The organism is Bacillus sp. FSL M8-0266, assembly GCF_038613425.1.
Lineage (GTDB): Bacteria > Bacillota > Bacilli > Bacillales > Bacillaceae > Bacillus > Bacillus pumilus.
The window spans coordinates 576,716-1,038,088 of sequence record NZ_CP152015.1 but is presented as its reverse complement, the minus strand read 5'-3'; the positions used below and the strand labels follow the sequence as shown (position 1 = coordinate 1,038,088).

402 protein-coding genes, 21 tRNA genes, 6 rRNA genes, 8 pseudogenes, 2 CRISPR repeat arrays and 2 riboswitches (2 of these 441 only partly in view) are annotated in these 461,373 nt (G+C 41.7%); of the genes and pseudogenes, 132 read left to right on the top strand and 305 right to left on the bottom strand.

The annotated features are described in order from the left end of the window. Positions 1-143: the 5' portion of a hypothetical protein gene (locus MKY83_RS05030; RefSeq protein ID WP_223252843.1), read on the bottom strand. Its footprint begins 10 nt before the window's first position; 143 of the gene's 153 nt are visible here — the first part of the coding sequence; its start codon is at positions 141-143; its stop codon lies beyond the left edge, outside the window. 282 nt (positions 144-425) lie between these two features. Between MKY83_RS05030 and MKY83_RS05025 the strand changes: the two genes are divergently transcribed. Next, on the top strand, positions 426-1,613 hold the full coding sequence (locus MKY83_RS05025; RefSeq protein WP_065098926.1) for a M20 family metallopeptidase: 1,188 nt from the start codon (positions 426-428) through the stop codon (positions 1,611-1,613). 28 nt (positions 1,614-1,641) lie between these two features. On the opposite strand, the gene MKY83_RS05020 is transcribed toward MKY83_RS05025, so the two are convergent. From MKY83_RS05020 to MKY83_RS05010, 3 genes are read right to left on the bottom strand one after another with little or no spacing between them, the layout of a single operon-like run. Continuing rightward, on the bottom strand, positions 1,642-2,349 hold the full coding sequence (locus tag MKY83_RS05020; protein ID WP_065098927.1) for an EcsC family protein: 708 nt from the start codon (positions 2,347-2,349) through the stop codon (positions 1,642-1,644). Between the two features lie 53 nt (positions 2,350-2,402). Continuing rightward, a complete protein-coding gene (locus MKY83_RS05015) occupies positions 2,403-3,623 on the bottom strand; it encodes an ABC transporter permease (RefSeq protein ID WP_065098928.1) in 1,221 nt (406 codons plus the stop codon). Further along, complete coding sequence (locus MKY83_RS05010; RefSeq protein ID WP_003212171.1) at positions 3,616-4,356, bottom strand: ABC transporter ATP-binding protein; 741 nt, start codon at positions 4,354-4,356, stop codon at positions 3,616-3,618. The genes MKY83_RS05015 and MKY83_RS05010 overlap by 8 nt, the downstream gene beginning before the upstream one ends. A gap of 487 nt (positions 4,357-4,843) precedes the next feature. Between MKY83_RS05010 and MKY83_RS05005 the strand changes: the two genes are divergently transcribed. The 3 genes from MKY83_RS05005 to MKY83_RS04995 all read left to right on the top strand — a co-directional run bounded on the left by MKY83_RS05005 (position 4,844) and on the right by MKY83_RS04995 (position 7,155). Further along, positions 4,844-5,272 (top strand): HIT family protein, encoded by a 429-nt coding sequence (locus MKY83_RS05005; RefSeq protein ID WP_003212458.1) that lies wholly within the window; start codon positions 4,844-4,846, stop codon positions 5,270-5,272. A 159-nt stretch (positions 5,273-5,431) separates the two neighbouring features. Beyond that, positions 5,432-6,511, top strand: a complete 1,080-nt coding sequence (serC, locus tag MKY83_RS05000; RefSeq protein WP_185107610.1) for a 3-phosphoserine/phosphohydroxythreonine transaminase — start codon at positions 5,432-5,434, stop codon at positions 6,509-6,511. Between the two features lie 125 nt (positions 6,512-6,636). After that, complete coding sequence (locus tag MKY83_RS04995; RefSeq protein WP_003212065.1) at positions 6,637-7,155, top strand: tryptophan transporter; 519 nt, start codon at positions 6,637-6,639, stop codon at positions 7,153-7,155. A 49-nt stretch (positions 7,156-7,204) separates the two neighbouring features. On the opposite strand, the gene MKY83_RS04990 is transcribed toward MKY83_RS04995, so the two are convergent. Next, complete coding sequence (locus tag MKY83_RS04990) at positions 7,205-7,396, bottom strand: hypothetical protein (protein ID WP_003211362.1); 192 nt, start codon at positions 7,394-7,396, stop codon at positions 7,205-7,207. A gap of 128 nt (positions 7,397-7,524) precedes the next feature. Here MKY83_RS04990 and MKY83_RS04985 point away from each other — a divergent pair, with 128 nt between their 5' ends. Both MKY83_RS04985 and MKY83_RS04980 read left to right on the top strand, forming a co-directional pair. Then, complete coding sequence (locus MKY83_RS04985) at positions 7,525-7,881, top strand: YtxH domain-containing protein (RefSeq protein ID WP_007497160.1); 357 nt, start codon at positions 7,525-7,527, stop codon at positions 7,879-7,881. Between the two features lie 187 nt (positions 7,882-8,068). Next, positions 8,069-8,692 (top strand): HTH-type transcriptional regulator Hpr, encoded by a 624-nt coding sequence (locus MKY83_RS04980; protein ID WP_044140685.1) that lies wholly within the window; start codon positions 8,069-8,071, stop codon positions 8,690-8,692. Here MKY83_RS04980 and MKY83_RS04975 read toward each other — a convergent pair. Continuing rightward, positions 8,667-9,014 carry a YhaI family protein gene (locus MKY83_RS04975; RefSeq protein WP_044140684.1) on the bottom strand — a complete coding sequence of 116 codons (348 nt, stop codon included), beginning with the start codon at positions 9,012-9,014 and terminating at the stop codon, positions 8,667-8,669. The two genes, MKY83_RS04980 and MKY83_RS04975, sit on opposite strands and share 26 nt — an antisense overlap. Positions 9,015-9,247: 233 nt before the next feature. Here MKY83_RS04975 and MKY83_RS04970 point away from each other — a divergent pair, with 233 nt between their 5' ends. Together MKY83_RS04970 and MKY83_RS04965 are read left to right on the top strand one after the other, a co-directional pair. Then, complete coding sequence (locus tag MKY83_RS04970; protein ID WP_003210901.1) at positions 9,248-9,766, top strand: DUF3267 domain-containing protein; 519 nt, start codon at positions 9,248-9,250, stop codon at positions 9,764-9,766. 82 nt (positions 9,767-9,848) lie between these two features. After that, entirely contained in the window at positions 9,849-10,034 is a 186-nt protein-coding gene (locus tag MKY83_RS04965; protein WP_072368131.1) for a hypothetical protein, read from the top strand. 53 nt (positions 10,035-10,087) lie between these two features. Here MKY83_RS04965 and MKY83_RS04960 read toward each other — a convergent pair whose 3' ends face one another. Together MKY83_RS04960 and MKY83_RS04955 are read right to left on the bottom strand one after the other, a co-directional pair. Beyond that, positions 10,088-10,177 (bottom strand): YjcZ family sporulation protein, encoded by a 90-nt coding sequence (locus MKY83_RS04960; protein WP_017360317.1) that lies wholly within the window; start codon positions 10,175-10,177, stop codon positions 10,088-10,090. Between the two features lie 145 nt (positions 10,178-10,322). Next, positions 10,323-10,409: a YjcZ family sporulation protein gene (locus MKY83_RS04955; protein ID WP_008361129.1), complete on the bottom strand. Its 87-nt coding sequence runs from the start codon at positions 10,407-10,409 to the stop codon at positions 10,323-10,325. Positions 10,410-10,570: 161 nt separating this feature from the next. On the opposite strand from MKY83_RS04955, the gene MKY83_RS04950 reads away from it, so the two are divergent. Further along, complete coding sequence (locus MKY83_RS04950; RefSeq protein WP_044140682.1) at positions 10,571-11,473, top strand: peptidylprolyl isomerase; 903 nt, start codon at positions 10,571-10,573, stop codon at positions 11,471-11,473. Between the two features lie 53 nt (positions 11,474-11,526). On the opposite strand, the gene MKY83_RS04945 is transcribed toward MKY83_RS04950, so the two are convergent. From MKY83_RS04945 to MKY83_RS04930, 4 genes are all read right to left on the bottom strand, one after another. Further along, on the bottom strand, positions 11,527-11,757 hold the full coding sequence (locus MKY83_RS04945) for a sporulation YhaL family protein (protein WP_044140681.1): 231 nt from the start codon (positions 11,755-11,757) through the stop codon (positions 11,527-11,529). 116 nt (positions 11,758-11,873) lie between these two features. Beyond that, on the bottom strand, positions 11,874-12,818 hold the full coding sequence (gene yhaM, locus MKY83_RS04940; protein WP_065098931.1) for a 3'-5' exoribonuclease YhaM: 945 nt from the start codon (positions 12,816-12,818) through the stop codon (positions 11,874-11,876). 62 nt (positions 12,819-12,880) lie between these two features. Continuing rightward, on the bottom strand, positions 12,881-15,670 hold the full coding sequence (locus tag MKY83_RS04935; RefSeq protein WP_065098932.1) for an AAA family ATPase: 2,790 nt from the start codon (positions 15,668-15,670) through the stop codon (positions 12,881-12,883). A gap of 16 nt (positions 15,671-15,686) precedes the next feature. Beyond that, entirely contained in the window at positions 15,687-16,901 is a 1,215-nt protein-coding gene (locus MKY83_RS04930) for a DNA repair exonuclease (RefSeq protein ID WP_185107611.1), read from the bottom strand. 172 nt (positions 16,902-17,073) lie between these two features. On the opposite strand from MKY83_RS04930, the gene MKY83_RS04925 reads away from it, so the two are divergent. Then, entirely contained in the window at positions 17,074-17,262 is a 189-nt protein-coding gene (locus MKY83_RS04925) for a YhzD family protein (protein ID WP_065098934.1), read from the top strand. A 31-nt stretch (positions 17,263-17,293) separates the two neighbouring features. On the opposite strand, the gene MKY83_RS04920 is transcribed toward MKY83_RS04925, so the two are convergent. The 6 genes from MKY83_RS04920 to MKY83_RS04895 all read right to left on the bottom strand — a co-directional run bounded on the left by MKY83_RS04920 (position 17,294) and on the right by MKY83_RS04895 (position 24,135). After that, positions 17,294-18,064, bottom strand: a complete 771-nt coding sequence (locus MKY83_RS04920) for an enoyl-CoA hydratase (protein WP_185107613.1) — start codon at positions 18,062-18,064, stop codon at positions 17,294-17,296. A 177-nt stretch (positions 18,065-18,241) separates the two neighbouring features. Next, positions 18,242-19,516, bottom strand: coding sequence for a SidA/IucD/PvdA family monooxygenase (locus MKY83_RS04915; protein ID WP_185107615.1), 1,275 nt, complete (start codon positions 19,514-19,516; stop codon positions 18,242-18,244). Between the two features lie 75 nt (positions 19,517-19,591). Continuing rightward, positions 19,592-21,091: a coproporphyrinogen III oxidase gene (locus tag MKY83_RS04910; protein WP_342490544.1), complete on the bottom strand. Its 1,500-nt coding sequence runs from the start codon at positions 21,089-21,091 to the stop codon at positions 19,592-19,594. A gap of 114 nt (positions 21,092-21,205) precedes the next feature. After that, on the bottom strand, positions 21,206-22,072 hold the full coding sequence (locus tag MKY83_RS04905) for a Cof-type HAD-IIB family hydrolase (protein ID WP_065098937.1): 867 nt from the start codon (positions 22,070-22,072) through the stop codon (positions 21,206-21,208). A gap of 451 nt (positions 22,073-22,523) precedes the next feature. Further along, positions 22,524-22,880, bottom strand: a complete 357-nt coding sequence (locus MKY83_RS04900) for a YlbF family regulator (protein WP_012009440.1) — start codon at positions 22,878-22,880, stop codon at positions 22,524-22,526. Positions 22,881-23,001: 121 nt separating this feature from the next. Continuing rightward, on the bottom strand, positions 23,002-24,135 hold the full coding sequence (locus MKY83_RS04895) for a DUF445 family protein (protein ID WP_065098938.1): 1,134 nt from the start codon (positions 24,133-24,135) through the stop codon (positions 23,002-23,004). Between the two features lie 214 nt (positions 24,136-24,349). Here MKY83_RS04895 and MKY83_RS04890 point away from each other — a divergent pair, with 214 nt between their 5' ends. The 7 genes from MKY83_RS04890 to MKY83_RS04860 all read left to right on the top strand — a co-directional run bounded on the left by MKY83_RS04890 (position 24,350) and on the right by MKY83_RS04860 (position 30,616). Next, positions 24,350-25,453, top strand: coding sequence for a YheC/YheD family protein (locus MKY83_RS04890; protein ID WP_065098939.1), 1,104 nt, complete (start codon positions 24,350-24,352; stop codon positions 25,451-25,453). After that, complete coding sequence (locus MKY83_RS04885; RefSeq protein WP_342488240.1) at positions 25,410-26,768, top strand: YheC/YheD family protein; 1,359 nt, start codon at positions 25,410-25,412, stop codon at positions 26,766-26,768. Before MKY83_RS04890 ends, MKY83_RS04885 begins: the two co-directional genes overlap by 44 nt. Before the next feature lie 155 nt (positions 26,769-26,923). After that, positions 26,924-27,133, top strand: coding sequence for a YheE family protein (locus MKY83_RS04880; protein ID WP_003211787.1), 210 nt, complete (start codon positions 26,924-26,926; stop codon positions 27,131-27,133). A gap of 20 nt (positions 27,134-27,153) precedes the next feature. Beyond that, the gene (locus MKY83_RS04875; RefSeq protein ID WP_065098941.1) at positions 27,154-28,029 is read left to right on the top strand and encodes a helix-turn-helix domain-containing protein; all 876 of its coding nucleotides are present in this window, start codon (positions 27,154-27,156) and stop codon (positions 28,027-28,029) included. A gap of 139 nt (positions 28,030-28,168) precedes the next feature. Next, entirely contained in the window at positions 28,169-29,275 is a 1,107-nt protein-coding gene (gene ugpC / locus MKY83_RS04870) for a sn-glycerol-3-phosphate ABC transporter ATP-binding protein UgpC (RefSeq protein WP_065098942.1), read from the top strand. Positions 29,276-29,508: 233 nt separating this feature from the next. Next, positions 29,509-29,712, top strand: coding sequence for an alpha/beta-type small acid-soluble spore protein (locus MKY83_RS04865; protein WP_003210761.1), 204 nt, complete (start codon positions 29,509-29,511; stop codon positions 29,710-29,712). A 286-nt stretch (positions 29,713-29,998) separates the two neighbouring features. Then, on the top strand, positions 29,999-30,616 hold the full coding sequence (locus tag MKY83_RS04860) for an NAD(P)H-binding protein (RefSeq protein ID WP_044140667.1): 618 nt from the start codon (positions 29,999-30,001) through the stop codon (positions 30,614-30,616). A 104-nt stretch (positions 30,617-30,720) separates the two neighbouring features. Here MKY83_RS04860 and MKY83_RS04855 read toward each other — a convergent pair whose 3' ends face one another. Beyond that, positions 30,721-32,736, bottom strand: coding sequence for an ABC transporter ATP-binding protein (locus MKY83_RS04855; protein ID WP_065098943.1), 2,016 nt, complete (start codon positions 32,734-32,736; stop codon positions 30,721-30,723). Further along, entirely contained in the window at positions 32,733-34,490 is a 1,758-nt protein-coding gene (locus MKY83_RS04850) for an ABC transporter transmembrane domain-containing protein (protein WP_065098944.1), read from the bottom strand. Before MKY83_RS04850 ends, MKY83_RS04855 begins: the two co-directional genes overlap by 4 nt. A gap of 560 nt (positions 34,491-35,050) precedes the next feature. Between MKY83_RS04850 and MKY83_RS04845 the strand changes: the two genes are divergently transcribed. Continuing rightward, complete coding sequence (locus tag MKY83_RS04845) at positions 35,051-35,557, top strand: universal stress protein (RefSeq protein WP_003210990.1); 507 nt, start codon at positions 35,051-35,053, stop codon at positions 35,555-35,557. A gap of 46 nt (positions 35,558-35,603) precedes the next feature. Here the strand turns inward: MKY83_RS04845 and dat are convergent, their stop codons facing one another. Further along, the gene (gene dat / locus MKY83_RS04840; protein WP_065098945.1) at positions 35,604-36,461 is read right to left on the bottom strand and encodes a D-amino-acid transaminase; all 858 of its coding nucleotides are present in this window, start codon (positions 36,459-36,461) and stop codon (positions 35,604-35,606) included. Positions 36,462-36,757: 296 nt separating this feature from the next. On the opposite strand from dat, the gene MKY83_RS04835 reads away from it, so the two are divergent. Beyond that, positions 36,758-37,612 carry a polysaccharide deacetylase family protein gene (locus MKY83_RS04835; protein WP_065098946.1) on the top strand — a complete coding sequence of 285 codons (855 nt, stop codon included), beginning with the start codon at positions 36,758-36,760 and terminating at the stop codon, positions 37,610-37,612. Positions 37,613-37,655: 43 nt separating this feature from the next. Here the strand turns inward: MKY83_RS04835 and MKY83_RS04830 are convergent, their stop codons facing one another. The 3 genes from MKY83_RS04830 to MKY83_RS04820 form a co-directional block, all read right to left on the bottom strand. Then, entirely contained in the window at positions 37,656-38,402 is a 747-nt protein-coding gene (locus MKY83_RS04830) for an NAD-dependent protein deacylase (protein ID WP_081277206.1), read from the bottom strand. Between the two features lie 14 nt (positions 38,403-38,416). Next, positions 38,417-39,505: a mechanosensitive ion channel family protein gene (locus tag MKY83_RS04825; RefSeq protein ID WP_044140662.1), complete on the bottom strand. Its 1,089-nt coding sequence runs from the start codon at positions 39,503-39,505 to the stop codon at positions 38,417-38,419. Between the two features lie 164 nt (positions 39,506-39,669). After that, positions 39,670-39,771, bottom strand: coding sequence for a YhdX family protein (locus MKY83_RS04820; RefSeq protein WP_008359843.1), 102 nt, complete (start codon positions 39,769-39,771; stop codon positions 39,670-39,672). 307 nt (positions 39,772-40,078) lie between these two features. Here MKY83_RS04820 and MKY83_RS04815 point away from each other — a divergent pair, with 307 nt between their 5' ends. The 3 genes from MKY83_RS04815 to crcB (MKY83_RS04805) are packed head-to-tail and all read left to right on the top strand — an operon-like array spanning position 40,079 to position 41,562. Continuing rightward, a complete protein-coding gene (locus MKY83_RS04815) occupies positions 40,079-40,795 on the top strand; it encodes a glycerophosphodiester phosphodiesterase family protein (protein WP_044140661.1) in 717 nt (238 codons plus the stop codon). Positions 40,796-40,800: 5 nt separating this feature from the next. Continuing rightward, entirely contained in the window at positions 40,801-41,196 is a 396-nt protein-coding gene (crcB, locus tag MKY83_RS04810) for a fluoride efflux transporter CrcB (protein ID WP_044140660.1), read from the top strand. Next, on the top strand, positions 41,197-41,562 hold the full coding sequence (gene crcB / locus MKY83_RS04805) for a fluoride efflux transporter CrcB (protein WP_044140659.1): 366 nt from the start codon (positions 41,197-41,199) through the stop codon (positions 41,560-41,562). On the opposite strand, the gene MKY83_RS04800 is transcribed toward crcB (MKY83_RS04805), so the two are convergent. Both MKY83_RS04800 and MKY83_RS04795 read right to left on the bottom strand, forming a co-directional pair. Next, a complete protein-coding gene (locus tag MKY83_RS04800) occupies positions 41,559-41,951 on the bottom strand; it encodes a hypothetical protein (protein ID WP_044140658.1) in 393 nt (130 codons plus the stop codon). The genes crcB (MKY83_RS04805) and MKY83_RS04800 overlap by 4 nt on opposite strands. Positions 41,952-42,040: 89 nt before the next feature. After that, positions 42,041-43,423, bottom strand: a complete 1,383-nt coding sequence (locus tag MKY83_RS04795) for a hemolysin family protein (RefSeq protein WP_044140657.1) — start codon at positions 43,421-43,423, stop codon at positions 42,041-42,043. A gap of 334 nt (positions 43,424-43,757) precedes the next feature. On the opposite strand from MKY83_RS04795, the gene MKY83_RS04790 reads away from it, so the two are divergent. Together MKY83_RS04790 and MKY83_RS04785 are read left to right on the top strand one after the other, a co-directional pair. Continuing rightward, positions 43,758-44,198, top strand: coding sequence for a MerR family transcriptional regulator (locus MKY83_RS04790; RefSeq protein ID WP_034620022.1), 441 nt, complete (start codon positions 43,758-43,760; stop codon positions 44,196-44,198). 58 nt (positions 44,199-44,256) lie between these two features. Beyond that, on the top strand, positions 44,257-45,588 hold the full coding sequence (locus tag MKY83_RS04785; RefSeq protein ID WP_034620023.1) for a hemolysin family protein: 1,332 nt from the start codon (positions 44,257-44,259) through the stop codon (positions 45,586-45,588). Between the two features lie 39 nt (positions 45,589-45,627). Here the strand turns inward: MKY83_RS04785 and MKY83_RS04780 are convergent, their stop codons facing one another. Further along, complete coding sequence (locus MKY83_RS04780) at positions 45,628-46,230, bottom strand: 1-acyl-sn-glycerol-3-phosphate acyltransferase (RefSeq protein ID WP_003212102.1); 603 nt, start codon at positions 46,228-46,230, stop codon at positions 45,628-45,630. A gap of 372 nt (positions 46,231-46,602) precedes the next feature. On the opposite strand from MKY83_RS04780, the gene MKY83_RS04775 reads away from it, so the two are divergent. The 3 genes from MKY83_RS04775 to MKY83_RS04765 are packed head-to-tail and all read left to right on the top strand — an operon-like array spanning position 46,603 to position 48,423. Beyond that, positions 46,603-47,094: a sigma-70 family RNA polymerase sigma factor gene (locus MKY83_RS04775; RefSeq protein WP_003211938.1), complete on the top strand. Its 492-nt coding sequence runs from the start codon at positions 46,603-46,605 to the stop codon at positions 47,092-47,094. Next, a complete protein-coding gene (locus tag MKY83_RS04770) occupies positions 47,087-48,145 on the top strand; it encodes an anti-sigma factor (protein WP_185107619.1) in 1,059 nt (352 codons plus the stop codon). The genes MKY83_RS04775 and MKY83_RS04770 overlap by 8 nt, the downstream gene beginning before the upstream one ends. Beyond that, positions 48,133-48,423: a hypothetical protein gene (locus MKY83_RS04765; RefSeq protein ID WP_044140655.1), complete on the top strand. Its 291-nt coding sequence runs from the start codon at positions 48,133-48,135 to the stop codon at positions 48,421-48,423. Before MKY83_RS04770 ends, MKY83_RS04765 begins: the two co-directional genes overlap by 13 nt. 331 nt (positions 48,424-48,754) lie before the next feature. Here MKY83_RS04765 and MKY83_RS04760 read toward each other — a convergent pair whose 3' ends face one another. Then, a complete protein-coding gene (locus MKY83_RS04760; protein ID WP_065098947.1) occupies positions 48,755-49,588 on the bottom strand; it encodes a C40 family peptidase in 834 nt (277 codons plus the stop codon). 354 nt (positions 49,589-49,942) lie between these two features. On the opposite strand from MKY83_RS04760, the gene MKY83_RS04755 reads away from it, so the two are divergent. Continuing rightward, positions 49,943-51,307, top strand: coding sequence for an alkaline phosphatase (locus MKY83_RS04755; protein WP_185107621.1), 1,365 nt, complete (start codon positions 49,943-49,945; stop codon positions 51,305-51,307). Positions 51,308-51,551: 244 nt separating this feature from the next. Here MKY83_RS04755 and MKY83_RS04750 read toward each other — a convergent pair whose 3' ends face one another. Both MKY83_RS04750 and MKY83_RS04745 read right to left on the bottom strand, forming a co-directional pair. Then, positions 51,552-52,967 (bottom strand): SpoVR family protein, encoded by a 1,416-nt coding sequence (locus tag MKY83_RS04750; protein WP_106032296.1) that lies wholly within the window; start codon positions 52,965-52,967, stop codon positions 51,552-51,554. Positions 52,968-53,043: 76 nt separating this feature from the next. Then, on the bottom strand, positions 53,044-54,243 hold the full coding sequence (locus MKY83_RS04745) for a globin domain-containing protein (protein ID WP_185107623.1): 1,200 nt from the start codon (positions 54,241-54,243) through the stop codon (positions 53,044-53,046). A 183-nt stretch (positions 54,244-54,426) separates the two neighbouring features. Here MKY83_RS04745 and MKY83_RS04740 point away from each other — a divergent pair, with 183 nt between their 5' ends. Together MKY83_RS04740 and MKY83_RS04735 are read left to right on the top strand one after the other, a co-directional pair. Next, positions 54,427-54,858 (top strand): Rrf2 family transcriptional regulator, encoded by a 432-nt coding sequence (locus MKY83_RS04740; protein ID WP_050945422.1) that lies wholly within the window; start codon positions 54,427-54,429, stop codon positions 54,856-54,858. Between the two features lie 160 nt (positions 54,859-55,018). Next, positions 55,019-56,494 (top strand): catalase, encoded by a 1,476-nt coding sequence (locus MKY83_RS04735; RefSeq protein ID WP_003211348.1) that lies wholly within the window; start codon positions 55,019-55,021, stop codon positions 56,492-56,494. A 237-nt stretch (positions 56,495-56,731) separates the two neighbouring features. Here the strand turns inward: MKY83_RS04735 and MKY83_RS04730 are convergent, their stop codons facing one another. Next, positions 56,732-57,115 (bottom strand): YqzG/YhdC family protein, encoded by a 384-nt coding sequence (locus MKY83_RS04730; RefSeq protein ID WP_003211293.1) that lies wholly within the window; start codon positions 57,113-57,115, stop codon positions 56,732-56,734. A 128-nt stretch (positions 57,116-57,243) separates the two neighbouring features. Between MKY83_RS04730 and MKY83_RS04725 the strand changes: the two genes are divergently transcribed. Then, the gene (locus MKY83_RS04725) at positions 57,244-57,492 is read left to right on the top strand and encodes a YhdB family protein (protein ID WP_003211315.1); all 249 of its coding nucleotides are present in this window, start codon (positions 57,244-57,246) and stop codon (positions 57,490-57,492) included. A 35-nt stretch (positions 57,493-57,527) separates the two neighbouring features. Here MKY83_RS04725 and MKY83_RS04720 read toward each other — a convergent pair whose 3' ends face one another. The 15 genes from MKY83_RS04720 to MKY83_RS04650 form a co-directional block, all read right to left on the bottom strand. After that, entirely contained in the window at positions 57,528-58,412 is an 885-nt protein-coding gene (locus tag MKY83_RS04720; protein WP_065098950.1) for a GNAT family N-acetyltransferase, read from the bottom strand. A 251-nt stretch (positions 58,413-58,663) separates the two neighbouring features. Then, positions 58,664-59,314: a response regulator transcription factor gene (locus tag MKY83_RS04715; protein WP_003212112.1), complete on the bottom strand. Its 651-nt coding sequence runs from the start codon at positions 59,312-59,314 to the stop codon at positions 58,664-58,666. Beyond that, positions 59,311-60,456 (bottom strand): GAF domain-containing sensor histidine kinase, encoded by a 1,146-nt coding sequence (locus tag MKY83_RS04710; protein WP_342488219.1) that lies wholly within the window; start codon positions 60,454-60,456, stop codon positions 59,311-59,313. Before MKY83_RS04710 ends, MKY83_RS04715 begins: the two co-directional genes overlap by 4 nt. A 151-nt stretch (positions 60,457-60,607) precedes the next feature. Beyond that, positions 60,608-62,353, bottom strand: a complete 1,746-nt coding sequence (locus MKY83_RS04705) for a phospho-sugar mutase (RefSeq protein ID WP_342488218.1) — start codon at positions 62,351-62,353, stop codon at positions 60,608-60,610. Positions 62,354-62,666: 313 nt separating this feature from the next. After that, positions 62,667-64,328 carry a glycerol-3-phosphate dehydrogenase gene (gene glpD, locus MKY83_RS04700; protein WP_065098953.1) on the bottom strand — a complete coding sequence of 554 codons (1,662 nt, stop codon included), beginning with the start codon at positions 64,326-64,328 and terminating at the stop codon, positions 62,667-62,669. A 139-nt stretch (positions 64,329-64,467) separates the two neighbouring features. Beyond that, complete coding sequence (gene glpK / locus MKY83_RS04695; protein ID WP_065098954.1) at positions 64,468-65,964, bottom strand: glycerol kinase GlpK; 1,497 nt, start codon at positions 65,962-65,964, stop codon at positions 64,468-64,470. Positions 65,965-65,979: 15 nt separating this feature from the next. Continuing rightward, positions 65,980-66,795, bottom strand: coding sequence for an MIP/aquaporin family protein (locus MKY83_RS04690; protein WP_003211784.1), 816 nt, complete (start codon positions 66,793-66,795; stop codon positions 65,980-65,982). A 213-nt stretch (positions 66,796-67,008) separates the two neighbouring features. Next, positions 67,009-67,566, bottom strand: coding sequence for a glycerol-3-phosphate responsive antiterminator (locus tag MKY83_RS04685; RefSeq protein WP_003212480.1), 558 nt, complete (start codon positions 67,564-67,566; stop codon positions 67,009-67,011). A gap of 181 nt (positions 67,567-67,747) precedes the next feature. Beyond that, entirely contained in the window at positions 67,748-69,088 is a 1,341-nt protein-coding gene (locus MKY83_RS04680; protein ID WP_185107629.1) for an aspartate aminotransferase family protein, read from the bottom strand. Positions 69,089-69,343: 255 nt separating this feature from the next. Beyond that, positions 69,344-70,936: a PucR family transcriptional regulator gene (locus MKY83_RS04675; protein ID WP_185107630.1), complete on the bottom strand. Its 1,593-nt coding sequence runs from the start codon at positions 70,934-70,936 to the stop codon at positions 69,344-69,346. A 32-nt stretch (positions 70,937-70,968) separates the two neighbouring features. Further along, positions 70,969-71,886 (bottom strand): AEC family transporter, encoded by a 918-nt coding sequence (locus MKY83_RS04670; RefSeq protein ID WP_342488216.1) that lies wholly within the window; start codon positions 71,884-71,886, stop codon positions 70,969-70,971. An 87-nt stretch (positions 71,887-71,973) separates the two neighbouring features. Beyond that, positions 71,974-72,390: a VOC family protein gene (locus MKY83_RS04665; RefSeq protein ID WP_113768345.1), complete on the bottom strand. Its 417-nt coding sequence runs from the start codon at positions 72,388-72,390 to the stop codon at positions 71,974-71,976. A 128-nt stretch (positions 72,391-72,518) separates the two neighbouring features. Further along, positions 72,519-74,057 (bottom strand): bifunctional GNAT family N-acetyltransferase/carbon-nitrogen hydrolase family protein, encoded by a 1,539-nt coding sequence (locus MKY83_RS04660; protein ID WP_003211656.1) that lies wholly within the window; start codon positions 74,055-74,057, stop codon positions 72,519-72,521. 15 nt (positions 74,058-74,072) lie between these two features. Then, positions 74,073-74,738: an HAD family hydrolase gene (locus tag MKY83_RS04655; RefSeq protein WP_003211898.1), complete on the bottom strand. Its 666-nt coding sequence runs from the start codon at positions 74,736-74,738 to the stop codon at positions 74,073-74,075. 309 nt (positions 74,739-75,047) lie between these two features. Then, positions 75,048-75,398, bottom strand: a complete 351-nt coding sequence (locus MKY83_RS04650; RefSeq protein ID WP_003212251.1) for a DUF5365 family protein — start codon at positions 75,396-75,398, stop codon at positions 75,048-75,050. Between the two features lie 108 nt (positions 75,399-75,506). Here MKY83_RS04650 and MKY83_RS04645 point away from each other — a divergent pair, with 108 nt between their 5' ends. Continuing rightward, on the top strand, positions 75,507-76,415 hold the full coding sequence (locus MKY83_RS04645; RefSeq protein ID WP_106067157.1) for an RluA family pseudouridine synthase: 909 nt from the start codon (positions 75,507-75,509) through the stop codon (positions 76,413-76,415). 36 nt (positions 76,416-76,451) lie between these two features. Here MKY83_RS04645 and MKY83_RS04640 read toward each other — a convergent pair whose 3' ends face one another. The 3 genes from MKY83_RS04640 to MKY83_RS04630 form a co-directional block, all read right to left on the bottom strand. Next, the gene (locus MKY83_RS04640) at positions 76,452-77,018 is read right to left on the bottom strand and encodes a class D sortase (protein WP_342488215.1); all 567 of its coding nucleotides are present in this window, start codon (positions 77,016-77,018) and stop codon (positions 76,452-76,454) included. Positions 77,019-77,109: 91 nt separating this feature from the next. Further along, a complete protein-coding gene (locus MKY83_RS04635; RefSeq protein WP_342488214.1) occupies positions 77,110-80,013 on the bottom strand; it encodes a 5'-nucleotidase C-terminal domain-containing protein in 2,904 nt (967 codons plus the stop codon). A gap of 85 nt (positions 80,014-80,098) precedes the next feature. Further along, the gene (locus tag MKY83_RS04630; RefSeq protein ID WP_342488213.1) at positions 80,099-83,479 is read right to left on the bottom strand and encodes a CheR family methyltransferase; all 3,381 of its coding nucleotides are present in this window, start codon (positions 83,477-83,479) and stop codon (positions 80,099-80,101) included. Positions 83,480-83,623: 144 nt separating this feature from the next. On the opposite strand from MKY83_RS04630, the gene MKY83_RS04625 reads away from it, so the two are divergent. Beyond that, positions 83,624-84,268 (top strand): spore coat protein, encoded by a 645-nt coding sequence (locus tag MKY83_RS04625; RefSeq protein ID WP_106067153.1) that lies wholly within the window; start codon positions 83,624-83,626, stop codon positions 84,266-84,268. A gap of 30 nt (positions 84,269-84,298) precedes the next feature. Here the strand turns inward: MKY83_RS04625 and MKY83_RS04620 are convergent, their stop codons facing one another. Further along, positions 84,299-85,174, bottom strand: coding sequence for a hypothetical protein (locus MKY83_RS04620; protein WP_106067258.1), 876 nt, complete (start codon positions 85,172-85,174; stop codon positions 84,299-84,301). 156 nt (positions 85,175-85,330) lie between these two features. After that, positions 85,331-85,840 (bottom strand): YhcN/YlaJ family sporulation lipoprotein, encoded by a 510-nt coding sequence (locus MKY83_RS04615; protein ID WP_342488211.1) that lies wholly within the window; start codon positions 85,838-85,840, stop codon positions 85,331-85,333. 151 nt (positions 85,841-85,991) lie between these two features. On the opposite strand from MKY83_RS04615, the gene MKY83_RS04610 reads away from it, so the two are divergent. Then, complete coding sequence (locus MKY83_RS04610) at positions 85,992-86,390, top strand: spore coat protein (RefSeq protein WP_106067152.1); 399 nt, start codon at positions 85,992-85,994, stop codon at positions 86,388-86,390. Between the two features lie 34 nt (positions 86,391-86,424). On the opposite strand, the gene MKY83_RS04605 is transcribed toward MKY83_RS04610, so the two are convergent. Continuing rightward, positions 86,425-86,805, bottom strand: coding sequence for a hypothetical protein (locus MKY83_RS04605; protein WP_106067151.1), 381 nt, complete (start codon positions 86,803-86,805; stop codon positions 86,425-86,427). A gap of 98 nt (positions 86,806-86,903) precedes the next feature. On the opposite strand from MKY83_RS04605, the gene MKY83_RS04600 reads away from it, so the two are divergent. Next, the gene (locus tag MKY83_RS04600; RefSeq protein WP_106067150.1) at positions 86,904-87,989 is read left to right on the top strand and encodes a diguanylate cyclase; all 1,086 of its coding nucleotides are present in this window, start codon (positions 86,904-86,906) and stop codon (positions 87,987-87,989) included. A gap of 217 nt (positions 87,990-88,206) precedes the next feature. After that, positions 88,207-88,407, top strand: a complete 201-nt coding sequence (cspB, locus tag MKY83_RS04595) for a cold shock-like protein CspB (RefSeq protein WP_003212277.1) — start codon at positions 88,207-88,209, stop codon at positions 88,405-88,407. Positions 88,408-88,518: 111 nt separating this feature from the next. Here the strand turns inward: cspB and MKY83_RS04590 are convergent, their stop codons facing one another. From MKY83_RS04590 to queG, 9 genes are all read right to left on the bottom strand, one after another. Next, positions 88,519-88,878 carry a hypothetical protein gene (locus MKY83_RS04590; RefSeq protein WP_342488209.1) on the bottom strand — a complete coding sequence of 120 codons (360 nt, stop codon included), beginning with the start codon at positions 88,876-88,878 and terminating at the stop codon, positions 88,519-88,521. A 13-nt stretch (positions 88,879-88,891) separates the two neighbouring features. After that, complete coding sequence (locus MKY83_RS04585) at positions 88,892-89,416, bottom strand: flavodoxin family protein (RefSeq protein WP_044141622.1); 525 nt, start codon at positions 89,414-89,416, stop codon at positions 88,892-88,894. Between the two features lie 17 nt (positions 89,417-89,433). Beyond that, positions 89,434-91,053, bottom strand: a complete 1,620-nt coding sequence (locus MKY83_RS04580) for a DHA2 family efflux MFS transporter permease subunit (RefSeq protein ID WP_065098964.1) — start codon at positions 91,051-91,053, stop codon at positions 89,434-89,436. 39 nt (positions 91,054-91,092) lie between these two features. Next, entirely contained in the window at positions 91,093-91,725 is a 633-nt protein-coding gene (locus MKY83_RS04575; protein WP_034663794.1) for an HlyD family efflux transporter periplasmic adaptor subunit, read from the bottom strand. Between the two features lie 363 nt (positions 91,726-92,088). Then, positions 92,089-93,252 (bottom strand): sporulation protein YhbH, encoded by a 1,164-nt coding sequence (yhbH, locus tag MKY83_RS04570; RefSeq protein ID WP_044141624.1) that lies wholly within the window; start codon positions 93,250-93,252, stop codon positions 92,089-92,091. Positions 93,253-93,391: 139 nt separating this feature from the next. Continuing rightward, positions 93,392-95,287, bottom strand: coding sequence for a PrkA family serine protein kinase (locus MKY83_RS04565; protein ID WP_003211752.1), 1,896 nt, complete (start codon positions 95,285-95,287; stop codon positions 93,392-93,394). Positions 95,288-95,804: 517 nt separating this feature from the next. Next, positions 95,805-96,278 carry a tRNA (uridine(34)/cytosine(34)/5-carboxymethylaminomethyluridine(34)-2'-O)-methyltransferase TrmL gene (gene trmL, locus MKY83_RS04560; RefSeq protein ID WP_065097756.1) on the bottom strand — a complete coding sequence of 158 codons (474 nt, stop codon included), beginning with the start codon at positions 96,276-96,278 and terminating at the stop codon, positions 95,805-95,807. A gap of 43 nt (positions 96,279-96,321) precedes the next feature. After that, the gene (locus MKY83_RS04555) at positions 96,322-97,224 is read right to left on the bottom strand and encodes an amidase domain-containing protein (protein WP_126741985.1); all 903 of its coding nucleotides are present in this window, start codon (positions 97,222-97,224) and stop codon (positions 96,322-96,324) included. A gap of 60 nt (positions 97,225-97,284) precedes the next feature. Then, positions 97,285-98,433, bottom strand: coding sequence for a tRNA epoxyqueuosine(34) reductase QueG (gene queG, locus MKY83_RS04550; RefSeq protein WP_342488647.1), 1,149 nt, complete (start codon positions 98,431-98,433; stop codon positions 97,285-97,287). Positions 98,434-98,516: 83 nt separating this feature from the next. Between queG and MKY83_RS04545 the strand changes: the two genes are divergently transcribed. Further along, positions 98,517-99,113 (top strand): hypothetical protein, encoded by a 597-nt coding sequence (locus MKY83_RS04545; RefSeq protein WP_223252903.1) that lies wholly within the window; start codon positions 98,517-98,519, stop codon positions 99,111-99,113. A gap of 98 nt (positions 99,114-99,211) precedes the next feature. On the opposite strand, the gene MKY83_RS04540 is transcribed toward MKY83_RS04545, so the two are convergent. The 7 genes from MKY83_RS04540 to MKY83_RS04510 form a co-directional block, all read right to left on the bottom strand. Next, positions 99,212-99,285: transfer RNA gene (locus MKY83_RS04540), tRNA-Gly, on the bottom strand. A gap of 120 nt (positions 99,286-99,405) precedes the next feature. Next, entirely contained in the window at positions 99,406-100,062 is a 657-nt protein-coding gene (locus MKY83_RS04535; protein ID WP_065097754.1) for a hypothetical protein, read from the bottom strand. Between the two features lie 80 nt (positions 100,063-100,142). After that, positions 100,143-100,424 (bottom strand): hypothetical protein, encoded by a 282-nt coding sequence (locus MKY83_RS04530; RefSeq protein ID WP_044141628.1) that lies wholly within the window; start codon positions 100,422-100,424, stop codon positions 100,143-100,145. Next, complete coding sequence (locus MKY83_RS04525; protein ID WP_044141629.1) at positions 100,421-101,326, bottom strand: PqqD family protein; 906 nt, start codon at positions 101,324-101,326, stop codon at positions 100,421-100,423. Before MKY83_RS04525 ends, MKY83_RS04530 begins: the two co-directional genes overlap by 4 nt. Next, positions 101,310-102,776: a hypothetical protein gene (locus MKY83_RS04520; RefSeq protein WP_106067742.1), complete on the bottom strand. Its 1,467-nt coding sequence runs from the start codon at positions 102,774-102,776 to the stop codon at positions 101,310-101,312. Before MKY83_RS04520 ends, MKY83_RS04525 begins: the two co-directional genes overlap by 17 nt. Next, a complete protein-coding gene (locus tag MKY83_RS04515; protein ID WP_185108691.1) occupies positions 102,754-103,500 on the bottom strand; it encodes an ABC transporter ATP-binding protein in 747 nt (248 codons plus the stop codon). Before MKY83_RS04515 ends, MKY83_RS04520 begins: the two co-directional genes overlap by 23 nt. 115 nt (positions 103,501-103,615) lie before the next feature. After that, positions 103,616-103,828 carry a hypothetical protein gene (locus MKY83_RS04510; protein WP_003211695.1) on the bottom strand — a complete coding sequence of 71 codons (213 nt, stop codon included), beginning with the start codon at positions 103,826-103,828 and terminating at the stop codon, positions 103,616-103,618. 777 nt (positions 103,829-104,605) lie between these two features. Between MKY83_RS04510 and MKY83_RS04505 the strand changes: the two genes are divergently transcribed. Next, a complete protein-coding gene (locus tag MKY83_RS04505; RefSeq protein ID WP_065097752.1) occupies positions 104,606-105,901 on the top strand; it encodes a homocysteine synthase in 1,296 nt (431 codons plus the stop codon). 37 nt (positions 105,902-105,938) lie between these two features. Here the strand turns inward: MKY83_RS04505 and lepB are convergent, their stop codons facing one another. Further along, positions 105,939-106,508, bottom strand: coding sequence for a signal peptidase I (gene lepB / locus MKY83_RS04500; protein WP_044141633.1), 570 nt, complete (start codon positions 106,506-106,508; stop codon positions 105,939-105,941). A 155-nt stretch (positions 106,509-106,663) separates the two neighbouring features. Then, entirely contained in the window at positions 106,664-108,604 is a 1,941-nt protein-coding gene (locus MKY83_RS04495; RefSeq protein WP_065097751.1) for an LTA synthase family protein, read from the bottom strand. Positions 108,605-109,138: 534 nt separating this feature from the next. On the opposite strand from MKY83_RS04495, the gene MKY83_RS04490 reads away from it, so the two are divergent. From MKY83_RS04490 to MKY83_RS04465, 6 genes are all read left to right on the top strand, one after another. After that, the gene (locus tag MKY83_RS04490; RefSeq protein ID WP_065097750.1) at positions 109,139-109,939 is read left to right on the top strand and encodes a DUF2262 domain-containing protein; all 801 of its coding nucleotides are present in this window, start codon (positions 109,139-109,141) and stop codon (positions 109,937-109,939) included. A gap of 18 nt (positions 109,940-109,957) precedes the next feature. Continuing rightward, positions 109,958-110,257: a hypothetical protein gene (locus MKY83_RS04485; RefSeq protein WP_342488203.1), complete on the top strand. Its 300-nt coding sequence runs from the start codon at positions 109,958-109,960 to the stop codon at positions 110,255-110,257. Further along, positions 110,217-110,642, top strand: coding sequence for a DUF1963 domain-containing protein (locus MKY83_RS04480; protein WP_223252901.1), 426 nt, complete (start codon positions 110,217-110,219; stop codon positions 110,640-110,642). The genes MKY83_RS04485 and MKY83_RS04480 overlap by 41 nt, the downstream gene beginning before the upstream one ends. Positions 110,643-110,707: 65 nt before the next feature. Next, the gene (locus MKY83_RS04475) at positions 110,708-110,977 is read left to right on the top strand and encodes a hypothetical protein (protein WP_065097749.1); all 270 of its coding nucleotides are present in this window, start codon (positions 110,708-110,710) and stop codon (positions 110,975-110,977) included. A gap of 127 nt (positions 110,978-111,104) precedes the next feature. Next, a complete protein-coding gene (locus tag MKY83_RS04470) occupies positions 111,105-111,296 on the top strand; it encodes a hypothetical protein (RefSeq protein ID WP_065097748.1) in 192 nt (63 codons plus the stop codon). Positions 111,297-111,352: 56 nt separating this feature from the next. Then, the gene (locus MKY83_RS04465; protein WP_065097747.1) at positions 111,353-111,898 is read left to right on the top strand and encodes a histidine phosphatase family protein; all 546 of its coding nucleotides are present in this window, start codon (positions 111,353-111,355) and stop codon (positions 111,896-111,898) included. Positions 111,899-111,928: 30 nt separating this feature from the next. Here MKY83_RS04465 and MKY83_RS04460 read toward each other — a convergent pair. The 21 genes and pseudogenes from MKY83_RS04460 to MKY83_RS04360 all read right to left on the bottom strand — a co-directional run bounded on the left by MKY83_RS04460 (position 111,929) and on the right by MKY83_RS04360 (position 120,343). Then, positions 111,929-112,637: pseudogene (locus MKY83_RS04460) on the bottom strand (hypothetical protein). A gap of 101 nt (positions 112,638-112,738) precedes the next feature. Continuing rightward, positions 112,739-112,820: transfer RNA gene (locus MKY83_RS04455), tRNA-Leu, on the bottom strand. Between the two features lie 35 nt (positions 112,821-112,855). After that, a tRNA-Leu gene (locus tag MKY83_RS04450) sits at positions 112,856-112,944 on the bottom strand. Between the two features lie 14 nt (positions 112,945-112,958). Beyond that, positions 112,959-113,029, bottom strand: a tRNA-Cys gene (locus tag MKY83_RS04445). Between the two features lie 5 nt (positions 113,030-113,034). Continuing rightward, positions 113,035-113,109: transfer RNA gene (locus MKY83_RS04440), tRNA-Gly, on the bottom strand. Between the two features lie 7 nt (positions 113,110-113,116). Next, positions 113,117-113,188 (bottom strand) — tRNA-Gln (locus MKY83_RS04435). A gap of 9 nt (positions 113,189-113,197) precedes the next feature. Beyond that, a tRNA-His gene (locus MKY83_RS04430) sits at positions 113,198-113,273 on the bottom strand. 30 nt (positions 113,274-113,303) lie between these two features. Then, positions 113,304-113,377 (bottom strand) — tRNA-Trp (locus tag MKY83_RS04425). A gap of 13 nt (positions 113,378-113,390) precedes the next feature. Further along, positions 113,391-113,475 (bottom strand) — tRNA-Tyr (locus MKY83_RS04420). 15 nt (positions 113,476-113,490) lie between these two features. Next, positions 113,491-113,563 (bottom strand) — tRNA-Thr (locus tag MKY83_RS04415). Between the two features lie 6 nt (positions 113,564-113,569). Continuing rightward, positions 113,570-113,645, bottom strand: a tRNA-Phe gene (locus MKY83_RS04410). Positions 113,646-113,663: 18 nt separating this feature from the next. Then, positions 113,664-113,740, bottom strand: a tRNA-Asp gene (locus MKY83_RS04405). 48 nt (positions 113,741-113,788) lie between these two features. Continuing rightward, positions 113,789-113,865 (bottom strand) — tRNA-Met (locus tag MKY83_RS04400). A 15-nt stretch (positions 113,866-113,880) separates the two neighbouring features. Beyond that, positions 113,881-113,956, bottom strand: a tRNA-Val gene (locus MKY83_RS04395). A 32-nt stretch (positions 113,957-113,988) separates the two neighbouring features. After that, positions 113,989-114,063: transfer RNA gene (locus MKY83_RS04390), tRNA-Glu, on the bottom strand. A 17-nt stretch (positions 114,064-114,080) separates the two neighbouring features. Next, a tRNA-Ser gene (locus MKY83_RS04385) sits at positions 114,081-114,171 on the bottom strand. 4 nt (positions 114,172-114,175) lie between these two features. After that, positions 114,176-114,250: transfer RNA gene (locus MKY83_RS04380), tRNA-Asn, on the bottom strand. Between the two features lie 9 nt (positions 114,251-114,259). After that, positions 114,260-114,375: ribosomal RNA gene (rrf, locus tag MKY83_RS04375) — 5S ribosomal RNA — on the bottom strand. Positions 114,376-114,484: 109 nt separating this feature from the next. After that, a 23S ribosomal RNA gene (locus MKY83_RS04370) occupies positions 114,485-117,415 on the bottom strand. Positions 117,416-117,597: 182 nt separating this feature from the next. Beyond that, positions 117,598-119,146 (bottom strand): 16S ribosomal RNA (locus MKY83_RS04365). The 16S, 23S and 5S rRNA genes sit together here with 16 tRNA genes alongside, the layout of an rRNA operon. Positions 119,147-119,464: 318 nt before the next feature. Beyond that, positions 119,465-120,343: a nucleotidyltransferase-like protein gene (locus MKY83_RS04360; protein ID WP_065097424.1), complete on the bottom strand. Its 879-nt coding sequence runs from the start codon at positions 120,341-120,343 to the stop codon at positions 119,465-119,467. 189 nt (positions 120,344-120,532) lie between these two features. On the opposite strand from MKY83_RS04360, the gene MKY83_RS04355 reads away from it, so the two are divergent. Beyond that, positions 120,533-120,880, top strand: coding sequence for a YgzB family protein (locus MKY83_RS04355; RefSeq protein ID WP_003217804.1), 348 nt, complete (start codon positions 120,533-120,535; stop codon positions 120,878-120,880). A gap of 34 nt (positions 120,881-120,914) precedes the next feature. Here MKY83_RS04355 and perR read toward each other — a convergent pair whose 3' ends face one another. Then, entirely contained in the window at positions 120,915-121,352 is a 438-nt protein-coding gene (gene perR, locus MKY83_RS04350) for a peroxide-responsive transcriptional repressor PerR (protein ID WP_003217782.1), read from the bottom strand. A 157-nt stretch (positions 121,353-121,509) separates the two neighbouring features. After that, positions 121,510-121,977 (bottom strand): thioredoxin-dependent thiol peroxidase, encoded by a 468-nt coding sequence (bcp, locus tag MKY83_RS04345; RefSeq protein ID WP_065097425.1) that lies wholly within the window; start codon positions 121,975-121,977, stop codon positions 121,510-121,512. 128 nt (positions 121,978-122,105) lie between these two features. Between bcp and MKY83_RS04340 the strand changes: the two genes are divergently transcribed. Further along, positions 122,106-123,401 carry a glutamate-1-semialdehyde 2,1-aminomutase gene (locus tag MKY83_RS04340; protein ID WP_065097426.1) on the top strand — a complete coding sequence of 432 codons (1,296 nt, stop codon included), beginning with the start codon at positions 122,106-122,108 and terminating at the stop codon, positions 123,399-123,401. Between the two features lie 246 nt (positions 123,402-123,647). Then, positions 123,648-124,721, top strand: a complete 1,074-nt coding sequence (locus tag MKY83_RS04335) for an aromatic acid exporter family protein (protein ID WP_065097427.1) — start codon at positions 123,648-123,650, stop codon at positions 124,719-124,721. A 31-nt stretch (positions 124,722-124,752) separates the two neighbouring features. Here the strand turns inward: MKY83_RS04335 and MKY83_RS04330 are convergent, their stop codons facing one another. The 10 genes and pseudogenes from MKY83_RS04330 to fabL form a co-directional block, all read right to left on the bottom strand. Further along, positions 124,753-125,649 carry an ABC transporter permease gene (locus tag MKY83_RS04330; protein WP_065097428.1) on the bottom strand — a complete coding sequence of 299 codons (897 nt, stop codon included), beginning with the start codon at positions 125,647-125,649 and terminating at the stop codon, positions 124,753-124,755. 17 nt (positions 125,650-125,666) lie between these two features. Next, entirely contained in the window at positions 125,667-126,668 is a 1,002-nt protein-coding gene (locus tag MKY83_RS04325; protein WP_065097429.1) for an ABC transporter permease, read from the bottom strand. 60 nt (positions 126,669-126,728) lie between these two features. Continuing rightward, positions 126,729-128,315, bottom strand: a complete 1,587-nt coding sequence (locus tag MKY83_RS04320; protein WP_065097430.1) for an ABC transporter substrate-binding protein — start codon at positions 128,313-128,315, stop codon at positions 126,729-126,731. Next, positions 128,290-129,267: an ABC transporter ATP-binding protein gene (locus MKY83_RS04315; protein WP_342488202.1), complete on the bottom strand. Its 978-nt coding sequence runs from the start codon at positions 129,265-129,267 to the stop codon at positions 128,290-128,292. The genes MKY83_RS04320 and MKY83_RS04315 overlap by 26 nt, the downstream gene beginning before the upstream one ends. After that, positions 129,236-130,258, bottom strand: a complete 1,023-nt coding sequence (locus MKY83_RS04310) for an ABC transporter ATP-binding protein (RefSeq protein WP_342488201.1) — start codon at positions 130,256-130,258, stop codon at positions 129,236-129,238. Before MKY83_RS04310 ends, MKY83_RS04315 begins: the two co-directional genes overlap by 32 nt. Before the next feature lie 112 nt (positions 130,259-130,370). Continuing rightward, entirely contained in the window at positions 130,371-132,113 is a 1,743-nt protein-coding gene (locus tag MKY83_RS04305) for an ABC transporter ATP-binding protein (RefSeq protein WP_065097433.1), read from the bottom strand. A gap of 104 nt (positions 132,114-132,217) precedes the next feature. After that, positions 132,218-132,748, bottom strand: a complete 531-nt coding sequence (locus MKY83_RS04300) for a DUF402 domain-containing protein (protein WP_003217818.1) — start codon at positions 132,746-132,748, stop codon at positions 132,218-132,220. A gap of 147 nt (positions 132,749-132,895) precedes the next feature. Then, positions 132,896-133,156, bottom strand: a complete 261-nt coding sequence (locus MKY83_RS04295; protein WP_003217867.1) for a YgaB family protein — start codon at positions 133,154-133,156, stop codon at positions 132,896-132,898. A 382-nt stretch (positions 133,157-133,538) separates the two neighbouring features. Next, a pseudogene (locus MKY83_RS04290) lies at positions 133,539-133,685 on the bottom strand (gamma-type small acid-soluble spore protein); the annotation flags it as partial. Positions 133,686-133,759: 74 nt separating this feature from the next. Further along, entirely contained in the window at positions 133,760-134,512 is a 753-nt protein-coding gene (gene fabL, locus MKY83_RS04285) for an enoyl-[acyl-carrier-protein] reductase FabL (RefSeq protein WP_003217873.1), read from the bottom strand. 81 nt (positions 134,513-134,593) lie between these two features. Between fabL and MKY83_RS04280 the strand changes: the two genes are divergently transcribed. Further along, positions 134,594-134,818: a hypothetical protein gene (locus MKY83_RS04280; protein WP_044139672.1), complete on the top strand. Its 225-nt coding sequence runs from the start codon at positions 134,594-134,596 to the stop codon at positions 134,816-134,818. On the opposite strand, the gene mutY is transcribed toward MKY83_RS04280, so the two are convergent. Continuing rightward, complete coding sequence (gene mutY, locus MKY83_RS04275) at positions 134,805-135,905, bottom strand: A/G-specific adenine glycosylase (protein ID WP_106067534.1); 1,101 nt, start codon at positions 135,903-135,905, stop codon at positions 134,805-134,807. The two genes, MKY83_RS04280 and mutY, sit on opposite strands and share 14 nt — an antisense overlap. Positions 135,906-136,096: 191 nt before the next feature. On the opposite strand from mutY, the gene MKY83_RS04270 reads away from it, so the two are divergent. Then, positions 136,097-137,077, top strand: coding sequence for a metal-dependent hydrolase (locus MKY83_RS04270; protein WP_044139674.1), 981 nt, complete (start codon positions 136,097-136,099; stop codon positions 137,075-137,077). An 822-nt stretch (positions 137,078-137,899) separates the two neighbouring features. Continuing rightward, positions 137,900-138,195: a CRISPR direct-repeat array (repeat unit 20 nt; unit sequence ATTTCAATCCACGCACTCAT). Between the two features lie 648 nt (positions 138,196-138,843). On the opposite strand, the gene cmr6 is transcribed toward MKY83_RS04270, so the two are convergent. The 9 genes from cmr6 to MKY83_RS04225 form a co-directional block, all read right to left on the bottom strand. Further along, entirely contained in the window at positions 138,844-139,620 is a 777-nt protein-coding gene (gene cmr6 / locus MKY83_RS04265) for a type III-B CRISPR module RAMP protein Cmr6 (RefSeq protein ID WP_342488200.1), read from the bottom strand. After that, positions 139,617-139,985: a type III-B CRISPR module-associated protein Cmr5 gene (gene cmr5, locus MKY83_RS04260; protein WP_342488199.1), complete on the bottom strand. Its 369-nt coding sequence runs from the start codon at positions 139,983-139,985 to the stop codon at positions 139,617-139,619. Before cmr5 ends, cmr6 begins: the two co-directional genes overlap by 4 nt. After that, positions 139,982-140,851 carry a type III-B CRISPR module RAMP protein Cmr4 gene (gene cmr4 / locus MKY83_RS04255; RefSeq protein ID WP_342488198.1) on the bottom strand — a complete coding sequence of 290 codons (870 nt, stop codon included), beginning with the start codon at positions 140,849-140,851 and terminating at the stop codon, positions 139,982-139,984. The genes cmr5 and cmr4 overlap by 4 nt, the downstream gene beginning before the upstream one ends. Positions 140,852-140,864: 13 nt before the next feature. Beyond that, positions 140,865-142,097: a type III-B CRISPR module-associated protein Cmr3 gene (cmr3, locus tag MKY83_RS04250; protein WP_044139678.1), complete on the bottom strand. Its 1,233-nt coding sequence runs from the start codon at positions 142,095-142,097 to the stop codon at positions 140,865-140,867. After that, positions 142,090-143,916, bottom strand: a complete 1,827-nt coding sequence (cas10, locus tag MKY83_RS04245) for a type III-B CRISPR-associated protein Cas10/Cmr2 (RefSeq protein WP_342488197.1) — start codon at positions 143,914-143,916, stop codon at positions 142,090-142,092. Before cas10 ends, cmr3 begins: the two co-directional genes overlap by 8 nt. After that, positions 143,886-145,223, bottom strand: a complete 1,338-nt coding sequence (gene cmr1, locus MKY83_RS04240; RefSeq protein WP_342488196.1) for a type III-B CRISPR module RAMP protein Cmr1 — start codon at positions 145,221-145,223, stop codon at positions 143,886-143,888. The genes cas10 and cmr1 overlap by 31 nt, the downstream gene beginning before the upstream one ends. A 15-nt stretch (positions 145,224-145,238) precedes the next feature. After that, on the bottom strand, positions 145,239-146,129 hold the full coding sequence (locus tag MKY83_RS04235; protein WP_342488195.1) for a DUF6602 domain-containing protein: 891 nt from the start codon (positions 146,127-146,129) through the stop codon (positions 145,239-145,241). Positions 146,130-147,803: 1,674 nt separating this feature from the next. Beyond that, positions 147,804-148,086: a CRISPR direct-repeat array (repeat unit 19 nt; unit sequence CACTCATGTAGAGTGCGAC). 180 nt (positions 148,087-148,266) lie between these two features. Continuing rightward, complete coding sequence (gene rsoA / locus MKY83_RS04230; RefSeq protein ID WP_342488194.1) at positions 148,267-148,488, bottom strand: sigma-O factor regulator RsoA; 222 nt, start codon at positions 148,486-148,488, stop codon at positions 148,267-148,269. Further along, a complete protein-coding gene (locus MKY83_RS04225; protein WP_342488193.1) occupies positions 148,436-149,038 on the bottom strand; it encodes a sigma-70 family RNA polymerase sigma factor in 603 nt (200 codons plus the stop codon). Before MKY83_RS04225 ends, rsoA begins: the two co-directional genes overlap by 53 nt. A 166-nt stretch (positions 149,039-149,204) precedes the next feature. Between MKY83_RS04225 and MKY83_RS04220 the strand changes: the two genes are divergently transcribed. From MKY83_RS04220 to MKY83_RS04210, 3 genes are all read left to right on the top strand, one after another. After that, the gene (locus MKY83_RS04220; RefSeq protein ID WP_003217819.1) at positions 149,205-149,369 is read left to right on the top strand and encodes a YvrJ family protein; all 165 of its coding nucleotides are present in this window, start codon (positions 149,205-149,207) and stop codon (positions 149,367-149,369) included. Between the two features lie 94 nt (positions 149,370-149,463). Then, on the top strand, positions 149,464-150,627 hold the full coding sequence (locus tag MKY83_RS04215) for an oxalate decarboxylase family bicupin (RefSeq protein WP_342488192.1): 1,164 nt from the start codon (positions 149,464-149,466) through the stop codon (positions 150,625-150,627). 67 nt (positions 150,628-150,694) lie between these two features. Continuing rightward, complete coding sequence (locus tag MKY83_RS04210; RefSeq protein WP_268455037.1) at positions 150,695-151,117, top strand: regulatory YrvL family protein; 423 nt, start codon at positions 150,695-150,697, stop codon at positions 151,115-151,117. A gap of 2 nt (positions 151,118-151,119) precedes the next feature. Here the strand turns inward: MKY83_RS04210 and MKY83_RS04205 are convergent, their stop codons facing one another. Next, positions 151,120-151,587 (bottom strand): DinB family protein, encoded by a 468-nt coding sequence (locus MKY83_RS04205; RefSeq protein WP_342488191.1) that lies wholly within the window; start codon positions 151,585-151,587, stop codon positions 151,120-151,122. Between the two features lie 206 nt (positions 151,588-151,793). Between MKY83_RS04205 and MKY83_RS04200 the strand changes: the two genes are divergently transcribed. Beyond that, the gene (locus tag MKY83_RS04200) at positions 151,794-152,927 is read left to right on the top strand and encodes an NAD(P)/FAD-dependent oxidoreductase (RefSeq protein ID WP_342488190.1); all 1,134 of its coding nucleotides are present in this window, start codon (positions 151,794-151,796) and stop codon (positions 152,925-152,927) included. 22 nt (positions 152,928-152,949) lie between these two features. Here MKY83_RS04200 and MKY83_RS04195 read toward each other — a convergent pair whose 3' ends face one another. From MKY83_RS04195 to MKY83_RS04185, 3 genes are all read right to left on the bottom strand, one after another. Beyond that, a complete protein-coding gene (locus tag MKY83_RS04195; protein WP_342488189.1) occupies positions 152,950-155,541 on the bottom strand; it encodes a YfhO family protein in 2,592 nt (863 codons plus the stop codon). A gap of 87 nt (positions 155,542-155,628) precedes the next feature. Then, positions 155,629-156,612 carry a glycosyltransferase family 2 protein gene (locus tag MKY83_RS04190; RefSeq protein WP_003217835.1) on the bottom strand — a complete coding sequence of 328 codons (984 nt, stop codon included), beginning with the start codon at positions 156,610-156,612 and terminating at the stop codon, positions 155,629-155,631. Positions 156,613-156,901: 289 nt separating this feature from the next. Further along, complete coding sequence (locus MKY83_RS04185) at positions 156,902-157,174, bottom strand: YfhJ family protein (RefSeq protein WP_044139690.1); 273 nt, start codon at positions 157,172-157,174, stop codon at positions 156,902-156,904. 116 nt (positions 157,175-157,290) lie between these two features. On the opposite strand from MKY83_RS04185, the pseudogene MKY83_RS04180 reads away from it, so the two are divergent. Continuing rightward, positions 157,291-157,441, top strand: a pseudogene (locus MKY83_RS04180) (small, acid-soluble spore protein K). A 25-nt stretch (positions 157,442-157,466) separates the two neighbouring features. Next, a complete protein-coding gene (locus tag MKY83_RS04175) occupies positions 157,467-157,640 on the top strand; it encodes a YpzG family protein (protein WP_003217811.1) in 174 nt (57 codons plus the stop codon). A 165-nt stretch (positions 157,641-157,805) separates the two neighbouring features. Here MKY83_RS04175 and MKY83_RS04170 read toward each other — a convergent pair whose 3' ends face one another. Both MKY83_RS04170 and recX read right to left on the bottom strand, forming a co-directional pair. Continuing rightward, a complete protein-coding gene (locus tag MKY83_RS04170) occupies positions 157,806-158,120 on the bottom strand; it encodes a YfhH family protein (protein WP_106030246.1) in 315 nt (104 codons plus the stop codon). Positions 158,121-158,123: 3 nt separating this feature from the next. Next, on the bottom strand, positions 158,124-158,915 hold the full coding sequence (recX, locus tag MKY83_RS04165) for a recombination regulator RecX (RefSeq protein WP_106067546.1): 792 nt from the start codon (positions 158,913-158,915) through the stop codon (positions 158,124-158,126). Positions 158,916-159,009: 94 nt separating this feature from the next. On the opposite strand from recX, the gene MKY83_RS04160 reads away from it, so the two are divergent. The 3 genes from MKY83_RS04160 (at position 159,010) to MKY83_RS04150 (ending at position 160,286) form a co-directional block, all read left to right on the top strand. Then, a complete protein-coding gene (locus tag MKY83_RS04160) occupies positions 159,010-159,906 on the top strand; it encodes a TIGR01777 family oxidoreductase (protein WP_106067547.1) in 897 nt (298 codons plus the stop codon). 52 nt (positions 159,907-159,958) lie between these two features. Continuing rightward, the gene (locus tag MKY83_RS04155) at positions 159,959-160,069 is read left to right on the top strand and encodes a YfhE family protein (protein WP_017358836.1); all 111 of its coding nucleotides are present in this window, start codon (positions 159,959-159,961) and stop codon (positions 160,067-160,069) included. Between the two features lie 61 nt (positions 160,070-160,130). After that, positions 160,131-160,286, top strand: a complete 156-nt coding sequence (locus MKY83_RS04150) for a YfhD family protein (protein ID WP_003217852.1) — start codon at positions 160,131-160,133, stop codon at positions 160,284-160,286. Positions 160,287-160,325: 39 nt separating this feature from the next. Here the strand turns inward: MKY83_RS04150 and MKY83_RS04145 are convergent, their stop codons facing one another. After that, on the bottom strand, positions 160,326-160,913 hold the full coding sequence (locus tag MKY83_RS04145; RefSeq protein ID WP_185108759.1) for a nitroreductase: 588 nt from the start codon (positions 160,911-160,913) through the stop codon (positions 160,326-160,328). A gap of 274 nt (positions 160,914-161,187) precedes the next feature. Here MKY83_RS04145 and MKY83_RS04140 point away from each other — a divergent pair, with 274 nt between their 5' ends. Next, positions 161,188-162,444, top strand: a complete 1,257-nt coding sequence (locus MKY83_RS04140) for a transcriptional regulator (RefSeq protein WP_185108757.1) — start codon at positions 161,188-161,190, stop codon at positions 162,442-162,444. 36 nt (positions 162,445-162,480) lie between these two features. On the opposite strand, the gene MKY83_RS04135 is transcribed toward MKY83_RS04140, so the two are convergent. From MKY83_RS04135 to mprF, 3 genes are all read right to left on the bottom strand, one after another. Beyond that, positions 162,481-162,948, bottom strand: a complete 468-nt coding sequence (locus MKY83_RS04135; RefSeq protein ID WP_003217856.1) for a DUF393 domain-containing protein — start codon at positions 162,946-162,948, stop codon at positions 162,481-162,483. 336 nt (positions 162,949-163,284) lie between these two features. Beyond that, positions 163,285-163,833 (bottom strand): thioredoxin family protein, encoded by a 549-nt coding sequence (locus MKY83_RS04130; protein ID WP_003217810.1) that lies wholly within the window; start codon positions 163,831-163,833, stop codon positions 163,285-163,287. Between the two features lie 91 nt (positions 163,834-163,924). Beyond that, positions 163,925-166,495, bottom strand: coding sequence for a bifunctional lysylphosphatidylglycerol flippase/synthetase MprF (gene mprF / locus MKY83_RS04125; RefSeq protein ID WP_106067549.1), 2,571 nt, complete (start codon positions 166,493-166,495; stop codon positions 163,925-163,927). Positions 166,496-166,663: 168 nt separating this feature from the next. On the opposite strand from mprF, the gene MKY83_RS04120 reads away from it, so the two are divergent. Beyond that, positions 166,664-167,143 carry a MarR family transcriptional regulator gene (locus MKY83_RS04120; protein WP_008341672.1) on the top strand — a complete coding sequence of 160 codons (480 nt, stop codon included), beginning with the start codon at positions 166,664-166,666 and terminating at the stop codon, positions 167,141-167,143. A gap of 22 nt (positions 167,144-167,165) precedes the next feature. Here MKY83_RS04120 and MKY83_RS04115 read toward each other — a convergent pair whose 3' ends face one another. From MKY83_RS04115 to MKY83_RS04090, 6 genes are all read right to left on the bottom strand, one after another. Next, positions 167,166-167,450, bottom strand: a complete 285-nt coding sequence (locus MKY83_RS04115) for a hypothetical protein (RefSeq protein WP_106067550.1) — start codon at positions 167,448-167,450, stop codon at positions 167,166-167,168. 12 nt (positions 167,451-167,462) lie between these two features. Then, positions 167,463-167,990 carry a YfiT family bacillithiol transferase gene (locus MKY83_RS04110; RefSeq protein ID WP_044139700.1) on the bottom strand — a complete coding sequence of 176 codons (528 nt, stop codon included), beginning with the start codon at positions 167,988-167,990 and terminating at the stop codon, positions 167,463-167,465. Continuing rightward, positions 167,987-169,012: a zinc-binding alcohol dehydrogenase family protein gene (locus tag MKY83_RS04105; protein WP_106067552.1), complete on the bottom strand. Its 1,026-nt coding sequence runs from the start codon at positions 169,010-169,012 to the stop codon at positions 167,987-167,989. The genes MKY83_RS04110 and MKY83_RS04105 overlap by 4 nt, the downstream gene beginning before the upstream one ends. A gap of 158 nt (positions 169,013-169,170) precedes the next feature. Beyond that, positions 169,171-169,605, bottom strand: coding sequence for a hypothetical protein (locus tag MKY83_RS04100; RefSeq protein ID WP_342488188.1), 435 nt, complete (start codon positions 169,603-169,605; stop codon positions 169,171-169,173). A gap of 95 nt (positions 169,606-169,700) precedes the next feature. Continuing rightward, positions 169,701-170,447 (bottom strand): anti-sigma factor, encoded by a 747-nt coding sequence (locus MKY83_RS04095; protein ID WP_342488187.1) that lies wholly within the window; start codon positions 170,445-170,447, stop codon positions 169,701-169,703. After that, complete coding sequence (locus MKY83_RS04090; protein ID WP_342488186.1) at positions 170,444-171,010, bottom strand: sigma-70 family RNA polymerase sigma factor; 567 nt, start codon at positions 171,008-171,010, stop codon at positions 170,444-170,446. Before MKY83_RS04090 ends, MKY83_RS04095 begins: the two co-directional genes overlap by 4 nt. A 352-nt stretch (positions 171,011-171,362) precedes the next feature. On the opposite strand from MKY83_RS04090, the pseudogene MKY83_RS04085 reads away from it, so the two are divergent. Next, positions 171,363-171,683, top strand: a pseudogene (locus MKY83_RS04085) (YnfA family protein); the annotation flags it as partial. 84 nt (positions 171,684-171,767) lie between these two features. Here the strand turns inward: MKY83_RS04085 and MKY83_RS04080 are convergent. The 7 genes from MKY83_RS04080 to MKY83_RS04050 form a co-directional block, all read right to left on the bottom strand. After that, the gene (locus MKY83_RS04080; RefSeq protein WP_113768305.1) at positions 171,768-173,483 is read right to left on the bottom strand and encodes an ABC transporter ATP-binding protein; all 1,716 of its coding nucleotides are present in this window, start codon (positions 173,481-173,483) and stop codon (positions 171,768-171,770) included. Positions 173,484-173,495: 12 nt separating this feature from the next. Continuing rightward, on the bottom strand, positions 173,496-174,425 hold the full coding sequence (locus tag MKY83_RS04075; RefSeq protein WP_044139708.1) for an ABC transporter substrate-binding protein: 930 nt from the start codon (positions 174,423-174,425) through the stop codon (positions 173,496-173,498). 134 nt (positions 174,426-174,559) lie between these two features. Then, positions 174,560-176,143: an AraC family transcriptional regulator gene (locus MKY83_RS04070; RefSeq protein ID WP_065097465.1), complete on the bottom strand. Its 1,584-nt coding sequence runs from the start codon at positions 176,141-176,143 to the stop codon at positions 174,560-174,562. Positions 176,144-176,214: 71 nt separating this feature from the next. Next, entirely contained in the window at positions 176,215-177,258 is a 1,044-nt protein-coding gene (locus MKY83_RS04065; protein WP_065097466.1) for an NAD(P)/FAD-dependent oxidoreductase, read from the bottom strand. Between the two features lie 153 nt (positions 177,259-177,411). After that, positions 177,412-178,041, bottom strand: coding sequence for a rhamnogalacturonan acetylesterase (locus MKY83_RS04060; protein ID WP_003217853.1), 630 nt, complete (start codon positions 178,039-178,041; stop codon positions 177,412-177,414). Between the two features lie 150 nt (positions 178,042-178,191). Then, complete coding sequence (locus tag MKY83_RS04055) at positions 178,192-178,656, bottom strand: DUF6884 domain-containing protein (protein WP_065097467.1); 465 nt, start codon at positions 178,654-178,656, stop codon at positions 178,192-178,194. Next, entirely contained in the window at positions 178,653-179,201 is a 549-nt protein-coding gene (locus tag MKY83_RS04050; protein ID WP_126741117.1) for a VanZ family protein, read from the bottom strand. The genes MKY83_RS04055 and MKY83_RS04050 overlap by 4 nt, the downstream gene beginning before the upstream one ends. Positions 179,202-179,395: 194 nt before the next feature. Between MKY83_RS04050 and MKY83_RS04045 the strand changes: the two genes are divergently transcribed. From MKY83_RS04045 to MKY83_RS04035, 3 genes are all read left to right on the top strand, one after another. After that, positions 179,396-179,953 carry a TetR family transcriptional regulator gene (locus tag MKY83_RS04045; protein ID WP_065097478.1) on the top strand — a complete coding sequence of 186 codons (558 nt, stop codon included), beginning with the start codon at positions 179,396-179,398 and terminating at the stop codon, positions 179,951-179,953. Between the two features lie 80 nt (positions 179,954-180,033). Next, complete coding sequence (locus MKY83_RS04040; protein ID WP_003217798.1) at positions 180,034-180,378, top strand: SMR family transporter; 345 nt, start codon at positions 180,034-180,036, stop codon at positions 180,376-180,378. After that, on the top strand, positions 180,379-180,693 hold the full coding sequence (locus tag MKY83_RS04035; RefSeq protein ID WP_003217878.1) for a multidrug efflux SMR transporter: 315 nt from the start codon (positions 180,379-180,381) through the stop codon (positions 180,691-180,693). It abuts the gene before it with no gap. Between the two features lie 53 nt (positions 180,694-180,746). Here MKY83_RS04035 and MKY83_RS04030 read toward each other — a convergent pair whose 3' ends face one another. From MKY83_RS04030 to MKY83_RS04020, 3 genes are read right to left on the bottom strand one after another with little or no spacing between them, the layout of a single operon-like run. Further along, entirely contained in the window at positions 180,747-181,073 is a 327-nt protein-coding gene (locus MKY83_RS04030) for a hypothetical protein (protein ID WP_044139713.1), read from the bottom strand. Next, positions 181,066-181,668, bottom strand: coding sequence for a class D sortase (locus MKY83_RS04025; RefSeq protein WP_044139755.1), 603 nt, complete (start codon positions 181,666-181,668; stop codon positions 181,066-181,068). The genes MKY83_RS04030 and MKY83_RS04025 overlap by 8 nt, the downstream gene beginning before the upstream one ends. A gap of 21 nt (positions 181,669-181,689) precedes the next feature. Continuing rightward, positions 181,690-187,836: a SpaA isopeptide-forming pilin-related protein gene (locus MKY83_RS04020; protein WP_342488185.1), complete on the bottom strand. Its 6,147-nt coding sequence runs from the start codon at positions 187,834-187,836 to the stop codon at positions 181,690-181,692. A gap of 710 nt (positions 187,837-188,546) precedes the next feature. Between MKY83_RS04020 and MKY83_RS04015 the strand changes: the two genes are divergently transcribed. Further along, complete coding sequence (locus tag MKY83_RS04015) at positions 188,547-190,055, top strand: helix-turn-helix domain-containing protein (RefSeq protein WP_342488184.1); 1,509 nt, start codon at positions 188,547-188,549, stop codon at positions 190,053-190,055. Positions 190,056-190,108: 53 nt separating this feature from the next. Here the strand turns inward: MKY83_RS04015 and MKY83_RS04010 are convergent, their stop codons facing one another. From MKY83_RS04010 to MKY83_RS03965, 10 genes are all read right to left on the bottom strand, one after another. Further along, positions 190,109-190,390, bottom strand: coding sequence for a hypothetical protein (locus tag MKY83_RS04010; protein ID WP_003217864.1), 282 nt, complete (start codon positions 190,388-190,390; stop codon positions 190,109-190,111). 312 nt (positions 190,391-190,702) lie between these two features. Further along, positions 190,703-191,992: a hypothetical protein gene (locus MKY83_RS04005; RefSeq protein ID WP_342488183.1), complete on the bottom strand. Its 1,290-nt coding sequence runs from the start codon at positions 191,990-191,992 to the stop codon at positions 190,703-190,705. A 17-nt stretch (positions 191,993-192,009) separates the two neighbouring features. Beyond that, positions 192,010-192,576 carry a hypothetical protein gene (locus tag MKY83_RS04000; RefSeq protein ID WP_106067567.1) on the bottom strand — a complete coding sequence of 189 codons (567 nt, stop codon included), beginning with the start codon at positions 192,574-192,576 and terminating at the stop codon, positions 192,010-192,012. Positions 192,577-192,741: 165 nt separating this feature from the next. Continuing rightward, positions 192,742-194,673, bottom strand: coding sequence for a threonine--tRNA ligase (thrS, locus tag MKY83_RS03995; protein WP_185108737.1), 1,932 nt, complete (start codon positions 194,671-194,673; stop codon positions 192,742-192,744). A 609-nt stretch (positions 194,674-195,282) separates the two neighbouring features. Beyond that, positions 195,283-196,467, bottom strand: coding sequence for a DUF1835 domain-containing protein (locus tag MKY83_RS03990; protein ID WP_342488182.1), 1,185 nt, complete (start codon positions 196,465-196,467; stop codon positions 195,283-195,285). Positions 196,468-196,747: 280 nt separating this feature from the next. Next, positions 196,748-197,578: a DNA alkylation repair protein gene (locus MKY83_RS03985; protein WP_342488181.1), complete on the bottom strand. Its 831-nt coding sequence runs from the start codon at positions 197,576-197,578 to the stop codon at positions 196,748-196,750. A gap of 137 nt (positions 197,579-197,715) precedes the next feature. Then, positions 197,716-198,903 carry an MFS transporter gene (locus MKY83_RS03980; RefSeq protein ID WP_278178247.1) on the bottom strand — a complete coding sequence of 396 codons (1,188 nt, stop codon included), beginning with the start codon at positions 198,901-198,903 and terminating at the stop codon, positions 197,716-197,718. Positions 198,904-198,929: 26 nt separating this feature from the next. Continuing rightward, on the bottom strand, positions 198,930-199,757 hold the full coding sequence (locus tag MKY83_RS03975) for a MerR family transcriptional regulator (protein WP_106067571.1): 828 nt from the start codon (positions 199,755-199,757) through the stop codon (positions 198,930-198,932). 138 nt (positions 199,758-199,895) lie between these two features. After that, the gene (locus MKY83_RS03970; protein WP_113768289.1) at positions 199,896-200,219 is read right to left on the bottom strand and encodes a carboxymuconolactone decarboxylase family protein; all 324 of its coding nucleotides are present in this window, start codon (positions 200,217-200,219) and stop codon (positions 199,896-199,898) included. A gap of 26 nt (positions 200,220-200,245) precedes the next feature. Then, positions 200,246-200,635 (bottom strand): tautomerase family protein, encoded by a 390-nt coding sequence (locus MKY83_RS03965; protein ID WP_113768288.1) that lies wholly within the window; start codon positions 200,633-200,635, stop codon positions 200,246-200,248. Between the two features lie 111 nt (positions 200,636-200,746). On the opposite strand from MKY83_RS03965, the gene MKY83_RS03960 reads away from it, so the two are divergent. Further along, positions 200,747-201,631, top strand: coding sequence for a LysR family transcriptional regulator (locus MKY83_RS03960; RefSeq protein WP_342488180.1), 885 nt, complete (start codon positions 200,747-200,749; stop codon positions 201,629-201,631). Between the two features lie 29 nt (positions 201,632-201,660). Here MKY83_RS03960 and MKY83_RS03955 read toward each other — a convergent pair whose 3' ends face one another. The 5 genes from MKY83_RS03955 to MKY83_RS03935 form a co-directional block, all read right to left on the bottom strand. After that, the gene (locus MKY83_RS03955) at positions 201,661-202,074 is read right to left on the bottom strand and encodes a DUF6508 domain-containing protein (protein WP_113768286.1); all 414 of its coding nucleotides are present in this window, start codon (positions 202,072-202,074) and stop codon (positions 201,661-201,663) included. A gap of 174 nt (positions 202,075-202,248) precedes the next feature. Beyond that, a complete protein-coding gene (locus tag MKY83_RS03950) occupies positions 202,249-204,108 on the bottom strand; it encodes an alpha/beta fold hydrolase (protein WP_342488179.1) in 1,860 nt (619 codons plus the stop codon). Between the two features lie 56 nt (positions 204,109-204,164). Further along, on the bottom strand, positions 204,165-204,731 hold the full coding sequence (locus MKY83_RS03945) for a TetR/AcrR family transcriptional regulator (protein WP_342488178.1): 567 nt from the start codon (positions 204,729-204,731) through the stop codon (positions 204,165-204,167). Positions 204,732-204,883: 152 nt separating this feature from the next. Then, positions 204,884-206,269, bottom strand: coding sequence for a 23S rRNA (uracil(1939)-C(5))-methyltransferase RlmD (gene rlmD / locus MKY83_RS03940; protein ID WP_268455084.1), 1,386 nt, complete (start codon positions 206,267-206,269; stop codon positions 204,884-204,886). Positions 206,270-206,367: 98 nt separating this feature from the next. Continuing rightward, positions 206,368-207,237, bottom strand: a complete 870-nt coding sequence (locus tag MKY83_RS03935) for a DNA-3-methyladenine glycosylase (protein WP_065097472.1) — start codon at positions 207,235-207,237, stop codon at positions 206,368-206,370. A gap of 432 nt (positions 207,238-207,669) precedes the next feature. Here MKY83_RS03935 and MKY83_RS03930 point away from each other — a divergent pair, with 432 nt between their 5' ends. The 3 genes from MKY83_RS03930 to MKY83_RS03920 all read left to right on the top strand — a co-directional run bounded on the left by MKY83_RS03930 (position 207,670) and on the right by MKY83_RS03920 (position 209,798). After that, complete coding sequence (locus MKY83_RS03930) at positions 207,670-208,182, top strand: hypothetical protein (protein ID WP_044139727.1); 513 nt, start codon at positions 207,670-207,672, stop codon at positions 208,180-208,182. Between the two features lie 132 nt (positions 208,183-208,314). After that, positions 208,315-209,274, top strand: a complete 960-nt coding sequence (gene corA / locus MKY83_RS03925; protein WP_106067576.1) for a magnesium/cobalt transporter CorA — start codon at positions 208,315-208,317, stop codon at positions 209,272-209,274. Positions 209,275-209,306: 32 nt separating this feature from the next. Next, positions 209,307-209,798 carry a DUF2716 domain-containing protein gene (locus tag MKY83_RS03920; protein ID WP_044139729.1) on the top strand — a complete coding sequence of 164 codons (492 nt, stop codon included), beginning with the start codon at positions 209,307-209,309 and terminating at the stop codon, positions 209,796-209,798. A gap of 34 nt (positions 209,799-209,832) precedes the next feature. On the opposite strand, the gene pdaA is transcribed toward MKY83_RS03920, so the two are convergent. Together pdaA and MKY83_RS03910 are read right to left on the bottom strand one after the other, a co-directional pair. Then, positions 209,833-210,624: a delta-lactam-biosynthetic de-N-acetylase gene (gene pdaA, locus MKY83_RS03915; protein WP_342488177.1), complete on the bottom strand. Its 792-nt coding sequence runs from the start codon at positions 210,622-210,624 to the stop codon at positions 209,833-209,835. A 101-nt stretch (positions 210,625-210,725) separates the two neighbouring features. Continuing rightward, the gene (locus MKY83_RS03910) at positions 210,726-210,917 is read right to left on the bottom strand and encodes an SE1561 family protein (RefSeq protein ID WP_044139757.1); all 192 of its coding nucleotides are present in this window, start codon (positions 210,915-210,917) and stop codon (positions 210,726-210,728) included. 146 nt (positions 210,918-211,063) lie between these two features. Between MKY83_RS03910 and yfkAB the strand changes: the two genes are divergently transcribed. From yfkAB to MKY83_RS03895, 3 genes are all read left to right on the top strand, one after another. After that, a complete protein-coding gene (gene yfkAB, locus MKY83_RS03905; RefSeq protein ID WP_050944782.1) occupies positions 211,064-212,185 on the top strand; it encodes a radical SAM/CxCxxxxC motif protein YfkAB in 1,122 nt (373 codons plus the stop codon). A gap of 7 nt (positions 212,186-212,192) precedes the next feature. Further along, positions 212,193-213,029, top strand: coding sequence for a mechanosensitive ion channel domain-containing protein (locus MKY83_RS03900; protein ID WP_003218032.1), 837 nt, complete (start codon positions 212,193-212,195; stop codon positions 213,027-213,029). A gap of 256 nt (positions 213,030-213,285) precedes the next feature. Then, the gene (locus tag MKY83_RS03895; RefSeq protein WP_044139732.1) at positions 213,286-214,005 is read left to right on the top strand and encodes a YebC/PmpR family DNA-binding transcriptional regulator; all 720 of its coding nucleotides are present in this window, start codon (positions 213,286-213,288) and stop codon (positions 214,003-214,005) included. A 353-nt stretch (positions 214,006-214,358) separates the two neighbouring features. Here the strand turns inward: MKY83_RS03895 and MKY83_RS03890 are convergent, their stop codons facing one another. From MKY83_RS03890 to MKY83_RS03880, 3 genes are all read right to left on the bottom strand, one after another. Then, the gene (locus tag MKY83_RS03890; RefSeq protein WP_342488645.1) at positions 214,359-215,120 is read right to left on the bottom strand and encodes a YfkD family protein; all 762 of its coding nucleotides are present in this window, start codon (positions 215,118-215,120) and stop codon (positions 214,359-214,361) included. Between the two features lie 88 nt (positions 215,121-215,208). Continuing rightward, entirely contained in the window at positions 215,209-216,276 is a 1,068-nt protein-coding gene (cax, locus tag MKY83_RS03885; RefSeq protein WP_342488176.1) for a calcium/proton exchanger, read from the bottom strand. A gap of 64 nt (positions 216,277-216,340) precedes the next feature. After that, positions 216,341-216,718, bottom strand: a complete 378-nt coding sequence (locus tag MKY83_RS03880) for an OsmC family protein (RefSeq protein ID WP_044139735.1) — start codon at positions 216,716-216,718, stop codon at positions 216,341-216,343. Between the two features lie 75 nt (positions 216,719-216,793). Between MKY83_RS03880 and MKY83_RS03875 the strand changes: the two genes are divergently transcribed. Together MKY83_RS03875 and MKY83_RS03870 are read left to right on the top strand one after the other, a co-directional pair. Next, entirely contained in the window at positions 216,794-217,957 is a 1,164-nt protein-coding gene (locus tag MKY83_RS03875) for an MFS transporter (RefSeq protein ID WP_003218010.1), read from the top strand. Positions 217,958-217,973: 16 nt separating this feature from the next. Next, the gene (locus MKY83_RS03870) at positions 217,974-218,474 is read left to right on the top strand and encodes a GNAT family N-acetyltransferase (protein WP_044139736.1); all 501 of its coding nucleotides are present in this window, start codon (positions 217,974-217,976) and stop codon (positions 218,472-218,474) included. 214 nt (positions 218,475-218,688) lie between these two features. Here MKY83_RS03870 and MKY83_RS03865 read toward each other — a convergent pair whose 3' ends face one another. The 3 genes and pseudogenes from MKY83_RS03865 to MKY83_RS03855 all read right to left on the bottom strand — a co-directional run bounded on the left by MKY83_RS03865 (position 218,689) and on the right by MKY83_RS03855 (position 220,350). Beyond that, on the bottom strand, positions 218,689-219,507 hold the full coding sequence (locus MKY83_RS03865) for a YhjD/YihY/BrkB family envelope integrity protein (protein WP_342488175.1): 819 nt from the start codon (positions 219,505-219,507) through the stop codon (positions 218,689-218,691). Between the two features lie 18 nt (positions 219,508-219,525). Beyond that, complete coding sequence (locus tag MKY83_RS03860) at positions 219,526-219,858, bottom strand: YtxH domain-containing protein (protein ID WP_003218013.1); 333 nt, start codon at positions 219,856-219,858, stop codon at positions 219,526-219,528. Positions 219,859-219,878: 20 nt separating this feature from the next. Further along, positions 219,879-220,350 (bottom strand): annotated as a pseudogene (locus MKY83_RS03855) (low molecular weight protein-tyrosine-phosphatase). Between the two features lie 174 nt (positions 220,351-220,524). On the opposite strand from MKY83_RS03855, the gene MKY83_RS03850 reads away from it, so the two are divergent. Both MKY83_RS03850 and MKY83_RS03845 read left to right on the top strand, forming a co-directional pair. Beyond that, positions 220,525-221,880 carry a sodium:alanine symporter family protein gene (locus MKY83_RS03850; RefSeq protein ID WP_044139738.1) on the top strand — a complete coding sequence of 452 codons (1,356 nt, stop codon included), beginning with the start codon at positions 220,525-220,527 and terminating at the stop codon, positions 221,878-221,880. Between the two features lie 77 nt (positions 221,881-221,957). Continuing rightward, on the top strand, positions 221,958-222,173 hold the full coding sequence (locus MKY83_RS03845; RefSeq protein WP_003214000.1) for a DUF1128 domain-containing protein: 216 nt from the start codon (positions 221,958-221,960) through the stop codon (positions 222,171-222,173). A 114-nt stretch (positions 222,174-222,287) separates the two neighbouring features. Here the strand turns inward: MKY83_RS03845 and MKY83_RS03840 are convergent, their stop codons facing one another. Then, positions 222,288-222,806 (bottom strand): type 1 glutamine amidotransferase domain-containing protein, encoded by a 519-nt coding sequence (locus tag MKY83_RS03840; RefSeq protein ID WP_003214211.1) that lies wholly within the window; start codon positions 222,804-222,806, stop codon positions 222,288-222,290. A 254-nt stretch (positions 222,807-223,060) separates the two neighbouring features. On the opposite strand from MKY83_RS03840, the gene MKY83_RS03835 reads away from it, so the two are divergent. Further along, positions 223,061-227,350: a multifunctional 2',3'-cyclic-nucleotide 2'-phosphodiesterase/3'-nucleotidase/5'-nucleotidase gene (locus tag MKY83_RS03835; protein ID WP_106067741.1), complete on the top strand. Its 4,290-nt coding sequence runs from the start codon at positions 223,061-223,063 to the stop codon at positions 227,348-227,350. A gap of 250 nt (positions 227,351-227,600) precedes the next feature. Here the strand turns inward: MKY83_RS03835 and MKY83_RS03830 are convergent. The 7 genes and pseudogenes from MKY83_RS03830 to MKY83_RS03800 all read right to left on the bottom strand — a co-directional run bounded on the left by MKY83_RS03830 (position 227,601) and on the right by MKY83_RS03800 (position 236,045). Continuing rightward, positions 227,601-227,981 (bottom strand): annotated as a pseudogene (locus tag MKY83_RS03830) (terpene synthase). 119 nt (positions 227,982-228,100) lie between these two features. Beyond that, positions 228,101-228,829: a trehalose operon repressor gene (gene treR, locus MKY83_RS03825; RefSeq protein WP_044139741.1), complete on the bottom strand. Its 729-nt coding sequence runs from the start codon at positions 228,827-228,829 to the stop codon at positions 228,101-228,103. A 19-nt stretch (positions 228,830-228,848) separates the two neighbouring features. Next, the gene (gene treC, locus MKY83_RS03820) at positions 228,849-230,549 is read right to left on the bottom strand and encodes an alpha,alpha-phosphotrehalase (RefSeq protein WP_342488174.1); all 1,701 of its coding nucleotides are present in this window, start codon (positions 230,547-230,549) and stop codon (positions 228,849-228,851) included. Between the two features lie 15 nt (positions 230,550-230,564). Then, positions 230,565-232,001 carry a PTS system trehalose-specific EIIBC component gene (treP, locus tag MKY83_RS03815; protein WP_106067738.1) on the bottom strand — a complete coding sequence of 479 codons (1,437 nt, stop codon included), beginning with the start codon at positions 231,999-232,001 and terminating at the stop codon, positions 230,565-230,567. A 164-nt stretch (positions 232,002-232,165) separates the two neighbouring features. Further along, positions 232,166-232,552 (bottom strand): DUF1992 domain-containing protein, encoded by a 387-nt coding sequence (locus MKY83_RS03810; RefSeq protein ID WP_034665171.1) that lies wholly within the window; start codon positions 232,550-232,552, stop codon positions 232,166-232,168. Positions 232,553-232,630: 78 nt separating this feature from the next. After that, on the bottom strand, positions 232,631-234,355 hold the full coding sequence (locus tag MKY83_RS03805; protein ID WP_003214104.1) for a methyl-accepting chemotaxis protein: 1,725 nt from the start codon (positions 234,353-234,355) through the stop codon (positions 232,631-232,633). Positions 234,356-234,386: 31 nt separating this feature from the next. Continuing rightward, positions 234,387-236,045, bottom strand: a complete 1,659-nt coding sequence (locus tag MKY83_RS03800) for a pyridoxal-dependent decarboxylase (protein ID WP_342488173.1) — start codon at positions 236,043-236,045, stop codon at positions 234,387-234,389. A gap of 578 nt (positions 236,046-236,623) precedes the next feature. On the opposite strand from MKY83_RS03800, the gene MKY83_RS03795 reads away from it, so the two are divergent. Both MKY83_RS03795 and MKY83_RS03790 read left to right on the top strand, forming a co-directional pair. Continuing rightward, positions 236,624-238,606, top strand: coding sequence for an LTA synthase family protein (locus MKY83_RS03795; RefSeq protein ID WP_044139745.1), 1,983 nt, complete (start codon positions 236,624-236,626; stop codon positions 238,604-238,606). A gap of 100 nt (positions 238,607-238,706) precedes the next feature. Continuing rightward, a complete protein-coding gene (locus MKY83_RS03790) occupies positions 238,707-239,300 on the top strand; it encodes a YjgB family protein (protein WP_044139746.1) in 594 nt (197 codons plus the stop codon). A gap of 46 nt (positions 239,301-239,346) precedes the next feature. On the opposite strand, the gene MKY83_RS03785 is transcribed toward MKY83_RS03790, so the two are convergent. Beyond that, the gene (locus MKY83_RS03785; RefSeq protein WP_106067734.1) at positions 239,347-239,850 is read right to left on the bottom strand and encodes a DoxX family protein; all 504 of its coding nucleotides are present in this window, start codon (positions 239,848-239,850) and stop codon (positions 239,347-239,349) included. Between the two features lie 194 nt (positions 239,851-240,044). Between MKY83_RS03785 and MKY83_RS03780 the strand changes: the two genes are divergently transcribed. Then, a complete protein-coding gene (locus MKY83_RS03780; RefSeq protein WP_003214429.1) occupies positions 240,045-240,803 on the top strand; it encodes a DUF817 domain-containing protein in 759 nt (252 codons plus the stop codon). An 18-nt stretch (positions 240,804-240,821) separates the two neighbouring features. Here the strand turns inward: MKY83_RS03780 and nagE are convergent, their stop codons facing one another. Continuing rightward, on the bottom strand, positions 240,822-242,186 hold the full coding sequence (nagE, locus tag MKY83_RS03775) for an N-acetylglucosamine-specific PTS transporter subunit IIBC (protein WP_342488172.1): 1,365 nt from the start codon (positions 242,184-242,186) through the stop codon (positions 240,822-240,824). A 187-nt stretch (positions 242,187-242,373) separates the two neighbouring features. Between nagE and map the strand changes: the two genes are divergently transcribed. From map to MKY83_RS03760, 3 genes are all read left to right on the top strand, one after another. Continuing rightward, positions 242,374-243,123, top strand: coding sequence for a type I methionyl aminopeptidase (map, locus tag MKY83_RS03770; protein WP_044139748.1), 750 nt, complete (start codon positions 242,374-242,376; stop codon positions 243,121-243,123). Positions 243,124-243,246: 123 nt separating this feature from the next. Next, the gene (locus tag MKY83_RS03765; RefSeq protein ID WP_003214360.1) at positions 243,247-243,408 is read left to right on the top strand and encodes a hypothetical protein; all 162 of its coding nucleotides are present in this window, start codon (positions 243,247-243,249) and stop codon (positions 243,406-243,408) included. Between the two features lie 134 nt (positions 243,409-243,542). Beyond that, entirely contained in the window at positions 243,543-243,680 is a 138-nt protein-coding gene (locus tag MKY83_RS03760; protein WP_003214303.1) for a YflJ family protein, read from the top strand. 44 nt (positions 243,681-243,724) lie between these two features. Here the strand turns inward: MKY83_RS03760 and MKY83_RS03755 are convergent, their stop codons facing one another. Continuing rightward, a complete protein-coding gene (locus tag MKY83_RS03755) occupies positions 243,725-244,375 on the bottom strand; it encodes an MOSC domain-containing protein (RefSeq protein ID WP_342488171.1) in 651 nt (216 codons plus the stop codon). Positions 244,376-244,497: 122 nt separating this feature from the next. On the opposite strand from MKY83_RS03755, the gene MKY83_RS03750 reads away from it, so the two are divergent. Then, positions 244,498-244,767, top strand: a complete 270-nt coding sequence (locus tag MKY83_RS03750) for an acylphosphatase (protein WP_044139758.1) — start codon at positions 244,498-244,500, stop codon at positions 244,765-244,767. 210 nt (positions 244,768-244,977) lie between these two features. Here MKY83_RS03750 and MKY83_RS03745 read toward each other — a convergent pair whose 3' ends face one another. Further along, positions 244,978-246,084 carry a nitric oxide synthase oxygenase gene (locus tag MKY83_RS03745; RefSeq protein WP_044139750.1) on the bottom strand — a complete coding sequence of 369 codons (1,107 nt, stop codon included), beginning with the start codon at positions 246,082-246,084 and terminating at the stop codon, positions 244,978-244,980. Between the two features lie 104 nt (positions 246,085-246,188). Further along, positions 246,189-246,746: a PadR family transcriptional regulator gene (locus MKY83_RS03740; RefSeq protein WP_319610628.1), complete on the bottom strand. Its 558-nt coding sequence runs from the start codon at positions 246,744-246,746 to the stop codon at positions 246,189-246,191. A 112-nt stretch (positions 246,747-246,858) separates the two neighbouring features. Here MKY83_RS03740 and MKY83_RS03735 point away from each other — a divergent pair, with 112 nt between their 5' ends. Beyond that, positions 246,859-247,344, top strand: a complete 486-nt coding sequence (locus MKY83_RS03735) for a phenolic acid decarboxylase (protein WP_025206914.1) — start codon at positions 246,859-246,861, stop codon at positions 247,342-247,344. A 144-nt stretch (positions 247,345-247,488) separates the two neighbouring features. On the opposite strand, the gene MKY83_RS03730 is transcribed toward MKY83_RS03735, so the two are convergent. The 13 genes from MKY83_RS03730 to MKY83_RS03670 all read right to left on the bottom strand — a co-directional run bounded on the left by MKY83_RS03730 (position 247,489) and on the right by MKY83_RS03670 (position 266,003). Then, positions 247,489-249,120 carry a M14 family metallocarboxypeptidase gene (locus MKY83_RS03730; protein ID WP_265209062.1) on the bottom strand — a complete coding sequence of 544 codons (1,632 nt, stop codon included), beginning with the start codon at positions 249,118-249,120 and terminating at the stop codon, positions 247,489-247,491. Between the two features lie 174 nt (positions 249,121-249,294). Then, positions 249,295-250,445 (bottom strand): IS3 family transposase gene (locus MKY83_RS03725; protein WP_342488170.1). Its coding sequence is split into 2 segments (ribosomal slippage): positions 249,295-250,172 and positions 250,172-250,445, totalling 1,152 coding nucleotides; the frame shifts between segments, so codons are not numbered across the junction. 115 nt (positions 250,446-250,560) lie between these two features. Continuing rightward, positions 250,561-251,859: a citrate:proton symporter gene (locus MKY83_RS03720; protein ID WP_342488169.1), complete on the bottom strand. Its 1,299-nt coding sequence runs from the start codon at positions 251,857-251,859 to the stop codon at positions 250,561-250,563. 191 nt (positions 251,860-252,050) lie between these two features. Then, a complete protein-coding gene (locus MKY83_RS03715; protein WP_044142228.1) occupies positions 252,051-253,031 on the bottom strand; it encodes a tripartite tricarboxylate transporter substrate-binding protein in 981 nt (326 codons plus the stop codon). 3 nt (positions 253,032-253,034) lie between these two features. Next, positions 253,035-253,733, bottom strand: a complete 699-nt coding sequence (locus tag MKY83_RS03710) for a response regulator (protein WP_126741147.1) — start codon at positions 253,731-253,733, stop codon at positions 253,035-253,037. A 3-nt stretch (positions 253,734-253,736) separates the two neighbouring features. Then, the gene (locus MKY83_RS03705; RefSeq protein ID WP_265208858.1) at positions 253,737-255,332 is read right to left on the bottom strand and encodes a sensor histidine kinase; all 1,596 of its coding nucleotides are present in this window, start codon (positions 255,330-255,332) and stop codon (positions 253,737-253,739) included. A 138-nt stretch (positions 255,333-255,470) separates the two neighbouring features. Then, a complete protein-coding gene (locus MKY83_RS03700) occupies positions 255,471-258,974 on the bottom strand; it encodes a collagen-like repeat preface domain-containing protein (RefSeq protein ID WP_342490543.1) in 3,504 nt (1,167 codons plus the stop codon). A gap of 112 nt (positions 258,975-259,086) precedes the next feature. Beyond that, positions 259,087-260,172 (bottom strand): bifunctional diaminohydroxyphosphoribosylaminopyrimidine deaminase/5-amino-6-(5-phosphoribosylamino)uracil reductase RibD, encoded by a 1,086-nt coding sequence (gene ribD / locus MKY83_RS03695; RefSeq protein WP_185108705.1) that lies wholly within the window; start codon positions 260,170-260,172, stop codon positions 259,087-259,089. Positions 260,173-260,448: 276 nt separating this feature from the next. Then, positions 260,449-262,206 carry a WD40 repeat domain-containing protein gene (locus MKY83_RS03690; RefSeq protein ID WP_106067759.1) on the bottom strand — a complete coding sequence of 586 codons (1,758 nt, stop codon included), beginning with the start codon at positions 262,204-262,206 and terminating at the stop codon, positions 260,449-260,451. A 4-nt stretch (positions 262,207-262,210) separates the two neighbouring features. Then, entirely contained in the window at positions 262,211-263,014 is an 804-nt protein-coding gene (locus MKY83_RS03685) for an SUMF1/EgtB/PvdO family nonheme iron enzyme (RefSeq protein ID WP_044141256.1), read from the bottom strand. 33 nt (positions 263,015-263,047) lie between these two features. After that, positions 263,048-263,773 (bottom strand): GTP cyclohydrolase II, encoded by a 726-nt coding sequence (locus tag MKY83_RS03680; protein ID WP_342488168.1) that lies wholly within the window; start codon positions 263,771-263,773, stop codon positions 263,048-263,050. A gap of 278 nt (positions 263,774-264,051) precedes the next feature. Next, positions 264,052-264,708, bottom strand: a complete 657-nt coding sequence (locus MKY83_RS03675; RefSeq protein ID WP_342488167.1) for a methyltransferase domain-containing protein — start codon at positions 264,706-264,708, stop codon at positions 264,052-264,054. Positions 264,709-265,655: 947 nt separating this feature from the next. After that, on the bottom strand, positions 265,656-266,003 hold the full coding sequence (locus MKY83_RS03670) for a general stress protein (RefSeq protein WP_044141254.1): 348 nt from the start codon (positions 266,001-266,003) through the stop codon (positions 265,656-265,658). A 221-nt stretch (positions 266,004-266,224) separates the two neighbouring features. On the opposite strand from MKY83_RS03670, the gene MKY83_RS03665 reads away from it, so the two are divergent. The 3 genes from MKY83_RS03665 (at position 266,225) to MKY83_RS03655 (ending at position 268,994) form a co-directional block, all read left to right on the top strand. Beyond that, positions 266,225-266,614, top strand: a complete 390-nt coding sequence (locus MKY83_RS03665) for a YfmB family protein (RefSeq protein WP_003214189.1) — start codon at positions 266,225-266,227, stop codon at positions 266,612-266,614. A gap of 108 nt (positions 266,615-266,722) precedes the next feature. Further along, a complete protein-coding gene (locus MKY83_RS03660) occupies positions 266,723-267,727 on the top strand; it encodes an NADP-dependent oxidoreductase (protein WP_185108703.1) in 1,005 nt (334 codons plus the stop codon). A gap of 116 nt (positions 267,728-267,843) precedes the next feature. Further along, positions 267,844-268,994, top strand: a protein-coding gene (locus MKY83_RS03655) for an IS3 family transposase (protein WP_340911867.1) whose coding sequence is annotated in 2 segments (ribosomal slippage) — positions 267,844-268,117 and positions 268,117-268,994 — 1,152 coding nt in all. Because the reading frame shifts where the segments join, the coding sequence is not laid out codon by codon here. A 77-nt stretch (positions 268,995-269,071) separates the two neighbouring features. Here the strand turns inward: MKY83_RS03655 and MKY83_RS03650 are convergent. The 3 genes from MKY83_RS03650 to MKY83_RS03640 all read right to left on the bottom strand — a co-directional run bounded on the left by MKY83_RS03650 (position 269,072) and on the right by MKY83_RS03640 (position 273,414). Continuing rightward, the gene (locus MKY83_RS03650; protein ID WP_185108943.1) at positions 269,072-271,498 is read right to left on the bottom strand and encodes an ABC transporter permease; all 2,427 of its coding nucleotides are present in this window, start codon (positions 271,496-271,498) and stop codon (positions 269,072-269,074) included. A gap of 203 nt (positions 271,499-271,701) precedes the next feature. Then, positions 271,702-272,139, bottom strand: coding sequence for a hypothetical protein (locus MKY83_RS03645; RefSeq protein WP_185108941.1), 438 nt, complete (start codon positions 272,137-272,139; stop codon positions 271,702-271,704). 144 nt (positions 272,140-272,283) lie between these two features. Continuing rightward, a complete protein-coding gene (locus MKY83_RS03640; protein WP_185108939.1) occupies positions 272,284-273,414 on the bottom strand; it encodes a DEAD/DEAH box helicase in 1,131 nt (376 codons plus the stop codon). Positions 273,415-273,566: 152 nt separating this feature from the next. On the opposite strand from MKY83_RS03640, the gene MKY83_RS03635 reads away from it, so the two are divergent. Beyond that, on the top strand, positions 273,567-275,120 hold the full coding sequence (locus MKY83_RS03635) for an ABC-F family ATP-binding cassette domain-containing protein (protein ID WP_044141251.1): 1,554 nt from the start codon (positions 273,567-273,569) through the stop codon (positions 275,118-275,120). 216 nt (positions 275,121-275,336) lie between these two features. Here the strand turns inward: MKY83_RS03635 and MKY83_RS03630 are convergent, their stop codons facing one another. The 3 genes from MKY83_RS03630 to MKY83_RS03620 all read right to left on the bottom strand — a co-directional run bounded on the left by MKY83_RS03630 (position 275,337) and on the right by MKY83_RS03620 (position 279,207). Further along, positions 275,337-276,527: an MFS transporter gene (locus MKY83_RS03630; RefSeq protein WP_044141249.1), complete on the bottom strand. Its 1,191-nt coding sequence runs from the start codon at positions 276,525-276,527 to the stop codon at positions 275,337-275,339. Positions 276,528-276,741: 214 nt separating this feature from the next. Further along, entirely contained in the window at positions 276,742-277,167 is a 426-nt protein-coding gene (locus MKY83_RS03625; RefSeq protein ID WP_044141247.1) for a MerR family transcriptional regulator, read from the bottom strand. Positions 277,168-277,323: 156 nt separating this feature from the next. After that, positions 277,324-279,207, bottom strand: coding sequence for an ABC-F family ATP-binding cassette domain-containing protein (locus MKY83_RS03620; RefSeq protein ID WP_044141594.1), 1,884 nt, complete (start codon positions 279,205-279,207; stop codon positions 277,324-277,326). 133 nt (positions 279,208-279,340) lie between these two features. Here MKY83_RS03620 and MKY83_RS03615 point away from each other — a divergent pair, with 133 nt between their 5' ends. Both MKY83_RS03615 and MKY83_RS03610 read left to right on the top strand, forming a co-directional pair. Then, on the top strand, positions 279,341-280,414 hold the full coding sequence (locus MKY83_RS03615) for a glycosyltransferase family 2 protein (RefSeq protein WP_265208851.1): 1,074 nt from the start codon (positions 279,341-279,343) through the stop codon (positions 280,412-280,414). A 180-nt stretch (positions 280,415-280,594) separates the two neighbouring features. Beyond that, on the top strand, positions 280,595-281,986 hold the full coding sequence (locus tag MKY83_RS03610; RefSeq protein ID WP_106066705.1) for an amino acid permease: 1,392 nt from the start codon (positions 280,595-280,597) through the stop codon (positions 281,984-281,986). A 38-nt stretch (positions 281,987-282,024) separates the two neighbouring features. Here the strand turns inward: MKY83_RS03610 and MKY83_RS03605 are convergent, their stop codons facing one another. Both MKY83_RS03605 and MKY83_RS03600 read right to left on the bottom strand, forming a co-directional pair. Continuing rightward, a complete protein-coding gene (locus MKY83_RS03605; protein ID WP_003214167.1) occupies positions 282,025-282,258 on the bottom strand; it encodes a hypothetical protein in 234 nt (77 codons plus the stop codon). A 6-nt stretch (positions 282,259-282,264) separates the two neighbouring features. Continuing rightward, a pseudogene (locus MKY83_RS03600) lies at positions 282,265-282,503 on the bottom strand (hypothetical protein). Between the two features lie 76 nt (positions 282,504-282,579). Between MKY83_RS03600 and MKY83_RS03595 the strand changes: the two are divergent. Next, complete coding sequence (locus MKY83_RS03595; RefSeq protein ID WP_235355610.1) at positions 282,580-282,768, top strand: hypothetical protein; 189 nt, start codon at positions 282,580-282,582, stop codon at positions 282,766-282,768. Between the two features lie 5 nt (positions 282,769-282,773). Here MKY83_RS03595 and MKY83_RS03590 read toward each other — a convergent pair whose 3' ends face one another. Continuing rightward, the gene (locus MKY83_RS03590) at positions 282,774-284,189 is read right to left on the bottom strand and encodes a DASS family sodium-coupled anion symporter (RefSeq protein WP_044141586.1); all 1,416 of its coding nucleotides are present in this window, start codon (positions 284,187-284,189) and stop codon (positions 282,774-282,776) included. A gap of 261 nt (positions 284,190-284,450) precedes the next feature. Here MKY83_RS03590 and MKY83_RS03585 point away from each other — a divergent pair, with 261 nt between their 5' ends. Together MKY83_RS03585 and MKY83_RS03580 are read left to right on the top strand one after the other, a co-directional pair. Further along, a complete protein-coding gene (locus MKY83_RS03585; RefSeq protein WP_044141585.1) occupies positions 284,451-286,490 on the top strand; it encodes a penicillin-binding transpeptidase domain-containing protein in 2,040 nt (679 codons plus the stop codon). A 134-nt stretch (positions 286,491-286,624) separates the two neighbouring features. Beyond that, positions 286,625-287,863, top strand: coding sequence for an MFS transporter (locus MKY83_RS03580; protein ID WP_106066702.1), 1,239 nt, complete (start codon positions 286,625-286,627; stop codon positions 287,861-287,863). Positions 287,864-287,899: 36 nt separating this feature from the next. Here MKY83_RS03580 and MKY83_RS03575 read toward each other — a convergent pair whose 3' ends face one another. From MKY83_RS03575 to rfbF, 5 genes are read right to left on the bottom strand one after another with little or no spacing between them, the layout of a single operon-like run. Beyond that, on the bottom strand, positions 287,900-288,829 hold the full coding sequence (locus MKY83_RS03575) for a putative nucleotide-diphospho-sugar transferase (protein WP_044141583.1): 930 nt from the start codon (positions 288,827-288,829) through the stop codon (positions 287,900-287,902). Continuing rightward, positions 288,830-290,020, bottom strand: a complete 1,191-nt coding sequence (locus MKY83_RS03570; protein ID WP_126741157.1) for a glycosyltransferase family 2 protein — start codon at positions 290,018-290,020, stop codon at positions 288,830-288,832. It abuts the gene before it with no gap. Then, on the bottom strand, positions 290,017-290,928 hold the full coding sequence (locus MKY83_RS03565) for a putative nucleotide-diphospho-sugar transferase (protein WP_185107522.1): 912 nt from the start codon (positions 290,926-290,928) through the stop codon (positions 290,017-290,019). The genes MKY83_RS03570 and MKY83_RS03565 overlap by 4 nt, the downstream gene beginning before the upstream one ends. Positions 290,929-290,940: 12 nt before the next feature. After that, entirely contained in the window at positions 290,941-291,912 is a 972-nt protein-coding gene (locus MKY83_RS03560) for a GDP-mannose 4,6-dehydratase (protein ID WP_041816148.1), read from the bottom strand. A gap of 4 nt (positions 291,913-291,916) precedes the next feature. After that, on the bottom strand, positions 291,917-292,681 hold the full coding sequence (gene rfbF, locus MKY83_RS03555) for a glucose-1-phosphate cytidylyltransferase (RefSeq protein ID WP_185107520.1): 765 nt from the start codon (positions 292,679-292,681) through the stop codon (positions 291,917-291,919). A gap of 356 nt (positions 292,682-293,037) precedes the next feature. On the opposite strand from rfbF, the gene MKY83_RS03550 reads away from it, so the two are divergent. After that, positions 293,038-293,187 (top strand): DUF1540 domain-containing protein, encoded by a 150-nt coding sequence (locus MKY83_RS03550; RefSeq protein ID WP_080773021.1) that lies wholly within the window; start codon positions 293,038-293,040, stop codon positions 293,185-293,187. 198 nt (positions 293,188-293,385) lie between these two features. Next, positions 293,386-294,465, top strand: coding sequence for a DUF3900 domain-containing protein (locus MKY83_RS03545; protein ID WP_012009211.1), 1,080 nt, complete (start codon positions 293,386-293,388; stop codon positions 294,463-294,465). A 64-nt stretch (positions 294,466-294,529) separates the two neighbouring features. Here MKY83_RS03545 and MKY83_RS03540 read toward each other — a convergent pair whose 3' ends face one another. Continuing rightward, entirely contained in the window at positions 294,530-295,729 is a 1,200-nt protein-coding gene (locus MKY83_RS03540; RefSeq protein WP_044141578.1) for an MFS transporter, read from the bottom strand. A 102-nt stretch (positions 295,730-295,831) separates the two neighbouring features. Here MKY83_RS03540 and MKY83_RS03535 point away from each other — a divergent pair, with 102 nt between their 5' ends. Next, positions 295,832-296,740 (top strand): LysR family transcriptional regulator, encoded by a 909-nt coding sequence (locus MKY83_RS03535; protein WP_044141577.1) that lies wholly within the window; start codon positions 295,832-295,834, stop codon positions 296,738-296,740. A gap of 32 nt (positions 296,741-296,772) precedes the next feature. Here MKY83_RS03535 and MKY83_RS03530 read toward each other — a convergent pair whose 3' ends face one another. After that, the gene (locus MKY83_RS03530) at positions 296,773-297,252 is read right to left on the bottom strand and encodes a YbaK/EbsC family protein (protein WP_044141576.1); all 480 of its coding nucleotides are present in this window, start codon (positions 297,250-297,252) and stop codon (positions 296,773-296,775) included. 145 nt (positions 297,253-297,397) lie between these two features. Between MKY83_RS03530 and MKY83_RS03525 the strand changes: the two genes are divergently transcribed. Continuing rightward, the gene (locus MKY83_RS03525; RefSeq protein WP_044141575.1) at positions 297,398-298,597 is read left to right on the top strand and encodes an MFS transporter; all 1,200 of its coding nucleotides are present in this window, start codon (positions 297,398-297,400) and stop codon (positions 298,595-298,597) included. 17 nt (positions 298,598-298,614) lie between these two features. Here MKY83_RS03525 and MKY83_RS03520 read toward each other — a convergent pair whose 3' ends face one another. Then, positions 298,615-299,346, bottom strand: coding sequence for a MurR/RpiR family transcriptional regulator (locus MKY83_RS03520; RefSeq protein ID WP_126741160.1), 732 nt, complete (start codon positions 299,344-299,346; stop codon positions 298,615-298,617). A gap of 199 nt (positions 299,347-299,545) precedes the next feature. Here MKY83_RS03520 and MKY83_RS03515 point away from each other — a divergent pair, with 199 nt between their 5' ends. Next, positions 299,546-300,874, top strand: coding sequence for a 6-phospho-beta-glucosidase (locus MKY83_RS03515; RefSeq protein ID WP_065099172.1), 1,329 nt, complete (start codon positions 299,546-299,548; stop codon positions 300,872-300,874). 33 nt (positions 300,875-300,907) lie between these two features. Here the strand turns inward: MKY83_RS03515 and MKY83_RS03510 are convergent, their stop codons facing one another. Next, entirely contained in the window at positions 300,908-301,555 is a 648-nt protein-coding gene (locus MKY83_RS03510; protein WP_044141612.1) for a DUF3885 domain-containing protein, read from the bottom strand. A 113-nt stretch (positions 301,556-301,668) separates the two neighbouring features. Between MKY83_RS03510 and MKY83_RS03505 the strand changes: the two genes are divergently transcribed. Then, positions 301,669-301,869 (top strand): hypothetical protein, encoded by a 201-nt coding sequence (locus MKY83_RS03505; protein WP_044141570.1) that lies wholly within the window; start codon positions 301,669-301,671, stop codon positions 301,867-301,869. Between the two features lie 10 nt (positions 301,870-301,879). Here MKY83_RS03505 and MKY83_RS03500 read toward each other — a convergent pair whose 3' ends face one another. Beyond that, positions 301,880-302,794 carry an NAD(P)/FAD-dependent oxidoreductase gene (locus MKY83_RS03500; RefSeq protein WP_044141569.1) on the bottom strand — a complete coding sequence of 305 codons (915 nt, stop codon included), beginning with the start codon at positions 302,792-302,794 and terminating at the stop codon, positions 301,880-301,882. Positions 302,795-302,858: 64 nt separating this feature from the next. After that, entirely contained in the window at positions 302,859-303,296 is a 438-nt protein-coding gene (locus MKY83_RS03495; protein WP_044141568.1) for an Rrf2 family transcriptional regulator, read from the bottom strand. Positions 303,297-303,479: 183 nt separating this feature from the next. Between MKY83_RS03495 and MKY83_RS03490 the strand changes: the two genes are divergently transcribed. Continuing rightward, positions 303,480-303,851 carry a hypothetical protein gene (locus MKY83_RS03490; protein ID WP_044141567.1) on the top strand — a complete coding sequence of 124 codons (372 nt, stop codon included), beginning with the start codon at positions 303,480-303,482 and terminating at the stop codon, positions 303,849-303,851. 71 nt (positions 303,852-303,922) lie between these two features. On the opposite strand, the gene MKY83_RS03485 is transcribed toward MKY83_RS03490, so the two are convergent. Both MKY83_RS03485 and MKY83_RS03480 read right to left on the bottom strand, forming a co-directional pair. Next, positions 303,923-304,777, bottom strand: coding sequence for an SMI1/KNR4 family protein (locus MKY83_RS03485; protein ID WP_044141566.1), 855 nt, complete (start codon positions 304,775-304,777; stop codon positions 303,923-303,925). Positions 304,778-304,884: 107 nt separating this feature from the next. Continuing rightward, positions 304,885-305,859: a tRNA-dihydrouridine synthase gene (locus tag MKY83_RS03480; RefSeq protein ID WP_342488165.1), complete on the bottom strand. Its 975-nt coding sequence runs from the start codon at positions 305,857-305,859 to the stop codon at positions 304,885-304,887. A 754-nt stretch (positions 305,860-306,613) separates the two neighbouring features. On the opposite strand from MKY83_RS03480, the gene MKY83_RS03475 reads away from it, so the two are divergent. Beyond that, positions 306,614-307,186, top strand: a complete 573-nt coding sequence (locus MKY83_RS03475; protein WP_185107516.1) for a hypothetical protein — start codon at positions 306,614-306,616, stop codon at positions 307,184-307,186. A 165-nt stretch (positions 307,187-307,351) separates the two neighbouring features. Here MKY83_RS03475 and rlmD (MKY83_RS03470) read toward each other — a convergent pair whose 3' ends face one another. Both rlmD (MKY83_RS03470) and MKY83_RS03465 read right to left on the bottom strand, forming a co-directional pair. After that, positions 307,352-308,788: a 23S rRNA (uracil(1939)-C(5))-methyltransferase RlmD gene (gene rlmD, locus MKY83_RS03470; protein ID WP_342488164.1), complete on the bottom strand. Its 1,437-nt coding sequence runs from the start codon at positions 308,786-308,788 to the stop codon at positions 307,352-307,354. Positions 308,789-308,791: 3 nt separating this feature from the next. Beyond that, entirely contained in the window at positions 308,792-309,700 is a 909-nt protein-coding gene (locus tag MKY83_RS03465; RefSeq protein ID WP_044141563.1) for a diacylglycerol kinase, read from the bottom strand. A 181-nt stretch (positions 309,701-309,881) separates the two neighbouring features. Here MKY83_RS03465 and MKY83_RS03460 point away from each other — a divergent pair, with 181 nt between their 5' ends. Next, positions 309,882-310,835, top strand: coding sequence for a nucleoside hydrolase (locus tag MKY83_RS03460; RefSeq protein WP_126741166.1), 954 nt, complete (start codon positions 309,882-309,884; stop codon positions 310,833-310,835). Between the two features lie 31 nt (positions 310,836-310,866). On the opposite strand, the gene MKY83_RS03455 is transcribed toward MKY83_RS03460, so the two are convergent. Continuing rightward, positions 310,867-314,085 (bottom strand): efflux RND transporter permease subunit, encoded by a 3,219-nt coding sequence (locus MKY83_RS03455; RefSeq protein ID WP_111912186.1) that lies wholly within the window; start codon positions 314,083-314,085, stop codon positions 310,867-310,869. A gap of 131 nt (positions 314,086-314,216) precedes the next feature. Between MKY83_RS03455 and MKY83_RS03450 the strand changes: the two genes are divergently transcribed. Continuing rightward, positions 314,217-315,062, top strand: coding sequence for a TetR/AcrR family transcriptional regulator (locus tag MKY83_RS03450; RefSeq protein ID WP_065099163.1), 846 nt, complete (start codon positions 314,217-314,219; stop codon positions 315,060-315,062). A gap of 188 nt (positions 315,063-315,250) precedes the next feature. On the opposite strand, the gene gatB is transcribed toward MKY83_RS03450, so the two are convergent. From gatB to gatC, 3 genes are read right to left on the bottom strand one after another with little or no spacing between them, the layout of a single operon-like run. Beyond that, complete coding sequence (gene gatB / locus MKY83_RS03445) at positions 315,251-316,681, bottom strand: Asp-tRNA(Asn)/Glu-tRNA(Gln) amidotransferase subunit GatB (protein WP_003214292.1); 1,431 nt, start codon at positions 316,679-316,681, stop codon at positions 315,251-315,253. Positions 316,682-316,694: 13 nt separating this feature from the next. Continuing rightward, positions 316,695-318,152, bottom strand: coding sequence for an Asp-tRNA(Asn)/Glu-tRNA(Gln) amidotransferase subunit GatA (gene gatA, locus MKY83_RS03440; RefSeq protein WP_278178147.1), 1,458 nt, complete (start codon positions 318,150-318,152; stop codon positions 316,695-316,697). A 14-nt stretch (positions 318,153-318,166) separates the two neighbouring features. Beyond that, on the bottom strand, positions 318,167-318,457 hold the full coding sequence (gene gatC, locus MKY83_RS03435; protein ID WP_003213898.1) for an Asp-tRNA(Asn)/Glu-tRNA(Gln) amidotransferase subunit GatC: 291 nt from the start codon (positions 318,455-318,457) through the stop codon (positions 318,167-318,169). A gap of 423 nt (positions 318,458-318,880) precedes the next feature. Between gatC and putP the strand changes: the two genes are divergently transcribed. The 3 genes from putP to MKY83_RS03420 all read left to right on the top strand — a co-directional run bounded on the left by putP (position 318,881) and on the right by MKY83_RS03420 (position 322,741). Further along, positions 318,881-320,362 carry a sodium/proline symporter PutP gene (gene putP / locus MKY83_RS03430; RefSeq protein ID WP_044141557.1) on the top strand — a complete coding sequence of 494 codons (1,482 nt, stop codon included), beginning with the start codon at positions 318,881-318,883 and terminating at the stop codon, positions 320,360-320,362. A 161-nt stretch (positions 320,363-320,523) separates the two neighbouring features. Next, entirely contained in the window at positions 320,524-321,222 is a 699-nt protein-coding gene (locus tag MKY83_RS03425; protein ID WP_170938431.1) for an MgtC/SapB family protein, read from the top strand. Between the two features lie 112 nt (positions 321,223-321,334). Then, positions 321,335-322,741, top strand: coding sequence for an alkaline phosphatase (locus MKY83_RS03420; RefSeq protein ID WP_342488163.1), 1,407 nt, complete (start codon positions 321,335-321,337; stop codon positions 322,739-322,741). A gap of 42 nt (positions 322,742-322,783) precedes the next feature. Here MKY83_RS03420 and MKY83_RS03415 read toward each other — a convergent pair whose 3' ends face one another. The 19 genes from MKY83_RS03415 to MKY83_RS03325 form a co-directional block, all read right to left on the bottom strand. Then, positions 322,784-323,791 (bottom strand): phosphotransferase enzyme family protein, encoded by a 1,008-nt coding sequence (locus tag MKY83_RS03415; RefSeq protein WP_044141556.1) that lies wholly within the window; start codon positions 323,789-323,791, stop codon positions 322,784-322,786. After that, positions 323,784-330,194: an HAD-IIIC family phosphatase gene (locus MKY83_RS03410; RefSeq protein ID WP_342488162.1), complete on the bottom strand. Its 6,411-nt coding sequence runs from the start codon at positions 330,192-330,194 to the stop codon at positions 323,784-323,786. Before MKY83_RS03410 ends, MKY83_RS03415 begins: the two co-directional genes overlap by 8 nt. After that, positions 330,187-337,419: an SDR family NAD(P)-dependent oxidoreductase gene (locus MKY83_RS03405; RefSeq protein WP_342488161.1), complete on the bottom strand. Its 7,233-nt coding sequence runs from the start codon at positions 337,417-337,419 to the stop codon at positions 330,187-330,189. Before MKY83_RS03405 ends, MKY83_RS03410 begins: the two co-directional genes overlap by 8 nt. A gap of 18 nt (positions 337,420-337,437) precedes the next feature. Beyond that, positions 337,438-341,943, bottom strand: coding sequence for a type I polyketide synthase (locus MKY83_RS03400; RefSeq protein WP_342488160.1), 4,506 nt, complete (start codon positions 341,941-341,943; stop codon positions 337,438-337,440). Then, positions 341,936-344,605, bottom strand: a complete 2,670-nt coding sequence (locus MKY83_RS03395) for a non-ribosomal peptide synthetase (RefSeq protein WP_342488159.1) — start codon at positions 344,603-344,605, stop codon at positions 341,936-341,938. Before MKY83_RS03395 ends, MKY83_RS03400 begins: the two co-directional genes overlap by 8 nt. A 20-nt stretch (positions 344,606-344,625) precedes the next feature. Then, the gene (locus MKY83_RS03390) at positions 344,626-353,715 is read right to left on the bottom strand and encodes an amino acid adenylation domain-containing protein (protein ID WP_342488158.1); all 9,090 of its coding nucleotides are present in this window, start codon (positions 353,713-353,715) and stop codon (positions 344,626-344,628) included. Between the two features lie 19 nt (positions 353,716-353,734). Then, a complete protein-coding gene (locus MKY83_RS03385) occupies positions 353,735-354,880 on the bottom strand; it encodes an acyl-CoA dehydrogenase family protein (RefSeq protein WP_340909299.1) in 1,146 nt (381 codons plus the stop codon). Continuing rightward, positions 354,864-355,136: an acyl carrier protein gene (locus MKY83_RS03380; protein WP_340909297.1), complete on the bottom strand. Its 273-nt coding sequence runs from the start codon at positions 355,134-355,136 to the stop codon at positions 354,864-354,866. The genes MKY83_RS03385 and MKY83_RS03380 overlap by 17 nt, the downstream gene beginning before the upstream one ends. 27 nt (positions 355,137-355,163) lie before the next feature. Further along, complete coding sequence (locus MKY83_RS03375) at positions 355,164-356,219, bottom strand: HAD-IIIC family phosphatase (protein WP_126741174.1); 1,056 nt, start codon at positions 356,217-356,219, stop codon at positions 355,164-355,166. Between the two features lie 14 nt (positions 356,220-356,233). Then, positions 356,234-357,091 (bottom strand): 3-hydroxyacyl-CoA dehydrogenase family protein, encoded by an 858-nt coding sequence (locus MKY83_RS03370; protein ID WP_111912170.1) that lies wholly within the window; start codon positions 357,089-357,091, stop codon positions 356,234-356,236. After that, complete coding sequence (locus MKY83_RS03365) at positions 357,088-357,798, bottom strand: alpha/beta fold hydrolase (protein ID WP_050945731.1); 711 nt, start codon at positions 357,796-357,798, stop codon at positions 357,088-357,090. Before MKY83_RS03365 ends, MKY83_RS03370 begins: the two co-directional genes overlap by 4 nt. Further along, entirely contained in the window at positions 357,795-358,775 is a 981-nt protein-coding gene (locus tag MKY83_RS03360) for a C39 family peptidase (RefSeq protein WP_278178123.1), read from the bottom strand. Before MKY83_RS03360 ends, MKY83_RS03365 begins: the two co-directional genes overlap by 4 nt. Then, positions 358,738-360,279, bottom strand: a complete 1,542-nt coding sequence (locus MKY83_RS03355; RefSeq protein ID WP_217012796.1) for a serine hydrolase domain-containing protein — start codon at positions 360,277-360,279, stop codon at positions 358,738-358,740. The genes MKY83_RS03360 and MKY83_RS03355 overlap by 38 nt, the downstream gene beginning before the upstream one ends. Then, entirely contained in the window at positions 360,276-364,745 is a 4,470-nt protein-coding gene (locus MKY83_RS03350) for an amino acid adenylation domain-containing protein (RefSeq protein WP_342488157.1), read from the bottom strand. Before MKY83_RS03350 ends, MKY83_RS03355 begins: the two co-directional genes overlap by 4 nt. 91 nt (positions 364,746-364,836) lie before the next feature. Further along, positions 364,837-366,036, bottom strand: coding sequence for an MFS transporter (locus MKY83_RS03345; protein ID WP_044141542.1), 1,200 nt, complete (start codon positions 366,034-366,036; stop codon positions 364,837-364,839). Positions 366,037-366,169: 133 nt separating this feature from the next. Then, positions 366,170-367,330, bottom strand: coding sequence for a CamS family sex pheromone protein (locus MKY83_RS03340; protein WP_223252862.1), 1,161 nt, complete (start codon positions 367,328-367,330; stop codon positions 366,170-366,172). 42 nt (positions 367,331-367,372) lie between these two features. Next, the gene (ligA, locus tag MKY83_RS03335; RefSeq protein WP_113768227.1) at positions 367,373-369,379 is read right to left on the bottom strand and encodes an NAD-dependent DNA ligase LigA; all 2,007 of its coding nucleotides are present in this window, start codon (positions 369,377-369,379) and stop codon (positions 367,373-367,375) included. Between the two features lie 44 nt (positions 369,380-369,423). After that, positions 369,424-371,646 (bottom strand): DNA helicase PcrA, encoded by a 2,223-nt coding sequence (gene pcrA, locus MKY83_RS03330; RefSeq protein ID WP_113768226.1) that lies wholly within the window; start codon positions 371,644-371,646, stop codon positions 369,424-369,426. A gap of 57 nt (positions 371,647-371,703) precedes the next feature. Then, the gene (locus tag MKY83_RS03325) at positions 371,704-372,396 is read right to left on the bottom strand and encodes a heptaprenylglyceryl phosphate synthase (RefSeq protein WP_041816135.1); all 693 of its coding nucleotides are present in this window, start codon (positions 372,394-372,396) and stop codon (positions 371,704-371,706) included. Positions 372,397-372,679: 283 nt separating this feature from the next. Here MKY83_RS03325 and MKY83_RS03320 point away from each other — a divergent pair, with 283 nt between their 5' ends. Continuing rightward, a complete protein-coding gene (locus tag MKY83_RS03320; RefSeq protein WP_342488156.1) occupies positions 372,680-373,093 on the top strand; it encodes a DUF2283 domain-containing protein in 414 nt (137 codons plus the stop codon). On the opposite strand, the gene MKY83_RS03315 is transcribed toward MKY83_RS03320, so the two are convergent. Beyond that, complete coding sequence (locus MKY83_RS03315; RefSeq protein ID WP_342488155.1) at positions 373,074-373,304, bottom strand: hypothetical protein; 231 nt, start codon at positions 373,302-373,304, stop codon at positions 373,074-373,076. The genes MKY83_RS03320 and MKY83_RS03315 overlap by 20 nt on opposite strands. Positions 373,305-373,443: 139 nt before the next feature. Here MKY83_RS03315 and MKY83_RS03310 point away from each other — a divergent pair, with 139 nt between their 5' ends. Both MKY83_RS03310 and MKY83_RS03305 read left to right on the top strand, forming a co-directional pair. Next, on the top strand, positions 373,444-375,024 hold the full coding sequence (locus MKY83_RS03310) for an FMN-binding glutamate synthase family protein (RefSeq protein WP_342488154.1): 1,581 nt from the start codon (positions 373,444-373,446) through the stop codon (positions 375,022-375,024). Positions 375,025-375,123: 99 nt separating this feature from the next. Further along, positions 375,124-375,617: pseudogene (locus MKY83_RS03305) on the top strand (DUF3916 domain-containing protein). Positions 375,618-375,888: 271 nt separating this feature from the next. Here MKY83_RS03305 and MKY83_RS03300 read toward each other — a convergent pair. From MKY83_RS03300 to MKY83_RS03290, 3 genes are all read right to left on the bottom strand, one after another. Beyond that, a complete protein-coding gene (locus MKY83_RS03300; protein WP_044141534.1) occupies positions 375,889-376,293 on the bottom strand; it encodes a VOC family protein in 405 nt (134 codons plus the stop codon). Positions 376,294-376,452: 159 nt separating this feature from the next. Continuing rightward, positions 376,453-376,767 (bottom strand): YerC/YecD family TrpR-related protein, encoded by a 315-nt coding sequence (locus tag MKY83_RS03295; RefSeq protein ID WP_003214053.1) that lies wholly within the window; start codon positions 376,765-376,767, stop codon positions 376,453-376,455. Between the two features lie 548 nt (positions 376,768-377,315). After that, positions 377,316-379,058 carry an adenine deaminase C-terminal domain-containing protein gene (locus MKY83_RS03290; protein WP_342488153.1) on the bottom strand — a complete coding sequence of 581 codons (1,743 nt, stop codon included), beginning with the start codon at positions 379,056-379,058 and terminating at the stop codon, positions 377,316-377,318. A 124-nt stretch (positions 379,059-379,182) separates the two neighbouring features. On the opposite strand from MKY83_RS03290, the gene MKY83_RS03285 reads away from it, so the two are divergent. After that, the gene (locus MKY83_RS03285; RefSeq protein WP_044141533.1) at positions 379,183-379,404 is read left to right on the top strand and encodes a DUF2892 domain-containing protein; all 222 of its coding nucleotides are present in this window, start codon (positions 379,183-379,185) and stop codon (positions 379,402-379,404) included. Positions 379,405-379,439: 35 nt separating this feature from the next. On the opposite strand, the gene MKY83_RS03280 is transcribed toward MKY83_RS03285, so the two are convergent. From MKY83_RS03280 to MKY83_RS03265, 4 genes are read right to left on the bottom strand one after another with little or no spacing between them, the layout of a single operon-like run. Further along, a complete protein-coding gene (locus MKY83_RS03280; protein WP_044141532.1) occupies positions 379,440-380,705 on the bottom strand; it encodes a peptidase in 1,266 nt (421 codons plus the stop codon). A 14-nt stretch (positions 380,706-380,719) separates the two neighbouring features. Then, positions 380,720-381,385, bottom strand: coding sequence for a 3-oxoacid CoA-transferase subunit B (locus tag MKY83_RS03275; protein WP_003213973.1), 666 nt, complete (start codon positions 381,383-381,385; stop codon positions 380,720-380,722). Beyond that, positions 381,361-382,047, bottom strand: coding sequence for a CoA transferase subunit A (locus MKY83_RS03270; protein WP_081277220.1), 687 nt, complete (start codon positions 382,045-382,047; stop codon positions 381,361-381,363). Before MKY83_RS03270 ends, MKY83_RS03275 begins: the two co-directional genes overlap by 25 nt. A 12-nt stretch (positions 382,048-382,059) precedes the next feature. Further along, positions 382,060-383,424, bottom strand: a complete 1,365-nt coding sequence (locus tag MKY83_RS03265) for an aspartate aminotransferase family protein (RefSeq protein ID WP_106067425.1) — start codon at positions 383,422-383,424, stop codon at positions 382,060-382,062. Positions 383,425-383,614: 190 nt separating this feature from the next. Here MKY83_RS03265 and MKY83_RS03260 point away from each other — a divergent pair, with 190 nt between their 5' ends. After that, entirely contained in the window at positions 383,615-385,273 is a 1,659-nt protein-coding gene (locus tag MKY83_RS03260) for a PucR family transcriptional regulator ligand-binding domain-containing protein (RefSeq protein WP_342488152.1), read from the top strand. Here the strand turns inward: MKY83_RS03260 and ablB are convergent. The 19 genes from ablB to MKY83_RS03165 form a co-directional block, all read right to left on the bottom strand. Further along, positions 385,268-386,113, bottom strand: a complete 846-nt coding sequence (gene ablB / locus MKY83_RS03255) for a putative beta-lysine N-acetyltransferase (RefSeq protein WP_342488151.1) — start codon at positions 386,111-386,113, stop codon at positions 385,268-385,270. The genes MKY83_RS03260 and ablB overlap by 6 nt on opposite strands. A 15-nt stretch (positions 386,114-386,128) precedes the next feature. Further along, positions 386,129-386,323, bottom strand: coding sequence for a hypothetical protein (locus tag MKY83_RS03250; RefSeq protein WP_106066658.1), 195 nt, complete (start codon positions 386,321-386,323; stop codon positions 386,129-386,131). A gap of 113 nt (positions 386,324-386,436) precedes the next feature. Next, positions 386,437-387,711, bottom strand: a complete 1,275-nt coding sequence (purD, locus tag MKY83_RS03245) for a phosphoribosylamine--glycine ligase (protein ID WP_342488150.1) — start codon at positions 387,709-387,711, stop codon at positions 386,437-386,439. 12 nt (positions 387,712-387,723) lie between these two features. After that, the gene (gene purH / locus MKY83_RS03240) at positions 387,724-389,262 is read right to left on the bottom strand and encodes a bifunctional phosphoribosylaminoimidazolecarboxamide formyltransferase/IMP cyclohydrolase (RefSeq protein WP_342488149.1); all 1,539 of its coding nucleotides are present in this window, start codon (positions 389,260-389,262) and stop codon (positions 387,724-387,726) included. Between the two features lie 15 nt (positions 389,263-389,277). Beyond that, positions 389,278-389,847 carry a phosphoribosylglycinamide formyltransferase gene (gene purN, locus MKY83_RS03235; RefSeq protein ID WP_342488148.1) on the bottom strand — a complete coding sequence of 190 codons (570 nt, stop codon included), beginning with the start codon at positions 389,845-389,847 and terminating at the stop codon, positions 389,278-389,280. Then, complete coding sequence (purM, locus tag MKY83_RS03230; protein WP_342488147.1) at positions 389,844-390,884, bottom strand: phosphoribosylformylglycinamidine cyclo-ligase; 1,041 nt, start codon at positions 390,882-390,884, stop codon at positions 389,844-389,846. Before purM ends, purN begins: the two co-directional genes overlap by 4 nt. Positions 390,885-390,979: 95 nt before the next feature. After that, positions 390,980-392,410, bottom strand: a complete 1,431-nt coding sequence (gene purF, locus MKY83_RS03225; RefSeq protein ID WP_111912232.1) for an amidophosphoribosyltransferase — start codon at positions 392,408-392,410, stop codon at positions 390,980-390,982. Next, the gene (gene purL, locus MKY83_RS03220; RefSeq protein ID WP_265208822.1) at positions 392,386-394,617 is read right to left on the bottom strand and encodes a phosphoribosylformylglycinamidine synthase subunit PurL; all 2,232 of its coding nucleotides are present in this window, start codon (positions 394,615-394,617) and stop codon (positions 392,386-392,388) included. The genes purF and purL overlap by 25 nt, the downstream gene beginning before the upstream one ends. After that, positions 394,601-395,284: a phosphoribosylformylglycinamidine synthase subunit PurQ gene (gene purQ / locus MKY83_RS03215; protein ID WP_065099147.1), complete on the bottom strand. Its 684-nt coding sequence runs from the start codon at positions 395,282-395,284 to the stop codon at positions 394,601-394,603. Before purQ ends, purL begins: the two co-directional genes overlap by 17 nt. Continuing rightward, complete coding sequence (gene purS, locus MKY83_RS03210) at positions 395,281-395,535, bottom strand: phosphoribosylformylglycinamidine synthase subunit PurS (RefSeq protein WP_003214349.1); 255 nt, start codon at positions 395,533-395,535, stop codon at positions 395,281-395,283. The genes purQ and purS overlap by 4 nt, the downstream gene beginning before the upstream one ends. Beyond that, entirely contained in the window at positions 395,528-396,250 is a 723-nt protein-coding gene (purC, locus tag MKY83_RS03205; RefSeq protein WP_044141517.1) for a phosphoribosylaminoimidazolesuccinocarboxamide synthase, read from the bottom strand. Before purC ends, purS begins: the two co-directional genes overlap by 8 nt. Before the next feature lie 72 nt (positions 396,251-396,322). Further along, positions 396,323-397,618, bottom strand: a complete 1,296-nt coding sequence (gene purB / locus MKY83_RS03200; RefSeq protein WP_044141516.1) for an adenylosuccinate lyase — start codon at positions 397,616-397,618, stop codon at positions 396,323-396,325. Further along, entirely contained in the window at positions 397,615-398,757 is a 1,143-nt protein-coding gene (gene purK, locus MKY83_RS03195) for a 5-(carboxyamino)imidazole ribonucleotide synthase (RefSeq protein ID WP_342488145.1), read from the bottom strand. Before purK ends, purB begins: the two co-directional genes overlap by 4 nt. Then, positions 398,750-399,238: a 5-(carboxyamino)imidazole ribonucleotide mutase gene (gene purE / locus MKY83_RS03190; protein ID WP_268507778.1), complete on the bottom strand. Its 489-nt coding sequence runs from the start codon at positions 399,236-399,238 to the stop codon at positions 398,750-398,752. The genes purK and purE overlap by 8 nt, the downstream gene beginning before the upstream one ends. 169 nt (positions 399,239-399,407) lie before the next feature. Beyond that, a riboswitch (purine riboswitch) is annotated at positions 399,408-399,509 on the bottom strand. A 79-nt stretch (positions 399,510-399,588) separates the two neighbouring features. Continuing rightward, a complete protein-coding gene (locus MKY83_RS03185) occupies positions 399,589-399,789 on the bottom strand; it encodes an NETI motif-containing protein (RefSeq protein WP_044141514.1) in 201 nt (66 codons plus the stop codon). Further along, positions 399,786-400,340, bottom strand: coding sequence for a DUF2179 domain-containing protein (locus MKY83_RS03180; protein ID WP_003214176.1), 555 nt, complete (start codon positions 400,338-400,340; stop codon positions 399,786-399,788). Before MKY83_RS03180 ends, MKY83_RS03185 begins: the two co-directional genes overlap by 4 nt. A 206-nt stretch (positions 400,341-400,546) precedes the next feature. Continuing rightward, positions 400,547-401,347, bottom strand: coding sequence for a hypothetical protein (locus MKY83_RS03175; RefSeq protein WP_342488142.1), 801 nt, complete (start codon positions 401,345-401,347; stop codon positions 400,547-400,549). 364 nt (positions 401,348-401,711) lie between these two features. Next, a complete protein-coding gene (locus MKY83_RS03170) occupies positions 401,712-403,037 on the bottom strand; it encodes an NCS2 family permease (protein ID WP_185107473.1) in 1,326 nt (441 codons plus the stop codon). A gap of 144 nt (positions 403,038-403,181) precedes the next feature. Continuing rightward, a riboswitch (purine riboswitch) is annotated at positions 403,182-403,283 on the bottom strand. Between the two features lie 115 nt (positions 403,284-403,398). Beyond that, positions 403,399-404,295, bottom strand: coding sequence for a LysR family transcriptional regulator (locus MKY83_RS03165; RefSeq protein WP_185107471.1), 897 nt, complete (start codon positions 404,293-404,295; stop codon positions 403,399-403,401). Between the two features lie 101 nt (positions 404,296-404,396). Here MKY83_RS03165 and MKY83_RS03160 point away from each other — a divergent pair, with 101 nt between their 5' ends. After that, positions 404,397-405,584 carry an MFS transporter gene (locus MKY83_RS03160; RefSeq protein ID WP_342488139.1) on the top strand — a complete coding sequence of 396 codons (1,188 nt, stop codon included), beginning with the start codon at positions 404,397-404,399 and terminating at the stop codon, positions 405,582-405,584. 19 nt (positions 405,585-405,603) lie between these two features. Here the strand turns inward: MKY83_RS03160 and MKY83_RS03155 are convergent, their stop codons facing one another. Both MKY83_RS03155 and MKY83_RS03150 read right to left on the bottom strand, forming a co-directional pair. Further along, positions 405,604-407,049, bottom strand: coding sequence for a DUF4179 domain-containing protein (locus MKY83_RS03155; protein ID WP_342488137.1), 1,446 nt, complete (start codon positions 407,047-407,049; stop codon positions 405,604-405,606). Further along, positions 407,018-407,563 carry an RNA polymerase sigma factor gene (locus MKY83_RS03150; protein ID WP_265208817.1) on the bottom strand — a complete coding sequence of 182 codons (546 nt, stop codon included), beginning with the start codon at positions 407,561-407,563 and terminating at the stop codon, positions 407,018-407,020. The genes MKY83_RS03155 and MKY83_RS03150 overlap by 32 nt, the downstream gene beginning before the upstream one ends. Positions 407,564-407,740: 177 nt before the next feature. On the opposite strand from MKY83_RS03150, the gene MKY83_RS03145 reads away from it, so the two are divergent. Together MKY83_RS03145 and MKY83_RS03140 are read left to right on the top strand one after the other, a co-directional pair. Next, entirely contained in the window at positions 407,741-407,926 is a 186-nt protein-coding gene (locus MKY83_RS03145; RefSeq protein WP_044335209.1) for a hypothetical protein, read from the top strand. A 4-nt stretch (positions 407,927-407,930) separates the two neighbouring features. Next, positions 407,931-408,485 (top strand): GNAT family protein, encoded by a 555-nt coding sequence (locus MKY83_RS03140; protein WP_342488132.1) that lies wholly within the window; start codon positions 407,931-407,933, stop codon positions 408,483-408,485. 65 nt (positions 408,486-408,550) lie between these two features. On the opposite strand, the gene MKY83_RS03135 is transcribed toward MKY83_RS03140, so the two are convergent. Then, the gene (locus MKY83_RS03135; RefSeq protein WP_342488131.1) at positions 408,551-411,205 is read right to left on the bottom strand and encodes an AAA domain-containing protein; all 2,655 of its coding nucleotides are present in this window, start codon (positions 411,203-411,205) and stop codon (positions 408,551-408,553) included. A gap of 209 nt (positions 411,206-411,414) precedes the next feature. Here MKY83_RS03135 and MKY83_RS03130 point away from each other — a divergent pair, with 209 nt between their 5' ends. From MKY83_RS03130 to MKY83_RS03120, 3 genes are all read left to right on the top strand, one after another. Next, entirely contained in the window at positions 411,415-411,867 is a 453-nt protein-coding gene (locus tag MKY83_RS03130; RefSeq protein WP_044141502.1) for a LytTR family DNA-binding domain-containing protein, read from the top strand. 5 nt (positions 411,868-411,872) lie between these two features. Further along, positions 411,873-412,280, top strand: a complete 408-nt coding sequence (locus MKY83_RS03125; protein ID WP_044141501.1) for a hypothetical protein — start codon at positions 411,873-411,875, stop codon at positions 412,278-412,280. A gap of 96 nt (positions 412,281-412,376) precedes the next feature. Then, complete coding sequence (locus MKY83_RS03120) at positions 412,377-413,108, top strand: CPBP family intramembrane glutamic endopeptidase (RefSeq protein WP_342488129.1); 732 nt, start codon at positions 412,377-412,379, stop codon at positions 413,106-413,108. 228 nt (positions 413,109-413,336) lie between these two features. Here MKY83_RS03120 and MKY83_RS03115 read toward each other — a convergent pair whose 3' ends face one another. From MKY83_RS03115 to MKY83_RS03070, 10 genes are all read right to left on the bottom strand, one after another. After that, positions 413,337-413,996 (bottom strand): hypothetical protein, encoded by a 660-nt coding sequence (locus tag MKY83_RS03115; protein WP_050945694.1) that lies wholly within the window; start codon positions 413,994-413,996, stop codon positions 413,337-413,339. Positions 413,997-414,186: 190 nt separating this feature from the next. Beyond that, positions 414,187-415,110, bottom strand: coding sequence for a CBASS oligonucleotide cyclase (locus MKY83_RS03110; RefSeq protein WP_044141499.1), 924 nt, complete (start codon positions 415,108-415,110; stop codon positions 414,187-414,189). Then, positions 415,111-416,082: a hypothetical protein gene (locus MKY83_RS03105; RefSeq protein ID WP_342488128.1), complete on the bottom strand. Its 972-nt coding sequence runs from the start codon at positions 416,080-416,082 to the stop codon at positions 415,111-415,113. It lies immediately after the preceding gene. Then, positions 416,054-416,617 carry a 7-cyano-7-deazaguanine synthase gene (locus MKY83_RS03100; RefSeq protein ID WP_044141498.1) on the bottom strand — a complete coding sequence of 188 codons (564 nt, stop codon included), beginning with the start codon at positions 416,615-416,617 and terminating at the stop codon, positions 416,054-416,056. The genes MKY83_RS03105 and MKY83_RS03100 overlap by 29 nt, the downstream gene beginning before the upstream one ends. After that, complete coding sequence (locus MKY83_RS03095; RefSeq protein ID WP_044141497.1) at positions 416,618-417,211, bottom strand: SLATT domain-containing protein; 594 nt, start codon at positions 417,209-417,211, stop codon at positions 416,618-416,620. A 536-nt stretch (positions 417,212-417,747) separates the two neighbouring features. Then, positions 417,748-419,289 carry a glutamine-hydrolyzing GMP synthase gene (guaA, locus tag MKY83_RS03090; protein WP_012009093.1) on the bottom strand — a complete coding sequence of 514 codons (1,542 nt, stop codon included), beginning with the start codon at positions 419,287-419,289 and terminating at the stop codon, positions 417,748-417,750. A gap of 186 nt (positions 419,290-419,475) precedes the next feature. Continuing rightward, on the bottom strand, positions 419,476-421,677 hold the full coding sequence (locus MKY83_RS03085) for a transglutaminaseTgpA domain-containing protein (RefSeq protein WP_065099128.1): 2,202 nt from the start codon (positions 421,675-421,677) through the stop codon (positions 419,476-419,478). 9 nt (positions 421,678-421,686) lie between these two features. Then, positions 421,687-422,772, bottom strand: coding sequence for a DUF58 domain-containing protein (locus tag MKY83_RS03080; RefSeq protein WP_223252858.1), 1,086 nt, complete (start codon positions 422,770-422,772; stop codon positions 421,687-421,689). Between the two features lie 101 nt (positions 422,773-422,873). After that, positions 422,874-423,836, bottom strand: coding sequence for a MoxR family ATPase (locus MKY83_RS03075; protein ID WP_003214081.1), 963 nt, complete (start codon positions 423,834-423,836; stop codon positions 422,874-422,876). Between the two features lie 103 nt (positions 423,837-423,939). Beyond that, entirely contained in the window at positions 423,940-424,839 is a 900-nt protein-coding gene (locus MKY83_RS03070) for a cation diffusion facilitator family transporter (protein WP_044141457.1), read from the bottom strand. Between the two features lie 481 nt (positions 424,840-425,320). On the opposite strand from MKY83_RS03070, the gene gabP reads away from it, so the two are divergent. The 3 genes from gabP to MKY83_RS03055 all read left to right on the top strand — a co-directional run bounded on the left by gabP (position 425,321) and on the right by MKY83_RS03055 (position 428,999). After that, positions 425,321-426,709, top strand: coding sequence for a GABA permease (gabP, locus tag MKY83_RS03065; protein WP_065099126.1), 1,389 nt, complete (start codon positions 425,321-425,323; stop codon positions 426,707-426,709). A gap of 97 nt (positions 426,710-426,806) precedes the next feature. Continuing rightward, entirely contained in the window at positions 426,807-428,336 is a 1,530-nt protein-coding gene (locus tag MKY83_RS03060; protein WP_065099125.1) for a multicopper oxidase family protein, read from the top strand. A 288-nt stretch (positions 428,337-428,624) separates the two neighbouring features. Continuing rightward, a complete protein-coding gene (locus tag MKY83_RS03055) occupies positions 428,625-428,999 on the top strand; it encodes a carboxymuconolactone decarboxylase family protein (protein ID WP_065099124.1) in 375 nt (124 codons plus the stop codon). Positions 429,000-429,215: 216 nt separating this feature from the next. Here MKY83_RS03055 and MKY83_RS03050 read toward each other — a convergent pair whose 3' ends face one another. Then, complete coding sequence (locus MKY83_RS03050) at positions 429,216-430,265, bottom strand: hypothetical protein (protein ID WP_065099123.1); 1,050 nt, start codon at positions 430,263-430,265, stop codon at positions 429,216-429,218. A 73-nt stretch (positions 430,266-430,338) separates the two neighbouring features. Beyond that, positions 430,339-430,707, bottom strand: coding sequence for a septal ring lytic transglycosylase RlpA family protein (locus MKY83_RS03045; protein ID WP_044141453.1), 369 nt, complete (start codon positions 430,705-430,707; stop codon positions 430,339-430,341). 212 nt (positions 430,708-430,919) lie between these two features. Here MKY83_RS03045 and MKY83_RS03040 point away from each other — a divergent pair, with 212 nt between their 5' ends. Together MKY83_RS03040 and MKY83_RS03035 are read left to right on the top strand one after the other, a co-directional pair. Next, on the top strand, positions 430,920-431,594 hold the full coding sequence (locus tag MKY83_RS03040) for a hypothetical protein (RefSeq protein WP_065099122.1): 675 nt from the start codon (positions 430,920-430,922) through the stop codon (positions 431,592-431,594). A gap of 319 nt (positions 431,595-431,913) precedes the next feature. Beyond that, entirely contained in the window at positions 431,914-432,381 is a 468-nt protein-coding gene (locus MKY83_RS03035; protein ID WP_065099121.1) for a hypothetical protein, read from the top strand. Between the two features lie 64 nt (positions 432,382-432,445). Here MKY83_RS03035 and MKY83_RS03030 read toward each other — a convergent pair whose 3' ends face one another. The 7 genes from MKY83_RS03030 to groES all read right to left on the bottom strand — a co-directional run bounded on the left by MKY83_RS03030 (position 432,446) and on the right by groES (position 437,002). Then, entirely contained in the window at positions 432,446-432,862 is a 417-nt protein-coding gene (locus tag MKY83_RS03030; protein ID WP_065099120.1) for a hypothetical protein, read from the bottom strand. A gap of 169 nt (positions 432,863-433,031) precedes the next feature. Continuing rightward, complete coding sequence (locus MKY83_RS03025; RefSeq protein WP_065099119.1) at positions 433,032-433,643, bottom strand: FMN-binding negative transcriptional regulator; 612 nt, start codon at positions 433,641-433,643, stop codon at positions 433,032-433,034. Positions 433,644-433,663: 20 nt separating this feature from the next. Then, a complete protein-coding gene (locus MKY83_RS03020; protein ID WP_065099118.1) occupies positions 433,664-434,182 on the bottom strand; it encodes a GNAT family N-acetyltransferase in 519 nt (172 codons plus the stop codon). A gap of 22 nt (positions 434,183-434,204) precedes the next feature. Then, positions 434,205-434,657, bottom strand: coding sequence for a MarR family transcriptional regulator (locus MKY83_RS03015; protein ID WP_044141446.1), 453 nt, complete (start codon positions 434,655-434,657; stop codon positions 434,205-434,207). A 116-nt stretch (positions 434,658-434,773) separates the two neighbouring features. Beyond that, a complete protein-coding gene (locus MKY83_RS03010) occupies positions 434,774-434,905 on the bottom strand; it encodes a hypothetical protein (RefSeq protein ID WP_258395145.1) in 132 nt (43 codons plus the stop codon). A 122-nt stretch (positions 434,906-435,027) separates the two neighbouring features. Next, positions 435,028-436,662 (bottom strand): chaperonin GroEL, encoded by a 1,635-nt coding sequence (gene groL / locus MKY83_RS03005; protein ID WP_065099117.1) that lies wholly within the window; start codon positions 436,660-436,662, stop codon positions 435,028-435,030. A 55-nt stretch (positions 436,663-436,717) separates the two neighbouring features. Beyond that, a complete protein-coding gene (groES, locus tag MKY83_RS03000) occupies positions 436,718-437,002 on the bottom strand; it encodes a co-chaperone GroES (RefSeq protein ID WP_342488125.1) in 285 nt (94 codons plus the stop codon). Between the two features lie 230 nt (positions 437,003-437,232). Between groES and MKY83_RS02995 the strand changes: the two genes are divergently transcribed. The 3 genes from MKY83_RS02995 to MKY83_RS02985 are packed head-to-tail and all read left to right on the top strand — an operon-like array spanning position 437,233 to position 438,841. Next, positions 437,233-437,967, top strand: coding sequence for a CPBP family intramembrane glutamic endopeptidase (locus MKY83_RS02995; protein WP_065099116.1), 735 nt, complete (start codon positions 437,233-437,235; stop codon positions 437,965-437,967). Continuing rightward, positions 437,964-438,158 (top strand): YdiK family protein, encoded by a 195-nt coding sequence (locus tag MKY83_RS02990; RefSeq protein ID WP_003213897.1) that lies wholly within the window; start codon positions 437,964-437,966, stop codon positions 438,156-438,158. The genes MKY83_RS02995 and MKY83_RS02990 overlap by 4 nt, the downstream gene beginning before the upstream one ends. A gap of 56 nt (positions 438,159-438,214) precedes the next feature. Then, complete coding sequence (locus tag MKY83_RS02985; RefSeq protein WP_065099115.1) at positions 438,215-438,841, top strand: NUDIX domain-containing protein; 627 nt, start codon at positions 438,215-438,217, stop codon at positions 438,839-438,841. 41 nt (positions 438,842-438,882) lie between these two features. Here the strand turns inward: MKY83_RS02985 and tatC are convergent, their stop codons facing one another. From tatC to moaC, 4 genes are read right to left on the bottom strand one after another with little or no spacing between them, the layout of a single operon-like run. Next, positions 438,883-439,641: a twin-arginine translocase subunit TatC gene (gene tatC / locus MKY83_RS02980; protein WP_095117754.1), complete on the bottom strand. Its 759-nt coding sequence runs from the start codon at positions 439,639-439,641 to the stop codon at positions 438,883-438,885. 6 nt (positions 439,642-439,647) lie between these two features. After that, on the bottom strand, positions 439,648-439,827 hold the full coding sequence (locus MKY83_RS02975) for a twin-arginine translocase TatA/TatE family subunit (protein ID WP_003214302.1): 180 nt from the start codon (positions 439,825-439,827) through the stop codon (positions 439,648-439,650). 27 nt (positions 439,828-439,854) lie between these two features. After that, entirely contained in the window at positions 439,855-440,508 is a 654-nt protein-coding gene (locus tag MKY83_RS02970) for a redox-sensing transcriptional repressor Rex (protein ID WP_003214118.1), read from the bottom strand. A 15-nt stretch (positions 440,509-440,523) separates the two neighbouring features. Continuing rightward, entirely contained in the window at positions 440,524-441,015 is a 492-nt protein-coding gene (gene moaC, locus MKY83_RS02965) for a cyclic pyranopterin monophosphate synthase MoaC (protein ID WP_003214058.1), read from the bottom strand. A 139-nt stretch (positions 441,016-441,154) separates the two neighbouring features. Between moaC and MKY83_RS02960 the strand changes: the two genes are divergently transcribed. Next, on the top strand, positions 441,155-443,077 hold the full coding sequence (locus MKY83_RS02960; RefSeq protein WP_065099114.1) for an ABC-F family ATP-binding cassette domain-containing protein: 1,923 nt from the start codon (positions 441,155-441,157) through the stop codon (positions 443,075-443,077). Positions 443,078-443,349: 272 nt separating this feature from the next. On the opposite strand, the gene tsaD is transcribed toward MKY83_RS02960, so the two are convergent. The 12 genes from tsaD to MKY83_RS02900 all read right to left on the bottom strand — a co-directional run bounded on the left by tsaD (position 443,350) and on the right by MKY83_RS02900 (position 452,597). After that, on the bottom strand, positions 443,350-444,378 hold the full coding sequence (tsaD, locus tag MKY83_RS02955) for a tRNA (adenosine(37)-N6)-threonylcarbamoyltransferase complex transferase subunit TsaD (RefSeq protein ID WP_065099113.1): 1,029 nt from the start codon (positions 444,376-444,378) through the stop codon (positions 443,350-443,352). Then, positions 444,371-444,799, bottom strand: a complete 429-nt coding sequence (rimI, locus tag MKY83_RS02950) for a ribosomal protein S18-alanine N-acetyltransferase (RefSeq protein WP_003214231.1) — start codon at positions 444,797-444,799, stop codon at positions 444,371-444,373. Before rimI ends, tsaD begins: the two co-directional genes overlap by 8 nt. A gap of 25 nt (positions 444,800-444,824) precedes the next feature. Continuing rightward, entirely contained in the window at positions 444,825-445,514 is a 690-nt protein-coding gene (gene tsaB, locus MKY83_RS02945) for a tRNA (adenosine(37)-N6)-threonylcarbamoyltransferase complex dimerization subunit type 1 TsaB (protein ID WP_065099112.1), read from the bottom strand. Then, a complete protein-coding gene (tsaE, locus tag MKY83_RS02940; RefSeq protein WP_081277219.1) occupies positions 445,495-445,971 on the bottom strand; it encodes a tRNA (adenosine(37)-N6)-threonylcarbamoyltransferase complex ATPase subunit type 1 TsaE in 477 nt (158 codons plus the stop codon). The genes tsaB and tsaE overlap by 20 nt, the downstream gene beginning before the upstream one ends. Positions 445,972-445,984: 13 nt before the next feature. Then, a complete protein-coding gene (gene thiL, locus MKY83_RS02935; RefSeq protein WP_065099110.1) occupies positions 445,985-446,962 on the bottom strand; it encodes a thiamine-phosphate kinase in 978 nt (325 codons plus the stop codon). A gap of 278 nt (positions 446,963-447,240) precedes the next feature. Beyond that, positions 447,241-447,317: transfer RNA gene (locus tag MKY83_RS02930), tRNA-Asp, on the bottom strand. 48 nt (positions 447,318-447,365) lie between these two features. After that, a tRNA-Met gene (locus MKY83_RS02925) sits at positions 447,366-447,442 on the bottom strand. An 18-nt stretch (positions 447,443-447,460) separates the two neighbouring features. Further along, a 5S ribosomal RNA gene (gene rrf, locus MKY83_RS02920) occupies positions 447,461-447,576 on the bottom strand. A 61-nt stretch (positions 447,577-447,637) separates the two neighbouring features. Beyond that, a 23S ribosomal RNA gene (locus MKY83_RS02915) occupies positions 447,638-450,568 on the bottom strand. A 182-nt stretch (positions 450,569-450,750) separates the two neighbouring features. Further along, positions 450,751-452,299 (bottom strand): 16S ribosomal RNA (locus MKY83_RS02910). Positions 452,300-452,435: 136 nt separating this feature from the next. Beyond that, positions 452,436-452,509: transfer RNA gene (locus MKY83_RS02905), tRNA-Gly, on the bottom strand. An 11-nt stretch (positions 452,510-452,520) separates the two neighbouring features. Continuing rightward, positions 452,521-452,597: transfer RNA gene (locus MKY83_RS02900), tRNA-Arg, on the bottom strand. Positions 452,598-452,966: 369 nt separating this feature from the next. Here MKY83_RS02900 and gltP point away from each other — a divergent pair. Beyond that, a complete protein-coding gene (gene gltP, locus MKY83_RS02895) occupies positions 452,967-454,217 on the top strand; it encodes a glutamate-aspartate/proton symporter GltP (protein WP_034666069.1) in 1,251 nt (416 codons plus the stop codon). Between the two features lie 192 nt (positions 454,218-454,409). Here gltP and MKY83_RS02890 read toward each other — a convergent pair whose 3' ends face one another. Together MKY83_RS02890 and MKY83_RS02885 are read right to left on the bottom strand one after the other, a co-directional pair. After that, positions 454,410-455,429: a S66 peptidase family protein gene (locus MKY83_RS02890; RefSeq protein WP_065097480.1), complete on the bottom strand. Its 1,020-nt coding sequence runs from the start codon at positions 455,427-455,429 to the stop codon at positions 454,410-454,412. Positions 455,430-455,502: 73 nt separating this feature from the next. Then, positions 455,503-456,378 carry a DMT family transporter gene (locus MKY83_RS02885; protein ID WP_185108433.1) on the bottom strand — a complete coding sequence of 292 codons (876 nt, stop codon included), beginning with the start codon at positions 456,376-456,378 and terminating at the stop codon, positions 455,503-455,505. Positions 456,379-456,674: 296 nt separating this feature from the next. Between MKY83_RS02885 and MKY83_RS02880 the strand changes: the two genes are divergently transcribed. Continuing rightward, entirely contained in the window at positions 456,675-457,400 is a 726-nt protein-coding gene (locus MKY83_RS02880) for an AzlC family ABC transporter permease (protein ID WP_044140617.1), read from the top strand. Then, on the top strand, positions 457,397-457,717 hold the full coding sequence (locus tag MKY83_RS02875) for an AzlD domain-containing protein (protein WP_044140616.1): 321 nt from the start codon (positions 457,397-457,399) through the stop codon (positions 457,715-457,717). The genes MKY83_RS02880 and MKY83_RS02875 overlap by 4 nt, the downstream gene beginning before the upstream one ends. A 36-nt stretch (positions 457,718-457,753) precedes the next feature. On the opposite strand, the gene MKY83_RS02870 is transcribed toward MKY83_RS02875, so the two are convergent. From MKY83_RS02870 to MKY83_RS02860, 3 genes are all read right to left on the bottom strand, one after another. Beyond that, positions 457,754-458,416: an O-methyltransferase gene (locus MKY83_RS02870; protein ID WP_044140615.1), complete on the bottom strand. Its 663-nt coding sequence runs from the start codon at positions 458,414-458,416 to the stop codon at positions 457,754-457,756. A gap of 149 nt (positions 458,417-458,565) precedes the next feature. Continuing rightward, positions 458,566-458,751 carry a CsbD family protein gene (locus tag MKY83_RS02865; protein WP_044140614.1) on the bottom strand — a complete coding sequence of 62 codons (186 nt, stop codon included), beginning with the start codon at positions 458,749-458,751 and terminating at the stop codon, positions 458,566-458,568. A 153-nt stretch (positions 458,752-458,904) separates the two neighbouring features. After that, the gene (locus MKY83_RS02860; protein WP_044140613.1) at positions 458,905-459,894 is read right to left on the bottom strand and encodes an aldo/keto reductase family protein; all 990 of its coding nucleotides are present in this window, start codon (positions 459,892-459,894) and stop codon (positions 458,905-458,907) included. 200 nt (positions 459,895-460,094) lie between these two features. Between MKY83_RS02860 and MKY83_RS02855 the strand changes: the two genes are divergently transcribed. After that, positions 460,095-460,988 carry a LysR substrate-binding domain-containing protein gene (locus tag MKY83_RS02855; RefSeq protein WP_265209093.1) on the top strand — a complete coding sequence of 298 codons (894 nt, stop codon included), beginning with the start codon at positions 460,095-460,097 and terminating at the stop codon, positions 460,986-460,988. Between the two features lie 122 nt (positions 460,989-461,110). Then, on the top strand, positions 461,111-461,373 hold the 5' portion of the coding sequence (locus MKY83_RS02850; RefSeq protein ID WP_113768743.1) for a GNAT family N-acetyltransferase. Its footprint extends 289 nt past the window's final position; the window shows 263 of its 552 coding nt (coding positions 1-263); the start codon lies at positions 461,111-461,113; its stop codon lies beyond the right edge, outside the window.

The following is a 461,373-nucleotide window of genomic DNA, read 5'->3' as shown; positions in this document are numbered from 1 at the left end:
GATGTCAGCTCGTACCGATGAATGATCGGCTGAATTACATATAAATTCAATAGGATCCATCCTAATAAGATCGGCCACTTCAACATAGGTGAAGCCCCTTTCAATTGAATGAGCATCACCAATAGCGGAATCAAACAGATCATGAAAAAACTCATTTTTGATACAATGGTTTCTTTGATTTGATGCCGACAGCTTGGACACATCATCATTTTCGTATGTGATAAATGAAACTTTTCAACGTAAGAAAACGTTTTCGAACAATTTGGACAGCTTCCCAATACAATTCCTCCCTTTCCCCGCTTCATAGCAACTTCGACTTTTATGTAAAATGACCTTTTGATGCGCAAACGACATCCTCTTCTGTTGAAAGATTCTAACAATTACCATACAATCAGTAAAAGAGCATGAAGGAGGTTTTCAAATCAATGACAATATCCACTTTACAAAAAAGCATCAATGAACATCTTGATGAACATTATGAGGAAATGGTTGAAATTAGACGCCATCTCCACATGAATCCTGAACTTTCTTTCCAGGAAGTAGAAACAGCCGCTTTCATCGCCAGCTACTATGACAGATTACATATACCAACACGTACACAGGTGGGCGGCCATGGTGTACTCGCCTTTATCGAAGGAGCTTCTTCGGGGCCGACGATTGCCCTCAGGGCTGATTTCGATGCACTTCCTATCCATGATGAAAAGGAAGTGCCTTACAAATCGACAAAGCCCGGTGTGATGCATGCCTGCGGACACGATGGGCACACAGCGACACTACTTGTCTTAGCGAAAATTTTGAATGAGCACCGTGATCAATTAAAAGGGAAAATCGTCCTCATTCATCAGCACGCAGAAGAATATGCGCCAGGCGGTGCAAAACCAATGATCGAAGACGGCTGCTTAGACGGTGTCGATGTCATATTCGGGACGCACCTTTGGTCTCCAGAGCCTTGTGGCACGGTTCTTTATAAAAGCGGGAACTTTATGGCAGCTGCCGACCGCTTCTCTATCCGAGTTCAGGGAAAAGGCGGACACGGTGCCCAACCTCACTTAACGAAAGATGCTGTACTCATCGGTTCACAAATCGTCGCAAACTTGCAGCAAGTCGTTGCCCGTAAAGTCAATCCAGTTGATTCTGCTGTTGTATCTGTTGGGGGTTTTGTGGCAGAGAATGCTTTTAACGTCATTGCAGATTCTGCAGTTTTAACTGGTACTGCACGATCCTTTGAAGAGAGTGCACGACACACCATCGAACGAGAAATTGAACAGGTCGTAAAAGGGGTGTGCGACATGCATGATGCAAGCTACACATATGAATATGTGAGAGGATACCCTGCTGTCAAAAATCATCCAAAGCCAACTGAATTTATTGCTGACATCGCAAAACAAACAGATGGTGTCACAGAAGTAATAGAAGCCGAAACCCAAATGGGCGGAGAAGATTTTGCTTACTACCTTCAGCATGTCCCTGGAACCTTCTTTTACACAGGCGCCATGCCGGAAAACAGCGAAGACACGTATCCTCATCACCACCCGAAGTTTGATATCAACGAAAAAGCAATGCCTATCGCAGCAAAGGTACTCGCCCGTGCTGTCCTTTCCTACGATGAATAAAAAAAGCCGCTGGCAAACAGCGGCTTTTCTATTTCATTTCTTTCAACACCCGTAAGTGAAACACATGACGAGCGACATCTCCGAGCTGTCCTGTCAGGTGATGATTTGCCACACCGCCAACAGCGGCTCCGACAATCGGCATTAATTGAAACAGCTTCACTAGGTCAATGTAATCTCGATACTCCTGCTGAAAGCTGTACCAATCCATTTTCTCACGGCTCGTTTCCCAATCATCAATGATGCTCATCATTTTTTGACGATGTGTACTGCCGGAAAAGGCGAGTTGAAATATACAGAGCAAAAAGAGTCTTTCCTCTTTTTGAGACAAATCAAAGCCATAAATACATGCCAGTTCATAAAGACATTTCATCTTGATGCTAAGCAACAGCGGAAAGTCTGCCATACCGAGCAAAATACCACCTGCACCTGTTCCAATTCCTTCGATCGCAGCTGCCTTTTGATAGTACTTCACTTTCTCCTTTGCCAGTTCATTTCGCTCAATGATGGATAATTGCTCATCAATGACTGAAAATGAAGTGAAGTGAGATCCTGATACGGTGGATTCAACCATTGTTTTGACCGCACTTGTGATGACTTGATGAAACCTGGCAGGGATTCGGCGGTTCACCTGCTGCTGAACTCCTTTTGAAAACCGTTCAACCTTTGAAGGTCTTCTTAAAAATCGTGTTTGAAAAAGAATGGCTTCTTCATATAACTCCCGTTCAGCTGCATTCATCCGGTCCCCTCCTTGATGTCATCATACGCTCGCTGTCAGAAACATATCTCTGCTTATCGCATCTTTTTTAATCGACTGAGTACGTAAGGCTTGAAGAGGACAAGCACAAATGCCAGTGAAATCAGAAGGGCAAGTCCACTTCCCTGCCATCCTCCTGCCGGTAGTACTGAACAGCTTAGCAATATCGATTGGATGATGAGCACGTTACGGACGAGAACAAAAAAGCTCCGATCCTTTTCTTGCTGAGCAACAGGATAAAGTGCCTGTAATGAAAGATGGGCAAAGTGCTTCGTTAACGGCACAAGCTGGACACCTGTGATGAACACGGTGAACAAGACAAGCAGCGCGCCCACCCAGCCTGCTGCACCTGTATACAAAATAATCAGCACAAACACGGCAGTTAGCCTAAACACGAGACCAAAATAGTCATTTGATCGTAAAAATGCCCTCACATACATGTAAGAAAAAGTTTTACGCTGGTCATACGGAACAAACTGCAAAAGCCAGTCCATATAGGCTCTTCTTTTCACCTGTTTCTTTAAATGAGGCACATCTGTAAATAAATTGGCCAAACGATAAAAACGCTGTTTTCGTTTTAATTCGTCAGAAATATGCAATTCCCATTGAAAAGTCTGCTTTTTGACTGCATTCGTTAAGTAAACGAGATAGACACCATAGATGAGATAAAAAACAATTGCGATTGCATATGATGCCTGTAAAACGGTATAGATTAAAATCATATTCAATAGAAAACGAAGGACTGCATCAAGCCATCTCATCTGTTTTCCTTGAAAATACGTCATTCTCCATTGAATCGCTGTATTCAGACCCTTGATCAAAATCATTTGCGCCAATATAAGCACATACATCTTGATGCCGCCTGAAGACACCGCCGAATAAAGCGGGAGTGCGACAATGGATACGGCAATGAGAGGAAACAGCTGAGAAATGAAGCTAAAGTTAAAAGCTTGTTTTAAATAAGGCTCCATCTTCCCTTCCAAAGGAAGCAAAAACACAAGATCTGCTTCTTTGATCAACGTCCGCACGTAAGAGCTTGTCAGCACCAATGAGAAAACAACTGCCATGACCCAGTAGGATGGAAAATGACCTGGAATTTGTTTGAGCCAGTTACTATACCAGCTCGCTCCGCCTGCAAGGAAAAAAATGAGCACAATGACAAGATGATCATTGAACATGTATTTTAAATATTTTCTTGTATCTTGTATGTGTTCCTCTAATCGGGATTTCCAAATGCTTTGCGTCGTTTTACTCATAGCTTTCTTCCTTTGTTAATTCCAAATAAAGATCATCGAGTGTCGCATCTCTCATATTGAACTGTTCTCTCAGCTCTGTCAGTGTTCCTTTCGCTCTAATTTCCCCTTCGTGCAAAATAATAAAGGAATCACAATAGCGTTCTGCTGTCGCCAAGATATGCGTTGACATCAGGACACTAGCGCCGTTTTTCTTTGCAGCATTCATCCGTTCAAGCAGTGCATTAATCGCAAGAGGATCGAGCCCTAAGAACGGTTCATCGATGATATACAGTTCTGGTTCAACAAGAAACGCACACATAATCATGACCTTCTGCTTCATTCCTTTTGAAAAATGAGCAGGGAACCACTTCAAACGTTTCTCCATTCGAAATTCTTTCAGCAATGACGGCAGCCGTTCATCTAATTGTTCTTTTGATAGTCCATAAGCCATCGCTGTCAGCTCTAAATGCTCTTTTAAAGTTAATTCTTCATATAATACAGGTGTTTCTGGAATAAATGTAAATTGCGAGCGATACGCCTCTTGATCATCTTGAAGGGTTCGTCCATTCAACTCAATGACACCTTTATGCGGTTTCATGAGTCCGATGATATGGCGAATGGTTGTGCTTTTCCCCGCCCCGTTTAAACCGATGAGACCGACGATTTGATTTCTTTCTAATTCAAATGAGATATTTTTTAGAACGGGATTCTTCGTATATCCACCCGTTACATCTTTTACAGTGAGAAGGGACATGAATTCGTTCCTTTCTTTCGTTTTTCCTTTATAGTAACAAAAACGAAAGGTAATTTGAAATGTTTACCTATAAACAAGTCATGAATAAAAAATAGGCATCTTGGTCATCATATTGTTTGTAGAAGAAATGAACTTGATGACCAATAAGTAAATGAGGTGTTTGTTAAAGGCAAAGAACCGCATGACAAGTTGGTTTTTCATCTAAAAACCTTAGCTTCTGTTTTGCTTCACTGATTCTTGATTTTTGTGTCCTATACAATATGTATACGACAAACCAAAACGTCAAATGAGGTGTTTACGGCAGAAATAGCAGGCATATGAATTCTTTATTTCAGTAAATAGAGAATTCAAAAGGCATATCGAATGAAAGCATCAGCATTTCTTCTGCAGGAGCAGGATGAGCGACCAAAGGAGTTCGCTTGTCCTGTTTTCTTTTTTGCTCATTTTTGTGATACGATGAAGGAAAATGATTGAGGAGTGACATGACGTGAGCGATTGTATTTTTTGCAAGATCATTGATGGAGACATTCCATGTGCAAAAGTATATGAAGACGAGCATGTATTGGCTTTTCTAGATATTAGCCAAGTAACAAAAGGGCATACCCTTGTAATCCCGAAAATACATAAAGAAAATATCTACGAAATGACACCAGAAGTGTCTAATCACTACTTCCAAGCGATTCCGAAAATTGCAAGAGCCATCAAACAGGAATTTGAACCCATTGGATTAAACCTTTTAAACAACAACGGCGAAAAAGCCGGACAATCTGTGTTCCATTACCACATGCATATCATTCCGCGTTACGGCAAAGGCGATGGCTTTGGTGCCGTATGGAAATCACATCAAGATCAATACACGTCAGAGGATTTAAAAGAGATTTCTTCTGCCATTCATACGCGGCTTACCTCATCTTAATAGATGAGGTTTTTCTCATTTCCACCCCTTTTTATCCCCTTCATTTCTTAATAGTAAGATATTTAGAACGATTCAAATTTTTTGTCCAATTGCTTCAAATTTGTGATAGGATGGTTTTATCTTTTGATCCATTAACGCGAGAAATAGGGAGAGATTGTGATGAAGCGAACGACGAATTTTAATGCTGGTCCGGCGGCACTGCCGCTAGAAGTGCTTGAAAAGGCACAGGAAGAACTTGTTGATTTTAAACAAACTGGAATGTCTGTGATGGAGCTGTCTCATCGCAGCGGTGAATATGAAGAAGTCCACAATAAAGCAAAAGCACTGTTGGTGGAACTGATGAACATTCCTGAAGATTACGAAGTCCTCTTTTTACAGGGCGGAGCTAGCCTTCAATTTGCGATGATTCCTATGAACTTCTTACATGAAGACGAAACGGCTCATTTCATTCAAACAGGCGCTTGGTCAGAAAAAGCATTATCAGAAGCAAAAGGGTTTGGTGAAACATCTGTGTTTGCTTCAAGTGAAGACGACAACTACTCGTATATTCCAGAAGTAGATGCCTCCGGTTTAACAGATGGCGCTTACTTACACATCACATCAAACAATACGATCTTCGGCACTCAGTGGAAAACGTTCCCTGGTACATCATTACCACTCATTGCGGATATGTCTAGTGATATTCTCAGCAAAAAAATCGATGTTTCTCAATTTGATCTCATTTATGCTGGGGCACAAAAAAACTTAGGGCCTTCTGGTATCACGATTGTGATCGCGCGCAAACGTTTATTAGAAAAAGAGAAAAGCAGCACACCGAAAATATTAAAATATTCAACACACGCAAAAGCTGGCTCTCTTTATCACACACCACCGACTTTTGCGATTTATATGCTGTCGCTTGTCCTTGAGCATGTCAAACAGGCTGGCGGCGTAGAAGCAGCGGAAAAACGCAATGAACAAAAAGCAGGCATTCTCTATGACAAAATTGATCAAAGCGGCGGTTTTTACAAAGGACACGCACGCACTGACAGCCGGTCGCATATGAATGTCACATTTACCCTTCGTGATGATGCGCTCACTGCTTCCTTTGTAGAGAAAGCAAAGCAGGAACAAATGGTTGGACTTGCCGGCCACCGTTCTGTCGGTGGATGCAGAGCATCTATTTACAATGCGGTATCGATTGAAGACTGCCAAAAGCTTGCGGACTTTATGAAAAAGTTCCAGCAAGAAAATGAGTGAAAAAGCTTTTCTATAGAGAAATAAATTTGGTATAATAACGAGAAATATAAAGTGATGACTCTTGCAATAAATGATGAGCCATATTATTGGAGAGTTCTAAGAGCTTAGCAGAGGAGAGCATAGAAATGAAAACAAAAGAATTAGTTATTATGTCATTGCTTGCAGCAATGGGAGCTGTTTTGCATACGATTTTCCCGCCCATCTTTTTCGGAATGAAACCTGATATGATGCTGGTCATGATGTTTTTAAGCATCATCCTTTTCCCAAAGGTACAGCATGTAGTGGTTATTGCCCTCGTAACAGGCGCCATTTCTGCATTAACAACGGGTTTCCCAGGCGGACAAATTCCAAATATGATTGATAAACCAGTGACAGCCTTTATCTTCTTAGCCCTTTTCTTATCTTGCATGAAGATAAAGAACAAAGTAGTGCTGACCGCTGTATTAACTGCGATTGGAACCATCGTATCCGGCGTGATTTTCCTATCTGCCGCATTACTGATCACTGGACTGCCAGCTGCATTACCGGCACTTCTTGTAGGCGTCGTCCTGCCAGCAGCCGTGATTAATACCATTGCCATGGTATTTGTCTTCCCAATTGCTCAGTCCATTCTTAGACGTGCAAGAATGATAGAAGTTGCTTAACGAATAATCGAACCTCTTCATAATAGATGAAGAGGTTTTTTTCATGCTTTTATAAAAGAAAAAGGGTCAGCAGCAAAATGAGGAGCGAAATTCCTGCACCTGCCGCACACACAAGTGCTTTTTGCTTTAATACATGTTTTGGCGGATAAGACCCTGCATACCCCAGCTGTCTTGCATAATGAATAGAACCACCTGTAAAAACGACACCGATACACGTAAAAACGAACAGAAAGACAGACAACCTTCTCCCCTCCCTTTTCTTCAAAAGTATGCTAAAATAAAGCAAGCTATGTATGGAAGTTCAATGAAGCTGATCGTCAGCTCAGAGAGAACATGCGAATGTGTAAAATTTGACTAGAGGTGATTTGAATGGCTAGTGGACGTTCTTTATTAACAGGATTATTTGTAGGCGGTCTCCTCGGAGGTGCGGCAGTGCTCCTGACGACTCCCTCTTCTGGCAGAGATGTGCGCGGAAAGATGAAAGACGGCTATGACAAATTTGAAGATACGCTGACAAGATTAAAAAGAGATGGACAAGCTTTAAAAGAACAAATTGTTGAAACAGCAAAAGAAAGCGCAGAGGTCATTAAAGAAGTCGGAACTGAATTACAAACATCGATTCAGCAATGGCGTGAAGAAATCAAACCTCACCAGCAGGACTTGCAAAAGGAAATTCAGGAAATTGAGGAAAAACTCAAGCAATTGGAGAAAACCTTACAAAACTAATATACTCAAGAAAAAATATTCGTTTACAAAAGTGTGCGGGGTGCGTATCCCGCACTTTTTTTGTTGAAAAAAGGTTATTTTGTCAATGTTTTTCATGAGTTTTAAAAATTCTTGAATTTTCAGCTTTATTAATCTTTATTTTATTGGCATAATAGAATTACAAGAAAAAGAGAAGTAGGTGAAATGGATGAATCATTCGGAACAGCCTTTCGATGTAAAAGAAGCACTTTTATTCAGTCAAAGAATGGCCCAATTGAGCAAAGCTCTTTGGAAATCCATTGAAAAGGACTGGCAGCAGTGGATCAAACCGTATAACCTAAATATCAATGAACATCATATTTTGTGGATTGCGTATCAATTAAAAGGAGCTTCAATATCAGAAATTGCAAAGTTTGGCGTCATGCATGTATCAACGGCGTTTAACTTCTCCAAGAAACTCGAGGAACGAGGATTTTTAAAATTTTCTAAAAAGTTAAACGATAAACGCAATACGTATATTGAGCTAACGCCAAAAGGCGAAGAGACATTCCATAAACTACTCGAAGATTATGACCCGGCACGAACTGGTATTGTCAAAGGCGCACAGCCGCTTCATGACATTTACGGAAAGTTCCCTGAGATTTTAGAAATGATGTGTATTATCCGAAACATCTATGGTGAGGACTTCATGGAGATTTTTGAGAAATCGTTTTCAAACATCGAGAAGGACTTTTTGAATGAGCGAGGAAAAGTCACGAAAAAACCTGAGGAACTTGAAGACTCAGCTGATGCAGCAGAAAAAGCGGCTAATAAAGCAAATCAAATTGTTTAATGATCTTTATAAATTCATTCATCAACGGCTGAAACAGCCCTTGATCATGCAATGCAAATATCGTCTCATGCACATCCAGCTTTTCAATTAACTGTCCTGCAAAAAGCGCAAGCATATCGTCAAACATGACGTAGCCTTGTGCTTTTTGCTTGTCCATTTCCTCTGAAAGCTCAGCACAAATACGCTCAATTTCCTGCGCCTCTTCTTTCGATACCCGCTGCCTAATCAATAATGCATAATATGGATAACGGCTCATATCGGTCGCCGTCAGCAAAAGTTCCATATAATATTCGAGCTGGCTCATTCGTTCCTCAATACTCATGTACGTTCCCTCTTTCTCTTAGTCTTTCTATTCTAGCCGAAATTACTCATTGACGAAAGAGACGAACCTCCCTCTTCTGTCTTTTTTTCTTGAAAAATCCAAAGTTTCCTCTCTTTATTCCATATGAACACAACATTTTATTTTTTTTCATGAAAACCATTGATTTTTATCTTCAGGAAGAGTAAATTATCTTGAGATATTCAATTAGTTTTTTAAGATTGGAAGGATGAAAAATGAATTGTTGGAAGACCATTAATCTTGAAAAGGATTATGGTTATACAAGACTGCTGATTTCAGCCATCAGCCTTGCTATACTTTTTTTCATTACGGCTTTTTTATGTTTTCAACTGACTCATCCTGAAACGAGACTAAGCAGTCACAACGCACCGCTTTTTGCTATGCTTTTACTTGTGACATTGCTTGTCCACCGTGTGGTTCACTTGATCCCAGTGATGAAAAACAAGAAAAAAATGACGCTATTTAAACGAAATTGCTGGCAACGTGTACCAAAGAACATCATGCTTTATTCACTTCTCAGTCCATTTTGTGTGATTTCACCGGTTTACTTTGTGTTAGGTGTGGCGTTTCCAATGTATGCACACTATTTTATCATCATCGCAAGTATTCATGCAGGCTATTGTTTGCCTGACTTTTTATTTGCATGGAAACTGCTCAAAGCACCTAAATCCTGCATCATCGATCAAGCCCAAGACGAGTTTGATATTTTAGTTGACCAAACATCCTCATCATGAGGTTTTTAAAGCCAACTTCTATCTTTTTCATAAAAAATTTGGTAATGTAGTATGGGAATAGCATAGAGAGGGGGGATCTCCGATAGTTTTATTTTACTTCATCGTCTTTGCCGCGTTTATTGTGTATTCAATAAACAGGCTTACTAATACATTATGCCTTGTCAGAGAGATTCCTGAAGAACGGCAAGATAAGGTGTTTCGCTTTATCAATGTATCGATACTGATCTTACTGATCTCATCATTTGTTGAAATTACCATATCTATTTAAGATCAAAGCAAAAGCTGCCAGTTTGAGGGCAGCTTTTTGTGTATATTGATTAATTAGCAAATCCAAGATGCACCGATAATGATCAATAAGATGAATAACACGACGACTAGTGCAAAACCGCCAGCGAAGACTTCTCCTCCCATGTAAAAACACCTCCTGCCAGTTCTTCCTCTGTTCTAAGCTCAGTGTATGCTATAAAATTGAAAACGTTTAGGCACCTGTCATCGTTTGAAAAAAGAACCGCCCGCACGCATGGCAGGACGGCTCCTTTCTGTCACGGCGATTTAATTAGTAAAGATATGCTGCACCAACGATGATCAGCAAAATGAATAGCACGACCAATAAAGCAAACCCATTAGAATATCCTGCTCCCATATAATTCAGCCTCCTTTTTGTGATCACTATATGTGTATGTAGCGCGCAAATTTTTGACTAGACGAATGCCCTTCCATTTGCATTTCTTTTTACAGCGTGTCACAATATGTTATGATACAAGCAATGATAAATAAATTGGAAAGATTAGGAGTGTTTTTTGAATGAAAAAAATGGCTTTAGCAGCTGTAACAGCAGTTAGTGTTTTAACTCTTGGCGCATGCAGTAGTGGTGATAAAGATGTCATCGCAACAACAAAATCAGGAGATGTCACAAAAGAAGAGCTTTATACGACTCTTAAGAAACAAGCAGGTGGAGATGCTTTAAATCTACTTGTTCAACAAAAGGTTCTTGCTGACAAATACAAAGTATCTGATAAAGAAATTGATAAGAAAATGGAAGAATATAAAAAGACACTTGGTGAAGATCGTTTAAAACAACTTCAAGATGAATTCGGAAAAGATTACATCAAAGATCAAGTGAAATATGAGCTGCTGACTCAAAAGGCTGCCAAAGCTAACATCAAAATCACTGATAAAGAAGTAAAAGCGTATTACGATGACCTAAAAGGGAAAATCCGCGCAAGCCACATTTTAGTAGCTGATAAGAAAACAGCTGACGAAGTGGAAAAGAAATTAGATAAAGGTGAAAAATGGGATGCTGTTGTGTCTGAATATTCAACTGATACCGCTTCAGCTGCACAAGGCGGAGATGTAGGCTGGTTCGCAAAAGAAGGTCAAATGGACGAGAACTTCAGTAAAGCTGCATTTAAACTAAAAGTGAATGAAATCAGCAAACCAGTGAAATCACAATTCGGCTACCATATCATTAAAAAGACCGAAGAACGCGGTAAATACGATGACATGAAAGCAGACTTGAAAAAAGAACTACTTAATCAAAAACAAGCAGACACAAATGAAATCCAAACCATCTTAAACAAATTGGTGAAAGATGCAGATGTGAAAGTAAAAGATAAAGAGCTTGAAAACACGTTCAAAGAAAAATCTGAACAACCTGCACAAGATCAACAACCTGCACAAAATCAACAATCTCAACAAAACCAGTAATCGCAAAAACCCCCTCTGCCGTGATTGGGCAGAGGGGGTTTTATATCACCTGATTAAGCAATCGAGTGATCTTCATGTGCCGCCGTATCCTGGGATCTTTTCATTTGCTGCCCCTGACGTCTGCGCTCTCTTTCTTGCTCCATTCGCTCGATAAAAATTTCTCCTTCCTTTTCAATAAAGGATTGATCAATCTCTTGCTCCTCTTTGGCCGTTGTCATTAATTTATACGCACAGAAAATAATGCCAATGATACATGCATACACCCACCATGGAAAAAACAACATTTTTTCATCGCCTCCTTTTTTTCAGAACAGCTCTCTCTTCCCTTGTGTTACATGCTTATGCAAAAAGAAGACAAGTTATGAAAAAAACGCCCGCAGAAGCGGACGTTTTGACATGGTTATTCGTGAAAGGTTGGTTTATAAAATGAACGATTCTCTAGCGCAAAAATACGTTCTGTATATTCTCCTGGCTTCACATGCTCAAGCGCACGATCCATCATATTCATCTTCGCATCTAAATTATCAATATAGTGGAGAATTTCGGCTTCCTTCACCATTGGTGGTTTCGGGCTGCCCCACTCTCCTTTTCCATGATGACTCAGTACTAAGTGCTGTAAAATCAGAATTTCTTCTGAGTCAATACCCAGCTCTTCTGCAGCTTTCGCAATTTCTGTCACCATAATCGAAATATGACCAATTAAATTCCCTTCCACCGTATAGGTGGTTGAGACTGGGCCTGAAAGCTCTTTGACTTTTCCTAAATCATGAAGAATGATGCCTGAATATAAAAGATCTCGATCTAATGATGGATATAAGTCAACAATCGATTTAGCCAAATGCAGCATGGACACTACATGATAAGCAAGACCAGAGACAAATTCGTGATGGTTTTTTGTTGCTGCTGGATAGTCAGCGAATTCCTGTCCATATTTTTTCAGCAAATGCCTTGTGACACGCTGTAAATTAGGGTTTTTCATATCAAAGATATATTGCATAATCGTATCCATCATATCATGTTTTGGAATAGGAGCTGTTTCGAGAAAATCATCAATTCGAATTTGCTCATTTTCAGCAACAGGGCGTATATTCCTAAGTTTCAGCTGATTCCTCCCGCGATAATGATGAATATCGCCTACTACCTTCACAATGGTTTGCGCGGCATAGGTTTGTTCATCATTCTGCTTCGCATCCCATAGTTTCGCCTCAATATCTCCACTTTGATCTTGAAGAATTAACGTTAAAAATGGTTTGCCATTACTCGCAATCCCTTTAGTAGATGATTTAATTAATAAATGCAGGTCAACTTGTTCGCCGACATCATAGGTCATGATCCCTTTAGCCATTCAATAAAAGCTCCTTCCATGTTTCTGCTCATATAAGTATAACATAAGTCATTATTTGTCAATCATTCAACTGCTAAACTCGTAACCTGTCCATCTTCTGCCGCTTGCTTCATATGCTCATGACAGGTGAAATAAAACAGCTGTGTTTCAAAACGTGTGAGCTCGTTCATCATCTCCAGCACTCTGCCTAGACGAACGTGATCGAAATGAACAAAGCTGTCATCCATCATAAACGGAAGCTGACAATCTTGCTGATGAGACAAAGCAAGCGCAAAACGAATCGCCAGATAGATCTGTTCACACGTTGCCTGTGAAAGTTCCTCTGGACGGAATATTCGTCCATCCATTCTTTTCACCATGAGCAAGTCATCTTCAGGTGAAAATAAAATCGCTTCATAACGATCATTTGTTAACGGTTGAATAAAACTAGAGGCTGTTTGAAGCAATGCAGGCAGCCTTGTTTCTTTATGCTCATTCAATTTTTCTCGTATGACGGAGCGGACAAGCTGAATGGCCGCCCATTTTTTTGCGAGGTGCTTCGCATGCTCCTGCTCTGCGGCAAGCTGATGAGTCAAATCAGACACCGTTCCAGAAGCTTCTATTTGCCGGATTTCCACCGCTAGTTCTGCTAAACGCTTTTCCATATTCTCCGCATTCAATTGAACGTCATGAAGGTGCTGCTTTGCTTCTGCACACTCCTCCTCAAGGAGAGGTAGTCCTTTGCGAACAATCCATTCCTCCTCATCAAAACAACCGCTTCTATGAAGCTCTTGATTCAGCTGCTGCAGCTCAGAAAGCCGTTCCCGGTATTCTTTCGATAGATGAGAAAGCACTTGGTAATCTTCTTTGGACTCTGCTTCTACTTGACGAAAAAGCTCGTCAGTTTGTTTTTCGTAATATTGAATTTCATCTTCTAGTGTCGAGAGCTGCTGCATCGCATGTTGAATGGATACATGTAATGTCTGGCGTTCTTTTTCTCTTTTCGCCTCATCTTTCAATATCTCTTGAAAGGCTGAAATATTCTCCTGAATAAATACTTCCTTTTTTTGACAAATACTACTTAATGCTGAAACCTTGCGCTCATAAACCGATTGCTTATCGGAGAGCACGTCTAATTCACGCTGAAGCTCCTCATATGCCGCTGTATTCATTTTTAATTGTTTGAGAATATGGAAGGCCTCGACTAGGAAAGAAAGCTCAGACGACAAGCCAAGCTGCCTCTTCTTTTCCTCTACTTGCTGCTGGACAGGCTCTAGCTCTAGCTCCCAGTCTTCATATTGCCGGATGATTCTTTCGTACAGCAGCTCCTTCTGCCTCATAAGTGTTTCAGTTGAAGCTGCCTGCACTTGAAAGGAATCTAAGGCGTCTTCGCCGCTTCTTTGTTTCATAGGGCTCATTTGACTGAATGAGTAAATGACAAAGAAGAGAAAAACAGAAAATCCCGCAAACAAGAACGTGATCCACCACTCTGTTAAAAAGAATAGAACAAACAGAAACACCACATCAAATGCGATCAAACCTCGGAATAATGACGTCAGGGAATAAACCGGTTTCTTTTTCGATCTTGTCTCCTTCGCATCATCTTCTGCTCCGTGCAGTCTCACTTGCTGTTCCTTTAATCCTTTTAGCGCGGCTTCTGCTTCGTCCAGCTCATGTCTTGCGTGATCAAATCGTTCATCTAACTGCGCCTTTCTGTCCATGAGACGAACGTATTGAGTGACAGACTCCTTTAATTCCCACTCAAATTCAAGCGAATCGTCGATTTGTTCGAGCTTTATCGGGCGCTCCCACTTTAGCTTTGCTACCGCTTCGTCGATTTTTTGTTTCAATGAATCACGGTTTGCTCGACACTCTGCTATACGCTTTTTCACAAGCTCAGCATTAGATGCTTCATCTACGACTCGTTTCATCTCCATTAAGGTATCCTTGTCATAAAGCGGTTGAACTTGTACGAGTGAGGTTTGCAAATGATCTAACTTCTGTTTCAGTGCAGTCAATTGAGCCTTTTTTGGGTGAAGGTGTGATTCTAGTTTATCCAGCTCATGCTCTGTTTCTGCTCTAAAACGTTTGACCCGGTCTGGAAAGCGGGCTAATTCCTTTTTCAACTCCACTTTTTTCTCAATCATGGGATACACTTGAATGGATTCAGTCAGTTTCTGAAGGTGTTCTTCTGCTTGCTTCATTTCATTTTGAAGCTTTTCGATCGTCTCCGTTAATTCAGATTGCTCCCGTTTCTTTTCGGTATAGCTGCCTTCTACCAATCTCGCTTGTTTCAGCTGACCTGTCAGCTCTTTTAAATGACCAAGCTGCTGGTTTAATTCAGGCTTGCGGCCATTTGGTTTAAACAGCTGCTCCTGCTGCTTTAGCAGCCTGCTATCCATCTTGTTGGCTGCATCTGAGCCAAATAAACTTGAGAAAAGTAGAAATTCGCCTATTTGATCCTGATTTAAGGCTTGGACATTTTGCAGTCCGAACACATCAAATGAATAGATTGATTGATATAATCTGCGATCCGTTCCCTTTAAAAGTGTCTGTAGAAAAGCCTCGTCTTTCACTTCACCATTCGGTAAAAACACCTGTGCTTGACCAACGCGGTCGGATGTTCTCTCAATGTGAATAACGCCTAACTCGTCATCTTCGCAAGTGAGGGAACCACCATAAAAAGAACCCTGTTTCGTCTTGTACATCTTGTTTTTTGGAAAACCAAATAACATCGATTCAATAAACGTTTTCAATGTCGTTTTCCCAGATTCATTCAGGCCGTAAACTAGCTGAAAACCGTCATCAGAAAAGTGAAAGGTCCGATTTGAAAATTTCCCAAAATGGGCGATATGGAGTGAACGTATTTTCATTGTGCCTCTCCTTTTCTCATAATTGCTTTAGCTGTTCTTTCAGCAGCCTTTGTGCTTCTTCTTTTATATCCACTTCATCCTCTATTGTGAGAGCTTTTCCTGACTTTCTATAAGTTGGGTGACGCTTGATCGGTGATAGAAGCTCTTCATATGCCTCAAACTGTGAAATTTCAGCAGTGAGTTCCTTTAAAAAAGAATCTTCTGGATAGGCGATTTCCTCATTTGTTCGGCAATCAATCGATATCACCCAAACGAATACATCTTCATCTTCTTCCTGTTCATGAAGAACGGTCATCAGCTCCTCAAGCAACTCAAGCTGCATATGCTCAAAGTAAGGAGGAGCCTCACCCATCAATTCAATTTTCACAAAATGAGGGACGCCATCCTTTTTCAGTTCACTGATTTTGTTATCCACAAGTATCACAAGATCCGTCATATGAACCGTCTCTGTGATGTCTATTGCAAGTGTCTCAAACATCACATCCGCACAGCTCATAAATTCCGCTGTCGCAGAATCCTCGGAGAGTTGAACAACGTAACAGCCTTTCTCTCCTGTTTCTTTTATATGTCTGCCCTGCATGTTACCAGGGTAAATAATCAACGGGTCTTCATGCAGAAGGGCTCTCTTATGTATATGTCCAAGCGCCCAATAATCGAAATCTCGGGAAACGAGCTGCTCAAGCTGAAAAGGTGCGTACGCGTCATGACCTTCTTGTCCAGCTAATGTACCGTGAAGCATTGCAATGTGAAAGGCAGCATCTGTCGTTTTGACGTAATGTGAGGTCATATTTTCATAGACAGCACGCTCTTTGTAGCTAAATCCATAAATACTTGCGACAAGCTGATCTCCTCTATAGTAGGATTGCTCACTTGGGGTACTGGTTGAAAAAACGTGCACATTCTCAGGCCACTCAACCGGTGTCCATTCACCGCCTAAATGATCATGATTACCATAAATAATAAAGACTTCAATCCCTTGAGTTTGCAGTCTTAGAAACTGATTTCTTAAAAACAGCTGTGCTTTCAGGCTGCGGTTGGATTCGTCAAATAAATCTCCACTCAGTAGCACAAAGTCTACTGCTCGACCAATGGCGAAATCAAACATATTCTTCGCACTTTGAAATGTACTTTCTTTGAGCCGCTTAAAGGGTAAGCTAGGGATATTCGACATTCCTGCAAATGGACTGTCTAAATGTAAATCTGCGGCATGAATAAAGGTGAGCTTAGTCAAACGTCTATCTCCTTGTCCGATACTGTCATTGTCCATATTTTATCATGCCATTTTTGCGAATGCACGTTCTATCACTCTCATTCTAAAAAACACATTTTTAAGGGCTAAAAAAGAGGTTTTATCTTATTCCTTGTTTAATTACATAGAAAAGTAGAGGAAAGGAAGATGAGGAATGGCGAAGACATACTTTTTAACTGTATTTGACCCATCGGGTGAGACTTTATTAAATGAAAAAATCACAACGGATAGTGATGAAAAGGCAAAGGAATTAGGTCGCCATCGCTTAATCGAACAGCAATACACGAAGCATTCTCATCGGCTCGTTGATGATGCAGGCAAGCTGCTTTTATTTGAACGTTAAAAAAGCCGGCATTCGCCGGCCTCACATCCGTTTATACATTCTGGAACACAGGTCGTCTTTTTTCTAAAAAGGCCTGAATGCCTTCCTTATGATCATGGCTTTGCCTCAGCCTTGCCTGTGCTGTCCTCTCTTTTTGAAGAACGGCTAGCAGCTCAGGTTCTGACTGCTGGAAATAGATTCGCTTTGTCTCGATAAATGCTTGAAGCGGCATGTTCATAAACGGCTTCACACATACCTTTTGATACGCATCGACTTCCTCTTGAAACACGCCGTCTGCAAGGCCCAGCTTTAGCGCTTCTTCAGCAGGAAGCTTTTGTCCGCTCCAAATCAATTGTTTCGCGGTTTGTTCACTGACTCTTTTTGTAAGGAAAAAGTGCCCTCCGCCATCTGGAATTAAGCCTACTCCATTAAAATTCATGGCGAGCTTTGCATCTTGATGCATAAACAAGTAGTCACAGCTTAAAGCAAAGCTAAAAGCAAGGCCTGCCGCTGACCCGTGGACAAGAGCAATCGTCACTTTTTTCATACCAGCTAGAGAAAGTGTAATCCCCTCGATCAAATCCATCACACGATGGAAATCTTCTTCACTTTCCTGCTTAAGCATCATGCCAATATCTCCGCCTGCTGAAAACCCTTTTCCCGCGCCCTTGATCACAACGACTTTTGCACTACTTTCCTCCGCTGCATCACATGCCTCTTTGAATTCAGCAAACATGTCCACATGAAATGAATTATAAGCCTCAGGCCTTTTGAAAACGATTTCAAAAATATCCCCGTCTAGCTGACAATTGATATATGTCATCACCCATCCCCCTTTTCTTTAAACACATGACTTACTTCCATTTCAACCCGAATAATCCCTTTTCCTCTGCATAAGAAATTTCAGGATCAGTCGATACCAAAATAAGCATAATTATTGAAACGAAAAATATATTTTTATATAGTAAAGGACCCTATGCTGGGGTCCCTTTTTCATCTCTTATTCAAATTGCTGAAAGGCTGTTTCTTGCTTGACTGGCGCTTCTTTGCCCCCACGAATGGTTTGAATCACTTTCTGGTTGCGGTAGATGGATAGTTTTAAATTGGTCGCCGCTGTTCCATGAGAGTGATCTAGGTGCGTGAATGTAAAGAAATGATGCGGACGCTTGTCTTTGAACACAAGCCTGAAGTCTTCTGTCACTTTAAAATGCTCTTCACTTTCCCATTCAATTAAAGGTTCATACGCACTAAACCATGCCGGAATATTCGGTTTGTACCCTGTAGCCAATACGACATGATCTACTGTTATACTCTTTTCTTTCTTTAGCTGCCACTGCTTTAGGTGCAGCTTCAGGGACTGATTCTCCTCCACCTGAATGGCTTCAAGCACGGTCATTGGCTGAATAATCACAGATGGCTCTTCACCTGAAACAGACCGATGATACAATTCCTGATAAATGCGTGAGAGCGTCGATGCATCTATCCCATTTCTTAATCCAGTCAGCCTAGGCAATGTGTTCATTCGTTCTTCATAAGGAAGCGAATGGAAATATTCAACGTACTTTGGTGTAAACAGCTCCTGACCAAGCTCAGCCGTCTCCAGCTCTCTAAATTCACTAGATCGCGTAAACCAAGATAGCTGCTGCCCTTTCTTCTGATACTGAAGCAGGTCTAAGAAGATTTCGGCTGCACTCTGCCCAGAGCCAATGACCGTCACCGCCTCAGCTTCATGAAGTTCTTTCTGCTGCTCTAAATACCGGCTGCTATGGGTCACATATGGCAGTGCAGCATCAGGCACATTGACAGGAATCATCGGTTTGCTCCCTGTTCCGAGCACGACATGCTTTGCCCGATACTCAGAAAGCGATCCATCCTTCAATCGCCGGACTTTCACAAGATAACCACCTTGGCAGTCCGTCACTTCCTCTACCTTCATCCCAAATTGACAGCTATCTAATTCACCTGCGACCCATGACAAATACTCATTGAATTCTCTTCGCGGAATGTCAAACTGTTCAAATGTATAAAACCGGTGAAGTCTATTTGATTCATGTAAATAATTTAAAAATGTATATCTGCTCCTTGGATTCGCCATCGTCACAAGATCAGCTAAAAAGGAGACTTGTAAATCCGTTCCTTTGATCAGCATACCAGGATGCCAAGCAAATTCAGTCTCCTGTTCAAAAAAACAGCATGAAACATCTTCATACTCCTCTAACAAAGCCGCCAAACCTAAATTGGCAGGTCCAATCCCAATTCCGATCACATCAATCATATGTACACCTGCTTTAACTTTTTATCACTTATATACCCTTTTACAAATGAAAAAAACACTGCGTCACCGCAGTGTTTAAACGTGAGGAACAAATAATGACTCAAGAAATTGAATTTTCTCTTCAGTATAGTGTTCATAACGGTCATTATATGATTTTGGATCTTTTGGATTGGCATATTGCGTAATTTTTCCTGAACGTGGATCAATGAACTTACTAGCAGCACCGCATCCAATCCCAATGATTGTCTGCACTTCTTCCATAATAATGATATTATACAAACTTTCCTGTCCATCTAATGAATACCCGACATTTTCAAGGTTCCCTAAGATGTTTTTTTGTCTATATAAATAATAAGGATGATAGTCATGTGCTTTCGTCCAAGCGACCGCTTCATCCATCATACGTGTGATTTCTTCTCGGTCAGCTACTTGATATTTGTCCTTATTGCGTGTCATCTCAGACGCTCTTTTAAAGGAGAGCGTATGCACAGTTAAAGATTCAGGCTTAAGTTCTTCAGTCTGCTGCAAGGAATGCTGGAATTCCTTGAGCCCTTCTCCTGGCAAACCAATAATTAAGTCCATATTAATATTATTCATGCCATACTGTCTTGATAAGTGATACTTTTCAATCGTTTCTTCTACACTATGGTGCCGGCCAATGGCTTTCAGTGTTTCATTCTCATACGATTGTGGATTGATACTAATCCGGTCAATATGATATCGGTTTAGCACCTCTAGCTTATCAGGCGAAATCGTATCAGGACGTCCTGCTTCGACAGTCACTTCCCGTATATGTTTCACATCAGGGAACGAGCGATACATTTCTTCATACAGCAAATCCATTTCTTCCGCAGTGATACTTGTCGGCGTACCTCCGCCAAAATAAACAGTCGTCACTTTGATCCCATGTTCTTTTAGCCAAGCATCAATTTTTTGCATCTCATAATGCAGACCAAACAAAAACGTTCCCACTCTTCCAGCTTGTCCTTTAATCGCATAAGCAGGAAACGTGCAATAAGCGCATTTTGTTGGGCAGAAAGGAATACCAATATAAATACTTACTTCCTGCTGAAGGTCATACAGATCCGGAATCGCTTGAAGCTGACGGTCAACAATCTCCTGCATCAAATCGATTTTTTCATCATGAATCAAATAATCACGCTTTAATGCAGCATGCGCATCTTCCTTTGTCATACCTTCTCTCAGCATCTTATGAAGTAATTTTGTAGGACGTATCCCTGTGAGAATACCCCACTTTTGCGTCATTCCTGTGTGCTCCTGAAGCAGATGTAAATAAACAGACAGCACTGTGTTTTTGATTTGCTTCCAGCGCTCCTTGTCATTCAAGCCCTCTGGGACGTCTCGCGAAAAACGACTAGTGATGTCTGACCCAGCGATATAGCCAGATGCTTCCACCGTTCCATTTTCTTCTTCCCAGCTAAACACCATGGTTAAGCCATCTTCCAATTCATCTGGATCAAACAGCACTTCACTATCTTCTTCAAATAAATTGGCTATATTGACAAGCGGGCGATGAAATCGTTCATCTGACAGCCCTTTAATTAAAATTCGCATCGTATCACCTTTATCTTCAAACTTGTTTCATTTTACAAAATCTATGTAGGAAAAGCAATGACTGGAACAGTTGAAGGCCCTGCCATTTCTTAATTGACAGGGCCTTCGTCTATATTATCGTTTAATATCGAATTGATGTAAAAATCCTTCTCTTTGCTGCATTCTAAAGTATTCTTTGATCATATAAGCGACTCCCTGTTCATCGTGCGAACGTGTCACCCAATCGGCTTTACGCTTAACAGTATGAGGTGCATTTCCCATCGCAACGCCTAAGCCAGCCAATTCGAGCATTGGGATATCATCTGTTCCCTGCCCAATGACCACCGTATCTTCTAAAGTCAAACCTAATGCTGAGGTCAATAGAGAAAGCCCCGCTTCTTTCGATACGCCTTTGCATACAATATTCATTTTCTCATCACTGATCCGAATAAGATCGACAGATGGAAAAGCTTGTTGAATGGTTCGGTGAATTTCAGGCTGAAGCTCTGCGGTTGAATATACTTCAATCACTGGTGTACTGACCGGTTCATCCATCAGCATATCACTTAGCGATTCAACAAATTGCACGGGATAGAAAATTGGATCAGACGGATGAATCAACGTCTTTCCCATCAGCTGTGACTGCGTTTTTTTCCGGTTGCCAATCGAGAATTTTTCATGCAGCAAGCGAACATTACAATCAAAGCTTTCAAGAATTTGTACAAGATTAAACGTTTTTTCTTCCGTTAGTTTCTTCACATGAAGCGGCTCATCGAGTTTATTCGCGATAAATGCACCACTATGCGTCACAAGGGTTGACGTTGGAATCTTCAACGCCTTGGCAATTTTTTGTGCGGAACGAAAATGCCGGTTGGTGACAAGCGTCACGTAAACCCCTTTTTTCTTCACGTATTCCACAGCTTCTTTTGTAGCGGAATGGATTTTTCCATTGGAACGAAGTAACGTTCCATCTATATTGAGTGCAAGTAATTTTTTTGACACTGAGGCATCCCCCTTCTTGATGACTGTACTTACGATGAGGATATGCCCTAGCTTGGTGCTTTAGAACATGCAGTTAAAAGAGCTCTGTGTGTTATGAATCTTTTGCAAATAAAAAAAGCCTACCCCTAGGCTTTTTTTTATGTATGGTTTGGATGCGTCACAATGAGGTGATGAAGCTCCCCATGATCCCCTTATCTTTCACACACCAAAGCATTGCTTATATCAGATCCCCTTATGCTTTGTGTTTCTCCCAGAAGCGCTTCTCTCTCGTTTGGCTAATCGCCATAAATCCCAAGTGAAACGCACCCAATTGTCCCATGAGAGCGCTCATTTGAAAGCACTTTCAATATAAGTATTATCGCAGAATTTATGAGCTTCGACAACCTTTTTTTGAAAAGTTAGACAGGGAACATGTGAAATAAAAAAAGGGCGAATATCATCGCCCTTTTCATTAATTTTCTTCTGGATTCCCATAAAGCTCTTCAAGAGGCTTCATGATCACTTTATTTAATTCTCCGATGAGAACACTCACACGTTGTTCTGCTTCCATCAACTGAGAGATTTTATCGTGCTGTTGAACAAGGGCTACTGTTTTTTGAGCTTGCTCCACTTCTTCTTGTGTGATCTCTTGACCAGTCATTTGTTTTTGTTGAAGGTTTACTTGAATGTCACGGAAGTTCTCGAACATTCTTTTAGAGGATTCATCCGCGTTTACCTCATCATAAAGATTTTTTAAAGTTGAATATTCTTCGCTATGACGCAGTGCTTTTTCAAGGTCATATGCAACATCATAAACATTTACAGACATGTTATGTCTCCTTTCTATCCGTTATCACCGATATGATCGGCGGACACCACTCCACTATAACAAACTATGGCTTTCGTTTCACATATATACAATGAATTCATCAAAATTTCTCTAGTCTGTCTTAAAATAACGTGACAAAGATTGCTTGGATTGCGCCAATTAATCCGCCTAAAAGACCGCCTAAGAATGTAATCATCTTGAGCTCCTTATTGGAAATACTGACGACAAGCTCTTCCATTTTTTCTAGCGGGAAAAGTTCAATTTGTTCACGAATGATGTCTTCAAATTGCAACTTTGCCAGCAGACCCTCTAAAACATTTGATGCCGCACTGATCCCCTTTTGAATCAGTACTGGTGCAACGTGTGTTTTAAGATCATCCGCTACAGCACTGACATATGACCCAACTGACCTGTCTAATATCAGCTTGGTTGAGAAATGAGAAAGCAATTGGTTTTTCACGCTAAATATAAGTTCCTTCACATTCCATCTTTCATCAAGCTCATGTAGAGAGAACTGCTTCACCTTGTCCCATTCTTGAACAAGCAAATCTGATAAAAACCTTTTTGTCTCTGCGTTTCTTAAAAATTTGATGATTTCAGGATGTACCCGATCAATTAAGCTTGAATTTCCTAGAAACATTTGGACCATACTGCCGAGCATTCCTCTTTCTTTTAAGAAATCATCAATCATATTACCGAGTCTTGATTTTCCTTCCTCACTTTCAAAATAATGAATCCCTCTCTTTAAAATATAATCTGCTGCATCTGGAATTTTTGAAGATATTTTGTTTTCCACATCTTGCGGAAGCAATTCAGATAAAGTTTGCTCATTATAATTTTCAAGTAGTGAATTGAGCTTATGATCAGACCACTCATGGATCCATTCATCTGCTTTGACGTCAGCCTGTGATACGCCGAAGCTTTCAAGCAAAGATAGCACTGTTATCTCCATTTCAGCGCCTTTGTCAATATATCGATGGACTGTATGTAAGATTTCTTGCTTTGCCTCCGATGATTCAAATCGCTTTTGAATACCTTCTGGCGTGAGCAAATGCTCCATCACCATGACACCAACTTGCTTGGCTACTTCGTCTCTTCTTTTCGGAATGAGCCCTGGTGTAAAAGGAAGCTGTTTCCCGAATAAGTAATACGGCTTATAAGGGCGAAAAAGCATTTTAATCGCAAGATGGTTTGTTGCTGCTCCAATGACTGCGCCTATCACAATCATAAAGATAAACGTTGTGAATATATTCAAAGTCGTCATCAACCTTTCAAATAACACCCGATGTTTATTGTTTTAACCTATACGTATTATAGTTGTTGTCAAGTTCCCAAGCAAATGAAGCATGCTGCTAGACATATGATCAATCGATCTGTCGTAATGATAAAGGAGCGCAATCTTTATGTAAAATCATAAAAAAGTGTTTTTCTGCTGGTAAAAAAAGAAGTTGAAAAGAAGGTGTTTTTTAATGACATCAACATTAGGTATTGTGACCCTTTCACCGAAGTATGAAGAGACATTCACACGTGGGCTAGCCAAAGCTGCCCCTGCTTATGGTTTAAAGGTTGTCCGTTTTACACCACTTGATTTAAAGCCGGCTTCAAATTTGATACAAGGTCAAACATATACGAATGGTCATGGATTCGTCGCAGCAGAATTTGAGATTCCTGACTTGATTTACGATCGATGCCTTTACAAGCATGACGCACAATCTAAAAAAGCAAAACCAATCATGGATTGGCTGAAAAAGTATCCGAAAACAGATTTTTTGAATACAGGTATTTCAAATAAAATGATGCTATTCGAGCAGCTCCGCCTTCTCCCTGCTTTACAGCCATATTTACCTGTCTGCTCATTATTAAAAAAGACATCAGACCTTCTCAGCATGTTAAGGAAAGACGGTTATTGTAAAATGCAGCCGCTCTCTCAACACCATGCAGCATCTACTTACTTCATTTTCTTAAAAGACAACACTTTCACTGTTCAGCTAAGTCCCGAGCAAGTCATCACATTTTCGCGTCCATCAGATATAGAGCGTTGGTGTAAAAAATATGTAGGCCGATATTTCCTTCAATTTTTTCAGACGAGTGATGAAAAAGACTTTTTATTCAATGAAATAAGGATTTTCCTGATGAAAGATTCACAAAATCAGTGGAATCGCATAGGAATTCACACAAAATCACCTACAGAAAATAGTCATTTAAGCATTACACAAAAATCAGCAGCCATGATAGGCTTTGATCACTATATAAACACCTTGCTTCCGCACATCAAAGAGCTTCTTTTAGATGATATTGCATCCATTCAAGCATCTCTGCCAGTATATATAGATAAAACCCTTTCCCCTTGCTTTGAATTCGCTGTAGACTTACTTCATACAAGTGAAGGCAGGCTTTTCATATCAAATATAAGATCAAAACCAGGGCGATCCGCTTTTTTAAAAGCTTATCCTGACAAGGAAAATCATTTGATTCGTACCATTCTTGCACATGCCCAATCGATGAAGTCTCAACCGAAGGAGGTATCTTATGAACAAAAATCGCTGCATCATCGCTCCTCATCCCACAAGTGAAAAAACAATTCATCTTCCCGTCCGTTTTAAACAGCAGGAGGCGATCTATTCTCTTGCTTTAGGTTCCCGTTTAATAGATGACTTCACCGTTTCCTATCATCAACATCCGAAGAAAATTTTATTATCAGAAGATCTATATAGAGATTTACGAATTCCTTATCAATCAAAAGCTGATGTGATCGCCATTTATCATACCCTGTTTTTAGGGCCACTGCTTGGTATTTTCACCGCAGGTTTTGAGCAAAGCACGCAGCCACTCGGAACGAGATCAGACTTTTTTATCAAACTGCTGCGCTCTTTCAAACAACATGCCGGTTTTGCCTATCTTTTTGGTACTCATTCTATTGATTGGGATAAAGGAATGGTAGAAGGATTGTTGTACCAACAGCAAACATGGGTTAAAAAACAGATGCCCCTGCCTTCAGTCATTTACGACCGTCTTCCAAGTAGAAAGACTGCTCAGTCAGCATTCATTCAAGAAACAAAACGCAAACTCACTCAAGACTATGATATTCCTTGGTTCAACCCTCATTTTTTTAACAAATGGGATATTCATGAACAACTGTTAACAGATGAAAAAACATGTCCTTTTCTTCCACATTCCATTCAATTGGACCCGGTGGACGCTCTAAATAAAATAGAAACACTCCTCCATCTACATCAGGTCATTTACTTAAAACCGTCAAACGGCAGTCACGGCGACGATATTTATCAATTAAACAAGAAGGCTCATGGAATCATTGTATGCTCAAATCAAGGAAGAGCTGTTCCATATGACTCATTAGAGGATTTCGTGACCAATCTCCGGAAAGATCACGCGGTTCAAGACTTTATGGCTCAACAAGGCATTGCACTTCTTCAAATAGACAATCAACCAATGGATTTCAGAGTCCATACCAATAAAAATAAGTACGGTCATTGGACAGTCACAGCAGCAGCAGCAAAAATTTCTGGCAATCACACCGTCACGACTCACCATTCACATGGTGGCTCCGTGAGAACACTTTATGATGTTTTTCCAGAAAAGAAGAAGCGTTTCAAAATCTTAGAGCAGCTTTCTTATACGGCCATCACGCTTAGTCAGGTAATTGATGAAAAAATGTCCGGTCATATTGGTGAAATCGGTTTTGATTTAGGTATTGATCAGACAGGAGCTATCTGGATGTTTGAAGCCAATTCTCGCCCTGGCCGCGAGGTTTTCCAGCATGTCTCATTGCGAAACTCAGAAAGGCTGATCGGCAAAAGAATCATGGATTACGCATCTTACCTTTCACAAACGACCTCAACAACTACAGACCATACAAACGTCTACTGAATGTTTTTCGTTTTAAAGTGAGGGTGCTATGAAATCTATGCTTTTCCTATGCTCTTTTCATCAGATGAGATACAATAAAATCAAGTTCAAGGTTGTTTCCGTATTGTCGTGTTTATTTATTGTTTCATCAATAAAAGCAAGGAGGCAATAATGATATGATTTCTCATTTTCAATGGAAACCTCTCTTTAAAAAAGCACAATTGCCAGGCTGGAAAATATCCTTTTTTCACAATGGTGCGCACTACGAAGGCATCTACCACAAAACAGGTGATATTGAATGGGGCTCTCAGCTTCCGCCCCATGAAGTCGAACCAACATTAAAAGAAGAAATCCACGAATTAATGCTATTCCATGTCTATGATTAAACTGTTTAAGGAGCTTCGCCATGTTAGAAAAATTAAAGCTTGTTTACGGAGAGCATATCATCAGCTCCCCTACAGATGATCATCAAATTCTTTGGTACCAAACAGACGAAGGCGAATTATTTGGAGTAGACAAATCAAAGCTTACAGCTAGAGAAACACTTCTCCTCAATACTTTCCTTACACCAATTGATCTTTCTCACACAAAGCAGACTGAGGATGAACAAAAATGGTACAGCTATCTTTTTGATAACAAACCACTAACTGTTCAGCACCCCGTCCGTGTATATTATTTTAAAATGTCACATCAAGCAGAACAAAGGCAGCAAATAAAAGAGGCTGTGGTCCACAGCCTCGAACAAACTCATTTCATTTGGACAGGCGCTCATACAGCGATGCTGATTCAAACAAACGCTACATCAGAAAATAGTCAATTAGAGCTACTATATGATTTGTCTCTAGCCATTACAAGTGACTTTTTAACAGACTCAGTCTTTTTACAAGGACAGCTCCATTTGCCAAATGAACATTTACAGAATAAATTGTTAAAAGAACAGCAGCTTGTCTTGGGCCATATGCAGCGAGCTAAGCCTAGGTCAGGGATTTGCACAATTTATCAATGTCTACCCTCACTCTTACGTTATGATGAATCCGCCCTCTCTCATGCTATTTCAGATGCTTTTAAAGAGGCGGTCCTTGATCGGGACGTTTACCGTACCCTCATGACTTATATGCAATGTAACTTAAATGCATCTAAGGCAGCAAAAGCTTTATATGTTCACAGAAACAGCCTTCAATATCGAATTGATAAATTTATTGAGCGAACAGGAATTGATATACGACATTTTCCAGAAGCATCTGCCGTCTATTTTATGATGAATCTTCTCGACCTTTCATAACATTCAGTGACATGAGCACCCTGCCCAAAAATGAAAATGAGATGTTGTGCACGTTGTCCATTTACAGACGCTTCCCCATTTTATACACTTTATTTACAAGTAAAGCGCTTTCAACAAGTAAATGGGGAGGTTATCATCTATGGCTGAAATGATGCTCAATCAAATTTATAAAGTGTATGATAACAAGGTAACAGCAGTAGACAACTTTAATCTACATATAGAAGATAAAGAATTTGTTGTATTTGTTGGTCCATCTGGGTGCGGAAAATCAACAACCCTTCGCATGATTGCAGGACTTGAAGAGATTTCACAAGGGGATTTTCTTTTAGACGGAAAACGGATGAATGATGTAGCACCAAAAGACCGGGATATCGCAATGGTTTTCCAAAACTATGCATTATACCCTCACATGAATGTATACGATAATATGGCTTTTGGATTAAAGTTGCGGAAGTTCCCGAAAACAGAAATTGATGAGCGGGTTCGAAATGCCGCTAAAATATTAGGCCTTGAGCAATATTTAGACAGGAAACCAAAAGCACTGTCTGGAGGTCAAAGACAGCGTGTTGCACTCGGGAGAGCAATTGTGCGTGATGCAAAGGTCTTTCTTTTGGATGAGCCGCTTTCTAATTTAGATGCAAAACTTCGCGTTCAAATGCGTGCTGAAATATCTAAGCTTCATCAGCGTCTGCAAACGACATTTATCTATGTCACACATGATCAGACTGAAGCTATGACAATGGCTACTCGTCTTGTCGTAATGAAAGATGGCTTTATTCAGCAGGTTGGAGCGCCGAAGGATGTATATGAAAATCCAGAGAATGTATTTGTAGGTGGATTCATTGGTTCTCCTGCGATGAATTTTTTTACAGGAAAGCTCTCTGACGGTGCCATTGCAGTTGGAAAAACGCATATACGTGTACCAGAAGGAAAGATGAAGGTATTACGCAGCCAAGGTTATATAGGAAAAGATATCATCCTTGGTATCAGACCAGAAGATTTTCATGATGAACCCGTGTTTATAGAAGCGTCTGAGGGCACAAAGATTGATGCTAACGTAGAAGTTGCTGAATTAATGGGAGCAGAAACGATGCTTTACTCTTCTCTCGATGGTCAGTCTTTTATTGCACGTGTTGATTCTCGTACCGAGGTTCAGGCCGGACAATCTATACCTCTTGCCATCGATATGAACAAAGCCCACTTCTTTGATTCGGATACGGAGCTCCGCATCCGTTCCGCTGAATAAAGAGATATATGCAGTGCCATCACTCATGATTGAGTGATGGCTTTTTTGCATGTTGAACAACATTTACCATGTTCTTTTCTCGTATGTTTTTTTCGAAAATCACCATAATACTTAGTACAAAGCAGTTACTGCATTGGGTTTCGCCAAGTGGCAAATGACTTGATCATTTCGCTGGTGCGATTCCAGCAAACCCAACCAAAAACCAAATCATATACAAAAAGGAGATTCACATCATGGCAAATTCTAATAGTTCAAATCAATTACTAGTTCCAGGAGCAGAGCAAGCAATCGATCAAATGAAATACGAAATCGCTTCTGAATTTGGCGTTAACCTTGGAGCAGAAACTACAGCTCGTGCTAACGGTTCAGTTGGTGGAGAAATCACAAAACGTCTTGTGTCTTACGCGCAACAACACATGGGTGGAACAAAAGCTTAATTTCATATCTGGATATTAGAAGGCACCTCTTAAGGTGTCTTCTTTTTTTATTATTCTCCCTCACCAATCTCCTTTCCAACTCATATCATGGAGTAGAAAGGAGCGGATCTTCATGGACATTATTTCCGGTATGAACTTTGAACTTCTACAATTCGTAGGTATCTCTCTATTATGTGAATATGCTCATAGTATTCGGTCCTTTCACCTTTATAAAAAAAGCATCACATAAAAGTTGTACCATTTTCGGTTCTTTTCACTTATAGTATGTAGTGGAGGGATCGAACAGATGAAAATAGCTCTTTTCGGTGCTCATGGACGTGTAGGACAAGCATTTCTTCGTTTCGTTCAAGTAGATGATCGTTACATAGTTCGTTCATTGATTCGGACAAACCGAGAAGAAATGCTTGCGGGTATGTTTCAAGTCACCGGCAATTCAAGAAATCGAGAAGATGTGCTTGAGACGATCAAAGGAGCAGATATTGTTGTGAGCTGTCTATCGACAGATGGTGATGATACATTATCTGTTTCAATGGAGCATATCGTAGAAGCCATGAAGCAATCAAATACATCAAGAATTATTACAATAGGTACAGCAGGTATTTTAAAGGCAAGGCAGCAGCCGGAACTTTACCGTTTTGAAACAAATGAATCAAGGCGGACCACTTCCCGAGCAGCTAAGGAGCATGCCAAAGCGTTTGAACTCCTTCAATCGACTGATTTAGATTGGACCATTATTTGTCCAACCTATTTACCAGACGGAGAAGTGACACGGTCATATCGCTATGAGAAAGATTTTCTCCCTATAGATGGAAAGAAAATTTCAGTTGAAGATACCGCACACTTTTTATATCAGCAGTTAAATTCGAAGGAATTTGTACATCAACGCGTCGGCATTGCCTACTAATGACGCATAACGAGTAAAGATCGAGGTCAAAAACGATTTCTCGACTTTTTTATGCAAATCAAAAGAGCCTCATTCAATATGAATAGGCTCTTTTTTGTGATTCATCAACTGTTTGCCACAGCACCCTTTTGCAGTTCGTACATTTGCGCATATAGCCCTTCTTGCTGCATGAGTTGATCATGACTACCCCGCTCGACAATTTCCCCTTTTTCTAAAACCAAAATCATATCGGCTTTCTTAATGGTGGATAATCGGTGAGCAATGACAAAAGTTGTTCGTCCTTCTTTGACGACATCAAGTGCTCGCTGAATGATCGCTTCTGTTTCTGTATCAATGTTTGCGGTGGCTTCATCTAAAATTAAGATCGCTGGATCGTACGCTAGTGCACGAGCAAATGAAATTAACTGACGTTCCCCTGAGGAAAGAGTACTTCCCTTTTCAACGACTGGTTCATCAAATCCTTCTGGCAGATGCTTCAATAACTCTACTGCGCCTACTTGTTTTAATGATGCTTCAATCGTTTCTCTTTTAATGTCTTCATTTCCTAAGCTGACATTAGATGCAATCGTTCCGGAAAATAAATACGGGTCTTGAAGCACAATGCCCATTTGTTTCCGCAACGTTTGCCGAGACTGGCGATAAATGCTTTCTCCATCAATGAGAATGTCTCCTTGCTGAATGTCATAAAAACGCAGCAGCAAGTTCATGATCGAGCTTTTCCCAGAACCAGTATGCCCCACAAGTGCAACCGTTTGGCCTTTTTTTGCCTCGAACGTAATGTTCTTTAATACATTATTTCCTTCATTATAAGCAAAGGTGACATCTTGGAACTGAACGTGTCCCTCCATTTTCTTTTGAACAGGTTCTTCCACTGTTGTTCCTGGCTCATCCAATAATCGGAAAACCCTTTCCGATGAAACCCTTGCTAATTCCAATCTCGAGAATTGGTTCACAATACCTGTAATCGGCTGAAATAATCGATTTAAATAATCGACAAACGCATAGAGCACACCAATTGACACAATGCCCGTCGGACTTAAGGACGCACCGCCAAAATACCAAATGAGTGCCACATAGGCTAAATTCCGAAGCAGGTTAACCAAGTTATGCGACAGAAGTGAATTTAAATGCAGCATCTTTCGCTGATATCGAAAGTGATTGTTGTTCAGCTCATCAAATTCCTCTTTCGTCACTTTTTCATGACGAAACGCTTGAATAATGGTCATCCCTTGAATGGCTTCATTTAGCTTGGCATTGATGTCACTAATGATCGAACGAATGCGGTGGTTGTACACTGATGCAAACTTTCTGTAGGTCATCGACCATAGGAAAATAATCGGTACCGCCACTAAACAAATGAGTGCCAGCTTCACATTTAATAAAAACATGGCAATATAAATTCCTATCATGTAAATCGCACTCGTCACGAAATTAGCGAGGACTGTCACATATAAATCACGAATGGTTTCTGTGTCATTGGTAATCCTCGCTACGACCTTTCCAGCAGGTAAATTATCAAAATACCGGATAGGCAGTGTTTGAATATGCTCAAATACATCCACCCTCATTTTTTGAATAATTCGGTTGGCTATTCGCTGTAACAGATAATGCTGCGCATATTGAAAGAAAATCGCAATAACGAGAAGCCCTAGATAAAATAGAACAAGCTGCACCAAACCACTGATTTCCGGCTCATAAAAAGAGAAAATTTCCTCTTTCGATAAACGCTGTACTTGATAGGTCTCGTGCTCGTTTCCATTTTCAATGGTAAGCTGATCTCCCGAGATCTTTCGGTTTCCATCAAAGCGAATCGGCTCATTCACAAAATAGTAACCGAATCCGACTTGCACCACATTGATTTGTTTTCCAGATTCCATACCACTGTCTAATCGATCGCTTCGTATATAGTTATTTCCCTGGTAATAAACGGTTTTGTCTGTTTTTTCATTGACCTCGACATAAGGCTTTTCTACACCTAAAATATGATCATCAATCATTTTCTTCCCAATAAATGGTCCTGTCAGTTCAGCACCTACTGCAATGATGAGAAAGATCAAGGCAACAGACAGTACTTTCTTATAAAGGAGTGCGTAGGCAAGGAGTCTTCTTCCTGTTGTCATGCCTCATCCCCTCCTTCCAGCTGGTTTGTCAGCTGCTGACGTAGAAATTGTTCTTTGTACCATCCATCTTGCTGAATGAGCTCTTCGTGAGTTCCCTTTTGGACGATGCGTCCTTCTTCCATGACAAGTATGAGATCTGCATGCTCAACAGCTGATAGACGATGAGTCGTAATAAACGTCGTTTTCCCATGACGATTTTGCCTTAAATTTTCTAAAATAGCGGTTTCTGTTTTTGCATCTACCGCAGAAAGCGAGTCATCCAGTATTAAAATGTCGGGATCTATTAATAAAGCGCGTGCAATGGAAATTCGCTGCTTTTGTCCACCTGACAGCGCCACACCTTTTTCTCCGACCATGGTTTCGAGACCCTCTGGCAACAGACGTAAATCTTTTTCGAAATAAGCATCTTTGATCGCTTGTGCTAATTCATTTTGTTTTGCGTCTCGATGACCAAAACGCATATTCTCTTCTACACTTTTAGAAAAAAGAATATGATCTTGCGGTACGTATCCGATCCATTGAAATAGCTGATCCAATTCGATTTCTTGGATTGGGACTCCTGATAGCAGGATTTGACCATCACCTGTTGGATACTGGCGCAGAAGCTGTTTTACGATAGTCGTTTTACCGCTTCCTGTTTTGCCTGTAATTCCGATCGTCTGCCCCTTTCGAACTCTAAAGGACACATCAATTAAATTATCTTTAGGGGAAGTTGGATACCTGAATGTCACTTGGTCAAACCGAATATCGCCAGGCTCTTGTAACGTTTTTGGCTGAGAAGCGTCTGTGACATCCGGCTTGTAGCTGAGTGTATGATTCAACCGGTCTAACGACGCATTTCCTCTTTGCATAATATTAATCAACTCGCCGATCGCAAACATTGGCCAGATCATCATCCCAAGATAGACGTTAAAAGCGACAAGCTCACCAATGGTTAAATCGCTTTGGAATACAAGATAGGCTCCGTAGCCAATTCCTATTAAGTAGCTGACACCGACAAGTAATTTCACTGTCGGCTCAAACAATGAATCAATGACCGCCACTCTCATATTTTTTTGAAATACATCATCAGTCATTTGACGAAAGCGTTCGACATCTTGCTTCTCCTGTACAAAAGACCGGATGACCCGGACGCCTGCGACTGATTCAAGGACGCGGTCGTTCATATCACCAAATGCATCTTGAGCAACTGTAAAGCGATCATGAATCTTGCTGCCATAATACGCAATCAAGAGCGCCATTAGCGGCATAGGGATAATCGCCATTAAAGTTAATTTCCAGCTAATCGTCAGCCCCATCGTAAAAAAGATCATCAGCATATAAGCAGTGGAATCCACCAATGTCAGAACGCCAAAACCTGTCGTTAAAGCTACAGCATTCAAATCGTTTGTACCTAATGCCATTAAGTTACCTGTTTTTTTCTTCTCATAAAAGGTAGGTGTCATCTTAAGTAAGTGGCGCATGAGTTTCCCACGCATTACACGCTCCATGACATTTGCGCCGCCAAATAACTGATACATCCAAAAATATGTCAGCGTATAGACGACGACACCTAGCAAGCAAAAAATAGTGACATAAAACATTATACTGGATGTTGTAAATTGACCAGAACGAATGTCATCAACTGCCTGCCCAAGATATCTTGGCGGCAGCATTTCAAGCACATTCACAATGAGCAGGAGTGTAATGGCGATCGTATAACGCCTCCACTCTTGTTTGAAGAACCAGCCTAATTTCGTAAATACTGAAAACATGTGTGTCTCTCCTTTTAAAGCTAGCCGCTTTCTAGATTTTCTTGGCTGTCACCTTGAATTGTTTTTTTGGTTTTTGTCATTTGTCTTGTTTTTGGCATGTTCACATGCTTTCACTCCTCTTCATTTACTTGTTGATCTTCATCCCTTTATTTCGAAATGCGAAATGAATACAACAAAAAAAGAGGCAACCAGCTATCTGGTACGCCTCTTTTCGTCATGTAAAAAGGCGCATGTTGACAAATACGCAACATACGCCTTGATTCATCCGATCAATTGGAACATACGAGTCCCTTTTCAATGACCAATGAAGGTGTAATTGTCACGTGAATCAACCCATTCATACAGTTTGATTTCATTCTTCCAATGATGTTGCACATGACATTTCCTCCTTTTGGCTCTTGAATCTTTTTTTATCTTATAGTGGCTGTCACCATTTTGTCAATAAATATTTTTCAATAAATGAAATTTTCTAACAAAAAGTTCACCGCCTTCATGTGTATCTTTTTCAGATAACGGGTATACCATGAGTGTAAAGACTCCTTTTGAAAGGAATGAGGACATTGTTTCAAGCTGATCGGATGGTCGTTGCGTTTGATGGACATGAAGACAGTAAGAAAGCATTAAAAAAGGCAATCGCTTTAGCCAAAACCTTGAATGCCAAGCTGACCGTTGCCTATGCACATGATGGCAAATCAAGCAGACAGGTGTTTGATGCACCGCGCCCAATGACTGGCGGAGCTTATATCGGCGGCGGCATGGCAGACCTTCAAACACCCCCTGTGTATGTACCTCATGATGAACAGCAAAGTCCTTTGATTTTTGAAGATCATACAGAAGAGGTCGTTGCAGAAGCAAGAATGCTTTTAAATGAGGAGCAGTTTGAAGCTGCCATTGAAATTGTTGAGGGGGAACCAGCGGAAGCGATTATCGAATATGCTGAAGACATTTCAGCAGACCTCATCGTCATGGGAGCCCGTGACCAAAGCAGATTGAAAAAAATGCTCTTTGGCAGTGTAAGTGAAAAGTTATCATCAAAATCAGATATACCTGTGCTTATTGTAAAATAAAAGAATCACAAAAGGCTGTAAACATTCGTTTACAGCCTCTTTTTATTTATGAAGAAATCGATGCTTCACTTTCCTGTTTAATTTTTTGTTGGAAGCCTTCCTGTACACGCTTTGTCAACTCTCCTGGAACGCCTTCACCTACTGGCTGACCATCAATTTCAACAATCGGAATGACCTCAGCCGTCGTCGAGCTGATGAAGATTTCCTGCGCGCGCAGCAGCTCTTCTTTACTTATACGCGTTTCTTCAACGCTACATCCCTCTTCATCACATACTTCAAGAAGCTTTCTACGGGTAATACCGTTTAGAATAAAATTGTTTGCGGGATGTGTGCGAATCACGCCATCAATGATGGCATATACATTCGAGGAAGTACCCTCTGTCACAAAACCGTCTCTAATCAGAATGGCTTCAAACGCACCAGCTTCAGATGCTTTCTGTTTTTCCATGACGTTATATAAAAGATTTAAGCTTTTAATATCACATCTTAACCAGCGAAGGTCCTCAGATAATATAGCCTTTGCACCAGCTGTCTGCTCATGAACAGGCTTTTTCACCTGGAACGTATATGCTGTAATTTGAGGAGTGAGAGAATTGCCATATTGATGTTTACGAGGTGCGACGCCCCGCGTGACTTGAATATACACACCGCCATCTGTTAATTGGTTATGGGCGACGAGCTGTTTTAACTTTTCTTCCATATCTGATACTGCACCTTGAAGATGAATGCCGATTTCTTTTGCACTCTTGAACAGACGCTCTGTATGCTCTTTTAATGTAAACAAATTCCCATTGTATACACGGATGACCTCATAGACGCCGTCACCAAATTGATAGCCTCTGTCTTCAATATCCACATGTGCATCCTTTTTTTCAATGAAATCGTCATTATACAATACTTTCATACGGAATCTCCCCTTCGCTTCGCATTAATGGTTGAATCTGATGCTATCTTAGCGGATAAATGGGTACGTTTCAATGATTATTCAGAATTATTTCACATCATGGTAAATAGTCAACTTTCTATTGTAACAAACATAGACTCATAACCAAAAAGATTCCAATTTTTTAGCATCTTCTATATTCATAGGCTCTTTTTTCCTGTATACTTACTCCATATGAACACGACAAAAAACAATGAAAAAAGACAGAATCTACTACATGATTCGACACAAATTTTTGATTTATTGGAGCGATTGAAATGCAACGGGTTACGAAAAAACAGACACCTTCAAACACGATGCTGCTCTCAAAGGCGATTGGTTTAGTGATTTTGTCACTGATCCTCTTTTTTATTTGGGATATATCTAAAACCAATATGCAGGCAGCAGATCAGCCGGCTAAAATGTCTGCGAGCAGTCAATTCCGAGACACAAGCACAAGTCTGAAAGCAAAAGATGATTCTACGAAAACATTAGATGCACATTTTAAGATCAACCCAAACAAACATGTAACGAATCAAACGATCTTTTTAACCTTCGATGATGGTCCGTCAGCGACATCAAACCAGCTTTTAGATGTGCTTAAGGCACATCAAGTAAAGGCCACATTCTTCATGCTTGGGCCACAGATTAAAGAACATCCGGCAGCTGTGAAAAGACTTCATCAAGAAGGTCATCAGTTAGGGCTTCATGGGATCACACATGATGTGAAACGCTTTTATCAAAAAAGTGATTCTCCCGTTAATGAGATGAAGGAAGATCAGCGCATTTTGGCTTCTGTCACAGGAGAGTATACACACCTTGTGAGAACACCTTATGGCAGCGCTCCAAATTTAACGGATCAGCAAAAAGCACGTTTAAAACAAAAAGGCTTTATCTACTGGGATTGGACAATTGACAGTCTTGACTGGAAATATAAAAGCTCTAAATATGTACCAGAGGTATTGAATCAGCTGCAAATGCTAGAGACAAAACATCCAAAAGAACCAAAAATCATCTTAATGCACGATCAGCCAGCGACAGCAAAATACTTAAACAGTTTGCTCACACAGCTAAAAGCGAAGGGCTATACATTTGAAGTCCTTGATGAAACAATGAAGCCGCTACAACAATAAAGTAAGACCCCGCTCCTTTTTTGGATGCGGGGTCTTTGATGATTTATAAAGCTTTCACGAGATCGCCAATTCGTTCATGAAAGACAAGATCAAACAGTGGATCGTATTCTGTTTCACTCAAATTCATCATCACCTTGAAGATGGAAGGATTTTGAGCGGCATCTTCTGGAATATATCTTGCTGGCGCTACTTCTAGGGAAGTCCCCATGACGAGCAGAAGGTCCGCTCGCTGAAGTGATTTCTCTACTTGATCAAAATGTTTGACCCTGTCTCCAAAAAGGACAACATCTGTTTTCAGCACTTGTCCACATGTCCGTCCGTCTAAGGAAATCTTTAGACATACAGGCGCTTCTTCTTGTAATAAATAAGGCAGTTCATATGTCGCTTGGCATGATGGGCAAGTAGCTGTTTGAATGGAGCCGTGAAGTTCATATACATGCTGGCTTCCTGCTTTTTTATGCAGGCCATCAATATTTTGGGTAAAAATCTCTACAAGTTTTCCTTGTTTCTCAAGGCTGGCTAAAAAGGTATGCCCGCTATTCGGCTCGTACTCCCCGCTCATTTTCATCTGAAACAATTCCTTGAATTTCGGCCAGAATTGATGAGGATTTGATAAAAAGTAGGATCGGCTCATCGCCTCCATGCGAGCGGTGTCTTCAGTCCATAAACCGCCTGTTGACCTAAAATCAGGAATACCTGATTCCGTGCTCATACCCGCACCTGAAAGTACCATTATATGTGAAGCCTGCGTTAATTTCTCTCTTAGCACTGCCACCTTTGTTTGATCCACTCATCCTTCCTCCTTTATTCACTCAGCTGTTTTTCACCTTTTTGTTTCATGTAAATGGTCTGTCCAGGGAAGGCAAATTCTACACCTTCTTCATGGAAGATATCCATAATACGGTAGTTAATGTCCTGTTTGATATTCAGGTTTTCAGCCCAGGCCGTCGTGTTTGTGTAAAAGTTAAAAAATAAATTCAAATAACTGTCTGCCAGTACATCGAGATTCACCATGATTGTCTCCTTGTGCACCCCATCATGTTCATGAAGCATTTGTTTGAGACGTTTGATACAATGATCCAGATTTTCCTTTTGTGTATTGTAGGATACACGTACGGAAAACGTAATTTGGCGTTTATTCATTCTCGTCCAGTTCGTAATTGGTTCCTTTGAAAGCGTAGAATTCGGAACTGTCACGACAGCTTCAGCAGGTGTTCTAAATTTTGTACTTCGAAATGTAATGTCCTCGACAGTCCCAAGAACACTTGGTGTCTCCACAAAGTCGCCCATTGTAAAAGGCTTCTCTGTAATGATGACGACCCCTCCAAAAAAGTTTGCCACCGTATCCTGTGCAGCAAGCGCAAAGGCTAGACCCCCTAGACCAAGACCTGCCACAAGTCCATTTACATCATAATTAAATTCCTGTGCAATGACACTAATACTTAGTGCAATAATAATAAAACGAAGCACCTTCGATAAAAACGGCGCTAAAATATCATCCATTTCTAATTCAAATTTCGAATTTACTTTTTGAAATAAGAAAGAAGAAGCTGCGGTTAAATTACAAAGCCCCCACGTCAGCATCAATATAATGGAGGATCTATATAATTTGACGATGACATCCATATGATGCTCAAAGTATGGTGCCTGTCTTAACGCAAAATATAACCCAAGTGCGACAAAAAACAGTCTGGCTGGCTTTTCGAATGCCACAACAATTTGGTTAATGACCTCCGTTTTAGACCGATTGGTCAGCCTAAAGAGAAGATGAAATAAGTACTTCGTAAATACTTTCCGAAGCAATAAAAAAAGCAATAAAATACAAAGGCTAATACCGATTTGGATCGCAACATCTACTGTAAAATATGTATCCATCCATTTTTGTGTAAACATGTTTGTCTCTCTCCTTTAAAACAATCCTCTCTAGTTTATAATATAACCTTCGTTTATGTCCTCTCATAAATGTCTGACCTCTAAATAAAAAGCCTCGGGACCAGTCCCGAGGCATGATGTTCAATTATGAAATTTTGGCTAGAGACATATCGACGGGCAGCAAACTACTTTTTCTTCTGAGCCTGATCAAGGAGAGTCGCTTTAAACATTTCAGCATCCGTTTCGACCTTAATACGTTCTTCCACTCTAATTCTCCCTTTACCCAATCATCTCGCCTCCTTTTCATCATTATAAAACATCAGAATTTTCAGTCAACATGACGAAAGCACTAATATTTTGGCGAACGCTGACGATTTGGACAAAATTGATCGAAGAAAAAATTGATGTACTTCAGATTTACTCAATCATGGCTTGGGATATTCCTGCAACTTATCACATTTGTATTATCATACTTTCTTAGCAATCCGCTTCACCATTACATACAGCTCTTCTTTCGTCCATATAGTAAAGAAGGAAAAACGGTAAAGCATTTGATATGATAAGACCAGAACTTAAGTCAGGGAGCTGGAGCATGTGTATATTATTGCGCATAGAGGGTCATCAAGCGCTGCCCCAGAAAATACAATTGCTGCATTTGATTTAGCTGTTCAGCAGGGTGCAGATTATATTGAATTAGATGTACAGCTCACATTGGACCAGCACGTCGTCGTGATCCATGATGATACAGTTGACCGAACGACGAACGGGGCCGGCTTAGTCAAAAGCTATACACTTGATCAGTTGAAAAAACTGGACGCAGGAAGCTGGTTTGACCAACAGTACACGAATGAACGAATGCCAACATTACAAGAGATTCTTGAAAGATACAGCCAGCGGATTGGGATATTGATCGAGATCAAACACCCAAAACGGCAGATAGGAATTGAAAAGGCAGTTGCCCGCATCATCAATCGGTTTGCCTATTCTCGTCATATCATGATTCAATCTTTTGATGATCATGCACTGCAAAGAATCAAAGCATTCGCCCCTTCTCTTCGAACAGCTTTGATTATAAAGCCCAATGCATTTAAACTGACGAAAAGAAAGTTAACGGCATACAGTTCGTTTGCAAATTGTCTTAATATGAAAAAAACGATGATCAACAGGTGGTGGATAGACCGCATCCACGCATTCGGGATGGATGTGTTTATATGGACTGTGAAAGATCAAAAAACAGCCGATCGAATCAAAAAATATCCCGTTGATGGTGTGGTGACGGATCACCCGCCATTTTTTCTAAAGGAGAAATGATGTAAATGAAAGCGTATCTTGCCGTATTTATTGGTGGACTGATTGGGACACTTTGCAGATATGAACTAAGCCAATCGATCGTCAGCCAAACATTCCCCTATGCAACGCTAATCGAAAACGTAACAGGCAGTCTGCTTCTTGGTTTTTCAACAGGATATTTTATGTTCCAGAAGGGAAAAAAATATCTTGCCGCTTTGATCGGAACAGGTTTTTGCGGAGGTTTTACGACAATGTCCACTTTTTCTAAAGAAACGATTCTTTTATTACAGACTGGGCAATTCACTTCAAGTGTGATTTACATCCTGCTCTCAGTCATTGCCGGAGTAGCCGCTGCCTTATGTGGTCTAATGCTAGCTCAGCAGCTCTTTCATCAAAATAAGCAGCAGAGAGGAGGCAGATAAATGATCGTTTTATATACAGCTATTGCCGGCGGGATTGGCAGCGCCCTTCGTTTTTTCATTAGCCAATCGATACAGAAAACTAAGTCTCATGCTCGTTTCCCGTACAGTATTATTCTCATCAACTTATTAGGTGCTGCCGGTTTAGGTATACTGACAGGTGCCGTGACTGCCAATCATCCGCTGCTTGTGATCATTGGAACAGGTTTTTTCGGTGGTTTCACAACATTCTCTACGTTTAGTGTAGAGTCTGCGACCATGCTAGAGCAGCGGCAAAACGGAAAACTTGCTGTCTACTTATTGACGACAATCATCGGGTCTTTCTGTCTCTTTGCTGCGTTCTATCAAATAGGACAACACCTTTTTTAAATATTGGTAATCGCAGCTAAGCTAATGAGCAGTTGATCCATAAGCTGGCGCTTCATTAAAAAGAGGGTTTTTTCACTATAGCCGATTTCCATCGCACATTTGGCCATACGCCAATCTCGAAAGTATTTGTAATCGATGAGCTGCTTCTCTATCTCATCCAGCTCTTTTAGTGCTGTTTCAATACAAGCAACGATGAGTTCATACTGATTTTTTTGCTGTTCTAACTTCTTCCGTGTCATGTGATCCAAATGATGCGTACTTCTTTTTTCAAGCTGTCTTTCGATATTTAAAATCGCAGCCTGGTAATTTTTGAAATTCTTCAAATGAAACTCAATTCGTTTCATTGAGGTTTTTTTCTCCGTGATACTTGCTGTTTCATACCAAAGCATGTCCATCCCCCTCTATCGAACGTTTGTTCTTATTATAACCCGAACGAACATTCGTAAAAAGAGACTAAATACCTAAAAAAACCTTGAGCTTATTTTTCGCTCAAGGTCATTTCATTTACTAACAGCGGCTCTTTTATATCAAGCCCTGTGCGTGCATTTCCTTTTTCTGATGATGTGACGCCTTTCTTCAGGTCGATCTTTTTCACATAGCGTCCATCCATCTCCAAGACCTTCATCCGAATATCATCAAGATAAATGGATTGTCCCTCTCGGATATCAATATTCTCATTTAAGATTAACCCGCCTATTGTATCAATTTCTTCATCATGATATGACATTTCAATCAAATCTTGAACTTCATCTAATCTGACTTTGCCATCTAAAACATAATGATGATCGGCTCTTTTTTGAATAACCGGCTGTTCATCTTCATCGAATTCATCTCGAATATCTCCAACAATCTCTTCTAAAATATCTTCTGTGGTGACAAGTCCAGACGTTCCGCCATATTCGTCGGTTAAAATCGCCATATGCATTCGATCTCGCTGCATCTTGACGAGAAGCTCCTGAATAGGAATCGTATCAATGACCTCAATCACTGGATATATATAATCTTGAATCTTCAGTTGATCTTTTTCTCCTTGATACACAAGATCTGCAAAGAGCTGCTTTTTGTTCAGCATGCCGATAACATGGTCTTTATCGCCTGAAAACACGGGAAAGCGTGTATACTTCTCCTGCGTCATGATGGAGAGGATATCATCTAGCGGCATATCTTCTGGAATGGCACAAATTTCTCTCCGCGGGACCATGATCTCTCTGGCAATTCGATTATCAAAGTCGAAAATTTTGTTCATATAATTATATTCTGATGGGTTGATTTCCCCATTTTTTAAGCTCTCAGATAATAAAATCTTTAATTCCTCTTCAGAATGGGAATGTTCTTTTTCAGACCCCATATCGATGCCCATCATTTTGGTTAGAACACGGGCTGACCCGTTTAACACATAAATGAAAGGGAACATCAGGATATAAAATGCATGCAGCGGGCCTGACAGCCAGAGCGTCATTTTTTCCGCCTTTTGAATCGCCAGTGTTTTTGGTGCAAGCTCACCGACGACTACATGCAAAAAGGTAATAATAGAGAACGCAAGTGTTGCTGAGATCAGGCTGATTGCTGAATCAGGAATGTTTGTCAAACCGAAACCTCGAACCAAAAGTTCTTTTACAGCTGGCTTACCAATCCACCCTAAACCAAGGGATGTCACTGTAATACCTAGCTGACAGGCTGACAAATATTCATCCAGCCTTGATGTCACCTTTTTCGCCACGATGGCCTTTTTAGACCCTTCGGCAACAAGCTGATCAATTCTTGAGCTTCTCGCCTTTACTATGGCAAATTCAGATGCAACAAAGAAAGCTGTTAAAGCAATCAAAACACCGACTATACTCAGATTAACAATATCGTCCATTTAACCTTGCTCTTTCTTAGAAGAACAAGGAGTCACCTCCTGATTGATGATGTTATGTTTTGCAAAACGGTTAACTGATTAAATAAGACTATATTGAGGGCCCCACTTAACCACCTCCGGTTCACGTATAAATCCGCTTCTCTACATATATATGAAACGGTCTTCATTTTATCTTACCATAAATAATCTGAAAATTCCTGTATCACTATGTTAAATTTGCCAGGTCAATCTAGACTAAGAAACCCTTCTTTACTCTTCATATCGGCAGGAAATATGAACAATTAACTTGTATTTCAGGCTAGAATTATATTAAACTATTTTCATAAACTATAACGTGACGGTTAGGAGGAGATGTTCAGATGGGGCTGAGAAAAAGTATCGTATTGGTGAACTAGCACAGATTGCACAGGTGACGAAACGTACTGTAGATTATTATACAAATCTAGGGTTGCTTGCGCCTGTTAGATCTTGCTCAAATTATCGTTATTACGATGAACATGCTTTAAAACGATTACAATTAATCGTTCTTTGCAAACAGCAGAGATTGGCTCTTTCTGACATCAAATCCAGATTAGATGAACAATTCCCTTCTCAAAAGGAAGATCCTGATGAACTTGTCCATTTAACCTCTGATATCGATCGGATGAACGAGCATATGGACCGCATTTTGGTACGTTGTAAGCAGCTTCAACCAGAACAACGTGAAAAATTAAAAGAACAGCTTACACCTGAGAAGATGACGGCTGTCCAATCATTTTTACTGCTGTTAAGTTAAAATTTTTACTAAACAGGAGGTGTTACCTTCGTTCTCAAAGTCAGAACGAAGGCCTTAATTGGACATAGTTAATTTACTTATAGTTGCTTTGCTTATAGCTTTAACCGCATTTTTCGTTGCATCAGAGTTTGCGATCATTCGCTTAAGAAGCTCAAGAATTGATCAGTTAATCGCAGAAGGTAATAAAACAGCAGTTGCTGTCAAGCATGTCACGACTCACCTTGATGAGTATCTGTCGGCCTGTCAGCTCGGTATTACCATTACCGCCCTTGGTATTGGTTGGTTAGGGGAAGAAACAATTGCGCACATGCTTGCTCCACTATTTGTAGAGCTGTCCATTCCTCAATCAGCTAGTTCTATTGTCACTTTTATTATTGCGTTTAGTATTATGACGTTTTTACACGTTGTGGTTGGAGAACTTGCACCAAAAACACTCGCCATTCAAAAGGCGGAGCAAGTATCTCTTCTTTTTGCTAGACCGCTCATGATTTTTTACAAAGTGATGTTCCCGTTTATCTGGGTATTAAATGGATCTGCTCGTTTGTTAACAAAAGCGTTCGGTCTTCAGCAAGTTTCTGAGCATGACATGGCGCACTCTGAAGAAGAATTGCGGATTATTTTATCAGAGAGCTATAAAAGCGGCGAAATTAACCAGTCTGAATTCAAATATGTAAATAAAATTTTTGAATTTGATGACCGTCTGGCGAAAGAAATTATGATTCCTCGTACCGAAGTTGTCAGCTTCCCTCATGATATTACCATTGAGGAAATGCTGAAAGTGACCAAGGTAGAGAAATATACACGTTATCCAATTGAAGATGGCGATAAAGATAATATGATTGGTGTTCTGAACATTAAAGAGGTTCTTACTGCTTGCATTAGCGGTGAGTGTTCTACAAGTGATACGATCGAAAAGTTTGTCAATCCAATTATTCATGTGATTGAAACCGTTCCTGTACATGATTTATTGCTCAAAATGCAGCGTGAACGTGTACACATGGCGATTTTATCAGATGAATACGGCGGTACAGCTGGTCTTGTGACTGTAGAAGACATCCTTGAAGAAATCGTCGGTGAAATTCGTGATGAATTCGATATGGATGAAATCAACGAAGTGCGTAAACTTGGAGAAGACCATTACATCTTTGATGGAAAGGTTCTAGTGGACCAAGTCAACCTGCTCTTAGGTACGCAGCTTGATAACGAAGAAGTCGATACGATCGGCGGCTGGTTCCTTACTCAGAAATATGAAGTTGAGAAAAATGACACCATTCGTGAACAAGGCTATGAATTTATCATTAATGAGGTCGATGGACACCATGTGGTATATATCGAAGTCAAAAAGTTAAATGAACAATTAGCAGAAGCCGCTGAAGAAGGCGCTTCTTAAGAAAAAAACGACCCTTGCCAAAGCAAGCGGTCGTTTTTCTTATGCCTTTTCCATTAATTGAGCTTCAAGTTCTTTAATTCTCGTGTTTAATACTTCCGTCATGGCACCTAATCGTTCTTTTGGCGGCAGATGCTCAAATTCTGACTGCTCAATCGGTTCACCAATAATTAAGCGCATTTTCCCCTTTTTGAAAAGACTTTTCGCATTGGACGGTCCTTTGTACGCTGCTGGAACGATTGGCGCTTTACCGAGCTGTGCAATAGTAACCGCACCTCTTTTTAAAGGTACATCCTCTGTTGTACGTGTTCCACTTGGAAAGATCCCGACGATCTTTCCCTCTTTTAATAATTTAATGGGCGTTTTAATACTGCTTGGCCCAGGATTCTCTCGATCAACTGGAAAGGCATGAATCTTTTTTAAAAATCCACCGATCCATTTGTTTGCAAACAATTCTTTTTTCGCCATATAGTGGATCTCAAACGGAAGAATTCCTGCGCCTAATGCAAGAACATCCACAAAACCCTCATGTGTACATGCAATGACAAATCCCCGATCCGTTGGCAGATTCTCTTTTTGATATACTTTGATTCCGCCTCGGAGAGTAAATACTACTTTAATGGTATAGCCTGAAAATTTATACATAGTGCACTTCCTTTGTTTAAAGAATGAAGGATTTGTTTCTATTATAACAAATTTTTTATTACCTGGTACTAAAATTTTCATGAAGCAGCCAAACCATCACATCATTTTTCTTTTTAAATCATCGTTCTTTCTGTATTCAGGTCTATGGTTTTAGGAGAGAATAGAAGAGGAATTGTGTCCAATTTTGTCGTTTTTTAAGGTTTTTTCCTGATTTGTTCAATTGAAAATGCTTTATAAATGGTGCAAATTTCGCTATGATAAGGAGAAATGATTTTGATTCGGCGAAAGAAATGAGTATTGTACGGTATTGAGAAGTTTCGTGCAACTTTATGCCTTTCTTATGCGTGTATAACATAGAGGGGAGAAAAATCAGTGACGATCGATGAAATTTATCAAATGTATATGAACGATGTTTACAGGTTTCTGCTCTCCATGACAAAAGACAAACATTTGGCAGAAGACTTATTGCAGGAAACCTTTATGCGTGCTTATATACATATTCATTCCTACGACCATAGCAAAGTGAAACCTTGGTTATTTCAGGTGGCACGAAATGCTTTTATTGATTATGTCAGGAAACATAAAAAAGAAGTGACCATATCGGATGATCTTATTGGCGGCCTTTTACAAACGTCTGTACAAAGCCCTGCTGAACAGGTTGAAATAAAAGAAGTCCTCAACATGTATTTAGAACAGCTTCCAGATAACTACAAGGAAGCGTTGACATTGTATTATTTAAAAGAACTGAATTACAAGGAAGCATCCAAGGTCATGAATATTACTGAAGCAAATTTTAAAAGTGTTTTATTTCGTGCAAGGCAGCGCCTAAAAGCACTTTACAACAGAGGTGTTAATGATGAATGAAGAGTTTAACAAGCGATGGGAACAATATAATAATGGTGAGATGAACGAGGAAGAAATGATAGCGTTTGAAGAAGAGCTTGAAGAAAACGAAAAACGCTTAAGTCAGGAACTGAACGACTCGGATTGGACCGATTTTTCCATCAGTCCTGAAAAGCAAAAAGCCATCTTGCAATACGGAAAAAGAAAGTCTTATTTACGTATTTCTGTACTTGCTGTCATCTCTACACTTATTATTTTACCGCTTTGTACATTAGGGAGTTATCTATACTACGGCGTTGGCGGAGCAGAGAGTAAAGGGAATCACTTCATGGAAACAGCCGCTGTAACAGTCGCTTTGACGAAACCAAACGTGGCGATTGATATGAAGGATTTAAAAGGCCAAGTCAAGCTTTTTGGAATGAACACCGAATTGAAGCTGCAAAAACAAATTGGCAATAAAACAGAAGCCATTGGCAGTGAACAAATCGAGATGTTTTTCGATAAATTAAAACAGCCAACCATCTCATATTATGGTGACAGCGCACGCGATACGGAGGATTTTTTTACCCATCCTTCTACTCAGGCAGATGCATCAAAAAAACAAACACTCACTACTTTAGACAAGCTTCCTGAAGGAACAGTCAGTGAAGTGTATGTCTCCTATGACAAAGCGTATACACCAATGGACGTTTATTCCTTTGCTAAAAAATATGATATGAAAGTGCTCTGGAATGCGATTAAAACAGAGGATTCATTAAGCGAGAATCAGCGGCCAATTGGCTTTCCTGGAAGAGACTCTGAATTCTTAAAAGAGCTTCAGCACACATCAAAAACAGAGGTAGATCAATTTAAAGATGCCCTTACTTATGTCAATCAGCACCCAACCTGGGCAAAAACAATCTCTGGCAGACCTGAACTGGATCTGTCAAACCGAATACGCTATATCAACCAAAATGGTGTCACGATTTATGGCTCTGTGATCACAGGTCCTTCGAAAGAAATCGAGAAATTTGTGAAGACAAAACGCATTAAAACGGCAAAAGTGAGCGAGGTGGAATTATGGAATTGGTAAGAATTTTTAAAGAGCATAATGTATTTGGCTGGATTTCTGTCGGTACTGCGATATTATCCCTGCTCATGCTGAACCTCGCCATTATCAGTAATGTGACATTTTATTCTTTTCAGATGCTCCCTTTTGCAATGGCCGCAGTTCCATTTGGCATTATTGAACTGTTCATTAAAAAAGGCCGTACGGGCCCTGGGTTTCTCGGTGTCGTACTGAATATCTTTGTCATTGTATGTGTCTATGCCATCGTATCAATCGATATCGATCTTCAATTAGGCTTTTAAGCCGCTCTCAACATGAAAAGCCCGTGTTACTTGACTAATGCCAAGTAGCACGGGCTTTTTTGAATATCGATTTATTTTCTTAAGTCTACAGCGCAAATAAAAAAGACTGCTTCATCAGCAGTCTCAGCGTGTAGACAAACCCTCGCATTCGGTGTCAGTCCTGCGTGCTGGTGCTCACGAATGTCGAATTCGCTCCGCGCCAGTACTCGTCCTTCCTAGACTGCAAAGGTTTTCTATCACGCTGAAAAGAAGACAAAGGGCTAAAATCAAGATCATTTTAGCCCTTTGTCAACAATCTGAGACTGCTTCATCAGCAGTCTCTTAAAATAAATTAGTTTACAAATGTTTTCGCTCCAAGGTAAATCGGCTTCCAGTAGCTTGAATTCATATCACTGATCGTCACACCATCGGAAGCAGCATGAATAAACTTGTTGTTCCCAATGTAGACACCCATGTGAGATGGACCCGATTTATATGTTGTAAAGAACACAAAATCGCCAACCTTTGGAGTTGATACGCTTTTCATTGATCCCCAAAAACCTTCAGTTGTTTGTCTTGAAATCTTTTTTTGTTTGTTAATGATATACCACATAAACCCGCTGCAATCAAAGCCCTTTGGTGTCGTTCCACCCCATCTATATGGTGTGCCATTGTGCGCTTTAGCATCCGCAACAAGCTTAGACGTGTTTAAAGAAGAAGCAGAAACTGTTTTTTCTTTAACAGGTGTTGTTTTCACTTTTTTAGACGTCTTTTTGACCTTTAGCTTTTGCCCAATTTTGATCAGGTTTGTTTTGAGTTTATTTAACGATTTCAGCTCTTTTACAGTCATGCCGTACTTTTTGCCGATTTTAGATAATGTATCACCTTTCACAACTTTATGAGTGGCTGTGGCTGACGCCGCTTTTACTTTTGTTGTTGTTTTTGATGTTTTCGTTATTTTTTTTGCGGCAGTACCATTTACTTTTAACGTTTGTCCAACAAATATCGTGTTAGATTTCAGCTTATTGTCTGATTTAATCTTGCTCACGCTTGTTTTGTATTTTTTCGCTAGAACAGAAAGAGAGTCACCTTTTTGAACTTTTACTGATTGTGCTGAGGCAGCTCCGGCAAATAATGTCGTCCCAAGTAAAACTGCACTTGCAGCTGTGATCAATTGTTTTTTCATTTGTTCCTCCTGTATGTATCTATCGAGATCCGAATTTTTATCTACTTACTATTATAAGGATCAAATACCAGAAGAAATAGTCTTGACTTCCTACGACATTATGCTTATTAATTCGGCAAAATTTATTTTTTTTTAGGGTTCTTTATATTTCATTTTCATTACACAATCATGACAAAATAAACGCATCTTGTCATGGATAAATGATACATTCATTTCTCTTTTTGGCTCATTCTATGTAAAGTGGGCCTTTACAATTTTAAAGGGAACTTTACGATCCTGTAAATGGGAATCCACAATTCTGCTCTACCATTGTAAACGTAAGAGCGATACATAAACATTGAGGAGGCAAAATGAATGAGTGTGTTGAAAAGCTCGAAAACGAAAATCGCTGCAGTGGCGGCAGCATCTGTGCTATCGATTGGCATTTTTTCAGGAATTGAATTTGGACAAGCTGACAAAGCAGAGGCTAAAAAGAAGCCAAAAAATGACGTGCAAAATGTGATCGTGCTGATCGGGGATGGCATGGGAACACCGTATCTTTCAACTTACCGTTCATTTAAGCATAACGGAGACCTTTCAAAGCAAACAGCGTTTGACCCTTACCTCACTGGCATGCACAAAACATACCCTAGCGACTCGAAAAGCAATATCACTGATTCTGCCGCAGCTGGTACAGCTATGGCAACTGGTAAAAAGACTTACAACAATGCGATCAGTGTCAATAAAAACGGTAAAAAATTAAAAACAGTTCTAGAAGAAGCAAAACGGAAGGGAAAATCTACGGGACTTGTCGTGACCTCTGAATTAACAAATGCCACCCCTGCTGCGTATGTGGCTCACGATGTATCGAGAAAAAACACAGCAGCCATCGCTGATGATTTCTTCGATGAAAAAATCGGTAAACAGCATACAGTCGATGTCATGCTTGGCGGAGGTCTCGTCGATTTTGTCCGAAAGGATCGTGATTTAACGAAGGAATTTAAACAAGCCGGATATGATTATGTCACCAATAAAGATGCCTTACAAAAAAACAAAAACCAAAAGGTGTTAGGCATTTTTGCTGATGGCGGTCTTGATAAAGCGATTGATCGTGATAAAAAGACCCCTTCCCTGCAAGACATGACATCTTCAGCCATTAAACAGCTGTCTAAAAACAAAAATGGATTTTTCCTTATGGTAGAAGGCAGTCAAATTGACTGGGCAGGACATGATCATGATATTGTGAGTGCCATGAGTGAAATGAAGGATTTTGAAAAAGCATTTGAAGAAGCGATTCGTTTTGCAAAAAAGGATAAAAATACGTTAGTCATCACCACTGCCGATCATTCAACTGGCGGACTTTCCTTTGGGGCAGACGGCTCAGGCAGCTGGGATTACAAACCGGTAAAAGCAGCGAAAAAGACCCCTGATTTTATCGCAAACAAAATCGTCAGTGGCATGCCTGTTGAATCAGCGCTGAAACAATATATCGATCTTGATTTCACAAAAGAAGAAATGGCCTCCATTCAAAAGGCCGCTGAAACAAAGGATGCTCTTAAAATTGATGATGCGATTGAAGAAGTGATCAACGTGAGATCACATACAGGCTGGACCACATCAGGTCATACGGGCGATGAAGTGCCATTCTTTGCGTATGGCCCAACAAGCCAAAAGCTAAAAGGTCTGATGGAAAACACCGATCAAGCAAAACACATTTTCAAACTGCTGAAAAACCAATAAAACTGGCAAAAAAGATGTCTGCTAAGAGACATCTTAGATTGTTGACAAAGTGCTAAAATGATGTTTATTTTAGCACTTTGTCTTCTTTTCAGCGTGATAGAAAACCTTTGCAGCCCTAGGAAGGGCGGCTACTTTTGCGGAGCGAATTGAACATTCGTGAGCACCAGCGCGCAGACCTGACAACGAATGCGAGGGTTTGTCTACACGCTGAGATGTCTGCTAAGAGACATCTTTTTTTGTTTTTTTATGCGAGATATTTTCTGTGGACTCCTTTTCCATCATACGAAAACATGACTTCTTTTCCTTCAAGAATGGATTCGATATGCACACTTCTTCCCCATAGCTGATGCAAATATGGGAGTACTTTTTCTAAGTATTTCAGATCTAGTTCAATGCCCTCATACCAATGTTTAATATAGAGTTCATTGTTTTTTAAATAGTCGCCATCCATCACGGTCAAATAAGGAAAGCCGCCATTGACCCTCATGCTGACTAGCTGATCACGAACAGCCTTCCATTCTTTATCGATGACTTTATAATCTCTCCCTTGTTTTTGAAACAAGTACAAATCTTCTCTCATCACAAGGTCTTTTGTTAAGTAATTTCGAATGAAGGAAATATCTGATTCAATCTCCCTTACTTCAAACATTTTGCTTCGGCCCGATCCTTCTGTCACCCCTGCTTTTTTTAATTCTTCACATGGGTTGTCATAGCGCTCTTCGATATCTTCAAAAATCTTCAAACCTAAATAGTAAGGATTGATGCCTGTTTTTGATGGCTGTACCACGCCAGCATTTAATTTGGCAAACTCGATCGATTCACTTGAATCTAAATCAAGCTCTCGCATTATCCGCTGATGCCAATACGATGCCCAGCCTTCATTCATAATCTTTGTTTCTAGCTGCGGCCAAAAATAGAGCATTTCCTCCCTCAGCATCGTGAGGACGTCGCGCTGCCACGGCTCTAACTCCCGGGAGTGCGCCTCAATAAAAAGTAAAATATCTTTTTCCGGCTTTGGGGGAAATGGCTTGGCGATTTTCTTTTTCTCACGTATTTTCGGCTCATCCATTCCCCACAAATCATCATACGGCGTCTGACGCTTTGGTTGGTCATCTTCATATTCTTCTTCATCGCCGATATTCCAGCTTAGTTTTGAACGAACAAGAGACGGATCAATATGCTCCTGAAGAGCCAATACGGCGTCTAAAAAGGATTCAACTTCTTTTGTTCCATGAAGATGCTCATATTCCTTGATCCGCTCTGCCGCTGCTGACATGCTTTCTACCATGTCTCGTTTTGTGTTTTGGAAACGGCAATTATTTTTGAAGAAATCACAGTGTGCCAGTACATGAGCCACAATTAATTTATTTTGAACAAGCGTGTTGTTATCAAGTAGAAAGGCGTAGCAAGGATTTGAATTGATGACTAGCTCATAAATTTTGCTTAATCCTAAATCATAATGAAGCTTCATTTTATGAAATTGTTTACCAAAGCTCCAGTGGCTGAATCGTGTTGGCATTCCGTATGCACCGAACGTATAAATAATTTCCGCGGGACAGATTTCATACCTCATCGGATAAAAATCTAGACCAAATCCTTCTGCAATTTCTGTAATTTCATCAATGGCTCTTTGTAAAAGACGTTTTTCTGATACGCTCAAGGAAACCATCCCTCCTCATCGGACTTATCCCTACTATATGAGCGCATCTAAAAAAACATGATGTTCCGCCATTCGTTTAGACGACTTCCATTTCTTTCGTGGATTGCCCGCCGAATGACTCGAAATGTATATTCTGTTCTGGAATTCCCAGCTCTTTTAGTATATAAATCATCTCCTGTGTAAACACCGGGGATCCGCATAGATAAAATTGGCCTTTCCCTTCTCCAACCACTGATTGAAGGAAAGGACGGTCAATGCGGGAAGCTGCCTTTTCAACAAGCTCACCCTTACCCGACTTCGCAAATTGTTCATTACATAAGATGATGCGGCCATGCGGAGCTGATGCTAGAACGCTTTCAAATTCATTTTCAAAAGCGGTGACATCCTCTAATCGATCTGCATGAATCATTGTAAATGGATGGCTGTTTTGCGCTGCTGTTTTCAATAAACCGATCATTGGCGTGACTCCAGAACCAGCACTAATGAAATAAACAGGCTCTTTTGTGGCTTCTTGCAAGCAGAATATTCCCTGCGGCATACTCACTTGAAGAACGTCTCCTTCTTCCATTTCATCATGCAAAAATGTAGACACATGACCATCGCGCTTCACTGTGATGCGGTAATAAGATGGATGATGCTGATCTGATAAGCTGTATTGTCTGCTACACATATAAGCCTCACCTGGCATATCTGCCTGAACCGTCATATATTGACCTGCTTCAAACATTGGCAGCTCTGATTCATCTTCTGGTACTAAGTAAAAGGAGATCAGCGCTGGAGATTCCTGTACCTTTTTCTTTATCACAAACGGCTTCACATCTGCCCATCCACCAGGTTGCTTTACATTCACCTCCATCATTTCTGCTTCAATCGTAATAAAAATATTTGCAATGATGTCATATGCGGCCTTCCAAGCTAAAAGCGTGTCATCTTTTTCCGTTAAACCAAACACTTCTTTCATCGCTTCAATCAGGTGATATCCGACGATTGGATATTGCTCTTTTTTGACCATCACACTGACATGTTTATGGGCAATCTGTTTGACCGCAGGAAGTAATTCTTCTAATCGATCGATGTGTAGTGCAGCTTGATATAGTGTCGCAGCAAGCGCCTCTGGCTGACTTCCGTTCATGAGGTTTGTTTGATTAAATTGATTGAGTAGCTCTGGATGCTGACGAATCATATTTTGATAAAAAACAGTCACAAGTTTGGTTCCCTCGGCTTTTAATAGAGGGGCTGATTGTTTAATAGCATTCATTTGATCTTTAGATAACATCGTCATTCCTTCTCCCTAAAGATGTATTTTAAATACATCTTTATCGTAACGGATGTCAGCTTATAAAAGCAATATTTATAATACATGTTTTGAATGTTGACACATTTAACACTTTCTCGAACAGTTTTTGTCTAAAATGTGTTACGATGATACAAAACTCTATAGGGTTTAGAGGTCGTCAAAATGAAACTAACGAATTATACAGATTTCTCATTAAGAGTACTCATTTATTTAGCATCAAGAGAGAACAATGAACTGTCAAATATTCAGCAGATCGCCGATGTTTATGGCATTTCTAAAAATCATCTGACAAAGGTGATTTATCATCTTGGAAAACGCGGCTATGTTGAAACGATCCGTGGAAGAAATGGCGGGATTAGGCTTGGGAAAAGCCCAGAAAGCATTAACATTGGAGAGGTTGTCCGTTATACAGAGGATGATTTAGTCATGGTTGAATGCTTTGATCCAAGGAAAAACAGCTGTATCATCTCCCCGATTTGTTCATTAAAGCATGTACTTCATGAAGCACTTACTGCTTACTTGCGCGTTCTTGACCAATACACATTAAAAGATTTAACACAAAACAAAGATGCTCTTAGAGAGCTCCTCCTTTAGACGAAAGAATTCTATTCTTTCGTCTTTTTCTTTACCTTCTTGTAATAATAATTAATTTAAAATTATTATAAATAGATATTGACTATCATGTTTGATTCAATATAATTAGGGTATATAGATTGCTAGAAACCATTTTTTTGTTTACAGGAGGAGAAAAAGAATGACAAATTCAAATCATAAAAATTTGACAACGAACCAAGGCGTACCTGTTGGCGATAATCAAAACTCAAGAACAGCTGGTCACCGCGGACCTACATTTCTTGATGATTACCATTTGATTGAAAAACTTGCACACTTCGATCGTGAACGTATTCCAGAGCGTGTCGTTCATGCGAGAGGCGCCGGCGCTTATGGTGTGTTTGAAGTTGAAAATAGTATGGAGAAACATACAAAAGCGGCTTTCTTAAGTGAAGAAGGAAAACAGACAGATGTTTTTGTTCGCTTCTCAACCGTTATTCATCCTAAAGGTTCACCTGAAACATTGCGTGATCCGCGCGGCTTTGCTGTCAAATTTTACACAGAAGAAGGCAACTATGATCTAGTTGGTAACAACTTGCCGATCTTCTTTATACGTGATGCATTGAAATTCCCTGATATGGTTCACTCTCTCAAGCCAGATCCTGTAACCAATATCCAAGATCCTGACCGTTATTGGGATTTTATGACCTTAACACCTGAATCCACTCATATGCTCACATGGCTCTTCTCTGATGAAGGAATCCCTGCGAACTATGCTGAAATGCGCGGTTCTGGTGTGCATACATTTAGATGGGTCAACAAATATGGAGAAACAAAATATGTGAAATATCACTGGAGACCTTCAGAAGGTATTCGCAATTTATCTATGGAAGAAGCAGCAGAAATCCAAGCGAATGATTTCCAGCATGCGACAAGAGACTTATATGACCGTATTGAAAATGGCAACTACCCAGCATGGGACTTATATGTCCAGCTGATGCCGCTGAGCGATTATGATGATCTTGATTATGATCCATGTGATCCAACAAAGACATGGAGCGAAGAAGATTACCCGCTTCAAAAAGTAGGACGCATGACTCTGAACCGCAATCCTGAGAACTTCTTTGCTGAAACAGAGCAAGTTGCTTTCACACCAAGTGCACTTGTTCCAGGAATTGAAGCATCTGAAGATAAATTGCTTCAAGGTCGTCTGTTCTCTTATCCAGATACGCAGCGTCATCGTCTTGGTGCCAACTATATGCGCATTCCGGTGAACTGTCCTTATGCACCTGTACACAATAATCAGCAGGATGGCTTTATGACAACGACTCGTCCAAGCGGTCATATTAACTATGAACCAAACCGTTACGATGATCAGCCAAAAGAAAATCCTCACTACAAGGAAAGTGAACAAGTTCTTCACGGTGATCGTATGGTGAGACAAAAAATTGAAAAACCAAACGACTTCAAACAAGCAGGGGAAAAATATCGAAGCTATTCTGAAGAAGAGAAACAAGCATTGATCAAAAATCTAACCGCTGACCTGAAAGACGTAAATGACAAAACAAAATTACTTGCGATCTGCAACTTCTATCGTGCAGATGAAGACTACGGACAACGATTAGCCGATTCACTTGGCGTGGATATCCGCTCATACCTTCAAGGAAGCATGAAATAATTGATCCGGAAATAGCACCTCTAATAAAGAGGTGCTTAGATTGTTGACAAAGTGCTAAAATGATGTTTATTTTAGCACTTTGTCTTCTTTTCAGCGCGATAGAAAACCTTTGAAGTCTAGGAAGGGCAGCTACTTTTGCGGAGCGAATTGAACATTCGTGAGCACCAGCGCGCAGACCTGACAACGAATGCGAGGGTTTGTCTACACGCTGGGCACCTCTAATAAAGAGCTGCTTTTTTATAGACGGAATACGTTAATACTAATCAAATGACCGGTCACCGGGTGAAAATAGATTTCTGCATGCGCAGCAAAAAGCGTTGAGCCTTCCTTCACGGTGACGCGAAAGACATCTTTTGTCTGATCTTCATTTACTTGTGTACGCCCGATATATTGATAATCGTTTAAAGCGGCGCCTTCATATTCCTCTTGCAACGCTGTGTACGCAAGTCTTTCCCAATTTTCAACAGGCTGCATCGCTGCATTTGTTGGAGGATGGATCATGAAACTGCCAAACAAAACCATTCCTGCTGCAAAAGGCACCCACCATTTCGGCTGCATGATATCATTGCTCTCACTTTCATGTATATTTTGTTTATGTTTTGCTGATCGATCCATTTTCATACATGAAGCATTTATTCAGCCTATAATTCCCGGTACACGATTGATGCGGACACCAACTTTTCCCCTGAAAATGTCGATATGTTCCGAGCAAACTAATGAGGACTTCTCAAGGGAAAGGAGAAGGTTTGATGAATGTGGCGGATTATGATAAAGCACTTTATTATACGCATCGCTCGCAATGGGATAATTTACTTATTCTTATGGTACGTACGCAAGATGACTTGCTCTCGAAACGTATTGAGCATTTCTTACACGCGTATCAATTTAACCGGAACGATGCTGATGTTGAAAAATGTTTATATGGGCTCCTGCAGTACATTGACCATGCTTCAGAGGCTGCTGCTTCTGAAGTTTATTCACAACCGGTGTACACATAAAGAAAAAGGCTGATGATCAGCCTTTTTACATACATTTAGCAGTGCGCAGTGATTGGAAGCATAAAGTGGTCTTTTACCCAATCTTGTTTTGTATAAACAAACAGCGCATCCTCGTCATTTGGTGCCTTCACCGCGTGTAAGCCGTCAATTGACGTATCAGGTGTAAAATAGAACAGCACTTTTTCCGTCGTTTCACTCACAATATATGCAACAACTTCCTCTATATTTTGTCGCTCGAGAGAAATGATATCAAATACATGTATGGTTTCATTTTCTTCATTCATCAGAACAATCGTATCCAACGCTTCAATATAGAAAATGGCATCCCGCCAAACGAATGTAAAATAAAACATCAATAAGCTGCCATGATCCTTAGCATCTAATTTCATTGAGCCTGTTTGGCGTTTCTCTGCGAACTGTTCAAGTAATGGCAGGTCATGTTCCAACGTCAGCTGCTTGAAACGCACGTTCTTTTTCATTTGAATAGCGCTTTTGCCGATATTTAAACTAAATTCACTTTCGTCATAACGAGTAAAGCCGAACCTTGGATAAAAATCCAGTACAGTTTCATTGGCAAAAAGAAAGATCAAATCACAATCATGTTCGTACGAATCCATAATATGCTGCAATAACTTTGTCGCTAATCCCTTGTGGCGGTAGGCTTGATCCGTCATCACCGTGCCAATTTGAACAGCTCGATACGTTTGGCCATCAATGATCAGCGACATGAGATAGACGGAAGCGTTTGAGATCACTTTCCCGTGATGGACAAAGGAATAAGGAATATATTTTTCATCCCAATACCCTCTTTTGTACCAGTCACTAAAATCCAAATCAAATGTCTTGATCGCTAACTGATTAAAACTTTCTTTCAATTTTTCATTATGGCGATAATCACTCACTAATTCATATGTCTCCATGCTCATTTCCTCCTTTTATCATTTCACCTTTAGTCAGCCGGTTTATCACCCCCTTCAAAATAAAAAAAGACTTGATGAGCATATACTCATTAAGTCTTTTTTCGTTTTACTCATAGAAATTAGACTGAACATGCTTCTCTTTTCACGCAAAAGGGCACGTCAAATAAACCAACAACCGTGCTCTTTTTATTCAATTCATTGAACTGAATGTGCGCTTAAAAGTTTTAGCATAACGACTAAATTCCCTTCTGTTATAGCAGCTCTTTAGGCTGACTTTTTTGATAATCCACTGCATACAGAGCCGCTTGGGTACGATCTGCCAGCTCTAGTTTTGATAATACATGAGATACGTGCGTTTTGACAGTTTTTTCAGAAATAAACAAGGATGAGGCAATTTCTTTATTGCTTTTCCCCTTTGCAATTTCGAATAAGACATCTCGCTCTCTATTGGTCAGCTCTTTCATTAACTCCCATTTTTGCTCTTTTGGCTCAGTCAAATGCTGCACAAGAAAATTGGTGATATGACCATCTAATTGATAGGTGCCCTTTTGTACGTCAATCATTGTCGTAAGAAGTTTTTCTGGCGCTACATCCTTGAGCTGATAGGCTTTTGCCCCTGCTTGAATGGCGGGAATAACATAATCTTTATCCGCATAGCTTGTCAGGATCACAATGCGGGTATCAGGCATTTCCAGCGTCATTTGTTTCGTTGCCTCAATGCCATTCATTACAGGCATCGATAAATCCATGAGAACGATATCAGGCCGCGTTTGTCTGACAATTTCTAATGCTTCTTCTCCATTAGAAGCCTCACCAACGATTTCGACGTCAGGCTGTGTCTGCAGGAAAAACACAAGCCCTTTTCTCACAATATGATGATCATCTGCAATGACAACTCTCATGACGACCCCTTCCTTTCTTGAGAAAATGGCACCTTCACTTGAATAGTGGTTCCTTTACCGAGCTCAGACTCTATACAAAATGTTCCACCAGCTCTTTTGATACGGTCAGACATCCCTTTCAGACCAAGTGAAGGGAGGCTCATTTGCTCGTCATACTGAAACCCTTTTCCATGGTCGATGATTTTCATCTCAAACGTGTCTTTTGATTGTTCAAGCTGGACCTTGACTTCCTCTACTTCCGCATGTTTTTGACAATTATTCAGCGCTTCTTGGCATACCCGAAACAACGTTTCATGCTGGGTATGATCCATCTCCATACAGCCTGATAACGATAATGTACAGCGTAATCCTAAAAGCTTTGCATACTCTTGAATCCCTGTTGTGAATCCTTTTTCAAGTCCTCTTGGCCTTAGCTGCCAAATGAGTGACCGCATTTCAACCAGTGCATCTTGTGACAAATGCTGAATAAAATCAATCATTTCCCCTAGATTCTGATCGTTTGTCATTTGACGGGCGGCTTTAGCAGTCAGGCTGACTGAAAATAGCATTTGGTTAACGGAATCATGTAAGTCCTGTGCAAGCCGGTTTCTTTCTTCCAAAAGAGCATGCTGATGTTCGTTTTGCACAAGCTTCATCCGTTGAATGGCGGTACCAATTTGAAGCGCAATGCTTTCAAGCAAGTTCAATTCTTCTTGCGTAAATGTGACTTTTCCTTTTGCCGCCACATTCAATAACCCGAACGTACGCTTACATGCTTTGAGGGGAACCGTCGCATGATGCGTAATTCCTTCAGTATCCCCAAGCTGCTTTTTCATCGCCGTTTCGATGCGTTTACAATTCATAATGTTTGTGGCTGATTGGAGTGAACCTTTTGTGTATCGATTGATGCAATAGCAATCGTTTTGGCACATGAGCTGCTTTTGATGCTTTGCCAGCGCTTCGGGTAAGGAGACCTCTGCCATCAGTTCATACGAGCCGTCTTTTTCTATAAAATAAATCCATGCGGAATGAAAGCCTGTGACATCCATCAGCATATGGAGCACTTCATGAAGCGTATCTTTCATTTCCGTGCCTTCATTTAGCTTTTCAGCAATTTCTTTTAACGTTTTTAATGTTTCAACCTTCTCTTGATATTCTCCCATACTGTTTACCCCCGGCATTTGCTGCCTTCTCTTTTCATTACGCTCATTATATCATGAGCATTCTGCCGGTTCTTTCTCTAAAAGGATGATTTTTTCTCATCCTTTTGATGGAGAAAAAGCCATCATGTATTCACACAATGGCCTTGTTTGTTTATTTAGCTGTTTCTTCCACAATTTCATAAACGACTTTCATCACTTCTTCTGACAAATGCTTCAGCTTTTCTTCGCTATCTGTTAACGATGTACCTTTGACAGCAATATAAAATTTCACTTTAGGCTCAGTTCCGGAAGGTCTTAAGCAGAACCACGAACCATCCTCAAGGAAATATTTCAGCACGTTTGATGCTGGAAGGTGAATGGTTTCTTCTTTCTTTTCGGCAATCAGATATCTTTGACTTGATTGGTAATCCTCGATGACAGTGATGCGCTGACCCGCGATAGCAGCTGGCGGATTTGTTCTAAAGGTATGAAGGATCGCTGAAATTTGCTCTGCTCCTTCTTTTCCTTTTAAGGTTAACGACTTTAACCCTTCCCGGTAAAATCCAAACTCCTTGAAAATATCAACAAGCGCATCATACAAGGACTTGCCTTGTTTTTTATAGAAAGCAGCGACTTCGACAGCTAACAGCGCTGCTTGCACGGCATCTTTATCTCGGGCAAAGTCACCGATCAAATAGCCATAGCTTTCTTCGTACCCGAATTGAAACGTGTATTCCCCGCTCTCTTCGAATTGCTTGATTTTTTCACCGATAAATTTAAAACCAGTAAGCGTGTCAATCGTATGGGCACCAAATGCTGAAGCAACAGCACGCCCGAGCTCACTTGTGACAATCGTTTTCATCACAACAGGACGAGGCGGCAGCTGACCAAGCTTTTGTTTTTCAGACAATAAATAATGGAGCAATAGGGCTCCTGTTTGGTTGCCTGTTAAGACGGTAAACTCTCCATCATGATCTCTGACCGCAATACCTAGCCTATCCGCATCTGGGTCTGTTGCAATGAGGATATCGGCATTCTGCTTTTCGCCAAGCTTGATGGCATACTCAAATGCTGCATGCTCCTCTGGATTTGGCGATGTCACTGTTGAAAATTGCGGATCTGGTCTTTCCTGTTCAGGCACAACGGTTACGTGCTGATAGCCTAAAGCTTGAAGCCCTTTTCGGACAGGCTGGTTGGCCGTACCATGAAGCGGTGTGAAAACGACTTTAACATCGACCTCACCTGCCAGCTCAGGGTGGACACTGATGGTTTTTAATTTTTCAATATAAGCATGATCGATTTCTGCTCCGATCATGTTGATCAGCCCTTTTTGTTTTAACGTTTCTTCTGAATCAACTGAAATCGACAGTTCATTTTCTATTGCATCTACTTCTTGAATGACTTGATCTGCTTGAAGTGGAGGCAGCTGTCCGCCGTCTTCTCCATATACTTTATAGCCATTATATTCTGGTGGATTATGACTTGCTGTTACGACAATCCCAGCAAATGCATTCAGCTCTCGTACAGCAAAGGAGAGCTCTGGTGTTGGACGCAGTTCGTCAAATACGTATGTTTGGATGCCCTGCGCGGCAAGAGTTTTGGCTGCTTCCATCGCAAATTCAGGCGATTTATGGCGTGAATCATATGCAATGGCGACGCCTCTTCTTTTTGCATCCTCTCCATGTTTCGCAATATACGCAGCAAGACCTGCAGATGCTTTACGAACCGTGTACACATTCATTCGGTTCGTGCCAGCACCAATCTCCCCGCGCATTCCTCCAGTGCCGAACTCAAGGTTTTTGTAGAAACAGTCTTCAAGTGCTTGTTGATTATCTTGATGTGCCTCCAGCCATTCCCTTAGCTCAGTATCCAGGTGCTTCTCATTGATCCATCGCTCATAATTCGTCTTCCAACTCATGGTCGTCCTCCCAGCTCTTATCATCAATAAAATAACCTCTACTGCTATTTTATATGGAATCAACCTTTATGTCATGCTATATCATTGAGAGATGAAGAAAATGCTGAACAAATAAAAAAGCCGATGCATGATCGGCTTCTACTTATTGCTGACAAAGGGCTAAAATGATCTTTATTTTAGTTCTTTGTCTTCCTTTCAGCGTAGTCTGAAAACCCTTGAAGTCTAGAAAGGACGAGCACCGGCGCACAGACCTGACAAAGAATGCGAGGGTTTGTCTACACGCTGAAAAGCCGATACATGATCGGCTTTTCTTTTATTCAGCATCAAGCGGTACAACTGCTTCATGGAATAGTTGATCTAATTCTGTTTGATGCTTCTGTTTTACTGCTTCATCCCAGTCAAAACGCTCTGCCATATAATCAACGACTGGCTGTGCATATTTTTTTGCCCAGTTGATATTAAATAGTAAGCTTCCTGTTCTTCTTAAGAAGAAATCAACAGGGGTAACAGCTAATTCTTCTTCGATTGCATAGACAAGCTCTGCGAGTACATACGCTGGAATGTTTCGTTTGTCTGCTTCACCTTGAAGCTGCTCTACACGCTTGAAGAGACTGCTGACGTTTGAGCCATATTTTTCGGCAAGTTTTTGAGCAATCGGTTCTGTTAAACCAACAGATGCACCTTCTGCTGTTTTCGCTTGGACAAAGGCAGCCATATTTTTAGATCCGCCTACATGACCGCCTGAAATTGGCATATGCTTTGTTTTACATGGCCCGAAGTCTTTGCCTGTTTCTTCTTTCAGTCCATCACGTACAAGATTCACAATGTGCTCAGCCATTTTGCGGTAGCCTGTTAATTTACCGCCAGCAATGGTGATTAAGCCTGAAGATGATGTCCATACTTCATCCTTACGAGAAATTTCTGAAGGGTCTTTGCCCTCTTCATGAATGAGTGGACGAAGACCAGCCCAGTTAGATTCAACATCTTTTTCTGTAATATTGAGACCAGGGAACATGTATTGAATCGCTTTGATGACATAATCACGATCTGCTTTTGTCATACGCGGATGTTCCAACTGCTTTTTGTACACTGTATCTGTTGTTCCAACGTACGTTTTTCCTTCTCTTGGAATCGCAAAGACCATCCGCTTATCAGGTGTGTCAAAGTAGATCGCTTGTTTTAATGGGAAGACTGATTGGTCGAATACTAAGTGAATACCTTTTGTATGCTGTAAGTGCTTCCCTTCTTTTGAGTGATCCTTGTCTCTTAGTTGATCGACCCATGGACCTGTCGCATTGACGATTTTCTTCGCATATACATCGTAGGTTTTCTCCGTCATGACATCTTCAATGACAACACCGACAACTTTGCCTTTATCATAAATAAATTCTTTTACTTTCGCATAGTTGACCGCTTCTGCTCCGAATTTCACAGCCTCTTTCATGACTTCGATTGTAAGGCGTGCATCGTCCGTACGGTATTCAACATAGTAGCCACCGCCTTTTAAGCCGTCCTTTTTCACAAGCGGTTCTTTTGCAAGTGTTTCCTTCGCGCTCAGCATGCTTCTGCGTTCGCTATGCTTGACGCCAGCTAAAAAGTCATACACTCTAAGCCCAATGGATGTTGAAAACTTACCGAATGTCCCGCCTTTATGCATCGGCAGAAGCATCCATTCTGGTGTTGTTACATGAGGACCGTTTTCGTATACAATGGCACGCTCTTTACCGACCTCTGCGACCATTTTTACTTCAAATTGTTTTAAATAACGAAGTCCACCGTGCACTAGTTTCGTTGAGCGGCTAGATGTACCTGCTGCGAAATCCTGCATTTCTGCAAGACCGACGCGCATTCCCCGTGAAGCCGCATCAAGTGCTGTACCCGCGCCTGTAATACCCCCACCAATGATAAACACATCATATGGTTTTTTTGTCATTTCCTGCAGCATTTGTTCTCTTTCTAAGCTAGAAAAAGTCATCTCTTGTTCCTCCCATGTTGTACGGTAAAGAAAAAGAGACCGCAAACACCCAAAGCGTATTTCTACACTTCGGTGCCTGCGGTCTCTCCAGTTCTCCAACCGTTCTATTAACTTAATTGAAGTATACCATACTTTTGGTTTATTTGAAAGCTTGAGCTGCTTTTACAGCCTTTTTCCACCCGCTGTATAACGAGTCACGGCTGCCTTCTTCCATCTTAGGATCAAAGCGCTTGTCAAGGTTCCATTGTTTTGCAATGTCTGAACGGTCGTTCCAGAAGCCAACTGCTATTCCCGCAAGATAGGCCGCACCGAGTGCCGTCGTTTCATTAATTTCTGGACGCTCTACAGGCACATCCAGTAAATCACTTTGGAAGCCCATTAAGAAATCATTTTTTACAGCTCCGCCATCCACACGCAATGTTTTTAATGAAATGTTTGAATCCTTTTCCATCGCATCTAACACATCTTTCGTTTGATAAGCAAGTGATTCTAACGTTGCACGGACAAAGTGCTCTTTAGAAGTACCGCGTGTTAACCCGAATACAGCGCCTCTGACATCACTATCCCAGTATGGTGTGCCTAGACCAACGAATGCCGGAACGACGTATACGCCATCTGTTGACTCAACGCGCTCTGCATAAGCTTCGCTGTCTTTCGAGTCTTTAAACATTCTGAGTCCATCACGCAGCCACTGAATCGCTGAGCCAGCAACGAAAATACTTCCTTCTAAAGCATATTCAACTTTGCCGTCAATGCCCCATGCAATCGTCGTTAATAAACCATGATCCGACTTAATGGCTTTTTCCCCTGTATTCATCAACATGAAACATCCTGTACCATATGTGTTCTTCGCCATTCCTTCTTCAAAGCAAGCCTGACCGAATAAAGCAGCCTGCTGATCTCCCGCCGCTCCTGCAATCGGAATATTTCTGCCAAAGAAGTGATAGTCTGTTGTTTCACCATAAATGTGTGAAGATGGTTTCACCTCTGGAAGCATAGAAGCCGGTACGCCAAGGATATCAAGTAATTCTTGATCCCATTTCAGATCGTAAATGTTGAACATTAATGTTCTTGACGCATTGGAGTAATCTGTGACGTGTGATTTACCGCCTGTCATCTTCCAAATAAGCCAAGTATCGATTGTGCCAAACAGTAAGTCGCCATTTTCTGCTTTCTCACGGGCACCTTCTACATTGTCTAATATCCATTTTACTTTTGTACCTGAGAAATAAGCATCGATGAGAAGACCTGTTTTATTTCTAAACGTTTCACTGTGTCCTTGCGCTTTTAACTCTTCACAAATGCCAGATGTTTGTCTTGACTGCCAAACAATTGCATTGTAAATAGGTGCGCCTGTATGTTTATCCCAAACAACCGCTGTCTCACGTTGGTTCGTAATTCCGATACCAGCGATTTGGTCTGCTTCAATTCCTGATTCAATTAAAGCAGTTGAAATGACCGATAGAACAGAGCTCCAAATTTCATTTGCATTGTGTTCTACCCAGCCTGGGTTCGGAAAATATTGATTAAATTCCTTCTGAGTTGTATGTGCAATTTTGCCTTCTTGATCAAATAAGATCGCTCTTGTGCTTGTTGTCCCTTGATCTAATGCAAGAATATATTTTTCTTTTGTCATGATGTTTTCCTCCCCTTACATACTTTCATTTACAGCATTTGTTTGGTTTTTCGTAGTGATATAGAGTCCTAACAATACCACAACTAAAATAACGCTTACAATCCAAAAGGCTGGTGTGACGTTCGCTTTAAAGGCTGCATTGTAGAAAACACCGCCAAATGCGCCGCCTAAAATTGGACCAACGACTGGCACCCAAGCATACTTCCAGTTCGATGGGCCTTTCCCTGGAATCGGCAAGATCGCATGTGCGATTCTCGGACCTAAATCACGTGCAGGGTTAATTGCATAACCAGTTGTTCCACCTAAAGAAAGACCAATTGCAACAATTAAGAAACCAACAATCAGCGGATTGACTCCGTCTGCAAATTTATTTGCACCAATCGCTAAGATTCCTAGAACCAATACAAATGTACCGATGACTTCACTAAGTACGTTTGCAAAAGTATGCGGAATCGCAGGACCAGTTGAGAATACGCCTAGCTTTGCACCTGGATCATCTGTTGCTTTCCAGTGCGGTAAGTAATGTAAAAAGACAATAGTAGCCCCTATTAGTGCACCAAGCATTTGACCAACAATATACATTGGAACATCAGCCCAAGGAAAACTTCCTTCTAGCGCAAGCCCAATTGTGAGTGCAGGGTTTAAATGCGCTCCGCTAATTCCACCAGTTGCATATGCTGCAATGGCTACTGCAAATCCCCATCCGAAAGCGATTACAATCCAGCCGGATTGATATGCGAGTGATTTCTTTAAATTAACTGCCGCACACACACCGCCCCCAAAAATAATGAGCAGCATTGTACCTACGACTTCTCCCCAAAATGGTGTCATGAAAAATTCCTCCTCTGGTTCAGTTGCCATCCCCTATGAATGTGTAGAAAAGATAAAGAAAAAGATCCACAACAAACATACTTTACATCAGGGTCATTTGTCACCTAGTAAAGCGTTGTTGTGGATCTCCGTTTCTCCATCACATGATATTAACTTAGTGCAATAGTATCAGAGGATGAAAACGTTGTCAATAAATATTCACATTTTATCTTTTCACTTTTGGAACGCTTTCCAAAGGGTGGTATTTGAGGTCGTCACAGCTGTAGCCCCTGCTTCAAGCGCTCTTTCTACATCTTCTTTTGTACGGATAAATCCGCCTGCAAAAATCGGGATCCCAGTTCGCTCGCGCACTTCTGTAATTAAATCTGGCACGACGCCCGGCAATACTTCAATAAAATCTGGACGATGTTTCCCAACGAACTCCATGCTTTTTTCCATGGCACTCGTATCAAGTAAAAACATTCGCTGAATGGCATATACCTTTTTTTGCTTGGCTTTTACTATGACAGAAGACCTAGTAGAAATTATTCCTGCTGGCTTCATTTCCTGACAAATAAATTCCGTTCCATACTCATCATGTTTAATCCCGTGAATGAGATCGACATGGACAAACATTTTTTTGTGATGAGCATTTGCCTCATTCATGATGCCCTTAAGCCGGCCTAAGTGAACATCAAGTAAAACACCATATGTAAATGGGCTTTTTAAAAATTCCTCAAATTGCTTCATATTGCGTACAGCAGGTAAAATGGGTTGATCATGAAAACTCATAAGCCGTCTCCTTCAAAAGTGTATTGGATCAGTCTTCTCCTAACAGTAATTGAAACTCTTCTATTTTTCAATACACCTAGTGTGCCCAATACCGATTTCATCTCACATCATCTTCATAGAACTAGCTCAAAATGATGGAAAGCAAACTTTTATTCCATAAAAAAAGCAGAGAAGTTCTCTGCTATAGCTGTGCCATGCTTTCTTTTAAGGTATTGATGATAAATGAGGCGTCATCATCTGTTATATTAAGCGGCGGTGCAAGCTGGGCAACGTTATTATAGCCCGCCACTGTATCCCCATTTTTCCCGATGATCAGTCCGCGTTTTTTACATTCAGCAATCAATTGACCGACGACATGTGGCTCAGCTGGCTTTTTGGATTGTTGATCCTGAACAAGCTCTATGCCAAACAGCAAGCCTTTTCCTCTGACATCTCCGACAAATGGGTGTTCTTTTAACTCTTGCAAACGTTCAAGCATATCCCGGCCGAGCGCATCGGACCGTTCAACTAATTGCTCGTTTTCCATAATCTCTAGGTTGGCAAGTGCCACCGCACAGGAAGCAGGGTGCCCGCCAAATGTATTCACATGACGCAGCCTGTCATACGTATCTTCTCCTGCATAGGCTTCATAGATTTCTCGTTTCACGCACGTTGCAGAAAGCGGTAAATAGCCGCTTGTGATCCCTTTTGCCATGGTGATAATATCCGGCTTTACTTCCTCATGCATAAAACCAAACCGCTTCCCTGTCCGGCCAAATCCGCAGATGACTTCATCTACAATGAGGAGCGCTCCATGAGCTTCACAGATGTCTTTGACCTTCTTCAAATACCCTTTTGGCGGCATTAGGATACCTCCGCCCGTAATGATCGGCTCCATAATGACCCCTGCTATCGTCTCACTTAGTTCCCACGTCATGGCCTGATCAATGGCCGCAGCACTTGCCAAATTCTCTTGATCCTCAGGATGACGATACACATCAGGCGGTGCGACATGAATAAAGCCCTGACCTAATGGTTCATATTTATATTTACGCTGCGCTTGACCGGTTGCAGCAAGAGCAGCTGCTGTATTGCCGTGATACGACCGGTACCGGGAGATGAACTTTGTCCTAGCACTCTCTCCTTTTTGCGCATGATATTGTTTGGCCATTTTAAATGCAGCTTCATTGGCTTCAGAACCGCTGTTAGAAAAGAAGATGACATAGTCCCCGCCAAGCCACTCATTTAGCTTTTCAGCCAGCTGAATCGCCGACACGTGGCTTTGTGTAAGCGGATAGTAAGGCATTGTCTTTAATTGCTTATACGCCGCTTCTGCAAGCTCTTTCCGGCCATATCCGGCATTTACACACCAAAGGCCTGACATCCCGTCTAAATAACGATTTCCATGAATATCTGTCACCCATGCGCCTTCTGCCTCGTGAATGACCATACTTTCATTTTCCTTGTTTGTTCCTTTCATTTGATGCCAGATCAACTGATCATCTTTTGCCTGAAGATTTTGAGCCTGCTCATGTATTTTCATCTTCCCGCCCCCATGTATCCGTTTTCATCATTAAAGAAGCTTAGACCAATTCAGCAGCACATTGCCTCTCCATTCATTATATGGATGAAACGTGAGGCATATGAAACTGGAACCAGGCCGCCCGTAAGAGAGAACCAATCGTTACTTTCATTATAAAAAAGGGGTCAGGCCGATTACATTAGACAGATCGTCAACTGATTGAGCACGAGCATAAGACATTTTTCTTGATGCCTTGGCAAAATGGAACACACTCCGCTAACGTCGATTTCCTTGCAGGAATTCATAAGCAAGAATCGCAAATTCAAGCGCCTGTCGTTTCGGCGCCTGCATCATATCCTCACCGAGCAAGGCATGCAGTTTATCCAGTCTATGATAAAGGGTTTGCCTAACAATATAAAGCTGGCTTGCGGTTTCTTTTTTAGAACCGTTTGTCTGTAAAAAGATATTCAGCGTTTGATAGAGTCTCCCGTTATTTTGATTATCGTATAAAATCACGGGCTCTAAATACTCTTTCACCATACATTCAAGCAGACCGCTTTCCTTCATCATAGGCATGAGACGGAGCATATGTAGATCTTGGTAAAATGGACTTTCCACCCGCTGAGGCATCACTTTTTTTAAATGTAGCACTTCTTTGGCTGCTTGAAAGCTTTTTCTCATGTGCTGAAACTTTTCACAATATTGCCCGATACCAAAATTGATCTCGTCCCCTCGGGGCTGCTCTCGGTCATACAATTGTTTGATGTCGTTTGCAGCCTTTTCTGCACGCTCTTTCCAGTCCTCTTTCTTTCTCGTGTTTAATAAAATAAACAAGGTTTGTTCTTGATACTCATATGCAATCAGATGGAAACCCGCACGCTGAAAAATGGAGCGGCAAGAGACAAGAAAGTAAAGGTTCCCTGCGATTTCTTCAATTTGATGATGCTTTTGAAAGAGCAAGACTACGCAGCCAGTTGGCTTTTTCATCCCTTCTGTTTCTTCAAGGTGCTCTATGATCTCTTGTTCTGTATGCTCTTCTTGAAACCATTTTTGCAGCCATTCAATTTCTTTTGTCTTCTTCAGCTCTTCTGAATAAAGCTCTCTTAATGTTTGCTGGGCTAGAGCATTCGCTCCTTTATCCATCACAAGCAGTTCGAATTCAGAGAGCATGTCCGCTTGATGAATGAGCACAAGATCTGCAAATGTTTGTTTGAGCGCAAGCACTTGTTTTTGTGTCACTTCGTATCCTTTTGGCACGGAAGCAAACTGCAAATAATTCATGACCAGTTCTTCCGTTTGTTTGGAAGAATCACATAAAATAATCGGCTCGCCCTGAACAGGGAGGAGTAAAAGAATCCCCCTTACGTGCTGATACACTTGATCCAAAATATCCATCTGCGGATGCGGGGTCAGTAAAAGCTCATTCAGCTTTGATGATAGTGCTTCTAAATCAGCCATCATTTGATACTGACGCTCGATCATCATCGTATGAAGATGCTGCGTGATGTTGACGAACTTCACTTCTTTTGTAAACAGAATAAGTGGAAAATCTCTTTCTTCTGCATAAGTCAGTAATTCTTCCGGCACTTCGAATCTTAGCGGAACAAATTCAATACACAAGCCGGCCGCCCCTGAATCAATCAGCTGTCGTAAAAACGCTTGAAACACATCCAGTTGATCATGGAAGCCTGCGGCTGTCGTTAATATCAGCTCGCCTCCATTTAATAAATCTTCTACATCAGGCACTTCTAACACATGTATCCATTTGACCTGCCGAAACAATCCTTTTTCCCCTGCTAACACTTTTGCATGCGCAAAATGCTTCGTTTTCAACACGTCACTCACTTGGAAATGAACATCTACATTCATTCATATGTCCCCCTTTGTTTGCCGCCTATCCCCTATCCCAGAGGGTGCATGGATAAAATCCATAATAAAACTGGTAATGTCACGATACTTAAGATTGTACTGAGAAATGTCGTGCTTGAAACAAACTCAGGCTTCGTTCGAAATTGTACAGCCATCAGCGTGGTATTTGCTGCTGTCGGCATGGCTGCCACTAAGATCATAATTTGTTTCACCATATCATCTACCGGTAAAATAAACGTAAAGCCAAATGCAATAAGTGGGGAGATAAACAGCTTCAGCAATACAGCATAAGAAATATTGCGATAATCCACTTGCTTAAAAGAGATCACAGCAAGCTGCATACCTAAAATAAGCATAATCGTCGGTATGGCAGCATTCCCTACAAGCTGAATACCCGTCATCAGCTCTTTAGGTAATGAAAGATCAATCAGCTGAAATAATAGACCGATGAGTGCCCCGTAAGCAACCGGCATACGCAGCACTTTTTTCAAGACGACCTTTCCATCTCCCGCATCCTCTCCGCCCTTTGCTGCATAATACATGCCGATTGTACTCATGACAAGCTGCTGCAGCACCATCAACACAATCGCAATATCCAAACCTGCGGCTCCGAAGACAAGCAGCACAACAGGCGTGCCATAGTTTCCATTGTTCATAAAAGCTGACGACAGAATCATGGCGCAATACGTTTCATTCGAATACCCATAAATACGAGATAAAATAAAAACACATAAAATAAGTGCAAGACAAAGCCCGACAACAAAAATGGATAAATACACATAGTCCATCGACACTTTGTTTTGATAAAAGGTTTCAAACGCAAGAAATGGTGACATTAAATATAAAGACATTGATGAGAGCGTATGTATGTCAAAACCAATCGCCTTCTGCCCGATATACCCGATCAGGAATATGCCGAACACTGGCAGTAAGACAAGTAAAAACTCCATGCTGCACCTACTTTTCTCTAGTTGAATTCCAGATTCCTTCTGCTCCTCATTATCATACCACTGATAAACAATAAAAAAGAAGCACCCTTATGAAAGGCCGCTTCTTTCCTCATCCATATAAAACACTTCCCACAAATGACCATCAAGATCCTGAAAGCTCCATCCATACATGAACTCATGATCCTGCTTCTCCTTAAACGGTGAACCACCTGCCGCCATTGCCTTCTCGACAAGCTCATCGACCTCTTCTCGTGAATGAACACGCATAGAGATAATCACCTCTGATGCCTTTTTTGCTTCCACTAATTGTTTCTCTGAGATGGATTGAAAATGCCTAAGAGATAACAGCATAACGGTGATCGTGTCATCAATGACCAAACAGGCCGCCTGATCATTCGTGAACTGCTGCTCAAAGTCAAAGCCCAGCTGCTCAAAAAAAGCGATAGATTCCTTCACATGATTTACCGGCAAATTGATATACAGATGTTTAGATTGTCGCCCCATGTTCCTCTCCTTTTTGAACACATAATCTCCTTTCAGTATATTCAGCTTTTTCTCCAGCATCCCTTTGTCAATTGAAAAAATCTGATGTCATCAAAAAGTAGCGCCTCAACAATAGGCGCTTCTTTTCATTATTTCTTATATTCAATATGGTACACGTCTCTTCTTCGGTCTTTCAGCTGACGTACGGTTCCATCTTGTCTTTGTCTTCTTAAAATTTCTAAATCGACATCACCTACGACGACCATCTCAATGTTTGGATTACACTCTCCTACAATCCCATCTCTTGCAAATTCAAAGTCTGATGGGGCAAATATAGCCGATTGCGCATATTGAACATCCATATTTTCGGTTTGCGGAAGGTTGCCAACTGTTCCCGAGATAACGGTATAAATCTGGTTTTCAACCGCTCTCGCCTGTGCACAGTAACGTACTCTTAAATAGCCTTGGCGGTCTTCTGTACAAAACGGAGTGAAAATAATTTTCGCTCCTTTGTCAGCTGCGATCCGTGCAAGCTCAGGAAATTCAATATCATAGCAAATTTGGATCGCAATTTTGCCGCAGTCCGTATCAAATACCCGGACCTGGTCACCAGCTGAAATCCCCCACCATTTTCTTTCATTCGGCGTGATATGAAGCTTATATTGCTTTTCAATCGTTCCATCACGTCTAAATAAATAGGCAATATTGTAGATTTTCCCTTCCTCCTCTACAAAGTGGGACCCGCCGATGATATTAATGTTATATTTCACAGAAAGGTCTGTGAACAAATTAATGTAGTCCTCGGTATATTCCGTGATTCGCTGCACAGCAAGACTTGGTGACCGCTCTTCTAAATAAGACATGAGCTGCGTCGTGAAAATTTCTGGGAATACCGCAAAGTCAGCTGATGCATCTGATGCGACATCCACATAATACTCCACCTGATTCATAAATTCTTCAAAGGAGTGAATTTGTTTCATTGCATATTGAATCACACAAATTCGAACAGGGAATGCCGATTTAAAATATCTTTTCGATTGCGGGCGATAATCGACATTGTTCCATTCCATTAACGTCGCATACGTGCTGGATGCTTTATCATCAGGCAAGTAATTCGGATTGATCCGCATGAGACTAAATTCATTTAACAGCTGAAAAGATAAAACGGGATCATAGATTTGGTGAATCGTGACCTGCTCTACATACTGGCGAGGCGTCATTTCCTCTTGGTATTTATGATAATTCGGAATGCGTCCGCCAATGATGATGCTTTTTAAATTTAATCTTCTTGCTAAGTCTTTTCTTGCTTCATACAAACGATGTCCAATTTTCATGCGGCGGTACTCAGGACTCACCATGACTTCGATTCCGTACATATTCATCCCATCAGGATTATGGTTTGTGATGTACCCATCATCTGTAATGTCCTGCCACGTGTGGCGATCATCGTATTCATCAAAGTTAATTAATAAACTTGAACAAGAGCCAATGATTTCCCCCTCGAATTCAGCACAAAACTGTCCTTCTGGGAAATGCTCAAGGTGGCTTTCAAGATGCTCCCGTTTCCAAGGATCCATGCCCGGAAAACATACCTCTTGTAAGGCAATGATTCGATCAATATCCTCTTCATGGATATTACGGATCACTATTCTTTTTTCAAACCGCGTTAAATCTAGTTTTTCTGCCATGATGTATTTGCCCCCTTACTGATCCTCTTTTTCAAGCTGATGGAATAGCTGGAGCAATTCGATTTCAGCCATGGATTCTAATCTGACATCATATTCTTCAAATTGCAGCGTGCTCGTCACTTTGTTTGGGACGATGACACATTTCATACCTGCCCGTTTGGCAGCTACTGATCCATTTACAGAATCCTCAAATGCCACACAATCTTTTGGCTCTACCCCTAAGCAGCGTGCGGTTTGCAAATAGAGCTCTGGATTTGGTTTCACTTCTTCCACATCATCTGACGTGCGGATACATTCAAAATAGTCGAAAAGACCAATCTGCTTCAGGTGATCAGACACCCATTTATAGTCTGAGCTGGAAGCAAGTCCAATCTTGATCCCCAGCTCCTTTGCTGCTTCTAAATAAGCTTCTACACCAGGTCTTGCTGATTCGTCCTTCATTCTTTTTTGAAAACGAGAACGCCGATCTGCTGTGAGTGTCTCATGATCCAGCGTCTTCCCTAGCTGCTTTTCCAAATATTCAAATGGCTTAAAGCCTGCCTGCGTACCAATGACCTTGCCCCATACGGAAAGAGGCAGATCTGACTCATGCTCCGCAAACATTTCTTGTAAAACCTCATATTCATGTGTTTCTGTATCTAAAATTAATCCGTCAAAATCAAATATAATCGCCTTTACCAACGAGGCCACTCCTTTTTTTACAAAAGTCTTAAAGATATACTCAATGCTATCATATCGTGAATAAAATTGACTTTCAAAGATGAATGTCTGCTAAAATGATTATGTATAAAAGGAGCCTGCACCGTTTTGTCAGGCTCCTACTCGTGTTCGGTTCATTCTGCAAGAGATCCAAGCGCTCCGATTCGTGGAGAAATAGGCGATGTTGAAAAAGAGCGGGTTTGGTATTACAGATCTTAAAGGTTTCTCCGTTCCCTTAAAAATAGTATGTGCGAGGTCCTTGTAAGTTAACAAGGAAGTTCACACCATCTTTTACGCATTTTGAAGGTGACGGCTGGCAAAATCGTCTAGATCAAACGGAAAAGAAAAGCCGCAGGCATTGACCTGCTCACGGTTTCGTTCGAATAGTTCACGATCTCGTTTGGTGAGATGACGTTTCGGTTTTACAATGATGGTATGTAATAGCTGAAGTCCCGATAAAATACGAAAAGCATCGTCCATCGTCCCGTTATATACGCCATCAATAAAGGTAAGGGAGCGATCTTTTTGACGCATATCCCGTTGCTGTCCATTGACAGCATGAGAAAGAAGATCTTCAACATCCTTTGATATTTCTTCAATTGCCTGCTCTTGCAGGTCTGTAGCAGCTTTCATTAATCTCACGTGACATCTACCTCTCTGTCGTTATTCTCCATTCAGAATAGCACAGAAAAAAAGGCTTTCGCCAAGGTAAGTGTTTCCTATATATACCCATAGAGAGGAACGGATATCATGATCATAAAAGGACACACGCTCTCACTCAAAGTAGATGAGCAGTATCATCACACTTCACTCAGTCATTTTTTAAAGACAGCCGTCTCTGCATCAAAACCGATTATTCATTTTTGGATGGAGCATCAAAAAGTTCGTTTAAATCAAAAGCCTGCCCATCACGCGGCTAAAGTCAGTCAAGGCGATCAGATCATCATTGATTTATTTGAAACAGAAGAAAGTGATGTAACACCAGAATACGGTGAATTAGAGGTACTCTTTGAGGACGAGCATTTATTAATTGTGCAAAAACCGGCCGGCCGGCCAACTCATCCGAATGAACAAGGACAAACAGGCACACTGGCAAATCTTGTGGCATTCCATTTTCAAGCAAATGGAGAAGAAAAGCGGGTAAGACATATCCACAGGCTAGATCAAGACACGAGCGGTACCGTCATTTTTGCAAAGCATAGGTTAGCCCATGCGGCTCTTGATCAAATGCTTTCTAAAAAAACAATCAAACGCACATACATCGCCATCGCAGAGGGACTTTTCAAAAAAAAGAAAGGCACCATCTATGCAGGGATCGGCCGTGACAAACACCATGCAGTCAGACGAAGAATCTCCCCTAATGGGCAAAAAGCTGTGACTCATTTTCAGGTCATGGATATGAATAAACGTCTGCAACTGACAGCCGTTAAACTTCAATTAGAAACGGGTAGAACGCATCAAATTCGTGTCCACCTGAGCAGTCTCGGGCATCCACTAGCTGGGGATACATTATATGACGGAGTTCGTGATTACATCAACAGGTGTGCTCTTCACGCCAAGCAAGTAGACATGAAACATCCTTTTACAGGTGAGCATCTGATCATCGAAGCACCTCTACGACCTGATATGGACCAGCTCATGAGTCAAATCATCCATTAACAAAAGAGCCTGCGTATGAAAGCAGGCTCTTTTTCTTTATTCAGACACTCTTTTTGCATAAATAATATACCGCTCTGGCGCATTGCCGACGAAATGAAAAGGATAGCATGTGGTTAATATCAGCTCTTCCTTTTCATTCTGCAACGTAATGATGGATGTATCATGCTGATCAACAATTTTCGTATGTGTGATTTCATATATAAATTCACCATACGGCACAGTGATTTTCAGCTGATCTCCAATATCCAGTTCGCCTGTCCTGCGAAACACCGTGTCACGATGGCCAGAAAGGACGATTTGTCCATTTTGATCAGGATAATAACTGCCTTTGTAGTGTCCTACTCCCTTTGCTAGGTCATCCGCATCCGTCCCTTCGACAATGGGAAGGTCTGCTTTTAATTTTGGAATCGTCAGGATGCCAGAGGCTCTCCCCATTTCAGGAGTAAACTGCTTCTTGGACATCCCTTGATCGTCCGCCACGACCTTCTTCGCTTCGTCTAATGATTGGGCGGTTTGAAGATGAGTAGAGGCGATTTGCCAAATTCCCCAGCCGAACAGCACAATCCCGGCTGTCATCACAGTCAGTGCAAGCCACTTTTTCATGCTTAAACTCCTTTGCCTGTTACGTTTCTCTTAGATGATACGCTTTTTAGCTTGCTGCTTTTTAGCTTGCTGCTTTTTAGCTTGCTGCTTTTTAGCTTGCTGCTTTTTCTTCTTGTTTTGCTTTTTGAATTCGTCCTTCTTTTTGATACACAATGGAAGCTCCCTCAAAGCTTTTCACAAAATCGACAGTGGCTTCTAAGTCTTCTGGGCCTGTTTCAGGGTTTTGCCCAAGCCTGCCTATTGGTGCATATTTACTGCCAGTTGCAGTTGCCATGAAGTTATTCACAGTGAGTGTATACGTTTGATCGAGAGCTACGGCTGAACCATCTGGCAGCTTCAAGTCGACTACTTTATATGTTACAGGATCATAGGAATATGAAAAGCCTGAAATGCTATAATCTGGTCCAAATTGCGGAGAAATTTGTGCTTCTATGATCTCTACTAAGTCTTTTCCCTTGATCTCTAGTTTGACTAAAACGTTGCCAAATGGCTGAATATTAAAGAGATCTCCCCATGTTATCGGCCCTTTTTCAAGGTTTTGCCTAATGCCGCCTCCATTCATCATGGCAAAGTCACTTTTCATTGAATATCTCATACCATCCGCAATCAAATTACCGAGCGGCGTGTCTCCATCATTTGAATAGCCGCCTTCCATTTTGACCCCGGCTTCTCCAACAACCTCACTAATAATCGGCTCCACTTCTTTCCCGTAATGAGCCAAGATGTCTGCTGCTTCCTTGTCCTTTTCTATATCAGATTGATCTACATACTGGATATTCGCACTTTTTTTGACGATATCCTTCGTTTTACGGTCAAGTGTCACATTAACTTCGCCAATCGCCTTCCCGTATTCAAAGGCTTGCACAATTAATTTTCCATTGACCTCTCCATTGACCACTTCGTGATTATGCCCTGCAAAGATGACGTCAATTTCATCATCACCTTCTTTGGCAAGCTTTACACTCTCCCCGGTGATCGTATCGCCATTTTGAGAGGCTGTCATATGAGCTAAAACCGCTATAGCTTTAACTCCTTTTTGTTTTAATTCCTTCGTGGCTTCATTCACAGCTTTGACTTCATCTGTAAACTGAATGTCTTTAATCCCTTCTGGCATGACCATTCCTGCGGCTGACTTGGTCACAACGCCGATAAATGCGACTGGGATTCCTTCGACATCGATGATTTCATAAGCCGGTAAAAGTGGTTTGCCAGTATCCTTGTATTCACAGTTCGCACAAACGAGCGGAAAGTTCTGTCCGTCATATCCCTTTGTGCCTTTAGGATGATCTCCGCCATTTAAGATACGCAATAGCTCGTCTACCCCTTCATCGAATTCATGGTTGCCGACCGTGCCGACATCAAAGCCAATGTTCTCCATGAGTTCAACGGTTGGTTCATCTTGCAGAAGAGAAGATATTGGAGAGCTCCCGCCAATCATATCTCCAGCATGGACCGTGATCGTATTTTTGTGCGCTGCTTGTTTTTGCTTCATATAGGCCGCGACATAATCCATCCGCCCATACATGCCTTTATTGCCATCATCTTTTAGATCCAACTCGTATTCTTGATCAATTTTACCGTGTAAATCATTCATACTTAAAATCGTTAATGGTACTTTGCCCGATTTCTTTGCCGGCTGATAACCAGCCTGCTCTGCTTCTTCTTTGGAAGCAAAAAAGATCCGTTTATCCACATCGGTTTCTTTCCATTTGTCAGGGGTCACGTAGGTTTTGACAGATGAATCACCAACATAGCGTGTCAGTCCTTTTTTCTGTTCACGTGCTCTAAATTCAAATGGCTGTTCCAGCAGAGGGTCCGCTTCGTTCCATATGCCCAGTCCTTTTTCCTTTGCTTCTTTTACTGCTTTTTGAAACGTATGATAGTCCTTTTCATCTCCAACTGGCCAGATGAAATAAGTAGGGGCATATCCTTTTTTCACAAGCTCTAGATTTGTATTTAACCCTTTTTTGGTTTTCACTTGAGCTAAAAGACGTCCATAGTTATCTTTCGCTTCAGGACCAATCTTTAATGTGACTTGGTCACCGCTTGAAAGTAGTGTTTTTAAATAGTCAGTCGCTTGCTGTCCAAAACGCAATTGGTTTTTGTCTAATTCGCTTTTTGGCTGATGATACGTTTCCGGCGTGTCCATATTCACAAAACGCACCTTTGTTGTACCTAGAACGGGCTTCTTTAGATGAATCGTATCTCCATCCACCACACGGTCAACCGTTGCTTTGTATTCTTTCTTCATCTTTGGCGGCTTTGGCTGACGTTTCAGCAGGTTGATATCATCCTTATGTCTTGGAAGCAACTGCAACGTATCATACCTGCTTAACACCCCTGTAAACTCGTACCATTTTCCTGTCTTTACTTTATCAATCGCATTCGTATCGACCATCACTCTCAAAGTGGTGCTGTGATATTTTTTATCAATGATCACTACATTGTATCCACCGCCAGCCGGCTGCGCTGGTTTTGTTTCTACATAACCTTTGACCTTCACTAATCTTCCTTCATGCTTACCTGCTTGTTCCGTTTCTAGCTGCTTCACAGACACTCGTTTCGCCTTTGGCAAGGTTTGGTTCACAGCATCTACCTTCAGACTGCCTTGATCTGGCACAATTTCAATCAGTCCTTTATAAGACGTAATTTTACCAGTCACTGTCACCTTCATCCCTGCTTTTAGTTCCGGGAAGTGATTGGGCTGCGCTGAATAAACATTGATTCCAGCTGATTTGTCTTGAATGTATGTGGACAGTTTCCCATTGCCTACAGCTGATTGATCTGCTGTCACAATTCCGCTCACTGTCACGGTCTCTCCTATGAGCTGACGGGCTTTTTTGATGTGCACAATCTTTTTTTGTTTCCACACCATTTCTTTCTTTTCAGATGCATTGACCTCGCTCCCTGCGGACATACCAGGCAATAAGGATTGCAAACTAAAGATCACCAAAACCAAACAACAAATCATTCGAATAGATAGCATTCGTTTCATTAGACCTCTCCCCTTTGCGCTTCATCTCTCATAGTGTACAAAGTAAATATTGATGTTGAATGGATTTCATGTAAAACTTGTCTTTTTAACTCATTGGAAAGGTAATAATTACTCGTGTCCCCTCAAAGTTTTTGCTTTCAAAACGAATGGTGCCGCCATGGCTTTCAATGATTTTAATGGTCATCATTAAACCAAGGCCTGTCCCCTTTTCTTTTGTTGTATAAAATGGTTCACCGAGTTTCCCTATTTCGTCCTCTGGTATTCCCTTTCCTTGGTCTTCAAATATCAACATCATTTGATGATCTTTCATGAGAGAGGTCACCTTGATGACGCCTGTCACACCATCCATCGCTTCTATTCCGTTTTTAAGGATGTTTAGGAAGACTTGTTTCAGTTCATTCGGAATGCCTTGAATGTTAGGGAGCGACGGAGACAGCTTTTTCTGAATGGAAACACCTTTTAAGACCGCCTGGGATTCAACGACCATGATCACTTCTTCGAGCAGAAGATTGACATGTACCGGTTCAAATTTCACCGATTTGCTTCTAGAAAGAACGAGGAATTCATTAATAATTGACTCGAGCCGATTAAACTCTGACATCATCACATCTGCATAATCTTTCTGATACTTTTTACTTTGAATCATCAGCTGTAAAAATCCTTTTAATGATGTCAGCGGGTTCCGTATCTCATGAGCGATGCCTGCTGCAAGCTGCCCTACTGCTGACAGCATCTCTGATTTCATCAGCATCTTCTCTGACTGCTTTTGATTGGTGATATCCTCTGAAATCCGCATGACGGTTGACTGCATTTTGTCAGGGTCATCGATTCGATGTAAAGAGACTCTCTCCCATCGTTCGCGTCCAGATAAATCTTGAAAGTACAGCTCACCTGTCCAGCTGCCCTCTCTTAAACAAACCTTCCATTGCTTCTCTAAATCATCACATTGACATAGCGAATGATAGACAGAAAAAATATCTTTGCCGATCAGGTCAAATTCATGCTGCTGGACAAACTGACAGAAACGCTGATTCACGCATTGGATGACTCCTTCCTCAGTTGCCACAACAATATGAATATGGCTGTTATCAAGTGCCGTCACCGCTAGATGAAGCGACTGCTTGATTTTCGTTACTTCAGTCATTTTAATCCAAGTCATCACTGCTCCTTCATGTTCTTCATCGAAGATGGGTGTGATGTGAACGGTGAATTGCTCGCCTTCGTTCGTTTCAATTTCACGTTCGATCGCGCGTCTATCCGAGATGACGGATTGGATATCATGATAGAGCGTTTCCTGCGTAAGCTTTTTAGCCATCGACCGAAAGGATTGCTGATGTCTGATTTTCGCAGAAGTAAATAAAGAGGCAGCTGTAGGAGTGTAATAGCGAATATTCATGTCCCTGTCCACAAACAACGTCGCAAGCTCCGGCTTGACAGAGGGTCTGTACAGTTCTTCTCTTGTCACCCTCAAGTTGTTTATGATATTTATATAATGCTCGTGTTTTTTCTCAAACTCCTCTAATTGCGTGTGTTTTGCTTTTAATTGAGCCCTTGCCTCCTGCTCCTTTTGTTTGACTTCATTGAGTTCATTTTCTAAATCGACAATACGCTGTTGATAGACTGAATTTTGATCTGACATCCCTATGTCCCTGCCGTTCTTTTGATTTTTTCCTCTCTCATTCATTCGAATGAGAATGACGTAAACTCCCTTAAAACGGCGGTCAAAACTTTTCACGGTAAAATTCGCATACTGCTTGCTGCCTTTTTCCGAAATGAGAACATGTTGAAACACAACCTCTGTCTCGTCTGTCCACACCTTTTGAAAGGTTTGACTGAGCATCTCTTTCATATAATCAGGTGTCACATATTCACATGATTGATCTGACACTTCTGTATGGTCTAAAAAAGAATACGCACCCTTTGATACTGCCAGAATTCTATCACTATCATTGATGATCATACATGCATCATAATCCTTGCTTACTTCTTGCATATATTGTTCGGCTCGCGCTTTCAACTCGATATCACGAGCGTCTGGTGTCCAAGGAACATGTGGTTTTGAAACGTTTGAATGGGTGTAAATGTTCCATTTTTCATTGAACAAATGAAACAAACGAGGGATATTGGGTACAGTTTCATTTGGCCCTAATATCAACATCCCTTGATCTTTTAAAGCATATTGGAATCGGGACAATACTCGTTTTTGCACTTCAGGCTGGAAGTACATCAGAACATTTCGGCAACTGATAAAATCGAGGTGGATAAAAGGTGAATCGATCAATAAATTGTGAGGTGCAAAAACAATATGTTTTCTAAGCGACTGCTTCACAATAAAAGCGTCACCTTTCCTTTCGAAATATCGCGCCCGCCATTTTTCCGGCATCCTTGCCATAGACTCTACTGAGTAAAGACCTTTACTAGCTGTTTGAATGGCTTTTCGGTTGATATCTGTTGCAAATACTTGAAGTTCAATGGTCACTTGTCTTCTCTTCATTTCTTCTAAAAATAAGATCGTAAAAGAATAGGCTTCCTCTCCTGTCGAACATCCAGCAATCCAAATACGGCATCGAGATTTCCCGTTTTTCACCGCATTTTCAATGATCGACGGAATGATCTGATGTTCACATACATGAAAAGCCTCCATATCTCTAAAAAAAGATGTCATGCCGCTTAGAAGCTGTACGTGCAGTAGGTCAAGCTCATCTGGTTCTCTTTCTAATAAGCAGTCGTACTCTGCTAATAATGAAATCCGTTTTTTTGCAATCCTCATTCGTTTTTGAATGACAGATAGCAGCCTTTTCTTTTGATAGGTTGAAAAGGCAATGCCTTTATACATTTCAAGACGATCAATAATTCTCAGTAATACAGGATCTGCCTCATCGATGTGCGGAACGTTAATGATATTGGCGATATATGCCGCAAGGGTGGAAGGGTCTTTGAATGTTTGTTGATACAAGGTGTCAAAACCACTTTCTACCTCGCTGCACGATAAAGCTGTACCGCCCTGCTCAACCAACTGAAGCAAGCCACTTCCCACACAATGACCTTTTTGAAAGTAAATCGCAAAAGCCTCTTCCTTTTGAACGCTGGCGAGAGACTGAAAAAGCAAATCCACAGAGCAAGCCATGCACGGAGGCAGCTGCTCTGATAGGTGCAGCCGCTGATCTTCTGTTAACGTCACAACCGCATGCTGTGGACAAAAATAAATCGTCTTCTTCATGACTTTCTCACCATGTTTAATCGTTTTTGCCCGGTAGCCAATCGGTAAAACAAGTGCTTCCAAATCAGTTATACAATCGCCCGTCACATGATTTTGCACAACAATAAAAGAGGCATTTAATTCATGAGGAAATGATTGAAAAAAAGCCTCAAGATGATGCTGTTCAAACGGCGAAACACCGATGCCAATCACTGGTGCCTGCACATGTTCGTCTTCTATCAAACGATTAATGATTTTGTCCTGCATCTGGTACCCCCATGTTCATTCGTCTGATACTTTTTTTCGACAAAAAGGAAGAAAACCCTCTAATTGTAAATAATGTTTTTTGCATGAAAGAAGGAAAACATCCTCACATTAAAACTGATTGTATAAACAGAAGGAGGAATCTCAATGCAAAACGATCAGCAGACAAACGTTCAAGGAAATGTCCAGCAGCCTCAATTCAATCATGGCGGGCATGAGTTATTTGATTTACATGAAGTATTAGCAGGGACCATTAATATTTTGGATCAATACATGATTTTTCGCCAATTCATCCAAGATCCCGCATTATCCGACATTTTAGATCGACAATATCAATTTGTATTGTCACAGTATAATGTCACGGTAGATTGTTTTTCTACTGGTCAAAAGCCTAGTGAAGAAACATCTACGTATATGATGAAAGAACAAACACAGGTGACATACGGAATAAAACCATCTCAGCCTAAGAAGCCAAATCAATCGTTGCAGGATGTAAAAGACACGGGAATTACAGGGCATATGCTAGGTCTCGTGAAATCACATGCTGGATTACTTTCAATGACTGCACTAGAGGTAACAAACCCTGTGGTGCGACGTGTGCTTGCAGCGCAAATTCCGAACTTTATTGAAATGGCGTATGAAATTTTCTTATATCAAAATAAACATAGCTATTATCAAGTTCCGCAGCTTACAGCTCAAGATATGCAGGCGATGACGTCTACATTTGCCCCAATGAAGGGCCAAGTTCAAATGCCGCCAAGCAAAGCCAATCAGCAAAAACCGCTTCATTAAACAAAAAAACGGCCGACCTATATCCTCAGGTCAGCCGTTTTTTCTTTGATAACTCAGTTTAAATTGCTCTTCAAAATCTGCCAGACGTTGTCCTGTCGCTTGTTCAAAGCCTTTAGCAAATAGACCTGTTTTCGCCGTTTCCTGCATGATCTCATGTATGATATCTCGTCCGTAAAGCTGCACCAGCTCATAGATCATATAGTAGCTTTGCACATAAACATCTGTCTCATACGTCATCCGGGAGTCCTGCCAATCTTGATCGGAATGAAGAGATTGAAAGGGAATGACGTCGAACCGTTCAGACGTGGCATTTAACACGTCATAGGCCGTCCATTCTGCTGTTCCCTCATGGAACCAAAGGGGAAAGATCACCGGAGACACTTCGTAAGAATGAACTTTTTCATAGAAAACAAAGTGAGCATATTCATGAATCAATAACGTGTTGAAAAAGTATAAAGGGAGTGTCTCTTTCTTCAATAATGCTTCCCTCTTATCTGGATATAACCCTATCATTTGATCATGATCGGAGTAAAAACCCGTAATATGCTTGATTCCTGCAAATTGTTCGATTGTCTCTTTATCATCAAAATAAATAATGTCTAAAGGTTTGTCAGTTTCAAATTGAAATACTGACGCTGTCCTCTTCTTTGCCTGATCCATAGCCTCAATTGTCAAATCAACAAAAGCGTCCTCTTCCTCTGCATAGTATATTCTAATATGTTCATAGACTTGCTTATTGAGTCCCTCCGTTAAAATCGTTTTAGGAGAAGACTGCTGCTCTAAATATTGTCCTGTCAGCTGAAACGCAACATAAATCAAGTACGCGGTGAAAGCATAAAAAATGAGACCTGCTGCTATCATTCCGCCTACAAGCTTTTTATGAATCAATGACGGCTTGGCTTTCATTTGCTCCCCACCTGAATTCATCCTGCAGCCTCTTTCTCTTTCTATGAAGAAACAAAGATCAACAAGAGGTGATATATTTTTTACTTTATGCAGTCAGGTGCGCAAGGTGCGGTTCCAAACAAAAAAGCCGCATATGACATACGGCTTTTGTCGTAGCTATTTTGATTCAGGGAAGATACGTCTGACCGTTTCAGTAAATTCATAGAAAAATCCTGAGATGGGCTCTCCGCTTCTAATACGTTTTCCGTACCCTTCCATACGATCGACAAAGTCTGGATTCGCAGATACATACACATTGTCGATTTGCTGATCCGTTGATTTGACTTTATCAGAAATTTTCTTTTTCAAATCTTCTGTCACATTACCACTTTTATCGCCTTCAAGCATAACAGCAACAAATGCATTCTTTCCTGTAACAAGTACGTTCGCTGTTTTTACTTCAGACATGTTGGCTACTAACTCTGACGCTTTATCTGCCACTTTGACCTTCTGAGGTGTTTGAACATCTGGCTGATCCTGCCTCATATTGTCATTCTTATATGTGACATTTTCATACTGTCGTTTCATTGTTCCTCTTCGCTCATCGCCCTGGTTGTTCATACCACATCCAGTGGTGATCAATGCTGGAACGAGTAGTAAAGATAGCATCCATTTCTTATTCATCATTTATTCCCTCCTTTTGCTCTTAGGTTTTTCATCCAGCCGGCTTTTTATGCATACATCCTCTCTTTCAGCGAAATGAATTCATAATTCAGCTTTGTTTGGTCATCCTAAACATGATGAAGAAGAATCATCACGATCAAATGGAGGGATTCGTTTGTTTAAAAAAAGAAAAGGCATGAGCACTGGCGCAATGATCGCAGCATCAACAGCTATCATTGCATTATTTTCCCCGGTTTTACGAAGAAGACTGAAAAGCATGACGCAAATGAATATGTCTTCAATGATGAAGGGAAAAAGTCAACAACACCATGATTCGTCTCGAAACGAGTCACACGCACAGAAAGAAGCAAAGGGAACTGCGGAAATCGGACAAATGATGAAGCAAGCATTCACTGCTGTACAGCCAAACCATACGAATCAGCACCAATCGACATCAAGAAACCATCAGCCAAGAGAGTCTTATGCACAGTCTCTCCATATTGATGAAAGTGTCATGAATGTGATGGATGATGAATCAATCCAGCAAGTGATCAATGACATCGAGCACAAATAAGAAAACAGGAGCCTTTATGAATAGAGGCTCCTGTTTATTCTCCTGAAAAATGTTCTTTCACCATCACAGAGAAGAAAGGTAAAAAGGTAATTTCAACTGTTGTGATAAAATCGCCATAAGCTTCTACTATGATTAAAAGCTCTTTCTCGTATTGCTTGTCTTTTTTTATCTCTACATGCTGCACGGTTTTAAAATCATAGATGCCTAAAACCGATCCATCTTTTTTTCGAACAGCTTTTAACGTAAATTCTTGACTTCCAAGGTACATCGTGACAACGAAACGCTCGTCTTGATTCTCAAATCGAAATGTCAAGCTTTGATATTCAATAGGCATCCCTTTCTCGAACCTTTCATCAGGCTCCGTTTCAAAAAAAGAGAGCCAGTCCGTTTCATCTGGGAAGCGTTTTCCTTGCATATGTTTCGATCCCCTTATAAGTGAAATTTTTATTAATTATCCTTTTTCCCCTTTTCTTTTGCAACAAATTTTAGTAATTTTAAAAAGGTGATTTAATTTTGCTAAGAGACCTCTTTATTAATTTAACAATTCTTGTCACTTTTCATTATTTATTTCTGCTTGTGTTTAAAGAGAATTTTCTTAAGAAAGAAGATACCCTGCTCAGACAACTATGCAAAGGCATTCTTTCTGGGTTACTCGGTGTCCTCTTAATGTTCTTCTCTATCAATTCAGGACCAGCCATCGTCGATTTAAGACATATCCCCCTTATTTTAACTGCCTTTTATGGAGGCATCGCCCAAACCATCATTGCAGCCTGTGTTGTAATCATTGGTCGATTATTAATCGAAGCCAACGTCGCTTCTTTCATCAATATTTTCTCCATGATGATCATCGCAACAGCTTCTTTTTTAATTGCTGAGCGCCATATGAATCAAGTTGTGAAAATGCTTTTGTCCATTACGTTAGGTAATGTGATTGCCACAAGCCTGTTTATCATGATCGTGCATGAGACATCATTTGAACTGCATTTTGCTTATTGGATGTTCTCATATATTGCTGGTTTGTTTAACTTTTACGTCATTGAGCATCAAACAAAAGCATATCAGCTATTGAATTTGTATAAATTCCAAGCTCATTATGACTTTTTAACAGGTGTTTTAAATAAACGGAAGTTCGATGAGGTCTTAAATGATGCTTTTTCGATGAAATTTAAGCAGCCTATCCATCAAATGTCCCTTATTTACTTAGACATCGATTACTTCAAATCCATTAATGACCAATATGGACATCATGAGGGAGATTTGGTTTTAAAAGAAATCGGAAAAAGGCTGATCAAAAACACAAGAAGCTCAGATTATATTGGCAGGATCGGCGGTGAGGAATTTGCCGTCCTTCTACCCAATTGTACAGTTGAAAAAACATGGCAGATTGCAGAACGCTTACGGAGAAAAATAGCAGATCAGCCGATTTATTTACAAAATGGCATGTCCATTCATATTACAATATCACTTGGGTGTGCGTATTACTCCACGAGAAGTCGAGACATCAAACAATTACCGATTATAGCTGATCAGGAGCTCTATAAAGCGAAGCAGTCTGGCCGAAATCAAGTGAGCTTCTCAGGGAGAAAAAGAGGCCAATGAATATAGGCTATTTCCTCAATTTGTTAGCGCTAATTATTTTTAAAAAAGTTTTTGGATAACAGTTGTTTTTTCCCGCAAACACTGGTAAAGTAAAGGTAATTATTTTTGTTCGTATCATCTTTAAGAAGAAAGTTTTGAAAGAGTTTTCGTCTTTGAAGTTTGTGTAAGAGCAAGAATAGTGAATTTAAGCGTTAAGATCGCTTTAGGAGGAAATTTCATGTTAGAAGGTAAAGTAAAATGGTTCAACTCTGAAAAAGGTTTCGGATTCATCGAAGTAGAAGGTCAAGACGATGTATTCGTTCACTTCTCTGCTATCCAAGGCGAAGGCTTCAAAACTTTAGAAGAAGGTCAAGCAGTTTCTTTCGAAATCGTTGAAGGTAACCGTGGACCACAAGCTGCTAACGTTAACAAAGCGTAATTTAAGAGCATCTGCTCTTTAGCACTTTATAGAGTGAAGGAAAACCGCCCGGCTTCTGCCGGCGGTTTTTTTGTGCCATATAAAAAGAGAACCTGACAAGAGGTTCTCTTTTTATTTGTCCTTCTGCTTTAGCTTCTGTAAAGCAGAACGATACATATCATCATTCATTTTAGTTTCTGGCTCTTCTTCTTTGACAGGTGGTTTTGGCTGCTTAAACTTTTGAAGCGCCTGTCTATAGAAATCATCACCAGACACTCGTTCATCCGTTTGAGAAGGCGTTGACGCTTCTTCTTCTACTTCAGGCTCTACAGGTCTCGCCGCAACTTCTGACTCGCTGCGGGGCACGTCAGGCTGATTGGGCACATCTTCATTGATCGCTTTCTTCTCGATCGAAGCGTGTCTGACATTGAATGCTACTAATCCGATAATGACTAGAACAGCAGCTACTAACGCTACAATAATCGTCGCCAAAAGAACCCTCTCCTTATCGCTTAAATGACGCAGTGACTGATGCTACACGTCTTCCTAATGCTTTCCCAAGTTCAATGCCTTCTGTCGAAATCACTTCATCAGAATCAATCGGACATGTCACACCTGCTCCATAGTAAGAGCCGTATAAAGCATTTTCTGGCACATTTCCAGGAAGGCCAACAACAAGCATCCCTTGGTGGAACATTGGTGTAATTAAATTATGCATCGTCATTTCTAAACCGCCGTGCGTTGTAGCAGTTGTACAGAAAACGGCACCGACTTTATCGATCAGTTTTCCTTCTGCCCATAAGTAGCCAAGACGGTCAATCCATGTCTTTAACCCAGAACTAATGGTCCCAAAGTGACCAGGGCAGCCCCAAATGATCGCATCCATTTGATCCAGCTTGCGAATATCCGCATCTTTCACATGATCGACGAATACTTCAGCGTGCTCTGTTTCACCTGCACCCGCTGCAATTGCTTCTGCCAGTGCTTTTGTATGGTCACCTTCACTATCGTATACGACATAAATTTTCATGTACGGTCCCTCCATACTTATCTTGCATCTTGGTTTGCTTCCTTAGGTGCTGGAAGCAGTGTCATTTCTTGTTTTTTATGCTGCTGGTCTTTTCGCTTTTTATCCTTACGTACATCACGCAGGAACAAGCTGAGAATGACACCAGCGGCACAGAATAACGTTACCCACATGTAAGCATCATTGATACCCATTACGTTTGAATCAACCTGTGCTTTCGTAAAGAGCTGGGTGGATACATATTTTTGAGCAGCTTCAGCTGTCATGCCCATATGGTGCATCACATTCGACACAGCCGCCTGGAATGAATTCATAAAGAACGGGTCCGCTGTATTTGTTTGATCCGCCATATTGGAATAATGGAATGTTGTCCGATTCGTATAAATCGTTGTGATCAAACTCGTACCGATCGAACCGCTTATTTGTCTTAATGTATTAGACATCGCTGTACCATGGCTGTTTAAGTGCTGTGGTAATTGGTTCATCCCAGCTGTCATCACAGGCATCATAAGGAGTGACATACCGAATGCACGAACTGCATACATGAGCACAATGTGACTATAAGATGTATCAATAGTCAGCCTTGTAAACTCGAATGTAGTGACAACGGTAATGAGCATCCCCACAATCGCAAGCGGACGAGGTCCAAATTTATCAAACAAAATCCCTGAAATCGGGGACATAATCAGCATCGCAAGTGCCCCTGGAAGCATTAATAGCCCGGATTGCAATGCCGTAAACCCAACGAGGTTCTGCAGATAAATCGGAAGTAAGAACATCCCGGTGTATAAGGCAACTGTAATAATAATATTAATGACACTTGATAATGAGAAAATGCTGTATTTAAACACTCGGAAATCAAGCATTGGATTATCAGCTTTCAGCTGTTGGAAAATAAAGAGAATGATCGCAATCGCACCAACAATAATCGTCGATAAGACGATCGGATCTGTCCAGCCATCACTTCCGGCTTCACTCACTCCGTATAGGAGCGAAGCAAAACCAACGATGGAAAGAACCGCACCAAGGCTGTCCAGCTTGATCTTTTTAGGCTCTACAATATTTCTAAACATAAAGAAAGCCGCGATAATGACAATTGCTCCAATTGGAACAAGTCCATAAAACATAATACGCCAAGAATAATGTTCAATAATGTAACCAGATAATGTTGGTCCTACCGCTGGAGCAAACATCATCGCAAGACCGAAAATCCCCATTCCTTTCCCTCTGTTTTCAGGTGGGAAAATAAAAAGGATTGTTGTCATCACGAGCGGCTGCAGGATACCGCCGCCGATTGCCTGAATCAAACGACCAATGAGCATGGTCGAAAAGTTCGGCGCAATCCCGCAAATAAAGGTCCCTAGTGTAAACGAGATCATGGCAACTAGGAATAAGCTGCGCTGTCCAAAGCGTGTGATTAAAAACGCAGATAACGGAATCAGCACACCGTTGACAAGCATATAACCTGTTGTAAGCCACTGAATCGTCGTTGCACTCACATTAAATTCAGTCATTAAATGGGGCATGGCTACGTTCAGAAGTGTTTGGTTCAAAATCGCAACGAACAAGCCGGCCATTAAAATGATCAGTAAAGACAAGGAGCCTGCTCCCTGTTTTGTTGCTGCAGGTTGATTTGCCATCTCAGACAACCTCCTTTCATTTTTTGATATCAATCATCATTAAGATGAAATTTTGACAGAAGCATTCATACCAGGAAGTACTTTGTCTGATGGATTTTTAATTGAAATTTTCACTGCTACTTTTTGTGTCACTTTTGTATAGTTACCACTTGAGTTTGTTGCTGGCAGCATGTTGAATGTTGAGTTTGTCGCATAACCAATTTGTTCAACTGTTCCTTCAAATGTTGTATCAGGATCACCATCTACCACGATGTCGACTTTGTCGCCTTTTTCAATGCTTTTAATATCTGTTTCTTTGATATTTGCTGTGATGTAAAGCTTGCTTAAATCAATCGTTTCACCAAGAACTGTACCAGGCTGCACTTGTTGATTGTTTTGTACTTCTTTTTTGACTAATGTGCCATCAGCTACTGATTTAATGTTTGTTTTTGTTTCTCCTTCAACTTTTGCGACTGTGCTGTCTTTTTGCACTTCGTCACCTTCATTGATATCCCAGCCTTTGATTTGTCCAGCTGCTGGTGCTGTGATTTGATACATGTCACCTGTCACTTTCGCCTCGTCAGTTTTGACAAAATTTGTGCTTTCGTAGTAGTAATAAGCACCTCCGGCAATAATGGCAAGAATTACAATAAGGCCAATAATATTCGTTAGCAATAAACGCCCTCTGTTCATGTTTTGTTTCTCCTTTCATGTATAAAAATATAGTGTCATCTGCTTTAGCAAACTTAGAATGCCCATCATCTGACAGAATATGAAGCAAGCTCATAAAACCGTTATATCTCCTTCATCTTCCCCGCATGAATAATGGTGTGCAGCCCATTTATACTTATTGTTCACTCATGAGCAAAGAGAAGAAAAAGAAGAAAAGACGATCGGCATCTTTTTTGAAAAACTTATATTTAACAAGATTAAATATTAATAAATGAAAATTGAAATGTCAAAGAGAAAGTTTTACTTTTTTTCTGGTGATCTCTTCCTTCTCCATACAAAAAACCCTTCAGCCCTTATGCTGAAAGGTTTTTTCAAATGTGCTATTTACGAAAGAACTTCTTCCTGCTGAAAAAATTTTTTTAGGGCAAGAAAAACGTCTGATTTTTGCTTCAAAATATAATGCTTAAATTTCTCATCCTGTATATGCTTATATGCTGACATTAATGTAGAATGCCGGTTGTATTGATTCACTTCACCATAGCAGAATAAGTTGGCTTTTTTCATAATTTCAGAAACAAGCTTCACGCATCGTGCATTGTCTGAGGTCAAATTGTCTCCATCAGAAAAATGAAAAGGATAAATATTATATCGCGACGGCGGATAACGTTCGTCTATGAGCTCTAGCGCTTTTCGATAGACAGAGGAGCAAATGGTTCCTCCGCTCTCCCCCCGCGAAAAGAAATGCTCTTCATCGACAACCTTCGCCTCCGTATGATGAGCAATAAATTCAATTTCAACCGTTTCATACTTTGTCCGTAAGAAACGTGTCATCCAAAAGAAAAAACTTCTCGCCATATATTTTTCCCAAAGTCCCATACTTCCGCTCGTATCCATCATCGCCAAAACGACGGCTTTCGACTCTGGTTTGGTCACTTCATTCCACGTCTTATATTTGATATCCTCTGGGTAGATTGGATAAAAGGAAGGACTGCCTGTCATTGCATTTCGTTTAAATGCTGACAGCATCGTTCGTTTTTTATGAATATTCCCTGTTAACCCGGTTTTGCGAATATCGTTAAACTCAATTTGCTCGACAATGATGTCGTCAAGCTCCTTTTGTTTAAGGTTTGGCAGCTCTAATTCCCGAAACAGCGCTTCCTCAAGATCCATTAATGAGACCTCAGCTTCGTAATAATCCTCTCCAGCCTGATCTCCTGCGCTCTGTCCCTTTCCTTGCCCTTGCTTACTGTCTGATCCATCACGTGCGACAATATCGCCTACCTCGCTGTCTCCATCGCCTTGACCCACATGCTTATTTTTATCGTAGTTGTACCGAATTTTATATTCATCTAACGAACGAATCGGAATTTTGACAACATCTTTTCCGTTAGACATGATAATGCTTTCTTCTGTGACAAGATCCGGCAAATTGTTTTTAATCGCTTCTTTGACCTTTTTCTGATGACGCTGCTGGTCGTCATAGCCTTTTCGATGGAGGGACCAGTCTTCCTGTGATACAATAAACTGACTTTTTTCTTGCCGGGACATCCATCCCCCTCCTCACCTGTTTGCACAATTCTTCTAACCACCGATTCCTTTATCTTATGCTGCTCGTCACCCAAGTTGACGATCATTTCTAAAAAAGACATTACCGGTGCAGGTGCGCCAATAATGCCTCCTTCATTTATTAACGATTAAGAAGACTGCCTACATATTTTAAAAGTTCATTTGCACTTGTTGAATTATAGCCATGTTCATCAATTAATCTAGCCACTACTTCATTCACTTTCTTCAGCTGCTGTTCATCCGGTGTCTTCGTTGACGTCGTGATTTTCACCACATCTTTTAAATCAGCAAACAGCTTCTTCTGAATTGCCTCACGCAATCTCTCATGAGAATTATAATCAAAGCGTTTGCCCTTTCTCGCATAAGCCGAAATACGAATCAGAATTTCTTCTCTAAATGCCTTTTTTGCATTTTCAGAAATTCCGATCTGCTCTTCAATTGAACGCATAAGCTTTTCATCAGGATTCATTTCTTCACCGGTTAACGGATCACGCAGTTTGTTTTTGTTGCAATATGCCTCGACATTATCTAAGTAATTATCCATGAGCGTTTTCGCAGACTCCTCATAGGAATACACAAATGCCTTTTGTACTTCCTTCTTCGCAATATCGTCGTACTCTTTTCGCGCAACAGAAATAAAATTCAAATAGCGCTCCCGGTCCTCGCTTGAGATAGATGGATGCTGATCGAGTCCTTCTTTTAACGAACGAAGGACATCCAGCGCATTGATCGACTCCATATTCTTCCGGATAATAGTGGAGGAAATGCGGTTAATCACATATCGCGGATCAATCCCGCTCATCCCTTCATCATGAAATTCCTTTTTCATCTCATCAATATCAGCAGATTGGAATCCCTCGACACTTTCTCCGTCATAAAGGCGCATTTTTTTCACCAAATCAATATCAGAACGCTTCGGCTCTTTGAGTCTTGTCAAAATGGAGAACATCGCTGCCACCTTCAGCGTATGCGGGGCAATATGCACATCAGAGACATCACTTTCTGAAATCATTTTATGATAAATGCGTTCCTCCTCTGTCACCTTCAAGTTATAAGGAATCGGCATCACAATAATTCTTGAATGCAAGGCCTCGTTCTTTTTATTTGAAATAAACGACCGGTACTCGGTTTCATTCGTATGAGCGACGATCAATTCATCTGCACTAATCAAGGCAAAACGGCCTGCTTTAAAATTTCCTTCCTGCGTTAATGACAGAAGATGCCATAGAAATTTCTCATCACACTTTAACATCTCCTGAAACTCCATCATCCCTCGGTTTGCTTTATTGAGTTCTCCATCAAAGCGGTAGGCCCTTGGATCTGACTCTGATCCAAATTCAGCAATAGTGGAAAAATCGATGCTTCCTGTTAAATCAGCAATGTCCTGAGATTTTGGATCAGACGGACTAAAGGTACCAATACCGGTCCGTTTATCCTCTGAGAAAAAGATCCGTTCAACCCTTACATCCTCAATTCGTCCACCATATTCCTCTTCCAGCCTCATCATATTCAGAGGGGACAAATTCCCCTGCACACGAATGCCATACTCTCTATAGAAATCCTCACGTAGATTTTGCGGAATAAGATGAAGCGGATCTTCATGCATCGGGCAGCCTTTGATCGCATAGACTGCGCCATGATCTGTCAGTGAATATTCTTCTAGTCCTCTTTTCAGCCTAGTAACAAGCGTAGATTTCCCCCCGCTCACTGGTCCCATCAATAACAAAATACGCTTCCTCACATCGAGCCGCTTGGCAGCAGGGTGAAAATATTCCTCCACTAATCTTTCCAATGATTCCTCTAATCCAAAAAGCTCCTGATCAAAAAATTTGTACGTTCTGACCCCATTCTCCTCTTCAATCCCGCTGTCTTTAATCATATGATAAACGCGAGAATGAGCAGATTGAGCGACAAGTGGATTTTCCTTTATAATGTCTAAATATTCGCCGAATGTGCCTTCCCATTTGAGACGCTGCTCTTCTTCTCTGTGCTGTTCAATTTTCTTTAAAATATCCATATGAACCTCCTCTTTCAAGATTGAAGCAAGTAATCAGATACTGTTTTACAATCTATGCGGAGGCGTCCTATTACATGCTTTCGTTCTTCAAAATGACGAATTGGCAAACTGAATTGACAACCATCCGCAAGACCCTTCATAATAAAGGAAAAACAGGAGAAAAATGATCTTCTTCTCCTGCTTTTCAAGGCGAACTTCACATCATATGAAATAGGCAGCGATAGTAACAAAGGGATAAGGGGGAGCTTATATGAGAACGGTCATTATGATGGGCGTCATCATTACGTTTTTAGTATCCATTTTCACAGCTGGCTACGAAGGCAAGCCTGGTAAATGAAGAAAAGGATGTTCCATAAGCGGAACATCCTTTTTCATTTAATTCGTTGTTTTTAGCACCTACATATTTACTGTCCTTTGATTTTTTTCAATATGTCAAAAAATAGACTAAACAAGTCATATTTTGTTCCTTATCTCATATAAAAAAGCCGAGATAGGCATCCCGGCTTTCATCATGACCTTATATCAGATCTCGATATTGCTGCTGGCGAAGTGCCTCATACACAAGAATTGCTGCCGTATTCGATAGATTCAGAGAACGAACATGTTCTGTCATCGGTAAACGAAGGCAGCGGTCCATATTCCGCTCGATCAAATCTTTCGGCAATCCACTTGTCTCTCTGCCAAAAACGAAGAAGTAATCTTCATCTAACTGAGAGTAATCAAATGTCGTATGCGGCTTTTGACCAAATTTTGTGATATAGAAGAATTGTCCCTTCGGATGTGCCGCAAACAATTCATCAAGTGAATCATGATAGACGACATTGGCATATTTCCAATAATCGAGTCCTGCACGCTTCAGCATTTTATCATCTGTCGAAAAACCAAGCGGACGAATCAGATGAAGGGTTGTATTTGTTGCTGCACATGTACGCGCAATATTTCCAGTATTAGCTGGAATCTCTGGTTGATATAAAACGACATGAAGTCCCAAAAAAGTTCACCTCTAATTTTCTTTTCCGCTCAACATTATACCATTAACTATCCTTCGCGGCATCGTCCAAAATGTGAAAAAACGTATAACGAATAGCAGGAGTATAGGCAGTCGAATCCTCATACGACCAATAACGCATACGGCTGTCATATGTCTGAGCATTCACAAGAGGCATTCCGCCTTTATCGTGATCGACGACAATGGTTGTATGATTATACCTGCCATCTCCCTCAAAATCGTAGCAAATGACATCACCAATTTGAAGCTCCTGTGCTTCTTTGAGTTTCTTTGCTCTTAAACCCGCTTTCGAATTCGCTAAATAATTTTTCATCGAATGAGCCACCGTCCAGCTATAGCTCCACGTGTGCGGCCGCACCCACCAGCCAGATCCGCGGTTCGGATACCCTCTCGTTGGCGCATTCCCTGCCTTCAAGCATTGTGAAATAAAATTCGTGCAGTTATCTTCGAAGTTTTTATAGGCGGGATTTCGTTTATTCCAATATGTCTCCGCATATTGTACGGCTGCCCGCCGGTCATAGTGAAAGGCTCTCCCAAACTGTTCTTCGGTCTGAAAGCGCTCATCCACCTGCTCTTCCATTTGACGTTCTTCAATCATCATTCGATCTTTGACAAGCATGTCGTTGTAAAGGAACGCTTCTCTTTTTTCTACCTGCTCCTCTAAATAAAAAGAATCGTCTACATCCTTGCATACATAAGTGAGATGAGCGAGATACTGCACATGCTGAGTCCCGTCATCCTGAATCGTTGAATCAAGAAGTGTTGCTTTCGCCTTCGCCTTGACAATCTCCACCTGTCTTCTAGCAAAAAGCTCTTTTTTCCGTTCGACTGCTTCCACATCAGACATGAGCTGCGGCTGTTTGATTGCACTCCCATTTAATAAATAACCAAGCCTGTCTTCTAATGTTTGCTCTAATAATTGTTTCACACAGACACCACCAAACTTTTTTAAAATCTCTGTTTGGTTCATTCTATGTTCACAGGGACGTTATTTAGTATTTAAAGGTGTCTGTAAAAACTCAATCCCTTTGACAATTTCCTGTTTCGCTTCCTCATCGCTTTCCCGCTCAAGGGCTTTTTCCAGCTCTGGGAGCAGCTCCTCATCGCCAATTTTCCCTATTGCCCAAGCAGCCGTGCCCCGAATAACAGGTCTTGGATCCTTGTGCATCAATTCAATCAACACGGGTAAGGCAGATGTATCTTTAAAGTGAGCAAGTGCCAAAATCGCGTTTCGCTGAATCGGCTTTTTCCCCCGCCATGAACCTGAAACATGACCGTATTTTTCCTTAAACTCACGATTACTGATCGTAAGAAGCGGCTTTAAGAGTGGCTTCGCAATTTCAGGGTCCGGCTCCATTTCATGATGAAGGTGAAAGTCCTTCCCTTTATTGATCGGGCAGACAATTTGGCACGTATCACACCCGTACAATCGATTTCCTATTTTCGAACGAAATTCGTCAGGCAAAAATCCTTTTGTTTGCGTTAAAAAGGAAATACACCGTTGAGAATTCAGCTGTCCTGGATTCACAAGTGCACCAGTTGGACACGAATCTACGCATTTATTACACGTTCCGCACTGGTCTTCAATTTTTTCATCCGGTTCAAATGGGACATTTGTGATCATTTCAGCCAAATACACGTAAGACCCAAACTCTGGCGTGATAATCATACAGTTCTTCGCACTAAAACCTATGCCAGCGCGTTCCGCTACTGCACGATCAGATAGTTCCCCTGTGTCCACCATTGATTTTGTCCGTATATCGACATGTTTACTCCGCAAGAATTCTTCGAGCATATCAAGCTTTTTTTTCAGCACAACATGATAATCTGTTCCCCAAGAAGCACGGCAAAAAATCCCTCTTCTTGCATCCTTTGTACTTCGAGGAGCATCTTTCATTTTGGAAGGATACGCGAGCGCTATCGCAACAATTGATTTGGCCTTCGGAAGCAGCAAAGAAGGGTTTGTTCGCTTCTCTATATCAGGCTCTTCAAAGCCTGACAAATACCCTAACGATTCATGTAAGATGAGGCGGTCTTTTAATGAATCAAATGTATCAGCACTTGCAAATCGGATTTTATCGACACCAATTTCTTTCGCATATTGAATCAATTCTTCTTTTAATTCTCCAACATGAATCACCTTGCAAACCTCCTTTCTTTGTTTCTTCTGTTGTTTTCAGTATAATACGAGTGTATCATGACCGATTGGAGTGAGTCACTGTGAAGATACATATGGAAATTTCTCATCCTGACAACCCGTCTATCCATGTTGGACAGATTGAATATTCGCATATTGAAGTTGGCACATCCCCTCAAATGTTAAAAGGCCGGCTCCGCCTGTTTCAAGAATCTTTATTTTTTGAATACGAAGATAAAGTATTAGAAGAAGTACCAGCAATCAAAGAATGGACGGACCTTTTAAAAGACGTTCCTTTCCTGCCAATTCTTGCTGATATCCAAAAGGAACGATTTATTGACTCGACCAATTCCGTACAGGATTTGTCGATCTTTTTCTCTTTAAAATATTTCTTGCCTATCTTAACATTCGATGCTGATCATATAGAAGAGCCGCTTTCACTAGCAAAACATGAGAGTGGTCACATTGAATGGCAGGACAACGCAGGACTTAAAGGATTATTTTCTCAACCAAGTAAAGCACACATTTCTCAAGACACAAAAAACATTTTGCAAATCATCCTGTTTCCGCCATCTATTTCCCGGGAAAAGAGTGAAGCTCTCATCCAATCCTTGACGAAGATGTTTGTACAAATACATGGTGGAGAAAGTAAATATGAACTTATTGAAAAAGCACTGTAGCTTGACAGTGCTTTTTCACATTATACTGACATAATAAAAAACGCAACACTTCGTTTATCTAAGAAACGAAATACTGCGTTATAAACAAAATTATGTATTGGAGCGGGTGATGAGAATCGAACTCACGACATCAGCTTGGAAGGCTGAGGTTTTACCACTAAACTACACCCGCATCAATAAGCAACGTCATCGCGTTGACTTTTATTATGTTACAACTTTCTTAACAATTCGTCAAGAGAATATGAAGATTTTTCGTCAAAAAACTTCATATTCTCCGTATATATTACGATAGTTATTTATCGAGCTGGATATAAAATAAGTAGGCATGTGACTTATTCTTCAGCGCTTGCTTTGGATTCTTCTCAATCTCTTCAAGCATCGGTGAATTTCCGTCTTTCCCCATTGCCGCTGTATACGCAATCAGTGCCTTTCCTCCAGAAGAGACTTTGACAGTTTCAGATTGTGCAGAAAAAACATAGTCACTTACTTTGAACGGAAAGCTTGCTGTCGCTTTTGTCATTCCCTCGTTCTTGTTGTCTGACCACATACTAAATTGTGATTCATATGTATCTTTCTCATGTTTTAATTGTAAGAGCACATTCATCGTTTGGTCTGTGCCATCCTGATGTAAAGTAAAGGTGGCAGATGATGCTTCCTTATTAGCTAATCGGCCATTTTTGTAATGACTCCCGATAAACGTAATACTCTTATCCTTCTTCGTTAATCCTTTTAATGTCAAAGCCACCATTTCATTAGTGGTTGATGCTTCTAGTAAGCTCTTTTCTTTTTTTGTCAGTTTCATTTGTTCGATGGTTACTTGCTTCTTAGTAGCAGGCTCCGTATTTATTGTTGATACCGTCTTCTCGGTTTGCGTGGTTTCTTCAGCCTTCTCACCGCATCCTGCTAATAGAAAAACAGTGAATATAAGAACACTCCATTTTTTTAACATTGAGATCCCCTTTGATGTTTTTTATTTTCTATTATACTAAAATTTGGTTTAATATACAAAAAAAGATTAGGAGAAATCTCCTAATCTTTCGCTTTTTTCTGCTTCATGGCTGATAAGATAGCCACAATGAGAAAACTCGCGGCAAAAATCACAATCATATAAATAAAAAAGTTTGGCTTGATTTGAAAAGTAAATGCGGATGAACCTTCCATCTCAAAAGCGAGACTGTTAAATAATAAAGCATCATTCGTTTTTGATTGAAATAAATGATAGAACAATACACCGATTGTCAGCATCGGAAAGCCTAAAAACCCCAGAAAACCACCAACAATAGCACCTTGTTTCATCGCCTGTACGTTCATGATCGTTGTCCTCCCATTCCCCCAAGCAATAGCTGCTTCATAATGGATTTACCATCCCCCATAAACGGAAGAAGATAGAGTAATTGAATAAAATATGTGATTGAAAAAATAAAGAATCCGGTCGAGATTGGATTTTCTTTTAGACATAATACGGTCACAATGATCCCTGCTGCTCCGATCACACCTGGGACAAGCGGCCCAAGCAGCGTAATCCATACCTGCTTCTTCTGAAACGGATCTAATACTGGTCTTACAAATTTCACAGACATCATATCACTCGCAAAAAAGCCTTGTGGACCATCCCTTCCCGCAAATTTTCGATGCGCATAGCCGTGTGCTGCCTCATGTAATGCGGTCCCCGTAATTAATCCAAAATATATAATTGTAAAATAAATCGCAATGGCTGCAATCGACCGGTCAGGAATGAATAAAAAAGCGATCCCTGCCATGACCATAAAAAGCATCCAGAAAAAGATGATTTTACGCGTCACCATGAGTAATGCTGTCCCAAAAATATGAAAGAACGAGTGACCAGTGCAATCAAATCGTTCCTTCATTTTCACTTGATACTGTTTGAAAAATTGACAGCAGGCTGTCACAATTCGATATGGTGATTGATAATGAATAGACAGTAAGTGGTGCTGATTCAACCCCATCATCAGTTGATAAAAGTCACGAGAAATCACAGACTCATCGACCTGAAACAAATCGGCGAGCTCTGCGGTAATACTCGCTTCTGTCCTTTTGCCATCTACTTTCGTTAACATATGATAGGCACTTTCATTAATCGGGAGTGTGCTTCCATACTGCGTATCCGTGAGATGTCTCTTTTGTAAGGTCACATACGGCGCGAGTGCCGGTACCCGCTCAATCTTTAGCTTATTGTTAAGAAGTTGAATCATGTGAATACCTCCATGAAAAACCTTTGTATATGGCAAAGATGAGCAGACCTTCAAATGCAGCTACAAGCAGCCACTGAAGCGTTTGACTCGACTCCCCTATGACATAGTTTCCAATAAAAACAATCGGAATCATGAGTAAAATAAGTGCTCCAAATGAAAAAATGCCTGTGTAGGGATTGTTCCGATCAAGCGGAAGTAAAATACCTACCACATAAAAGAGCGCAGTGGCATTGCATAAGACAGCGGCCCCAATCAATACGTTCCAAACCTGATCAGGAAGCGTCAACGTTGTCAGCATGAAGATTGCTATTTGCAGTACACCAACAAGCAAAAGCCCGATAAACTTATACAGAGCCACTTCCCACGATCTTAGGCCAAATGTTTTGTACATCCCCAGCATTCGTTTATCATTGCCAAATGAATTGAAGGCAGTTAATCCAGCAAGAGCGCAGAGAACAAAAAACGCTTCTTCTTCAAAGCGGAACCCAAACTGATAACGGACGAATAAGATCACAATGAGGAGTATGAGAAAGTTTAAAATGTTTTCTTCATTTCGCACCTGTGATTTCATTTCCTTTACAATAAGTGACCATTTTTTTGAAGAAGAGAACGGCAGTTTATTTAAAAAGGTTAACGCTTTTTTCTCTGCCATAATCGGCATCATCGCAAGAGAAAGAAATGCGCCGCCCGCCGATAAAAGGATGACTAGGATCAAAATTGCATAGTTTATCCCTTCAGGAGACATTCCTTGAGCCGCTAAGAAAAACGGTGCTGTAAAATACATCAAATGATAATCAAACTGTATATATGATTGCTGAATTTGATTGATATCAAAATGCGTCATTCCATACGCTACAACCAGTGCTAATAAAACAAAGATCGCTGCAAATTTTTGCAACGGTAATTTTAATTTCAGAACGATCAAATAGGTAATATTATAAATGAGTTGCAAAAGCATTAAGACAAAAAGCGATTGCAAAATCACCATCAAAAAGAACGTAAAGATAAAGAAAATACCTATTCCCTGGGCAATAAAATTAGGTAACAGCAGAATACCGATAAAAAATAAAACAAGCCCTGCCACCACTGTCACCATCGGAATAAAGTATCCGAGGCTTTTCTGAAAGGTAGAAAGCGGGAACCAACTGAGCTGCATAGAAAAACGGTCTTGCTCAGGCGTCCTGACTTTGATCAAAATGAATAACAGGCTTGTAAAGATGGATGCATTGATCGCCATTGACACAACGAGTAATCCAAGTGAACGTTCATCGCCATTTAAGAATGCCTTCATAAAGACACCCGTAAAACTGTATCCGATGATGGCGCCCATTGTCACTGCAAACAAAAAGAATAAGATCACAATGATCCGCTTCGTCTGAGTATCAAAGAGCTTATACATCTCCTGCTGCCACATTTTAAGCATCATTCTAGAAATGATTAATGATTTCATCAAAATGTGCACCCCTATCACTTAACATTGAAGCTTTCAGAAACACCTGTTCCAATGTGCTTGATTGATACTTCTCCTTTAAGGCTGAGACCGTTCCTTCATCCATTTTAATTCCCTTAGAAATAATGGCGATTTTATGGCACAGCTCTTCCGCTGAAAGCATATCATGCGTTGAAAGCATGATCGCACCATGGTGCTCGGTATAACGTTTCATCAGTTTCTTTGTGTTTATAACCGCTTCAATATCAAGTCCTCTAAAGGGCTCATCCATGATCACCAATTGACTATCAAGCATAAAGGCGGCAATCAGCTGTGTCTTTTTTTTCATACCATGTGAATAGGTTTCAATCGGTCTTGATAAAGCCGAGTCCATATCAAACAGTTCAATTAGTTGATTTCTTCTGTGAATTGTTTTACATTCATACATAGAAGAAACAAAATCTAAATATTCAGCACCAGTCAATGCTTCAGGGAGTAGCAGATCATCTGGAACATAGGCTACTTGTTTTTTAAAGGATGGTTCGTCATTTGTGACGTCCTGCAAGAGAATCGTTCCTTCTGTATGCTTAATGATACCGAGTATACAGTTAATCATCGTTGTTTTACCGGAACCATTCGGTCCAGCAACAGCAACGATTTGATGAGGGTCGATTTTTAAATGAAAATCTTTGACAGCAGTCACGTTATTTTTATACGTCTTGGTTAATTTCTCGATCGTAAACATATAACCTCCAAGTGTCTGCATATTCTTTAAAAACAGATCAGGCTAAACCGCCCGCCACAGACGGTTTAGCCCTGGTGTCATTTCATAGAAGTAAAAAGATGAATCCTAAGTATAGCTACTTACATTCAATTTGGACTTTTAAGCCACTTTCCCACTGAACGGCTCCTGTAAAGCTACCCTTGCCGTTTGCTAAACACCAAACTGCTGCTCCTAGAACAACTGTTGCTCCCAATCCAAGAAGGACAGCAACAAATACTAAGAACCAAGCTTGGTCCATAATAGCAGGTTCCATAGTGGAATAGTCAACTTGCGGCGCTGCATAAGTCATACTTTTCACCTCCCAGCTTATGATGATCGTATCATAGGCTTCACTCTCCAAACATCAACAGAAGATCCCATTTTTGACCGAACATACTTTCGGACAAAATGTGACTTTTTATTCAATTCTTCACTTTTAAGTGTAGGACCCCTATCTTATTATCTAGTTTTTTGCAATCCATAAGAACCACAAAACCCATATAATGTCAATTAAACCAGCTTTTTTCTTCTTTTTTTGAAATAGTCCTTATTTATCAATCCCTTTATATATTCTTTCTTTTTTGTGAAATAGAAAGAATTCCCCCGATATATCAGATAAAAAAGTCCTAATTATATGTCGTTATCACACCATTTATGAAATATTTACTGATAATTTCGACAAAAGAGTGAGCATATTTTCCTTCTTCTCTTGTCACTTAAAATATGTATATACAAGAAAGCCCCTTGGGAAAAAAGCCCTTTCCTTTCTTGAGTCACATCCAACATATGACTCGCTTCTTTCTATGGAAGAGCAACTTACTGCATAGGCATTCCTATGATTTCACTAGCTGGCAATGATTTATTACTTTCAAAAAAACTGATCCGCACTCTCTAATGAAACAATCCCTCTTTACATCAACATGTCCACACCTTTCCTCATTGAAATAAAAAAAGTCCATCAACTTTATTTATTATTTTTCAGATTTATCTAAAAAATGATTGACCAGACACGAAACAACATTTATAGTCTTATTAAATATTTCTTATCAAACTAGTTGGTTTTATTTAGTAAAAGGAGGATACACACATGTCAGAAGAACGTCCATTCCGTTTAGAAACAAAAGCCATTCACGCAGGTCAGGAGCTTGATTCAGCTACCTATTCAAGAGCCGTTCCTATTTACCAAACAAGCTCTTTCGGTTTTAGAGATAGCGAGCATGCGGCGAATTTATTCGGACTGCAGGAACCCGGAAATATTTATTCTCGCATTATGAACCCTACAAATGATGTCTTTGAAAAACGGATCGCTGAGCTTGAGGGCGGCATTGGTGCACTTGCTGTCTCTTCTGGACAAGCAGCGACCACTTATTCTATTTTAAACATTGCAGGAGCTGGTGACGAAATTGTCTCCTCCAGCAGCCTTTATGGAGGCACATACAATTTATTTGCCCATACACTCAAAAAACTCGGCATTACAGTGAAATTTGTTGATTCGTCCAATTTAGAAGAACTCGAAGCCGCAATTACAGACAAAACGAAGGCAGTATATGCAGAGAGCATTGGGAATCCTAAAGGCGACATTCTACATATTGAAGCCATCTCAGCCATTGCACACAAGCACCATATTCCGCTTATTGTGGACAATACGCTCGCAAGTCCCTATTTATTGAGACCGATCGAATTTGGTGCAGACATTGTCGTCCATTCCGCTACGAAATTCATTGGCGGTCATGGTACATCAATTGGCGGTGTCATTGTCGATAGCGGCAAGTTTCCTTGGGCCGACAGTGATAAGTTCAAAGGGCTGACTGAACCAGATCCAAGTTATCACGGTCTGACGTATACTGAAGCAATTGGAGAAGCGGCTTATATCACAAAAGCACGTGTGCAGCTCTTACGGGATTTAGGAGCAGCCTTGTCACCTTTCAACTCATTTTTACTTCTGCAAGGCCTAGAAACTTTGCATCTGCGTCTCGAGCGGCATAGTGAAAATGCATTAAAAACAGCGCAGTTCTTACAAGATCACCCTCTTGTAGATTGGGTAAGCTACCCAGGTCTTGAAAGCCATGAATCTCATGAGCTTGCTCAAACCTATTTGCCAAAAGGACAAGGCGCCATTCTCACATTTGGTATTAAAGGTGGACGAGAAGCTGGTAAAAAGCTCATTGATTCTGTTAAGCTGTTCTCACACCTTGCAAATGTGGGCGATTCTAAATCACTGATTATTCACCCTGCCAGCACAACGCATCAGCAATTAAGTGAAGCAGAACAAAAAGCGACAGGCGTCACACCAGAGCTCATTCGTTTATCTGTTGGAACAGAAGCGATTGAAGACATTATTGCAGATCTTGAACAGGCGATCACAAAAAGCCAGGCTGAATGAAAATAAAAAAAGCACACCTCTGTGTGCTTTTTCTATTTTATTCATTATTAAGTAGTCGAACGTCTTGGAAAGGATAAAACACAAATGATGTCGTTCCTTGAATATCACTCTTTGTAAAAAGACCTAAGCCATTGCGGCTGTCCATTGAGTTTTGACGATTGTCACCCATGACAAAATACTTGCCTTTTGGAACGGTAAGAGGGCCAAAATCAGGTGTCAGCAAGGTCCCATCTGCGGCTGCTTTCTTTTTGTTTGACGCTAAGTAAGGCTCCGCCACTTTTTGACCATTGACATATAGCTGGTCATTTTTCATTTCAATTTTATCACCAGGTAAACCAATTAATCTTTTGACATAATGAGTGCTGCGGTCTTCCCCATCAAGAACAATAATCTGTCCCCGTTTGTAATCGCCGAAATAATCAACCGTTTTATTCACAAAAACCCGCTCTGTATCTTGTAATGTTGGTTGCATAGAAGTCCCTTTTACAATGTACGGTGCGAATAAAAAGTTACGAATGATAAAAACAGCAATGAATGCAATTAAGATTGCTTTGAGCCAGCCCCATACTTCTGATTTCTTTTTTTGTGTTTTTGTATTTGTTGTCATAAGCTCCTCCTGAAATCCCCTAGGACGAAATGAGTTCCGCTAGCTGCACGCCAGCATCACGCTTGTATCACCCTAAATATAAACATATTTTGCCAACAAATCAAGCGATGAGAGAGAAAAAGGCAAGCACCCTTCTGTGCTTGCCCAAAACTCAGTTACTTAGTAGAAGAATCCTCTTCTTTTTCTTTTGATTTACCATAGAAATAATCAGATGGATTCACTGGTTTAAAATCAGACAGCTTATGGAATCGAAGAAGATCCCTATAAAGCACTTTATCTGAAAGGCTTAACTGATTATCGACACGGGCTTTAATCGCCTCTGTCTTTTTATTTTGTTTCACAACTTTACCTGTTTTTGTATCGTAGACAGTGTTATCTACAAGTGTATATTTTGGTGTCACATAGTTTCCGTTACGGAATGCAACAGTTTGATCATGCTTCTTAGAGAATAGATCTGTTCCAAAATTCACATACTCATTTGAATCAATACCTTGTAAGTGAAGAAGCGTAGGCATCACGTCTACTTCACCACCATACGTATGGTTCACGCCGCCCTGTTTGCCAGGAATACGAATCATGAGTGGTACACGCTGGTTTTGTGCATTTTGATAAGGTGTAATTTCTTTCCCTTGAATTTCACTCATTGCACGGTTATGGTTTTCAGAAATACCATTATGATCACCATATAATAAAATGACAGAGTCTTTATACATACCTGATTTTTTCAAGTCTTTAAAGAATTGCTCTAATGACTCATCTAGATATCTTGCTGTTTGGAAGTAGTTATCTACTGTTTTGTCACCAGTTGTTGCCTTAGCAATCGTCGCATCTTTTTCATCTAAATTAAATGGATAGTGATTAGTCAATGTCATTAAGTGTGCATAAAATGGTTTTTTCATTGATTCTAGCATCGGGATTGATTCTTTAAAGAATGGTTTATCCTTCAGACCCATATTCACAAGATTTTCTTCATCCATGTTGTAATGTGAAGCATCGAAGAATTGATCATATCCCATATGCTTATAAATCGTGTCACGGTTCCAGAAAGATTTGTAATCCCCGTGAAGCACTGCGCTCGTATAGCCTGCTTTTTGATCTAGGATGGCAGGGAGTGATTGGTAAGTATTTTCACCTTTTGTCACAAACGCTGCTCCCTCTGGCAAGCCGAACATACTATTATCCATCATTAGCTCAGCATCAGCTGTCTTTCCTTGACCTGTCTGATGGAAGAAGTTATCGAAATACGTAAACTCCTCTTTACCATGAGCCAGTTTGTTTAAAAACGGTGTCACTTCTTCTCCATTTAGTTTGTAGTCAATTAAGAAAGACTGGAAGCTTTCTAAATGGATTTTAATAATGTTTTTCCCTTTAGCTTTACCGAAATACTCTGCGTTTGGCTTTGCATAGTGAGAAGCTGTATAGTTTACAACATCCGTTAAATCTTCACTGCTCGCATTTGCTACCTGTGTTGCATTTTGTGCTGATTGTACTCCATCATAAATCGTATAATTATAAACACCTAAATATTTGACAACATACTTGTGATCAAATGTTCTTGTTAATAATTCTGGACGGTCCTTTTCAGCTAAATGAAGGTTTACAAAGAACAGTCCTACACCTGTAGCCACAATCAACAGTGCAAATGTCTTTTTCATTTGGAATTTCTTCACTTCTGGTCTCCAAATCACAATCGCAATCAAGATAATAATATCAAGGAAATACAAAAGGTCATGCGGCTTAATACTAGATAACACACCGCCAGTCATGCCTCCTCCAAGATTGCCTGCTTGCTTCATTGTGGAGAAAGTCAAAAAGTCATCAAAGAAACGGTAGTACGCTACATTCGCATATAAAAGTGCGGTCATAATAAAGTCAATGACAATTAAAACAATGGCAGATTTACGACCCTTCAAAAAGAGAGCCAGTCCCAAAAACACAATGGCTGAACTAAATGGATTTAATAAGAGAAGACCCTCTTGAAAAGAACCTTTCACTCCTAAATTAAAGTCCATTTTGTAGGCTGCGTACGATTTCGCCCAAAATAAAAGGACAGCCAATACAAAAAAGCTATATTTGTTCGCAAATATTTTTTTCATAAAACCTCTTCTTTCTTATTATCGTTCTGATATAAATGAAATCATAAAAAATTTACATTGATTTTGCAAATGTAAATCTTCTTCACCAAGCATTCCGATGCTCTGTTTCCGCCGGATATATGTGCTCCTTTAATATAACGAATGAGAAGCATCATAGGTTTCAAAAAAAAATACGAGTAAATAAAAGGAAAAATATCCATTTACATTTCATTTACACACACTTTGCAATTCAATAGATGAAGAAGGGTTTGTAAATCACTCAGTACTACTTTACTTTTTTCATCTATTCATGTCAAAGTAATTATAAAGAAAAGGAAGAATCACCTAGGCTTTTTGACTCATTTACCCAAATATATACAAAATTCGATACATAACATATTCGTATTTATTGTGACTCAACCTCCAGCCATCCATGTATTTTCTCTCCTTCTGACAATCTAAAAAAGTTTTAAGCAAAAAAAGCTTGATTTCTCCTCCTGATGTACGGTGTGATAAACATATAGATTTTCAACAAATCAGGCTGGAGGACATCACATGAAACATAACAAACAAATGAACGCATTTGAAGAACGATTTTCAGAAGAAATAGACCACATTGCTGTCACAGGACCTTCAGGAGTAGGTGCAGGAAAAGCCGGACAGGAATCTCTTTGGACCGCTTCTATTCCACTGATTGCATGGAAGGAAAAAGACCTCATCAAAACCGAAAACATAAGGCTCTGCTGGTTAACAGATGAAGAGGGATTAAGGGAAATGCAGGCACAATTACATAAAGAATCAATCATGACACTTCAGGTCCGAAAAGGTGAAGGTGAGTTCATGCTTGTATCACTCATCGATACAGATACACAGGATGAAGAGCTGCAAGAGATACTAGAAGAAGCCAAAAAACCTGTCTTTTATCATAATGACCTGCTGGGCACCTTTGAATTAGTGAAAGGACTAGACTTATTTGAAACAACGATCCAGTGGAGTAATCAAGAATGCCTGCTCTACTTCAACCTCGAAGAAGATGAAAAAGTAAACGACTCTCTTCCAACCGCTAGACAACTCATGAAAGAGCAGACTACATGGGATGCTTCTATTAAATCATTTGCAGCAAATCAGCTGCTTGAATTAGCTAAAGACTGGCAGGAGCAAGATGACTCCTCTGAAACACAAGAAGAGCTCACACTGGATCAATTTATGAGCCGCATCTCACTTGAAAGTCTGCATGCTTACCCAGATGGAGAGTTTGAAGTCTACTGTCATGACGGTGATTTATTTTGGGGACATGTCATCATTGTCTCAGGCAATATCAATGGCACGTTTCAAGATGCCCACATTGCAGGCTAAAGATTGGAGGGATAAGTAATGGAGATCAAGGCTTTTCATGAATTAAAACAACTAGGAAAAACACCCGTCGTGGCTAAGATTGGCGGCTTTCGTCCTGATCCAACAGCACACAGCTGGTTTGCCGGTCATTTCTTCATCCACCCCGATCAAGGCTGGCCGGCAGACCAAGATGGCGTCATGATTCCGATCTTACAAATTTATTTACCTGAAGTGCCAGGAGGATTGAACGAATTCAATGAATGTAAAATGAATCTTTCTCAACCAGAAAGCACTTCCGATGGATATCACAAAAAACGGAGAAGGCTGGAAGCTCATTGAATATGTAGATATGGAAGGATTAGAAGTAGTTGAAACTCCTGAAGAAGTGAGAGGACTCAAACCCTTTCAAATCCAATGGAACCAAAATGAGCAAGAAGACTACCCTTGCTGGGAAGAAGCGTGGTCATACGTCGATTTATCAGAAGTAAATGAAAGTGATGAAGCGACAGAACACTTCTTTGATCAATACACAAATTATTCATTCACAAAAATCGGTGGGTATGGTGCATATATTCAATCCCCACCTCATCATCAACTAGGCAAATTCATGCTGCAAATCGCCTCAGAAGAAAAACCTCGGTTCATGATTGGTGATAACGGCACGATGTATTTCTATTACGACAAAGACACAAAAGAATGGTCTATGCATTGGGATTGTTTTTAAAGTTTTATTGAATGAAACCTTTCCTCCTTCTAAGCGTAGGAAATAATATGGAAGGAGGAACCAACATGGGATTCATTTTAGATATCTTTTCACTTGCTGTATATATCCCTTTTCTACAGGTAGATGAAGAGGATATCTCTAGAAACGCAGCCCATCTCAAAAAACATAGCTGGTTTCATGAGTTATTAAATGATCCAGCTTACAGACATCTCATCATTTATCATCCAGATGTCCGCCAAGTCATTGGCAGATGTAACACAGATAAACTTCATCAGAAGCGATACAACTTAAAATGCAAACGTAAAGTGCTGAAAGCATTACGTCGTGCCAAGTAAATGGACAAAAGGGCCACGCTTTCCTGTGGCTCTTTTCATCGTTCTCTAAGAAAACATTTGACGCCTGGACAACTCTCCCCGTATATTATGTATAAATCCATCTTTTTCATAGAAAAGGGGGCTTTACATGCGCTTGTTTAAGTACTGGAGAAAAAAGCAGCCTAAACAACAGATCACCTCAGAAATGAAAGAAGAAAGCATCCCAATCAACTTCTCCACACTTCCCTTTGGCACAGACACCTTAGATGATTTTTTGTTCAATTTAGACCTGACCTCGAAGCTCACAGATCCCTATAAAGAAACAGATCCGAACAAATGAACCTATCCTCATCCAATACTGGATGATTTTTTTATACTCAATGAAAGGTGTGGCCCATGAAAACATATTATATCGTCAGACACTGCCAAGCCAATGGACAATCCGAGGATGCGTCTATAACGCCTCAAGGCATCGCACAATCTCAAGCACTAGCACAGTTTTTTAATGGCATTCACCTCAATCAGATCATCTCAAGTCCCTATAAGCGAGCGATCCAAACCACTGAGCCCCTTGCTCATACAAGACAACTCAGAGTGAAAATTGATCAGCGTCTTTCTGAACGTGTGCTAAGCCTCAAACCAATGGACGATTGGTTTGAGAAACTAAAGCTCAGTTTTACGGACTTACACCTGACTTGTGAAGGCGGAGAATCAAGCCTTGAAGCCATGAACCGCATTGTAGAAGTACTATACGAACAAATAAATTCAGGAAAAGATCGTACCCTATTCGTCACACATGGCAATATTATGAGCCTGCTTCTTAAACACGCCGATCCCACGATTGGATTCAAAGAGTGGGAGAAACTAAGCAATCCAGATGTCTATGTCCTGAAATATTTCAAACCAGATCATATAGAAATAGAGCGAATATGGCATAAATAAACGGCAGAATGAATTCTGCCGTTTCCTCATCTATTGTTGATAATAAAAAGCCTCTACCCACTCATACGGCTTCTTACGCTCCGCACACCATTTCATGAAGCCTCTTGTCTCCGTTTGCTGAAATTTCTTCCAGTCCGATAAAAGCTGATCATAATAGGCTACTTGTTTTTCAACATTGGTACGAATCCTCTTATCTTCGATCAGCATCATAACATCTTCAATGCCTTGAATTCGCTCTTGATCTTGATCTTTCTCATAGGTGCTTAAATAAAGATCTTCATGTATATGATGAAACGAATACCACAAAGCCGATAAATAGATTTCGCAAATTTGTACAATGACACGCTGTTCCTTGCTACCTCCAAGCCCTAGCCTTCAATAAATAGGGCAACCCTTCTCCCTGATGCACAAACAAGCCCTGCCAGCGATACGGTCTCACATCCATAGGATCAACCTTCTCCCACTCTTGCAGAACAGGCTGAATCACCCCAATTATCAATGGATACACAAGCAAATGATGACCATCCTCAAACCGTTCAATCTTCTCAAACAGCCAATCAACAAATGAACGCCGTGCTGCAAAATCGTTCTCCTTCATCTCTTCAACAAAAAACTGAAGAACCTTTAACGCATCTTTACGCAGACCCTGTTCTTTCTTCACACAGTACTGTCTAAAAAGCGGATAAGCATGTGATCCCTCGTCTTCAATGATGGTCTGTAATATCGTCTTCATTTGCAAGTTAACAACTCCGCCTTCAAACCACAAAAAAACGTTTCACCACGAGGGTGAAACGTTAGGTTGACGGTAAAAACCGATCATGAAACTTTTAATAGAATAGATACCGGTGGCCGGGGTCGAACCGGCACTCCGTGAGGAACACGATTTTGAGTCGTGCGCGTCTGCCAATTCCGCCACACCGGCATGATCATTAAAGAGCGCAACTTATGATAAAAACATGGTGCCGAGGGCCGGACTTGAACCGGCACGGTAGTCACCTACCGCAGGATTTTAAGTCCTGTGTGTCTGCCAATTCCACCACCCCGGCAGTCTTTTTCAAAAAGGCGACACCCGGATTTGAACCGGGGATAAAGGTTTTGCAGACCTCTGCCTTACCACTTGGCTATGCCGCCATTATTGGAGCGGAAGACGGGATTCGAACCCGCGACCCCCACCTTGGCAAGGTGGTGTTCTACCACTGAACTACTTCCGCAAATCAACTGGGCTAGCTGGATTCGAACCAACGCATGACGGAGTCAAAGTCCGTTGCCTTACCGCTTGGCTATAGCCCAATAATAAAATGGGGCGATTGATGGGAATCGAACCCACGAGTGCCAGAGCCACAATCTGGTGCGTTAACCACTTCGCCACAACCGCCATAGATGTTATGAATCATATTAAGAAAATTGGCAGGGGCAGTAGGAATCGAACCCACACCGGAGGTTTTGGAGACCTCTGTTCTACCTTTAAACTATGCCCCTATGAAAATAAAAATGGTGGAGGGGGGCGGATTCGAACCGCCGAACCCGGAGGGAGCGGATTTACAGTCCGCCGCGTTTAGCCACTTCGCTACCCCTCCACATTTGAAAAACAGTGCCGGCAAGAGGACTTGAACCCCCAACCTACTGATTACAAGTCAGTTGCTCTACCAATTGAGCTACACCGGCAAATAGTGGTGGCTCGGGACGGAATCGAACCGCCGACACACGGATTTTCAGTCCGTTGCTCTACCAACTGAGCTACCGAGCCAAGTATTCATTTTAAAAATGGCGGTCCGGACGGGACTCGAACCCGCGACCTCCTGCGTGACAGGCAGGCATTCTAACCAACTGAACTACCGGACCATTTTGGTTGTACTCAATGAGCAATCCCCATTGGTACATAAAATAATTTGGTTGCGGGGGCAGGATTTGAACCTGCGACCTTCGGGTTATGAGCCCGACGAGCTACCGAACTGCTCCACCCCGCGATGATATAAAAGATATGGTGGAGGATGACGGGCTCGAACCGCCGACCCTCTGCTTGTAAGGCAGATGCTCTCCCAGCTGAGCTAATCCTCCGAATAAAAAATACTGGTGTATATTCTATAAAATGGTGACCCGTACGGGATTCGAACCCGTGTTACCGCCGTGAAAGGGCGGTGTCTTAACCGCTTGACCAACGGGCCCTTTATTATGTAAATTGTGGCGGAGAGCAAGGGATTCGAACCCTTGAGACGGGGTTACCGCCTACACGATTTCCAATCGTGCTCCTTCGGCCACTCGGACAGCTCTCCAAATTGGCTCCGCAGGTAGGATTCGAACCTACGACCGATCGGTTAACAGCCGATAGCTCTACCACTGAGCTACTGCGGAATGAAGAAAGCCTGGCGATGTCCTACTCTCACAGGGGGAGACCCCCAACTACCATCGGCGCTGAAGAGCTTAACTTCCGTGTTCGGTATGGGAACGGGTGTGACCTCTTCGCCATCATCACCAGACAATTTAGTGACAAAAGATATTATACTATGTATTGAAAATAAATCAAGAGATATTTAAAAAATGTTCTCTCAAAACTAGATAACAATGTTCAAACTTCACATTAGAATATAGGTTAAGTCCTCGATCTATTAGTATCTGTCAGCTCCACGTGTCACCACGCTTCCACCTCAGACCTATCAACCTGATCATCTTTCAGGGATCTTACTTCCTTGCGGAATGGGAAATCTCATCTTGAGGGGGGCTTCATGCTTAGATGCTTTCAGCACTTATCCCGTCCGCACATAGCTACCCAGCGATGCCCTTGGCAGAACAACTGGTACACCAGCGGTGCGTCCATCCCGGTCCTCTCGTACTAAGGACAGCTCCTCTCAAATTTCCTGCGCCCGCGACGGATAGGGACCGAACTGTCTCACGACGTTCTGAACCCAGCTCGCGTACCGCTTTAATGGGCGAACAGCCCAACCCTTGGGACCGACTACAGCCCCAGGATGCGATGAGCCGACATCGAGGTGCCAAACCTCCCCGTCGATGTGGACTCTTGGGGGAGATAAGCCTGTTATCCCCGGGGTAGCTTTTATCCGTTGAGCGATGGCCCTTCCATGCGGAACCACCGGATCACTAAGCCCGACTTTCGTCCCTGCTCGACTTGTAGGTCTCGCAGTCAAGCTCCCTTGTGCCTTTACACTCTGCGAATGATTTCCAACCATTCTGAGGGAACCTTTGGGCGCCTCCGTTACATTTTAGGAGGCGACCGCCCCAGTCAAACTGCCCACCTGACACTGTCTCCCTGCCCGATAAGGGCAGCGGGTTAGAAGGTCAATACAGCCAGGGTAGTATCCCACCGATGCCTCCACCGAAGCTAGCGCTCCGGTTTCCAAGGCTCCTACCTATCCTGTACAAGCTGTACCAACATTCAATATCAGGCTGCAGTAAAGCTCCACGGGGTCTTTCCGTCCTGTCGCGGGTAACCTGCATCTTCACAGGTACTATAATTTCACCGAGTCTCTCGTTGAGACAGTGCCCAGATCGTTGCGCCTTTCGTGCGGGTCGGAACTTACCCGACAAGGAATTTCGCTACCTTAGGACCGTTATAGTTACGGCCGCCGTTTACTGGGGCTTCAATTCGCACCTTCGCTTACGCTAAGCGCTCCTCTTAACCTTCCAGCACCGGGCAGGCGTCAGCCCCTATACTTCGCCTTACGGCTTCGCAGAGACCTGTGTTTTTGCTAAACAGTCGCCTGGGCCTATTCACTGCGGCTTCTCGGGGCTTTAACACCCTAAGAAGCACCCCTTCTCCCGAAGTTACGGGGTCATTTTGCCGAGTTCCTTAACGAGAGTTCTCTCGATCACCTTAGGATTCTCTCCTCGCCTACCTGTGTCGGTTTGCGGTACGGGCACCTCTCACCTCGCTAGAGGCTTTTCTTGGCAGTGTGGAATCAGGAACTTCGCTACTAAATTTCGCTCGCCATCACAGCTCAGCCTTTACGGGAAACGGATTTGCCTATTTCCCAGCCTAACTGCTTGGACGCGGATATCCAATACCGCGCTTACCCTATCCTCCTGCGTCCCCCCATTGCTCAAATGGTGAGGAGGTGGTACAGGAATATCAACCTGTTGTCCATCGCCTACGCCTTTCGGCCTCGGCTTAGGTCCCGACTAACCCTGAGCGGACGAGCCTTCCTCAGGAAACCTTAGGCATTCGGTGGACGGGATTCTCACCCGTCTTTCGCTACTCATACCGGCATTCTCACTTCTAAGCGCTCCACCAGTCCTTCCGGTCTGACTTCACAGCACTTAGAACGCTCTCCTACCACTGTTCGTAAGAACAGTCCGCAGCTTCGGTGATACGTTTAGCCCCGGTACATTTTCGGCGCAGAGTCACTCGACCAGTGAGCTATTACGCACTCTTTAAATGGTGGCTGCTTCTAAGCCAACATCCTGGTTGTCTAAGCAACTCCACATCCTTTTCCACTTAACGTATACTTTGGGACCTTAGCTGGCGGTCTGGGCTGTTTCCCTTTCGACTACGGATCTTATCACTCGCAGTCTGACTCCCAAGGATAAGTCATCGGCATTCGGAGTTTGACTGAATTCGGTAACCCGGTAGGGGCCCCTAGTCCAATCAGTGCTCTACCTCCGAGACTCTTACCTTGAGGCTAGCCCTAAAGCTATTTCGGAGAGAACCAGCTATCTCCAGGTTCGATTGGCATTTCACCCCTACCCACACCTCATCCCCGCACTTTTCAACGTGCGTGGGTTCGGGCCTCCATTCAGTGTTACCTGAACTTCACCCTGGACATGGGTAGATCACCTGGTTTCGGGTCTACGACCACGTACTCATGCGCCCTATTCAGACTCGCTTTCGCTGCGGCTCCGCATCTTCTGCTTAACCTTGCACGGGATCGTAACTCGCCGGTTCATTCTACAAAAGGCACGCCATCACCCTTTAACGGGCTCTGACTACTTGTAGGCACACGGTTTCAGGATCTATTTCACTCCCCTTCCGGGGTGCTTTTCACCTTTCCCTCACGGTACTGGTTCACTATCGGTCACTAGGGAGTATTTAGCCTTGGGAGATGGTCCTCCCGGATTCCGACGGAATTTCACGTGTTCCGCCGTACTCAGGATCCACTCTGGAGAGAACAACATTTCAGTTACAGGGCTGTTACCTTCTTTGGCGGGCCTTTCCAGACCTCTTCGCTTATATCGTTCCTTTGTAACTCCGTATAGAGTGTCCTACAACCCCAAGAGGCAAGCCTCTTGGTTTGGGCTGTTCCCGTTTCGCTCGCCGCTACTCAGGGAATCGCATTTGCTTTCTCTTCCTCCGGGTACTTAGATGTTTCAGTTCCCCGGGTATGCCTTCTCATACTCTATGTATTCAAGTATGGATACTACTCCATTACGAGCAGTGGGTTTCCCCATTCGGAAATCTCCGGATCAAAGCTTGCTTACAGCTCCCCGAAGCATATCGGTGTTCGTCCCGTCCTTCATCGGCTCCTAGTGCCAAGGCATCCACCGTGCGCCCTTTCTAACTTAACCATTTCTTACTTTAGAAAGAATCACTATGTGTGATGAACTTTGCATTGCATTCAATGTGAATGTATTACTTATTGTTATCTAGTTTTCAAAGAACAATCCTGTCTCGCTAGAGACATGTTTTGAAGGAATGATCCTTCAAAACTAAACAAGACGAAAACGCACGCTGCTCCATATATCCTTAGAAAGGAGGTGATCCAGCCGCACCTTCCGATACGGCTACCTTGTTACGACTTCACCCCAATCATCTGTCCCACCTTCGGCGGCTGGCTCCATAAAGGTTACCTCACCGACTTCGGGTGTTACAAACTCTCGTGGTGTGACGGGCGGTGTGTACAAGGCCCGGGAACGTATTCACCGCGGCATGCTGATCCGCGATTACTAGCGATTCCAGCTTCACGCAGTCGAGTTGCAGACTGCGATCCGAACTGAGAACAGATTTATGGGATTGGCTAAACCTTGCGGTCTCGCAGCCCTTTGTTCTGTCCATTGTAGCACGTGTGTAGCCCAGGTCATAAGGGGCATGATGATTTGACGTCATCCCCACCTTCCTCCGGTTTGTCACCGGCAGTCACCTTAGAGTGCCCAACTAAATGCTGGCAACTAAGATCAAGGGTTGCGCTCGTTGCGGGACTTAACCCAACATCTCACGACACGAGCTGACGACAACCATGCACCACCTGTCACTCTGTCCCCGAAGGGAAAGCCCTATCTCTAGGGTTGTCAGAGGATGTCAAGACCTGGTAAGGTTCTTCGCGTTGCTTCGAATTAAACCACATGCTCCACCGCTTGTGCGGGCCCCCGTCAATTCCTTTGAGTTTCAGTCTTGCGACCGTACTCCCCAGGCGGAGTGCTTAATGCGTTAGCTGCAGCACTAAGGGGCGGAAACCCCCTAACACTTAGCACTCATCGTTTACGGCGTGGACTACCAGGGTATCTAATCCTGTTCGCTCCCCACGCTTTCGCTCCTCAGCGTCAGTTACAGACCAGAGAGTCGCCTTCGCCACTGGTGTTCCTCCACATCTCTACGCATTTCACCGCTACACGTGGAATTCCACTCTCCTCTTCTGCACTCAAGTTTCCCAGTTTCCAATGACCCTCCCCGGTTGAGCCGGGGGCTTTCACATCAGACTTAAGAAACCGCCTGCGAGCCCTTTACGCCCAATAATTCCGGACAACGCTTGCCACCTACGTATTACCGCGGCTGCTGGCACGTAGTTAGCCGTGGCTTTCTGGTTAGGTACCGTCAAGGTGCGAGCAGTTACTCTCGCACTTGTTCTTCCCTAACAACAGAGCTTTACGATCCGAAAACCTTCATCACTCACGCGGCGTTGCTCCGTCAGACTTTCGTCCATTGCGGAAGATTCCCTACTGCTGCCTCCCGTAGGAGTCTGGGCCGTGTCTCAGTCCCAGTGTGGCCGATCACCCTCTCAGGTCGGCTACGCATCGTCGCCTTGGTGAGCCATTACCCCACCAACTAGCTAATGCGCCGCGGGTCCATCTGTAAGTGACAGCCGAAACCGTCTTTCATCCTTGAACCATGCGGTTCAAGGAACTATCCGGTATTAGCTCCGGTTTCCCGGAGTTATCCCAGTCTTACAGGCAGGTTACCCACGTGTTACTCACCCGTCCGCCGCTAACATCCGGGAGCAAGCTCCCTTCTGTTCGCTCGACTTGCATGTATTAGGCACGCCGCCAGCGTTCGTCCTGAGCCAGGATCAAACTCTCCGAGGTATGCAGGATGCATATCACACATGCGTTGCTACACGATGTAGCGAACTTAGCATGTGATCATTTCCTGCCTCGTCAGCGTTTGACTGACTACCTATGATATATCATAGGATTTTTTTATAAAAACTCGAATTAACAGGTACGTTTTGTCTTGTTTAGTTTTCAAAGATCATCTTCATCGTCTCTCAGAGGCGACTTTCTCAATATAACATTTCCATGCTGTGTGCGTCAAGTGTTTTTTAGAATTTCTTTTTGTCAGCTTTTCTTTCAAAGCAACTTGGTTGCTCGTTAGCGACGTATAATAATATACCATCATAATATTCAGGCGTCAATATCTTTTTTCACAAAATATCCTCGATGATAGATTTTTTGTCCCTTTGTCTCAATCGGCTCCACTTGAACAATTCCTTTTTCCACAAAGAAATCAATCATGACGCTAAGGTCAGGCGTGAAATACTTGAGGTCAGGATGCGCGAGAAGCTCGCCAAAAAGCCATATATCTTGCTGTTCCATGACATGACGCAAATGAGCGGCGCCAATTTCTGCTTTTGAATGGATCAAAAAGTCATTTGCTAAAAATAAAAGTTCCAAACGCTTATGAAGGCTTTCGTGGCTTTCAATGAGTTCTGAATAAAGTTTATATACTTCCGGTTCCATATGACGCACCTGATTCCAAACTGTCACTTCTGGGTGGAAACCTTTATCGATCACTTCAATACGTGCCAAATGATGCAGAGCATGCACAATTGAATTATATGCATCAAGGAATTGATTTGACTCAAAAAATGCTTTTCCTTCTATATATCTGCGAATTAGCTTGCCGTATTCTAAGCCGATTTTAAGTTTGCGGTTTGAAAATGGGAATGTACTCAGGTCATCAATTAAATTGAAAATGTATTCATTTCGATCAAATAGGACTTTCCCATTCAAAATCCAATCAATGATTCGGCGGTTCGTGCCAAGGGTAATCCATTCCTTCAACTGCTCATCTGTGACAATATTTAAAGAAGCTGTTTGGTGATCGGATTCATAGTGCTTGATAAATAACGGCTCTTCCGCTTCTTTTACAATGACTAGAAGAGCTGCATCAAAGTTATCCGTCTCAGAAGATACCTTGTGTCTTCTTTCTACTATAATCACAGCCAATGTGTCTGGATGGCTTGCTCTCTCTTGATAAATAGGACGGAGAAGATTTTCCATAGTGATTCCTCCAATACTCGGGTGTAAAGTTCTTCTCTAATGCTATGTATTTCTCCTCATAGAATCAAAATTCCTTCAATTCAAGAAAAAAGATCATTGAATCATTATAAGCAATTTATTCACAAAACTCTATAACTAATTCAAACGGAAAGGTAAAATGTGCTATATTGGAGACAAGGGGGACTAGGGATGGCGAAATACTCCAGTAAGATTAATAAAATCAGAACATTTGCACTTAGTTTGGTTTTTGTTGGCTTTCTGATCATGTATATCGGTGTGTTCTTCAAGGAATCGATTTGGCTGTCGACTTTCTTTATGCTGCTCGGCGTCTTATCGATCGGATTGAGTACAGTGGTTTACTTTTGGATCGGTATGCTTTCTACGAAGGCAGTCCGTGTCGTATGTCCAGGCTGTGAGAAGGAAACAAAAGTGCTTGGGCGGGTGGACATGTGCATGCATTGCAGAGAGCCGCTTACACTCGATCCAGCATTAGAAGGCAAAGAGTTTGATGAATCCTACAATCGAAAAAAGTCATAAAAAAAGCTGACCATTTAACCGGTCAGCTTTTTCATTAATGATTTTCTTTTTTCGCACATTCTTGACAAGTCCCATAGATCTCCAAGCGATGATGACTGACTGTAAAGCCCGTCACATGGGATGCAAGCTGTTCAACTTCATCAAGGCCAGGATAATGAAAGTCCACTATTTTTCCGCAGTTTTCACAAATCGCATGGTAATGGTCAGATGTCGCAAAATCAAATCGGCTTGAGGAATCACCGTACGTTAATTCCTTTACTAATCCAGATTCCCGGAAGACTCGTAAATTGTTGTAAACCGTTGCGACACTCATATTTGGAAATTTCCCTTCAAGTGCTTTATATATATCGTCCGCGGTTGGGTGAGTCATAGAATTTACGAGAAACTCCAAGATGGCATGGCGCTGCGGAGTAATTCGAACACCGGTTTCTTTTAAAGCATCTAAAGCGTCTTTTAGTTCGTGAGCAGCCATTTCATCATGCACCTCTCTTCAAAAATATTCTTATATTATAATCTTTATAAATAGTGTACCCCCAGAGCCGAATCTTTGTCAATTACAATCCTCTTTTTTACCTATTCTTCTTCACAAAAAAGACCGGTGTGTCTGCCGGTCCTATCCTGTGATGATATTAAGCGTGAGCTTTCAGTTCCTCAAGCGCTTCTTCTACGTGGTCTTTTACCTTAACTTTTCTCCACTCTTTCACAAGCGTTCCTTCTTTATTAATAAGAAACGTTGAACGTTCGACGCCCATGTATTCTTTGCCAAAGTTCTTTTTCAGCTTCCATACTCCAAAGGCTTCAGACAATTTCTGTTCATCGTCTACAAGAAGTAAGAACGGTAAATCATGTTTTTCTTTAAACTTCTGATGCTTGTCCTGACTGTCTGGGCTTACGCCGATAATGACAGCATCTAATTCTGCAAAGCTTTGATGGCGATCGCGGAAATCACATGCTTCTGTAGTACAACCTGGTGTCATATCTTTTGGATAGAAATAAAGGACAATATGTTTTCCTTTAAAGTCAGAAAGCTTTACTTTCTCCCCGTTGTCACCGGTTAATTCAATTTCAGGTACTTGCTGGCCTACTTCGATTGTCATAACACAATCCCTCCAACCTATTTTTAAATAGCCTATCCAATTTTGAGAGGATATTCAACTAAGGACGCTTGCATCGGCATGTTAAAATAATGATAGACGACGTGATACGTTGAGATAGGAGGCTATTTATGAAATTCACAGAATCAGAAAAATTACATCAAGAGGCGCTGGAGCATATTGTTGGAGGTGTCAACAGCCCCTCTCGTTCATATAAGGCAGTAGGCGGCGGTTCACCCGTGGCTATGGAAAAAGGAGAAGGCGCTTATTTTTGGGATGTTGATGGAAATCGCTATATCGATTATCTAGCAGCATACGGCCCAATTATTACAGGACATGCCCACCCTCATATTACAAAAGCGATTACAAAAGCGGCTGAAACAGGTGTCCTTTACGGAACGCCAACGAAGCATGAAGTCACTTTTGCTAAAATGCTGAAGGAAGCCATGCCTGCTTTGGACAAAGTTCGCTTTGTCAATTCAGGTACTGAAGCTGTGATGACAACGATTCGTGTCGCACGTGCATATACAGGCAGAACAAAGATCATTAAGTTTGCTGGATGTTATCACGGTCACTCTGATCTTGTACTTGTGGCAGCTGGCTCTGGTCCTTCCACTTTAGGAACCCCTGATTCAGCGGGTGTTCCAAAGAGCATCGCCAATGAAGTGATTACCGTTCCATTTAATGATATTGACAGCTACAAAGAAGCATTGGATCGATGGGGCGATGAAGTCGCAGCTGTCCTTGTCGAGCCAATTGTCGGGAACTTCGGCATCGTGGAGCCTAAGGACGGTTTTCTGCAGCAGGTCAATGACCTCACTCATGAAAAGGGCGCACTTGTGATCTACGATGAAGTGATTACAGCTTTCCGCTTTATGTACGGAGGCGCACAGGACTTGCTTCAAGTAAAACCTGACCTCACTGCATTAGGAAAAATCATTGGCGGCGGACTTCCGATCGGTGCTTATGGCGGTAAAAAAGAAATTATGGAGCAAGTCGCTCCTCTTGGACCAGCCTATCAAGCTGGCACGATGGCAGGAAATCCCGCATCCATTCTTTCTGGTATTGCCTGCTTGGAAGTGTTAAAACAAGATGGTGTTTACGAGCGTCTTGATCAGCTTGGCGCTATGCTAGAAGAAGGCATTTTAGCCCATGCAAAAAAACATCAAGTAGATATTACAGTGAACCGCTTAAAAGGGGCTCTCACGATCTATTTCACAAAAGAAACCATTGTGAACTATGAACAGGCTGAAAATACGGATGGCGAAATGTTCGCCCGCTTCTTTAAATTAATGCTTTCGCAAGGGATTAACCTCGCTCCTTCTAAATATGAAGCTTGGTTCTTAACGATCGCACATACTGAAAAAGATATTTCTGAGACGCTGCAAGCAGTAGATCATGCGTTTGAACAGTTGAAACAATCATAATAGGGTCAAAAACAGGCGTAAAAAAATGCGCCTGTTTTTTTATTTATCAGCTCTTGTTTGTCAAAAGCGTGTGAATCTGTTACATTTCTTCTCAATACCTTCTTTTGATGTTTTCATGAACTTTCAAAAATCACTTGAATATTTCGGAAGACCGCTGTATATTACTTAGTTGTTCATCAAAATATTTATAATAAATGACGAGTGATCATCTATTATCTAAAAGAAAGGAATGCAGGGACAAAACCAATGAAACTTGGAGCCCGTATTTTAAAAACTGGTATTGCCATTGTACTCGCGCTTTACCTGGCAACATGGCTTGGGTTGCCAACGCCCGTCTTCGCGGGAATTGCAGCTGTATTTGCTATCCAGCCATCTATTTATCGATCTTTTTTAACGATTGTTGATCAAGTGCAAGCCAATATTATTGGAGCAGCACTTGCCATTACGTTCGGCCTGCTTTTTGGTACTGGACCAGTCATTATCGGTTTAACCGCCGTCATGGTCATTGCCATTAATTTAAAGCTGAAGATTGAACACACGATTCCAATTGCACTTGTAACCGTCATTGCGATTTTAGAAAGTGCAGGGGATCATTTCCTTTCCTTTGCCTTAATTCGAACAGCTACTGTGGTGTTAGGAGTTCTTTCTTCATTTTTAGTGAATTTAATCTTCCTGCCGCCAAAGTATGAAACAAAGCTTGTTCATCACATTATGGAAAATACGGAGGAGATTTTAAAATGGATCCGTCTGAGCTCCAGACAGTCTACTGATCATTCCATTTTAAAAGATGACATCGATCAAATAAAAGAACGCATGATCAAATTAGATCACATTTACTTGTTATACAAAGAGGAACGAAGCTATTTAAAGAAAACAACCTATGTAAAATCAAGAAAGCTCGTTTTGTTCAGACAGGCCATTATGACATCGAATCGTGCCCTTTACTTGCTGAAAAAGCTTCATAAATTAGAAAATGAAATTCTTTTGATGCCAGAGCATTTCAAGGAAAGCTTAACAGATGAAATTGATTACTTACTGTATTGGCATGAGCGCACCTTGATGAAATTCGTCGGTAAAATGAAACCGCAGGACGATGAATTTCAAAATGAATGCTCTCTTCGCCTTGAAACGTTAACGAAATCATTTATCCAGCATCAGCAAAACCAAGAAAACGACTTGCTCGATTACAATATGCTAAATGTCATGTCCAGCATCATCGAATACCGTGATGAACTAGAGCATTTAGATACATTGATTACAAGCTTCCAGACGTATCACCCAAAAGACAGTGAAATTGAGACAGAAGAAAAAGAAGCATAAACTGAGAAAAGACCAATTCCTAGAATTGGTCTTATTTGATTTTCTTCATTTTAGGATCCAGTGTGTCTCTTAATCCATCTCCCATCAGGTTAAAACCTAAAACTGTCAGCATGATCGCTACACCTGGGAAAATTAATGTCCAAGGGGCTTGAACGAGATAAGGTCTCGCATCGGCGAGCATCTTCCCCCACTCTGGGCTTGGTGCCTGTGCACCTAATCCTAAAAAACCTAAAGCCGCTGCCTCGATAATCGCTGTTCCGATCGCAAGCGTCGCCTGTACGATGACCGGCACCATACTGTTTGGCAGAATGTGACGCAGCACGATGCGGCGGTGTGACATCCCAATCGCCTTTGCTGCTAGCACGTATTCTTCTTGTTTAATACTCAGCACTTTTGAACGAACGAGTCGTCCAAAGGTTGGGACATTAATAATCGCAATGGCAATAAGGGCATTTTGTAAAGAGGGTCCTAAGATGGAGACGATCGCAATCGCTAGTAGAATACTAGGAAAAGCGAGTAAAATATCAAACACTCTCGAGATCACAGCATCTAGCACTCTTCCGCCATAGCCTGCAATTAATCCAAGCAGTGTGCCTAAAATGACAGATCCGAGAACCGAGAAAAAACCAACCCATAAGGAAATCCGCGTGCCCTGCACAACTCTTGAGAATATATCTCTGCCGAAATCATCTGTACCAAACCAGTGCGCAGCTGATGGCGCACTAAATCGCTCACCGAGAGATTGTTCATTGATTCCAAAAGGAGCAATGAGCGGTGCGAATATTGCTAAGATGAGAAATAAAAAGACAATCACACTGCCAATGACCGCCAGCTTGTGCTGAAAGAACAGCTTCATCGATTCAAGAATCAATGATTGAGAGCGTTCTTCTTTTGGCTTAGGTGGTTCAAGCTCTTTTTGCGCTTCCATGTGATCACTCTCCCTCCCTAATATTTAATCCTTGGATCAATGACCGCATACAAGATGTCCACAATGAAATTGATCAGGACAAATATGAGCGCAACGACGAGAATGCCTGTTTGAATGACTGGGTAATCACGATAGCTGATGGCGTCATATATATACCGCCCAATGCCCGGCCATGCAAAAATGGTCTCTGTTAAAATGGCTCCGCCTAGCAAGAGGCCTGTTTGAAGACCAATAATCGTCAAGATCGGAATAAGCGCATTTTTCAACCCATGCTGATAAATGATGAAAAATGAACGTACCCCTTTTGCTTTTGCTGTTCGAATAAAATCTGAATGAAGCACTTCCAGCATACTTGCCCTTGTTATCCTCGCAATAATCGCAGCAGGGATTGTAGCAAGTGCTGTACTTGGTAAGATCAAATGCTTGATGCTGTCAGTGAATTGATCAAACCGGCCTTGCAAAAGCGTGTCCAGCGTATGAATATAGGTGATTGATTCCACTGGATTTCTTACATTTTCACGTCCCGTTGTCGGTAAAATACCTAATTCAATCGAGAACAGCCACTGCCCCATTAAGCCTAACCAGAAAATCGGCATGGACACTCCAATGAGTGCAACAAACATCGCGACATAATCAAAGAAAGAATGTTTAAACCAAGCACTGATGATTCCAGCATTTACACCCACAACAATCGCCAACACCATGGCAAAAAAGGTCAATTCTAACGTCGCAAATAAGTACGGCTTCATTTCCTGGGCAATAGCCGCTCCTGTTCGTATCGAAGTCCCTAAATCTCCTTTTAAAAGGCCCAGCATGTAATGTCCGTATTGAACATACCAAGGCTGGTTTAAACCGAGCTGGATGGTTAACTGTTCTACCGCTTCTTTCGTTGCCCGCTGTCCTAAGATGACCTGTGCTGGGTTCCCTGGAATAAACCGTATAATTGAAAACACGACCAATGTCATTCCGATCAATACTGGGATGAGCATTCCTGCCCGCTTCATACAATAAGCAAACAAACAGCTTTCACCGCCTTTTCTTTGTTTGAATAAGGGAGATACAAGATCTCCCTTATTTGCTTATTCGAAATACACGTCAGTCAAAGCTTCTGAACCAGTTGGATGCGGCTGGTAGCCTTTTAAATCACTAGATGTTGCAAGCATTGGGATTGAATGCACCAATGGAATCCAAGGTGCTTCATCATGAATGATTTCTTGTGCTTTTTTATATAGCTCATTTCGTTTCTTTTGATCTGTGTCTGTTTGTGCTTCAATGAGGATGTCGTGCATTTTATCGTTTTCGAAGAATGTATAGTTGTTGCCGCCAATGCTGTCTTTGTCCAAAAGTGTGTAGATGAAATTATCAGGATCGCCATTGTCCCCTGTCCAGCCTAATAAGAACACATCAGCCTCCCCTTTACTTGCCTTATCTAAATAGGTCGCCCAGTCGTAAGTCACAATTTCTGCTTTGACTCCGACCTTTTCAAAGTTTGATTGAATGACTTCTGCTACCTTCATCCCATCTGGCATATATGGACGCGGTACAGGCATCGCCCAAAGCTTGATACGAAAGCCGTCAGGAAAGCCCGCTTCTTTTAAAAGTTCCTTCGCTTTTTCAGGATCATACGGATATGGATCAATGTCGTCATTGTAGCCTTCTAAAGCTGGCGGAAGAGGGTTTTTTGCTGGCTCGGCAAGTCCGCCATAAAATGACTTAATAATGGATTCTTTATCGACCGCGTAATTGAGCGCTTGACGAACGAGCTTGTTATCGAGCGGCTTCCTTGTGACGGTCAGTCCGATATAGCCTACATTCATTGATGGTCTTTCAATGAGCTGGAGTGCCTTATCAGTTTTAATGCCATCTAAATCTGACGGATTCACGCCATCCATCAAATCGATCTCGCCTGTTTTCAAAGCATTTAAACGAGCCGAGTTTTCTGGGATCGAGCGGAAGATGATTTGATTCAGTTTTGGTTTATCCTTCTGCCAGTAATCTTCGTTCTTTTCTAACACGATACGGTCGTTTTGTTTCCACTCTTTAAATTTGAATGGTCCTGTTCCCACTGGATTCTCACGAAAGGAATCGCCGCTTTTTTCAACAGCCGCAGGACTCGCGATGCCAAACGGTGACATGGCAATGTTTTTAAGGAATGTCGCCTGCGGGCGCTTTAGCTGAAATTCAACTTCATGCTCACCTTTGACGATGATGTCTTTAATCACATGGCCTTTATCTTTTTTATAGCCACCAAACATGCCGTAGTAAGGGAATTTTTCTGCATCGCCATTCATCCAACGATCAAAGTTGAATTTCACTGCTTCTGCGTTAAAGTCTGTGCCATCGTGAAATTTCACACCTTCTCTTAAGTAGAATGTGTATGATTTTCCGTCCTTTGCAACATCCCAGTCTGTTGCGAGACCTGGATGGATGGTCGTGTCTTTCTCACCATAATTCAGCAGCTTTTCAAACATATTCTCTGTGACCTTGAAGGTTTCGCCTTCTGTTGTTGTGATTGGATCAAGTGAAGTGGAGTCTCCTCCTCTGCCAAATACGAGGGTATCTTTTGTTGCTTTTTCTTCTGATGACGGTGCGGACGAGCATCCCCCCAAAAACAGTGCAAGCGCCAGCACAAAAATGAAACTACTGAACAACCATGTCTTCTTCATTGTGTTCCTCCTTTTGATATAAGTAACACGCCGCTGCGTGCCCCGGTTCCTCCTCATACAAAGCAGGTACTGCTTTTAAGCATTTCTCCCACCTTTTTGGACACCTTTTGTAGAAAGGACAGCCGCCGCTTGGTGTCATGGCAGACTCTTCTGCCGACACATCTTGCGTCTCTAGCACGTGATCCATATGTGGAATGGATTTCAGAAGCAGCGATGTATAAGGATGAAGCGGGCTGTGAAATACGTCTTCGGCAGGCCCCATCTCGACAATGCGGCCTGCATACATGACTGCGATTCGGTCGCTCATATACCTGACAACACCAAGATCGTGAGAAATAAATAGATACGTTAGAGAAAGTGTCTTTTGCAATTCAAGCATCAAATTCAAAATTTGCGCCTGAACGGATACATCTAAAGCTGAAACGGGTTCATCGGCAATGACAAGACTTGGATGGGTAATGAGTGCTCTAGCGATACCAATACGCTGCCTTTGTCCGCCGCTGAATTGGTGCGCATAACGTTCTCCGTAGGATGGGTCAAATCCGACAATATGCAGCATCTCTTTTACCCGCTTCCGTCTTTCTGCTTTCGTTCCATGTTGATGGACAATGAGCGGTTCCTCTAAAATATCTTTGATTTTCATTCGTGGATTTAATGAAGCGTATGGATCTTGAAAAATCATTTGAATGTCTTTTCTTAAAGAACGCATCTCTCTTTCTTTCAAAAGAGTGACCTCTTGCCCTTTCAGTTGAATAGAGCCTGACGTCGGTTCAGTCAATCTCATTAAGCTTTTGCCAAGTGTTGATTTCCCGCAGCCCGATTCACCAACAATGCCAAGCGTTTCCCCCTCCTTCACGTGAAAGGACACTTGATTTAAAGCCAGAGTCGAATGTTTGTGTTTAGAAAAAAAAGCGGCTGTGTCATACCGTTTTGTCAGTTGATTCACTTGCAAGAGTGGGTGACTCAGTGTCTTCTCCTCCTTCCATTAGAAAGCATGCCACGCGGTGATCCTGTTCAATGGATTGTAAAACTGGATCTTCTTCAAGACATTGCGCCATTTGATAAGGGCAGCGCGCGGCAAATTGACAGCCGGATCGAATGGTCCCAGGCTTCGGTACATGACCTGCAATAGAGATGAGCTTTTCTTTTTTCTCTTTAAACGATGGAACTGAGGCGAAAAGACCTTTTGTGTAGGGATGCAGAGGTTTTTGAAAAATACGGTCAACGGTTCCTTCTTCTACGATTCGACCGGCATACATAATCATGACTCGCTGGCATATTTGCCGCACGACGCCTAGATCATGGGTAATAAATAAGATCGCGGTGTCCATCTCTTCATTCAGCTTTTTGAGCAGGCGAAGGATTTGCGCTTGGATGGTCACATCAAGTGCAGTTGTTGGTTCATCTGCGATCATGAGCTTTGGGTGACAAAGCATCGCCATCGCAATCATCACACGCTGGCGCATGCCACCTGATAATTCATGCGGGTATTTTTTAAGCAACGATTCGGCTTGCTTCAATCCGACTGTCTGAAGCAGATCAACCGCCTTCGCTTTTGCTTCTTTTTGACCGATTGCTTGATGTGTGAAAAGGGCTTCCGTCATTTGTTTGCAGATGGTCATTAATGGGTTCAGAGAGGTCATTGGTTCTTGGAAGATCATCGAAATATCATTTCCTCTTATTTCTCGCCACTGTTTTTCTGAAAGCGACAGCAGGTTTTGCCCTTCGAATTGGATCTCTCCCGTTGTATCTGTTTGCTGGTTCAGTCCCATTAATGACATAGATGTGATGCTTTTCCCGCAGCCAGATTCGCCAACAATTCCCAAGGTTTCTCCTTTTTGAATCGAGAACGATATGTGATGGACGATGGGTACTTTTTGCTTTTTTTGCTGAAATGCAATGGACAGCTGTTTGACATCTAGCAGCACGTCTTGTTCTTTCACATATTCACCACCCCGTCATACTTTTTAAAATTGTATTGAGACAAGCTGGGAAATATGTCATGTTTTTGACAAGCATAAAAAAGCCTATCCGCTAGAATCGGATAGGCTTCTACTAATTTAATGTTTGAATGGTAAATAGATGGCGATAGTGGCTGTCTCGGTTCATTAATTCTTCATGTGTTCCTTTTTCCACAATCTCGCCTTGTTCCATGACGACAATGAGGTCAGCATGTGTAATTGTTGATAAGCGGTGCGCGACAATAAAGGTTGTGCGGTCCTTTGCTAGCTTTTGCATCGCTTCTTGAATGTAATGTTCACTTTCTAAATCTAGTGCAGACGTTGCTTCATCTAAAATCAACAGCGGTGGATTTTTAAGAAAGACCCTTGCAATGGAAATCCGCTGTTTTTGACCGCCTGACAGCTTCACGCCCCGTTCTCCTACCTTCGTGTCATATCCTTCAGGAAGAGACATAATAAAATCATGGGCATTTGCCGCTTTTGCAGCCGAAACGATTTTTTCAAAAGAGGCTTCTGGATCTCCAACCGCAATATTTTCTTTAATCGTGTCACTGAATAAGAATGTATCCTGCAGCACCATTCCGACTTGATTTCGAAGGCTTCTTGCTCTGTACTCTTTTATATCGATGCCGTCAATTTCAAGTGATCCGTTTGTCACATCATAAAACCTTGGAATTAAGCTGACGAGAGTCGACTTCCCTCCACCGCTCATTCCTACAAGCGCAACCGTTTGTCCTTTTTCTACTTTCAAGGAGATATTGCGGAGAATCTCTTCCTGCGTGTGTTCATAACGAAACGACACATTTTTAAATTCGACCTCTCCTTTTAAATGATCGGCTTCTTTCGCATTCGGCCGATCTGTTACCTCGTATGGCTCATCAATAAATTCAAAGATACGATCCATTGACGCTACTGACTGAGTTAAAGTCGTGGATGAGTTTATGAGGCGGCGAATCGGGTTGTACATCCGGTCAATATAACCGACAAAGGCGATCATGGTCCCGATCGAAAGTGATCCATTAATGACGGTGTAGCCAGCAAATGCAATGATCAATAGCGGTGCAATATCAGTGATGGTATTGACGACGGCAAATGTTTTAGCGTTCCAATTCGTGTGATTAATCGCTTTGTTTAAGAAATTTTTGTTTTCATCATGAAAATTTTCTTGTTCATATTCTTCAATGGCAAAGCTCCGAATGACTGGCATTCCTTGTACCCGCTCATGAAGATGCCCTTGCACTTCAGCCAGCGCCTGTGACCGCTCTTTTGTCAGCTTGCGGAGCCGTCCGTAAAAATACTTCACTGCAAACGCATATAACGGAAAAATAATGACAGACACGATGGTGAGCTTGATGTCCAGTGTACACATAATGGCGATCACGATCAGCACGGTCATCAAATCTAGCCAAATATTCATAAGACCTGTGATAACAAACTCTTTTGTCTGCTCCACATCATTGATGACTCTAGAAATGATTTCTCCTGTTCTCGTGTTGGCATAATAACGAAGGCTGAGCTTTTGAATATGCGAAAACAGCTTTTCTCGAATATCAAATAATACTTTACTGCCTGTCCACTGCGCATAGTATTGTCTATAATATTCAACAGGCGGCCTCATCACTAAAAATAATGCGAGCATGATTCCCATAATGATCAGTAGAGATGATGTCTTTTCTTCAGCCGACCCCGTGCCTTGAATGACATCATCAATGACATACTTTAAAAGCAGAGGCAATGTTAAGGGAATCGAGAACTTGATCATCCCGATGACCATTGTCAATGCAATCTGTTTTTTATACGGTGTAACAAAAGCCATGTAGCGTTTAATGACCCCCATGTAAATCTCCTTCCCAATCTATCAGTGCCTCCAGTGCCTCTTATCCGTACGCAATCAAAAACCTGTTAGCCTAAAAAGCCAAACAGGTTTTTTGATGCTCTTGCTTATTTTGTATAATGTAAAAAACGTTCATACCACATATCCACAAATTCAGGAGCAAACGGACCTTTCCGCTGGTGAATCCAATGCAATAATGTATTCAGATGCTCTCTTAAGATACTATCAATTTCCTTTGGATAATTCATCTGCCTCTTATGATCTGCATATTCATCCTCATCCAAAATATTATACGTCATGTCTGGAAAGACTTTGACATCTAAGTCGTAATCAATATACTTAATTGCTTCTTCATCTGTTGCAAAAGGAGAGCTGATGTTGCAGTAATAATATACCCCATCATCTCTAAGCATCCCAATCACATTAAACCATTGTTTTGCATGGAAATAGCAAATAGCCGGTTCTCTCGTCATCCAAGTACGGCCGTCGGATTCAGTCACCATTGTCCGGTCGTTTGCACCAATGATACACAATTCCGTTGCTTTCAGAATGGTGGTTTCATTCCAAATCCTGTGGATCAAGCCATTGTGTTTATAGCTTTGAATTTGGATGCTTTCTCCTTCCTTGGGATAGCCCATATTTTCTCCCCTACTTTCTATAACAAACAAACATAACAGTCCAAAGACCTAATTTCCCAACTAAACATGTCTCTATCATATTATACCGTTACATCATTAAAAAATGAAATGAAAAAGCCATTCAACCCAATTGAACGGCACACTGTCTTACATCACGGTTGAACTCTTTTCCATCTGCTTATATGAATTGATGACCTCTTCTGTCTGTTTTGTAAACAAGGTTTGGATTTTTTGCAGTTCCTTACGTTTTTGTTTGATTTGATCATGAATCCTGGTCCACTCTTCTTTTTTTTCATCTTGCAGCAATTGTTTTTCTGTTTCTAAGCATAGATCGAGTTCTCCCTGTACATTGAGTAGTTGATCCATGAGCTGCATTTGTTCTTTTACAAGCTGATCGAAATCAGACATCTAACTCCTCCCTTTTATTCCCATCCACTTTTTGTCTGTATACCACTTCTTGAAAGATTGCTGAAATCCTTTGACTGTTTATGTAGAGGCTTTACAGGTTTTGTCGGATGGTGGGAGAGGCAAAAAGAAAAGCACTTCATTCGTAGATGAAGTGCTTCAGCGTGCAGACAAACCCTCGCATTCGGTGTCAGGTCTGCGCTTCGGTGCTCACGAATGTCAAATTCGCTCCGCTCCGGTGCTCGTCCTTCCTAGACTTCAAAGGTTTTCATGTCACGCTGAAAAGAAGACAAAGGACTAAAATAAAGATCATTTTAGCCCTTTGTCAACAATCTGAAAGAAAAGCACTCCATTCGTAGATGAAGTGCTTTCTCTGTTTCAGTGATTAGCTGTTTTGTTGTTTGTTTTGCTCAGCTTTTTGGTTGTATTTTTTTACTTGCTGTGCGTCAGTCTCGCTAGCAAATTCAGTACCATATTGACCTTGAGCAGAAGCTTGGTTTTGTTTTTTCACTTGTTGTGCGTTTGTTTTGTTTTGTTGTTTATCCATCATTATCACCTCCACGCACATTAATTTGCGCAGAAGGTGTACTTCCTATTCATGATTTTTTAAACAAGCAAAGAACGTCCGCCATCCACAATAATCGTCTGTCCTCTAATCATGTCTGCCTTGCCTGATACAAGGAATTCGACGCTGTCGACCATGTCTTTAATTTCCACCATTCGGCCAGCTGGTGTATTTTTCTTGGCGTCTTCTAAAAGCTCTTCTCGGTTCGGGAAGTGCTTAAGTGCATCTGTATCGATCGCGCCGCCAGATACGGCATTCACGACGATATTTTTTTGTGACAGCTCAACAGATAGATAACGCGTCAACGCTTCTAATGCTGCTTTTGATACGCCGACTACTGTGTAATTTTCAAGGTAGCGGATGGAGCCTAGTGAGCTAATGCTGACGATATGTCCGCCGCCGTTTTTCTCCATTAATTTCGCCGCTTCTTGTCCGCAGAATAATAAAGCTTTCGCATTGATATTCATCGTCCAGTCCCAATGATTTTCTTCAAGGTCCATGATTGGACGCTGAACACCAGATGCCGCATTGTTCACAAATATATCTAAACGGCCAAAGGTTTCGTCGATTTGCTGAAACATATCTTTGATTTTCTCTGGCTGACCTACGTTGGCTTTGACAACCAATGTTTTCACACCCATCGCTTCAATTTCTTCCGCTGTTTCAAGTGCGGCTTTTTTGCTTCTCGCATAGTTAATGACAATGTCATATCCTTTTTCAGCTAGACGAAGGGCTACTTCTTTTCCTACACCTCTACTGCTGCCTGTAATTAATGCACATTTACGTTGACTCATTATGGTTCATCTCCTGATTTGAATAGTTTTCGTCCATTCGCTTCACACTAATAGGAAAGTTCCTATTAGGAGGTTACATTCATGTATGTCGGACGCGATTTAAGCCAGCTTGGCATGATGTCCAAGGATCAATGGAAAGATACTGAGCTTGCTTACTTTCATCATGCTTTCCAACAAATTTTACCTTATTTAAACGAAGAAGGGCAATCTAAGTATCGAGAAATCATTTCTGAAATTGAAAACCGCGGGGGTCTGCACCGAAATGAAGCCGATTATACCCATGGTACAACGGTTAAATATGACTAGGCTGTTCAAGTGCCATCTTCCATATTTTTTGATGTGAGACTGGCAAAGCATATGCCTTAAATTCTTCTGTTGTCACTTTTTTCAGCATCGTGTCATCAGATACAGATGTCACACGTCCAAAGAAAACAGAAATATTCCAGATGAGGTGGGTAAATACATGCTGAATGGTGCCTTCTAAATCACCAAGCTCTGCTTGTACACCTGCCTCCTCTTTTAAGAAATCCATTAGCTGCTCTTTTTCCGTTTTTCTTCCCTTTATGGTTTCCAAATTAGGGAATTCCCATAAATTCGCAAGCAGGCCTGTACTTGGCCGCTTATGAATATAAAGGTTGCCTGCGTCATCAAATAACACCGCTGCTGCCATTGATTTTGCAGTCGGTTTTTTCTTTTTGCTTTTCACTGGGAGCTCATGCTGAACGCCTTCCTCGAGTGCCGAGCAATGCATGTTTACAGGGCAAATGAGACATGCAGGGGATGTTGGGGTGCAAATGAGCGCACCTAGCTCCATCAACCCTTGATTGAATTCTGACGGCTTTTCCCGGGAAATGAGCTGATCCACCGCAAACTCGAAAATATTTCTCGTTTTTGGTTTTGCAATATCATCCCATATGGACAAAATACGGGAAATGACCCTCATAACGTTGCCGTCTACCGCAGGGTACGGCTTGTTATAGGCGATACTCAGTACTGCGCCGCTCGTATACGGACCTACACCTTTGAGCTTTGAAAATTGCTCTTTCGTATCAGGGACAACGCCCTCGTAGGATTCATAGACTTCTTTCACAGCTGCCTGTAAATTACGCACTCTTGAGTAGTAGCCAAGACCTTCCCATGCTTTCATGACTTTTTCTTCATCAGCTAAAGCAAGATCCTTCACCGTCGGGAATTGCTCCATAAACCGGTTGAAGTACGGAATGACCGTATCCACCCTCGTTTGCTGAAGCATCACTTCTGATACCCATACGCGGTATGGATCTTGATTTTCACGCCACGGAAGTGTTCGTTGTTCTTTTTCATACCAATCAATTAAATCATGCTGAAAGCCCGCAATATCTTTGCGGTCCAGCTTTTCTTGAATGTCTTTCATATCTATACTCCTTCTTATTGAACCAAGGGCTAACATTCTGAAAAGAACCTTATTTGTTGTATACTGTTTGTAGATACGTTAACATGTTACATTAAATCAGAACAAAGCAAAAGTGCTTTTGCACATAGTCTTGAAAGAAGGCGTATACTTTGTATGATTGTTCCTAAGCATGACAACTAGGAGGTAATCAATTGGATACTGGTACTCATGTAGTAATGGGCATTTCTCTTGGGGGACTTGCACTTTTAGATCCAGCCGTCAGCGCAGATCCACATATGGCACACGCCGTGATGATCGCGACCATCGCCGGCTCCCAAGCACCAGACATTGATACTGTGCTAAAACTAAAAAATAATGCGGTTTATATAAGAAATCACCGAGGATTTACACATTCCATTCCTGCTGTACTGTTTTGGTCATTGCTAATTCCGGCTGTGATTTTCCCATTTGTGCCGGGGGCGAATTTACTTCACCTTTGGCTATGGACACTATTAGCCGTTGTGCTTCATGTGTTTGTCGATATATTCAATGCATACGGCACGCAGGCCATTCGTCCATTTTCAAAGAAGTGGGTAGCGCTTGGGATTATTAACACGTTTGATCCGTTTATCTTTTTTACCCATCTTGTCGCCATTGTCGTTTGGGCGATTGGCGGGCATCCCGGTTATACGTTCATTACGCTGTATGCTGTGATTTTCTGTTATTATATCGTCAGGGTGATCATGCAGCTTCAGATTAAACATCAGCTGCGTGCACAATTCGATGAAATTGAAGACATTATTATTTCGCCTACAATGAAGTTCAGACAATGGCGCATTGCCGTGAAATGTAAATCCTCTTTCCATGTTGGGCGCAGTATGAATGGAGAGGTTGTCATTTTAGACACCTTTAACCGTGTGCCGGTCCCTGATACAGAGATTATGAAAATTGCCAAGCAAGACGAAAATATTTCAGCCTTCCTCTCCTTCTCCCCTGTCTACCGGTGGGAAGTGGATAAATACAAGGATCATTATGAGGTGCGGTTCATTGATTTGCGCTATCGCAGCAAAGGGCACTATCCTTTTGTCGCAATCTGCCATATCGACATGGACCACCAAATCAAAAATTCCTATACCGGCTGGATTTTCAGTGAAGAAAAACTGCAAAAAAAATTAAGACTCGGCTCTGTGTGAGCGAGTCTTTTTTTGTTGTGTAGGGCTTGGATTTAGGGGGAAGTACATTATTTTGAATTTATGTAATTCGCAGAAACAGTGATCTATGCACTTATGTTGAGTGCGACACCAGGCTTTCCTGTCTTTTCCCACCATTCACCATTTCAATCCACGCACTCATGTAGAGTGCGACAACAATCCAACGTATCAAGCCAAGATCGAGGAGATCATTTCAATCCACACACTCATGTAGAGTGCGACGAAATTGTTGTCTTTGGTATCCAAGGATTTGTAAAATTTCAATCCACGCACTCATGTAGAGTGCGACTGCGATTTCCGCCCTAATTATAACATTTTTTAGGGAATGATCGTCAAAACCCTTAAGTTTCTATATAGAACTTTGTTTTCACTCTTAAAAAATATACATTTTTTCTCATTTTTGTCGAATGAATAGGTGCGAATGTTCCAGAGATTTTATGTTCACCTCTCATTCGCACCGAATTTTTCTAGTCTGAAATCTATTTGAATCTTGATAATCATATTTATTATTTCAGCAACAACTTTGAATTTAATTAAATACATTACTACTGAGAGGCTGAGTTATGTTTTTCGTAATTATTAATCCACGCACTCACATAGAGTGCGACTAGAGATTACAAAGAAATATGGGCTTACAGTCGTATTTCAATTCACGCACTCATGTAGAGTGCGACTAAATTTATTACTCAGTGGGAATTTATAAAGGAATTTCAATCCACATACTCATATAGAGTGCGACATCCAACAATATTATTGCCAACTCTCCAGTCCAAAGACTCAGCAGTGGTTTGAAGACGACAAAATATTTCAATCCACGCATTCATGTAGAGTGCGACCATAGACCATTATTTATCACAGCCGTTAACAAAAATTTCAATCCACGTACTCATATAGAGTGCGACAAGTCAAGGCACTATTAGACATTATGTTTGACTTATTTCAATCCACGCACTCATATAGAGTGCGACAACACAAGGAGGAACGATCATGAAAAAAGGCGGTAATTTCAATCCACGCACTCATATAGAGTGCGACAGCAAGGTTTATCTCTATGGCAATTTAATGATTATTTCAATCCACGCACTCATGTAGAGTGCGACTGCGATTTTCGCCCTAATTATAACATTTTTTAGGGAATGATCGTCAAAACCCACAAGTTTCTATATAGAATTTTGTTTTCACCCTAAAATATACATTTTTTCTCATTTTTGTCGAATGAATAGGTGCGAATGTTTCAGGGATTTTATGTTCACCTCACATTCGCACCGACTTTTTCTTAGTATGAAATCTATTGAAACTTGTTAATCATAATTCTTTATATTTCAGCAACAATTGAATTCAATTAGATTCATGACTACTGAGGCAGGAGGCAGGAGGCAGGAGGCAGGAGGCAGAGTTATGTTTTCGCAATTATTAATCCATCCACTCATGTAGAGTGCGACCCTATCTGACACTAATAGTAATGAGCGGTTGTTTATTTCAATCCACGCACTCATGTAGAGTGTGACGCTTTTTATGTAGAAATCGGTTGGATTAACAAAATTTCAATCCACGCACTCATATAGAGTGCGACTGCGATTTCCGCCCTAATTATAACATTTTTTAGGGAATGATCATCAAAACCCTTAAGTTTCTATATAGAAGTTTGTTTTCACCCGTAAAATATATACATTTTTTCTCATTTTTGTCGAATAAAACGGTGCGAATGTTCCAAGGATTTTATGTTCACCTCACATTCGCACCTAGTCTTATGAAATGACGTTGTCCATTTTAAGTCTTCCATAACCCGCATTTGTTTTAGCGCCGATTCCTTCGTGTTCTAAAGCGCCTAGTAAGATGGTTTTGGCGAGTTCGAGCCATTCCGCTTCTTCTGGTAGATTCTTTTTTGTTTTCAATAGAAGTTGAAAGCGGCCGTTGACCACCGTTAAGAAATGAATCGGTGTTGGTGAGTCATCATCTCGAGGGGCTGGAACACTTCCCCCTTTGTTCATCTTATCTAGCTTGACGCTGTTGTAGTCTGAATGATGTGGTGTCATCACATCCACTTTGAATGCTTCTCCTACCGTCTCTGGCATCATGAGCGCATCATGAAATTCGATGATACCGGCACGTTCGTTTGTGCCAAACAATGTGTTGTAATCACTACCACCTTGTTTTAGTTCTTCAAAGTTTTCACCTAATACAGAGTGGGCATAATGAGAGGCTACGCCTTTTAAAGCTGTTCCTGGTAAATAAGGAATGCCGTATATCGGGTGTAATAACAATCCCGTTTCAAGTACACCCTCTCCTCCATGTCCAATGACTAACGGCGATATGGACTTGACTAGGCATGTGGGGTTCGTATCGGTATAATATTGCTCCACAAATTTTTCATACAATAAGCGATTTTCCCCCCACTGTTTTCGATGTAGACTAATCACATTTTCATAAAATGACTGCTTCTTCGCACTGTCCTTTATGATGTTCGACAATGTAGAACCACCAATCTCCCATTTGCTTTTGTTTAAGATTAATGACAGATTCATTGGATGTCCTCCACATTTTCCGCCCCTTGTTCCACCTTTAAAATAGATTCCGCATATCTTTTTAACCAAACAGATGCACTTAAAGCTTGTCTTGATTTGATTAAGTAATCTCGATTGGAAGCTGACCAATCCCCTTGTATATCTAGTGTTTCTTTTATATCCTGAACGAATTGTTGATAAACATTTCCTTTTTTTGATTTTGCCTCAAAAAATGTAATGGTGAGCCTTAATCCATTTGTTAAGATCATTGAGGCGAATCTGTGACAGAGTTGTCCATATTGATTTGAGAAATTCTCCTCATTCGTTTTGGCATTCATCACATGTTGATACGCTTTCTCAGCATAATGATGTTGAATGAGTTTCATGATCCCTCCCCTCCTGTCATGCGCCAGGATACTCTTCCTTTACCTACATTTGTGTTTCCACCTAATTGAAGATACATCTGTTTTTCTAGTTGATTTAAAAGTTGATGTCTAACGGATAAATCATTGCTTCCATCGACACGATCACACCACATGAGCCCATAAAATATGGCTTCTGCCGGTACATACTCTTCATACCAGAGAGCTCCTTTACTAACTGTTTGGGTTTCATGATCAATTCTAATACGAGGTGTCACTTCAGAATTCATGGTGACAATGTATTGAAAAACGTCATCACTTACAATCACAAATCGTTCTATCCAAAGAGTTTGTGATTGTTTATCCTCGAATAAAAGTTTGGCCATCTGTTCAGCAAAATCGGTTAGTTGTTGAGATTTTTTCGCTGCCCCTTGGAATTCACCTAGGTATAATTCGTCATTCTCTACTAATTTAGAATTCATGGTGACTAGCGTGCTTGATTCTTCTATGAGATCAGGGATATCCAGCGATACGCCTAATGCTTTTGCATCGCGGGCTAATCTTTTCAATATGAGTGGACTTGCCACATATCCAAATGTACCGTATCTACTCGCCACAGGGAATGAAAATAACCGGCCATCTGTCATGACGACTGCTCCTGCGCTTCCATCTTGATCTCCTTGTGTACCAAATACTTTTTGTACGAATGTGTCTTGTCCTTTCGCGCGATAATGTTCACGCTGCACGCCTTTGATACTGCTTCCAGGTATAATCGGCCATTCTGTTACTTTTTCTCGTTGAATGGGCATATCAATCACGCCAACTCCTTCACCCGCTCCAATATGAAGGGGGGATAAACAATGTATCCAAAACCAACGGCTTGCTTCCATCATCTCACTCCTCTTATTCATTCGGTTTCCATGTTCCCCAAAGTGCTAACCCGCAGCCATCTTCACGATCAAACGCTTCTTTGCGCCGGTTACGATCAGATACTGATTGAAGCCACATTTTTTCGGCCAGTTCTGCTGGATCTCCTTCTTCTACTGTAAAGAAGTAAACACTACCCGCGGGGACTAAGCGGCGGATTGCTTTTTCACGCCCTTTGTCTTTATTTGCTAAACTCCATCCAGAGATTGGCTGCCAATGCGGAACAGATGCCCAAACCAATTTCAGTCGTACATTTGTATCAAATAGTGGTTTTGACATAAGCTGTTCATCCAGCCATCCGGGCTGCCATCCTTTACTGAAATAAGCGGGTGTTGCCAATATCATGCGAACATACGGCTTGTTTTTGAGCGATTCTTTAATAGCTTCCGGACATGTCCAATCTTGTTGGTATACATGTGGCCTGTCTTCTATATGAGCCAGCCGACGTTCACCACCTATCGGGTGAATGCCTGAGAAAGGCTTTAATTCTTCTGACTCTTCAGTAGATAACTCTATTCCCGCCTCCAGTTTAAAGTCATCTGGGAATAAGAGCGATTCAGTTGAAAATAGATGCTGGTCTTTTGCTCTTTTACTGCCATTTTCCACCTCAATTTGTGTTCGTTCCTGACGCTGTAATGCAGGAATAAATGCCGGTGGTGTTTCCTTTTTGAAAGAATGATTTTCCTTCTGTATGTGTTGGTATTCAGTCAAGGCTTCCTTCACCTGACTCTCATCCACTGCGTCTGTCAGCCAGTTCACCATCCACTTTAGTGATACAAAAGCAGGCGGCGATTTCATTTTTTTACGAGCACCAGCTCCAACTGGCGGCCATAATGCCTCACTAAAACGGCCTGTTTTTCCTGTACCATAAAAGCCTTGGCCTTTCGACATCATTGGCTTTGGTCTTACTTGATTCATCCCATACTCATCATCGAATAACTCAAGGTCATTAGGCATTGGCACATATAAATGATCATGCCAGCGATATAAAGGACCTCGCACAAGAGATTTTGCATAATAAGAAAGTGGCGTCGTGTGTTTTATTGATTGTCGTTTCTTCGCTAGAGCTGTACGAAGTGTTCCTGCGACCACACTCGGCGGAACATCGTTTAGTGAACGCGCCCGTATACCTGGTACACTTTGAAATGGGCGTGCATCACGAATAAGCAGCGGATCAAGCGGTTGAATGTGAAACCATCTTTCAGGCATGTCCACTTACCTCCTCTAGTTGAAGAGCAATGATCATACATTCAGCGATTGTATGTAATTCTTCTAATGTATTCTTCTTCGGTATATACTTCGCAATCAATTGATCGATCCACTCTTTCGTTTCTTGCTCTGTTTTTGCTTCCGTTTTCTTTTTGAATGCAAGACGTCTTATCTCTAGTGGAATGAGTTCATCTAAAATTGCTGGCTGTTTTTTAAATGGAGACTGTTCGTATGTTTGATACAACTCTCGTAAGCCATATGCAAAGCCAGATGTGAAATAAGACTGTTTTAACCACGTCGTCATCTCTTGGATAGAGGCCACTGGATCTATTTGAAATGAGACTGAGATATTCATTGTGTCTCCTCCGCCTCGCTTTTGGAAATGAATCGCTAATGAATTTCGCTCTTGTTTTGCATATTGTTCAGCTTGACGTGCCATGCTTCTTACTTCTTCGAGAGGCTCAAGCATATGAACGATGGCGATGCCAATTGAAATCGAAGGAGGTGTTTCACTATGTTGATGAGCATTCATCGTTGATACAAATTCTCTTTGTAATTTCCCAGCTGCTTCTAAGCATTTGTGAACCGGTACATAAGCCATGACATCATCTCCACCGCCATAAATCAATGTACCTTCACATTCGGAAATAATCCCACTTGCCTTTGAAGCAAAAGTTGAGAGCGTTTTAGAAAATGCAATATGACTTTCTACATGCTGTATATTTCGCAGTTGGCTGCCCATCTTATCTCCATCCGCCATGAGAAAGGCATAGTAAGGTGAAGGTGCTGGTGGTTTGATCGGCTGGCCGTGATGCTTGCTGTATTCACCTTTGAAATATTTTTCGAGCAGCTGTGTGATATCATTTTTCGCTTCTGTTCGTGTGGTCCCGACAAGTCCACGTTGTTCAAGATAATCTTCTATTCTTCTTTCATAAAAAAGCGATGCCTCACTCAAATCAATAGGGGCTACTGTTAGATTCATATTCTCAAGATATGTTTCTACATCTTTTACATATTGTGTGGCTGCTTTCTTCATCTGTTCATTTTTTAGCAACATATTTTGATAGGGAGCAAAAGCTTTATCACATACAGATGGAAATGTCTTGCTCGGATGCTTATGTAAGGACAATCGTTTGATCACTGAAATCGCATCTAATGATTCATGTTCACCAATTCCCAATTCCGCTAGTTGCGCCACTTGCTGTGGTGTTTTTTGCTTTTGAAAAACAGATTCTCGTCCACCGTCAAGTGATGATTTTGGTTCACCGAATAACGCCCCTGGCTCATTTTGTTTAAAATCTCTTAAAGTCTTCCTTGCAGCCATTAAACCTTCGACTTCTTGAAGAGCCAAATGATACGGACTTGCGGACGCATTTGCCGCTTCCTCTTGAGTTTGCATCTCAGTCCACACAGCATAAAATTCCAATAAATCATCTACTTGTCGATTCCATGTGCCTATTTGAATATAAGGGTCCACAATCCCTCTTACAAAGTCTGCGTATTCCTTCCATTTGTCATATATTGCTTTTTTCACTTGTCTTGCAATGGATGAAGGCTGTTCGTGTGAGATTTTCCCCAATATTTTATTTGGTGCGTTGTTTGGTTCTGCGTTGTTTGGTTCCGCAGAGGATTCGTTGAACACAGGGAAAATAAGCGTTCCACCCAGTTCTTGAAATTTCTTCGCACCTGCTTTACTTAATTCAGATAGAAGAAAAGAGCCAAACCATAAATCACGCGTCCGCCGTGCTTGCGCAATAAATTCTTGAACAGGTCCTATAGAAAATAGCATTAATGTTTGTTTTTGTGATTCTTCTGACAAAATGTTTGCACCTCCTTGCTATGTAAAAAGGCTTGAATCGCCGATGAGTGCGTACGGCCACTCTCGTCTTGTAATGGGTTTTTTGAGTAGGTGGCTGTTGGGTAGATACTTTGTTCATCTGTCACATCGGGCAAAGGCTTTCCGTACCCTAAAAGCGATAAAGCTTCGATCTTTGGTTGCTGCAACACCATAATCATGCCCACCGATTCCTTTTGATTAATAGCTAACGGTTTTAAGATGAGTGGTGATGCCAAGCGATTTTTATTTCGCGGGACTAACGTCTTTGTATTAGGCTCCTTTTGAAACCACTTTCTTTTTGCTATTTCTTCTTTGCTTCGCTTCTTATCTTTTTTCGATTCCTTTTTAAAGTTAAAAACAATCGGCATACCAAATTGCGCCCTAGGAAAAGCGATATATCTCTTTGGTTTATTTGAAGGATACGGTAATTGATGATCAGGATGTGACATATTCGCTAGATGACGTATGGAATCTGCCTCAGGCCAATAACTTCTCCCAGCCTCCCCATTTTGGATATTATGTTTTTTACGAAATTCACTGTATGTATCCATTGTTCTCGTCCAGGATAAATGCGTTTGAGAAGCTTTATTTTGTAATCTAAAATCCCAGCTTAGCGTTGCCCATTCACGAGACACTTTGGGAATAGAGATAGCATATTGACATATCTTCTCTTTAAACCATTGATCAAATCGCTCCTTACTGACTTCTTGCTCTTTAGGAGAAAATGTTTCACAGTATAAACTCCCACAACCACGTCTCGTTCTTGCACCAAGTCCCCCAAAATTGATCCACGCCCATAGTGCAGCTTCAATTTCATTGCCTAACTTCTTTTTATCTTGTGAAGTCATTGAAGCATTCTCGGTCAAATACACATTCATTTTGAAATATCCCATCAACATTTTATTTGGTGTTTTTTGAAAAATATATGTTGGAGGGAATTTGATCTGTTTTTTTTCTTTAAATATTTCTTCAACGATTACTTTAATTAAGCTGCTTTTTTCTGTATGACCAAATATCTCTGCTTCTCGTTTAGATAATTCATTTGCATTCTTGCAAGCAGCTCCTCGGGTTGCACGCCACCAGAAACGAAGATGACCACGAATCGCACTTTCTCGAATCGGTCTGTCTTGATCAATTGAGTTTGATTGGGGCCCTCCCCCAAACATTGGCGTAACCAAATGAATAGTAAGCGGCTCTTTAAAAAGTCTTTGGTCTTCATGAATGTTCGTGTCAATCGCATGTTTCACATCATGCCAATTCGTTTTGGGTTTACTAGATTCCCTTGTCATGTCGCTCTCCTTTCTTCACTTTGTTATCTGTTTCTGAAATAGCTCGGCATATGCATAGTGAGGGAAAAACATGGGATTGTTAATGAGCATCAGCAATTGATTTAATTGGAAATTTAGTGTCAACAGATCGTATCCATCAATACGTAAACCGCTGAGTTTGTTCGAAATCACTTTGTCTTTACTATCACCTTTATTTTTCTCACTATTTTCTTTCTTTTCTTCATCCTCTTGTTCCCTAGATCTTTCTGGATCATAACAATTTAATTCATTAGCCCACCATCCTAGGTGTTCACCTTCATTAGGAGCTCTTAAATGAAATACACTCTTTTGTTTCATAAGTATAAAGTCAAATGCTTTGTCTAATATTGTAAACATCTTTGAAGATGAATTTGCTGTTTGCCTTTTTAAATTACTTGCTAAAATTAAAATAGGACGTGTTCGTTTCTGTGTATCATTTTCAACCATGACAACCCCTTGGGCGGCCATCCTAGCTATTCCTTTTGTTTTCGGTACTAATTTTTTTATATTGTCAGACCAAACTTTTAAATTATCAACATCGAAATTTGAACTTTTACATTCTATAGCAACCGCAACCGCCTCAATCGGTATAAATTTCAACGAATTGTGTTGGAACACATACGGCGTATACTGCTCATCAAAAACGGCAATATCGACTTCGTTAGAATGATTTCCATCTGAGTCGATAATGATGACACCTTGTGCTAATGAATATTTTTTAGGAATGATTTTCCGAAAAAACTCCATCCACATCACTTCTCTAGAATCCCCTGTCAGCCCACCATGATTAGAAGCAAAGTCCACTTCTTCTGATATCATGCTGTTTAATCTTTGATAATTCTCTAAGATCAGCTGCTCCACTTTACCGGTTCGCTCCGTTTCACCCAAACCATTTCCTCCTTCACCACTCATTACGAATGGATAATATTTGAATCTAAATAACTACTTTTCATTTCGACTTATTTTGAGATTTTTTAAGGTTTATTTAGGAAAAAGAAGAAGAAAAAAACATGACTGCAATGAGTCATGTTTTCACTATACAAATAACCAGTATATGGCTTTTGTATTTGAAAGAGGATGTTGTAAAAAGATGGTCTTTTAGGTGGTCATACCAGTTTAAGACACAATCATTTAAAATCGCGCACTCATGTAGAGTGCGTTGTTGAAGCAACAGGATTAGCAAAATTTCAATTCACGCACTCACATAGAGTGCGACGATGCGATCCGAAGAAAGGTCGGTGTTTTAGCATATTCAATCCACGCACTCACATAGAGTGCGACTGCGATTTTCGCCCTAATTGTAACATTTTTTAGGAAATGATAGGCAAAATCCACAAATTTCAATATAGGATTTTGTTTTCTTCTTCATAAAATATGCATTTTTTCTAATAAAAAGGTGCGAATGTCCTGGGGTTTTTATGTTCACCTCACATTCGCAACAAATTTTTCTTAATCCTATTTAATTAAAAGCTATTGCTCTAAAAGTACTTATACATTATTTCATCAACAGGTTTGAATTCATTTAAAAAGATGACTACTGAGCCAGAGTAACGTTTTTCACACTTAAATCAAGCGCAACTGTCAACATTTCTTCCAAGCTACCTCAATTCATACACTCATGTAGAGTGCGACTCGCTGGGTCGACCAAAAAGACAACGGCTATATATTTCAATCCACGCACTCATGTAGAGTGCGACTTGAAACAGTTAGAGGAAAATAAAAACAAACAGATTTCAATCCACGCACTCATGTAGAGTGCGACTGCGATTTCTGCCTTAATTATAACATTCTTTAGGGAATGATAGCCAAAACCCTCAATTTTCTATATGGAATTTTGTTTTCACCTCTAAATAATATACATTTTTTCTCATTTTTGTCGAATAAAAAGGTGCGAATGTCCCGGGGATTTTATGTTCACCTCACATTCGCACCGAATTTTTCTTAATCCTATTTAAATAAAAACTATTGCTCTTGAAAACATACTTATTTCACTGTTTCATCAACAGCTTTGAATTCATTAATAAAATTGGTGAGACAGAGTTATGTTTTTCACACCTATATCAAGCGCAATTGTCAATATATCTTTCAAACTACCTTCTGACAAGAATTTTATTCCTCACACTCATATAGAGTGCGACAGGGAGACTTGTTATCTCTGGAAAGCTATTCGAAATTTCAATCCACGCACTCATATAGAGTGCGACTGCGATTTCCGCCCTAATTATAACAGTTTTTAGGGAATCATAGCCAAAACCCTCAATTTTCTATATGGAATTTTATTTTCACCTCTTAAATAATATACATTTTTTCTCAATTTTGTCGAATGAAAAGGTGCGAATGCCCCAGGGATTTTATGTTCACCTCACATTCGCACCGAATCTTTCTTAATCCTATTTAATTAAAAACTACTACTGATGATAATCATACTTATTTCGCTGTTTCATCAACAGCTTTGAATTCATTAATAAAATGGCTGAGACAGATTTATGTTTTTCACACCTATATCAAGCGCAATGTCAATAAATCTTTCAAGCTACCTACTGACAAGAATTTTATTCCTCACACTCATATAGAGTGCGACCACCCCATATGCACGTGGGTCTCGTGCCGATCACATTTCAATCCACGCACTCATGTAGAGTGCGACACAAATTAGAAAGTCGATGATTTCTGGATACATATTTCAATCCACACACTCATGTAGAGTGCGACATTGACGTTGATCAAGTATGGTATTACCGTTTTAATTTCAATCCACGCACTCTTGTAGAGTGCGACCAAAAACATTTTAACAGAATGTTTGTTCGGTGTCATTTCAATCCACGCACTCATGTAGAGTGCGACAGCGATTTCTGCCCTAATTGTAACATTTTTTAGGAAATGATAGGCAAAATCCACAACTTTCAATAAAGAATTTTGTTTTCCCCTTTATAAAATATACATTTTTTATCAATTTTGTCGAATAAAAAGGTGCGAATGTCCCGGGGATTTTATGTTCACCTCACATTCGCACCATCAACTTCTCTTACAACTTCGTCATATATTCCACAATAAACTCCCAAAAGCCAGGTCCTTCTTGGTAAATCAGCCGGTCTATTTTTTCGATGAGTTTGATATAAAGTTCTTGTTCGAGGTCTTCTCTTTCTTGATATGCCGTGTTTTGTAGTTTCTTTTTGATCATGGGTGTGAAGGTTTCAATGAGTTCTTTCATTTCTCCATTCGTCATTTTTTCTTCGTTCACGGACATCTCCCCCTGTTTCTTCTTTTAGTTTGTTGAGCGCTTTTTTGTGGATGTTTGAGATGTTTTGTCTCGTTTCGCCTAGCCGATCAGCTATTTCTTTCATTGTTTGACCTTCAACATAAATATGGGTTAAGACCATTTTTTGTTTGTCTGTGAGCTGCTGGTAGGCCTTGTACAATGTTTGATCTTGCAGGTACTCTCCTAAGTCTTGCTGGTTGAAGAGCACGGCTTCATACGTATCTGTTTGAACAGGGTCTTTCACTTCTTGCGTATCAGGATGATCGAGTATGAGTGGAAAACGCTGCTGCTTTTTTTTGACTCGTTTGTCAAAGTCGACTGAAAAGATGCGTATCATTGTGGAAATATACTTGATGATGCGGATTTTCTGATAGAACTGTTTGAACTCGGAATCTAGTATTTTGGCATTTTCCTCGTTTGGCTCTTCCATGACTTGCCGGAGCAGCTGCTCGTTTTTCGGGTTGCTTAAAAACTGCTGAATGAGCGGGTGATCAATGATTTCCTTCCATTTTGCTTTCAATAACAGCCGATAATCCATGTGCATCCTCCCCTTTGTTCTCTCTACTTGCATTAAGTGGACAAAAGTTAAAAAAAGTAAACTTTGTGAAACGGGTCTAATGATTCATTTTCTCCCCCTTTGATTTCCTATTTCTTCTTTCATACCACTTATAGAGAAGACGAGTATCCGCTGGGAGGTGAGACAAATGGAGACCTTTTTTTCGGAGGAATGGCTGAAACAGCTCGGTCAGGCTGGCTTTCCTGCCATTTTGACGGTTTATTTGCTGACACGTTTTGAACGAAAGTTTGATGAATTAAGCAAACTCATCCAACGATTGGTCGCTGTTCAAAAAAATGATGAATCAGATTGACATCTTCTTGATTCGTTTCACCTTATGAAAACGAGGGCGAAATGAAAGGCCTTTTGTCATCTCACACAATACGATGTTGAAAGGGGATTTTATCATGAGTGAAAAGCAAAATGGTGTACCACAGCCGATTCGAGGAGAAAAAGGAGCAACGGTCAAAATTCCACGTAATCTCGAGCGAGACAGACAAAATCCAGATATGCTCACGCCGCCAGAAACCGATCATGGAACGGTTCCCAACTTGAAATATTCTTTTTCTGATACGCACAGCCGTTTAGAAAAAGGCGGCTATGCCCGCGAGGTAACGGTGCGTGAACTGCCCATTTCTAAAAGTCTTGCCTCTGTGAACATGCGGCTAAAGCCTGGTGCAATTCGCGAGTTGCACTGGCATAAGGAAGCGGAATGGGCGTACATGATTTATGGGGAAGCACGAATTACATCGGTTGATGCAGAGGGACGGAATTTTACAGAGGATGTGACTGAGGGGGATTTGTGGTACTTCCCTTCAGGCTTGCCGCATTCTATTCAAGCACTTGAACCGGGAGCTGAATTCTTGCTTGTGTTTGATGATGGTTCCTTCTCTGAAAATAGTACGTTCCAAGTGACTGATTGGCTTGCCCATACGCCAGAGGAAGTTGTGCTCCAAAACTTTGGAATGACAAAGGAGCAATTTGAGCAGCTGCCAGAGAAAGAGAAGTATATTTTCCAAAAAGGAATTCCTGGTTCCCTTGAGTGTGACAAGGTGAAAACAGAGCAAGGAGAAGTTCCGAATTCCTTTAAATATGAGCTGTTAAAACAAGAGCCGATTACGTCAAGCGGCGGACAAGTGTGGATTGCGGATTCTACCAATTTCAAAGCCTCTAAAACGATTGCCTCTGCTCTTGTGAAAGTTGATCCAGGTGCCATCCGTGAGCTGCACTGGCATCCAAATACGGATGAATGGCAATATTTCATTTCTGGAAAGGCACGAATGACGGTATTTGCTTCTGATGGACATGCGAGAACCTTTAACTATCAGGCGGGAGACGTTGGCTATGTGCCATTTGCGATGGGGCATTATGTAGAAAATACAGGCGACGAACCGCTTTATTTCTTAGAAATCTTTAAGAGTGATCATTATGCAGATATCTCACTCAATCAGTGGCTTGCAGTCACACCGAAACAGCTTGTTCTTGATCATTTAGATCAAGGCGAAGACTTCTTGAAATTGCTTGACACTGAAAAACATCCTGTCATCGCTGCACCTAAAAAAGAGGATTAATTCAACCCTCCTGCAAAAAGGCTGTCCTTTTTGCAGGTATCTTCATGTAAAGGAGTGTTGTTTACCCATGCAGCAATCTGTTCACGCTTTATGGCAAGGGCTGAAATGGCTGATGGCGACGTCGGCTATCTGTTACATATTTTTGTTGTTTTGTGTGCTGTTCTTTCATTTGACGGGTGCTTTTTATCAATCGATTTTATCGCTGCTACTGTTTATGGGCATCTATGTTGTACTCGGAATCTCTTTTGAACATCTGGAACACGTGCTCATGCGGTTTGTTCGAAAATGCCGGTCCAAAAAACGATCCATCGTTTTCTATGCCATCTTATTTCACCTTTTGTTTATTTGGGGTGCTGTCTATTTATCAGACGAATTGGTTGACGGCATTTTACTGTCTACTTCTGAAGAAATTCTCTTTGCGCTTAGTCTTTGGCTATTTCATTTTTTGTTTGATTATGCGACGTTTCCATTTGATAAGGAAGCTTCGTGAGGCTATCGTCTTTCTGTTGAGAGCGCTTGTTTGACCTGCTCCATATGATGAATATCATGCTTAATCAAACCTGGAAAATAACTTGATAACGTCAGCTCGGTTTGACCGATCAAAAAGGATGTATTCCAGCGAGATGCTTCGATTTTCTTCATTTCTTGAAGCAATTCTGTTCTGATAGCAATAAATCGCCCGATCGTCTCGCTTCTCTCTTCGTGTCTTGCCCTTTCGGCTGACTGTATATTCATTTCATGCACATCAGGTGCCTTACAAATCGCCCGATCGTTCCAAAATTCCTTTAGGCGATCATGTAAAATAAATTCATCCCACGGAACGAAATGAGCGATGATCTCAGCAATGCTCCATTTTCCATCAGCGATGGCGCTGCGCCATTCTTCGTCTGTTACATCCGCTAGTGACAGTACCCATTCAAGGGTGTGTTCATAGTGTTTTATCACGGTGTCTTTGTTCATGTTTTGTTATCCCCTTCATGTTTTTAAAAGAAGTTGATTAGAAATTGGTTAGTTTCATTCTTGCGAAATCATTTATAACATATTATCATATACTTTAATTACCAAATGAAGAGGGGGAATTGTGATACGCTGTCCTATATGAAAAAGCTTATTTTTTTGCACTAAAATAAACCGACTGGTCTGTTTATAGAAGAGGAGGGGAAATAATGAAATCTCAACATGTGATCATTATCGGCAGTGGTGTAGCAGGATTGGCTACTTCTTTATTTTTAAAAAAGGCTGGGATGGAAAGTACGATTTATGAAAGCAGGTCAGATGAAGAATTAGAAACAGGAGCAGGTTTTTTACTGTCTCCGAATGGGGTAAAGATTTTGGATGAAATCGGGTGTAAAAATGAAGTGATAGCAAATGCAACAGTGATAAAGAAGATCCAGCAAATAAACAGTGAAAATGAAGTAGAAGCGATCTTTCACAATTATAGTGAAAAATATTATGATGCCCCTTTACTGAACGTCATGAGAGACCAAATCATCAAATCACTTTTAAAAGAAGTTCACCGTCAAGGAATAGAAGTGAAATACAACAAAAAGTTAACCTCGATCAAACAGCTGCCTCATTCCGTACAGGTTCTTTTTGAAGATGAAACTGAGATAACAGGTGATATCGTAATAGGAGCAGATGGAACTTTTTCGAAAACAAGAGAGGCTGTTGCGTTTAATGCTAAATTAGACTATAGCGGTTTTTGGGGACTTCAAGGAGTATCGTTTGTGAAGGATTTTGTATTGGATGAGGCAACAAGTTATTTTTACAATGACGGAAACTTTCAATTCATTTTTGGAAAAGCGCATCCAACAAATAAAATGAATATTTTATGGCAAGCTTTCTCTCAGTGTCCTGAGAAGTTACCTACAAAACATTTTGAGAAAGCCAATAAAGAAACCATCAGACAGTTATTATATAAACAAATGGAACATTGGAACATTCCTAAACACCTTTCTGACATCATCGATCATACAGACATGTTCTTTCCAAGAAGTATCTATGAAATAAAGGATCTTCCTGTGTGGTCAAAAGGACGAGTTGTTCTTATAGGTGATGCTGTACATACAGCAAATCCTTTTGTTGGTCAAGGAGCATCGTATAGTCTAGAAGATGCCATGGTCATAGCAAAGATGCTAAGAGATCATGATTATCGAGATGCGTTCTATTATTATGAAAAGGATCGAAGAAAGAGGACAGAAGAATTGAATGCGCTATTTCAGCACATGGGTATTCAGAATGATATTGATAAAAAAATGAACGAATACAATATTGAATGGGATGAAGAAACATACGTATGAGATGAAAAATAAAAAACACCACTTATGATGAAAAGTGGTGTTTCTTGTGTTTTCTCCGTGCATATAGGATCGCACCAATCAAACTGACGAGTGAAATCAATGCAAGAATTCTGATATAAGGCGGATAGTAGGTTAGCACAATCTCGTTTTTCCCTTTTTCTATTGGAAAGCCAATAAAAGTGTAGTTGGCTTTTTCAATATCGGTTTTGTGTCCGTTCACCGTGAGCTCCCAGCCTTTTTCATATGGAACAGGCAGAATCATGTAGTCATCACTGCGCTTGTTATCATATGAAATCGAAAAGCGGTTGTTTTTAAGCTTTACTTGCTGGCTGCCATCATCCTGTTTTTCTTTTTCATATGCTTTCTCTAGGACGCGGTAAGGTTCTTGATACAGCTTCAGTTGATTGAGCTCGTATGTCCCTTTTGGTACTCGAATGGAGAGGATCTTTTCCGCTGGGACCCGAATCGTCACTTCATTGACACCTGTTTTGTAGATGGATGTATTGCTTTTTCGTGATGTGACATAGTCGTCAACGGATAACTGAAATCCTTCGTTACGGTCGGTGCGCTTCACATAAAAGCTCACATACACATCCCCCACGCGAGCGATGTCATCTGGCAGTGTGATATTCAGACCGCCCATTTCTCCGTATACATCAAGCACGCCATGTTCGTATACAGCTTGTTCCGTATGAATATTCGTATCTTTGACTCGATCTGCTGCGCGCTCGATTTCAGCGTTTCCTTTCTTGTCTAAAATGACGCCTTGCAGCATCGCATGCTCTTTATCAAGTGCTGAGGCATCCTTTAAGGATTGTTCTGAATAAACGGTGCTCGTTGTTCTTGCAAATGGCAGTGACCGCGTATTTTCATATACCTCATAATGCTCACTTTTCAAGATTGGCTTAAAATAAGCTGGCGGTGAGTAAGACATTGTGTTGTCTCTCATATAATACTTTCCGTAGGTCAGGCTGTATAAATTCGCCCTGTCCCCCATTGTTGCATACCGGCTGACACTTTCCCTCCCCATATCGATTTGCAGGTCATTCCAGTAGAAATTGAGCAAATGCTGATTCAATATACTTGAATACACACTCATGCCTTGAAAGCCTTCAAATAATGGGGTATTGTTTCGCACGCCATTCATCCAATCAATCCGGGCGAGCGGATCTTTTGAGCGGCTTTGAATTTGCTGGATCAGCTTCATTTGTTCATGGCCAGCATATGCCTCACTATTCAGATACGTATCTGATACGCTCTTAATATTGCTTCTTTCAGATAAGTATCCCTGCTGATACACGCCTGCTGTCAGTAGGCTAATGGCAATAAGCACAGCTGAAAAGAGACGAAGGTGCTGGCGTTTTTCCGCATGCATCCATAGGAAGAACAAGCTAATCACAAACAATCCTATGCCTGTAAACACAACGACATCCATGTTTCCCTTTGCTCGTTCTGAAAGGACGACAGCAAGAAGGAACACGATCCAAGCGCCTAAGACCGCACGCTTTTTCCACTTCCACTCGATTTGTGAGAAATGCTTGATCGTGATGGCAACGACCGCTCCAACTGTAAAGGCAAGAATGTATTCAAATCTGTACTGCGGTGCTGAAAAACCATTAAACACACTCGCTATCTTTGGACTGTAGTGAAAAACAATGAGCAGAGCGCTGATCGATGTAAACATGAAAAACCATCTGTTCCGGTAAAGCGGTACGAGAAACAGACAAATCAGAAAAATCACGGGTAATAAATACACCCTGCTCGTAAACAGCAGATGATCATGCAGCTCGAACCAAGGAATGACCTGTTCATACGGCGGTCTTATATTGTTAAGAAAGCCATAAACAGACGGGATAAAAAAGGCGGCACTGATCCCAAAGGATAACAGCGTAGAGATCGCAAGTGTCCAGAACACTTTCCACCCGCGCTCCTCACTTCGTAGCTTGATCATATATCTGAAGACAAGATATATCGCTAAAAAGATAAAGTGAATATAAGCAAAGTAAAAGTTGTTGATGAGCATCAGGCTGCACGCCAAAATAAACCAAGCCGGCTTACCCGTTTTGAATATCCGCTCAACCCCAAGTACAAGCAGCGGAAGCCACATCATGCTGTCGGTGAAAAATTCCCAAAACGTTTGATGCCGGAAATACACAATAGATAATCCATAAATTGCGGCACCTGTCAGTGCACCCAGTCTATTTTGAACCATTGAAAGAAGCACACGGTAAGCAATGAATAGAATGAGCGTCAGCTTGATTACACTCAGCCAAATCACGGCATTTGCCCAGAAATGAATGTCCGTTGACTGTATGAGATGGAGCGCATTCATCAGCCAGACGACAGCGACTGTCACCATAAAGACCGTCGACGTTGTGAAATAATACCCTAATTGCGTGTATGTACCGCCGCCTAGACCGAATTGATAGGAATAAAAGAAATTCCCTTTGACATATTCGTCGTAAAGCAGCTTTTTAAATGGGAGCATTTGCGAGATGCCATCCCCATCTCCTGTCATGTACCGGCCTTGCGTATATTCATATAAGAAAAAGGAGTGGCCTAATAATGCAAGAATGAGGCACATTCCAATGATTATCCATCTACGTTTCATCATCTAAATCCTTTCCACAAAAGATCCATTGTTCTTTGAAACAAAACAACCCAGCAAGCGATTCGTGCTTGCCGGTTATTTGACTCCACGTTATTTAAATAACTGTGTTAACACTCGGTCTTGTTCCTTTGAGCTTGTCTCTTGCTGCATGACATTTGATTCTTGGATCAAATAATGTGGCCTCTTTTTCGTTTCATAATAAATGCGGCCAATATATTCTCCAATCACACCTAGACTCAAAAGCTGGACACCTCCGAGGAAAAGCACAGCCGATATTAAAGTGAAATAACCAGGTACCATCACGCCCGTTCTGACGATTTGAATAAAGGTGGCAACGATGTAAATCAAAGAAAGGAATAAGATCAGTATGCCAGTATAAAAACAAATACGCAGCGGGCGGTTGTTAAAAGAAATGACGCCATCTATGCCGTAGTTAAACAACTTCTTTAATGACCATTTTGTATCACCATGCTGTCTTTCTACATTTTCATAATAGATGACCTTTTCTTCAAACCCAATCCAGCAAAAAAGCCCTTTTGAAAAACGATTTCCTTCTTTTAGCTGAAGCAATGCATCGATTGCTTGGCGCGAAATCAAACGGAAATCTCCGACGCCATCACGCAAGTCCACTTCGACTACCTTGTTCATCACTTTATAGTACATGGATGATAAGTAAGAGCGAAGCTTGCTGTCTCCTTTACGGTTCCGTTTGGCAATGACTTGATGGTAGCCTTCTTCATATCCTCTGACGAAGTCCTGAATCAAATACGTTGGGTGCTGCAGGTCGGCGTCCATGATGATCGCAGCTACTCCCTTCGCATATTCAAGTCCTGCAAGTATAGCGGCTTCCTTCCCAAAGTTACGTGAGAAGGAAATGTATTTGACCTTTGCACTTTTGCGAGAGAGCTCTCTCATGTATTGAAGTGTATTATCTTTGCTTCCATCATTCACAAAAATGATTTCAAAGTCATAATGAAAATCGCGAAACTCTTCCTCGAGTGCCTCAAAGATTCGTCTGATGTTTTCACCTTCATTGTAAGAAGGAATTATAACAGAGAGCAATTCTCGTTCCATATCGCACCTTCTCTTCACTTTTTTCACATAGTCTGATATGTTCATTATTCCTTTTTTGTCAGGAAACGAAACCCTTTTTTATTATCCATAAATTACATGTATCTTTAATCGTTCTATTATATCAGAGTTTTATTTCCAGTGATTTTCAGTAAGATGAATTTAATGTAATTTTAAGTTTAACCATTGTAAAAAGCCTGTAATTTCGATCACAGGCTGGGTATTGTCTCTTAAAATTGTTTACTCATTTATATATTTTCCTATTTCTTGAAAAAGATGAGGGGCACTTTTTTTAATGAAGCAGCCCTTTATTCTGCCCTTGTAGATGCTCGTTTGCCTTCGATTGTTTATTTTGGAATAAATGCAGCTGCGCACCGTAGCTCTCAATCCACTCTTGGACAATCCGTTCAGTTGTTTCCTGTCCTTTATACTTGTAGCCAGCCTTTGCATAGGTTGTTTCAAAATCACTCCAAAGCAGCTCTACCCATGTACGTGCTTCGTCATATGTCAGCATATTGTTTTTTTCCATGAGTTGTTCTGTTAGTCGCTCAAAGTATTGTTCCATGTCGGTTCCTCCTTCATCTAGCAGAAAGTGCCTTTTTAAAAAAACCTCTTTTTTCATATACTACCCTTACGTCTTCAAAAGACGCAAATGATTTGTATTGTTTGGAGGGAATCGATATGCGTAATAAAGCAAAAGGTTTTCCAAATCAAGTGAATCACAAATTTGAAGGCGAGCCAGGCGCCACAGATGCTTATGCGTCTAAAAGGCCGAATGGTGAGACGAATACACGTCCACAGGAAACGTATGAGGGCATCAGGGAAACGCTAATTTTTCCAAAGGGAGTGCTTGAGATATGAGTTCAAATGGGAAATCGTATATGGAAGACTTTGTTCAATTAAGGACAACCGCTTACCCTCAACCATGGGCGAATGCAAAGCATTCTGCCTCTCAGGTCAACGGAGAAACGCAGCAAACGCAGCACGACATCGTACTTCAGAACAACGTCCGTAAACAACGTTCGAAGTAAAGAAAAGGACTGATCTCTAGGATCAGTCCTTTGTCTTCTTTTCAGCGTGATAGAAAACCTTTGCAGCCCTAGGAAGGACGAGTACTGGCGCGGAGCAAATTTGACATTCGTGAGCACCAGCACGCAGGACTAGCGCCGAATGCGAGGGTTTGCCTACATGCTGGATCAGTCCTTTTTCGTAAGCATTGAAATTGGCAGTGCATCTTCTTTATTTGGAGCTGATACTCTGTGTCCCCACGCAAATACACCATTTAAATATTCCACGTAAAACTGCTCGTCTGTATCTTTGATTTGATAAGTCGTTTTCGTTTGAATCAAGGCTGGATCTAATAAGTAAGCTTTGGCCATATCGATTTTCCGTTCTAAGACGGCATATTCATTCACAATGCCAAGCTGCTCAGCCTTTCGTGCTTTTTCAGAAAGAGAGGCAATCTCCTGCTTCAATTCGTATTCCGTCATCTCACTATAACGTTTGTCCATCTGTCATTCCCCTTTGTCTAAAACGTGATCAATTGTGTCGAGATCAAAGCCTTTTCTGAATAAAAATTGCTTCACTTTCATCTTCTTTTCAAATGATCCGTCATATCCTACCTTGCGTTTTGCCTTCTCCATCATATAAAGGAGCGCTTCTTCTTCCTTTTCCTCTTCTTGTCCATCATAGGCTTCTTGAAGGGCTTTATCAATGATCCCAAACGAAAATCCTTTTCGCTGCAGCTGCAGCTTGATGCGCTGCTCGATCTCTTTTGCGGAACGATTTTTTTCTTTTCTCACAAGCTTCTGAACCTGCTTCACAGCTTCCTCCAGCTGTAAGTCATCAGGATATTGCGATAGTGCTTGTTCAATGTTGTCATCATCTATTCCTTTGAGCTTTAGCTCTTTTTTCAGGACGGACGGCCCTTTGCTGTTCGTTTTACGGTGGGTGCTGACATAGGCTTCCGCAAATTCAAGATCATTTACATACTTGTAATGCTTTAATTTGTGTATAATTTCACTAATAGCAGGTGCTGGGATTTCTTTTTTCGTCAAATAATCGGTTACTTCTTTCACCGATCTCATTCGGTAGGATAAATAATCGACGGCCTGTTGAAATCCTTTTTTCACAGCATCACCGAATTGAATGTCGATGATATCTGCTTCGTCCAGCTCTTTCCCTTTTTTCAAATCGTGCTGGACGAGCACATCTAGATCAACGCTAAAGGCGTATTTTTCATCTAGAAAAATGTTCACCCGCTCTGTATTGTTTTTCTGAGCAGAGATTTTTGTAATATAGGGCATCCTGTGATCACTCCTTTTTTAAAACAGTCAGGATGTTTCTTCTGATTCAAAATCGTGAAAGATATAAGTATGTATATGAGAGGAGAGATGTCAATTGAATATCGCCATCACCGGAGGAACCGGTTTTATCGGCCAGCACGTCACTAAAGTGCTGGCTGCTGAAGGACATCATCTATATATTTTAACAAGAAATCCAAAGGAATCCGAACAAAATCATTTACACTATGTGCAGTGGCTGACAGAAGGTGCTGCGCCTGAGCATGAATTGCCTGCGATTGATGTCTGGATTAACCTTGCTGGAAAATCCATTTTCACCCGCTGGACAGACAAGGCAAAAGAAGGCATCCTCTCTAGCCGTATTCAATCCACACAAGAAGTGAGACGCATTATAGAAGCGCAGGAATCGAAACCATCTGTGCTCATTCAAGCAAGTGCTGTCGGAATTTATGGCACGTCTCTAACAGGAGATTTTACAGAGGAATCACCTCCTGCGGATACTGATTTCTTAAGTCATACATCAAAGCGTTGGGAAGCTGAGGGGCAAAAAATTGATGCACTCGGCATTCGTACGGTCTACACACGCTTTGGCGTCGTATTAGGAGAAAAAGGTACACTGCCACTGATGACACTGCCATATAAACTATTTGCCGGCGGAACGATTGGCTCCGGCTCGCAATGGGTTTCATGGGTTCATGTCGAAGACGTGGCACATCTCATGGCTTATGCAATACACAATGACGACATCTCAGGTCCACTCAATGTCACATCACCGAATCCTGTTCAAATGAAGCAGCTCGGACAAACGATTGCGTCTGCCCTTCACCGCCCCCACTGGCTAAAGGTCCCGTCCTTTGTCATTCAAACGGCACTTGGCGAAATGTCATTACTTGTTTTAGAAGGACAGCGTGCGCTGCCGAAAAAGGCTTTGCTTTCTTCTTATGACTTTTTGCATCCTGAATTAAAAGAAGCGATTTTACATTCAGAGGAATAATTTTTGTCAAAAACACCCATCCTATTAGAAATGAGATGAGGGGGCGATTTTGATGAAGAAAAAAGAACACCAGCCAACTTCAAAGCTGAAGAAAACCCAGGAAGTCCTGTATCAGCAGGAATTCAAAAAAGCGGAAAGAGCAGCAGAAAAAAGAAACAAATAAGATGGATATTCCACTCCAACAAGCACATAACTAAAGTGATCTTGTAAAGGAGGGAAAGGCTTTGAAAAAAGACCAACACCAAAAAGCCAATCACGAACTTGCAGCACAAGAGTCGGATGGCGAATATGTTGAATTTTCCAAAGAACTTGCAGATCCGAATGACGTAAAAGCAATGGCACGTATGAAAGCAGCCGACCAGCGCGCCAAAAAACAATAAGTCAAAAAGCAGACCTTATTCAGCGGTCTGCTTTTTGACTTATTTGATTTCAGTAAGAAGACTTGATGCTTTCTGACGTGATTTTTCCTCAGGCACCTCTTCTGGATAACCAATATGAAGGATGGCAGCAAACCGCTCGTTTTCCTTTAGGCCCATGTCCTGTTGAAAGCCTTTGTCGTATAAGATGCGGCCGCTCTTCCAGACCATACCGATTCCTTGATCCCAAGCAAGCAGCTGGAAGTTTTGAATGAGCGCGCTCACAGCGGCAAAATCATCATTTCTCACGACTGGATTCTCGTCTTCCTTTAACACTACAAGTAAAAGGGCTGGGACTTTTGAAAAGTAATCTCTATATTGATTGATCTTTTCTTCCTTTGCATCTGGATTGTTGCGCTTGAAGAACGCAATGAAGCGATCAATAAATGTCGCTTTCGCTTCATCCGTCACCGCATATAGAAAGCGCCAAGGCTCCGTAATTTTATGATTCGGTGCATAGACCGCATCCTCTAATAACGGCTGAAGCTGCTCAATGGCCACCGGCGTTTCTTTAAATTTTCGAATGGATCGTCTATATCTGACAGCGTCTCGTACCGTTAACGCTTCTGTTTGTTGTTTGATTTCTGGCATATGTGTCATCCTTTCAATCAATCTTAATTGAAATTGATTCTCATTCACATTATAAACATCATTTCGAGCAGTTGCAAATGGTGTATCCCATCCCGTCTGCTAAAAAGTTGTTTGAGTTTTTCAAGTAATGTTACAATCATATTACGTTTTAAACAAATTTTGATAAAAAAGCCAATATGATGAAATGATTTCAGGTATATTCCCATTTTGTCTGATTCGGTTATTTTGTCAAAAGGCTTTCAACCCATGATTGGAAGGGAGGCTTCTGGATGGAATGAAAATCAATATCGGGCAAATCATTAAGCTCTACCGTTATAAACAAAATATGACCCAATCTGAATTGGCAGAAGGAATTTGTTCTGTCTCTCATTTAAGTAAAATCGAAAATGGCTCAAAGGAGGCCAATCAAGATACGATCAATCTACTGCTTGAACGACTTGGCATCAGTCAAGAAACGCTGTCACAAAAGGCGCGTCATCTGCTGTCACTCTTGGATGAGTTTCAAATGAATATGTATTTCTATGCACTCGATCAAGCTGAACAAAATGCAGAAATGATCATTCAGCACGAGGAACAGTTCTTTTCTCTGGATTTAGGCATTCAGTATCATTTGTCCTTATTTCAATTTTATTTATTATCGGACAAGCAGCCGCTTGCCTTAAAAACACACCGCGTGCTTAAAAAGTTTGAAAAAACCTTTATTGAAACGGAAAAAGAAATATTTGAATATCTAGATGGCATTCATCTCATTAAAAATGGTCAGCTTGAAGAAGGCATAAAGAAACTTGAGAGTTGCTTTTCTTACGCGTCTGTTGAACAAAGTGACCTCTATTATCACTATGCAAAAGCACTTGGAAACATGGGACTTCTTGGCGATGCGCTTGAAGCAACCCATCAAGCCATGGATTTATATAGACAAAAGAACAATTTCAAGCGGATCATTCACTGCACACTCATTCATGGCGTGATCTCACTGGAACTAAAAGCCTTTCAAACAGCGAAGAAATATTTAAAAGAAGTAATTTTGCACACGTCCCTTTATCCTGATGCCTATATTAAAATGACCGCTTATTTTTATTACGGTGTGCTCTTAAAACGTGCAGGCGATTTCTCTTCAGCTGTGCCTTATTTACTAGATTCACTCAATTACTTTAATCAAGAACAGATAGAAGACCGTTACTGTGAAACACTGTATGAAATTGCAACATTATATGCTGAATATGACCGCAAAAAGGCACTTCCCTACATACATGAGCTGTTAAAACAGCCTCGTATTCAGCCAAACTGTTTATATATGATCAAAATCTATAAATTAATGATTGAGGAAAACCCTCTTGATTTGAAAACCTATTTGATCGAAGCAGCCCTTCCTTACTTTAAACAAAATGAGCTGCACAGTGAGTACTTGTTTGCTCTTAGAACCTTGCTTTCCTATGCGGCTTCTGAGCTTGACGAACATGCGTTTATGTCCTACACGAGAACGCTGCTCCATCATCTTGCATCATATGTCCCCTATTACAAAAAAGCATGACCTTCTGCCGATCGAAGGTCATGCTTTTCCTATTCATTAAATGGTCTTCTGTTGATCTGTATCAGGACGGGTGACTTGTTTGACTGAATGAACATACCGTTTTCTCGCAAAGTAATCGTACGCATGCTGACCAAAACCTAACCAAATGCTGAGCACGATGAATGGGATCGTTCCCCATAATGCAGGGATATTGCAAGCAATTTTCAGCCATGTATAGATCCCTGAGTTTTTTTGGTTTTTGGCTAAGGAAATTGACACGATTCGCTTTTCTGCCTTTTCTTCACTTATTTTGTTCAGTTTGAGCAGCTGCGAGTGTCTAAAGGATTCAAAATGAATACGGTTCTTCCAATCGAGAGCTTTCAACAAGTCCATCGCTTTTGCACATGAAGGACTTTGCCCGTCATAAAACACAAGCAGCCTAAGTGATTTGATGGAACGCTGTTCTCTTTTTTTCGATTCAGCGAGCTTCTTTTTTTCTTGATCGAGATAAATGATTTTTTTCATAGATTGATCGCCAGCCCTTTTCCGTCATTTGTTTTTTAGTTCGTTCAAAGGAGATTACAACTAGATTACTATAGTTGCTGGGCCTCTTGTATTGGGAAAAAGCAAACCAACGTGCGTTATATGAGCCTTTAGATAAGGGCAAAATTAAGGTTTTCATGGCACATATGAGGTTTTTCAACTAAAAATGGTTGGGAAAATCGTGATGCGTTGCGGTTTTCTGCGGTTTTTTGTAGAATTCTGCGGTTTTTCTACATCTTTATGCGGTGTTTTGTAGGTGAGACGCAAAAACAAGATAAAAAAAGACTACTTCCCGTTGCGGCGAAGTAGTCTTTTGGTTTATATTTTTTCCAAAACTTCTACTATTTCTTTCTCAATATCTTTCCATAAGTAACGATCTGTCGTATAGTGATGTGCGGCTTCTTTCGCAAATACTTGAAAAGCTTCCTCAAAATCAGGGGCATCCTTGTCGGGTTTTTTCTCATCAACAAATCGCTGTGCTTCTGTTGAACGTGGTCCCCATTTACCTACTTCATTCCCATCCTGATCAATGATCACGATAATCGGAATCGATCTTGCGGTCCCGTTCGTTAAATACTGATCCATCAGATCTAGATGCTCGTCCCGAATGAAATAGCGCGCATCAATGAGTGCTTCACTTGCAATACGCATGAAAATTGGTACATTGACCATCGCATCTCCGCACCAATCCGCTGTGATGACAAGCGCTCTGAGCTTTTTCTTTTGCAGCTTTTGAAGCAGCTCTTTTTCTTTTTGATGAATTGCGTACTGGTTGTACACCGTGAGTAGATTTTCTCGGTTTTTCTCCATGTTGTGTACATATGTACGTTCAGTTAATCCCTTTTTAAACCATTCATTTAATGTCATATTTACATCCCCCTTACTCTTCAACTTTACCACTTTTGCTATTCTTTTGTCTAAAAAAACCTTCACCTAGTGAAAGGTAAAGGTTTTTGATCTATGGACGCCGGTTGCGATTTGGGTCCATCCCAATCAGCTTGGTGACAAGCACCATTGTGACAGGTAATGATGTATTCTTTTTATACGCTAAATATTTCCCGCGCCATTCAGGTTTATATTTCTGTTTAAACGACCGTAATCCGCTGAAGCTGTACATAAATCTGACGTTGTTGAAAATAACACTCGCCAAACGCTCCGTGAGGAAAGATTGATGAAATGTTCCTACATTTGATAAAGGCGCCATTCCCATGTTAAAGGATTTGTAGCCTTTTTCTTTCGCCCATTGAAAAAGGTGGATAAACAGCGCATCCATCATCCCGTTCGGTGCATCGTGCATATGACGCATTAGGTCGATGGAAATCTCCCCTTCTTGATACATCGGCATTAGTGATACAAAAGAAATGATCTCCCCTTGTTCATCCTTCAGAATCGCAATCGGTGCTTTTTGAAGATAATCTTCTTGAAAATAGCCGAGCGAAAATCCTTTTTCATTTTTCTTTCCGAGCCAGCTGTCAGAAATCCGTTTTAAAGTTGAGATAAGCTCACCTGAAAAAGGCGGTTCCAGCATTTCAAACGTATAGCCTTCTCGTTCAAACTTATTGGCCACAGCCCGTAAATTTGATTTTTTCTTACCGGAAAGAGAGAACGTTTCTAAATCGACCATGGCTTCTTCTCCAAGCTTAAAGAAATGAAAGCCTAAGTCATGGTAGAGCGCCATCCCTTCCCGTTCTACTTGATAAAAAGCAACGCGATAGCCTGCTTTTTCTGTCTGCTGTAGAAACTCTTCAAGTACAAGTGGATAGGACGATTTACGTCCAGATGGATCTCCAAGCACAATGACGCAGCGGCCAATGCGCCCAAATTGAAGCATCGCCTCTCCATCACTTGAGAAAAATAATTTTTTATCGCCTAAAAAGCCAAGATGACTGAGGGCATTTCCACCCTTTTCCTCTAAAAACGTTTTTAATTTTTCCTCATCTGCTATTTCTCCAATCGGAAATGCTCTTTTATTAAAAATCAATCTGCTAATGAAGAAAAAAAGCGGTACACCGATGAGCGCAATCATGCTTGTCATTGTGATATGCCGTTCATTATGCACCAGGTAATCCCTACTCAAGAAATGTCCAATTTTTGTCCAAATAAAGTTGCCGATGACATTATAGTTAAACAGCACGAGTAAATAACCAGCGGCAGCCGCCACAAACTGATACAAGGAATAAGGGGCCTGCTGCTTCACAAATTGATTTCGAAGAGAGAAAAATACAACCATGATGACTGGCAGAATAAAGATGAGACTCAGGTTAAATCCTTTTAACAAAGTAAACACAAAGCCGCCTGCTAGGGCGATCATCGTCAGCACATACGATCTTTTCGTTCGTTTATACACTTCAATGGACAAAATCATCAGGACGATGCCGAACATTAAAGAAAGACCATTAAATCCTGATAATAGAAAGCGTGGAATGCTCGTAATCACGCCTAATCGATCGACAGGAAGCACAACAGACGCCATGATGAGCAAGCCGCTTCCGAAAGTTAAAATTGATACTGATCCGTACAATAAACGGATTAATAAAGCACGGTGTAACACAATTAAGACGTTTGTTGTTTCTACGGCAGGTGCCATTCTCGGATTGCCTTCAAGACGTCTAAGCGTCGTTCCCGTTAAATCGTAAGCAGCTAGACAAAGCCCAAGGATAAACGGGAAGATCGAATACACGAAGCGGTACAAAACGAGCGCCGTCAGCACCATCTCTTTATCAAACCCAATGTACTGCATGCTCAGTAAAAAGATGAGGTCAAACGAACCAAATCCGCCCGGAACCATACTGATTAAACCGCCGATTGACGCAATCGCAAATACGCCTAATACAATCCGTACATCGACATTCATCCCCATAGAGACGACAGCCATGTACATGACGAGACCAGCTGCCAGCCATTCTAAAAACGATGCTCCGATATAAGCGTAAATCGGATGCTTCAGTCCGCTTTCACCGCTCTCAATCGAGCTTTTTCGTACGGATGCCATAATGATGTAAATAGGCACAATACAGGCAAAGATGATCACAAAGGCCCATAACCACGGCTCTTGGCTGATAATACTTTCAACAGGAAGCACCCTCACCAGGATCAGATCGCTGAAAATAGATAAGCCCAAAAGGACCGAGGAAGTCAAAAGGGCAATGCCTTTGAGCAGTTTTTTCGTATCGGTTATGTACTCCTTGTATAGAAGTGTTCTAAGCCCTGCTCCTGATAGACCGCCAAACCCAAGGACACTGTTAAAGGAGTTCGCAATCCAAGAAATGCGAATCGTTTTCCAGCCGCTGATGGGCATATTCAGGCTTTTTCGTAAAATAAAATCATATAAGGACATCGATAATACTGCGACAAGTCCAAGAAAAACAAGAATAAACAAGTCCATTCGATTCAAGCTGTCAATGATATAAAACGTTTTTTTAATGGAAAGGCCGCTCAGTTCCTTCTTGGCGACAAAAATTAAGACAAGGATAATCACGATCGGAAAAAGCATTTTTAAGATCGTCATACCCGTTTTTTTGTTCCACATGTTTTTCCCAACTTTCTAAGTTGCTTCATTTATTTCGACTGACCATTATTATACAACAAATACCACTTAATTCATGCAGTTTAACATTCAAAAGCTCGTCAAACCTTTCAATTAGAAGTAAAAATAAGTAATATAGAGAAAAGAGCCGCTTAAAGGAAGTGAACAAGCGTGGAATACAATATTCATGACACCACTGTATTAAAAGAAGAGATTCTATCTCCAGAGGAAAAAAAGACATGGGTGCTTTATATGAAAGTACTCACAGCTGCAGGTCTTGGAGATGTGTCAGAATGGATGAAGCTCGATATGAGTATGCCTCAAATGAAGGTACTCATGCTGCTCAATAACCATGGCTCTCTTAAAGTATCCGAAATTGCTGAAAAAATGGGGGCTTCTTTGTCCAATATGACAGGCTTGCTTGACCGTTTAGAACAGTCTAACTTTGTCGAGCGAAAGCATTCTGAGCGTGACCGGCGAATCATTGTCGTAGAACTGACAGAGGAAGCGAAAAATATTTTCAGAAGTATTTATCAAAAAGGACACGAAAAAATTAAAAATTCCCTGCAACGGCTCAATGACGAGGAAAAAGAAAAAGTCAATGAAGGGCTGGCTATTTTAGAAAAAGCACTGCGTCCTGAACGCGGCTAAACATGAAAAGGAAAAAAGACGGTCACTTGAGATCCGTCTTTTTTAGTTCTTCTTCTACTTGTTTATCTGAGAGGATGAAGGTTTTTTGAAGAACGACTCTGTCATCCCATAAAAGATAGGCTAAACCGATGATGAGAAAAATGATGCTGATCCACGTTCCGCCAGGCAGCAGTTGTTCAAGTTCCTCAAACGTTCTTTCTGAGCCTAAGCTGTTACTATAACGTATCTCGAAAAGCACATATTTCGCTACATAAAACAATGCCGCCATACAGATAAACATGGCGCCGACAATTCTTCTACCAGACATGTGTCTACTCCTTTAATTCCATTGATTTCTTTTGATTAATTCCGTGATATGGGCAAGATGATGCTTTGAGTGCCAGACATACATACCTGTTGCATCATATAAGGACACCGTTTGTTGATAGGCTGGGTGATAATAAGACGCAGTGAAGTCTTCCTCTGACATCCCTCGAAGTAATGTAACCCACCTGCGATGCAGACTGCTGATTAAGGGCAGCGATAGGCTGATGGGCGCTTTGCTATCTGGAAGCTCGGCGAATCCCGCCTGATCATATGGACGAATGTGCGGTATTTCTTCTGTGAGCGCAAGCTTGAATCGTAAGTATGCATTCAAATGGCTGTCTGCTACGTGATGAATGAGCTGACGGACGGTCCATCCTCCAGGCCGATAGGGTGTATCCAGCTGAGCATCTGTCAATTGATTGGTGACCGTTTCATATTCTTGAGGAATCGCAGCCAACTGATCAATCCATGCCACAAGCTGTTCTTTTGTTTTTTCTTCAGCCGGTTCATATAAGCCAATCGGATATTGTAATGACGTCATACACTCTCCCCTTTCTCAAATCCTTCTAGTACAAATTTGCCAATCATCTTTCCTTGCTCAAGTGTTTGATGTGCCTGCTTCAAATGAGCAGCATTAATCGGACTGAGAACCTTTGTTAATGTATGCGTCAATGTCCCCTGTTCAAATAACTCAGCCGCCTCTGTTAAAAGCTCATGCTGTTTGATCATGTCCGCTGTTTTGTACATAGGGCGTGTGAACATGAACTCCCATACAAATGCAGCACTTTTATTTTTGAGTAATTGAATGTCTAAGTTGTGCTGATTCTCGACAATGGTACAGATCGTGCCTTGCGGTTTTATGGCTTCTGCCATGCCTTTGAAGTGTCCGTCTGTATCATTTAGGCATAAAATGAAATCCACTTCGCCTATTTCTTTTTCCTGAAGCTGCGCAAGAAGCGGCTCATGATGATCAATGATATGATCAGCACCTAATGACAGACACCACTCTTTTGTTTCAGGTCTTGATGCGGTGGCGATCACAGTGACATTTGCTAATTTGGCTAGTTGGATGGCGATAGAACCTACTCCGCCTGCACCGCCGATGATGAGCAGTGTTGCCCCTTCTGCGTTTCGCTTCATATGCATTCGGTCAAATAACGCTTCATATGCCGTAATCGTCGTCAGAGGCATCGCAGCTGCTTCTGCAAAAGAAAGATTTGCAGGCTTTTTTGCCACAATCCGTTCATCCACAAGCTGATACTCACTATTTGAGCCTTGACGCGTGATATCTCCCGCATAGTACACGTGGTCACCCGGCTGAAATAATGTACACGCTTCGCCGACTTCAACAACCGTACCGCTTGCATCGTAGCCAAGAATTTTCAGTTTTTCTTCCTTCTGATCCTTCGGTGATCTCACCTTCGTATCAACTGGATTCACTGACACAGCCTCTACCTTCACCAGTATATCCTTGCCCGTTGCTTTAGGCTTTTCTACTTCCTGATCCATCAAGCTTTGCTCATGCTCGATCGGTAAGTACTCCAATAGTCCAACAGCTTTCACTCGTTCGCACTCCCTTTCTATATGCTTCTTTTCCACATTTTATCATAATTTTCTGATGTTTATGGATAGATCAAACGAGTGATTGCACATTAAGAACTCTTCAAAGCCTTTCTCTCCCTCGCTATATAAGAAGGACGTGCCTTTTGCAATGAAGGAACTTAGGAGAACCAGCTTTTGGATTTAAAGAATAGCTGAACGTAATAAAACTGGGTGTGTTGAAGGAAAACAATGATGAAGAAAAAAATAATGAAGAAGAGGTTAGACATATCTGCTATCCCCTGTATCCATTCGTTTATAAAAAACACCACAAAACTGATCATCATCAGCTGTTCAAGCCTTTGCACGATCTGGGTCAAGACATGTTCTCGTTTCGATAGATCACCAGACTGATGCTTTCTGATCTTTCTCGATTTATAAAACCAAATGATACTTTCCGCTAAGTTATGAGTGATAAAAAGTGCAATGAGCGTAATGAATAAAAGCGATGGGCGATAAAAGAATGGGATCAAAAATGGGATGACAAGAAAATAAATGGCAATACATGCGTGTCTCACTGATAAGAGAAATAGTTCTTTTTCTATGTATGGTTTCATCTGTTTCACCTCCATATGTACTACGCCTGATTTGCCAAAAAGTTCCCTCTGCCTATCAAAAAAGGATGCCCAAAGGCACCCTTCCTGAATCACATTTAAAATGCAGCGCTTAGTACGACAGGTCCTTGCGGCAGCTTGTTATCCTTTTTTGGTTCAAGGGTGACTGCCACGGTATCCCATGATTCACTCGCTTCTTTTTCTGATAATGCATAGGTGACGGTTCCTTCTCCTTTGTTATCTGTTTTAAAGGCACCGGCTGGCACCGGATGATCGCCTTTAATAAGCCATACTTGATAAACAGCAGATGAATCAAGCTGATCCTTTAATCCGTCTGCACTCACCACCAACTCTTTTTTGCCGTTATGCTCAATCACTGAGAAAGCACCCGTTGTTTTTGGTGATGCGGCTGATGCCAGTGATTTTGTCGCTACAACCCTGACAGGTTCTTCCGCCTGTTCTTTTCCATTCGATAAGAAATACACGTTTCCAGCTGCTGAAATGAGAAGCAGTGCGGCAACGAGCGGCAAGAGCCATTGATTTCGTTTCTTTTGTAGTGGTTTGATCTCGTTTTGTTCACGTACTGCCTTGAGCTCTTTCCTATGGCTATTCTTTTCTTCGGCCGTCTCTTCTTCAAACACCTGGGATAAAATACGGTCTTTCATCCCTGCCGGAGGTGTTTGGTCACCTGCTAGAAATGGAATGTCAGACATGAGCGATGTCAATTCTTCAAGCTCTTCTTTGCAAGCTGAGCAGTGCTTGAGGTGCTCTTCAAATTGTGCTTTTTCTTCTCCTTGGATATGCCCGTTGAAATAATCAATCACTTGATGTTTACACTGAGTCATGCCTCTTCCTCCTTTCCTCCGCGAGACAGTCTCGTCCGTAAGTGCTTCAATGACAATCGAATCCTTCCCTTCACCGTTCCAATGGGGATGCCTAGCTTTTCAGCAATACTTTTTTGTGTCATTCCTTTAAAATAGACATCTTCTATGATGGTTTGCTGTTCTTTTGACAATGTAGATACTGCTTCACGTATGATTTGTTTTTCCTCGTTCCATTCGACTTCCTTTGATACATCTTCTTGATGATCGGCTAAATATTCAATATGCTCATCTTCTAGTGCCGTTTCGTTCCGGTGCTTTCTTAGGAGATCAATGGCCGTGTTGCGTGACATCATGAATAACCACGAGGAGAATTTCCCTTTATCCGTATGGTATTCTCCTATGCCGCGCCAGAGCTTGATAAAGACTTCTTGAAGCACTTCCTCCGTAAGCTCACGGCTTCCAGTCATTTTATAAATAAACGAATATAACACACGTTCATAGCGATCATACAGCACTTCAAGCGAAGGCTTGTGACGATCAAATTTGATCTTGTGATACAGCTCAAAATCTTTCAGTGTATCCATGGTCATCTCCTTCCTTTTTCATGAGAAAGAGCATGCTGCATTCATCATGAAATCCTTCACGTATTGCTTATCACTCGATTTGCTGAAATAAGCCTACTTTGTACTTTACTCTTTTTTTAAAGAGAAAAAAAGAGCGCCGAAAAAGGAAGTATGCTCCTCATGAGAATGTACTTACTTTACGAAAAGCAAGGCCATTTGGATCCTATCTGAAAAGTCAAGAATCCATGTGTTTCCATTCTCTGTTCAGTTGATTCTAGCAAACTCTCGTCCCCCTCACAATGTAAATGAAGTAGAACGCATTTTTTCAACATGTCATAATAGAAGGTAACGAAATGAATTGGAGTGTCCTTACATGATGTTGACGATCATTCTTTTTTTATTAGCAGGAATAGCAGAAATTGGCGGCGGCTATCTTGTGTGGCTTTGGCTGCGTGAAGCCAAACCGGTCAGCTTTGGAATCGCCGGCAGCCTCATCCTCGTCGCTTATGGGGTCATTCCTACCTTCCAGCAGTTCCCGACTTTCGGACGGGTTTATGCGGCATATGGCGGTGTGTTTGTGGTTCTTGCTGTGTTTTGGGGCTGGTGGGTCGATCGAAAAACGCCTGATTTGTACGATTGGGTAGGCGCTCTTATTTGTTTAATAGGTGTGAGTATGATGCTCTTTGCCCCTAGAACTAGAGAAAAAGATTGCAATACATGTCATGAGAAAAAAGCCGGCGCTCTTTTGCCGGCTTTCACATTTCTCCTAATGAACTTTTTATGCACCGAATTGTGTTTCATAAAGGCGCTTATATAAGCCATTTTGCGTTAGTAATGTTTTGTGATTTCCTTGCTCTGCAATGCCACCTTTTGTCACAACAACAATTCGATCTGCATGTTGAATAGTTGCAAGGCGATGCGCAATGACTAGCGTCGTTCTACCTTCTGAAAGCTCTTCTAGTGATCGTTGGATCGAAGCCTCTGTTTCAGTATCTAGTGATGAGGTTGCTTCATCCAGTATTAAAATAGGGGGATTTTTCAGGAAAATACGTGCAATTGATACACGCTGCTTTTGTCCACCTGACAGCTTGACGCCTCTTTCACCAATCATTGTCTCAAGACCTTCGGGCAGGGATTCGACGAGTTCTTTTAGCTCTGCTTTTGAAACTGCCTGCCATATTTCATCCTCAGTTGCATCAAGCTTTCCATAAAGAATGTTCTCTCGAATGCTCCCATTAAATAAATAGACGTCTTGTTGGACTATTCCAATTTGTTGGCGCAGTGAAGACAGCTTCATCTGTCTACTATCAATGCCGTCTATCGTAATGGTTCCAGATTGCCATTCATAAAACCTTGGTAATAAACTGCATAGCGTGGATTTACCAGCACCGGAAGGACCTACTATGGCAACCGTTTCCCCTTGTTTGATCTCCAGATTAATATGCTCAAGGATCAAACTGTCCTTCTCATAACCAAAGCTGACATCATGAAATGTGATTTCACCTTTTAGCCCATCGACATGAATTGCATCAGGGACGTCCTTTTCGTCTGGGGCTTGATCTAAGAGCGAAACAAATCTCTTAAAGCCTGCGACTCCCTTTGGATACGTCTCAATCACTGAATTAATTTGTTGAATGGGTCCTAAAAAGATTCCAGACAGCAGGACGAATGAAATGAATTCACCATAGGTCATATTCTTTTGCATCACAAACCATGTCCCGCATACAAGGCCAAAGATGGTGACGCCCTTCATAAGCAGATGACTAATCGAAGCGTGTAATGCCATCATTTTGTATGTGGTTAATTTCGTTTGTTTAAACTGTTCATTGTGTTCAATAAAGCGATCAATCTCATGCGTTTCATTCCCAAATGCCTTCACTACTCGAATTCCGCTCACATTATTCTCAACCCTAGCATTGAATCGACCAATGCTTGAAAACATGTGATCAAAGGCAATCGACATTTTCTTCGTAAAATAAACCGAGAGCCATATTAAGAATGGAACAATGAGAAACGTGAGGACGGCAAGCTGCCAATTAATTGATAGCATCAGGGCAAATGCACCTGTAAGAGTCATCATTGCAATAAATAAATCTTCAGGACCGTGGTGAGCGATTTCACCAATATCCATTAAATCGTTTGTCATGCGTGAAACAAGCTTTCCTGTTTTCTTTTGATCAAAGAATCGAAAAGACATTTTTTGTACGTGGGTGAATAGCTGACTTCTCATATCTGTTTCAATATTGATACCTAGCTTATGTCCAAAATATGTCACCACATAATTCATCGCTGAGCTGACGACATAGACTGCCAGTAAAATTCCACTCCAGATGAGAATCATTTCCCAGTTTCTGTTTGGGAGCAGGTCATCTACAACCATACTGATCGCAAGTGGAAATGATAATTCAAGTAGTGCCGCTATGACGGCACAGGAAAAATCTAATATAAACAGCCCCATATATGGCTTATAATAGGAGAAAAATCGTTTTAACAAAAAGCAGCCCCCTTACTTCTGAGATAATTCTGTCAATATCTCAACGTATTTTTCTGCTTGATTGGCGATAGCTATTGGATCAAATGGCCAGAAATACGTAATATCCAAGTCGTGTACTTGATTCTTTTTCACTGCTTTTAAGCTTTTCCATATTGAATTGCTCTTATCGAATGTTCCTCCGTTGGCTTCATCAACAAATATATAGTCACCTGCATACTTTGGTAGCACTTCATATGAAATTTGTTCTAATCCTGACTTTCCATTTAAAATAGTGTCTGCAACCTCTTTTGGCGGCTGAAGCTGCAATTGTTCGTAAAGTGCTTGTCCACCTCGATAGATACCATTCCCATACACATAGACATCATTTCTAAATGCACCCAAGATTGACACTGTTTCGCCTTCTTTGATGACTGTTTTCACTTTCTTTCTAGCAGCTTCCATACGTTGATCAAATTTTTTCAAAAACGCTTTTCCTTCTTCTTCTTTATTCAAGATGCCGGCTAATGTAGTGATCTCTTCTTGTGAATCTTTAAATACACCGAACGGATAAACAATCGTTGGGGCAATCTTTCTGTAGACGTCAAGTACCTTTTCATCGTCTACAGCTGAAATGATGAGGTCTGGTTTTAAGCTTGCCACCTTTTCGGCGGAGCGTTCATCACTAATGTCTGCCACACCATCCACTTTGCCTTTGAGATGTATGTTTTTTAAATCTTGTGTTGTGGCACCAACCGGTTTTACCCCTAGTGCAACAGCACTACCCAAATACCCATCTACGAGAATACGCTTTGGATTTGCTGGAATCTCGACCTTGCCTTTCACTGTGTCAACCGTTTTTGTTTTTTCTTCGGCTTTTTTACTTTCTTCCTTTTGACCGCAGGCTGCTAGTGCGAATAACAACACTAAAGTCATTAAACTAAGAAATATGCCTTGTTTTTTCATACTTTTCTCCTCCATATCATGATGAATCATTGAGAATCATTATCATTTATTTGTCTCTCGTATTCTATCAACCGCTTGTCTATCGGTCTATGGATAATCGTCATAACTTGTTTATGGACAATTGTTAGAAACTCTTATTCTTTTATTAAAAATTGAGAGAATCGTTTCATGATTTCTATCGCTCGTTCCCCTTCACCAAATCTAAATTCTTCTAGTTTTAACAGGTAGAATGTATCATTTTGCACTGCGGGTAAATTACGCAGGACATCACTTTCCATCATACGTTTGTCCATATGTCTGTACCATCCATTTCGAACAGCCACAATAAAAAACATATGATCTGCTGCATAATCTGCTAAACGCTCAAGCGGAATCACAACATGTTTATCCGGTTTCAGCACCTCCTCTTGAATGGCTTCAGGGGGCTTCAACCCCAACGTTTTATATAGGTTGATTGCTCCTCTCGCATGAAAAGACCACATATACACCTTGTCATGTCCCCTTACTTCATATAAAGCAACCGTTTCCTTTTTTTTCAAAAATGGCGTCAAGCGAGCTCTTTCCTTCTGTGCTTGCTTCTCATAACGCTCCACCCATTGCTTTGCTTCTTCGCTCCTTCCGATGAGGCTACCTAAACAAAGTACCTCCTCTACAGGACTCAGGCGACTATATGGAAAAACAAGCACAGGAGCGAATTTCTCCATACGTTTCATCCATTCTATGTTTGTATAGAAATAATCAGGCATTAAAATGAGGTCTAAGTTCATGTCCTTCAAAACGTCGTCAGGTGTATGTTCATGAATGACGAAGACATCACTGAGTTGACCTTGAAGCAGATCTGAATAAAGAGCAATATCTTCTTCCATGCAAATTGGTTTCACTCCGAGCGCAAGCAGAGAGCCTACAAATTGAAAAGCGGCAATTCGTTTTGGTTGGCGACTCAGTCGATACTGACTAGGCGATCTGCCCGTTTTTTGACGAAACTTTCTGCTGAAATAGAGGCTATCAGTATAGCCTACTCTTTGTGCAATCGCCTGAACCTGTTCATCGGTTTTGAACAATAGCTTTTTTGCTTCATCTATTCGAATTTGTGCAATATAATCTGTAACACTCATCCCAACGCTTTTCTTAAAAAAAGTTGAGAAATAGCTTTCATTAAAGCCCATTTTATGTGCTAAGTCCTTACGGGTTAGTTCTTGTTGGTAATGCTCTGCAATGTATTGAAGAATCATTTGAATTGAATAATGATCAGCATGAGTTGTTTTCTCATTTTGTTGCTGAAATATTTGCAGTACTAGCTTTAGTAGCTTCACTTGGCTACTTTCTGAATAAGAGGGATCACTTAAACGTTTAATATGATGAAATAATACCGGTGAGCCCATCACCACTTGCCCGTTATCAGGCAGGGTATCATAATTGATTTTATAAATTAATTCATCATCAGCATCATTTGTGAGCATGTAATGTTCAAATGAAACAGCAAAAATTGTGACTTGCTGATTAGATAAAGAACGGATGACAACAGGGATGTGAGATCGTATAAACAGGCTATCCCCACCGTCAAGCTCGTACTCCATTCCTTCTAGCTGAATGACAACGGTATCATCAGCTGTTAAAACGCTTGGAGATTTTGTCTGCCATCTGTTCGTTTGTTTTGCTTTCAGACACATCTGAATTTTCTTTTTCACATGTAGCATCGTTTCCATTTGTGCGTTCATCTTCAGATACCTCCTTTCAGCCATAAAAAAGGTGATGCCGTTGCGGCACCACCCTTCTTGTTTTGTTTTTTTTAGCGATCCGCACCGGCTGCCAGCAATTCTTTGTTTTTTTCCTTAAAACGTTCATTATGAGAAGATACATACGCCACTTTCTCCGCATCTGGTTCGATATATAATTTCGCACTATTTAGTGCGTTCACACCATCTACAAACGTTCCTGCAATCAAGCGGACCTTGCTTTTATGTGTACATAAATCACCTACTGCATACACACCTGGTAAATTGGTCTCCATCTGCTCATTCACTTCAATGAGCCCCCATTCACCTTGCTTTAATCCCCATTCTGCAAGAACACTTAAATCGCCTTTCATGCCATGGTTGACAATGACTGCGTCTGTTTCAATACGTTCTTTTTCACCTGTTTCTAAATGCTGAACAGTGACAGCTTCGATTTCTTTTCCGTTACCATGTAGGTCAGTTAATTCATGTGGGGTTAAAATACGTGCACTTGAAGCTTTCATATTCGCCACGTTTTTTTCATGACCACCAAACATATCTCTGCGGTGTATAACAGTGACACTTTTCGCAATTGGCACAAGGGCATTTGCCCAATCCACCGCAGAATCGCCGCCCCCAGAGATGACGACTCTTTTTCCAGCGAAGGTTTTGAGCTCCTGAACCGTATAATAAAGGTTTGTTACTTCATAGCGATCTGCATTTTCAACCTCCAGCTTTCTTTGAACTGGAATACCATGCCCCATTGCCAGAATCAAGGTTTTGGTTAAATGACGATCACCATTTTCGGACGAAATCAATATATTTCCATCTTCTAAGCGATGAAAGTCTGTTATTTTTTGATTTAATGCAATGACAGGTTCAAATGTTTTGGCTTGCTGTTCAAGCTGTTTAATCAATTGCTCTCCTCTTGTCGGCACTAATCCGCCTACATCCCAAATGACCTTTTCAGGATACAGTAGGATTTTCCCGCCAAGGCTTTCGTTATACTCCAGTACCTTCGTCTTTAAATCCCGCATCCCACTATAAAAGGCGGTGTACATTCCTGCTGGACCGCCGCCAATAATGGTGACGTCAAACAATTCAAGCTGATCTGTCATTTGAGTCCCTCCAGTTTTTCATCGATTGATCTATTTATAAGTGATATTGATTCTCATTATCATATGTACCTATTGTAGTCTACTCTGGTGAAGGGAATCAATAGCTTTCTGCAAAAAAAGAACAGGACGAGCGCTTTCTCGTCCTGTCATCCATCACACAATCGTTAATCCAAGGTCTTTTAATTCAAGCGAAACAAGTCTTGCAATCGCATCTGCTCCTTCTTTTGTAAAGTGCGTGCGATCCTCTACGCCTGTTGACAGCATAAAGTAAGAAGTCGTTTTCTCTATGCCGGAAATTTGATAAAATTGAAGGCTTGCCGTATTTAAATCAACAAGAAGGACTTCTTCTTCATCAGCTAGTTCTTTCATAGCGGCACAGTAATCAGGGAAATCATTGATATATTCTCCGTCTTTTTCATGAAAGCGGCCGACTGGCGTTAATAAAAGAGGTGTAGCGCCTTTCGCTCTTGCTCCGTGAATATATTGAGACAAATAGCTTTTATACGTCGTGAAAGGGTCTGTATGCCGTTCAGGCTTCTCCGTTGAAGCATCATTGTGCCCCATTTGTGTAAGCAGCCAGTCCCCAGGCTGAATGTCAGCCAATATTTTATCAAGCCGTCCTTCTTCAATGAATGTTTTTGAGCTTCTTCCACCGATTGCGCGGTTGTCGACGCTCACGCCTTGCGCTGTATAGCGATGTAAAAACTCTCCCCATCCTCCTTGAACAGGACGATCCGGGTAAGATGCAACGGTTGAATCACCAGCTAAATAGATGGTTGTCATGTTCATACGCCCCCTTGTTCATATAGCCACTTTTATAAGCGATGCGGACATCCAAGTGGCTGCTGAAAAGATATGAAACAATCAGCATCGCTACTTCATTCATTCTCTTTTTAATGATCAAAACCCTGCTTACCGGTAGATGTGAATACGTTAAATATGCGGCGGAAGTTCTACTTTTGTCTCAACGGCTTGCTTTAATGCCTGAAGCATATAGCCAATTCCTTTATATGGAGCTAGCGGATAAATCGCTGTTTGATGAGGAAGTAATAAAGGATCGATCACCTTTCGATATTTCTTTCCACCTAGTATCACTAGTTCATCATATGCAGTGAGATGTTTTTCATGAAATTGCTCACTTAGTGCTTCTCTTGTCATCTGATCAGCATGCGGTGTACCAAAAGCCACATCATAATTTTCATGAATGATTTCATCTTCTTTTAAGAATCCATGCTTCGCTGATATGATCAGCCAGTCTGAAAAGAACGTTTGGGCATAGCTTTTCGTACGCTGATGCAGTGGACTTAAATAAACGAGGTTCGCCGGCTGGCTCCCTGCTTCTGGATGGACGTCCCAAATTTTCTTCGCCCCACATGGAATGATACATACTCGCTTCACTTGATTTTCTCCTTCCTTCGTCGATACATTCGATACAACATACAACCTAGCGCTGTGCCGAGTGTATTTAAGAGAATATCATCTATATCGCTGCTTCTTGTAATCATACCAGATTGCGAGAATACCCATTGAAGCACTTCAATCATGGTTGACAAGAAAAAGCCAGCAAGAATCGCCTTTTGCCAGCACATGGTTCGGAATGCTTGATAGAGAAAAAAACCAAGTGGCACAAATAACAAAATGTTCCCTGCCAAATTTAAAAAAACAAGATTGGGATAGCCGTGATGATAGGCATGGAGATTTTGATAAATGGACTGCAAAGGCATGAGGTTGACACTCACCTGATCCCTTGGTGCGGAAAAACGATTAGGAAAGACCGTCAAATACAATAAAACATTCGTATAAATAAACAGACAGGCAAGAACGATTTCTGTTCGTAAATAGATAAATCGTTTTTGCTTTTTCGCCTGTCTGTATCTCATATGTAAATAGAGCGGGACGAGCAAGAGAAAATAAGCAATGGAAAACATCGCACTGAATGTCATACGGAGAGCTGCCCCTTTCTCACATGATGCTTGACCATATTTACAGCTTATTCAGGCCTGCCCGCATCTATTCATCACTTATTCTCCTATTCAATAACGAGACACCCATATTGACAAATCGTCAGTTTTCCGCTAAACTGACTGACATTCAGTCATTTAAGGTCGGTGATGATGTGTCGAAACGAGAAAAGATTATGCTTGCTGCCATTGACGCGTTTAAAGAAAAAGGAATCGAAAAGACGACCATTTCGGATATTGTGAAAGTAGCAGGAGTGGCGCAAGGAACATACTATCTATATTTTCCTTCAAAGCTGTCTGTCATGCCTGCTATCGCAGAACATCTGATCTCGCAGATGGTCCCAGCTATTGAAAAGGAATTGACTCAGCATGCGGATGTCCTCGATCAAGCAGATGCGCTTGTTGAATTCATCTTCTCTTTTACAAGACAATACCGTGACGTCCTTGCTCTGACCTACTCAGGCTTAGCTGCCACGGAGCATTTAAAGGAATGGGAAGATATTTATGAGCCGATTTACAAATGGGTCGCTGCTTTTTTAGAAAAAGCTAAGCAGGACAAAAGAGTCCGTGCGAATTTGAACTGTCAATATGCAGCCAAATTCATTATCGGTTTACTTGAATCGTCTGCTGAACAAATGTACTTATTTACAGAAACAGATACAGAAGAGGTTCTGATTCAAAAGCTAGAGGTAAAGCAATTTCTTCTTTACGCACTTGGCATAGAGACACCTTAACTTAGTACAGCACTTGCTGTACGCTCTTTTTTGGTTTTAAAATGACGAATCGTCAGTTTTAAGTTTTAGGAGGAAATACGATGAAAAAAAGCTGGATGTATGTCGCACTCACTTGTTTATTCGAATTACTTTGGGTGTTTGGTTTAAATAGAGCTGATGCGGTGTGGGAGTGGGCGATCATTATCTGCCTGATCCCGGTTGATTTTTATTTTTTAATGAAAGCCTGCGAGAAGCTGCCGACAGGGACCGTGTACGCCGTGTTTGCCGGAGTTGGAACGATTGGTACGTCTTTGATGGATTACGCGCTGTTCGGCGGTTCGTTTTCATTAGAAAAGCTCTTATTTATGGGCATTTTAATTCTCGGCATTATTGGACTAAAAGTGTCTGATGGAGATGCACATGAACAGAAAGGAGAAGCGGTATAAATGGGTTGGTTTTTTGTACTATTAGCCTCTGCCTGCGAAATCGGCGGAACCATTGGTCTCAATATGTTTAGTAAAAAAAAGCAAATCACGACAGGCATTTTATTTGTCGGCGGATTTGCCTTATCCTTTTTGTTTTTATACGCCTCGTTCTCTTCCGTTCAAGTATCCGTTGCCTATACGGTCTGGATTGGACTTGGGACGGCGGGCTCTGTCTTGTTTAATATGATTCTATTTAAAGAGCCGAAAAACATGATTCGTATACTCAGCTTGCTGCTGATTGTGATTGGCGTCGTTGGGCTGAAGTTATTTGCGTAATTGAATAACAAAAAAGGAAGGGAGTCAAAGCCCCTTCCTTTTTCATTTCTCGTTTAATGGGTATCTTGCTGCTCGAGCAAGAGATCCATTGCGTAAATCGATTCGCCTTTTTCATCTAATAAAAAGTACACAATTAAAGGTTCTCCAAAAGCTGCTGTCTGCTGCGTGAACAAAACACAGGTGAATTTTTCGATACCAATTGGAAGCTTTTTTTTCAATATAGGATGAAGAATAGGCGAAGTCCGAATTGTATCTACATCAACATCCCAACGTTCGTTTTTTAATGTTGGATAATGCTCTGATAACATTTGGTGTAACATGTCGGTCGTCCACGCTGCTCTTCCATTGTACCCATCATCTATTATGTTGATGTTATACATCCGACGGTTGCTCACCCTTTGAAGCATTGATTCGTATTCCTTTTAAGACAAATCGTTTCTGACCATCAAGAGTACAAGTGATCAATGTCAGTTCATTTTCCCCACGATCCTTTAGTACATCAACATCCGTCGGTTCAATCGTAGCTGAGCTGACAATTTTGTATTCATATGTTTCAGCTTGATGATGTAAGACGACTTTTTCTCCTTTCGGCACCTCTGGCAGCTGCCTGAAAAGCCGATCACCTCTATACCCTCTATGCCCTGCAATCGTGAAATTCCCTTCACCTGGCATTTGATGAGATTTGATCTGAGTCAGTGCAATACCTAAATTTTCTTTTGATGTAACAGGAAGCACTTTTTCGTTTAAATCAATTGACGGGATCTCTAGCTCCATCACATCTCGAAGGTCTTCTTCTGACACAGTTAGATGTGGAATAGAAGAAAGGGCATCACTGTCATTTTCTTCAATCATCTTTAATGCCTGTTCCATTGCTGCTGTCTCTTGAGAAGTTCGCCACTCATATATAAAAGGAACGGAGATGAGCATTAGCCCCGCGACCACCAAAAAGCTGCCTAATAAGGTTCTTTTTTTCATCAATACACTCGTTCCTTCCTTTTACTGAATGGTTCTTCTTCTAAGAACAAGAAGAACAGTTCCAGAAACTACTAGTAAAATCCCTGCATACATCATATAACGCAGCCATTCTTCTCCAGTCTTTGGCAGTTCACCGTTTGAGTCATGAGGTGGATGTTGATCCCCTTTAGGTGAGGCTGGAGGATTCGTGTGGTCCTCTTCATTCTTCACTGGAGCATTTTTCACAATCATTGTCTTGATCTCCATTTCGCCCATTTGAATTGTAAAAGCGAGTGGTTTCTTTAAAGCTACATAACCATTTGGAGCTTTCGTCTCTGTGAGTGTATATTCACCAGGTTTAAGCCCTTTGACAATGGCTTCTCCGTCTTTTCCTGTTGTCACAGATTTTATGGTTTTCCCGGCTTTTGTACGAATGTCAAAGGCTGCACCTTTTAAAGTTCTATCTGTCTGCTGGTCTACCTTTATGATACGCAGACTTCCTAAGATCAAGTGATTCTTCGCTGTTAATTGAAGTGGCTTCTGCTGATTTTTCTCAATTGTAAACAGGATCGGCTTATGATCCAATTCATAGCCATGAGGTGCTTTCGTTTCAACGAATTGATATTCTCCCGGTTTTAGATCGTTGATGCGAAGCTTTCCTTTCTGGTCCGTTACAAGTGATTTCTTCAACGTTTTCCCTTCTTTACTCAGAAGAGCAAACTTTGCATTTTCGAGCGTATGTCCCTCATCATCCACTTTGGTCAGTTCCACTGCTCCCGGCGTCAGTTTGTTGATCATTTCTACTTTTGCTGGTTTGTCTTGACCTAAACGGATCGTAAATGAGACAGGTGTCTGATCCAATTCATAGCCGGCAATGCTTGCTGTTTCGACAAATTGATAGGTTCCTGGCTTCAGTTGATCGACTGTCAGTTGACCGTTTTTGTCTGTCTTTAAGTCTTTCTTCACACGCTGATCGTGCGCATCAATCAGGTCAAAGGTCACGCCAGCGAGCAACTGACCATCCTCCCCTTTTTTCTGAAGCTTCACAGCACTTGTCGTCCGAATATTTTCTTTTGTCACTTTTACCAGTTGATTTGGATTGAAATCAATCTTAAAGTCTACTGGTTCTGCATCAAGTTTATGTCCAAAAGGAGCCTTCGTTTCAACCAATTGGTAAGCGCCTGGTTTCAAATCGTTGACAGTGATGATGCCTTTCTCGTTGGTTGTTAAACCTGACATCAATTCTTTACCATCGTCATTGAAAAGTGTAAATTCTGCGCCTTTCAATCTTTCTTTTTCTTCCCCTATTTTTGTTAGTTCTACAGAACCTTTCTTGAGCTGATTGATGGCCTCCACTTGAATCAATTCTTTTTGACCTAATTCAACTTGAAAGACAAGTGGTTTCGCACTCAATTCATAGCCTTCAAGACTTTTTCTTTCAACAAATTGATAGGTTCCAGGTTTTAGACCTGTGAAGGTGATTTTTCCATCCTGATTGGTTGTAATCCCTTCTCCTCCTGCCACTATCTTTCCTTTGGCATCAGATAGATCAAAGACAACCCCTTCTAATGATTTCCCATCTTCGCCTTTTTTGTGTAACAGCACTCCGCCTGTTGTGCGGCCATTTTCTTTTGTCACACTGACCAGCTTCTGAGGGTTAAATGGAATAGCAAAAGTGACAGGTGTTTCGTCAAGCTCGTGACCGAATGGAGCCTTCGTTTCAACAAACTGATAGGTTCCAGGTTTAAGATCGTTGACGATGATTTCCCCGTTCTGATCAGTGACGAGACCTGTTTTCATCTCTTTTCCATTTGCATCTACAAGCTTGAATTCTGCTCCTTCAAGCACTTCATTCTTTTCACCAAGCTTCGTGAGCTGGACAGCTCCAGTTTTGAGATCATTGATCACTTTGATCTCTGCCGGTGTTTTTTGTGCGATTTCGATGGTAAACGGATAAGGTTTATTTTTCTTTTGATAACCATCAATACTCTCTGTCTCCGCGAGCTGATATTTGCCCGGTTTGAGGTTATCGACCAAAAGCTTCCCATCTTCATCTGTTGTCAAATCTTTACGTACAACTTCGTCATTTTGATCCGTGATTTCAAATCGAACACCTTGAAGCTTCTTACCATCTTCCCCTTCTTTCATCACTTCTAATGCACTTGTTTCATATAGGTTCTTTTGTGAAATGATGACTGGTTCTGTTGGATCGAGTGGTACTTCAAATTTGATTGGTGTTTCATCTAATACATAACCATCAGGTGCTTTTGTTTCAATGAGCTGATACGTACCCGGTCTTAGTTCGTTTATCGTGATCTTGCCATTTTCTCCTGTGACAAGCGAACCATTTAGCTCATGCCCGTCTTGATCTAAGAGCTTGAACTGTGCACCTTCTAGTCTCTCTCCGCCTTCACCTATTTTGCTCAATTCAGCAGAACCTTTGCTGATGTCATTTACTGCAGTTACAATCGTTGTTTCTGTTTGATTTTCTTTGATTGTGAACGGCCATTTTTGCTGATTTAATTGATAGCCTTTCGGTGCGTTTGTCTCAACAAAATAATAGGAACCTGGCTCAAGATGTTTGAAAAGGATTTCTCCTTTTTCGTCCGTTTTCAAATGGGTTTGGACGGTATCTCCAGATTCATTTTTCAGTTCAAATTCTGCATTCTCTAATACCGCACCCGTCTCTTTGTCTTTTTTCGTTAACTTAACATGCTGGCGGATTTCTTGGTTCTGCACCGTCATGCTATTTCCTGTTTTCGCTTGATCCCCTGATTCGTAGGGCTGATCAATCGTTACATTGATTGGTTCCTTCGTCTTAATATAACCATCAGGTGCTTTCTCTTCTGTCACGATATAGTCACCATACAGAAGACGATCAAATCGAAGAGCTCCTTCTTCATCTGTTGTCTTTGTTCCAATGACGATACCGCTCGCCGCATCTGTCAGAGAAAAGCTTGCTCCTTTTAGCGCTTTTCCACTACTCTCATCTACCTTATTAATGGTTAAAGCGCCAATCGCTCCTGTGCCATCTCCCATGCCAGCGGTGCGTTTGACCACAATTGAGGCTTCGGATTCCTTTTTGATTTCTTTTACATTTTCACCTCTAAACGTTACTTCGTTTTGAAGTGTACTTCCCACCTTATCTAAAATGAGAGATTGGTATTCTAAAATATATGGTCTCGTGATTTCTTCTTTAAATTTGATTTGAAAAGAATCTGGATCGAATTCAAGGTCTAGTTCATAATCCTTCCCTTTTTCCAGCTCTTCCTTTTTGGTCACTTGCCCCTTTTCATCTATTGTCGTTGAATAGAGATGAAATGAGTTTTCTATTATGGCTTGGTTACTGCTCGGATGGTCTATAATCGTCGCATCTTGGACTGTTGATTGACCAAAGTTGATATTCAGTTTCCAATCAATGACCTTCCCTTGTTGATTTCCTGATTTGCTCGTGTATTTCCCCCCATTTGGAATGGACACCACAGCATTCACGTCTGATTCTTTCGTCTTCCCATCATAAAGAGTCGCTTTATTTTCGTAGGTTTTCTGTACTAAATCCATTCCTTCAACACTTGTTTGATACGTGATTTTGTACGGGGAATCAATGGCTTTTTTGAAAATGACTTCGAAGCCTGATTCTCCTTTTTCATTTTCAAGGAATTTGATGTCATAATGTTCTTTCGCTAATACCTCTTTTTCTTCCGCTCCATTTTCCCCGCCTTGTAAATCAAGCGAGTAGATGGTGATTGAATCTTTAAGCAAACGCTGATTTCCTTGAATGAAATCCTCGATTTTCGCCTCTTCTAAATGTTTCAAGTTATAGTTCACACCGATATTCCATGTGATCTCTTTTTTCTTTGCATCATAGGTTCCGTTCTTGAACCCATTTGACTGTGTGTATGTGTCAGGCGTGAAGACAGATTGATTTTCCTTCGTCAAATCCTTGCCATCTTCATTTATCCATTCAAGCTTTACATGATTACGCAGGTTCTTTTGATCTTTATCTGCTCTTTTTTCATAATCAAAAGACGTTGTATATGTGACGGTATGTTCTGTCTTAATTTCTTTTGTAAATTGAATATCAAATCCATTTGCATGTTCAACTATTTGATAATCTGTGCCTTCTTCAAGCACTGTATTACCTGTCGTCACTTTTAAACTATCTTTTTGCAGCGTCAATCCTTCGTTTGTAAACGTATCTTTTAGTATTAGGTTGTTCATGGTTTGTTGATCTTTGTTGAAGGTGATACGCCATGGAATGGTCTTGTTCTTGTAATTCGGTGTTCCATGATTTTTCGTTAGGATTTGTTGGTCAATTCTTTGCTTCCCTTGTTTGCTCTCTTTGCCAGCTGTTACAGTATTGATAATCTCTTCTGCTTCAAAAATCCGCTCGGTTGCTTTTGTTTGATATGTGATGAGATAAGCCGATTGAATATCTTGATTGAATTGCAAGGTAAACCCGTTTTGTTCATCCTTTTTTTGAGGTTGAACCACATAATGTTCAAATGCTTTTGTTCCTGACTCTTTGCCATCCTGATCAATTGTGACTTCCTTGACTTGAATTGAATCAGAAATCAGCGCCTGTGTGCCATTAAAGAAGTCTTCTAACAAAGCATCCTTTTCAGCAATCTTTTTTTCGTTATAGTTATAACGAATTTCCCACGTAATTGTTTGTGTGACTGGATCGTAGTGGGCGGCTTTTTTATTTAAAGGACTGCCTCTTGTCACATTCACTGTTCCTTCTGCTGAACTAATCACTTTATCAGCAGAGACAAGGGATGCTTTATTACGAAACGCAGACTGATCTTGATTCGTAATGTCCGTTTCATACATTAAACGGTAAGCTAGATGCACGTCATCTTTAAATTCAATCGTGAAATCTTGACCATCTGCTGTTTGGCCGATTGTGTAGTGGTTTTCGTCAAGCAGCTGACCAAGCGATGTTTCACCATTTAGCTTTGTATCAACACGATAAAGCTTGATTGAATCTTTTTTTAACGCTTGACCTTCTTGAATCGGATCTAAAAGTCTCGCTTGTTTCAGATCGTCTAAGTCCATATTAAAATCGACTGTCCATTGAATGGTTTCAGCATTGTAAGATCGATTTGGTTCACCCTTTTTAGAGACGTTTGGACCATTTGGAATGTATTGAATCGGGATCGATATCGTATCTTTGCCTTCAATCGGGGTAATGACTACTTCTTTTTCTTCAGTAATGACTGTTTTTTGATCTAATTGCGTCCACACTTGAAGTGTTCCATGGATATTTGAAAATTGTTTGATAAAATCAGTGAATTCGATGGAGGCATTTCCGCTCTCATCTACAGAAAAATAACCAATGGTTGCCTGATTAAATTTCATCTCGAGACGATCGATTTTTTCATAAATCACTAATTCCTCTGGAACCTTGAAATGGAATTCATCCCCGCCATTATAACTATGACCATTTGGGATCGCCCACTCATAGTTAATGGAAATAAGCGAGTTGATGTCAGGCTTATCAATTGAATTTCCTTCTTGATCTTCAAAAATTAATTTCGCATCAGTGAGAAGATTTTCTTGTATCTGCATTTGTTTTGAAACACTTTGCAGCCCTACACGCTTAGATACGCTCACTTTGTTTTTTAGTAATTCATCTTCATCACTTTGTTTCGTTTGAGCGGCTTCTTGATTCTTATCGTTTTTTTCAGATGAGGTTGAGTCATCTTTTGGAAGGCTTTCTTCACGCTCTTTTTGCTTTGTTTTCTCTTTTGGCTCAGCTATACTGGTGACATCGATGTCTATTGATCCTTCTAAATTTGGATCAAGCTCAACATCTTCTTTAAATATGACCGTTACTTCATTTTGTTTTGAAACGGTATACTCACCAACAAGTATGTCACCCACAGTAATGGGTTCTTTCTGCTCCTTCTCTACCTGTATGGCTGAAGGAAGAGAGAGAACATAGGGATGTTGCTTTATTAGATCCATTCCTTTTATCGACCAATGGACAATTGCCTTTCTGACTTGCTGGTCTTCCATGCTTGATAACTTGTTTCCTTCGCTGTCAGCAAACTCAATATCTCCATAAATGTTTTCTTGGCTTTCTTTTGCTTGTGCCCCTGCTAAAGGCAAGATTCCTAATATAGTAGACTGTATGACTAACACCGCGATGAGAGCCAATGACAATATTCTTTTCAATACATCCACCCTTTTCTAAAATTAATTTTCAACAATGATAAAAAAATCATTTGTATACTGTCAGATCAATCACTCCGCTTCTGATCAAATATTTTCTACAAATTTGCACCTTAAGACCCTATGAATAAAATGAGTTGATCAATCATGAGCTTGAAAGGAAATCATGAGTAGTGGATATAATAACTGGATAGGGGTCTATAGAAATGGGGAATAGTGAGAGGATCGTGAAAAGAATAAATGTGAATTTTTCTATTTATACTGGAATGAACAATAAATAATGTGTACATGCATATATAAGCATGTACTCACATATGGTTCGTTCATATGAAACAAGCATGTATCATATGGTATGTATGGTGAGACAGTTCAGCATCATATAGATCGCATTCCTTTCTACTCCCTTTCATATGGTAATCAAAAAGCTGCTGCGTTTTATTCTTACATTTACCGTTTCAACAGCAAAAAAATAAACGAAATATCTAAAATGATCCATTTTTATAGGATTCATGGCTTACTTATCACCTTTTAAAAGAAAAATATGAAGAATCAGCGCATAACATTTGTTTTCGTCTTTTTTTTTTCTCTTTTATCATGAAAAGTGAAGACAAAACGATTTAGCCTAAACATTACAATCATTTCATGCCTATTTTGAGAATCAACTGTTCTTTAAGTGAACTTCATAATATAGAGGCAAGCCAAGGGAAGGAGTTAGTTGTTTGATGGAGCTCATTGATAATAAATCAAAGAGATGGATAAACATTTTAAAACTGCTTGTATCCAAAAATAAGTGGTGGAGCCTTCAAGAGATATCGAATGAACATATCGGTTCGGTTCGTGCCATTCAAAGCGATTTAGAACAAATGAAATCGTTCAAAACAGAGAACGGTGAGCCGTTAATCCACATAAAGCCAAGACAAGGCATATCCATTTGTTATACACAGACGATACGAGTGGACTACTATATCAAGGAAATTTTAAAAGATACGATTGAAATTCGATTGATTGATGGCATTTTTTTCGAACAAAACAGGTCTTTCTATGAATGGATGGACACGCTTAATATCAGTAGATCCACATTGTATAACACCATTCATAAAATCAATTCCATCCTTATCTCTTATGACATTGAATTGCGCCCAGATAGTATGCAGTTCCATGGAAATGAGAAGGAGATTCGTCAATTCTTTGTTGAATTTTTGTTTGAAGTGTATGGAAGCCGGCTTTGGCCATTCGATGATATTCAAAAGCAAGATGCAGTTGATTTATTACAAGAGCTATTTCAGGTGATCGAAGTCAATGTACCAGATGTGGCGATAGATAAATACTGCCTGTGGTTCGCCGTTTCCATTCACCGAATGAGGAAAAATTTCACAATAAGCCGTAAATATACGTACTCAATGAAAGAGGAAAAACAAACTTCTGCAGCCAAAGGGATCTATGATCAAATCAAAACATGGGAAGAGCATATTTGCCAAATGACCAAAGACGTATTTGATGTGACGCTGGATCATCATGAATTTGTCTTCTTGCTATTGATCGAACCAGCTATTGGACACTTTAAATCAATTGAAACTGTCGAAGAAAAATTGACGTTCTTCCAGTCACATACACCACGACTTTATGATGCCATTCATTCATTTATCAACCAATTGGAGTCGATTTTTCATCAAGAAATAGCGAATCGCAAGGTGATGACACTCGTTCTTCTCCAATATTATGTGTATTCCAATGAAATTACCGTGAGAGATGGATTCCTTTTCAAAAAGAAATCGAGCTATTTATCAGAGGTGAAAAAACAGTTTCCTTATTTCTATTCGAGGATTACTCATATCATCCAAGAGTTAAAAACAGACGATATCCTCGGTCCTTTTGTGAAAAATGAACGGGAATTGATTCGTATGATTACGTCGTCCTGGAGAGGGCTTGTTCAATTGGAAATGGAACGGAGAAACGTGTTGAACATATTTGTTATTTCAACATTAGGCTATTATCATAGTTTGTTTATTGCGGATTTAATTAAATTAAGCGTGCCTCCTCTCATTCACATTTTCACAAGTCCAGAGAATACATTAAATGATGTCACGATGGAGGAACTTGGGATCGATATGATTGTGACCGATACTGAGCTGCCTCTTCAATTCGGACAATCTACGCTACTGATCAGCTCTTTTCCAACAAAGAAAGAATTGGACAACTTGCACTCAAGATTGGTTGATATGATCGACTAATGTATATCAAAAAAAGCTGCTGAGGAGCTCTCAAGCAGCTTTTTGCTTCTGTATTAATGAAGCACTATTTGTTCATTCATCAAATCAATGGCATAAAGTGATTGCTCATATTCATCTAATAGAAGGTATACTTTGAGCGGTGCAGCCGTTTGATCTGTCTGCTGCGTGAATAGGACACAAGTGAATTTTTCGATCCCCTCTGGCAGCTTGCTTTTCAGAAAAGGATGAAGAATAGGAGAGATTCGAAGGGTATCAACATCTTTTAGCCAAAGTTCATCTTGTAACGCAGGATAATGGTCAACCAAAAACTGACGAAACACTTCCAATGTACTCAAGGTAGATATCCTCACTTTCTTCTATCATGGCTTCAAGCTTACCTAAACCAAACATGTTCAAAGTCATCCTATGATGTCAGCCCACCAAATGTCGTATACTACTAGAGACACGATTTCATTTTTTTCAAAAAGTATTGTAGATCAACTTTACTGTCATGAGTGTTTCATATGAATGACGTCTACTAAATTCCAACCGATGGACCTATGATCATATTCTTATCTGTTTCTTTCGTGATGAAACGACAACTTCCTGCTACAAAATTCCAAATTTCTTCAAAAAATTGGTGCAATGAGACAAAAAAGAACAGCTCCTCACTGTTCTTTCAAAGAAAACACTTCGCCGCTCTCTGCATCAACACCATCATGGCAATCGAGCTTTCCGCATAGAACATAATGTTTTTGCGCTTCGTCATAGACGTAAATAGGTGTAAGTTCAAGACGTTCTCTCAATTTTTCATAGGCTTCTTTCTGAGATACAGAAATTTCACTTGCCGCTTGAGAAGGGCTCAGTATCCCGCACACTTGAAACATTTCTTTTTTATCTATGTAATTAACGGCTTCAAACGAGGTGGCGTCAATGAAGACCTTGATCTTGTCCATAAACCCACTGCCTTCTTGCCCGTTCGTTTTTAATATCGCATCGATGTATCCATGATCTCGATGGAGTGTTTTCAGAACCCACTTCCCTGTATCCTTTGGATATTTTTGCGCCAAGAAGGTTCGGGCTGCTTTGATACACTCAGCTTGCTCTTCTTTTGATATCGGGAAGGTATCTGGTGACGGTTCCAATGAGAAAGCTTGTTCAGCTGAAATATTCTCATGAATATTCATTTCTTTTTTTTCAAAAGCATTATTTAACGGTTCATTCCACTCAATGATCTCATTCATGTGTATACAATGCGTTTCTTCACGACCAATTTCAAACGGAAGAGTTCCTGTTCCATCGTTCTTCACATAAATTTCTTCTAACGCATAAATAGATCGGATTCGATTGTGCTCAAAGGAAGGCCATTGAAACAGCTCCACTTGCTGCTTAGCTATGTTCTCCAGCTTATCAAGGGAAAGCGCATATTTCTCAGCTTTCAGTAATGTTTTGGCTAAAAATGGGCCGTGGTGTGTAAAGTACATGAGCTGTCCATGTTCATTCCATTTCACTTCGATTCTGCCTGAAGGTGTTACTTTCATACCATCTATTGCTTCTTCGAAAGAAAGTTCCCCTTTCTTCTTCTGATGCATATGAAAATGCTCACCATAGATCAATCCTGTTTCTTGTTCGATCCATTGAATGACATGAACTGGATAAGGTCTCTTAAACATGACCCCATGCTGCGCATAGGTTTTGTCCATGACAAAAATAACCGATTCGATCTGTCCTGTATTCAAATTGACTTCAATGACAGCTGTGCCGTCTGGGTTGACATCGTCGTCCGCAGGTTCAGCTTCATGAGAGGGGAACCATTCCATATTCAATGTATAAATCGTTTCATTGAACATGTTGACGTAACGATGAAAGCTGTGTCTTTTTAGATCATAAAGATCTAAGCCAAATTTCGACTTTGTCTGATCAATCAGTTGTTGAATGTTTGCATTCAATCGTTTCACCTCAAAATAATGATGTTTTATGGAAGAAGAAAAATGACGATAAAGATGAAGATGATGATTACAGTAAAGAACCCTAAAGCTATTGCCATTATGTTTGACTCTTTTGTGTAGCCTGTTAATTCACCTACAGTCGATCGGTCGATTTTTCTAAAGCGAAAAAGCATGCTTATATTAATAAGAGCTAGAGCCATAATCAATAAGAAAAGTAGAAACATAGGTTGGATATCAAAGAATGGGTTCGATACATCTTGGAAGCTAAGTGACTGAAAGAACATAAGCCCACTCATTATCAGTTTCCAAACATTATCCATCCTCTGTTCCTTCTCCCACTCTTTCCCTAATTTTTCTCTTTCATAAATAGCTATCTGCTCGAAAATTGGAATAAAGGACTTTGTTGATCCTTTTTTAATAAAACCATAAATGCTTTGAAGGAGCATTAAAATTCCTAAACAAAGAAAGAAATGTGTAAATCGAATTTCAACAATTTGAATCAACATATAAAAAGCGATGATTAAGATAACAGCTATTAAATTAGAGACAGCTATTTGTTTCGTCCTCATCTTTTTTAGTGCAGCTTGTTCCATGCAATACTCCTCTCCGTTTCAAAGGCTTCTGTGAACGCTCTATCTTTATTACGATTTTACCCGAAAAAATGTTTCAATATTTTCCCTTTCTATTGTCAATTCGGCTTTTTTCGCAAATGAAAAGACGCCCATCATTCAATGAACGTCTTATCCTTCTTCATGAAATCAGCACATCATTTCTTGAGCAACTGTTCTGTCTTTTATTTGTTGAGTTGCCAGATGTTTAAAGTCATCAATAGACAGCTGTCTAGATGTCTTTTCTCCATGCTGTCTGATATTCAGTGTTTTTTCTTGCATTTCTGTATCGCCAATGACAGCGATATAAGGGATTTTTTGCATTTGTGCTTCTCTCATTTTATAGCCGAGTTTTTCATCCCGTTCATCGATTGTGACTCTGATTCCAATCTTTCTTAATTGCTGCTGCACCTCAAGGCAGTGGTCGAGGTGAACCTTTGAGACAGGGATGATTTGTACTTGTACTGGTGCCAGCCATAACGGGAAGGCGCCTGCAAAATGCTCGGTGAGAATGCCAAGGAAGCGATCAAGAGAACCGAAAATGGCACTGTGAATCACAACTGGCCGTACCTTTTCATTCTTTTCATTGATATATGTTAAATCAAATTTCTCAGGCATTTGAAAATCCAGCTGGATTGTGGCGCACTGGTGGCTCCGCTGCAAGGCATCTTTAATATGAAAATCGATCTTCGGGCCATAAAATGCCCCATCTCCTTCATTTAACTGGTAATCGACCTTTAGCCGATCAAGCACATTCTTTAGCGCTGATTCAGAAATATCCCAAATGGCATCATCCCCTAGCGCTTTTTCTGGACGAGTGGATAGTTCCACAGAGTACTCAAAACCAAATGTCCGATACACATGATCAACTAATTGGAAAATCCGTTTGATTTCAGCTTCAATTTGATCTTCTCTCAAAAAAATATGGGCATCATCTTGGCAAAATGTCCTGACCCTGAACAATCCATTTAATGCTCCGCTAAATTCATGACGATGCACCTGACCAAACTCAGCCATTCTGATCGGGAGGTCTCTATATGAATATAAGTTATTTTTAAACATGAGCATATGTCCTGGACAATTCATCGGTTTTAAAGCAAAGCTTGTATGATCTACTTCTGAAAAATACATATTTTCATGATAATGATCCCAGTGCCCTGACTTTTCCCATAGCTCTTGGTTCATCATAAACGGTGTGCTCACTTCTTCATATTGCGCTTTGCTTCGTACTTCTCTTGAAAAAGCCATTAATTCATTTCTCACAAGCTGACCTTTTGGTAAATAAAACGGCATACCTGGCGCTTCTTCTGAAAACATGAACAGAGATAATTGTTTCCCTAATTTCCGGTGATCACGTTTGTTTGCTTCTTCTATGAAATGAAGATAATTAGCTAGTTGTTTTGGATGTTGAAATGCGACACCATACACTCGCTGCAATACATCTTGATGACTATCACCCCGCCAATAAGCCCCTGCAACACGTGTTAGCTTAAATGACTTTACGAACCCAGTAGAAGGTAAATGAGGCCCGCGGCATAAGTCGATAAATTCACCCTGCTGATACACTGTGATGGCTTCTCCAGATGGGAGACGTTTTAAAATATCCAGCTTATATGGATCATGCGCAAACATCGATTCAGCTTCTTTGTAGGAAATCTCCTTTCTTTGGATATGATGATTCTCGTTTATGATGTTTTCCATTTCTTTTTCAATAGCAGCCAAATCCTCTACACTTAATGTTTGATTCAGCTTCATGTCATAGTAAAATCCATTTTCGATAACAGGCCCGATTCCAAGTGTGACATTGTCGTATAACCTTTTCACAGCTTGGGCTAATACGTGTGCAGATGTATGGCGCAGCACTTCAAGGCCTTCTTTTGAATCGAGTGTGACAATAGACAGCCGAGCATCACTTTCCAGCTGATGACTGACATCGACCATTTGTTCATTGATCTTTCCTGCCACTGCTTTCTTCCTTAAGCTTGGGCTAATATAGGAGGCAATATCTGCGACAGTCGTACCTGCAGAGAACTCCTTGATCTTTCCATCTGGAAATAGAATCTTCACCATTTTTTCTCTCATGACTGACACACCTTTCATTTTTTGAAATAAAAAAACACACCCATCCCTCATAAAGGGACGAATGTGTAATCCGTGGTTCCACCCAAATTCCCATAACGCATATTCGCTTTATGGCTCTGGTGCCGTAACGTGGCATAGTCGGTATTGGATACTTCAATTTTCCCCAATACAGCTCAAAGGTGGTAAGACAACTTTTCTGCGTTAGGAAGATTTCAGCGTGACTTCCCTCTCTGGTAACCGATAAAAGCGGCTCATGTCCTTTTCAAAGCAATGATGATAGTTGAGTGAACAAAAAAACACACCCATCCCTCATAGAGGGACGAATGTGTAATCCGTGGTTCCACCCAAATTCCCATAACGCGTATTCGCTTTATGGCTCTGGTGCCGTAACGTGGCGTAGACGATATTGGATACTATGATTTCCCCAATACAGCTCAAAGGTGGTAAGACACTTTTCTGTGTTAGGAAGATTTCAGCGTGACTTCCCTCTCTGGTAACCAGTAAAAATGGCTCATGTCCTTTTCTTCGCTTTTAATTTCTCCATATCTTACATGAAGATGATGGATCATGTAAAGCTTTATTTTTTGCATCGCAATTGAAATTCATTCTTTAAATGAAATATTGCGTGTATTCACTTGGGCTGTATTCAATTTGAAACGCAGGGGATAAGGCTCGTTTCACTTCTTCAGTGATACGCTCTCCTTCTTGATTGAATTTCTTTTCCATGTCTGCACCATTTAGTACCAATTCATCTGTCTCTTCGTCAAACCAGCGGCCATACTGTATGTTCCAATTCCAGATTTTCGAGAAAAGTGTATCACTTATTGGTACATCGTCTTTTTCTAAATGACATTGACAATGCCCACAATGAAAAGGTTCATATCCATAATCTCCTTCAATTTTCACAAAAGGATGATCCTCATACTCTCGACAGCACACCCACTTTTTGAAGTTCTGACCGAATTCTGTCAGTTTAATTGAGTAATAACGCATAGAGGTGCGCCTTCCTATCATGTCAAAAATCCCTTGATCAATTAATGTCTTTAGCCGATACTCGATAAAATCATCACCGATATACTGTTCTAAATAACCGATGACTTCCCCAATTAAGCGTGGAGTTTTGATGTAATCCTCTTCTGGCTCGGACTGATGAACCCGCTTAGCCATTTTCACTAAATAAGCATCAAATTCATCTTCTGGTACGCTGATCGTTTGTCCTTTTTGCCATATTCGCAGCGTATGATTTTCTTTAGCAAATGAAAGCCATTCGATGAGTAATTGCGCTCTTTCTTCTTTTGTTACTGAGTGCATATGCTCTTTACTTTTGTACAAAACTTTCAATTTTTCAGTTGTGATTTCACCGACATGCCGAATATCCATTCTTCTTGTATTTGTATTGAACAGTTGATCAAATGCAGTCGTTGTATTGATGAGAGACAATTCAATGTTTTTCTCTTTTAATAAATAGATGGCATATCGTAAGCCAATTTGCTCATGTGCATTACTGCCTGTCCAGATGAAGATACTCGTACCATCTTTTATATCTTTTATTTGCTGAAGCATTCTATGCTGATCGGTGACCATGTCGTCAAAATGGCCAAATTCATTTGATATCACGTTACGTAGCCACTCTATACGTTTCTCCTGTCCTTCATGTTCATGCAAATGCAGAAGGGGTCCAATCGAATAAATGTCATGAAAAGCGATAATATCATTTACTTGATCTTGCTTCATTTCGCAGAATGCTTGTTTTAAACTACCGGCAGCTGCTGCCCCAAATACGATATGTATCATCAGTCGTCTCCCTTTATATTACAGTTTACTTCATCTTCACCTATTCATGGTTCCCTCGTCAATTCTATTGAGTCAATTTCATTCAAAAGTATGACAATGAGATGATCAGAGATCTTTACATAAGTGATAAAGGCAGAACCGCGGAAGCTAGACTTTTACGAAAAACGAAAAGCCCCTCGAAGTGGGGCCATTTGCGTACACCCCGCTCTTGAGGCTTTCTTTCTGATTGATTTGTTTATGTAAATATTCTTAAAAAAGGAATTTCAGTTCAAGCCCTTATTCACAGATTTCCCTTCACAATCGTTCTCTTGGCTTTCTTAACAATTCTGCTAGTCGCTTTTGTATCAGAATCCTTTGACCACTGTTCACAAAGGCTCACGACCCAATTGGGCTGTGTTTTACTCGCGTCATTGAGCCAGTTTCCTACAGAATCTTGAACATATGTAGATGGATCGGATTTGAGTAAATTTAGAATAGGCAGTGCCCTCTCTGGCTCCTGTTTTAATAACTCAATATGCTTTGTCCATACCCCTCTCGGACGGATTGCCTCTAAAGAGAACCGGCGAAGATTTTCATCCTCGCTTTTTGCCCATTCTGTTAAATGCTCTATACTTTGATCGAGCTGAAGACTTAGACTTTCTCTCACTGACATCCATGCAATTTCTCGAACACCAAAATGATGATCAGCTGCAAATGGCTGTATGTACGCAAGTTTCTCTTCCAGTGTTGATAAACTCTGTTTGTTCATATAAGCAGCCCAACAGCGAACGCTATCAGATACATGGTGAGCAAATACCTGTAGCACTTCCGTTTGTTTTTCTTCATTCTCTTCATATAGCACGTCATCTAACAATTGACCAATGAGCCGAATGGCTTTCATTCCTGATTCAGCTTTTTGTTTAGTGATCTCAGATGATACATCGTCTAAACGATGCTCTAAACCAACGGACGGCAAAACATGCTGTATTAGCGTCATATGATTGACAGCCAGCCATTCAGTTAAATTCACACTTTCGATCTCTCCCTGATTCAAAAGGGTCAAGACGTCATGAGGGATATCAGTCCCCTTTCGAGCGCCTTTTCGATTGATCATTTCCTCACTTATTGGCATTCTGTATTCTCTCCTTGTCTAGCGGATTGGATATTGACTCCTATTGTAGCAAATAAACAACTTCACTGGTGCATTCTTCAAATCAAAAAGGAACTACCCGAAATAAGTAGTTCCTTCCATACAAAATTGAATGTAAGTTAGCTTCCTTGCTCGATCATCTTCAAACTCTTACGCTGAGAAAACCGATCAAACGCTACCATTAGAATGGTCATGAGTAAAGCGAGAAAAACAGTGCCAGCACTGATCCAGCTTAGGTTTAATATAGATGTTTCGCTTAGCACAATCCCTCCTACACCAGAGCCTAAGGCAAATCCGAATTGAATAAATGATGTATTGACACTTAAGGCGATATCAGGAGATTTTGGTACAAGTGTGACAAGATATAACTGCTGAGCTGGTGATGTGCTCCATGTAGCGATCATCCATATCATGATGACAGCTACCATGACCACGAGATTACCTGTGACAAATGATAGCAGCAAGAGCATGATGATTTGCAAAATGATTCCTGAGAAAATCGTGAATATTGGGCCTTTTTTATCTGCCGCCATCCCTCCAAGGCTGGAACCCAAAAAGCTGCATATTCCTGCTAGTAACAAAATACCACTGATTTCTGTGATGCTAAGGTTTGCTGATGCTTGCAGGAAGGGCGTTAAATAGGTAAATAACGTGGAATATCCACCTACATAGAATAGCGTCACTGCCACCGCGAGTAATATTCGCTTATCTTTTAAAATCGATAACTGCATACGAAGCGTCACCGGTTCTTGTTCTTTCATAGAGGGAATCCGCCTATACACAACAATCAGCGGAATAAGCGTGATCAATCCAATGGCTGCGAATAATGCTTTCCATCCGATCATACTGCTTAAAAATGTCCCGATTGGAACGCCTAAAACCAAGGAGCTGCTGAGTCCCATTAAAATGATACCAATAGCAGTTCCTCTTTTTTCACGTTCTACAAGACGAGTCGCAACAGCCATTGCCACCACAATAGCCGTTCCCCCACTGATTCCTTGTAAAATCCTTGTCATCATCACCATTTCAAACGAATGGCTGACACTTGTGATGAAATTACTTAAAATAAAAATAATCAGCATCCATGACAGTATTTTTCTGCGGTCTATATTGATGGTCAGTGCAATGACAATCGGTGCGCCGATTGCCGCTGAGAGCGCTAAAGACGTGACCAATAATCCAGCGGCAGACGTCGTGACATGTAAATCATCTGCGACCATCTGGATAATGCCTGTAATGATATATTCGATTGTTCCGATTAAAAAGGCTGCTAATGCAAGTAAATAGACAACGGTTTTATTTTTCATCGTGACGTTTCTCCTTTGGGCAATGTTTACGATTTGATTTCATCTATAATAGGAATTTGAATTTCAATGAGTCTGCCTTCTTCATTTTCAGACAATGGGTAATAAATCTCTCGGCCCGGCTGGTCTTCTTTCACGCGGTATCCATTATTTTCGATCCATGTCGCCAGGTCAATACAAGCTGTTTGTGCGGATGGAGAATGTGAATGAAATAATAGTGTCGCCATGGTTTCTTCAGCGGGTAACGTACGTATCTTGATTCCTTGAGGAAGAGTGCCCCTTAACGCTTTGACGGAATACCCCACCTCAAACTCGAACTCACTTTCTTTTTCGAATGATTCCCTCCATAGCACTACTTGTGGTCCAGAGATCGATTCTTGTTGATGTTTAAGTAATAAATGATGAAACATTTGAAAGAATGAAGGAATTTCGTCAACAGATCCGTTGGATTGAAAAGACATGATGCGTTTGCTTTCAACGGATTTGATGATGACCTCCTGTTCTTTTTCAACACATCCCTCTCGTTTGATGAGGTGCATCCGCTCCTTAATACGCGCTAATTTCTGTTGTTCTCTCTCGATCAATTGCTGAATTTCACTTTCTTTCAGCAGAAACATGCCCTGAATTTGCTCTACTGAGATATCTTCACGAAGAAGCTGAGCCATTTGCTTTAACGTAAAGCCCAATTCCTTGTACAGAAAAATTCGGTTGACCTCAAGCAGCTGTTCAGCTGAGTAATAACGGTATCCTGAATCTTGATCAATCTGCTTAGGCTTTAATAAATCAATTTGGTCATAATATCTTAACGTTTTAACAGGCACTTTACTTAACATAGAAAAATCGCCGATCTTGAACATCCTGCATCTCCTCCGTTTTGTTGATCTGATCAAAGTATAAACCCTTCAGTTAAGGGGAAGGTCAACAGAAGATTTTAAAATAAAATTTACCGCATATAAAAAGCCCTATCTCAAATAGGGCTCATTGTTTGATGAACTTTATTCGTCCTCCAAAATATGTTTAGCCGCTTCTAGTGCTGAAGCTGCTTTAGGCCATCCGCTATAAAAACTAAGATGGGTGATGAGTTCAATCAATTCGTTCTTCGTTACACCATTTTCTTTGGCAAGATGTAAATGATATTCCAGCTGATTCAGGCTGCCCGCACTTACTAAGGCTGAGACTGTAATTAGACTGCGATCTCTTAGAGAAAGTTCCTCTCTCCTCCACAAATCTCCAAAGAGAACTTTTTCTGAATACTCAACAAATGCTGGAGCAAAATCTCCGAGAGTGAATTTTACAGTTGGCTTGATTGGTTGATGCATAGCTATTTCCCCTTTCATTCGTTCCGTTACTTGATCATCTGCGCAAGCCCTTCTCCAAAGGACCAATTCTCCAAGCCTGTCTCAATCAGCATAATGAATACATTTTCTTTACGTATATTGAGCTGGCAATACAACTGGTCAGCTACTTCCTTATATAAAGACTGCTTCTGTTCCTCGTTTCTTCCTGAACCACATGTAATTTGGATATATAAAAGACGATGATCCCTCTCATGACGAAGAAGATAATGGGGATCATAAAAAAATTCTTCTTTCTTATGTGAACTGAACACCTGAAAGTAGTCTTTTTTAGGAACTTGAAATTCTTTCATCAGAGCCTTCATGATCGTTTGGCTAACAGAAGCTAAGCTTTCTTGATCGTACGCCTTTTCCATATAACTGACTTTTACAAATGGCATGAATGTCATCTCCTTTTTTCTGTCTTACTTCATTTTACATCCCAATACTCATTTTATATAATTGAATAATATATAAAATTATATTCATATATCGAATGGAGATTATTAGAAATGGACTTAAAAGAGTTAAAAGCATTTCAAGCCGTGATTCAGGAAGGGACATTCTCAAAAGCCGCTCAAAAATTGAATTATGCACAGTCGACCATAACGAATCAGATCAAACGATTAGAAAAGGAGTTAGGATTTCAATTGTTTGTAAGAGGATGGGAGGCTGAATTAACCCCTTCAGGACAATTGTTTGCCAAAGAGATTGATCAGTTGATACTCCATTGGCACTTTGTATTAGAACAATCACAAAAACTCCAAAAAGAAGAAATCGGAACCTTGAATATAGGCGTCATAGAACCAATTGCTGCCACTATTCTGCCTTCCGTCCTTCAAATATTCAGGAGACATAAACCGAATATCACATGCCACTTTATCATCGGTAATACAGACTTTCTTCACAAGCTTCTGCTCAAGGGTGAGATTGATTTTGCCATTGCAGGGGAACCAGTGATGAATACACTTGCGTTTGAGGAGTTGTACAAGGAGGAAATGTCATTTATTATCGCAAAACAGCAGGCAGATCAAGTTGGAACGATTTCATTGATCAAGGATCTTTATCAACAGCCTTTGATCATAGGCGGGGAAAGCTGTTTATATCACATGAAGTTACAAAAGGAACTCTCAAGAATAAATGTGGAGCCGTTCACTTATACCATCAGCCAGATTTTAGCAATTCCATCATTTCTAAAGGAATTCCCCTCTGTCGGAGTCGTCCTTTCCTCTATCCCATTGTCAGACGAGTTTGTGCAAGTTCCAATTGAAATGGAGGACCCTTTTATCTCGATAGGAATCTTAACTCATAAGGAACCCCATCTTTCTCTGGAAAAGACCAAGCAGCTGCTGCTTGATCTATTTCGTCAAGAAGCGGAGCAATTCACATTCTCGTGATCTCGTTTCAGAAACAAAAAACCTAGATTTCATACATCTAGATTTTTCAATCTTTCAAGCCATTTTAAGATGGCTCCACTTTTAAAGGAATTGAATATGGTACCATCGCAAAACCGCTCAGCTCTCACCACTCCCATGATGAGAGCAAGCACACACTGCGCATTTAAACTAGAGATGTCCACATTTTCCATATCGTTCGGTCCACCTTCAATGCCATTTTCTTTGAGGATCTCTCTGTAGCGGGTAAGCTCCAGCTCTTGATGTTGTTCCGCAAAGTTATAGACATCTTCGATAAAGTGACGGACCGTTTCGGAATATTTCACAAAAGGCATTTGAATTGGATGTTCCGCTGTTCCATCATTTTCTTGATCGATCACCCATTCTCCAATATGATCTTCTTGAAGCATCGGTATGTATTTAGTCAACATCTTGAATTGACTCATTCTCATCCTCCTCTATTCTAATTATATGGTTTACTTTGTTTCTCGCGAATTCATCAAGTATTCTACTAGTGAAATTTTTTAGCCAAACTGGTCTACCCCCAGAACGAAAAATTGTGCTTACTTGTCATAAACATCTCATTTTTCGTTTTGAGTAGATGGTCTACCTCAAACCTTTTATTTATCCCATACTCTCATCTGCTTTATGACCAATGCTGCTGTTTCACTCGGATGGCTAAGTGGGAAATGATGACCATATGGAACAAAATCAACCTGACCAAGATGCGATGGGGCAGAATAGCCTTTGTCATAATCCCCCCAAATAACATGGAGATTATCCTTTGTGACCTCATTGAAATCACCTTGATCGGTTTTCTGTAGTAAGCTGTTAAGCTGAACCGTCGTATTTAATATTCTAGGAGACGTAAAACTATTTCTGACTTTTTCAATATAATGTTCAGGGATGCTCTCCGTATTTTCAAACAAACCATTACTTAATAAATAACGCTCTATCATAATAGTCGTTGCCCATTTCAATGTCCATTTGTTCATCAATTGTGGGACATTTAGCGATTTAGCATATTTCTTATCAACAGGTGGCTGAAGTAAAGTGATTGAATACTTCTTATCGATGTACTCTTGTACCAATGCCTCCAGAAGAATATACGCACCGAATGAATGGCCGATTAAATGTGCACCATTCGTCGCTTTCTCCAATACCTTTTTCACGACATTCAAATAGATATCTAGAAGATGTTTCTCTCGTTTAAAAGGAGAACGTCCCAAACCTGGAAGATCCAAGATCCATACAGGTTGACCCGTTTTTTCATGAAGCTCTTGTGCTAAAGGGAATAAATCCTCTCCATCACTTAATAAACCATGTAGTAAAATAAACGGTTTACCCTCTCCTTGTAATTGGTAAAGGGTCGTGTTATCACATAATGTTCGTTTAAATAAATGATCATCCTTACCGTTTGGATTCATCATTCGATAATCCAGATCAGCTACTACAGCAGGGAAAAATTTCATGACACTCGTCTTCTGAAACCAATCTTCTCCCATTATTTTTTTTACTGCAACATTTGAAAATGTTCGTTTTGTCATAAAGTTCAGTCCATCAGAAGGAATGTTTGTTATTTTACTTACGCCACTATTCATCATAGCTTTCATCAGTGGCATTGGGACAGAGATTTTTGGTGTCCTCATATTCATACTTTCTGACATCATACTTAATAATTCACCAATGTTCTGATCGTGCTGCCAGTCTTCGACAAGCGTATATGTTTGAATAGCTGGCTGCTCCAATCTGAAAACCTGCACAATAAACCTTGCAAACTCATCGTTTGAAATAAGTGGCAACCTATAGTCCTTACCTCCAGGAATCACCGGCATGAGCCCCCTTCGCATACTCTTCACAAGCAAACCTAATCCTGCGATTTGCTCTGTACTCCCCGTTTGACTACTACCGACTACAGTTGGCGGATTAATGACAGAAAGCGGATAACCTACTGCTGATGCCTGTTGACGAATATAAAGATCTGCTAAAAATTTTGTTCTCTCATATGGATTTTTTATTTTCAAATAGCTGTTTCCTTCTTTAAACACATCAATTGTAATCTTGCTATTTTGATCATCAAAGGGACTCATATAACCGACAACATGAATAAATTGCTGCAAGCCCTTCAATTGATGAATACTTTTTGCTAACTCACTCATATGTTTGGCGCCATTTAAAAAGACGGAAGCTGCCTTTTTACTTGTCGCTTGAATATCCATGGGGCCTCCTGCGTGAATGATCACATCCGTTTTCAACACCTTCTCCTTATCTTCAGTACTTAGACCCAAATCTACTTTCGTCAAATCACCTTCAACAAAGTGCATCACTGTCTCTTTTAAGATGCCTCTTTCTTGAAAAGTGCGTGTTGCTTTACTTTTCGACCTCACTAAAAGAAGAATGTTCACATCCTCATTGGCTAATTCTTTCACTAACTCCTTTCCAATAAAGCCCGTTCCACCAATTAATAATACTGTTCTCATATAAAATCCCCTCTTTAGTACTAATCAGTACTAATTTAATGTAAAAAAAAGCTTCTTTATCGAAGCAAGTTAAAAATATGATCGGCTGTTTTTGTGATGACAGTGGCATCCTTCAATGTTTCTGAAATAAATAACGCGCCTTCAAGATTGGTAATAAACAGTGATGCAACCTCATCAATATGAATCGTCGTTCTGAATTCTCCATTCTCTACTCCTTGTTTCAGTAATAGAGAAACCTTCTTTTGTAATCCTGTAAAAAACAAACCTATTTTTTCTTTTATTTGTGTGGCCTGTGTAGGACTTTGAATATAAAGAGTAATAAATGGACAGCTTCCTTTATAATCTCTCGATTGAACTCCTTGTGATAATTGCTTTAAAAACAGTTGGATACGTTCTTCAACTAAAAATTGGTTTTGAGATAGTACGTCATCAATTGCAGATTGATACATGTCAATCCAATAATCAACGACCCCTTCTAATAATTCTTCCTTATTAGAAAAGTGATAATACACATTAGACTTTGACACTTTGCTTACACGTACTAATTCATCCATGCTTGTATAAGCAAATCCTTTTTCTAAAAATAAAGTTGCAGCTACTTCAAGCACACGTTTTTGATTCATTAATTTTACTTTTTTCATAATTAGAACTATATAGTACTAATTTAAACATTGCAAGTGTTGATGTTCATTTAGAAAAAAGTCTGATGAAAGAAATGCCCGCAAAACAAAAAAGCTCGAAAATCTTATATTGATTTTCGAGCTTTTATTAAAGTCTATTTTTTCACGAGCGATACAACAGTCTCCACATGTGCCGTGTGCGGGAACATATCGACTGGCTGCATGTATTCGATCTTGTAGTCTTTTGACATATATTCGAGGTCTTTTGCTAGTGTTGACGGGTTGCAAGAGACGTAGACAAGACGTTTTGGTTTGATTTGTTTGACCGTGTCTAAGAAGGTGCTTTCGCAGCCTGTTCTTGGCGGGTCCACGACGATGACGTCAGGACGGAAGCCTTCTTTGACCCATTTTGGCAGCCAGTGTTCGGCTGTTCCGGTTACATAGGTCGCGTTTTTCATGCCGTGTTTTTTGGCATTTTTCTTGGCATCATCAATTGATTCTTTGATGACATCCATTCCTCGTACTTCTTTGGCGCCATCTGAAAGCCACATCCCAATCGTTCCAACGCCGCAATACGCATCGACAATTTTTTCTTTGCCAGTCAGTTTTGCCGCTTTTTTCGCTTCGTCGTAAAGCTTTAGCGTTTGCTTCGGATTCAATTGGAAGAAAGCACGTGCACTCAGTTCAAAGGAGACGTCTCCTAAAAATTCTTGAATGACCATGTTGCCAGCTAGGTGAGATGTCTTATGACCAAAGATGACCGACGTTTTTTCACCATTGATGTTGTGCATAATGGATGTCACTTCTGGCAGACGTTTTTGAATGGCTTCGGCAATTTCTTTTTTCTTTGGAAATTCAGGTTTTGATGTGACAAGAACGACTTGTACTTCACCTGTTTCAAAGCCAACTCGAACAACAATCGACCGCACGTCACCTTTTTTTGTCCGTTCATTGTAGACCGATACACCGAATTTCTCTAAAATTTTGCGGACAACGCCCGTTGTTTTGTTCGTTTTCGGGTGCTGCACGATACATTCCTTGATCGGTACAAGCTTATGAGAGTTCAGTCCGTAAAGCCCAGCAATGATGTCGCCGCTATGAGAACGCCCTACTTGGAACTGACTTTTATTCCGGTAGTGCCATGGATCTTCCATACCGATCGTTGGTCGAATATCCAGCGTTTCGACCGATAGCTTCGTGTGTCGTTCCATTGATTGAATGACAATATCACGTTTTTCCTTTAGCTGCTGCTCATACGCCAAATGCTGAAGCTGACATCCGCCGCACTCTTCGTATACTGGGCATGGCGGTTTCACTCGATGCTCGGAGCGCTTTCTAACTTTTCTAACCGTACCTTCTGCATATTTTGCTTGGACATTCGTTGCTTCCACAACCACTTCTTCGCCTGGAAGCGCACCTGGGACAAAGACCACTTGCTTTTTAAAATAACCGACCCCTTCACCATTAATGCCAAGGCGTTTAATGGTAAGCGGAAACTGCTGTCCCTTTTGCAAAAGGGCACCTTGCTGTTTTTCCTTCACTTCATTCTCTCCGTTCTATCTGAACCCTTGATAGGTTGTCTTCATTTTATTCCATCTCATTAGTATACCATGACTTGGACAAAGAGAGAAAATCCCTTTCATTTATCTGTCTCAATGCTTCTCCATAAATATAAAGAAGCGTAGCTTAAATAAGGAGTCCAATCCTTGCTTAATGCTGCCATCTCTTCTTTTGTCGGCTTTGCAGGCAGGTCAAAGTGCCGTTTGATGGCGTTTTGAATCCCGATATCTGCCATCGGAAAGAGATTCGGTCTTCCAAGTCCATTCATGAGCACATTTTGAACTGTCCAAGGTCCAATCCCTCTAATCGGAAGCAGACGTTCTTCCACCTCCAGATCAGTTAAATCGTGTAATTCTTCTAAAGAAAGAGAGCCACTCACAATTCGCTTTGAGACATCGATGACATATTCCGCTTTCCTCTGACTAAATTGGAGCTTTCTCAAATCCTCTGTTTCAAGTGAAGCGATGGCTTCTGGTAAAGGATCAAACCAAACCCCCTCTATTTGCTCGCCGTACGTATGAACAAACCGTTTCGTGAGTTCATAAGCAAACGCCAGATTGAGCTGCTGATGAATGATGCATTTCATCAAGCAATGATATAAGTGAAAATCCAGCATGAGCGGTGTCCCCTTATGACGCTCAAAAACGGGCGCTAAGTTGGTTTGAGAAAAATGCTCATGCACAGCGTCTAATTGATGCTCCATGCCAAATATCCGTTTCACCTCACATATGAGAGGTTCCTCAGGACCATTTCCTTTCACCCGAAACGTGGGCGCTTCTTTTGTTCCGGTGGCTTGAACGACGACAACGTATGGTTTTTGTTCTAATCTGATTGGTACTTTGATTTCTCTTTTATTCAAATCGACTGCTTTTAATGGATCATTTGATAAGCGTCTGAGCACTTGATCGAAGTGATATGGCGGTTCAACGGTCAGCTCTTTTTCCCACATGTTTTCCTCTTCCTTTCTGCAAACACGCAGATGCGATTGTTTCACTTTGCATGAATGATTCTCTATATTGAATACTTTCAAACATAAAGAGTACAAGAATTCATCAGTTATATCTTCCTTATTTACGGTCATTTTCCTGTTGGATGAAAGAACATTTTTAGTCGAATTCAGCTAAAATTCGACAGCACCCTTCAAGATTTTAGGCTCATTTTCCTTAAATTAGAAATAGAACCTCTGGGTGATATCTTCTATTCCAAAAATATTTGTATAATTATGACATATCAAGGAGGTGAACAAAGGAATTAGCTGATTAGGCAATCATTTGTTTTATCTTGCAGGAACATATTTTACCTCATTGATAACCGGCTTCACCTAGTTTCACATTTTACGAAAAAGAAGACCCAAAATTAAAAAACAAAGGAGATCCGACCAATGAAAAAAACCATTCTTTCTATTGCCCTTGCCACTGCTGTTTCTTCGACACTACCAGTATTCGCTGATGCTGCTGAGAAAAAAACATCAGCACCCGTCTCAACTACACTACAGCAAACTGTATTAAACAAAGCGGCTGAAGGAAAAGCTGGAACGACTGCTAGTCCTAATGTTAACGTCAACTTCGATGTTCTTGGAATTGCCAATGCAATTGTTAACGCAGTAAACGCAAATGCCAACCGTTCTGGATTCGTTAAAAGCGTGATGGAAAGCACATTCTATGCTGCTGGTGGCAGATATAATGTCATGGTCTTTAACCTAAGCCAAAATTATGAAGACCGCTTTAACGGCGTGAAAACTTTCGCTACTGCTAATCTTGGTAACGTTGTTTACGGTATTTGGGTATTTGAAAGTGGTACCTTTAAAAACAACGGCGATGGCGGCTGGGATAACTGGGCGTTCAGAGGCTGGTTCGATCGTCAAGATAAATTTGTTACGTTCCATCGTCCTTAATTCTCGGTTTTATCCATCAATCATACACGCACATTGGACCGATCTCAGTGATGAGATCGGCTTTTTTATGGAGAAACTGTATAAGTTCACTGGCGTTGCTTCATGATATAATGCAAGTCTGGAGGGGTGTATATGCTGAAAAAACTTGCAGTGACAAAGAACGGAGACTTGATTGAACATGCAACATTGCAGCAGCTTTCAAGCCCCGATATCGCCTGGTATTGGATTGATTTTCATGCGCCTACGGAAAAGGAAGCAGCGCTTTTAAAGGAATACTTTCAGTTCCATCCGCTTGCGATTGAGGATTGCTTCCATTATTTACAGCGGCCGAAGCTTGATTTTTATGAAGGGTATTTATTTTTTGTGCTTCATGCCCTGAATCAAAAGACGCTTCGATCTGAGGAAATCGATCTGTTTGTTGGTGAGAATTATATTGTGACCTTTCATTTGAAGGAAGCACCATACATTGATCGTGTCATTCGAAAGCTCAAAGAATCTGACAAAACCCGAAATAGCGGACCTGAGCATATTGCTTATATGCTGATTGATCAGCTTACCGATGATTATTTCCCAATCATTTATCAAATTGAGGACAGGCTGAATGAAATCGAGGATGAAGAAGGTCATAAAACATATGGAACGCTGATGAACGAAGTATTTGGAATTCGATCCGATTTGCTCAAGCTGCGACGAACGATTATCCCGATGAGGGACCTTTTATATCGTATTGTAAACACGCACATGATGAAAAGCGATACAAATCGTCAAGCATATTTTAATGATATTTATGATCACTTATTGAAATTAACAGAGATTGTCGAGTCGAACCGAGAAATGACAGCAGATTTAAGAGACAGCTATCAGACGCTGAATTCCAATCGAATGAATGCGATCATGATGACGCTGACCATAGTGTCGACCATTTTTATCCCATTGACCTTTATTGTTGGAGTGTACGGAATGAACTTTGATAACATGCCTGAATTACACTGGAAGTATGGCTATTTTGGCGTACTGATTTTCATGGGTGCGCTCGTCTCGGGTATGCTTTTGTGGTTTAAGCATAAAGGATGGTTCCGCATATTCAAATAATGTGTGGAGAGAATGGCTGAGGAGGCGGTTAGATGAAAAACTGGATTCCATTGTCTCATCAAGAACTAAAGCTCGTATGGGAGACGCTCTATCGAGATTTCAAATTTAATCCGAGCATCTCTCGTTTCCCTTCATTTCGCGTACCTTCTCCTTTCATTACATATGATATTTCTGCTTATTTTGAGGACTCTTCCCTTCTACATGCAGATGAAGACCTTGAAGAGAAAGCATTACTTGTTTTTCAGGAGCTTATCAGAACAGACGAATATATGCTGGCACTTGACTGGCAGCACGAATGCTACTGGATCACACCATACGGCTCATTTGAAAAAGATGAATTTGGAGAATGGACAGTGCCTGTGCTTCCTAACGGGGATTATTATTTCTTTTTATCAAAAGAGATGCATTGGGGCTTGCTAGGACATCCTTGGGAGCAAAGTATCACGATTTTCGGTGAGGGCTTGATTGACTCTTTCACGCGTCATCATCCGATTTTGTTTCAGCGTAAAATAAGAGAAGGATAAAGAAAAAGCTCGCAGGTCTTCTGCAAGCTTTTTTCTATAGCTGAGGCAGATGCCATACTTTTTCAAGCATGAGATCGTCTAGGCTTTTAAAGGAATAACCTTGTTTTTTCAGTGCCGTGATGGCATCATCCAATGCCTCGGCATTGTCTCTTGAGACGGTATGAAGTAAGTAAATGGCACCTGGATGCGCCTGCTTCATCATTTGATCGTAAGCATACTGTTTTCCTTTTTGATGATGAATATGCCAATCCACAAACGCCACTGACCAAAAAACGGTTTGGTAGCCTAGCTCTTTTGTTTCCTTCAGCACTCTTTCACTGAATACACCGCGCGGCGGACGAAGATAGAGGTTGTCTTGTTTTCCAGTGATTTTGTACACGGCTTCATTGACACGCCCCAGCTCTTCTTTGATTTCTTCCGTACTCTTTGTTGTTAAATCTGGATGGTGATAGGAATGGTTGCCGATGATATGACCTTCCTCTGCCATACGTTTGACGAGCTCAGGCTGATCCTTTACAAAATGCCCTGTCACAAAAAAGGTGCCTGGTACTCGATGTTTTTTCAGCACATCTAAGATCTTCGGCGTGTACCCATTTTCATAGCCATTGTCGAAGGTAAAATAAATCTCTTTCTTTTTCGTATTTCCTAAATAGAAGGCATCATACTTTTTTAAAAGAGCGTTCAGTTCTTTACCCGCATCTGCTGGCTTGTGTTCTTTGCTTTTCGCAAATCCCCAATGGACGGGCTTATTAGATACGGCTTCCGCTGCTGAGAGAGGCATGGATACAAAAAGCGCACATAAACAGATGAGCATGTATTTTTTCATTTACGTCACTTCCCGGTTTTTCTTCTATTGTGCAGAATAAGACCGAAACTCATACACTGATTCACCTGCCAATTTAAAGAAAAAAGCCCGCACTGTGCGAGCTATTCTTCCTTCCAATCACTTTTAAACCGTTCATATTTCGCTTCTAGGTCGTCAATCATCTGGATCAGTCTGTCTATATCCTCAACATCTGTTGATTCAGGATCTAATGAATCAATCACATTCATAAACATATCTAATCGGTTCTTTAAATAATCAACCTGCTGCTCTTTGCTGTCTGCTGCCTTGCCCATAGATACACTCCCTTTAGCATTTGTTTATAGCTTATCTTTTTTTCCCTTGTAAATCAATGAAACCCCACTTGCGTATAACGGTGATGGGGCTTAAAATTAACTGTTGGCGGGTCCACGTTTGCCCGAATGAAAAGGAGATAGATACCATGAACCAAAAAACAGCACTTCGTCCGATTACACCTGCATATGACCCTTGGGAAGCCTATCTCGATGTGCAGGATTACGGAGAGATGAAGCTGACAAATATTGAATTTACAACAACGACGTTGTGTAACATGAGATGTGAGCACTGCGCGGTCGGCTATACGTTGCAGCCAAAAGACCCGAATGCACTGCCGCTTGATTTACTGCTTCGCCGTTTAGATGAAGTTCCGCTACTGCGCTCCATCAGTATTACAGGCGGAGAGCCGATGCTTTCTCTCAAATCTGTGCGGGAATATGTCGTCCCTTTATTAAAGTATGCCCATGAACGCGGCGTCCGTACACAGATCAATTCAAACTTAACACTTGATTTGGCGCGATATGAAGAAATTATTCCATACTTAGATGTTCTTCACATCTCACATAACTGGGGAACTGTCGAAGAGTTTGCAACGGTCGGTTTTGCGATGATGGACAGAAAACCAACCTTTGAGCAGCGCGAGAAATTATTTAACCGCATGATTGAGAATAGCCGGGCACTTGTCAAAGCAGGTGTTACCGTATCTGCTGAAACCATGCTTAATAAACGCACACTTCCATATATTGAACACATCCACCGGCAAATTGTGGAGGAAATGAAATGCCAGCGCCACGAAGTTCACCCGATGTACCCAAGTGATTTTGCCAGCGCCCTTGAATCATTGACGCTACCGCAAATGCGTGATGCGATTCATCAACTGCTTGATATTCGTGATCAAGACACATGGATGCTGTTTGGCACCCTGCCATTTTATTCTTGCAGTACAGATGAAGAAGACCAGCGCCTTCTCAAACGATTGCGTCAGGAGAAGCATGTCACGGTACGAAATGACCCTGACGGACGCTCACGGTTGAATGTGAATATTTTTGATGGGAATATTATTGTGACGGACTTTGGTGATACACCGCCGCTTGGAAATATTGCGACCGATACATTGCAATCAGCTTATACTCGCTGGATGGACACAAAATTAGCAAAAGAGCTGAATTGTCATTGTCCAAGCGTACAATGCCTCGGTCCGAATGTTCTTGTGAAAAACAGCTATTATCAAGATGTTGATTTTACTTCTCGTACAGCCAGGGGGTAACCGATAGATGGACGATACATTTCTGACAGTGGTCAAGAACAAATACATTGAAATTCTAATTGTTGGACTTGTTCTTTGGCTTGCCGTCTTTATCATCAACAAAGCCCTTCAGATTTTCTTTAAACGAACGGAGTTTATTGAAGATAAGAAGAAGAAAACGATCGAGAGCTTGGTCAAATCTGTGACGAAGTACACAGCTTCAATTTGCTTTGTATTCTATGTCATTTCTCTCTTCTTTCATGATTTTGGAAAAATTCTTGCAGGTGCTGGTGTTGCTGGGATCGTCATCGGTTTTGGCGCCCAGACGCTAATTCGTGATATTTTAGCAGGCATCTTCCTGATCTATGAACGTCAGATTCATAAAGGGGATTATGTGACAGTGAATAACCTCTTTAATGGAACGATTGAAGAAATTGGTCTCCGTTCTTTGCAAATTAGAGAATGGAGCGGCAAGCTGTTAACCATTTCTAACGGAGACATCCGGCAAATTCAAAACTATAACATGCACTACATGCGGATTACGGAGTCTGTATTAATTAGTGCGAATCAAAACCCAGATACAGCCTTTCAAGCACTAGAAACGGCCTGTGACAATTTAAATCAAATGCATCATGATTTTCTTAAAAAAGATGAATTCCAGCATGCCATTGAACCGTTTCAAGTCCATGGCATTATGGGTCTGAACAAGCTGAACCGCGGGATTGAGATCACAGTGAAAGGAATGGTCGAAGACGAAAAATACTTCGATGCCGCCCTCGCTGTCCGAAAAGAAATGATCAAACAACTTCATCAGCATGATGTCAAATTGCTTGAAGATCTCGTTTATCCCCAGCCTGCAAAATAACCTCATTTGTGATGGGGTTATTTTTTATATCATTGGCCCTTATTTCTTTATTTATTAGGTGCGCCGAGCTGACTCGGGTTCTCGAAAAACATGAAACGCTTGAACAGCTTGGACACATCAGCTAAGAAATCTCTTCATTTCAGCCCTCTAACTTCTATCCTCTTGACTAATTCATGTATAATAGAAAACAGAATGATTTCATGCAGCATGGGGACCCTCATACTGTGTATTTTCTAAGTGAAAGAGAGTGAATAAGATGGGTCGTAAGTGGAACAACATTAAAGAAAAGAAAGCATCAAAGGATGCCAGTACAAGTCGTATTTACGCAAAATTCGGTCGTGAAATCTATGTGGCTGCCAAACAAGGTGAGCCAAACCCAGAATCAAACCAAGCACTTCGTTTTGTCCTAGAACGTGCAAAAACATATAGTGTCCCAAAACACATTGTAGACCGTGCCATTGAAAAAGCAAAAGGCGGTGCGGAAGAGAATTTCGATGAGCTGCGCTACGAAGGATTTGGTCCAAATGGATCAATGGTAATCGTTGATGCCCTTACCAATAACGTGAACCGTACAGCGTCAGATGTTCGTGCGGCATTCGGGAAAAACGGTGGAAACATGGGCGTAAGCGGCTCTGTTGCCTACATGTTTGACCAAACAGCTGTCATCGGTGTCGAAGGAAAAAGTGAAGAAGAAACGCTTGAGCTTTTAATGGAAGCAGACGTTGATGTACGTGACATCATGGAAGAAGATGAAACAGTGATTGTATACGCTGAACCAGATCAATTCCATCAAGTACAAGAAGCATTCAAACAAGCCGGCGCTCAAGAATTTACTGTTGCTGAAATTACAATGCTTCCTCAAAATGAAGTGACATTAGATGATGAATCTAAAGAACAATTCGAGAAACTAATCGATGTATTAGAAGAGCTTGAAGACGTGCAGCAGGTTTATCATAATGTGGATTTAGGGGAATAAAAATTTAAGCCATAGTCGAGGTTGGGTTCATTCAACTGCTGCTATGGCTTTTTTATTTTCTCAAAACATGTAATATATAAATAAAATGTTAATTTCTACAACTCTTTAAGGAGCTGAGCTTCATTTTTAAAACATGGTGGTTTTCTTATTATGGATTTATGATCATTCCTATTCTTGGGCTAAGTTTTATTTTCATCAACTTCATGATAGTAACAAAAATTATCTTCTTTCTCTTCATCGCATGGTATTTATATAACATCTTTGACTTTTACAAAAGTGAATTGAAAGGGAAAAATGATAAAACCAATTAGCAAAAAACAGTCATCTCCCCTTGATAAGAGGAGATGACTGTTTTAATTCATCCCTTGAAACCCAAACGTCAGGTGATCCTGAACAGGAATCCAAGCGCCGATTCCTTGTGAAGTCACGTTTTTCACGACGAGTTTGCGTTTATTTCCTTTAAGCACAAGGTATACTTCTCCGTATGTCACCTTCCCTTTTTCGTTAATCGCTGGTGCATAGGCATGAAGCGAAGCTGCTTTTTTCGGAGAGACATGGTACGATTGATCTCGTTTTGTTCCTGCGCCAATGACTGTGTCAAATGCAAGGGGCAGCTTTGTTTTTTGGATGGCTTTTTGCATCATCAATGTTTTCACATCTTCCGGGTTTGGTACCTTTGCTGTGAGCCCGCCGCTTACTTTCACTTGCTGCTTTTGAACGTATTTGCCAATGGCTGTTTTGTTGCCGCCTCTGTTATCAATATTGTTCGTATTCACTTTTTTGTATTCCCAGTTGGCGACCGTTTCGTTTGAATCGTAGCTCAGTGCCCATCTGCCAAGGAAAATGGTCGCGCGGTAACCAACAGCTAATGGCGTCCCTGAAATGCTGGATTCATTTAGCATTTTGATCAAATGGGTATTCTCAATAGGAACATTCGTTGTTTTAAACAATTCTGCTGTCAGCTCGCTCGGTTGGAGCAATGGCTGGTCCTGTGACGCATTCGGATACGTATTCTCCTTAGAAATACTGGCGACAGACGATGGCACCTTAAATGACTTCGCCGCCTCCGCTGGAAAGCTGTATAGAAAACTTAAGGATAAGAGAACAACAAACATGATGCGGGGCATCTTTTTCATATCATCACTCTTTCTCATTCATTTTTCCATAGTATTTTCCGCAAAGACGTCCCTTATCCACAAAAGATTATAAAAGGAAAAATCCAATCGCCATAATGAAATAGGCAGCAAGTAATGTGGCGCCTTCAAACCAATTGGTATCTCCGTCATTAGATAAAATGACTGTGAGTAACACAGCGGATGCCATCGCAATGAGCTCTGGTAAGGAGAAAATGAGTGGCATCTGCGTATTGAAAAAAAGCGAGCTAATGACAAGGATTGGTGCCACCATCATCGCAACCTGAAGTGTGGAACCAAAAGCAATTTCCACTGCGACATCCATTTTATTTTTATACGCCATGATGACAGCAGAGGCATGTTCTGCGGCATTGCCGACGATGGCCACAATAATGACTCCGATAAACAGCTCACTCCAGCCAAATTGTTCTCCCACTGTATCAAATGTATGGACGAGGCGCTCTGAAATGTACGCAACGGCCATCGTTGCAAGCAGCAAAATCAAAGTGGCAAACTTACCAGACCATTCAGGTATTTCTTCTTCCGTCTCCGCCTCTCCGTCCATGCTCTCCTGCTTGGCAACATAGACACCTCGGTGGCTGACCAATTTGAAATAGAGTGCTGCAACATAAAGCAAAATCATCACAATGCTAATGCCAATACTTAAAACAAATTGCTTCTCCTCAGCCATCTCCACCGAAAACACTTCTGGAATAACAAACGCCACAATAATGGCAAACATGAGCAAGCCCGAGTTGTGCCTTGCATCATGGACATTGAACACTTGGCGCTTATATTTTAAACCGCCAACGAAAAAAGACAGCCCCGCCACAAGCAGTAAGTTTCCGATCACTGATCCAGTTAACGACGCAAGGACGATGGCTGTCAGTCCTTGCTTTAATGCAAAAAACGAAATAATTAACTCCACCGCATTTCCAAATGTGGCATTTAAAAGCCCACCAATTCTTGGGCCCGCTATGATAGCTAGACTTTCTGTGGCTCTTCCCATAAAACTAGCAAGGCCAATAATGGCGATACAATACACAGTAAACATGATGACCTGCGGAAAATGAAGAAAACTGCCAATCACCGATAGCGGCACACCAATTGCGACAATCACAAGAAACAAACGATTCATACAGCCATTCTCCTTTACATATGTCTGACTGTTATTCTTTCGTGAGTGCCGGCTTCATATACATTTAGATTCTCTCGTGTGAGAAGGTGATTTCAATACTTCCTTTCACGGACTGCACCATCGCGCAATGCTTCAATGCAAGTGTAATGACTTTCTCTATTTGTTCAGCAGATGTACGGACGCCTTCAAATAAAATATGTAAATGAATACGGGAGATTTTGTTTACAGCGCCTGCTCTTGTCGTTTCAGGTGTAATCGTCAGTCCTTCACAGGATATTCGCTTTTTCCGGCATACATGAATGAGCATTTCTCCAAAACAGCCAGTAATAGCTGAGGTGAACAATTGAGAGGGTCTGTATCCCGTTTCTTCATTTGCTGATATATACAGCTCCCTTTCATCTATTCCCGCGATCCACCGGCCTGATTCGTATATCAGTTTCATTCCTTTTCCACCTTTCTATTGAAACCGCTATGGTTCCATTGTACGATGAAAATATGAACTTGTAAGGAGCTTCTTATGTCGAGAATTCACTTTATGATTTTAATTTTACTTGTATCTGTATCTGGTTTTTCGCAGGGAGCGTTATTGCCTGTCATTTCGATTATTTTTGAACATGCCGGGACTTCTCCTACGTTAAACGGACTGCATGCCACAGGCTTATATCTCGGCGTGCTGCTAGCATCTCCCTTTATGGAAGCGCCGCTTCGCCGATTTGGATTTAAGCCGTTAATTGTCATTGGAGGCGCCGCTGTCTTTTTAAGCTTGTTCAGCTTTGTGTTTTTTGAATCTTATGTTGTCTGGTTCTTCCTGCGGCTCATGATCGGGATTGGTGATCATATGCTGCATTTCTCTACACAGACTTGGGTGACCTATGCGTCGTCTTCAAGAAATCGCGGGCGAAATATTTCATTGTATGGGTTATCCTTTGGACTTGGTTTTGCCGCTGGACCTTTTTTAACACCACTCATCGAAATCAACCCATCTTTACCTTTCATTGTTTCTGGTGCTGTTAGTTTATGTATTTGGCTGCTTGTTTTTGTTTTGAAAAATACATATCCAGATACGGGCGAAGTGCAGACGTCAGAGCAGACAAACAGTTTGAAGCGCTTTAAGAAAGCCTTTCAATTTGGCTGGGTCGCCTTTATGATGCCGTTTTGCTATGGCTTTTTAGAAACGACACTCAATAGCAACTTCCCTGTGTATGCACTTAGAAGCGGGGTGACCGTAGATGCAGTGGCGTTTATTTTACCTGCTTTTGCCATTGGAAGTATTGTCTTTCAGCTGCCTCTCGGTATGCTTAGCGACCGGTTTGGCAGGCGCCGCATCATTTTATGTGTGACTCTCGTTGGGTCTTTCTTTTTTCTACTAGCAGGGATTTTCATTCAATCGGTTTTAGCTGTTGCGATTTGTTTCTTTATTGCCGGAATGGCTGTAGGCTCCACCTTCTCACTTGGCATCAGTTATATGACCGACTTATTGCCAAAACATCTGCTTCCTGCTGGAAATTTGATGTGCGGAATGGCATTTAGTGCGGGAAGTATTCTAGGGCCTGTTCTCGGTGGAATCTTTGTGCAAACGTTTGAAGGAATGAATTTACTTTACCTTGTCAGCATCGTGATATTGTTCGTATTTTTCTGCGTTCGATTTGGGCGAACGGCGGCAGTGGTGGAAAGTCATTAAAATGGAGGGTCGATCTTTGTTTTCATACGACGTCACGAATGAATTGACTTTAGCATCTCTACAATTAGATGATGCGGACACATTATTGGAGCTTATTCAAGAGAATCAGGCTCATTTAGGGGAATGGCTACCGTGGGTTCATCACTGCAAAAGCATAGAGGATGTCAAAACGTTTATTCAATCGACTCAAACCATCTACAATGAACAAAAAGGGTTGGAAGCTGGCATTAAGCTGAATGACCAATTGATCGGGGTGTTCCGCCTGACGTTTAATCAGAAAATAGGCAATATCGGTTATTGGATTCGTCAAGACGCACAAGGTCGAGGCATTGTGACAACGATCTTGAAATATATGACAGAAACATTTTCTTCAAAAGTCGATGGATTTGAAATTTTTTGTCCCGTAGGTCATGTTCGAAGTGAACGTGTAGCAATGAATGCCGGATTCGAGCTAGATCCTCACTATGAGTCAAAGCCTGATGCCGCTTTTATCCTTAAACGATATATACGATTGTGAATGAAAAACTCCCCTGCACACATGCAGAGGAGTTTTTTTCATTTAGTGATATCCATTTTGCCCGTTCGCACTGCCGCTTGTTTTGTGCTTAGGCTGATGGCCTTTGTTTTGTTTCGTATTGCTTCCGCCTTTTTTCGATTGTTTGGACATATGTGGTTTCCCCCATCCATTGAGTTTGAACTTGATCGTTCTTCTTTAGGATGCCCGGATTTCTTTATAGTTTGCCTGGTACGATTTTACGCTTATGTAAAAGCGCATTGAGCTCACCGCCAAGGATAATCATGATGCCGGTTAAATAAAACCAGATCATTAAAATAATGATTCCCCCAATGCTTCCGTACATCGCACTGTAGTTGGCAAACTCGCCTACGTAAAATGAAAATAGCATGCTGACCAAAATCCATCCAATCGATGCAAAAATGGCACCTGGCAGAACAAATTTTAATTTCAGCCTAATGTTTGGAGCAAAATAGTATAAGGCTGTAAAAACAATCAATAAAATCAGCGGGCTAATGATCCATCTCATTGCAGTCCATACGGTGAGAAAGGCGTCTGACTGCCCAACTAATTTAGCGACAAATAAACCGAGTTCTTTGCCAAAGACAGGTAGCATCAGGGCAAATATAATGGTCAAAACCATCGCGACCGTTAAGATGATCGATGTTAAACGTACGAGAATGAAGGAACGATTCTCCTCAACTTCGTAAGCATGGTTAAATGCTCTGACGACGGCATTAATGCCGTTAGATGCTGACCAAAGGGCGGCAATAATCCCGAACGACAATAACCCGCCGTTTCGATTATTCAGCGTCTGTTCGGCAATGGATTCAATCATCGAAAGCGCTCCTTCTGGCGCATAGCCAGAAATGACGCTTAGGACATCCTTTGACGTCAGCGGCAAATACCCGACCAGCGTCAGCACGAAGATGAGAAACGGAAATAATGAAAGCAAAAAGAAATAGGCAAGCTCAGCAGATTTTGCCGGTCCTTCATGCAACAAAAAGCGTTCAATTAACGCTTTAATAAAACCCATACGCCTCATCTCCAATGATCAATCTGTCTGTTTCGATTGAAAGTGATCCTTTGTTTCTTCAATAATTTCTAATACCCTTGGGGTTGTTTCCTTTAACTGATTGACCTGTTCATTTAAAAATGACAAATCATCTGAGACTGTTCGCATCAGCTGCTTCGTTTCTTCCATCTTTTCTTTCATGCAAGCCGATATTCTGCCTGGCTCCTCACGGTACTCATCAAGCTTTTGCTGGCAGTCATTCCATTTTTCTTTGAGTGCAATTCTTGTTGGCCGATGAAATAAAGTCAGCAATGCGCCGCAAGCTGCACCTAAGAGAGCTCCTCGGAGCACGATTTGATTTTTTTCTTCCATCTCGTCTGATCTCCTTTCAGTTAAAGGTGGTTCTCTTTCTTTACATACGTCAAAAAACGGTCAATTCCTGTTTCAATTAATTCATGGACTTCCTCAAAGTTCCCAGTGTAATAAGGATCTGGCACATCATCTCGATCGTCGTCTTCTACAAAATCAAGAAGACGGCCAATAAAGTGATGTTTCCCATAGCCGGCTATACTGCGAAGTGCCCCTACATTTTCAGCATCCATCGCAATGATATAGTCATATGTTGTGATGTCCTCATCCATGATTTGTCTTGCGGACATTCCTTCATAGCTGATGCCTTTTTCATCAAGCAGCTTTCGCGTTCCTTCATGCGGAGGACTGCCTTGATGCCAGCCGCCAATACCTGCTGAATCAATCACAAAGTACTCGCTAAGCCCCTCATCTTCTACTTTTTTTTCTAAATATGGCCTCTGCCATCGGTGACCTGCAAATATTGCCAAGACACACGAATAACACATGAATCATCCTTCATTCTCCTCCTATCTTTTCCCTAAGAGTTCTTTTCGAAAACCTTTTCTCTATCATATCAAGCCCTTTTTCTTTTGGAAACTTTGCAAGAAAAACTCTCATCGGCATTGACAAAATACACAAAAACAGGAGAAACTTTAGGAGAATTATACAAACAAAGGGGGATATTAGATGGGGATAATTGAGCAGTTTGTCACAACGATGAACAATTTTTTGTGGGGGCCTCCCCTGTTGATTTTAATTGTTGGTACTGGAATATACCTCACCTTTCGCGTTCTCTTCATTCAAATTAGATTACTTCCTTATTCTTTAAAGCTCGCTTTTTCAAAACAAGACAAAATATCAGAAGGGGATATTTCCCATTTCCAAGCGTTAATGACGGCTCTTGCTGCAACTGTCGGTACAGGAAATATCGTAGGTGTGGCCTCGGCTGTTATAGCGGGTGGTCCTGGTGCAGTATTCTGGATGTGGTTTGCTGCATTTTTCGGGATGGCCACCAAGTTTGCAGAAGCTGTTCTTGCTGTGAAATACAGGGTCAAAAACGAAAAAGGCGAAATGTCTGGCGGACCTATGTATTATTTAGAGCACGGGTTAAAGCAGAAATGGCTAGGGGTGCTATTTGCTGTTTTCGGTGCCAGTGCTGCCTTTGGGATCGGCAACCTGGTACAGTCTAATTCCATCTCAGGCGTTATGAATTCTACTTTTCAAATTCCAACATGGATAACAGGTATCATCATTACAGCTTTTACGGCACTTGTGATTTTAGGCGGAATTAAAAGCATTGGCCGGGTCACATCTATATTTGTACCGGTCATGGCTTTATTTTACGTCATTTGCGGTCTGATCATTCTTGTTATGAATGCTGATCTTGTTCCAGGCGCAGTCGGTCTTATTTTCTCAGATGCCTTTACCGGTCAAGCCGTGGCAGGTGGTGCAATTGGGACTGTCATTCGCTGGGGTGTGGCACGAGGAGTATTTTCCAATGAAGCAGGTCTTGGGTCAGCACCAATTGCTGCTGCGGCTGCGAAAACGGATATGCCTGCCCGTCAAGCTCTCGTCTCTATGACGCAAGTGTTTATCGATACAATCATTGTTTGTTCTATCACAGGCATTACCATTGTCATGGCAGATATGTATTTAACAGTGAAAAGTGATGCACTCACCTCGTTATCCTTTGCACATTTCCTCGGTCCAGTTGGCTCAACCATTGTGGCAATCGGTCTGCTCTTGTTTGCCTATTCCACCATCATTGGCTGGTCCTATTATGGCGAAAAATGCTTTACATATTTGGCGAAGGATTCGTACGTCATGTATTATCGCATCGTGTTTGTTATTGCTGTCTTTTTCGGTGCCGTGTTTAAAAATGACTTCGTCTGGGGTGTGGCAGATATGCTGAATGGACTGATGGCGATTCCAAACTTAATTGGGCTCATCGGTTTATCAGGGGTTGTCGTATTTGAATCCAAACGAATCATTGATAAGATTAAGCAGGAGAAAAAGGAGAAAAACATCTCCGTATCGTCTTAATAGCCCTTTTATTCTTTTGCTTTTCTGTTAAAATAGACATATTATTCAACACATATGCAGGAAAGGACGTGCCGCCCTTGTCAGAGCAAAAAGCGGCTGAAGTCAATCAGCTGATTGAAGACATTTCGCAAAAGTTAAATATGCTGAACATTGGAGTCATCAAAGCAGAAGACTTCAGTCCAGACAAGTACGAAGATATCGAATTTCTTCACCAAATGGTGATGAAAAAATCTTCATTCAGCCCAAGTGAAATGCAAGCCATCGCAAGCGAGCTAAAAAACTTAAGAAAATAATGGTGCAAAAGGAAACTGTTTTTATGGTCTACACGCAGTTTTCTTACATCATGCACACAAAAAGCCAGCACCCCGCAAGATGCTGGCTTTTTTATATCCTTTTACAACTGCGGTTTATTTCTCAAGCAGTTTTAATGATTCACGGTTAAAGGCTGGAATGTCATCAGGTGTACGGCTTGTCACAAGCTGATCCTGACAAACGACGACCTCTTCGTCTTTAAATTTAGCGCCTGCGTTTTCCATATCGACTTTGATGGATGTATACCCAGTCGCGCCTCTTCCTTCAAGCGCCTTCGCTGTAATGAGCAATTGCGGTCCGTGACAGATCGCAAATACTGGTTTTTTCTCATCCATAAATGCTTTAGTGAATTGGACGTAACGATCATCTGCACGCAGAATATCTGGTGAGAAACCGCCAGGAATGAGAAGTGCATCGAAGTCTTCAGGCTTCACGTTGTCAATAGACGCATCCACTCTCACTTCTGCCTCTCCTTGCTTCCCTTTCACTGTTTTTCCTTTTTCATTTTCAATGACTGTGATCTCATGACCTGCATCTTTAAAGGCTTTTGCAGGCTCGGTGAATTCAACATCCTCAAAGTAATCTGTTAATACAACTGCAATTTTCTTACCCATGTAGAAACCCTCCTGCTTGATTATCGTTTACACTACACACTATACCCGGGCATGTTGAAATCAAACATCCTATCCCTATCAGAAAACCCCTTATGATAAAAATAAGTATTTCGACTCATTCACATTCCCTCAACAAGGTAATTCGTATGATTTATGTTATCTTTACAATAATCTGCAAAAAATAACTACAAAAGTTAACGAAACATTTCTACAATAGGTATTGTGGTCAAAAAAATTAGAAAGGCGGAGATCAGGTGAAGAAGCAAGCACATAGGTCTAAACGAAGGAAAAACCTGTCTATTCTGCTCACTTCCATTATGATGATTAGTCTCATTCTCCCAGCAGTACCTACTCATGCAGAAACAGAAAACGGCAAAGCCGTAAAGGTCAGCATCTTAGCCACAACCGATGTTCATGCGAACATGATGAATTATGATTATTACAGCGACAAAGAAACAAATGAATTTGGTTTGGCAAAAACAGCCGAGCTCATTGACAAGCACCGATCACAAAACCCAAATACACTCCTTGTGGATAACGGAGACTTGATTCAAGGAACCCCTCTTGGAGAATACGTTTACAAACATGAGAAAGACAGCATCATCAATCAAACAAAGGTTCACCCTATTATTCATACACTCAACAAACTAAAATACGATGCAGGAACACTTGGCAATCATGAATTTAACTACGGATTATCCTTCCTTGACGGTACCATTGCGGGCGCAAACTTCCCTATTGTCAATGCGAACGTCAAAAAGCTAAATGGAGAACACCGTTTTACACCTTATGTGATCCAAGATAAAACCTTTAAAGATGCAAACGGAGCCTCACAAACTGTGAAAGTTGGTTACATAGGATTCGTCCCACCACAAATTATGACGTGGGATAAGAAGCATTTAGATGGACAAGTCCAAGTGCAGGACATCGTCGAATCTGCCAACGAAACCATTCCTGAAATGAAAGAGAAAGGCGCAGATGTCATTGTCGCTCTTGCTCATACAGGAATTGAAAAAACCGCTTCACCTAAAGGATCAGAAAATATGATCTTTGACCTTGCCACGAAAACAAAAGGCATCGATGCCATTGTATCAGGCCACCAGCATGGCACATTCCCAAGCGCTGAATATAACGGCGTCGACAAATTCAATGTCTCAAAAGGAACCATCAATGGCATCCCAGTCGTCATGTCAAAAAACTGGGGCAGCTACCTCGGGGTCATTGATTTAACACTAGAGCCTGACGGCAGCAACTGGAAGGTCACAGACGGAACAGGCAAGATCGAATCTGTTGCCGGAGTATCATCTCAAAACAGTACCGTAAAAGACGCCATTCAAACAACGCATCAAAACACACTTGATTACGTGAGAAAGCCTGTTGGCAAAACAGAAGCAGACATTAATAGCTTTTTTGCTCAAGTGATGGATGACCCTTCGATTCAAATTGTGACAGATGCCCAAAAATGGTATGCACAAGAAAAAATGAAGGACTCATCGTATAAAAATTTACCGATTTTATCTGCAGGTGCTCCGTTTAAAGCCGGCGGCCGAAACGGTGTAAACTATTATACAAATATCGCAAAAGGAGATTTAGCGATTAAGAATATCGGCGATCTCTACCTTTACGATAACACTGTGCAGATTGTGAAACTGAAAGGCAGTGAAGTGAAAGACTGGTTAGAAATGTCTGCCGGTCAGTTTAATCAGATCAAACCGAACGATGCAAAAGAACAGCCGATTTTAAACGAGGAATACCGCTCGTATAACTTTGATGTAATTGATGGCGTGACATATCAAGTCGATGTGACGCAGCCTGCTAAATACAGCACAACAGGCACACTTCTCAACGCCAATGCCAACCGCATCAAAAACCTGTCTTACAACGGGAAACCCGTCTCTGACAATCAAGAATTTTTAGTCGTAACAAATAACTATCGTGCTTCTGGCGGCGGAGGCTTCCCTCACCTGACGCAAGATAAAGTAGTGCTTGCCTCAGCAGATGAGAACCGTCAAGTACTGATGGATTATATTATCGAACAAAAAACGATCAACCCAATTGCAGATCAAAACTGGTCTATTGCACCGATCAAAGGCGCAACAGTCACTTTTGAATCTTCTCTTTTAGCCAAACCGTTTGCTAAAGAATCAAGCAGCGTAGACTTTATTCGTAACGCAAGTACAGATGGTCTTGGTGTGTACAAGCTAGCCTTTAAAGACGATGGCACAACAGAACCGCCTACATCAGACAACTGGAATTTAACAGTGATGCATACGAACGATACACACGCACACCTTGATGATGCGGCAAGACGCGCAACAAAGATCAAAGAAGTCCGTGCTGAAAACAAGAACAATATTCTATTAGACGCTGGAGATGTCTTCTCTGGTGACCTGTACTTCACAAAGTGGCAAGGGCTTGCCGATCTGAAATTGATGAACTTAATGAAATACGATGCCATGACGTTTGGTAATCATGAATTTGACAAAGGTCCTTCTGTACTCCGTCAATTCCTGACAGGTGATGCATCAGATGTCGATCCGAAAAACCGTCATCAATTTGAAAAGCCTCGATTCCCGATCGTGTCATCAAACGTGGATGTCTCGAAGGAAAAACAATTGAGTGACTTAATGAAAAAACCAGCCTTATTTAAAGCTGGTGAGAAAAAAGAAGCCGGGATTTACCCTTACATCCTGCTCGATGTAAACGGTGAAAAGGTGGCCGTATTCGGTTTAACGACTGAAGACACAGCCATTACATCCAGCAGCGGTCCTAACATTCAATTTAAAGATGCGTACAAGAAAGCAAAAGAAACAGTCAACACCATTCAAACAGAAGAAAAAACCAATAAAATCATAGCGTTAACACACATTGGCTACAACCGTGATCTTGAGCTCGCTCAAAAAGTCGATGGGATTGATTTAATCATTGGCGGTCACACGCACACACTTGTAGAAAAATTAAAGGTCATCAATAAAAAAGAACCTACGATTGTCGCTCAAGTGAAAGATTATGGACAATTTTTAGGAAAAGTAGACGTAGCCTTTGACAAAAAAGGTGTCATCCAGCCAAAAGAATCTTCTTTTGACCTGATTCCGATCGATGACTCTGTCAAAGAAGATGCAGAGGCAAAAGCGATCCTTGATGGATACAAAGCAGATATTCAAGATTTAAAAACAGAAAAAGTCGGCCATACAGATGTTCTTTTAGATGGTCAACGTGAGCATGTCCGTGCGAAAGAAACGAATCTTGGGAACTTTATCGCCGACGGCATGCTGCAGAAAGCGCAAGAATCTGCTGGAGCTGACCTTGCCATCACAAACGGCGGCGGTATTCGTGGAAGCATCGAAAAAGGTGATATCACTTTAGGTGATATTTTAACGGTGATGCCTTTTGGAAATACACTTTATGTCGCAGATTTAAAAGGCAGTCAAATTAAGAAAGCTCTCGAACAAGGGCTGTCAGGCATTGAGGAAGGCGGTGGCGCATTCCCTCATGTAGCTGGCATTGAATATACGTTTACGCTCAGTAAACCAGCTGGCAGCAGACTAATTGATGTGAAACTGAAAGATCAAAAAGGTCAACTGACAGACATTGATGATGAGAAAACATACCGCGTAGCCACAAACGCATTTGTTGGCACAGGTGGCGACGGCTACAGCGTCTTTACAGAAGCCTCTCACGGTGAAGACTTAGGGTATGTCGACTATGAAATTTTCAAAGAGCAAATTGAAAAGGCAGACGGTCAAATTTCGCCTGTTATCGATCACAGGGTGAAAGAAGTATACCTTCCTCGCGTGAAAGGAAAAGGCGCTTATGACATTCAAGATGATAAGAAATTCCAAACGTATGTACAGCATACAAACAAAGCATTGCTCTATCTAGACAAAGCAAGCAAAGCGAAAAACGTTCAATTGTCTCTATCAAAAGCACAAGTAGCCGAGCTGAAAAAAAGAGAGCAAGATCCAAACGTCACCATCTATCATGACAAAGTGGGGCTCGCATTACCGCTCTCGAATTTGTCCGAGACAAGCGCAGATATATGGATGACAAAGACGGATAAAGTGAAAAACGCATTAACGGATACGTATGATTTCCAAATCAAACAAGACAAGAAAAAGGTTTCGACCTTTAAAGACCCGGTCACACTATCCTTTACACTAGACGAGCCTCAAAAGGCGAAAAAACCTAGTGTATATTATGTGGATCGCAAGAAAAATCGTTACACCAAAACTAGTAATGGATCATTTGAAAACGGAGTCGTATCAGGTCAAACTGAGCACTTCAGCGAATACACGGTCCTTAACCAAAGCGGGGCAGCTGGAACAACTCCAGATCAAACTGGCGGAGACGGCGGAACAACAGCACCAGGCGGAGGGACAGGTACAGATCCAAACCAAGATGGAACAGGCCTTCCTGGCGGCACATTGCCGAATACTGCCACAATGATGTATACAGCTGTATTGATTGGCGTGCTCATGCTCGCTGCTGGCGGTATCCTATATTACTACCAGCGCAAGCGTACAAGAAAAAATGTATCATCCTAAAGGAAAAGGACAGAGCCTATGCTCTGTCCTCCAGATTGTTGACAAAGGGCTAAAATGATCTTGATTTTAGCCCTTTGTCTTCTTTTCAGCTTGATAGAAAACCTTTGAAGTCTAGGAAGGACGAGTACTGGCGCGGAGCGAATTTGACATTCGTGAGCACCAGCACGCAGGACTGACACCGAATGCAAGGGTTTGCCTACATGCTGAAGGACAGAGCCTATGCTCTGTCCTCTTTTCTTGGAATAAGACATCAATCTTGAGATAAATAGATCCAATTGCGGTCGTCGAATTCTTTTACATCATCTGACCCTATATGCCGAAGCATCCTATTAAAGAACATCATGTCATTTTCATCATCGACATCATATAAATCCTTTAAAACATAATCTCTCGTAATAAAATTCGTTAAGTCCGTATTATTTACTAAATCAGCAAAAAAACCTTTTACCATCGTTAAATCCTCTTCACTTAATTATTCATCATTGATAATGGAAATATGAAAAACATTCAAAATCGCTTGTATATCTTCTTCATCGATATAACATAATGGCTCTAGCTTTCTGTCTTCTGCCGTAAACGGTTTTCGCGTATCTTCAATGATGACATAACATAAAATCTGATGATCTTTCATCACGCTGAATATTTCTAAGTCTCTTCATTTTAGTGGTCTATTTAATCTCATCATCTTTCCTCCTGAAAATGGTGATCTATTCGTCGTCTACTTCTCCCAAAACCTGAAAAGGACAGAGCCTATGCTCTGTCCACTTTTTCTCTTCTTGCAAAATCGACGAATCTGAAGCGGTCTAATCGGTGACGGCTTTCTGTGTATTGAAATAAACTTGTATCTTCTAAGAACACGTAATTCTTCACAACGACGACATGGTCAAACCCGTTCAAATCAAGATACTTGGCGTCCTCTTCTGTACATGGCTCTACCACAAATTCCTTTTGGGCATAGCTGATTGATACACCGAGCTCTCCTTCAATATACTCGTAGATGGATCCTTCGCATATGTCCTTCGACAAGACCGACACATGCTTTTGCAAAAAGTAATCCTTGTCTAAAATCACTTCTTCTCCGCTAATATTACGAGATCGAATGACTTCCCAGACATCCTCCTGCCCATTAATTTTCAGCTGAGACTGAATATACTGATCCGGTTTGATTAAACCAAATTCGTGAACCGTCGTAACGGTCTTTCGGCCAAGCGTTTGGGAAAGTTCTTTAAAGCTGACAAGACCCGAGACTGGGAATTGCATTTTCTCTCGATTCAGCAAGACAGAGCCTTTGCCGCGGATTTTTTGGATATAGCCATTTTGCACAAGGATATTTAATGCCTTTCTTACCGTCTCACGGGATGTGTCATACATCAAGGACAGCTCATGCTCTGATGGCAAAATGCCTTTATCCTGCCATTCACCTTGTTCAATTCGTTTTGCGAGCTGATCATAAATCACTCGAAACTTATTCTCTTTCATTTTCCCTCCGCCCCATTTTCTAGCGTTTGGTTAAATGATAAACGATTGACTCGTATGGACGCAACGTAAATCCCTTCATATCTGCCGGTGCATCCTCATAATTGGATAACAGCACTTGCCCCTCCATCTCATCTACAGCCTGCATAAGCTCATCAGGAAGCGTAAAGTCCGTCTCTCCTGCATAAAAGTGATTGATCACAAGAAGCTTCTCCTCACCGCTTTCTCTCACATAAGCAAAAATCTTTGGATCTTCTGCTAAGAGTAAAGTGAAGCTTCCATATGTGATCACATCAAGTTCTTTACGCAGCCTGCAAAGGGCTTGATAATGATAGAAAATAGACGACTGGTCCTTTAACGAAGTTTCGACCGAAATGTCGTTATTGGCTGGCTCAATCCAAGGTGTCCCTTTTGAAAAACCTGCGTTCTTTTCTGAGGTCCACTGCATCGGTGTTCTCGCATTATCTCTTGACTTGACCTGTAAAATGGCGAGCGCTTCTTCCTTTGATTTCCCTTTTTCAAGCATAACTTCATACATATTGAGTGATTCGATATCGCGGTAAGATGAGATGTCCTCAAACTGAGGATTCTTCATGCCAATCTCTTCCCCTTGATAAATATATGGAGTCCCTTGCATGAGATGAATGGTGGTCGCCAGCATCTTCGCTGATTGCTGATGGTATGTTTCATCATCACCGTATCTTGAGACGATACGCGGCTGATCATGATTGCACCAGAAGAGCGCATTCCAGCCGCCGCCCTCATGCATTTTCGTCTGCCACTCAGACAGAATCGACTTCAATTCCTGAAAATCAAATGGTGCGAGGGCCCATTTTTCTCCGTTTGGATAATCGACCTTTAAATGATGGAAATTAAACGTCATATCCAGCTCCTGCCGATCCGGTCTTGTATACCGAATGCAGTCTGCAATATTCGTTGAAGACATTTCTCCAACTGTCATGCTGTCATATTTCGAAAAAACCTCTTGGTTCATTTCGTGCAGAAACTCATGAATTCTTGGACCATCCGTATAATACATTCGGCCGTCTCCTTGCACAGACTGCCCGGCGTCATCTAAGAAGCGTTGATCCTTTGAGATGTTGTTGATGACATCCAGCCTGAATCCATCAATTCCTTTTTCAAACCAAAAATGCATGATGTCATATACTTGCCTGCGCACCTCATCCTTTTCCCAATTGAGATCCGCTTGGGTGACATCGTATAAATGAAGATAATACTCTCCTGTTTCTTCATCTAGCTCCCATGCCGGACCGCCAAATTTTGACTGCCAATCATTCGGCGGTGATCCGTCCGCCTTGGGCTCCTTCCAAATATAATAATCTCGATAAGGATTATTCTTTGACTCGCGTGATGCTTGAAACCACTTATGGAAAATGGATGTATGATTGACGGCTAAATCCATGATGACTCGTATACCTCGATCATGGGCTTCTTTCAGCATGTGTTCAAAATCCGCCATTGTGCCGTACATGTCATGGATTTTTGTATAATCACTAATATCATAGCCGTTGTCATGCTGCGGGGACTCATACATTGGCGTGAGCCAAATACAGTCCACCCCAAGCTGTTTGATATAATCGAGCTTTTTTGTCACACCATTGATATCGCCTGTACCTGAGCCCGTTGTATCTAAAAAGCTCTTCGGATAAATTTGGTAGACCACCGCTTTTTTCCACCACGGTTCGTTTGTTTGTTGTTTCAATTTCCTTCACCACCACTAGTTAAGTTCTTGTGATACATCTTTCTTCTTTTTCAACTTTGCATACAAAAGGGTTCCGATGAATGGGGCGATGAGGACAATGACCATCCCTATCGCAAATGCGCCCCAATATTTCGGGATAATAGAGAAGATTCCTGGAATGCCTCCAACACCAACTGAGCTTGCCAGCACCCCTTGAGAGGCGATAAACATACCGGCTAAACCAGAGCTAATGAGTGCGAAAATAAATGGGAATCGGTAGCGCAAGTTGACGCCAAACATTGCTGGCTCGGTAATTCCTAAGTAAGCAGAAATACTTGATGTGAGTGAGAGACCTTTTTGCTTTTCATCTTTCAAAACAAACATCATCGCAAGTGCGGCTGATCCTTGTGCAATATTAGACAGTGCGAGCATTGGCCATAGAAACGTGCCGTGCAGTTTTGAATTAATCAATTGAATATCAACAGCAAGGAACGTATGATGCATTCCAGTAATGACTAACGCCGCATACAAACCGCCGTATAATAGACCACCTAGTGCTGCGAACTGCTGGAATACAGCGACAAGTCCAGATGTTAACACGTTGCCGATTGCAAATGTAATAGGTCCAATGACGATAAAGGATAAAAAGCCAATAACTAATAACGTAATCGGAGCAACCACTAATAGCTGAATGCTTTCAGGTGTCCGTTTTGTGATAAACAATTCGAGCTTCGCTAGTAAATACGAGGCGACGAGTATCGGAAGAACCTGTCCTTGATAGCCTACCTTTTGCACTTCAAGTCCAAACAAATTCCAGACTGGAATCTCACCGGACTTTTCAGCCGCTCCATAACCCCACGCATTTAATAAGTCCGGGTGTACGAGCATCAGCCCAAGAACCATCCCTAAAAGCGGATTTCCTCCAAACCGCTTCACGGCTGACCAGCCGATTAATGCGGGCAGGAATGTGAAGGCAGTGCCTGCAATCAAGTTGATCATATTCGCTAAATCAGCCCATGCCGGATACACATCAACAATCGATTTTTGATCAAAGAAAATATCAGGAGCTGTTAAAATATTATGAATCCCCAATAATAAGCCGGCTGTGACGATGGCAGGAAGAATCGGAATAAAAATATCCGCAAGCGTTTTCACAGCACGCTGTAATGGATTTAATTTTTGATCAGAGGCACGCTTCACATCCTCTTTTGTGGCTTCCCCAATCCCCGTCTGTTTCACCATTTCGGCATATACCCGATTGACGACCCCTTGGCCGATCACCACTTGGTATTGACCGTTCGCTGAGAAAGATCCCTTCACTTCTTCTATTTGTTCAAGTGCTTTCTCATCAACCTTTCCTTCATCCTTCAGCACAAAGCGCAGCCTTGTCACACAATGTGTCGCTTGATCAATATTTTCTTTGCCGCCGATGGCTTTCACAATCTGATCTGCTGCTGCCTGGTAATCAGCCATGCTATCCCCTCCGAGATCGTTTTTATAAGAAAAAAGAACCAAGAAAACTTGTATATACATGTTTGATTATTATTTTATATTTGTATATACATGTAGTCAATAACAAAATGTAGCGCTTTCATAAAAAAAGCCCCCTCAATGTGCTCAGGAGAGGCAGCGTGTCATCATCTTTTTTTATGCTCCGTTAATTTTTCGTAGACCCTGTTTTTATAAAAGGAGGAGGCTGGACGGGCAAAAGTTTGGCGCTTAGATGTGAGTTCATCCAGTCGTTTTTGTTTTTCTTCACATATGAGAGAAAGCTTTTTTCTTTCCTCTCCGTCTATACTGGAGTGAAGCAGCTCTTTGACGGTCATGAGTTCTTTTTTCAGTGCTGTTTCTTCCCCAGCAAAGCCAGCATTTTTCATCATCCGGTAGCCCATTCTTAATTCTTCAGGTACATGAGCAGCGTCATCTTTAGGCAGAGGTTTGCCAAAGCCAGATAATCCTTCAAAAGCCCCGTGATCCATCGCTTTTTTGATCCGTTCTTCTGATAATCTCTGCGCAAAATCCATGGCGTTCTCCTTTCGTCTGAAACGATTTGATTTATCATAGCAAAAAAGCTGACTCTCTCACAAGAGTCAGCTTTCTCGTTATTTATTGTCGATTTTGAAAGTAGAAACCATATGTGCTAAGTCCTCTGACATATCAGAGAGCTGTTCAATCGCACTTGAAATTTGCTGCATGCCAGCACTTTGCTGTTCTGTTGCTGCCGCTACTTCTTGAGAGCTGGCTGCATGTTCTTCTGACACAACAGAAATTTGTTCAATCGATGTAGAAATCGTTTGATATGCTCGTTCTACCTGCTTAATGGATTGAAGCAAATTGTTCGTTCTGCTTGCAAATTGAGACACTCCGTCGTAAATACCAGTAAAGTTCTGTGACGTGCCTTTCATTTGCTCACGTCCTTCTTCCACTGCTTTACTGCTTTCCTCTACGCTTTCAAGAACGCGCTGACTGTTTTCCTGTGTGCCGATGACAAGGTCTGAAACGGTTTTAGCCGCATCCGCTGATTGCTCAGCTAACTTGCGCACCTCATCTGCCACAACAGCAAACCCTTTTCCTTCTTCTCCAACACGTGCCGCTTCAATTGAAGCATTCAGTGCAAGCAGATTCGTTTGGGCTGAAATGTCCGTAATGATCGAGATGACACTTTCAATCTCCGTTGAATGAGATTGTAATTCTTCTGCTGCCTGCTTTGAGTTGGTCATCTTATCATGTAGCATATTCAGATGATCAAGCACATGGTTCACTAATTTTTGACCAGATTCTGACTGCTCTTGTACGTCAGATGAAACAGATTTCATTTCATCGACTTCTTTTGTGACGCCTTCGATTTGAGTATCGATCTCAGCAACGGATGTCGTACAATCCGTAATATTTGCGACAGAATCATTGATTCCTTCACTCATATTCGTCATAGCTTCTGATACTTGCTGCGCACTTTGACTCGATTCGGTCGTCACCGTACGAAGCTGTGATGACATTTTAGACACTTCACTAGATGAGTGAGAGATTTTCGAAATAAGCTCTTTGATCCGCCCCTGCATCTTTTGGAAGGATGCGGCAAGCTGGCCGATCTCATCTTTACTTTCAACCTCTACCATACCAGTTAAATCACCGTCAGCAATTCGGTTCGCTGATTCCATCAAGGAACGTGCTGGTTTCGCAATTCTTCTTCCCATAAAGAATGAGAAGAGTAATCCACCGATGAGCACAATGGCAGAGGCCACTGTGATATAGATCGTCAGCTTCTTCGTTGTTTCTGGCACAACTGACGCATCTAAATCAATTCCTAAAATACCCGTCAGCTCACCGCCTGAATCTTTAATTGGTAAAAAGACTGATTTATGTGTTCCAAATGAATCTTTGTAAATATCACTTTTGACTATTTTATCTTCAGAAAGAGCTTGTTTCATCTCATCTGAAAATACATAATCTTGATCAAAATCATTTTCTTCCCCGGTTAATATAATAATTCTTTCTTTGCCGCCTTTATTAGATAGCACGTATAAGTTCTCAAGCGTATGATCTTCTTGAAGCTCTGTGAATTTCTTTTTGACCTCCACATAAAGGGGATCATCTTTCCCACTAATACCAAGGACGTTCCCATCCAGATTATCGATCTCTTTCTTCGCTGTATCAACATCTGTTGTTAATCGATAATCAAATTGCTTTAATAACTGGGATGATAAATCCTGGCTGACTAGATAAAATGTTAGAACGAATAGTGCAACGGTTGCGAGTAATGTTACGACAACGACTGACATGATTTTAGAGGATATCGTGAGTCCTCCAAATTTCCTTTGTTTCGCCATTTTTTCCTACATCTCCACTCTCAGATTTGATTTAAGCATGTACATGTTCAAATTGTCCACAAACAGATGCGATCACATCTTTTAAATAAGATACGATATGTGGGATATGCTCTGGTAACGTATAAGGTGAGATGACAAAAAACTTACTAACACTTAGATAGAATTCTTGTCCTTCTTTTGCATTTACAAGTAAGAACTTCGTTGTATCACCAAAGAACATTTCGTCTCGTTTCTCTCCAAGCTTTTCAAACAGCATTTTGTTCAATTCATTGTTCCGCTCAATTTCCATTGCCGTCGCTTCGCCTGAAATTTCTTCTTGAAAGCGTGGTGAGCCGTCTAGGTAAATTCTAAATAATGTAGCCATTCCGACGTTGTCATCATTTACGACTTCTGCTTGCGGAATTTCTTGACTGAGTGCTTCTCTGAAGGCAAGGTTCACCTCTAAGAATTGACCGAGCAAGCGCTGGTAGCCTTCAACTCCAAACGTTAACAGCACACTCAGCATACTGATCGAGCTTCCCATTCTTGAGCATTCCAGCGTATAACCTGTATGGTATTCGCCGTAGCCTCTATGACCAACGTATGGTGTCTCTTGTTCTTCCAGATCTAAACGCTTTAGGTCTGCCGCGTTTTTCACTAAGAATAAACTAGATGTGTAAGGTGTTTGGCCGAGCTTTTGAAAGTCAAAGCACATCGTGTCAGCAAGAGAAAGATGCTGGAATTTCGCTTTGATTTCTTTTAGCATACGAAGAACACCGTCTGAGAATTGCAGCGGGTTTTCAGCTAGATCATACTCATTAAAGAAAGCAAAGAATCCGCCGAGCGCTGAATCTGCATGAATATGCGGCACCTTTAGACCATACTCCTCAGCAATGGCTTCTGCTGTTTCACGTACCCCTTTTACATCATCAATTGCAATGGCATCTGTTGTTCCGGTTGTTGCGACAATATAAACGGGAATTCCGCCATTTTGTGCAACACGTTCCATTTGACAACGCAAATCTTCCATATCCATCGAATGATCTTTATTCGTTTTAATTCTGATCAAGTTGTCTGTGCCAAGTCCTGTTGCTTCCATTGACTTAAATAAGCTGTAATGTGCCGCATCAGAACAAAACGCATAAAGGTTTTGTGGAACACCTTTTCGCAGTGACTCCGGCGCAACTTTTGCAATCGCTAAACGCAGTCCTGAGAAAATGGCTCCTTGACCTCCCCATGTTGTATATCCCCCGCTCACACTTGGATCATATCCGATGAGCTTAGACATCATTGAGACCACTCTGACCTCAGCCTCCGCTCCTGCTGGTCCATACACATCCCATAGGTTGTTTCCATTTACCAGCATCGCCGTCAGCATGCCTAGAATTCCTGGTGTACTTGCCATCGGCAAAATGTTCGTGAAGAAATACTTTGTGTGGTAAGGATGGTTATGTAAAAGCTTCAGTAATTCTTCATTCACAAGTTCCGCTTGTTGGCCGTTCAACGGAATTTGACTTGTTTCAGTGAGCTTTTGGTAAAAATCCTCCTCGCGATTCTTTTCACCCTTTAGGTGTGCACGGTTCGGATCTTTCAGGTGATCGACCCCTGAAACAATCTGCTCCATCAATTTGATGAGTGCTTTACGCTCTGCTGCATTTCCGTCCTCACTCGGAAACCAGTTCTGAACGAGGTTGTTTGCTCGTACAGTCATATACTATCAATCCTTTCAATGGAAGATTTCCTGTCAAAGTCTATATCGACCCCAATTCAAAAGTTTATAGTCTCGAAATGTCCACTTAAGTATATTTAGATAATTTGTTCATTCATCAAAACAAATAAAACCCTTACAAAACACATCGAAACCATTTTGTTGATGAAATAAAAAATATATCAATATATCTTATATCAGGAAATTTCATCCATACCCTTTCTCCATTCTTCTTCTCATTTTTTTTACTTAACCTGCATAAACATTAAGAAACACTGGAAATACTCTCTAAATCATCATTGTAGAAACCAAATTAATTCTTTAGACTCGTGCCTTTTTACCTGTTTTATTGATATAACAACTGGAAAATAGCTGAATTTTCTGTCAATAATAGGGTGAATTTCACAAAAAGTTTTTCGAAGAGTGAATATTTTCGTTTTCTTCCTTTTTATTGCTCGGACAGGCTGCTAGACACTCTTCGCCGGTTATCACTTTTCTATTTGATCATTTCATGGTATATTCTAATGGTTCGTTTTCTTTCGTTCCGCCTCTTCCGTGTATCGGAGAAAAGGAGTGTTTTTATGAAAACATTTATTCAAAAACGAGGCCTCGGCTTCTTTGTTATTGCAGTCATCTTACTGTGGCTCAAAACGTATTCAGCGTATTTAATTGAATTTAAACTTGGTATATCAAATGTGCTTCAGCATATTTTGCTTTTCGTGAATCCTATTAGCTCCAGCTTGTTCTTTCTTGGCTTTGCTTTATTGTTCAAGAAAAAATGGCAGCCTGCCGCTATCATTGTGATTCATTTTTTCATGTCTTTTTTACTATACGCAAACATCGTGTACTATCGATTCTTCAATGACTTTATCACGCTGCCTACCGTGATGCAGGCAGGAACGAATGGCGGACAATTAGGTGATAGTGCATTTTCACTCATGCGTTGGACTGATATGTTTTACTTTATGGATACCATCATTTTGATCGTACTCGCAGTCCGCATGAAAAAGAAGCAGCAAACAAGTACAGCTACTGTACCTGTTCAAAAGTCAAAATCGTTTAGACTCGTCCTTGTGTCCTCTGTTGTAATCTTTGTGATGAATTTAGTCGCTGCAGAGATTGATCGTCCAGAGCTTTTATCAAGAGCATTTGACCGCAATTATTTAGTGAAATATTTAGGTGCTTATAACTTTACTGTGTTTGATGCCATTCAAAATGTGAAATCAAACAGCCAGCGTGCTCTGGCAAATTCAAATGACGTCACAGATGTAGAGAACTATTTAAAAGCGAACAGCGCTGATCCTAACCCGGCTTATTACGGGAAAGCAAAAGGCATGAACGTGATTACGATTTCTCTTGAATCTCTGCAAAACTTTGTCATTGATTACAAAGTAAACGGAAAAGAAGTAACGCCATTCCTTAATTCATTGGCACACGACAACAAAACGTTTTACTTTGATAACTTCTTCCATCAAACAGGACAAGGAAAGACGTCTGATGCTGAATTTATGATGGATACTGGGCTATTCCCATTATCACAAGGCTCTGTTTTTATTAACAAAGCGCAAAACACGTATCAGGCACTTCCTGGCATTCTGAAGAAGGATCAATACACGTCAGCAGAATTCCACGGCAATACGAAAACCTTCTGGAACCGTAATGAAATGTTTAAGTCGTTTGGATATGACAGGTTTTACGATTCTGAGTATTACGATATGAACGAGCAAGATACGAAGAACTATGGGCTGAAAGACAAACCATTCTTCAAAGAATCTATGCCAATGCTTGAAAACTTGAAGCAGCCGTTTTATTCGAAATTCATTACGTTATCGAACCATTTCCCATTTGGAATGGATGAAGGGGATACCGATTTCGAACCTGGTGACTTCGGAGACTCTGTCGTCAATAACTATTTCCAATCGGCTCATTATTTAGATGAAGCGATTGAACAGTTCTTCAACGACCTGAAAAAGTCTGGACTCTATGACAATACAGTCGTCATTATGTACGGAGACCATTACGGCATTTCTGAAAACCACAATGAAGCGATGGAAAAAGTGACAGGACAAAAAATCGGAGATTATGAAAATGCGCAACTCATGCGCGTACCGCTCTTTATTCATGTACCAGGCGTAAAAGGCGGACAGATTCATAAATACTCTGGTGAAGTCGATGTCGCACCAACCCTTCTGCACCTGCTTGGTGATGATACGAAGAACTATTTAATGTCTGGTTCTGATATCTTATCGAAGAACTTCAAAGAGCTTGTGCCATTTAGAAATGGTGACTTCGTCTCTAAGGATTACACAAAAGTAGGCAATAACTATTACAGCAACAAAACAGGCGAGAAAATCGAGCCGACTGATAAGGCATCACAAGAAAATGAAACGGTGAAAAAGATGCTTGAGACATCTGATAAGATTGTCACCGAAGATTTACTCCGTTTCTACAAACCTAAAGGCTTTACACCGATTGATCGCAATCAATATGACTATACAAAGAAAGTACAGGATGAAGAAGATTCCTCTTCTGCCAAAGATAAATCCGGCACTTCATCAAAATAGCTTTCTCATTTTAAGAACCAGCCGACCCATGATCGGCTGGTTCTTTTTACGTTTGACCCCTATTGCACCGGGTATAGAAAGAAGAAGGAGGGATTTTAAAATGAAGAAAACAACCGCTTTTGTCATGACTGCTTCACTTTCACTCGCTACGTCCGCCCTCATTGGATTCAGTCCTGCAGTCTCAGCACACGCCATGACCAAAACAGCAGTCGAACAATCCGTTCCTCAAGGTCCGAAAACCGCACTAAACAACATTTATGAGCTGGCACATAAAGGACAAATGCCGTATTATGCAAAAGGTCTTAAAATTGGAGTTCAAACAAAGATGGATGTCCATCATAAACTAGGAAATCCATATCCAGAAACAGGTCAAAGCAGCTTTGATTTGTATCATGCTGAAATGGGGAATCCGGGATTTGCTTTTCATTATGATGCAAAAGGCAAAATTGACGAAATCCGTTATTTCGGTACAAATGTAGAAAAAGAAACGAATATCGGCGGAATGACCCCTTCCCTATTAAAGAAACAACTTGGACAAGCAGATTCGGTCAGCACCATTCCACAGACAAAAGAGAAAAAATACGTGTATCGTACTGGAGATTATGAGCTGGAATTTATCGTCGGCCATGACCCAGATATAAATCAGCAGAAGCTCACCGTCCTGCATATTAATCTGGTGAAAGCTGATTCCTAAATAAAAAAAGCATCCTTGAGCAGAAGCTAAGGATGCTTTTTCTTTATTATGAAGCCACTTCTAAATGCGGCTTTCTTTTCATTGTACGTTTCAAGACTGGACCTGCGACATAATCAAGCCCAAATTTGCCTGCATTTCCTTTCGCAGCCATGATGACGATGGCAATGAGCAGAAGAAGCGGGTTGACAGAGACGGTACCAGCTAGTAAGAAAGAGATATTCATCATGCTTCCGAAAAAGGCTGCAGTTGTTGTGAATAATCCAACAATTAATCCTAGACCTACTAAAATTTCTCCCCACATGACCATGGCACTGAATAGTCCAGCATTCGGCAAAGCGACATTTTCTAAAAACCATACATAGAACGGATACACGAGGTTTCCATCTTTGACAACAGGTTCAGCTATCGCAAATTGTAAATATCCTGATGCATCGAATCCGCCTGTTAGTTTTCCTATACCAGATGTGAGCCAAGTCCAACCGATATAAAGTCTTGCTGCCAAAAGGATAACCGCTGCCCATACATTCGTTTGTAAGAATTTTGTAAACATGATGATGCCTCCCTTTAATTTATGTGAATTTTTTCACATTTTATTTATGATCTTATTATACTACGTTAAAACTAGTTTGTGATCTTTTTCACATACGTATTCACAAATTGTTCATGAATATATAGTTCAGGTAACTTTTCCCTTGCTAAATCCGTCTTAGTCATTTCAGACAATGAAAAGAGGTTTCATTTTGTATGAAAACATTATTCCAGTTTGCTTACTTACAGGCGATGTCGTGTCTATTCCCCGTCATGATCTTTGCGGCGCTTGCCCTATCAAAGATAGTGACGATTCCTTTTCTACACCGGTATGATTTCATTCTACTACTTTGCCTTCTTGCCCAGATGCTCATGCTGACGCTTCGGCTGGAGACATTGAATGAATTGAAGGTGATCTGTCTATTTCACATAATAGGTATTGGTTTAGAAATGTATAAAGTTCATATGGGTTCTTGGTCCTATCCTGAAGAGGCTTATACGAAGGTCTTTGGGGTTCCACTCTATAGCGGATTTATGTATGCGAGTGTAGCAAGCTATATTTATCAGGCACTGTCCCGGCTTCACGTGCAGGTCAGTTCATGGCCCCATCCGTTTCTTTCAATTGGGATTAGCTTGTGTATTTATCTCAATTTTTTTACGCATCACTGGCTCTATGATCTCAGATGGTGGCTGACATTACTGCTTGTTGTCATATTTCGAAAAACGTCCGTCTCGTTTCAGGTTGGCTCTTCTACCTTTCGAATGCCGCTTGTCATCTCTTTCTTGCTGATTGGTTTCTTCATTTGGATTGCCGAAAATGTCACCACCTTTTTAGGGGCATGGCAATATCCAAATCAACAGCACGCTTGGTCTCTCGTACATCTTGGGAAAATCAGTTCTTGGTTTTTACTTGTTGTGATCAGTATTGTGCTCGTCATCGAACAGCGCAAACAAAAAAACGTTCAGCCCATTTGACCTGGCTGAACGCTTTTTTTAATCTCGATCGACTTCCTTGTGGAGATCATCTGCGACAAATTCTACATTCGTTCCAATGATGATTTGTACGGAGGTTTTCCCTGAAGTCAGTACCCCTTTGGCACCTGCTTTTTTCAATGTGCCTTCATTTAATAAATGTGTATCTTCTACTGTTAAACGCAGGCGGGTGGCACAATGATCAATGGCGGTGATATTGTCTTTGCCGCCAAGTCCCTCTAAAAGCATACTCGCACCTGCCGTCTGCGTATCATCGGCTGCAATATCTTCAATGTCTTCATCTTCTCTGCCCGGTGTTTTGAGCTTTAACAGTTTAATGAGGAAATAGAAAACGACAAAGTACACAATGCCATAAAGCACCCCAACCCCAAGCAGCATGAATGGTTTTTGTGCAATGCCAAAGCTTAAAACGTAATCAATCGCTCCTGCTGAAAAAGCGAAGCCGCTATGAATCCCGAGAATGTTCACAATAAAGAGCGAAAGACCCGTTAGTACAGCATGGACACCATATAAGAGTGGAGATAAAAACATAAATGAAAATTCAATTGGTTCAGTGATCCCTGTAATAAATGACGTAAGCGCCATCCCAATCATCAGGCCAGCCGTTGCTTTTCGCTTTTCAGGCTTTGCGGTCACAATCATGGCTAGACATGCCGCTGGCAGACCGAACATCATCACTGGGAAGAAACCAGTCATAAAGACACCCGCGCTTGGATCTCCTTTAAAGAATCGCGCTAGATCTCCTGTTGCCCCGCTGAATTCCCCGAATTGAAACCAAAATAAGTTATTCAGCACATGATGAAGCCCTAATGGAATGAGCAAGCGGTTAAAGAAACCAAACAGCCCTGCACCCGTTGCACCAAGACTTAAAATCCATTCCCCTAATCCATTGATCCCGCTTTGAATCGGAGGCCATACAAATCCGAAAACGGCTGCTAATAAAATGGTGAAAAGTGCGGTCATAATTGGCACAAGCCGTCTTCCGCTAAAGAAACCTAAGTATTCTGGCAGCTTCGTATCCTTGAAGCGATTGTACACATAACCTGCCAATAGCCCGCATAAAATACCGCCCAATACCCCCATATTGTTCGTTGAATTAATCGACGTTGTACCAGCTGATAAAATAAAATAAGAGATCGCACCTGATAATGCCGCTGCCCCGTTACCATCCTTTGCAATGCCGATCGCTATCCCCATTGCAAAAATTAAAGCCAAGTTTGCAAAAATGGCATTTCCAGCCGCATGAATAAACGGGATATCGAATACATCCTCCCGCCCAATAGCCAAAATAATCCCTGCTGCTGGAAGTACAGCGATTGGAAGCATAAAAGATTTGCCTAGCTTTTGAAAAAACTGAAACACCATTTGTCTTCTCCCCCTTTGTCATCATCATGACTAAACGTCCATGATGCTCATAAAAAATATATCATATGCACATCTAGTTATCTATACCAATTTGTCCACATTCATTTGAATTCTGCTCTTTACTCTTTTTGCGTAAAATGTGGTAAGCTATTGAATAGAATGAAGTTATAGAAAGCGGGAATGAACAGTGATTGTCAAACATGATCATGAGTTAGAAGCCTTAAAAAAAGTCGGCCGAATTGTCGCTTTGGCAAGAGAAGAAATGAAAAGCCAAGCGAAACCAGGCATGTCTACAAAAGAACTAGATTTGATTGGAAAAAAAATATTAGAAGAGCATGGGGCGAATTCAGCACCCGAAAAGGAATATGACTTCCCTGGGACGACTTGTATCAGCGTGAACGATGAAGTTGCTCACGGTATTCCAAGTGAAAAAACCATTTTACAAGAGGGCGACCTCATCAATATTGATATTTCAGCAGAGCTGGACGGCTATTATTCCGATACCGGTATTTCATTCGTATTAGGTACAGGTGATGCTCGTCTTGAAGCATTATGCCAGTGTGCAGAGGATGCTTTCCTCGAAGGATTAAAGCATGCAAAAGCCGGTAAAAGGCAAAACCAAATTGGCCGTGCGGTCTACAATACAGCAAAAGAACAAGGATTTACTGTCATTAAAAACCTGACAGGACATGGCATTGGGAAAAGTCTACATGAAGCACCTAACCATATTTTAAACTATTATGATCCTTTCGATAATGCTTTGTTTAAGAATGGCACCGTGATCGCCTTCGAACCTTTTATTTCAACAAATGCTGAATCGATTTATCAAACTGATGACGGCTGGACATTTAAAACACCAGATAAAAGCCTTGTCGCACAGATTGAACATACCATTGTCATCACAAAAGACGAACCGATTATATTAACGAAGCTATAAGCCAGCTGATCCCCTTCTTCATTGGAGGGGATCTTTTCGTTTCCCTTTCACGAATCTGTCACGACTAAACAAAAATGCCTGTGGTAAAATAGGCAAAGATATGCGAAAGGGGTCTTATTTGATATGTGGTTCATCATCATCGGCGTTATCTTTTTGATTGAAAGTATTATCTTAACGGTTGTAGGTATTAAGAAAAAACAATCCATGATGACTTATCTTGGTATTGTCATCATGATTATGACGGTCGGCATGATCATCGTTACCCTCAACCCGCCAAATTCATAAATGATTATTTCCAGCATATACATGGATCATAGGAAGATAGAATCAGTTTTCATTTATTCATACCTGCACACTTTTCACGTCCTTTTTTGTGATGTTACAATGCAGGCAGTTTCAATTGAAAGGAGTTTTCTATCATGCATTATGGTAGCAAAGGCTGGTATGTCGAAGAATTAAAGAAGCTTGGTGTGACCAAGCATGAAGGAAGAAAGCTTCAAAGCTTAAAAACATATTTCCTTGCAAATCTTCTTGAGCAAAAGAAACCTAGCTCATAAGCGCTTAAAAGCCGTACATCTCTTATGCTGATGTACGGCTTTTTTTAAATGGGCTGAATTCGTTTTTCTAAAGACTTCCTCACGACATCTGCTAAGGCATCTACTTTAAGAACGGCTTTTAGCCTCTCTGGACTTGTTTGACGATATTTGACCTCGTTCACTTCATGGACTGTAATGTGATGAGGTGCTTTTTCTACTAATACAAGAGAAGCATCAGCAGGCACTAAGCCTTCTTTCAGCACCCGTAAATAAAAGCCGGTATACCCCGTTTGCTGTACTTCCTTTACAAGCTTCATGTTACCATGCTTAAAAGATAGTTTCACACACGGCTGTCTTGGCTGGCTCACTTCAACAAGTGCTTCTCCAAGCTGAAATACATCGCCAATCCGCACTTCTGTTTCAACTAGTTGGTGCACGGTTACATTCTCGCCGAAGGCAGCTTCCTGTAACGGAACCCCTAAAAACTGCTCAAAATAAGCATAATGATCGTATGGAAAGACGCAGACGGCTTTATCATATCCTCCATGATGAACCAAATCACCTTGACCATCTCCCTCAAAATTGAACTTACTCAAATAGACAGGCTCATGAATTCGCTTTTTGTTGATGGCTGTTTTGATTTCTTTTCCGTTTGCATAGGTCGTGATGGGTTGTCCTACTTGGATTCCTACTATGTCGTATCTCTTCTGTCCCACGTTGACCATCTCCTTTGGTTGTCTCATGGCTATTATTTTACATCGTTAGACAATGAAATCATAGTCGATGCGTGAAGGTCAGTTACATGCTATGGTACGATGAGAAAAAAGGAGAGATGACATTGATTCATTATCATGCCATTGTCACAGGACGGGTGCAGGGAGTCGGTTTTCGCTATTTTGTACAAGGAGAAGCCGTCAATCGCGGGATGAAAGGCTGGGTACGCAACACAGATGAAGGGCATGTTGAGTTAAAGGTAGAGGGTGAGCAGCAGGAAGTGCTTGATTTCTTAAAGACTGTCCGGAAAGGAAGCCCTTTTTCAAAGGTTACAGATATACAGATGGAGCCGCTCACTGAGTTCGCTCATTATCAGGATTTTCGCATAAGGTAATAAAAGAGCTAGGCTTTTCTCAGATTGTTGACAAAGGGCTAAAATGATGTTTATTTTAGCTCTTTGTCTTCTTTTCAGCGTGATAGAAAACCTTTGCAGCCCTAGGAAGGACGAGCACTGGCGCAGAACGAATTGAACATTCGTGAGCACCAGCGCGCAGACCTGCGGGCGAATGCGAGGGTTTGTCTACACGCTGAAACCTAGCTCTCGCTAGGCTTTTTCTGTTCCATGATAGGGCTTTTCCTGATAAAAATAATTCGGCTTCACAATGGTATTGTCGTAATGCTTGTGGAAGATGTGGGTAGCAGCTGGTGATACCGGTGGAATCAGCCATGTCCAGTCCCCAGTCAGCTTGCGGTCAGCCTTTTCTTCCTGCTTTTCAAATTGTTTGAATTGATGTGCTGCTGTATGGTGATCAACAATGGTCACCCCTGCTTCTCGGTAAGAATGAAGAACCGCCACATTCAACTCAACAATCGCTTTGTCCTTCCAAAGCGACGCATTCTTTGTTGTGTCCAGTCCTAAAATCGAAGCGACTTTTTTCAGCATATTGTAGCGATTTTCATCGGCTAGGTTACGTGCGCCAATTTCTGTGCCCATATACCAGCCATTGAACGGTGCTGCATTGTAATGAATACCACCAATCTCCAATTTCATATCAGCAATAATCGGTACCGCATACCATTTCAGTCCTAAATCACGAAATCCTTCATACTCAGGATGGATGATCTCGACTTCTTGGACGATTTCTTTCGGAAGCTCATACAGAACGGGCGGCTGATCCTTTAGCTGAAACATGAGAGGCAGAATATCAAAGTGCGTGCCCTCCCCTTTCCAGCCATGGGCTTCACACAACTTAGTTAATTCAAGAGAAGCCTCGTCGCCGATGATGCCATACTCCGTCTCATAGCCTGCATAACGAACGAGCTGATGATTATAAATGACGACTTCCTTTTGCGAATGATTTTCTGGAGGAAAGATCGTAATGGATGGTTTGATTTTCCCATCATTTGTCGCATACTCAATATGATGAAAGAGTGCCTCTTTCACCTCTTCTTCTGTCTTCACGTGACGGCAGTCGTGAACATGCAGGGTTGACCAAAATAAACGGCCAATGCAGCGGTTGCTGTTGCGCCATGCCATTTTCGCCCCGTGCGCCAATTCCTCTTGTGTGTGAGTATACGTCCCTTTAGAGTTAATTTCTTGTTTTATTTCATGCAGACGTGCTGCTTTCTCTTCATTTGACTTGCCCAATTCTTCATAGCATACAGAAATAAAAGCTTCTGCTTCATTCCACAACGCTTCTTGATTACTCAAACATACTCGCCTCACTTTAATACGAATATATCCATTGTAGCGGTTTCTATTTATAAATTCACTAGTTTCAAACCATTTTTTATCATATCATCCGACCATTGTCCTTAGAGCGAGGATGAATCAATCCGTTTAAGGGTTTGCTCGAGCCAGCGGACATAGCCTTTTTCTCTTTCAATTGCCCTTGTCAGCACTAAATAATGCCCAAATTGCGCTGAATGAAGCGATTCAGCACTACGATCTTCCTCTATTAATGCGTGCAGCTTCTGCTTTAGCATGTCTACTTTCTTGGTGCGCTCTAGTAGTTGATGTGTAAACAGGTCAGCCGCTTCTTTTTTGTCCATGGAGGAGATGAAAAATGTTTTGAGCATGAATTCATCCTTTGTTGTTTCTGGGATCGGGTCTTTTGTCCTTAACCACTGATGCAATGCTGCTTGACCCGCCTCTGTGATTTGATAAACCTTCTTCTCCAGCTTCTTTCCTTGTATACGAACATCAAATTCAATAAACCCTTCTTCTGTGAGCCGTTTTAGCTCAGGGTAAATTTGGCTATGCTTCGCGCTCCAAAACTGTCCAAGGGAATCCTTAAAATGTTTGGTGATATCGTATCCAGTCAGCTCACACTGATCTAGTAAACCAAGAATGGCATATTTCAAAACTCTCATGATGTGCCTCCAACGTTTATTCTTTGACAATATTATACCACAGGCTTTAAAATAAACATGTAAATCACGACATGTTTGAAACAACATCATTCTAATGAAAGAAGGAATAAACATGGATCAATTCGTTGGACTTCATATGATTTATACGTATGAAAATGGCTGGGAATATGAGATTTACATTAAAAACGATCACACCATTGATTACCGCATTCATAGCGGAATGGTTGGAGGCCGCTGGGTCCGTGATCAAGAAGTGAATATTGTGAAGCTAACAAAAGGCGTTTACAAAGTTTCTTGGACAGAACCAACTGGGACAGACGTCTCTCTGAACTTTATGCCTGAAGAAAAACGCATGCATGGCGTCATTTTCTTCCCAAAATGGGTTCATGAACGTCCAGATATCACAGTTTGCTATCAAAATGACTACATCGATCTCATGAAAGAATCTCGTGAAAAGTACGAAACATATCCGAAATATGTTGTTCCAGAATTTGCGGACATTACGTATATCCATCATGCAGGTGTAAACGACGAAACCATTATCGCCGAAGCACCATATGAAGGCTTGACTGATGAAATAAGAGCAGGACGAAAATAAAAAAGCAGCACACACTGTGCCGCTTCTAGATTGTGGACAAAGGGCTAAAATGATGTTTATTTTAGCCCTTTGTCTTCTTTTCAGTGTGATAGAAAATCTTTGCAGTATAGGACACGCTGAGGGCTAAATCATTTTAGCCCTTTTTTATTTAATGCCTAACGTCCTTTTAGATAGCAAGAACCGGTACACTGGCAGTTCATCGCCTACTTTTGAAGCAATAAATCCAGATGACATATAGCTATCTTTTGATTCTGGCTCAAGGGCAAGTGACAACAAATTCGTTTGCGGCTGCGCCGTGAAATATACCTTTGTCCCTTTTGGTAGCTGACGTTTCTTTTGGGTGAGTTCTGTTTCAAGCTGAATATCTGTTTTGCTCTTTTCGTCTCGTTTTGTTACTTGATAGGCTTGTACCGGTACTTTTACACTGGCAGGCAATGTGATACTTTTTAACCCTAAGGTTTGAAGCTTCCGTTCTACCCCTTCATGTCCAGGTAAAACAAGATAAGCTGTCGGTCGTTCTCTCGATATGACAGGAATAGCATCGCTCGCACTGTGAAAGCGTACAGGGACATTGATGGTCTGTCCTTTTTCAATATCTACCATTTCAAGCGAATCATCCACCGGCGCTTTGAAATCATCTTGAATGACCACTTGATCGTCATCATTCGATTGGAGACCTTTTTTCACCAGCTTCAAACGCTCCGTCACCATTTGCTGCTTCACCTGCTTTGCATGTTTCACCGTTGTTTCAATGATTTTTTCATGAGTGGTGACTTGTGCTGCGACGCGGCGGGTAAAGTCCTCTCTTCCAATTCCAATCCCTCTGCTTTCTACAAGAAAGGATAGCGCTGGGGAGAGCGCCAGAGCATTTCGACCAATTCGTGCATCCGTTCCGCCTTCATAGAGATCGATCTTTCCATCCTTTCCTCTTGTGCTTGTATAATATAAATCATTTGAAAATCCTTGATTTGTTAGCGTTTCACGGACGCCGTTCACGTATAATTCATTTGACGTGAGCCGGATGCTTTCTGAAATATTCAAGTTCTTCCCTGATAAGATCAGTAAATCGTGATATTTGAGTGCACCCGCTGATCCGATATCATCAAACTGTTTTTGTCCCACATCGTATTCATGGGCATCAATGACCACTTCTGGTGCATACCGATTAAATTCTTGATGCAGGGCTGTGAGCTCTGGAGATTCTAATGTCATATGATCACGGTTTCCATCCATTCCGTTTGCAAGTCTGCGGTCAAACGCATAAGCACCATCAGGATTGATTCTCGGGACAATGATGATATTGACATGATTGAGTATACGCTCTCCTTCTTCACCAGCTAATCGTTTTGCGATGACGAGAGCAGATTCACCGGAGGCTGGTTCATTTCCGTGTATTTGTGCTTGAAGCCAGATCGTTGGCTTTTTTGAAAGTGGAGAAATATGATGATCCTTTGTAAAGTAGAGGGCTGGAATGGACCGTCCTTCAATGGATGTTCCAATCTGCTTCTGCGTAGCGTAAGGACTTTTGCGGACAATATCACGTAAGAATTGTTGAAGCTCTTCTTGTGTGGTGAAGGCTTCTCCTTTTTTCTGAAATGCGGGGGTATCGAACGTCTCGTCAGGCTCAGGGTATAGCTTCTTCACTGAGGCTGGCTGTTCATAACTCTTTCCATAATAAGGGGTGTCTGCATGAGCTGAATCTGGACTCACCATCGACAAACTTCCTGCTATGAGACATACTGCAGCAAAAAGAATCGTGCCTTTTCGTTTGGACATGCTATCCTCTCCCTTCGTTGATTTGCATTATAAAGAAAAAAACAGTAAAAGTGTCAGTATTTTTCAAAAATATATCTTTTGGAGGAACAGGCATGTTTTTTGTATAGGGCAAATGAATTGAGCCTGCTCGGCAAGGGACTGACCCCCGTTTTTGAGACAGGGATCAAAACACCTTTATACAGCCAATTGCCGATAGTTTATCGGTGATTGGTTGTTTAGTTTCGTTTGAATACGAATGTTGTTATAATAATAAATGTATTCTTTGACAGTGCGTTCTACGATGCTGGTCGTAGTGCGGTCAATCCTGTTAAGATAGAACGTTTCAGACTTTAGTGAGGAATGAAACGATTCGATGGAGGCATTATCAGCGGGCGTCCCTTTACGGGACATGCTCATGGTAATGCCTTTTATATGAACAGCTTTCTGATACTCGTAAGATGTATACACAGAACCTTGATCGCTATGTAACACGCAATTCTCAGGCAGTGCTGGGAGCTGATTAAGTGTGTTTAAGATAAAGTCTGTGTCCTGCTTATCACCAATCGTAAAAGCAATCACTTCTCCATTATATAAATCCAATATACTGGAAAGGTACAATTGTTTCTGTCCATAAGGCAAATACGTGATGTCCGTTACTAGTTTTTCAAGAGGGCGATCAGACTGAAAGTTCCGATCCAGTATATTACTGGCCACGGCATAGGGCTGCCCATTCTTCTTACGCTTTTTCATTTTAACCCGGCATTGCCACTGGTTTTTCTGCATGATACGTTGAACAGTTTTATGGTTAATACGCATTCTCCTTTTTAGTATAGCTGTGATTTTTCGATAACCATATCGATATTTGTGCTTTCGGCACAACGTGCCGACCTGTTTCTCTAGTTGTCTTTTAGAATGATTCTGAGTCAGATCCTTTTTCCATCTATAATACGAAGTACGTAAGATGCCTAAATGGACACAGATGTCCTGTACCGTCATCGTTTTGCACAATTCTTCTACCAGTTTGATTGACGTTTCCTTATCAACTTCCTTTCCAATTCGTTGTACTTTTTTAAAACTTCATTCTGTTGACTCAAAAAGCGATTTTCTGCCTGCAGTCTCTCTAATTCGGAAGAGTACTCGGGACCCTTTCCATAGGTATATTGTTTTCCAACAGGCTGTTCGAACCGGTGTGTATCCCCAGCCTTATGCCACCTCACCCATGTCTGAACCTGCGTCTTATTCTTGATATTCAATTTCTGCATGATCTCTTTCATAGGTACGCCTGCCAATCTCATTTCTACAGCCTTCTGTTTGACTTCAACCGGATAACTCACTCTTGTCCCCATAGAAAAAACACCTCCATGTTTTATTTCGGATCACAACGATCCATTTTCAAACTTGAAGGTGTTTTTTATTTGTCTCATCTTATGGGGTCAGTCCCGGTAGCAGACACTCTTTTATTTACCAAATGGAAATGGCCCCAATGAGTACCGACATGACCGTCATGGCGACAACTGCAAGCACAGCCCATTTCATGCCAAACTTCTGATGCTGATCCAGTGATACCCCAACAAGTCCAACAAGTAAATGAGTGGATGGAACAAGTGGGCTTAACATATGAATCGGCTGGCCAATAATAGAGGCTCTCGCGATTTCAATTTTATCAACACCGTATGCTGCCGCTGTTTCTGATAGGATCGGCAGGACCCCATAAAAGTATGCATCATTCGGCATAAAGAACGTAAATATCCCGCTCGTTAACGCAACAATGACTGGAATAAAGCCGCCAAGCTGCTCTGGAATGGCAGATACAATCGAAATCGCCATTTCATCGACCATTTTTGTGCCTGTTAAGATGCCTGTAAAAACCCCTGCCGCAAATATCATGGAAGCAATCCCTAAAACGTTGGTTGAATGAGCCGCAATCCGCTCACGCTGCTGTTCAAGGTTCGGATAGTTCACGATAATCGCCACACAGAATGCAAGAACAAATAATACCGTTAAGCTGACTTTTCCAGAGACGAGAAGGAGCACCAATAACAACGTAAGCGACAGGTTAAACCACCAAAGTTTCGGTCGCTTGATGTCATCCTGTAGTGCCGCTGCCATTTCATTTGCATGAATCGGCTGTTCGAGCTCAATGACACCAAGACGCTTTCTTTCAGACTTCCCAAGAAAGTATGCCACCACAATCATGCTCAAAACCCCTGCACCAATGACTGGAATCATCGGACCAAATAAAAGTGATGGATCAACACCAAGTGCACTCGCCGCTCTAGGTGTGGCTCCTCCCCATGGAATCGTATTCATAATCCCCATGCCAACTCCGGCAATCCCCGCTAAAATAATCGGCCGGATGCCAAGCAGCGTAAATAATGGAAGCATCGCTGTTGTTGTAATCATGTACGTTGTTGTCCCATCACCATCAAGTGCAACAAGCATGGTCAGGACAGCTGTTCCGACGACAATTTTTAATGGATCGCCTTTGACAATGTTTAAAATTTTCGCCACCATCGGATCAAATAAACCCGCATCAATCATAATGCCAAAGTACAAAATCGCAAACATGATCATGACCGCTGTCGGTGCAACTTGCTGCACACCTTTGACAACCATGTCTGAAATTTCAGTAAAATGAAAACCTGCAATAAGAGCAAAAGCAATTGGTGTTAATACCAATGCCGTTAAAACAGACATACGTTTCGTCATAATCAAAACCATAAATACAACCATCATAAGAAATCCTAAGATTGCTAGCACTTTGTTCACCCCTTATGTTGTATACGCTTTCATTAAATGTTGGTATCCCATTTCCAACCCTTTCTGTCATGATATCTGACGCCTCAATTGAAGTAAATATTATGAATTTTAATTCTTTTTCGGTCGATAAATGCTTTTTGTTCATTTTGTTCAAACCTTGGTTTTGATGAATTCCATGAAAAAAAGCGATCTCATTCGACCGCTTGTTCCCCTTGGATAAACTGCTCATATCGCCTTAATTGCTCTTCCATAAAGATCTTTGCCTCTTTACTGTTCATATAGCGACCTGTCCAGCCCTTTTGCTTTAATTGTTTTTTCCAGGACTTAGTCTGTGTCATTTTTTGAAGAAGCTGATCCCATTCACGAATCTCGTGCTGATTCATTTGTTTGGGTCCCATGACACCACGCCAATGAGAAAAGATGAGCGGGATTCCTTGCTCTTTCCAAGTAGGCACATCTTCAAATCCCTCTAAACGCTGATTGGTTGTGGTCGCTATGAGTTTTAGCCTCTTCTTTTCATAATCATGACGAACCTCTGTAATCGTTGTTGTTGCTGCATCCACCTCATGGTCAATGAGCGCCTGAAATAAATCATCTGCACTGTCAAACTTCAAAAATTGAATGCGGTATGGATCAATTCCTGCCATTTCTGCCGCTCGTGCGAATGAGATTTGATCATCATTTCCAAAGTCTGGGGCAAATCCAATTTTTAAGGAATCCGGTTTCTTCTTTAGTGTGTTTAATAGCTCCTTCCCATTTGAAAAGGGAGAATCCACTGGGACTGCGACGACCTGCCACTCTTCCGCAAGAATCGCAAGTGGCGTGACATCATTCATTGTCATGTTACTGCTGCCAAGCAAATTACGGCTTAACAATAAACTTGAATTCAAACTAATATAGTTGGTATCTCGCTCCAACATATATGTCCATCCTTTATCCACCGTTCCGCCTCTTTGATAAAGGATATTCACCGGCCGCTTCACCAGCTTTTCCTTCTCGAGCACTGATTTCATCACTTGAGCTGTTTGGTCAAATCCGCCGTCAGGGACACCAGACACCACGATAGATAATGGGCTGTGCTGCAGGAAAGAGTCACCTCCCTTTTTTTCATTAAAGGTGAGCGTCATACAAAGACATATTATGATCACGACAAGGCATATTGCTTTTTTCATCTTTTAAGACTCCGCTTGCTTTTTGGCAGGATAATATTTTCGCTCTGGTCTGCCAATGATTCCGTACGCAAGCTCTGCCCGGCATTCTCCTGTTGTCACGAGATACTCAACATACCGTCTCGCTGTTGTACGTGATGCCCCCATCTTTTCTCCTAGTTCTTCTGCTGTAATTCCATTATTCTCTGATGCCATCAATGTTTTCACCTTGTCCAAAGTCAGCGAATTGATGCCTGTAGGCAGGTCTCTGTCATCCTTTTCCTTCGGCTCTTCTTGCATCTGTCCAAAAAACAAATCAATCATCGTTTGATTGACTTCATCCTTGGAATTGATGATGTCTTTCTTCTCTTTATATTCGGTTAAAACTTGCGCAAACTTTTGTGCGGTCACTGGTTTGATTAAATAATGAACCACTCCGTATTGAAGGGCATCTCTTAAAAGTGTCGTTTCCGTAGCCGCAGTGATAATAATCACATCTATTTCTGGATAGCGTTCTCTTAAAAGCGGCAACAGGTTTGTGCCGAGCTCATCGGGCATATACACATCAAGCAAGATGAGGTCGACTTGTTCCTTTTGAAGCGCATCCCACATATCCTTTGCACTCTTTGCCTTTCCGGCGACTTGAAATCCTTCTATTTGTTGTATATAAGATGCATGAATGGCTGCGATTCGAAAATCATCCTCCGCAATGAGTACCTTCATCACAATCTATTCCCCCTTTGTGCCTTTCGGTATGTATGCAGTGAAGATGGCACCGCCTTCTTTTTGGTTCGTCACTTCAATCCAGCCCCCAAGTTCGTCCAATACTTCTTTCACATTCGCTAGTCCATAGCCTCGCCCTTCTCCCTTTGACGAATGACCCCTTGTAAAAATGTGTGACAATTCCTTATCATTGATGCCATCACCTGAATCAGAAACTTCTATAATAATATCAAATCCAATATCTGTGATAAACAGACCTACTTCTCGCTTCTCTTTGTTTAATACGGCCTCAAAGGCATTGTCTACAAGATTGCCAATGATGGTGATAAAGTGAGATAAACTTAAATGAGCGGGAAGCGGCTCCAATGAACTATTTTCATCAATCTGGAAATGAACCTTTTTCTCAGATGCCTTTCCTAATTTCCCTAGTAAAATAGCTTGAATTTTAGGAGAACGAATTTGCTTCATGAGTAAATCATGCTGACGATTTTGCAGCGTATATTCTTCCTTAATTAAGTCGATCGCTTCATCCACTTGTTTCAGCTCAAGCAAGCCTAAAATGGCGTACAGCTTATTTGAAAACTCATGTGTTTGCGCTCTAAGGTCTTCTGAATATTGGCTTACCTCTGTTAATGTATCCAGCAGCTTCGTCAGCTCTGTTTTCTCCCTGAAGCTCACAATTCCTCCGAACACTCTATTGTCCTGCTTAACTTTTTTCACGTTTAACACAAAGGTTTTATTATTGACGACTATTTCTATGTTAGGCTCAATCGTCTCTACCGTTAAATAGGATAGAAGATTAGCATTTGGCAAGACTTGGTCAATATGAAGGGGTCGCTTTGAAGAAACGCGCAGCATGTGTTCAGCTGACGTATTCATCATCGTCATCGCACCTTTGCGGTCAAACGCAATAATCCCCTCTTTAATAGCGAGCAGCATCGCTTCTCTTTCTCGGTATAATGATGCAATCTCATGTGGTTCAAGCCCCAATGTATCTTTTCGAATACTCCTTGTTAAAAAAATCGCTCCGAATAGGCCAGGCAAGAGCACAAGAAGGGCAGTATAACTCAACTTGAATAGTTGATGAGCTGTCGCTTGGTCGATTTCTCTTTTTAAAAATTCGACAGTAACTGTCCCAATAATTTCTTCATGCTGTCCTGTTTCTTTCATAATTGGCGCACTGCCTCTGACAACGGTTTCACCGTCAGAATCACCAGTCGATATGGAGGTTCCTCCAAACAGCAAAGTACTCCTTCCTTCCGATACACTGATGGTTTTACCTACATCCTCATGATTCGTATGAAAAAGGACCTTTCCTTTTTGATTGGTGATGAAGATAGCATGTCCTCTTACTTGCTCCTTCATTTGCTCAAGCACTGCCTGTTCTTCATTTTTCGATGCAGATGTGGCCACCGATGTTTTAATGGGCGGCATATATGAGATTGTTCTAGCGGTTTGCACCGCCAGCTGTTCTGCTTGCCGCTGCCTTTCTGAGGTCTGCAAAAAACCAAAACAAATGGTCAATAACGCAATGACAACAAGCAAAAGCCCGATAATTAATCCCAAAATTTTCGTTTGTAAAGTGACTTTCCTTTTGCCCATCCTCACCGCCACAACCCCTAATTCAATTAAATTCATCGAATAAACTCTAAGAAAATCATATCATTTTTTCTTGCGAAGTTAAGAGAAAATTCATGCAAACAAAAAAGGACGACTCAAATCGAGTCATCCCTGTTTCAATTACGTGATGGATAAGCCTGCACTCGCATAACCTGCCACGGTGTTAATTAAAGATAAGCCTGTTGCAGTCGCAGAGAATACAACCAGTAATCTTGTTTCTGCTGTAACTGGCACATTCAGACCAGTAGCAATGCCGTTTGAAATGGCACCAAGAGTTAAAATCCCCGTTAATGGTGGTGCCAACGTGACACTCGCTACTTGAGTGAAGCTGTTATTTGGTGTCGGCGAAGCAAATAATCTAGCTGTCACTGTAATACTCGTGCCGACTAAAGTCAATGCTGCCGTAGTACTAAAGTATCCGGCAAATGAAGTAATAGTACCATCTCTTGGTACAGAGATTGCCATATTTAAAAGCGTACCTGCTGCACCTGTTAAGTCGATGATACCACCAAGTATGCTAACGCCTGTTGCAGAGCTACCAAATCCGACCAAGCTAGATGTTCCAACAAGACCGCCTGCAATTGTAGTCAAGACAGCAGGGGTACCTGATGCAACTGGAATAATCGCACTCGCTCCGGTTACACCTGTGGCTCCGGTTGGGCCGGTGTCTCCCGTCGCTCCAGTTACGCCTGTGGCTCCCGTGACTCCGGTTGGACCGGTATCTCCTGTGACTCCTGTCGCTCCGGTTACACCTGTGGCTCCGGTTACGCCTGTGGCTCCCGTGGCTCCGGTTGGACCGGTATCTCCTGTCGCTCCTGTGACTCCTGTCACTCCTGTCACTCCGGTTACACCTGTGGCTCCCGTGACTCCGGTTGGACCGGTATCTCCTGTCGCTCCTGTGACTCCTGCTATTCCTGCGGTTCCCGTGGCTCCGGTTGGACCGGTATCTCCTGTCGCTCCTGTGACTCCTGCTATTCCTGTGGCTCCCGTGGCTCCGGTTGGACCGGTATCTCCTGTCGTTCCTGTGACTCCTGCTATTCCTGTGGCTCCGGTTGGACCGGTATCTCCTGTCGTTCCTGTGACTCCTGTCACTCCGGTTACACCTGTGGCTCCCGTGACTCCGGTTGGACCGGTATCTCCTGTGACTCCTGCTATTCCTGCGGTTCCCGTGGCTCCGGTTACGCCTGTGGCTCCAGTTGCTCCGGTGACTCCTGTTGCACCTGTGGCTCCGGTTGCACCTGGATCTCCTGTGGCTCCCGTGGCTCCTGCTGCTCCCGTGGCTCCGGTTACACCTGGATCTCCTGTGGCTCCCGTGGCTCCCGCTGCTCCTGTGGCTCCCGCTGCTCCTGTGGCTCCTGTGGCTCCTGTGGCTCCTGTGGCTCCGGTTACACCTGGATCTCCTGTGGCTCCCGTGGCTCCTGTGGCTCCCGCTGCTCCTGTGGCTCCTGTGGCTCCTGTGGCTCCGGTTACACCTGGATCTCCTGTGGCTCCCGTGGCTCCGGTTACACCTGGATCTCCTGTGGCTCCCGCTGCTCCTGTGGCTCCTGTGGCTCCCGTGGCTCCTGTCGCTCCTGTGACTCCTGCTATTCCTGCGGTTCCCGTGGCTCCGGTTGGACCGGTATCTCCTGTCGCTCCTGTGACTCCTGCTATTCCTGTGGCTCCCGTGGCTCCGGTTGGACCGGTATCTCCTGTCGTTCCTGTGACTCCTGCTATTCCTGTGGCTCCGGTTGGACCGGTATCTCCTGTCGTTCCTGTGACTCCTGTCACTCCGGTTACACCTGTGGCTCCCGTGACTCCGGTTGGACCGGTATCTCCTGTGACTCCTGCTATTCCTGCGGTTCCCGTGGCTCCGGTTGCACCGGTATCTCCGGTTACGCCTGTGGCTCCAGTTGCTCCGGTGACTCCTGTTGCACCTGTGGCTCCGGTTGCACCTGGATCTCCTGTGGCTCCCGCTGCTCCTGTGGCTCCTGTGGCTCCTGTGGCTCCGGTTACACCTGGATCTCCTGTGGCTCCCGTGGCTCCGGTTGGACCGGTATCTCCTGTCGCTCCTGTGACTCCTGTCACTCCTGTCACTCCGGTTACACCTGTGGCTCCCGTGACTCCGGTTGGACCGGTATCTCCTGTCGCTCCTGTGACTCCTGTCACTCCTGTCACTCCGGTTACACCTGTGGCTCCCGTGACTCCGGTTGGACCGGTATCTCCTGTCGCTCCTGTGACTCCTGCTATTCCTGCGGTTCCCGTGGCTCCGGTTGCACCGGTATCTCCTGTCGCTCCTGTGACTCCTGCTATTCCTGTGGCTCCCGTGGCTCCGGTTGGACCGGTATCTCCTGTCGTTCCTGTGACTCCTGCTATTCCTGCGGTTCCCGTGGCTCCGGTTGCACCGGTATCTCCTGTCGCTCCTGTGACTCCTGCTATTCCTGCGGTTCCCGTGGCTCCGGTTGGACCGGTATCTCCTGTCGTTCCTGTGACTCCTGTCACTCCAGTTACACCTGTGGCTCCCGTGACTCCGGTTGGACCGGTATCTCCTGTCGCTCCTGTGACTCCTGCTATTCCTGCGGTTCCCGTGGCTCCGGTTGCACCGGTATCTCCGGTTACGCCTGTGGCTCCAGTTGCTCCGGTGACTCCTGTTGCACCTGTGGCTCCGGTTGCACCTGGATCTCCTGTGGCTCCCGTGGCTCCTGCTGCTCCCGTGGCTCCGGTTGCACCTGTGGCTCCGGTTACACCTGGATCTCCTGTGGCTCCCGTGGCTCCGGTTGCACCTGTGGCTCCTGTGGCTCCTGTGGCTCCGGTTGCTCCTGTGGCTCCAGTTGCTCCGGTGACTCCTGTTGCACCTGTGGCTCCGGTTGCACCTGGATCTCCTGTGGCTCCCGTGGCTCCTGCTGCTCCCGTGGCTCCGGTTGCACCTGTGGCTCCGGTTACACCTGGATCTCCTGTGGCTCCCGTGGCTCCGGTTGCACCTGTGGCTCCTGTGGCTCCTGTGGCTCCGGTTGCTCCTGTGGCTCCCGTGGCTCCCGCTGCTCCTGTGGCTCCTGTGGCTCCGGTTGCTCCTGTGGCTCCGGTTACACCTGGATCTCCTGTGGCTCCGGTTGCACCTGGATCTCCTGTGGCTCCGGTTGCTCCTGTGGCTCCCGTGGCTCCGGGTGCACCTGTGGCTCCTGTGGCTCCTGTGGCTCCGGTTGCTCCTGTGGCTCCCGTGGCTCCCGCTGCTCCTGTGGCTCCTGTGGCTCCGGTTGCTCCTGTGGCTCCGGTTACACCTGGATCTCCTGTGGCTCCGGTTGCACCTGGATCTCCTGTGGCTCCCGTGGCTCCTGTGGCTCCCGCTGCTCCCGTGGCTCCGGTTGCACCTGTGGCTCCCGTGGCTCCTACTCCTGGTCCCGTTGGACCTGTTGGACCCGTTGGACCTGCTGGGCCTCTCCTTCCTCTCCCGCCTGGCGGACCTTGAATGACACAAACACAAGGGTCTTTTCCGCAGCAAGAATTTTTCACTGGTTTTCTTGTTTTTTCTTTCTTACAACTATCACATTCCCATCCATCATCCTTATACGCATCATACCAGCTTCCTTTTTGGTAATGGCCTTTAGAATGAAAGGGATAGGTTTTTCCACATTGTCTACACCTTTTCATAGAATCACCCCCATCCATTGTATTCATCCCCATGGTGAAAGGTGTATGTACATTTTTATTTTTATTTGGAAAAATTGAAAAGACCTTGCGCTCCATGCACAAGGTTTTCTCTTCATTGAAATCTCATCGTCATTTTTAAATCTTTTCCTACCATACTATATTCAATATCCGCTGGACGGATCGCCTCTTTTAGTTTTTTCACACCTTCTCCTTCGAAGAAAGTAGGCGCATGTTTTCCACCTATCAATAAAGGTGCCATATAAATAACAACTTCATTTACAAGTGACGCTTCTAAAAATGATGCACTCACGCTTCCTCCTGCCTCTACAAGTACCGACATCACAGAACGCTTCTTTAACATGTTTAACACTTCATGAATATCTGTCCGTTGTTCCCCGTTTGTGACAAATACTTCATACCCTTTTTGCACAAGCTGATCATACTTTTTTTGATCGTATATTCGTGAGGTACAAATTATGGTTTCTGCCATATGATCTGTTAAGCATTTGGAATGAAGCGGAATCCTTAATGTTGAATCTAAAATGACACGAATGGGCTGAGTGATGAATGAATCCTTCACAATTAAACCTGCATCATCTTGAATAATCGTTTCCACTCCTGTAAGTACCGCATCTGCTTCTTGACGTAAACGCTGCACTTCTGTTCTCGCTTCTGTTCCAGTGATCCATTTGCTTTCTTGATCAGCCGTTGCAATTTTCCCATCTATTGAAATAGCTGATTTTAATATGACGTAAGGAAGGTCTGATTGAATGAAATGAAAAAAAGGCACATTTAAGCGGTCCGCCTCCTGTTTACATATTCCTTCATCTACTTCGATCCCTGCTTGTTTCAACACGGTAATCCCTTTCCCTGCTACAAGCGGATTCGGATCTTGCGTCGCAATGACTACTCGTTTCACACCACTTTTGATAATCGCTTCTGTGCAAGGACCCGTTTTCCCATGATGCGAACAAGGTTCGAGCGTTACATACAGATGAGCTCCTTCTGCCTTTTCTCCTGCCATGTGCAGTGCATGAATTTCAGCATGAGGTTCGCCCGCCTTCATATGAGCACCCATTCCAACAATTTCACCTTGCTGTACAATGACTGCACCGACAAGCGGGTTTGGGGAGGTTTGCCCTTTCATTGCCTTTGCGTTGGCAATCGCCAGTTTCATATAAAACACATCGTCTTTCATGTGAGTCTCCTTTCTTCTCTTTCAAGGGAAAGAACTCCTTCAGGAAATGAAGGAGTTCTATTCTCATATTTTTTCCATCCGTTTCTTTTCAGAACGATCATAGTAAGGCAAGGAATAAAAAAGTTTATATGATGCTCGTTGTTTACAAAAACAGCATTTGCGACATTCATATTTATTAATGAGGAGCACATGCGGACAATTGAGTACAGTCAGGCCTTTTTTCATATGTTCCTTGCAAACACTTATCATGAGAATCCCCCGCTTACATTCTTTTTCTTAATGAGAGATTACTTCTTTTGGAAATTGTTCAAATAAGCGCAGTACTTCGGTATACGTGCCATCTTCTCGAATATGATAAATCCCACCATCATACGAGCTTGCGTATACATCATTGCCTAATTGTCTGATGGCACTAATTCCATTCTTGGCAATTCTAATTGGGCCGGTATTGACCCCAAGCTCTGGATTCCACACAACGATATAGCCCCAATAATCTCCGCTCACAATATAGCCAGAGTCTGTGACAGAGACCGATTTAATCGAATACTGGTGTTCATTATGCTGGTCTAAAATTCTTCCTGTATGCAAATCAAACAATCTCACATTCTTGTCACGGCTGACAATGGCAATACGATCTCTTTTGCTATCAATGAATACGTCATTTAACAGCTCTGTCGCCCCGATATATTTCGCTTTTAAAGACAAGCTCTTCTTATCTAAAAGACAGATGGTTCCTTCTACTGCGGCTGTGATGATATGATCTCCTTCTACTTTTAGTGCTTTCACAGCACAATCGTGTGCTTTGGAACGGCCAACTTCCTTTAAATGCTCCGTCGATATGACATGTACATAGCCGCCGTAAGTTCCAATATAGAATTGCCGGTCCTCCTCGTGGAAATACACACTGTTGACCGGCCCTGTATTGAGATCAAACGAAACCATTTGCTGTAATGATTCATGAACAATATGCACCTGACTTGCATGATCTCCCCACGCATAATAGCTTCCATCTCGTGCGACAGCCACTCCATTTGTTAAAACGCCTGTCGATTTAGCGATTTCAATCCCATTCTTTCTGAATTTTCCGTCATCTGATGCTGTGATGATATCTCCCGCATCAGTCAGTGCAATATCATTAATAGATGGTGTCGCCATTTCGATCTCATCTGATACAACTTTCCCCTTTTCAATAGACCATTCACAATACGTTTTTCCAAAGCTGGCTCCTAGGATGGATTTCTCATCCTCCGTCCAGACAAGCGAGCGCTCCCACTGATATTTATGAGGCAGCAGCGTATCGACTAAATCCCCTGTTTCGTAATTCCACAGCTTAATTAAATGGTCATAGCCTGCTGTCAGCAAGTAATTGCCGCTTGGAGAAAAGTTCACACGCTTGACGCCCTGTAAATGAGCTTTGATGATTTTTTTCTCCTGTAACGTCACCGCATCATAAATAATAACGGTGCCATCGTCTCTGCCAAGTGCGAACACTTCTTTTTGATTGCTGCCGCTGATTGTGTCCAGCTCATAATCAAACGGACCGATTTCCCCTACAATTTCTCCTGTATCATACAGCCATACAAGAACGTAGCCATCATCACCTGTTGTATAAGCTTTATCGCCGTGTATCCATACAGCTAATACATCCTTGCTATGTCCATGAAATTCTCTTAGGATGGCTCCTGTTTCGATATCCCAGACTAAGCATCTTCTATCTCTGGACACCGATACAAGCAACGTATCCTGCTTCGCAAAAGCAACGGCTTCTACATCATCCGCATGACCAAACAAGGTGCGAATTCTAGTATGTGTGCCTGTATCATACAATTGAATGGTGTAGTCTGACGAAGCACTCGCTAAGTACTTTCCGTTTTCAGAAAGAGATAAAGAGTTAATGATATGCTCGTGACTTCCAATAAACGTTCCTTCTCCTGTCGCCCGGTTCCACTGATAAATACAGCGGTCATAGCCGCCAGTGTAAACAATTTGGTCCTGCTGAGTTGATAAAACAGATGTAATTGGTCCTCTATGCATAGTTTTACACTCCCACCTTTATATGTTGTTTTTGACGAGTCATTACACGAAACCCAGTAAATCGAAAAACAGGGTCTGGGTGCTTTCCGTGTCTTCTAGCGACTCTGCATAAATCCCCGCCTCTTGCAAAGGAGCCGCCTTTTAAAATGTAGTAATCACTGCCAAGCGTTTCCGTTAAATCATCTACGACCTCAATGCCGCCTTCGTACACATGATTTTTGGTGTTGACCCATTCCTCGACGTTGCCCCCCATATCATAAAGACCGAATAAGGATCTTCCCTTTTCGTAATGGCGGACAGGCGTCGTTTTTTCGATATTTGATTCGTACGTATTACAGTAAGAAGGGTCAAACTCATCTCCCCATGGGTATTGATTTCTCGTGTTACCCCGGGCAGCATATTCCCATTCTTCTTCAGTAGGAATCGACACGTCTATCCCGAGTTTCCCGCTCAGCCACTGACAGAATGAGAAGGCTTCCTCGATCTCCATGCCCCACGCCGGATGATCTTTCCCGCCGCCTAGTTCTTGATTTGTTAAGCTCTCCGGGTACGACTGGCCTGTTTCATCACAATAGCTTTGATACCATTCATTGGTGACGACCGTATCTGAAATGAAAAATTCATTGATATACGACTGATAGGATGGAAATTCTTTATACAGCCATTTTTGAAATTTTTTCTCACGGCCGTAAGTTGGATTGAGAAGCTTGTCCTTCCAGAATTCTGATGCCTTTTTCATATCTTCTTCATTACTTCCGATTGTTGCATAGCCGCTTGGGATTTGAATCCAATTGATTTCAGGTTTCACGCTTTTCTCCCGCCTTCTTTAAAGTAAACTCATCTACTGATTAATTAATTTTTTCTCATCGACCATATGTCCTGAGGCTGCTTTTGCTTTTAAATAGGCTTCATTATAGAGAGAGGCTTCGACCGTATGATCAAACCGTAAAACAGGAAGACCGTAAGCAGCAATGGAATCGACTTTATCTGGATTGTTCGTTAGGAGATGCATTGGTTTCCCGTTGTTTAAATAGTGCAGAACAGCCGCTGCCTCCTCGTAATGCCGGTCATCATCTCCGCAGCCAATCAGACGGTTGGCTTCAAAAGTATCCAGCTGCATTTCCTGTAATTTATACGTCAATGCTTTCGCCATCAGCCCAATTGACCGCCCTTCTTGATTGGCCATATAGACGAGCATGCCTTTTCCGTAATCAGTGATTTTTTTCAGCGATAACGCAAGCTGTGGACCGCAGTCACATTTCAGTGACCCAAACACATCCCCTGTTTGGCAGACACTATGAATTCGCACAAGCGGCGGCATTTCATTTTCAAAGTCGCCAAATAAGAGACAAGAGGAAAAGGTTTGCTGCGCGGTACTCATTTTGACAATAGATTCGATCGTTGGTTTTGTCTCTCCTTCAGCAGGTGCGAAGGCATACCATTTAAATGGCACTTCTTCATGTTGAATGGAAATCGGAAGGTTCACTGGCCCCACGAGCAAATAGTTTTTTTCTTGAAAGGTAAAATGATGAATCATTGATTGTAATTCATCTACAAACTTGTTCATTTGTCTCCCCCCTATTCATCGCTGCACCCAAATCGACTCAGGTAGCGCAGTGATGGTGATGAATATGTGTCTGCACTCATGGCTTAAAAGAACATAGATGTGCGTTTCCTCTCATCGTTCAGACCTTAATTCCACCTATTCTAGCGATATGTCAATCTAGGTCTTTTCCAGTACAAAGGAGCAGAATTCTTGGTTCATAACGCCTTTCCCTTACATGATGCGCACATACTGTTTCTTAGAATGAACACCTCTGCTACGTTTGAGTGTTCACCTTTGTACTAGATTTTGACGGCAATGACATGATGCTGGCTAATGCCGGCTTTTGCTTTTAATGGTGTAATCGATACAAGCTCCAGACCTGATGAACAAATTCTTTCTCCAAGGTGAGAGTCTGAAAACGAAAAGTGGAAACGGCCATCCTCTCCGATTAATCCTGTTCTCCACTCTTCTCCCCATACAACAAGTGAGAAGACGCCGCCTTCATGAAGCAAAGAGGAAACCTGTTTTAAATAACGCTCATGATCATCAGGGTGCTGGTGATGAAAGCAGCCATGATCTAAAATTAAATCAAACTGCATCCCTCGACCCTGGCCCATCGACCAGGACATAAAATCTTGATGAACAAAATGGACAGGAACCGTTTCTCTTTTCTGTAATCCTTCCCACTCCTCATGCTCATACAGGTCGATGCCGACATATGCGGAAAGTCCGCTTAAATGTTCCAGCGCCCGGCCGTTCCCGCATCCGATATCGAGCACAGCAGCAAGTGCATTCTTTTCCCTTGAACGCCATGCCTTTAATGACATCACAGCTGCATCTGTTAAGGATGGATCAGTAGACCACATATCTGTTCTTTTCTCATAATGTTCTTGAAATGCCATACGCATTTTTTCTAGATACAATCCACTGTCTTCATGGTACAAAGCTTTTTTCATCACAGGACCTCCTTCTATTAAAATCGATTTTTCGGGCAAAGGTCATTTTCAAGCAAAACACCTTATGTTAAAATGAAAGATGGATTTTTTAGGAAATCTGTTTTCTGAAAAAGGAGAGAAGCATCCCACATGTTCACTCTTCTTTTTCAGCATGCATCCTCATATGCAGCCATTTGACAGCTACACCGCATCAGCTTGTTATCTCTTTTTTTCATATGAGTTCACCTCCTTCACCGTTCGATCAACTCACTGCCTTTATTGAAAACGCTTTCTCTTCTGTACAGGAATACGACGTCTTTTGAATATCTTTTGCAAAGTGATCATAGTAGAAAGATCATCTACTGTTTAAATCGACTATCATTTCTTCTTCATGTAAAAACCATTTTCTTATGTTTTAGTAGAAATTTCACGAGTGCTTTTACCTTGGTTTTATGCCACCACCTATCACTAGAGTGTGCCTAGAATAAACCCATCAGAAATTTAACAACTACTTCCATAACAACTGGAATAAGCCAAATATATTGTTTTTAGATTATTTTGTCAACAAATTATTTCCTAAATATTAAAATGAATTTTCTAATTGAAAATACAGGTATTTTTCGTGGTTTTTTGACCTCAAAACACATATTTCTACATAAAAACACAACATAAACCAATAGAACTAAGAAATTTATCTACTAAATTACACAAGATTCCCATTACATTTTGAAAAAAATTGAAAGATACAATAATTATTTCCCGAATAGATTTTTGTGATATTTCGACTATTCTTTTCTCATTTCCTATCATTTTCTTTGGTATATCTGCATTTTCAATTAGATGATTTACTGTTTATTCCAATCTGCTATTTTTTCTTAATATAGTAAAAAAGATGCATCCTCTCCTTCAGAGATGAAGGCATGAAAAAAAGCCCCTTACGAAAGTAAGAGACTTTTTTCAGTTGGCGTTTATGCCCAAGTTTTCACTTTTTCATGGTCTGTCACAAAGAGAAGGACTTTCCCTTCGTCTAAATGTTCTTCAAATGTTTCAGCTTCTTCTTTAGAGAAACCAATTTCATGGATTTTATTTCGGAGCTCATCGCCCTTTTTACTAAAGATGTTTCCAACAGCATGTTTCAGTCCAACTTCTCTTGGACCTATCGTATTGGCATCTGCATTTTCAGCAATACGCTCTGTACGATCATCGTCATGGGACAGAACATAAATGTCCTCTCTTGCAACACCGAGTGATTTTAATTGCTCTACATCTCTTTGAAGTGTTTCATCATTTGAATACTCTCTTACAACAGGTTTCATTTTATATTCCTCCTTTAGCGTCTTACGAATCTTTTACCCGTCACTTTTATCATTAAACCTTCCTTGAGCACATCCATTTTACATTGTGTACTAGCCATGCCTATTGACTTATTTTTGACAAAAATCCTGTAAAAATGACTAAATTTTCTGAAATATTGTGTTCATCCCTGCTGTTTTATTGTACAATTCTTGTACTGGAGGCTAGAAATGAGGTAGAGCTGATGTATTACTTTTCAGCGGAACAGCAGTTTAATGCTTGGGTTGTCAGTGATTTGGTGAAACAGCTTTTTCAAAAGTGGAATCCTGAAGAAGCAAAAGCAAAGCCGCTTACATTGTTTGCTGAACAGCACTTTCGCATCTCCATTGATTATCTCTTTTCCATCATTATCAATATTGGAGATATCGAGTCGATTGAACAAGATCCACAAGACCTGTTGTCCTCATACTTGAATATCCTTTTTCCTTTTGTGACGCGCGATATGATGAAAGCCTCTATGCAAAATGCGAACGAATATTTGTTAAAAGAACGTGATGCGGACGTGTATCAGCTGTTTGGCTGTCTGCCGCCGCTCCTCTCTGTTGACTTCCAAAAAAGTAGTCCTCATCTCTGAGATGGCGGCTGCTTTTTTGTATGTGTTTGAAATAGACCGTATGTTTTGAATGAAAAGAAGCAACATGTTAATGTAAATCTAGGTTGCAAGTGAAAGGGAGGATTTGACATGAGTCAACAAAAGCAAATTCAATTAGCCAAACGTCCACAAGGATTACCTACAAAAGATGTTTTTCATTTTGAAACAGTCGATATACCTGTGCCGCAAGATGGTGAAGTCTTGATTCAAACGAAATATGTTTCTGTAGATCCTTATATGAGAGGACGAATGCAGGATACAAAATCCTATACACCTCCATTCAAGCTAAATGAAGTGATTCAGGGCGGTGTTGTTGGAGAAGTTGTCGAGTCTAAATCGCCTCAATTTGAAAAAGGTGATTTTGTTCTTGGATTCCTTGGCTGGCAAGAATATTCCACGGCCAAAGCTGAATCTCTCACTAAAATTGATCCATCTATTGCGCCATTGTCCTATTATTTAGGCATTTTGGGCATGCCGGGACAAACCGCTTATTTCGGACTTCTTGCGATTGGTCAGCCAAAAGAAGGCGAGACCGTTGTCATTTCTGGGGCCGCAGGTGCTGTTGGTTCCGTTGTTGGGCAAATTGCTAAGATCAAAGGCGCTCACGTCGTTGGGATTGCGGGATCTGATGATAAGCTGGCTTATTTAAAAGAACTGGGCTTTGATGAAACGATTAATTATAAAACAACAAATGACTTAGATGATGCTATTGCAAAGGCATGCCCTAACGGCGTCGATGTGTATTTTGACAATGTAGGCGGCGAAATTTCTGATGCTGTGATGAATCATTTAAACCGCTTTGCACGTATTCCAGTGTGCGGCGCGATTTCGTCTTATAACATTAGCGCAAGCGAGGACATCGGACCGCGTGTGCAAACAAAACTCATTAAAACAAGCGCATTGATGCAAGGCTTCATTGTTGCCAACTATTCAGATCGTTTTGAAGAAGCAGCAAGAGATCTCGCACAATGGGTAAAAGAAGACAAACTGACGTATAAAGAAACAATCGTTGAAGGCTTTGACAACATTCCTGATGCATTCCTCGGATTATTCAAAGGTGAAAATGTCGGAAAACAGCTAGTCAAAATTTCATAAAAAGAAAGGACCCTGCCATTTGGAACTGACCCCATAAGATGAGACAAATAAAAAACACCTTCAAGTTTGAAAATGGATCGTTGTGATCCGAAATAAAACATGGAGGTGTTTTTTCTATGGGGACAAGAGTGAGTTATCCGGTTGAAGTCAAACAGAAGGCTGTAGAAATGAGATTGGCAGGCGTACCTATGAAAGAGATCATGCAGAAATTGAATATCAAGAATAAGACGCAGGTTCAGACATGGGTGAGGTGGCATAAAGCTGGGGATACACACCGGTTCGAACAGCCTGTTGGAAAACAATATACCTATGGAAAGGGTCCCGAGTACTCTTCCGAATTAGAGAGACTGCAGGCAGAAAATCGCTATTTGAGTCAACAGAATGAAGTTTTAAAAAAGTACAACGAATTGGAAAGGAAGTTGATAAGGAAACGTCAATCAAACTGGTAGAAGAATTGTGCAAAACGATGACGGTACAGGACATCTGTGTCCATTTAGGCATCTTACGTACTTCGTATTATAGATGGAAAAAGGATCTGACTCAGAATCATTCTAAAAGACAACTAGAGAAACAGGTCGGCACGTTGTGCCGAAAGCACAAATATCGATATGGTTATCGAAAAATCACAGCCATACTAAAAAGGAGAATGCGTATTAACCATAAAACTGTTCAACGCATCATGCAGAAAAACCAGTGGCAATGCCGGGTTAAAATGAAAAAGCGTAAGAAGAATGGGCAGCCCTATGCCGTGGCCGATAACATACTGGATCGGAACTTTCAGTCTGATCGCCCTCTTGAAAAACTAGTAACGGACATCACGTATTTGCCTTATGGACAGAAACAATTGTACCTTTCCAGTATATTGGATTTATATAATGGAGAAGTGATTGCTTTTACGATTGGTGATAAGCAGGACACAGACTTTATCTTAAACACACTTAATCAGCTCCCAGCACTGCCTGAGAATTGCGTGTTACATAGCGATCAAGGTTCTGTGTATACATCTTACGAGTATCAGAAAGCTGTTCATATAAAAGGCATTACCATGAGCATGTCCCGTAAAGGGACGCCCGCTGATAATGCCTCCATCGAATCGTTTCATTCCTCACTAAAGTCTGAAACGTTCTATCTTAACAGGATTGACCGCACTACGACCAGCATCGTAGAACGCACTGTCAAAGAATACATTTATTATTATAACAACATTCGTATTCAAACGAAACTAAACAACCAATCACCGATAAACTATCGGCAATTGGCTGTATAAAGGTGTTTTGATCCCTGTCTCAAAAACGGGGGTCAGTCCCATTTGGCGGGGTCTTTTTTTATTTATATAATAAACATTTAATAATTATTGGTAATTTTTTTAGATTTCTTATCTTGAAAAAATAAAAGAAAAACTAAACCAACTAGAATTGTACTGACAATAGCATAACTTTCCAACAAAAAGGATATTTTTATAGAAAGCAGCAAATCTGAACTATAATTCACTTCAATCAGATATATAAAGAGCAAACCTATAAAAAAAGAATACATGAAACATATAATTAATTCTTTAAATAAACCCCATAATGTCCAATTAGGTGGTTTCAATGATGATGGTTTATTCACAGAATTGAATTGTTGTTTTTCTCTTAATTTGAAATTCAATTTAGTCATTAACACGATAACTAGATTAATAATAATACTGAAAATTAGAATGTTACTCAGTTTATTAATAAAACTTAGTAGTGAAAGTTGTTTTTCAATTTGTTCATGTTTATTTTCGTGGTTACCCTCCTGATTATTATCATACATTTTCTTAATAGATAATTGTGTCTTTTCATATGCTTTGGCACTTACTTTTTCTTTTAGATAAATGTATAATTCTAAATAACCTTCGAATATCTTTTCATTTTTTACTAGCCTTTCGGGTATAGCAATAGACAAACCACTGTTCTCTATATGTATACCATTAAAGTTTAAAGTATAACTTTTATTAATAATTTTTCCAACTTTCAAATCCCAATCTTTATATTTAATTTCGTTTTTTTCATCTAAATCTATTCTCTCTAACTTTATACTATCTCCATCTTTAATTTTGTCCTCTTTCATTCCATTAATTGAAGGGAAGAACATAAGAATGGAGTCACTTTGATACTTATTTTTCAACTTATATTTACTTGTTAAACTAGTCCACTCTTGTTTATTTAAAACATAGTAGTTCACATTAGGTATTGGCGTCAGCTTCTTTTTTATCGGTAATTTTTTTATTTTATTTTCGAGATCAATAGGTGTTTGATATGTATCATCTTTTTCACTCATATTACTAACCCAACTTTTTAAATATCGAGATAGATTACTCTCATTTACAGATAGAGAAGTTCCAATCGAATAAGGAACCTTTTCTATATAATTTATGGTATCATCCTTCTCTAACTTTTCAATATCTCTAAATTTAAACGTGTTTGCTTTTTGATCTTCAATAACGTAATTGTTAACTAAATCATATGCTACTGTTTGTTTTGCAAAAAGACTAAAGTCCGGTTCATTTTTAAGTTTTTTAGGAGTGTTTTCTTCAACTATTAGATTCGAAATATAATAAACCGGTATAAATATCGCCACAATAACAATAATTGTTAAATTCCCCTTCCAGGAAAATGCATTATCTTCTACAAACTTCTTCTTTGGTATATTGACACTTTCTTTACCACAATATTTCCTATTGAAGAAAGAAGTCGATTGTTTCATAATATAAATAATATCAACACAGAATAATATTATTAACCAAGATAAGATACCTAAAAAATCGACTTGAAAAAAACCATTAATAAAAATATTTGTCAAAAAGAATATAATAGTACCAAAACCTGTTAATAGAATAGCTTGGCTTAAAAAATAAAATACAATCTTTTTTTTGTTAAAGCCATATGATTTAAATATTTCTTCAATTTCATTCTCTTGCTTCTTAAAATGAACACTCTTCGTATAAATTAAACTAATTAAAATTATAAATAATGAAATTATAATAAAGGAAAGTCGCAAAGTAGGGATGGATTGTTTATAAATAAATTCTTCCTCAAAAAATTTAGTATTCAGATACACATTTTCTGACTTATCAAAAAGATCATTTATAACCTTAACTGCTTCATCAAAGTCATGATATTCATTTAGCTCTATCAGTGCACTAGTATTAAGCTGCGTTTTATTCATTAAATCATTGTTAAATATAACATTAGGATAGCTTGTTTTTCCTATTTTATAGTTATTTGGAGTTGTCCAATTTGAGGAGTAATTTTTTATAACGCCTACTATTTTATAGTATTTTTCTGTGTTATTTATTTTTATTTTAACTTTTTCTCCAATTGCATTTCCAGTAAACGCCTCTTGTAGATATGATTCAATAGTTACTTCGTTATTCCTTTCTGGATATCTTCCCTTTTCAATTATTATATGGCCCATTTCTTTAGCTTGAAAATCCATGGTACCGAAAGTTGCAGGCAATTTAGTATTGTTAAAAGAATTTGTATAGCCCATGTTTTTTATAATACCGTAATGCTTAATACTCTTTTGAGCTTTTATATAATCTTCTTCATTTTGTTTAATACCATTGACCACTGCATGAAAGGCTCCATACTTATTAGTTGTATTCCTTTCCAACTTTTCAATTAATTTATTTGCTTCTGCCTCACCGAAGGTTATTATAAACATAGATAATGTCATTAAGATGATTACCGACGCTGAAAACCATTTTTTCGATAAAACTGTCTTAAAAGCTAGCTTGAATATCATTCTATGCACCTCGAATAACTAACATATATCAAAGAAATACAAATTAACTATGAATTCAAATATAATCTCTTAGTAAATTGATCTTTATATTAATATATCATTAAATTATACATATAAATGAAAAGAAGCGAGAGGTCTCCTCAATAAGTTGAGGGAACTCATGCTTCTTTTGCCGTACCTAATATACTCTCTTCACTAGAAAATTACTGTCTAATTTCTCCAGACCCATTTAGGCCCACACCATCTTTAGTTTGAGTATGTTTAGTTACAATAACTCTATAATTTCCTTCTTGGACCTTGCCGATTGATTTGGTACTTTTATTAGGGGTTTTAAAGTTTTCAGCAATATATTTCTTACCAAACCCAATAAAATTTTTTTTCTGAACTGCCACACTGTAACGGTGTACGCTATTACTATAATTTCCTGTGATTTTATTATATATTCTAGCATTAGAATAAATTTTTGTAGTTTTATTTTTAAGTTTATATTTTACCGGTCCTTTTACTTCGGCTCTTACTATATCGTTTTTTCCTCCTATACTAAACTTTTGGGTACTTGCTTCTCCTAGATGAGCAAAACCAAAAATAGTAAAAAACCCAATTACTACAAGAGCCGTTAATTTTTTAAAATGTTTTTTCAATTTCCTTACCTCCTATATTTTATACATTTATAATTTTAATACATTTTTTTCTACATATCAATATATATTCCAAAAAAAATATTTTCAGCCAAAAAAACGATTACTAGATCATTAATCTTAAGTAATCGTTTCTTCCTGTATTTTTTATATAGAAAAAATTCGGCCTTGCTTATAAACAATTTCCTGAAGCGAAAGATTTAGCTTTTTCGCCATTTTTTTAAGCATAGAATGCTCTTGAGGTGTGACTAGGCTGATAACAGCCCCTTCCTTTCCTGCGCGCCCGGTTCTGCCTGAACGGTGGATATAGCCTTCTTCGTTTGGCAGATCAGCATGGATCACGTACGGCAGATCGTCAATATCGATCCCTCTTGCTGCGATATCCGTTGCAAGAAGAAGTGGGAATTCACGCTGTTCAAATTCCTTTAAGATGATAGCACGCTCTGCTTTTTTCGCTTCACTATGAAGGACACCGAGGTCGACATGGTGATACGCCAATTTCTCTGCGTAAATGCTTAAATTCGTAATATCACGCACAAAGACGAGCGCATGCATGTCCTCAAGCCGTGATAGCTTTTGCAGTAGTTTTACTTTGTCTCGCTGGTCACATAATAGATAATAGTGTCCTACTTTCTGCGCTTCTTCCTCACTTCTGGCAATTTTCAATACTTCTGGTTCAGTCGTCATTTCTTTAATCAGTTGAACCGTTTCGTCTTTCAGTGTCGCAGAAAAACAAAGGATTTGTCTTTCTTTTAATGTGGATTTAATGATCGCTTGGATCGTTTTCATATGCTCTGGCACAAGAAGCTGATCTGCTTCATCTAGCACGATCGTTTTGACTTCGTGCATTTTCAGTTTCTTGATTTTGATTAATTCTTGTACACGGCCAGGTGTTGCGACAACGATGTTCGGGTGTTTCTTTAGTTTTTCCTGCTGCTTTTTGATGTTCGCTCCACCAATCAAGGAGACCGCTTTGATGTCTGATCCTTGTTTGAACGCTTGCACGACATCAAAAATTTGCATCACAAGCTCTCTTGATGGTGCCAAGATTAAGACTTGCGGGTGCTTGATATCCACATCGATTTTATTTAAAAGCGGCAACACATACGCCAGTGTCTTCCCCGTTCCTGTAGGCGATTCTGCAATCACATCACGCTTCTCCGTAATCCATTCTGCTGTTTTTTCTTGTATAGCTGTTGGTTTTTCGAAGCCAGCCGCTTGGAAGTTCTCTTGAATAAATGGCTTTGCTTCTTTTAAAAATGCCCAATTTTCTATCATGTCGATCTCCTTTATCCTCATTCAATCTATCCTTTAGTATCTCAAAATCAGCTTTGAAACGCAATTTTTCTTTTGATGCTTTTATCAAGCCGGACAGTTCGATATAATCATGAGAGGCACTAGCCGTTTTGAATCTATTTGAGGTGTAAAAAATGATATTATCTGTTAAAGATTTAAGCCATGGCTTTGGCGACAGAGCCATTTTTCACGAAGTCTCCTTCCGTTTATTAAAAGGCGAGCATGTCGGCTTAATTGGCGCCAACGGTGAAGGAAAGTCAACGTTTATGAATATTATTACTGGCAAGCTGGAGCCAGATGCAGGAAAAGTGGAATGGGCGAAAAATGTCCGTGTCGGCTACCTTGATCAGCACACTGTGCTAGAAAAGGGCAGAACGATCCGCGAAGTGCTTCAGGATGCATTCCACTATTTATTTTCCATGGAAGCAGCGATGAATGACATTTACGGCAAAATGGGTGAAGCCGATCCTGATGAGCTGGAAAAGCTGTTAGAGGAAGTGGGCGTCATTCAAGATGCGCTCACAAACAATGATTTCTATATCATTGATTCCAAGGTTGAAGAAATAGCGAGAGGTCTTGGGTTAACCGATCTTGGACTGGACCGTGATGTGACGGAGCTGAGCGGCGGGCAGCGTACAAAAGTATTGCTTGCGAAATTGCTGTTAGAGAAGCCAGAAATTCTCCTTCTCGATGAGCCGACCAACTATTTAGATGAGCAGCATATTGAGTGGCTGAAGCGCTATTTACAGGAATATGAAAATGCGTTTATCCTCATTTCACATGATATTCCGTTTTTAAATAGCGTCATTAACTTGATCTATCATGTTGAAAATCAAGAGCTCACGCGCTATGTTGGTGATTATGATCAATTTAAACAAGTGTACGAAGTCAAAAAGCAGCAGCTTGAAGCAGCTTATAAAAGGCAGCAGCAGGAAGTGGCTGAATTAAAGGATTTTGTGGCAAGAAACAAAGCGCGTGTCAGCACAAGAAATATGGCCATGTCCCGTCAGAAGAAACTGGATAAGATGGATATGATTGAACTCGCAGCAGAAAAGCCAAAGCCTGAATTCCACTTTAAGACGGCACGGACTTCCGGGAAATTGATTTTTGAAACAAAAGATTTGGTCATTGGTTATGATGAACCGCTCTCTCGTCCATTGAATCTGAAAATGGAACGCGGGCAAAAAATTGCGCTATACGGCGCTAACGGGATCGGAAAAACGACATTGCTGCGAAGTCTCCTTGGAGAAATCTCGCCAATTTCGGGTGAGGTGGAACGCGGAGAATTCCTTCATATTGGCTACTTTGAGCAAGAAGTAAAAGAGCAAAACAGCAACACCTGTATTGAAGAAGTATGGGGCACCTTCCCTTCTTACACGCAATATGAAGTGAGAGCTGCTCTTGCAAAATGCGGATTAACGACAAAACATATTGAAAGCCGAGTGTCTGTTTTAAGCGGTGGAGAAAAAGCAAAGGTCCGTCTTTGTAAGCTGATCAATGAAGAAACCAACCTACTTGTTCTCGATGAGCCGACCAATCACTTGGATGTCGATGCCAAAGAAGAACTAAAACGTGCATTAAAAGAATACAAAGGGAGCGTCTTATTGATCTCTCACGAACCTGAATTTTATCAAGATGTAGCAACTGAAACTTGGAATTGCGAGTCTTGGACGACAAAAGTATTATAGGCTTCAAATTGTTGACAAAGGGCTAAAATGATCTTTATTTTAGCCCTTTGTCTTCTTTTCAGCGTGATAGAAAACCTTTGAAGTCTAGGAAGGACGAGTACCGGAGTGGAGCGAATTGAACATTCGTGAGCACCGGAACGCAGTCCTGACAAAGAATGCGAGGGTTTGTCTACACGCTGAGCCTTATATCTGATGCAGATATAAGGCTTTTTCTATTTAATGACCTACTTGAATATTGATAAGATGCTTACGACCAATAAGCAAGATGATCATGCCTAACAGAACGACAGCCGCCCCAACATAGTAAGGAGTGCTTGCTGTATAAGATTCAGCAAGTACGCCGGCAATCCAAGGAGCAATCGCGCCCCCAATAAACCGTACAGCACTGTAAGAGGATGAAGCAATGGAACGCTCAACCGGTGCTGATCCCATCACAGCGGTCGTGAGCACAGTATTGATCATGCCAAGAATACCCCCAGCAATGACAATTCCGCAGATGACAACTACTACATGTGAAGTCCAGATCCCAATACCGAATAAAATTACAGCAAATGAAGCAAACAGAACCACAAGAGAAGTCAATGTCCCAAGCTTGCGATGAATGACCGGCGCTGAAAAGACGGATGTCACGGCCAAAAATAGCCCCCATCCAAAGAAGACATAACCAAGACCATGCTCATCCAGATGAAGCACAAATGGCGAATACGCTAAAAGCACAAAGAAACCAAAATTGTATAAGAAAGCGGCAGATGCCATCGTTAAAAGTCCTTTATATTTTAATGCCCCGACAGCCTCGAATAATTTCACCTTTTTCTGAGGCTTCTGCATCGGTGGAAGCATAAACGTAATAGCTAAAAGAGCAACAAGCATTAACACTGCAACGCCAAAGAATGGTCCGCGCCAAGAGATCGTCCCAAGTTCTCCGCCAAGCAGCGGCCCAACCGAAATCCCAAGACCTAGTGCAGCCTCGTATAAAATAATGGCCTTCGCACTTCCTCCAACAGACACGCCGACAATGACAGAGAGAGCCGTTGAAATGAATAAGGCATTCCCAATGCCCCATCCGCCTCTAAAGCCGATTAATTCGTTAATCGTTGAAGAGGTACCGCCTAAAGCAGAAAAGACAATAATAAAAATAAGTCCGATTAATAACGTCCATTTCGCACCAATCCGACTAGAGATATAGCCGGTAAAAAACATCACAAAGCCGGTTACAAGTAAGTAGCTCGTAAATAAAAGTGAGACCTGACTTGGAGATGCATCTAATTGTGATGCAATGGCCGGCAAAATCGGGTCCACAAGTCCTATCCCCATAAATGAAATCACACATGCAAAGGCAACAGCCCAGACGGCCTTCGGCTGCCTAAGCAGACTTGTACGCTGTTTTAACACTTCTTCTTCCTTCATTCCATCAGAACCTTTCCTTCAAATGTTGACAAAGTGCTAAAATGATGTTTATTTTAGCACTTTGTCTTCTTTTCAGCGTGATAGAAAACCTTTGCAGCCCTAGGAAGGGCAGCTACTTTTGCGGAGCGAATTGAACATTCGTGAGCACCAGCGCGCAGACCTGCGGGCGAATGCGAGGGTTTGGCTACACGCTGAAATAAACACACTGAGGTGTTTATTTTTGTAATTGCTCAATCGCATGAGCCGCTCTTTCTTTCATCGTTTCAAGATCCTTTTTAAAGGATTGAATCGTTTCAAGCTTTTTTGTAATCAATTGATGCTGCACAGTCAGCTGCGCCTCAATATCTAACAGCTTCTCTAATCTTTCCTTCGGATCAAGCGACAGCAAGTAGCCTTCTTTATTCAGCTCTAATTGCTTTCCTATTTCCATAAACGATTGAAGCTCTTGTAAAGAAAAGCCGAGTACCTCTTTTGCCTGCATTACTTTTTCTAGTTCTTCCATGTCGTCCTCTGAGTACAGCCTGACACCGCCCTCTGTCCGCTTTGGTGCTGATAATAAACCAATCTCTTCATAGAAACGAATCGTCCGTTTCGTCAGTCCGCTTCTTTTCGCCACTTGATCAATTTTCATCCATTCCATTGCCAGTGCCTCCTGCTCATCAATTCATGATTTATTATACACCTTTATAACCTTAACGTAAACGTAAATGTTTGAGTTCTTGATTTTCTCGTGTTTTGATGTAAAGTAAAAAAAACTGTAGAAAATTCTACAGGTTTTTTCATCATTTTATTAGGATTAACCCTCTAATTCCTCAATCATCAGTGACAGTTCTGTCCAGCGGTCCATTGCTTGTTCTAGTTCTTCAGCAACGGCTTTTTGTTCATCCATCAGTTCTTGAATTTTCCCAAAATCACTGCCTGCTTCTGCAATGCTTGCTTCAAGCTGCTGATGTTTTTCCTCTAATGCCTGAATCCGGTCTTCAATTCCGTCCCATTCAAGCTGGTCTTTGTAAGAAAGTTTTTTTCTCTTTTTAGGCGCCGCTTCTACTTGTTTCTCAGCAGGCTTTGTCTCTGTCCGCTTCGCCTCTTTTTCTTGCTCCATGTAATCGCTGTAAGCACCTTGGTAGTGTGAAATGCGGCCATTTCCTTCAAAGACAAGCAGACGATGAACCACTCGGTCTAAGAAATAACGATCATGCGATACGGTCATGACAACGCCAGGAAACTGTTCTAAATAATCCTCTAAAATGCTGAGGGTCTCCGTATCAAGATCGTTCGTCGGCTCATCTAAAAAGAGAACATTTGGTTCTTCCATTAAGACTTTCAATAAATACAATCTGCGGCGTTCTCCTCCTGACAGCTTGCGAATAAACGTCCGCTGCATGGATCTTGGAAATAGGAACCGTTCCAGCATTTGCTCTGCTGTCACTATGGCGCCATCAGATGTCTTAACGATTTCAGCTGTTTCCTTGATGTACTCAATGATCGTCAGCTCTTCATCCATTTCTTTGTGATCCTGCGTGTAATAGCCAATACGAACGGTTTGTCCAATCGTCAATTGTCCTGAAGTCGGTTCTATTTTCCCCGCTAGACAGTTGAGTAGCGTCGTTTTTCCGACTCCATTCGGTCCGATAAATCCAATCCGGTCGCCCGGCACGACTAAGTCTGTAAACCGCTCCACAAGGGTCTGGCCAGCAAATGAAATCGACAAGTCTTCTGCCTCTATGACTTGTTTTCCTAGGCGATGGGAACCGATGGCGAAATCCAGCTCTCCCTTTGCATCAGGTCCTTTTTGATCCATCAGCTCTTCGGCTCTGCCGATGCGTGCTTTCTGCTTCGTCGTTCTTGCTTTTGCCCCTCTTCTCAGCCATGCAAGCTCTCGTCTGAGTAAGTTTTGACGCTTCGTTTCTTTCACCTGAGCTTCTGCTTCTCGTTCCGCTCTTTTTTCTAAAAAGACTTCATAATTTCCTTTATACGTATAGAGCTGTCCTTGATTCAATTCATAAATCCGATTGGCCACACGGTTGAGGAAATAACGATCATGCGTCACCAGAATGACAGCACCGCTGTATTGACTCAAATATCCTTCGAGCCATTCAATCGTTGCATTATCGAGATGGTTGGTTGGCTCATCTAAAATCAGCAATCCCGCAGGCTGAATTAAATTTTTAGCAATCGCGACACGCTTTTTCTGTCCGCCTGATAAGGCATGAACAGAACGGCTCACATCTTTGACGCCAAGCTTTGTCAAAATCGTTTTGGCTGACAGGTTCGCATCCCATGCGTCTTCCTGATCCATTCGATTTTGCATGCGCATGAGCGCCTCTTGTTTTGCTTCATTTTGCGGATCATGCTCTAAATCGGCGAGCGCCTGTTCATAAGCCTTCATCGTTTGAATCATGGGTGCCGTTCCAGAAAAAATGTAATCAAGAATCGTTTCATCCCCGATCATTTCAGGGTCTTGCTCAAGAAATTCGATATCAAGTGTCCCTGCCTTCGTAATATCACCCTCTTCAAACGATTCAAGTCCTGCAATGACCTTTAGGAGCGTTGACTTTCCTGTTCCGTTTGGTCCAATCAATCCGATGCGTTCCTTTGGTTCTATATGAAAAGAAATATGATCAAACAGCGTTTTCTCGCCATAGGTTTTATATAATCCTTCAACATTCAATAAACTCATTTTTATCAGCCCTTACATAGATTCTTCCTTTATTTTAAATCAGCCAGTAGCAGAAAACTAGTTTTAAAAAACCTGCTGCTGAAAAGAATGTTTCCTTTTGCTGCTCGATACACTATGAAGAGGTGATCTAAAGATGGTAACCATTAGCTTATGTATGATCGTGAAAAATGAAGAGGAGGTGTTAGCGGACTGCCTTTCCTCTGTCCAAGACATTGCAGATGAGATAATCATCGTTGATACAGGATCAACAGATCGTACGAAGGAGATTGCTCACTCCTTTTCAGCCAAGGTACTTGATTTCGAATGGGTTCAGCATTTTGCCAAAGCCCGTAATTTCGCTTTCTCATGTGCAACGAAAGAGTATATTTTATGGCTTGATGCAGACGATGTTCTGCTAGAAGAAGACCGTCAAAAATTTCTTCAGCTCAAAGAGACGCTTGATCCTTCGGTAGATGCCGTCTCAATGTTTTATCATGTGGGATTTGATCAAGACGGTCGGGTGAATTTTAAATATAGAAGAAATCGCCTTGTGAAGCGTGCCTTGAACTTTCAGTGGTACGGGGCCGTTCATGAGTTTCTTCAAGTGTATGGCAACATCTTTCCAGCCGATATCGCCGTCACACACCAAAAGCGTAAGAAAACAACCGCTGGTGAACCTGGGCGCAACTTGCGAATTTATGAAGATATGCTGGCAAAGGGAGAGAACATGACACCCCGTGATCTCTTTTACTTTGCCAATGAATTAAGAGATAACAAGCAGCATGTCAGAGCGATTCGTTTTTATCATGAATTTTTAGCGACAAAACAGTGCTGGATTGAGGATGAAATTCGCACATGCCAAAATTTAGCTGACTGCTATTATGCAGTCGGTTTCGAGGAAGCGGCTTTATCCTCATTATTACGTTCTTTCTTATATGATCAGCCTCGTCCAGAATTTTGCTGCCGAATCGGGGATCATCTAAAAATTCAAAATAAACATCAAGCAGCGATCTTTTGGTATGAGCAGGCGCTGAAGGCTCCTGAAATCGAAACAGCCTTCACACTCACACAGTATAAAACGTGGTATCCTCACCTTCAGCTTTGCTATTGTTATTATCAGCTCGGCGATCTGGAGAAAGCCAAAACCCATCACCATGCATCCGCCGCCCATTCCCCCACTCATCCAAGTGTACTGTATAATGAAAAAATATTTACTAAACAGACGTAGACTATATGTCACCACATCCGCCTTCCATCTCTTGGCGGATGTCTCTTTTTGTGCACAAATTCGATTGTGGCGTTTAACACTTTAGTGATTTAAAGCGTTCTCCAACCAATTGACTAAATTGTCATTTAAGCATATACTAACACTCGTCTTACGAAAAGATTTATCCATTAGGAGGTCAACATGAGTTCTTTATTTCGAAAAAAGTCTCTCGACCAGCTCATGCTTGAAAGTCAGACGAAGCGGCTCAGCCGATCGTTAAATACGTTTGATTTAATCTTGCTTGGCATTGGCTGCGTGGTCGGGACTGGTATCTTTGTGATTACGGGGGTTGCTGCGGCAAAAGATGCGGGACCTGCGATTATTATATCTTTTATTTTAGCTGCGATCGCATGCGCCCTTGCTGCTTTTTGCTACGCTGAATTCTCCTCGTCCATTCCTGTGTCAGGCAGCGTCTATACGTATTCCTACGCCACACTTGGGGAATTTCTCGCCTTCTTAATGGGCTGGGATCTCATGCTTGAATATGTCATTGCGCTCTCTGCTGTAGCAAGCGGATGGTCGTCCTATTTTCAATCACTGCTCAGTGGATTCGGTCTGCACATACCGAAGGCATTATCAGCTGCACCTGGAGCCGCTGATGGGGCCGTCTTTAACCTTCCAGGCGCACTCATTATTTTGCTTATCACCTTTATCGTCTCAAGAGGCGTCAAAGAAAGCACGAAACTGAATAACATCATTGTGCTGATTAAAATTGCCATTGTCCTTCTCTTTATCATCTCAGGTTTTGCGTACGTCAAACCTGAAAACTGGACACCTTTTATGCCGATGGGCTTTGAAGGCGTGATCGCAGGCGCGGCAACAGTCTTTTTTGCTTATCTCGGATTTGATGCGATCGCCAATGCATCTGAAGAGGTCAAAAATCCGCAAAAGGCGATGCCGATTGGTATTATTGGAGCGCTCGGTGTTTGTACCGTTTTATACATCGGTGTGTCCTTTGTCTTAACCGGCATGGTTCACTATACGAAACTGAATGTCAGTGACCCTGTCGCATTTGCTCTTCAAGTCGTGGGCCTTCATAGTGTGGCAGGTATCATATCAGCCGGTGCCATTATTGGGATCACAACGGTTTTAATTGCCTTGGTCTATGCGCAGGTACGCCTAACCTTTGCGATGAGCCGCGATGGACTCATGCCAAAGATTTTCTCAAAGGTTCATCCAAAATCGCAAACACCCGTTGCCAACACATGGCTGACAGGTGCTGTCGCAGCATGTATCGTAGGTTTTGTGAACTTATCGACGCTCGCGAATTTAGTCAGCATCGGTACACTTGCAGCCTTTACAGTGATTTCAATTGCCGTCATCGTTTTACGGAAAAAACACCCGAATGTCAAAGCAGCGTTTAAAGTGCCTTTCGTGCCTGTTCTTCCGATTATCAGTGCGGTCATTTGTATCACACTCGCAACGACCCTTTCATGGGTGACATGGAGAGCCTTCCTGATCTGGGTGGCCATTGGTGTCGTTGTTTATTTCACCTATGCAAGACGAAAAAGTCATCTGAATGCAACACATTAGAAAAGAGACACGGGGTTTCCCGGTCTCTTTTTTTTTGCTTAAATCACGCTGTTTTTGGCTGAATTTGAGTCCACCATATCTGGATCTAACACGCTTGAAATCGGAATGACAAGCGGTGAACAATCTCCATTGTCCTCTCCAAATCCTTGGTTCAATTTCATTGAGAGAAAATAATCGATCTGCTGATAAGGACCTAGCGTCAGTGATGCACCCCGATCCATTGCATTGATTTTAAAAGCACCGACATTGACAACTGAGGGTGAGAATAACATCACACGTCACTTCCTTTGAATGGGTTTAGCTGCTGGTGAAAAAGAGGCAGGTGAGTCCACTTGATCTCGATCATCTACATGGCTTTTTGTCCCGACAAAACCGCTGGCATCTCCAAAATTTTGTCCGTACCCCTGATTTTTTTATCTGAGTTTTGCCACTCTGCTAACAAATTTTGTCCGACATTCACCGCCGATGCATTTTCCAGTCTATCCCCCTCTGTCACCGAGCTGGAAAAAAGACTCATCGCTCTCGAGCAAAAAATGTCCGCACCAGTTTCTCCTGTCTCAGAGGATACACACATTCATATTGAATCCCTGCATGTGGACAAAATTGATTACCATTTAGAGTTTGGGGAGCTTTCCATTGACCAGCTTCAAGGCAGGCTCAATATTGGGGCAACCTATTACACGCCAAAGGACACTCACATCAAAAAATCAACACCACCACCGAAGCCAAAAGAAACAAAAACACCGACAGTCTCGATTCGATCAAAGCCTTCCTCCTCTTAATGCGCTCAGCTTTTAAGCACAATCGGGAGCCAGAAATACACCGCAAGGACAATCACCACAATACTCATGATATTTAACCAAAAGCCTGCCCTGACCATATCAGATATTTTCAGCACGTCCGCACTAAAAACAGCGGCATTTGGCGGCGTGGAAATCGGCAGCATAAACGCACATGAGGAAGCCAAAGCAGCCGCAGCCATTAACCCATAGGGCTCGATGCCAATCGCAAGCCCAAGCCCTACCGTAATCGGAATAATCATATTGGCAACAGCTGTATTTGACATAATTTCAGTCATAAACAAAATCGCTCCCGTTAAAATGATCAATAGCATGATATACGAAAGCCCATTTAAATGCTGTAGATTTTCCCCGATCCATCCTGTTAGATTGGTTTCTGCAAAGCCCGTAGCGAGCGACAGCCCACCTCCAAACAAAAGCAACAGCCCCCACGGTAGCTGTTTCATATCCTGCCATTCTAATATTCTCTCTCCATTTGTTGCTGGAATGAGAAATAACAGCATGGCACCGAAAATGGCGATAGATGTATCAGATACGGTGATCCCTCCAAACAAAAAGAGCTTAAAAATCCACAAAAACGCCGTCATAAGAAAAACAACAAACACCCATTTTTCCTCTTGTTTCATTTTCCCTAAATCCTCTAAACCTTTTCGAATAAACGCTACACTCATGTCCCCTGTATGCTCTACTTTGAACTGTATCTTTGTTAAATACAGAAATAAGAGAATGAGCAGAACGATCGCAACGGGAAACCCAAACAAAAACCATTCGAAAAACATAATCTCCCGATCTAGCAGTTTTTTTGACATGGCAGCAAACACCGCATTTGGCACAGAGCCGACAAGTGTTGCTAGACCACCAATTGATGCTGAATACGCAACCGACAATAAAATGCTTTTACTGAATCGCTCAAGAGATGGACCAGCTAAGATGTCATTAGCCTTGACCTCTTTAATGACTGCAAGTGCCACTGGCAGCATCATCAGTGCTGTCGCTGCATTTGAAATCCACATAGATAAAAAAGCAGTCGCAATCATGACACCTAAGACAATGCGGTCACTTCGTGTGCCAATCACCCTTAAAATGTGTAAGGCCATTCTTCTATGCAGATTCCATTTTTCAATGGCAATTGCGATCATAAATCCTCCCATGTACATAAAAACGATCGGATCTCCATAAGCCCTTGATGTCTGTTCCATAGAAAGTCCGCCAAGTGTCGGCAGTAGGATGATCGGCAATAAAGATGTTGCAGGGATGGGCAGTGCTTCTGTCACCCACCATGTAGCCGTCCAAGCGGTAATGCCCAAGACTACCCTCGCAGCATAGGTCAATTCATTTTCAGGTATGAGAAAAAGAACGAGCAAGAAGAGTGCCGGTCCAAGAACAAGTCCAATCACATTCACCTTTTTATAAACGATAACAATTCCCCCCTATTGAAAGCGCTTGTATATTTTTCTTTTTTTCCACATTCGATGATCTCTTAAGAAATCCTTTAAATCATAAGAAAAAATGAAGATATCTTTCATAGAAACCATCTATCATTTTCGTCCCATTCCCAAAACCATGACATGATACATTGGTCTATTTTCATAGGAGAAACTATACAAATCATGTGCAATCACTGTAAAATATAGAAGATCTAATCAAAAATTGAGGTGTTTTCATTGTATACAGATCAACGAAAATCATTTTGGAAACAGAAAAAAGTCATGATCCCCATTCTTAGTATCATCGTAGTTGCTGCTGCTTTCTTTTTCTTAAAAGATTCTCTTTTGTCAAAAGAAAAAGAAGCTTTAAAAGCGGCTCAATCCTTTACAAAACAAATGGAGAAGAAAGACTTTACAAAGCTGGCTGATGAGGTAACAAGTGCGTCTTTGAAAGCCAATGACTTCTCAAAAAAACAACTAGCCGAAAAATATGACAATATCTTCAACGGAATTGGTGCTTATGATCTGAACATATCAAAGCTCAACGTCGAAAAACAGGACAAAGGAAATGGGTATCAATTTTCCTATGATGTAACAATGAAAACGTCATTTGGCAAGCTGCACAAGCTTTCTTACAAGGGCGTTCTCTCAGAAGAAGATGACAAATGGAAAGTCGACTGGAAGCCAAATCTCATCTTCCCGCAAATGGAGAAGGGAGATACCATCAAAGTCAAATCAGACCCTGCTGTCCGCGGAAACATCGTCGACCGAAAAGGACGTACCCTAGCAGAAACAACTGGTGGAAGCGCACTTGGCATCATCCCAGGAAAGCTTGGCACAGGGGAAGAAAAAGAACGCAATATCAAAAAAATCAGCAAGGCATTTGATATAGATGAAGAACTAATCGACAATCAGCTGAAACAAGCATGGGTCACAGACGACACGTTTGTCCCGCTCAAATCGATGTTAGAGCAAAAGCCGATTCCAAAGGATGTAAAAGGCGTCACCTATCAATCGAAGGAAATGCGCTACTATCCTTATAACGAAGCCGCCGCCCATCTCACCGGCTATGTCGGAAAAGCAAATGCAGATGATATCAAAAGAAATCCGGCATTAAAGGCAGATCAAATCATTGGCAAAACCGGACTTGAATTCACATTTGACCAAAACTTGCGCGGACAAGATGGCGGAAGCATTTTGATCGTCCATGATGAAACAGGCATTGAAGAAACATTGCAAAAATCAGATCGACAAGATGGAAAAACAGTGAAGCTGACCATTGATGCCTCTTTACAGAAAAAAGCCTATGAACAGCTGAAAGGTGAAAAAGGGGCTGTCACCATCATAAATCCATCATCGGGGGATCTATTAGCGCTTGTCAGCGCCCCTTCCTATGATGTCAATCTTATGACAAACGGGATCACACCTAAGCAATATCAGGCATACAGTGAAAACCCAGATCTCCCATTCCAAGCCCGGTATGCGAGCCGGTATGCACCAGGGTCTACATTCAAAACCATTACAGCAGCCATCGGGCTGGAAACAGGTGTCACAAAGCCTAATAAAGTACGCACCATCCATGGACTAAAATGGCAAAAAGATCAATCTTGGGGTAATTATCGAATTACACGGGTTCACGATAAAGAAAACGTAAATATGGTTGATGCCCTCGTGTACTCAGATAATATTTACTTTGGACAGGAAGCTCTGGAAATTGGCAAAGACACCTATGAGAAAAAAGTAAAAGCATTTGGATTTGGCGAAGATTTGCACATGCCATTTACAATGAAACCAGCGCAAGTATCGAACGACGGCATTCAATCGGACATCTTACTTGCTGACTCGGCATATGGCCAAGGCGAATTACTCATGTCACCGATTGAACAAGTACATGCCTATTCTCCATTTGCAACAGGAGGCAAGCTTGTCTATCCTCGAGTCGTTCAAGACGAGAAAACAGCATCACCAAAACAAATCATCAAAGAAGACTCGGCAAATACAGTGAAAGACGCGCTCACTCAGGTCGTGACGAGTCCAAACGGTACAGCTCACTCCTTACAAATGGAAGGAGCTGATATTGCCGCTAAAACAGGAACGGCAGAGCTAAAGAGCAAACAAGGGGCAACAGACGGTTCTGAAAATGGATTTTTACTTGCATTTAATCCTAAAAAAGAAGATTACGTCCTCGTCGGCATGATTGAAGATGTAAAAAACCGCGGCGGTAGTGGACTCGTCATTCAAAAAATGAAGCCTGTCATCGCAACTTTTTATAAGTAACCATTTAGAGACACAAACGCTTGTGTCTCTTTTTTCTAAATCATGACAATTTGCTATTGTTTTATAGTTCACCTTATGAATAAAATGAGAAGAATGCAAAATTGAAAACAGTTGAATGAAAGGAGGAAGTCTCATTGGCTATTGCTGCTCGTACAAAGGATAAACCTCAAAATTCTGTCACTGGATCAACGATTTATCCCATTTTATTGATTATTGGCATTTGTCATATGCTCAATGACACTTTGCAAGCCGTTATTCCTGCGATGTTCCCTATTTTAGAACGCTCAATGGGGCTGACCTTTACACAATTAGGGCTAATTGCCTTTACATTAAATATGGTCTCCTCCGTGATGCAACCCGCTATTGGGTGGTACACAGATAAACGACCGATGCCTTATGCACTCCCAATTGCTTTATTTTCTAGTGCTGTCGGTATATTCGGGCTTGCGTTTGCGCCTTCCTTTGCCACCATTTTGCTTTGCGTTGTCTTTATCGGACTCGGCTCTGCCATTTTTCATCCAGAGGGCTCCCGCGTTGCCAACATGGCAGCTGGTCCAAGACGAGGACTTGCACAGTCCATCTATCAAGTAGGCGGAAATACAGGTCAAGCCTTTGCTCCGCTGATCGCTGCATTCATGCTCGTCCCTCTCGGTCAGCCAGGCGTGGCTTGGTTTACGATTGTTGGAATGATTGCTGTCGGTTTCCTTCTTTATATTTCAAGATGGTACGCAGGAAGACTTCAAACCATTCGAGCTCAAGCGAAAAAAGCTCCCGCAAAAGCTGCAAGATCTGAACTTCACCGTAAGTCAGCACTCACAGCACTTGGCATTATCGTCTTTCTCATCTTTGCCCGCTCTTGGTATGGAAATGCGATATCAAATTTCTATGCGTTTTATGCGATTGAACAATATGGATTGACGATTAAAGAATCACAGACTTATATTTTCTTATTTCTCATTCTAGGTGCAATTGGGACATTTTTAGGCGGGCCGCTTGCAGACCGCTTTGGCAAGAAAACCGTGATTTTAATTTCCTTATTGGCATCCTTTCCACTTGCCTTGCTGCTGCCATTTGCCGGACCTGTTTTTGCCTATGTTTTACTTGGACTGATTGGGGTCATTCTGACGTCAAGCTTCTCTGTCACAGTCGTTTATGCTCAAGAACTATTTCCCGGGAAAATTGGCACAATGTCTGGTTTAACGGTTGGGCTTGCGTTTGGTATGGGTGCCATCGGATCGGTCGCTCTAGGCTCATTCATTGATGCCTTCGGTTTAACGCCTACTATGATCGGAGTCGCCTTTTTACCGATATTAGGTATCCTGGCCTTCTTACTACCTAGCGATCAAACCATCTCCAAATGGAATGAATCATAAAAAGGAGAAAACCGCTCAGTGATTGAGCGGTTTTTTTCATATCTCATAAAAATGCGTATCAGGTACATGCTTCTTTGCAATAAACCCTTGCTGGAATTCTGGAAAGACCTTTTGCACCTGTTTAATTTTTTGATGAACCAAATCGGCATATGGAATATATAAATGATTCACAAGCCTTTGTTCTGTCATATAGTAATACCAATTCAGATTAAACGTATTCTCATCAATGATCGTAAAGGCAGAAAAATGATAGAACAAGAGTGGACATTCGTCGAGATACATTTCCCCTTTCACAACTGAAAGCTTGTAGTTTTCAATATTCCAAATCGCGGCATTGGCTCCTTTAGATGTCACCACATGAACCCCTTCAAAATCATCGACCCATCTTTCAACATACCGCTGATCTCCATACGTCTTATTTTTTGTATCCATTTCGACTGTACAGTGTGCAAGACAGTTTTCCTTCCATTGTGTGACCGCCCGTTTGGCAACGTCTGTGTTGCGGCAGCCGACAAATCCAGTATTAAAGCGGCCAGACAACTCATAAAAGTGATAGAACCGCTCGGAATTCATATGATCCGTCAAAAATAAATGAGCGAGTGGATTCTCTGCAAATATCGCCTCTGGATCATGATAAAAATACAAATCCGTATCCAAATGGGCGAGATAATCCGCTTTTGAAGACTCAAGGATTTTGAGCAAAAAAACGGGCTTTAACGTCCAGCAATACTCATGGAACGTCCGATCATCCTTTGCCTTTCGCAGCGTCTCATCTTCAATATTTTCAAGCTGTTCATATTGAACATGCGGATGAGGAAATTCACTTAACACCTTGTAAGCCAAAGGGTCTGCACATAGAACAGACAGCTTGAATGAATGAGCGGTTTGTTCAAGCGAATGAATCAGCGCCAAAAGCTTAAAAACATGGGTATTCGACACAATGGTTGTAAAATGATAAGACGCCATCTACAACACATCCACTTGGAACAAATCAACGCGTAATAGCTCTTTCGTCAGCCCTTGAATGGCTTCTACAACCACTGTGCAGCCATATTCCTGCCGTGCAAGCTGCGCTGCCTCTGCCAGCTTTTTCAAAGGGACATGTCTAGCTGTTAGCTGATCTTTATTATCGCGTTTGACGCCCACATTCCGCTCTGTGATCAAATGAAGCAGCTCTAAAAAATAAGAGAGCAGACCATCGAATACCGGATTATCACGCAGCTGCCGGACTTCTTTTACAATGTCATTTGTGACGGTGTGAGAAAATGGACCAGAGAAAGCCAAATGGACATCAATGGCATCAATATTGTTGTACTTCTCGCACATATACAAAATGTTATATTTGATGTCATCAAATGACGTTAAATTACTTGGATGCTCCTGATGCACGCTCATGATATCCTCTCGCAATTCAAAGGAGAGACCCAGCTGATGCAGACGAATTCCTAAATCATAATCCTCAAACCCGTACCGAACGATCTGTTCATCAAACATCCCGAGCGTGATGACATGCTTGCGTTTGACAGAGGAGTTATTCGTAATAAAAAATCGCCACGGCAGCTCATAAGAGCCTAAATCATAGTTGTACGTGCGCAAAATGTCTTTGAGGATAGCAATAAACTCAGACTGCAAATCGAAGCTTTTCTCTAGAAATGCACCATTTTCAACTTCCTTCATTGATAAAAGAGGCGTTTTATCTTTCATTTTCCGCTTATACAAGCCTTGCTTTTTCAACCGCTTGATATGCTCCTGCTCAAATGCTTCGTAAAAATAACGATAAATCCGCTTCCAGCATACACCGCAAATGACAAGGTCCTCATGATCAGCATGTGCCTCCGCATGCTTTTGAATAAATTGCGGCTCTGCCAGCATATCGCTGTCATGGAATATCAACAGGTCCCCCTCCGCCTCGCGAATGGCATGATTGCGACCCTTGGCAATCCCTTGATTGACAGGAATACGTACCTTTTTAAACGGAAAATTCACCTCAATGTTCTCAAGCATTTCCATCGTGCCGTCCGTTGACCCATTATCGGCGACAATGACCTCAAACGGAATATTCGTATCCTGAAGCGTTAAGGAAAAAAGACTCCCTTCTAAACGCTCTTTGGCATTATAGCTCGGAATAATGACGCTTACCTTTGGTTTCTCATTCATGCGTCATCCTCCTCCAATTTGGCATAGCCGTTAAACAGCGGATCGACCTGCTCAACAGATTCAATCACATGGCGCAGCACGTTTCGATAGGCTTCTTGAAAAAACGGCAGATCATCTCTCCCCTTTTCATGAATTTGCTGCATCTCATCCTTGCTCACGATGCGAAAGCCGCTGAAATGATAGCAAATGAGCGGATGCCCATCCTCCAGCAAAATCCGTCCATTTTCTTCCCGATAGGAATGCTGCCCATAGTTCCAATGACCAATATTCACGCCTTTTGTTTGAATATCCTCCACTTTTTCAAACAGCTTCGGCATATGATCGAGATATCCTTGATCGCCAAACTTGCCTTCGCCCGGTGCATTTTTGCATTCCTTTAAGCATTCTTCTTTCCACCAGCTGAGGCATTTTCGTCCGGCTTTATCTCCTTTAAAATGCAGGAAGCCAGAGTTATAGCGACCTAAAAGCTTCTGAAGCATCTTCACTTCCTCAGGATCAAAGCTCGGAATCACAATATCCCCTCTCGAAAGTAAAACAGAGGCATCCGGCTGATGTTGAAAAATCACTTGCGGGCTCTCATAAAAAAATAAATCCGCATCAAGATAGGTTACTCCTTCTGCCTGCTCCTGTTCAAATAACCACTCAATCCACATCGGTTTTAATGTCCAGCAATATTCCGAGGCATCCCGTTCCTCTTTTTTCTCCAGCAGCTCTGGCGTTTCGAGCACCCGTACATGAACAAGATCAACATGAGGAAAATTCATTTGATGAAGCAGGTCAAATGCAGCATCATCCATACATAACGTCTTGATGACAGCATCATCTTCTACTTGCTTCAATGACAAGAAAAACGCAATGGCTTGATAAAGTCTTCCACTTGATAGAACCGTACAATATATGCTGTTCATCTACTTACACCTCTATTTTTGAAAGAATTCGCGGTACCATTCAATCGTCTTCTCTAAACCTTCATCAATCGAGTAGTCTGGCTTCCAATCAAGCAGCTTTCTCGCCTTTTCTGCCGACAAATATTGATGCTTTATCTCATGCGTTCCTTGGTTTAAAATACGAGGCTTCAGTTCACTGCCCATCGCCTTTAAAATCTTATCCACGAGCTCAAGAACCGTCAGCTGAATTTCATTACTAAAGTTAAATGCTTCTCCGGCGAGCCCTTTTTCCTCCATTTTCTCAGCTAGCAGCAAATAAGCCTTAACCGCATCTTCAATGTAGAAATAATCACGAATAAAAGTACCATCACTTCTAATTTCAGGCGCTTCTCCTTCTAGCACAAGCTGGATGGTTTGCGGAATGATTCTGTTAAAGTTTAAATCCCCACCCCCGTATAAATTGCCGCAGCGCGTAATACAAACTGGAAGACCATATGTGTTGTAATACGTGTGAGAAATTAAATCTGCACAGCTCTTTGATACATCATACGGATGTTTCCCATTTAGCGGCATGTCTTCATCGTATGGGAGCTGCTCCTGATCGCCGTATGCTTTGTCACTTGATGCCACGATGACTCGTTTGATTAGAGGCTGTCTTCTGCAAGCCTCGAGTACATTCCATGTCCCTAAAATATTGGCTTCAAATGTAGAAACAGGGTGTCTATTTGCAACCCCAACAATGGCCTGCGCCGCCAAATGGAAGACAGTATCAATTTCGTATTCTCCTAACGCACGTTCAATCGTTTGCATATCCTCCAATGCACCTTGTACCACATTCATCTTTTCAAATTGACTGCCTTGATATAAATTCGACCTTGGCACCTGATCACGCACAAGTCCAGTTACGTTTGCACCTTGATCAATCAATTCCTTGACGAGATAGCTTCCCAATAGTCCTGTACATCCAGTCACAAACACGTTTTTCCCATTCCAAAATCCGCTCATGCCGTCACCAAACCTTCCATGGTTGTTTTCCATTTATCCACATGCCATTGATTTCCTTCAGGTTCTTATACGTATCGATCGCTGTCCAAAATCCGTGGTGCTCATAAACCGCAAGCTCTCCATCATTCGCCAAATTTTGAAGAGGCTCCGCTTCAAATACGCATTGGTCATCGTCTGTCAAATAGTCAAATACCTTTGGAGACAACACAAAAAATCCTCCATTGATCATCCCGATACTGTCTGTCTTCTCAGAGAAGGATTGTGCCATCCCGTTATATACCTTCAACGTCCCGTACTGTGACTTCTTTTCAATTCCTGTGACAGTCGCAGCTGCCCCAAGCTCCTGATGACGCTTCAGCAGATGAAACATATTGACATTGGCAAGTCCATCACCATACGTCATCATGAATGTCTCATCCCCAATGTAGTCCTGTGCCTGCTTTAACCGTCCGCCTGTCATCGTATTCTCGCCCGTATCTAAAAAGGTGATTTTCCAGTTCTCTGACTTTCCTAAAAGCTTTATTTCCCCTGTTGCCATATCCAGCTTCATGCTGTGATGCCGCCAGTCGTAGTTCAGGAAATACTCTTTGATCTTCTCTCCTTTATATCCAAGCAATAAGATAAACTCATCTACTCCGTAATACTGATAGATTTTCATAATATGCCATAGAATAGGCCGATCTCCGATCATAGCAAGTGGTTTAGGAAGCGCTTGTGTGACCTCACTCATTCTCGTTCCCTTTCCTCCGCAGAGAATGACTGCTTTCATCTTCTCCCCTCATCTCTCTATGAAAAATTTTTGATTGAAAACCTTATCTTTATGCGGAAAATCAGTACATGTACCCTCATACTTTGTCCGACATCAGGTTTTGAATCTACTCTATTCATATGTCGAAATGAGAGAGGGTGCCACCTAGCATTTAACTATTTTTACAAATAAAAAAAGAGCGAGATTTGTATTCTCGCTCTTTCAAAGTTTAAATTGTATATTATCAGGGTAGATGGTATGATAAACATGTGCATCAACAGCACAAACAGCCTCTTTTTATCAAGAGACTACTAGATGGAATGAATTCAAGTGGCAGCTTGCTTCATTCTCAATATGAATCACGGAGGTGAATTCCCATGGCACAAAACGTACTTTGTGAAGTGAACTCTTGCCGTTTTTGGGCTGATAACAGCTGTACGGCTTCTACCATTAAAATTGGTAAAAACACAATGGCTGATGTGACTCGCAATGCTGAAACTGATTGCGAAACATTTGAAACAAAATAAGTGATTTTTCTGAGGTGAAGGAACTGGCAGGTTCCTTCTTTTCTTTTATCATTCTATCAAGAATGATAATTATTATCAAGTGTTTTTCCATAAACATTTCTCGGGAAATAATGACACGATATTTCTCCATTCGTTGACGATTTTCACTCCTTTTTCTATACTCAACATATCCGAAGAAGAAAAAGTGGTGACCAATCAATGGATTTTACGATACGTTTTCTATCATTCTTTGTCGTGGAAATCGAAGGCAAAGATGAACAAGCAAATAAACGGTTCAAGCATTATCAAACATTAGATCAAGAGGAATTTGAACAAAGTGAGCTGAAGGACTTTTTAGATGGTGAACTAAAAAAAATCGTCAAACGAAAAGTGGACAGACACCCTAAATCTGAACAAGTACCGACCAAAATTGGCCGATTCATTGTCGAACCCGGTCATGAACTCGATTCAAATCCAAACTACAATTTATTTCATCAGACGAGATTTGCCGATACAAAAGAAGTATTTAATGAATGCAGTGAACAGTTTGTGCGCACGTATTTAGATACAAGTGCTGTCAGAGGCGGCGTTTTTTTAGTTGCGTCTGCCGTTCCTAAAAAGTACTTCGATGACTCCTTTGTCTTTATTATGAAATGCGATTTTGAACAGAAAGTCGCTTCTATCGCTGATACATCTACCTTGATCAAAAAAGTAGAAATGGCGATTACAACTAAAAACATGAAATCAATTCAATACCCTTTTATGCCAGAAGAGGGCATGACAGAGGAAGCTGAAGTGAAAATTCACCAATCCTCACATGCTCGTTATTTTGAGGACTTTCTGAAATTCGTCGAATACGGAGAATCAATGCCTGAAATCATGAAATCACAGGTCATGAACATGGTGCAGGAACAAGTATTTGAAACATTACAGGATGAAAGTGAAGAATTAAAGCAATTTGAAGAGGACCTTGAAATATGGGAAGCGAGTGAAAAACGAGAAATTAGAGAAACACTCGATACAGAACAGGTCACACTAGCAGCTTCTCACATTGTGGAACAAACCCCTGACATCACAATGAAAATGCGTCTAGGTGAAACAGAAATCAAAGGGCTTCTAGCGGACTTTGGCCACTCGATCCATATTGCGAAGGTCAACAATCGATATGTCGTGCTCGTTGAAGCAGACCAAATCGTCTTCGAAAAAGGAAGCACACCTGTAGAATTCCATAAACCAAATGGGTTAAAAGAGGTTGTCAGCCAGCTGACGCAAAAAGCCTACGATTCAGACTTAGAATAAGAGAATATGACTGCCTCCTGCGCTCAGCTGCATGAGGCAGTTTTTTTATATAGCGCTTTATTTTTTACACTGCACTAGAAGAAACATGCTGCCCGCCTCTTACCCACATGCTGACAAGCATTAAGCTTATGATGAGCATCAGCCAAAAGACGCTGTTTGTTCCGAAAAACTGAATCAATGTATACCCGCACAAAGGTCCTAAAGCAGCCCCCATATCTTGAACAAAAGAATAGCTGGCGAGAAAGCGGTTCTTATCTGTTTGAGCAGAGGCTTTTTGAAAGGCAAGTGTATCGGTGAACGTTGTTACAATCGTTGCCAGCAGCTGAATCAAAAGCAGCATCACAAGGAACCAGCCGCTTACCTTCAGCATGACCCCAAGAAAACTGAGCCCTCCAAATGAAAGAAACATCCAGCATAGCATTCGTTCCTTCATCACAAGCCGATCAAACCATTTGCCTGTTCTCGGTGCGAGAAATGGTTCCCATCCCCACCTGAGTGCTTGAATAACACCGCTTAAAGCCGAAGCTCCGATGACAAAGCCAAACAGAGTCAATTCATCCTGATCGATTTTTGCTTCAATGACATGACTCAGCGTGGATGCGAATAAACCTTGAATGATCAGTGCGATCAGCATGCCTGTTATCAGTACTTTTACCACATCTCGTGTAAACCACTTTTGTTTGATGCCATGATACACCTCGCTGCCTTCTCTCTTTTCAATTTCATCCAACGATACATAAAAAATGCCCCCCATCAATGTGAGTAAACCAAAGACAAGCGTCATGGACTGGAAGCCGATCAAGCTAGCAAAGATTCCTCCAAATAACATGCCAAATAAACTCCCAAGCCGGTAAAGTCCATTATAAAGACCCGTCAAATGTCCTTGTGAGCCTTCGCCCATTTCAGCCAAAACCCTCATCCCGCTCATACGGAGTAACGTCCAAGCGAGGCCCCATGCGCAGCGGCAGATCAATAGCAGCCAAAAACCGCTCATCCCATATAATATCGTGGTCACTGACGCGATCAAAATCGCCATCAATACACCTGTCTTCATTGGGATATATCGATAGAGCCACCATACGACAGGTGCTAGCGGGATACGTATGAATCGGTTGATAGACAGCAGTAACCCGACCTCCCAAATGGATGATAAACCAATCTCTTTCCAATAGATCGGGAGAACAATATAGAGCATTGAATCCCCAATAAGTGCAAATGCTGTGATAAGCGATATTGACACAACTTGCTTTTGACGACGATCCATTTTTCTTCCCCCTTCGCTACCTTTACGATAAGGGATGCCTTATAATAAATCTAATGAATGTTTTTGATTAATTTATCAAAATAATTGATAGGTGGTGCAAAGTTGAATTTACATGCCCTTCGAATTTTTGCAAAGGTCGCAGAGACAAAAAGCGTCACACAAACTGCAGATGCACTATCTTTAACACAGCCAGCTGTGACGGCCCAGCTTAGAAGCATTGAACGAGAGATCGGGATTCGCCTTTTTAAACGAAACGGTCGAGGCATTGCGCTCACAGAAATGGGAAAGATGCTGTATCCTTATGCCCGGCAAGTGTTTGAGGCTGAAAAGGAAGTAGAATATCAGATCACGCTATTACAAAACGGGAAGAAGGGGCGCCTCCGCATCGCTTCTACCTACGTACCACTCAACTTTTTACTGCCAGATTGGCTGGCTGCTTTTAAAACGTCATCACCACAGACAGAAATCGAATTAAAAAGCGGAAACTCCGCTCAAGTGATAGAGAGCCTGCTGCAATATGAATCAGATGTCGCCATCGCTGTGATTGAAGATTTGCATCATGAGGAGATCGTTACCTCTCATTTGACGAATTTAAGCTATGATTTTATTGTGCCAGCAGACCATCCGTTGAACGGAAAAACCGTCCCGCTAGAGCGCCTGAGTCTGGAGCCTTTTTTGATGCGTGAAGAAGGCAGCTCCACAAGAGATAAGCTCTTTTCCCTTTTCACCTCGAAAGGAATTAAAAAACCGACTGTTGATTTACAATTCAGCGGTGTTCATGAAGCGATTCAAATGATCAAAGCTGGCTATGGGATCACGCTTGTTCCCCGTGATGCGGTTCAAGGTAGTTTCCAGCGGAAAGAGATTGGTCGTATATATATCGAAGGCATAGAAATCGTCAGACCTGTTGTGATCTGCAAACGGGCGAATGATCTTGAAGAAAATAGAACCGTGGATGCCTTCCTGCAAATGAAAGGGATCGGTCCATTTAAGGAGCCTGCTGCAAATTAAAAAAGTGCCTGCATGAGAAACAGGCACTTTTTCTATTCTGCTGGTTGAACGATGTCATACGGTACAGCCTTTGAGGCTTTCACTAATTGTTCTGGTGTGATAAGGATTTCATTTCCCCATTCACCTGCGCCAACGCCTAATATTTCTTCCTCTAATAGTGAAGCTTCGATAATGGTGCGGAAGCCTTCTGGCTGCCAGCAAAACGGCGGTATTGAGCCAATTCGGTAGCCTGTCACTTCTAGAACCTTCTCTGGTGATGCCATTTTAATATTACGAGAGTCAGCCGCTTTCTTTAGTTTTCCTGACTTAATATGCTGGTCAGCGCCAACCATCACAAGCAACTGCTCCCCTTCCCCTGTTTCAAAAATCAATGTCTTAATCATTTGTCTCTCACGAAAACCAAGGGCTGCTGCTACATTTGCGGCTCCCTTCTCTGTTTCGGAAGAGAATGTTTTGATCTCATATGGGATGCTGTGCTGATTCAAGAATTCATGTGCTGGCAGTACTTTCATTGATTTGAACCCCTTTCCTTACGATGTCTTTCATTTAGCTTATCACAATCCTCTCATCCTTAAGATGTATTTTTCACTGAAAAGCCTCTGGGTCCTTCTTCACCATGCTATACTGAACTTGTTTTTGAAAAGGAGCCGGTTGGATATGGGAAATAAGTTTTGGTTTTATACAGGCAGTAAAAGCCTTCTCATGCTAAGTGATATTCTATTTGTGATGACGATCACATTTGTGATCTATCAAGATACACAATCTGTTGCGTATGCGGCTTTATTTCCGCTAATAAGAACACTATGCCAGCTATTAGCCGGGCTCATCTCTCCTGTTTTGGCAGATTACTTTCAAGCGGACCGGCTGTTGAAATGGGCCCCGCTTTTACGTCTCGGGTTGCTCATCGTGTTTACAGCCCAATTTCATTTCTTTCAGCAGCATATAGTTTGGCTGTTTGGTGCGCTTATTCTCATTTCCATCACAGGCGGGTTCATTAGTCCTTTATTGCAGGCCATCATGCCGATGCTTGTGCCAGAGAATCAGCTTGTGAAAGCGAACAGTACAGCCTCCATTTTTCAACAAACGGTTCAAATTGCCGGCTATTCGTTTACTGGAATGCTCGTCCTGTTCATTGGCCCCTTTTATTTAATGTGGATCACTTGTTTGATGATTGTGTTGTCTTATTTGTTTTTCATCCCTGTATTTCCTCTTCTTAAGCAAGGAGACACCGTTCGAAAAGCAAATAAGATGAACAGTTTCAAGGATGGCTGGACGATCATTTGGACAAACAAAACAATTCGCACTCTGACCTTTATGGATGTGTGTGAAAATATAGCAGGCGCTGTGTGGATCGGGGCGATTACGCTTGCCTTTGTCACACAAGATTTAAACGAAAGTGAGGATTGGTGGGGGTTTATCAATGCCGCTTATTATACCGGCGCCATTCTAGGCGGGCTCTTGGCTGCGTGGATAAGCCGGTTCATTCAAAAGCAGCTTCTTCTCTTTATGGCAGCTGGTTCATTCATTTATGCAGTGCTGACCATTGTCTACTCACTGAACAGCCTGCCGTGGCTTGCTTTGCTGCTTTGTATTTTGATGGGGCCTGCTTATCAAATTCGTGATGTTTCACAGCAAACCATTCTTCAAACGGAAACGCCAGTCCGAGATTTATCAAAGGTGTACTCGGCTCATTACGTTCTTTCCTCTGTATCTGTCGGTTTATCTATTTTCTTTGTTGGATTGATTGCAGATGCATTCGGAGCGAGGACTGTGTATATGCTGGGCGGTTTGTTTGTGCTCATCTGTTCCGGGATTGCCATCCTCTCATTTATGAGGCAGGAAAAAAAGAGCGGCTGATTCATGCAGCGGCTCTTTTACGTTTCCTTTAACATTGCGAACATATCACGCGCCATCGCTTCTAAAATATACACAACTGGCGTCTGTGTCGTAATATTGGCTCTGTGAACCCGTTCGTCTGTCACGTAATAAGCAATATTTAAATCTGAAATGCGCGAAATCGTGCAGTGCTGATTGTTTGTAATACTAATGATTTTGCTTCCTTCTCTTTTTAACTTCGAAATATGGTCGATTGTAATACTGTTCTCCCCTGATACAGACAGCACAATGGTGACACTATTGTCTAAATACTGCATATTCATCGGGAAAAACGGATCATTGATGTAAAATGAAAATTTCTCAAGACTCGAAAAATACCTTGCCCCATACTGCGCCAAAATACCAGAGCTGCCAGTGCCAATAAACAGCACATTTTTTGCATCGGCAATGATCCTTGCTGCCTCTTTAATTTTCCCCTCAAAGTCCCCTTTTAGTGTTCGTTCAATAAATTCATATAGAAAGTGCTGGGTGCTTTTTAAAGTAGGTGTCTGCTCTGCTTCTAAATACATTTTAAGCTTCACTTTAAACTCTGAAAAGCCTTCACAATTCACTTTTCGGCAAAAGCGAAGGACAGACGAGGTGGATATATGGGCAGCATCTGCTAAGTCCCGAATTCTCATATACACGACCTTTTCACTGTTTTCCATGATGTATCGGTATAAAGCGCTTTCTAGTTCATTAAAGCTGGAAATAACCTCACTTGAAAACATCTGACTTCCCCTTTCTCCAACAGCATGTCACAATGTGTTTCTTTTATGTAACAAATCTCTAAATAGGGCACCCTTGCCTAAAGACGCTGAAGTCATTTACGCACGAGATGCTCTCACGATAAGCTATAGATGTACAAACAAAAGAATTGGCTTTTCTCTATTATAACATTGCGCGTTACATTATTCGGAGGTGCAGAACATGGCAAAAGGATTAAAGGTTGTCACAATTGGCGGAGGATCAAGCTATACACCAGAGCTTGTAGAAGGATTTATTAAACGGTACGATGAATTTCCGATTAGCGAGCTTTGGCTTGTCGATATTGAAGCGGGAAAAGAAAAGCTTGAAATCGTCGGAGATCTTGCAAAACGAATGGTGAAAAAGGCAGGACTTCCAATCGAGGTTCATTTAACATTAGATCGCCGGAAAGCGCTTGCGGGCGCTGATTTCGTCACAACACAATTCCGTGTCGGACTTCTTGAAGCACGTATGAAGGATGAACGCATTCCTTTAAAATATGATGTCATTGGTCAAGAAACGAATGGTCCAGGAGGTCTATTCAAAGGGCTTCGCACCATTCCAGTGATTCTGGATATTGTGAAAGATATTGAAGAACTATGCCCAGATGCATGGCTTGTGAACTTCACAAATCCAGCTGGTATGGTTACAGAAGCCGTACTTCGCTATTCAAACCATCGCAAAGTCGTTGGCTTATGCAACGTGCCAATCGGCATTCGCATGGGAATTGCCAAAGGGCTTGATGTCGACGCAAGCAGAGTCGAGGTCAGCTTTGCTGGATTAAACCATATGGTCTTTGGACTCAATGTATTCTTAGATGGCAAAAGTATCATGGATCAAGTCATCGAAGACATGGCAGATCCAAACTCCACGATGTCGATGAACAACATTCATGCCATTCCGTGGGATGCTGATTTCTTAAAAGGGCTTGGCGTTATTCCATGTCCATATCACCGCTACTACTACAAAACAAGTGATATGCTGGCTGAAGAAAAGAAAGCAGCAGAGAATGAAGGAACTCGTGCAGAAGTCGTTCGTGCACTAGAAAATGACCTGTTTGAGCTTTACAAAGACCCTGATCTTGATATCAAGCCGCCACAGCTTGAAAAACGAGGCGGTGCCTACTACAGTGATGCCGCTTGTAACTTGATTGCATCGATTTATAACGACAAGCATGATATTCAGCCTGTCAATACCATCAACAATGGTGCCATCAGTGACATTCCAAATGATTCTGCTGTAGAACTGAACTGCGTCATCACAAAAGACGGTCCTAAACCAATCGCTGTTGGCGAAATGCCAGTCGCAGTCAAAGGACTGATTTCTCAAATTAAATCCTTTGAACGTGTTGCCGCTGAAGCAGCCGTGACAGGAGATTACAACACAGCACTTGTCGCAATGACGATCAACCCGCTCGTCCCATCAGATGCCATTGCAAAAAGCATCCTAGATGAAATGCTAGAAGCACACAAAGAATATTTACCACAGTTCTTCAATAAAGTAGAAGCATAAAAAGAAGCCGCACTTGTCAAAAGTGCGGTTTTCTTATTTCTTTGCAAACAGCCTGTCCATCTGAGCACGATCATAGTCTAATAGCCAGTGCTGTAAGCCCTCGTAGACTGGCCGAAGGCGCTCAGCATCTGCCGCAATAAGATCACAGCCTCGATCATCATATAAGTGGAAAATCATCTGTTTAGAGAGATTGATCAAATAGATTTCATAATCAAGCTTCCCCTTCATGATTTGATTCGGTGCATAGAAATCCTCCTGGCACATGGCTTGTAGAAGTGGGTGTAATCGTATATCTTGCAGCTGGCAAGACAAGGTAAATCTCTCCAATGTCAGGGGCTCATCTAGTTCTGGTCTTACATAGGTCAAAAGCTCGTGACGCAAGCGATTGCGTACTTGCCGGCGAACATATTTCTGATAAACTAGGAGCTTTTGCTTCATTAATTCATGTTCATGCTGCGTATAGACATCCGTGACAAACAGAATATCGTCTTCTGGATCAAAAGCATATCTCACAATTTCTAAAGCACGATCCCCCGCTTTTTCTAATACAACCGATTTCTTTCCTAATGACCAATCTGCCACTTCAAAGCGTAGCCCAAAAGGCCACCCATAAAAAAGTGGCGGCGTGAGGACAAGATCAGGAAAATGACTTTTTAAAAAGCTATTGGTTTGATCGCTCATGTCATGTCCTTCCATTGGTTTTATTTCTTATTTTACCGTTGAAATTGATGGAAATACAATTGGAAATAAACTGTCATTTCTTATATGATAGAAAGAGATGGAGGTGTGACCAATTGAAAAAATGGTTTTTACAGGTGTTCCTCACCGCATTGATCACTATGTGGATACAGGTTGGACTTGATCAGGCGAACATCATTCATATCACCAACGTATGGATCGATGCTAGCAGCTGGATCCTGATCTTCTTTGTCATCTACGCACTTTTTGAATGGGCAGCTCACGTTTTAGCAAAACGGAAAACCGTTCATCGCTGAACATCTCTTTTCATAGAGATGTTTTTTGTTGAAATTCTTCCTGCACAAGTTCATGGATAACGCCCATTCCTGCCTGGCTTCCAGCTGCTGCTGCAAGGACAAGCTGAGCAGGGCCGCCTAAATTGTCACCGCATGCAAAGACACCGCTGACTGTTGTACGTCCAAGAATATCTGTTTCAATGCCGGCATTTTTCGTCATTTGACAGCCCAGACTTTCAGCAAATGGAGCTGACTGCTTGAATTCACTTGCGACAAATCCGCCTTCTCTTTTCACCGTTTCCCCATTCGCAAGGTGAAGAGAGTGCATTTGTCCATTCTCATGATGAATTGACATAATCGGTACATCAATGACTTGAATAAAATGTGCTGATAGCAATGCCTTCTCCTCTTCAGCAAACACTTGCTGCCCATTCGTAAACACGATCAAATCCTTTGTCCAATTGGAAAGAAGTTTAGCCATATGCAAGGCGCGTGGATTCTCAGCAATGAGAGCAAGCGGCTTGTCCTTTAGCTCCCAGCCATCGCAGAAAGGACAGCTAAACAACGTCTTTCCATACACTTCATGAATCCCCTTGATCTCTGGCAGTATATCCTTTAGCCCTGTTGCCAATATGATTTTCTTCGCTTCGAACCTTTCTCCCTCTTGTGTCAGTAACGCAAAGTTGTCCTCATTGTTTTGTATCTCGACCATTCTACTTCGTTTGATTTGGATATTGGGGTAGTTTTGAAGATCTGCTTCTCCCGCTTGTCTGATCTCAAACGGTGTCATTCCATCGTTTGTAATAAATCCATGTGATTCCTGAGTCACTCGATTTCTTGGCATCTCGTCATCGAATACAATGACCTGTTTTCTGCCCCGCCCCACAACAAGTGCTGCGCTTAATCCGGCTGGCCCTCCTCCGATAATGGCACAATCTAATAACATGTCAATGTCTCCTTTTTATTCAAGACTTTAAAGACTCTTAATATCTATAATTTGTTCAAAAAAATCACATGTTGAAAAATGGATCTTTTTTTGTCTGCTCAATTTGGCTTGCGATATCAACTAACCGCTTTTGACTTAACGTCTCCTGCATTTTCGTTTCAACATCCTGCATGACCTGCTCAATCAAACAGTCATCATGAGGCATGAAAGAATCATGTTCTAAGGAACAACGAAATAAATTAGTTTGACCTTCTACCGCCTGAATGACGTCTAAAAATGAAATGTCCTCCTTCTTTTTCATAATGGTGTAACCACCTTTTGCGCCAGGTGTTGATTCAATCAATCCTGCCTTCACAAGCTTTGTTAAAATTTTGGATAAATAGGTGGGTGAAAGGTCTTGCATCTTGGCGAGAGGCTCAACGCCTATTGCTTTCCCCTTTGGTGCAAGAGTTAAAAATACCATCGTATGAAGTGCATAGTTGGTTGCTTTAGAATATTTCATCAGATGATTTCCTTTCTATCTATTATAGACCTTTTATATCTGTAATAGATCATAAAAGATTCAAGAAGAAAAAGCAAGTATTGTGGATCTGCTTCTTTTTTCATTCCACATTTCGCATTTTCTTCCGATAATAGAGGTAAGCACGAATCAAATTTTGATGAAAACTAGAAGGAGTGAAGAGAAATGTCAGATCAACAGCACAATGCAGCACACGAAGAAGAAGAGGAATTTAATGTATACGACATGCTTCCACCCGCAGGAACAATCATTGGTGAAGCAACAGAAGAAGAAATGGAAGCTGCGGCAGCATTAGAAGTAAGACACTATGCCTTTATGCGTCTGCAAGACTCGTACATTCAATTTGACGGATCTTCCTATAAAGAATTGCTCAAAGACTTTCAAGAACTAGAATTTGATTCTGCAAAGTTTTGGAGAGCCATCGCAAGACGCCTGCAAGTCCCATACGAATGGACAATCCGAATCGACCACGCAAACGGCCCAATTTATATTGGTGAAACAGAGGATAGCCGTGAGGTTGAGGAGAGTGCGGAGTAAGGAATTGATGACCCCCTTTTGATGAGGGGGTCTTTTGCTGAAATGATAGATTTCTCAATAAAAAAGATGTATTACTCCTCTAAATCAAATTCCAACGCAATCGATATATTAATGGCTATGTCGTGCATTTCATCTATTTCTGATTGATTCAAATGCTCCGCAAAACGACGTGCATGCTCGACAACATCAGCATGCTGCTTAATCATCTCTTCATTCAGTATAAAGATCGTATTGATCGCCCAGCCAGCATTCGTTAACATTTCTTCGTCTTGAATGGAGTTCATGTATGTTTCTACTTCAGAAAATATCCACTTAACATCATCAATTTGTTCCACTTGAAAATTCGCAATTTTTGAAAGCTGTTCAGGGTCTTTGGTGATGAAAATGTCTTTCACTTCTTCTTTTGATAATGGTTTATTCTGCTTTTCATATTCAGCCTGCCACTCTTCATCTGACATCCCATCTTCTTCACTATCCTCTGCGGTATAATGCCCCGCAATCAGTTCATCAAACGAATCTGCTAATTTGAAATCTGTCTCATATTCTAGATCAAAGTAATGAACCGGTGGATGTTCCTTTGTTTCTCTATAGTCCAATGCAATCCACGTATGACCATCCCCACAAATGAGCACAAGTCCCTCAGGCAATTCCCATTCTTCTATTAAATAATCACTATCCATAATGCCTTCATTTTTAGCAATTCCTCTTAAATGATCAAATGACACATGATCCTCTGCCCATCCATTCGGCTGGTCCGTTGGAAAAGCGTTATGCAGGGTATACCCGCCATTTTGTTCAAGAATCAGTTTTTTATATGTATCAGGCAAGGTGACGCCTAGCTTCTTTTCCGCTTTTACAATGCCTTTCTCATTGATTTTCTTAAATGTCTCTTCACTTTCTATGTCTGTATCCCAAAATGGTTTCAAATAAAATACCTCCAATTGTTATTTCTATCTCATTTTACCATTTAGAGCCACTAGTTTAATAGACCTATTCATAGAAAAAAGAGAAGGGCTTCCCCTCCTCTTTCTCATCATGATTGTTCTTGATTTCTCGCTTCAAATTCATCTAGCATTGCACGCACTTCATCTGTTGATGATGTGTTCATTAATTGGTTTCTTAGGAAGCTCGCTCCTCTGAATCCTTTTACATAAATCTTAAAGAAACGGTGCAACGCCTTGAATGGACGCAAGCCTAATGAGGAATATTGATCATGAAGATCAAGATGCAATCTTAAAAGACCTAGCAGCTCATCACTCGTATGCTCCTTCGGCTCTTTTTCAAAAGCAAATGGGTTATGGAAAATCCCGCGCCCAATCATCACACCGTCCACTCCATACTGCTTAGCGAGCTTTAAGCCCGTTTGACGATCAGGAATATCACCATTGATGGTCAAAAGCGTATCAGGTGCTACTTCATCACGAAGTTTTACAATCTCAGGAATGAGCTCCCAATGCGCATCCACCTGGCTCATTTCCTTTCTTGTACGAAGGTGGATCGATAAGTTCACAATGTCTTGCTCCAAAATGTGTCTGAGCCAATCGCGCCACTCATCGACCTCTGTAAAACCAAGTCTTGTTTTGACGCTGACTGGTAATCCTCCAGCTTTTGCCGCTTGAATCAGCTCTGCGGCAACACCTGGGCGAAGAATCAAGCCACTGCCCTTCCCGTTTTGTGTGACATTCGGAACAGGACAGCCCATATTAATATCAAGACCCTGAAATCCTAACTCTGCCATTCCAATACTCATTTGCCTAAAGTTCTCAGGCTTGTCTCCCCAAATATGAGCAACAATTGGCTGCTCATCCTCTGTAAAGGTTAAACGCCCCTTCACACTTTGAATCCCATCAGGGTGGCAATAGCTCTCACTGTTCGTAAACTCTGTGAAAAACACATCCGGTCTCGCCGCCTCACTCACAACATGACGAAACACAACATCTGTCACTTCTTCCATAGGTGCTAATATAAAAAATGGTCGTGGTAAATCACGCCAGAAATTTTCACTCATCTTTCATCCAATTCCTCTCATGACATAGCGCCTTATAGGGCTTGTCCTTCTATAAAGTCTTTCAGCAATTTTTATCATTATATACTTTAGTAAGGATTCAACGCAAAAGGAGCATAAAATGAACATTAACAAAATGCTATCAGCACTTTATAAAATATCAAAAATTTGAGAAGACGTAAACGTTGTTCAAAAAGGTACTACTGGAAAACGTGTCAGACGGGCAGCAGGTAATGCATCTGGCAAACTAATAAAAAAGATATTCAAATAAAAAAAGCCCTATGCAGGGGCTTTTTAAATTGTAATTGCCTTTTCTGTTACATGATAAGTATTAGAAGTAATGATTTTATCAAGCGACCAACCGGCAGCGAATAACACAGAAAAAATTGTTAAACTGATAAATAACTTATTCATCTTTAGTTATTCTTTATTCAAAATATATCACGTTATATAAAATACAGTACTAAGATACAATTCATTCTTAATATGGTTTTTGTTACAATCTTTGTGTATCGCATAGATAAGAGTGATTTTCTTAAAAGCTGCTGTTTGGATCAGAAAACTTTCTGCCAAAATCGCAAAAGTAATGGATAAAGGGGAGAAAAGTAGACAGAAAAACAGTTCACAAATGCTTTTATTTAAAATGGGTGCGCCTAGAGATGCTGCTAAAACTTTGGCAAAGTTCATCGTTAATCTTATCTAAATATAAAAATAAGTGCTATTAGTTTCTAATAGCGCTTTTTAATGGAGGATCTTCATGTCTTTTTCTTACGTGATTTCATTGACTTTTTTAATACTCCTTTTAGTGTCTATCATACTCTATACTTTTTTAAGAAAGAAAAACGTTGTAGATGAAGCCCCTGGCGCTATTGCTGCCGTTCTTCTTATTTTACTTATATTTTTTTCCCTAAGTTTAGTTATTGTCCTTCCAACTGCTATGCTTTACCTAGTATCATTGGGAGTAAATTTTCTTTTCGGTGAATACATCACTTATGATTCATTTTTTTCTTTGATTACCTTCTCGTTGTTAGTTAGCATCATTGTGATTTTTTGGTCATTTATCGTTTTATTTATAGGGAAAGGAATCACTTTTTTGTTGAAGGTCCCAAAATGGATAACTTATATTTTAGAATTTTTTGCTTCGTGGGCTCTTATTTACTTCACGATTAAATATGTACTAAATTTGAAGATAATTGAAGTTTCTATATGGGGAAATGGGGTATTGATTTTATCTTTCTTTGTTAGCTTTTTATACATCGGACTTGATATCATATCCTCTGCACTTGATCAAAAAAATCAGAACATAGAAGAAGAACCCCCCATCCATTAATGGAGAAGGGATTTTATTCCATTTCATGACTTTTTCTATCTATATTCATATGTCTATAGAGTTTTACTTTAATAGAATTTCAAGCGAATTTTTCATTCTAACGGAGGGGAGCAAAAATAAAAATATCCCGATATCGATATTTTTCACGAAATCAGGACATCTCCATTATTGATTAATCACAAGACTTGCCACACACTCCACATGACTCGTATGCGGAAACATATCCACAGGTTGCACTTCTTCCGTCACATACCCACCATCTTCAAGAATACGCAAATCACGAGCTAGCGTCCCAGGATTACAGGAAACATAAACAACGCGATTTGGCTTCATCTTTAAAATCGTATCAAGCAGTGCTTCGTCACAACCTTTTCTTGGCGGATCGACGACGAGGGTGTCTGCTTTGATGCCTTCTTTATACCAGTTTGGGATAACAGTTTCTGCTTCACCGACTGCGAATTCGACGTTGTTGATCTCGTTTAAGGCAGCGTTGCGTTTTGCGTCTTCAATCGCTTCTGGCACAATTTCTACGCCGTATACTTTGCCTGCTTTTTGTGCGAGAAATAAGGAAATCGTACCGATTCCGCAATACGCATCGATGACGGTTTCTTCACCTTGCAGCTCGGCATATTCAAGCGCTTTGTCGTAAAGCACTTTTGTTTGAGCTGGGTTCACTTGATAAAACGAGCGGGCTGAAATGGCAAATTTGATGTCGCCAATCGTGTCATAAATGTATTCTTCTCCCCATAAAACGGTCGTTTCGTCTCCGAAAATGACATTTGTTTTCTTTGAATTCACGTTTTGCACAATTGACCGAACGTGTGGGAAACGTGCTATAATCTGCTCAATCACCTGCTGCTTTTGCGGAAAGTCAGCCGTTCTAGTAACAAACACTACCATCATTTCACCTGTTGCAATGCCGTAGCGAACCATCACATGACGCAGCCAGCCTTTGTGGCGCTCTTCGTTATATGCTTTGATGCCAAACGCATTGCATATGTCTTTTACTGCCTGTACCACTTCGTCATTTTCTGATTGCTGGATCAAACATTTTTCCATATCGATGATTTCATGGGTACGTTGCTGATAAAATCCTGCAACAAGTCCGCCTTCCCGTTCGCCAACTGGAACTTGTGCTTTGTTTCGGTAATTCCAAGGGTCTTCCATTCCTAGTACAGGATGAACTTTTACACGGCTCATATCAAGTTTGCCGATCCGCTCTAAAACGTCCTTTACTTGTTTCTGTTTAAATAGCAGCTGGCCTTCATAGCTCATGTGCTGAATTTGACAGCCTCCGCACTGCTTATAGATAGGACATGGCGCATCTTGCCTATGCTGACTTTCCTTTGTCAGCTCCATGAGTCGCCCAAAAGCAAATCCTTTTTTCACACGTGTGACCTTGATTTTCCCTTGTTCGTCTGGAAGGGCATTCGGTACAAAGACAGGGAACCCTTCAATTTTCGCTACACCTGCACCTTCGTGCGTTAGGTCTTCGAAGGTTACATTGTAGTATTCATTCTTTTCAACAGGCGGTTTCATCTTTACCAATTTTATCACCTCATTTGCAAAGAAAAACTTGGCGCCATAAGGAACCAAGTTCATTCTCTACCCTATTTTTTCAGCTGTTGCTTTTGGCACAATAAATTCAATATGACGATACAGGTTTTCAAATTCACCAGGCAGCATGCCGCCGAATTCGCCATCTAAATTCAATTGCATTTTATCTTTTACATCTACCTTTACGCGATTCGCTTTTGTGTAGATGACATTGTTATCATGAATATGCTCGCCTCGCAGTGCAAGGCTGACTACTCGAATGGCTTCTGCTAAATTGACCTTCTTTAAAATAATCAGGTCAAACATGCCATCATCTAAAACAGAATCTGGCGCTAGCTTTTCAAAGCCGCCTACTGAGTTTGTGAGTGAAACAAGAAACAGCATGATTTCTCCATGAAACAATTTGCCGTCATATTCAATTTCGACTTCTGTCGGGCGGATAGAAGGAAGCATCTCCATGCCTTTTAAATAATAAGCAAGCTGTCCAAGCATTGTCTTTAGCTTACTAGGCACTTCATAGGTGAGCTCTGTTAACCGGCCGCCGCCTGCAATATTAATAAAATAATGGCCATTGACTTTACCGATATCAAGCGGCTTCGCTATACCATCTATAATGGCATCTGTTGCTTTTAAAACACCTTCTCGTGGAATTCCAAGTGCTCTTGCGAAGTCATTTGTTGTTCCAACCGGAATAATTCCTAGTTTTGGTCTTTTTTCAAGCGGTGCTAGTCCATTGACGACTTCATTGATCGTGCCGTCTCCACCTGCTGCTACAATTAAATCAAAGTCTCTCTGGGCAGCTTTTTCAGCTGCTTGTGTCGCATCTCCTGCACATGTCGTTGCATGACAAGATGTTTCATAGCCAGCTTGTTCAAATTTTTGCAAAACCTGCGGCAAATTCTTCTTGAAGAGTTCACGCCCAGATGTCGGATTGTATATAATTCGAGCACGTTTCATTCATCATCATCCTATATTCATTATGCAATCTATTTTCACCACTAACAACCTTTAATTATACTATGAGATTTGAAAATGGCAACAGAACAACACCCTAATCTGACAAATCTCCTGCCACATTTCCCTCAGCAAGAAAGCATTCTGATAAGATAAAAGAAAACGCTGTAAAGGATGGTTTGCGATGAAAAAGCCTGTTTATTTTAATCATGATGGCGGTGTTGATGACCTCGTCTCGTTATTTCTTCTCCTTCAAATGGAACATCTGAAAGTGATTGGGACGTCTGTGATTCCTGCTGATTGTTATTTAGAGCCAGCTCTCAGTGCGTCTCAAAAAATCATCGATCGATTTAGCCCTTATGAAATTGAAGTCGCTGCTTCAAATTCTAGAGGCGTCAATCCTTTTCCGAAAGAGTGGCGCATGCATGCTTTTTATGTAGACGCCTTACCTATTTTAAACGAGAAAGGCACTGTTGATACAAAAGTGTCCAAGCTTCCAGCACACCTTCATTTAATCGAAACCGTTAAAAAGTCAGCAGAACCTGTCACGCTGCTCTTTACAGGTCCGCTCACAGACCTTGCACGCGCCTTAGAAGAAGATCCTTCAATCTCTAATAAAATTGAAAAATTGGTATGGATGGGCGGTACGTTTCTTGAAAAAGGCAATGTTGAGGAACCCGAGCATGATGGGACAGCAGAATGGAATGCATTTTGGGACCCTTATGCTGTCAGCACTGTTTTTCAGGAACGCTTTCCTATTGAAATGGTCGCACTTGAAAGCACGAATCAAGTTCCGCTTACACTAGATGTGCGTCAGCGCTGGGCTTCCCTTCGTTCTCATATTGGAATAGATTTTATTGGGCAGTGCTACGCCTTTTGCCCGCCTCTCATTCATCACGAAACCAACTCGACTTACTACTTATGGGATGTGCTGACAACGATCACTCTTGATTCCTCATCATTTACTCGTTCAAAGGAAATGAATGCAATCGTTTACACCGAAACGCCAAAGCAAGGACGTACCGAAGAACATACAGATGGAAAATCAATTCAAGTGATTGACCATGTCGATCGTGACGCATTTTTCCAAGCATTTGAAGAGCTCATGAGAAGAGCTGTTTGTCAGATTTCAACATAAAAAAGCCCCGCCATCAAAGCGGGGCCCCATCTCAATCTTCTTCTACGTATTTCTTTTTGCGTTTAAATTTGCTTAACACTTCGTATACGATTGGTACGATAACCAGTGTTAGCAATGTTGAACTTGCGAGACCACCAATGACTGTGACGCCAAGTCCTTTTGAAACAATTTGGCTTCCGCCTTCAAATCCTAATGCTAATGGAAGAAGTGCCCCAATTGTCGCAAGTGCCGTCATTAAGATTGGACGTACTCTTATTGTACCAGCTTCCAGTAATGCCTCTCTTGTTGAGAGTCCTTCTTTCTCTTTATGAATGACTCGGTCAATCAAGACGATCGCATTTGTCACAACAATTCCGATCAACATGAGCAATCCAATCATGGCGTTTAAGCTGATGGTTTCTTTTGCTAAAAACAATCCAACGAGCGCGCCAATAATTGTAAATGGAAGCGAGAAGAGAATTGCAAATGGTGCAAGACCTCCGCCAAATGTGATGACGAGAACGAGATACACAATGGCAATCGCTGCAAGCATTGCTAGCCCAAGCTGCGTAAAGGATTCCTCAATATCCGCACTTACGCCTCCTGTGTCAATCGTTACGCCAGATTTCAGATCAAGCTTGTCGACTTTCTTCTGAACATCTTGTGTCACACTTGATACGTCGTCTGTTGTCATGTCACCAGACACTTCTGCGTAGATTTTTCCATCACGCTTTGTCACAGTATTTGCTGTTGAGCCATCCTTCACTTTAACAACATCACCAATTCGGACTTCTTGGCCTGTCGGTGTTGTGATCTTTTTATTTTCTAAATCTTTTTTGCTCTTATATTCATCTTTTTCCGTTTGAAGATTCACATCAAGTTCTTTGCCGTCCTCAGTTACTTTCGTCAGTGTTGTTTCACTATTTTGAGGAGCAATCGCTTGTGCAATTTGTGAAGCTGTCAGCCCTAGTTTCGCCAGTTTTTCTTGATCTGCATTAAATGTATATTCGTCATATTTCTCAGATAAGCTTGTACTGACGTTTTTCAGGTTTTTCTCATCTTTTAAAATATTTTCAACTTCTTTTACTGTGCCTTCAATATCACTTGCTTTATCACCGTACACATAGTACGTCACTGTATTGCTTGCGCCAGCAGATGAGAAGTCTTGTGATTTCCATTCCCCTTTAGACACTTTGTCTTGCAAGGCTTTGACCACGCGATCTTTTTCTTTATCAAAATTCGGTGTGTCCTCATCATATTGTACGAAGAATAGCGCACCGTTAGAGTTACCGCCTACACTTGCTGTAAGCGCATTTGAAGAGCCAAGTGAATATTGAACAGTATTGACATGGTCACGTTTGATCAAATATTCTTCTGCTTTTTTCGTTTCATCGATAGCTTGTTCTCTCGTTTGTCCAGGTTCAGGTGTATAAGTCACCATCGCCGTCTTCTCTGCTTCCTGTGGTAAGAAGCTGACACCGACAAGTGGAGCTAAGAATAAGCTTCCGACAAGCATAAGAATGGCAATTCCTGATGTGATCCATTTGTGGTTCAATGCCCAATTGAGTACGCGTCTATAACCGCTAGCAAGCTTGCTTGGTTTATGCTCTTTTACCTTTTTCGCTGTGCCGTACAGGTTCTTTTTAAATAAACTGTGTGCCATCATTGGAACAATCGTAATGGCTACAAGGAGTGAAGCCATTAAAGCAAACACAATCGTTAATGCAAATGGGATGAATAGTTCTCCAATCATTCCACCCACAAGTGCTAGCGGTAAAAAGACCGCAATTGTGACAATCGTCGAAGACATGATTGGAATAAACATTTCTTTTGTGGCTTCTTTAACGAGTTCTTTTCCTTTTAATGGCTCATCCTTTAATGCCATTCGTCGATATATGTTTTCTATGACAACAATGGAGTCATCAACAACACGCCCAATAGCGACGGTCATGGCACCAAGTGTCATGATATTTAGTGTAATATCCAGCTGATTCAATATTAAAACAGCAATCAACAGAGATAACGGAATGGAAATAACCGAAATTAAGGTTGATTTGATATCTCGAAGGAACAACATAATGATAATGATCGCAAAGATTGCTCCGATGATTGCCTTGTTCAGCATTGTGCTGACAGACTCTTTTATCGGCTCTGCTTGATCATATGTGGTACTTACTTTGATTCCTTTGTTATCTTTCTTGAACTTCTCGAGTTCTTTTGTGACTGCTTCTGCTACACTTACTGTGTTGGCATCAGAGCCTTTAACAATTTGCAGACCGATACTGTCTTTTCCATTTGTTCTAGAGATCGATTCTGCATCCTTGACGACTTTAATATCCGCAATCTCAGAAAGCTTGATTGTCGGCAGCTCCACAGATTGGCTGCTTGCTGAACCGCCACCAGTTTGCTGCTGAGCTACCTGCTGCTGACTTGCACCAGCCTGCTGCTCTGCGCCTTGCGCACCTGCATTTCCTGAGCCGTTAGAAGGCGCTCCGGCTCCAGCGCTTCCCGCACCGCCACTAGCACCTGGTGTGACAGGAATTCGCATGTTTTTCAAATCTTTGACGCTTAAAATATTGCCATCAACGACAACTGATTTTTGTTTGTTGCCGAATGTGTATAGACCTAATGGTACGTTGACATCAGAGCCTTTGATCATATTTTGGACGGTTTCTTCATCTAAACCGTATTCTTTCAATTTCTTTTGTTTAAACGAAAATTCTACTTCTTTGATTTGCTGTCCCGAAGCTTCGACGGAAGATACACCGTCTAATCCTTCAAGTGAAGGGACAAGGTCATCTTCCACTTTTTTCGTCAGGTTTTCTAATGATTCTTTATCACCAGATACACTAAGTGCTAATATTGGAACCGCATTGATACTAAAGCGTGCGATTTTTGGTTTTTCTGCATTTTCCGGAAAATTGATATTGTTAACAGCATCTTCAATTTCCTTTTTTGCTTCATCCATGTCTTTGTTGTAGTCGTACTCGACTTGAATCGATGAGGCATTTTCAAATGAATTGGATGTGACCACATTGACTCCATTTAGGTTTTGGATCGATTTTTCAATTGGATCGGTCACCTTATCTGATACTTCGTCCGGCGTTGCGCCAGGATACGTTGTAGAAACCGTAATGACTGGAGTGTTGATATTCGGGATTGATTCTTGTTTCATATTCAATCCAGCATATAGACCAGCAACTGTTACGATAATTGTCATGAGCCATACAGCGAACTTATTCTTTAATACAAAATTGATGATCGAATTCATTATGTCCTCCATTTTCCTTTATGTATTGACTGACTGGTCATTCTATATCATAATAAACGGTGATATACAATGCCGTCAACCATTTCTCTTGCGTTTGACGTAACATTCTAAAGCTGAAGGGGCCTTATTTCATGAACGAAAAAAAAGAAAAAATCATTAAAGCAAGCATCCAGTTGTTTGCGAAAAAGGGTTTTTCTTCTACGACCATTCAGGAAATAGCAGATGAGTGCGGAATATCGAAAGGCGCGTTTTATTTGCATTTCAAATCAAAAGAACAGCTTTTCAACCGAGCGTTCGAATATTATATCGACACGTCTATGCAAAGTATTGAAACGATTCGAAAAGAGAATCAGCATCTCGCGCCGAGAGAGATCTTCCAGAAGCAAATCGCTGAACAGTTTCAGCATTTTGCTGAGAACAAGGATTTTATCATTTTGATCCTCAGCGAGAACATTATTCCAGAAAACCAGCAAATTAAAAAGTATTCAAAAACTGTGAAAAAGCAAATGAATGATGAAATTCAAATTTCCATCTTGACCACTTATGGACAGGAGATCGAACCATATATAACTGACCTGTCAGTCATGATTCAAGGAATCATCCAATCTTATGTTCAGGTGCTGCTTTTACAAGATCAGATGCAATTATCATTTGATGAGCTCTCTTCCTTTATACTCGAACGGTTTGATGATTTGGTTCAAGGTATGCTTCGTTCTCAGACGAAACCGATCTTAAAGCCAACCATTTGGGACGATGAAGCGCCGAGTGCTGCTTCCCTTCAAGAGGAGCTTCGTTTGTTAAAGCTTGAACATTTGCTTTCTGATGATACCCTTGTATCCATTGAAGTCATTGAAGAAGAACTGGCGAAAGCTGAGCCTCGTAAGCCAGTTATTCAAGGGATGCTGACGAATTTAGAAAAGTGTGAGGACCCTGCTGTCTTAAAAGTAGTTGAACAATTGAAGCTTTTTCTTCAATAACATTACGTGCTGTTTTTCCGATTCGTTCACCTTTATCCCCCTTCGAATGTGCACTTTCGCTTATACTTCATTATAAGAAAAGAATCTCCGAATTGATATACGGCGGTGGTCTGAATCTATGATAAGACCCTGTCATTTCAAGCAAAAAAAACCGCCTCTTCTCATGAGGCGGTTTTTGCTATTGTTCATTAGCGTTTTTTGATTTCTTCTAGGAGAATCTTGTTGACCATCGGCGGGTTCGCTTGTCCCTTCGATGCTTTCATGATTTGTCCGACTAAGAAACCAATCGCGCGGTCTTTTCCATTTTTAAAGTCTTCGATGGATTGCGGGTTGTTATCAAGTGCTTCTGTGACAAGTTTGAGCAGGGCACCTTCGTCAGAAATTTGGACAAGCCCTTTTTCTTTGACGATTGTTTCTGCGTCTCCCCCATTTTCAATCAGCTCTTTGAATACCTTTTTGGCAATCTTAGAAGAAATCGTTCCTTTTTCGATGAGATTGATCATGCCAGCCAGGCCTTGCGGCGTTAGCTTTGTATCTTCCAGCTCTTTTTGAGCTGAATTTAAGTAGGCAGATACTTCACCCATCAGCCAGTTTGAAGCTTGCTTCGCTTCTGCACCTTCTGAAATGGTTGCTTCAAAGAAATCAGACATTTCTTTTGTCAGCGTCAGCACCATCGCATCATATGCAGGAAGCCCAAGCTCATCGATGTAGCGTTTGCGGCGCTCGTCTGGAAGCTCTGGGATCGATGCTCTTACGCGTTCTTTCCACTCGTCATCAATGTACAGCTCCACCAAATCTGGTTCTGGGAAGTAGCGATAATCATCTGATCCCTCTTTGACACGCATGAGGATCGTCTTTTTAGACGCTTCGTCATAGCGGCGAGTTTCTTGTTCGATCAAGCCGCCAGAAAGCAATACTTGCTCTTGACGTTTCTCTTCGAATTCAAGACCTTTTTGTACGAAAGCAAATGAGTTCAAGTTCTTGAGCTCTGTTTTCGTTCCAAACTCTTCACGGCCGATCGGACGAAGTGAAATGTTGGCATCACAGCGAAGTGAGCCTTCTTCCATCTTACAATCAGATACGCCTGTATATTGAATAATAGATTTTAGTTTTTCTAAGTAAGCATACGCTTCTTCTGGTGTGCGAATGTCCGGCTCAGATACGATTTCAACAAGCGGTGTGCCTTGACGGTTGAAGTCGACAAGTGAATATCCGTCGCCTGTGTGCGTCAGTTTACCTGCATCCTCTTCCAAATGGAGACGCGTAATACCGATTCGTTTCGTTTTGCCTTCTACTTCAATTTCAATCCAGCCGTTTTCACCGATCGGTTTATCAAATTGAGAAATTTGATACGCCTTTGGGTTATCAGGATAGAAGTAGTTTTTACGGTCAAATTTTGTATCTGTTGCGATCTCGCAGTTTAGCGCCATTGCTGCTTTCATTGCAAAGTTCACCGCTTCTTTGTTCAATACAGGCAGTACGCCAGGATATCCAAGGTCGATGACACTTGTTTGCGTGTTGGCAGCTGCACCAAAAGGTGTCGGCGAGCTGGAGAAAATTTTTGATTGTGTTTTTAGCTCAACGTGGACTTCAAGTCCAATTACCGTTTCAAAGTTCATTCTGATTCACCCCTTACAGTTCAGGTTTTGCTTTATGATGATCTGTTGCTTGCTCGAAAGCGTGAGCCACGCGGTAAACCGTTCCTTCATCAAAGTGCTTGCCAATGATTTGCAGTCCTAACGGAAGACCATTTGCAAATCCACAAGGCACACTGATTCCTGGAACGCCTGCAAGGTTCACAGGGATCGTTAAAATATCGTTCGCGTACATTGTCAGTGGATCGCTTGTCTTTTCACCAATCTTAAATGCAGGAGTTGGTGTTGTTGGTCCTACAATGACATCATACTTTTCAAAAACATCTTCGAAGTCTTTTTTGATCAATGTACGGACTTTTTGCGCCTTTTTATAGTATGCATCATAATATCCTGAGCTAAGAGCGAATGTGCCAAGCATGATGCGGCGTTTCACTTCGTTTCCAAAGCCTTCAGAACGAGTATTTTTATATAAATCAATCAGGTTTTCTGCATTATCTGTACGGTAGCCATAACGGATGCCGTCAAAACGCGCAAGGTTTGCAGATGCTTCTGAAGAAGACAGTAAGTAGTAAGTCGCAAGCGCATATTTAGAATGCGGAAGAGACACTTCCTCCCATGTTGCACCAAGTCCTTCTAATACTTTTAACGCTTGAAGAACAGACTCTTTTGCTTCTTCGCCAACACCTTCTCCAAGGTATTCTTTTGGCACTGCAATTTTCATGCCTTTGATGTCTCCAGTTAATGAAGAAAGAAAATCTGGGACGTCGACATTTGCACTCGTTGCGTCCATTTGATCGACTCCAGCAATCGCTTGAAGAACGTATGCGTTGTCCTCTACGTTACGCGTAATCGGCCCGATTTGATCTAATGAAGAAGCAAATGCGATTAAACCGTATCTAGATACACGGCCATACGTCGGCTTCAGACCCACAACGCCGCAGAATGATGCCGGCTGGCGAATCGAACCGCCTGTATCTGATCCTAGAGAGAATGGTACTTCTCCAGCTGCAACAGAAGCTGCTGAGCCACCACTTGATCCACCTGGAACAGTGTTTAAATTCCACGGGTTCTTCGTTGCTTTGAAGCCTGAGTTCTCCGTAGAAGATCCCATTGCAAATTCGTCCATATTTAATTTACCGATTGTGACTGCTTCCGCATCTCTTAAACGATTGACAACCGTTGCATCATAAATAGGATCAAAGTTTTGCAGGATTTTACTAGATGCTGTTGTACGTAAATCCTTTGTGACGATGTTATCTTTCACACCGATTGGCATACCGAACAATAGACCAAGCTCGTCCTTTTCACCAACTGCCTCGTCCAATTCCTTTGCATACGCACGAGCTTTCTCTTCGTCCAGTGCAAGGAATGCTTGTACTTTCCCGTCTACTTCATTGATTCGTTTATAAGACTCGTCCACTAAATCAGAAACAGACAGTTCCTTTTTATGTAAAAGCTCTTTTAATTCAGAAATTTTGTGATCAAACAGTGACATGCCTCAGGCCTCCTTTAGTCCAAAATTGATGGCACACGAATATAGCCGTCTTTATGATCAGGCGCGTTTTTGATGACTGCCTCAATGGAAAGACCTTTATTCGGAACATCTTCTCTCATGACGTTTTTCATTTTTAATACGTGTGTTGTTGGTTCAACGTTTTCCGTATCTACCTCGTTTAACTGCTCTGCAAATGAAATGATGCTATCAAGCTGTTCTGTAAACATCTCAGCTTCTTCTTCTGTAATTGCAAGCCGTGCCAAATGCGCCACGTGCTTTACTTCTTCTATTGAAATTCTAGACATGCAGGTTCACCTCCAAAAATGATACGTGTTCGTGGTCATGATCATAAGTCATATACACTTTATCATATCAAATTTTACTGTTCTAAAGCAACTTTACGCAGGGGCTGTAAGAGGCATTTTCTCTCGAAGCATCATTGTGATTCAACTGATGAAGAAAATAAGCATGCAGACACCCTTTTGTTTTCAGAAAATTTTTACTTTTATCCATTTTTGTAAGCGCATACAAACTGATTCGTATCACCGATCTGTCCATTTTTTCTTCAAAATAGGGAGGTTTAAGAAGGTTGATCACTTGGGAATACTCTGTTAGGTTAAGTAACCATAGCAGTGAGAAGGGCATTCAATCAAAAAACTAGCCCTGACACTTCTGGATATTTTGATTGAGGTGATGTCAAATTTATACGAAAAAGGTGAGAACACAAAATGAGTATTGAAGTTACAATTTCCTTATCTATTTATTTTATCGGGATGCTTGCCATCGGTTGGTATGCATTCAGGAAAACACATGATTTAAATGATTATATGCTTGGTGGACGCGGACTTGGTCCATTCGTTACAGCTCTTTCAGCAGGTGCTGCGGATATGAGCGGCTGGATGCTGATGGGTGTACCAGGTGAAATGTATAAAACAGGTTTATCGACTACCTGGCTTGCGATTGGTCTCATCGTCGGTGCTTACTTAAACTATCTCATTCTTGCACCCCGTTTACGTTCTTATACAGAAATTGCTGATGATGCCATTACGATTCCTGATTTCTTTGATAAACGATTCAAAGGATCATCTTCTTTATTAAAAGCTGTATCAGCTGTCATCATTTTAATTTTCTTTACGCTGTATACATCGTCTGGGATGGTATCAGGCGGACGTTTATTTGAGTCAGCATTTGGTGCACACTACATGTTTGGACTGATTTTGACGTCAAGTATTGTTATTTTGTATACATTGTTTGGTGGATTTCTGGCAGTGAGCTTAACGGACTTTGTCCAAGGAGCTATCATGTTTTTAGCATTAGTGCTCGTGCCGATCGTTGCCTTTACACAATTAGGTGGACCTGTTGCCACATTCCAAGATATTCAACAGATTGATCCTAAATTGCTTGATATTTTTAGAGGAACGAGCGTCATTGGCATTATATCCTTCCTCGCTTGGGGATTAGGTTACTTTGGACAGCCGCATATTATCGTGCGCTTTATGGCGATTACGTCCGTCAAAGACTTAAAACCAGCACGCCGCATCGGAATGAGCTGGATGATTATTTCAGTAATTGGTTCACTATCTGTCGGTTTAGTTGGTGTTGCCTATGTTCATGAAACGGGTATGAACCTTGCTGACCCTGAAACCATCTTTATCGTCTTTTCTAAGGTGCTGTTCCATCCATATATCACTGGATTTTTACTTTCTGCTATTTTAGCGGCGATTATGAGTTCAATTTCGTCTCAGCTGCTTGTCACGGCAAGTGCGATGACAGAGGATTTATACAGAACGTTCTTTAGAAAAAAAGCATCTGATAAAGAGCTTGTGATGATTGGCCGTATGTCTGTACTCGTTGTCGCTGTGATTGCCCTTTGTCTTTCACTTAACCCAAGTGATACCATTCTTGATCTTGTCGGTTATGCGTGGGCTGGATTTGGTTCTTCATTCGGTCCAGTCATCTTACTTTGCCTATACTGGAAACGAATGAATCACCATGGTGCCCTAGTTGGGATGATTGTTGGTGCGGTTGTGGTTCTCACATGGATCACGACAGGCCTTAACCATGCAACAGGTATTTATGAAATGATTCCTGGCTTTACGTTAAGTGGATTAGCTGCCATTATTGTGAGCTTATTGACAAGTAAGCCGTCAAAAGCATCAAAACAGCTATTTAACAAAATGGAAAATCATCTTGAAGAAGAAACAAAATAAAGAACATGAAGGGTCGTCCGCCTTATGCGGATGACTCTCTTTTTAAATTAAATAAAAAGCTTTTCTTTCTTCCGATTCTGAATAAAATAAGAGTTGTGCAGCCATATGGGCTGTGAGAAGATCATATACATGATGTGAAACGTACATGAAGTGAAGGAGCGATACGCATGTTTTGGACAATTGAATGGGATACAGTCTTAAAATTAGCCGTGGCCACCTTAATCGGTTTGATTATTGGGCTTGAACGCGAGCTGAAGAAAAAGCCGCTCGGCTTAAAAACGTGTATTGTCATTGCTGTCAGCTCCTGCGTGTTAACCATCATCAGCATTGATGCAGCCTACAATTTCCCTCGAGTCTCTAGGCTTCAAATGGACCCACTCAGGTTACCGGCGCAAATTATATCTGGTGTTGGTTTTATTGGAGCAGGTGTGATTCTGCGAAAAAGCAATGATGTCATCTCAGGTCTCACGACTTCTGCGATGATCTGGGGAGCAGCAGGACTTGGTGTTGCTACAGGTGCAGGATTTTATAAAGAAGCCTTCCTCAGTCTTTTCTTTATTCTGATTAGTGTCGAATTTCTACCGTGGCTCTTCCAGCGGATCGGACCGATTCGCTTACAGGAAAAAGAAATCCGCATCAGAATGTCTCTTTCTGATCGAAACCGCATGACGGATATTTTAAAAGAAATGAAAGCCCTCAACATTCGCATTCATTCTGTTCGTATTGATGATTTAACAGAAAAGAACTATCCGATTATGGAAGTACGCGTACGCGTGCATAAAGATCGCTATACAACTGATGTGTATTTTGATATTAAAGATCTAGAAGGCGTCGTTGGCGTCAAGTGTGATACGGTATAAAAGGTGATGAGGCAAAAGTCTCATCCCTTTTTTTATGGGAAAAGGGGTTGAACCATTGCCTTCATTCAAATAAAATACAAATTATGAAATAAATGATAAAAGGGGATTTTTCATGGGCTATATGGATCGTAAAAAACGTATTTTTCTTATGAGTGGGATTCTAGCGGTACTCGTATTCGCTGCTTTATTGACCTCACATTATGTCACTCCCGTCTCAACAAATGCAGCAGACAAGAAACAAACGAAAACACCAAAAAATGTTATTTTTATCATTGGCGATGGAATGGGGATGCCCGTGATCAAAGCCTACCGCACATTCAAGCAGGAAAAGCTTGGTTCTCCAAAAGCACAAACCGTCTGGGACCCGTATTTAGTCGGGATGCAGACCACACACCCAGATGATCCTCGAGATAATATTACCGACTCAGCTGCCGCAGCCACGGCCATGGCGACTGGAAAAAAGACATACAATGATGCCATCGCCGTCAACCAAGAAAAAGAACCTCTTAGAAGTGTCGTTGAAGCAGCAAAGGAAGCACAAATGAAAACAGCCTTTGTTGTCTCATCTGACATCACCGATGCGACACCTGCCGCTTTTGGCACACATAACGTCTCCCGAAAAAACAAAGAACAAATTGCAGACCACTTTTTTGATGAGAAAATAGGTGGAGAGCACAAAGTTGATATCCTTCTAGGTGGCGGCATGCAATATTTTGACCGAAAAGACCGTGATCTTGTGAAAGAATTTGAGAAGAGCGGGTATTCCATACTAAGGTCAAAAGATGATTTAACTACCCAATCATCTTCAAAAATGCTCGGCTTATTCCAGGAGGACGAGCTGGATCGAGCCATCGATCGTCCAAAGCATGTGCCTACTTTAAAAGACATGACGCAGTCAGCATTAGCCCAATTAAATCAAGACAATTCGCATGGGTTTTTCATGCTGCTTGAAGGTAGTACCATTGATTCTGCTGGACATGAAAATGATGTGGTCGGCGCAATGAGTGAGATGGAGGATTTTGAGAAAGCAGTCCAAACGGCTCTTCAATTCGCTAAAAAAGATCAAGAAACACTCGTTGTCATCACAGCAGATCATGCGACTGGCGGCTTTTCGTTTGGTGCAGACGGCATGACAAGTGAAACCGGCTATAAATGGGACCCAGCACCCATTTTAGCTGCTAAGAAAACACCAGTGTATATGGCAAAGAAAATCGAAGGCGGACAATCGGTACGTGATGTCCTTCACACCAATATTGATTTCTCGCTCACAAAAGAGGAAATCTCACAGGTGGAGAAAGCGGCACAATCAGGGAAGGACGGTACGATTCAACTCAGCATTCAACACATCTTTGATCAACGTTCTTTCTCAGGCTGGACAACCTTTGCTCATACAGGTGAGGATGTCCCTGTCTATGCATATGGACCTGGGAAAGCAGCATTTCAAGGCTGGATCGATAATACAAAGCAAGGAAAGAACCTGTTTCATATCATTGAATCACCGTCCACCTATCGCCCATAAAAAACAATCCCCGCCTCATCACATAGGCGGGGATTTTCATTTTTAAGATTGACTTAGCTTTGTAAAGTCAAACGTCGTAATCGGTGCTGCTTGCTCAATGTCGGAGCGGAAGCTAGCGAGCATGGCCTTCTCTTCATCTCCGATGGTAGCCAAATCAAATGCTTGATGCAGCAAGCCATAGATTAGCACGTGACGTAAGCGAAGGAAGTCAGGAATATAGGCAAGCCACTCATCCCCAAGCTCATTCTCTTCACGATAGCCTTTAAGGAACTGCTTCATAAAGTTTCCTGCAAAAGCTGCTTTGTCTTCGTATGGAATGACTGGGTACCACAACACATTGTATAGCAAAATGCTAATGTCATTCATAAACCAATTGTACCCGATATCATCGAAATCAAAGGTCGTAATTTTGCCTTGATCCCAGTGGAAGTTTCCGTGATGAAGATCCGCATGAACCAATCCGTACGTATCTTGATTTTTCGGAAGCTTTGCCAGCTTTTCCATCAACCGATCCGCTTGTTCGAACACAAGCGTCTGATCGGCTGGGACATACTTACGCAATTTAAGCTGCTCCTCTTCATCCCACTCTTGTCTTTTATATCGCGGATCTGACAGCTGATAGCTTTTTGTCAGTTTATGCATGCGGCCTGTGTACTGTCCAAGGGCATAAAATAATTCATCGTTCCAGTCTGCCTCTTCGACTTTATGGCCTGGTGCTTTTTCATAGACTCGCAGTAAAAATGAACCGCCTTGCCCATCGTCTACTTGCTCGATATCACGGCCATTTAATGAAGCAATTGGTTTTGCAACCGAAAGTCCGCCCTTCGCTAAGTGATGGAGCCATTCCATTTCACCTAAAATATAATCAGGTGATCTGCGGATGGTATGGGTAATTTTTAAAATGAAAGACTCTCCGTCTTTTTTAAGTTCATACACATAGTTTTCTGCATCTGCGATAAAGTGGATGTCACTTCGCTGGACTCCGTATAAATGAGTGGCCTCATCTAAAATTTTTGATTCTTCATATATGGCTTTTACATCTTTATGCATGCTGATTCTCCCTCTTCATATATTTTGCTAATTCTCGAATGGTGTGTTTTTCAGCAAAATTCAAATCATCAACATACCAACCCTTCTTTTCAATCTCTACTTCCATTTTGACAGCAAGTAAAGAATTTCCTCCTAAATCGAAAAAGTCGTTGTCAATTCCTACTTTTTCCACATGAAGAATGTCACACCAAATCTCAAGAAGCAGTGCCTCGCGTTCATTGGTTGGGTGTGCGTAAAGTCCATGATCCTGCGTTAGTTCCGTCTTTAATAATGAACACAGACCTTCTTGATCATGTACCTTAAGGGCTTTTACATAACCGCTGTGCAGCGTTTGATCTGTTTGAATCGTTTCCCATGTGTAACCTTCAGAAGCTGAATGACTTGCTGTCTCCACCCTTTGACCCTCTATTTCTTCAGCCAGGTGCTGACGAGGTGACAGGTGGTCAACGATCTGAATGTGATCGCTCAGTGAACCGATTTCTTTCACTTGTATCCGGTATGTTTGCTGCTCCTCCATCTCCTGCATCTGGTGCTCTTTCATAAATGACTTGAATAGCTCATTACGTCCAGTCGATGTAAACGTGAATTCAATAGAAGAAAGCTGGTGCTGACGGCTATATTTAGCGAGCCATGTCAGACATTTTTGCTCAATCCCTTTCCCTAGAGCACGGCAGCTTAGCATCCAAGCATCAATGATCAAGGTGTCGCCTGCATGATGAGCCAAGATCGCCCCTACAATTCCTTCATGACTGAAGCGATCCGCTGCCTCGATAATCCAGCCCTTAACATGCTCATTTTCCATCCGCTCTCTCAGCTGCTGTTCATCAAAGCGCTGATCATTTAAGCGGAATTGGTTAATGCGACTGCTCATTTGCGCCACGCGGGCAAGGTGCTTTTCTCCCCACTCTGTTACACTCATGTTTAAATTCAAATCTTGTAAAAATTGCTCCATTGACAGAGACTCAGCTTTCTCTTTTTGACGAGCTTTTTCAGCCTTGTAGCTCGTTGTTCGCCCTCTATCTTCTTCTGTGACATCATAGCGGTCAAATGCCCAAGCATGCTGAGCAAATAATGGGATCGCTTTTTCATTGGCAGGCAAGAGCAGTGTCATCACTTCAGGTAGCTCTTCATTCATACGCAAGCACTGAGCAGGATCATCGTCTAAGAAAATAAACTGAGATAATGAAAGATTCAGTGAATCTGCCATCTCTTTGAGATGTGCCGGTTTACTTTCCCAATTGATTCGCCAGTCGACAATATCGTCTTTTTGCAAGATCATATCTGGGTGGTTTTCAAACACGCGCCACACATCTTCTTCATTATTCCTGCTGCTTAAGACAAGCAGGAGACCCTCTTGCTGCTTTTGTTTTAAAAAGCGCTGAAGCATTTGATGTTCTGGCGTAATATCGATACCTTCCACACCGTCTTCTGAAACAACACCCCTCCAAAGCGTATGATCACAATCAATGGCCGCTACCTTAAATGGGGCACCTTGCCATGCAATGAACTCGCGTGCGACTTTTGTACCAATGGCTCCACAAAAGACTTCAGTGAATGGGAGATGTGCGGCTTGCTCTCCTTTTGCATCAAAGATGTCATCCATCTGATATTGCTGCGCAAGCTGACGGCAATCGATCAGTTGAACGCCGTCTATCTCAGATAATTGAGCAATCCACTCTTGTTCCACATCTTGCAGCGTGTCTTTAAGAGCAGCACTTATCGGCAGAATCCCAACAAAATATAGGTTATGTTTCGTTTTTGATTTCAGAACGTTTGCAAGTTCTTCAGCATGCTCTGCAGCCAGTTTTTTCTTTTCTTCCAGTGAAAGATGAGCTGGACCCGTGATATCCTCTAATCGAATGAGCAGAAGGTTCGCACCGTTTTTCTTCTGTGAGATAAGGCTGCGCTCATTTAGTAATTCCTGATATACCTGCCCATACGGTGCAAATTGAACATCAAGCTGCACATCAAACTGTTTGGTCCAGTACTGAATGTAAGGTGCGATTGGATCTGCTGTAAATGTCGAGCTGACTGTTAGTACGAGCGGTGCTTTTTCCTCTGCACGCTCCCTTTTCTCTTTTGCTACCTGTTCTTCTTCCTCTGAAAGCACATCGAAATCCTTGAGCAGTTGATCAGGTGTTTGAACAGCCTGTTCGACCAAGTGCTCGAAGTGCTTGACGAACGCTTGCATTGTCTCATGTTTAAACAGCGCAAGATTGTATTGAAGGACGCACTTTAACTCACCTGTTACTTCTCTGACAACATCCATTTTCATATCGAGTTTGGAAATTCCCTTTGCAAACTCATGTGTTTCAAATGTTAGTCCATCGGCTTCGATTTTAATATTCGGATCGTACTCATTATGGTAGATGAGCATTGTATCAAAGAATGGATTACGATGCGGTCTTGTTTTTGGATTCAGATGCTCGACCATTTGGTCAAATGGGTACTCTTGATGGTCATACGCATCCAGCAATACTTGCTTTGTCTGCACCAGTTGCTCTGTGAAGGTTGCTTCTTGTTCCATGTCTAGTTTAATTGGCAGGAAGTTTGTAAACATGCCAATTGTATGCTCGATATCTGCATGACGCCGTCCAGCCACAAGTGAACCGACAATTAGTTCCTCTTGATCTGCATAACGTGAGAGCAGCAGCCCATAGAGCTGGAACAAGATGACGTTATTTGTCAGCTGATACTGTTCAGCAAGCTGTTCAATTTTCTCAACGATGTGCGGTTCAATATTGAATTTGATCGCTCTTCCTAAGAAGGATTGTTCCTTCCGTTCAAAATCATATGGCATTGTCAAAGTTGGCACATTTGAGCCAATTTGCTGCTTCCAATAATCCTGCTGCTTTTGAAACATCTCGCTGCGGAAATATTTGTCTTGCCATTCTGCATAATCTTTATATTGAACAGTGAGTTCCGGCAAGGTTTCCCCTCGATAGAGCTCAGTAAATTCTTTAATAAAGATGTTCATGCTCGCTCCATCCGCCACAATATTATGCATATCGACTAATAAGAGATGATCATGTGCTGCAATTTTCACAAAACGCACACGGATCAATGGTGCAGCCTTTAAGTCAAATGGACGAATGAATTCATCGATTTGTGCTTCTAATCCTTTTTCATCAGCCTCTGTCAATTCAACAGCAAATTGGAAGTCATCATGGACACGCTGAACCGGTTCACCATCTTTTAATTCAAAGGTCGTTCGCAAGGTTTCATGACGATCAATTAATTGCTTGAAGGTCTGCTCAAAGCGCTCGACGTCAATTTCCCCTTTACATCTCAGTGCCATCGGCATGTTGTAAGAGGTCACTTGACCAATACGCTGATGAATGAGGAATGTCCGTCTTTGAGCAGCAGATAATGGATACGTGTCTTTCTTTTCCACTGGTTCAATCTTGAAATATTGATGCTTCTCTGCCTTTTCGATGAATGCTTGGAGCTTTTCAATTGTCGGATTGTTAAACATGTCTGTGAGCGTTAGCTCTACACCAAACTCTTTGTGAATTTGAGAAATCAGACCGGTGGCATTTAACGAATGTCCGCCAAGCTCAAAGAAATGGTCGTCTCTTTCCACCTTTTCAATTCCTAAAATGTCTTTCCACATCCGCTGTAACGTTGCCTCAATGTCATTCGATGCGGCGGCATGGACTTGATTGTTTTCTTCTATTTCCTGCCCTTTGTTATCCTTTGGCACCACCATTTGCACACCTGAAGATGAAGATAATGCAGATGTATCTACCTTTTCAATCCAATATCGTTGTCGTTCAAACGGATAGGTCGGCAAGGATACTTTTTGATTTGATGTCTGATTTCGCAATTTTGTCCAGTCAACCGGCACCCCTTGAAGCCAGATGTCACCCAATCTTCCCAGCAGGTAGCGGTCGTCGGCTGCCTCTTCTTTTGGATGACGCATCAATGGAATCGGCTGCTGATGATGTTCCTTTGAAGCTGGGCGAATAAAGGCACTTAACGTATTCCCCGGCCCGACTTCAACGAAAATAGGATCAAGCTCCGTTAATAACGTCTCCGCTCCATCACGGAAACGAACCGCTTGCCGCAAATGATTAGCCCAATATGCCGGGTCTTGCACTGCTTCATGGTCAATCCACGTACCTGTGACGTTAGAAATATACGGGATAGACGGCGCATTCAATTGATACTCGGCTACCTTTTCTTTAAATGATGGCAGGATGTCATCCATCATTTTAGAATGGAAGGCATGAGAGGTGTGAAGCTTTCTACACCCATGTCCAGCAGCCTCCAGTTTCTCAGCAAGTGCATCAATGGCTGTGGTCTCACCTGACACTACGCACAATTCAGGACCATTTACTGCTGCAAGTGAAAGATCATCTGTTAAATATGACAACACGTTCTGTTCACTCAAAGGAACACTCAGCATAGAGCCTTTTGGAAGCTGGCTGATAAGCTGTCCGCGATAAGACACGAGATCTACGGCATCTTCAACAGATAGTAAACCAGATACGGCAGCAGCTGTGTATTCTCCAATACTGTGGCCAATCAGTGCCTGCGGTTTGACGCCAAAATGAATCAGCAATTTAGCCAAAGCGTATTCCACACTAAACAGAAGCGGCTGCGTATATTCTGTTTGGTTGATCAGCTGACGATCATCACTTGCTTCTGTAGAGAATAAAATACTAAATGGGTCAACTGAGACATGCTGTTTGAATTGATTCAAGCATTGATCCAGCGCTTCCTTAAAGACTGGATACTTGTCATAAAGCTGACGCCCCATGTCTACATACTGAGATCCTTGGCCTGGGAAAAGAAAGACGATTGGACGGCTCGATGTTTGGGAGCTGGCCGTCTTGACCACCTCTTTTGACCTTTGATTCAGCGCCTGTAACATGTCAGCCGTGTTATTTCCAAGAATGACACGTTTATGCGGGAAATGATGGCGCCCTGTTTGCAGCGTATAGGCAACGTCACTTAGACGAACTTGCTGCTGATGCTGGAGTAAATAGTCCGCAAGGCGATCCGTCATTTTTTCAAGAGCTGCTGGTGTTTTGGCAGATAATAAAAGAAGTTCACTATCCTCAGGGCTATCAGCGGCAACACGTGTAGCAGGTGCTTCTTCTAAAATGACATGAGCATTTGTTCCACCTATCCCAAATGAGCTTACACCCGCCCGGCGAGGAGATTCCTGTGTGCTCCATGGCGTCAAGTCTGTGTTTACAACGAAAGGCGAATTGTCAAATTCAATTTTTTCATTCGGCGTTTCAAAATGAATGGTCGGCGGAATCACTTGATGCTTTAAGCTTAAAACGGTTTTAATAAAGCCCGCGACACCTGATGCATCATTCAAATGACCAACATTCGATTTGACAGAACCAATGCGGCAAAAGCCTTTTTTATCTGTATCAAATGCTTGCTTGAGCGCTTCAATTTCGATTGGATCTCCGAGGGTTGTTCCGGTTCCATGTGCTTCAATGTACGAAATGGTTTCAGGTTCCACCTCAGCCATTCGAAGTGCTGTCTTAATGGCTGAAACTTGACCTTTCGTACTCGGCGCTGTATATCCTACTTTTCTATTTCCGTCATTATTAATAGATGATCCTTTAATGACAGCATAGATGTGATCACCGTCTTCAATGGCATCCTCTAAATTTTTTAAAATAACGGCTCCTGCACCATCACCAAAAACAGTTCCATCGGCTTTGTTATCAAAGACGCGGCAATGTCCGTCAGATGAATGGATCATGCCTTCTTGATAAAGATAACCCGATTTTTGCGGCAGGCGAATGGACACGCCGCCTGCAACTGCCATATGACAGTCGCCGCTTAATAAAGCCTGAACGGCTAGATGAATCGACACCATCGAGGTCGAGCAGGCGGTTTGCACCACCATACTCGGTCCCTTCAAATTTAATTTATATGAAATCATTGTCGCTAAATAATCACGCATATTCAGAACGGCAGCTTCTAGTGTTTTCGAATCCTCACCTTGAGCCGCCCCTTGAAGTGCTCTCATGACCCATTCTGTATTGATCCCTGCACCTGTATAAAGACCAATTTGCCCTTTATATTCAAACGGATCGTACCCAGCGTCTTCAAGCGCTGTCCACACACATTCATGAAAGAGTCTAAACTGCGGGTCCATCATGGCCGCTTCCTTTGGTGTATAGTCAAAGAAATCTGCATCAAATAAATCAACATCATCTAGCATCCCTTTTGCTTTGACAAAACGGGGATTTTTTAATAAAGCTTCATCTGTACCTTCACGCCGTAATTCTTCTTCTGTAAAAAAGGAGATTGTTTCTTTTCCTTTTTTCAGATTCTCCCAGTACTCATCTACATTTTTGGCCCCTGGAAAACGACCTGCAAGACCGATAACAGCAATTTCTGCGCCATGATAGTGATTCGTTGTATCATTCATTCTCGATTCCGCCTCTCAATCTTTTATTCCGTTGCTGTTTAAAACGAGCTCTTCGATCACCTGAAGTGACGACGGCTAGTTCTTCTTCCATCGTTTCTTCCTTCGAGTCCTCAGAAGGCTGGATATATTTCGCAAGCTCTGCAACAGATGGGTACGTAAACAACGTCACAACCGCTTCATTTGTTTGAAGTGCTTGGTTTAACCGATTGGTGACTTGAACAATATCCAGCGAGCTTGCGCCGAGATCGAAGAAATTGTCGTGAATGCCCACTTGTTCCATGCCCATAAAATCCTGCCATACTTGACAGATCGCTTTTTCAGTTTCATTGCGAGGCGCCACATACGGATTGCCCAGCTCTGGTCTTTCGTGCTTAGACACTTCATATGAATCCTCATCCGCTGCGGTCTTAGGCTCTAGTGACAGCCATTGATCTATCCGTTCATCAAGATTTCCTGTGGACACGAGCATGTGTCGATTCTGCCGGCTAGACAGAACATACTGGAACAGCTCAGCACCCTCTTCTGGTAAAATCGCAAGCTCATTGATCGATTCACCAATTGTGGATTCTAGTTCACCCCAGAAATTCCAAGCATCCCAGTTCACACACATCCACGGGGTTTGACTATGTTGATTAAGTCTAGCTGCAAATGCATCCATATATAAGTTAGCCGCTGAGTAAGCAGAGAATCCTAAGCCCCCAAGCAATGCACTAATGGAAGAAAAGAGAAGACAAAAGTCTGCTTGTTCTTGTTCCAACAGCTGCTCTAGCACATCGAGCCCTTTCACCTTTGATTGGAATTGATCCTCTCCCTGCGCCAGTGTAGAAGGGATATCTTTGATTGCACGGAAGGATGTACTTCCTGGTAATCCTGCTGCATGGAATACACCATGAACGCCGCCATGCTTTTTGCGAATGGCATCAAATACATGTTTCATCTGATCAAGATCTCCTGCATTCGCCTGCACCGCTTCTACTGTTGCACCTAATCGTTCAAGCTCAAGCACCTTCTCAATTCTCGTGCGCTGCGCTTCATCGGCATTTGCTTGTTGAACATATGACGCCCATTCATTTCTTGGCGGCAATGCCGTTCTGCCAGTTAAATAAAGATGTACATTTCCTTCCTTCGCCAGCATCTTTGATAGAACAAATCCGATGCCGCCTAAACCTCCTGTGATCAAATAAACACCATTTGGCCTGATCATCTTCGGAAGTCCATCTTCTTTTTGTAGCGGCAAATGCTTGTAGCTCTGCACCCAGCGCTTTCGATGACGATACGCCACAAGCTGGTCCTTTCCAGGCTGCATGATTTCCTGCACAATAAGATCGACAAGGACTTGTTCCTTCCAAGACATGACTTCTGGCACGTCTTCCACATCGATATTCCAACATTTGATATGATGGTATTCCTGTGAAATCACTTTACATGGCCCAAGCATTGCACTTTTCTCTGCACATATCGTCTCATTTCCTGTGACTGGCTGAATTCCGCTAGTGATCGTAAACAGACGGCATTCTCGAATATTTTTTTGGGCAGCAATCGCTTGAGATAAGAAAATTAAGCTGTAATAGCCTTTTTCAATGTGCGCCTGAAAAGCGGCTTGACGATTCGAGTTGTCATCTTCTTTCGCAGCTTCCCATAAATGAAGAATCCGATGAATATTGATGCCTCTATTAGACAATGAATCTAACATGTTTCGGTAGTGCTGGCCTTCTGCCGGATTGATCGTAAACGACTGATCCAGCTCTTGATAAGCTTCACCCTTTTTGACAGAAATGACCTTGATCCCTTGTTGCTTAAATGAATGAATAAACAGTTCATGAAAAGCATCCTGTTCCCTGAAAATGAGCCACGTTTGTTCTTCTGTTACTTTTTCGAAAACTGGTTTTAGCGGCTGCTGCTCCCATGAAGGCAGGTAGAACCATTCTTCCATCTCTTTCTTCTTCGTTTCCTTAGGAGCGGATAGTTGCGGAGACGCGGGCTTTCCTGCTTCAATCCAATATCGTTTCCGCTCAAATGGATAGGTCGGCAGCGATACGAGCTGACGTTCCTCTTGAGTTGGATGTTGCTGTGCTTTGACCTCGTAGCCCCCTGCCCATAGCTCTCCTATTCTCTTTAAGAAATATGCATGGTCATCCGCTTGTTCTCTCGAATGCCTCACCATATTTAGGACATCATGATGTGACTCTTTGTTTTCATGACGTTTCGCTAATGCCGTCAAGCTGTTTCCAGGTCCAACTTCTATGAGTGCTCGTACTTCATCGGTTAACAGCTGAGATAGACCTTCATGAAAACGAACGGTTCCACGCAAGTGGTTCGTCCAATAAGATGCTGTCATCACCTCTTCGCTTGTTGCCCAGGTGCCTGTCACATTCGATATAAACGGAATCGCTGGCTCGTGCAATTCTACTTTCTCTACGAATTGTTGAAACGCCTCAAGCATCGGCTCCATCATGTAGGAATGAAAGGCATGAGAAGTATGGAGCTGTCTTGTGACAATTCCTTTGTCTTGCAGTTTCTTTTCAAATGCAGCGATATGCTCTTCTCTTCCAGAAACGACACAAAGGTCTTTTGCATTGACAGCAGCAACAGAAAGCGATTCATCGATCATTGAGACGAGCTCCGCCTCTGGTAATTGCACACTAAGCATCGCGCCTTTTTCCATGTCTTGCATCAATCTTCCTCTTGCCATTACGAGTGTTAATGCAGACTCGAGAGAAAAGACCCCTGACAAACAAGCGGCAACGTATTCGCCGATACTGTGTCCAATCATTGATTCTGGCTCAACACCGCTATGCTGAAGCAATTTGGCTAATGCATACTCGAATATAAAGAGAAGCGGCTGAGCATTTGACGTTTTTGTGATGTCTTCGTTCGTTTCATCCTCGGAAAAAACAATGCCCTTTAAATCCACTTGCTCCGTTTCCATTACATATTTAAAGCATCTATCTACTTCCCATTTGAACACTGGCTCTGCATCATATAATCCGCGCATCATACCAACATACTGAGCGCCTTGACCCGAAAACATAAAGGTCGCTTTACGCCATTTTTTGCTTCGGAACACACTTGTTTCAAGCTGTTTCTGCTGCATCCATTCATCAGCAGACGCGAGTACGATCGCTTTTCGGTATGGAAATTGCTTTCTGCCATAACGTAATGTATAAGCAATATCTTCAAGCGGGACTTGAGGATGGTGGATCACATACTGCTTTAATCGCTCTGTCATTTCCGTCAAAGCAGTATCTGTTTTTGCAGATAAGACGAGCAGCTGCTTTTGGTTAGAAGCTGGCTTTTGCTTCGCCTGTATGCCCTCTTCTATGATCATATGGGCATTCGTTCCGCCGATACCGAAAGAGCTAACTCCCGCTCTTCTCGGACCATCTGCTTCCTTCCAATACAACGCCTTTTGATTCACATAAAACGGTGTATCTTTGAAAGGAATCTCCTGATTGGGTTTTTCATAATGAATGGTTGGCGGGATCGTTTTATGCTGGAGAGCCAAAATGGCTTTAAACAAACCTGCAATCCCTGCCGCACTATTTAAGTGTCCGACATTACTTTTCACAGAACCGATCGGAATCGTCAGCGGATCTGTCCCTTTGAACACTTGGCTAAGGGCGGATACCTCAATTGGATCTCCCATGTTTGTCCCCGTACCATGAGCTTCTACATAACCAATAGACGCGGGATCGATACCTGATTTTTCATACGTTTCTTTTAAAACCTCTGCTTGTCCTTCCACACTCGGAGCGGTAAAACCAGCTTTTCGGCTGCCATCATTGTTCACACCAACCCCTTTGATGACCGCATGAATCGGGTTGCCGTCTCTCATTGCATCTTCATAACGTTTTAACAGAACAATCCCCGCTCCATCTCCGAAAATGGTTCCGCTCGCCTCTTGGTCAAACGGTCGGCAATGTCCATCTTTTGATTGAATCATCCCATCTTGATAGATGTAGCCGATATTTTCTGGAGAACTGACCGTCACACCGCCAGCCAGTGCAGCATCACATTCTTGATTCAATAATGCTTGACAGGCCATGCCAATATTGACAAGTGAGGTCGAACAAGCTGTCTGCATGGTCACACTAGGCCCGTGTAAATTCAATTTATAAGAAAGCTGCGTACTAAAGAACTCACGGTCATTTAACAGCATGGCGCTGAATTGCTCAGTTGCTTCCATTTGATGGGCAAAGCGCGTCAGCCACTCATGGTTTGGACTCGTTCCTGTATAAACGCCAATTTTCCCTGCGATTCGATCGGGGTCACAGCCAGCATCCTCCAGTGCTTCCCAAGCACATTCATGCAAGAGCCTGAACTGCGGATCCATTAGCTCTGCCTCTCTGGCAGAATAGTTGAAGAAGTCTGCATCAAAGCCTTCAATCTCTTGTAAACGACCTTTTGCTCCAATGAAATTTGGATGCTGATAGACAGACGCATCCAGCCCTGCTTTCTTGAGCTCTTCTTCTGTGAAAAAGTGAATCATTTCCTCGCCATTCACAAGACGCTGCCAAAAGTCTTCTAGCGATGAAGCTCCCGGGAATCTTCCAGCCATTCCGACAATCGCAATATCCGTATGCTCCTGGGACGTGTTTTTTACTGGGCGAGAAGCAGGCGTTTGAATCTGTTCTGACTGTTCTTCAAACAAATATTCAGCAAGACTTGCCACTGTCGCAAACCGATACAATTGCACAGTGTCAATTTGCTTGTCCACATGCTCAGATATTTTCGCTGCAAGCTGAGAAATATCAAGGGATGTCGCACCAAATTCGAAAAATGGCGATTCATCATCCATTTGATCAAACCCAAAATGAGTTTGCACAATGTCGTGAATGTCTTTTTGTAAAGAAGCGAGTGAAGCAAAGACACGCTGTTCATTCTGCGGCTTTTGTGGTTCAATGGCTGCCATCGTATTTGTTTGTGCAGAGAAATCAGTTTTATGAAATGGGTACCCAGGTAGCGGAATACGCTGTCTGTTCTTCTCATCTGTTATTGGGAAAGCTAAGCCGACCCCCATTTCCCAAAGAACACCTGCGATTTGAAGCATGTCTCCATCAAGTGGTTCGGTTGTTTTTTCTGCTCCCTTTTCAATTACAATCCCTTGTTTCATTGAAAGGTCAATGATCAAAGCTGGTGATTCTTGCTCAATCATTGGTGATTTTACAGGCTGATCCATATGAAGAAGACCCTTTGCAGACGATGGGTCGAAAGTGGTTTGTTGCTCCCCAGTTTGCTGCAAGTAAACAGGCCGCTTGAGTGTCCTCTGAGGCAGGGAAGCCAGCCTTTGATGAACCGTCTCGGTATCATGAAGATGGTACACAATAGATGCCGCATCTTTTAGCTCAAGACCGCCTGCTGCATATAAAGCTGTCCAGACTCCGCTGCCTTCTCCAACCCATCCATCTGGTTCAATTCCGAGTGATCTTACCATGTTGGCAAAAGCGGATGTCATGATCAGCATCGCCACTTCTGATTGACGGCTTTGTTTAGGATGGAACAGCTCGTCTTTTTTGATAGGTACTGCGGATTGGACGAGGCTTATGATTCGATCCACTTCTGTTTTGAAAGAAGGATCTTTCTCATACAGCTTGATGTAATCACGTAAACCTGACTCATGATACCCTGTCAGCTTCATGCTGATCCGTTTATAAAGATGACTTTCTCTGCCTGCTGTCTCTTCATTCAGCACTTGCAGCTCCTCTAATAACTCTTCCCGCGTGGAACAGACAAACGCTTTTCGATATTTGAAAGCCTTTCTTCCACTTTGTAACGTATAAGCTGCTTCACCAAGTGAGAGATCAGGATGTGAGGAGACATATTCCTTTAAGTTTTTTGTCATGTTCCTCAGATCATGCGTTGATCTAGCTGACAACACGATTAATTCTTTGGACGAGGCCTTGCTGTTTGCTTTTCTCGGCTGTGCCTCTTCTAAGATGACATGAGCATTTGCTCCCCCTATACCAAAGGCACTGACTCCAGCTCTCCTTGGCAATTGAGATGTCTTCCACTCCTCTTTGTCTGTCCCAACATAAAATGGGGTTTGATCAAAAGAAATACGGTGATTCGGTTTCTCAAAGTGCGGCATCGGGGCAAATTGACGATGATGCAGCATCATGACTGTTTTGATAAAACCAGCTACGCCGCTTGCAGCATCTAAATGCCCAATATTGGCTTTGACTGATCCAATTCGGCAATAACCTTGTTGATCTGTTTGAAAAGCACGGGTAAGCGCCTCAATCTCAATCGGATCTCCAACAGGTGTACCCGTTCCATGTGCTTCGATATAAGAAATCGTCTCTGGTTCTGTCTCAGCCATTTCTAACGCAGATTCAATGACACTTGCCTGTCCACTCACACTTGGGGCTGTATAACCGACTTTATTGCTCCCATCATTGTTCGTTGCAGATCCTTTTACGACAGCATAAATAAAATCTCCATCTTCTATCGCATCTTTTAATCGTTTTAGCGCAACAACGCCTGCACCTTCACCAAAAACGGTTCCTTTTGCTTTTTCATCAAACGGACGGCAATGACCATCAGGAGAATAAATCATTCCTTCTTGGTATTGATAGCCTGTGATTTGCGGCTGATGGAGTGTGACACCTCCTGCTAACGCAAGGTCACATTCACCGCCGATTAATCCTTGGCAGGCCATATGGATAGCAACAAGCGATGTGGAGCAAGCCGTTTGCACCGATACGCTTGGACCTTTTAGATTTAATTTATAGGCAATCCGAGAAGCAAAGGATGGGTCATTGAGATGCATGATTTGAAACACATCTTCGTTCTTCGCAAGTGACGACATATGCTGCCCCATCCACGATAGATTGCTAGATGCCCCGGCATAAAGACCAATTAATCCTTCGTATTGCTCAGGCTCATAGCCTGCATCCTCTAGCGCATGCCATGTACATTCATGCATCAATCGAATTTGCGGGTCCATAATAGATGCCTCTCGCGGAGAGTAGCCAAAAAAGTCTGCATCAAATGATGATGCATGCTGTAAATATGGCTTTGCCTTGACATAATCAGAACGTTTTAGCAGCGTCTCATCTACACCCGCTGCCTTTAATTCTTCATCAGTGAAAAACGTAACGGATTCTTTCCCTTGCGATACATTTTCCCAAAACGCTTGCACATTCGGTGCCTCGGGAAACGTACCTGCTAATCCTACAACTGCAATTTCAAGTCCAGATTCGGTCCATTGCTCTTGATCAGACATACGCTGCATTTCTCCCATCTATTTTCGTTTTAATCTCTGTTTACGACGGTTCTTCCCATCTGCCATCGCCTGTTTGCGGAGATTAGATGATTCAGTGACAGCTTGCTTTTCTTCCTTCACTCCATGTATCTTCTTCAGTTCTGCAGCCAATGACGCGATCGTTGGATGACTATACATCATGACCACTGGAACCTCTATACCATAAATTGATTTAATATGACCGCTCATCTGCAGCAAATCAAGGGATGTCGCACCCATTTCAAAGAAGTTTTCATTCACATCCGGTTCATGAGGAAAAAAGGAGCTGAGTACATCACACAATGATGCTTCTAGACGATCATCTATGACCTGCGATATTTGTTGAGACGGCTCTTCTTCCTGCTGCATAGGTGTTAATCGGTGTTTTATTCTCTCACCCATGTCTCGAACAGAAACAAGAATTTGCGGATAATCTAGACGCAGCACTTCCTGAAAGACCTTGATTCCTTCTTCTGGTAAAATTCCCGCCTGCTCCTCGAGCGTCATCATGTCATTGACTTTGGCCGCTAATGCTGAGTCGTGTGCCATACCGACTTTTTCCCATCGATCCCAGTTTAAAGAAATCACTGGCTTTCCTTCCTGCCTCTTCGCATGAGCAAAGCTGTCCATAAAAGCATTGGAAGCGGCATAAGCCACTTGTCCAGCCGCTCCAAGAAAGGACACTAGGGATGAACAAAGTAAAAAGAAGTCGAGCGTTTCATCCTTGAGTGCTTCATCCAGCACATAGGTCCCGTTGATTTTTGCCTGACACATGCGAATTTCATCGTCTGCTGTTCTTGCTTGGATGATCTTCCCATCTGCCTCTCCTGCCGCATGAATGACACCATGTAAATCACCAAATGATGTATGAGCCAGCTGGATCGCTTTCTGCACGGCGTCTTTATCTGACACATCACCGTGTACAGTTTGTACATCAGCTCCTAACTCTTCAAGAACCATCAGTTTTTTCACGGTTTCAGCTTCTTTCCCATCCGCATCACGCAGCTCACCCCATGCAGAACGTTCACGTATTTGTGATCGGCTGAGGAACACAAGTTTTGCTTGATACGTTTCTGCTAAAAGTTGAGCTAGTGTGAAACCAATGCCTCCCATACCGCCGGTCAGGAGGTAAACACCATGAGTCCTGAAAGGCTGTATGGACGATTCCTCTTTGCTTAAAGGTGTACTTGAAGCTTTTCGAACCCACCTACTGTTCCCCCGATACGCCACGACTGCCTCTTGATCGTGCATTGCAACCTCGTATGAAAGAAAGAGCGGCCAGTCCGCCTTTGTTTCCTGACATAAATCAATGTGCTGACACGCAATATGCTGATATTCTTGAGGAATGGTCAGAGCTAATCCAGTACATGTTGCTTGAAGAGGATTGACCTTCTCCATCCCGATGACATCATTTGCTTGGTTTGTCACAAGGTGAAGACGGATGGTTGTGTTATGATGCTGACTGATCAGCCTGACGAGATCGAGCACAGATAAGTAGTTTGGCTGTTCACCTGTATCTTCTGTTAGTTCATCATGCATCCAGATGATCTCTTCCGGTATAAATTCAGATTGTTGCAGTTCAGCCATCACCCACTCTAAGTGTGACAGCATATGAACGTCAGCCTTCATCAACTGGTCATTTTCTTTGATCGTATGATCACTTTGACAGACGCTGACAACCTCTGCATGCCGCTCTTTCAAATAGGCGCCAATATGACCACTTTTCTCAAAAACCAAGATACGCTTCCCTTGATGATGCTGCTCTTTTAGTACAGGTGCAGAGCGCTCCCATACCGGAATGTAAAACCAGTCTTGAAAATCAGCTGAGAATTTCTCCCCCTTTTCTGATGGCGCTAAATTGCTCATCAGCTGATCCGCTTTAAACTGCGGAGAGGGGAATATTTGATGCTCAAATGGATATGTTGGCAGTGACACTCGATATGGGGTCTTTTCTTTTCTGACAGCGCTCCAATTCGGTTCCACTCCGAAAGTCCACAGCTTACCTATAGCTTTTTTCATATATTCATCATCAGCAGCTTGTTCTTTTGGATGTCTCACCAATGAAACAGCCGCTGCTTTGTTCACATCATAGTCATCATGTCGTCTCACAAATTGGGTCAACGTATGACCTGGCCCCACTTCAATGAAAACCACTTCTCCAAGTCCAAGTAACGTCTCTAATCCTTGACTAAATAAAACAGGCTGCCTAATATGAGATGCCCAGTAATCAGGCGATGAGGCTTGCTCATTTGTTAACCAGTTCCCTGTCACATTCGAAAGGATCGGAACCTCGCCCTGCTGATAGGTGATCTCTGAGAGAACGTTCTTAAACTGTTCGGATGCTTCAGCCATCATACTCGTATGAAAGGCGTGAGAGGTTTTCAATGTTTGGACAGAAGCTCCTCTTTTTTCAGCTTGTTCGAGATAGATCTGTAACCGTTCTGAAGGTCCGGAAACAACAGATAATTGTGAGCTATTCACCGCAGAAAGCTCGACCCCCTCAGGAAGATCATGTTCAATCTCTTCGGCAGGGAGTGACACTCCGGCCATTTCACCCCGAGGCATTTTTTGCATCAAACTGCCTCTTTTTAAAACGATACGGATGGCATCTTCAAGGTGGATGATACCGGCCACGCAGGCAGCCGTGATTTCTCCAATACTATGACCAATGAAATAATGCGGACGTATGCCTAGTCCCATCAGCTTCGATGCGAGCGCATACTCAAAACTAAACAAGATGATTTGTGTATATGATGTTTGCTGCATGAGTTGTTCTGCTTTTATGAACTCTTCTTCGGTTGTTGGAAATAACACGTTCTCGATCTCAACACCTGATAAAGATAAAATGATGGCAAAACATTTCTGAAGCGTTTGTTTAAATTCAGGGTCTTTCTCATATAAATCCTTGCCCATATTCACATACTGAGCACCTTGTCCAGAAAACATCCAAACGACTGCAGGCTGTTGAAAGGCCTTTTGCGGCTGTCCGGCTGACTGGAATGTGCGGTCAGGACCTGCAAGAAAAGCTTGTCGATAAGGAAAATGCTTTCGTCCCTCTTGCAGTGTAAAGGCAGCACCTGATAGTGTGACATGCTTTTGTTCTTTTAAATAAGATGTCATTTGTTCAGCAGACTTTTGGACTGCCTGCTTCGATCTTGCAGAAATCACCATTAGTTCATGATCTCTTTCTAATGACGGTTTGTCGGCTGCGGGTGCCTCTTCCATGATCAGATGTACATTCGTTCCACCAACTCCAAATGAACTGACCCCGGCACGCAGCGGCTGCTCTATTTTCGTCCATGGTACGGGTGTTGTATTGACATAAAATGGACTTGATTCAAAATCAATTTTCGGATTCGGTTTTTTATAATGAAGGCTAGGCGGCAGCATCTGATGGTACAGACTAAGCGTTGTCTTGATAAAACCTGCAACCCCTGCGGCTGAGTCAAGATGACCAATATTGGTTTTCACAGACCCAATCGCACAAAACTGTTTTTTATCCGTTTGAAAGGCTTTCTTTAGTGACTCAATTTCAACCGGATCTCCAAGAGTTGTACCTGTGCCATGTGCTTCAATATAAGAAATACTCTCAGCTTCTACACGACTGATGTTGAGTGCCTTTTTAATCACTTCGCTTTGTCCTTCTATACTTGGTGCTGTGTAGCCAACCTTACGCCCGCCATCATTGTTATAGGCTGAACCTTTAATCACGCCATAGATATGATCCTTATCTTTTAGTGCCTGCTTTAAAGATTTGAGCACAACAACACCACAGCCCTCACCGCCAACGGTGCCTTCTGCCTGTTCATCAAAAGCCCGGCAGTGCCCATCCGGCGACATGATCATCCCCTCTTGATACATGTATCCTTTTTTGTGAGGGGTCGTAATGGTGACGCCGCCTGCGAGTGCCATTTTACATTCTCCGGTAATCAGGGCGCGCGCCGCCATATGAATGGCAGTCAAAGAGGAAGAACAGGCTGTATCAACAGCTACGCTCGGTCCCTTCAAATTCAATTTGTAGGATACCTTTGTGTTCATGAAATCTTTATCTGTTAACTGAACAGCCGCAAATTGTTCAGATGAGTCATTGGTTCTCATCAGCATGGAAGCAGCTTGCCAATATAAATTAGCAGAAGCGGCTCCAAATAAACCAATCGGTTCCTGATAGGTTTCAGGGTTATAGCCTGCATCTTCAAGAGATTCCCACGCCACCTCATGAAACATGCGGATTTGCGGGTCCATTACTTCTGCTTCACGCTGTGAATAACCAAAGAAATCTGCATCAAAATGATCATGCTGATCAACTGCTCCTTTGGCACGTACATATTGCTCATGATCTAATGCCTCTTTCTCAACCCCTGCCTCAAGCAGCTCTTCCTTCGAAAAGAACGTAATGGACTCTCTTCCATTTGCAAGGTTGTCCCAAAAGTGATGAATATTCTTTGCTCCGGGAAAACGGCAGGCCATCCCAACCACTGCAACCTCTAATCCTGTGAACTTACTCATCTATCATCCCGCCTAACAGTTGAGCGGCACTTTCTAAGTCATCCGCTTCATTTTCTCCATCATCTTCGATCTGTTTCTCTTGCCCTGATGCTTTGTTTTTTAATTGAGCAGCTATTTGCGAAACAGTTGTATATTGGAACAGCTCCATTACTGTCAGCTCCTGCTGAAATTCCTCTTTCACTTTATTGGACAGCTCAACGATATTAAAAGAGTTCCCGCCTAAGTCAAAAAACGGTTCATCTATACGAATCTGCGAAGCAGGGACTTGTAAAATAGAGGCGAAGATGCGAACAAGCTTCTGCTCTGTTTCATTATGTGCTTGAATGGTCACTGGCTCTTGATTGTCTGCCAGCTGATCTTCTGGATTCGGCAGTGCTTGGATATCCAATTTCCCCGATAGATTCAAAGGAAATTGCTCTATTTGAATGACATGCCTCGGCACCATATAACCTGGTAATCTTTCACTTAAAGACTGACGAAGCGCACGCTGATCTATCACTTGTTTTGCCATCATGTATGCGCAAATGTATTGGTCCTGATCCTGCGTTTCCTTAGGAATGACAATGACATCTTGAATCAATCCTTGCATATGCGGGTCATCAAGAATCGCTCTGCGGATTTCCTCTAGCTCAACTCGATATCCCCTAATTTTCACTTGACCGTCGTTTCTCTTGGCAAATTCTAATAATCCATCAAACCGCCATCTTGCAAGGTCTCCCGTACCGTATAACACCCCGCTGCTGAGCTCTGGTTTTTTGATAAATTTCTCCTTGCTCAGATCAGGGTGATTGATGTACCCACGACCTACACCATCGCCTGCTATATATAACTCTCCAAAGACGCCAATCGGAACTAGCTCTCCTTGCGCATCACATATGAAAATATGCTCATTCGGCATCGGCTGCCCAATAGGAATGACTTGCTCATCCCAGTCTTGGGGAATCAGAAAGGATGATGACTGAACCGTACATTCAGTCGGCCCATACGCATTAATCATGATTGGTTTTTCACCTGATATATGCTGTAAAAATTGATCCATCAGCTCTTTTGTGAATACCTCTCCGCCCACCAGCAGCATCTTCAACGCTGGCAGGTCTTGTTTTGATTGCGCTGCTGCCTTGTTCATCAGCTTTAAATGAGAGGGGGTCACATCAGACAGCTGGATGTGATGTTCTTGGTAAAACGACCATAACGCATGCCCATCCATACGGACTTCATCTTTGGCAATATGCAGCGTATGCCCGAGGAGCAATGCTGGGAACAATGTTTGAACAGACGCATCAAAAATGTGTGAAGCCAGCATCCCTACTTGCAAAGGATCAGGGAGCAGATCAAAAAAGCGCGTTTTCATTCCATATACCAAATTAATGACATGACGATGTTCGATAACGACACCTTTCGGATGCCCTGTCGTACCTGATGTATACAGGACATACGCCATATCCGAAGACGAGATAGACCAAGTCAGATTCTCTTTTATTGATGATTCTTGAAGCATGTCTTGAATCACATGAACCTCGACATCCAATCCTTCGTGTCCTTCTGTATCCGAGACAATAGCTGTAGCACCGCTGTTTTTGAGCATATACCGAATTCTTTCAATCGGCAGATGGACATCAATCGGTAAATAAGCATAGCCAGCCTTTAAGATGCCAAGAATAGCAATGACAAGTTCAGCAGATCGATACATTCTGAGTCCAACAGGAGTCTCACATGTTATCTGACTTTGAGATAGTCTAAGCGCAATGCGATCTGATAAATGATCAACCTCTTCATATGTATAGGAGGTGGTGCCAAACACAACAGCCGTTCGTGCTGGATGCAATTGGACTTGTTGTTGAAATAACGACACAATATCACGATCCACTGGATAAGCGAGCGACTCCCCTTGAAACGAATCAAACAGCTGACTTTTCTCCATATCAGATAAAAATGAGTGTGTGCTCATCGTTTGCTCAGGCGTTTCGAGACATTGCTCTGTGAATCCCATGAAATGATTGGAGAACTGCTCCATCATGTGGTCATCATAAATGGAAGCATCCCAGTGAACTTCAGCATGAAGGTGATCTTGTTCTTTCTTCCAAACAATAAGCACATCCGCATGCAGCTGCTCTCGGTCAGCTTGCCCATGCAATGGCTCAAATGCACATGCCAGATTGACACGCTTCTTGTCTTCTTCTATTGAACGCCAAAGCTCATCCATTAAAATATGAACAGGATAATTTTGATGACGCACTGCCTCCTGAAACGATTGTTTCAATACCTCTAGCCCTGCGCTAAAGCTCATATGAGGCTCAATCTCTGCCTTAAGCGGCAGTATATGATTGATGGCTGATTGATTGGCAGACTGTTCCATTGTAGGAACAGTCACCATCAACTCAGTTTTTCCGCTATAACGTTGAAGCAAGCCAAAAGCAGCTGTGGTCAGCACGATAAACAGGCGCAAATCAGAATCTCCACATAATTGCTTTAACGAATGATTCATAGCCACAGGGAAGGACGAATGAAGCGATCGGTTCATTGCAGCAGGCTTGGCTTGTGAAACCGTATGAGGAATGCGGCCATCAAGCTGGACACCTGATAAGATCGATGTCCAGTAGGCTCTTTCCCTCACCCTTTCCTTCGCTGCTGCTTTCAGTTGAAAATCATCATGTTCAATCACTCTTCCATTCACCTCTTTACTTATATTTTCAAGTCATCTAATTCGAAAAGAGATACGTCATCTAATTGCTCGAATGAAGAAGTCAGTTCGATCTCCTCTATTCTTACAGCATCTACTGAAACAGCCCTCATGATGTCTTTCAGCAAGCCCGCAATCCGCTCGATGGTTTCCTCTGTGAAAAGCTCAGTATTATATTCAATCGTTGAAGAAAGACCGTCTTCCTGCTCATACGCAATCCAGAGTAAATCAAAGCGTGACGTTCCTGTCTCATACGGATAATCACTAAAGGTTAAGCCGCCTACCTTCAGTTCTGGCTGATTCATATTTTGCAAGGCAAACACAGCATCAAACAATAGATTCCGGCTGACACTCCGGCTTAACTGGAGATCTTGAACCATTTGTTCATATTGATAGTCTTGATGTCCGAAATCATCGATGACATGTGCTTTCACATCCTGTAGGAATTGCTGGTACGTCAGCTCTGCTTTAGGATACAAACGAAGTGGTAGCATATTGACAAAAATACCGATCACTTGCTGCAGCTCCTCTTGTTTTCTCCCTGCTACCGGAACCCCGACCGTGATATCTGATTGTCCGCTTAATTTATGAAGCAAAATCTGATATACACTTAACAAACCCATAAACAGTGTGGCGTCTTCCTTTAAAATCACCTGCTTAAACGCGTTCAGCTCCACTTCTTCTATACGGAACGTATAATGTCCGCCGCGGAATTGTCTCACTTCCGGCCTATCGAAATCTGTTGGCAGATCAAGTAGCGGGGCACTTTCTAACCGGTTTTTCCAGTAATCACTCGATTCTTTCAGTGCTTCCGACGCAAGCAAGTCATTTTGCCATTCTGAAAAATCTTTATATTGCAGAGCGAGAGGCTCAAGCGTCCTACCGTCATATAACTGCATAAAGTCATTGACCAAAATATCTTGAGAAAGACCGTCTGAGATAATGTGGTGCATGTCTAGCATAAGTACGAATTCCTCTTCTGCCAGCTTCATCACGCCGACTCTCATCAATGGAGCCTCACTTAACGTAAAGGCAGTCAAAAATTGTTCAATCACTTGTTTTTGATCTTCCTCAGATCCTTGTGTCGATCCGTTAGTGAGGTCAAATAATGTGACTGCAAATGGTACCTCTTCTTCAATCTTTTGATAAGGGACGCCATTCTCTAGTACAAACGCTGTCCGCAAACTTTCGTGTCTCTTAATAAGCTGCTGAAATGCCCATTCCAACCTGCTAATATCGAGTTTCCCTTTGATTCGTCCCGCTTTAAACTCGTTGTATCCTGTGCTGTTTACATCCATTTGCTGCATGAGATACAACCGTTTTTGCGCAGACGACAGAGGATAATGCTCCTTCACTTCGGCTTTTTCAATCGCATGATAAGCAGCAGTATCTGCTTGATCGATATATGCTGCCATTAATCGTATCGTAGGGATTTGGAAAAATTGTGGCAGCGTCAGCTCTACACTAAATGCACGATGAATGATGCCAATGAACGTAATCGCCTTTAGAGAATCTCCACCCATTTCAAAGAAATGATCATCTATGCCAATTTCATCAATCTTAAAGAAAGCTTGCCAATGTTGACTTAATGCCTTCTCCAGCTCCGTTTCAGGTGCCGCATAATTCGTGGAAAGCGCTGGCCTAGAATACAAGTTTCCATCTTGTTCATTCTCTCCGCCGCTCTCTTCCTCAAGGGATAAACGGTCTACATATCGGTGAATACGATCATGTAAAGATGTTGTCGAAATAACCATTTGTTCCACTTGATCCAGCGAAAGCAATCGTTCAAAGATCATTCTTCCTTCTTTTTCTGTAATTAACGTCTCGGTGACATCATCTCCGATTGGAAGATCAAGCTGCTTCCCTTGCTCAAATTCCCAGCCGTCAAAACTAATGACAGACCACTGTGTTTCTGAACGTAGATTGCGTTCATACACATACGCATCGATGAAATGATTCACAGCTGTATAGGCTGTAAAACCGAGTCCGCCCAAGATCGGTGACAAAGATGACAGGACAAAACAGAAATCAAGGGATCGATCTCCTAAGGCGGCATCAAGATGAAGCACACCATTCATCTTCGCTTCAAAATGCGGCTCTGAAAATGTGACATCTGTTTGCTCCATCACCTGGAAAGATTGGTCGCCTGTCACTCCAGCTGCATAGATCACGCCATCGATCTGCCCATATGACGCATCCACTGTGTTGATCAATTGCTGGATATCTTCCTTGTGACGAACGTCTACTTTCCGAATGAGAACATCTGCGCCTGTCTCTTCCAGTGCCATTACCTTTTGGATTTTTTTCTTTGTTGGATCCTGATCATCATGCGTAGACAGCCATTCTTGCCACTTGCTTCTATCAGGGAGTCCAGACCTGCTCGTTAAGATCAATGTTCCCTTCGTTTGCTCGGCCAAAGTCTGGGCGATATTCAATCCAATAAATCCAAGTCCGCCAATTAAAATGTATACACCATCTTTTTTAGCCAAATGAGCATGTCCCATTTCGGGAACTGAACTATTCGCATACTTTTTCACATATCGCTTATTTCGTCGATAGACCGTGAGAAGCTGTCCATACGCTCGATCTAGCTCATCGCTTATTTGCTTTAGCAATCTCTTTTCTTGAACCCCATTTTCCACTGGGCGATCGATATCAAGAATGCGGTAACGTAAGTTCGGTGTTTCTTGTGAAATCACCATCGCAGGTCCTAGATGGATCGCTTTTTCAGGATTAAGTACAGGCTCACCGCCAACGGCATACGTCAATGAGGAAAGAACTGTGATAGACACCTTTTGGTCCAACACATTTTTTTTCAGTGCCTGGCCGATATAAAGCAAGGAGTAATAAGCATCTTGCTGCGTTTGCTTCACCCATTCTTCTTCCGTGTGAGATGAGTGTCGTTCTGAAAGCCCCCATAGATGACAAACTTTTGACACGTTGATTTCATCATCTGCCAGATTTGATATGAGCCTTTCATAATCAGATGGCTCATGTGACCGAATGGTATAGCTTTTTTCGTCATGCTTCGTAAATTCATTTCCTTTACGAACCACTACGGACTCGTTCCGTTTCGTCATGAGCTCAGCCGCAATCTTCTCTCCAAAAGCAGATGGATCTGCAAACAAAAGCAAGGCTCCGCCAGATGTATCTTCTGATGGCACGCAAGGTAAAAGATCCGCTTCCCAATGAGGGGTATAGAACCATTCATCCATTTGCTGCTTTCGTCCAGACTGCTTTGGTTTTTCTTGTTTCACACGATCTGCTGCATCATACCAATAGGAGGTTTGATCAAACGCATACGTTGGCAGCGGCATTTTCCGCGGCTGACGGTTTAGATGGAATCTGTCCCAATCAATAGATAATCCGTTTGTCCATAGACGTCCCATTTGACCAAGTAAAAATTCAGTATCCGTCACATCTTGTTTTGCATGTCTTAACACATGACATACATGCTGGTTCAGACCGTTCAGCGACCGGTTGACCATCACGCTTAAATCTTGTCCTGGTCCAATCTCAATTAATTGAATATTGTTCTCTTGTAAAAGATTTGTGATGCCTTCAGCAAAGCGAACTGTATCGGTCATATGCCTTTTCCAATAAGACATATCTTTCGCACTCGTATCTGTCATCCAATCTCCTGACAAATTCGAAATGAATGGAATACGAAGTGACTTGGCTTTCATATGCGTTAATTTTTCTCCGAATTGCTCCGCTGCCTCCTTCATGACATGTGAGTGGGCGGCAATGGTTCCTCCTAATCGCATACACATCAATCTGTTGCTTTTCAGCTCTTGTTCAAATTCACTTATCGCCTCTTCTAGACCTGACACGATACATGATGAATCATTGACAACCGCGAGAGAAATATCTTTTGGAAGCATCGGTTTGAGCTCTGCCTCAGGTAATGGAACACTCATCATGACGCCGGGTGGTGACGACTGCATCGCATTCGCACGATAGGCGACCATGGACATTGCGTCCTTTAAGCTAAATAGCCCTGATATGGCGGCTGCTGTTAATTCGCCAAAGCTATAGCCGATCATTGCATCAGGACGAACGCCCCATTCAATGAAAAGCATGGATAAGGCATATTCAATGGCAAAAATGGCTGGCTGTGCATATTGAGTACTTGCCAATTGTTCACGTGCCTTTTCTGTTTCAGCCGCTAATGGGTACAGAATACGGGCAAGACTTCGTCCCGTTGCTTCTTCATATGCTTGAAAACAAGCATCCATTTGCTTCTTAAAGTAAGGCTCTTCCCGGTACAAATCTAATCCCATATTGAGATATTGATTGCCTTGTCCAGAAAACATAAAAATAATCTTTTGCTTCTCCACATGCGAATGCATGAGCTTTCCAATGCCCTTGCCTTGCTTTTCTGTTAATACTCTTAGAGCATCTTCTCTGTTTGCCGCAACAAATGCCTGACGGAAACCAAAGGATTGTCTTCCTATTTGCAGCGTATAAGCTGCGTCTGCCAAATTGATAGAAGGCGTGTTTTCTATTTGGCTTGCGAGTTTGTCTTTCATTCGTTCCAAGCTCGTTTTGCTCTTTGCTGAAAGAACAAGCAGCTCAGCAGAACGAGGCATTTGCTGACGATCTCTTTGTGGTGCTTCTTCTAAAATGACATGTGCATTCGTTCCACCCATTCCAAATGAGCTCACCCCAGCCCGCCGCAAATGGGAAGCTGGCTGCTTCCAGTCGATCAGCTCAGTGTTTACAAAGAAAGGACTGTGCTCAAATGCAATGTTTTCATTGGCTTTTTTGAAGTGAAGACTAGGTACAAATGTGTGATGCTGAAGCGAAAGCACAGCTTTGATCAAGCCAGCTGCTCCTGCCGCTGCATCTAAATGTCCAATATTTGTTTTCACAGACCCAATGCGGCAAAATTGTTTTTTCTCTGTGTCGAAAGCCTTTGTGAGCGCCTCTATTTCAATCGGATCACCAAGTGATGTGCCAGTTCCATGTGTTTCCACATATTCAATCGTATCTGGTGAAACATCTGCTTGATGCAGGGCATCCTGAATGACACGTGTCTGTCCTTCGACGCTCGGAGCATTGAAACCAACCTTTTGATCACCATCATTGTTGATGGCAGAGCCCTTAATAACCGCATAAATATGGTCACCATCTTCTATGGCTTCACTAAGTGCTTTTAAAGCAACAAGACCAACACCATCTCCGCCAACAGTTCCATCCGCTTGATCGTCAAAGGCGCGGCAATGGCCATCGCTTGATTTCACCATGTTCTGTTGATAAACGTAGCCTGATTTCACTGGGTGCAGGATCGACACACCTCCCGCAAGAGCTACATCTGAATCACCATTTGCAATGGATTGACAGGCCAAATGCAAGGCGACCAAAGAAGTTGAACAAGCGGTTTGCAGCGTAAGCGCCGGTCCTTTCAAATTCAATTTATGGGCAATTCTTGTACTGACGGTATACGTATCATTGAGTGAACCCACTTCAAACAGCTCTGACATGCTGCTATCAAGGGAAGCGGCAAAACGCTGAATCCATTGGAAGTTTGAAGTGGACCCAGTAAACAAACCGACCTTCCCCGTATAATCTTCTTGCACATACCCCGCATCTTCCAGCGCCTTATAGGCGTACTCATGCAGGAGGCGTATTTGAGGATCCATCATTTCTGCCTGACCTGGCGAATAACCGAAGAAGGATGCATCAAATAAATCAGGTCCATCAATGACACCCTTTGCCCTCACATAATCAGATCGCTCGAAGGTTTGACGGTCAATACCAGCTTCAAGCAGTTCTTCATCGGAAAAGAAGGAAATTGATTCTTCTCCATTCTTCAAATTTCGCCAAAATGCCTCAACATTTTTCGCACCTGGGAATTTACCAGCCATTCCAATAATGGCAATCGGCTCATTGGCTTTTCTTGTCTTTTGTTTCACAGGCTGCGCGCCTGCCGCTGCCTGCTCTGAATCGCCGCTTAAATATGCGGCAAGCTCTCTAATCGTTGGACGGCGGAACATTTCGACCATTGGAATGCTTTGATTCAATTGCTTAGCGAGCTGTTGATTGACGTGGATCAAATTGAGTGAATGCCCGCCAATATCAAAGAATTTGTCATGGACACTTACCTCTTCTAAGCCGAGGACCTTTTTCCAAATGTCTTGAATGACTTTCTCCGTATCAGAAAGATGGTCCGAGCCCGCCTGTTTTTTCGTTTGCTGCGCCTGTTTCAAAGCAGGTAAAGCTCGTTTATCTAGTTTGCCATTGGCAGTCAGCGGCATATCGTCCAATTGAACAAAGTGAGTTGGGATCATATAATCCGGCAGTTGATCAGCCAACGCTTGTTTTATTGCCTCTTGATCAAGTATGGCTGTCGTGACAACATATGCGGCCAAACATGGTGTACCAGAAACATCTGGCTTTACAACAACAGCTGCTGCTTTTATTCCTGGCTGTTCATTCAACCAAAATTCAATCTCACCAGTTTCAATCCGGTAGCCTCTCAGCTTCACTTGATCATCATTTCGACCTAAAAATTGAATGAGCCCATTAGGGAGAATGCGGGCTGCATCACCTGTTTTATAAATTTTTTCACCCGGCTGGAAAGGATGGTCGACAAACCTTTCTTCGGTCAGTTCTGGGCGATTCAAATAGCCTTTTGCGACACCTTTTCCGCCAATATATAATTCACCGACGGCTCCTTCCGGCATGAGATTCATATGTCTGTCAAACAGAAGAATATCTGTATGCTGTGCAGGCTTTCCAATCGGTACATACACGTCTTGATCAAGGTCCTGGTCATATCGATGAATCATGCAGCCAACGACCGTTTCAGTTGGTCCATATTCATTCACAATTTCAATTGGCTGCGGGAAGGACTGCTGAATGGATTTCGCTAAAGATGTTTCCAGCTGTTCTCCGCCTAAAATGAAACATTTCATTTGGCTGTCTGGGAAAGACAAATGCTTAATAAACTGTAAATGAGATGGTGTCAGTTTCATCACATGTACGCGATTGTCTTTTATGATGTCTTCGACAAGCAGCTGCCGGTTTTCATGGTGATAAATCATGATGGTATTTCCTGAAATGAGCGGCGTGAAAATAGAAGTAACCGTCAGGTCAAAGGACAGTGAAGTATACATAGCAAAATGCCTTGTTTCTCCTCGAACATATACTTGCTTTGCCCAATCAATATAGTTGGCTAAGCCAAGATGTTGAATGAGTACACCTTTAGGTCTTCCTGTCGTACCTGATGTATAAATGCAGTAGGCTGTTTGGTCTGAGGTGATGGCTTCTGCCAAGTTGTCTGATGGTCCGGTGTATAGATCCGGCTGTGTGATATCAATTTTTTCTCCATGATAGGCATAGGTGAGCCCTTTCATTGGATGGGTTAAGAGCCATTCTACTCCGCTGTCTTCTAATAGATATTCTATTCGTTCCTGCGGATATTCAGGATCAATCGGCACGTAAGCACCGCCAGCTTTTAAGATCGCTAAGCATGCTATCACCATTTCAATGGAATGCTCTGCTAAAATGCCGACACGCTGCTCCTGTTTGACCCCTTTGTTTTGTAAATAATGTGCGAGCTGGTTCACTCTCTTATTGAGTTGTTCATATGTAACCGTCGTATCGCCAAACTCAACTGCGGCTGCCGCTGGCGTTCGCTCTACTTGTTCTTCAAATAGGTCAATCACGGTTGGCTCATTGCTAGATGTTGCTCCGCCATATTGCTTGAAGACCGCTAACTGCTTTTCTTTCTCTTTTTCTGATAGCAGCTGTAGTTGAGCAGCAGGTTTGTGCGGATGTGCACATGCATCAGACAGGAGATGAAGAAAATGCTGACACCACTTTTCGATTTGTTCAGCTGAAAAGCTGACGGGGTTATACACCAATGAAAAGTGCAGCTGATCATCAAACGCCTGAACACTAAGCGTGAGATCGAATTCTGTCTGCTCAGTCATCTCAAATCCACGAATACGAATTGGCTGATCGTTTTTCGTGAGCATTTGATCTAGTGGATAGTTTTCAATGACGACGATTGAATCAAATAATGATTGCTCTGCAGTCATTCCTGCATATTTCTTTAAGTCAGATAGCGGGGTATGTTCATATTCATTTCTTACAGCGATCTCACGGCTCACTTCCTGCATCTGTTCAAGAATTGGCCGCTCTTGTTCGAATGAGACCCGCATCGGTAATGTGTTAATGAACAATCCAGTCATCTTTTCAATATGAGGGACATCCGCATTTCTCCCTGAGACTGTTGTCCCAAAGACAATATCATCTTGGTTCGCATACTTAGATAGCAAAACTCCCCACAGCGTATACATCACAGATGCCAGCGTCACGTCATATTGATTCGTGAATTTGCTCAAGCTCTCCGCAATGGAAGTATCCACTTGATGTTCATATTGATGAAACACTTCTGAATTTTCATGTGCGCCGCTTGACTTCGGAAGCAGTTCTGCATAACTCCAACCGTTGAAAACATTTTTCCAATAGGCGGCTTGTGCTTCTGTCTGTTGAAGGTTTTTCTGCTGCCATTTGACAAAGGATTGGTAGGACGGTCTTTGTTCCAAAAGAGGTTTGTCCCCATTCGATAAGCGCTCATATGCACTCATCCAATCGCTTAATACAATCCCAAGGCTCCATCCGTCTAATAAAATATGATGGAAGCTAATGAGAACCCAGCTGACTTCATCATTCACTTCACATAACGTCAGACGAAATGGGACTTCCTGCAGATCAAAGCGTTCTTCTCGGTTCTGAGCCGTCACCTCCTCTTTCAGCACATGAAGAGGCTCCTTCGCTTTTGTCAAATCACGGTATCGAATGTCTGGCTGATGCTCCTTCAGCACAATTTGTACTGGTCTTGCGAGTTCCTGCCATCTGAACAATGTTCTAAGCATTTCATGCTGTTTGGTGACATTCGTCCATGATTGTTCAAAAATGTCTCGATCTATCGGTCCGTCTATTTCGATCAGCAGTTGTTCAAAATAAGCTGTTCCGTTCGGTTCCATTAAATGATGAAACAGCAGTCCCTCTTGGATCGTAGTGATAGCTAACATATTTTCAATGTTCTGTTTATCCAGCTTCTGCGGCTGTAAAGCCATGGGATCATCTCCTTTCTCTCTAAGAATGTTTCACGAAATAATGGCGTAAACCATAGTTAGCAATAACCTGTTGCTGAATTTGCGAAGTTCCTTCAATAATTTCAAGCACCTTCGCTTCACGATATAGTCTTGAAGCTGAGTTTTCCCGGCTAAATCCACTTCCGCCATGAATTTGGACATTTGTATTTGTAATGTCAACAGCGATTTTAGAGGTGAAATATTTTGCAATGGATGTTTCTGTGATTGCATCAGGATGATTCGCTTCTCTCATTTCCCCAGCCTTTAGGCATAAGGCTCTCGCTGCATGGAGCTGGGTCACCGCATCTCCGATCATGCCTTTGATCATTTGATGCTTGTACAATTTCTCATTAAATTGTGTTCTTTTACGTGAATACGTAACAAGAGAATCAACGGCTTCTTGTGCAATGGCAAGCCCTGCCCAAGCGACACTGTATCTTCCATGGTCTAATGCGAGTGACACCACATGGTTAAATCCGCCCCCAACTGGTCCTAAGACACAGTCTTCATGCACCTGGACATGATCGAGGGTGATTTCCGCTAAATATGACGCTCGGTTGGCCATCATTCCTGTAATTCTCTCAATCTCTACACCCGGCTGATCTCGATCGACAAGGAATGCCGTGACTTGTTCACCGTCTCTTGCAATCACAATAAAGAAATCGGCAATCGCTCCAAAGGAAATCCACTTTTTCTTCCCATTTAATACATAGGATTGTCCTTCCTTTTGATAGCTTGTTTCAACATGATTGGCATCTGAACCAATATTCGGCTCTGACAAAGCAAAGGCACCGATTTTTTCTCCTTTAGCTAATTCAACGAGCCAGCCTTGTTTTTGATCTTCTGTTCCATAACGAAGAATGGCTTCTCCTACAAGTGAATTCACTGTCAATAATGTCCGGACATTACAGCAAGCTTTTCCCACTTGTTCCGTAAACTGTCCATATGCGATTGGATCAAGCCCCAGCCCTTGATAGGAAGACGGGATACCTGCTGCCAAGTAGCCTCGTTTCGCCATATCTCGAATCAGCGACTCTGGCAAATGTTCCGTCTCATCGAATTCATTGGCAAACGGACGGATATGTTCATCGCAATACTGCCGTATTTCTTCAATGGCATTGATCGTTTGTTCAGCTGTTGTTTTCATGAAGAGCCGCCCCCTGTTGTTTTCTCTCAATTAAGGCGACAATGCGATTGACGGTACTAAAATGAGCAATGTCGAGGTCTTCGTTATCTAATTGGAATTGAAAGTCATGTTCGATATAGTTCACTAGTTTCATCGCAAATAGAGAATTCACAAAGCCTTGTTCAAAAATATGATCATCATTTCCAAGCTCAATTTCCTCATCAAATACCACTAGGTTTTGCTCGATATAGGCTCTTACTTGTTCGTGTAGGTTCATGATTTAATCTCCTCGCTTTTCGCTTTTTTATTGTTTGGCCGGGTCTTTCTGATTTAATTCAATATTGACATCTACGTATTCTGGGAAAGGCTGAATCATGCTTAAATCATTCTCAAACAAGATATAGCCGTTCTCCCCCTTCTCGATTTCTTTGAAATTGGCAAACTTATATGTGATGTACATCATGCGGTTTCGGTCGGTTTGTTTAAAGTCAGCGACAAGCCGCTTTCCTCGCTTTTTCGCTTCTTGCAAAATCGTTGTAAGTAAGATGGTCCCGACACCACGAGACATGACGCGGCAAGACATCAGCAGCAGTTTGACATGCCATGTGTCACCTTTTTCTTCTATTAATGAGAGTCCAATTTTTCCATATGAACCGAATTTATCTTCAAGTTCACAGACAAGCAGTAAGTGAGAATCTGATTGACGGAAGAAATCAAGCTCTTCATAATCGTAGGTTTTCCCGCTCGCATTTAATTGATTGGTACGGACAGTCAATTCTTCAGCGCGCTGGAGGTCTTGTTCTCCTGCTTCTGATATCACGAATTTCATATGTAAAGACGCCAAGAATTTCTCAGGCGGCCCTTCATATTTCTCTTCTTCCTGCTGCCTTTTGTCCGCTTCTAAGTACATTCTTCTGCGTCGTCTAGCATCTTCTGTGATAAAGACTGGACGCAGGCGATCATCAGTGAGTAATGACAGATAATCCACTGCATCCCAGCACGTAATCTCTGGATGAACAGCCTTCACTTCTTCTCGTTCAAACGGCTGATCATCAATAAAGAGAATGGTATCTTTATGAATATTTAAGCGCTGACTGATTCTCTCTAATGAACTAGATTTGGCATTCCAATGAATCTCTGGATAGAGAAAGAAATGTTCGATTCCGAAGGCAGAAAGCTTTTCCTTCACAGCTGTTTCATCATTCCGGCTTGCTATAGAAAGAAGGATGCCGCGCTCATCTAACTCTGTTAGTACTTCCTTCATCGATGGTTTTAACGTCACTTCATCTGACTCAAGTAAAATTCCATCCCATAATGTATGATCTAAATCCCAGACAACACACTTGATTTGCTTAGCCATTGGTTATTCTCCTCTCACATGTCATATTGGAAAAAGCCCTTGCCTGATTTTTTGCCGTACTCGCCTGCATCAACCATTTTGACTAGCAGAGGACATGGACGGAACTTCGGATCTTTGTAGCTCTCGTATAAAACAAGCAATGAATTCAAGATCGTATCAAGCCCAATTAAGTCTCCCGTCGCAAGTGGTCCCATTTTATGACCGAAACCTCCGCGGAAAATTTTATCGACATCCGCTGGCGTGGCGACTTGATCTTGCACCGCCCAAATCGCTTCATTGATTGTCAGCATCAGCACACGGTTGGAAACAAATCCCGGAAAATCATGCACCACAACTGGTGTTTTATCAAACGATTTCAAGAAATCTTTTGCCGTTTCCACTGTGTCATCAGAAGTTGCTTTTCCTCTAATGACTTCAACTAACGCTTTGAGAGGAACAGGGTTCATAAAGTGCGCCCCAATGACATTCTCAGGGTGATGCATAAGGGACCCTACCTTTGTGATGGAGATACAGCTTGTGTTTACAAAATAGATGGTTTCTTTCGCACAAATACCTCGTAGCTCTTCATAAATAGGTTTTTTAATCTCCCAATCTTCCGTCACATTTTCAATGACGATATGCGCGTCATGTAATCCTTCAAGTGAAGTTGACAGTTGGATTTGAGACAATACATCTTCTAAAGACAATGAGATTTTCTTCTTTCTCACAAATTGAACCAATTGATAGGTCTTCTTAATTTTTTCCAGCGCTTCGTTTAACTTTTCTTCTGTGACATCAACTAATGTGACTTGATAGCCATTTGCTGAAAGGTCTAATGCCATATCAGCCCCCATGACACCTGCCCCAATCACGCCTACGTGCTTCGTGTTCATTTCTCCAACACTCCAATTCGCTTTAAAATGACATTGATTTTTTCTACAACTTCATTTGTGAATGAATGAATAAAAAAGTGATCTCCATCGAATTCGAAAAACGCACAATCTTCGCTTGTATATTGATCCCAATCGTCTAAATCGAACAGCACAGAAGGCAAATCACGTGTACCATAAAAAATAGAAATTGGACAAGCAGCTGGAACGACTTCATCACACAAATAGGTCTCCAAAAGCTGAAAGTCTGCTCTTAAAATCGGCAGAAAGAAATCAAGCACTGCATGGTTATCAGCAAGTTCCTCAGGAACGCCTCCCATCGCAATGATCGCTTCTTTTAATTTGGAATCTGACAGCTGATGATAGACTTTCTTTTCTGGAATATGTGGTGGAAAGCGCCCAGAATAAAAGACATGGACAGGCTCTCTGTTTAACCTTGTTTTCATTCTTTTTTGTAATTCATATGCAAGGACGGCTCCCATACTATGACCGAAAATGGCATAGGGCTCTCCTTCTTTTAAGGAGGAGGACGCCTGTACATAAAGATCATCTGCGACCTGCTGTAAATCGGTTAGTACAGGCTCTGTCATTCTTGTCCCGTGCCCAGGGAGTTCAAGGGCATGAATTTCTATCGACCGGTCTATATAAGATTTCCACGTACTGAATACGGTACTGGCTCCACCTGCGTACGGTAAACAAAATAACTTCACGACACGCCACACTCCCTTTTGCATTTGATTTCCAACACTTCCAGCCAATGTTTTTCATCATGGATGATTTGTTCTAAAGAGGCTGTGATATTAGCTTGGTACCTACTAGACATCTCACCTGAAAAAAGGAGTTTTGCTGCCTGATGCCTTGCTTTCTCCCATTCTGCTAAAATACGTTCCATCCATCCCACCAGCTCAGGTAGATCGCCTTTGATGAGATTCAGCCGATACAGCTCTATTTTCTTCGTATTGATGATCTGATTGAACGACGCCACTAGCTTCTCGATATCATCCCATTGCGAAAACTGCTCATAAAATGTTTCAAGAGCTGTGATTCCTTTTTCTATTACGTCAATCTGACCATGCATATTTCTCAGGAAATAAGTCGTTTTTTGATCAAATAACTCAGTCGAGAGTTTGTCTGGATCAAAGTAGAAGGCCGCATAGGAATGAAATTGATCATTCGGCTGAAAATGATCATGAAAGGTGTCATATCCTTTCTGTACATCTTTAAATGACAGCACTTGATGCTCATAAGACAAATTATCTAAATGCCGATTCTCTAATACTTGAAAGATTTGCTGATTTTCATCGAATCCAGTCATTAAAATGGAATGACGGCTATGGGTTGTCAAATACTCTTTTCTGCCTCGCTGAACGTAGGGGTCTACCCATACAATTACCGGGCGGTCACGCCTCACATCTTGTTTGACCTTTTCAATGAGGTTGGGACAATACGTCATTTTTTCCACTTGAATGCCTTGTAAATTCATAATCTTTTCTGGATCGTGTGCCGACATCCAGTCAATCTGTAGCAAGCCATTCTCTGTAAGCCCGTAGGCAAATTGATCATTTAATAAGTATGGAGAAACTTCTTGATCATGCAGCTTCACAATTGGAAAAAAGCAATTGAAAAAACAGCTACGATAAAACAAATCATTATAAGGATGAATGCCCGAAATCTGTTTGACGGTCATCTTTTTTTCCTCTCTTTCCAGCAGGAGATGTCACCATAAATCCTTTGATGAAACCAATCGTACAAAACCAAATGAAAAACAAATAATAAGAAATCGCTAATTCAATGAGAGAGGAAGGTCCCCATACAAAAGTCATTTTCCAAGGCAGCCCATTAAAGGCTAGCTGCGCAACAATGATTGGCAGGATCAATATCCCAATTAGCAGCAGCACCCAGCCGCTACTTTTCAGCCAGATGCCAAGTGACATGTCCCTGCGAACGAAAGCGCCGTTTTTTACACGCTTTTTCCACTTGATAAAACGAACGATAGACACTATTTGCAGCAATATGAAAAGACATGTGGCCCCAAGACTCAATTGATCGATGAGCTGAAAAGGATCCATTGATGACTCTGCTTCTTCATTTGCACCCGTGATCGTTTTGGCAATAAGACGTGCCGTTTGCTCTGTGTAGCTGCTATTCATATTCGCTAACACTCCGATCGCAATCTCTTCTTTTGGCTGGATCAGAAAAAATGATGAATAGTTTGGGTTAGAGCCTGCATGAAAAAGCGAGTCTACCTGCTCATGCGCCTTTTCTATATACCAGCCGGCATTGTAATAGACATGCTTCCCTTCTTCTGGGACATTCACAGTTAAGTGATCAGGATTTTTTACAAAGCGAGACCAAGTTGAATCGGTCAATTGATATTGCAGCCAAGTCCCCACATCCTGACTATTCATCACAATATAGCCTGCAGGCGTATTGCCTCGATATTCTGGTGCTTCATAAGCATGCGGAGCAAGGAATTGCAGTTTAAACCCTTCTGAGACAGCACCGGATGTCATCCGTTTTAGCCCAGCCTCTGTTTGGTCAAGATGATGCCTTTTAAACAGTTCCTTCATATAAGCCTCATACGATGTTCCTGTTACATTTTCAATGATGAGACCAAGGACATCATAGTTGATGGTCGCATATTCAAAGGAGCTGCCTGGCTTACGATTAAGCTCGATTGATTTCAGCTGATCAACTGTTTTTTTCAACGCATCCTTTGCAGTATCAGGCTGGATAAGCGCAATGGATTGAAAGGGAATGCCGCTTGTGTGATGCATTAATTGCTCCACAGTTAAACGCTGAGGCTTTCCATTGTATGTTGGAAAAAAACCTGGAATATAGCTGCTCACCGGATCTTTTAAATGAAGTTTTCCTTGCTTCTCTAACTCCACAATCGCAAGAGCGGTAAACGCCTTTGATGTAGATCCAATTTCAAAGAAAGTGCTGTCTGTCACTTGCTTCTTTTTCTTTCGATCCGCATAACCAAAGCCTTTTTGGTACACGACTTCGTCTTTTTTCACAACCACAGCAGACATGCCTGGAATGCGCCCAAGCTCCATCTGCTCCTCTATCACTTGATCAATAGCTTTAGATGAAATCACTGCTTTGGCATGTGTCCCCCCGGCAAAGCTGCTTATCCATAAGACTGCTAATAAAAATGAAATGTAGATAACATACTGATTTTTCCTCATGTAAATAATGAATCCATTTCTTCAAGAGACATATCCACTGTTTCAAAATCAGACGGTGTAAATTCGATTCCTTCCTTCTCTAAGCAATGCTGTACAAGACGCTCAATTTGCTGTTCTACCGCTTGTAATAGCTGCGTCATGTCTGTTTCACACAGCTGTTTTTCACTGAAAGAAAGATGGAAAATCAGTTGACCGCCCTTGATGGTAGCGACCATATCGATGACGGTTGTTAATGGATTATCCAATGACGAATCCATCCCCGATGTAAAGTAAGACATCTCATAATTAGATGATTGTTTCAGCACTTGATCAATTTCACCTAGATAGTTAAAGCGTAATTGCGGTGCTGAGTGAGGAGAAAGCTGCTTATTGATGAGTGACAGCAGCCCATAGTCTGCACCTTTATTGGGTACTTCACGTATCGTTTCTTTGACAGCTCGTATGTGATCTGAAAGAGATTCAGACACATGAACATTCACAGGATACATGGTGGTGAACCAACCAAACGTTCTAGATACATCGATATCATCCTCTACTGCATCCCTGCCATGACCTTCTAATTCCAAAGAAATCCGCTCTTGATTCGTTTGCTCATAACAGGCTTGCGACAAGGCTGAAATTAACAGTTCATGCGGCTGCGTTTGATACGCTTGATTCGCTTGATTGAGCAATTGATTCGTGAGTTCCACTGATAATGCCTTGGTTAATTTGATTTCGTCTCTGACATACCCCTCATTTGAAGAAACTGGATACAGAGGCTGAATATCCTGCACCGCTTTTTGCCAATAGCTGAGCGACTCTTTTACACCCTCTGATACTGCATACTGATTCACCCGCTCGGCAAATGTTTGATAGGAATGGGTTTTAGACGGAAGCACTTCTGCTGTAACCTTCTCTGCATGCAATAATTGAATCAAGTCCTCCACAAGAATTTGCCAAGACATACCATCAGCTATTAGATGATGGGCGGCAAAGATGAGATGTGATTGAGAATCAGTTTGACAAAGTGCTGCCTGAATCAATGGTCCTTGATAAAGATGAGTCCTTTGCTTGACCTGATATCCTACTTCTTGTAGCGCTTCTTCCACGTTCTCTTCTGACAATGTCGTGAAATCGTGTACCATCAGCGGAATATCTTGAATGTCTACATCATAATAGAGTGTGTTTGTTGCCTCATGTACTTTTAACCTTAGTCCATCGTGGTGAATGACGAGCTCTTTGAGAGCATCCTGCACGATGGTTTCATCCATCTTTTTCTTTGAATGAACAATGATGGATTGATGCCAGAAATGTTCATCTTTTAACCGCTGGGACCAGAACCATTCGATAATTGGAATCGATTTCACATCACCCACAGCTTGCTCTTGTGAGATATGTATGACAGGTTCCTGCTGAACGACTTGTGCCATTTCTCTAAAAATGGGGTAAGTAAAAAGATCCTTGGTTTTTAAATAGAGTCCTTTGTCTTTTAATTTCGCAATAAATTGAATCGCCTTAATGGAATCTCCGCCAAGCTGATAAAAATGATCAGCCGGTTCGATTGTTTCATGTCCTAAAATGTCTTTTGCTGTATCTACTAAGATCTCTTCAATGTCCGCTGTTTCCTTGGACCATTCAACGGCTGTTTCCACTTGGGACAGCATTGGATCAGGCAGTGCTGTCCGATTGATTTTTCCGTTTTGGGTAAGCGGGAGCTCATCTAGTACAACAAAATAGGCAGGTACCATATAAGCTGGAAGCTGATCTGATAATTTCTTTCTAAGTAAAAAGGACGTCATCTGTTTTTCTTTTAATTCAATATAGGCAGCCAGCTGTTTTTCTCCAGATTCATCGGTTAGATCAATAACCGCTGCTTTATCAACTTCTTCAAGTGCCATCAGTGCAAGTTCAATTTCACCGAGCTCAATCCGGTAGCCTCGCAGCTTGATTTGATGATCAATTCTGCCAATGTAATCAATCTTTCCATCATTTGCTCGTTTGGCGATATCACCTGTTCGATACATGCGGCGACCATTTACAAATGGATTGGGCAGAAAGCGTGATTCCTGCAAATCAGGTCTTTGCCAATACCCTCTGCCAACACCTGCACCTGAAATATAGATTTCTCCTACTGTCCCAGGCAGCACGGCTTGCTGATTCTCATCTAAAAGGTAAATCTCTGTATTTGGCATTGGTACACCAATTGACACAGATGTCCCCCCATCATCTTGATGGAATTGATGAATCATACAGCCAACGGTTGCTTCAGTTGGTCCATATTCATTAAAGATGGATATCCTTCCATCACTTGCCTCTGTGATTCTTTTGGCCAAAGCGGTCGATAATTGTTCTCCGCCCACAATCATCCGTTTCACAACTGATTGAGAAAGTGCAGCATCTGTTAACAGTGCCATATGAGCTGGTGTCAGCTTGATGACTTTTGCTTTTTGATCAAACAAAATATGTTCTAATAAAAAGCCTGGCTGATCCTCTTGACGATAGATCATCACGGTACTGCCAATGACCAATGGCGTATAAATAGATGTCACGGTTAAATCAAACGCAATGGATGAATACAAGGCAAAATGATCATCTGATGAATCAGTATAGTGTGTTTTGGCAGACATGATATAGTTCACTAAGCTTCGGTGCTCAATCATGACTCCCTTTGGCTGTCCTGTAGAGCCAGACGTATAAATCATATATGCGACGTCTTCAGCATTCCCAATGAATGGATGTTCCGCATTATACTGAGCCAACTGATCCCACACGTTGTAGATATTGTACGTATCGCCATTAAAATGGTATGCAGATGCGTCATCTGTGAAAAACAGCTTTGCCTGGCTGTCATCCAAAATAAACTGAATACGTTCCTCTGGATACTCAGGATCAATCGGCACATATGCGCCTCCAGCCTTTAAAATCCCCAGCAGCAGCACAATCAGTTCTGGTGAATGATTCATACATACGGCAACAAAGTCATGTCTTTGTAAGCCATGTGTTTGTAGAAAATGCGCCATTTGATTGGTTTTTCTCTCAAGTTCACCGTATGTCATGCTATGAGATCCGTCCTGAAGTGCAATTCGATCAGGAGAAGACGTTGACATGTCTGTAATCAATTCATGGATTTTTTGTTTCTGTGGAAACAGCACGCTTGTGTCGTTCCATTGATATAGCTCTCGATGTTTCTCGACTTCTGTCATGAGAAGTACGTCTTTTAACAGCTGCTTTGGCTGAGCGAGTATCGTTTCGACAAAGAGAAGCATTCTTTCGTGTAGAAAGTCGATATCTTCATTGCTGTAATCTGAGATCTTGTAGTCATATTGAAGCTCGATTTGCCCTTTTTCATCCCATTCTTTCACAGCAACTTGTAAGCCATATGGCTGGAAGCCATTGTAAAGCTCTATGTATTCAACTTTGTATCCTTCCATCTCCTGCACCATATTGGTGCTGTAGGAGTTGATATAGATTTGAAAAAGCTGATCATACCCTGCTTTTGCAAGCTCTAAATCTTTGACAAGTGCATCATAGGGATATCGCTGATGCAGGAAGTAAGCCTTATAGCTTTTTTGAACGTCTGTTAAACTTTCTAACAAAGATAGATGAGGATCGATCTTCATTCGATATGGCATTGTACTCACGGTCATACCGGACGTGGCTTTTTCCTTTTGTCCGGAACGATTGAGAACTGGCGTCCCAATAATAAAATCTTTTTGCTGGTATCTTTTATGCAAGTAGACGAAGAGTCCTAAAGTAAATAAAGAGTTGATTGAACAATGATGGACATCTATAAATTCATAGATTCGTTCTGAGAGTTGTCGATCAAGGTAATGGCTTTGCCGATGGCCTTTGATTTGGTCAGTTCCTTGTACCAAATAACTATCGGACACATCAGATAATGCTTCTTTCCAAAATTGCTGATCTTTTTTAAATCTTGGGGAGTTCATATATTTTGATTCTTTATCAATAAATACAGAATGATTGTCTGCTTCTTGTTCGATAGAGGAGCTTTGGGTAAGAGCAGTGTAAAGCTGGCTAATTTTATCGATGATTACTTTCATCGACCATCCATCTGCTACTGTATGATGGCATTTGATGAAATAACCAGATTGTTGTTCACTGATTTTTAGTACAGCAAATTCGGCGAGAGAGGTTTCTGTTAATTGAAATGGTGTTTTGAAGGCTTTTTCGGCCCATTCTAGCATGTCTTCATGTGTGGAAAACTCATAGGTAGGAATAGGGCTATCGGCGTTTGGATCAACGTATTGAAGCGTTTCACCATCTTTCTCTACTAGCTTGAGACGAAGAGATTCTGTCATCATGATACAAGATGCAATGGCCTGCTTCAGTTTATCGAGCTGCAATGGCCCATTGACGAAAATGATACCGCCAATATGATTGATCGGTGTTCCTGGATAAAATGTTTCCATGTTCATCACGCGTCGCTGCGGATGTGTTAATGGCCAATATGCTAAACTATTAGTCAATTACGCCACCTCTACTTTTCATATAGTTAACATTTCTACCAACATATTAAATCATATAATGGTATTTTTGTAAATAATTGAGATAAAATGTCTAAATTTGTTCATTTTTTAATCTAGACGCTAGGAAAGCCGACACAGTAAACAGGGCAACGTTTATAAAAAAGACGACTCTTGCCCCAAAGAGATCGGTCATGGTGCTCATAACGAGGATGGACATTCCGTATATAAAAGTTGATAGTGTATGTTGAGCTGATAGTATTTTGGGCAATTCAATTTCACTCAATGTATCTTGTACATAGGTTCGAATGGAAATACTGCGAAGCTGAAAGGCTGGCCCTAATAAAAAGACAAACAACAAACTCATCCATGCAGAATGATTCAATCCTAAGCAAAGGGTTAGCACAGCAACGATCACCGAACTGTAAAAAATGTGATCGAACAAACGCTGTTCCACATGCTTTGCGAACCGCAACACAAGCAGGCCGCCTAGAATGGTTCCGCCAAAATAGCTTGCGTTAATAAAGCCCCACCATGTTTCAGGCTGATGTAAGACTTCTGTGACATACACAAGGATAATGGCACCAGTCCAAATACTTCTACCGCTCATGGATAGCATTTCTAAAATCGTTAATGTTCGAATAGTTGGCTTTTCATACATGAGCTTCCACCCTGAAAAGACCCTTGTAGCAAATGAGTCAGACTGTTGCTCTTGTTTGGCTGCAGCCCCCGTATCAATGATAAAGAGCATAGATATGAGCGACAAACTGTATAAAACAAGTGTCGTCAATAGGAGAAACTGTGGTCCAAGAATGCCAATAAACAGCCCTCCTAAAAGCCAGCCTAGTAAAAGGACCATTTGATCAGAAGTTAAGATATAGCTATTTGCTTTTAGTAAAAAGTTCTTTTCTACTAGACGTGGGATCATCGAATTTCGAACTGGAATGGTTCCTCCATCTATCAAAGAAAGGAAAAATACAATGATAAAAAAGAGAGGAATAGTAAAAGTTGATAGTTGTAGAATATAAATGAAAATTAAGCAACCGAAGAAAGCAATTTGACACATTTGTAAATAGATAATGAGTCTTTTCAGCTTAAATTGATACATAAAGAAAGGAATGAGTACCGCTCCAAGTGCTTGTCCAACAAACTGTGAGACAGCCACCATTGAAGCAATCAGTGTAGAATTTGTTAATTGATATGTCAGGATGGTCAAAACGAGGACATATAGCGAATCCCCAAAATTAGCTAGGGATTGTCCCCCTAATAAAAAGTAAAATGATTTATTTTTCATAGTGATCTCCATTTTCTCTTCATTATCACCCATAATAATACATTATTTTCTACACTTCTACTTTTTATAGCAATATTTTCATAATTTGATACATTATGACTAATTTAAAAAACCGCCAAAAGGCGGTTTTTATTTAGTCATATATATGGATGGTTGGTTCTTTGTCTTCAGCATTTTTCGTGATCAAGGCTTCTTGCTGATCTGAAGATGTGATGTTAATTTCGATATTGGTACTCTTATAGTAATCCATGACTTCACCTGTTAAATATTGCGTGAAGGCTACGACTTCCGTTTTTCCGTAGAACTGCATTGGAATTTCGACTTTCATTTTTTGCAGGTTGCCGTCTTTGTAAAACCCTTTTCCTACGACACCAGTATAATTCGGGAAGTAGTCTTCGACTTTTGTTTTGAAGCGGTCAAATCGCTCGGAATCATCTTTGTAGTTTCCTTTCGCATTATCTGAAGGGAAGAAGACATTCTCCTCTTTGATCGTATCCCAATTGCCGATATCAGCTGAGCCTGCTTTCACATCCGTTTTGGCGATAAAGTTTCCTGGAACGATAGATGATTTTGGTGCTTGCTTATAAAGGGCAATCATGACAGGCACTTTTTGCAGCCCATCCATTTGACGAATTCGTTTGATCACTTGTTCAGCAATTTTTTCGCCTTCTGTCAAAAGTTTCTTTGAATTTTTCGAAGAATCGATCGTCACTTCTTGCTGCGGGTCACCGATATTTTCACGGTAATAATAAACAGAGTTCAGCGCAAGACCAATGACAACTCCGCCAAGCTGTAAGCTGTTTTTATCTTTTCGAATTAAGTAATTATGCTCTAGCATCGAAGCTAAGTAAATTGGACTATTTTCATTTTTAGACTTTGTTGAACCTGAGTTCGGAAGAGCAGGATTTAAGCCTAGATTCTTAAAGTCTTTATCTTCTTTTTCTGCCTTTTTCAGATCACTGCCTGTTTTTTTGCGCGCCAGCCAGCCTAGAACGGTGTCCTCATCTAAATGCTGTCCTTCTTGGAAAAGGTAGTCGTTTGTATTAAATGACTCTGTTGCGAGACGCATGAGTCCTGTTTCAAATTCATCGATGTCCAAGCGTGTGTTGAGACGCTCTGCTGTTAATCCTCTCGCAGCCCCTTGTTTAAACGGCAGCACCATTTTGTAATAGGAGTCAGAGATATTGTACATCGGGATGATGGCTGTTTCCTTCGTTTCATCCGTTTTTTGTGTGACCTCTTCCTCTTCCTTTCCCCCAAAAGGTGCACACGCTGACAATACCAGTGTGAGCATTGTCAGCAGCAATAACAACTTTTTCAATAGAAAACACTCCTCTTATTTCTTTAGCTCCTCGAGCATTTTAGCTTCGTCCCAAATTTCAATATTGAGTTCTTCTGCCTTTGTCAGCTTACTTCCCGCTGCTTCTCCGGCTATGACTAGATCTGTTTTTTTACTCACACTACCTGCCAGTTTACCGCCTAATGCTTCGATCGCTGCTTTTGCATCGTTTCGAGCCATTTCTTCTAATTTCCCTGTCAGCACAATGGTTTTACCTGCAAAATAGGAATCACTTTCTTCAACCTTCACCGGTTTTGGTCCTGTATAGGTCATATTGACCCCAAGCTCTTTTAGTTCATTTAGCAGATTGAGTATTTCTTCTTTCTCAAAGTACGTAACGACAGCATCAGCCATTTTTTCACCGATTTCATCGACTTCGAGTAATTGTTCTTTCGTCGCTTGCTTTAATTGATCGATATCGCCGAAATGCATCGCCAAGGTCTTCGCCGCTTTAGAGCCAATAAATCGTATACCGAGTCCAAATAGTAAACGCTCTAGAGAGTTTTCTTTCGATTGCTCAATCGAACGCAGTAAATTGTCGACAGATTTTTCGCCCATTCGCTCAAGCTGAATGAGCTCTTCTTTCGTTAATCGGTAAAGATCAGACACACGAGAGACAAGCTGTTCTTGGAAAAGCTGTGTAATGACCCGCTCGCCAAGCCCATCAATGTTCATTGCATTGCGGGAAACAAAGTGAATGAGTCCCTCACGTATTTGGGCAGGGCATTCTGGATTGATGCAACGCAAAGCCACTTCGCCTTCAATTCTCACCAGCTCACTATGACACTCCGGGCATTCAGTCGGCATGTGAAACGGCTTTTCTTCTCCTGTACGCTGATCGATCAGTACGCCTGCCACTTCCGGAATAATATCGCCCGCTTTTTTCACAATCACTTGATCAAAAAGGCGAATATCCTTTTCTTTGATCAAATCTTCATTATGAAGAGAAGCACGCTGCACTGTCGTTCCTGCTACTTTGACAGGCTCAAGGATCGCCGTTGGTGTGATGACACCTGTACGCCCGACACTTAGTTCAATATCAAGCAGCTTTGTCACGACCTCTTCAGCTGGAAACTTGTACGCAACAGCCCAGCGGGGACTTTTTGCTGTAAAGCCGAGCTCTTCTTGCTGAGCTAACGAATCGACTTTGATCACAATTCCATCGATTTCATATGAAAAATCGGCACGCTTCGTTTTCAGTGTTTCAATAAGCTCGATCACTTCTTCAATTGTTTGGCACATCCGTCTTTCATTGTTCGTTTTAAAGCCAAGTTCGTCGAGAAGATCAAGTCCTTCGCTTTGCGATTCAACACCGATTTCATCAAGCTCCGCTATACTGTAGACGAAGATATCAAGGTTTCGTTTCGCCGCAATTTTCGTATCAAGCTGACGAAGCGAGCCTGCCGCCGCATTACGCGGGTTCGCAAACGGCTCTTCTTCGTTTTGTAATCTTTTTTCGTTTAATGCTTCAAAAGAAGGTTTTGGCATAAATGCCTCGCCTCTCACTTCAATTGACAAAGGACGTTTGATTTTGAGCGGGATGGAACGAATGGTTTTGAGGTTTTCAGTAATATCCTCACCCGTTGTCCCATCTCCACGTGTGGCACCTCGGACAAACAGGCCATTTTCATAACGGAGAGAAACAGCGAGTCCGTCAATTTTCAGCTCGACATTGTATGCGATATCGTCACCGACTGCTTGACGAACCCGGCGGTCAAAATCAAGAAGGTCCTGTTCATTAAACGCATTCCCAAGGCTGAGCATCGGTGTGCCGTGGCGCACTTTTTGGAAGGCGTCTAACACAGCGCCTCCTACTCTTTGTGAGGGGGAGTCCGCTGCTTTTAAATCAGGGTGCTCTTCCTCTAAAGAGATCAGCTCACGCATCCGCGCATCATATTCAGCGTCAGGAACACTTGGACGATCCAGTGTATGATATTCGTAGTTGTATTGGTTCAAAATCTGGTGCAGTTCCTCGATCCGGCGTTTCGCTGCTTCTTTATCCATCTGCTTCTTCCTTTCAATTCATCCGTTTTATAAGTCCTATCGGTTTATTGCTTCTCAATTGGCGCAAATGCTGCGAGAAGACGCTTAATGCCTGTAGGGCTTGGGAAGGCAATATCAAGCTCTGTGCTGTCTCCACTGCCTTTTACGCTCACAACTGTTCCAACGCCCCATTTTTTATGAGCCGCTTTATCGCCCACAGCCCAGCCAATACTTCCGCCGCCTGTGTTTTGAATGGTTTGAGTTTGTGGACGTGAGACAGGTCCCCGTCTTTGTGGTCTTTCTCTAGTTTGGCCAAATGGTGTTTTCGTTTCTTTTTTCTCATTTAGGTTGTCCAATAAATCGGCTGGTATTTCTCGAATGAATCTTGATTCAAGGTTCATGTTTGTCCGGCCGAAGAGTGTTCTCATCTTGGCACTTGATAAATAAAGCTCTTCTTCCGCCCGTGTGATGCCCACATAAGCAAGGCGGCGCTCTTCTTCCATCTCTGCATCTTCCATTAATGAGCGGCTGTGCGGGAAGACACCTTCCTCCATGCCCATTAAGAAGACAACCGGGAATTCTAGACCTTTTGCGGCGTGAAGCGTCATTAAAATGACCGCATCTTGATCTTCTTCCTCATTTTCATCCAGCTTATCAATGTCTGCGACAAGGGCGAGATCTGTCAGGAAGGTCACAAGGGACTTGTCTTCATTTTGTTCTTCAAAGTTCTTAGTCACAGAGAGAAACTCGTCAATATTTTCTAGACGGCTTTGTGCTTCAATCGTTTTTTCAACCTTCAGTGCTTCACGGTAGCCTGTTTTCTCTAGGATTTCTTCTGTTAATTCTGTGACAGATAAATACTCTTGCATATTTGTCATTTGATCAATGAGCTGTTTGAATTCATCAAGCGCATTGGCTGCCCTTGCACTGAGTCCAATGAAATCTACCTGACCAAGCGCTTCAAACATAGACAGGTCATTCATCTCCGCATATGCTGCGATTTTATCAACAGATGTAGCACCGATTCCGCGCTTTGGTACGTTAACAATTCGTGCAAAGCTAATGTCGTCATCTGGGTTAGCTACTAGGCGTAAGTACGCCAAAATGTCCTTGATCTCTTTTCTGTCATAGAACTTCGTGCCGCCGACAATGTTGTATTGAATGTTTGACTTCAATAATGTTTCCTCTATGACACGAGACTGCGCATTGGTCCGATAAAGAATCGCAAAATCGGATAATTTACGCTTACCGCTCTGATGAAGCTGATGAATCTTTCCAGCAACAAATTGACCCTCGCCGAATTCATTATCTGCACGGTAATAGGCAATCTTCGCCCCTTCATCATTTTCTGTCCAAAGATTTTTCGGCTTACGGTTTGAATTGTTTTGAATCACCGTGTTTGCGGCATTCAGAATACGTTTAGTCGATCTGTAATTTTGCTCAAGCAAAATCACTTCACTGGATGGATAATCTTTTTCAAAGGAGAGAATGTTTGTAATATCTGCTCCGCGCCAGCGGTAGATGGACTGATCCGAGTCACCGACCACACAAATATTTTGAAAACGTTGAGCGAGCAGTTTCACAAGCATGTACTGCGCTCTGTTTGTATCCTGATACTCATCGACATGAATGTATTGGAATTTTCGCTGATAGTGTTCTAATACTTCAGGGATCCGCTCAAACAGACGAATCGTCATCATAATAAGATCATCAAAATCGAGTGATTGGTTCTTGAGTAATCGCTTTTGGTAATCTGTGTAGACGTCGCTGACCACTTGATCATAGAAATCACCGGCTGTTTTGGCGTATTCCTCTGCGTCAATGAGTTCGTTTTTTGCACTGCTGATTGAACCTAAAATGCTACGTGGATCAAACTTTTTCGGATCAATATTTCGTTCTTTTAAAATATTTTTAATGACTGAAAGCTGATCAGATGTGTCTAATATAGAGAAGTTGCGATTCACACCAATACGGTCAATATCGCGTCGTAAAATGCGCACACACATGCTGTGGAACGTAGAGATCCAAATGTCATCCGCACCAGGCCCTAAAATGGCTTGGACACGCTCACGCATTTCACGTGCTGCTTTATTTGTAAACGTAATTGCCAAAATGTTCCACGGAGCCACATGCTTTTCTGCCATTAAGTAGGCAATTCGATGTGTCAGCACCCGCGTTTTTCCGCTTCCTGCTCCTGCCATCAAGAGTAGCGGACCGTCTGTTGCTTTGACCGCTTCTTTTTGCGCGTCATTCAGTCCTTCTAATAGATGATTCGATATTTCATTCATTCCATTCACCGCCATTTCGAACTTATGTTCTATTTTAACCCGTTTCGTCTTGTTTGACTATGATGACTTTTTGACTGCGCTCACTGTCTTTAATGCTTCTTTGAAATTGTCATAAATGACGTTTCCTACAACAACCACGTCCGCATGCTGCGCAAAATCTTCCGCCTGCTTTGCGTTTTCAATGCCCCCGCCATAAAAAAGAACCGTATCAGAAAGCACTGCTTTCGTTTCTTTCACAAGCTCTATATCTCCAAGCGTTCCGCTGTATTCTAGATAAAAAATGGGCAGCTTCATTAAATGCTCTGCCACTCTTGCATATGCCCTTACGTCATCGATGTCCAGTGCTGTATTTGCCTCTGTGAGCTTGGCCGCTTTACACTCTTCATTTAAAATAACATAGCCTTCAGGCACGATCTCTTCCATTGACATCAAATCACCGAATTCCTTCATCGCATCCTTGTGAAGCCCAACAATCCAATCAGGATGAGAGCTGTTTAAAACGGTCGGGATGAAATACAGATCGAAGCCCGGCACAATCATTTCATGTGTTGAGATTTCGAGCACACATGGCACAAGAAACCGGCGGACCTTTGACATTAATTGAAGCACGTTGTCCTCTGTCACATTGTCACTGCCGCCAATCAATATAGCATCCGTACCAGATTCGCAAATCGCCTCCAGCTGTTCATCGGATATTTCTTTATTTGGATCGAGTTTAAAGACATGCTTCCACTCGGTAACATCATACATGAAAAACGTTCCTCCATTCGTTTCATTCCATTTAAATATTATAACAAAATCAGTGACCGCAAAAAATGGGTAACCTCCTTCAGCTAAAAGTTTCATTCTTTTGAAAATGGTGTTCGTGACTTTAGGTTAGAATGCTGAAGACTGGATGAAAACATCTAGGAGCTGAGAGGGATGATCTTTGACCGTTCACTGATAAGAAAGCTTTGTATCACCACATGTTATTATACAATAAAGGGACATTTTACTATTGATCAAAAAACCATGCATAAAGAAGGTGACTCATTTGAAAAGAACCATCACATATGATCAAACGATTGACATCGGATACATCTATCTCCTGCCTGTGGGAATCGGGACAATCAAAGAAACCATTGAATTAGATGTGAATGAATGTGTGAACGCAGATATCGACAAAGAGGGCCGAGTAGCTGGTCTGGAGTTATTTGCAGAAGAAGCCGAGGTTTTGAAGCATGCACCCGTTTATGAGGATGAGCTTTCGTTACGTTTTACAGATCAGGACGTTCTCTCAACCTATCATTTATCAGGCATTGAATTTCATTTCTCGACGCCTGATCACAAAGGGCTGATCGGTTTTACGATTGTCGATCCTCATCAATATCACGTCAAAAGAAAGACAAGAAAAAACCGTTTTGAATGGTCAAAACGGTTTTTCCAAGCTATTGTCTCACTTCATTGAAATAATGGACGGATGTCATGGCCCCTTCATCGACCATCTTGTTGTCTTGAATATCTAATGGATCAGGGTGTCCAGCTTTTTCAGGAATCTTTTCATCTGAGCGGAACATGGTTGCCCATTTTTTGAGATGCTGTTTATTTTTCACTACTAATAACACAGCACCACCAACCCCTAATCCTGCAAGTACATACGCATTCGGACGCTTATTCATGTATGTTCCCTCCCCTTATGATCTTATTTGTAAGTTACCCCGCCTTTTCATTTCTAAACGTCACAATATGGTGAAGTGGTTTCTCTTTCAATGAAAAGTGGAATAACAACAGCAATGATAGAGAAAAGAGGGGATCTTCGTGACAACAACTTTCATTGTCATTGGCACACTATTAGTGATTTGTTTCATCATACCAATCATTTTATTCATCTGGATTTGGGTGAGAGATGAAAAACAGGAAGAGCATTCTGTCCTGCGAAACTATCCGGTCATTGGAAAGCTACGGTTTATTTTTGAAAAAATAGGACCTGAGCTTCGCCAATATCTGTTTCTGAATGATCGCGAGGAGCTTCCTTTCTCAAGAAGAGAATACGAGCAAGCTGTTATGTCTGGGAAGTACAAAAGCCGGACGATGGGCTTTGGATCAAAACGTGATTTTGACAAGCCTGGTTACTACATTCGCAACGACCTATTTCCAAAGCAGCGAGATGAGTTACGTATCGATCAATCTGAAAAAATCCAAACAAAAGTGTACCAGATTGATCAAGACAATTTACTTCGAAGAAGTGAACATACCAAAGAGGTCGAAGCAAAACCTTACTATCTCCATCAAGACGATGTACAAGTGATTGGCGAGCACACATGTCAAAAGCCATTCCCTGTAAAAGGCATGATTGGACAATCTGCCATGAGCTACGGATCTTTAGGCGACAGGGCCATTACAGCACTATCCTCGGGATTAAAGATGGCCGGCGGTACGTGGATGAACACAGGTGAAGGCGGGCTTTCTCCATATCACCTCAAAGGCGGAGCCGATATCATATGCCAGATTGGGCCCGGTCTATTTGGCGTGAGAACAGAGGATGGCGCTTTTTCCTTTGAAGAATTTAAGAAAAAGAGCGAGCACGAGGAAGTCAAAGCCTTTGAGCTGAAGCTGGCACAAGGAGCTAAAACACGCGGCGGTCATATTGACGGCAAAAAAGTCACCGAAGAAATTGCGAACATCCGTAAATTGCCGCCCCACCAATCCATTGACAGCCCAAACCGATTTGAGATGTTCCACTCCATTCCGGATATGTTTGATTTCATTGAACAGCTGCGAAGTATAGGCGGAAAGCCTGTCGGCATCAAGCTTGTGGTCGGACATAAAGAAAACATTGAAGAGCTTGCAGCGTACATGAAAAAAAGCGGAAAGCATCCTGATTTCATTACAGTGGATGGCGGAGAAGGAGGCACTGGTGCATCCTTTCATGAATTAGCAGATTCCGCAGGGCTGCCGATTTTCACGGCACTCCCAATGGTTCATCAAATATTGAAGGAATACGGTGTCAGAGATCAGGTAAAACTCTTTGCTTCTGGCAAACTTCTCTCACCAGATAAAATTGCGATTGCCCTTTCCATGGGTGCTGACTTTGTCAATATCGCACGGGGACTCATGTTTTCAGTCGGATGCATTCGCGCCCAAGTGTGCCACACGAATAAATGCCCAGTCGGGGTCGCCACAACTGATCCAAAACTGCAAAAGGGTTTATCAATTGAAGAAAAGAAATACCGAGTCTGCAATTATATCCTTTCTCTAAGAGAAGGCTTGTTTAATTTATCCGCAGCTGCTGGTATTGAATCTCCCATTCATTTTAATGAAAAACATATTGTCTATAGACAAGAAAATGGTCAGACAAGTGAAGTACCTATTTTTACAGGGACACAGCCATCCGTCTAGTTTGAGAAAGGTGCGTTTTTGCACCTTTTTTCAATTGACATTTTGGCTCAATCGCGTATAAAGAACTTAGACAAATGACAGGAAATGGAGAGATGGAGGATGCGTGAGAAAAAGGTTCGCGGGATGAAACGGAAGACGAATGAGATGGTGACAAGAATTGAGGAAGGTACACAAGAGTTCCCGGCAGATATTGAACAAGGTTATTGACATCTCCCACTACCAGTTGCGTATGATTTTATTTGTTCAAGCAAAACACCTCAAAAAATCAAGCGATTGTCCATTCAAACACTGCTAAATAGAGCTGAACATCTCATTGATTTGAAGCCACTTGATGGAGAAGTATATCGTGTCATTGTTGCAGTAGATGCCACTGAATGATGGGGATCACAAATCATTGTGTTTAAAGGAGATTCCTATATTAAAGACTTTTTCAATAGACATGATGATGATCAGAGATGGCTGCCTCTTTCCGATGCGAGAAACATTCAAAGGGAATGGGGTTTATCTGTGCCAAAGGATAGGCAAACCATAGGTTTTAAAGACATCATCGCAGACGAATATGGCATCTCTGGTTTATAGGCGAGCTAAAATAAAAACAAGAGGGTTCGGGTTTGGCGAAATTAGTCAACTCCTTAAATTCCTTCCCGTTGGTCAGTCAGACATTTACCGTTGACTAATGCCAAGCCTTTCCCTCGACCGATTACGAGCAGTAACACAAATTTAAAAATAACCGTTGTCCTTTTCGGCAATAGTCAATTTTTTGTATCTATTACTCATGTATCTCAAAATAAAAAAGAGTAGCCGCAGCCACTCTTAATTTTACTTATTCAACAATCGCGCCCTATTCTGGAAGAGACTTTCATGTTAACCTGCCATTTCTTGCGAGAACCTAAGTAAATATCCATCAGGATCTTGAACAAGAAATTCCTTTTGTATAAACGTAGTATCATTACTTTTATATTTGCTAACAGTTGGCTCTCTGAATAGTGGAATGTTTTGCTTTCTTAAACGGTCAATGACAGGCTGTACGTCTTCAATGTCTATTTGAAAATTGATTCCCCGTCCAAATGGGTATTTTAACTCCCCAGTGTCCCAATGGCCATTGATTTCTTCTAACATCATTTGTGTTTCCTCTTCCAACGAAACAAATATAAATTTATCGTCTTCACGCTCATATTCCAATTTAAAACCAAGCAATTCTATATAGAACCATTTAGACTTTTCGATGTCTGTTACAGATAACTCTGGTATCAAAGCATTGAATCTCATTTTTTCTTCTCCACAACCTTCTGATAAAGTTATTCGGTTAAATGACCCGTTTGTTGCTTCTTTCAAGCCAGTCCTTGCTTGCCTTTTCAGCGCTCTCCATAAAAAAACTGTAAACAACTCCATTCTTGTTGAAAAGGATTGTTTACAGTGAAAACTGCTTTATTTTGTTTCGTCATTTGCCTGCTGTTCTGCTACGCGGTCAAGTGCCATTGTATAGGCATCATTTCCGTAGTTCAAGCAGCGTTTGACTCGTGAGATGGTTGCAGTGCTCGCACCTGTCTCCGTCTCAATTTTATGATACGTGTTCCCCTCGCGAAGCATACGCGCTACTTCAAGACGCTGTGATAAAGATTGGATTTCATTGATGGTACACAAATCATCAAAGAATCGATAGCATTCTTCCAGGTCTTTAAGGGATAAGATGGAGTTGAATAACTGATCTAAGCTTTTGCCCCTTAATTTATCAATTTGCATCTTTATACATCTTCTCCTTTACTATTGGCACCGCTTCGCACGACATTCTGCAGAGAAAGCGGTATCTTTCCTGACTATTTTTTTCAACCTCAGCAATGAGCTTTGAACGAATCATGACAGGTTTGGTTCTACGCTGGAAATGCCGTCAGTTCTTTCGTAAGCCGAAGCTTCTTTATCGTATACAAATTCGACAAGTTCTGTCATTTTCCTTGTTCGACAATCTGACAAACTTGTTTGCTTACGATATCAGAATCACTTCTGCTTCATTAGGTCTGCCCTAAAAATACAGGTTGTGCGGAAAGCTCGGCGAGACCACAAACATGCGCCCCGCCTCGCTCAATTATTCAAAATATGTTGGTCGGCCAGCGTAACCGACAGATTCATTTTTCAATCAGGCCATTTCACTCGTCATGTCAAAGCCCTCTGCTTCAACAACTCCACATAAGTATTTTCACTTACATGGCAGTGAAGAGATCCAATGCTCACGTCTGCCCTATAACAGTTGTCAGAAATGTGACAAAGATGATACAGCTCCACTCTGTTATATTTTAACGCATTATAGACGGAAAGAGTACAGTTTTTTTCATGACATCAAATATTCCTCTTGGTGTCACTCGAATATACGGCAAATGGGTACTTTGGAAAAAGACAAGTGTATCAATTGGGCAATCAAATGGATAGCCTCGCTCAATGAGCAGCTCACGCAAGGTTTGTATTTGCTGAAGAACAGTCTCAAATGGTTCAGCAGAGGCACAGCCTGATAATTGCAGCGGGATTTCGTGCAAAATTTTCCCGTTCTCTGTGAGGACGATTCCCCCGCCAATTTCTTTCATTCGCTTATGCGCCAGCATCATATCCTCTTTATTTTTCCCGATCACTAAAATGTCACCCGTGAGCGAAAATGAGCTGACAAAACCTTGTACTTTATTTGCAAAACCTTTGAGCATCGTATTCACACGCCACTCGCCTTTTCGGTCAATCAGGCTAAAGAAACTTTGATCATGATCACATGACAGCTGGTTCACAGAGTTATCAATCTCCACTGTATAAGGCTCCATGATGACAGCATTTCTCATTTTGACGCCTAGCGGCATGGAAAATTGCAAATCACTCGTCGTCAGATCATAGCCTAAATCTAATGGAACAAGCCCGCCATTTTCCCATTTAGTTTCTTGAAATTGATGCTGGTTCTCTCCATCTAATTTGAGGATAACCCCTTTAGATATCACCGTTTCAGGATTTGGATTCACTGGATCATCTAACACATTCAATGAAGCCAGACGTCCTGGACCGACAACCCCTAATAGGTCATCAATTTGATAGTACTTCGCAATGTTAAAGGTCGCCATATTGTATGCATCGATGATAGGCACGCCTTCTTCAAGGGCAATTGAAATCAAACGATTAATCATACCCTCCTCATAAAAATGAGGCGCCGCTCCATCTGTTGTATAGAAGAAGTGATCATAGTGTCTAAAGTCACGCTCGTGCAGCTCTCTTAAAATGTTCACTAAATCTGGGCGGATGGAAGAATGACGAAGTGAGACATGGTAGCCAAGGGACAAGCGCTTTAGCACATCGTCTGCATTCATCGCTTCATGATCGCTATCCGCGCCAAACAGCTTCATTTTTGTTAGCGTTTTCTCGGAAGCTCCGGGGAAATGCCCTTCAATTCGTTTCCTCTGCTTCTTCGTTTCTTGCATGCAATATAAAATGAGATCATCACCGTCCATCAATCTTGGCCAGCTTGTTAATTCGCCGCCTTGAAGGACATCAGGATGATCAATCCATTCCTTCCGGTAGTTGATAGGAAGCATCTCATCTTCATATCTGACTTCAGTTTGAAGATCATATCTAGACCACCAGAAATACTGAAATGGCTGCTGTTTTAATTCACATAGAGTGGAAAGCGCTTTCTTTTCATTGCTCTGCAAAAGAAGAAATAAGTTATCACTGACCATCGTTGTTGTGCCAAATTGAGACACATATTCTGCAAGTGATTGGGGATTATAAATATGGAACGGGTGCGCGTGAGGCTCTATATACCCAGGCACAATGTATTTCCCTTCACAATCAATCACACGTTTAGCTGATTTATTTTGAGGAAGCTCTGCTCCGACATAAACAATTCGATCATCATGTATCCAAATATTTGCCTTCACCCATTGTTTTAAAAACGGGTTTAGCACGAGTCCATTCGTTAAAAGGAGTGTTGGAACTATTTTTGAGTCGACTACATCGATTTGTGTGCGGATGTCATTGTTTCTCCAATTAAAAGTACGTTCGGACATTCACATACTCTCCTTCATTTGTATTAGCCCTATCGTAACATAACGAACCACGTTACGCATTAATGAAACGTTACAATTTCTTGAAATCACACTTAAAATATTTAAAAAAGGAGATTTACCTTCAATGAAACCTAATCTCGGCTTAATGGAAGCGCTCATTCGAATTGCCTGTGGAATGACAATATGTACTGTGGCTGGTTCTTTATATGCTAGAAAACCATGGAGTAAAATGCTGCTTTTCAGCATCATGTGCGGCGGGATGAAACTGGCATCTGGTATTCTTCGTTTTTGTCCAGTGACATATATGTGTGAGCAGCAGGACACACATGAAGAGAAGGCTGAGTGAACAGCCTTCTTTTTTTATGATTTCCACCTCTGTCATCACTCCGCGGCTTCACACCATTCCACCATCGTACCTGCGATAATTTCCGCGGCTTCAATGACATGCTCAATGTCGATGGATTCATTCGGAAAATGGGCAAGCTCCGTTGTTCCAGGTCCGAAGACGATGATCGGGATACCTGCCGCCTGTGACAGTAATCCTCCGTCTGTTCCCCAAGGAGCGGCTTCGATCTTTGGCGGCTCCTTCTTGACCGCTTCATATTGTTCCTTCAATAGACCTAAAAGTGGATGGTCCGTATCGATTGAGCCTGGAAGCCATCTTGCACCAAACCATTCGACCTCAACAGGATGCTCTTTGAACCATTCATCCTTTTCCCCAAGTCCCATCATCCAATTTTCTAATTCCTTCTCTGCCTGCTCAACCGTTTCACCTGGCATCACACCAAGTCTGCCCTCCATTGTGAGCAAATCCGCTACAGAGGACGGCCAATCACCGCCTTGAATTTTCCCTATGTTGATAGGGATTGGAATCGGGATATGCTGAAATAACGGCTCTGTGATGCGCTGATTTCGTTCTTCTTCAAGTGCTGCTATATGCGAAAGAACGATCATACTTTTTTCAATAGCGGAAACGCCGTGATATCTTGTTCCGCCATGAGCTGCCCTTCCTTTGATATGCAGTCTGAACCACTTAGATCCCTGCTGAATCGGAAAGATTTTCATATGACTTGGTTCTGGAATGATGGCCGCATCTGCTGTATACCCTCTCAGTATGGCTGCAAGGGTGCCGGCGCCGCCGCTCTCTTCTTCGACGACACTATGAAACACGACATCTCCTTTCAGCGGAATCTGTAGCGCATGCAGTGCCTCTAGTGCAAAGAGTAAAGAAACGTTTCCGCCTTTCATATCTGTTGCCCCGCGTCCATAAAGTCTCCCGTTTATGATATGCCCGCTGTAGGGTGGATATGTCCATTGTTTCGTATCTCCTGCTGGCACAACATCGACGTGCCCATTTAATAAAATGGATTTGCCGCCCCCTTTTCCCTTCAATCGTCCGGCGACATTGGGACTTCCTTTAAAGGAACGCCTCGGGGAATAGAAATACGGGTGTTCGAGCAGGTCTTCTCCGCCAATGTCCCATACATCTACATCAAAACCAATGGCAGACAGCTTATTTGCTACGATTTGCTGCACACCTTGTTCATTCCCTTGGGTGCTCTCACATTGCACCATTTGCTGAAGAAGCGCAATCGCTTCATCTTGGTGCTCTCTCATCCAGCTTCTGATACGTGTGATTGGCTGCAAGTCATTCATCCTTTCTACACAACAGATTTGACATCAGGCGCTAAAATTAAAGGTGCCTCTGTCGCCCTTATGACATCTTCCGGCTGATACGGCGGCATGACTTCACGTAAAATGAGCAGCTGCGATTTGACCTCAATGACTGCCATATCCGTTATAATCAGATCCACACAAGACTTAGCAGTTAAGGGCAGTGTGCAAGCAGATTTCACCTTTGACTCACCGTGTTTATCAAGGTGGCTCATCACCACCACAACCTTTTTCGCCTTTTGAGCAAGCTCAATCGCTCCGCCCATCCCAGGCACTCGTTTACCTGGCACAATCCAATTCGCAAGGTCACCCTGACTGCTTACTTCAAGTGCACCTAAAATCGTCATATCCAGCATGCCTTTTCGAATGATGCCAAAAGCGGTCGTGCTGTCCATGTATGAGCCGCCTTTTGTTAACGTAATAGGAAAACCACCGGCATTGCACAAATTCGGATCTTCTTCTCCTTGTGCTGGTGAGGCGCCTGCCCCCATAATGCCGTTTTCTGCATGAAGCCATACGTTGTAATGCGCTGGAATGTAATCAGCCGCAAGGGTTGGGATGCCGATCCCAAGATTGACGATCATGCCATCTTCAATTTCCTGCGCCGCCCGTTTGGCTATGCGATGTCTTAAATCGATGTCTCCCATGCCCATGTCCAGTTCACTCCTTTTGATTGCACGATCTGGTTCACAAATACGCCTGGTGTCACGATTTCCTCTGGATGAAGACTGCCCACAGGCACGATCTCTTCCACTTCCGCAATGGTCCAGTCTCCTGCCATCGCCACAATCGGGTTTGTATTCCGTGCACTTTTATCAAATATCAGATTTCCTGCTTCATCTGCTTTGAAGGCATTCACAATGGCAATATCCGCTGTCAGCGCAGGCTCAAGGATATATGTCTTTCCGTTTAGCGGCACGAGCTGCTTCTCATCGAGATTGAGGCTATCCATGCCGACATCTGTCACAATGCCTGCCAAGCCCATCCCGCCAGCTCGTATTTTTTCTGCTAGAATGCCCTGCGGGTAAAAATGAACGTCTAGTGTACCTGCCTGCATTTTCTGTCCGGCTATTGGATTTGAGCCAATATGAGAAGCAATGATCTTCTTGACTCTTCCTTCTGTGATCAGCCGGCCAACACCTATTTGCGGGAAGCCTGCATCGTTTCCGATCAATGTCAGATCTTTGATATTCGCTTCTAGAATGGCGTCGATCAATGATGGCGGCGACCCTACGCCGCCAAACCCGCCAAACATGATGGTCATGCCGTCCCTAAAATGCGTGATCACTTCATCTACATTCACTGTTTTGTTCATCATCTTTCCTCCCTACATCGCAGATGGGAAAAACCCTCGGTTGATGACTTCTTGTTCGACCTGCGTGATTGTCTGCTCAAATAATTGAATGAGTTCATCCATCTCCTGCTGCGTGATAGAAAGCGGCGGTGCGATCATGACCGCTGCACCTCCCAATCCATCCTCGCCGGCGCTTGCTGGGTATACGAGCAAGCCATTTTGCTTTGCCGTCTCAACGACTAGATTGGTCATCTGTGCATGTGCAGGAAATGGTGTTTTTGATAAGCGGTCTGCGACAAACTCAATGCCAATGAGCAGTCCCTTTCCTCTCACATCTCCTATGATGAAATGGTTTGTTTGCATATCCTTTAAAGCATTCATTAAATAGCGGCCAGACAGATCCGCTCGGTCAGGAAGCTGATGTTTTTTCATATATCGAATGACAGCCAGTGAGACGGCTGCTGAAAGCGGATTGCCGCTATAGGTATGACCTGCCATCACAGATCCGGAACCGCTCAGAATTGGCGCGATGACATGATCCGCTGAGACGGCTGCCGCAATCGGTGAATAGCCAGCACTCATCCCTTTGCCGAGAACCATAATATCTGGTACGACGCCCCAATGCTCCATCGCAAACATTTTCCCAGTTCGTCCAAAGCCTGTCATGACTTCGTCTGCAATCATTAAAATATCGTTTTCCTCACAGACACGCTTCATTGCTTCAAAATATCCGTCTGGCGGTACTAGAGCCGCTCCCGATGCTCCGACAATCGGCTCTGCAATAAAAGCGGCAATCCTCTCTTTTCCTATACGCTGAATGACGGTTTTAAATTCCTGGACATACCATTCAACCTGCTTGCCCTCTTCCTTCGGCAGCCATGAACGATAGCTATATGGCGGAGACAGCACTGGGTTCTTTTCGAGCAATGGTTCAAAGCGCTCTCTCCTTGCAATATGTCCGGACATTGACAGCGCACCGAGGGTGATGCCGTGATAACTCATCCATCGTGAAATAATGTGATTCTTCTCAGCCTTTCCCTGCTCCTGCCAATGCTGAATAGCAATTTTCATAGCCGTTTCCGTTGCCTCTGATCCGCTTCCGACAAAAAAAGACCAGTTCAGGTTACCTGGACAAAGCGTACTCAATTCATAGGCAAGTTCTTCTGCTGGTTCATTTGTGAATTGTGATCTGTACGTAAAGCTCACTTTTTCCGCTTGCTCGGTCATGGCATCAATGATTTCACGTATGCCATGTCCAATACTTGCCGTGACAGCCCCCGATGAGCCATCTATATATTTTTTTCCGTCCCGATCATATAAATAAATTCCCTCTCCTTTCACAGCCACAGGATAATGCTGATTCAACATCGGTTTGATTAAGTAATCCCGGGTCTCCACTTTGCCATTCCTCCCTCTCTCGTCAGCAGCTGCCTCTTTCTTTTTCATGAATCGCAAGAAAATTTTGTATACTTGTTATAAGATTAGCTTAATCAAGAGGGCAGTCATCCTCCATTCGCCACATGCCCGAATTTCAGACGCATTTTTTATACATCGTGTATAAGAGTGTTCAAAAGGAGGTCATGAGTCTATGGCGATTCTCGTCAAAGATGCACTTTCGCTCGATATCATGAAGGGAACAAAGCTGCTTGCTGGAGGAAATGGACTGGATCGCCTCATTCAGTGGGTGACCATCGTGGAAATCATCGAGGACACGTCGAGGCTTTCCGAAGGGGAATTACTCGTCACAACCGGATTTGGGCTTGCAGAAAATAAGGAAAGGCGCATACGGCTTGAGGAATTGATTCAATCTCAAAGGCTATCAGCTATCGCCATTTATAAAGGTGTGTACTTAAGCGACATTCCAACATCACTCATTCAAGCGGCGAAAAATAGCGGCATTCCGCTCATCGAGATTCCGCCACACATCAATTTCTCAGATATTACAAAAGCCGTGTTAGAACAAATCGTGAGTAGCCAGCTTCATCAGCTTAAATATTCATCCGCGATTCATCAAAGACTGACCCAATTAAATGTAAGGAATAAAAATGTGACGCAAATTACAGAGGAACTGGCACATCTCACTGCAGCGAACATTGTCGTTCTTGATGTCTTTTTACATCAAACAGCGGCTCATCTCATAAAAGATGAAGTGACGTACTCTCCTGTTTTTGGCTTTCTGACAGATCATGAACCAATTGAAACCATGCCCCTTCTCAAGCAGGCAGAGGAAAAAGGGCGGCTCGTCTATGACACGTGCGGAGCATTTGTCCTCGCCGCATGTCCGGTGATTGCGATGGGTGATATTTTCGGGTTTATTGTGTCTTTAAAGAAAAAGGATACGTGGCATCATCTCGACGCGATTGCGATCGAGCATGCCGGGGCCGTGTATGCGATTGAATGGCTGAAGCAAAAAGCCATTCAAGATACAGAAAACCAAATGCAGGGACATTTGTTAGATGATATTTTGCAGCAGCAATATACAGAAGAAAGCTACGTGGTCGAACAAGCAACAAAACTGCAATATGATATGAGCGAGGAGCAGGTGGTGATCTACTTTCAATTCCAGCATCAGCACACACAGTTCGATCACCAAATGATGCAGCGTCTATCGCAATTACTCACCTCGATCTTTGAACGCAGACATATTCCTTTTTTACTAAAGACGAGACTCGATTCCATTTTTGTCCTAACACCCGCAGGAAAAAAAGCGTTTCAAGAAGCGGAATGGTATCGCGCAGCAGAGGAGTGCCGGAGTACTTGGTCTTATTTTTTCCCCGTCCATCCGATTGTCATTGGCATTGGGAGAGCCTATGACCAGATCAGTCTCTTTGCAAAAAGCGCAAAGGAAGCGCAGTATGCAGCAAGGCTTCTTCCGCTTTTAAAAACAGACGAAAGCATCATTCATTATCAAAAGCTCGGCTTATATGGGATGCTTCTTGAAATGAATGAAGCGGGTATGAATTTGCATGATTTTTACGTGGAGCTGTTAAGTCCTTTGCTTTATACGAAAAAACAAGGGGCTGACCTGATTCATACACTCGAAGTGTATTTGGCACACAATGAAAATATTCAAAAATCTGCGGGAGAATTGTTTATTCACAGACATACCTTAAGCTACCGGCTGAAACAAATTGAAACGAGAACAGGCTGCAGCCTCAAATCCACTGATGATCGGATGAAGCTGCAGCTCAGTATCATGGCATACCGCCTATCTGGTCTGCTTGATCAGATGAGAACCATTTCATGATTCATTTGGTGTTTTGACCCATAGATTCATATCTTCAATTTTGTCAAAAATATAGCAGTTGTTTTGGAAGCGCCCGGTATACGTATAACCAAGCTGATAAAACACTTGATTCATTCCATAGGACAGTGCACGTGCAAGAGAATAAAAGACATAGATATGCATCGACTGGAGTTCCTTTTCAAGTGCTAGAATCAAATGATGCATGAATCCTAGTTTTCTATATGAAGGAAGGGTCGCACAGTCTGTTAATTCTGCATGACCATACGGCGCATTGATTTCAGCGGATGCTGCACTCACAATGTGTCCGTCATGTTCAACAACATAAAAAATTGTCCCTTCCTCCATTACCTTTTGAATATAATCTGACTCGTTCATTGGCGTGGGATACGTTTCAAAGACGGTATCATAGAGCTTTGCCAGCTTGTGAATATCCTTCGGTTCGGCTTTCCTCATCACATACTCATCCTGCCATGCGATTTGATCTTTTTTCACTTGCTTCTCTTGAATAGACGCAACCATTTCATCTTCCTTCAGCCAATAGGGGCTGTTCATCCGATCTTCGGTCAGAAAAAGCGACATGCCGTACGCATCACTTCCCAGAAAATAATGAGAAAACACCCCTTCAAGCCGAAAGCCTTTTTCTAAAAAAAGCGGCACATGCTCACGTCTTACTTTCACAATGACCTTAGAAGCCTTACAGGCCGCCGCTTCCTGAAGAACGGATTGAATGACATCCCGCACCCTCCCACTATAATCATCTAATCGGATTCGCTCATTAAATGAATCAATACAGATCAAGGCAGAAAAACGCTCGTTTGCAAGTTTCTTCAATTGCACCATACACTCATTCCTCTCTTAGCTAATGAAAAACTTCCAAATTAAAAATGCAGAAATAGCGATGCCAGAAAAAATCGAAATGATCATATAGCTAATGGCTAAGCTTTTTTTCAATTTATTTTGCTTAATGGCAATCAACATGATGTTATTTATAGTTATTAGAAATAAAATAAGTATGACGATTGCAAAGATAATAAATGCTTTGATTTCCATGTTTCCTCCCTATATCTATTCGTGATCCCATACTACTTCTTCATTTTCAATCGGCATCCCTTCTCATGAACAAAAAACACCTTTCCATCTCGTCAGATAGAAAGGTGTTTTGATTAAACGGTTTTCCCCGCAGCCTTCAGCGCACGGGCACCAATGTCACGGCGATAAAATAGACCTGGCTGAATGATTTCTTCAACCGCTTCATACACTCTTGATCTTGCCGCTTCAAATGTGTCGTCAAATGCCGTCACATTTGCTACACGGCCGCCATTTGTGACGAATTGATCGTTTTCTTTTTTTGTTCCTGCGTGGAAGGTCACGACATCAGAGACCGTTGTTTGCAAAGCGCCGATTGGCGCGCCTTTTGCGTAGTCCTCCGGGTATCCTTCTGAAGCAAGAACCACACTGACAGCCGCAGTGTCTTTCCACTGTAAGTCCACATCTTTTCCATCTAGAATATCGAGGAATACTTGGACTAGATCTGATTCAAGACGAGGGAGAACAACCTGCGTTTCGGGATCGCCAAAGCGTGCATTGAATTCAATGACCTTTGAGCCTTCTGGTGTCAGCATTAAGCCTGCATATAAAATGCCTGTAAACGGACGCTCTTCCTGCACCATTGCGCGAGCAGCCGGTTTGACGACATCTTCAACAGCTTTTTGGACAACTTCATCTGAAATTTGCGGAACTGGTGAATAAGCGCCCATTCCGCCGGTATTCGGTCCTTTGTCATCTTCAAATGCCCGTTTGTGATCTTGCGCGATCACCATTGGGTACACCTTTTCTCCATTAACAAAGGCCATCAGTGAAAATTCCTCGCCTGTTAAAAATTCCTCGATGACGACAGAAGCACTTGCATCGCCAAACTTTTCATCCTCTAAAAAGTCGTGCAGACAGTCGATCGCCTCTTCAAGTGTCATCGCAACGGTCACGCCTTTTCCTGCTGCAAGACCGTCTGCTTTAATGACAATCGGCGCACCCTTTTCTTCCACATAAGCCTTCGCTTCTTCAAACGATGTGAAGGTAGCGTAAGCGGCGGTCGGGATCTCATAGTTTTTCATTAAGTCTTTTGCAAATTCCTTTGAGCCTTCAATAACCGCAGCTTTTGCATTTGGTCCAAATACCTTTAGACCTGCCTCTTCAAATGCATCGACGACACCTGCAATTAAAGGAACCTCTGGACCGACAATCGTTAAGCCGATTTTATTGTCTTTTGCAAAACGAATTAACGCCTCATGATCACCTTCGTCGATTGGGACAAGTTTCGCAGCATCTGTCATTCCATCATTGCCGGGTGCGACAAATACTTGGCTGACAAGTTCACTTTGGTTCACTTTCCATGCGATGGTATGCTCTCTTCCGCCTCTGCCGATAATTAATACGTTCACACTGTCATCCCCTTAATGTTTGAAATGTCTAACGCCAGTGAAGACCATGGCGATGCCGTATTCATCTGCTTTTTGAATTGATTCTTCATCACGAATGGAACCACCTGGCTGGATGATCGCTGTAACGCCTGCCTTCGCAGCAGCTTCCACTGTATCGCCCATTGGGAAGAACGCATCAGAGCCTAGAGCGCTTCCTTTCGCCTTTTCGCCTGCTTGCTTAATCGCAATGTTTGCTGAGCCGACACGGTTCATTTGACCAGCACCGATACCTGCTGTCATTTGATCCTTCGCAAGGACAATCGCATTTGATTTCACATGCTTGACGACTTTCCATGCAAGCTTTAAATCTTTCCATTCGTCTTCTGTTGGTTCTCTTTTCGTTGGAATAGAGATGGTTGCTTCCTCTAAGCCGTACGTGTCAATATCCTGCACGAGCAGTCCGCCATGGACACTTGTCAGCTGCTTTTCTTTTTTCTCAAGATTCGCTTCTACATCTAGTGTTAATAGACGAAGGTTCTTTTTCGCTGTTAACACGTCAAGTGCTTCTTGGCTAAAGGATGGGGCGATGACGATTTCTAAGAAAATCGTATGCAGCACCTCAGCTGTTTGTTTGTCTACTTCACGGTTAAGCGCCACAATGCCGCCAAAAATAGAGGTTTCATCTGCTTTGAATGCACGGTCAAAGGCTTCTGCAATCGTTTCTCCTGTACCAACGCCGCACGGATTCATATGTTTTACAGCCACAGCCGCTGGCTCCGTAAATTCACGTACGATTTGAAGAGCTGCATCTGCATCTTTGATGTTGTTGTAGGAAAGCTCTTTTCCGTGTAATTGCGTTGCAGTAGCTAAAGAGCCTTTGCTTGGAAGAGCATTTTCATAGAAAGTCGCCGCTTGGTGCGGGTTTTCTCCATAACGAAGGAATTGTTTTTTCTCAAACGTGACGGTGAACTGCTCTGGCTCCGTTTCGCCAACATAGTTCGTTAAATAATCCGCAATAAGGGCATCATAAGCAGCCGTATGACGGAATACCTTCGCCGCAAGCTCACGTTTTTTCTCTAGCGACACGCCGCCTTCTTTGATTTGCTGAACGACTGTATCATAATCACGAGGATCGACAATCACTGTTACGTCTTGGTGGTTTTTTGATGCCGCACGAAGCATTCCCGGTCCGCCAATATCAATGTTTTCAATCGCTTCTTCATACGTCACATCGTCTTTTGAGATCGTCTCTTTGAATGGATAGAGATTCACGACAACAAGATCAATCGGCTGAATGCCATGCTTTTCAATCTGTGCCATATGCTCATCGTTTTCTCTCACTGCCAATAATCCACCATGAATGTTCGGGTGAAGCGTTTTGAGTCGTCCGTCCATGATTTCAGGGAATCCAGTGACTTCAGAAATCCCAATGACATCAATGCCGTTCTCTTGAAGAAGCTTATGTGTACCTCCAGTTGAAATCACTTCAACGCCAAGTTCTGTTAATTCTTTCACAAAAGGTACAAGATTTGTTTTATCAGAAACACTGATTAATGCGCGTTTGATCGTCATGCCTTCGTCACCTCATTAAGATAATTCTAAAAGTGATTTGATCACTTTTGGATATAGTGTGTGTTCTAGTTCATGCATTCTTTTTTCAATCGATTCAAGGTCTTCCCCTTGTTCAATGTAAATCGCGGCTTGGTCAATAATCGGACCTGTATCCATCCCTTCATCGACAAAATGGACGGTGATGCCTGCCACTTTGACGCCTGCTTGATAGGCTTGTCCAATGGCATCAAGCCCTGGGAAGGCTGGCAGCAAGGATGGGTGGATATTCACGATTTTCCCTCTGTATGCTTCAAGTAATGTCGGACCGATCAGTCTCATATACCCAGCAAGGAAAACCCATTCTACTTCATGAAGCCTCAGTTGTTCGATGATCGTTTGTTCAAAAGCGGCTTTATTCGGAAAAGCCTTCGGGGTAAAAGCAAAGGAGGGAATGCCCTCTTTCTCAGCACGCTCCAGCACCTTTGCACCCGGTTTATCACAAATCACAATGGCGGCTTCAGCCTGCCACCCTTCTTCTTTTAACGTATCTATAATGGCTTGAAAGTTCGTCCCGCTTCCAGAGGCGAAGATCGCAAACTTCTTCATGAGAGGCTTCCACCGCCGAATGTGACACCTTCTCCTTTTTGAACACGTCCGATGAGAAATGCTTTCTCTCCATCTTGTTCAAGCTCACTAATCACATCCACAAGATCGTCCTCTTTTACAGCTAGGACAAAGCCAATGCCCATATTAAACACGTTGAACATCTCTTCTGCCTTCAACTGACCCTTTTCTTGGATAAAGGAGAAAATGGGTGGTACTGGCCATGAGCCGTTATCAATCTCAACGCCAAGACCTTCTGGCAGCATACGTGGTAAATTCTCAATAAAACCGCCGCCTGTCACATGTGCCATGCCGTCAACTTTGCCGGCTTTTACTTGTTTGAGTACGGGCTTCACATAAATTTTTGTCGGTTCAAGAAGCTCTTCACCGAGCGGTCTTGTAAAAGGTTCATACGTTTGGTGCAGGTCAAGACCAGCGTCTTCCAGCAAGACTTTACGAACGAGAGAGTATCCATTGCTATGAATTCCACTTGAGCTGAGTCCAATGAGCAAATGTCCCTCTTTGATGCTGTCTCCTGTCACGATTTCGTCCTTTTCAACGACACCTACCGAAAAACCAGCAATATCATATTCTTCTTCTGTGTAAAGACCTGGCATTTCGGCTGTCTCACCGCCGACAAGTGCTGAACCAGACTGCTCACATCCGTCAGCCACACCTTTGACAATGGATTCAATTTTTACCGGATCTGCTTTTCCAACGGCTAAGTAATCTAAGAAAAAGAGCGGTTCTGCCCCTTGTGCAAGCACATCGTTGACACACATGGCCACGGCATCGACGCCGATCGTATCGTGTTTATCCATTAAAAAGGCAAGCTTTAATTTCGTTCCGACACCATCTGTTCCTGAAACAAGAACGGGCTTTTTGTATGGCAGCTCAGATAGATCAAACATACCGCCAAATCCACCTAGAGCGCCCATGACACCTGCTCGTTTTGTACGTTCTACGTGTGTTTTCATTCGTTTGACGGCTTCGTACACTGCTTCGATGTCGACACCGGCGTTTTTATATGCTTCTGACATCCCATTCACTCCTTTTAGCTGCTGCTTTCCATGTATTGTCGGCAGAATGAAAGAGCAGCATATCAACTCATCTTGACTGCTGCTCCTTTATTCGATTATTTCGTCAGGACTGTTTCCTTCACATGCGGAAGAACTGTATCTTCATATATTTCAGTCGGGTATTTCCCAGTAAAGCATGCTAAACACTGACCGCGTTGCGGATCATCATACTTCCTGCCAATCCCATCCATTAAACCGTCTACAGATAAAAATGCAATGGAGTCTGCACCGATTTCCTGTCTAATTTCTTCCACTGAATGAGAAGAAGCAATCAGCTCTTCGTGTGTGGATGTATCAATTCCATAAAAACACGGGTGTGCGATTGGCGGTGAACTAATGCGTACATGGACTTCCGTCGCACCCGCTTCTCTTAGCATCGTGACAATTCTGCGGCTCGTTGTCCCGCGTACGATGGAATCATCCACCATCACGACACGCTTTCCTTCGACTACACCGCGCACAGCAGACAGCTTCATCCGTACGCCCTGCTCACGCAATGCTTGAGACGGCTGGATAAACGTCCGGCCAACATAACGGTTTTTAATCAAACCGAGCTCATACGGAATACCTGTTGCTTCGGCATATCCAATCGCTGCAGAAATACTGGAATCTGGTACACCTGTCACAACATCTGCTTCGACATGCGCTTCCTCAGCAAGCTTTTTGCCAAGACTCTTTCTCGCACTATGCACATTGATGCCGTTGATATTGCTGTCAGGTCTTGAGAAATAAATGTATTCCATGCTGCACATGCTGCGGTTAATGTTCATCGAGAAGCGTTCAGATTTGAGGCCTTCGTCATTAATGATCAGCATTTCGCCAGGCTCCACATCACGTAAATACGTGGCACCGACGACATCAAATGCACATGTTTCAGAAGCGACAACATAAGCATCCCCAAGCATACCAAGTGAAAGTGGGCGTAAGCCGTTCGGATCAAGCGCCACGATCATTTCTGTTTCCGTCATGATTAAGAAAGCATATGCTCCCTTAAGCATGGACAGTGCATTTTTGATCTGCTCCTTTAATTCCATATGCCCGCTGCGTTTAATTAAATGAGCCAGCACTTCGGTATCAGAAGAGGTCTGAAAAATACTCCCTTGGTTCTCTAGCTGCTGCTTTAACTGCGTTGCATTTACTAAATTCCCATTATGAGCAAGGGCTAGGCTGCCATTGTTTTGCGAACGGAAGAAGAGGGGCTGCACATTTTCAAAGCCGCCTCCGCCTGCTGTCGCATACCGAACGTGTCCAATCGCTCCTCTTCCTTTCAAATCCTTTAGCTCACCGTTTTGAAAGACTTCCGTAATCAGTCCAAGGCCTTTGTGTGACGTCAGGTTCTCACCATCTGTTGCAATGATTCCCGCACCTTCTTGTCCTCGGTGCTGAAGGCTATGCAATCCGTAATATGTGATTTGCGGGGCTTCTTCGTGTCCCCAAACCCCAAAGACACCACACTCTTCATTTAAGCCTCTGATTTCAGCAAGCATGGGATCGCTCCTTTCCATGCACGTTCAAGCTCGTTGACCGCTGCATGAATCCATTGTTGTCCTTCTTGATTTTTGACAGTAAACACACCATCATTTGTAACCGTTCCTACTTCTTTCGCATCTTTGACCGCCGCAGCAAACGCTTCGCGGTGCTCCGGTTTAACTGTGACGACAAAACGTGACTGTGTTTCACTGAATAATGAAGCTTCACTGTTTAAATTGATTTGGATATCTGCACCAAGCCCGTCAGTTCCAAATGTACTTTCAGCAAGTGCTACACCAAGTCCGCCTTCAGATACATCGTGTGCTGATTGAACGAGACCGTTTTGAATCGCGGCTAGCAGAGCTTCTTGACGCGAAAGCTCTACGTTCAAATCAATTTCTGGTGCTTTTCCGTAAATACGGCCTTCTGTCATCTTTTGAAGCTCACTGCCTGCAAATTCTTCCTTCGTCTCACCAATGACGAAAATCACATCGCCAGCCTGCTGGAACGATTGAGTCGTAATATGAGCAGTATCTTCAACCAAACCAACCATCCCAATGACTGGTGTTGGATAAATCGCTGTTCCATTTGATTCATTATATAAAGAGACGTTCCCACCGATAACTGGTGTGCTTAGCGTGCGGCATGCTTCGCTAATCCCGTCAGCAGATTTTTCAATTTGCCAGAAAATTTCTGGTTTCTCCGGGTTACCGAAGTTTAGGTTATCTGTCACTGCTAGTGGACGAGCGCCTGAGCAGACAATGTTACGTGCTGCTTCTGCGACGGCGATTTTCCCGCCGACCTCTGGATCAAGGTAGAGATAGCGTGCGTTACAATCTGTTGTCATCGCTAGGGCTTTTTTCGTTCCGCGAATTCTTAGTACGCCCGCATCAGAGCCCGGTGCAACGACGGTATTTGTCCGAACCATGTAGTCATACTGATCATAGACCCATTCTTTACTTGCAATCGTTGGCTGCTGAAGGAGCTGCTTTAATGTCTGAGCCGCATCTGTGATCGCTGGAGCTTCCACTTTTGTTTCTAAAAACTCACGATAGTATGCAGGCTCGCTTGACGGCTTATGATAAACCGGTGCTTCTTCTGCAAGAGCGTCAACAGGAAGCTCACATACCACTTCCCCTTGATGGAGTAAACGAAGCATTTTATCGTCTGTCACATGACCGACTGATACTGCTTCAAGATCGTATTTTTCGAAAATATCAATGATTTCTTGCTCACGGCCTTTTTCAATGACCAGAAGCATTCTCTCTTGCGATTCAGACAGCATCATTTCGTATGCGGACATGCCTGTTTCACGCTGTGGAATGAGGTCTAGATTCATCTCAATACCAGAACCTGCTTTACTCGCCATTTCCGCACTTGAGCTTGTTAAGCCAGCCGCACCCATATCTTGAATCCCAACGAGCGCATCGTTTTTGATGACTTCAAGGCACGCTTCAAGCAGCAGTTTTTCCATGAATGGATCGCCGACTTGAACAGCTGAACGTTTTTCTTCTGATTCATCGGAAAATTCTTCAGACGCAAATGTTGCACCGTGAATACCGTCACGTCCCGTTTTAGCACCAACGTACATCACCGTGTTGCCGACACCTTTTGCCTGCCCTTTTTTGATGTCCTCATGGTTGATTAATCCAACACACATCGCATTCACAAGCGGATTGCCTTCATAGCTTTGATCAAAATGAACTTCTCCGCCGACTGTAGGAATTCCGATACAGTTTCCATAGCCTGCGATCCCTGCCACTACTTCTTCAAACAAGTACTTCACGCGCGGTGAAGTCAGTTCACCAAAACGAAGAGAGTTTAGTACAGCAATTGGACGCGCACCCATGGAGAATACATCACGGATAATTCCGCCGACACCAGTAGCTGCTCCTTGATACGGTTCAATCGCAGATGGATGGTTATGTGATTCGATTTTAAATACAACCGCTTGGTTGTCTCCAATATCAACGATTCCAGCGCCTTCCCCAGGACCTTGAAGAACATGCTCTCCTTTTGTCGGGAATTTGCTTAAAACAGGCTTTGAGTTTTTATAACTGCAATGCTCTGACCACATGACAGAAAAAATACCCGTTTCTGTGTAGTTTGGCAGCCTGCCAATAATGGATTCGATTAAAGCGAATTCTTCATCACTCAATCCCATTTGCTGATACAATTTCTCTTCTTTAATTTGCTTGTGACTTGGTTCAAGCAGTAGTGACATGAGTGTCCCTCCAATTTTTCACGATAGATTGAAACAATTTAAGTCCGTCTGCGCTGCCTAGTAATGTATCCACCGCGCGCTCAGGGTGCGGCATCATGCCGAGTACATTGCCCTCTTCATTCGTAATACCTGCAATTCGATTGACACTGCCGTTAATATCGTCTCCGTAAGTGAAAGCGATTTGGTTATTTTCAATAAGCTTTGCTAAAGTGCCTTCATCACAGTAGAAGTTGCCTTCACCGTGCGCTACAGGAACCAAAATGGATTCGCCTTTTTGATAGCCGCTTGTAAATTGCGTTTCGTTGTTCTCTACAATGAGTTCAACTGGACGACAGATAAATTTCAAGTCTTTATTTCGTCTCATCGCACCCGGAAGAATGCCAAGCTCCTGAAGAATTTGGAACCCGTTACAAACACCGAGAACAGGTTTTCCTTCCGCAGCTGCTTTTTTCACCGCTGGCATAATGTTTGAAAAGCGAGCAATCGCACCACATCTTAAGTAATCCCCATAAGAGAAACCGCCTGGTACGAGTACACCGTCAAATCCGTCTAGACTCGTTTCGTCGTGCCATACATATTCAACTTGTTCACCTAACTCATCTTGAATCGCATGGTACATATCGATATCACAGTTAGAGCCAGGCAAGACGATCACTGCAAACTTCACTGTGCGACAACCTCCTCCACCTCATAGCGGTAATCTTCAATCACCGTATTGGCCAGTAATTTTTCACACATTTCTTTGACGACTGTGTCTAAATCACGATCTGATTTTTCAATGACAAGCTCCATGTATTTCCCGATACGGACATCCTTTACTTCCTGATAAGACATGCTGTGCAAGGCGTGCTGCACGGCACTTCCTTGTGGATCAAGAACGCTCTCTTTTAAGCTGACAAAAATTTTCACTTTATACATGTTTATGGCCTCCAAGTCTTTTGAAAATTTCTTCGTATGCATTTGTTAAGCCGCCCAGGTTTCGTCTGAACACGTCTTTATCAAGCTTTTCGTTTGTATCTTTGTCCCAAAGCCTGCACGTATCAGGTGAAATCTCATCAGCTAGCAAAATACGATTCTCGTGATCTATTCCGAATTCAAGTTTGAAATCAATTAAATTCACATGGCAGTCTGAGAAGATTTGCTTTAACTCTTCATTTACTTGTCTTGTGATCTGCTTCATTTCCTCGACCTGCTCTGGTGTCGCTGCATCTAAAATGCGAATATGATCTTCTGTAATGAGCGGATCGCCGAGTGCATCATCTTTGTAGTAAAACTCGATCAATGGTGTATCCAGTTTTGTTCCCTCTGGAATGCCAAGGCGCTTTGACATACTGCCTGCCACCACATTTCGTACAACGACTTCAAGCGGCACAATCTGCACCTTTTGAATGAGCTGCTTTGTTTCAGAAAGGCGTTTCACAAAGTGATTGTTGATCCCTTTCTCATGCAGCATTTGAAAGATTAAGCTTGAAATTTCGTTATTCAGTCTGCCCTTGCCTTCGATTTCAGCTTTCTTTTCGCCGTTAAATGCTGTCGCTGAGTCTTTATATTCGACATATAGAATATGCTCGTCATCGGTCTGATAGATTTTTTTCGCTTTGCCTTCGTAGAGAAGTTCTTGTTTCACAGTCATTCAGGTTGGCCTCCTAATTTGAATGTTGGCAATTTTCAGGATTGGGCACCTGACGAGCAGGCGACCCATTTCTTACGCAAGACCTAGACGTTCGAAAATCATATCGACATTTTTCAAGTGATAGTTGTAATCGAAGCAGTCAGCGATTTGTTCAGGTGTTAAGCGTGATGTGATTTTTTCTTCCGCTTCTACTAATGAACGGAAATGCACTTGCTTTTCCCACGCTTCCATTGCCTTCGGCTGAACCGTATCATATGCCTCTTCACGTGCCATGCCTGTATCGATTAATGCAAGAAGAACGCGCTGTGAGTAAATCAAGCCAAGTGTGCGGTCCATGTTGCGTTTCATGTTCTCAGGGAAGACCGTCAAGTTTTTCACAATGTTTGAGAAACGGTTTAGCATGTAGTTCAGTGCAATCGTTGCATCTGGTAAAATGATGCGTTCAGCAGACGAATGAGAAATATCACGCTCATGCCAAAGTGGTACATTTTCATAAGCTGTCAGCATATATCCACGGATGACGCGGGCAATTCCCGTCATATTTTCAGAGCCGATTGGGTTGCGTTTATGCGGCATTGCTGATGATCCTTTTTGTCCTTTTGCAAAGAACTCTTCTACTTCACGTGTTTCACTCTTTTGAAGTCCACGAATTTCAACAGCAAATTTCTCAATGCTTGTTGCGACGAGTGCAAGAGTTGCCATGTAATCGGCATGACGATCACGCTGCAAGGTTTGGGTTGAGATTGGTGCAGCTTTGATGCCAAGCTTCTCACATACATATTGCTCAACAAACGGGTCGATGTTCGCATATGTGCCAACAGCTCCAGAAATTTTGCCGAATTCAATGCCAGCTTTTGCTTGTTTAAAACGTTCTAGGTTACGCTTCATTTCTTCGTACCAAAGACCAAGCTTCAGGCCAAATGTTGTCGGTTCAGCGTGTACACCGTGTGTACGGCCCATCATGACGGTATATTTGTGCTCTTTTGCTTTTTCTTTTAGGATGTCAACAAATCTCTCAATGTCCTTGAGCAAGATATCGTTCGCCTGTTTTAATAGATATGAAAGCGCCGTATCCACTACGTCTGTAGAGGTTAACCCGTAATGAACCCACTTTCTTTCTTCTCCTAGAGATTCAGATACAGCACGCGTAAAGGCAACCACGTCATGGCGCGTGTCTTGTTCAATCTCTAGAATACGATCAATATCAAAGCTTGCATTCTTGCGCATGGTCACAACGTCTTCTTTTGGAATAACGCCGAGCTCTGCCCAAGCTTCACAAGCGAGAATTTCTACTTCAAGCCATGCATTAAATTTGTTTTCCTCTGTCCAGATTGCTGACATTTCTGGTCGTGCGTAACGTTCGATCATTTCCCGTTTCCTCCATCTCTTTCAGTCCATATCTTTGTGATGTTTGTCATCCATTCATCATCAAGCTGTTTCATAAATGTCATATGCCCCATTTTGCGGCCGGCTTTTACTTCATGCTTTCCATATAGATAAAGCTTCGCTTCTTTGAGAAGCTCTGGATGCTCTTTTGGGATGTCTACTTCATCGCCTAATAAGTTCACCATCATGCCCTCTGATAAAAGGGCTGTACCGCCAAGCGGCAAACCGCATATCGCGCGAACGTGCTGTTCAAACTGACTCGTCTCACATAAATCGAGCGTATAATGACCAGAATTATGCGGGCGAGGCGCCAGTTCATTGACGAGCAGTTCTCCTTCGTTTGTCAGGAACAGTTCTACAGCAAGTGTACCCACTAGCCCCAGCTTTTCAGCCAGTGTCGTTGCCAGCACTTTTGCCTTCTCCTGAATGCTTTCATCAACTCTTGCAGGCACAATGCTCTGGAACAAAATGTTGTGCTTATGAATGTTCTCAGCGACAGGGAATACCGCAATCTCCCCATGAATAGAACGAGTGACGATGACCGAGAGCTCCATTTGAAATGGGACCCAGCTTTCTAAAACACAAGTTCCATGTGTGAGCAATGCAGTTGCTTCATGAAGCTGTCCTATTTCCTTGATCACATACTGCCCTTTTCCATCGTAGCCGCCTCTGCATGTTTTCAGAACGGCTGGCAAACTAACTACGGTTACTGCGTCTTCCAGCTCTTTTTCATCATGAATGATACGATAAGGCGCGACTTCACAGCCTGCATCTACAATCCCTTTTTTCTCCGTTTCACGATTTTGAGTTAAAAGAAGAAGTTCACTTCCTTGCGGTAAATTGGCTTCTTCCTTCAATTGATTAAGTGCATCATAATCAATATTTTCAAATTCATATGTCACGACATCGCTGATTTCTGCGAGCTGTCTGATTCCATCCAGGTCACTATATGCAGCTGTGATTTCTGTATCAGCAACCTGTCCACAAGGAGATTGTGCGACTGGGTCTAAGACAGCTGCCCGGTACCCCATTTGCTTTGCGCTGACGGCCATATATCTGCCAAGCTGTCCTCCGCCGATAATACCGATGGTTGCGTTTGGAAAAATGGTCTGCTTAGCCAAGCTGATCACTGCTTTCTAGTACAGTCTGTTTTGTTTGCTCTCTTCTTTCTTCAAGGCGAGCAGCGATTGTTTCATCAAATGCTGAAATCATTTGTGCAGCTAGAAGCCCTGCATTTGTTGCACCGGCTTTGCCAATCGCCACTGTCGCAACTGGTACACCGCCTGGCATTTGAACGATGGATAATAAGGAATCCAGTCCATTTAGTGCTTTTGATTGTACGGGCACACCAATGACCGGCAGTGTCGTTTTCGCTGCGACCATCCCCGGTAAATGTGCTGCGCCTCCAGCACCGGCAATGATGACTTTTAGTCCTTTACCTCTTGCTTCTGTCGCATATTCAAACATCAAGTCAGGTGTCCGGTGTGCGGATACTACCTGTTTTTCATACGGAATGTCTAATTCCTCTAAGATATCGCACGCATGTTTCATTGTTTTCCAATCAGATGTACTTCCCATGATGACACCTACAAGCGGCTTCATTTTGTCCCCACCTTTAAGCTGATATTCGATTTTGTATCGTTTGACACGCTTCCCAAACCTAAGCAGCTTGTCAAACGCCGAACAAAAAAGCCCGATTTGCATTGCATTGTTAGGAAGCAACACAAACCGGGCCATGGTAAGCGCTGTTCGCTTTTGAAACGCCATGTCAGTTTTGTTCACTATCCTGCATAGTCCAGTCATTTACGGTAACTGGGTAGAAACTTATGGGCCATATTCCCAAGATTATATGAGGTTCGTGTTTTGAATTCATGTTTATCTTAACAACGGATGTTCATGATGTCAACGGATTTATCGAACAATCTATGAAGTCGTCGTTTTAATGTTCGGATTTAGACTATTTTTCCTTCGAATACGATTTTTTTCCCAACCGGAATGATCTGAATCGACCCATTTTCCTTCTTTTCTTGAAAAACCGGCTCCTCCATTCGTCGGACAGGCGAGTAGCCTTCCGCTGCCATCTGGGACAACACTTGATCGATCGACATGTTGTCTTCCACATAGAATTTTTTCTTCTTTGGTTTTGCGGTCATTCTTTAATTCTCCTTTTCTTCACAGCCTTCACCCAGAAGCCGCCGTGAATTGATTTGGGCTCATAAGAAATGATAAACGCCTTTGAATCAAGCGTTTTAATCGTTTCATATAATTGCAATTCATATTTTCTCGGTGTTAAAATTTGCATTGCTGACCGGTCTCCTTCAAGACCGCCTGCTGCCCAGGTGGTGACACCATATCCTTTTTCTCTCAATTGTCTTGGGAGATCGACATCTAATTCTTTTGTGATCACGTTAACAGTTGTGTAGCCAAGTGCCAGCTTCTCTTCAATTTTCATCCCGACAATGATCCCCATCCCATAACCTAGCGCATACGCAATGACATTTTGGATTTGATCTAAGTTATCAAGTACGATACTTAATCCAATCACATAAATAAGCATTTCAATCGTACCAGCAAATGCAGCTGCGTACCGTCTTCCTTTCATTGTTAAAATCAAACGCATGGTGGAAAAAGAGACATAGACAATATTAATGACTAAAATGATCAAAACCATGGTGAACGCATTGGATAAAAGTTGTTGAAGCACGATTCGAACCCCCTGCACTAAAAAATCAAATAAAGCACCCCATATTCTACTAGAGAACATACCTTGATACAATCAAATTTGCGCGAGAAAAACACATATATCTTTCGACAAGAAAGGTGGTCTTTGTTACCAAGAGTTTACCCGTTTTTTCCTCTTCTCAACATGAAAACCTCCTTTTTCAAAAAAGGAGGTTTTCAGTGTGTGTATTATCCAAATCGAACAGGCACAAGTGATGGAATCAAATACTCTCCGACAATGCCCCAGAGCAGTGCAATGATGACAAGCTCCACCAATAAAAAGATCCAGCCGGCATACATCAAATCACCGCGCACCGCTTCATGCTCCGATTGAATCGAGCGAAACAGTACGACCGCAATCAACTGGAGACCAAAAAACATCATCACAGATAAAATGACCGTCACATATGGAATATTCAGCATGGCAAATACAAGCCAAAGGATGGATAAAACCAAAACCGGTACAAGTGCGGCACCAAACTTCATGATCACTTCTTTCAGTGATATGTTTCCTTTTAGCATGTACTTACCGAGTAACCAGACGGTCAGCATCATCAATGTGAGCAGAATGAGTGTAAAGACCGCTACCCTCAAAAAGGCGTCACCAAAAGAGTAATGAATGCCAAAGCCTAATAAACGAGTCTTTGACGCCTTTAATTGAACATAGTTGCCTAAAGCAAAAAACACGCTGAATAACACAATCGAGATCCAGGCGTACTTCATGCGTAATGTTTCCGCTTGATTGATGGACCGACTCGGTGATTTTAACATCGCAAGTCCATATGAGCCATAGCGCTTAAACGCGCCTCCTACACCTTGTAGCATACGCTGAATGGCAGAACGCTCATCATCCGCTGCTGCTTTTACTTTCGACGTTCTTCCACGTTTTGCGGCGCTTCTGCTAAGGCGGGATTGCCTCGTTTCTTGATCTATTGATGGCTCTTCATTTTTTAAGTCTGATGTACTTTGCTCTTGATCCTTTTCTAACATCTCATATCAACTCCTATCCAGCACAATCCTTATAGGCTCATACGAATGACCTATTCGGATGACTCCTCTTAAAGTAGCGGAGTCTCTCTGTTCAGTCAAGATTCCTTGACGTTCATACGAATAGACGGATAAAAGGCAGCAGAGGTTTTAAAATGCCAAGAAAATAAGACAAAACAAAAAAACAGCAGCTTCCATGAGCTGCTGTTTCAGCGTGTCGACAAACCCTCGCATTCTTTGTCAGTCCTGCGCGCTGGTGCTCACGAATATCAAATTCACTCCGCGCCCCTAGACTTCAAAGGTTTTTTATCACGCTGAAAGAAAACAAAGGGCTAAAATAAAGATCATTTTAACCCTTTGTCAACAATTAATGATTTAAGAAAGCAAAGTAGAGAATAAAGATCACAAACAATCCGTACATAATCGGATGTACTTCTTTGGCTTTCCCTTTAAAGATCATCGTAATCGGGTAGAAAATAAAGCCAACCGCAATCCCTGTTGCAATACTGTATGTGAGTGGCATCATAATCATCGTTAAGAACGCTGGTACGGCAATTTCAAAACGATCCCATGCAATCTTCGCAAGCGGAGCGACCATCAGTGCACCCACAATAATCAAAGCAGGTGCTGTCACATTCGATGTAACGATGGATAAAAGCGGCGAGAAGAACATCGCAAGCAAGAAGAAAATACCTGTCACGACAGCTGCAAAACCAGAACGAGCACCAGCCGCAACACCTGAGCTAGATTCAACATAAGATGTTGTTGTCGATGTTCCAAGGACAGAACCTACAACGATTGAAGATGAATCCGCTAGAAGTGCTCTTCCTGCACGCGGCAGCTCATTATTTTTCATTAAACCAGCTTGGGTTGCAACAGCCACAAGCGTTCCTGCTGTATCAAAGAACCCAACGAATAAAAACGTTAAAATCACGACAAGCATTTGAATCGAGAAAATGTCTGGCAAGTGAATCAAGGCTTGTCCAAAGGTTGGAGATAAGCTTGGAATACTTCCCACAATTTGCGTCGGAACTGGGATAAGACCAACAATCATTCCTGCAATAGCTGTCACAAGCATCCCAATGAAGACACCTGCATTTACTCGCAGAACCATTAAAATGACAGTCACCACGATACCAAACACCGTTAATAAGACAGGACCACTATGAATGTTTCCAATCGAAACGAGCGTATTATCATTATTGGCAATAATGCCAGAGCCTTGCAGACCGACAAACGTAATGAATAGACCAATACCTGCACCAACCGCCAGTTTCAGCTCAGCCGGAATGGCATTGATGATTTTTTCACGGAAACCTGTTAAAGAAAGGGCAACGAAAATCAATCCTGAAACAAATACACCAGAAAGTGCTGCTTCCCATGTGATGCCCATGCCAAGAACAACCGAGAAGGCGAAAAAGGCATTCAAGCCCATACCTGGTGCAATCGCAATCGGATACCTGGCAATTAGCCCCATCAGAATACACCCTGCGGCAGAGGCTAACGCCGTCGCTGTAAAGACAGCACCCTGATCAATTCGTAATTTATCTGGAAAATCCGGTACTGCTACTAAAGCAAGTGTGATCGGATTGACAAACAGAATGTAAGCCATCGACAAAAATGTGGTTAAACCACCGATGATTTCTCTGCGGTAATTCGTTCCTAACTCATCAAACTGAAAAAACTGTTTCAAGCCAACTGACTCCCTTCATGTCCTTTTGCTTTAGTCTGCCCCATTCACAAGTCAAATAAAAAACGCCCCAACAGTTTTGGGACGCTTGACTACATATGTGAATTCAGACGGTGACATAAAACAAGAACAATGCATGATTTATATCAAACGAGTGTGAATTGACGTAGTCAAGCTATTTACGGTAGCTTGGTAGAAACTTGCGGGCCATATCCCCGCTATTATACGACTTCTATCTATTTGATTTCTGTGTCTATTGTACCAACTTCATTTTTAAAACACAATACGAAAAGCGAACATTTTTCAAAGAAATGTCCGCTTCATTCGTCTTATTACACGAATTTGGAAAATCACATCTAGTTCTTTATACATCCTTCTCCAAATCCTTCTCTTTTGCAAAAACTGCTGCGGCTACATGGAAAAACTCTTTCACTGCCGGAGAAGCTTGGGAGAGAGACGGACAGGCAAGTGCAACCTCACGGTGATGAGAGACATTCAACTTTCGAATGTGCACAAGCTGCTGCGTTTTTAAAAACAGCTCAGGACCTATCGTGACACCAAGTCCTTCTCCGACCATACGAGCAATGGTCGTACAATCGTGTACTTCAAATAAAGTAGCTGGCTTCAATTGAGCATCAGAAAATATATCCTCTACATGTGATTGATACATGCCAGTCGGCATAATAAATGGTTCATCCGCCAAATCTGTGATGTCTACAATGGACTGCCGGTGAAATCGATGATTTGGATGATAGGCGACCACCATCTCATCTTTGATCAGCGGCAACAAGTCAAAGGCTTCATCCGCATAGCCTTTCACAACAAATCCAACATCAATGATGCCAGAGTCCAGCCACTCCAATATTTCTTCATACGTCCCCTCATAAAATTTAAATTCGATTTTCGGATGCTTTTTCTGATAGCTCACAAGCAGCTTAGGTAATAAACAAGCAGATGCACTGGCAAATGTACCGATACGAATCAAGCCCGTTTCGATATTTTTCGTTAACGCAATCTCCTGCTGGATCTTCTCCACCCTATTTAACACTTCTCTAATATGCGGGAGAAGCGTTTGACCGATGTCTGTCAGCATGATGCCCTTTTTTCGATCACGAATGAATAAGGACACATCCCACTCCGTTTCTAAACTCGCCACCGCATGACTGACCGCGGACTGCGTCATATTTAATGCTTCAGCTGCTGCGGTAAAGCTGCCAAGCTCGACCACTTTTGCAATAATATCAAAGCGAACAAAGCTCATGAGTATTCACTCATCTCCTTCATGAAAAACATCAATTTTACTTATGTTAGCACGGAATTTAAACTAAATACAACGTATCAAATTGAAGGAAGGGTTCAAAAATGAAAAACACATCACATCAGTTATTGATTATTCTTTTAGCTGTCGGTTCATTCGTCACAGGCACTTCAGAATTCGTCGTGTCAGGCATTCTAGATATGATTTCTGTTGATTTAAACATCTCCATTCCTGCTGCCGGGCAGCTTATCACCGTTTACTCTCTCTTTTATGCAGTAGGTGCTCTCTTTTTAGTGATGGCAACATCGAAATTGAACCGAAAAAAGGTTCTGTTATCGGCTATTTTTGTGTTTATTTTAGGCAATGTGGTCGCCTTTCTTAGCCATCACTTTATGCTACTCCTGCTATCCCGAGTCATCATGGCCATGAGTGGCGGCTTATATATTGTCGTCGCCACGAATTATGCAGCGCAGATCGCCCCTCCAGAAAAAAAGGGAAGTGCAATGGCGACGGTCATTACTGGTTTTACCGTTTCACTCGTACTTGGTGTCCCTATTGGCACATTTCTATCAGGTCATGTGGATTGGCACTATATTTTTCTCATCATTGCACTAGGTACTGCTTGTCTTTTACTACTGCTTTATCAATTACTGCCACGCATGGAGGGACATTCACATCTGCCATTGAAGCAGCAATTACATCTCCTTCAAGATAGCAGGGTGATCAGCGGCTTAGCCACGACCGTCTTTTGGATCTTAGGCTACACAATGGTGTTCACTTATATCTCACCTTTATTACGACAGACCGCTGGCTTCTCTCTTGAAATGACAAGTATCGCCTTACTCATTTTAGGAATCGCTGCTTTTATAGGCTCACGATTTGGCGGCTTCGCCGTTGATCAATGGGGACCAAACCGAACCATCTCGATCAGCATCATGATTCAGATGCTCGCTCTATTCACCCTATTTTTTACACAATTTTCTACAATTAGCGTCTTTATCACATTAGCCATATGGGGCATCGCAACATGGACAACAACTCCAGCGAAGCAGTTTTACCTCATCTCTCTAAAACCCCATGCATCAGAAACCGTACTGAGCTTTAATACAGCGATTATGAATATCGGCATGATGCTCGGATCGTCAATGGGCGGTGTGATTATACAATATACAAATGTCACGAACTTAAGCTGGATTGGCGGTTTAGCCAGTTTTGTTGCGTTCATGTTGATTCGATACTCGTTCCATCGTAATCGACTGGTCCAAAAGCAGACAAAAAGCGAACATGGATAACCATGTTCGCTCTCTTATTTTATTGACTAGCCTTTGATGTTTCTTTTTTGACTGGAATGGTTACCGTTATCGCTTTCTGTGGTGCCAACATATTCAGTTCTGACAAATCAAGGTAAAGCCCATATTCTTTAAAAGAAAAATGGTTTAATGATAAAGTCTCTAAATTCTTATCATCAAATTCAAAGGTGGATTGCATGGAAGCTGTCTTTAAATTCGTCATCTTCGCATGGTTCCCCTTCAAGTAATATCCGCTTTCATAGTCTGCTTGTGGATCGGGCCATGATTTCATCTTTTCAACATCGCCTAATCCAATGAATTCACCTATATTCTCCATCACATCCTGATCTAATTCTTTTTGATCTACTCCAGTAAATTGATAATCAACCATCACAGATCGGTCTTTTTGCTCTATCTTATTGATTTTGATTCCGATGCCATGATGCTTTGTTTTGAACTGAACAGGCAGCTTTGTCTGAAGAGGAATAATGTGGCTGTATTCTCGTTCGTTTCTCACATCCGTGTAAAATGTCAATTCAGTCGCCTTTGGATTAATCGGTTGATTCAAAATCGTCAAATGATCTTTTCTAGTTTTGTCAGAAGTCAGTTGTTTTTTTCTTAAAACGGTTCCAATCTCAAGCTCATACTCATTCCCTAAATTATCCTTCATTCCATCTATACTGACTTTATCATCTTTGGCAAAACCATTATAATCAATGGCATATTGAGTAGCAGAGCCATTCACTCCATTTTCTACCTTTACGTTTCTTATTTGATAACGTCCATTTAAAATAGACACGTCTTTTTGTCCCGCTAATAAAGTGGTTTTTTGCTTGACCACAGGTAACTTGAAGCGCCAATTTCCTACAATATCCCCAATCTTCGAAATAACAAGCGGGACTTGTTGACCTTGTTTGATCGTTTGTCCATTTGTATAGACTTCCGTCTGCCCAACATAGCGGCCATCTTTTAATTTTTTTAACTCTGTTTTATCAAAATTCAGTTGAAAGTTTCCATCGATTTTTTCTGGATTCACTCTGAACGATACAAAATCTTCTTTTGTCTGGAAATTCTCCACAGTAAACGTATAAACAAGCCGCCCGGCATCATAGTACACACTGTTTACTTTCACAGTAACCCCTCTTGATTCAGCCCCCTCATTGACATGCTTCACCAAATCACTCTGAAAAAGAGACATTCCTACTTTATCGTGAAACATCATATAAAACTGTCCAATAATCGGGACACGTGCCATCGCTGTATTAAGAGAAGGGAAAAGGAAGCCTGATGAAAAATAAAGAACGATTAGTATGATGACAGAGTATATTGGCGTTCTCCAATTCCATGTGAACCAACGTCTTTTCTTTTCCGCTTTCACATCTCCTATTGCTTGGCGAACCGCAGAGGTTACTTCCACAATTGGTACTTCAATCTCATCATAAAGCTTTTTCATTTGTTTTCGTTCCATCGACACTCTCCTCCTCTTCCAACGTTTGCTTTAATAACTTTCTTGCGCGATACAAATGAGTTTTGACCGTTCCTTCAGGCATACCCATCTGCTGAGAAATCATCGAAATCGAATAATCTTGAAAATAAAATAGCTGAATCACAATCTGGTATTGCTCATCTAACACATCAAGAGCATGTTTTAAATCTAATTTGTCTTCCAAAAAATCATTCCGCTCAACGCTTTCGTGCTGCTGTTCAAACGGCACAACATCTTGCTGCTTTTTCTTCATTGCAAAAATCGTATGAATCAAAATCCGCGTCAGCCAGCTAGAAAAATAAGCTGGTTCTTTTAAGCCAGATAGATGCTTAAACGCTTTAAATACCGTCTCCTGAACAGCATCTAACGAATCCTCTTTATTTCTTGTGTAGAGAAAAGCCGTTTTATATAAACGCTCCTGATACATCAGCATTAATTTCTCAAATGCCGGGACATTCCCTTTTTGTGCTTTTTTAATTAGACGCACTTGCTTCATCTCACTCAACCTCCTACACCTGTTAGAGCAAGCTTTCTCTCAAACGGTTTCAACAAACGGACATTTCTTTTACTTAGCATATGTCGGACAAAAACAAAAAAGTGAAGAATGGAGTCGAAAGACCAAGTTGAACATTTGATATAATGGAAGAAATATCTATAAAAAGGAGTATGTCGATTGTTTCTATTTGAAGAACCTACATGTGCTAGCTGTCAGAAAAAGATAGAAGGAAATGAAGAAGTGTACGTCAAGCTGGTCTATCCAAAAAGAAGAGGTATGACAGAAGTAAAGGCTTGGCTGAGGAATGAAGGGGTTTTTTATTGTAAGGCATGTACAGAACAAAAGACATCACATGGAGGATAAACACATGAACAAAATGACCTTTCCACAATCATTTCCAACAATTCATACCGAAAGACTAATCTTAAAACAAGCAACGATCGAAGACGCTGAGGATATGCACATCTATCTATCCAATGAAACCGTGTGCCGCTACATGGGAATTGATGCTCATGAAACGATTGAAGACACAAAAGGAGAAATCAAGTGGTATGACAATATCTTCAAAGAACAAACAGGCATCCGGTGGGGCATTTCTTTAAAAGAAAATCCTGCGATCATCGGCAGCTGCGGCTTTCTCAATCTAGAAAAACAGCACTGCCGCACCGAAATCGGCTATGAATTACATCACGATCATTGGAGAAAAGGCATTATGAAGGAAACGATTGCTGCGGTGTTACGATATGGATTTCAGGAGATGAACCTGAACCAGATTGAAGCATTGATAGACCCTGATAATCTAACTTCTGTTAAATTGTTAGAGCAATTTAATTTTGTGCGTGAAGGATTGTTGAGGGAATATGAGTATGGAAAAGGGAAGTTTGATGATGTGCTTATATATGGGTTGTTGAAAAAACATTAGTTACTAAATTCTTATAATAAAAAAAGTCCTATAACCTAATTTTAAAAAAGGTTAAGGACTTTTCATTAATATTTCATATTGATTGTTGTTAAGAGAAATTCCTCAATTTTCTTTTCAACTTTCACATCAGTGGTCTTAAGTCTAAGAAGTGGTATTTTAACCTTTTCCAGAATGCTATCTTTAACACTATCTCGTTCTTTTTGTATTGGTGTATCATGATAACCACCATCTACTTCAATAACTGCCATAGGTACTTTACCTACCTTATAATAAAACACAAAATCACAGCTAGCTCTTTTTTGAAATTTTTGCTCTCTTTTCGTAAAATTACTGTCCACTTTGACCAATTGAGATAATTTTATATGCATATGAAAGTGTAACATTTTAAAATCATCCTGTAACATCAATTCTTTAAGAATTGATGCAATTATCTGTTCAGATTTAAATTTTGAATCTTTGTCATTTAATTTTACTTTTAACTTCTCTAGCGATTTATCATATTCATTATAAAGTAAATCAAACGCAGAGATAACAGGACTTTCATGTATCTGATCGTTATCAGCATAGTACTGAATATATCGGATAAGTGCTGCAATGTCTTGGTTATAAGGTAAAAAAACTCTATTACCTGTTACTAATGTAAATTTATGCTTCGCACGAGATACAGCCACATTTACTAAGTTTGGATTATCAACAAAATCCATCTTACTTAAACTACTTTTCTTATTATCAAGAACTGTAGAGAAAATAATATTGTTTCGCTCTTTCCCCTGGACTTTATGAATTGTGGAACTAGAGACATTATTGCCTAAATACTTTTTTGACAAGTTGATTTGTGCATTATAAGGAGCAATAAAACTAGTCTCTTCTGCTTCCCCAGCTCCTACTTCAAGAATTGACTCTAGTTCTCTTTGGTTAGCATTCCATCTCATATGATTTCCTTTTGAAGTTGTAATCAACTCTAAAGACTGCTCTCCATTATCCTCAGTCATTGGGATTAGCTGATTGTCATAAAATTGTTGATTACAAAATTGAATAATTTTCGGGTGACATCTGTAGTGCTCTTTTAGTAAAGTTATAGGGATCTCCTCTTTTAAACACGAGATAACAGAATCTAGAAAGCTCATTTTTCTACTATCATAAACAGGAGATGGCGGCTCAATTTCACTCTTAATCTCAATATGTGGTAGCTGCTTTCTATCCCCAACAACAATCAAATTCTTGGCACAACCTGCACTTAAAATTCCTGAAATTATTTCTTGCTGAGAAGCTTCATCCATAATAACATAATCAATTAATGTACCCTTACCTATTGCATTAATTATTGATTGACTTCCACTTCCTAAGATTGGATATCTATTTAAGAACTGATTAAATAATTGTTTATAGTTATCCAACCCAAAATTAAATGACTTAGATGGCATAGTTTCACTCAAATAATTTTTAAGATACCCCATAGAATTCTGAGTTAAATCTTTCAATAGCTCTCCAAAATTTTGGCTTTTCAGCTCATTCTCATGAGTATCAACTTTTTTCTTTTTACGTTCTAATAAACGTTGATAAAACAAGAATTGAAGTGAATAAATAAAATTGTCGCGCTCATTAATATCATTAAGAAATCTTGTACGAATCATTTGATAATTAAAAAGCAATTGCAATTTTTTCTTTAAGGAAACTTTTTCTTTAACTTGATGATCTAGAAAAACCATTAAGTCAACTAATTTTCTGAGACTAAATTTATATTTTTTTAGAGGGATCAGTTTTACATCAGGTCGTTCCTCATGTCGCCACTTTTCTAGATAAGATAATTCTACAGACAACTCATTGATTTCAGCTTTTAACCTTGCTACTTGATTTTGTGCATGCAAATGTTTTTTTAACTTCTGGACAAGCTCATCGATTTCTTCTATTTCTTTTACGTCTTGTATATTTTCATTAACATTCTCAATCAATGATTGAAAAAACTCCTTCTGATTACTTTTGTTCCCTAATTTTGCTATTATATGTCCTAAATTCACCTTCTCAAGTTTCTCATAGACATTATTCACAGCATCATTATTATTCGAAACTATTGCTACTGTATTCCCATTTATTAATATGTTAGCAACAATATTAAGTATTGTCTGAGTTTTGCCTGTTCCTGGTGGTCCTTCAATGACACTTATCTGGGATGAAAATGCTGCTTCGACTGCTTTTAATTGGGATTCATTTAATCCGAAAGGGAATATTAAATGTTTTTTTGGTGTTCTTTTTTCTGTTTCACCACGACAATAGGCATTTAAAGCTGTTCCGGAATGAGGAACAATTCTTTCTAACTGTCGTATTATATTCTCGGCTATATGCTTACTAGTAAACTTTAAACGTTCTTTTGCAACTGAAGTAAAGTATGAGAATACTTCTCCATTTTTAAAATTTGCCGAATATAAAATTTGAGCGTTAACACTCTCCATAATATATAGTTTTTCGGATTCCGGGTATTTTACTACGATATATTTATTTCCATAATGTATTGCCTTCTCAATAATACTGAACGTATTCTTTTTTTTATTATGTAGTAAGTTTCCTTTACAATCTATTGTGGGTTCAATCACACATTGATCTAGCGGTTTATAAAAGAACTTCCCTGATGGAAATTCAACTTTTAACATAAGTTTATCGGAATCTTTTTCAGTACATATTTTCCAATCTTTGATTTGATCTGATTTATCTTGCCCATCCATATATATTAAAACCATAAGAAAACACCATCCGTATGTTTAGTTAATTCTAATATACTTGAAAATATTTTGATTTTCATCTAAATTCTGGATTTTCAACTTAATCAAATCTATGAGATAAAAATATTTTTTGATATCATATAATCAAATGAATATATCTAAATGATTGTACAAACACAATATTTAACAAATCATACTTACCGAGGAAAACTATGAAAACAAAACTCCATTTCATTCAAAAGCCGCAATCAGAATATGTTTCTTTTCACATTTATGAGCTTAGTTCGACGATTGAAAAGCTTGTCCAGCAAGTGGAGCAATCAGCCCCTTATTTCTTAGCACAAGAACCCACGAAAGAAAGAATGAAAAAGGTCTATTATCACGAAATTTTATATATAGAAAGCGTTGATAAAAAATCGTTTTTGTATACATCAGACGGGGTGTTTCTCTTAAAGGAAAAGTTATTTGAACTTGAAGAATTGCTTGAAGCGCACGATTATGTCAGGATTTCAAAATCGATGATTCTGAATATAGATTCTATTGCCGCTATTTCTCCTAAAACAAGTGGTCGTTTTGAAGCAAAGCTTACAAATGAGGAAAAGGTAATGATTTCACGTTTTTATATTCAAACATTAAAAGAGAAGCTTGGGTTACGGAGGAAGTGAACAGGATGAAACGTTATATCACAAATCTTTTGATCACATTTTGCATGATCTTTACTGCACTCGTATTGATTTACTGTTTCACGTTTGGAACAATGCCCATCTATATTTTACAAGCAATCATGTTCAGTTCCTTTTTTTCAAGCGCCCTGACCTTCTTGCTATATCCAAAACAAACGTACAGTCATAAACGGATTCTTTTTCAACAAATTCTATATATCGTCCTTGTGATGTGTATGATTATGTCCACCATCATCATCGTTAGCGCTGAAATCAGTCTCCCTACGATCATTGTGAATTTCCTAGTGGTTATGGCATTATTCTTTTTGATCAAGACCCTCTTGTATAAAAAAGATCAGGCAACCGCTGCGGAAATCAATGAGTTTTTACAGCAGCGAAAGAAACGAACAACTTAATGTGGCATCTTAGGGCTTAAAATTGACTTGTTAGGAAAAATTGATTGTGGCTCCTGCTTGATTCCACTACTCTGACGTTAGAGGAGGAATCAAAACATGAAACCAATCACAATAATTCGAAAATCAGTGCTTCTACTGCTATTTTCTTTAATCATCCCAACAAGTGCAGGTGTCTATATATCTATCAAAGAAGTAACCGACCCACTGCAAATCTATATCATCAATGGCTGTGCCATGCTAGCTGGGTGTCTCTTTCTTCTATTCATTACTCAGAAAAGTCGTTTTCACTTGAAAGAAATAGGTTTTCGAAAGGGGTCTCTTGGTATGTGGGTCATTCCCATCCTTTTCATTGAGGCCATTCCATTTATTGCTGGATTAAATAAGGATCTAACCCTTTCTTCCTTTATAGCACTTTGTTTCTTCATGGTGTGTGTCGCTCTGTTTGAAGAAGGAATCTTTCGAGGCATTCTGTTTCAATATTTAAAACAAATCAACTTGAACACTGCCATATGGGGCTCCGCCGTACTTTTTGGTCTTGGTCATGCTGCTAATTTACTAAGCGGAAAAAGCCTCACATTAACAGTGGCACAAATCATATTTGCCTTTTTATTTGGATTCGTTGCAGTTGAAATTGTGGCACTCACTAACAGCCTGCAGTGGGTCATCATATGGCACACGATGCATAATATCGTGGATCAAATGACAAATGGGCATACGCCTGTGGAATTGCAAATGTTTTTACTATCGATTCAATGTGTTATCTTGCTTGTTATTTCGGTGGTGTTGTGGAGAAGATTAAGAATGAACATATTCGGAACTGCTAGATGAGGCGACTGAAAGATGGGTAATTCGAATGTTAGGCATTTGTTATTTCAAAACCCCTTTTATATATGGGCACCTTAAAAACCTCTACTCTAAGAGAGGTGGAGCATTATCGTGTGTGCAAAATTTGACACTGCACAGTCACAGTGTATCGCCCCTTAAGGTCTAACGATCATTTTTAGAAGAGAATAAAAATCCCTATCAAGATTAATGCATTTTACATCTATTTAATAATTAATCAAAATAAGATTTAATTCCATGCTTTTGTAAAATTACATTCAATAAACTGAAATCATAATCTCTCATATTCGGATATTTTTCCTTTAATTTATTATTCATCTCTTTCAAAGTCGTACATTCACTTTGATCGCTTGAAATAATAGTATTAACAGCTTTAATAACACGAAATTTTGGCTCCTCATTCATATTATTATTTAGTTGAGCTCTTATGTCTGACAAAGGATACTTAATCTTATTGTTCCACCAGATCGTTAACACATCTATTGCATCTCTTAAATTCCTAGCAACAATATTTTCAGCTTCAGTTCTCTCGCCATCTACATCTACTCGTCTATCAAATTGATGTTGAAGATTATTATCAGCTACCTCACCAATTAAAGGGTTAAACAACCTTATATTAGACTTATTGATTAGTTCAAGAAAATGTTTTGCTGCATGTGAACCACAAACAAAGACACCTTTTTTCTTTTGATCTTTTCGATCACTATAAGAAAAACAATAATATTCATTCTCTAACTGATCACCCGTACAGCTTATGTGTTCTTGTCCAGGAAGTAATTTTATTCTAGACATGATGTCTACTTTAAAAAGGCTTACTATTTCTTTTCTCCTTTCCTCACCACGACAATTAATTTCTCTACACACTTGTCCCATTTACTTACCACCCTTAAGCAATTATTTGAATTAATTACAATTAAAAAGTATATTTGATTTAGAAAGTAATCACCCTTGCAAAAGGTTGCAAAGATCTTTTTATTTATCTAAGAATTTGTTAAATACCCTATACAGCGAGCACTGAACCTTTTAATTGCTGTCGAAGTAATAACTTTGTAACCCAATCATACTAATCACCTAATATTTTTTTCCATTCATCTATTGAATAAGATTTATTTGCTCGTTCTATTCTACTTAAAACTCTATTAAGTACTTTACTTACTTCTCTACGCTTCGAACTTTTTACCTCTCCTAAATATGTATCAACATGAATTGATTGTCCTGTACTGTCCCTTATAGGATTTAATACAGCTTTTTCTGCATGTTGATAGAAGTATTCAACCAAACCTTTATATGACCTGGGAGCTTGATTATTATTTTTAAAAGCATCAATTGCCAATGACTCTATATGATACCCTGATAGTTGTTTGTTTTGAGGTAATGTACTATTAATTTTCTTTATAATTTTTATTAGTGGCACAATTTTGTTCCCATTCTCTTGGTTTACTCTTGTTAATTTCTCAGCGAAATTTTTAGGTTTTATAACATTACTCCAAGAGTTATCATTGGCTTTAGCAATTTTATAGCCAGTACTAGTTTTAATACTAGGTAATAGTTGAATTTCATGACCTGAGCTAAATTTTACTGTTAAAGCCAAATTTCCGATCGTCACCTCTGTATTTGGCAAGCGCTTGTTTATCTTATCTTTAATTGTTTTCATGACCTCAAAAGGTTTTGCACCAGATAAATTTTTATCATTTATCTGGACAAGCATATCAACATCACTTATTCCAGATATATAAGTATTTTTATTTATTGACCCTCCAAAAATCATCTGAACAGAACCTTCAAGTTCTTTTTCAATCGCTAGTTTTAAAGTATCCAAATGGTTTCTTATTCCCTCAACATCTCGATCATTAATATTTAGAAATAGCTCTCTTATAAACTCATTCAACTCTGATTCAAATCTTTGTTGTTCTACTTGGTCCTCTCTTTCTGCCTCTAATTCACTTAATGTCTTAGAAGGTATACTATTCCAACTAGATCCAGACAATTACCTCATCTCCTTTAACACTCTATTATATATTTTTAGAATTCCTTCTAATTGATATTTAGAAAGATTCAAACTTTCCCAATTACGTGTTTCTGCAAAAGTAACCAAATCTCTGTTTAACGTATTCAACAAATCGAGGTTTTCTATATAAGATATAAATTTAACCTCACTATCATTCCTATCCCAAAGACTTGACTCGATTGCATAATGGTTGAAGTAGGTAGGTTTATAATTATTGAACGAAAATCTTAACCATGATAAGCCATCAAATATGTCTGCCCCACATATAAAATATAAAATAATTGATAATGGATCTGAACATCCAAAAATATGAATAGGTGTTTCTAAGTTCAATTCTCGCATAGACTTTCTAATCAAGTATAAATTTTTAGCACGTTCTAGAATTGAAGAACCGAGTTCTTTTTCAGTAAAACCTATAATGTCAAATTTTTTTAGCAATTCATAATGTTTTATAATATCTTCAGGTTTAATAAATTTATAGTTAATATTTGAAGGTTTAAAAAGGAAATCTGAAGCAAATTGCGGGAATTCCCCAAAAATTTCTATTGCTTTTTCAATTTGAATTAATATAGGCTGACCATCATTATAATCATAATTGACTAGAACTTTTTGATAAGGATATTTTAAATTTTTGATTAGGCTATAATATAGAGTTTCATCCCATTTACTAGGAATATAAGATTCATTGTAAATATCAGATATGTCATGTTCCTTATTTCTTTCATATCCTCCACTATCTATAAATAAAATTTCAGAAGGAAATATATCATTTTCATCTATAAATTTATAATACAAGTCAAATGCGCTAATTAATGATACATCTGTTAATTTAGGCTTAATGTAGTTATATAAATCTTTAACGTAAGGAAATCCTTTGCTAGAAAAGGAAGGCACTATTAGAGGTGTATTAATACTATATTTGCTAATTTTTCTTATTGAGGATAAGATCATTCAGCACACTCCTATCTATACAAGATCCACATGCTCCACAAGGTTTTAAATCACTATCTTCACAGCTAAAAGTTAGATGTAAAGGGAGTTTGGTTTTTAAAGCATATTCATATACCTGTTTTTTAGTATAACTTAAAAAAGGAGTAACTAATTTAACTGCCCCCCCATAGTAACCATCCAATAATTTTTGAATATCTTCTACAAATTCTTTAGTTGTGTCATAATAAATCGATCCGGTATGAATACCTAGTGAAATGAAACCTGAAGTTTTCATCAAGTAACCGCAAGCTGTCAAAATAAATTTTGCATTTCTACACTTGTATTCTCCCCTCTCATTCACTAGAGTTTCAATATTTTGTTTAAAGAAAGGGACATTATAATGATCACTAATTGCTTTAGCTGACTGATATTCGGAATTTACACTTTTCTGTGAATAATCAATAAATAAGGTGCGTACATTATCTTTTCTGGCTAAGTGATATTCTATTAATGAAGTGGAATCAACGCCACCACTAAGTAATATTATGGTATCCAATTACTTATGATCATCCCTTCTAATATTAAAAATACTTTTGATTTTCATTTTCAAAAGATAAAAATTCACCGACATATGCGGATTATAGTCTAATTTTTTACTAACATCAATTTTCTTTTTTAGGCGTTGCTTTTCTTTTAAAAATACCTTATCGGGAATAATTGGTGCATTTTCGTGAATTTCAATATACTCTTCTGAAAACTTTTCTACATCATCTTCATTAATTTTTTCGTGAGATAAATATGTGCTTACTCTTCTAATGAATCCAGTTAGTTGTTTACCTACATTTTCATGAGATGAGGCTCTTTCAGCAAACCTTAGATATTCTTCTAATATTGTTATTATAAAAATTACTCCAGCGAACCCCCCAACAATTAATTTATAATTATCATCTGTCATATATGGGAACCAAACTGCAAATGTTTTTGAGTCTGCAAAAGTAATAATGGCAATTATAGAAGATCCACTAAGAGCAAAGATATGAAGTGCATTTTTTGACATATTCGCTTTTTTACTCATACTAAAATGCATTTGTCTATTTTGTTCAGCTTTATTTTTTAATTTTTCAAGTTCATCTCTTTGTTTTTCGCTCATTAAAATTCACCCATTGAAAAAGACTTTTATTTTCACAGTACCATTATTTGTATTATCGTCTGAAAATCTAAATCTTTTAATACTCTTGTAAAACTAATGCTTTTCATATTGACAGAGCATTTATCATTAGATCTCTCTTTCAAGATGAGATCTAGATGACAATACACTATATCAAGACCAAACTTCTCTAACAGGGGCTAAAAATTTGAAAAAAATGCAATGTAAGTCAAGATGCACTTAAACAAAGAGAATTTAACTTTATGCTAAGAGACTGAACGAACAGCAAGTTTATCAATAGATGGTCAATATGTAACAACCAGATTACTGTTAAATATAGATGATTCAATTCTACAATTTATTGAAGATGAGCCTATGTGTGCATATGAAAGAAATGATCAAAGGGGTTTTATAAAGTTGAGATTTATAAGTGGGATACGTATTTTAAGGAAGAACCACCAGACTTCGTGTCTGGCCTTTTTTGATATTTGCACAAAAAAGCCAACTCCTTTTATAAACGAAATTGGCTTTTATATTATCTACTCCCACTCAATCGTAGCAGGCGGCTTACTCGTAATATCATACACCACGCGGTTCACATGCTTCACTTCATTCACGATACGAGTTGAGATCTTTTCAAGTACATCCCAAGGGATTCTTGCCCAGTCACTCGTCATCCCATCAATCGAAGTAACAGCACGGATGCCGATTGTGTAGTCGTATGTTCTTGCGTCACCCATAACACCTACGCTGCGGATGTCTGGGAGAACCGTGAAGTATTGCCAGATGTCGCGCTCAAGGCCGAAGTTGGCAATTTCTTCGCGTAGAATCGCATCCGATTCACGGACGATTTCTAGTTTTTCTTCAGAAATTTCACCTAGTACACGGATACCTAGTCCTGGACCTGGGAAAGGCTGTCTCCAGACGATGTCGTCAGGAATGCCTAGCTCTGAACCTAGGGCACGGACTTCATCTTTGAATAGCGTATTCAAAGGCTCAATCAATTCGAACTGCATGTCTTCTGGAAGACCGCCTACGTTGTGGTGAGATTTGATTGTTTGTGCCGTTGCTGTTCCGCTCTCAATGATATCTGTGTAAAGTGTTCCTTGTGCTAAGTAGTCGATTCCTTTTAGCTTGTCCGATTCATCATCGAATACATAGATGAATTCGTTACCGATGATTTTACGTTTTTGCTCAGGATCAGACACACCTTTTAGCTTGTTTAAGAAACGATCTTTCGCATCTACTTTAATCACGTTCATGTTGAAACCTTCGCTAAATGTCTTCATAACCCCTTCTGCTTCGCCTTTGCGAAGAAGACCGTGGTCAACGAAAATACATGTCAGCTGATCGCCGATGGCTTTGTGGATCAATACCGCCACAACAGATGAATCTACACCGCCGCTTAGTGCGCACAATACTTGTTTGTCGCCTACTGTTTCACGGATTTTCTGCATTTCGATTTCAATGAAGTTCTCCATTGACCATTTGCCATCGCAGTCACACACGCCGAAGACAAAGTTTTTCAATAGGTCATTTCCGTACTCAGAGTGACGAACCTCTGGGTGGAACTGAACACCATAGAAATTCTTCTCAGCTAAGCTCATCGCTGAGTTTGGACAATGTGCACTTGTTGCATCAACTGTAAAGCCTTCTGGTACTTCAACAACGAGGTCACCATGGCTCATCCATACGACTTGATCAGTCGGAAGGTCTTTAAATAAAGCAGGGGTTCCATTAATGTGGATATCTGCTTTTCCATATTCACGCTGGCTTGCCGCTTCTACTTTCCCGCCTAAATAGTGAGTCATGAGCTGCATGCCGTAGCAAATGCCTAGAACCGGAATATCTAGATCAAAAATCTTTTCATCACAGCGGAAAGATCCTTCATCATAAACACTGTTTGGTCCGCCAGAAAGGATGATTCCTTTAGGCGCCATTTCTTTAATTTCTTCAGCAGTTAAAGTGTGCGGATGAAGCTCACTGTACACACCAAATTCACGAATACGGCGTGTGATCAGCTGATTGTACTGACTGCCGAAATCTAGAACCAAAATCATTTCATTGACTAAATTTGTCATGGTGTCACCTCTATGTCCAATATAGTTTTTTATAAACGCACAGAAAAAATGAGAGGAGAAAACCTGCTCTCAGTGTGAATCACGCTTTTGAAGCGCCCAGACTCACATCCGAACGCTTCAATTTCATGTATTTTAGAAGGTTTTAATATTCACCTATTCTAACAACAGGAAGGTACGCGGTCAAGACTATCTCCTGTTTATTAAATTTTCCCATAACTTTGCCGATTGCCGCCAAAGCACCGTCGCATCCTCTCGTCGATAGAGTGCCCGCTCATAGAGCTGCGTCAGATCTGACATGCGATGATCTCCTTCGTTGTCATCGATCAAAGAAGCAAATTCTCTTAGCGTCATGCCAGGTTTTTTCTCAATTCCCCTGCGCTTCAGCTGCTTTAATAGAGCAGCATACGCATAGAAGAATGCTTCCTCCTCTGGCAGACGTTTCACCTTTCTCACAATAAAGAATGGTAGCCATCTTGCTCTGAATCGATAAAGAAGCCAGCTTATCAATCCTAGAAGGACCATAGCTCCTATCGCGAAACCCAAGATTGAACCAACATGCACCATATTAGGCTTCGCTTGCGCTGTTTGTTTCTTTGGTTCTGCCGGCTGCTCTGTCTCCTGCTGTGGCTGTTCTGCCTGCTGATCTTCGCTTGCATCAGAGCTAGACTGATCTTCTTCCTTTTGATCATCATCTGTCTGATCGCTAGAAACAGCTTCATTCGTAAATGTTTCTGGGTTCGTAAATCCTTTTGTCGGTTCGAAGGTCACCCAGCCTCTGTTTGGAAAATACACCTCTACCCATGAATGCGCATTGTTATTGGTTACTTCATACACATTGTTTCCATCCATCTGTGTTTCATATAATTGACCTGACGTGTACCCTTTCACCCATCTCGCCGGAATCCCGATCGAACGGAGCATCACAATCATAGAGGATGAAAAATTATCACAGTAACCGATCATCGTATCAAACAAAAATTGATCCACATAATCTTCATTACGACTAGGCACAGCGACATTTTGCGTTTCATATGAAAACTTCGCTGACCCTAAGTAATCCTCAATCGCTTTAGCCTTATCGTACATATTATCCTTCGTTTCCGTTAAGCTGTTTGCCAATGTTTTCACTCGCTCTGGCAATGAGGAAGGAAGCTGCAAGTATTCACGGCCAACCTCCTGATTGACCTGCTTCTTTGTCGGTACTTTGATTCTCTGCAAATCCTCAAGGATAAATGTAGGAGACAAGAAGGTGACTTGGTAGTTCCCTAAATTTTTCGGCGGATTTTGAATGGATGGGACAATTTTCTCCGTTTTCCCCATCATTTGCAACGGGATGTTTTCCATTGGCATCAGCATGATCGTCCCAATCGGATAGACGGCATGATTAAATCGATAGTTTGATTCCAGATCGACTCTCGTTTCGTGCACCTCTGTTTTTACACGCTCGGTAAACCAACGATTCCGCACACTGTTCTCTTTTAGCCGCGTAGGCTTCGTATCATTTGAGGCATCCTCCCAGCCCTTTCCGGTATAGATACTTTTTGTTTCAACACGAAAGTAAGACGGCTCCTTTCCGCTCCATTTAAAGACCGGTGTGCGGTCCTCACTAAACGGTCCGCCAAGCGACGAATCATCTGTACTATATCCCACCTTATTCTGTCCGGCAGAGCCATCTTGATTCGTCACCGCCTTAAAAAATGGGACAGGATCAGGCCATTTCGGATCAGACTTTGGTAAAGAAGCGCCGAGTGTCGCTGACAGAAGAACGAGCGCCAGCATGGGCAAAAACCACTTTAGGCGCGCCTTCTGCGACACCCGAATACCTTCAGCCGAACGCAGTCGGTCGAAATACAGCAACCCAAGCAAACAAAAACCAAACACCATAATGCGAACGATCGCAAAGGTTGCATCATATGGCGTAAACGTATCCAGAATGGTGACATACACAATCGTCATGAGTAAAAAGAAAAAGATACGCTGCTGATAGACCACCCAATAATGAAGCAAGTAGACAAGCAGCCATAGCAAAATATAAAACAATAATGTGCGGAAGGAGGGGTACATGTCACTCCACATGCCTGTGCTCATGAAGGTGATATTATCTTTGATATCAGCAAATAAAGCAGCCGGATAGCTTGGCTCTGCTTGATAAAAGATCAAATATAAGGCGAGCAAAATCAAGCCAGTACAAATAGGAAATGTCACATACCACTTCAAACGAAAGAATGTAAACAAACATGTAAGCCCTATAAAAATGATGAAATAAGACGTATGACTCGTCTCTGTAAAATCTTGAAGCGGTCGAAGCCACTCCCAAAGCAGCAGAAATGCTACAGCATAATAGATGAACAACTCAAAACGGCTTTGCCGCTGATGCGTATGCAGCATAAATGTTTGTCACCTCACAGTTCTTTCGTGTAGCCGGTCTTCAAATAAAACGGTCGTGCGTATTCCAGATGCCTTGAGCCGGTCTACAAGCTGTTTTTCTTTTGTCGTGAATCGATCCACTGCTCTCTTCACTAAAAGAACAATGATGTTCTTTCTGTTTCGATTCCCAAAGAGACTCGCAGCAAGCTCCTCATGAAGCTGACCCGTGACGACATATTTTCCAGAATGCTGATACTCACTCGCTGCTAACGCCTTATATTCTTGTACGCGAGAAGGTTGATGCTGCACTCTTGTTAAATAATAAAGCATGTCCTGTAAATGAAGTTCTCCTTGATCCACTCGAAAGGCATGCGGATCTCCTAGAGGTACAAGACCTGACGGTAACCCTTTTTTCACTGCCGATTGTAGAACAGACGCTGCAATAGACACGACGGTCTCAAATACCGCTTCGTCGGTAAAATCAGCAAACACGACAAGATCCTTTGTTTGATTCTGTTCAAATTCCTTCGTCATCAGCTGACCCCTTCTAGCCGTCGTCTTCCAGTCCACCCAAGCAAAACGGTCGCCTTGCTGATATTCCCTTACGCCTGTTGTCACATGGGTCGGTTCATTTAACCACGAGTGAACCGCTTTGCCTCCATTTTCATTCAATGACTCAGCAGACTCCACCTGAAGATCGAGGATTTTCGGATAAACAAGCAGCTTTTTTTCTAACGGAATGATGACTTCTTTCTCCACAAAACCAAACATATCACCCGTTTTGATTCGAACTGCTGACAAATGATGTTCCCCGCGCATGACATCATTCAATTGATAGGAAAAACGCCACGTTTTCCGAAACCAAGGAAACAGCATTTGCTTCATCTCAATTTGTTCCTTTAAATGAAAGGTATCTGGTGGATCATCCTCAATCAAGACGTAAACGTATGGAAATGGATTTGTCCGCTTGATTTCAAGGTCAACGGACAGTACGTCTCCCGCCTTCAAGCGGGTTTGCTGTAAAGTCCTTTTCGCTGTCACTCTCAACGGAACGAGCGCAAACAGCAAAGCATACAAAGTATATGGTAAAAATGCATAAAAAAGGAACCAGCTCACAAACCCTCCCTGAAACATGGCATAACAAAAGACTGCCGCAGTGAGGATGATGAGCATCATCACCCGTAACCATAATGAAAAAGCGAAACGATGACCTAATTTCATTGAGTCATCGACTTTTGAACTGGCACGCCAATTTGCTCAAGCATTTGTCGCAGCAGTGTCTCCGCCTTCTTCCCTTCGTACGTCGCTTCTGAAGTCAAAATCATTCGATGCGGCAATGTATAAGACGCCAAATACTGTACATCATCAGGAATCACATAATCGCGCCGATTCAACAGTGCATACGCCTGAGCCGCTTTCATGAGGGCGATCGATCCCCTTGGACTCACACCTAGATAAACAGATGGATGCTGCCGCGTCGCTTGTGCAATTTCCACAATATATTCTTTAATGGATGCATCCACATGAATGGTCTGAACCGCTTGCTGCAACGCATGGATATGATCCTTGGTCATGACTGCTTGGAGCGTATCAATCGGGGACTGCTTTTCCTGCAAGTTGAGCACCTCCAGCTCCTCCAGCATGGTCGGATACCCCATTTGCAGCTTGAATAAAAACCGGTCCATTTGTGCTTCTGGCAGCGGATAAGTCCCTTCATATTCCACTGGATTCTGCGTAGCCATGACGAAAAAAGGATCAGCAAGCAGCATTGTTTCTCCGTCCACTGTAACACTGCCTTCCTCCATCGCTTCGAGCAATGCAGACTGTGTTTTGGGAGAGGTCCGGTTGATCTCATCAGCCAAAATAATCTGCCCCATAATGGGTCCTTGCCTAAATTCAAATTCATTTGTCTTTTTATTATAAATCGACACACCTGTCACATCTGAAGGCAAAAGGTCAGGAGTAAATTGGATTCTCTTAAACTCACAGCCAATGGATTTTGCCAAAGCACGAACCATCATCGTCTTCCCAACGCCAGGCACATCCTCTAGTAGCACATGCCCCTTCGCCAAAATCGCAACAAGGCTTAATATCGCAATGTCTTTCTTCCCAACCATGACTTTATTGATGTTATCTACGATTTTTTGTAAATCTGAATGCATCGGTTCATCAAATGCCATCCTGATCCTCCTATCACGTTTCCGTTAAATTTCATATAGTCTAACTTTACCATACAACGCGCAATAGCATAAAACATCAACACGTAGAAAAAAAGAAGCCTTCTCACGATGGAAAAGACTTCTTCTCTTCTTTTGGCTCACCTGCTGGCTCCATATGAACATGAGAGTGTAAAATATCATGTTCCTTCTTCATTCTACGTTCGATCTCATCTGCAATATCATGGCTTTCTGCAATGTTCAAGTGCGGCTCGACCTCCACTACTACATCCACATGGACCGTACTTCCGAGATACCGTGCCTTAATATCTTTCAAATCGCCCACCCCAGGTGTTGCTTCAATGGTCTCTTTATATTTGGACATATCTTTTATATGAAAACCGTCCGTTAACGAATGAGAAGCATCTCTGAAAATCTCCCACGCCGTTTTACAAATAATGAGGCCAATCACAAACGCTGCAAGCGTATCAATCCATGCCAGTTGAAATTGAGAGGCGATAATCCCTACAAATGTTCCGATACTCACATACGCATCTGATTTATTATCAGCAGCTGCTGCATGAAGAGCTTGGCTATTGATCCGTTTGGACAGATTGCGGTTGTAAATATACACACCATACATCACCACAGCACTTCCTGCTGCCGTCCAAGCTGCGATCATATCAGGCGTTTGATGCTCAGATGAGAAGAGCGACTGGCCTGCACTCAGCAGAACCTGAAGTCCAACAAGCATCATAATAAAGGACGCCACAAGAGACGCAATATTCTCTGCTCTAAAATGACCGTATGGATGATCTTCATCAGGCGGCTTTTGAGAAATACGCAACCCAATCAACACTGCAAGGGATGCAATAATATCCGTCGTATTATTCAATCCATCTGCCGAAAGAGCCTCTGAATGAAACGTATACCCAATTAGAAGTTTCACCGCAGATAAGATCACATAGGCAATGATGCTGACCCAAGCACCTGTTTCACCTTGTCTTAATTCGTTATAGCGCTCCATGTCGAACCGCGCCTCCTCACACATCACTTTTCTATTATTTATCTTACAAAGCAAAGCCCGTGTGGGTCTACAGCAACATGATTCGCTTGTGTCAGCAAAATAGGATACATAGAAATGTGTTGACCTAAGTAAACTTATTTTTATAAGGTCAATTGACCTCAAGACCTACTCCCACCAACCTTTTTCCAATTCACTCTGTGATGATCGTATTGGCAATATCACTCTTTCTGGTAAATTATCAGAATAATTTTATTTTGAGACACAACTTCTCCCATCCGATCTTATGCTATTTTTAAGAATGAACAGAGGAAAAAGAGGGAACATAATCTCTCAAATCCTTTATACTTTTTAACATCATGTTAAGAGGTTTGAAATGTCAGTTTGATAACCTGTCCAATGCTGAATGACAATTCAGTATGATAAAATTTAAAATATTCTAAAAACAAATTCTCTATGAAGAGAAATGTTTGGAGGTAAAGACATGTCCAACATGACAAACGGTCTTCAAAAAAATCTTAAAACAAGACATATTTCAATGATCTCCATTGCTGGGGTTATTGGCGCAGGGCTATTTGTTGGTAGCGGCGCTGTCATTCATTCTGCAGGACCTGGATCCATTCTTTCCTATTCTTTTGCCGGACTTCTCGTGATCTTTATTATGAGAATGCTTGGAGAAATGGCATGCGCCTATCCGACAAGCGGTTCCTTCTCACAGTATGCGAGCGATGCCATCGGTCCATGGGCCGGTTTTACAATTGGCTGGCTTTATTGGTTCTTCTGGGTGATTGTCATCGCCATCGAAGCCATTGCTGGTGCTGCCATTATTCAGTATTGGTATGGAGATGCACCTGTTTGGCTCACAAGTCTTATCCTCACTATCCTCTTAACATTAACAAATATCTTTTCTGTTAAATCTTTTGGCGAATTTGAATATTGGTTCTCATTAATAAAAGTCGTCAGCATTATTCTCTTTCTACTCATCGGTTTTGCATTTATCTTTGGTTTTGGTGGTCATCATACTGTAGGTCTTGCCAATTTAACGGGGAACGGCGGTTTCCTTCCAAATGGATTCAGCTCTGTTTTACTCGGAATTGTCGTCGTCATCTTTTCCTTCATGGGAACCGAGATTGTGGCAATAGCTGCCGGAGAATCAGCAGACCCGGTCAAGTCTGTGACAACAGCTACACGTTCTGTTGTATGGCGTATTATCATATTCTACGTCGGTTCCATCGCTGTCGTTGTGACCTTGCTTCCATGGAATTCAGCGAATATTTTAACAAGCCCGTTCGTTGCGGTATTAGAATACATCGGCGTTCCATCAGCTGCTCAAGTGATGAACGTCATTGTTTTAACAGCCGTTCTATCTTGCTTAAACTCCGGATTGTACACAACGTCCAGAATGCTTTATTCATTGGCTGAAAGAGGTGAAGCACCGAAACGCTTTATGAAAATCAGCAAACGTGGTGTTCCTGTAGCGGCTACAGTCGCAGGCACCTTCTTTTCCTACATTGCCGTCATGATGAACTACTTTTATCCTGAAACCATCTTTTTGTTCTTAGTCAACGCATCCGGCGCCATTGCCCTTCTTGTCTATTTGGTCATTGCTGTTTCACAATTAAGAATGCGCCGTAAAATCGAAAAAGAAAATCCAGAACAGCTCAAAATCAAAATGTGGCTGTTCCCATATCTCACGTACTTTACCATTTTGATCATTTGCGCCATCTTGGTATCGATGCTGTTTATCGAATCAATGAGACCGCAGCTCATTTTGACGAGTATCATTACCTTCGGTGTGCTTGCCGCTTATTTCATCTTTAAACCGAATAAAAAAGTGCCTGCAAATGCAGCGCTTGAAAATAAACATCCGTAAAGTTCCCGCTGAAAAGCGGGTTTTTTATTTTATTCACCTATTTTGATGTCCGCACTTATACTGTATCAAATTGGATTTTAAGTGAGGATTAGATAACATGAACCTAGAAAAATTTGTTGACGAGCTGCCAATTCCAGAAATTGCGGAGCCCGTCAAAAAGAACCCAAAACAAACGTATTATGAAATCGCTATGGAGGAGGTATTTCTAAAAGTTCATAGAGACCTGCCCCCAACCAAGCTATGGACCTATAATGGCAGTTTGCCTGGTCCAACCATTCATGCGAATCGAAATGAAAAAGTCAAAGTGAAATGGATGAACAAATTGCCACTTAAGCATTTTCTACCGGTCGATCACACCATTCACGAAGGCCATCATGATGAACCAGAAGTCAAAACCGTCGTTCATTTACATGGCGGCGTCACACCAGCAAGCAGTGACGGCTATCCAGAGGCTTGGTTTTCACGAGACTTTGAAGCAACCGGCCCCTTCTTTGAACGAGAGGTGTACGAATACCCAAATCATCAGCAAGCCTGCACATTGTGGTATCACGATCATGCGATGGCATTGACACGATTAAATGTGTACGCCGGATTAGCTGGATTTTATTTGATTTCAGATGCGTTTGAAAAATCACTAGAATTACCGAAGGGTGAGTATGATATTCCGCTAATGATCATGGACCGTACGTTTCAGGAGGATGGCGCACTGTTTTATCCAAGCAGACCAAACAACACGCCAGAAGACAGTGACATACCAGATCCGTCCATCGTGCCCTTCTTTTGCGGAGAAACCATTTTGGTCAATGGAAAAGTATGGCCGTATTTAGAAGTAGAGCCGCGAAAATACCGTTTTCGTATTTTAAATGCGTCCAATACAAGAACTTACGAGCTGCATCTAGACAACGATGCGACGATTTTGCAAATTGGATCTGATGGCGGCTTTTTGCCAAGACCTGTTCACCATCAATCCTTTAGCATTGCTCCTGCTGAGCGATTTGATGTCATCATCGATTTTTCAGCTTACGAAAACAAAACGATCATCCTAAAAAATAAAGCTGGCTGCGGACAGGAAGTGAATCCTGAAACAGATGCCAACATCATGCAATTTAAAGTCACACGGCCGCTAAAAGGTAGAGCACCTAAAACATTACGGCCTATCTTCAAACCGCTCCCACCACTTCGACCTAGTCGAGCTGATAAAGAGCGTACGCTCACTCTTACCGGTACACAGGATAAATACGGTCGCCCCATTTTATTGCTCGATAACCATTTTTGGAATGACCCTGTCACGGAAAATCCTCGGCTTGGCAGTGTAGAGGTTTGGTCCATCGTCAATCCAACAAGGGTCACACATCCTATTCATTTACACCTTGTTCAATTCAGAGTGATAGACAGAAGACCATTTGATACAGAGGTCTATCAATCGACAGGGGACATTGTGTATACAGGACCAAACGAAGCACCTCCTTTACATGAACAAGGCTACAAGGACACCATTCAAGCGCATGCCGGTGAAGTCATTCGGATCATCGCTCGCTTTGTTCCATACAGCGGCAGGTATGTGTGGCATTGTCATATATTAGAGCACGAGGATTATGACATGATGCGGCCGATGGATATTATTTAGTAACATGAAACCGATCTCCCGTCACATGCGTAAACACATGTATTGAGTACATCATTGGGAAGGGCTAACAGACAGCGATATATTAGCCCTTTCCTTCCTTTTCATTGAATCATTCTAAAATAAAACAATGCATGACTTGAAATGACATTTATTTGTACATTCAACACTTAAAAATTTGGAGCAGCAAACCGATAATACTACTATATACCCATTGCATCTATCAAAAGGCACATAAGCCACAATGAACGAACAAATGGAAAATTGCGATAAAAAACGGAGGAGTTCAATTTGAATGAAGAAAAAGAGACTTGCCAGATCACACAAGAAACAGCGGCAGGTAACATAGAGAAGCTTTCAATTCAGGAAAACGAGAGCATTCTGTCAAATATTGAACAGCTAACAATTGAACTCGGTGAACAAAAAGAATTCAACCACTTCATTTTAGATGAAAAACAAAAGGCCATTAGCACATTATCTGCCCTCATCACAAAAGGCGATAATGATGAAGAATTAAAGACTCATTTTGAACAAGCATTACATATCGGACTTTCTGTCATAGAGATCATGGAGATTATTAAGCACTGTACAAAAGTTGCTGGATTCCCTCACTCCATTAATGCCCTGTTTATCTTTCAAAACTTATTAGACAATAACACCAAATAAATCAGAGAAAACGAGAAGCATCTGTCCTCTCGTTTTTTTATGTCCACTCATATTACTCTCTTTCTTTTCCTCTGTCACTTAAGCAAAATATGAAAATACCGCACGTTTCCCACCTTAAAAACTGATTCCCCTTACATAAATTCCTTAATTTCTGCAACATGTCAAACGGCAAAATAAAAAAACGTCCAGTTATATAAAAATAACTGAACGTACCCTTTATCGATTGACAGTGAAATTGTTAACAATCCCGCCATCCTTCTCCCAAACGGCTTCCACTGTTTTCTTCTTGATATTGTATTCAAATATCGTTCTTACCTTTGCTTTTCGTCCGGTGTCATCCTTTAATTCCTTTGCGTTTTTAGCAACACCTAAGAAATAAACAGAAGACCCATCCGTAGAAAATTGCGGCTGTGCGGCACTTAAAATATGCACATCCTTACTGTTCTTAACGAGTGTCGCCTGTTTTCCTGTTTCTACATCAAGCATTTTAATAGAGGCTACTTCTTTTTCGTTTCGCACCTTCACTTCTGTATAAATCAATGTCTTATGATCTGGTGAAAATGAAATATCATTAATCGTTTGCGAGATACGTGCAATTCGCTTCCCCTTCGTGCCTGTTTGAACGGTGATCTTCATGGTCGTTGGTTCAGGGTCTCTTCCCTTTTCATTCGCTTCATCGGTTTTCTTGTAATCTTCTTTTAAGGAATAATGCTGGATTGCCAGAAGGTTTGACGCCGGATCATATGCAAAAGAACTTACCGTGTCATCCTTACTTTTCTCTGGATACAATACCTTCACTTTGTGTGTATTTACATCAAACATAGCGACATAAAATTGTTCCCCAGAATCCTTATTATACCTAAGATATAACTGTTCCCCGTCTCCAGACAGCCTCATACTGTCGATGGAATCTTCACTCGTAAATAGCGTTTTTTCTTCATCCGTTTTTACATTCAGTTCTCGAATACTCACTTTTTGCGTGTCTTCATCCGTATACGTGTAATATAAAAGCTGTTTCGTAGAATCATAAGCAATCGAAGGATAGGCTGTCAGTTTCTCCGTATGAAGCGCCCGGTCATGCAAGTAATACGTATTGTTTAACTGTTGATCTGTAAATGAAACGAGTAATTCGTCTTTTGCATCCTGATTTGTTTTCACTTTTACCGCATGCTTCGGCTCTTGCCCCGGCTTCATCATAAAGAAAATGATGGCCGCAATCACTGCGACTCCGATGGCCGTGATGATCCACCATGTTGATTTTTTCATTGCCTTTCAGACCCTCTCTACAAGAAAAGAAGCCAGAAAATGAACTTTTCCCGCTTCTTTGCATGCCTATGTATTAATAAGTGTAATGTCCTTTTACGACACCTTTACTTGTTTTAAACCCTAGTGCTTTGAATGCTTTTGGGCTGACGTCTAATACAGCGTTTGGCATTCTACCTACATCATATTTATATACTGTAATCACTTTATGTGGTTTCGCTTTTGTTGTCACTCTTAGTTTTGTACCTTTTTTTGGTACGTCAAATCCCATTTTAGTTGCTGCATCCCAATGACCGAGTTTTTTTCCATCTGCGCCTTTTTTACCGACACCATTATACCAAGTAATATTGCCGCTTACTTTTTTTGCACTTGCTCCATGTGAGAAACTAAACGCCAAAAATAAACTAGCTACTGTTACGATTGTCGCGATAAGCTTTTTATTCATTAAAAAATCCTCCGTATTTGGTTTCTGCACTTATTATACATGAAGATGCCCCCAATTATTTTACAGTCACATTACAATTCGAATACAAGTTGACCACTTTTTTATGACCGATTTTGTTCACAAAAAATACCAAAATCAGCCAGAACAATGTAAGTAGCCCCTCTCTTTCATTGTATATAATAAAAGTGAATCCAATATAAGGAGGAATTTTTATGAAAAAGTGGTTCATTGTTTTGAGTGTGAGTTTGGCCTTCGTTTTGATGCTTTCAAGTCTACCTGCCTCAGCAGCTGGTCCCCGTCACGGTGCGATTGTGACACAAACGGATGAGGCCAAATGGTCAGGTATCTCTGCTGATATTGTGCTTCCGAAAACAGCGACGATTAAAAATGGATATGCTGACTGGTATCTCGGTCTTGGTTCTGCCGTTATAGAGAGCGGTATTTCAAAAACGTCTTCTGGCTATAAGGTCTTTCTTGGCAGTGGCTCACAAGGCGGCAGTCAATACTGGAACAGTGAATACGATACGAACATTAAGGATGGCGCACGTGTCAACTTAAAGCTCATCAACAATGGTGATGGCACGGTGTCACTATATGTCAATGGGAAATTGCGTTACAAACAGCCTGTTTTCAACCCTAGCCGTCTGAAAAACTTTGATGTTGTCAAAATGGTACACGGTGTTCAGGATAATGGAGCAAACAGCTACACACAAGCAAGCTTCTCGAATGTACAGCTTCGTGCAGATACATCAGGAAGCGTCTATAAAAAATGGGATGGGTCCATCAAATCATCGCTTTTACGTAAAAATTTAGAATCAGGTGCTGCGGCTCCTAAATTCACCGTCATTTCTTCTGTTCCATTAAGTACAAGCCTTTCAGCACAATAAGAAAAAAGCGCCCTTTTTGGGTGCTTCAGATTGTTGACAAAGGGCTAAAATGATCTTTATTTTAGCCCTTTGTCTTCTTTTCAGCGTGATAGAAAACCTTTGAAGTCTAGGAAGGACGAGCATCGGAGCGGAGCGAATTTGACATTCGTGAGCACCGGAGCGCAGACCTGACAACGAATGCGAAGGTTTGTCTACACGCTGAAGCGCCCTTTTTGGGTGCTTTTTATTGTTCACAGCTTATCAACACTTCTCTTTTAATCAAAACAAGGATTCGTGGTAACATAAACATACATACTTCGAAGAAAAAAGGAGAACGAACGTGAAAAAAAGTCTACTTGTTTTCATGAGCCTAGTTGCAAGTCTCTTCATGCTAGCAGCTTGCTCAAATACGACAAACGAACAAAAAACAGAAACGAAGGCACTTCCAACGATCAATGAACGCATTCAAAAAGAAACGAAAGAAGTCATGGAACAGTCTAAACTCATAAAAGACACAGCGATTACCGTTGATCAAAAGAAAAAAGTCATTTCATTAAACGTGATCGCTTCCTCTGACACCAATAGTGATTACGCTGAAGTCATCGGTTTAAACTTTGCCAAGACACTGGCCATTGGAGCTTCAACTGAAAAAGAAAACAACCTGCACAAACCGGAAAATGACAGCCTTGGTGCTCTGTATTCTTTTTACGACCTAAACATCACCGTGAAACAAGAAAACGGCAAAGTGCTGGCAAAGGGAACGAAAAAAACAAATGAAACAAAAATCACTTGGGAAAGAGCCCAGTAATTTATGATTTTTTACGATAAAAAAGCTTGTAGAGGATTGATCGCTCTACAAGCTTTTTTCAAGTTTATACAGACAAATCATCTCTCATCGCATCGACCAGTGTGTGAATATCTGAGTGAGCCCACGATGCTAATCGTACCAACAAATCATCGATACACTCATACAAATGGTGTTCCCTCAAAATATACTCCTTATAAAATGGAATGACAAAGAAATAGAGCAAATCAGCCAATTCAAGTGCAACGTTATCGTCATCCTCATCTTCTAACGCCTGTCCAACACTTTGAATCAGCCACTTCAAATCTGCTTTCTTTTCAATCGGAACATACATCAGTTGATGAATAATATCCGTATCCTTCGTTTGTAAAATCCGCTCAGCCGCTTCCTTTGACAGCGCCCCAATTTCTGTAGAAGATATATTCACAACAGCTAATTCACCCTCTGATCTCACTCGATTCATTTGCAGCAAGTTTTGGTCCATTTCGACTCACTCCCCATTCTCAGATACTTTTATTATAAGGAATTGATCTGATCTTTTATGGAAATAGTGGATTTTTTTATGTAATTTTAAAGAAAATGTGACATTATAAACCAAGGTATCTCATATCTCTCAAAACAAAAAAACACTCTTGATCATAAGAGTGCTTTTCTCATACGTCCTTTACCTTCTCTTTCATCGCCTTAGCCATTTCCACTTCTCCCTCTGCTTCCAACTTTTCAATAATGTGAGCATAATCCCTTTCATGGCGATTTTGGCTTAATTTAAAAGCAGCCTGAACTTCATCAATGATGATTTTAAAGCCTACAATGCCTTTCATTTGTTTCTCTAACAGTTCATCAGACAACGTATGCCATAACACTGGTTGTTCTCTATGGCTTTCGTATGTCTCCAGCATCGTTGTTAATTCTTTGACCAGTTCCGATTTTTCAAGCAGTTTAGCCTTTCCATAAACATGAACAGCTTGGTAATTCCATGTCGGTACTGCTTCTTTTTCATACCATGAAGAGGATATGTAGGCATGCGGCCCTTGAAAAATCACAAGCACCTGCTCATTCTCTTCAAACGTTTTCCACTGAGGATTCCCAATGGCCATATGCCCTGAGATCACAAACGAATCTTCAATTTGAAGAAAACTCACTGGGATATGTGTCGCAATGGGCTTTCCATCCATCGTGGTCACAACTGTTGCAAATGAATGTGATTGAATAAATGCTTTTACTTCCTCCATATCTTTCACTTGAAAAAATGATGGAATATGCATGTTCCCTTCCCCCTTTTTGATCAGCTAAGTGTTTTGGTCATAATGAGGTCCAATTGTTCTTCGTCTCCCAAAAGGAAGGCGTGCACCCCTGTTTGAACAAACCCAAGCTTTTGATAAAATGCGATGGCCGCTTTGTTGTGCTCCCACACCCCAAGCCAAACATCACGTTTATGATATTTCTTCGCGATCTCAAAGGCTTGATTGATTAAATATCGGCCTAATCCTTGTTTTTGAAAGGACTGCTTGATATAAATTCTTTCAATCTCTAACGCTTCACTTCCCATCTCTTCTGACTGCGCATCCTCCATATTGACCTTCAAATAACCAGCAACTTCGCCATTCACTTGAACAAAATAGAACTGTGAAAATGGATGATGTAATTCTTTTAACAGCTGGTTTGGATGAAAGGCTGTCTTTACGTAAGCATCGATATTTTCGGCTTCGTTTGGATCCTGAAAGGTTTCTTTAAACGTGTCGCTGCCGACTTTTTGCAGCTCTTTTACATGCTGATCATTACACGGAATAAAAGTAACGGTCATTGAAGTCATCACTCCTCATCATTTAGTAGCGTCTCTTATTTCCTTTTTTCACATAATCCCAATCTTTTTCGATATTTTGTCTCACCCTGATGAGATACTCATTTATCTGTTCCACTTCCTCTTCAGAAAATCCATCCAGCGCTACTTGATTCGAGTAATCATGTTCTCGTTTGATCAGTGGATATATGGCTTTCCCTTTATCGGTTGGACACAGCTTTTTGATTTTTTTATTCACCGGGTCATCTTTCTTCTCAATAAAACCATGAAGCTCTAGTTTTTTGATAGCACGGGCAGCCGTTGTTCGATCCACCTTGATCATTTCCGCTAGCTTTTCCTGAATGATGCCCGGCTCCTCACAAATACGCACAAGATACAAATACTGCCCCTTCGTTAAATCGTACTCTTTAAATTCAATATTACTAATGGAATCAAGCGCCCGAGCAATCACGCCGATTTCTCGTAAAATCTCTTTCATTTATCACGACTCCTTTTTGTTGCATTTACAATAAATCATTAAAATTAGTATAGTTCATTAATGTTGTATTTGCAATAAAAAAACCCACTTCCTCTGTAGAAGTGGGTTGCAACCTCTTATTTATCACGCTTCTTCGATCCAAACAATCCAAACACGACGGCCAGTGCAACAATAATCGCCACCCAAGTCGTCAAGCCCATACGATCACCGCTTTTCTTTTTATAATCATATTTTAGGTAAAGATTCATAAAATCATTATCTCTTATGTTAACGAATGAGAGGCGGTGAAGGTTTCAGTTCATCAGAAATCGTGACCAAATTCATGAAGACAAAACAAAAACCCCTATATTTCAAGGGGTTTTCGAGGGTGTTACATCATGCCACCCATTCCGCCCATGCCGCCCATATCCGGCATTCCGCCGCCTGAGCCGCCTTCTTCTGGTTTGTCAGCAACGACTGCTTCAGTTGTTAGAAGCATTGCTGCAACAGAAGCTGCGTTTTGAAGTGCAGAGCGAGTTACTTTTGTTGGGTCAACGATTCCTTTTTCGATCATGTTTACCCATTCGTTTGTTGCTGCGTTGAAGCCTACGCCAATTTCTTCGTTTTTCAAGCGCTCAACGATGACTGATCCTTCAAGACCTGCGTTGTGAGCGATTTGGCGGATTGGCTCTTCAAGAGAACGTAGAACGATGTTTACACCTGTTTGAACGTCACCATCAGCTTTGATTGAAGCGACTTTTTTGTATACATTCACAAGTGCTGTACCACCACCGGATACGATACCTTCTTCAACTGCTGCACGAGTTGAGTTGAGTGCATCCTCGATGCGTAGTTTACGCTCTTTTAGTTCTGTTTCAGTTGCAGCACCAACTTTGATGACAGCGACGCCACCAGCTAGTTTTGCAAGACGTTCTTGTAATTTTTCTTTATCGAATTCAGAAGTTGTTTCTTCTACTTGTGCACGGATTTGGTTCACACGTGCTGAGATTTGAGCAGAATCTCCTGAACCTTCTACGATGGTTGTGTTTTCTTTTGTCACAACGACTTTAGAAGCGCGGCCAAGCTGACCGATTTCAGTTGATTTCAGGTCAAGTCCTAGATCTTCTGTGATTAACTCTCCGCCAGTTAGAACAGAGATATCTTCAAGCATTGCTTTACGACGATCACCGAATCCAGGTGCTTTTACTGCCACTGCGTTGAATGTTCCACGAAGTTTGTTCACAACAAGTGTTGCAAGTGCTTCGCCTTCTACATCTTCAGCAATGAGCAATAATGGTTTTCCTTGTTGTACAACTTGCTCAAGTACAGGAAGGATTTCTTGAATGTTTGTGATTTTTTTATCAGTGATTAAGATGTAAGGATTTTCAAGAACCGCTTCCATCTTATCAGAATCCGTCACCATGTATGGTGAAGCATATCCGCGGTCAAACTGCATTCCTTCAACCACTTCAAGCTCAGTTGTGAATCCTTTAGATTCTTCGATTGTGATCACGCCGTCGTTACCTACACGCTCCATTGCTTCAGCGATTAGGCTTCCAACTTCTTCATCTGCTGCAGAAATAGACGCAACTTGAGCAATTGATTCTTTGCCTTCGATTGGTTTAGAAATCTCGTGCAAGCCTTCAAGTGCTACTTTCACTGCTTCTTCGATCCCTTTACGAACGCCAACAGGGTTTGCACCAGCTGTTACGTTTTTAAGACCTTCACGGATCATCGCTTGAGCTAGAACTGTTGCAGTCGTTGTACCGTCACCAGCTACGTCGTTTGTTTTGCTTGCAACTTCAGCCACAAGTTTTGCACCCATGTTTTCAAATGCATCTTCTAATTCGATTTCTTTTGCGATCGTTACACCATCATTTGTGATAAGTGGAGAACCGAATTTTTTCTCAAGAACCACGTTACGTCCTTTAGGTCCTAAAGTTACTTTTACAGCATCTGCAAGTGCATCTACACCACGTAGCATCGCGCGACGTGCTTCTTCACTGAACTTAATATCTTTTGCCATAATAACGAAACCTCCTCAGTCTTTTTAAAAATGTATCTCAATGTTTTTTATGTGATTAACCAATAACAGCTAAAATGTCGCTCTCACGAAGGATTAAATATTCTTTGCCTTCATATTTCACTTCAGTGCCTGCATATTTTGAGAAGATAATGCGGTCGCCTGTGTTTACTTCTAACGCAACGCGCTCACCACTTTCAAGTACACGGCCTGAACCTGCTGCAACAATTTTACCTTCTTGCGGTTTTTCTTTTGCAGAATTCGGTAACACAATACCGCTAGCGGTTTTTTCCTCAGATTCAACGAGTTCAATGATTACGCGATCGCCTAATGGCTTTAACATAAGAAACAACCTCCTCAATTTTTATATGTAGTCTTTTTTTAGCACTCATCACCAGTGAGTGCTAACACATTTATTATAATAAAGAATGTCTTCTGTAATTTCAAGTAAAAACCTTTAAAAATTTTTACGCTTTCATGATCTTTTTTCAACTCAGATTCTTTCCTTTTCATCGAAAAAGAAGACTTGTGTTACAATAAATCTAGTTCTTTTAGTAAAGGGGTTTTCGTTACTTGAAAAAACAATATTGGTACATCATCTTAACGTATATATTGGTGCAGGTTTCTGCGTTTCCGTATGTGTTCATTATGAAGTGGTTAGGTTACATTCAGACACCGATGACACAAGCAGAGCTCTCTAAATTGTCAGGTACATGGACAATCATCAGCTTCTGTGTCGGATTAATCATTATTCTGCTCATCCTTCGGACTGTGCCAAGAGCTTCACTTCGAAATGAAGAACCGGCTTCAGTCGGCGCGGCAATCGCTTGGATCATTGTCGGTTTCTTTCTATCACTTCTAACTCAATCGATTGCAGGAATGATTGAACAATATGCATTCGGCATTGGACGTGAGTCAGAAAACACGCAAAATATCTTATCTATTATGGATGCTTTTCCTTTTCTGGTTGTTATTATTGCACTAATTGGACCGATACTTGAGGAGATTATTTTCCGAAAAATCGTTTTTGGTGTAATTTATGAAAGGTCGAATTTTTTTATTGCGGCACTTGTTAGTTCAGTATTTTTCGCTGCTGCACATTCTGATTTTGACCACTTCTTTCTTTATACCGCAATGGGCTTTACCTTTGCCTTTTTATATGCGAAAACAAAACGAATCATTGTTCCAATCGGTGCTCATATGCTGATGAATTCGCTCGTTATTCTTGTGCAGATTGAGCCAGTAAGAAAAATGATTGAAGAACAATCTCAAACAATGCAAATGATTATTGGAGGCTTTTTCTCATGAGAAACCCTGTTGTATGGGGCATCATTTATTTTGCCGTAGGTGTGGCTTTCACCTATATGGCCATTCAAAATCCAGGTGACATGTGGTCATTTTACAGCATTTTGCTGATGGTGTTTGCGGCCTATAATATCAATATCGCGCTTAAAATGTTTGCCTTCTCTGTCAAACTCAAAAAACAGCAGCAAAAATAAATCAAAAACCATTTTCCGCACTTGGAAAATGGTTTTTTTATGGAGGACAAGTTTTCATGGAACAAGAAAAACTGAACATCTTAAATAAGCAGCATGAAACGATTGGAGTTACAACCCGTTCAGATGTCCACACCCGAGGCCTTTGGCATGAAACCTTTCATTTCTGGCTTCTCAAAAAGGAACATGACACCGTATATCTCTATTTTCAGCTAAGAAGTCCCGCAAAAAAGGATTTTCCTTCTCTGTTTGATATCACCGCAGCAGGTCACCTTCTAGCAAATGAACAGCCTTCTGACGGTGTGAGAGAGGTAGAAGAAGAGCTTGGTCTTACTGTCCCTTTTGAAGATCTAGCCTTTGCAGGTGTTATACAGGATGAAATTCATCTACCCGATTTGACTGATCGTGAATGTTGCCATGCCTATCTTTACGTCCATCAAGAAGAGCAGATGAACATTCAATTACAAAAAGAAGAAGTCGCTGGACTTTACAGAGCAAAACTAATGGATGCACAGCAGCTTTTCACTAGAAAATGTGACAACATGCAGCTGGAGGGCTTTGAAGTTGATGAATTCGGAGAACGACGTGAGAAAAGCAGAGTAGTCTGTATACAAGATTTTGTCCCGCATGAGACTGCCTATTATCAGCATCTATTTCAAGCGATCAATCAATTCCTTTCACAATAGAAAAAGCATCGTGACCCTTATTCGGATCACGATGCTTTTTTTTATGTGACATCATAACTTTCTTTCTCCTCTGTTTGCTGCATTTTGCGATAGGTCACTCTCGAAATGACGATACTCACTTCGTATAAAACGAGCATCGGCAAGGTGACCATGAGGTGAGAAACAAGCTCTGGTGGTGTAATGAGTGCGGCAATGACAAGGAGGACAAAATAGGCATACTTCCGTATTTTTGATAAAAACATCGGTGTGATGATGCCAAGTCTTGTGAGAAACATCAACACAACGGGCATCTGAAACAAAAAGCCAAATGGAAGTGTTAACTGCATCAGAAATGTAAAATACTCATGAATCCCAATGACTTGCTCTACATTTAAATCATTCGACATTCGCATCATAAAATCAACGACAAACGGAAACAAAATAAAATAAGAGAAAGCCACACCGCTCAAAAATAAAAGCAGTGCAATCGGAATATAAGCAAGTGTCACCTTTCTTTCTTTTTCATATAAGCCGGGGCTCACAAACGCCCAAAGCTGATATAAAATCACGGGACACGTCAAAACCAAAGCAATGACAAATGCGAACTGCATAAACACGTACAGCGGATCTGTGAGCTTAAATGCATTCAGTGTCAGTGTGGCCGCTTCATCGGTATTTTGTAAATACACAATGACCGGCTTAGCAAGAAAAAAACCAGCCACCATAAAGGCGACAAAAAACATCGCAATGATCACTAAACGTTTTCGCAGTTCCACAATATGCTCCATAAGCGGCATATCTTTGACATTCATGAAGCTCATCCTATTCTACTGATCTTCTTTTTTCTTTTTTTCTTCCTGATCATCAGCTAAACCTTTTGTGGCATTTTTGAATTCACGTAATGTATCTCCTGCTGCTCTTCCTAATTCAGGAAGCTTTTTCGGCCCAAAAATAATGAGCGCAACAATCGCAATCAGAACCAAACTTCCAGGACCGATCGGACCCATTTGCTCCACCCCCTTTACCACTTTTCGTCAATCCTCCTGTGTAACAGAGTAATGCTTTAAGAAATACACAAGTGACTGAAGTTCAACCGCCAAATCTATATGATGAATTCGAATGTGTTCCGGCACATTCAATCGAGCCGGCGTAAAATTAAGGATCCCTTTGATGCCAAGGGCAATCAAACGATCTGTAATGGGTTGAGCTGCTACGGCAGGTACTGTCAAAATAGCAACAGGTATATCCCCTACCTCTTGAACATGCTCTTCAAGCTTATCCAAATCATAGACAGGCACGCCGCCTATCTCACTTCCTATTTTACTCTCATTGACGTCAAAAGCCATCGAAATTTTTGTATTATTGTTTTTGATGAAATTATAGTGTAAAAATGCAGTCCCTAAATTCCCGACACCGATGAGCATGACATTGGTCATTTCATCTTGGTCAAGTGTCTTTCTGAAGAAGGTCAAAAGGTAATCGACATTATAGCCATACCCCTTCTTCCCAAGTGCACCAAAGTATGAAAAATCTCGGCGAATGGTAGCAGAATCCACTTTGACTGCATCACTAAGCTCTGCTGATGACACCCTTTGTTTTCCTGATGCATGCAGATTTTTTAAAAAACGGTAATATAGCGGCAAACGTTTGGCTGTCGCTTGTGGAATTTTTGACTGATCTATATTCATATAAGGTCCTCCAACTTAAATATCAGATGCTCTGTGAAAATCACCGTTTTTCCCACCTGTCTTTTCAATTAAATAGGTAGGACCGATGATCATGCCTTTATCAATCGCTTTGCACATGTCGTAAACGGTCAGTGCACATACTGAAGCAGAAGTGAGCGCTTCCATCTCAACACCCGTACTTCCTTTTGTTTTCACCTGTACTTGTATGTTCAGAATGTGCGCATTTCCGTCTTCCTCCCAATCAAAGGAGATATCCACGCCTTTTAGTGCAAGCGGATGACACATTGGAATGATGGTAGATGTTTGCTTTGCTGCCATGATGCCAGCAACCTGTGCAACAGACAGCACATCCCCTTTTCCAATTTCACGTTGCTCTATTTTATGAAACACTTCTTTTATCATACGAACACTTGAAGCAGCAACAGCGGTTCTCACAGTAGACGATTTGTCACTAATGTCGACCATCTTTGCTCTTCCCTGTTCGTTAAAGTGGCTAAATTGACTCATTTTTTCAACGCTCCCTCACTCAAATGATACACTATTTTTTCCTATCTGTCTTTCATTTGAATATGGCGATTGTATGTAACATTTGCCGGTTTACTGCTGATAAGCTACACTTAACATATTATAGCAGAGGTGAAGTTACATGATGATTCTACAAGTGAATCAGCTATCCAAATCGTTTGGTGCTGATACCGTTTTAACGAATATAAAATTGGAAGTCAAAGCAAGGGATCGGATTGCCATTGTAGGTCGTAACGGCGCAGGCAAATCCACCCTTTTGAAAATCATTGCCGGTCAATTGTCTTACGAGCAAGGTGAGATCATCAAACCAAAAGACCTATCGATCGGCTATTTAGCACAGCATACCGATGTGACGTCTACACGTACGTTAAAAGACGAATTATTATCGGTTTTTGATCATTTAAAAAAGATGGAACAAGAGATGAGAACCATCGAGGAGAAAATGGCTTCCTCCACAGGTTCTGAGCTGGATTCCCTCATGAAAACCTATGACAGGCTACAGCAGGAATTTAAAGATCAAGGCGGCTATCAATACGAAGCAGACGTCCGCTCCATTCTTCATGGGCTCGGCTTTAGTCACTTTGAAGATGGGACAACCGTTCAATCCTTAAGCGGCGGCCAGAAAACCCGTCTAGCGCTTGGAAAGCTCTTATTAATGAAACCAGAACTCTTAATTTTGGACGAGCCGACCAACCATTTAGATATTGATACCTTATCATGGCTGGAGCAGTATTTGCAAAATTATACAGGCGCCATTCTGATCGTGTCCCATGACCGCTACTTCTTAGACAAAGTGGTGAACCATGTATATGAAGTCTCAAGAACTGCTATGAAAAAATTTGCAGGCAACTATAGTAAGTATCTTGATCTGAAAGCTGAGCAGCTAGAGCGCGATATGAAGCTTTACGAAAAGCAGCAAGAGGAAATCTCAAAGCTCCAAGACTTCGTAGATCGCAACCTGGCAAGAGCCTCAACCACAAAGCGCGCTCAGAGCAGACGCAAGCAACTGGAACGGATGGATCGTATAGATAAGCCATTAGGTGATGAAAAATCCGCAAACTTTCATTTTGATATTACGAGACAAAGCGGCAATGATGTGCTGAAGGTACATGATCTCGACATTCGTTATGATGAAAAAACACCGCTTCTATCCTCTCTTTCTTTTCAGATCAAACGCGAGGATAGCGTGGCACTCATTGGTCCTAATGGGATCGGAAAATCAACCCTTTTAAAAACGTTAACGAACACATTAAAGCCTGTAAAAGGCGACATCACCTTTGGATCTCATGTCACAATCGGCTACTATGACCAAGAACAAGCCAAACTGACATCCTCCAAAAAAGTGCTCAATGAGCTTTGGGATGACTATCCTCATATGAATGAAAAAGAAATTCGGACATGTTTAGGGAACTTCCTCTTTTCCGGTGACGACGTCTTAAAGCCCGTTCATGCATTAAGCGGTGGAGAAAAAGCGCGCCTTGCCCTGGCAAAGCTGATGCTCCAAAAAGCCAATTTCCTGATACTTGATGAGCCTACAAACCATTTGGACTTAGATAGTAAGGAAATTTTAGAAAATGCACTGATTGATTATCCAGGAACCATCTTATTTGTCTCGCATGACCGTTATTTTATCAACCGTCTGGCAACGAAAGTATTCGAGCTGTCACCTTCAGAAACAAAAGAGTATCTCGGTGATTATGACTACTACCTTGAAAAGAAAAATGAACAATTAGAGCTTGAAGCGATTCAAGAAAATGAGGCGCTGAAAAAACAAGCAGCAAAGCCAGTTGAAACGGCAAAGCTTTCGTATGCGGAAGAAAAAGAACTGAAAAAGAAAGAAAGACAAAAGCAGCGCAGAATCGAGGAAATTGAAGAACGGATTGCTGTCATTGAAGCGAAGCTTGGTGAAAATGAAGAGCTTCTATGTGATCCTGCTATTTTTCAAGATCACGAGAAGGTCCAAAACATTCAAACAGAAAATGATACGCTTCATCAAGAGCTGGAATCCCTTTTCGCAGAGTGGGAAGAGCTATCCGAATCGTAAAGAGTGCCCTAATGGGTGCTCTTTTTTCTTTTTAGTGAAGATTTCTTATCCACATTAATATCCACAATAACTTCTTTATTATTCTTTTAAAAATCGGACTTATCCACTTTATCCACAGAGATTTAATCACATATCCACATAAAAGAACGTATTTGTGCACATCCACTTCATTTTAAAACGAAATTTTCTAACAATTGTGGATATATCATGTTTACTTGTGAATAAATCGCTTTCATTAAAAATGAAAAAAACCTGTGTATCCACAGGAGTTTTCATTCATATGAGACAAGTGGTAAGCCCGGCTGGCCATTCATCGCCATATCGCCTCTTATACCTTTTTCAAACGCAATGGTTCCAGCAGCAGCGATCATGGCTGCATTGTCTGTACAAAGAGATAATGGTGGAATAATGACCTTCACGTCAGGAAGCTTTGTGAATGCTGTCGTTAAGGCTTCTCTCAGTCCTTTATTGGCAGCGACTCCACCAGCTAGGACAACCTGCTTGACGCCATAGGCCTCTGCCGCTTTTAATGTTTTCCCAACAAGCACCTCAATGACACTTGCTTGAAAACTTGCTGCCAAATTCTCTGGAGCAATTGTTTCTCCTTTTTGAGATGCATTGTGTAGTGTGTTAATAACAGCTGATTTTAATCCACTAAAGCTAAAGTGATAGGAACCTTCTTCAAGCCATGCACGTGGAAGCTTAATCGTTGGCTCTCCTTCATGTGCTAACCGATCAATATGAGGTCCGCCTGGATACGGAAGACCCATCGTCCGGGCCACTTTATCGTAAGCTTCTCCAGCCGCATCATCTAATGTTTCTCCGATAACCTCAAAAGATCCGTGCTCTTTCATTAGTACAAGCTCAGTATGTCCACCAGAGACGACAAGAGCCAAACATGGAAACTCCAATTCATCTACAAGTTGGTTTGCATAAATATGCCCCGCAATATGATGTACACCAACAAGAGGAATTTGATGAGCAAAGCTCAGTGCCTTTGCTGCATTGACACCGATTAGAAGGGCACCGACTAAGCCTGGTCCTTCTGTGACAGCAATGGCATCTAAATCCTGAAAGCTCATATTAGCCTGTGCCATTACTTCTTCTAACACGATGGTGACTTGCTCCACGTGATGCCTTGAAGCGATTTCTGGGACAACTCCGCCAAATCGTTTATGGCTTTCTATTTGCGATGCGACAACATTCGCTACAATTTCTTTCCCATTTTTCACAATAGATGCAGCTGTTTCATCACAGCTTGTCTCTATACCTAATATGAATCGATCTGTTTGTTCATTCATTTATATTCACCCACATGACCAATGCATCTTCCCCATTATCCGTATAATAATTCTTTCGAATAGAAGCTGGTCTGAAACCAAGCTTTTCATAAAGGGATTGTGCGGGTGTATTTGAAACCCGCACCTCTAAAGAAAGATGATCTGTCTTTTTTTCTTTACAAAATTCCATGACATATCGCAGCAACGCTTCCCCGTAACCCTTTCCTCTATGCTCAGGGAGAATCGCAATGTTCGTAATTTGTGCATCGTCCATGACGATCCAGACCCCGCAATATCCAACAGGCTGCTCATCTTCTTCAATGAGAAAATAATGGCTGTACTGGTTATGAAGAATCTCATAGACAAATGATTCTTTTTTCCAAGGGGCAGTAAACGAATGCACTTCAATCGTATACACCTCTGGAATGTCCGCTACTGTCATTTTTCGAATCTCTGTTATGTTGAGATTATTTTTGTCCTTCAAGCCATTTCACTTCCGCTTCTGCCAAACGAATATAGTTAGGAACAAGCTGATGGACATCTTCAGCAGGACGATCTGCCGCTAAAAATGCAAGCATTGAAGGTCTTGGGTTATGAAAAGCTCCCTCCGCTATCACAGCCGTTTCTCCTAAAATGGAGCGAATGCTCTCCTCATGAAGATGCACATCCTGTCCAAGAAATAGGACAGGCTTTCCTGTTTGCTTCAGCTCATGAAGCCAATCCGTGAGCAAGATATTTTGGTCTGGTTTGATCTCTTTGATCTTTCCTTCTTCAAACGTATATAGCCCAGTATATACTTGTCCTCTTCTCGCATCGAATAGTGGCGAGACCCATCCGTCAAAGTATTGACCATTTGCCGCAAGTGTTTCTAAACTCGAAACAGCCGATATCGGGATAGATAGCGTCCATGCGAGTGTTTTTGCAATGGTCACACCGATTCGGACGCCAGTGTAGGAACCAGGTCCTTTTGCTACAACAATTTTACTTAGTTCACTTGGCGCTACACCACATTCTTTCAACAATGCCTCAACAGTCGGCATCGCTCGGACGGAATGGTTCTTTTTTAAATACGTGATGCTCTCACCAATCACTGTGGAATCTTTGACAAGGGCAATTCCTAGTGTATGGTTTGACGTATCAATTGCCAGTATGGTCAAATTCTTTCATCTCCTTACAAAGGGTCTCATAGCGTTCCCCTTTTGCACTAAACGTGAGATGACGTTCTTCTTCACGTTCTGTTCTCAGCATTTCTATTTTCAAATAGGAGGAAGGCAATTGAGGTCCAATGAGATGTGCCCACTCAACCAAGCATACACCTTCACCCTCAAAATATTCTTCGAGCCCGATATCTTCTTCCGCATCTTCCATGCGGTACACGTCCATATGATAAAGTGGCAGTCTGCCATCGGTATATTCTTTAATGATCGTAAAGGTAGGGCTGTTGACGATACGGGTAATCCCTAAGCCTTCTGCAAAACCTTTTGAAAAAGTCGTTTTGCCTGCGCCTAAATCCCCTTCTAATGTCAAAACATCGCCTGGCATCACAAGTTTGGCCAAAGCAGCGGCAATTCGTTTCGTCTCATCCGCACCTTTTGTCGTCCATGTTAATTTCACAGTTGATGTCACCTCATTTCTTAAAATGATTATATCCATTTTTCATTAACATTGTTTGCTGTTCATTGTCTTTTAATAGAACGCTTGCTGCTTGATTACCTTTGACTTGTCCAATGCGTTTGACTTGAATGTCTTTTTTTCTACATTGCATTTCAAAGCTTTCCCAATCATCCTCTGGAATCGCACCAGTTAATACAAAGTCTTCCCCGCCAAATAACACCCATTCCAGCCAGTCTTTACGCAGCACTTGTAAATCTGGATGTACGGGGAGCTTGTTTGTTTCTATCTCTATCGTCACATGACTCGCTTCGGCTATCTCATTCAGCTCACTCGCTATTCCATCACTCACATCATTCAAAGTGACCCGAGGGAAGCTTGAGCAAATGAGACCAGCAACAATGTGAGGCTTAGGCTTTTTATGACGCTCAAGAAAAAAGGCTGTGTCGACTGCCTTGGGAGGGACTATTTCGTTCATTAAAAGTGATAAGCCCGCAGCTGATGAACCAAGCTCACCTGTGACAAAGACGACGTCTCCTGTCTGAGCACTGTGACGATAACAAGCTTTCCCCTTTGGTACCTCGCCAATGACCGTCACTGTAATGACAAAGTCACTGCGAGTGGCAACCGTATCTCCACCAATCAAATCCATTTGATAAGTATCAGCCAATGCTTTCATTCCCTCGTAAAGGGCTGAAACGACCGTCTCATCACCATGAGGCGGGATTGCAATTGATACAAGATAATACTTTGGGGTTCCCCCCATTGCGGCGATATCACTGACATTGACCGCTAGTGCTTTAAAGCCAATCTCAAAAGGTGTGGAAAAATCAAAGCGAAAATGAACATGCTCCACCATTGTATCAACACAAACGACCTCTTCACAATGTGAATGAGGTTGATAAACACTTGCATCATCACCGATGCCCATAACCAAAGAACGCTGATGTGTTTCTTTTGGTGTAATTCGGCGAATAAGATCAAATTCATCCATAAAAAGACAGCCCCTTCATGCAATCAATTGATTGAATAGACACGATGTCAGACATAATTAGTATTAGTGTAAGCCAATATGAGTTTCAGTTTCAATTAAAAATGATATAAAGAAAGCCTGGTATGAAAAAAACCAGGCTGGGTTAAAGTGATCTATCTTTTCTTTTTACATAACATGTAGCCAAACACAAAGCCATTCAATGTATCTTGGATACGTATGAAAAGAAAAAGACATAAAAAAAAACGAAACTATACGTTTTCGTTTACAAGTCATAAAAATGGCGGTCCGGACGGGACTCGAACCCGCGACCTCCTGCGTGACAGGCAGGCATTCTAACCAACTGAACTACCGGACCATTTTGGTTGCACTCACTGAGCACTACCTATTGGTATATAAAATAATTTGGTTGCGGGGGCAGGATTTGAACCTGCGACCTTCGGGTTATGAGCCCGACGAGCTACCGAACTGCTCCACCCCGCGACGATATAAATATAACAAGCTTGGCGGCGTCCTACTCTCACAGGGGGAGACCCCCAACTACCATCGGCGCTGAAGAGCTTAACTTCCGTGTTCGGTATGGGAACGGGTGTGACCTCTTCGCTATCGCCACCAAACCTGATGGAGAGAATGTTCTCTCAAAACTAGATAACAATGTTCAAGCTTCACATTAGAATATAGGTTAAGTCCTCGATCTATTAGTATCTGTCAGCTCCACGTGTCACCACGCTTCCACCTCAGACCTATCAACCTGATCATCTTTCAGGGATCTTACTTCCTTGCGGAATGGGAAATCTCATCTTGAGGGGGGCTTCATGCTTAGATGCTTTCAGCACTTATCCCGTCCGCACATAGCTACCCAGCGATGCCCTTGGCAGAACAACTGGTACACCAGCGGTGCGTCCATCCCGGTCCTCTCGTACTAAGGACAGCTCCTCTCAAATTTCCTGCGCCCGCGACGGATAGGGACCGAACTGTCTCACGACGTTCTGAACCCAGCTCGCGTACCGCTTTAATGGGCGAACAGCCCAACCCTTGGGACCGACTACAGCCCCAGGATGCGATGAGCCGACATCGAGGTGCCAAACCTCCCCGTCGATGTGGACTCTTGGGGGAGATAAGCCTGTTATCCCCGGGGTAGCTTTTATCCGTTGAGCGATGGCCCTTCCATGCGGAACCACCGGATCACTAAGCCCGACTTTCGTCCCTGCTCGACTTGTAGGTCTCGCAGTCAAGCTCCCTTGTGCCTTTACACTCTGCGAATGATTTCCAACCATTCTGAGGGAACCTTTGGGCGCCTCCGTTACATTTTAGGAGGCGACCGCCCCAGTCAAACTGCCCACCTGACACTGTCTCCCTGCCCGATAAGGGCAGCGGGTTAGAAGGTCAATACAGCCAGGGTAGTATCCCACCGATGCCTCCACCGAAGCTAGCGCTCCGGTTTCCAAGGCTCCTACCTATCCTGTACAAGCTGTACCAACATTCAATATCAGGCTGCAGTAAAGCTCCACGGGGTCTTTCCGTCCTGTCGCGGGTAACCTGCATCTTCACAGGTACTATAATTTCACCGAGTCTCTCGTTGAGACAGTGCCCAGATCGTTGCGCCTTTCGTGCGGGTCGGAACTTACCCGACAAGGAATTTCGCTACCTTAGGACCGTTATAGTTACGGCCGCCGTTTACTGGGGCTTCAATTCGCACCTTCGCTTACGCTAAGCGCTCCTCTTAACCTTCCAGCACCGGGCAGGCGTCAGCCCCTATACTTCGCCTTACGGCTTCGCAGAGACCTGTGTTTTTGCTAAACAGTCGCCTGGGCCTATTCACTGCGGCTTCTCGGGGCTTTAACACCCTAAGAAGCACCCCTTCTCCCGAAGTTACGGGGTCATTTTGCCGAGTTCCTTAACGAGAGTTCTCTCGATCACCTTAGGATTCTCTCCTCGCCTACCTGTGTCGGTTTGCGGTACGGGCACCTCTCACCTCGCTAGAGGCTTTTCTTGGCAGTGTGGAATCAGGAACTTCGCTACTAAATTTCGCTCGCCATCACAGCTCAGCCTTCACGGGAAACGGATTTGCCTATTTCCCAGCCTAACTGCTTGGACGCGGATATCCAATACCGCGCTTACCCTATCCTCCTGCGTCCCCCCATTGCTCAAATGGTGAGGAGGTGGTACAGGAATATCAACCTGTTGTCCATCGCCTACGCCTTTCGGCCTCGGCTTAGGTCCCGACTAACCCTGAGCGGACGAGCCTTCCTCAGGAAACCTTAGGCATTCGGTGGACGGGATTCTCACCCGTCTTTCGCTACTCATACCGGCATTCTCACTTCTAAGCGCTCCACCAGTCCTTCCGGTCTGACTTCACAGCACTTAGAACGCTCTCCTACCACTGTTCGTAAGAACAGTCCGCAGCTTCGGTGATACGTTTAGCCCCGGTACATTTTCGGCGCAGAGTCACTCGACCAGTGAGCTATTACGCACTCTTTAAATGGTGGCTGCTTCTAAGCCAACATCCTGGTTGTCTAAGCAACTCCACATCCTTTTCCACTTAACGTATACTTTGGGACCTTAGCTGGCGGTCTGGGCTGTTTCCCTTTCGACTACGGATCTTATCACTCGCAGTCTGACTCCCAAGGATAAGTCATCGGCATTCGGAGTTTGACTGAATTCGGTAACCCGGTAGGGGCCCCTAGTCCAATCAGTGCTCTACCTCCGAGACTCTTACCTTGAGGCTAGCCCTAAAGCTATTTCGGAGAGAACCAGCTATCTCCAGGTTCGATTGGCATTTCACCCCTACCCACACCTCATCCCCGCACTTTTCAACGTGCGTGGGTTCGGGCCTCCATTCAGTGTTACCTGAACTTCACCCTGGACATGGGTAGATCACCTGGTTTCGGGTCTACGACCACGTACTCATGCGCCCTATTCAGACTCGCTTTCGCTGCGGCTCCGCATCTTCTGCTTAACCTTGCACGGGATCGTAACTCGCCGGTTCATTCTACAAAAGGCACGCCATCACCCTTTAACGGGCTCTGACTACTTGTAGGCACACGGTTTCAGGATCTATTTCACTCCCCTTCCGGGGTGCTTTTCACCTTTCCCTCACGGTACTGGTTCACTATCGGTCACTAGGGAGTATTTAGCCTTGGGAGATGGTCCTCCCGGATTCCGACGGAATTTCACGTGTTCCGCCGTACTCAGGATCCACTCTGGAGAGAACAACATTTCAGTTACAGGGCTGTTACCTTCTTTGGCGGGCCTTTCCAGACCTCTTCGCTTATATCGTTCCTTTGTAACTCCGTATAGAGTGTCCTACAACCCCAAGAGGCAAGCCTCTTGGTTTGGGCTGTTCCCGTTTCGCTCGCCGCTACTCAGGGAATCGCATTTGCTTTCTCTTCCTCCGGGTACTTAGATGTTTCAGTTCCCCGGGTATGCCTTCTCATACTCTATGTATTCAAGTATGGATACTACTCCATTACGAGCAGTGGGTTTCCCCATTCGGAAATCTCCGGATCAAAGCTTGCTTACAGCTCCCCGAAGCATATCGGTGTTCGTCCCGTCCTTCATCGGCTCCTAGTGCCAAGGCATCCACCGTGCGCCCTTTCTAACTTAACCATTTCTTACTTTAGAAAGAATCACTATGTGTGATGAACTTTGCATTGCATTCAATGTGAATGTATTACTTATTGTTATCTAGTTTTCAAAGAACAATCCTGTCTCGCTAGAGACATGTTTTGAAGGAATGATCCTTCAAAACTAAACAAGACGAAAACGCACGCTGCTCCATATATCCTTAGAAAGGAGGTGATCCAGCCGCACCTTCCGATACGGCTACCTTGTTACGACTTCACCCCAATCATCTGTCCCACCTTCGGCGGCTGGCTCCATAAAGGTTACCTCACCGACTTCGGGTGTTACAAACTCTCGTGGTGTGACGGGCGGTGTGTACAAGGCCCGGGAACGTATTCACCGCGGCATGCTGATCCGCGATTACTAGCGATTCCAGCTTCACGCAGTCGAGTTGCAGACTGCGATCCGAACTGAGAACAGATTTATGGGATTGGCTAAACCTTGCGGTCTCGCAGCCCTTTGTTCTGTCCATTGTAGCACGTGTGTAGCCCAGGTCATAAGGGGCATGATGATTTGACGTCATCCCCACCTTCCTCCGGTTTGTCACCGGCAGTCACCTTAGAGTGCCCAACTAAATGCTGGCAACTAAGATCAAGGGTTGCGCTCGTTGCGGGACTTAACCCAACATCTCACGACACGAGCTGACGACAACCATGCACCACCTGTCACTCTGTCCCCGAAGGGAAAGCCCTATCTCTAGGGTTGTCAGAGGATGTCAAGACCTGGTAAGGTTCTTCGCGTTGCTTCGAATTAAACCACATGCTCCACCGCTTGTGCGGGCCCCCGTCAATTCCTTTGAGTTTCAGTCTTGCGACCGTACTCCCCAGGCGGAGTGCTTAATGCGTTAGCTGCAGCACTAAGGGGCGGAAACCCCCTAACACTTAGCACTCATCGTTTACGGCGTGGACTACCAGGGTATCTAATCCTGTTCGCTCCCCACGCTTTCGCTCCTCAGCGTCAGTTACAGACCAGAGAGTCGCCTTCGCCACTGGTGTTCCTCCACATCTCTACGCATTTCACCGCTACACGTGGAATTCCACTCTCCTCTTCTGCACTCAAGTTTCCCAGTTTCCAATGACCCTCCCCGGTTGAGCCGGGGGCTTTCACATCAGACTTAAGAAACCGCCTGCGAGCCCTTTACGCCCAATAATTCCGGACAACGCTTGCCACCTACGTATTACCGCGGCTGCTGGCACGTAGTTAGCCGTGGCTTTCTGGTTAGGTACCGTCAAGGTGCGAGCAGTTACTCTCGCACTTGTTCTTCCCTAACAACAGAGCTTTACGATCCGAAAACCTTCATCACTCACGCGGCGTTGCTCCGTCAGACTTTCGTCCATTGCGGAAGATTCCCTACTGCTGCCTCCCGTAGGAGTCTGGGCCGTGTCTCAGTCCCAGTGTGGCCGATCACCCTCTCAGGTCGGCTACGCATCGTCGCCTTGGTGAGCCATTACCCCACCAACTAGCTAATGCGCCGCGGGTCCATCTGTAAGTGACAGCCGAAACCGTCTTTCATCCTTGAACCATGCGGTTCAAGGAACTATCCGGTATTAGCTCCGGTTTCCCGGAGTTATCCCAGTCTTACAGGCAGGTTACCCACGTGTTACTCACCCGTCCGCCGCTAACATCCGGGAGCAAGCTCCCTTCTGTTCGCTCGACTTGCATGTATTAGGCACGCCGCCAGCGTTCGTCCTGAGCCAGGATCAAACTCTCCGAAAAAGTACAAAACCGAAGTTTTGTTTTTCGTCAGCGTTTGACTGACTACCTATGATGTTTCATAGGATTTTTTTATAAATACTCGAATTAACAGGTACGTTTTGTCTTGTTTAGTTTTCAAAGATCATATTTCAAAAAATGGAGCGGGTGATGAGAATCGAACTCACGACATCAGCTTGGAAGGCTGAGGTTTTACCACTAAACTACACCCGCGTGGTTTGTATTGGCGCGCCCGAGAGGAGTCGAACCCCTAACCTTTTGATCCGTAGTCAAACGCTCTATCCAATTGAGCTACGGGCGCTTAATCAGGCGACTTAATTATCTTAACATATCGTTTTTATCAAGTCAACATCTTTTTAAGATTTGTTTATCGCATATGTTTGAATGTCTTTGTTTCAAATACGTCATCAGCGACGATTAAAAATATACCATGGATCATATAAAAGGGTCAATACATTTTTCTAAAAAAGTTTCATATTTTTTAAGAGATGGTTTTTTCTTAGATAAATAGAGATGCGATAGCCCTATTTTCTTCTCTTTCTTCATAATCCCAATGATTCTTAAATAAAATCTTTCTAAATCCAAAGGAGGACAAAACATGGTCACATAGAATTTTTATTTATTGGAAAATTCTTAAAATTTTCCAAGCATTTAAAGGGGGTAGGAGATGATGAAAAAGTTCGTCGCTTTTCAAATCATGATCGCTTTGGTGATAGGAGCTCTTATCGGCCATTTCTTTCCTGACTTCGGGATGGCTCTCAGGCCAATTGGAGATGGATTCATCAGGTTGATTAAAATGATCGTTGTTCCTATCGTTTTCTCTACCATTGTTATTGGTGCAGCTGGCAGTGGTGGTATGAAGAAAATGGGAAGCCTAGGATTAAAGACGATCATTTGGTTTGAGGTCATCACAACCATCGTTCTAGGAATTGGTCTATTGCTGGCTAATGTTCTAAAGCCTGGCGTTGGCCTCGATTTCTCTAAGTTAGCTAAGAAAGATATTGGTGAATTAGATGGCTATACGCAGAAAGTCGTCGACTTTAAACAAATGGTACTCGATATCATTCCAACGAATATCGTCGATGTCATGGCTCAAAATGATTTACTTGCTGTCATTTTCTTCGCCATATTATTTGGTGTAGCCGCAAGCGGCATCGGTAAGGCATCCGCTCCTGTTCTCACCTTCTTTGAATCAGTGGCACAAATTATGTTTAAGCTAACACAGATGGTCATGGTGACAGCACCTATTGGAGTGCTTGCATTAATGGCTGCTTCCGTTGGTCAATATGGCATTGTGTTATTAATCCCGATGATGAAACTTGTTGGGACTGTATTTTTAGGATTATTCATTATTCTCTTTGCTTTGTTCCCTCTAGTCGCACTGATCTTCCGTTTTAACTACTTCGAAGTTTTAAAAATGATTTGGGATTTGTTCTTGGTTGCCTTCTCTACTACAAGTACAGAAACTGTCCTTCCTCAGCTTATGTCACGAATGGAGAAATACGGCTGTCCGAAAAGAATTGTCTCCTTTGTCATTCCATCTGGTCTTTCTCTCAATTGTGATGGGTCCAGTTTATATTTATCGGTTTCCTGCGTGTTTCTTGCACAAGCGTTTGGTGTCGACATGAGTTTGTCACAGCAGCTTTTGATGATGCTTGTTCTTGTGTTAACGAGTAAAGGGATTGCAGCGGTGCCATCCGGTTCACTCGTCGTACTTTTGGCAACCGCCCATGCAGTAGGTCTTCCAGCAGAAGGCGTCGCCATTATCGCCGGTGTCGATCGAATTATGGATATGGCCCGAACAGGTGTGAATGTTCCAGGTCATGCCGTTGCATGTATTGTCGTATCGAAATGGGAAAAAGTATTCCGCGAGTCTGCTTGGGAAGTTCCAAAAGCAGGTGAAGAAACCAAAGGAATGTAGTGTTATATGAAGGAAAGGGCTTCCCCTTTCCTTCAGCGTGTAGACAAACCCTCGCATTCTTTGTCAGGTCTGTGTGCCGGTGCTCACGAATGTCAAATTCGCTCCGCTCCGGTACTCGTCCTTCCTAGACTTCAAAGGTTTTCTATCACGCTGAAAAGAAGACAAAAGGAAAGGGCTTCCCCTTTCCTTTTCTTATGATAAAAATGCTTGCTTTAGGACTGCTTTGCCTTGAGGTTGCAGCTGCACTTCTGCATATGCGCCATTAATCAGCGTCATTTGCGGCGGGACATGCCCACAATCTATATCGTAAAAAATGGGGATTTGTAATTCCTTTTGTAATTCTTCATATACGTCCTGATATTGATACCCTTCCACTGGCACATCCACTGCACTTCGTCCAAACATAATACCTGAACAGTGATCAAACCATCCTGCTAGTTTTAATTGAACAAGCGATCTCTTCACGCTTGCAGCATTTAATTCGCAGTTTTCGAAGTACCAGAGAATTGGTTCATCTTTTAAGAATGTTTTTTGAAAAGCTTTGACGTCTCCAAAAGGCGTCCCCGCTAAGTGGCGAATGACATCAATACAGCCGCCCATCAGTCTCCCCTTTACCATCTTTTCTTGTCGATCAACCGTATGCCATGCGGTCGGTTCTGTTAAATGAAAAACATGTTCAATCGAATTGTCATACTGCCATTCCTTTTGATACATAGATGAAGAATATTGGCTGATGTCCATTTCCCCTTTTGTTGAAAGTACTTCTTCCCACATGACAGTCGTTTGATCAAGCTCTTCTCCCTGAAGATCTACTAGGTTCGGCCCATGCGCAGTAGCAATGCCTGTTTTGAATGTCAACGCCAGCAGGAGTGCACTCGTATCTGAGTAACCAAGAATCCACTTTTTTTGCATCGATGAGAAATCAAGGTGCTCTAGCACTTCCATTAGAAGCTGCCCTCCCCATGGCGGGATGATGTGATCAATCTCATCACAAGTCATCATGTACTGAAGCTCCTTTGCTCGTTCTACGGCAGGAGCTGATTTTGCCTTTTCCTGGTGCCATACCGTATCTCCACATATGACATCATAGCCTCTTTTTTTCATTCGCTCGCATGAGAGCTGAAACATGTCATGCAAAGATGGCTGTACACCTGAGGAAGGTGCTGTGACGCCAATTGTTTGTCCTTTTTGTAATTGTGGAAATTGTATCATCCTATTTCCCTCCATCCTCTCTTAATCTCTCATTTATAAAGAAGATGCCCCCTATTACAAGGGACATCTTCTTTTATTCCTTTTGACGCAGCACAGTATAGACACCTGCAAAGATACATAGAATGCCAATGAATGAGCGTAATCCCATTTCTTCTCCCAAAAGCAGCCAGCCAAGAACGGCACCTACGATCGGTTGAAAGAAAAAGAACAAACCACCGCTTGAGGCATCCATTAATTGAAGCCCTCTATTCCATAAAAAGAATGCTAGAGCTGTTGAGATGATGCCTAGATAAAGAATACCGCCCCAAATCTCCGGTCTTGCCATCTGTTCCACTTCTAGGTGAGGTAAACGAAATAATACAGGCGGTGTTAAAACAATGAATGCAATGATGATCGCATATGTGGTTGTCACCACCTGAGGGTACTTTCCTGGAACACGTTTGAGCAAAACAGACATCACCGCCCATGTTAAAGCAGCGAAGACCAATGAAAGACCACCAACAAATTCATCTGTCTGTACTGCAACTGGTCCAATCATGAGCCATACACCTGCTGTAGCAAGCAGGATGGATACGCACTTTCGAACAGTCATGGCTTCTTTTAATAGAAAGAAAGCAAACAGCACCATAAACGCAGGAGTTGCAGATGTAATAACAGCCCCCATTTGTGCAGAAGTATACATCGTCCCAATTTCTTGAGTCACGATTGAAAGGAAATTTCCGATCAGCCCAATCAACACCACAAGCGGGATATCTTTTTTATCTAATCGAAAGGAATAGCCCAAGCGCCAAATGGTGAACACCAAAACGACTCCTGCTACAGCATATCTCATCCAGACGAGCTCAAGTGGCGGAACAACCGCTACTGTTACTTTGACAACAACGTACATGCCGCCCCAAATACTTGCTGCGATTGCTAGGTAAAGGGCACCTATATATTTTTCATTCATCATTTTCCCTCCGTTATTGGATATTTTGAGTACCATATCCACAAACGGAGATCACTCTCCGTTATGGACGGAGGGCATTTGGAACATCATGTTCAAACAAAGGTTTCCACAGCATTGTCGTCACTCCATTTTTTTTATTTTCTGATACTTTATAACAAATTCTGGTTGACTTCAATCCTTTTTTGTCACCTTTTTTCTTCATATAATAGAAGATAAGCGGCTATTGACATGCTGAATTCGTTTTCATATAGTAAGTAAAACGATAGGTGGTCATGCTGGAAAAGGAGTAGAGGTCGTTGGATATTGAAGCTAGAAAACATATTCCCAGCACGGAACATGAACCATTTCTCGAGGGAATAAAAGATTGTGTGCCAACCCTGCTTGGTTATATGAGTATCGGGTTTGCCTTTGGAATTGTTGGAATTAGCGCACAGTTGAGCCTATGGGACATTGCGCTTCTATCAATCTTTATTTACGCAGGTGCTTCACAGTTTATTATCTGCGCACTGCTTGTCACGGGAAGTCCCCTTTCCGCTATTATTCTCACTACATTTATTGTGAATCTGCGTCATTTATTGCTAAGCCTGACGCTGGCTCCTCATTTTACACGCTACTCTTTGAAACAAAATATTGGATTCGGTCTATTGCTGACTGATGAATCCTTTGGCGTAGCCATGAATAAATTAGCTCAGCATGGAAAGCTCAATAACCGGTGGATGCATGGGCTGAACATAACGGCTTATTTGTGCTGGATTGCTGCCTGTATACTTGGCGGCATTTTTGGACACTGGATCTCAAATCCTGAAGCACTTGGTCTTGATTTTGCCCTTTCCGCTATGTTTGCTGCACTGCTGGTTCTTTCTTTGCAAACTGTGCCTAAAAGTAAATTAACCCATCGCCTGTCACTTGTTTTGTATATGGTCATTACAATGTTTGTTCTGCTTCATTTTGTTCCCTCACACGTGGCTGTTCTGTTAGCCACCATGATTGTCGCAACCATTGGGGTGGTGACAGATAAATGATCAGCAGTTTTATGATGTGGCTCATTCTCGGCTGTATGATTGTCACTGTGATTCCAAGGGTCGTTCCCTTTATATTTGTACGAAGTATCGAGCTGCCTGAAGTGGTGCTCAAGTGGTTATCGTTTATTCCCATTTGTATCTTTACGGCTTTGATTGCAGAGCATTTGTTCATTCATAATACAACAGGCGTCACCATTCACTGGATGTACCTTGCTGTCTTGGTTCCGACCGTCGTGATCGCTGTTTGGACAAAGAGCTTATCACTTACTGTTCTTGTAGGCGTCCTGCTGATGGGGACTGCCAGATGGTTTTTTTAAAAGAAAAAGCTTAACCGCATGTGGTTAAGCTTTGTTTCATTTTACGATTCCGTATACAAATCCATCGTAACCCTTTTCACCGACAGTTTGAATGGCTGTAGCCTCTATTCTTGACTCTTGTTTGAGTAAATTGAAAAATTCACGAGTTCCTTGCACTCGTTCATCCCCATCAGAGTCATGAAGGACTGCTCCATTTCTGACGACATTGTCTGCAATAATGACTGTTCCCTTTTTTGAGAAGTGTAACGCCCACTTTAGATATTTCGGGTTGTTCGGTTTATCTGCATCAATGAAAATCAAATCGAATGGAAGCACATCCCTCTCTTTTAACTGAGCTAGCGTATTCAATGCCTTTCCTTGCAAAATGCTCACCCGTTCCGATAAGCCCGCTCTACTAATGTTTTGCTGCGCAATCTGTACATGGTGGCTAACAGCCTCTAATGTGATGAGTTCTCCATCCTCTTCAAGAGCACGCGCCAACCAAATGGTACTGTATCCACCAAGTGTCCCGATCTCTAAAATGCGCTTTGCATTCTTGGTTTTTGCTAATAAATAAAGCATTTTCCCTTGAGCTGGTGACACATCAATTTCTGGCAGGCCTGCTTGCTTATTATGAGTAAGAGCTTGCTCCAAAACATCATCTTTAGGAATCAACTTGTCTGTGATATACTCGTCAACTTTCTCCCACACTTGCTTCATCTTAACCATCTCCCTTGGCCATGTCTTCTGTCTCAAGTCTACATGATGATAGCGAGCGCGTATAATCAATTCTTTTCACACATCTATTCATTTTATTGATGAAAGACATGTCATGATGGTGACATGAAGCAGTGCCATGTTTTTCGGATTTACTGGTTCAGGTGATTTTTCAAATCCCCTTTTTTATCTTGAAGCTTTCCTTTGGCTTGATCCTTTTTCCCTTCTGCTTTCAGGTTTTGATGATCTGTTGCTTTGCCAAGCTTCTCTTTCAATTGACCTTTGGCTTGATTTGTTTTTCCTTTCGCTTTATCCATATGTCCTTTTTTTTCACTCATTTGTTCCACCTCCACGTTTGATACTATTCATTTAGCCTTTTTCACAGATACAAAACATCTGAGTGTGCGATCCAAGAAACTACAGCAACAAGAAAATCCAGCCAAGGTCGGCTGGATTAAAAAATAATGATCTATAAGATAGACTTAAAAGCTTTAACCTGTTTTACTCTGATCGTACTCAACAAGATCACCTAGAATTTCGTCAATCTGATTCATCATCTCAGTTTCAATTTTCACCTCAGATGCTAAAGCATTCTCCCTCACCTGTTCTGGACTAGAAGCACCGATAATTGCTGCAGAAACGTTCTGGTTTTGCAGTACCCATGCTATCGCAAGCTGAGCGAGAGTAAGATCAACCTCTTGTGCGATGGGCTTAAGCTTTTGGATCGCCTCTAAGGTGTTATTATTCATCCAGCGTTGAGCAAGGTTTTTAAAAAAAGGTTTTCCAGCAGATGAGTTAGCACGCGAATTAGTCGGAAGTGATTTTCCTGGAAGATACTTTCCAGTAAGGATCCCCTGGGCCAAAGGCGACCATACTACCTGGCCAAGTCCTTCACGCTGGCAGGTCGGTATTACATCACTTTCAATGATTCTCCATAACATGGAGTATTGAGGTTGGCTGGCGATAAGGGGGACATTTAGCTCTCGTGCAAGCGCTGCCCCTCGAGTAATTTGTTCTGCTGTCCACTCACTTACACCAATATAGTTCACTTTCCCCTGTCTTACTAGATCTGCGAAAGCTAACATCGTTTCTTCCAGAGGTGTAGTTGGATCAAACCTGTGTGCATAGTAAATATCAATATAATCCGTTTGTAAACGTCGCAAAGAGGCATGACAGTTTTCCAAAATATGCTTGCGTGATAATCCTCTATCGTTTTTCCCAGCACCGGTTGGATGACATACTTTTGTACATAGTTCAATGCTCTCCCGCCGGATCCCTTTTAAAGACCTGCCTAGTATCTCTTCAGCCTTGGTGTCTGAATAAACATCAGCAGTATCAAACGTCGTAATACCAACATCAAGAGCAGCTTTCACACAATCATGGGCAGTTTCTTCATTTATCTTACCACCATGATTAATCCAATTTCCGTATGCAAGTTTACTAATTGTTAATCCACTATTTCCAAGTTTACTATACTCCATAATAATGCCCTCCTTTTGAAAGAATACTTTCATTATAAAAAGAGGTCGTTAATATGTATAATATATATATTCAGATAAATATATATATATTTTATATAATTAAAATATTTCCATTAAAAAAACGCAAAACTGTTTAATCACAATCCTTCGTAATCAATTACAACAATAAGCAAGGTTGAAATTTATAGGGGGCATAAAAAATGGATCTGAGACAAATACGTTATTTTATCATGGTTGCTGAAGAACTAAATTTTAGCCGGGCAGCTGAACGTCTTAAAATGGCACAGCCTCCATTAAGTCAAGAAATCCGCAAATTAGAAGAAGAGTTAGGTGTTACGCTTTTTCATAGAACGAGAAGACAGGTTGAACTTTCAGATTCGGGGAGAGTATTTTTAGAAGAAGCCCGCCGTACGCTTCTTCAAGTAGATAGAACGATTAAAGCAACACAGCTTGCAGATGACGGAAGAATAGGTCATTTAACGATTGGTTTCGTTGATTCTACTGATATTGTGATTGATATTATTAAAAGGTTTCGAGAAAGTTTCCCTAACATCCATCTTGTCTTATGTGAAATGGCTACAGAACAGCAGTTAAAAGCACTATATAAGAAAGAAATTCAAATAGGATTTATTCGTTCTAACCAAAATAATAAGATACTTACCTCAGTAATTTGTTGTGAGGAATCATTAAGCTTGGTTTTGCCAGAAAATCATCCTTTAGCTTCATTTCCCAAAGTTCCAATTCATTTATTAGCCAATGAACCATTTATCATGTTTCCACGTCATCTAGGTGCAGCATTTTATGATTTAATTATCAGCTACTTTTGGGAAAATAGCATAAGTTTAAACGTAGTTCAGGAAGCTATTCAAATGCATACGATTGTGAATTTAGTTGCTGCAGGAATGGGAATCTCTGTGGTTCCATCCTCAGTAGAAAGCGTAAAACGCTCAGGGGTTGTTTATAGAAAAATCCAAGAAACTACACCAAAAGTAAATTTATATGTTTCATGGAGACAAGATGAAACATCAACCGTCGCTGACCACTTTTTAACAGTTGTGAGAGAAGCCTATTTAAGTTCTCAGTCTAAATCATGAAAATCCAGCCAGGGTCAGCTGGATTAAAAAATAATGATCTATAAGACAGACTTAAAAGCTTTCACCTGCTATGTACACGTTTCAGGTATGATAGACATAATGGAAAGAAGGGTTGGTGTTCTATGATGATCTCTGAAAACATATTCACCGTTCGTGGTTTGACCTATCGTATTCGGTCTGCTGCAATTGGCGATGCCAAGCAGTTATCAGCTCTCAGACTGAAAATTGATGGTGAAACAGAATATTTAGACCGTGAACCAGGCGAAGCCTTTCTTCATGAAAAAGATTTTCAGGTGTTGATTCAAGAGGATACAAAGCAAAGCAGGCATTTATTTTTGGTCGCTGATATTGAAGGAGAAATTGTTGGTTTCTCCAGGTGTGAGGG

What these genes read in the sequence shown, in the direction of transcription:
- MKY83_RS05025 (WP_065098926.1), top strand. Translation starts at nt 426, where the DNA reads ATGACAATATCCACTTTACAAAAAAGCATCAATGAACATCTTGATGAA.
- MKY83_RS05020 (WP_065098927.1), bottom strand. Translation starts at nt 2,349, where the DNA reads ATGAATGCAGCTGAACGGGAGTTATATGAAGAAGCCATTCTTTTTCAA.
- MKY83_RS05015 (WP_065098928.1), bottom strand. Translation starts at nt 3,623, where the DNA reads ATGAGTAAAACGACGCAAAGCATTTGGAAATCCCGATTAGAGGAACAC.
- MKY83_RS05010 (WP_003212171.1), bottom strand. Translation starts at nt 4,356, where the DNA reads ATGTCCCTTCTCACTGTAAAAGATGTAACGGGTGGATATACGAAGAAT.
- serC (WP_185107610.1), top strand. Translation starts at nt 5,432, where the DNA reads ATGAAGCGAACGACGAATTTTAATGCTGGTCCGGCGGCACTGCCGCTA.
- MKY83_RS04995 (WP_003212065.1), top strand. Translation starts at nt 6,637, where the DNA reads ATGAAAACAAAAGAATTAGTTATTATGTCATTGCTTGCAGCAATGGGA.
- MKY83_RS04985 (WP_007497160.1), top strand. Translation starts at nt 7,525, where the DNA reads ATGGCTAGTGGACGTTCTTTATTAACAGGATTATTTGTAGGCGGTCTC.
- MKY83_RS04980 (WP_044140685.1), top strand. Translation starts at nt 8,069, where the DNA reads ATGAATCATTCGGAACAGCCTTTCGATGTAAAAGAAGCACTTTTATTC.
- MKY83_RS04975 (WP_044140684.1), bottom strand. Translation starts at nt 9,014, where the DNA reads ATGAGTATTGAGGAACGAATGAGCCAGCTCGAATATTATATGGAACTT.
- MKY83_RS04970 (WP_003210901.1), top strand. Translation starts at nt 9,248, where the DNA reads ATGAATTGTTGGAAGACCATTAATCTTGAAAAGGATTATGGTTATACA.
- MKY83_RS04960 (WP_017360317.1), bottom strand. Translation starts at nt 10,177, where the DNA reads ATGGGAGGAGAAGTCTTCGCTGGCGGTTTTGCACTAGTCGTCGTGTTA.
- MKY83_RS04955 (WP_008361129.1), bottom strand. Translation starts at nt 10,409, where the DNA reads ATGGGAGCAGGATATTCTAATGGGTTTGCTTTATTGGTCGTGCTATTC.
- MKY83_RS04950 (WP_044140682.1), top strand. Translation starts at nt 10,571, where the DNA reads ATGAAAAAAATGGCTTTAGCAGCTGTAACAGCAGTTAGTGTTTTAACT.
- MKY83_RS04945 (WP_044140681.1), bottom strand. Translation starts at nt 11,757, where the DNA reads ATGTTGTTTTTTCCATGGTGGGTGTATGCATGTATCATTGGCATTATT.
- yhaM (WP_065098931.1), bottom strand. Translation starts at nt 12,818, where the DNA reads ATGGCTAAAGGGATCATGACCTATGATGTCGGCGAACAAGTTGACCTG.
- MKY83_RS04935 (WP_065098932.1), bottom strand. Translation starts at nt 15,670, where the DNA reads ATGAAAATACGTTCACTCCATATCGCCCATTTTGGGAAATTTTCAAAT.
- MKY83_RS04925 (WP_065098934.1), top strand. Translation starts at nt 17,074, where the DNA reads ATGGCGAAGACATACTTTTTAACTGTATTTGACCCATCGGGTGAGACT.
- MKY83_RS04920 (WP_185107613.1), bottom strand. Translation starts at nt 18,064, where the DNA reads ATGACATATATCAATTGTCAGCTAGACGGGGATATTTTTGAAATCGTT.
- MKY83_RS04915 (WP_185107615.1), bottom strand. Translation starts at nt 19,516, where the DNA reads ATGATTGATGTGATCGGAATTGGGATTGGACCTGCCAATTTAGGTTTG.
- MKY83_RS04910 (WP_342490544.1), bottom strand. Translation starts at nt 21,091, where the DNA reads ATGCGAATTTTAATTAAAGGGCTGTCAGATGAACGATTTCATCGCCCG.
- MKY83_RS04900 (WP_012009440.1), bottom strand. Translation starts at nt 22,880, where the DNA reads ATGTCTGTAAATGTTTATGATGTTGCATATGACCTTGAAAAAGCACTG.
- MKY83_RS04890 (WP_065098939.1), top strand. Translation starts at nt 24,350, where the DNA reads ATGACATCAACATTAGGTATTGTGACCCTTTCACCGAAGTATGAAGAG.
- MKY83_RS04885 (WP_342488240.1), top strand. Translation starts at nt 25,410, where the DNA reads ATGAACAAAAATCGCTGCATCATCGCTCCTCATCCCACAAGTGAAAAA.
- MKY83_RS04880 (WP_003211787.1), top strand. Translation starts at nt 26,924, where the DNA reads ATGATTTCTCATTTTCAATGGAAACCTCTCTTTAAAAAAGCACAATTG.
- MKY83_RS04875 (WP_065098941.1), top strand. Translation starts at nt 27,154, where the DNA reads ATGTTAGAAAAATTAAAGCTTGTTTACGGAGAGCATATCATCAGCTCC.
- ugpC (WP_065098942.1), top strand. Translation starts at nt 28,169, where the DNA reads ATGGCTGAAATGATGCTCAATCAAATTTATAAAGTGTATGATAACAAG.
- MKY83_RS04865 (WP_003210761.1), top strand. Translation starts at nt 29,509, where the DNA reads ATGGCAAATTCTAATAGTTCAAATCAATTACTAGTTCCAGGAGCAGAG.
- MKY83_RS04860 (WP_044140667.1), top strand. Translation starts at nt 29,999, where the DNA reads ATGAAAATAGCTCTTTTCGGTGCTCATGGACGTGTAGGACAAGCATTT.
- MKY83_RS04855 (WP_065098943.1), bottom strand. Translation starts at nt 32,736, where the DNA reads ATGACAACAGGAAGAAGACTCCTTGCCTACGCACTCCTTTATAAGAAA.
- MKY83_RS04850 (WP_065098944.1), bottom strand. Translation starts at nt 34,490, where the DNA reads ATGTTTTCAGTATTTACGAAATTAGGCTGGTTCTTCAAACAAGAGTGG.
- dat (WP_065098945.1), bottom strand. Translation starts at nt 36,461, where the DNA reads ATGAAAGTATTGTATAATGACGATTTCATTGAAAAAAAGGATGCACAT.
- MKY83_RS04835 (WP_065098946.1), top strand. Translation starts at nt 36,758, where the DNA reads ATGCAACGGGTTACGAAAAAACAGACACCTTCAAACACGATGCTGCTC.
- MKY83_RS04825 (WP_044140662.1), bottom strand. Translation starts at nt 39,505, where the DNA reads ATGTTTACACAAAAATGGATGGATACATATTTTACAGTAGATGTTGCG.
- crcB (WP_044140660.1), top strand. Translation starts at nt 40,801, where the DNA reads ATGAAAGCGTATCTTGCCGTATTTATTGGTGGACTGATTGGGACACTT.
- crcB (WP_044140659.1), top strand. Translation starts at nt 41,197, where the DNA reads ATGATCGTTTTATATACAGCTATTGCCGGCGGGATTGGCAGCGCCCTT.
- MKY83_RS04800 (WP_044140658.1), bottom strand. Translation starts at nt 41,951, where the DNA reads ATGCTTTGGTATGAAACAGCAAGTATCACGGAGAAAAAAACCTCAATG.
- MKY83_RS04795 (WP_044140657.1), bottom strand. Translation starts at nt 43,423, where the DNA reads ATGGACGATATTGTTAATCTGAGTATAGTCGGTGTTTTGATTGCTTTA.
- MKY83_RS04780 (WP_003212102.1), bottom strand. Translation starts at nt 46,230, where the DNA reads ATGTATAAATTTTCAGGCTATACCATTAAAGTAGTATTTACTCTCCGA.
- MKY83_RS04770 (WP_185107619.1), top strand. Translation starts at nt 47,087, where the DNA reads ATGAATGAAGAGTTTAACAAGCGATGGGAACAATATAATAATGGTGAG.
- MKY83_RS04765 (WP_044140655.1), top strand. Translation starts at nt 48,133, where the DNA reads ATGGAATTGGTAAGAATTTTTAAAGAGCATAATGTATTTGGCTGGATT.
- MKY83_RS04760 (WP_065098947.1), bottom strand. Translation starts at nt 49,588, where the DNA reads ATGAAAAAACAATTGATCACAGCTGCAAGTGCAGTTTTACTTGGGACG.
- MKY83_RS04755 (WP_185107621.1), top strand. Translation starts at nt 49,943, where the DNA reads ATGAGTGTGTTGAAAAGCTCGAAAACGAAAATCGCTGCAGTGGCGGCA.
- MKY83_RS04745 (WP_185107623.1), bottom strand. Translation starts at nt 54,243, where the DNA reads ATGTTATCTAAAGATCAAATGAATGCTATTAAACAATCAGCCCCTCTA.
- MKY83_RS04740 (WP_050945422.1), top strand. Translation starts at nt 54,427, where the DNA reads ATGAAACTAACGAATTATACAGATTTCTCATTAAGAGTACTCATTTAT.
- MKY83_RS04735 (WP_003211348.1), top strand. Translation starts at nt 55,019, where the DNA reads ATGACAAATTCAAATCATAAAAATTTGACAACGAACCAAGGCGTACCT.
- MKY83_RS04730 (WP_003211293.1), bottom strand. Translation starts at nt 57,115, where the DNA reads ATGAAAATGGATCGATCAGCAAAACATAAACAAAATATACATGAAAGT.
- MKY83_RS04725 (WP_003211315.1), top strand. Translation starts at nt 57,244, where the DNA reads ATGAATGTGGCGGATTATGATAAAGCACTTTATTATACGCATCGCTCG.
- MKY83_RS04720 (WP_065098950.1), bottom strand. Translation starts at nt 58,412, where the DNA reads ATGGAGACATATGAATTAGTGAGTGATTATCGCCATAATGAAAAATTG.
- MKY83_RS04715 (WP_003212112.1), bottom strand. Translation starts at nt 59,314, where the DNA reads ATGAGAGTTGTCATTGCAGATGATCATCATATTGTGAGAAAAGGGCTT.
- MKY83_RS04710 (WP_342488219.1), bottom strand. Translation starts at nt 60,456, where the DNA reads ATGGGAGAATATCAAGAGAAGGTTGAAACATTAAAAACGTTAAAAGAA.
- MKY83_RS04705 (WP_342488218.1), bottom strand. Translation starts at nt 62,353, where the DNA reads ATGAGTTGGAAGACGAATTATGAGCGATGGATCAATGAGAAGCACCTG.
- glpD (WP_065098953.1), bottom strand. Translation starts at nt 64,328, where the DNA reads ATGACTTTTTCTAGCTTAGAAAGAGAACAAATGCTGCAGGAAATGACA.
- glpK (WP_065098954.1), bottom strand. Translation starts at nt 65,964, where the DNA reads ATGACAAAAGAAAAATATATTCTTGCATTAGATCAAGGGACAACAAGC.
- MKY83_RS04690 (WP_003211784.1), bottom strand. Translation starts at nt 66,795, where the DNA reads ATGACACCATTTTGGGGAGAAGTCGTAGGTACAATGCTGCTCATTATT.
- MKY83_RS04685 (WP_003212480.1), bottom strand. Translation starts at nt 67,566, where the DNA reads ATGAGTTTTCATGATCAACCCATTTTACCTGCTGTACGCAATATGAAG.
- MKY83_RS04680 (WP_185107629.1), bottom strand. Translation starts at nt 69,088, where the DNA reads ATGAAAATACATGAGCAGGCTCAAAATCTTCAGGCAAAAGATGATCAG.
- MKY83_RS04675 (WP_185107630.1), bottom strand. Translation starts at nt 70,936, where the DNA reads ATGAATGTAGATGTTCATTTCCAAGTGAGTGACGTGTTGAAAACGAAG.
- MKY83_RS04670 (WP_342488216.1), bottom strand. Translation starts at nt 71,886, where the DNA reads ATGGAGTTTTTACTTGTCTTACTGCCAGTGTTCGGCATATTCCTGATC.
- MKY83_RS04665 (WP_113768345.1), bottom strand. Translation starts at nt 72,390, where the DNA reads ATGGGGCGACAATCTAAACATCTGTATATCAATTTGCCGGTAAATCAT.
- MKY83_RS04660 (WP_003211656.1), bottom strand. Translation starts at nt 74,057, where the DNA reads ATGGCAGAAAAACTAGATTTAACGCGGTTTGAAAAAAGAATAGTGATC.
- MKY83_RS04645 (WP_106067157.1), top strand. Translation starts at nt 75,507, where the DNA reads ATGATCATAAAAGGACACACGCTCTCACTCAAAGTAGATGAGCAGTAT.
- MKY83_RS04640 (WP_342488215.1), bottom strand. Translation starts at nt 77,018, where the DNA reads ATGAAAAAGTGGCTTGCACTGACTGTGATGACAGCCGGGATTGTGCTG.
- MKY83_RS04635 (WP_342488214.1), bottom strand. Translation starts at nt 80,013, where the DNA reads ATGAAACGAATGCTATCTATTCGAATGATTTGTTGTTTGGTTTTGGTG.
- MKY83_RS04630 (WP_342488213.1), bottom strand. Translation starts at nt 83,479, where the DNA reads ATGCAGGACAAAATCATTAATCGTTTGATAGAAGACGAACATGTGCAG.
- MKY83_RS04625 (WP_106067153.1), top strand. Translation starts at nt 83,624, where the DNA reads ATGCAAAACGATCAGCAGACAAACGTTCAAGGAAATGTCCAGCAGCCT.
- MKY83_RS04620 (WP_106067258.1), bottom strand. Translation starts at nt 85,174, where the DNA reads ATGAAAGCCAAGCCGTCATTGATTCATAAAAAGCTTGTAGGCGGAATG.
- MKY83_RS04615 (WP_342488211.1), bottom strand. Translation starts at nt 85,840, where the DNA reads ATGATGAATAAGAAATGGATGCTATCTTTACTACTCGTTCCAGCATTG.
- MKY83_RS04605 (WP_106067151.1), bottom strand. Translation starts at nt 86,805, where the DNA reads ATGCAAGGAAAACGCTTCCCAGATGAAACGGACTGGCTCTCTTTTTTT.
- cspB (WP_003212277.1), top strand. Translation starts at nt 88,207, where the DNA reads ATGTTAGAAGGTAAAGTAAAATGGTTCAACTCTGAAAAAGGTTTCGGA.
- MKY83_RS04585 (WP_044141622.1), bottom strand. Translation starts at nt 89,416, where the DNA reads ATGAAAATTTATGTCGTATACGATAGTGAAGGTGACCATACAAAAGCA.
- MKY83_RS04580 (WP_065098964.1), bottom strand. Translation starts at nt 91,053, where the DNA reads ATGGCAAATCAACCTGCAGCAACAAAACAGGGAGCAGGCTCCTTGTCT.
- MKY83_RS04575 (WP_034663794.1), bottom strand. Translation starts at nt 91,725, where the DNA reads ATGAACAGAGGGCGTTTATTGCTAACGAATATTATTGGCCTTATTGTA.
- yhbH (WP_044141624.1), bottom strand. Translation starts at nt 93,252, where the DNA reads ATGTCCCGGCAAGAAAAAAGTCAGTTTATTGTATCACAGGAAGACTGG.
- MKY83_RS04565 (WP_003211752.1), bottom strand. Translation starts at nt 95,287, where the DNA reads ATGGATATTTTAAAGAAAATTGAACAGCACAGAGAAGAAGAGCAGCGT.
- MKY83_RS04535 (WP_065097754.1), bottom strand. Translation starts at nt 100,062, where the DNA reads ATGTTAAAAAAATGGAGTGTTCTTATATTCACTGTTTTTCTATTAGCA.
- MKY83_RS04530 (WP_044141628.1), bottom strand. Translation starts at nt 100,424, where the DNA reads ATGAACGTACAGGCGATGAAACAAGGTGCTATTGTTGGTGGTTTTCTG.
- MKY83_RS04525 (WP_044141629.1), bottom strand. Translation starts at nt 101,326, where the DNA reads ATGATTCAACTTCTTAACAATAAGCTAAAGATTGAGCGGGTACCGGCA.
- MKY83_RS04520 (WP_106067742.1), bottom strand. Translation starts at nt 102,776, where the DNA reads ATGAAATCATTAATCATTTCTAGAATGATGCTTAAAATGTGGCAGCAG.
- MKY83_RS04515 (WP_185108691.1), bottom strand. Translation starts at nt 103,500, where the DNA reads ATGTTTACGATCGAGAAATTAACCAAGACGTATAAAAATAACGTGACT.
- MKY83_RS04510 (WP_003211695.1), bottom strand. Translation starts at nt 103,828, where the DNA reads ATGACTTATGCAGCGCCGCAAGTTGACTATTCCACTATGGAACCTGCT.
- MKY83_RS04505 (WP_065097752.1), top strand. Translation starts at nt 104,606, where the DNA reads ATGTCAGAAGAACGTCCATTCCGTTTAGAAACAAAAGCCATTCACGCA.
- lepB (WP_044141633.1), bottom strand. Translation starts at nt 106,508, where the DNA reads ATGACAACAAATACAAAAACACAAAAAAAGAAATCAGAAGTATGGGGC.
- MKY83_RS04495 (WP_065097751.1), bottom strand. Translation starts at nt 108,604, where the DNA reads ATGAAAAAAATATTTGCGAACAAATATAGCTTTTTTGTATTGGCTGTC.
- MKY83_RS04490 (WP_065097750.1), top strand. Translation starts at nt 109,139, where the DNA reads ATGAAACATAACAAACAAATGAACGCATTTGAAGAACGATTTTCAGAA.
- MKY83_RS04485 (WP_342488203.1), top strand. Translation starts at nt 109,958, where the DNA reads ATGGAGATCAAGGCTTTTCATGAATTAAAACAACTAGGAAAAACACCC.
- MKY83_RS04480 (WP_223252901.1), top strand. Translation starts at nt 110,217, where the DNA reads ATGGATATCACAAAAAACGGAGAAGGCTGGAAGCTCATTGAATATGTA.
- MKY83_RS04475 (WP_065097749.1), top strand. Translation starts at nt 110,708, where the DNA reads ATGGGATTCATTTTAGATATCTTTTCACTTGCTGTATATATCCCTTTT.
- MKY83_RS04470 (WP_065097748.1), top strand. Translation starts at nt 111,105, where the DNA reads ATGCGCTTGTTTAAGTACTGGAGAAAAAAGCAGCCTAAACAACAGATC.
- MKY83_RS04465 (WP_065097747.1), top strand. Translation starts at nt 111,353, where the DNA reads ATGAAAACATATTATATCGTCAGACACTGCCAAGCCAATGGACAATCC.
- MKY83_RS04360 (WP_065097424.1), bottom strand. Translation starts at nt 120,343, where the DNA reads ATGGAAAATCTTCTCCGTCCTATTTATCAAGAGAGAGCAAGCCATCCA.
- MKY83_RS04355 (WP_003217804.1), top strand. Translation starts at nt 120,533, where the DNA reads ATGGCGAAATACTCCAGTAAGATTAATAAAATCAGAACATTTGCACTT.
- perR (WP_003217782.1), bottom strand. Translation starts at nt 121,352, where the DNA reads ATGGCTGCTCACGAACTAAAAGACGCTTTAGATGCTTTAAAAGAAACC.
- bcp (WP_065097425.1), bottom strand. Translation starts at nt 121,977, where the DNA reads ATGACAATCGAAGTAGGCCAGCAAGTACCTGAAATTGAATTAACCGGT.
- MKY83_RS04340 (WP_065097426.1), top strand. Translation starts at nt 122,106, where the DNA reads ATGAAATTCACAGAATCAGAAAAATTACATCAAGAGGCGCTGGAGCAT.
- MKY83_RS04335 (WP_065097427.1), top strand. Translation starts at nt 123,648, where the DNA reads ATGAAACTTGGAGCCCGTATTTTAAAAACTGGTATTGCCATTGTACTC.
- MKY83_RS04330 (WP_065097428.1), bottom strand. Translation starts at nt 125,649, where the DNA reads ATGGAAGCGCAAAAAGAGCTTGAACCACCTAAGCCAAAAGAAGAACGC.
- MKY83_RS04320 (WP_065097430.1), bottom strand. Translation starts at nt 128,315, where the DNA reads ATGAAGAAGACATGGTTGTTCAGTAGTTTCATTTTTGTGCTGGCGCTT.
- MKY83_RS04305 (WP_065097433.1), bottom strand. Translation starts at nt 132,113, where the DNA reads ATGGGGGTCATTAAACGCTACATGGCTTTTGTTACACCGTATAAAAAA.
- MKY83_RS04300 (WP_003217818.1), bottom strand. Translation starts at nt 132,748, where the DNA reads ATGGGCTATCCCAAGGAAGGAGAAAGCATCCAAATTCAAAGCTATAAA.
- MKY83_RS04295 (WP_003217867.1), bottom strand. Translation starts at nt 133,156, where the DNA reads ATGTCTGATTTCGATCAGCTTGTAAAAGAACAAATGCAGCTCATGGAT.
- fabL (WP_003217873.1), bottom strand. Translation starts at nt 134,512, where the DNA reads ATGAGTCAACGTAAATGTGCATTAATTACAGGCAGCAGTAGAGGTGTA.
- MKY83_RS04280 (WP_044139672.1), top strand. Translation starts at nt 134,594, where the DNA reads ATGTATGTCGGACGCGATTTAAGCCAGCTTGGCATGATGTCCAAGGAT.
- mutY (WP_106067534.1), bottom strand. Translation starts at nt 135,905, where the DNA reads ATGAAAGACATTCAAGAAAAGCTGGACCGCAAAGATATTGCGGGCTTT.
- cmr6 (WP_342488200.1), bottom strand. Translation starts at nt 139,620, where the DNA reads ATGAATCTGTCATTAATCTTAAACAAAAGCAAATGGGAGATTGGTGGT.
- cmr5 (WP_342488199.1), bottom strand. Translation starts at nt 139,985, where the DNA reads ATGAAACTCATTCAACATCATTATGCTGAGAAAGCGTATCAACATGTG.
- cmr4 (WP_342488198.1), bottom strand. Translation starts at nt 140,851, where the DNA reads ATGGAAGCAAGCCGTTGGTTTTGGATACATTGTTTATCCCCCCTTCAT.
- cmr3 (WP_044139678.1), bottom strand. Translation starts at nt 142,097, where the DNA reads ATGCCTGAAAGATGGTTTCACATTCAACCGCTTGATCCGCTGCTTATT.
- cmr1 (WP_342488196.1), bottom strand. Translation starts at nt 145,223, where the DNA reads ATGACAAGGGAATCTAGTAAACCCAAAACGAATTGGCATGATGTGAAA.
- rsoA (WP_342488194.1), bottom strand. Translation starts at nt 148,488, where the DNA reads ATGTCCGTGAACGAAGAAAAAATGACGAATGGAGAAATGAAAGAACTC.
- MKY83_RS04225 (WP_342488193.1), bottom strand. Translation starts at nt 149,038, where the DNA reads ATGGATTATCGGCTGTTATTGAAAGCAAAATGGAAGGAAATCATTGAT.
- MKY83_RS04220 (WP_003217819.1), top strand. Translation starts at nt 149,205, where the DNA reads ATGGAGACCTTTTTTTCGGAGGAATGGCTGAAACAGCTCGGTCAGGCT.
- MKY83_RS04215 (WP_342488192.1), top strand. Translation starts at nt 149,464, where the DNA reads ATGAGTGAAAAGCAAAATGGTGTACCACAGCCGATTCGAGGAGAAAAA.
- MKY83_RS04210 (WP_268455037.1), top strand. Translation starts at nt 150,695, where the DNA reads ATGCAGCAATCTGTTCACGCTTTATGGCAAGGGCTGAAATGGCTGATG.
- MKY83_RS04205 (WP_342488191.1), bottom strand. Translation starts at nt 151,587, where the DNA reads ATGAACAAAGACACCGTGATAAAACACTATGAACACACCCTTGAATGG.
- MKY83_RS04200 (WP_342488190.1), top strand. Translation starts at nt 151,794, where the DNA reads ATGAAATCTCAACATGTGATCATTATCGGCAGTGGTGTAGCAGGATTG.
- MKY83_RS04195 (WP_342488189.1), bottom strand. Translation starts at nt 155,541, where the DNA reads ATGATGAAACGTAGATGGATAATCATTGGAATGTGCCTCATTCTTGCA.
- MKY83_RS04190 (WP_003217835.1), bottom strand. Translation starts at nt 156,612, where the DNA reads ATGGAACGAGAATTGCTCTCTGTTATAATTCCTTCTTACAATGAAGGT.
- MKY83_RS04185 (WP_044139690.1), bottom strand. Translation starts at nt 157,174, where the DNA reads ATGGAACAATACTTTGAGCGACTAACAGAACAACTCATGGAAAAAAAC.
- MKY83_RS04175 (WP_003217811.1), top strand. Translation starts at nt 157,467, where the DNA reads ATGAGTTCAAATGGGAAATCGTATATGGAAGACTTTGTTCAATTAAGG.
- MKY83_RS04170 (WP_106030246.1), bottom strand. Translation starts at nt 158,120, where the DNA reads ATGGACAAACGTTATAGTGAGATGACGGAATACGAATTGAAGCAGGAG.
- recX (WP_106067546.1), bottom strand. Translation starts at nt 158,915, where the DNA reads ATGCCCTATATTACAAAAATCTCTGCTCAGAAAAACAATACAGAGCGG.
- MKY83_RS04155 (WP_017358836.1), top strand. Translation starts at nt 159,959, where the DNA reads ATGAAGAAAAAAGAACACCAGCCAACTTCAAAGCTGAAGAAAACCCAG.
- MKY83_RS04145 (WP_185108759.1), bottom strand. Translation starts at nt 160,913, where the DNA reads ATGCCAGAAATCAAACAACAAACAGAAGCGTTAACGGTACGAGACGCT.
- MKY83_RS04140 (WP_185108757.1), top strand. Translation starts at nt 161,188, where the DNA reads ATGAAAATCAATATCGGGCAAATCATTAAGCTCTACCGTTATAAACAA.
- MKY83_RS04135 (WP_003217856.1), bottom strand. Translation starts at nt 162,948, where the DNA reads ATGAAAAAAATCATTTATCTCGATCAAGAAAAAAAGAAGCTCGCTGAA.
- MKY83_RS04130 (WP_003217810.1), bottom strand. Translation starts at nt 163,833, where the DNA reads ATGACATTAAATGAATGGTTTAAAAAGGGATTAACTGAACGTACATAT.
- mprF (WP_106067549.1), bottom strand. Translation starts at nt 166,495, where the DNA reads ATGTGGAACAAAAAAACGGGTATGACGATCTTAAAAATGCTTTTTCCG.
- MKY83_RS04115 (WP_106067550.1), bottom strand. Translation starts at nt 167,450, where the DNA reads ATGTCTGGTAGAAGAATTGTCGGCGCCATGTTTATCTGTATGGCGGCA.
- MKY83_RS04110 (WP_044139700.1), bottom strand. Translation starts at nt 167,990, where the DNA reads ATGACGTCATTACAATATCCGATTGGCTTATATGAACCGGCTGAAGAA.
- MKY83_RS04100 (WP_342488188.1), bottom strand. Translation starts at nt 169,605, where the DNA reads ATGAAACCATACATAGAAAAAGAACTATTTCTCTTATCAGTGAGACAC.
- MKY83_RS04095 (WP_342488187.1), bottom strand. Translation starts at nt 170,447, where the DNA reads ATGACTCAGTGTAAACATCAAGTGATTGATTATTTCAACGGGCATATC.
- MKY83_RS04090 (WP_342488186.1), bottom strand. Translation starts at nt 171,010, where the DNA reads ATGGATACACTGAAAGATTTTGAGCTGTATCACAAGATCAAATTTGAT.
- MKY83_RS04075 (WP_044139708.1), bottom strand. Translation starts at nt 174,425, where the DNA reads ATGAAAAAACAAGGCATATTTCTTAGTTTAATGACTTTAGTGTTGTTA.
- MKY83_RS04070 (WP_065097465.1), bottom strand. Translation starts at nt 176,143, where the DNA reads ATGAACGCACAAATGGAAACGATGCTACATGTGAAAAAGAAAATTCAG.
- MKY83_RS04065 (WP_065097466.1), bottom strand. Translation starts at nt 177,258, where the DNA reads ATGACAGATCAGCTTGAATTGTTTGACGTCACCATTATTGGCGGCGGT.
- MKY83_RS04060 (WP_003217853.1), bottom strand. Translation starts at nt 178,041, where the DNA reads ATGACAACCATCTATTTAGCTGGTGATTCAACCGTTGCATCTTACCCG.
- MKY83_RS04050 (WP_126741117.1), bottom strand. Translation starts at nt 179,201, where the DNA reads ATGACATTCAGTGCGATGTTTTCCATTGCTTATTTTCTCTTGCTCGTC.
- MKY83_RS04045 (WP_065097478.1), top strand. Translation starts at nt 179,396, where the DNA reads ATGCTTGCTGCCATTGACGCGTTTAAAGAAAAAGGAATCGAAAAGACG.
- MKY83_RS04040 (WP_003217798.1), top strand. Translation starts at nt 180,034, where the DNA reads ATGAAAAAAAGCTGGATGTATGTCGCACTCACTTGTTTATTCGAATTA.
- MKY83_RS04035 (WP_003217878.1), top strand. Translation starts at nt 180,379, where the DNA reads ATGGGTTGGTTTTTTGTACTATTAGCCTCTGCCTGCGAAATCGGCGGA.
- MKY83_RS04030 (WP_044139713.1), bottom strand. Translation starts at nt 181,073, where the DNA reads ATGTATAACATCAACATAATAGATGATGGGTACAATGGAAGAGCAGCG.
- MKY83_RS04025 (WP_044139755.1), bottom strand. Translation starts at nt 181,668, where the DNA reads ATGAAAAAAAGAACCTTATTAGGCAGCTTTTTGGTGGTCGCGGGGCTA.
- MKY83_RS04015 (WP_342488184.1), top strand. Translation starts at nt 188,547, where the DNA reads ATGGAGCTCATTGATAATAAATCAAAGAGATGGATAAACATTTTAAAA.
- MKY83_RS04000 (WP_106067567.1), bottom strand. Translation starts at nt 192,576, where the DNA reads ATGGAACAAGCTGCACTAAAAAAGATGAGGACGAAACAAATAGCTGTC.
- thrS (WP_185108737.1), bottom strand. Translation starts at nt 194,673, where the DNA reads ATGAGAGAAAAAATGGTGAAGATTCTATTTCCAGATGGAAAGATCAAG.
- MKY83_RS03990 (WP_342488182.1), bottom strand. Translation starts at nt 196,467, where the DNA reads ATGATACATATCGTATTTGGGGCAGCAGCTGCCGGTAGTTTAAAACAA.
- MKY83_RS03985 (WP_342488181.1), bottom strand. Translation starts at nt 197,578, where the DNA reads ATGCCAATAAGTGAGGAAATGATCAATCGAAAAGGCGCTCGAAAGGGG.
- MKY83_RS03980 (WP_278178247.1), bottom strand. Translation starts at nt 198,903, where the DNA reads ATGAAAAATAAAACCGTTGTCTATTTACTTGCATTAGCAGCCTTTTTA.
- MKY83_RS03975 (WP_106067571.1), bottom strand. Translation starts at nt 199,757, where the DNA reads ATGTTCAAGATCGGCGATTTTTCTATGTTAAGTAAAGTGCCTGTTAAA.
- MKY83_RS03970 (WP_113768289.1), bottom strand. Translation starts at nt 200,219, where the DNA reads ATGCATCAACCAATCAAGCCAACTGTAAAATTCACTCTCGGAGATTTT.
- MKY83_RS03965 (WP_113768288.1), bottom strand. Translation starts at nt 200,635, where the DNA reads ATGCCATTTGTAAAAGTCAGTTATATGGAAAAGGCGTACGATCAAGAA.
- MKY83_RS03960 (WP_342488180.1), top strand. Translation starts at nt 200,747, where the DNA reads ATGGACTTAAAAGAGTTAAAAGCATTTCAAGCCGTGATTCAGGAAGGG.
- MKY83_RS03955 (WP_113768286.1), bottom strand. Translation starts at nt 202,074, where the DNA reads ATGAGTCAATTCAAGATGTTGACTAAATACATACCGATGCTTCAAGAA.
- MKY83_RS03950 (WP_342488179.1), bottom strand. Translation starts at nt 204,108, where the DNA reads ATGAGAACAGTATTATTAATTGGTGGAACGGGCTTTATTGGAAAGGAG.
- MKY83_RS03945 (WP_342488178.1), bottom strand. Translation starts at nt 204,731, where the DNA reads ATGAATCAAAAACGTGTGCTTGAAGTAGCTGCAACTTTATTTTTAGAA.
- MKY83_RS03935 (WP_065097472.1), bottom strand. Translation starts at nt 207,237, where the DNA reads ATGTGGGAAAAAGAGCTGACCGTTGAACCGCCATATCACTTCGATCAA.
- MKY83_RS03930 (WP_044139727.1), top strand. Translation starts at nt 207,670, where the DNA reads ATGAAAAAAACCATTCTTTCTATTGCCCTTGCCACTGCTGTTTCTTCG.
- corA (WP_106067576.1), top strand. Translation starts at nt 208,315, where the DNA reads ATGCTGAAAAAACTTGCAGTGACAAAGAACGGAGACTTGATTGAACAT.
- MKY83_RS03920 (WP_044139729.1), top strand. Translation starts at nt 209,307, where the DNA reads ATGAAAAACTGGATTCCATTGTCTCATCAAGAACTAAAGCTCGTATGG.
- pdaA (WP_342488177.1), bottom strand. Translation starts at nt 210,624, where the DNA reads ATGAAAAAATACATGCTCATCTGTTTATGTGCGCTTTTTGTATCCATG.
- MKY83_RS03910 (WP_044139757.1), bottom strand. Translation starts at nt 210,917, where the DNA reads ATGGGCAAGGCAGCAGACAGCAAAGAGCAGCAGGTTGATTATTTAAAG.
- yfkAB (WP_050944782.1), top strand. Translation starts at nt 211,064, where the DNA reads ATGAACCAAAAAACAGCACTTCGTCCGATTACACCTGCATATGACCCT.
- MKY83_RS03900 (WP_003218032.1), top strand. Translation starts at nt 212,193, where the DNA reads ATGGACGATACATTTCTGACAGTGGTCAAGAACAAATACATTGAAATT.
- MKY83_RS03895 (WP_044139732.1), top strand. Translation starts at nt 213,286, where the DNA reads ATGGGTCGTAAGTGGAACAACATTAAAGAAAAGAAAGCATCAAAGGAT.
- MKY83_RS03890 (WP_342488645.1), bottom strand. Translation starts at nt 215,120, where the DNA reads ATGTTTGTTGTTCTCTTATCCTTAAGTTTTCTATACAGCTTTCCAGCG.
- cax (WP_342488176.1), bottom strand. Translation starts at nt 216,276, where the DNA reads ATGAATCGTTTGTTTCTTGTGATTGTCGCAATTGGTGTGCCGCTATCG.
- MKY83_RS03880 (WP_044139735.1), bottom strand. Translation starts at nt 216,718, where the DNA reads ATGAAACTGATATACGAATCAGGCCGGTGGATCGCGGGAATAGATGAA.
- MKY83_RS03875 (WP_003218010.1), top strand. Translation starts at nt 216,794, where the DNA reads ATGTCGAGAATTCACTTTATGATTTTAATTTTACTTGTATCTGTATCT.
- MKY83_RS03865 (WP_342488175.1), bottom strand. Translation starts at nt 219,507, where the DNA reads ATGGGTTTTATTAAAGCGTTAATTGAACGCTTTTTGTTGCATGAAGGA.
- MKY83_RS03860 (WP_003218013.1), bottom strand. Translation starts at nt 219,858, where the DNA reads ATGGAAGAAAAAAATCAAATCGTGCTCCGAGGAGCTCTCTTAGGTGCA.
- MKY83_RS03850 (WP_044139738.1), top strand. Translation starts at nt 220,525, where the DNA reads ATGGGGATAATTGAGCAGTTTGTCACAACGATGAACAATTTTTTGTGG.
- MKY83_RS03840 (WP_003214211.1), bottom strand. Translation starts at nt 222,806, where the DNA reads ATGGGTAAGAAAATTGCAGTTGTATTAACAGATTACTTTGAGGATGTT.
- treR (WP_044139741.1), bottom strand. Translation starts at nt 228,829, where the DNA reads ATGAAAGAGAATAAGTTTCGAGTGATTTATGATCAGCTCGCAAAACGA.
- treP (WP_106067738.1), bottom strand. Translation starts at nt 232,001, where the DNA reads ATGGCTGATTACCAGGCAGCAGCAGATCAGATTGTGAAAGCCATCGGC.
- MKY83_RS03810 (WP_034665171.1), bottom strand. Translation starts at nt 232,552, where the DNA reads ATGGATTTTGCGCAGAGATTATCAGAAGAACGGATCAAAAAAGCGATG.
- MKY83_RS03805 (WP_003214104.1), bottom strand. Translation starts at nt 234,355, where the DNA reads ATGGCGAAACAAAGGAAATTTGGAGGACTCACGATATCCTCTAAAATC.
- MKY83_RS03800 (WP_342488173.1), bottom strand. Translation starts at nt 236,045, where the DNA reads ATGACTGTACGAGCAAACAACCTCGTTCAGAACTGGTTTCCGAGTGAG.
- MKY83_RS03795 (WP_044139745.1), top strand. Translation starts at nt 236,624, where the DNA reads ATGAAAACATTTATTCAAAAACGAGGCCTCGGCTTCTTTGTTATTGCA.
- MKY83_RS03790 (WP_044139746.1), top strand. Translation starts at nt 238,707, where the DNA reads ATGAAGAAAACAACCGCTTTTGTCATGACTGCTTCACTTTCACTCGCT.
- MKY83_RS03785 (WP_106067734.1), bottom strand. Translation starts at nt 239,850, where the DNA reads ATGTTTACAAAATTCTTACAAACGAATGTATGGGCAGCGGTTATCCTT.
- MKY83_RS03780 (WP_003214429.1), top strand. Translation starts at nt 240,045, where the DNA reads ATGAAAACATTATTCCAGTTTGCTTACTTACAGGCGATGTCGTGTCTA.
- nagE (WP_342488172.1), bottom strand. Translation starts at nt 242,186, where the DNA reads ATGGTGTTTCAGTTTTTTCAAAAGCTAGGCAAATCTTTTATGCTTCCA.
- MKY83_RS03765 (WP_003214360.1), top strand. Translation starts at nt 243,247, where the DNA reads ATGTGGTTCATCATCATCGGCGTTATCTTTTTGATTGAAAGTATTATC.
- MKY83_RS03760 (WP_003214303.1), top strand. Translation starts at nt 243,543, where the DNA reads ATGCATTATGGTAGCAAAGGCTGGTATGTCGAAGAATTAAAGAAGCTT.
- MKY83_RS03740 (WP_319610628.1), bottom strand. Translation starts at nt 246,746, where the DNA reads ATGAGAGTTTTGAAATATGCCATTCTTGGTTTACTAGATCAGTGTGAG.
- MKY83_RS03735 (WP_025206914.1), top strand. Translation starts at nt 246,859, where the DNA reads ATGGATCAATTCGTTGGACTTCATATGATTTATACGTATGAAAATGGC.
- MKY83_RS03730 (WP_265209062.1), bottom strand. Translation starts at nt 249,120, where the DNA reads ATGTCCAAACGAAAAGGCACGATTCTTTTTGCTGCAGTATGTCTCATA.
- MKY83_RS03715 (WP_044142228.1), bottom strand. Translation starts at nt 253,031, where the DNA reads ATGAAAAAAGCAATATGCCTTGTCGTGATCATAATATGTCTTTGTATG.
- MKY83_RS03705 (WP_265208858.1), bottom strand. Translation starts at nt 255,332, where the DNA reads ATGGGCAAAAGGAAAGTCACTTTACAAACGAAAATTTTGGGATTAATT.
- MKY83_RS03700 (WP_342490543.1), bottom strand. Translation starts at nt 258,974, where the DNA reads ATGAAAAGGTGTAGACAATGTGGAAAAACCTATCCCTTTCATTCTAAA.
- ribD (WP_185108705.1), bottom strand. Translation starts at nt 260,172, where the DNA reads ATGAAAGACGATGTGTTTTATATGAAACTGGCGATTGCCAACGCAAAG.
- MKY83_RS03690 (WP_106067759.1), bottom strand. Translation starts at nt 262,206, where the DNA reads ATGCATAGAGGACCAATTACATCTGTTTTATCAACTCAGCAGGACCAA.
- MKY83_RS03680 (WP_342488168.1), bottom strand. Translation starts at nt 263,773, where the DNA reads ATGAACAAGTTTGTAGATGAATTACAATCAATGATTCATCATTTTACC.
- MKY83_RS03675 (WP_342488167.1), bottom strand. Translation starts at nt 264,708, where the DNA reads ATGAAAAAAGCTTTGTACCATGAAGACAGTGGATTGTATCTAGAAAAA.
- MKY83_RS03670 (WP_044141254.1), bottom strand. Translation starts at nt 266,003, where the DNA reads ATGAAACCTGTTGTAAGAGAGTATTCAAATGATGAAACACTTCAAAGA.
- MKY83_RS03665 (WP_003214189.1), top strand. Translation starts at nt 266,225, where the DNA reads ATGTATTACTTTTCAGCGGAACAGCAGTTTAATGCTTGGGTTGTCAGT.
- MKY83_RS03660 (WP_185108703.1), top strand. Translation starts at nt 266,723, where the DNA reads ATGAGTCAACAAAAGCAAATTCAATTAGCCAAACGTCCACAAGGATTA.
- MKY83_RS03650 (WP_185108943.1), bottom strand. Translation starts at nt 271,498, where the DNA reads ATGATATTCAAGCTAGCTTTTAAGACAGTTTTATCGAAAAAATGGTTT.
- MKY83_RS03640 (WP_185108939.1), bottom strand. Translation starts at nt 273,414, where the DNA reads ATGATAGAAAATTGGGCATTTTTAAAAGAAGCAAAGCCATTTATTCAA.
- MKY83_RS03635 (WP_044141251.1), top strand. Translation starts at nt 273,567, where the DNA reads ATGATATTATCTGTTAAAGATTTAAGCCATGGCTTTGGCGACAGAGCC.
- MKY83_RS03630 (WP_044141249.1), bottom strand. Translation starts at nt 276,527, where the DNA reads ATGAAGGAAGAAGAAGTGTTAAAACAGCGTACAAGTCTGCTTAGGCAG.
- MKY83_RS03625 (WP_044141247.1), bottom strand. Translation starts at nt 277,167, where the DNA reads ATGGAATGGATGAAAATTGATCAAGTGGCGAAAAGAAGCGGACTGACG.
- MKY83_RS03620 (WP_044141594.1), bottom strand. Translation starts at nt 279,207, where the DNA reads ATGAGTTTATTGAATGTTGAAGGATTATATAAAACCTATGGCGAGAAA.
- MKY83_RS03615 (WP_265208851.1), top strand. Translation starts at nt 279,341, where the DNA reads ATGGTAACCATTAGCTTATGTATGATCGTGAAAAATGAAGAGGAGGTG.
- MKY83_RS03610 (WP_106066705.1), top strand. Translation starts at nt 280,595, where the DNA reads ATGAGTTCTTTATTTCGAAAAAAGTCTCTCGACCAGCTCATGCTTGAA.
- MKY83_RS03605 (WP_003214167.1), bottom strand. Translation starts at nt 282,258, where the DNA reads ATGTTATTCTCACCCTCAGTTGTCAATGTCGGTGCTTTTAAAATCAAT.
- MKY83_RS03575 (WP_044141583.1), bottom strand. Translation starts at nt 288,829, where the DNA reads ATGGCGTCTTATCATTTTACAACCATTGTGTCGAATACCCATGTTTTT.
- MKY83_RS03570 (WP_126741157.1), bottom strand. Translation starts at nt 290,020, where the DNA reads ATGAATGAGAAACCAAAGGTAAGCGTCATTATTCCGAGCTATAATGCC.
- MKY83_RS03565 (WP_185107522.1), bottom strand. Translation starts at nt 290,928, where the DNA reads ATGAACAGCATATATTGTACGGTTCTATCAAGTGGAAGACTTTATCAA.
- MKY83_RS03560 (WP_041816148.1), bottom strand. Translation starts at nt 291,912, where the DNA reads ATGAGCGGATTTTGGAATGGGAAAAACGTGTTTGTGACTGGATGTACA.
- rfbF (WP_185107520.1), bottom strand. Translation starts at nt 292,681, where the DNA reads ATGAAAGCAGTCATTCTCTGCGGAGGAAAGGGAACGAGAATGAGTGAG.
- MKY83_RS03550 (WP_080773021.1), top strand. Translation starts at nt 293,038, where the DNA reads ATGGCACAAAACGTACTTTGTGAAGTGAACTCTTGCCGTTTTTGGGCT.
- MKY83_RS03545 (WP_012009211.1), top strand. Translation starts at nt 293,386, where the DNA reads ATGGATTTTACGATACGTTTTCTATCATTCTTTGTCGTGGAAATCGAA.
- MKY83_RS03540 (WP_044141578.1), bottom strand. Translation starts at nt 295,729, where the DNA reads ATGGATCGTCGTCAAAAGCAAGTTGTGTCAATATCGCTTATCACAGCA.
- MKY83_RS03530 (WP_044141576.1), bottom strand. Translation starts at nt 297,252, where the DNA reads ATGAAAGTACTGCCAGCACATGAATTCTTGAATCAGCACAGCATCCCA.
- MKY83_RS03525 (WP_044141575.1), top strand. Translation starts at nt 297,398, where the DNA reads ATGGGAAATAAGTTTTGGTTTTATACAGGCAGTAAAAGCCTTCTCATG.
- MKY83_RS03520 (WP_126741160.1), bottom strand. Translation starts at nt 299,346, where the DNA reads ATGTTTTCAAGTGAGGTTATTTCCAGCTTTAATGAACTAGAAAGCGCT.
- MKY83_RS03515 (WP_065099172.1), top strand. Translation starts at nt 299,546, where the DNA reads ATGGCAAAAGGATTAAAGGTTGTCACAATTGGCGGAGGATCAAGCTAT.
- MKY83_RS03510 (WP_044141612.1), bottom strand. Translation starts at nt 301,555, where the DNA reads ATGAGCGATCAAACCAATAGCTTTTTAAAAAGTCATTTTCCTGATCTT.
- MKY83_RS03500 (WP_044141569.1), bottom strand. Translation starts at nt 302,794, where the DNA reads ATGTTATTAGATTGTGCCATTATCGGAGGAGGGCCAGCCGGATTAAGC.
- MKY83_RS03495 (WP_044141568.1), bottom strand. Translation starts at nt 303,296, where the DNA reads ATGAAATATTCTAAAGCAACCAACTATGCACTTCATACGATGGTATTT.
- MKY83_RS03490 (WP_044141567.1), top strand. Translation starts at nt 303,480, where the DNA reads ATGTCAGATCAACAGCACAATGCAGCACACGAAGAAGAAGAGGAATTT.
- MKY83_RS03480 (WP_342488165.1), bottom strand. Translation starts at nt 305,859, where the DNA reads ATGAGTGAAAATTTCTGGCGTGATTTACCACGACCATTTTTTATATTA.
- MKY83_RS03475 (WP_185107516.1), top strand. Translation starts at nt 306,614, where the DNA reads ATGTCTTTTTCTTACGTGATTTCATTGACTTTTTTAATACTCCTTTTA.
- rlmD (WP_342488164.1), bottom strand. Translation starts at nt 308,788, where the DNA reads ATGAACTTGGTTCCTTATGGCGCCAAGTTTTTCTTTGCAAATGAGGTG.
- MKY83_RS03465 (WP_044141563.1), bottom strand. Translation starts at nt 309,700, where the DNA reads ATGAAACGTGCTCGAATTATATACAATCCGACATCTGGGCGTGAACTC.
- MKY83_RS03460 (WP_126741166.1), top strand. Translation starts at nt 309,882, where the DNA reads ATGAAAAAGCCTGTTTATTTTAATCATGATGGCGGTGTTGATGACCTC.
- MKY83_RS03455 (WP_111912186.1), bottom strand. Translation starts at nt 314,085, where the DNA reads ATGAATTCGATCATCAATTTTGTATTAAAGAATAAGTTCGCTGTATGG.
- MKY83_RS03450 (WP_065099163.1), top strand. Translation starts at nt 314,217, where the DNA reads ATGAACGAAAAAAAAGAAAAAATCATTAAAGCAAGCATCCAGTTGTTT.
- gatB (WP_003214292.1), bottom strand. Translation starts at nt 316,681, where the DNA reads ATGAACTTTGAAACGGTAATTGGACTTGAAGTCCACGTTGAGCTAAAA.
- gatA (WP_278178147.1), bottom strand. Translation starts at nt 318,152, where the DNA reads ATGTCACTGTTTGATCACAAAATTTCTGAATTAAAAGAGCTTTTACAT.
- gatC (WP_003213898.1), bottom strand. Translation starts at nt 318,457, where the DNA reads ATGTCTAGAATTTCAATAGAAGAAGTAAAGCACGTGGCGCATTTGGCA.
- putP (WP_044141557.1), top strand. Translation starts at nt 318,881, where the DNA reads ATGAGTATTGAAGTTACAATTTCCTTATCTATTTATTTTATCGGGATG.
- MKY83_RS03420 (WP_342488163.1), top strand. Translation starts at nt 321,335, where the DNA reads ATGGGCTATATGGATCGTAAAAAACGTATTTTTCTTATGAGTGGGATT.
- MKY83_RS03415 (WP_044141556.1), bottom strand. Translation starts at nt 323,791, where the DNA reads ATGCATAAAGATGTAAAAGCCATATATGAAGAATCAAAAATTTTAGAT.
- MKY83_RS03410 (WP_342488162.1), bottom strand. Translation starts at nt 330,194, where the DNA reads ATGAATGATACAACGAATCACTATCATGGCGCAGAAATTGCTGTTATC.
- MKY83_RS03405 (WP_342488161.1), bottom strand. Translation starts at nt 337,419, where the DNA reads ATGTCTGATCAAGAGCAATGGACCGAATCTGGACTTGAAATTGCAGTT.
- MKY83_RS03400 (WP_342488160.1), bottom strand. Translation starts at nt 341,943, where the DNA reads ATGAGTAAGTTCACAGGATTAGAGGTTGCAGTGGTTGGGATGGCCTGC.
- MKY83_RS03390 (WP_342488158.1), bottom strand. Translation starts at nt 353,715, where the DNA reads ATGGCTTTACAGCCGCAGAAGCTGGATAAACAGAACATTGAAAATATG.
- MKY83_RS03385 (WP_340909299.1), bottom strand. Translation starts at nt 354,880, where the DNA reads ATGAAAACAACAGCTGAACAAACGATCAATGCCATTGAAGAAATACGG.
- MKY83_RS03380 (WP_340909297.1), bottom strand. Translation starts at nt 355,136, where the DNA reads ATGAACCTACACGAACAAGTAAGAGCCTATATCGAGCAAAACCTAGTG.
- MKY83_RS03375 (WP_126741174.1), bottom strand. Translation starts at nt 356,219, where the DNA reads ATGGCTAAGCAAATCAAGTGTGTTGTCTGGGATTTAGATCATACATTA.
- MKY83_RS03370 (WP_111912170.1), bottom strand. Translation starts at nt 357,091, where the DNA reads ATGAACACGAAGCACGTAGGCGTGATTGGGGCAGGTGTCATGGGGGCT.
- MKY83_RS03360 (WP_278178123.1), bottom strand. Translation starts at nt 358,775, where the DNA reads ATGACCGTCAAACAGATTTCGGGCATTCATCCTTATAATGATTTGTTT.
- MKY83_RS03355 (WP_217012796.1), bottom strand. Translation starts at nt 360,279, where the DNA reads ATGAGGAAAAATCAGTATGTTATCTACATTTCATTTTTATTAGCAGTC.
- MKY83_RS03345 (WP_044141542.1), bottom strand. Translation starts at nt 366,036, where the DNA reads ATGAAAAATAAATCATTTTACTTTTTATTAGGGGGACAATCCCTAGCT.
- MKY83_RS03340 (WP_223252862.1), bottom strand. Translation starts at nt 367,330, where the DNA reads ATGCTCACACTGGTATTGTCAGCGTGTGCACCTTTTGGGGGAAAGGAA.
- ligA (WP_113768227.1), bottom strand. Translation starts at nt 369,379, where the DNA reads ATGGATAAAGAAGCAGCGAAACGCCGGATCGAGGAACTGCACCAGATT.
- pcrA (WP_113768226.1), bottom strand. Translation starts at nt 371,646, where the DNA reads ATGAATGAAATATCGAATCATCTATTAGAAGGACTGAATGACGCGCAA.
- MKY83_RS03325 (WP_041816135.1), bottom strand. Translation starts at nt 372,396, where the DNA reads ATGTATGATGTTACCGAGTGGAAGCATGTCTTTAAACTCGATCCAAAT.
- MKY83_RS03315 (WP_342488155.1), bottom strand. Translation starts at nt 373,304, where the DNA reads ATGAATAAGCGTCCGAATGCGTATGTACTTGCAGGATTAGGGGTTGGT.
- MKY83_RS03300 (WP_044141534.1), bottom strand. Translation starts at nt 376,293, where the DNA reads ATGAGATTCAATGCTTTGATACCAGAGTTATCTGTAACAGACATCGAA.
- MKY83_RS03295 (WP_003214053.1), bottom strand. Translation starts at nt 376,767, where the DNA reads ATGCAAATTGATAAATTAAGGGGCAAAAGCTTAGATCAGTTATTCAAC.
- MKY83_RS03290 (WP_342488153.1), bottom strand. Translation starts at nt 379,058, where the DNA reads ATGTCCGAACGTACTTTTAATTGGAGAAACAATGACATCCGCACACAA.
- MKY83_RS03285 (WP_044141533.1), top strand. Translation starts at nt 379,183, where the DNA reads ATGAAACCTAATCTCGGCTTAATGGAAGCGCTCATTCGAATTGCCTGT.
- MKY83_RS03275 (WP_003213973.1), bottom strand. Translation starts at nt 381,385, where the DNA reads ATGGGCATGGGAGACATCGATTTAAGACATCGCATAGCCAAACGGGCG.
- MKY83_RS03270 (WP_081277220.1), bottom strand. Translation starts at nt 382,047, where the DNA reads ATGAACAAAACAGTGAATGTAGATGAAGTGATCACGCATTTTAGGGAC.
- MKY83_RS03260 (WP_342488152.1), top strand. Translation starts at nt 383,615, where the DNA reads ATGGCGATTCTCGTCAAAGATGCACTTTCGCTCGATATCATGAAGGGA.
- ablB (WP_342488151.1), bottom strand. Translation starts at nt 386,113, where the DNA reads ATGGTGCAATTGAAGAAACTTGCAAACGAGCGTTTTTCTGCCTTGATC.
- MKY83_RS03250 (WP_106066658.1), bottom strand. Translation starts at nt 386,323, where the DNA reads ATGGAAATCAAAGCATTTATTATCTTTGCAATCGTCATACTTATTTTA.
- purH (WP_342488149.1), bottom strand. Translation starts at nt 389,262, where the DNA reads ATGACGATCAAACGCGCATTAATCAGTGTTTCTGATAAAACAAATCTT.
- purN (WP_342488148.1), bottom strand. Translation starts at nt 389,847, where the DNA reads ATGAAGAAGTTTGCGATCTTCGCCTCTGGAAGCGGGACGAACTTTCAA.
- purM (WP_342488147.1), bottom strand. Translation starts at nt 390,884, where the DNA reads ATGTCAGAAGCATATAAAAACGCCGGTGTCGACATCGAAGCAGTGTAC.
- purF (WP_111912232.1), bottom strand. Translation starts at nt 392,410, where the DNA reads ATGCTTGCTGAAATCAGAGGCTTAAATGAAGAGTGTGGTGTCTTTGGG.
- purL (WP_265208822.1), bottom strand. Translation starts at nt 394,617, where the DNA reads ATGTCACTACTGCTTGAACCAAGTCACAAGCAAATTAAAGAAGAGAAA.
- purS (WP_003214349.1), bottom strand. Translation starts at nt 395,535, where the DNA reads ATGTATAAAGTGAAAATTTTTGTCAGCTTAAAAGAGAGCGTTCTTGAT.
- purC (WP_044141517.1), bottom strand. Translation starts at nt 396,250, where the DNA reads ATGACTGTGAAACAAGAACTTCTCTACGAAGGCAAAGCGAAAAAAATC.
- purB (WP_044141516.1), bottom strand. Translation starts at nt 397,618, where the DNA reads ATGATCGAACGTTACGCACGACCAGAAATGTCAGCAATCTGGACAGAG.
- purE (WP_268507778.1), bottom strand. Translation starts at nt 399,238, where the DNA reads ATGAAGCCGCTTGTAGGTGTCATCATGGGAAGTACATCTGATTGGAAA.
- MKY83_RS03185 (WP_044141514.1), bottom strand. Translation starts at nt 399,789, where the DNA reads ATGACCGCAAAACCAAAGAAGAAAAAATTCTATGTGGAAGACAACATG.
- MKY83_RS03175 (WP_342488142.1), bottom strand. Translation starts at nt 401,347, where the DNA reads ATGTTAGAAAAGGATCAAGAGCAAAGTACATCAGACTTAAAAAATGAA.
- MKY83_RS03165 (WP_185107471.1), bottom strand. Translation starts at nt 404,295, where the DNA reads ATGAGCTTTGTTCGCTTTGATATTATTGCAAAAGTGGTCGAGCTTGGC.
- MKY83_RS03160 (WP_342488139.1), top strand. Translation starts at nt 404,397, where the DNA reads ATGAAAAACACATCACATCAGTTATTGATTATTCTTTTAGCTGTCGGT.
- MKY83_RS03155 (WP_342488137.1), bottom strand. Translation starts at nt 407,049, where the DNA reads ATGGAACGAAAACAAATGAAAAAGCTTTATGATGAGATTGAAGTACCA.
- MKY83_RS03150 (WP_265208817.1), bottom strand. Translation starts at nt 407,563, where the DNA reads ATGAAGCAAGTGCGTCTAATTAAAAAAGCACAAAAAGGGAATGTCCCG.
- MKY83_RS03140 (WP_342488132.1), top strand. Translation starts at nt 407,931, where the DNA reads ATGAACAAAATGACCTTTCCACAATCATTTCCAACAATTCATACCGAA.
- MKY83_RS03135 (WP_342488131.1), bottom strand. Translation starts at nt 411,205, where the DNA reads ATGGATGGGCAAGATAAATCAGATCAAATCAAAGATTGGAAAATATGT.
- MKY83_RS03130 (WP_044141502.1), top strand. Translation starts at nt 411,415, where the DNA reads ATGAAAACAAAACTCCATTTCATTCAAAAGCCGCAATCAGAATATGTT.
- MKY83_RS03125 (WP_044141501.1), top strand. Translation starts at nt 411,873, where the DNA reads ATGAAACGTTATATCACAAATCTTTTGATCACATTTTGCATGATCTTT.
- MKY83_RS03120 (WP_342488129.1), top strand. Translation starts at nt 412,377, where the DNA reads ATGAAACCAATCACAATAATTCGAAAATCAGTGCTTCTACTGCTATTT.
- MKY83_RS03115 (WP_050945694.1), bottom strand. Translation starts at nt 413,996, where the DNA reads ATGGGACAAGTGTGTAGAGAAATTAATTGTCGTGGTGAGGAAAGGAGA.
- MKY83_RS03105 (WP_342488128.1), bottom strand. Translation starts at nt 416,082, where the DNA reads ATGATCTTATCCTCAATAAGAAAAATTAGCAAATATAGTATTAATACA.
- MKY83_RS03095 (WP_044141497.1), bottom strand. Translation starts at nt 417,211, where the DNA reads ATGAGCGAAAAACAAAGAGATGAACTTGAAAAATTAAAAAATAAAGCT.
- guaA (WP_012009093.1), bottom strand. Translation starts at nt 419,289, where the DNA reads ATGACAAATTTAGTCAATGAAATGATTTTGGTTCTAGATTTCGGCAGT.
- MKY83_RS03085 (WP_065099128.1), bottom strand. Translation starts at nt 421,677, where the DNA reads ATGCTGCATACGCATCAGCGGCAAAGCCGTTTTGAGTTGTTCATCTAT.
- MKY83_RS03075 (WP_003214081.1), bottom strand. Translation starts at nt 423,836, where the DNA reads ATGGCATTTGATGAACCGATGCATTCAGATTTACAAAAAATCGTAGAT.
- MKY83_RS03070 (WP_044141457.1), bottom strand. Translation starts at nt 424,839, where the DNA reads ATGGAGCGCTATAACGAATTAAGACAAGGTGAAACAGGTGCTTGGGTC.
- gabP (WP_065099126.1), top strand. Translation starts at nt 425,321, where the DNA reads ATGTCCAACATGACAAACGGTCTTCAAAAAAATCTTAAAACAAGACAT.
- MKY83_RS03060 (WP_065099125.1), top strand. Translation starts at nt 426,807, where the DNA reads ATGAACCTAGAAAAATTTGTTGACGAGCTGCCAATTCCAGAAATTGCG.
- MKY83_RS03050 (WP_065099123.1), bottom strand. Translation starts at nt 430,265, where the DNA reads ATGAAAAAATCAACATGGTGGATCATCACGGCCATCGGAGTCGCAGTG.
- MKY83_RS03045 (WP_044141453.1), bottom strand. Translation starts at nt 430,707, where the DNA reads ATGAATAAAAAGCTTATCGCGACAATCGTAACAGTAGCTAGTTTATTT.
- MKY83_RS03040 (WP_065099122.1), top strand. Translation starts at nt 430,920, where the DNA reads ATGAAAAAGTGGTTCATTGTTTTGAGTGTGAGTTTGGCCTTCGTTTTG.
- MKY83_RS03030 (WP_065099120.1), bottom strand. Translation starts at nt 432,862, where the DNA reads ATGGACCAAAACTTGCTGCAAATGAATCGAGTGAGATCAGAGGGTGAA.
- MKY83_RS03025 (WP_065099119.1), bottom strand. Translation starts at nt 433,643, where the DNA reads ATGCATATTCCATCATTTTTTCAAGTGAAAGATATGGAGGAAGTAAAA.
- MKY83_RS03020 (WP_065099118.1), bottom strand. Translation starts at nt 434,182, where the DNA reads ATGACCGTTACTTTTATTCCGTGTAATGATCAGCATGTAAAAGAGCTG.
- MKY83_RS03015 (WP_044141446.1), bottom strand. Translation starts at nt 434,657, where the DNA reads ATGAAAGAGATTTTACGAGAAATCGGCGTGATTGCTCGGGCGCTTGAT.
- MKY83_RS03010 (WP_258395145.1), bottom strand. Translation starts at nt 434,905, where the DNA reads ATGAATCTTTACCTAAAATATGATTATAAAAAGAAAAGCGGTGATCGT.
- groL (WP_065099117.1), bottom strand. Translation starts at nt 436,662, where the DNA reads ATGGCAAAAGATATTAAGTTCAGTGAAGAAGCACGTCGCGCGATGCTA.
- groES (WP_342488125.1), bottom strand. Translation starts at nt 437,002, where the DNA reads ATGTTAAAGCCATTAGGCGATCGCGTAATCATTGAACTCGTTGAATCT.
- MKY83_RS02990 (WP_003213897.1), top strand. Translation starts at nt 437,964, where the DNA reads ATGAGAAACCCTGTTGTATGGGGCATCATTTATTTTGCCGTAGGTGTG.
- MKY83_RS02985 (WP_065099115.1), top strand. Translation starts at nt 438,215, where the DNA reads ATGGAACAAGAAAAACTGAACATCTTAAATAAGCAGCATGAAACGATT.
- tatC (WP_095117754.1), bottom strand. Translation starts at nt 439,641, where the DNA reads ATGAGCTTCATGAATGTCAAAGATATGCCGCTTATGGAGCATATTGTG.
- MKY83_RS02975 (WP_003214302.1), bottom strand. Translation starts at nt 439,827, where the DNA reads ATGGGTCCGATCGGTCCTGGAAGTTTGGTTCTGATTGCGATTGTTGCG.
- MKY83_RS02970 (WP_003214118.1), bottom strand. Translation starts at nt 440,508, where the DNA reads ATGAATATAGATCAGTCAAAAATTCCACAAGCGACAGCCAAACGTTTG.
- moaC (WP_003214058.1), bottom strand. Translation starts at nt 441,015, where the DNA reads ATGAGTCAATTTAGCCACTTTAACGAACAGGGAAGAGCAAAGATGGTC.
- MKY83_RS02960 (WP_065099114.1), top strand. Translation starts at nt 441,155, where the DNA reads ATGATGATTCTACAAGTGAATCAGCTATCCAAATCGTTTGGTGCTGAT.
- tsaD (WP_065099113.1), bottom strand. Translation starts at nt 444,378, where the DNA reads ATGAATGAACAAACAGATCGATTCATATTAGGTATAGAGACAAGCTGT.
- rimI (WP_003214231.1), bottom strand. Translation starts at nt 444,799, where the DNA reads ATGACAGTAGCGGACATTCCAGAGGTGTATACGATTGAAGTGCATTCG.
- thiL (WP_065099110.1), bottom strand. Translation starts at nt 446,962, where the DNA reads ATGGATGAATTTGATCTTATTCGCCGAATTACACCAAAAGAAACACAT.
- gltP (WP_034666069.1), top strand. Translation starts at nt 452,967, where the DNA reads ATGAAAAAGTTCGTCGCTTTTCAAATCATGATCGCTTTGGTGATAGGA.
- MKY83_RS02890 (WP_065097480.1), bottom strand. Translation starts at nt 455,429, where the DNA reads ATGATACAATTTCCACAATTACAAAAAGGACAAACAATTGGCGTCACA.
- MKY83_RS02885 (WP_185108433.1), bottom strand. Translation starts at nt 456,378, where the DNA reads ATGAATGAAAAATATATAGGTGCCCTTTACCTAGCAATCGCAGCAAGT.
- MKY83_RS02875 (WP_044140616.1), top strand. Translation starts at nt 457,397, where the DNA reads ATGATCAGCAGTTTTATGATGTGGCTCATTCTCGGCTGTATGATTGTC.
- MKY83_RS02870 (WP_044140615.1), bottom strand. Translation starts at nt 458,416, where the DNA reads ATGAAGCAAGTGTGGGAGAAAGTTGACGAGTATATCACAGACAAGTTG.
- MKY83_RS02865 (WP_044140614.1), bottom strand. Translation starts at nt 458,751, where the DNA reads ATGAGTGAAAAAAAAGGACATATGGATAAAGCGAAAGGAAAAACAAAT.
- MKY83_RS02860 (WP_044140613.1), bottom strand. Translation starts at nt 459,894, where the DNA reads ATGGAGTATAGTAAACTTGGAAATAGTGGATTAACAATTAGTAAACTT.
- MKY83_RS02855 (WP_265209093.1), top strand. Translation starts at nt 460,095, where the DNA reads ATGGATCTGAGACAAATACGTTATTTTATCATGGTTGCTGAAGAACTA.